The 461373-nt window shown below is 41.2% G+C and carries 467 protein-coding genes, 1 tRNA gene, 13 pseudogenes, 6 riboswitches and 1 other annotated feature (2 of these 488 only partly in view); of the genes and pseudogenes, 140 read left to right on the forward strand and 341 right to left on the reverse strand.

Features of this window, described 5'->3' with window-relative positions; genetic code table 11:
• The 5 genes from ABN702_RS11115 to ABN702_RS11135 form a co-directional block, all read right to left on the reverse strand.
• Nucleotides 1-153, reverse strand: the 5' portion of a protein-coding gene (locus ABN702_RS11115) for a YkuS family protein (RefSeq protein ID WP_204418565.1). Its footprint begins 93 nt before the window's first position; only the first 153 of its 246 coding nucleotides appear in the window; its start codon is at nt 151-153; its stop codon lies off the left edge, out of view.
• Nucleotides 154-222: 69 nt separating this feature from the next.
• The gene (locus ABN702_RS11120; RefSeq protein ID WP_417900705.1) at nt 223-1356 is read right to left on the reverse strand and encodes an N-acetyldiaminopimelate deacetylase; all 1134 of its coding nucleotides are present in this window, start codon (nt 1354-1356) and stop codon (nt 223-225) included.
• Nucleotides 1357-1466: 110 nt separating this feature from the next.
• A complete protein-coding gene (dapD, locus tag ABN702_RS11125) occupies nt 1467-2177 on the reverse strand; it encodes a 2,3,4,5-tetrahydropyridine-2,6-dicarboxylate N-acetyltransferase (protein WP_417900706.1) in 711 nt (236 codons plus the stop codon).
• A gap of 144 nt (nt 2178-2321) precedes the next feature.
• Nucleotides 2322-3152 carry a DUF368 domain-containing protein gene (locus ABN702_RS11130; RefSeq protein ID WP_417900707.1) on the reverse strand — a complete coding sequence of 277 codons (831 nt, stop codon included), beginning with the start codon at nt 3150-3152 and terminating at the stop codon, nt 2322-2324.
• Between the two features lie 84 nt (nt 3153-3236).
• Entirely contained in the window at nt 3237-4130 is an 894-nt protein-coding gene (locus ABN702_RS11135) for a LysR family transcriptional regulator (RefSeq protein ID WP_417900708.1), read from the reverse strand.
• A 127-nt stretch (nt 4131-4257) separates the two neighbouring features.
• Here ABN702_RS11135 and ABN702_RS11140 point away from each other — a divergent pair, with 127 nt between their 5' ends.
• Complete coding sequence (locus ABN702_RS11140; RefSeq protein WP_417900709.1) at nt 4258-4998, forward strand: sulfite exporter TauE/SafE family protein; 741 nt, start codon at nt 4258-4260, stop codon at nt 4996-4998.
• A 438-nt stretch (nt 4999-5436) separates the two neighbouring features.
• Here the strand turns inward: ABN702_RS11140 and ABN702_RS11145 are convergent.
• From ABN702_RS11145 to ABN702_RS11180, 8 genes are all read right to left on the reverse strand, one after another.
• A protein-coding gene (locus ABN702_RS11145) for an IS3 family transposase (RefSeq protein ID WP_417899332.1) occupies nt 5437-6791 on the reverse strand; the annotation gives its coding sequence in 2 pieces (ribosomal slippage) (nt 5437-6323 and nt 6323-6791; 1356 coding nt in all).
• A gap of 234 nt (nt 6792-7025) precedes the next feature.
• On the reverse strand, nt 7026-8534 hold the full coding sequence (locus ABN702_RS11150) for an MDR family MFS transporter (RefSeq protein ID WP_417900710.1): 1509 nt from the start codon (nt 8532-8534) through the stop codon (nt 7026-7028).
• Between the two features lie 136 nt (nt 8535-8670).
• Nucleotides 8671-9117: a cyclic-di-AMP-binding protein CbpB gene (cbpB, locus tag ABN702_RS11155; protein ID WP_417900711.1), complete on the reverse strand. Its 447-nt coding sequence runs from the start codon at nt 9115-9117 to the stop codon at nt 8671-8673.
• A 169-nt stretch (nt 9118-9286) separates the two neighbouring features.
• Complete coding sequence (gene abbA, locus ABN702_RS11160; RefSeq protein ID WP_417900712.1) at nt 9287-9457, reverse strand: antirepressor AbbA; 171 nt, start codon at nt 9455-9457, stop codon at nt 9287-9289.
• 28 nt (nt 9458-9485) lie between these two features.
• Entirely contained in the window at nt 9486-10004 is a 519-nt protein-coding gene (locus tag ABN702_RS11165; RefSeq protein ID WP_417900713.1) for a ribonuclease H-like YkuK family protein, read from the reverse strand.
• A 149-nt stretch (nt 10005-10153) separates the two neighbouring features.
• Nucleotides 10154-10297 (reverse strand): hypothetical protein, encoded by a 144-nt coding sequence (locus ABN702_RS11170; protein WP_417900714.1) that lies wholly within the window; start codon nt 10295-10297, stop codon nt 10154-10156.
• Between the two features lie 11 nt (nt 10298-10308).
• The gene (locus ABN702_RS11175) at nt 10309-10698 is read right to left on the reverse strand and encodes a YueI family protein (RefSeq protein ID WP_417900715.1); all 390 of its coding nucleotides are present in this window, start codon (nt 10696-10698) and stop codon (nt 10309-10311) included.
• A gap of 62 nt (nt 10699-10760) precedes the next feature.
• Complete coding sequence (locus ABN702_RS11180) at nt 10761-11000, reverse strand: YkuJ family protein (RefSeq protein ID WP_204418601.1); 240 nt, start codon at nt 10998-11000, stop codon at nt 10761-10763.
• Nucleotides 11001-11195: 195 nt separating this feature from the next.
• On the opposite strand from ABN702_RS11180, the gene ABN702_RS11185 reads away from it, so the two are divergent.
• Nucleotides 11196-11432 (forward strand): glutaredoxin domain-containing protein, encoded by a 237-nt coding sequence (locus tag ABN702_RS11185; RefSeq protein WP_417900716.1) that lies wholly within the window; start codon nt 11196-11198, stop codon nt 11430-11432.
• A gap of 242 nt (nt 11433-11674) precedes the next feature.
• Here the strand turns inward: ABN702_RS11185 and ABN702_RS11190 are convergent, their stop codons facing one another.
• From ABN702_RS11190 to fadH, 5 genes are all read right to left on the reverse strand, one after another.
• Nucleotides 11675-12427 carry a DUF3993 domain-containing protein gene (locus ABN702_RS11190; RefSeq protein ID WP_417900717.1) on the reverse strand — a complete coding sequence of 251 codons (753 nt, stop codon included), beginning with the start codon at nt 12425-12427 and terminating at the stop codon, nt 11675-11677.
• A 476-nt stretch (nt 12428-12903) separates the two neighbouring features.
• On the reverse strand, nt 12904-13140 hold the full coding sequence (locus tag ABN702_RS11195) for a hypothetical protein (protein WP_417900718.1): 237 nt from the start codon (nt 13138-13140) through the stop codon (nt 12904-12906).
• A 65-nt stretch (nt 13141-13205) separates the two neighbouring features.
• A complete protein-coding gene (locus tag ABN702_RS11200; RefSeq protein WP_417900719.1) occupies nt 13206-14423 on the reverse strand; it encodes an EAL-associated domain-containing protein in 1218 nt (405 codons plus the stop codon).
• A 116-nt stretch (nt 14424-14539) separates the two neighbouring features.
• Complete coding sequence (locus tag ABN702_RS11205) at nt 14540-15109, reverse strand: LysM peptidoglycan-binding domain-containing protein (protein ID WP_417900720.1); 570 nt, start codon at nt 15107-15109, stop codon at nt 14540-14542.
• Between the two features lie 88 nt (nt 15110-15197).
• The gene (fadH, locus tag ABN702_RS11210) at nt 15198-15968 is read right to left on the reverse strand and encodes a 2,4-dienoyl-CoA reductase (RefSeq protein WP_386636555.1); all 771 of its coding nucleotides are present in this window, start codon (nt 15966-15968) and stop codon (nt 15198-15200) included.
• A gap of 222 nt (nt 15969-16190) precedes the next feature.
• On the opposite strand from fadH, the gene ABN702_RS11215 reads away from it, so the two are divergent.
• A complete protein-coding gene (locus ABN702_RS11215) occupies nt 16191-17054 on the forward strand; it encodes a metallophosphoesterase (protein ID WP_417900721.1) in 864 nt (287 codons plus the stop codon).
• A 327-nt stretch (nt 17055-17381) separates the two neighbouring features.
• Here ABN702_RS11215 and ABN702_RS11220 read toward each other — a convergent pair whose 3' ends face one another.
• Both ABN702_RS11220 and ABN702_RS11225 read right to left on the reverse strand, forming a co-directional pair.
• Nucleotides 17382-19487 carry an RNA degradosome polyphosphate kinase gene (locus tag ABN702_RS11220; RefSeq protein ID WP_417900722.1) on the reverse strand — a complete coding sequence of 702 codons (2106 nt, stop codon included), beginning with the start codon at nt 19485-19487 and terminating at the stop codon, nt 17382-17384.
• A gap of 57 nt (nt 19488-19544) precedes the next feature.
• Entirely contained in the window at nt 19545-21059 is a 1515-nt protein-coding gene (locus tag ABN702_RS11225) for an exopolyphosphatase (RefSeq protein ID WP_417900723.1), read from the reverse strand.
• A 100-nt stretch (nt 21060-21159) separates the two neighbouring features.
• Between ABN702_RS11225 and ABN702_RS11230 the strand changes: the two genes are divergently transcribed.
• The 3 genes from ABN702_RS11230 (at nt 21160) to ABN702_RS11240 (ending at nt 23836) form a co-directional block, all read left to right on the forward strand.
• Nucleotides 21160-21657 carry a L,D-transpeptidase family protein gene (locus ABN702_RS11230; RefSeq protein WP_417900724.1) on the forward strand — a complete coding sequence of 166 codons (498 nt, stop codon included), beginning with the start codon at nt 21160-21162 and terminating at the stop codon, nt 21655-21657.
• A gap of 99 nt (nt 21658-21756) precedes the next feature.
• Nucleotides 21757-23280, forward strand: a complete 1524-nt coding sequence (locus tag ABN702_RS11235; protein ID WP_417900725.1) for an HD-GYP domain-containing protein — start codon at nt 21757-21759, stop codon at nt 23278-23280.
• Between the two features lie 76 nt (nt 23281-23356).
• The gene (locus tag ABN702_RS11240; RefSeq protein ID WP_417900726.1) at nt 23357-23836 is read left to right on the forward strand and encodes a YkyB family protein; all 480 of its coding nucleotides are present in this window, start codon (nt 23357-23359) and stop codon (nt 23834-23836) included.
• 38 nt (nt 23837-23874) lie between these two features.
• Here ABN702_RS11240 and ABN702_RS11245 read toward each other — a convergent pair whose 3' ends face one another.
• From ABN702_RS11245 to ABN702_RS11255, 3 genes are all read right to left on the reverse strand, one after another.
• Nucleotides 23875-24588 carry an alpha/beta fold hydrolase gene (locus tag ABN702_RS11245; RefSeq protein ID WP_417900727.1) on the reverse strand — a complete coding sequence of 238 codons (714 nt, stop codon included), beginning with the start codon at nt 24586-24588 and terminating at the stop codon, nt 23875-23877.
• A gap of 13 nt (nt 24589-24601) precedes the next feature.
• Complete coding sequence (locus ABN702_RS11250) at nt 24602-25504, reverse strand: chemotaxis protein (protein WP_417900728.1); 903 nt, start codon at nt 25502-25504, stop codon at nt 24602-24604.
• Between the two features lie 80 nt (nt 25505-25584).
• The gene (locus ABN702_RS11255; RefSeq protein WP_417900729.1) at nt 25585-26052 is read right to left on the reverse strand and encodes a hypothetical protein; all 468 of its coding nucleotides are present in this window, start codon (nt 26050-26052) and stop codon (nt 25585-25587) included.
• A 131-nt stretch (nt 26053-26183) separates the two neighbouring features.
• Between ABN702_RS11255 and ABN702_RS11260 the strand changes: the two genes are divergently transcribed.
• Nucleotides 26184-26840, forward strand: coding sequence for an HAD family hydrolase (locus tag ABN702_RS11260; protein WP_417900882.1), 657 nt, complete (start codon nt 26184-26186; stop codon nt 26838-26840).
• Nucleotides 26841-27425: 585 nt separating this feature from the next.
• On the opposite strand, the gene treR is transcribed toward ABN702_RS11260, so the two are convergent.
• The 13 genes and pseudogenes from treR to ABN702_RS11325 all read right to left on the reverse strand — a co-directional run bounded on the left by treR (nt 27426) and on the right by ABN702_RS11325 (nt 41863).
• Nucleotides 27426-28133: a trehalose operon repressor gene (gene treR, locus ABN702_RS11265; protein WP_417900730.1), complete on the reverse strand. Its 708-nt coding sequence runs from the start codon at nt 28131-28133 to the stop codon at nt 27426-27428.
• A gap of 27 nt (nt 28134-28160) precedes the next feature.
• Nucleotides 28161-29861 carry an alpha,alpha-phosphotrehalase gene (gene treC, locus ABN702_RS11270; protein WP_417900731.1) on the reverse strand — a complete coding sequence of 567 codons (1701 nt, stop codon included), beginning with the start codon at nt 29859-29861 and terminating at the stop codon, nt 28161-28163.
• A 53-nt stretch (nt 29862-29914) separates the two neighbouring features.
• Nucleotides 29915-31597 (reverse strand): glycoside hydrolase family 13 protein, encoded by a 1683-nt coding sequence (locus ABN702_RS11275; protein WP_417900732.1) that lies wholly within the window; start codon nt 31595-31597, stop codon nt 29915-29917.
• Between the two features lie 113 nt (nt 31598-31710).
• Nucleotides 31711-33129 (reverse strand): PTS system trehalose-specific EIIBC component, encoded by a 1419-nt coding sequence (treP, locus tag ABN702_RS11280; protein WP_417900733.1) that lies wholly within the window; start codon nt 33127-33129, stop codon nt 31711-31713.
• Nucleotides 33130-33155: 26 nt separating this feature from the next.
• A complete protein-coding gene (locus ABN702_RS11285) occupies nt 33156-33665 on the reverse strand; it encodes a PTS sugar transporter subunit IIA (protein WP_417900734.1) in 510 nt (169 codons plus the stop codon).
• A gap of 100 nt (nt 33666-33765) precedes the next feature.
• Nucleotides 33766-34299: a CBO0543 family protein gene (locus ABN702_RS11290; protein ID WP_417900735.1), complete on the reverse strand. Its 534-nt coding sequence runs from the start codon at nt 34297-34299 to the stop codon at nt 33766-33768.
• 160 nt (nt 34300-34459) lie between these two features.
• Entirely contained in the window at nt 34460-34939 is a 480-nt protein-coding gene (locus tag ABN702_RS11295; RefSeq protein ID WP_417900736.1) for a hypothetical protein, read from the reverse strand.
• 85 nt (nt 34940-35024) lie between these two features.
• Nucleotides 35025-36308 carry an MBL fold metallo-hydrolase gene (locus ABN702_RS11300; protein ID WP_417900737.1) on the reverse strand — a complete coding sequence of 428 codons (1284 nt, stop codon included), beginning with the start codon at nt 36306-36308 and terminating at the stop codon, nt 35025-35027.
• 117 nt (nt 36309-36425) lie between these two features.
• The gene (locus ABN702_RS11305) at nt 36426-38666 is read right to left on the reverse strand and encodes a chlorophyllase/cutinase-like alpha/beta fold protein (RefSeq protein WP_417900738.1); all 2241 of its coding nucleotides are present in this window, start codon (nt 38664-38666) and stop codon (nt 36426-36428) included.
• 34 nt (nt 38667-38700) lie between these two features.
• Nucleotides 38701-40163 (reverse strand): annotated as a pseudogene (panF, locus tag ABN702_RS11310) (sodium/pantothenate symporter).
• Nucleotides 40160-40513: a YhdT family protein gene (locus ABN702_RS11315; protein ID WP_417900739.1), complete on the reverse strand. Its 354-nt coding sequence runs from the start codon at nt 40511-40513 to the stop codon at nt 40160-40162. Before ABN702_RS11315 ends, panF begins: the two are co-directional and overlap by 4 nt.
• Nucleotides 40514-40666 carry a hypothetical protein gene (locus tag ABN702_RS11320; protein ID WP_417900740.1) on the reverse strand — a complete coding sequence of 51 codons (153 nt, stop codon included), beginning with the start codon at nt 40664-40666 and terminating at the stop codon, nt 40514-40516. It lies immediately after the preceding gene.
• A gap of 21 nt (nt 40667-40687) precedes the next feature.
• Nucleotides 40688-41863, reverse strand: coding sequence for an acyl-CoA dehydrogenase family protein (locus ABN702_RS11325; protein WP_417900741.1), 1176 nt, complete (start codon nt 41861-41863; stop codon nt 40688-40690).
• Nucleotides 41864-42118: 255 nt separating this feature from the next.
• Here ABN702_RS11325 and ABN702_RS11330 point away from each other — a divergent pair, with 255 nt between their 5' ends.
• The 5 genes from ABN702_RS11330 (at nt 42119) to ABN702_RS11350 (ending at nt 47737) form a co-directional block, all read left to right on the forward strand.
• Nucleotides 42119-43813: a peptide ABC transporter substrate-binding protein gene (locus tag ABN702_RS11330; RefSeq protein ID WP_417900742.1), complete on the forward strand. Its 1695-nt coding sequence runs from the start codon at nt 42119-42121 to the stop codon at nt 43811-43813.
• 78 nt (nt 43814-43891) lie between these two features.
• Nucleotides 43892-44824 (forward strand): ABC transporter permease, encoded by a 933-nt coding sequence (locus ABN702_RS11335; protein ID WP_417900743.1) that lies wholly within the window; start codon nt 43892-43894, stop codon nt 44822-44824.
• On the forward strand, nt 44824-45759 hold the full coding sequence (locus tag ABN702_RS11340) for an ABC transporter permease (protein ID WP_417900744.1): 936 nt from the start codon (nt 44824-44826) through the stop codon (nt 45757-45759). Before ABN702_RS11335 ends, ABN702_RS11340 begins: the two co-directional genes overlap by 1 nt.
• Before the next feature lie 14 nt (nt 45760-45773).
• Nucleotides 45774-46772 carry an ABC transporter ATP-binding protein gene (locus ABN702_RS11345; RefSeq protein ID WP_417900745.1) on the forward strand — a complete coding sequence of 333 codons (999 nt, stop codon included), beginning with the start codon at nt 45774-45776 and terminating at the stop codon, nt 46770-46772.
• A gap of 11 nt (nt 46773-46783) precedes the next feature.
• Nucleotides 46784-47737: an ABC transporter ATP-binding protein gene (locus ABN702_RS11350; RefSeq protein WP_417900746.1), complete on the forward strand. Its 954-nt coding sequence runs from the start codon at nt 46784-46786 to the stop codon at nt 47735-47737.
• Nucleotides 47738-48067: 330 nt separating this feature from the next.
• Here the strand turns inward: ABN702_RS11350 and ABN702_RS11355 are convergent, their stop codons facing one another.
• From ABN702_RS11355 to ABN702_RS11400, 10 genes are all read right to left on the reverse strand, one after another.
• The gene (locus ABN702_RS11355) at nt 48068-49525 is read right to left on the reverse strand and encodes an IS1182 family transposase (RefSeq protein ID WP_417897474.1); all 1458 of its coding nucleotides are present in this window, start codon (nt 49523-49525) and stop codon (nt 48068-48070) included.
• Nucleotides 49526-49831: 306 nt separating this feature from the next.
• A complete protein-coding gene (locus tag ABN702_RS11360) occupies nt 49832-50602 on the reverse strand; it encodes a hypothetical protein (RefSeq protein WP_417900747.1) in 771 nt (256 codons plus the stop codon).
• A gap of 24 nt (nt 50603-50626) precedes the next feature.
• On the reverse strand, nt 50627-51499 hold the full coding sequence (locus ABN702_RS11365; RefSeq protein ID WP_417900748.1) for a GNAT family N-acetyltransferase: 873 nt from the start codon (nt 51497-51499) through the stop codon (nt 50627-50629).
• 149 nt (nt 51500-51648) lie between these two features.
• Nucleotides 51649-52095, reverse strand: coding sequence for a pyridoxamine 5'-phosphate oxidase (locus ABN702_RS11370; protein WP_417900749.1), 447 nt, complete (start codon nt 52093-52095; stop codon nt 51649-51651).
• 170 nt (nt 52096-52265) lie between these two features.
• Complete coding sequence (locus tag ABN702_RS11375; RefSeq protein ID WP_417900750.1) at nt 52266-53504, reverse strand: D-alanyl-D-alanine carboxypeptidase family protein; 1239 nt, start codon at nt 53502-53504, stop codon at nt 52266-52268.
• Between the two features lie 196 nt (nt 53505-53700).
• Nucleotides 53701-54168: a GNAT family N-acetyltransferase gene (locus ABN702_RS11380; RefSeq protein WP_417900751.1), complete on the reverse strand. Its 468-nt coding sequence runs from the start codon at nt 54166-54168 to the stop codon at nt 53701-53703.
• A gap of 63 nt (nt 54169-54231) precedes the next feature.
• Nucleotides 54232-55824: a M2 family metallopeptidase gene (locus tag ABN702_RS11385; RefSeq protein WP_417900752.1), complete on the reverse strand. Its 1593-nt coding sequence runs from the start codon at nt 55822-55824 to the stop codon at nt 54232-54234.
• 15 nt (nt 55825-55839) lie between these two features.
• Nucleotides 55840-57087, reverse strand: coding sequence for a GNAT family N-acetyltransferase (locus ABN702_RS11390; protein ID WP_417900753.1), 1248 nt, complete (start codon nt 57085-57087; stop codon nt 55840-55842).
• 1 nt (nt 57088) lies between these two features.
• Nucleotides 57089-57979 (reverse strand): GNAT family N-acetyltransferase, encoded by an 891-nt coding sequence (locus ABN702_RS11395; RefSeq protein WP_417900754.1) that lies wholly within the window; start codon nt 57977-57979, stop codon nt 57089-57091.
• Nucleotides 57980-58272: 293 nt separating this feature from the next.
• Nucleotides 58273-58893 carry a TetR/AcrR family transcriptional regulator gene (locus tag ABN702_RS11400; RefSeq protein WP_417900755.1) on the reverse strand — a complete coding sequence of 207 codons (621 nt, stop codon included), beginning with the start codon at nt 58891-58893 and terminating at the stop codon, nt 58273-58275.
• Between the two features lie 173 nt (nt 58894-59066).
• On the opposite strand from ABN702_RS11400, the gene map reads away from it, so the two are divergent.
• Nucleotides 59067-59819, forward strand: a complete 753-nt coding sequence (gene map, locus ABN702_RS11405; protein WP_417900756.1) for a type I methionyl aminopeptidase — start codon at nt 59067-59069, stop codon at nt 59817-59819.
• 95 nt (nt 59820-59914) lie between these two features.
• On the opposite strand, the gene ABN702_RS11410 is transcribed toward map, so the two are convergent.
• The 4 genes from ABN702_RS11410 to nagE form a co-directional block, all read right to left on the reverse strand.
• On the reverse strand, nt 59915-60466 hold the full coding sequence (locus ABN702_RS11410; RefSeq protein ID WP_417900757.1) for a GNAT family N-acetyltransferase: 552 nt from the start codon (nt 60464-60466) through the stop codon (nt 59915-59917).
• Between the two features lie 10 nt (nt 60467-60476).
• Entirely contained in the window at nt 60477-60815 is a 339-nt protein-coding gene (locus ABN702_RS11415; RefSeq protein ID WP_417900758.1) for a hypothetical protein, read from the reverse strand.
• 17 nt (nt 60816-60832) lie between these two features.
• Nucleotides 60833-61342, reverse strand: a complete 510-nt coding sequence (locus ABN702_RS11420) for a GNAT family N-acetyltransferase (protein ID WP_417900759.1) — start codon at nt 61340-61342, stop codon at nt 60833-60835.
• Between the two features lie 103 nt (nt 61343-61445).
• Complete coding sequence (nagE, locus tag ABN702_RS11425) at nt 61446-62801, reverse strand: N-acetylglucosamine-specific PTS transporter subunit IIBC (protein WP_417900760.1); 1356 nt, start codon at nt 62799-62801, stop codon at nt 61446-61448.
• Nucleotides 62802-63002: 201 nt separating this feature from the next.
• Between nagE and nagA the strand changes: the two genes are divergently transcribed.
• From nagA to ABN702_RS11445, 4 genes are read left to right on the forward strand one after another with little or no spacing between them, the layout of a single operon-like run.
• Nucleotides 63003-64193: an N-acetylglucosamine-6-phosphate deacetylase gene (gene nagA, locus ABN702_RS11430; protein WP_417900761.1), complete on the forward strand. Its 1191-nt coding sequence runs from the start codon at nt 63003-63005 to the stop codon at nt 64191-64193.
• Nucleotides 64194-64199: 6 nt separating this feature from the next.
• Nucleotides 64200-64937 (forward strand): glucosamine-6-phosphate deaminase, encoded by a 738-nt coding sequence (gene nagB, locus ABN702_RS11435; RefSeq protein ID WP_417900762.1) that lies wholly within the window; start codon nt 64200-64202, stop codon nt 64935-64937.
• Nucleotides 64938-64956: 19 nt separating this feature from the next.
• Entirely contained in the window at nt 64957-65685 is a 729-nt protein-coding gene (locus ABN702_RS11440; RefSeq protein ID WP_417900763.1) for a GntR family transcriptional regulator, read from the forward strand.
• A 15-nt stretch (nt 65686-65700) separates the two neighbouring features.
• Nucleotides 65701-66435, forward strand: a complete 735-nt coding sequence (locus ABN702_RS11445) for a sugar isomerase domain-containing protein (protein ID WP_417900764.1) — start codon at nt 65701-65703, stop codon at nt 66433-66435.
• Nucleotides 66436-66517: 82 nt separating this feature from the next.
• On the opposite strand, the gene ABN702_RS11450 is transcribed toward ABN702_RS11445, so the two are convergent.
• From ABN702_RS11450 to ABN702_RS11490, 9 genes are all read right to left on the reverse strand, one after another.
• The gene (locus tag ABN702_RS11450; protein ID WP_417900765.1) at nt 66518-67519 is read right to left on the reverse strand and encodes a phosphotransferase enzyme family protein; all 1002 of its coding nucleotides are present in this window, start codon (nt 67517-67519) and stop codon (nt 66518-66520) included.
• A gap of 228 nt (nt 67520-67747) precedes the next feature.
• Nucleotides 67748-68368 carry a SafA/ExsA family spore coat assembly protein gene (safA, locus tag ABN702_RS11455; RefSeq protein WP_417900766.1) on the reverse strand — a complete coding sequence of 207 codons (621 nt, stop codon included), beginning with the start codon at nt 68366-68368 and terminating at the stop codon, nt 67748-67750.
• A 133-nt stretch (nt 68369-68501) separates the two neighbouring features.
• The gene (locus ABN702_RS11460) at nt 68502-69458 is read right to left on the reverse strand and encodes a nuclease-related domain-containing protein (protein ID WP_417900767.1); all 957 of its coding nucleotides are present in this window, start codon (nt 69456-69458) and stop codon (nt 68502-68504) included.
• Between the two features lie 311 nt (nt 69459-69769).
• Entirely contained in the window at nt 69770-70522 is a 753-nt protein-coding gene (locus ABN702_RS11465) for a threonine/serine exporter family protein (RefSeq protein ID WP_417900768.1), read from the reverse strand.
• Nucleotides 70519-70989, reverse strand: a complete 471-nt coding sequence (locus ABN702_RS11470; RefSeq protein WP_417900769.1) for a threonine/serine exporter family protein — start codon at nt 70987-70989, stop codon at nt 70519-70521. The genes ABN702_RS11465 and ABN702_RS11470 overlap by 4 nt, the downstream gene beginning before the upstream one ends.
• Nucleotides 70990-71123: 134 nt before the next feature.
• A complete protein-coding gene (locus ABN702_RS11475) occupies nt 71124-71699 on the reverse strand; it encodes a YdcF family protein (protein WP_417900770.1) in 576 nt (191 codons plus the stop codon).
• A gap of 69 nt (nt 71700-71768) precedes the next feature.
• Complete coding sequence (locus tag ABN702_RS11480; protein WP_417900771.1) at nt 71769-72416, reverse strand: SDR family oxidoreductase; 648 nt, start codon at nt 72414-72416, stop codon at nt 71769-71771.
• A gap of 194 nt (nt 72417-72610) precedes the next feature.
• Nucleotides 72611-73504 (reverse strand): ABC transporter permease, encoded by an 894-nt coding sequence (locus tag ABN702_RS11485; protein WP_417900772.1) that lies wholly within the window; start codon nt 73502-73504, stop codon nt 72611-72613.
• Nucleotides 73505-73512: 8 nt separating this feature from the next.
• The gene (locus ABN702_RS11490; protein ID WP_417900773.1) at nt 73513-74430 is read right to left on the reverse strand and encodes an ABC transporter permease subunit; all 918 of its coding nucleotides are present in this window, start codon (nt 74428-74430) and stop codon (nt 73513-73515) included.
• Nucleotides 74431-74639: 209 nt separating this feature from the next.
• Here ABN702_RS11490 and ABN702_RS11495 point away from each other — a divergent pair, with 209 nt between their 5' ends.
• Complete coding sequence (locus ABN702_RS11495) at nt 74640-75077, forward strand: cell wall hydrolase (protein WP_417900774.1); 438 nt, start codon at nt 74640-74642, stop codon at nt 75075-75077.
• 169 nt (nt 75078-75246) lie between these two features.
• On the forward strand, nt 75247-76389 hold the full coding sequence (locus ABN702_RS11500) for a glycosyltransferase (RefSeq protein ID WP_417900775.1): 1143 nt from the start codon (nt 75247-75249) through the stop codon (nt 76387-76389).
• 54 nt (nt 76390-76443) lie between these two features.
• Here ABN702_RS11500 and ABN702_RS11505 read toward each other — a convergent pair whose 3' ends face one another.
• The 3 genes from ABN702_RS11505 to ABN702_RS11515 form a co-directional block, all read right to left on the reverse strand.
• Complete coding sequence (locus ABN702_RS11505) at nt 76444-76842, reverse strand: hypothetical protein (protein ID WP_417900776.1); 399 nt, start codon at nt 76840-76842, stop codon at nt 76444-76446.
• 137 nt (nt 76843-76979) lie between these two features.
• Entirely contained in the window at nt 76980-77543 is a 564-nt protein-coding gene (locus tag ABN702_RS11510) for a maltose acetyltransferase domain-containing protein (protein WP_417900777.1), read from the reverse strand.
• A 59-nt stretch (nt 77544-77602) separates the two neighbouring features.
• Nucleotides 77603-78529, reverse strand: coding sequence for a phosphatidate cytidylyltransferase (locus ABN702_RS11515; protein WP_417900778.1), 927 nt, complete (start codon nt 78527-78529; stop codon nt 77603-77605).
• A gap of 115 nt (nt 78530-78644) precedes the next feature.
• Here ABN702_RS11515 and ABN702_RS11520 point away from each other — a divergent pair.
• A pseudogene (locus ABN702_RS11520) lies at nt 78645-79198 on the forward strand (hypothetical protein).
• A gap of 59 nt (nt 79199-79257) precedes the next feature.
• Here the strand turns inward: ABN702_RS11520 and ABN702_RS11525 are convergent.
• From ABN702_RS11525 to ilvA, 11 genes are all read right to left on the reverse strand, one after another.
• Complete coding sequence (locus ABN702_RS11525; RefSeq protein ID WP_417900779.1) at nt 79258-80202, reverse strand: DUF6612 family protein; 945 nt, start codon at nt 80200-80202, stop codon at nt 79258-79260.
• 231 nt (nt 80203-80433) lie between these two features.
• On the reverse strand, nt 80434-81033 hold the full coding sequence (gene leuD, locus ABN702_RS11530) for a 3-isopropylmalate dehydratase small subunit (RefSeq protein WP_417900780.1): 600 nt from the start codon (nt 81031-81033) through the stop codon (nt 80434-80436).
• Nucleotides 81033-82454, reverse strand: a complete 1422-nt coding sequence (gene leuC, locus ABN702_RS11535) for a 3-isopropylmalate dehydratase large subunit (protein ID WP_417900883.1) — start codon at nt 82452-82454, stop codon at nt 81033-81035. Before leuC ends, leuD begins: the two co-directional genes overlap by 1 nt.
• Nucleotides 82455-82495: 41 nt before the next feature.
• A complete protein-coding gene (gene leuB, locus ABN702_RS11540) occupies nt 82496-83587 on the reverse strand; it encodes a 3-isopropylmalate dehydrogenase (protein WP_417900781.1) in 1092 nt (363 codons plus the stop codon).
• A complete protein-coding gene (locus tag ABN702_RS11545; protein WP_417900782.1) occupies nt 83584-85134 on the reverse strand; it encodes a 2-isopropylmalate synthase in 1551 nt (516 codons plus the stop codon). The genes leuB and ABN702_RS11545 overlap by 4 nt, the downstream gene beginning before the upstream one ends.
• Nucleotides 85121-86146, reverse strand: coding sequence for a ketol-acid reductoisomerase (ilvC, locus tag ABN702_RS11550; protein ID WP_417897009.1), 1026 nt, complete (start codon nt 86144-86146; stop codon nt 85121-85123). Before ilvC ends, ABN702_RS11545 begins: the two co-directional genes overlap by 14 nt.
• Nucleotides 86147-86174: 28 nt before the next feature.
• Nucleotides 86175-86432: an acetolactate synthase small subunit gene (gene ilvN, locus ABN702_RS11555; RefSeq protein WP_204419415.1), complete on the reverse strand. Its 258-nt coding sequence runs from the start codon at nt 86430-86432 to the stop codon at nt 86175-86177.
• Entirely contained in the window at nt 86429-88144 is a 1716-nt protein-coding gene (gene ilvB / locus ABN702_RS11560; RefSeq protein ID WP_417897010.1) for a biosynthetic-type acetolactate synthase large subunit, read from the reverse strand. The genes ilvN and ilvB overlap by 4 nt, the downstream gene beginning before the upstream one ends.
• Before the next feature lie 21 nt (nt 88145-88165).
• A complete protein-coding gene (ilvD, locus tag ABN702_RS11565; RefSeq protein ID WP_417897011.1) occupies nt 88166-89833 on the reverse strand; it encodes a dihydroxy-acid dehydratase in 1668 nt (555 codons plus the stop codon).
• 125 nt (nt 89834-89958) lie between these two features.
• A complete protein-coding gene (ilvE, locus tag ABN702_RS11570; protein ID WP_417897012.1) occupies nt 89959-90903 on the reverse strand; it encodes a branched-chain-amino-acid transaminase in 945 nt (314 codons plus the stop codon).
• Between the two features lie 530 nt (nt 90904-91433).
• Complete coding sequence (ilvA, locus tag ABN702_RS11575; protein WP_417897013.1) at nt 91434-92693, reverse strand: threonine ammonia-lyase IlvA; 1260 nt, start codon at nt 92691-92693, stop codon at nt 91434-91436.
• A gap of 191 nt (nt 92694-92884) precedes the next feature.
• Between ilvA and ABN702_RS11580 the strand changes: the two genes are divergently transcribed.
• Together ABN702_RS11580 and ABN702_RS11585 are read left to right on the forward strand one after the other, a co-directional pair.
• A complete protein-coding gene (locus ABN702_RS11580) occupies nt 92885-93733 on the forward strand; it encodes a patatin-like phospholipase family protein (RefSeq protein WP_417897014.1) in 849 nt (282 codons plus the stop codon).
• A 16-nt stretch (nt 93734-93749) separates the two neighbouring features.
• Nucleotides 93750-95105, forward strand: coding sequence for an MFS transporter (locus ABN702_RS11585; protein WP_417897015.1), 1356 nt, complete (start codon nt 93750-93752; stop codon nt 95103-95105).
• 235 nt (nt 95106-95340) lie between these two features.
• Here ABN702_RS11585 and ABN702_RS11590 read toward each other — a convergent pair whose 3' ends face one another.
• From ABN702_RS11590 to ABN702_RS11620, 7 genes are all read right to left on the reverse strand, one after another.
• Nucleotides 95341-96282, reverse strand: a complete 942-nt coding sequence (locus tag ABN702_RS11590) for an NAD(P)H-binding protein (protein ID WP_417897016.1) — start codon at nt 96280-96282, stop codon at nt 95341-95343.
• Between the two features lie 52 nt (nt 96283-96334).
• Entirely contained in the window at nt 96335-96904 is a 570-nt protein-coding gene (locus tag ABN702_RS11595) for a TetR/AcrR family transcriptional regulator (RefSeq protein ID WP_417897017.1), read from the reverse strand.
• Nucleotides 96905-97023: 119 nt separating this feature from the next.
• A complete protein-coding gene (gene chbG, locus ABN702_RS11600) occupies nt 97024-97734 on the reverse strand; it encodes a chitin disaccharide deacetylase (protein ID WP_417897018.1) in 711 nt (236 codons plus the stop codon).
• Nucleotides 97735-97753: 19 nt separating this feature from the next.
• Nucleotides 97754-99097 carry a 6-phospho-beta-glucosidase gene (locus ABN702_RS11605; protein ID WP_417897019.1) on the reverse strand — a complete coding sequence of 448 codons (1344 nt, stop codon included), beginning with the start codon at nt 99095-99097 and terminating at the stop codon, nt 97754-97756.
• Nucleotides 99098-99102: 5 nt separating this feature from the next.
• Nucleotides 99103-99426 (reverse strand): PTS lactose/cellobiose transporter subunit IIA, encoded by a 324-nt coding sequence (locus ABN702_RS11610; protein ID WP_417897020.1) that lies wholly within the window; start codon nt 99424-99426, stop codon nt 99103-99105.
• Nucleotides 99419-100756, reverse strand: a complete 1338-nt coding sequence (locus ABN702_RS11615; RefSeq protein ID WP_417897021.1) for a PTS sugar transporter subunit IIC — start codon at nt 100754-100756, stop codon at nt 99419-99421. The genes ABN702_RS11610 and ABN702_RS11615 overlap by 8 nt, the downstream gene beginning before the upstream one ends.
• A gap of 4 nt (nt 100757-100760) precedes the next feature.
• Entirely contained in the window at nt 100761-101066 is a 306-nt protein-coding gene (locus tag ABN702_RS11620; RefSeq protein ID WP_417897022.1) for a PTS sugar transporter subunit IIB, read from the reverse strand.
• A 291-nt stretch (nt 101067-101357) separates the two neighbouring features.
• Here ABN702_RS11620 and ABN702_RS11625 point away from each other — a divergent pair, with 291 nt between their 5' ends.
• Complete coding sequence (locus ABN702_RS11625; protein ID WP_417897023.1) at nt 101358-102077, forward strand: GntR family transcriptional regulator; 720 nt, start codon at nt 101358-101360, stop codon at nt 102075-102077.
• 65 nt (nt 102078-102142) lie between these two features.
• Here the strand turns inward: ABN702_RS11625 and ABN702_RS11630 are convergent, their stop codons facing one another.
• The 10 genes and pseudogenes from ABN702_RS11630 to ABN702_RS11675 all read right to left on the reverse strand — a co-directional run bounded on the left by ABN702_RS11630 (nt 102143) and on the right by ABN702_RS11675 (nt 115399).
• On the reverse strand, nt 102143-102520 hold the full coding sequence (locus ABN702_RS11630) for a TraR/DksA family transcriptional regulator (protein WP_417897024.1): 378 nt from the start codon (nt 102518-102520) through the stop codon (nt 102143-102145).
• 133 nt (nt 102521-102653) lie between these two features.
• Entirely contained in the window at nt 102654-103544 is an 891-nt protein-coding gene (locus ABN702_RS11635; RefSeq protein ID WP_417897025.1) for a TIGR01777 family oxidoreductase, read from the reverse strand.
• Nucleotides 103545-104011: 467 nt separating this feature from the next.
• The gene (locus ABN702_RS11640) at nt 104012-105634 is read right to left on the reverse strand and encodes a long-chain fatty acid--CoA ligase (RefSeq protein WP_417897026.1); all 1623 of its coding nucleotides are present in this window, start codon (nt 105632-105634) and stop codon (nt 104012-104014) included.
• 58 nt (nt 105635-105692) lie between these two features.
• Nucleotides 105693-106795, reverse strand: a pseudogene (locus tag ABN702_RS11645) (CaiB/BaiF CoA transferase family protein).
• On the reverse strand, nt 106792-108366 hold the full coding sequence (locus tag ABN702_RS11650) for a fatty acid--CoA ligase (protein WP_417897027.1): 1575 nt from the start codon (nt 108364-108366) through the stop codon (nt 106792-106794). The pseudogene ABN702_RS11645 and the gene ABN702_RS11650 overlap by 4 nt, the downstream one beginning before the upstream one ends.
• A 24-nt stretch (nt 108367-108390) precedes the next feature.
• Nucleotides 108391-109542, reverse strand: coding sequence for a thiolase family protein (locus tag ABN702_RS11655; protein ID WP_417897028.1), 1152 nt, complete (start codon nt 109540-109542; stop codon nt 108391-108393).
• 19 nt (nt 109543-109561) lie between these two features.
• Entirely contained in the window at nt 109562-110707 is a 1146-nt protein-coding gene (locus ABN702_RS11660) for an acyl-CoA dehydrogenase family protein (protein WP_417900884.1), read from the reverse strand.
• A gap of 40 nt (nt 110708-110747) precedes the next feature.
• Nucleotides 110748-112271, reverse strand: a complete 1524-nt coding sequence (locus tag ABN702_RS11665) for a class I adenylate-forming enzyme family protein (RefSeq protein WP_417897029.1) — start codon at nt 112269-112271, stop codon at nt 110748-110750.
• A gap of 160 nt (nt 112272-112431) precedes the next feature.
• The gene (locus ABN702_RS11670; RefSeq protein WP_417897030.1) at nt 112432-114507 is read right to left on the reverse strand and encodes a sigma 54-interacting transcriptional regulator; all 2076 of its coding nucleotides are present in this window, start codon (nt 114505-114507) and stop codon (nt 112432-112434) included.
• A gap of 124 nt (nt 114508-114631) precedes the next feature.
• A complete protein-coding gene (locus tag ABN702_RS11675; protein ID WP_417897031.1) occupies nt 114632-115399 on the reverse strand; it encodes a 3-hydroxyacyl-CoA dehydrogenase in 768 nt (255 codons plus the stop codon).
• A 281-nt stretch (nt 115400-115680) separates the two neighbouring features.
• Here ABN702_RS11675 and ABN702_RS11680 point away from each other — a divergent pair, with 281 nt between their 5' ends.
• From ABN702_RS11680 to ABN702_RS11695, 4 genes are all read left to right on the forward strand, one after another.
• Nucleotides 115681-116643: a D-2-hydroxyacid dehydrogenase gene (locus tag ABN702_RS11680; protein ID WP_417897032.1), complete on the forward strand. Its 963-nt coding sequence runs from the start codon at nt 115681-115683 to the stop codon at nt 116641-116643.
• A 14-nt stretch (nt 116644-116657) separates the two neighbouring features.
• Nucleotides 116658-117485, forward strand: coding sequence for an STAS domain-containing protein (locus ABN702_RS11685; protein ID WP_417897033.1), 828 nt, complete (start codon nt 116658-116660; stop codon nt 117483-117485).
• 18 nt (nt 117486-117503) lie between these two features.
• Nucleotides 117504-117935: a DUF1801 domain-containing protein gene (locus tag ABN702_RS11690; protein WP_417897034.1), complete on the forward strand. Its 432-nt coding sequence runs from the start codon at nt 117504-117506 to the stop codon at nt 117933-117935.
• Nucleotides 117936-118133: 198 nt separating this feature from the next.
• Complete coding sequence (locus ABN702_RS11695) at nt 118134-118394, forward strand: hypothetical protein (RefSeq protein WP_417897035.1); 261 nt, start codon at nt 118134-118136, stop codon at nt 118392-118394.
• Between the two features lie 69 nt (nt 118395-118463).
• On the opposite strand, the gene ABN702_RS11700 is transcribed toward ABN702_RS11695, so the two are convergent.
• Genes ABN702_RS11700 through uxaC form a run of 5 tightly spaced genes read right to left on the reverse strand, consistent with a single transcriptional unit; the run spans nt 118464 to nt 123461 of the window.
• Nucleotides 118464-119474, reverse strand: a complete 1011-nt coding sequence (locus tag ABN702_RS11700; RefSeq protein WP_417897036.1) for a PfkB family carbohydrate kinase — start codon at nt 119472-119474, stop codon at nt 118464-118466.
• Nucleotides 119471-120118 carry a bifunctional 4-hydroxy-2-oxoglutarate aldolase/2-dehydro-3-deoxy-phosphogluconate aldolase gene (locus ABN702_RS11705; RefSeq protein WP_417897037.1) on the reverse strand — a complete coding sequence of 216 codons (648 nt, stop codon included), beginning with the start codon at nt 120116-120118 and terminating at the stop codon, nt 119471-119473. Before ABN702_RS11705 ends, ABN702_RS11700 begins: the two co-directional genes overlap by 4 nt.
• A 21-nt stretch (nt 120119-120139) precedes the next feature.
• On the reverse strand, nt 120140-120988 hold the full coding sequence (locus ABN702_RS11710; protein ID WP_417897038.1) for an SDR family oxidoreductase: 849 nt from the start codon (nt 120986-120988) through the stop codon (nt 120140-120142).
• Nucleotides 120985-122040 (reverse strand): mannonate dehydratase, encoded by a 1056-nt coding sequence (uxuA, locus tag ABN702_RS11715; protein ID WP_417897039.1) that lies wholly within the window; start codon nt 122038-122040, stop codon nt 120985-120987. The genes ABN702_RS11710 and uxuA overlap by 4 nt, the downstream gene beginning before the upstream one ends.
• Nucleotides 122037-123461 (reverse strand): glucuronate isomerase, encoded by a 1425-nt coding sequence (gene uxaC, locus ABN702_RS11720; RefSeq protein ID WP_417897040.1) that lies wholly within the window; start codon nt 123459-123461, stop codon nt 122037-122039. Before uxaC ends, uxuA begins: the two co-directional genes overlap by 4 nt.
• Before the next feature lie 129 nt (nt 123462-123590).
• On the opposite strand from uxaC, the gene ABN702_RS11725 reads away from it, so the two are divergent.
• Nucleotides 123591-124748, forward strand: coding sequence for an ROK family protein (locus ABN702_RS11725; RefSeq protein WP_417897041.1), 1158 nt, complete (start codon nt 123591-123593; stop codon nt 124746-124748).
• Nucleotides 124749-124918: 170 nt separating this feature from the next.
• On the opposite strand, the gene ABN702_RS11730 is transcribed toward ABN702_RS11725, so the two are convergent.
• The 5 genes from ABN702_RS11730 to ABN702_RS11750 form a co-directional block, all read right to left on the reverse strand.
• Nucleotides 124919-125422 (reverse strand): mismatch-specific DNA-glycosylase, encoded by a 504-nt coding sequence (locus tag ABN702_RS11730; RefSeq protein WP_417897042.1) that lies wholly within the window; start codon nt 125420-125422, stop codon nt 124919-124921.
• Between the two features lie 104 nt (nt 125423-125526).
• Entirely contained in the window at nt 125527-125853 is a 327-nt protein-coding gene (locus tag ABN702_RS11735) for a cyclic-phosphate processing receiver domain-containing protein (RefSeq protein WP_417897043.1), read from the reverse strand.
• A 155-nt stretch (nt 125854-126008) separates the two neighbouring features.
• Nucleotides 126009-126287: a hypothetical protein gene (locus tag ABN702_RS11740; protein WP_417897044.1), complete on the reverse strand. Its 279-nt coding sequence runs from the start codon at nt 126285-126287 to the stop codon at nt 126009-126011.
• A 296-nt stretch (nt 126288-126583) separates the two neighbouring features.
• Entirely contained in the window at nt 126584-127321 is a 738-nt protein-coding gene (locus tag ABN702_RS11745; RefSeq protein ID WP_417897045.1) for a TIGR02206 family membrane protein, read from the reverse strand.
• A gap of 66 nt (nt 127322-127387) precedes the next feature.
• Complete coding sequence (locus ABN702_RS11750) at nt 127388-127858, reverse strand: acyl-CoA thioesterase (protein WP_417897046.1); 471 nt, start codon at nt 127856-127858, stop codon at nt 127388-127390.
• Nucleotides 127859-127998: 140 nt separating this feature from the next.
• Nucleotides 127999-128176, reverse strand: a riboswitch (cobalamin riboswitch).
• A gap of 276 nt (nt 128177-128452) precedes the next feature.
• Between ABN702_RS11750 and ABN702_RS11755 the strand changes: the two genes are divergently transcribed.
• Entirely contained in the window at nt 128453-129241 is a 789-nt protein-coding gene (locus ABN702_RS11755) for an alpha/beta fold hydrolase (RefSeq protein ID WP_417897047.1), read from the forward strand.
• 98 nt (nt 129242-129339) lie between these two features.
• On the opposite strand, the gene rsgA is transcribed toward ABN702_RS11755, so the two are convergent.
• From rsgA to abc-f, 10 genes are all read right to left on the reverse strand, one after another.
• Nucleotides 129340-130401 carry a ribosome small subunit-dependent GTPase A gene (rsgA, locus tag ABN702_RS11760; RefSeq protein WP_417897048.1) on the reverse strand — a complete coding sequence of 354 codons (1062 nt, stop codon included), beginning with the start codon at nt 130399-130401 and terminating at the stop codon, nt 129340-129342.
• Nucleotides 130402-130718: 317 nt separating this feature from the next.
• Nucleotides 130719-131915 carry an MFS transporter gene (locus ABN702_RS11765; protein WP_417897049.1) on the reverse strand — a complete coding sequence of 399 codons (1197 nt, stop codon included), beginning with the start codon at nt 131913-131915 and terminating at the stop codon, nt 130719-130721.
• A gap of 362 nt (nt 131916-132277) precedes the next feature.
• Nucleotides 132278-132955 carry a LysM peptidoglycan-binding domain-containing protein gene (locus ABN702_RS11770; RefSeq protein WP_417897050.1) on the reverse strand — a complete coding sequence of 226 codons (678 nt, stop codon included), beginning with the start codon at nt 132953-132955 and terminating at the stop codon, nt 132278-132280.
• Nucleotides 132956-133107: 152 nt separating this feature from the next.
• Nucleotides 133108-133869 carry an aminoglycoside adenylyltransferase domain-containing protein gene (locus ABN702_RS11775; RefSeq protein WP_417897051.1) on the reverse strand — a complete coding sequence of 254 codons (762 nt, stop codon included), beginning with the start codon at nt 133867-133869 and terminating at the stop codon, nt 133108-133110.
• Nucleotides 133870-133937: 68 nt separating this feature from the next.
• Entirely contained in the window at nt 133938-134975 is a 1038-nt protein-coding gene (locus ABN702_RS11780; protein WP_417897052.1) for an NAD-dependent dehydratase, read from the reverse strand.
• A 114-nt stretch (nt 134976-135089) separates the two neighbouring features.
• The gene (locus tag ABN702_RS11785) at nt 135090-136154 is read right to left on the reverse strand and encodes an AbrB family transcriptional regulator (protein ID WP_417897053.1); all 1065 of its coding nucleotides are present in this window, start codon (nt 136152-136154) and stop codon (nt 135090-135092) included.
• 123 nt (nt 136155-136277) lie between these two features.
• The gene (locus ABN702_RS11790; RefSeq protein ID WP_417897054.1) at nt 136278-137081 is read right to left on the reverse strand and encodes an ABC transporter permease; all 804 of its coding nucleotides are present in this window, start codon (nt 137079-137081) and stop codon (nt 136278-136280) included.
• 6 nt (nt 137082-137087) lie between these two features.
• On the reverse strand, nt 137088-137879 hold the full coding sequence (locus ABN702_RS11795; RefSeq protein ID WP_417897055.1) for an ABC transporter permease: 792 nt from the start codon (nt 137877-137879) through the stop codon (nt 137088-137090).
• Nucleotides 137842-138867 carry an ABC transporter ATP-binding protein gene (locus ABN702_RS11800; protein ID WP_417897056.1) on the reverse strand — a complete coding sequence of 342 codons (1026 nt, stop codon included), beginning with the start codon at nt 138865-138867 and terminating at the stop codon, nt 137842-137844. Before ABN702_RS11800 ends, ABN702_RS11795 begins: the two co-directional genes overlap by 38 nt.
• Before the next feature lie 48 nt (nt 138868-138915).
• The gene (gene abc-f, locus ABN702_RS11805; protein WP_417897057.1) at nt 138916-140643 is read right to left on the reverse strand and encodes a ribosomal protection-like ABC-F family protein; all 1728 of its coding nucleotides are present in this window, start codon (nt 140641-140643) and stop codon (nt 138916-138918) included.
• Between the two features lie 499 nt (nt 140644-141142).
• Here abc-f and ABN702_RS11810 point away from each other — a divergent pair, with 499 nt between their 5' ends.
• On the forward strand, nt 141143-141406 hold the full coding sequence (locus ABN702_RS11810; protein WP_417897058.1) for a hypothetical protein: 264 nt from the start codon (nt 141143-141145) through the stop codon (nt 141404-141406).
• Nucleotides 141407-141551: 145 nt separating this feature from the next.
• Nucleotides 141552-142001 carry a VOC family protein gene (locus ABN702_RS11815; protein WP_417897059.1) on the forward strand — a complete coding sequence of 150 codons (450 nt, stop codon included), beginning with the start codon at nt 141552-141554 and terminating at the stop codon, nt 141999-142001.
• A gap of 35 nt (nt 142002-142036) precedes the next feature.
• Here the strand turns inward: ABN702_RS11815 and ABN702_RS11820 are convergent, their stop codons facing one another.
• On the reverse strand, nt 142037-143026 hold the full coding sequence (locus ABN702_RS11820; RefSeq protein WP_417897060.1) for an acyltransferase family protein: 990 nt from the start codon (nt 143024-143026) through the stop codon (nt 142037-142039).
• Between the two features lie 165 nt (nt 143027-143191).
• Entirely contained in the window at nt 143192-143461 is a 270-nt protein-coding gene (locus ABN702_RS11825; RefSeq protein WP_417897061.1) for an HPr family phosphocarrier protein, read from the reverse strand.
• Between the two features lie 203 nt (nt 143462-143664).
• Here ABN702_RS11825 and ABN702_RS11830 point away from each other — a divergent pair, with 203 nt between their 5' ends.
• Together ABN702_RS11830 and ABN702_RS11835 are read left to right on the forward strand one after the other, a co-directional pair.
• Complete coding sequence (locus ABN702_RS11830; RefSeq protein WP_386636324.1) at nt 143665-143910, forward strand: hypothetical protein; 246 nt, start codon at nt 143665-143667, stop codon at nt 143908-143910.
• A 13-nt stretch (nt 143911-143923) separates the two neighbouring features.
• A complete protein-coding gene (locus tag ABN702_RS11835) occupies nt 143924-144172 on the forward strand; it encodes a hypothetical protein (RefSeq protein ID WP_417897062.1) in 249 nt (82 codons plus the stop codon).
• On the opposite strand, the gene ABN702_RS11840 is transcribed toward ABN702_RS11835, so the two are convergent.
• The 6 genes from ABN702_RS11840 to ABN702_RS11865 all read right to left on the reverse strand — a co-directional run bounded on the left by ABN702_RS11840 (nt 144169) and on the right by ABN702_RS11865 (nt 147697).
• Nucleotides 144169-144477: a hypothetical protein gene (locus ABN702_RS11840; protein ID WP_417897063.1), complete on the reverse strand. Its 309-nt coding sequence runs from the start codon at nt 144475-144477 to the stop codon at nt 144169-144171. The genes ABN702_RS11835 and ABN702_RS11840 overlap by 4 nt on opposite strands.
• Nucleotides 144474-144929: a spore germination protein GerPC gene (gene gerPC / locus ABN702_RS11845; protein ID WP_417897064.1), complete on the reverse strand. Its 456-nt coding sequence runs from the start codon at nt 144927-144929 to the stop codon at nt 144474-144476. The genes ABN702_RS11840 and gerPC overlap by 4 nt, the downstream gene beginning before the upstream one ends.
• A 9-nt stretch (nt 144930-144938) precedes the next feature.
• Nucleotides 144939-145151: a hypothetical protein gene (locus ABN702_RS11850; RefSeq protein ID WP_417897065.1), complete on the reverse strand. Its 213-nt coding sequence runs from the start codon at nt 145149-145151 to the stop codon at nt 144939-144941.
• Nucleotides 145152-145168: 17 nt separating this feature from the next.
• A complete protein-coding gene (locus tag ABN702_RS11855) occupies nt 145169-145606 on the reverse strand; it encodes an Hsp20/alpha crystallin family protein (protein WP_417897066.1) in 438 nt (145 codons plus the stop codon).
• 214 nt (nt 145607-145820) lie between these two features.
• Complete coding sequence (locus tag ABN702_RS11860) at nt 145821-146267, reverse strand: redoxin domain-containing protein (RefSeq protein ID WP_417897067.1); 447 nt, start codon at nt 146265-146267, stop codon at nt 145821-145823.
• 179 nt (nt 146268-146446) lie between these two features.
• The gene (locus tag ABN702_RS11865; RefSeq protein ID WP_417900885.1) at nt 146447-147697 is read right to left on the reverse strand and encodes an MFS transporter; all 1251 of its coding nucleotides are present in this window, start codon (nt 147695-147697) and stop codon (nt 146447-146449) included.
• Nucleotides 147698-148506: 809 nt separating this feature from the next.
• On the opposite strand from ABN702_RS11865, the gene ABN702_RS11870 reads away from it, so the two are divergent.
• Entirely contained in the window at nt 148507-148926 is a 420-nt protein-coding gene (locus ABN702_RS11870; protein WP_417897068.1) for a hypothetical protein, read from the forward strand.
• Nucleotides 148927-149161: 235 nt separating this feature from the next.
• Here the strand turns inward: ABN702_RS11870 and ABN702_RS11875 are convergent, their stop codons facing one another.
• Entirely contained in the window at nt 149162-150427 is a 1266-nt protein-coding gene (locus tag ABN702_RS11875) for an ATP-binding protein (protein ID WP_417897069.1), read from the reverse strand.
• A 321-nt stretch (nt 150428-150748) separates the two neighbouring features.
• On the opposite strand from ABN702_RS11875, the gene ABN702_RS11880 reads away from it, so the two are divergent.
• Complete coding sequence (locus ABN702_RS11880) at nt 150749-151282, forward strand: PadR family transcriptional regulator (RefSeq protein ID WP_417900886.1); 534 nt, start codon at nt 150749-150751, stop codon at nt 151280-151282.
• A gap of 47 nt (nt 151283-151329) precedes the next feature.
• On the opposite strand, the pseudogene ABN702_RS11885 reads toward ABN702_RS11880, so the two are convergent.
• Nucleotides 151330-152627: pseudogene (locus ABN702_RS11885) on the reverse strand (NCS2 family permease).
• A gap of 390 nt (nt 152628-153017) precedes the next feature.
• On the opposite strand from ABN702_RS11885, the gene ABN702_RS11890 reads away from it, so the two are divergent.
• The gene (locus ABN702_RS11890) at nt 153018-153254 is read left to right on the forward strand and encodes an IDEAL domain-containing protein (protein ID WP_417897070.1); all 237 of its coding nucleotides are present in this window, start codon (nt 153018-153020) and stop codon (nt 153252-153254) included.
• A 42-nt stretch (nt 153255-153296) separates the two neighbouring features.
• On the opposite strand, the gene ABN702_RS11895 is transcribed toward ABN702_RS11890, so the two are convergent.
• Together ABN702_RS11895 and ABN702_RS11900 are read right to left on the reverse strand one after the other, a co-directional pair.
• Nucleotides 153297-153512, reverse strand: a complete 216-nt coding sequence (locus tag ABN702_RS11895; RefSeq protein WP_417897071.1) for a hypothetical protein — start codon at nt 153510-153512, stop codon at nt 153297-153299.
• Between the two features lie 288 nt (nt 153513-153800).
• Nucleotides 153801-154253 carry a DMT family transporter gene (locus ABN702_RS11900; protein WP_417897072.1) on the reverse strand — a complete coding sequence of 151 codons (453 nt, stop codon included), beginning with the start codon at nt 154251-154253 and terminating at the stop codon, nt 153801-153803.
• Nucleotides 154254-154403: 150 nt separating this feature from the next.
• On the opposite strand from ABN702_RS11900, the gene ABN702_RS11905 reads away from it, so the two are divergent.
• Entirely contained in the window at nt 154404-155561 is a 1158-nt protein-coding gene (locus tag ABN702_RS11905; protein WP_417900887.1) for an aminotransferase A, read from the forward strand.
• 93 nt (nt 155562-155654) lie between these two features.
• Here ABN702_RS11905 and ABN702_RS11910 read toward each other — a convergent pair whose 3' ends face one another.
• The 8 genes from ABN702_RS11910 to ABN702_RS11945 form a co-directional block, all read right to left on the reverse strand.
• Nucleotides 155655-156779, reverse strand: a complete 1125-nt coding sequence (locus ABN702_RS11910) for a S8 family peptidase (RefSeq protein WP_417897073.1) — start codon at nt 156777-156779, stop codon at nt 155655-155657.
• Nucleotides 156780-157047: 268 nt separating this feature from the next.
• Complete coding sequence (locus ABN702_RS11915; protein WP_417900888.1) at nt 157048-158145, reverse strand: S8 family peptidase; 1098 nt, start codon at nt 158143-158145, stop codon at nt 157048-157050.
• Nucleotides 158146-158550: 405 nt separating this feature from the next.
• Nucleotides 158551-161004 carry a S8 family peptidase gene (locus ABN702_RS11920; RefSeq protein ID WP_417897074.1) on the reverse strand — a complete coding sequence of 818 codons (2454 nt, stop codon included), beginning with the start codon at nt 161002-161004 and terminating at the stop codon, nt 158551-158553.
• Between the two features lie 42 nt (nt 161005-161046).
• A complete protein-coding gene (locus ABN702_RS11925) occupies nt 161047-162477 on the reverse strand; it encodes a S8 family serine peptidase (protein ID WP_417897075.1) in 1431 nt (476 codons plus the stop codon).
• A 369-nt stretch (nt 162478-162846) separates the two neighbouring features.
• Nucleotides 162847-164190: a sodium-dependent transporter gene (locus tag ABN702_RS11930; protein WP_417897076.1), complete on the reverse strand. Its 1344-nt coding sequence runs from the start codon at nt 164188-164190 to the stop codon at nt 162847-162849.
• An 83-nt stretch (nt 164191-164273) separates the two neighbouring features.
• Nucleotides 164274-164912 (reverse strand): response regulator, encoded by a 639-nt coding sequence (locus ABN702_RS11935; RefSeq protein WP_417897077.1) that lies wholly within the window; start codon nt 164910-164912, stop codon nt 164274-164276.
• Nucleotides 164905-166746 carry a GAF domain-containing sensor histidine kinase gene (locus tag ABN702_RS11940; protein WP_417897078.1) on the reverse strand — a complete coding sequence of 614 codons (1842 nt, stop codon included), beginning with the start codon at nt 166744-166746 and terminating at the stop codon, nt 164905-164907. Before ABN702_RS11940 ends, ABN702_RS11935 begins: the two co-directional genes overlap by 8 nt.
• Nucleotides 166747-166931: 185 nt before the next feature.
• Entirely contained in the window at nt 166932-168809 is a 1878-nt protein-coding gene (locus ABN702_RS11945; RefSeq protein WP_417897079.1) for a PAS domain S-box protein, read from the reverse strand.
• A 303-nt stretch (nt 168810-169112) separates the two neighbouring features.
• Here ABN702_RS11945 and ABN702_RS11950 point away from each other — a divergent pair, with 303 nt between their 5' ends.
• Nucleotides 169113-169988: an NAD(P)-dependent oxidoreductase gene (locus tag ABN702_RS11950; protein WP_417897080.1), complete on the forward strand. Its 876-nt coding sequence runs from the start codon at nt 169113-169115 to the stop codon at nt 169986-169988.
• 37 nt (nt 169989-170025) lie between these two features.
• Here ABN702_RS11950 and hutG read toward each other — a convergent pair whose 3' ends face one another.
• From hutG to ABN702_RS12020, 14 genes are all read right to left on the reverse strand, one after another.
• Nucleotides 170026-170967 carry a formimidoylglutamase gene (hutG, locus tag ABN702_RS11955; RefSeq protein WP_417900889.1) on the reverse strand — a complete coding sequence of 314 codons (942 nt, stop codon included), beginning with the start codon at nt 170965-170967 and terminating at the stop codon, nt 170026-170028.
• Between the two features lie 10 nt (nt 170968-170977).
• Nucleotides 170978-172237 carry an imidazolonepropionase gene (gene hutI / locus ABN702_RS11960; protein ID WP_417897081.1) on the reverse strand — a complete coding sequence of 420 codons (1260 nt, stop codon included), beginning with the start codon at nt 172235-172237 and terminating at the stop codon, nt 170978-170980.
• 3 nt (nt 172238-172240) lie between these two features.
• Complete coding sequence (gene hutU / locus ABN702_RS11965) at nt 172241-173905, reverse strand: urocanate hydratase (protein ID WP_417897082.1); 1665 nt, start codon at nt 173903-173905, stop codon at nt 172241-172243.
• 117 nt (nt 173906-174022) lie between these two features.
• On the reverse strand, nt 174023-175522 hold the full coding sequence (hutH, locus tag ABN702_RS11970; RefSeq protein WP_417897083.1) for a histidine ammonia-lyase: 1500 nt from the start codon (nt 175520-175522) through the stop codon (nt 174023-174025).
• A 120-nt stretch (nt 175523-175642) separates the two neighbouring features.
• A complete protein-coding gene (gene hutP / locus ABN702_RS11975) occupies nt 175643-176083 on the reverse strand; it encodes a hut operon transcriptional regulator HutP (protein WP_417897084.1) in 441 nt (146 codons plus the stop codon).
• An 81-nt stretch (nt 176084-176164) separates the two neighbouring features.
• Nucleotides 176165-176779 carry a hypothetical protein gene (locus tag ABN702_RS11980; protein WP_417897085.1) on the reverse strand — a complete coding sequence of 205 codons (615 nt, stop codon included), beginning with the start codon at nt 176777-176779 and terminating at the stop codon, nt 176165-176167.
• Between the two features lie 28 nt (nt 176780-176807).
• A complete protein-coding gene (locus ABN702_RS11985; RefSeq protein ID WP_417897086.1) occupies nt 176808-177593 on the reverse strand; it encodes an SDR family oxidoreductase in 786 nt (261 codons plus the stop codon).
• Nucleotides 177594-177757: 164 nt separating this feature from the next.
• A complete protein-coding gene (locus tag ABN702_RS11990; protein ID WP_417897087.1) occupies nt 177758-178060 on the reverse strand; it encodes an ArsR/SmtB family transcription factor in 303 nt (100 codons plus the stop codon).
• 70 nt (nt 178061-178130) lie between these two features.
• Nucleotides 178131-178910, reverse strand: a complete 780-nt coding sequence (locus tag ABN702_RS11995; RefSeq protein ID WP_417897088.1) for an SDR family NAD(P)-dependent oxidoreductase — start codon at nt 178908-178910, stop codon at nt 178131-178133.
• Nucleotides 178911-179073: 163 nt separating this feature from the next.
• Nucleotides 179074-181188, reverse strand: a complete 2115-nt coding sequence (locus ABN702_RS12000; protein WP_417897089.1) for a zf-HC2 domain-containing protein — start codon at nt 181186-181188, stop codon at nt 179074-179076.
• A 153-nt stretch (nt 181189-181341) separates the two neighbouring features.
• Nucleotides 181342-182838 carry a hypothetical protein gene (locus tag ABN702_RS12005; RefSeq protein ID WP_417897090.1) on the reverse strand — a complete coding sequence of 499 codons (1497 nt, stop codon included), beginning with the start codon at nt 182836-182838 and terminating at the stop codon, nt 181342-181344.
• The gene (locus tag ABN702_RS12010) at nt 182825-183385 is read right to left on the reverse strand and encodes an RNA polymerase sigma factor (protein ID WP_417897091.1); all 561 of its coding nucleotides are present in this window, start codon (nt 183383-183385) and stop codon (nt 182825-182827) included. The genes ABN702_RS12005 and ABN702_RS12010 overlap by 14 nt, the downstream gene beginning before the upstream one ends.
• A gap of 481 nt (nt 183386-183866) precedes the next feature.
• Entirely contained in the window at nt 183867-184862 is a 996-nt protein-coding gene (locus tag ABN702_RS12015) for a LysM peptidoglycan-binding domain-containing protein (protein ID WP_417897092.1), read from the reverse strand.
• Between the two features lie 152 nt (nt 184863-185014).
• Nucleotides 185015-185911, reverse strand: coding sequence for a manganese catalase family protein (locus ABN702_RS12020; protein WP_417897093.1), 897 nt, complete (start codon nt 185909-185911; stop codon nt 185015-185017).
• A 171-nt stretch (nt 185912-186082) separates the two neighbouring features.
• Between ABN702_RS12020 and ABN702_RS12025 the strand changes: the two genes are divergently transcribed.
• The 3 genes from ABN702_RS12025 (at nt 186083) to ABN702_RS12035 (ending at nt 187688) form a co-directional block, all read left to right on the forward strand.
• Nucleotides 186083-186190 (forward strand): YjcZ family sporulation protein, encoded by a 108-nt coding sequence (locus tag ABN702_RS12025; RefSeq protein WP_417897094.1) that lies wholly within the window; start codon nt 186083-186085, stop codon nt 186188-186190.
• Nucleotides 186191-186428: 238 nt separating this feature from the next.
• Complete coding sequence (locus ABN702_RS12030) at nt 186429-186887, forward strand: hypothetical protein (RefSeq protein ID WP_417897095.1); 459 nt, start codon at nt 186429-186431, stop codon at nt 186885-186887.
• 21 nt (nt 186888-186908) lie between these two features.
• The gene (locus ABN702_RS12035; RefSeq protein ID WP_417897096.1) at nt 186909-187688 is read left to right on the forward strand and encodes an alpha/beta fold hydrolase; all 780 of its coding nucleotides are present in this window, start codon (nt 186909-186911) and stop codon (nt 187686-187688) included.
• 44 nt (nt 187689-187732) lie between these two features.
• On the opposite strand, the gene ABN702_RS12040 is transcribed toward ABN702_RS12035, so the two are convergent.
• Nucleotides 187733-188050, reverse strand: a complete 318-nt coding sequence (locus tag ABN702_RS12040) for a hypothetical protein (RefSeq protein WP_417897097.1) — start codon at nt 188048-188050, stop codon at nt 187733-187735.
• Nucleotides 188051-188342: 292 nt separating this feature from the next.
• Between ABN702_RS12040 and ABN702_RS12045 the strand changes: the two genes are divergently transcribed.
• The 3 genes from ABN702_RS12045 (at nt 188343) to ABN702_RS12055 (ending at nt 191078) form a co-directional block, all read left to right on the forward strand.
• A complete protein-coding gene (locus ABN702_RS12045) occupies nt 188343-188537 on the forward strand; it encodes an aspartyl-phosphate phosphatase Spo0E family protein (protein WP_417897098.1) in 195 nt (64 codons plus the stop codon).
• 303 nt (nt 188538-188840) lie between these two features.
• Nucleotides 188841-190535 (forward strand): arginine--tRNA ligase, encoded by a 1695-nt coding sequence (gene argS / locus ABN702_RS12050; RefSeq protein ID WP_417897099.1) that lies wholly within the window; start codon nt 188841-188843, stop codon nt 190533-190535.
• An 87-nt stretch (nt 190536-190622) separates the two neighbouring features.
• Entirely contained in the window at nt 190623-191078 is a 456-nt protein-coding gene (locus tag ABN702_RS12055) for a DUF2269 family protein (protein WP_417897100.1), read from the forward strand.
• Nucleotides 191079-191149: 71 nt separating this feature from the next.
• Here ABN702_RS12055 and ABN702_RS12060 read toward each other — a convergent pair whose 3' ends face one another.
• The 9 genes from ABN702_RS12060 to ABN702_RS12100 all read right to left on the reverse strand — a co-directional run bounded on the left by ABN702_RS12060 (nt 191150) and on the right by ABN702_RS12100 (nt 198158).
• Entirely contained in the window at nt 191150-191389 is a 240-nt protein-coding gene (locus ABN702_RS12060) for a hypothetical protein (protein ID WP_417897101.1), read from the reverse strand.
• A gap of 109 nt (nt 191390-191498) precedes the next feature.
• Entirely contained in the window at nt 191499-192827 is a 1329-nt protein-coding gene (locus ABN702_RS12065) for an ABC transporter permease (protein WP_417897102.1), read from the reverse strand.
• A complete protein-coding gene (locus ABN702_RS12070) occupies nt 192811-193515 on the reverse strand; it encodes an ABC transporter ATP-binding protein (protein ID WP_417897103.1) in 705 nt (234 codons plus the stop codon). The genes ABN702_RS12065 and ABN702_RS12070 overlap by 17 nt, the downstream gene beginning before the upstream one ends.
• A gap of 138 nt (nt 193516-193653) precedes the next feature.
• On the reverse strand, nt 193654-194610 hold the full coding sequence (locus tag ABN702_RS12075) for an ABC transporter permease (RefSeq protein ID WP_417897104.1): 957 nt from the start codon (nt 194608-194610) through the stop codon (nt 193654-193656).
• 1 nt (nt 194611) lies between these two features.
• On the reverse strand, nt 194612-195526 hold the full coding sequence (locus ABN702_RS12080; RefSeq protein ID WP_417897105.1) for an ABC transporter ATP-binding protein: 915 nt from the start codon (nt 195524-195526) through the stop codon (nt 194612-194614).
• Nucleotides 195527-195543: 17 nt separating this feature from the next.
• Nucleotides 195544-196311, reverse strand: coding sequence for a hypothetical protein (locus ABN702_RS12085; RefSeq protein WP_417897106.1), 768 nt, complete (start codon nt 196309-196311; stop codon nt 195544-195546).
• Nucleotides 196308-197009: an ABC transporter ATP-binding protein gene (locus ABN702_RS12090; RefSeq protein ID WP_417897107.1), complete on the reverse strand. Its 702-nt coding sequence runs from the start codon at nt 197007-197009 to the stop codon at nt 196308-196310. The genes ABN702_RS12085 and ABN702_RS12090 overlap by 4 nt, the downstream gene beginning before the upstream one ends.
• A complete protein-coding gene (locus tag ABN702_RS12095; protein WP_417897108.1) occupies nt 197002-197382 on the reverse strand; it encodes a GntR family transcriptional regulator in 381 nt (126 codons plus the stop codon). The genes ABN702_RS12090 and ABN702_RS12095 overlap by 8 nt, the downstream gene beginning before the upstream one ends.
• Nucleotides 197379-198158 (reverse strand): hypothetical protein, encoded by a 780-nt coding sequence (locus ABN702_RS12100; RefSeq protein ID WP_417897109.1) that lies wholly within the window; start codon nt 198156-198158, stop codon nt 197379-197381. The genes ABN702_RS12095 and ABN702_RS12100 overlap by 4 nt, the downstream gene beginning before the upstream one ends.
• A gap of 298 nt (nt 198159-198456) precedes the next feature.
• Here ABN702_RS12100 and ABN702_RS12105 point away from each other — a divergent pair, with 298 nt between their 5' ends.
• A complete protein-coding gene (locus ABN702_RS12105; RefSeq protein WP_204418275.1) occupies nt 198457-198612 on the forward strand; it encodes a hypothetical protein in 156 nt (51 codons plus the stop codon).
• Nucleotides 198613-198673: 61 nt separating this feature from the next.
• Here the strand turns inward: ABN702_RS12105 and ABN702_RS12110 are convergent, their stop codons facing one another.
• From ABN702_RS12110 to ABN702_RS12150, 9 genes are all read right to left on the reverse strand, one after another.
• On the reverse strand, nt 198674-198832 hold the full coding sequence (locus tag ABN702_RS12110) for a hypothetical protein (RefSeq protein ID WP_417897110.1): 159 nt from the start codon (nt 198830-198832) through the stop codon (nt 198674-198676).
• Between the two features lie 11 nt (nt 198833-198843).
• Entirely contained in the window at nt 198844-199182 is a 339-nt protein-coding gene (locus tag ABN702_RS12115) for a TIGR04104 family putative zinc finger protein (RefSeq protein ID WP_417897111.1), read from the reverse strand.
• A gap of 4 nt (nt 199183-199186) precedes the next feature.
• On the reverse strand, nt 199187-199999 hold the full coding sequence (locus ABN702_RS12120; protein ID WP_417897112.1) for an aminoglycoside N(3)-acetyltransferase: 813 nt from the start codon (nt 199997-199999) through the stop codon (nt 199187-199189).
• Nucleotides 200000-200142: 143 nt separating this feature from the next.
• Nucleotides 200143-200523: a cytochrome-c oxidase gene (locus ABN702_RS12125; protein ID WP_417897113.1), complete on the reverse strand. Its 381-nt coding sequence runs from the start codon at nt 200521-200523 to the stop codon at nt 200143-200145.
• A 129-nt stretch (nt 200524-200652) separates the two neighbouring features.
• Nucleotides 200653-201615, reverse strand: a complete 963-nt coding sequence (locus tag ABN702_RS12130; protein ID WP_417897114.1) for a nucleoside hydrolase — start codon at nt 201613-201615, stop codon at nt 200653-200655.
• Nucleotides 201616-201677: 62 nt separating this feature from the next.
• Nucleotides 201678-202751, reverse strand: coding sequence for a Ger(x)C family spore germination protein (locus ABN702_RS12135; protein ID WP_417897115.1), 1074 nt, complete (start codon nt 202749-202751; stop codon nt 201678-201680).
• Nucleotides 202738-203832: a GerAB/ArcD/ProY family transporter gene (locus ABN702_RS12140; RefSeq protein ID WP_417900890.1), complete on the reverse strand. Its 1095-nt coding sequence runs from the start codon at nt 203830-203832 to the stop codon at nt 202738-202740. Before ABN702_RS12140 ends, ABN702_RS12135 begins: the two co-directional genes overlap by 14 nt.
• Nucleotides 203833-203862: 30 nt before the next feature.
• On the reverse strand, nt 203863-205320 hold the full coding sequence (locus tag ABN702_RS12145) for a spore germination protein (protein WP_417900891.1): 1458 nt from the start codon (nt 205318-205320) through the stop codon (nt 203863-203865).
• A gap of 228 nt (nt 205321-205548) precedes the next feature.
• Nucleotides 205549-205881, reverse strand: coding sequence for a hypothetical protein (locus ABN702_RS12150; RefSeq protein ID WP_417897116.1), 333 nt, complete (start codon nt 205879-205881; stop codon nt 205549-205551).
• Between the two features lie 206 nt (nt 205882-206087).
• On the opposite strand from ABN702_RS12150, the gene ABN702_RS12155 reads away from it, so the two are divergent.
• Nucleotides 206088-206561: a sigma-70 family RNA polymerase sigma factor gene (locus ABN702_RS12155; RefSeq protein ID WP_417897117.1), complete on the forward strand. Its 474-nt coding sequence runs from the start codon at nt 206088-206090 to the stop codon at nt 206559-206561.
• A 53-nt stretch (nt 206562-206614) separates the two neighbouring features.
• Here the strand turns inward: ABN702_RS12155 and ABN702_RS12160 are convergent, their stop codons facing one another.
• A complete protein-coding gene (locus ABN702_RS12160) occupies nt 206615-206809 on the reverse strand; it encodes a hypothetical protein (protein ID WP_417897118.1) in 195 nt (64 codons plus the stop codon).
• Nucleotides 206810-207159: 350 nt separating this feature from the next.
• Here ABN702_RS12160 and ABN702_RS12165 point away from each other — a divergent pair, with 350 nt between their 5' ends.
• Nucleotides 207160-207342, forward strand: a complete 183-nt coding sequence (locus ABN702_RS12165) for a YkvS family protein (RefSeq protein ID WP_417897119.1) — start codon at nt 207160-207162, stop codon at nt 207340-207342.
• Nucleotides 207343-207432: 90 nt separating this feature from the next.
• Here ABN702_RS12165 and ABN702_RS12170 read toward each other — a convergent pair whose 3' ends face one another.
• The 6 genes from ABN702_RS12170 to queC form a co-directional block, all read right to left on the reverse strand.
• Nucleotides 207433-207747 (reverse strand): AbrB/MazE/SpoVT family DNA-binding domain-containing protein, encoded by a 315-nt coding sequence (locus ABN702_RS12170; RefSeq protein WP_417897120.1) that lies wholly within the window; start codon nt 207745-207747, stop codon nt 207433-207435.
• Nucleotides 207748-207836: 89 nt separating this feature from the next.
• Entirely contained in the window at nt 207837-208505 is a 669-nt protein-coding gene (locus ABN702_RS12175; protein WP_417897121.1) for an oxidoreductase, read from the reverse strand.
• 351 nt (nt 208506-208856) lie between these two features.
• Complete coding sequence (queF, locus tag ABN702_RS12180) at nt 208857-209354, reverse strand: preQ(1) synthase (RefSeq protein ID WP_204418261.1); 498 nt, start codon at nt 209352-209354, stop codon at nt 208857-208859.
• An 18-nt stretch (nt 209355-209372) separates the two neighbouring features.
• Nucleotides 209373-210092 carry a 7-carboxy-7-deazaguanine synthase QueE gene (gene queE / locus ABN702_RS12185; protein ID WP_417897122.1) on the reverse strand — a complete coding sequence of 240 codons (720 nt, stop codon included), beginning with the start codon at nt 210090-210092 and terminating at the stop codon, nt 209373-209375.
• Nucleotides 210089-210535, reverse strand: coding sequence for a 6-carboxytetrahydropterin synthase QueD (gene queD / locus ABN702_RS12190; RefSeq protein WP_417897123.1), 447 nt, complete (start codon nt 210533-210535; stop codon nt 210089-210091). Before queD ends, queE begins: the two co-directional genes overlap by 4 nt.
• Entirely contained in the window at nt 210532-211203 is a 672-nt protein-coding gene (gene queC, locus ABN702_RS12195) for a 7-cyano-7-deazaguanine synthase QueC (protein WP_417897124.1), read from the reverse strand. The genes queD and queC overlap by 4 nt, the downstream gene beginning before the upstream one ends.
• 637 nt (nt 211204-211840) lie before the next feature.
• Nucleotides 211841-211886: riboswitch (PreQ1 riboswitch) on the reverse strand.
• A 104-nt stretch (nt 211887-211990) separates the two neighbouring features.
• Between queC and ABN702_RS12200 the strand changes: the two genes are divergently transcribed.
• Nucleotides 211991-213325 carry a DUF2254 domain-containing protein gene (locus ABN702_RS12200; protein ID WP_417897125.1) on the forward strand — a complete coding sequence of 445 codons (1335 nt, stop codon included), beginning with the start codon at nt 211991-211993 and terminating at the stop codon, nt 213323-213325.
• Between the two features lie 116 nt (nt 213326-213441).
• Here ABN702_RS12200 and ABN702_RS12205 read toward each other — a convergent pair whose 3' ends face one another.
• The 3 genes from ABN702_RS12205 to ABN702_RS12215 form a co-directional block, all read right to left on the reverse strand.
• Nucleotides 213442-213900, reverse strand: a complete 459-nt coding sequence (locus ABN702_RS12205) for a hypothetical protein (protein WP_417897126.1) — start codon at nt 213898-213900, stop codon at nt 213442-213444.
• A gap of 16 nt (nt 213901-213916) precedes the next feature.
• Nucleotides 213917-214681 (reverse strand): hypothetical protein, encoded by a 765-nt coding sequence (locus ABN702_RS12210; RefSeq protein ID WP_417897127.1) that lies wholly within the window; start codon nt 214679-214681, stop codon nt 213917-213919.
• Between the two features lie 173 nt (nt 214682-214854).
• A complete protein-coding gene (locus tag ABN702_RS12215; RefSeq protein ID WP_417897128.1) occupies nt 214855-214977 on the reverse strand; it encodes a DUF6254 family protein in 123 nt (40 codons plus the stop codon).
• A 411-nt stretch (nt 214978-215388) separates the two neighbouring features.
• Between ABN702_RS12215 and ABN702_RS12220 the strand changes: the two genes are divergently transcribed.
• Together ABN702_RS12220 and ABN702_RS12225 are read left to right on the forward strand one after the other, a co-directional pair.
• The gene (locus tag ABN702_RS12220) at nt 215389-215703 is read left to right on the forward strand and encodes a CPBP family intramembrane glutamic endopeptidase (protein ID WP_417897129.1); all 315 of its coding nucleotides are present in this window, start codon (nt 215389-215391) and stop codon (nt 215701-215703) included.
• Nucleotides 215704-215775: 72 nt separating this feature from the next.
• Nucleotides 215776-216177: a hypothetical protein gene (locus ABN702_RS12225; RefSeq protein WP_417897130.1), complete on the forward strand. Its 402-nt coding sequence runs from the start codon at nt 215776-215778 to the stop codon at nt 216175-216177.
• 62 nt (nt 216178-216239) lie between these two features.
• Here the strand turns inward: ABN702_RS12225 and ABN702_RS12230 are convergent, their stop codons facing one another.
• The 4 genes from ABN702_RS12230 to ABN702_RS12245 form a co-directional block, all read right to left on the reverse strand.
• Entirely contained in the window at nt 216240-217262 is a 1023-nt protein-coding gene (locus ABN702_RS12230) for a hypothetical protein (protein ID WP_417897131.1), read from the reverse strand.
• Between the two features lie 156 nt (nt 217263-217418).
• Nucleotides 217419-218624, reverse strand: a complete 1206-nt coding sequence (locus tag ABN702_RS12235) for a homoserine dehydrogenase (RefSeq protein WP_417897132.1) — start codon at nt 218622-218624, stop codon at nt 217419-217421.
• Nucleotides 218617-219717 (reverse strand): homoserine O-acetyltransferase MetX, encoded by a 1101-nt coding sequence (metX, locus tag ABN702_RS12240; RefSeq protein WP_417897133.1) that lies wholly within the window; start codon nt 219715-219717, stop codon nt 218617-218619. Before metX ends, ABN702_RS12235 begins: the two co-directional genes overlap by 8 nt.
• A gap of 21 nt (nt 219718-219738) precedes the next feature.
• The gene (locus ABN702_RS12245) at nt 219739-221058 is read right to left on the reverse strand and encodes an O-acetylhomoserine aminocarboxypropyltransferase/cysteine synthase family protein (protein ID WP_417897134.1); all 1320 of its coding nucleotides are present in this window, start codon (nt 221056-221058) and stop codon (nt 219739-219741) included.
• A 62-nt stretch (nt 221059-221120) separates the two neighbouring features.
• Nucleotides 221121-221240, reverse strand: a riboswitch (SAM riboswitch).
• Nucleotides 221241-221400: 160 nt separating this feature from the next.
• Nucleotides 221401-221505, reverse strand: a riboswitch (SAM riboswitch).
• A 214-nt stretch (nt 221506-221719) separates the two neighbouring features.
• On the opposite strand from ABN702_RS12245, the gene ABN702_RS12250 reads away from it, so the two are divergent.
• Nucleotides 221720-223843 carry an AAA family ATPase gene (locus tag ABN702_RS12250; protein ID WP_417897135.1) on the forward strand — a complete coding sequence of 708 codons (2124 nt, stop codon included), beginning with the start codon at nt 221720-221722 and terminating at the stop codon, nt 223841-223843.
• A 378-nt stretch (nt 223844-224221) separates the two neighbouring features.
• On the opposite strand, the gene ABN702_RS12255 is transcribed toward ABN702_RS12250, so the two are convergent.
• The 4 genes from ABN702_RS12255 to ABN702_RS12270 all read right to left on the reverse strand — a co-directional run bounded on the left by ABN702_RS12255 (nt 224222) and on the right by ABN702_RS12270 (nt 229260).
• Nucleotides 224222-225142, reverse strand: a complete 921-nt coding sequence (locus tag ABN702_RS12255) for a polysaccharide deacetylase family protein (RefSeq protein ID WP_417897136.1) — start codon at nt 225140-225142, stop codon at nt 224222-224224.
• Between the two features lie 104 nt (nt 225143-225246).
• Nucleotides 225247-226737, reverse strand: a complete 1491-nt coding sequence (locus ABN702_RS12260; RefSeq protein WP_417897137.1) for a UDP-N-acetylmuramoyl-L-alanyl-D-glutamate--2,6-diaminopimelate ligase — start codon at nt 226735-226737, stop codon at nt 225247-225249.
• A 253-nt stretch (nt 226738-226990) separates the two neighbouring features.
• Nucleotides 226991-228685 (reverse strand): M3 family oligoendopeptidase, encoded by a 1695-nt coding sequence (locus ABN702_RS12265; RefSeq protein ID WP_417900892.1) that lies wholly within the window; start codon nt 228683-228685, stop codon nt 226991-226993.
• A 122-nt stretch (nt 228686-228807) separates the two neighbouring features.
• On the reverse strand, nt 228808-229260 hold the full coding sequence (locus ABN702_RS12270; protein ID WP_417897138.1) for a MarR family winged helix-turn-helix transcriptional regulator: 453 nt from the start codon (nt 229258-229260) through the stop codon (nt 228808-228810).
• A 331-nt stretch (nt 229261-229591) separates the two neighbouring features.
• Here ABN702_RS12270 and ABN702_RS12275 point away from each other — a divergent pair, with 331 nt between their 5' ends.
• Nucleotides 229592-230323 carry a ZIP family metal transporter gene (locus tag ABN702_RS12275; RefSeq protein ID WP_417897139.1) on the forward strand — a complete coding sequence of 244 codons (732 nt, stop codon included), beginning with the start codon at nt 229592-229594 and terminating at the stop codon, nt 230321-230323.
• Here ABN702_RS12275 and ABN702_RS12280 read toward each other — a convergent pair.
• Nucleotides 230311-230526: a Spo0E family sporulation regulatory protein-aspartic acid phosphatase gene (locus ABN702_RS12280; protein WP_417897140.1), complete on the reverse strand. Its 216-nt coding sequence runs from the start codon at nt 230524-230526 to the stop codon at nt 230311-230313. The genes ABN702_RS12275 and ABN702_RS12280 overlap by 13 nt on opposite strands.
• Before the next feature lie 272 nt (nt 230527-230798).
• On the opposite strand from ABN702_RS12280, the gene ABN702_RS12285 reads away from it, so the two are divergent.
• The gene (locus tag ABN702_RS12285) at nt 230799-231578 is read left to right on the forward strand and encodes a divergent polysaccharide deacetylase family protein (RefSeq protein ID WP_417897141.1); all 780 of its coding nucleotides are present in this window, start codon (nt 230799-230801) and stop codon (nt 231576-231578) included.
• A 48-nt stretch (nt 231579-231626) separates the two neighbouring features.
• Here ABN702_RS12285 and cbpA read toward each other — a convergent pair whose 3' ends face one another.
• The 7 genes from cbpA to ABN702_RS12320 all read right to left on the reverse strand — a co-directional run bounded on the left by cbpA (nt 231627) and on the right by ABN702_RS12320 (nt 238871).
• A complete protein-coding gene (cbpA, locus tag ABN702_RS12290; protein WP_417897142.1) occupies nt 231627-232265 on the reverse strand; it encodes a cyclic di-AMP binding protein CbpA in 639 nt (212 codons plus the stop codon).
• Between the two features lie 124 nt (nt 232266-232389).
• Entirely contained in the window at nt 232390-233730 is a 1341-nt protein-coding gene (locus ABN702_RS12295) for a CoA-disulfide reductase (protein WP_417897143.1), read from the reverse strand.
• 577 nt (nt 233731-234307) lie between these two features.
• Nucleotides 234308-234847, reverse strand: coding sequence for a 1,2-dihydroxy-3-keto-5-methylthiopentene dioxygenase (locus ABN702_RS12300; protein ID WP_417897144.1), 540 nt, complete (start codon nt 234845-234847; stop codon nt 234308-234310).
• A 25-nt stretch (nt 234848-234872) separates the two neighbouring features.
• Complete coding sequence (locus tag ABN702_RS12305; protein ID WP_417897145.1) at nt 234873-235514, reverse strand: methylthioribulose 1-phosphate dehydratase; 642 nt, start codon at nt 235512-235514, stop codon at nt 234873-234875.
• Nucleotides 235511-236176, reverse strand: coding sequence for a 2-hydroxy-3-keto-5-methylthiopentenyl-1-phosphate phosphatase (locus ABN702_RS12310; protein WP_417897146.1), 666 nt, complete (start codon nt 236174-236176; stop codon nt 235511-235513). Before ABN702_RS12310 ends, ABN702_RS12305 begins: the two co-directional genes overlap by 4 nt.
• On the reverse strand, nt 236173-237417 hold the full coding sequence (gene mtnW / locus ABN702_RS12315; RefSeq protein ID WP_417897147.1) for a 2,3-diketo-5-methylthiopentyl-1-phosphate enolase: 1245 nt from the start codon (nt 237415-237417) through the stop codon (nt 236173-236175). Before mtnW ends, ABN702_RS12310 begins: the two co-directional genes overlap by 4 nt.
• 85 nt (nt 237418-237502) lie before the next feature.
• A riboswitch (SAM riboswitch) is annotated at nt 237503-237609 on the reverse strand.
• Between the two features lie 89 nt (nt 237610-237698).
• Nucleotides 237699-238871, reverse strand: a complete 1173-nt coding sequence (locus ABN702_RS12320; protein WP_417897148.1) for a pyridoxal phosphate-dependent aminotransferase — start codon at nt 238869-238871, stop codon at nt 237699-237701.
• Nucleotides 238872-238994: 123 nt separating this feature from the next.
• Here ABN702_RS12320 and ABN702_RS12325 point away from each other — a divergent pair, with 123 nt between their 5' ends.
• Entirely contained in the window at nt 238995-239777 is a 783-nt protein-coding gene (locus ABN702_RS12325) for a carbon-nitrogen family hydrolase (protein WP_417897149.1), read from the forward strand.
• A 114-nt stretch (nt 239778-239891) separates the two neighbouring features.
• Here the strand turns inward: ABN702_RS12325 and cspD are convergent, their stop codons facing one another.
• The gene (gene cspD, locus ABN702_RS12330) at nt 239892-240089 is read right to left on the reverse strand and encodes a cold-shock protein CspD (protein WP_010192350.1); all 198 of its coding nucleotides are present in this window, start codon (nt 240087-240089) and stop codon (nt 239892-239894) included.
• 336 nt (nt 240090-240425) lie between these two features.
• A riboswitch (SAM riboswitch) is annotated at nt 240426-240582 on the forward strand.
• Nucleotides 240583-240678: 96 nt separating this feature from the next.
• Here cspD and mtnK point away from each other — a divergent pair.
• The gene (mtnK, locus tag ABN702_RS12335; RefSeq protein WP_417897150.1) at nt 240679-241872 is read left to right on the forward strand and encodes an S-methyl-5-thioribose kinase; all 1194 of its coding nucleotides are present in this window, start codon (nt 240679-240681) and stop codon (nt 241870-241872) included.
• Nucleotides 241873-241878: 6 nt separating this feature from the next.
• Nucleotides 241879-242925, forward strand: coding sequence for an S-methyl-5-thioribose-1-phosphate isomerase (mtnA, locus tag ABN702_RS12340; RefSeq protein WP_417897151.1), 1047 nt, complete (start codon nt 241879-241881; stop codon nt 242923-242925).
• Nucleotides 242926-242965: 40 nt separating this feature from the next.
• Here mtnA and ABN702_RS12345 read toward each other — a convergent pair whose 3' ends face one another.
• From ABN702_RS12345 to ABN702_RS12355, 3 genes are all read right to left on the reverse strand, one after another.
• Nucleotides 242966-243544: a metalloregulator ArsR/SmtB family transcription factor gene (locus tag ABN702_RS12345; RefSeq protein ID WP_417900893.1), complete on the reverse strand. Its 579-nt coding sequence runs from the start codon at nt 243542-243544 to the stop codon at nt 242966-242968.
• Between the two features lie 300 nt (nt 243545-243844).
• Nucleotides 243845-244330, reverse strand: coding sequence for a methylated-DNA--[protein]-cysteine S-methyltransferase (locus tag ABN702_RS12350; protein WP_417897152.1), 486 nt, complete (start codon nt 244328-244330; stop codon nt 243845-243847).
• Nucleotides 244331-244355: 25 nt separating this feature from the next.
• Nucleotides 244356-246566, reverse strand: a complete 2211-nt coding sequence (locus tag ABN702_RS12355; protein ID WP_417897153.1) for a PAS domain S-box protein — start codon at nt 246564-246566, stop codon at nt 244356-244358.
• 297 nt (nt 246567-246863) lie between these two features.
• Between ABN702_RS12355 and ABN702_RS12360 the strand changes: the two genes are divergently transcribed.
• The gene (locus tag ABN702_RS12360) at nt 246864-248627 is read left to right on the forward strand and encodes a B12-binding domain-containing radical SAM protein (protein WP_417897154.1); all 1764 of its coding nucleotides are present in this window, start codon (nt 246864-246866) and stop codon (nt 248625-248627) included.
• A gap of 2 nt (nt 248628-248629) precedes the next feature.
• Here ABN702_RS12360 and ABN702_RS12365 read toward each other — a convergent pair whose 3' ends face one another.
• Genes ABN702_RS12365 through ABN702_RS12375 form a run of 3 tightly spaced genes read right to left on the reverse strand, consistent with a single transcriptional unit; the run spans nt 248630 to nt 249135 of the window.
• Nucleotides 248630-248803 carry a hypothetical protein gene (locus ABN702_RS12365; protein WP_417897155.1) on the reverse strand — a complete coding sequence of 58 codons (174 nt, stop codon included), beginning with the start codon at nt 248801-248803 and terminating at the stop codon, nt 248630-248632.
• Between the two features lie 12 nt (nt 248804-248815).
• On the reverse strand, nt 248816-248971 hold the full coding sequence (locus ABN702_RS12370; protein ID WP_386636108.1) for a hypothetical protein: 156 nt from the start codon (nt 248969-248971) through the stop codon (nt 248816-248818).
• Between the two features lie 5 nt (nt 248972-248976).
• Complete coding sequence (locus ABN702_RS12375) at nt 248977-249135, reverse strand: hypothetical protein (protein WP_417897156.1); 159 nt, start codon at nt 249133-249135, stop codon at nt 248977-248979.
• 83 nt (nt 249136-249218) lie between these two features.
• On the opposite strand from ABN702_RS12375, the gene ABN702_RS12380 reads away from it, so the two are divergent.
• A complete protein-coding gene (locus ABN702_RS12380; RefSeq protein ID WP_417897157.1) occupies nt 249219-249566 on the forward strand; it encodes a DUF3905 domain-containing protein in 348 nt (115 codons plus the stop codon).
• A gap of 58 nt (nt 249567-249624) precedes the next feature.
• Here ABN702_RS12380 and ABN702_RS12385 read toward each other — a convergent pair whose 3' ends face one another.
• On the reverse strand, nt 249625-250842 hold the full coding sequence (locus ABN702_RS12385; protein ID WP_417897158.1) for an MFS transporter: 1218 nt from the start codon (nt 250840-250842) through the stop codon (nt 249625-249627).
• Between the two features lie 161 nt (nt 250843-251003).
• Nucleotides 251004-252353, reverse strand: coding sequence for a TrkH family potassium uptake protein (locus tag ABN702_RS12390; RefSeq protein WP_417900894.1), 1350 nt, complete (start codon nt 252351-252353; stop codon nt 251004-251006).
• A 199-nt stretch (nt 252354-252552) separates the two neighbouring features.
• On the opposite strand from ABN702_RS12390, the gene ABN702_RS12395 reads away from it, so the two are divergent.
• Complete coding sequence (locus ABN702_RS12395) at nt 252553-252744, forward strand: alpha/beta-type small acid-soluble spore protein (protein ID WP_204419739.1); 192 nt, start codon at nt 252553-252555, stop codon at nt 252742-252744.
• Nucleotides 252745-252886: 142 nt separating this feature from the next.
• On the opposite strand, the gene ABN702_RS12400 is transcribed toward ABN702_RS12395, so the two are convergent.
• From ABN702_RS12400 to ABN702_RS12410, 3 genes are all read right to left on the reverse strand, one after another.
• Nucleotides 252887-253990 carry an anti-sigma factor domain-containing protein gene (locus ABN702_RS12400; protein WP_417897159.1) on the reverse strand — a complete coding sequence of 368 codons (1104 nt, stop codon included), beginning with the start codon at nt 253988-253990 and terminating at the stop codon, nt 252887-252889.
• A complete protein-coding gene (gene sigI, locus ABN702_RS12405) occupies nt 253959-254741 on the reverse strand; it encodes an RNA polymerase sigma factor SigI (RefSeq protein WP_417897160.1) in 783 nt (260 codons plus the stop codon). The genes ABN702_RS12400 and sigI overlap by 32 nt, the downstream gene beginning before the upstream one ends.
• Nucleotides 254742-255217: 476 nt before the next feature.
• Nucleotides 255218-256306 carry an SDR family oxidoreductase gene (locus ABN702_RS12410; RefSeq protein WP_417897161.1) on the reverse strand — a complete coding sequence of 363 codons (1089 nt, stop codon included), beginning with the start codon at nt 256304-256306 and terminating at the stop codon, nt 255218-255220.
• 601 nt (nt 256307-256907) lie between these two features.
• Between ABN702_RS12410 and ABN702_RS12415 the strand changes: the two genes are divergently transcribed.
• A complete protein-coding gene (locus ABN702_RS12415; protein WP_417897162.1) occupies nt 256908-257801 on the forward strand; it encodes a Ku protein in 894 nt (297 codons plus the stop codon).
• On the opposite strand, the gene ABN702_RS12420 is transcribed toward ABN702_RS12415, so the two are convergent.
• A complete protein-coding gene (locus ABN702_RS12420; RefSeq protein WP_417897163.1) occupies nt 257798-258337 on the reverse strand; it encodes a D-glycero-alpha-D-manno-heptose-1,7-bisphosphate 7-phosphatase in 540 nt (179 codons plus the stop codon). The genes ABN702_RS12415 and ABN702_RS12420 overlap by 4 nt on opposite strands.
• Nucleotides 258338-258416: 79 nt before the next feature.
• On the opposite strand from ABN702_RS12420, the gene ABN702_RS12425 reads away from it, so the two are divergent.
• Nucleotides 258417-260255: a DNA ligase D gene (locus tag ABN702_RS12425; RefSeq protein ID WP_417897164.1), complete on the forward strand. Its 1839-nt coding sequence runs from the start codon at nt 258417-258419 to the stop codon at nt 260253-260255.
• Nucleotides 260256-260344: 89 nt separating this feature from the next.
• The gene (locus tag ABN702_RS12430; RefSeq protein ID WP_417897165.1) at nt 260345-260620 is read left to right on the forward strand and encodes a hypothetical protein; all 276 of its coding nucleotides are present in this window, start codon (nt 260345-260347) and stop codon (nt 260618-260620) included.
• 146 nt (nt 260621-260766) lie between these two features.
• Here the strand turns inward: ABN702_RS12430 and ABN702_RS12435 are convergent, their stop codons facing one another.
• The 4 genes from ABN702_RS12435 to ABN702_RS12450 form a co-directional block, all read right to left on the reverse strand.
• Nucleotides 260767-261780, reverse strand: a complete 1014-nt coding sequence (locus ABN702_RS12435; protein ID WP_417897166.1) for a YeiH family protein — start codon at nt 261778-261780, stop codon at nt 260767-260769.
• An 86-nt stretch (nt 261781-261866) separates the two neighbouring features.
• Complete coding sequence (locus ABN702_RS12440) at nt 261867-262757, reverse strand: ABC transporter permease subunit (RefSeq protein WP_417897167.1); 891 nt, start codon at nt 262755-262757, stop codon at nt 261867-261869.
• An 11-nt stretch (nt 262758-262768) separates the two neighbouring features.
• The gene (locus tag ABN702_RS12445) at nt 262769-262927 is read right to left on the reverse strand and encodes a hypothetical protein (protein ID WP_417897168.1); all 159 of its coding nucleotides are present in this window, start codon (nt 262925-262927) and stop codon (nt 262769-262771) included.
• Nucleotides 262906-263685 (reverse strand): ABC transporter permease subunit, encoded by a 780-nt coding sequence (locus ABN702_RS12450; protein WP_417897169.1) that lies wholly within the window; start codon nt 263683-263685, stop codon nt 262906-262908. Before ABN702_RS12450 ends, ABN702_RS12445 begins: the two co-directional genes overlap by 22 nt.
• Nucleotides 263686-263910: 225 nt before the next feature.
• Here ABN702_RS12450 and ABN702_RS12455 point away from each other — a divergent pair, with 225 nt between their 5' ends.
• Entirely contained in the window at nt 263911-265035 is a 1125-nt protein-coding gene (locus ABN702_RS12455) for a mechanosensitive ion channel family protein (RefSeq protein ID WP_417897170.1), read from the forward strand.
• Between the two features lie 38 nt (nt 265036-265073).
• On the opposite strand, the gene ABN702_RS12460 is transcribed toward ABN702_RS12455, so the two are convergent.
• Together ABN702_RS12460 and ABN702_RS12465 are read right to left on the reverse strand one after the other, a co-directional pair.
• Nucleotides 265074-265262 carry a stress protein gene (locus tag ABN702_RS12460; RefSeq protein ID WP_417897171.1) on the reverse strand — a complete coding sequence of 63 codons (189 nt, stop codon included), beginning with the start codon at nt 265260-265262 and terminating at the stop codon, nt 265074-265076.
• A gap of 622 nt (nt 265263-265884) precedes the next feature.
• Nucleotides 265885-268185, reverse strand: coding sequence for an ATP-dependent DNA helicase (locus ABN702_RS12465; protein ID WP_417897172.1), 2301 nt, complete (start codon nt 268183-268185; stop codon nt 265885-265887).
• A gap of 131 nt (nt 268186-268316) precedes the next feature.
• Between ABN702_RS12465 and ABN702_RS12470 the strand changes: the two genes are divergently transcribed.
• From ABN702_RS12470 to ABN702_RS12480, 3 genes are read left to right on the forward strand one after another with little or no spacing between them, the layout of a single operon-like run.
• Nucleotides 268317-269762 (forward strand): spore germination protein, encoded by a 1446-nt coding sequence (locus ABN702_RS12470; RefSeq protein ID WP_417897173.1) that lies wholly within the window; start codon nt 268317-268319, stop codon nt 269760-269762.
• An 11-nt stretch (nt 269763-269773) separates the two neighbouring features.
• On the forward strand, nt 269774-270883 hold the full coding sequence (locus tag ABN702_RS12475) for a GerAB/ArcD/ProY family transporter (protein ID WP_417897174.1): 1110 nt from the start codon (nt 269774-269776) through the stop codon (nt 270881-270883).
• The gene (locus tag ABN702_RS12480) at nt 270867-272006 is read left to right on the forward strand and encodes a Ger(x)C family spore germination protein (protein ID WP_417897175.1); all 1140 of its coding nucleotides are present in this window, start codon (nt 270867-270869) and stop codon (nt 272004-272006) included. The genes ABN702_RS12475 and ABN702_RS12480 overlap by 17 nt, the downstream gene beginning before the upstream one ends.
• 57 nt (nt 272007-272063) lie before the next feature.
• On the opposite strand, the gene kynB is transcribed toward ABN702_RS12480, so the two are convergent.
• The 4 genes from kynB to ABN702_RS12500 form a co-directional block, all read right to left on the reverse strand.
• The gene (gene kynB / locus ABN702_RS12485) at nt 272064-272687 is read right to left on the reverse strand and encodes an arylformamidase (RefSeq protein WP_417897176.1); all 624 of its coding nucleotides are present in this window, start codon (nt 272685-272687) and stop codon (nt 272064-272066) included.
• Between the two features lie 10 nt (nt 272688-272697).
• Nucleotides 272698-273969: a kynureninase gene (kynU, locus tag ABN702_RS12490; RefSeq protein ID WP_417897177.1), complete on the reverse strand. Its 1272-nt coding sequence runs from the start codon at nt 273967-273969 to the stop codon at nt 272698-272700.
• A 118-nt stretch (nt 273970-274087) separates the two neighbouring features.
• A complete protein-coding gene (locus ABN702_RS12495) occupies nt 274088-274315 on the reverse strand; it encodes a hypothetical protein (RefSeq protein WP_386636065.1) in 228 nt (75 codons plus the stop codon).
• Nucleotides 274316-274444: 129 nt separating this feature from the next.
• Entirely contained in the window at nt 274445-275011 is a 567-nt protein-coding gene (locus ABN702_RS12500) for a hypothetical protein (RefSeq protein ID WP_417897178.1), read from the reverse strand.
• 95 nt (nt 275012-275106) lie between these two features.
• Here ABN702_RS12500 and ABN702_RS12505 point away from each other — a divergent pair, with 95 nt between their 5' ends.
• Nucleotides 275107-275733 (forward strand): hypothetical protein, encoded by a 627-nt coding sequence (locus ABN702_RS12505; protein WP_417897179.1) that lies wholly within the window; start codon nt 275107-275109, stop codon nt 275731-275733.
• Nucleotides 275734-275753: 20 nt separating this feature from the next.
• On the opposite strand, the gene ABN702_RS12510 is transcribed toward ABN702_RS12505, so the two are convergent.
• From ABN702_RS12510 to ABN702_RS12540, 7 genes are all read right to left on the reverse strand, one after another.
• Nucleotides 275754-276485: a phosphatase PAP2 family protein gene (locus ABN702_RS12510; protein WP_417897180.1), complete on the reverse strand. Its 732-nt coding sequence runs from the start codon at nt 276483-276485 to the stop codon at nt 275754-275756.
• Between the two features lie 93 nt (nt 276486-276578).
• A complete protein-coding gene (locus ABN702_RS12515) occupies nt 276579-277394 on the reverse strand; it encodes a GNAT family N-acetyltransferase (RefSeq protein ID WP_417897181.1) in 816 nt (271 codons plus the stop codon).
• Between the two features lie 249 nt (nt 277395-277643).
• On the reverse strand, nt 277644-278573 hold the full coding sequence (locus ABN702_RS12520) for a LysM peptidoglycan-binding domain-containing protein (RefSeq protein ID WP_417897182.1): 930 nt from the start codon (nt 278571-278573) through the stop codon (nt 277644-277646).
• Between the two features lie 236 nt (nt 278574-278809).
• Nucleotides 278810-279802, reverse strand: a complete 993-nt coding sequence (locus tag ABN702_RS12525; RefSeq protein WP_417897183.1) for a class I SAM-dependent methyltransferase — start codon at nt 279800-279802, stop codon at nt 278810-278812.
• Nucleotides 279799-281127, reverse strand: coding sequence for an FAD-dependent monooxygenase (locus tag ABN702_RS12530; RefSeq protein ID WP_417897184.1), 1329 nt, complete (start codon nt 281125-281127; stop codon nt 279799-279801). The genes ABN702_RS12525 and ABN702_RS12530 overlap by 4 nt, the downstream gene beginning before the upstream one ends.
• A 136-nt stretch (nt 281128-281263) precedes the next feature.
• Nucleotides 281264-281512 (reverse strand): DUF2164 domain-containing protein, encoded by a 249-nt coding sequence (locus tag ABN702_RS12535; RefSeq protein ID WP_417897185.1) that lies wholly within the window; start codon nt 281510-281512, stop codon nt 281264-281266.
• 26 nt (nt 281513-281538) lie between these two features.
• Nucleotides 281539-282366 carry a VanW family protein gene (locus tag ABN702_RS12540; protein WP_417897186.1) on the reverse strand — a complete coding sequence of 276 codons (828 nt, stop codon included), beginning with the start codon at nt 282364-282366 and terminating at the stop codon, nt 281539-281541.
• Nucleotides 282367-282539: 173 nt separating this feature from the next.
• Between ABN702_RS12540 and ABN702_RS12545 the strand changes: the two genes are divergently transcribed.
• Nucleotides 282540-282797 (forward strand): transcriptional regulator SplA domain-containing protein, encoded by a 258-nt coding sequence (locus ABN702_RS12545; RefSeq protein WP_417897187.1) that lies wholly within the window; start codon nt 282540-282542, stop codon nt 282795-282797.
• Nucleotides 282798-282808: 11 nt separating this feature from the next.
• The gene (gene splB, locus ABN702_RS12550) at nt 282809-283834 is read left to right on the forward strand and encodes a spore photoproduct lyase (protein WP_417897188.1); all 1026 of its coding nucleotides are present in this window, start codon (nt 282809-282811) and stop codon (nt 283832-283834) included.
• Between the two features lie 41 nt (nt 283835-283875).
• Here the strand turns inward: splB and ABN702_RS12555 are convergent, their stop codons facing one another.
• The gene (locus tag ABN702_RS12555) at nt 283876-284931 is read right to left on the reverse strand and encodes a M42 family metallopeptidase (RefSeq protein WP_417897189.1); all 1056 of its coding nucleotides are present in this window, start codon (nt 284929-284931) and stop codon (nt 283876-283878) included.
• A 192-nt stretch (nt 284932-285123) separates the two neighbouring features.
• On the opposite strand from ABN702_RS12555, the gene ABN702_RS12560 reads away from it, so the two are divergent.
• The gene (locus ABN702_RS12560) at nt 285124-285816 is read left to right on the forward strand and encodes a cobalamin B12-binding domain-containing protein (protein ID WP_417897190.1); all 693 of its coding nucleotides are present in this window, start codon (nt 285124-285126) and stop codon (nt 285814-285816) included.
• A complete protein-coding gene (locus ABN702_RS12565) occupies nt 285816-286352 on the forward strand; it encodes a hypothetical protein (protein ID WP_417897191.1) in 537 nt (178 codons plus the stop codon). The genes ABN702_RS12560 and ABN702_RS12565 overlap by 1 nt, the downstream gene beginning before the upstream one ends.
• Nucleotides 286353-286392: 40 nt before the next feature.
• On the opposite strand, the gene ABN702_RS12570 is transcribed toward ABN702_RS12565, so the two are convergent.
• On the reverse strand, nt 286393-287385 hold the full coding sequence (locus ABN702_RS12570; RefSeq protein ID WP_417897192.1) for a CheR family methyltransferase: 993 nt from the start codon (nt 287383-287385) through the stop codon (nt 286393-286395).
• A gap of 635 nt (nt 287386-288020) precedes the next feature.
• Here ABN702_RS12570 and ABN702_RS12575 point away from each other — a divergent pair.
• Nucleotides 288021-288557 (forward strand): hypothetical protein, encoded by a 537-nt coding sequence (locus tag ABN702_RS12575; protein WP_417897193.1) that lies wholly within the window; start codon nt 288021-288023, stop codon nt 288555-288557.
• A gap of 68 nt (nt 288558-288625) precedes the next feature.
• The gene (locus ABN702_RS12580) at nt 288626-288958 is read left to right on the forward strand and encodes a CHY zinc finger protein (RefSeq protein ID WP_417897194.1); all 333 of its coding nucleotides are present in this window, start codon (nt 288626-288628) and stop codon (nt 288956-288958) included.
• Between the two features lie 137 nt (nt 288959-289095).
• Here the strand turns inward: ABN702_RS12580 and ABN702_RS12585 are convergent, their stop codons facing one another.
• A complete protein-coding gene (locus ABN702_RS12585; RefSeq protein WP_417897195.1) occupies nt 289096-289557 on the reverse strand; it encodes a hypothetical protein in 462 nt (153 codons plus the stop codon).
• 329 nt (nt 289558-289886) lie between these two features.
• Here ABN702_RS12585 and ABN702_RS12590 point away from each other — a divergent pair, with 329 nt between their 5' ends.
• On the forward strand, nt 289887-290693 hold the full coding sequence (locus ABN702_RS12590) for a CsxC family protein (protein WP_417897196.1): 807 nt from the start codon (nt 289887-289889) through the stop codon (nt 290691-290693).
• Between the two features lie 411 nt (nt 290694-291104).
• Here the strand turns inward: ABN702_RS12590 and ABN702_RS12595 are convergent, their stop codons facing one another.
• Complete coding sequence (locus ABN702_RS12595; RefSeq protein ID WP_417897197.1) at nt 291105-291911, reverse strand: CsxC family protein; 807 nt, start codon at nt 291909-291911, stop codon at nt 291105-291107.
• Between the two features lie 328 nt (nt 291912-292239).
• Between ABN702_RS12595 and ABN702_RS12600 the strand changes: the two genes are divergently transcribed.
• Nucleotides 292240-293118, forward strand: a complete 879-nt coding sequence (locus ABN702_RS12600) for a glycosyltransferase (RefSeq protein ID WP_417897198.1) — start codon at nt 292240-292242, stop codon at nt 293116-293118.
• Between the two features lie 79 nt (nt 293119-293197).
• Entirely contained in the window at nt 293198-293866 is a 669-nt protein-coding gene (locus tag ABN702_RS12605) for an FkbM family methyltransferase (protein WP_417897199.1), read from the forward strand.
• A gap of 237 nt (nt 293867-294103) precedes the next feature.
• Here the strand turns inward: ABN702_RS12605 and ABN702_RS12610 are convergent, their stop codons facing one another.
• Together ABN702_RS12610 and ABN702_RS12615 are read right to left on the reverse strand one after the other, a co-directional pair.
• Nucleotides 294104-295048, reverse strand: coding sequence for a GDP-L-fucose synthase family protein (locus ABN702_RS12610; protein WP_417897200.1), 945 nt, complete (start codon nt 295046-295048; stop codon nt 294104-294106).
• Entirely contained in the window at nt 295048-295791 is a 744-nt protein-coding gene (locus tag ABN702_RS12615; RefSeq protein ID WP_417897201.1) for a sulfotransferase domain-containing protein, read from the reverse strand. The genes ABN702_RS12610 and ABN702_RS12615 overlap by 1 nt, the downstream gene beginning before the upstream one ends.
• Nucleotides 295792-296081: 290 nt before the next feature.
• Between ABN702_RS12615 and ABN702_RS12620 the strand changes: the two genes are divergently transcribed.
• Together ABN702_RS12620 and ABN702_RS12625 are read left to right on the forward strand one after the other, a co-directional pair.
• Complete coding sequence (locus tag ABN702_RS12620) at nt 296082-296858, forward strand: hypothetical protein (RefSeq protein WP_417897202.1); 777 nt, start codon at nt 296082-296084, stop codon at nt 296856-296858.
• A 186-nt stretch (nt 296859-297044) separates the two neighbouring features.
• Nucleotides 297045-297848 carry a WcbI family polysaccharide biosynthesis putative acetyltransferase gene (locus ABN702_RS12625; RefSeq protein ID WP_417897203.1) on the forward strand — a complete coding sequence of 268 codons (804 nt, stop codon included), beginning with the start codon at nt 297045-297047 and terminating at the stop codon, nt 297846-297848.
• Between the two features lie 164 nt (nt 297849-298012).
• Here ABN702_RS12625 and rfbG (ABN702_RS12630) read toward each other — a convergent pair whose 3' ends face one another.
• From rfbG (ABN702_RS12630) to gmd, 5 genes are all read right to left on the reverse strand, one after another.
• Nucleotides 298013-299101 (reverse strand): CDP-glucose 4,6-dehydratase, encoded by a 1089-nt coding sequence (gene rfbG / locus ABN702_RS12630; RefSeq protein ID WP_417897204.1) that lies wholly within the window; start codon nt 299099-299101, stop codon nt 298013-298015.
• 46 nt (nt 299102-299147) lie between these two features.
• Entirely contained in the window at nt 299148-300368 is a 1221-nt protein-coding gene (locus ABN702_RS12635) for a glycosyltransferase family 2 protein (protein ID WP_417897205.1), read from the reverse strand.
• Between the two features lie 32 nt (nt 300369-300400).
• Nucleotides 300401-301492 (reverse strand): CDP-glucose 4,6-dehydratase, encoded by a 1092-nt coding sequence (gene rfbG, locus ABN702_RS12640; protein ID WP_417897206.1) that lies wholly within the window; start codon nt 301490-301492, stop codon nt 300401-300403.
• Complete coding sequence (gene rfbF / locus ABN702_RS12645; protein ID WP_417897207.1) at nt 301477-302250, reverse strand: glucose-1-phosphate cytidylyltransferase; 774 nt, start codon at nt 302248-302250, stop codon at nt 301477-301479. Before rfbF ends, rfbG (ABN702_RS12640) begins: the two co-directional genes overlap by 16 nt.
• A gap of 151 nt (nt 302251-302401) precedes the next feature.
• Nucleotides 302402-303376 (reverse strand): GDP-mannose 4,6-dehydratase, encoded by a 975-nt coding sequence (gene gmd, locus ABN702_RS12650; RefSeq protein WP_417897208.1) that lies wholly within the window; start codon nt 303374-303376, stop codon nt 302402-302404.
• 179 nt (nt 303377-303555) lie between these two features.
• On the opposite strand from gmd, the gene ABN702_RS12655 reads away from it, so the two are divergent.
• Nucleotides 303556-304743 (forward strand): glycosyltransferase family 2 protein, encoded by a 1188-nt coding sequence (locus ABN702_RS12655; protein ID WP_417897209.1) that lies wholly within the window; start codon nt 303556-303558, stop codon nt 304741-304743.
• A gap of 71 nt (nt 304744-304814) precedes the next feature.
• On the opposite strand, the gene ABN702_RS12660 is transcribed toward ABN702_RS12655, so the two are convergent.
• Nucleotides 304815-305828: a mannose-1-phosphate guanylyltransferase gene (locus ABN702_RS12660; protein ID WP_417897210.1), complete on the reverse strand. Its 1014-nt coding sequence runs from the start codon at nt 305826-305828 to the stop codon at nt 304815-304817.
• Nucleotides 305829-306083: 255 nt separating this feature from the next.
• On the opposite strand from ABN702_RS12660, the gene ABN702_RS12665 reads away from it, so the two are divergent.
• The 4 genes from ABN702_RS12665 to sat are packed head-to-tail and all read left to right on the forward strand — an operon-like array spanning nt 306084 to nt 309661.
• Nucleotides 306084-306953 carry an SLC13 family permease gene (locus ABN702_RS12665; RefSeq protein ID WP_417897211.1) on the forward strand — a complete coding sequence of 290 codons (870 nt, stop codon included), beginning with the start codon at nt 306084-306086 and terminating at the stop codon, nt 306951-306953.
• Nucleotides 306954-306958: 5 nt separating this feature from the next.
• Nucleotides 306959-307849, forward strand: coding sequence for an SLC13 family permease (locus tag ABN702_RS12670; RefSeq protein WP_417897212.1), 891 nt, complete (start codon nt 306959-306961; stop codon nt 307847-307849).
• Nucleotides 307850-307878: 29 nt separating this feature from the next.
• Nucleotides 307879-308493: an adenylyl-sulfate kinase gene (gene cysC, locus ABN702_RS12675; RefSeq protein WP_417897213.1), complete on the forward strand. Its 615-nt coding sequence runs from the start codon at nt 307879-307881 to the stop codon at nt 308491-308493.
• Between the two features lie 19 nt (nt 308494-308512).
• Nucleotides 308513-309661, forward strand: a complete 1149-nt coding sequence (gene sat, locus ABN702_RS12680) for a sulfate adenylyltransferase (protein ID WP_417897214.1) — start codon at nt 308513-308515, stop codon at nt 309659-309661.
• 24 nt (nt 309662-309685) lie between these two features.
• Here sat and ABN702_RS12685 read toward each other — a convergent pair whose 3' ends face one another.
• From ABN702_RS12685 to ABN702_RS12700, 4 genes are all read right to left on the reverse strand, one after another.
• A complete protein-coding gene (locus tag ABN702_RS12685) occupies nt 309686-310483 on the reverse strand; it encodes a PHP domain-containing protein (RefSeq protein ID WP_417897215.1) in 798 nt (265 codons plus the stop codon).
• A 14-nt stretch (nt 310484-310497) separates the two neighbouring features.
• Nucleotides 310498-312240, reverse strand: coding sequence for a phospho-sugar mutase (locus tag ABN702_RS12690; protein WP_417897216.1), 1743 nt, complete (start codon nt 312238-312240; stop codon nt 310498-310500).
• Between the two features lie 177 nt (nt 312241-312417).
• Nucleotides 312418-313731: a hypothetical protein gene (locus ABN702_RS12695; protein ID WP_417897217.1), complete on the reverse strand. Its 1314-nt coding sequence runs from the start codon at nt 313729-313731 to the stop codon at nt 312418-312420.
• A 130-nt stretch (nt 313732-313861) separates the two neighbouring features.
• A complete protein-coding gene (locus ABN702_RS12700; protein WP_417897218.1) occupies nt 313862-314656 on the reverse strand; it encodes a CsxC family protein in 795 nt (264 codons plus the stop codon).
• Between the two features lie 223 nt (nt 314657-314879).
• On the opposite strand from ABN702_RS12700, the gene ABN702_RS12705 reads away from it, so the two are divergent.
• From ABN702_RS12705 to ABN702_RS12715, 3 genes are all read left to right on the forward strand, one after another.
• Nucleotides 314880-316067 (forward strand): hypothetical protein, encoded by a 1188-nt coding sequence (locus ABN702_RS12705; protein WP_417900895.1) that lies wholly within the window; start codon nt 314880-314882, stop codon nt 316065-316067.
• 5 nt (nt 316068-316072) lie between these two features.
• Complete coding sequence (locus ABN702_RS12710; protein WP_417897219.1) at nt 316073-316450, forward strand: hypothetical protein; 378 nt, start codon at nt 316073-316075, stop codon at nt 316448-316450.
• A gap of 812 nt (nt 316451-317262) precedes the next feature.
• Entirely contained in the window at nt 317263-318489 is a 1227-nt protein-coding gene (locus ABN702_RS12715; RefSeq protein ID WP_417897220.1) for an NAD(P)/FAD-dependent oxidoreductase, read from the forward strand.
• Nucleotides 318490-319107: 618 nt separating this feature from the next.
• On the opposite strand, the gene ABN702_RS12720 is transcribed toward ABN702_RS12715, so the two are convergent.
• Together ABN702_RS12720 and ABN702_RS12725 are read right to left on the reverse strand one after the other, a co-directional pair.
• Nucleotides 319108-319305 carry a helix-turn-helix domain-containing protein gene (locus tag ABN702_RS12720; RefSeq protein ID WP_417897221.1) on the reverse strand — a complete coding sequence of 66 codons (198 nt, stop codon included), beginning with the start codon at nt 319303-319305 and terminating at the stop codon, nt 319108-319110.
• Nucleotides 319280-319411, reverse strand: coding sequence for a hypothetical protein (locus tag ABN702_RS12725; protein WP_417897222.1), 132 nt, complete (start codon nt 319409-319411; stop codon nt 319280-319282). The genes ABN702_RS12720 and ABN702_RS12725 overlap by 26 nt, the downstream gene beginning before the upstream one ends.
• 556 nt (nt 319412-319967) lie before the next feature.
• Between ABN702_RS12725 and ABN702_RS12730 the strand changes: the two genes are divergently transcribed.
• On the forward strand, nt 319968-320129 hold the full coding sequence (locus ABN702_RS12730) for a hypothetical protein (protein ID WP_417897223.1): 162 nt from the start codon (nt 319968-319970) through the stop codon (nt 320127-320129).
• Nucleotides 320130-320313: 184 nt separating this feature from the next.
• Here the strand turns inward: ABN702_RS12730 and ABN702_RS12735 are convergent, their stop codons facing one another.
• The 6 genes and pseudogenes from ABN702_RS12735 to ABN702_RS12760 form a co-directional block, all read right to left on the reverse strand.
• The gene (locus tag ABN702_RS12735) at nt 320314-321231 is read right to left on the reverse strand and encodes an NADP-dependent oxidoreductase (RefSeq protein WP_417897224.1); all 918 of its coding nucleotides are present in this window, start codon (nt 321229-321231) and stop codon (nt 320314-320316) included.
• A gap of 355 nt (nt 321232-321586) precedes the next feature.
• Entirely contained in the window at nt 321587-322249 is a 663-nt protein-coding gene (locus ABN702_RS12740; RefSeq protein ID WP_417897225.1) for an NAD(P)H-dependent oxidoreductase, read from the reverse strand.
• Between the two features lie 224 nt (nt 322250-322473).
• Nucleotides 322474-322683, reverse strand: coding sequence for a hypothetical protein (locus ABN702_RS12745; protein WP_417897226.1), 210 nt, complete (start codon nt 322681-322683; stop codon nt 322474-322476).
• Between the two features lie 297 nt (nt 322684-322980).
• Nucleotides 322981-323631: a peroxiredoxin-like family protein gene (locus tag ABN702_RS12750; protein WP_417897227.1), complete on the reverse strand. Its 651-nt coding sequence runs from the start codon at nt 323629-323631 to the stop codon at nt 322981-322983.
• A gap of 488 nt (nt 323632-324119) precedes the next feature.
• Nucleotides 324120-324430: pseudogene (gene trxA, locus ABN702_RS12755) on the reverse strand (thioredoxin).
• A gap of 364 nt (nt 324431-324794) precedes the next feature.
• Nucleotides 324795-325478: a Crp/Fnr family transcriptional regulator gene (locus tag ABN702_RS12760; protein WP_417897228.1), complete on the reverse strand. Its 684-nt coding sequence runs from the start codon at nt 325476-325478 to the stop codon at nt 324795-324797.
• A 180-nt stretch (nt 325479-325658) separates the two neighbouring features.
• Here ABN702_RS12760 and ABN702_RS12765 point away from each other — a divergent pair.
• Nucleotides 325659-325820, forward strand: a pseudogene (locus tag ABN702_RS12765) (integrase core domain-containing protein); the annotation flags it as partial.
• Between the two features lie 467 nt (nt 325821-326287).
• Here the strand turns inward: ABN702_RS12765 and ABN702_RS12770 are convergent.
• A complete protein-coding gene (locus ABN702_RS12770; protein ID WP_417897229.1) occupies nt 326288-326545 on the reverse strand; it encodes an aminotransferase class I/II-fold pyridoxal phosphate-dependent enzyme in 258 nt (85 codons plus the stop codon).
• Between the two features lie 17 nt (nt 326546-326562).
• Nucleotides 326563-326808: a hypothetical protein gene (locus ABN702_RS12775; protein WP_417897230.1), complete on the reverse strand. Its 246-nt coding sequence runs from the start codon at nt 326806-326808 to the stop codon at nt 326563-326565.
• 386 nt (nt 326809-327194) lie between these two features.
• Here ABN702_RS12775 and ABN702_RS12780 point away from each other — a divergent pair, with 386 nt between their 5' ends.
• The 3 genes and pseudogenes from ABN702_RS12780 to ABN702_RS12790 form a co-directional block, all read left to right on the forward strand.
• Entirely contained in the window at nt 327195-328103 is a 909-nt protein-coding gene (locus tag ABN702_RS12780) for a LysR family transcriptional regulator (RefSeq protein ID WP_417897231.1), read from the forward strand.
• Between the two features lie 288 nt (nt 328104-328391).
• Nucleotides 328392-329316, forward strand: a pseudogene (gene ltrA / locus ABN702_RS12785) (group II intron reverse transcriptase/maturase); the annotation flags it as partial.
• A gap of 213 nt (nt 329317-329529) precedes the next feature.
• Nucleotides 329530-330642, forward strand: a pseudogene (locus ABN702_RS12790) (aconitase family protein); the annotation flags it as partial.
• Between the two features lie 102 nt (nt 330643-330744).
• Here the strand turns inward: ABN702_RS12790 and ABN702_RS12795 are convergent.
• The 5 genes and pseudogenes from ABN702_RS12795 to trxB all read right to left on the reverse strand — a co-directional run bounded on the left by ABN702_RS12795 (nt 330745) and on the right by trxB (nt 334013).
• On the reverse strand, nt 330745-331263 hold the full coding sequence (locus ABN702_RS12795; protein WP_417897232.1) for a YkgB family protein: 519 nt from the start codon (nt 331261-331263) through the stop codon (nt 330745-330747).
• A complete protein-coding gene (locus tag ABN702_RS12800; protein WP_417897233.1) occupies nt 331247-331537 on the reverse strand; it encodes a hypothetical protein in 291 nt (96 codons plus the stop codon). Before ABN702_RS12800 ends, ABN702_RS12795 begins: the two co-directional genes overlap by 17 nt.
• Nucleotides 331538-331915: 378 nt before the next feature.
• Entirely contained in the window at nt 331916-332230 is a 315-nt protein-coding gene (trxA, locus tag ABN702_RS12805) for a thioredoxin (protein ID WP_417897234.1), read from the reverse strand.
• 169 nt (nt 332231-332399) lie between these two features.
• Nucleotides 332400-332651 (reverse strand): annotated as a pseudogene (locus tag ABN702_RS12810) (peroxiredoxin family protein); the annotation flags it as partial.
• A gap of 408 nt (nt 332652-333059) precedes the next feature.
• Nucleotides 333060-334013: a thioredoxin-disulfide reductase gene (gene trxB, locus ABN702_RS12815; protein ID WP_417900896.1), complete on the reverse strand. Its 954-nt coding sequence runs from the start codon at nt 334011-334013 to the stop codon at nt 333060-333062.
• 427 nt (nt 334014-334440) lie between these two features.
• On the opposite strand from trxB, the gene ABN702_RS12820 reads away from it, so the two are divergent.
• Nucleotides 334441-334764 carry a thioredoxin family protein gene (locus ABN702_RS12820; RefSeq protein WP_417897235.1) on the forward strand — a complete coding sequence of 108 codons (324 nt, stop codon included), beginning with the start codon at nt 334441-334443 and terminating at the stop codon, nt 334762-334764.
• Between the two features lie 41 nt (nt 334765-334805).
• Here ABN702_RS12820 and ABN702_RS12825 read toward each other — a convergent pair whose 3' ends face one another.
• From ABN702_RS12825 to ABN702_RS12855, 7 genes and pseudogenes are all read right to left on the reverse strand, one after another.
• Nucleotides 334806-335015, reverse strand: coding sequence for a Spo0E family sporulation regulatory protein-aspartic acid phosphatase (locus ABN702_RS12825; RefSeq protein WP_417897236.1), 210 nt, complete (start codon nt 335013-335015; stop codon nt 334806-334808).
• A gap of 380 nt (nt 335016-335395) precedes the next feature.
• Nucleotides 335396-335560 (reverse strand): annotated as a pseudogene (locus ABN702_RS12830) (peptide-methionine (R)-S-oxide reductase); the annotation flags it as partial.
• 498 nt (nt 335561-336058) lie between these two features.
• On the reverse strand, nt 336059-336502 hold the full coding sequence (locus ABN702_RS12835) for a carboxymuconolactone decarboxylase family protein (protein ID WP_417897237.1): 444 nt from the start codon (nt 336500-336502) through the stop codon (nt 336059-336061).
• Nucleotides 336503-336734: 232 nt separating this feature from the next.
• Nucleotides 336735-337688, reverse strand: coding sequence for a peptide-methionine (S)-S-oxide reductase MsrA (msrA, locus tag ABN702_RS12840; RefSeq protein ID WP_417897238.1), 954 nt, complete (start codon nt 337686-337688; stop codon nt 336735-336737).
• A gap of 101 nt (nt 337689-337789) precedes the next feature.
• Nucleotides 337790-338230 carry an OsmC family protein gene (locus ABN702_RS12845; RefSeq protein ID WP_417897239.1) on the reverse strand — a complete coding sequence of 147 codons (441 nt, stop codon included), beginning with the start codon at nt 338228-338230 and terminating at the stop codon, nt 337790-337792.
• 1272 nt (nt 338231-339502) lie between these two features.
• Complete coding sequence (locus tag ABN702_RS12850) at nt 339503-340186, reverse strand: Crp/Fnr family transcriptional regulator (protein ID WP_417897240.1); 684 nt, start codon at nt 340184-340186, stop codon at nt 339503-339505.
• A gap of 2 nt (nt 340187-340188) precedes the next feature.
• On the reverse strand, nt 340189-340428 hold the full coding sequence (locus tag ABN702_RS12855; protein WP_417897241.1) for a glutaredoxin domain-containing protein: 240 nt from the start codon (nt 340426-340428) through the stop codon (nt 340189-340191).
• Between the two features lie 209 nt (nt 340429-340637).
• On the opposite strand from ABN702_RS12855, the gene ABN702_RS12860 reads away from it, so the two are divergent.
• On the forward strand, nt 340638-340868 hold the full coding sequence (locus ABN702_RS12860; protein WP_417897242.1) for a redoxin domain-containing protein: 231 nt from the start codon (nt 340638-340640) through the stop codon (nt 340866-340868).
• 299 nt (nt 340869-341167) lie between these two features.
• Here ABN702_RS12860 and ABN702_RS12865 read toward each other — a convergent pair whose 3' ends face one another.
• The 6 genes and pseudogenes from ABN702_RS12865 to ABN702_RS12890 all read right to left on the reverse strand — a co-directional run.
• On the reverse strand, nt 341168-341803 hold the full coding sequence (locus tag ABN702_RS12865) for a peptide-methionine (S)-S-oxide reductase (protein WP_417897243.1): 636 nt from the start codon (nt 341801-341803) through the stop codon (nt 341168-341170).
• A gap of 59 nt (nt 341804-341862) precedes the next feature.
• A complete protein-coding gene (locus ABN702_RS12870) occupies nt 341863-342186 on the reverse strand; it encodes an iron-sulfur cluster biosynthesis family protein (RefSeq protein ID WP_417897244.1) in 324 nt (107 codons plus the stop codon).
• 25 nt (nt 342187-342211) lie between these two features.
• Nucleotides 342212-342451: a DUF2553 family protein gene (locus ABN702_RS12875; protein ID WP_417897245.1), complete on the reverse strand. Its 240-nt coding sequence runs from the start codon at nt 342449-342451 to the stop codon at nt 342212-342214.
• Nucleotides 342452-342731: 280 nt separating this feature from the next.
• Nucleotides 342732-343514 (reverse strand): annotated as a pseudogene (locus tag ABN702_RS12880) (hypothetical protein); the annotation flags it as partial.
• A 92-nt stretch (nt 343515-343606) separates the two neighbouring features.
• Entirely contained in the window at nt 343607-343840 is a 234-nt protein-coding gene (locus tag ABN702_RS12885; protein WP_417897246.1) for a hypothetical protein, read from the reverse strand.
• Between the two features lie 248 nt (nt 343841-344088).
• Nucleotides 344089-345013, reverse strand: a pseudogene (locus ABN702_RS12890) (Tn3 family transposase); the annotation flags it as partial.
• A gap of 329 nt (nt 345014-345342) precedes the next feature.
• On the opposite strand from ABN702_RS12890, the gene ABN702_RS12895 reads away from it, so the two are divergent.
• The 3 genes from ABN702_RS12895 (at nt 345343) to ABN702_RS12905 (ending at nt 347836) form a co-directional block, all read left to right on the forward strand.
• Nucleotides 345343-346767, forward strand: coding sequence for a PLP-dependent aminotransferase family protein (locus ABN702_RS12895; protein ID WP_417897247.1), 1425 nt, complete (start codon nt 345343-345345; stop codon nt 346765-346767).
• Between the two features lie 116 nt (nt 346768-346883).
• Nucleotides 346884-347498, forward strand: coding sequence for a thioredoxin family protein (locus ABN702_RS12900; protein WP_417897248.1), 615 nt, complete (start codon nt 346884-346886; stop codon nt 347496-347498).
• 95 nt (nt 347499-347593) lie between these two features.
• Nucleotides 347594-347836: a nitroreductase family protein gene (locus ABN702_RS12905; protein WP_417897249.1), complete on the forward strand. Its 243-nt coding sequence runs from the start codon at nt 347594-347596 to the stop codon at nt 347834-347836.
• Between the two features lie 203 nt (nt 347837-348039).
• Here ABN702_RS12905 and ABN702_RS12910 read toward each other — a convergent pair whose 3' ends face one another.
• The gene (locus ABN702_RS12910; RefSeq protein ID WP_417897250.1) at nt 348040-348537 is read right to left on the reverse strand and encodes a hypothetical protein; all 498 of its coding nucleotides are present in this window, start codon (nt 348535-348537) and stop codon (nt 348040-348042) included.
• Nucleotides 348538-348884: 347 nt separating this feature from the next.
• On the opposite strand from ABN702_RS12910, the gene ABN702_RS12915 reads away from it, so the two are divergent.
• Nucleotides 348885-350048, forward strand: a complete 1164-nt coding sequence (locus tag ABN702_RS12915; RefSeq protein ID WP_417900897.1) for a CynX/NimT family MFS transporter — start codon at nt 348885-348887, stop codon at nt 350046-350048.
• Nucleotides 350049-350645: 597 nt separating this feature from the next.
• Nucleotides 350646-350882 (forward strand): annotated as a pseudogene (locus ABN702_RS12920) (tyrosine-type recombinase/integrase); the annotation flags it as partial.
• Nucleotides 350883-350985: 103 nt separating this feature from the next.
• Here ABN702_RS12920 and ABN702_RS12925 read toward each other — a convergent pair.
• Both ABN702_RS12925 and ABN702_RS12930 read right to left on the reverse strand, forming a co-directional pair.
• A tRNA-Val gene (locus tag ABN702_RS12925) sits at nt 350986-351057 on the reverse strand.
• Nucleotides 351058-351171: 114 nt separating this feature from the next.
• Nucleotides 351172-351486 carry a hypothetical protein gene (locus ABN702_RS12930; protein WP_417897251.1) on the reverse strand — a complete coding sequence of 105 codons (315 nt, stop codon included), beginning with the start codon at nt 351484-351486 and terminating at the stop codon, nt 351172-351174.
• A 151-nt stretch (nt 351487-351637) separates the two neighbouring features.
• Here ABN702_RS12930 and ABN702_RS12935 point away from each other — a divergent pair, with 151 nt between their 5' ends.
• On the forward strand, nt 351638-351862 hold the full coding sequence (locus ABN702_RS12935; RefSeq protein ID WP_417897252.1) for a hypothetical protein: 225 nt from the start codon (nt 351638-351640) through the stop codon (nt 351860-351862).
• Nucleotides 351863-351956: 94 nt separating this feature from the next.
• A complete protein-coding gene (locus tag ABN702_RS12940; protein ID WP_417897253.1) occupies nt 351957-352508 on the forward strand; it encodes an HD domain-containing protein in 552 nt (183 codons plus the stop codon).
• A gap of 59 nt (nt 352509-352567) precedes the next feature.
• On the opposite strand, the gene ABN702_RS12945 is transcribed toward ABN702_RS12940, so the two are convergent.
• From ABN702_RS12945 to ABN702_RS12970, 6 genes are all read right to left on the reverse strand, one after another.
• Complete coding sequence (locus ABN702_RS12945) at nt 352568-353467, reverse strand: GNAT family N-acetyltransferase (RefSeq protein ID WP_417897254.1); 900 nt, start codon at nt 353465-353467, stop codon at nt 352568-352570.
• 95 nt (nt 353468-353562) lie between these two features.
• A complete protein-coding gene (locus ABN702_RS12950; RefSeq protein WP_417897255.1) occupies nt 353563-354153 on the reverse strand; it encodes an SCO family protein in 591 nt (196 codons plus the stop codon).
• A 68-nt stretch (nt 354154-354221) separates the two neighbouring features.
• Nucleotides 354222-355220 carry an aliphatic sulfonate ABC transporter substrate-binding protein gene (locus tag ABN702_RS12955; RefSeq protein ID WP_417897256.1) on the reverse strand — a complete coding sequence of 333 codons (999 nt, stop codon included), beginning with the start codon at nt 355218-355220 and terminating at the stop codon, nt 354222-354224.
• Between the two features lie 26 nt (nt 355221-355246).
• A complete protein-coding gene (locus tag ABN702_RS12960; protein ID WP_417897257.1) occupies nt 355247-356002 on the reverse strand; it encodes an ABC transporter permease in 756 nt (251 codons plus the stop codon).
• Nucleotides 355999-356772 carry an ABC transporter ATP-binding protein gene (locus ABN702_RS12965; protein WP_417897258.1) on the reverse strand — a complete coding sequence of 258 codons (774 nt, stop codon included), beginning with the start codon at nt 356770-356772 and terminating at the stop codon, nt 355999-356001. The genes ABN702_RS12960 and ABN702_RS12965 overlap by 4 nt, the downstream gene beginning before the upstream one ends.
• 128 nt (nt 356773-356900) lie before the next feature.
• Complete coding sequence (locus tag ABN702_RS12970; protein WP_417897259.1) at nt 356901-357176, reverse strand: hypothetical protein; 276 nt, start codon at nt 357174-357176, stop codon at nt 356901-356903.
• A gap of 94 nt (nt 357177-357270) precedes the next feature.
• Between ABN702_RS12970 and ABN702_RS12975 the strand changes: the two genes are divergently transcribed.
• The 4 genes from ABN702_RS12975 to ABN702_RS12990 all read left to right on the forward strand — a co-directional run bounded on the left by ABN702_RS12975 (nt 357271) and on the right by ABN702_RS12990 (nt 359861).
• Entirely contained in the window at nt 357271-357996 is a 726-nt protein-coding gene (locus ABN702_RS12975) for an alpha/beta hydrolase (protein WP_417897260.1), read from the forward strand.
• Nucleotides 357997-358100: 104 nt separating this feature from the next.
• Nucleotides 358101-358622 (forward strand): YjcG family protein, encoded by a 522-nt coding sequence (locus tag ABN702_RS12980; RefSeq protein WP_417897261.1) that lies wholly within the window; start codon nt 358101-358103, stop codon nt 358620-358622.
• A gap of 3 nt (nt 358623-358625) precedes the next feature.
• A complete protein-coding gene (locus ABN702_RS12985; RefSeq protein WP_417897262.1) occupies nt 358626-359051 on the forward strand; it encodes a GNAT family N-acetyltransferase in 426 nt (141 codons plus the stop codon).
• A 108-nt stretch (nt 359052-359159) separates the two neighbouring features.
• Nucleotides 359160-359861 (forward strand): DUF421 domain-containing protein, encoded by a 702-nt coding sequence (locus ABN702_RS12990; RefSeq protein WP_417897263.1) that lies wholly within the window; start codon nt 359160-359162, stop codon nt 359859-359861.
• On the opposite strand, the gene ABN702_RS12995 is transcribed toward ABN702_RS12990, so the two are convergent.
• Nucleotides 359831-360739 carry an MBL fold metallo-hydrolase gene (locus ABN702_RS12995; RefSeq protein ID WP_417897264.1) on the reverse strand — a complete coding sequence of 303 codons (909 nt, stop codon included), beginning with the start codon at nt 360737-360739 and terminating at the stop codon, nt 359831-359833. The two genes, ABN702_RS12990 and ABN702_RS12995, sit on opposite strands and share 31 nt — an antisense overlap.
• Nucleotides 360740-360957: 218 nt before the next feature.
• The gene (locus ABN702_RS13000; RefSeq protein WP_417897265.1) at nt 360958-361224 is read right to left on the reverse strand and encodes a hypothetical protein; all 267 of its coding nucleotides are present in this window, start codon (nt 361222-361224) and stop codon (nt 360958-360960) included.
• A 123-nt stretch (nt 361225-361347) separates the two neighbouring features.
• Here ABN702_RS13000 and ABN702_RS13005 point away from each other — a divergent pair, with 123 nt between their 5' ends.
• The 3 genes from ABN702_RS13005 to ABN702_RS13015 all read left to right on the forward strand — a co-directional run bounded on the left by ABN702_RS13005 (nt 361348) and on the right by ABN702_RS13015 (nt 364512).
• Nucleotides 361348-363648, forward strand: coding sequence for a UvrD-helicase domain-containing protein (locus ABN702_RS13005; RefSeq protein ID WP_417897266.1), 2301 nt, complete (start codon nt 361348-361350; stop codon nt 363646-363648).
• Between the two features lie 94 nt (nt 363649-363742).
• Nucleotides 363743-363979 carry a sporulation histidine kinase inhibitor Sda gene (sda, locus tag ABN702_RS13010; RefSeq protein ID WP_417897267.1) on the forward strand — a complete coding sequence of 79 codons (237 nt, stop codon included), beginning with the start codon at nt 363743-363745 and terminating at the stop codon, nt 363977-363979.
• A 68-nt stretch (nt 363980-364047) separates the two neighbouring features.
• A complete protein-coding gene (locus tag ABN702_RS13015) occupies nt 364048-364512 on the forward strand; it encodes a hypothetical protein (RefSeq protein ID WP_417897268.1) in 465 nt (154 codons plus the stop codon).
• A 44-nt stretch (nt 364513-364556) separates the two neighbouring features.
• Here the strand turns inward: ABN702_RS13015 and ABN702_RS13020 are convergent, their stop codons facing one another.
• From ABN702_RS13020 to ABN702_RS13075, 12 genes are all read right to left on the reverse strand, one after another.
• Nucleotides 364557-364817 (reverse strand): stage VI sporulation protein F, encoded by a 261-nt coding sequence (locus ABN702_RS13020; RefSeq protein ID WP_417897269.1) that lies wholly within the window; start codon nt 364815-364817, stop codon nt 364557-364559.
• Nucleotides 364818-364952: 135 nt separating this feature from the next.
• Nucleotides 364953-365105, reverse strand: a complete 153-nt coding sequence (locus ABN702_RS13025) for a YjcZ family sporulation protein (protein ID WP_417897270.1) — start codon at nt 365103-365105, stop codon at nt 364953-364955.
• A 205-nt stretch (nt 365106-365310) separates the two neighbouring features.
• The gene (locus ABN702_RS13030; RefSeq protein WP_417897271.1) at nt 365311-365505 is read right to left on the reverse strand and encodes a hypothetical protein; all 195 of its coding nucleotides are present in this window, start codon (nt 365503-365505) and stop codon (nt 365311-365313) included.
• 79 nt (nt 365506-365584) lie between these two features.
• Nucleotides 365585-366445, reverse strand: a complete 861-nt coding sequence (locus ABN702_RS13035; RefSeq protein WP_417900898.1) for a DUF421 domain-containing protein — start codon at nt 366443-366445, stop codon at nt 365585-365587.
• A 34-nt stretch (nt 366446-366479) separates the two neighbouring features.
• On the reverse strand, nt 366480-366662 hold the full coding sequence (locus ABN702_RS13040) for a DUF1657 domain-containing protein (RefSeq protein ID WP_417897272.1): 183 nt from the start codon (nt 366660-366662) through the stop codon (nt 366480-366482).
• 7 nt (nt 366663-366669) lie between these two features.
• Entirely contained in the window at nt 366670-367026 is a 357-nt protein-coding gene (spoVAE, locus tag ABN702_RS13045) for a stage V sporulation protein AE (protein ID WP_386641795.1), read from the reverse strand.
• A 1-nt stretch (nt 367027) separates the two neighbouring features.
• Nucleotides 367028-368038, reverse strand: coding sequence for a stage V sporulation protein AD (gene spoVAD / locus ABN702_RS13050; protein ID WP_417897273.1), 1011 nt, complete (start codon nt 368036-368038; stop codon nt 367028-367030).
• The gene (gene spoVAC / locus ABN702_RS13055) at nt 368038-368514 is read right to left on the reverse strand and encodes a stage V sporulation protein AC (RefSeq protein ID WP_386641789.1); all 477 of its coding nucleotides are present in this window, start codon (nt 368512-368514) and stop codon (nt 368038-368040) included. The genes spoVAD and spoVAC overlap by 1 nt, the downstream gene beginning before the upstream one ends.
• A 16-nt stretch (nt 368515-368530) precedes the next feature.
• Nucleotides 368531-368983 carry a YhcN/YlaJ family sporulation lipoprotein gene (locus ABN702_RS13060; protein WP_417897274.1) on the reverse strand — a complete coding sequence of 151 codons (453 nt, stop codon included), beginning with the start codon at nt 368981-368983 and terminating at the stop codon, nt 368531-368533.
• Between the two features lie 399 nt (nt 368984-369382).
• Complete coding sequence (locus ABN702_RS13065) at nt 369383-369535, reverse strand: hypothetical protein (protein WP_417897275.1); 153 nt, start codon at nt 369533-369535, stop codon at nt 369383-369385.
• 442 nt (nt 369536-369977) lie between these two features.
• Nucleotides 369978-370415: a CotO family spore coat protein gene (locus ABN702_RS13070; protein ID WP_417897276.1), complete on the reverse strand. Its 438-nt coding sequence runs from the start codon at nt 370413-370415 to the stop codon at nt 369978-369980.
• A 99-nt stretch (nt 370416-370514) separates the two neighbouring features.
• Nucleotides 370515-371333, reverse strand: coding sequence for a UTP--glucose-1-phosphate uridylyltransferase (locus tag ABN702_RS13075; RefSeq protein WP_417897277.1), 819 nt, complete (start codon nt 371331-371333; stop codon nt 370515-370517).
• A 196-nt stretch (nt 371334-371529) separates the two neighbouring features.
• Between ABN702_RS13075 and ABN702_RS13080 the strand changes: the two genes are divergently transcribed.
• The 3 genes from ABN702_RS13080 to ABN702_RS13090 are packed head-to-tail and all read left to right on the forward strand — an operon-like array spanning nt 371530 to nt 374929.
• On the forward strand, nt 371530-372819 hold the full coding sequence (locus tag ABN702_RS13080) for a UDP-glucose dehydrogenase family protein (protein ID WP_417897278.1): 1290 nt from the start codon (nt 371530-371532) through the stop codon (nt 372817-372819).
• The gene (locus ABN702_RS13085; protein WP_417897279.1) at nt 372816-373772 is read left to right on the forward strand and encodes an NAD-dependent epimerase/dehydratase family protein; all 957 of its coding nucleotides are present in this window, start codon (nt 372816-372818) and stop codon (nt 373770-373772) included. The genes ABN702_RS13080 and ABN702_RS13085 overlap by 4 nt, the downstream gene beginning before the upstream one ends.
• The gene (locus tag ABN702_RS13090) at nt 373730-374929 is read left to right on the forward strand and encodes a glycosyltransferase family 4 protein (RefSeq protein WP_417897280.1); all 1200 of its coding nucleotides are present in this window, start codon (nt 373730-373732) and stop codon (nt 374927-374929) included. Before ABN702_RS13085 ends, ABN702_RS13090 begins: the two co-directional genes overlap by 43 nt.
• Before the next feature lie 59 nt (nt 374930-374988).
• Here the strand turns inward: ABN702_RS13090 and ABN702_RS13095 are convergent, their stop codons facing one another.
• From ABN702_RS13095 to ABN702_RS13110, 4 genes are all read right to left on the reverse strand, one after another.
• Nucleotides 374989-375306, reverse strand: a complete 318-nt coding sequence (locus tag ABN702_RS13095; protein ID WP_417897281.1) for a hypothetical protein — start codon at nt 375304-375306, stop codon at nt 374989-374991.
• 88 nt (nt 375307-375394) lie between these two features.
• Complete coding sequence (locus ABN702_RS13100) at nt 375395-375838, reverse strand: hypothetical protein (protein ID WP_417897282.1); 444 nt, start codon at nt 375836-375838, stop codon at nt 375395-375397.
• Nucleotides 375839-376900 (reverse strand): CotS family spore coat protein, encoded by a 1062-nt coding sequence (locus ABN702_RS13105; protein WP_417900899.1) that lies wholly within the window; start codon nt 376898-376900, stop codon nt 375839-375841.
• Between the two features lie 55 nt (nt 376901-376955).
• Nucleotides 376956-378095, reverse strand: coding sequence for a glycosyltransferase family 4 protein (locus ABN702_RS13110; RefSeq protein ID WP_417897283.1), 1140 nt, complete (start codon nt 378093-378095; stop codon nt 376956-376958).
• A 239-nt stretch (nt 378096-378334) separates the two neighbouring features.
• Here ABN702_RS13110 and ABN702_RS13115 point away from each other — a divergent pair, with 239 nt between their 5' ends.
• On the forward strand, nt 378335-379414 hold the full coding sequence (locus ABN702_RS13115; RefSeq protein ID WP_417897284.1) for a CotS family spore coat protein: 1080 nt from the start codon (nt 378335-378337) through the stop codon (nt 379412-379414).
• Between the two features lie 347 nt (nt 379415-379761).
• Here ABN702_RS13115 and fabI read toward each other — a convergent pair whose 3' ends face one another.
• Together fabI and ABN702_RS13125 are read right to left on the reverse strand one after the other, a co-directional pair.
• Nucleotides 379762-380532, reverse strand: coding sequence for an enoyl-ACP reductase FabI (gene fabI, locus ABN702_RS13120; RefSeq protein ID WP_417897285.1), 771 nt, complete (start codon nt 380530-380532; stop codon nt 379762-379764).
• A 114-nt stretch (nt 380533-380646) separates the two neighbouring features.
• A complete protein-coding gene (locus tag ABN702_RS13125) occupies nt 380647-382710 on the reverse strand; it encodes a cation:proton antiporter (protein ID WP_417897286.1) in 2064 nt (687 codons plus the stop codon).
• A 389-nt stretch (nt 382711-383099) separates the two neighbouring features.
• Here ABN702_RS13125 and prpE point away from each other — a divergent pair, with 389 nt between their 5' ends.
• On the forward strand, nt 383100-383840 hold the full coding sequence (gene prpE, locus ABN702_RS13130) for a bis(5'-nucleosyl)-tetraphosphatase PrpE (RefSeq protein ID WP_417897287.1): 741 nt from the start codon (nt 383100-383102) through the stop codon (nt 383838-383840).
• A gap of 25 nt (nt 383841-383865) precedes the next feature.
• Here the strand turns inward: prpE and ABN702_RS13135 are convergent, their stop codons facing one another.
• Genes ABN702_RS13135 through ABN702_RS13150 form a run of 4 tightly spaced genes read right to left on the reverse strand, consistent with a single transcriptional unit; the run spans nt 383866 to nt 386647 of the window.
• On the reverse strand, nt 383866-384759 hold the full coding sequence (locus tag ABN702_RS13135) for an RluA family pseudouridine synthase (protein WP_417900900.1): 894 nt from the start codon (nt 384757-384759) through the stop codon (nt 383866-383868).
• Nucleotides 384760-384781: 22 nt separating this feature from the next.
• A complete protein-coding gene (locus ABN702_RS13140) occupies nt 384782-385579 on the reverse strand; it encodes an NAD kinase (RefSeq protein ID WP_204419192.1) in 798 nt (265 codons plus the stop codon).
• Between the two features lie 48 nt (nt 385580-385627).
• Entirely contained in the window at nt 385628-386263 is a 636-nt protein-coding gene (locus ABN702_RS13145; protein ID WP_417897288.1) for a GTP pyrophosphokinase, read from the reverse strand.
• 15 nt (nt 386264-386278) lie between these two features.
• Nucleotides 386279-386647 (reverse strand): hypothetical protein, encoded by a 369-nt coding sequence (locus ABN702_RS13150; RefSeq protein ID WP_417897289.1) that lies wholly within the window; start codon nt 386645-386647, stop codon nt 386279-386281.
• Nucleotides 386648-387393: 746 nt separating this feature from the next.
• Between ABN702_RS13150 and ABN702_RS13155 the strand changes: the two genes are divergently transcribed.
• From ABN702_RS13155 to ABN702_RS13170, 4 genes are all read left to right on the forward strand, one after another.
• The gene (locus tag ABN702_RS13155; RefSeq protein ID WP_417897290.1) at nt 387394-387990 is read left to right on the forward strand and encodes a CYTH domain-containing protein; all 597 of its coding nucleotides are present in this window, start codon (nt 387394-387396) and stop codon (nt 387988-387990) included.
• A gap of 10 nt (nt 387991-388000) precedes the next feature.
• Nucleotides 388001-388642, forward strand: a complete 642-nt coding sequence (locus ABN702_RS13160; protein ID WP_417897291.1) for a lytic transglycosylase domain-containing protein — start codon at nt 388001-388003, stop codon at nt 388640-388642.
• A gap of 178 nt (nt 388643-388820) precedes the next feature.
• Nucleotides 388821-389234, forward strand: a complete 414-nt coding sequence (locus ABN702_RS13165) for a globin (protein WP_417897292.1) — start codon at nt 388821-388823, stop codon at nt 389232-389234.
• The gene (locus ABN702_RS13170; protein WP_417897293.1) at nt 389224-390093 is read left to right on the forward strand and encodes a ClpXP adapter SpxH family protein; all 870 of its coding nucleotides are present in this window, start codon (nt 389224-389226) and stop codon (nt 390091-390093) included. The genes ABN702_RS13165 and ABN702_RS13170 overlap by 11 nt, the downstream gene beginning before the upstream one ends.
• A gap of 516 nt (nt 390094-390609) precedes the next feature.
• Here ABN702_RS13170 and pepF read toward each other — a convergent pair.
• The 4 genes from pepF to mecA all read right to left on the reverse strand — a co-directional run bounded on the left by pepF (nt 390610) and on the right by mecA (nt 396411).
• Nucleotides 390610-392424: an oligoendopeptidase F gene (pepF, locus tag ABN702_RS13175; protein ID WP_417897294.1), complete on the reverse strand. Its 1815-nt coding sequence runs from the start codon at nt 392422-392424 to the stop codon at nt 390610-390612.
• A gap of 99 nt (nt 392425-392523) precedes the next feature.
• Nucleotides 392524-393690 (reverse strand): competence protein CoiA, encoded by a 1167-nt coding sequence (locus tag ABN702_RS13180; protein ID WP_417897295.1) that lies wholly within the window; start codon nt 393688-393690, stop codon nt 392524-392526.
• A gap of 449 nt (nt 393691-394139) precedes the next feature.
• Nucleotides 394140-395648, reverse strand: coding sequence for a cardiolipin synthase (gene cls, locus ABN702_RS13185; protein WP_417897296.1), 1509 nt, complete (start codon nt 395646-395648; stop codon nt 394140-394142).
• Nucleotides 395649-395721: 73 nt separating this feature from the next.
• Nucleotides 395722-396411, reverse strand: a complete 690-nt coding sequence (gene mecA / locus ABN702_RS13190; protein WP_417897297.1) for an adaptor protein MecA — start codon at nt 396409-396411, stop codon at nt 395722-395724.
• A gap of 412 nt (nt 396412-396823) precedes the next feature.
• Between mecA and ABN702_RS13195 the strand changes: the two genes are divergently transcribed.
• Nucleotides 396824-397483 (forward strand): TerC family protein, encoded by a 660-nt coding sequence (locus tag ABN702_RS13195; RefSeq protein WP_417897298.1) that lies wholly within the window; start codon nt 396824-396826, stop codon nt 397481-397483.
• Nucleotides 397484-397530: 47 nt separating this feature from the next.
• Here the strand turns inward: ABN702_RS13195 and spxA are convergent, their stop codons facing one another.
• Nucleotides 397531-397929, reverse strand: a complete 399-nt coding sequence (gene spxA, locus ABN702_RS13200; RefSeq protein WP_078381419.1) for a transcriptional regulator SpxA — start codon at nt 397927-397929, stop codon at nt 397531-397533.
• A 416-nt stretch (nt 397930-398345) separates the two neighbouring features.
• Between spxA and ABN702_RS13205 the strand changes: the two genes are divergently transcribed.
• From ABN702_RS13205 to ABN702_RS13215, 3 genes are read left to right on the forward strand one after another with little or no spacing between them, the layout of a single operon-like run.
• Nucleotides 398346-399563 (forward strand): efflux RND transporter periplasmic adaptor subunit, encoded by a 1218-nt coding sequence (locus ABN702_RS13205; RefSeq protein WP_417897299.1) that lies wholly within the window; start codon nt 398346-398348, stop codon nt 399561-399563.
• Between the two features lie 9 nt (nt 399564-399572).
• Entirely contained in the window at nt 399573-402641 is a 3069-nt protein-coding gene (locus tag ABN702_RS13210; protein ID WP_417897300.1) for an efflux RND transporter permease subunit, read from the forward strand.
• 30 nt (nt 402642-402671) lie between these two features.
• The gene (locus ABN702_RS13215; RefSeq protein ID WP_417897301.1) at nt 402672-403394 is read left to right on the forward strand and encodes a GDSL-type esterase/lipase family protein; all 723 of its coding nucleotides are present in this window, start codon (nt 402672-402674) and stop codon (nt 403392-403394) included.
• Nucleotides 403395-403440: 46 nt separating this feature from the next.
• Here the strand turns inward: ABN702_RS13215 and ABN702_RS13220 are convergent, their stop codons facing one another.
• Entirely contained in the window at nt 403441-404019 is a 579-nt protein-coding gene (locus tag ABN702_RS13220; protein WP_417897302.1) for a GNAT family N-acetyltransferase, read from the reverse strand.
• A 378-nt stretch (nt 404020-404397) separates the two neighbouring features.
• On the opposite strand from ABN702_RS13220, the gene ABN702_RS13225 reads away from it, so the two are divergent.
• A complete protein-coding gene (locus tag ABN702_RS13225; RefSeq protein ID WP_417897303.1) occupies nt 404398-404586 on the forward strand; it encodes a hypothetical protein in 189 nt (62 codons plus the stop codon).
• A 246-nt stretch (nt 404587-404832) separates the two neighbouring features.
• Here the strand turns inward: ABN702_RS13225 and ABN702_RS13230 are convergent, their stop codons facing one another.
• The 6 genes from ABN702_RS13230 to ABN702_RS13255 all read right to left on the reverse strand — a co-directional run bounded on the left by ABN702_RS13230 (nt 404833) and on the right by ABN702_RS13255 (nt 412102).
• Complete coding sequence (locus ABN702_RS13230) at nt 404833-406041, reverse strand: putative glycoside hydrolase (protein ID WP_417897304.1); 1209 nt, start codon at nt 406039-406041, stop codon at nt 404833-404835.
• Nucleotides 406042-406276: 235 nt separating this feature from the next.
• Entirely contained in the window at nt 406277-407224 is a 948-nt protein-coding gene (locus tag ABN702_RS13235; RefSeq protein WP_417897305.1) for an ABC transporter ATP-binding protein, read from the reverse strand.
• Between the two features lie 2 nt (nt 407225-407226).
• Complete coding sequence (locus ABN702_RS13240) at nt 407227-408294, reverse strand: ABC transporter ATP-binding protein (protein WP_417897306.1); 1068 nt, start codon at nt 408292-408294, stop codon at nt 407227-407229.
• 22 nt (nt 408295-408316) lie between these two features.
• Nucleotides 408317-409324, reverse strand: coding sequence for an oligopeptide ABC transporter permease (gene opp3C / locus ABN702_RS13245; protein WP_417897307.1), 1008 nt, complete (start codon nt 409322-409324; stop codon nt 408317-408319).
• On the reverse strand, nt 409324-410253 hold the full coding sequence (gene opp3b, locus ABN702_RS13250) for an oligopeptide ABC transporter permease (protein ID WP_417897308.1): 930 nt from the start codon (nt 410251-410253) through the stop codon (nt 409324-409326). Before opp3b ends, opp3C begins: the two co-directional genes overlap by 1 nt.
• Nucleotides 410254-410407: 154 nt before the next feature.
• Nucleotides 410408-412102 carry a peptide ABC transporter substrate-binding protein gene (locus tag ABN702_RS13255; RefSeq protein ID WP_417897309.1) on the reverse strand — a complete coding sequence of 565 codons (1695 nt, stop codon included), beginning with the start codon at nt 412100-412102 and terminating at the stop codon, nt 410408-410410.
• 330 nt (nt 412103-412432) lie between these two features.
• On the opposite strand from ABN702_RS13255, the gene ABN702_RS13260 reads away from it, so the two are divergent.
• Complete coding sequence (locus tag ABN702_RS13260) at nt 412433-412810, forward strand: DUF3899 domain-containing protein (RefSeq protein ID WP_417897310.1); 378 nt, start codon at nt 412433-412435, stop codon at nt 412808-412810.
• Nucleotides 412811-412851: 41 nt separating this feature from the next.
• Nucleotides 412852-413069, forward strand: a binding site (T-box leader).
• 61 nt (nt 413070-413130) lie between these two features.
• Entirely contained in the window at nt 413131-414123 is a 993-nt protein-coding gene (gene trpS / locus ABN702_RS13265) for a tryptophan--tRNA ligase (protein ID WP_417897311.1), read from the forward strand.
• 62 nt (nt 414124-414185) lie between these two features.
• Here trpS and ABN702_RS13270 read toward each other — a convergent pair whose 3' ends face one another.
• The 10 genes from ABN702_RS13270 to ABN702_RS13315 all read right to left on the reverse strand — a co-directional run bounded on the left by ABN702_RS13270 (nt 414186) and on the right by ABN702_RS13315 (nt 424861).
• Nucleotides 414186-414935 carry a YjbA family protein gene (locus ABN702_RS13270; protein ID WP_417897312.1) on the reverse strand — a complete coding sequence of 250 codons (750 nt, stop codon included), beginning with the start codon at nt 414933-414935 and terminating at the stop codon, nt 414186-414188.
• A gap of 95 nt (nt 414936-415030) precedes the next feature.
• Nucleotides 415031-415222 carry a hypothetical protein gene (locus tag ABN702_RS13275; RefSeq protein ID WP_417897313.1) on the reverse strand — a complete coding sequence of 64 codons (192 nt, stop codon included), beginning with the start codon at nt 415220-415222 and terminating at the stop codon, nt 415031-415033.
• Nucleotides 415223-415436: 214 nt separating this feature from the next.
• Nucleotides 415437-416351 carry an oligopeptide ABC transporter permease gene (gene opp4C / locus ABN702_RS13280; protein ID WP_417897314.1) on the reverse strand — a complete coding sequence of 305 codons (915 nt, stop codon included), beginning with the start codon at nt 416349-416351 and terminating at the stop codon, nt 415437-415439.
• A 14-nt stretch (nt 416352-416365) separates the two neighbouring features.
• Nucleotides 416366-417316: an ABC transporter permease gene (locus ABN702_RS13285; RefSeq protein WP_417897315.1), complete on the reverse strand. Its 951-nt coding sequence runs from the start codon at nt 417314-417316 to the stop codon at nt 416366-416368.
• Nucleotides 417317-417473: 157 nt separating this feature from the next.
• Nucleotides 417474-419156, reverse strand: coding sequence for a peptide-binding protein (locus ABN702_RS13290; protein WP_417897316.1), 1683 nt, complete (start codon nt 419154-419156; stop codon nt 417474-417476).
• Nucleotides 419157-419267: 111 nt separating this feature from the next.
• A complete protein-coding gene (locus ABN702_RS13295; protein WP_417897317.1) occupies nt 419268-420293 on the reverse strand; it encodes an ABC transporter ATP-binding protein in 1026 nt (341 codons plus the stop codon).
• A gap of 2 nt (nt 420294-420295) precedes the next feature.
• Entirely contained in the window at nt 420296-421273 is a 978-nt protein-coding gene (locus ABN702_RS13300) for an ABC transporter ATP-binding protein (RefSeq protein ID WP_417897318.1), read from the reverse strand.
• A 439-nt stretch (nt 421274-421712) separates the two neighbouring features.
• Entirely contained in the window at nt 421713-422495 is a 783-nt protein-coding gene (locus ABN702_RS13305; RefSeq protein ID WP_417897319.1) for a DUF2268 domain-containing protein, read from the reverse strand.
• A 151-nt stretch (nt 422496-422646) separates the two neighbouring features.
• Nucleotides 422647-423888 (reverse strand): beta-ketoacyl-ACP synthase II, encoded by a 1242-nt coding sequence (gene fabF, locus ABN702_RS13310; RefSeq protein ID WP_417897320.1) that lies wholly within the window; start codon nt 423886-423888, stop codon nt 422647-422649.
• Nucleotides 423889-423928: 40 nt separating this feature from the next.
• Nucleotides 423929-424861: a beta-ketoacyl-ACP synthase III gene (locus ABN702_RS13315; protein ID WP_417897321.1), complete on the reverse strand. Its 933-nt coding sequence runs from the start codon at nt 424859-424861 to the stop codon at nt 423929-423931.
• Between the two features lie 258 nt (nt 424862-425119).
• On the opposite strand from ABN702_RS13315, the gene ABN702_RS13320 reads away from it, so the two are divergent.
• The gene (locus ABN702_RS13320) at nt 425120-425368 is read left to right on the forward strand and encodes a hypothetical protein (protein WP_417897322.1); all 249 of its coding nucleotides are present in this window, start codon (nt 425120-425122) and stop codon (nt 425366-425368) included.
• A gap of 41 nt (nt 425369-425409) precedes the next feature.
• On the opposite strand, the gene ABN702_RS13325 is transcribed toward ABN702_RS13320, so the two are convergent.
• The 5 genes from ABN702_RS13325 to ABN702_RS13345 form a co-directional block, all read right to left on the reverse strand.
• Entirely contained in the window at nt 425410-425598 is a 189-nt protein-coding gene (locus ABN702_RS13325) for a ComZ family protein (RefSeq protein ID WP_417897323.1), read from the reverse strand.
• Complete coding sequence (locus ABN702_RS13330; protein WP_417897324.1) at nt 425599-426567, reverse strand: BMP family ABC transporter substrate-binding protein; 969 nt, start codon at nt 426565-426567, stop codon at nt 425599-425601.
• A gap of 126 nt (nt 426568-426693) precedes the next feature.
• Nucleotides 426694-427482 (reverse strand): hypothetical protein, encoded by a 789-nt coding sequence (locus ABN702_RS13335; RefSeq protein ID WP_417897325.1) that lies wholly within the window; start codon nt 427480-427482, stop codon nt 426694-426696.
• Between the two features lie 89 nt (nt 427483-427571).
• Nucleotides 427572-428309, reverse strand: a complete 738-nt coding sequence (locus tag ABN702_RS13340) for an alpha/beta fold hydrolase (protein ID WP_417897326.1) — start codon at nt 428307-428309, stop codon at nt 427572-427574.
• A gap of 323 nt (nt 428310-428632) precedes the next feature.
• Nucleotides 428633-428758: a hypothetical protein gene (locus tag ABN702_RS13345; RefSeq protein ID WP_386641598.1), complete on the reverse strand. Its 126-nt coding sequence runs from the start codon at nt 428756-428758 to the stop codon at nt 428633-428635.
• A 171-nt stretch (nt 428759-428929) separates the two neighbouring features.
• Between ABN702_RS13345 and ABN702_RS13350 the strand changes: the two genes are divergently transcribed.
• The gene (locus tag ABN702_RS13350) at nt 428930-429112 is read left to right on the forward strand and encodes a YjzD family protein (RefSeq protein ID WP_204416588.1); all 183 of its coding nucleotides are present in this window, start codon (nt 428930-428932) and stop codon (nt 429110-429112) included.
• A gap of 513 nt (nt 429113-429625) precedes the next feature.
• On the opposite strand, the gene clpB is transcribed toward ABN702_RS13350, so the two are convergent.
• The 5 genes from clpB to ABN702_RS13375 form a co-directional block, all read right to left on the reverse strand.
• Nucleotides 429626-432211, reverse strand: coding sequence for an ATP-dependent chaperone ClpB (gene clpB / locus ABN702_RS13355; RefSeq protein WP_417897327.1), 2586 nt, complete (start codon nt 432209-432211; stop codon nt 429626-429628).
• 96 nt (nt 432212-432307) lie between these two features.
• The gene (locus ABN702_RS13360) at nt 432308-432487 is read right to left on the reverse strand and encodes a YjzC family protein (RefSeq protein ID WP_386641589.1); all 180 of its coding nucleotides are present in this window, start codon (nt 432485-432487) and stop codon (nt 432308-432310) included.
• Between the two features lie 136 nt (nt 432488-432623).
• Complete coding sequence (locus tag ABN702_RS13365) at nt 432624-432962, reverse strand: DsrE family protein (protein WP_417897328.1); 339 nt, start codon at nt 432960-432962, stop codon at nt 432624-432626.
• Between the two features lie 33 nt (nt 432963-432995).
• A complete protein-coding gene (locus ABN702_RS13370; RefSeq protein WP_417900901.1) occupies nt 432996-433307 on the reverse strand; it encodes a metal-sulfur cluster assembly factor in 312 nt (103 codons plus the stop codon).
• A gap of 16 nt (nt 433308-433323) precedes the next feature.
• Complete coding sequence (locus tag ABN702_RS13375; RefSeq protein WP_417897329.1) at nt 433324-434124, reverse strand: prolyl oligopeptidase family serine peptidase; 801 nt, start codon at nt 434122-434124, stop codon at nt 433324-433326.
• 132 nt (nt 434125-434256) lie between these two features.
• Here ABN702_RS13375 and ABN702_RS13380 point away from each other — a divergent pair, with 132 nt between their 5' ends.
• From ABN702_RS13380 to ABN702_RS13390, 3 genes are all read left to right on the forward strand, one after another.
• Nucleotides 434257-435063, forward strand: a complete 807-nt coding sequence (locus tag ABN702_RS13380; protein WP_417897330.1) for a Cof-type HAD-IIB family hydrolase — start codon at nt 434257-434259, stop codon at nt 435061-435063.
• 93 nt (nt 435064-435156) lie between these two features.
• Nucleotides 435157-435309 (forward strand): hypothetical protein, encoded by a 153-nt coding sequence (locus ABN702_RS13385; RefSeq protein WP_386641577.1) that lies wholly within the window; start codon nt 435157-435159, stop codon nt 435307-435309.
• 3 nt (nt 435310-435312) lie between these two features.
• Nucleotides 435313-435510 carry a DUF3813 domain-containing protein gene (locus ABN702_RS13390; protein WP_417897331.1) on the forward strand — a complete coding sequence of 66 codons (198 nt, stop codon included), beginning with the start codon at nt 435313-435315 and terminating at the stop codon, nt 435508-435510.
• A 43-nt stretch (nt 435511-435553) separates the two neighbouring features.
• Here the strand turns inward: ABN702_RS13390 and ABN702_RS13395 are convergent, their stop codons facing one another.
• The gene (locus ABN702_RS13395; protein WP_386641571.1) at nt 435554-436399 is read right to left on the reverse strand and encodes a YitT family protein; all 846 of its coding nucleotides are present in this window, start codon (nt 436397-436399) and stop codon (nt 435554-435556) included.
• Nucleotides 436400-436596: 197 nt separating this feature from the next.
• Between ABN702_RS13395 and ABN702_RS13400 the strand changes: the two genes are divergently transcribed.
• Nucleotides 436597-437460, forward strand: coding sequence for a DegV family protein (locus ABN702_RS13400; protein WP_417897332.1), 864 nt, complete (start codon nt 436597-436599; stop codon nt 437458-437460).
• Between the two features lie 72 nt (nt 437461-437532).
• Nucleotides 437533-437664, forward strand: coding sequence for a DUF3941 domain-containing protein (locus ABN702_RS13405; protein WP_386641564.1), 132 nt, complete (start codon nt 437533-437535; stop codon nt 437662-437664).
• A 329-nt stretch (nt 437665-437993) separates the two neighbouring features.
• Here the strand turns inward: ABN702_RS13405 and ABN702_RS13410 are convergent, their stop codons facing one another.
• Nucleotides 437994-438860 (reverse strand): S1 RNA-binding domain-containing protein, encoded by an 867-nt coding sequence (locus ABN702_RS13410; protein WP_417897333.1) that lies wholly within the window; start codon nt 438858-438860, stop codon nt 437994-437996.
• Between the two features lie 159 nt (nt 438861-439019).
• Here ABN702_RS13410 and ABN702_RS13415 point away from each other — a divergent pair, with 159 nt between their 5' ends.
• Nucleotides 439020-439511 (forward strand): YajQ family cyclic di-GMP-binding protein, encoded by a 492-nt coding sequence (locus tag ABN702_RS13415; protein ID WP_417897334.1) that lies wholly within the window; start codon nt 439020-439022, stop codon nt 439509-439511.
• Between the two features lie 44 nt (nt 439512-439555).
• Here the strand turns inward: ABN702_RS13415 and ABN702_RS13420 are convergent, their stop codons facing one another.
• Together ABN702_RS13420 and ABN702_RS13425 are read right to left on the reverse strand one after the other, a co-directional pair.
• Nucleotides 439556-440110: a GDSL-type esterase/lipase family protein gene (locus ABN702_RS13420; protein WP_417897335.1), complete on the reverse strand. Its 555-nt coding sequence runs from the start codon at nt 440108-440110 to the stop codon at nt 439556-439558.
• Nucleotides 440107-440634 (reverse strand): GNAT family N-acetyltransferase, encoded by a 528-nt coding sequence (locus ABN702_RS13425; RefSeq protein ID WP_417897336.1) that lies wholly within the window; start codon nt 440632-440634, stop codon nt 440107-440109. Before ABN702_RS13425 ends, ABN702_RS13420 begins: the two co-directional genes overlap by 4 nt.
• Before the next feature lie 96 nt (nt 440635-440730).
• On the opposite strand from ABN702_RS13425, the gene ABN702_RS13430 reads away from it, so the two are divergent.
• Entirely contained in the window at nt 440731-441594 is an 864-nt protein-coding gene (locus ABN702_RS13430; RefSeq protein WP_417897337.1) for an SDR family oxidoreductase, read from the forward strand.
• A gap of 305 nt (nt 441595-441899) precedes the next feature.
• On the opposite strand, the gene ABN702_RS13435 is transcribed toward ABN702_RS13430, so the two are convergent.
• The 5 genes from ABN702_RS13435 to ABN702_RS13455 all read right to left on the reverse strand — a co-directional run bounded on the left by ABN702_RS13435 (nt 441900) and on the right by ABN702_RS13455 (nt 448179).
• On the reverse strand, nt 441900-442919 hold the full coding sequence (locus tag ABN702_RS13435) for a LacI family DNA-binding transcriptional regulator (RefSeq protein WP_417897338.1): 1020 nt from the start codon (nt 442917-442919) through the stop codon (nt 441900-441902).
• Nucleotides 442920-443020: 101 nt separating this feature from the next.
• Complete coding sequence (locus tag ABN702_RS13440) at nt 443021-444568, reverse strand: alpha-amylase family glycosyl hydrolase (RefSeq protein ID WP_417900902.1); 1548 nt, start codon at nt 444566-444568, stop codon at nt 443021-443023.
• A 98-nt stretch (nt 444569-444666) separates the two neighbouring features.
• Nucleotides 444667-445509, reverse strand: coding sequence for a sugar ABC transporter permease (locus ABN702_RS13445; RefSeq protein WP_417897339.1), 843 nt, complete (start codon nt 445507-445509; stop codon nt 444667-444669).
• Nucleotides 445509-446801, reverse strand: coding sequence for an ABC transporter permease subunit (locus tag ABN702_RS13450; protein ID WP_417897340.1), 1293 nt, complete (start codon nt 446799-446801; stop codon nt 445509-445511). Before ABN702_RS13450 ends, ABN702_RS13445 begins: the two co-directional genes overlap by 1 nt.
• A gap of 82 nt (nt 446802-446883) precedes the next feature.
• Nucleotides 446884-448179: a sugar ABC transporter substrate-binding protein gene (locus tag ABN702_RS13455; RefSeq protein ID WP_417897341.1), complete on the reverse strand. Its 1296-nt coding sequence runs from the start codon at nt 448177-448179 to the stop codon at nt 446884-446886.
• Nucleotides 448180-448618: 439 nt separating this feature from the next.
• Here ABN702_RS13455 and ABN702_RS13460 point away from each other — a divergent pair, with 439 nt between their 5' ends.
• Nucleotides 448619-450379 carry an alpha-glycosidase gene (locus tag ABN702_RS13460; RefSeq protein ID WP_417900903.1) on the forward strand — a complete coding sequence of 587 codons (1761 nt, stop codon included), beginning with the start codon at nt 448619-448621 and terminating at the stop codon, nt 450377-450379.
• 76 nt (nt 450380-450455) lie between these two features.
• Here ABN702_RS13460 and ABN702_RS13465 read toward each other — a convergent pair whose 3' ends face one another.
• Nucleotides 450456-451328 carry an AraC family transcriptional regulator gene (locus ABN702_RS13465; RefSeq protein WP_417897342.1) on the reverse strand — a complete coding sequence of 291 codons (873 nt, stop codon included), beginning with the start codon at nt 451326-451328 and terminating at the stop codon, nt 450456-450458.
• A gap of 118 nt (nt 451329-451446) precedes the next feature.
• On the opposite strand from ABN702_RS13465, the gene ABN702_RS13470 reads away from it, so the two are divergent.
• The 7 genes from ABN702_RS13470 to ABN702_RS13500 all read left to right on the forward strand — a co-directional run bounded on the left by ABN702_RS13470 (nt 451447) and on the right by ABN702_RS13500 (nt 458909).
• Nucleotides 451447-452808, forward strand: coding sequence for an MATE family efflux transporter (locus ABN702_RS13470; protein ID WP_417897343.1), 1362 nt, complete (start codon nt 451447-451449; stop codon nt 452806-452808).
• A gap of 209 nt (nt 452809-453017) precedes the next feature.
• On the forward strand, nt 453018-453359 hold the full coding sequence (locus tag ABN702_RS13475) for a P-II family nitrogen regulator (RefSeq protein ID WP_386641534.1): 342 nt from the start codon (nt 453018-453020) through the stop codon (nt 453357-453359).
• Between the two features lie 24 nt (nt 453360-453383).
• On the forward strand, nt 453384-454757 hold the full coding sequence (locus ABN702_RS13480; RefSeq protein ID WP_417897344.1) for an ammonium transporter: 1374 nt from the start codon (nt 453384-453386) through the stop codon (nt 454755-454757).
• A gap of 131 nt (nt 454758-454888) precedes the next feature.
• On the forward strand, nt 454889-455677 hold the full coding sequence (locus ABN702_RS13485) for a carotenoid biosynthesis protein (RefSeq protein WP_417897345.1): 789 nt from the start codon (nt 454889-454891) through the stop codon (nt 455675-455677).
• Nucleotides 455646-456311 carry a lysophospholipid acyltransferase family protein gene (locus ABN702_RS13490; protein WP_417897346.1) on the forward strand — a complete coding sequence of 222 codons (666 nt, stop codon included), beginning with the start codon at nt 455646-455648 and terminating at the stop codon, nt 456309-456311. Before ABN702_RS13485 ends, ABN702_RS13490 begins: the two co-directional genes overlap by 32 nt.
• On the forward strand, nt 456289-457434 hold the full coding sequence (locus ABN702_RS13495) for a glycosyltransferase (RefSeq protein WP_417897347.1): 1146 nt from the start codon (nt 456289-456291) through the stop codon (nt 457432-457434). Before ABN702_RS13490 ends, ABN702_RS13495 begins: the two co-directional genes overlap by 23 nt.
• Nucleotides 457431-458909: a phytoene desaturase family protein gene (locus ABN702_RS13500; protein WP_417897348.1), complete on the forward strand. Its 1479-nt coding sequence runs from the start codon at nt 457431-457433 to the stop codon at nt 458907-458909. The genes ABN702_RS13495 and ABN702_RS13500 overlap by 4 nt, the downstream gene beginning before the upstream one ends.
• 45 nt (nt 458910-458954) lie before the next feature.
• Here ABN702_RS13500 and ABN702_RS13505 read toward each other — a convergent pair whose 3' ends face one another.
• From ABN702_RS13505 to ABN702_RS13515, 3 genes are all read right to left on the reverse strand, one after another.
• On the reverse strand, nt 458955-459206 hold the full coding sequence (locus tag ABN702_RS13505; protein WP_386641517.1) for a hypothetical protein: 252 nt from the start codon (nt 459204-459206) through the stop codon (nt 458955-458957).
• Nucleotides 459207-459812: 606 nt separating this feature from the next.
• Nucleotides 459813-460646: a phytoene/squalene synthase family protein gene (locus ABN702_RS13510; protein WP_417897349.1), complete on the reverse strand. Its 834-nt coding sequence runs from the start codon at nt 460644-460646 to the stop codon at nt 459813-459815.
• On the reverse strand, nt 460612-461373 hold the 3' portion of the coding sequence (locus ABN702_RS13515) for a phytoene desaturase family protein (RefSeq protein ID WP_417897350.1). The gene runs 738 nt beyond the window's last position; only the last 762 of its 1500 coding nucleotides appear in the window; its start codon lies beyond the right edge, outside the window; the stop codon is at nt 460612-460614. The genes ABN702_RS13510 and ABN702_RS13515 overlap by 35 nt, the downstream gene beginning before the upstream one ends.

The raw sequence follows: 461373 nt of genomic DNA on the forward strand, positions 1-461373 counted from the left end.
CATTCCCATGACATTATTGTCGATTCCGGTTACGACACAGCAGTCGCAGCCTTTTGCATCGTCCTCATTGTTTAGCTGAACCACGTCATATCCTTTTTGCTGCAACGCTTCTTGAACAGCCGTTAGAGACTGCTCCACACCTACTTTTGGCATAATTGGTCCACCTCCTCCTACTTAATTTGTCTTTTTCCATAAAAATTATTCGAAGGAGGTCTTATAACTTTATTCGTTCCCTTTTTTAGTGAGGTAGGAAATGAGCATGCTGATACCAACGCCTATTGCTTCTTCCTTGGGATCTAATTTGGAATGATGCAGCCCGTATGGAGATTCAACTCCCAACCAGAACATAAAACCAGGTATGTTCTGAATCATATAGCCGTAATCCTCTCCCGTCATTGCATGCCTGCATTCCACTACACGGACATTTGTTTCCTTTTCGACAAATGCCATGAACTCTTCTGTAAGCTCCGCATCATTATCCACCTGGTGATACATACATCCATAGTCAATCGATGTTTCACAGCTGTACCCGATCTCCACACCCTGGACAAGCGCATGGATTCGCTCTTTCACCTTTGTCATGCTTTCCACCGACAATGTGCGGATTGTCCCCTCAAGTCTTGCACGCTCTGCAATGATGTTTTGAACGGTGCCCCCCGTAATTTTTCCGATGGTGATGACTGCACTATCCAAAGGATCTACATTCCGGGAAATGATCGTCTGCAGTTGGGTTACCAGTGAACAAGCTGCCACTACCATATCGTTTGTTTGATGAGGATAGGCTGCATGACCACCCTTTCCTATCAAGTCGATAAACAGCTCGGATGTATTGGCAAATAGAAGGCCAGGCTTCGTTGCGATGGTACCTACCGGATACTCCGGTGCAATATGAAGCGCAACTATCATATCCGGTTTCCACTCGTGAAAAATATCGGATTGAATCATCAGTTGCGCTCCACCAGGTCCCTCTTCGGCTGGCTGGAACATGAATAACAAGTGATCACTAGAAGGGTGCTGGGAAAAGTGCGTCAACACCCCAAGTGCGATACTCATATGAAAGTCATGGCCGCAAGCATGCATCATCCCTTCATGCTCGGAGTGGAATGGCAGATCCGTTTCCTCTGTTATCGGCAGTCCGTCTATATCGGTTCGATATCCGATTGTTTTGGAAGGATTTGTTCCTTTGATTCGCACAAAGATGCCGGTTTCCCATACCTTGATTTCCATGTTTTCCTGAGGAAGACCCTTTAGATACTGAAGAAGATAGCCTTGGGTTCTTTTTTCCTGGAATCCCTTTTCAGGTATTTGATGAAGGTCCCGGCGGATTTGGATAAAAGGATTTGAAGCATTTGTCACGTTATTCGCCTCTTTCTCATAGGTTGCAAATTACATGGATCCTATATTTTGAAAAAGAAGGCGCAGATCGTTTGCATCCACGCCTTCCCTGTCAGGAAATTATTTGGAGCTTACAGCTGACGAAGCTCTTGTTTAATTTCTGTTTTGGATTTGGTCTTTTCATCGATATCCTTGATTTTTCTTGCAGGTGTTCCAGCAACCACTGTGTACGGAGCTACATCATCGATTACAATAGCTCCTGCTGCAACTACAGCACCTTTGCCAACTGTCACACCCTCAAGCACCACTGCATTGGCACCGATTACCACATCATCTTCCACGATAACCGGCTTCGCGGATGGAGGCTCGATTACACCGGCAAGCACTGTTCCAGCACCGATATGACAGTTCTTCCCTACTGTCGCACGGCCACCAAGTACAACGTTCATATCAATCATCGTACCTTCGCCGATAACTGCTCCAATGTTAATGGAAGCTCCCATCATAATGACCGCATTGTCTCCAATTTCCACTTGGTCACGGATTATTGCTCCAGGTTCGATACGCGCTTTAATACCTTTTAGGTCAAGTAGTGGAATCGCGGAATTGCGGCGGTCGTTTTCCACCACATAGTCTTCGATCTTTGCTTCGTTTGCTTTCAATGCCGCTTCAAGTTCCGCCCACTCGCCGAACACGACACCACTGTTGCCATTTATAAAGGATTTGGAAGAAGGTCCAAAATCGATACCTTTCAAATCACCTTTTACATATACCTTTACAGGTGTTGATTTTGTACTATTTTGGATAAAAGAGATAATTTCATTTGCATCCATCATTTTCATTATGTATTCCTCCTAAAAGCATGTGTTGTCTTTATCCCTTTACTCTATCAAACAAAAAATAGAGTGACAAGTGAAAAAATTTCTAATGCAAAAAAAACTGACAGAGAGCATTCAGAAGGAGGCTTTCTGTCAGTTAAGTTCCAATCAGTTTGCTTTTTGAACCATTTTGTTATTCATTTTCCCAATAAATTGAACAATGATAATACCCATTATAAAAGTAATGACACTGGCTACATTCAAAAATACGCTTGATGATATTCCAGGAAACACCACCATAGTGGATCCCAATACCAGGCCGATTATAACAGCAAAAGTCAGTCTAGGATAAGCATTCATCAGGAATTTTATCACTTTGCTACTGACGATGAACCCTACACCTCCACCTGCCACAAGGGTAAGGATGATCGGTATGTTCATTGTATGCAATGCATTGAGGGCAGTGTAATAGACGCCCATAATAAGAAGCATCAAAGAACCGCTAACTCCCGGCAACAACATCGTCATGCTGGCAATCCATCCTGCAAAGAATAGACCGATCGCTGAAGTCACCGTCAGCGTTTCAATAGGTGCCATGGATGACTCTTTTAAGAATGCCATGGAGGCAACCAGAATAAACGCAATGGCTAGAGCAAAGTAGTCCCTTTTAGTAAAAGATTTTTTCAAATCGGATTCTTTGACAAGCATGGGAAGAATTCCTATGATGAGGCCTAAAAATAAAAACTGGGTCGGCTGATAATAATTGTCGATAAAATAAGTAATCACCTTGCTGAACAATAATATGGAGGTGCCAACTCCTAACACTAATGGCAGCAGAAAGCGCAGATGGTGCAGCCAATCCTTGCTGAAGAATCCGCTGATTGCATCTATCAATCGATCATAGATTCCTAAAATGAATGCAATTGTTCCTCCGCTTACGCCAGGGACGACATCACTGACTCCCATAATCATACCTCGAAAAATGTTTTTCCATTCCATCCTTATCGTTCCACCTTAAAAATTCAAGTCTTTGTTTTACAAGTCTATATCATACTATTATTAAGTTTAAGAATCCATTAAAAACTAAATGAAGCTTTGATTATCTTTTCCATGTACCTCCTCTTCCAGCACCTCCAGGAAAGCTTCCACCTGCTTCAGCCTGAAGGAGGATTCATATCCAATCAGCCATGTATCCCTGTGCAAAGTGGAATTCTCATTTCTGGCCAGTGGTATCTTATTGATCTGTTCGTAGGTCTCCTGCAACGTAACGGATGGAAGGATTGCATACCCGATTCCATTTAATGCCATCTGCTTGCATGTTTCAATCTGATCCACAACAATCGTTCGTTTCGGAGGGGTCTGAAACTGTTTATGCCACCAGACCTGGATTTCCTGATAATAAGTCGAATCGCTCTTGAATTGAATAAAAGGGCGTTCTGTATGCGGAAGCTCCTCCAGACTTTCAATTTCTGTATCGACAACGTACAGATCGTCACTCAAGAGATGCTGCTTGATCCCTTTCCATTCAGGATTTCCCCTTATTATTCCGATATGCACCTCGTCCTCATAAAGGCTTTTCACAATATCACTGCTCCACCCTGTGACTAATGACACTCTGGCATTGGGATATTTTTGAATATATTTCTTCAATATTTTTGGAAGCCAATATTGTCCAATAATTGTGGCCACTGCTATCTTTAAGGTTCCATAGACTTCCTTATCCAGAGAAGAGATTTCCTCCCTCACCTTTGCATCCTTTGCGAGGACCTCATCCGCAAACTCCACAATCTTTTCACCTGCCGGCGTGATCAGCAGCCCTTTTTGCGTTCGTATGAAGATTTTTGTATTCCATTGCTTTTCAATGCTTTGAAGACGCTGAGATAAAGCTGGCTGCGAAACGAATAGTCTCTCAGCAGCCTTTCTCATATTTTTTTCTTTAGCCAATACGGATAGTATGTAAAATTCCGATGAATTCATAGAACCACCTTCGATCTCTCGATATAAGTTTTTCTTATAGTATATCTTAATTTTTTTGATATTTCATTATGACTATATTATTCATACAATGTAATAGAAAAGATATTGCCAAAAGGCGGAGATGGTTATGGAAACTTCTTATTACTTATTGATTTTTATCGGATTTATCGCCACCTTTATCGGAACTTTGGGTGGTGGGGGAGGACTTATCAGCCTGCCTGCAATGCTTGTACTGGGAGTACCTATTCATGCTGCCATTGCGGCGAATAAGTTTTCTAACACATTCAGTTCTACAGGTAGCTTTTATACCATTTGGAAGAGGAAGGAAGTAAACCTTAAATTAGGATTGAAGATCGTTCCTTTCACCCTATTGGGCGGATTATCGGGGGCTTTACTTGCATCCTATCTAACGGAGGGAATCCTGTTAAAGATTGCACTTGTCCTTTTGATATTTGCAACTATCCTAAATATGATGAAATCCCGTAGACCGAAAGTGGCTTCGGAGCAGCCTGACCCGAAGCTATTCTTTCCCACCTATATTTTTATCGGGGCATTTGATGGTCTCTTTGGTCCAGGGCAGGCGACACTTCTTATGCACTCGTTTCTTAACGCAGGTTACTCTTTTATCACCAGCATAGGTCTCGCCAGGCTTCAGACGCTTTCCAGCTGCTTTATTTCTTTCATCGTTTATTTTTCGATGGGACTGTTTGATTGGAGGGTGGGAGTTCTACTTGGGATCGGCTCGTTTATAGGGGCTCAAACTGCTGTCAGGCTCGCACCTAAACTTTCCACATTTCCATGGAAAAATATCCTGTCTGCTTTCTCTATATTCTTAATAGGATATCTACTTTTAAAAATCTATTTTTAATAGGCTCTTTTCGTAAAGATTGTTGCTTTAAGAATAGGGCTGGGCTAAAGATAAGATTTCAACATTAAACACCCTGTTGGTCTCCGTTCCAGGCGCTCGCTTTCCGCGGGCGGCCTCGGGAGCCTCCTCGGCGCTTTTGCGCCTGCGGGGTCTCCCTTGACACGCTGCTCCCGCAGGAGTCTCACGCCTTGCACTCCAACCAACAGGGGCGACTCATAATAGAAAAATGCCTTACTAAAGGTACAAAAATTGCGTTTTATCTCAATTTTTCATTTCAACAGCGAATTTATTTTGTTATAAGGATCTTTCTTATAGCAAATAATGTTTAACCCGTGAGTTGGTTGTAGCGGAGGACACTTGACTCCTGCGGGAGAGAAGAGGGCATGGGAGACCCCACAGGCGAAGTGTACTGACCCCTTAAAACTGGACACTTGTTTTCTAAGCTGCTTGCTCAAAACTAGCTCGATAAGCTACTGGACTTTTACGTTTTAATCTTGATTTAATTCTCAGGTGGTTGTAGTAATGGATGTACTCTTCGAGCTCCTCCTTAAAATGGTCGATGCTATCAAATTCTTGTAAGTACAATAATTCGGATTTCATGATTCCGAAGAAGTTCTCCATTACTGCGTTGTCATAACAGTTTCCTTTTCTAGACATACTCTGAGTAATGTTATTTTCCTTTAAAGTCCTTTGGTATTTAGGCATTCTGTAATGCCAACCCTGGTCAGAATGAAGTAAGAGATCATCACCTTCACTTATGCGTTCTAAGCCTTGGGTTAACATCGTTTCTACTAGATCAAACGTCGGTCTCGATTGAAGTGTATACGTAATAATTTCGCCGTTAAACAAGTCCAGTATTGGGGAAAGATATAATTTTTGCCCGAACAACTTAAACTCTGTGACGTCGGTAACCCATTTTTGATTCGGTCTATCGGCCTTAAAATTGCGGTTTAAGATATTTGGCGCAGCTTTTCCCACTTCGCCTGTATAGGACTTATACTTCTTTATCCGAACGATGCATTGAAGTCCTAGGTCTCTCATAATACGATACACTTTCTTTTTATTAATTTTGTGGCCTTTTTCCTGTAGAACATCTGTGATACGACGATATCCAAAACGGCCTTTATGTTTACGGTAAATGAATTGAATCCGTCTTTTCCACTTGCGATCAGGGTCGGCTTGTTCCCATGTTTGAACAAGGAAGTAGTAGGTACTTCTAGACATCTTAGCTACCTTCACCAATTGATTAACAGGAAATGCATGCCTTAGTTCATATATTACTTTCGCTTTGATTTCTTTGGTGACTTTTCTTCCTGAACTAAGGCTCTCAGCTTTTTTAGATACGCATTCTCCATACGAAGGTATTCTAATTCTTTTTTCAACTCGTCCACAGATGGATTGGTAGCTTTTTCTTCATTAGTTTTATTGTTTTTGGAAGTCATAGTAGATGGCCTCTTTTCTTTTGGATTAAAGGCGGCATCTCCACATGTCTCCCATTTAATTTTCCACCTACGAACCATACAAGGGTCTGGGATATGGAAAATCGCCGATGCCTCTCGAACGGAATAATTCGATTCCTTTATAAATTGAATTACCCTCAGTTTAAAGGCTGGAGAATATTTTGTATAGGGAAAGGAGAATGCTTGGTCACCATGATGTTTGAACAACATCACCCAGTAACGGAGAACGGAGTGATCTACTCCAACCTCCTTAGCCAACTCTCGATAACTTACTAAATTATTCATATAACGTTGTACGGCTTGATGTTTTACTTCTCGGGTAAATTTACTCAACTGAAGTACACCTCCTATTGTTAGATGTATGTCCAACAAAAGGGGTGCACTTCTAAGCCGAGGAGGCTCCCATCCGTCCCCGCGGAAAGCAAGTGTCCGGAGCGGAAATCAACGGGTTACATTTAATGTGTACATTTTATCTAACTAGCAACAATAAATGCGAAAACAACCTTTTAATATTACAGAAATAAATGGCTCCCGAACGTCCATTCCGGACATCGGAGGCATTTTATTCTATTCTTTTTTAGGCAGTAGAAGGATAAGCAGAAAACTGATAACTGCAAACGCCGCTACCACTATATATACAGTCTGAAATGCCGAAGTCAGTCCATCCTGCAAGAGCGTCCTCATCGATTCCGACAGCTGATTTCTTTGCTCCTCATTTAATAAAAGCGTAGTGGAATCAAGAGAAAACTCACCGCTCATCCCGTTCTCCTTCAAATGTCCCTGTATCCGGGAGTTTAGAATCCCTCCGAGCAGAGCCGCTCCAATGGTACTCCCCAGTGTTCTCATAAACATATTCGAAGCGGTTGCAACGCCACGCTTCTGCCACGGAACATTGCTTTGGATAGATACGATAAAGGAAGTAGTTGAAAAACCCATTCCCACCCCTATCATAAAGGAGCCGAATGCCGCCCATAATGGACCATCGTCCGGACTTAGGGTCATAAAAATGATGCTTCCTAGAATCAGGGCCACTCCTCCAATGATCGAGGTTGTCCTAAACCCGATTTTCAAGAGTACCCTCCCTGCAATCATCGCTGCGATCGGCCAGCCGATTGACATTGTCGTCAAGGTAAATCCCGCAACGATGGGAGGCCTCTCCATGACGCCTTGAACAAATGCAGGCAGGAAACTCGATATCCCAATCAGCATCACCCCTGTTGTAAGGGATGTAGAATTCGCAATTAAAATGGAACGTTCCTTCCAGATATCAAACGGCATCATCGGATCGACTGCACGGTTTTCTTGGATGATGAAAAGAACAAAGGTGATGACAAAAATGGAGATTAAAAATAAGATGGGTGCGGAAGTCCATTCATAGCGAACGCCCCCTTCCACCAAGACATACATCAAACTCGAAACCGAAACGAAAAGTAGGCCTGCACCTGCATAATCAATGGAATGTTTTTTCTTCTCTATACCTTCATGCAAGTAGAGCAAAAGGCCAATGATTGCAAGGATTCCAAGAGGTACATTCACCCAGAATACAAAGCGCCAGCTTACGTATTGCACCAACAATCCCCCGATAGCCGGTCCTAAAATGGCTGAAATACCCCATACACTCGATAAGTATCCCTGTATCTTTGCCCGTTCCTCTTTTGTATACATATCTCCTACTATTGTAGAGGCTATCGGCATGACTGCACCTGCCCCGAACCCCTGGATAAATCGGAACAAGATCAGCATTTCGATGGATCCTGCCATGCCGCATAGAATGGAGCCAATCAGAAATACGACAATTCCAAAAATCAAAATCGGTTTTCTTCCAAAGAGATCTGAAAGCTTCCCGTAGATCAACACCGTAACGGCATTCATCAGCAAATAGGATGAAAATACCCAACTATACAATGAAAAACCGCCTAAGTCAGCTGCAATGGCCGGCATCGCTGTAGAAACGATTGTAGCCTCCACAGCTGCCATGAACATGGCCAGCATGATTGCCGCCAGCACAAATGGGCGCTTCGTCTTTTTTTCTCGGGCCAACCCGATCGCTTCTCTTTCCCTTTCCGCAGTTACCATACACTACCCTACTCTCTAACTAAATGAAATTTGTTTTTTCTTCGAAACTATTTCGTGCCTCTATGTAAATTGTAGCGTTCATTCTTTATTATGCAACCATTTACACACAATTAAAAAAAGACCCTTTCAGGTCTTTTCAGCTTTTGTTTTGCTTTTGAATTTGAGTATTTAATCTTTCCAGTATACTTCTTCGTGTAAGAATCCCTTCAAACACGTGTTCATCGTTTTCAATGCAAACAAAGGGATGATCGACAAGAAGTTCCAAGCCATTCTCTACACTGTCGTTCACATTTAATCTTGGGATTATTTTATTCATCACATCTTCCACAACCATTTCTTCCAGCCTTTCGAATTCAATACGTTCCAAGCCGAGGATGGAATCCATAATTTGTGTTGTGCTGATTAGACCGTGTAATTGATATTTCGGATCCAGAACGGGTACAGCTGTATAGCCGGTTTTGGTTAGCACCAGCAATGCATGTTCCAAATTATTACGCACCTGCACATGTGCCACACGTTCTGCAGGAATTATCAATTCAGGTAATGTTGTTCCTAATAATTCACCTTTTTGGAGGCTGATCATGAATGTTCTTCCTCTCTATATTTACTCTCAAAAACAGTATATGACGATTTTCATAATTGACCATTATCATTGTAGCATAAATTTTAATGGGACTCGACTATTATATAACAAGAACCTCCTCTTTTCATTCGACAGAAAAAGCTGCCAATTCGGCAGCTTTTATTCATCCCTATGAAACTTTATCATAAATTTCAATCAACTTTTTATAGGTGGAGCTCACAAGCTTCTTTTCTCCCATCTCCATATCATTGATTACACTCGCGACAAGTTCTTTAGCAAAATTTGTTGAGATCAACAATTCTATCAGTAATTCCTTTTCCTCTTCGTTAAAATGAACCATCCATTCCTCATCCCCTATTCTCCGATGACTATTTCGTGTATCGATTAGCATAGCAAAATGCAGCATATGCGTCCGGTTTAATCTTTGCATCAAATCCCATCGCAACAATTCTTCCTGTCATTTCCTGAATGAAATCCTTTGTTGCTCCCCTTTTACCGATATCCAAATGAATTTCAAAACGGAAATCGGCACCTTGCTCCAAATGTGGGATGATCAGATCCTGGATTGCCGCTAATCGTTCATTAGAAAATAGCATCGCAACTTCCTGGCTTAGAGCAGTTTCAAGTGATATTTTCTCGTGCAAGCTTCGAATTGCCCTAGAAGCAATATAAGGCCTGACACATCCCCAGGCTCCTTTTCCCACCCGATGTAAATGAATAGCCGTCATAAATTTTGTTTCTGTTCGATGCACATGCGAATCTGTCCCAATGGACAATAAGTAGGAGGCTTTTACATCTTTCTGGATAAAAGAAAGTATCTGTATATAAGCTTGTTCAAAAGTAAGGTAGCCGTGGGTGATATTATAAAACTTACTGGGGTTATCCATTAAGCCACTTCCTTTTTTGTACTTTCCTACTTACATATATGATGAAAAGACAGAAAAAATTAATGTTTTTCACTCCATTGACAGTCTGAATACCAAGAGAACAGCTTTTAGAACAAAAAAAAACCAAGCTCCTTTAAATAGGGGCCTGGTCAACCTTTGCTTGTATGGATTTGGCGCTTCGTATAAGTGCAGTGAGGACATTTAAAGATTACATTTTGATTAGATTGTGCAGTCAATACCTTATCCAGCGCTTCTTCTTTGTTGCACTTTGGACAATGAACCAATGGCATCATTCGTACCACTCCTAACGTAAATGTTTCTTAAACTCTCCGTTTTCCACGAAAATCTCATCCTTGTCTATGGCATGGGGATTCGCCAGCACCAGACCGATATTAGTGGAGGAAGCCTTATCATCCACTATCGTAAATGGGATGTTATGCTGATTGGCCATTTTCGTATATTTGGTCATGTGCGCATAATTGATGTCGCCATCCAAATAAAGACGGGAACCAGGATATCTCTTCATCAGGTCACCAAGCGGCACATAGACTTTCGCTTGCATCACTTGCCCATTGGTAAGTGCCAGAATAACGCGTTCCCTTAACTGGGATAAGTACTCTCTTCTCTCACCCGGGTTTATTTCAGGAGTTCCTTTTAAACCATTGTCAATATAATCATCTATATTTTTACCCATGATACTCTCCCTTTTGTTTTGGCTAACCTAACAAAAAATACGCATCACGCGAGTTTGCGCCATTAATGGATCAGATCGAAAATTTCTATTGCGATCATATCGATATTATCGAATTGATACGTTTGTGGACTTTCACCTTTAATAAACACTTCAAGCTCATATGTATTCGTTTTATCAAAAAACTTTACGCTGCATACCTTTTCTCCATTTACTTCAAAGAAACGCTGAGCCGGCTCATTTCCAGCCTCGGAAGTTTCTTTTAAGTCATTCAATCTCTTTACAATCCCTACTAATAGTGACATGTCACAACTCTCCTTCTATTCCTTCTACCTATATCATTCACCTACATCGCCTTGAACATTCGTTTTTGCAAGTAAAATAAAGTAGAAATTTTTTTATATTCATGCTACATTTTTATTTCCCTCTTATTGTAGTCTAAAACTATCTTAAAGAGTGAAAAAAGATGTGAATTTTTTTCTAACGAGGAGTGTAAATAAATGAAAGTTACCGTGTATACACAGCCAGACTGCCCACCTTGCCAAGTGGTTAAGCAGTTTCTACAACATCATGGCATCCCTTTCGAACCTATCGACATTTCAGAAGACCCGCGTGCAAAGGAATACTTAGTCTATGACCTTCAGTCCTTTTCCACTCCAACTGTAACAGTGGATGAGCATGTTGTAAAAGGATTTGATTTACAAACCTTGCAGAAGCTCCTGCATATAAAAGAGTAACCAAACAAGCAAGAGAATACATCATACCATTAAAATCCTTAAGAATAAAAGCATTTTATTAAAATTATTTATGCCTCTAAATATTGTGTTCTCTTTGACTCCCTGTTGATTTCCGTTTCAGGCGGCAGCGATCGCAGGGCGGTGCTTGAGCCTCCTCGAGGAAAGCGCAGCCTAGTTCGGAAATCATCAGCGGTGTTTAAAAGTGCAAAAAAAAGAGCTGGATACTCAGCTCTTTTTAGGCTTTATCTTGTAACGAGCATTTTCGGTTCGGCATCTGGAAGGACATAATGGGAAGCAAACATTGGCAGGAAATGATAGAACGCAAACGTCGGGTTCTGTGTACCTGGCAAGAAAGCAAAGCTTGTAAATGGTCGGGTCAGTTGGTAGAACGAAAATGTTTTTTCCTTATCTTTCTGCTGATCATTCACCATATTTGTAGCCTCTTTATTCTTCTCGTCGTTCGTCGTACTTTCCATTGTTCTTGCATCACTATCCTCTTTTAGAAAACCGGGTTGTCCCTTTTCATAACCATAACTGACAACTTGAAGCCCCTGCTCATTCTTTTCCAATTCCACATATTCATAATGATCAGGATACAGGTTAGCCTCAGATTCATCGACATCAAAGAACTCGTAGGCAAACAGCGTTCCGGTATCTTCATCCTGTTTGATCTTGGTATTCCCATCATAAGTGAAGAATGGAATGTAAAAGTGCGGTACGTCTGTTCCATAAGTGATATACCCTTGCTCCTCTTTAAAAAGATGCGCATCCAAAAACTGTTCTTGATAATCACGTGAAAAATATGGATCCAATGCGTTCTGGATTTCTGTCATATCCCTATGCTTTTCTCCAAGTGAAAACTGTGCCTCTTGAGCTTCCTGTAAAAAAGAGAAAATTTCTTCTTTCTGAGTCGGAGCTTCCGCTGCCACATATGATACTCCAATTAGTAGTATGAAGATAACTGCAACTGATAATCTGATATATGCTTTGAGCAAATGATTCTCCTCCTATTGTTATGTCCTCTCATTCTACCAAGTTTATCCTATATAATGGGCGGTAACCGTTCGCAAAATTCCTTGTCTATTTGACAAAATATTCGATATACTAATTTTTTACCCTCCAAGCACACATACAAACAATTTCCCTTAAGAAATTATTCAAAAAATAAAAAAGAGGTCTTTTCTCCTAGTAACGTCATTGAAGGCCGCTGTTGATTTCCGCAATAGGCGCAGCGACCCAAGGGGCGTTCGTGGAGCCTCCTCGGCTTCACCTGTGGGGTCTCCACTTAACGCCGCTTCCTGCAGGACAAGGAAGGCTGCGGAAGCGATACATCGCACGAAGAAAATGCTCGCATTTTCGAGGAGTCTTCGCCTATTGCTCCAATCAACAGCTAGATTCTTAAAGATCAGCACTTGTCTGTAACAAACCTTGAAAATACAAAAAAACTGACCAAATATCTCGTCAGTTTTCTTTATGATGCCAGTGCCATATACGCAATAAAGATTAATGCTAATGAAAGTGCAATAATATAGGCCAAAAACACTGGGTTTCTCAGTACATAATGGTCCTGCACCTTCTCACTTATCGCAGAATCCATTTCAGAGGTCTGACTGGAATTAGAACGTCTGCCTACCCTATAAGCATATATACCTCCAATTCCAACTACTAAAATGCCCAGTATAAATAACATCAAATCAAAAGATCCCATTACTCTCACCTCTCGAGCTTTGTTACTCTTAAGGTTTACTTCCGGACTGTTTCTATACCTTCCTTTTATAAAAAGTCCTGATTTTCATATAGATATTCATATGCCAGATCTATATAGATGAACTGTCCGTTATTTATTGGATAGGAGAAGGTACGAACGGTCTCGCCTGTTTCAATATCGCTGTACACATCTGATAATAGTCCTTTCTTCTCTACCCTCATCTTCATTACATATTCCAAAAAATATGGACGCCAGCTCCAGTTTTTTTGTTTATATTCAGGTTGAAGCTCCCATTTGCCTTGTTTCTTTATAAGGTTGGAAGATAACTGAAAACCATTTTCATCACAGACGTACATTCTGAAACTAATTTCGGAAAAGTCTTTGGTAATCGCATGCAGCCAATCATCCAGCTCCTCGGTCTTTTTGTTCCTGCCCACTAACTGCTGAATTTTATTTTGGAGCATTTCGGTTAGTTGTTGGATGGCTTCAAGCTTTCTCTTTTCATAGCGGATAAAATGCTGGAATTTATCAATCAGGACTGTTTTAGCGTAATCTTCCTGGATAAACGCGGGACCTGGTTTATGTAAATAATATCCCTGGTAGTACCTACCGCCATGCCGCCAAGCATATTGAAGTTGATAGGAGGCTTCCATATTTTCATACAGCAGTGTTGCACCAATTTTCCGGGACAATACAGCAAGCGAAAAAAGCACATCCTGATGCGCACTTAACTCATGGCTTTGACGAAGTACTTTCAGGTCCACTTTTAAAATATTGGGGGATAGCCTTCCGATTCGATCAAGGTCAGAACCTGATTCCCCTATGTTTGAGACGGCAATTTGTATGCCAAAGGTTTTGTAATAGTTGACAAGATGCTGAAGATGCTCCACATCTCCATCATAGGTATGTTCATCAATTTCCAGGACAATATTTTCAAGATTCAACCCTTTTGGCACATAGGAAAGCAATAGTTCTAACAATGATTCCCCCTGATCCTCCAAAAGCACACTTGCATTCTGATTGATGAAAAGTAGAAAGGATTTTTTTCCGGAAGTATAATCAGTCAAGGCTTGATGGATGATTTTCTTTTCCACTTCCAGAAAGTATTCGTCCGGGACATTTTTATCATGGAAAAAAGGGCCTAGACTAAGAACATTCTTTTCATCAATTTGTATTCTTCCCAGCACCTCATATCCCACAACCTCCTGCTGGTCTGCACTGAATATGGCTTGATAATAGGGAATGACCCTTTCTATGTTTGTCATTATATCTAGTGGATCCATACCCTTCTCCCCTTTTGCCTTTATTTTCGAAAATTATATCATGTTTCAGTAAGAAAAAAACAAAAAAGCTGCAGGTTCTCAGCAGCTTTTCATATAGATCGTTAAATGAATGGATATTATTCGCCCCTCGGTATTTTCAATTCCATTCCAGGACACAAGCAATCTGTCTGCAGTTTATTCATCGAACGGATCGCCGATGAGGATGTATCAAAGCGCTCTGCAACTTTTTGAAGACTGTCAGATGCCACAACAGTATGCCTATAGACTGGGACTTTAAGTTCCATACCCACAAAGAGTGTATCACTGGATAGGTTGTTTTCCTTCCTCAACAGTGCCTCTTCCGTATGCAGAAGCTGACATATATCCTTCAACGTATCGTCCGGCATAACTTTGTAGAACCCATATTCCAAAGTTTCCGATTCTGGAACAGCATGGTTTTGTTTTTCCTTCACTACGGCAATCAAAAAGTTCTGGAATTTGACCCGGTAGCTATTCACTTTCGTTTGAGGAGGAAGGAATTGTTTGGAGTATTGTCTTGCTAGGACCAGCAGACTCCCCTTTTTTTCCGCTCCGCTTTTTTGCTCGGCAAATTCCACTGCAAATTCATAAAAAGCCTCGGACGGATTAATAAATAGAGTCAATTGCTTATTTTCCTCGTCCCATTCATGTTTATAAAACAAACTCACCAATATCCCTCCCGGATCCTTACTAATTACTCTTAGTATGTATCCAAATGGAAGAGATATGATTCATCGGCATACTATTACGGTCAAATTAAAATGGGAATGGTTGAAGCCATTGTCCTCCATCCATCGTGACACATTCCCCATTGATGTATGCCGCTTTATCTGAGCTTAGAAAATAAGCGAGTTCCGCAATTTCTTCCGGAGTTCCAAATCGTTTAAGTGGTACACTTTCAGCTACTTTCCTTGCTTCTTCCTCCGATTGCATCAACTTATCTGCTCCGCCTGTCCGTTCAATGGGACCAGGGGCTATGGCATTCACCCTTATGCCATATTTGGTACCCCATTCTACAGCCAATGTCCGCGTCAAGGACAGGACACCAGCCTTTGCAGCCGCAGAATGCACAACGCCCGCTCCAGCATTCCATGCATATGTGGCAACCATGTTAATCATGCTTCCTTGATGTTTTCTTTCCATCCAATACTTACCTACTGCAGAGCTGCAATAAAATGTACCATTCAATACAATATCAATGACCGACTTCCATCCATTAACGGACAGCTTTTCTGCAGGACAAATGAAATTGCCTGCTGCATTGTTTACAAGTACATCGATGCGTCCGAATGCCTCATCTGTCATTTTCACCATACGCTCCACATGCTCAGGTTCCCTAACGTCCATTTGAACAGTTATTACTCCACCAATTCCTTGAGCTTCAATTTCTTCCTTCGCAGAAGCCAGCCTGTCCAAATCTCTGCCTGTAATCGCTACATTGTACCCTTCTTTTGCAAATTTGATTGCCATATATTTTCCCATGCCACTTGATCCACCTGTAATGATTGCCACTTTTTTCTCTTCCATTTTTACTCCCCCTAATAGCTTTTTCTCTATTCTATCTTAATTATCAAAATACTCAAAATGTTTTATTGTTATTTTTCCATAAATAAACACATAAAAAATAGAATAATAGACCAAGGAACTGTGTGAAAGATGATGGTATAATGAAAACTAATGCGTCGCCGCCCAATCATGCAGGTGCACATTTAGAAATTCAAAACTCTTTAAGTTAGGTTGATTTTTCTTATGAATAAAATGACAAGAAGACTTTTTTTGAAGCGAATGCTCACCATACCTTTTATCGCGTTCATTTCGAGCGGAATCGGTTATTGGTATGCTAGATATATAGAACCAAAACAGATTAAATTAGAATCTCACATTATATCCCATAAAAAAATCCCAAAAGGCTTCTCTGGAATGAAAGTGGTACAGTTTTCCGATACACATGTAGGACATTATTTCGAAAAGAAAGACTTGGAGCGGGTAGTAAAAAAGATAAATGAAGAATTACCGGATGTGGTTCTTTTCACTGGTGATTTAATGGATGATCCATTAAATTTCCCCCAAGCTGATCACCTGATTTCTATTTTGCACAAAATCAAAGCACCACACGGCAAGTTTTCCATTTACGGAAATCATGATCATGGAGGTTATGGAACGGAAATCTATGAGGAAATAATGGTTGCTTCAGGCTTCACTGTATTAAAAAACGAAAATACCTCCATTGAATTAATTGATAATAGCCGCATCTACATTGCAGGTGTGGATGACCTGATGCTGGGGAGACCTGATTTCCGTTCGACCTTGCACGGCATTCCCGAAGACGCCTATTCTATTCTGCTTGCCCATGAACCGGATGCTGCAAAGGAGATTGCCGAAGAATTCCATGCTTCCTTGCAGTTATCGGGGCATTCCCATGGCGGTCAGGTCCAGCTTCCATTTATCGGGCCTTTGATTACGCCACCGCTTGGAACAAAATACTATGAGGGCTTTTACCAAATGAATGATCTGACACTTTATGTAAATCGTGGACTTGGGACAACGAGGCAGCCTTATCGTTTTCTTGCCCCTCCTGAAATTACCGTTTTCACCCTTGAAACGTCCGAATAATAAATGGGCATTGACATAGGAGTGATGACAAGCGCACAACCTCTTTATTTTCCATACAATATAACGACTAAATAAGGAGGCGTATGTCCATATGTATAGAAACTATCCTTACGGAAATAGACTAATAGGTGGGTTTGGGTTCCCGTTCTTTCCATTTTTGGGCGGACTGGCATTAGGTTCCCTGCTAACCCCGAGACCATATTACCCACCTTATCCCCCTTATCCCCCTTATCCCCCTTATCCTTACCCATGCTGCCGTTAGTGTGAAGGATATATGAAGCTCTAAAAAGCCGTCGCTATCTTGCGACGGCTTTTTTATTCTCCTACTTATTCTTCATCCTCTTTTACATGATAAGCAAAAGCAAAGAGAGTCAATTGGCAGTTAATTCGATGGTCATTATCGGTATTGACATAATGATAGACACCGTTTTCGTCCTGTTCCCGTGCTTTCACATTGTCTGAAAGTTCCAGTGCAAGCGCACTTTTAATCCGTTTTTTTAAGGGGCTCGCAAATACAGGGAAGAGTATCTCCACCCTTTTTTCCATATTTCGGGTCATCATATCAGCCGAAGACAAATAAATCTTTTCTTCCCCGTTATGATAAAAATAATATATTCTGCTATGTTCGAGGAATCTGCCAACGATGCTTCGAACACTGATATTTTCACTTACCTTTTTCAGACCGGGACGCAAACAGCATATCCCTCTGACAATGAGCTCAATCTTCACACCTGCTATTGATGCTTCATAAAGTTTCATGATCAGTGATTTATCTGTCAATGAATTCATTTTCGCAATGATTTTTCCATTTCCGCTTTGAATATGATATTGAATTTCCTGTTCTATCAACTGAATAAATGTTTCCCTTATATCCATTGGCGCAACGGATAAATGATGAAACTCCGGCTTTTCGGTATATCCGCTTAAATAGTTGAAAAAGTTGGTGGCGTCAATTCCAATTTTCTGGTTGGCTGTCAAAAGTCCGATATCGGTATAGATCTTTGCTGTGGCATCATTGTAGTTTCCTGTTCCTAAATGAACAAATCGTTCTATTCTATTATTTTTTCGTCGCACCACCAACGTGATCTTACTGTGAGTCTTCAGGTGTGTTATCCCGTAAATAACATGACAGCCTGCCTTCTCCAATTTTTTTGCCCACTGTACGTTATTCTCTTCATCAAACCTGGCTTTCAATTCCACCAGGACGGTGACTTGTTTTCCATTCTCCGCGGATCGTTTCAAGGCTTCTATTACAGGGGAGTCCCCGCTGACTCGATACAGAGTCTGCTTGATTGCAAGAACATCGGGATCAACGGCAGCATCCCTGACAAAGTCCAGGACGGGCTCAAAGGATTCGTAGGGATGATGCAGTAATACATCCTCTTCCAATAGCTTATCAAAAATATCTTCCTGAAATCCTAATTGTTTGGATGGCTGTGGAATGAGTGTCTCAAATGTCAAATGCTCCTTTATTTGTGATAGCTTCTTGTACAGGGAAAAAAGGTAGGTTGGATCCAGTGGACCATCCAGCTCATAAATATCCTTGCTATGAACCTCCAATTCTTTCATTAAATAATCTAAAATCGAAGGGTCCATCTGCCTGGAGCGAACCTCCAGCCGGACAGCAGCCCCCCATTTCCGTTTTTTCAGCTCTTTTTCAATTTCCTTCAATAGATCACGGGATCCTTCTTCATGAATTGTCATATCTGCATTTCTAGTAATCCTGAATTGTGTGACTGCGATAACATCAAAGCCTTTGAATAATTTGTGGATATATGAAGTGATGACATCTTCCAGCATGATAAAGCTGATCTTATTGCCGTTTTCGGGGAGTTGGATAAAACGCTCCAGTACAGAAGGAACCTGTACAATAGCCCGTTTTATCTTGTGTTCTTCCTGTTCTTCGTCATCCTCCAAAGTTATTGCTAAATTGATAGATTTATTGAGAAGCATGGGAAAAGGTCGGTACGCATCTACTGCAAGAGGAGTAAGTACTGGGAAGATCTGTTCATCGAAATAGTCTTCCAGATACTTTTTTTGAAGAGGATTTAAGCTTTCCATATGACAAAAATGCACATTTTCTTTGGCCAATTCATCGTTTAATTGCAGCAGGGTTCGATATAGCAATTGAACAAGCAGGTGGGCTTCCTGCGAGATCCTGCTAAGTTGCTCTTTCGGGGTCAGGCCAGCTTTATTTTCCGGCTTATTGTAGCCTGCCTTCACTTGGTCCTTTATACCTGCCACCCTGACCATAAAGAATTCATCAAGATTAGAACTGAATATACCTAGGAATTTAAACCTTTCCAATAATGGGTTGGTCAAGTCCAAAGCCTCTTCAAGCACGCGTTTATTGAAAGCGAGCCAACTAAGCTCCCTATTGTTGTAATAAAGAGGATTATTCAATTCTATTTTTTGTATTTCCGTTGAGTCCATATGGGAACACCCTTTGTCGTTTTTTCTTTCTTCAACGTGACAAGAATTAACATGTTCCTAGTAAAATCTCAGATGTATTGGATACTTAATAAGCTTCTCCAAATGTTTCTTTTGCCTTTCCGCCTGGTATTCTTCCGCATCTGCGGGCCTGCTGCTTTGGATATGGAATAAAAGCCCCTTCTCTTCAAGTGTCACTTCCACCTTTTCCACCACATTTCGTTTGGTGGCGTTCAAGCTATAGCAAAACTTCAGCATGGCCCCATATAATCGAAGTGCCCTCAATTCATCCTCAGTGAACCAATTTCTGAACGGATTGGCATACTGCTTGAAGACAGTCTTATTTTTGAAGGAAGCCATCAGCGCTAACTTGAGACGCTCCTTATGCATAAGGCCATCTATCGTACGGTTTGCCAGCAAATAGAACGTATGCTGACTGCTTGATTCCGCATCAATGTATTCACCCAAGTGAAAAACGTTGGCAGCTCTTTTCAGCTCCTTTCGTTCATGCACGTTCACAGATAACACTTTCAATCTATTTAATTCATCAACGATGCAAATCAAAATTCCTGTTACATGTTTCACATTCTCCATATTCATCTCGAAGTCTTTGGCCAATTCATCAATACTGTCTGTCAGAACATTGGTACCTTTGGTTGCAGGGTTTTTCATGCCCTCAAAAAAAATACCTTCCCTCAGCCCCTTACGGCTAAGAACAAATGAACTCGCTTTCGTGATGGATACCAGTTCATCAAACACCATCAAGGCCGGAAGCATCAACTCAGCCCTGTCCTTGGATAGCCCCTCCAGCTTTTGCAGTTTATCAAAAGAAAGAGAGTTGATATACAAACCTAACAGTTGGATGTCTTCGGGCGGCATTTCATATAAATGAAGGCCAGCCAACGGGTAATTTTTCATAGCCTGATCTATTTGAACCATATTTCTAGCGCTTCCACCGATACCTATAATTGGAAGCTTTTTTTCTCGAAGCCATGGCAGTAATTGGAACTGGGAATTGATGAAAAGCTTCATTTCTTCCTTTTCATTTTGGGAAGGCAATTCACTATTAACAAATTGCTTTTTTAAGGAGAGCGCACCAAATGGGAAGCTATGGTATTCGACAAGTTCTTTGTCTTTGAAATAGGTGATTTCCGTACTTCCTCCTCCAATATCGATAGTAATTCCTTCTGTAAAAGGGGTAGTATTCACTACTGCCAAATAGCCGTAATATGCCTCTTCATATTCTGATAATATCCTCATGGAATAACCTGTTTCTTTTTGTACCAATTCCTGTATCACTTCTCTGTTGGCAGCTTGCCTGATGGTTGCCGTAGCAACACATTTCACTTCCGTCAACCGATGAAAATCGGTAATAGCACGAAAACTTGATAAGGTTGTTATTAATTTATGCACGCCATTTTCTGTTAAATACTCGTCATGATTTAAAAAGTTTCTCAGCCTTGCAACAGACTTAACATTTTCAATCTCTTTAAGACGTCCGCTTTTATCCCTTTTATAAATAACAAGACGCATTGTATTTGATCCAATATCAATAATTCCGTATTTATCTTTCATCGGACAACATCCTTTTTTAATGTGGCTGTAATATGTAGGAATAGTTAGAAATATTATACCTTTGACAGGAGCTTTTCAACCTTATCTGGAGGTGATCTAAATGGCGATTCATATTGTAAGGCCAGGAGAAATCTTAACTTCCATAGCCATGGATTACCGCAGGACAGTACCACAGCTTTTGGCGGTGAACACAATTGCCAATCCCAATATAATATTAGTAGGTCAACAGATTGTAATTCCAGGGTTGCCTCCTAAAGAAAGTATTCCATTTTCAATCGAAGTCTCTGTGTCCAGTCGCACTTTGACACTCAAGGAAAACGGAACTGTAAGAAAGATCTACCCGATTGCTGTTGGCAGGATGCTGTTTCATACACCTGTCGGGGATTTTGTAATTGTGAACAGACAACCGAATCCGGGAGGACCATATGGCACCATGTGGCTCACGTTGTCCAAAAGAAGCTATGGTATACATGGTACGAACGACCCGAGCTCCATCGGAAAAGCCGTTTCCAAAGGGTGCATCCGTATGCAGAACACCGCAGTCAATGAATTAGCATCCATTGTTCCAAACGGAACGGCAGTTTTTATTCGTCCATAAGCATCCTCTTCCCACCATTATCGTCCAAATGCACTAGCCGCGTTTCCAATTTTTGATTATAATGGTAATAGAAAAAGTACTCTCAAAGGAAGCGATGGTTTGTATCAGAACATTTACTACAATTTTGTCCGTCAACTTCTACTAAACTATCTTATCGGGTCCTCGATAGCAGTATTAGGCGTAGGCGGCATTTTAATTTTTTCGACATTGGATCTGTCATTTCTTGAGACCCATGTCATGTTCTTCATATTATTTATTTCAGCCCTAGTAATGGGGATATGCGAATACGTTGTTTTTAAGAGGCATGTAAAGGTTATCAGAAATATCCTCTGTACAACAGGACCCACCTATATGGACTGTCAACACGCTTTTATACATACACACCGATTTCCAATGCTTACTGTAAAGCGGATTCTGGGACCTCATTTTCTTGGCCTCTCCATCCCAGCCATAAGCCTGGTACTACTGAGCATCCATCTCGAATGGCTTGAGATGCCGCCGAATTACGTACTATATGCTACAATCGGGGCGTTATTGATAGCTGGAATGCATGCTTTCATTGAGTACTTCCTGACAACCCGTGCCATTCAGCCGGTGCTTGCATCCCTTCAGGAATTTTCAAAGAATGTACATAGACAAACATTATCCCTTGAAGGGGATGTTCTAGTATCCATTCGAACAAAGTTTTTGTTGAGTGCTCTATTTATCGGAATTTTCCCTGTATTACTGTTCAGTCTAGCGACACAGGTCCGATTGGATGAGTTGCACTTAGAGGCCTATTTCCCGGATTTTTGGAATTGGGCAATAATCATTTTACTTGTGGCAGCCGCCTTTTCCTCATTCGGGGCATTTCTGCTTTTCCGAGATATCATTCAGCCAATCAATACTTTATTAAAAGGTATGAAGGATGTGAAGGAAAATCAACTTGTACCTGCAAAAGAGCTATATGGGGATGAGTTTTCGAATGTGATCGGTGGCTTCAACTCCATGGTACAAGGATTAAGGGAACGTAATGAAACGAATCGACTTCTATTGGAAAGCTTCTACCAGACGCTTTCTACAGCTCTTGATGCAAGGGATCCATACACAGCCGGTCATTCCTTGCGTGTGAGTGAATTTTCGGTTCTGATCGGTAGGAGGGCCAACCTCCCATTAGAGCAGCTCGAGCAACTCAAAAACACTGCTCTTCTCCACGATATCGGGAAAATCGGAGTCAGGGACGATGTATTATTGAAGGATGGAAAACTTACAGACGAAGAATTTGAGCAGATAAAGCTCCACCCAGTTCTCGGAGCGAATATTCTGGAGCAGGTTCTTCCAAAAGAAGCGATGGCAAAATTGATTCCAGGTGTACGAAGCCATCATGAAAGATTCGATGGCTATGGCTATCCGGATCGGCTATCAGGAACAGAAATCCCCCTCTTTGGAAGAATTATCGCAGTAGCTGACGCTTTTGATGCCATGACATCCGATAGACCTTATCGGAAAGGTATGTCCACTTCAAGAGCCTTATCCATTCTACAATCAGGCAAAGGCACTCAATGGGATCCTCGGTTTGTTGATTGTTTTCTGGCAATTATGAAGGAAAGAGAGGAAAAAGCCCCTATTGCTTCCAGTATTTAAGACAATATGGGCCTTCCCTTCCCTTTTTTAACAAAGATAAGTATAATGGAGAGAAAAGAAAGGAGTTTATTATCGAATGCCCAATCAACGCTATACAAATCAAAGAAATACAGAAGCCCCACTGCAATCTTCTATCGAAAACCTCTCTCGTGCCATTTTTACGGTGAATCGCCATGCGAAAACTGCACCAGATCCAAAATTTCTTTACTCTTTAAAGCGCCAAGCACTTGAAAAGCTTCTTGCAGAAGGCAAGGCTACCAAAAAGGGGCTGCACTTTTCCAAAAATCCGAAAAACAGCCGCCAGCAGTCGGATGTGCTAGTGTCAGCCGGGGATTATTTCTTTCATCTTCCACCAACGAAGGAGGACTTCTCGGAACTGCCTCATCTTGGTGAACTGAATGACCATTATCGAAATCCGAAAGCGAATATGTCCTTATCGGTAGCCAAAAACTTGCTTCAGCAATACGCGAACTACTACCCAACAGAAGATAAAAAACAACCGGGCAAGAAAACCTATCAAAAGCCGGTATTCAAACGCCTAGGAGAAAGCTACTAAAAAAACGCCAACCAATCCCGAATGATTGGTTGGCGTTTTTATTGTTGCTGTTGTAGGAAAAGATATAAAGTTTCTGAATACAATTGCGGCTGATCCCGATGGACAAGATGGCCGGCAAACGGGATTACGGATATTTGTATGGCTTCATTTCTTTTTCTGTAACTACTTGCAGCTTTGAATTCCAAAGAGGACTCGCCGCCTACCAAGCACATGGCAGGGATTTTAAGGTCTTCTACAGCTCCAGTTTCTTCAAACGGGTAGAAGTTCTCTTGATGCCAGGAAGCAAGCATCGCTCTCCAATCATTTTCATCATGCATTTGATTCATATACTCTATCACTTCTTCCCTTTTAAAAAGGACTTCATGATGTGCCGCCTCCTGCTGGGTCAATTCTTCCCAGTTCTCCGGTTTTTCAGGGAAAATCCCGGAAAACGTGATTGTTTTCACTTTATGAGGATATTTTTTGGCAAAGAGTAGTGCCGCAATCCCACCAAGTGATACTCCAGCCAAATGACAGGATTCAATATCAAGGTGTTTCAAAGTATCCATGATATCTTCTGTACAATATCCAAAATAATCATCAATTGGACCAACCGATTTACCATGTCCCCTTAAATCAGGCCGTATAACTTGGAAGCCTTTTGCCGCAAAGAAGTCCCTCTGTTCTTCATACTCCGAAGAACCTGACATCCCTCCCGAATGTATAAGCATTAATGGATGCCCCTCACCTGTAATTTCTGTATGCAGAATCATCAAATATCCTCCTTTAATTCAAAAATAACCACTCATCCATCAAATGGATCAATTTGCTCAATTGAGGTTTGCTTAATTGTGCATTTGCCCCTACTTGTTCTCCTTTATGATAAAGATGATCTGTGATCAATGAAGAGAAAATGATGACAGGAATAGTGGAGAGTGAGGAGTCGTCCTTCAGTTTTTTTGTTAAATGATGACCGTCCATCAATGGCATTTCGATATCCGTAATCAAAAGATCCACCTTCTGCTCACCATGCCTGACCTTCTCATCAAAAAATGTCCAGGCATCTTTTCCATTTTCAAAAAAGATCAAATGCTCAAAACCTGCTGCAAGCATGGTTTCCTGTAACAATTTACGGAGCATCGGGGAATCCTCAGACAATACGATTACCTTTTCACTTCTTGCCGGATTAATGTCTTTTGATATCCCTTGCACGCCGTCATCAACATTTGGATAAATATCAAACAAAATCTTCTCCACATCCACGAGCAGAATCATTTTTTCCTGCCTTTTGATGACACCTGTAACATGATCTTCAAAGCCTTGATTAAGTGAGGCCGGCTTCTCCATTTGAGACCATGACAGACGGTGAATTTGCGTTACATGATCTACCCGCAGGATCACCTTCATGCCGTTGAACTCCGCAACGATGAATTTATCCTCCTGATAGGAACTCTCCGCCTCGATGGATAACGCCTTTCTCAAAGAGATAACAGGTAAAACTTCCCCCCTCAATTCGATGATTCCTTCCACATTGGGATGCGAATGGGGGATTTTGGTGATGCTTACCGGATTTATGATTTCCCTTACTTTCAATACATTGATCCCAAAGCTAGTATCAGCCATCAAAAACTCCAGGAATTCCACCTCATTGGTACCGGAATCCAATAAAATGCCAGATCTATTTTCCATATCGTGTTCGTCCTTCCGCAAGTAAATGACTTCCCTACCTTCATTATCGGAAATAATATGGAATAGTTAAGATGTACCTATTAATCTCTATTCCTCTCTTCCATTCCCTCATTAGCTTTCTGTATATATTCTTCATATTCTCCTTCAAGGTACATCCATAAAAACCAACCTGCCAGGAGCCCGGTGATGATGATGGATACAACATGTCTTATTATAAAATCATTGAAAGACAGGTAGCGAAGAGTATCTGTCGTTAATGCTGCATTTATCAAGGTCACAGGCAATGAAAAATATAGATAACCAAATTTCAATACAAACAAAAGCATACCTTTTTGCCTAGTTTTTGCGAAACTCTTCATTTTCTCTTCCTTTGTCCATATTTTCACTTTTTTGAAGAAAAGTAGAATTGCACACCCAAACATAATTATTGAAATGAAATAATGGGGTATAGAAACAAGCAATCCATACTCTGTTATCCTACCCCAGTAAAAAACAACCCCAGAACACAGCAGTAAAACAAATATCACTAAGAATTTTAATAGATTCATAAAATGCATCCTTTTATGTAAATTAATGTCTAAAGGTTATTATTCTATACCTTTGTGAGAATACCTACTTTGTGAAAAATTAATATATTCCCGAAATGAGTTATAATTGAGAAAAGGGGGCAACCACATTGATAAAAGCAGTGATTTTTGATTTCGATGGACTGATCATCGATACTGAAACCGTATGGTATGAAAGCTTCAGGGATATTATGAAGAAGGAGCATCAACACGAATTGTCCATCGAGGATTACAGTGCCTGCATCGGCACAAGCAGCAGGGTCCTGTATGAGTTCCTTCAACAAGCTGTACCTGAAATAGAAGAGGAAAGAATGAAAGAATTGACAAATGCATACTATTTGGAGAAAGCCTCCCGTCCTGAGCTTCGTCCTGGCGTACTTGCTTACTTGAAGTCCGCACAGAAGAATGGATTAAAAATCGGACTCGCTTCAAGCTCAGGTCGCGATTGGGTGGTAGGTTATCTGGAGCAACTTGACATATTCAGCTATTTTGAAACGATCGTCACCAGGGAGGATGTTGAAAAGGTCAAACCAGATCCCGCTTTATACATAAATGCATTACAGAATCTAGGTGTAAATGGAGAGGAAGCGATTGCGTTCGAGGATTCCCTGCACGGCTCCAATGCTGCAATGGCTGCCGGCATTCATTGTATCGTTGTTCCAAATCCCGTCACGTCCCATATGGATTTCAAAGACTACCATTTGCGTTTGTCTTCAATGGAGGAAAAAGAACTTGAAGCAATATTGAAAGATTTTGAGTTGGATAATTAATAAATACTCATGCATTGTATTAAGATTAATGTATACATCAAATGTAACCCGTTGCCTTCCGCTTCGGACACAAGATTCCCCGGGACGGATGGGAGCCTCCTCGGCTTCGCCTGTGGGTTCTCCAATGCCCTCTAATTTCCCGCAGGAGTCAAGTGTCCTCCGCTACAATCAACTCAAGTTTTAAAATTATTCGCCCCACTAAAATGAAAATATGAGACAAAGGCAATTTTTCAAACTTTAGAAAGGCAAATTTTATACTACTATTCACCCCTGTTGGTTGGAGTGCAAGGTGTGAGACTCCTTGAAAATGCCAGCATTTTCTGCGTGCGATGTATCGCTGCCGCAGCCTTCCTTGTCCTGCGGGAGCAGCGTGTCAAGGGAGACCCCACAGGTGCGAAGCACCGAGGAGGCTCCCGAGGCCTTCCTGGATAAGCGAACACCTGGAACGGAGACCAACAGGGGGTAGAATGTGTACATCTTATCTTTAGCCCAGACCTATTCTTATAGCAACATTCTTTATGAAATGAGCCATAATTAACAAAAAACAAGCACCTCACTCTATTGCTAGAGAAGTGGTGCTTGTTTTTATTTCATCCTTCTTGCAAAGTCAACAAAGCGGAATTTATCCAGTCTGTGACGTGATTCTGTAAACTGAAAAGGACTGGCGTCATCAAGATGAACAAGGCTCTTCACCACTACAACATGCGATAAGCCATTGAGGTCCAGCAACTCCCGGTCAAGTGGGTTCGCTTCCTCCACTGTCACTTCCTTATCAGCAAAGCTGATTGAAAGCCCCAGCCCATTCTCCAGGTGTTCATAGATGGATTGCTCAGCTATCTCTTCTGTTAATAGAGGCACATGTCTTGTTTGGAAGTAGTCAGTGTCCAAAATGATACGCTCACCATCCACTTGACGCGAACGTACCACTTTCCAAAGTTCGTCCGCTCCCAAGCTTTCTCTCAATTCATCTGACGGTTTTACCACTTTAAGCTCATGAACCTTTGTTACCCAAGGTTTCCCCATCTTTCTTGCCAGCTCCTTAAAGCTGACAAGTCCTGAAATCGGAAAATCAAATCTTGCACGATCAAGCACGATCGATCCCTTGCCGCGGACCTTTTGAATATAACCATTCTGTGCAAGGAGGTTCAATGCTTTTCGGATGGTTTCCCTTGATGTATGGTACTGGACCATCAATTCATGTTCTGATGGGAGCTTTTCTCCTACCCTTATTTCTTTCTCTTCCAATTTTTTTGCAAGCTCCTGATAGATCGCTTGAAATTTATTGTTTTTCATGATTAACCACCTATCACCATTTTATCATTACTTTTTTAGGTGATAAATAATGGATTCATAGGGACGAAGAGTAATTTGCCCAAACGCTTCACAGGAATCCTCATAGTTGCTCAGCAGGATTTCAGCTTTATATCCATCGACGTCCACATCCTCAGGCAATGTAAAGACCGTTTCTTTTGCATAATAGTTGCTCACAACAAGAAGCTTCTCATCCTTGCCATTGCGGATGTATGCAAAGATGTCAGGATGCTTTTCCAAAATCAGCTGAAAATCGCCATATGTCAAAATGTCGTATTCCTTGCGAAGCCTAATCAGTTTTTTATAGTGATAAAAGATGGAATCCTTGTCACTTAGCGCTTTTTCTGCATTGATATCCGAGTAGTTCTCCGCTACGCCAATCCAGGGAGTGCCTGTGGTGAACCCTGCGTGCTTCTCGTCATTCCATTGAACAGGGGTGCGGGAATTATCACGGGATTTATGCCTTAATATTTCCAGGATCTCTTCTTCTGACATTCCTGCCTCCTTTTTCAAATGAAAAGTATTCAACGATTCAACATCACGGTAATCCGAAATTTTCACATACCCAGGGTTGGTCATCCCAAACTCTTCGCCCTGATAAATATAAGGAGTTCCCTGCATCATATGCATACTGCTAGCAAGCATTTTAGCTGATTCTTCTCGGAACTCCTTGTCATTCCCATATCTCGATACAATACGTGGCTGATCATGGTTGCACCAGAACAGGGCATTCCATCCCCCTCCAGCGTTCATTTCTATTTGCCAAGTGGATAATATTTCTTTCAGTTCCTGAAAATCAAAATCCGCGACAGACCATTTCTCCCCGCCTGGATAATCAACTTTCAAATGATGGAAATTAAATGTCATGCTCAATTCGTTACGATCCGGACGTGTGTACTTGATGCAATGGTCGATCGAGGTGGAGGACATTTCCCCTACAGTCATGCTATCGTACTTGGAAAAGACTTTTTCATACATTTCATTCATATATTCGTGAACTCTTGGACCGTCTGTGTAGAATTTACGGCCATCTCCCGGAGGCACGGAGCCATCATCATCGGGGAAACGTTGGTCTTTTGATATAAGATTGATCACATCAAGCCGGAAGCCGTCCACTCCCTTTTCAAACCAGAAGGTCATCATGTCATATACCTGTTTTCGCACCTCTTCGTTCTCCCAATTCAAATCGGCTTGCGTAATATCGAAAAGATGCAAATACCATTGTCCTGTCTTTTCATCGAATGCCCAAGCGTTGCCGCCGAATTTTGATTCCCAGTTTGTCGGTTCACATCCATCTTCCTTGCTGTCCTTCCAAATGTAGAAGTCTCGATAAGGATTATCTTCTTTTGCATCCTTGGATTTTTTAAACCATTCATGCTCTGTTGAAGTGTGGTTGACAACTATATCCATGATCACTTTTATCCCTCTATCATGGGCTTCGTTTAGGAGTTGGTCAAAGTCCTCCATCGTTCCATACTCTTCATGGATGGAAAAATAGTCACTGATATCATACCCGTTATCCTTTTGCGGCGATTTGTAGATCGGAGTCAGCCAGATGACGTCCACCCCGAGCTCCTTCAAGTAGTTTAGTTTCTGTATAATCCCCTGGATATCCCCTACACCATTTCCTGTTGTATCATTGAAGCTTTTTGGATAGATTTGATACACCACCGAACGTTTCCACCATGGTTCCTTCGCAATCTTGCTCATTTCAACACCTCATTTTATTTGTACTTTCTTATACAGTTTCTATCCTCACTTGATCAGTTCAACAAATACACTCTCGCCTCAAATGGCTGCAAGGTGAATCTTGAAATGTCGCTCTGTTCTTCGGTTTCATAATTGCTTGCCAAAAGCTGTTTAGTCATGAAGTGAATGTCTCTTGGCAACTCGAATACCGGATTGTTTTCATAGAAATTACAGATGACCAAAAGTTTTTTATCCTGAAATGTTCTTACATAAGCATAGATTTCAGGATGATCTTCCAAAATCAATTGATAATTTCCATATATGATTATTTCGTTCTGCTTTCTTAAATGGATGAGTTTCTGATAGTAATAGAAAATCGAGTCCGGATTACTCAGCTCATTTTCAGCATTTATCTTTTGATAGTTTGGGTTCACATTTATCCACGGCGTTCCCTTAGTAAACCCTGCATTTTTTTCGGCACTCCATTGCATAGGTGTTCTTGCGTTATCCCTGCTTTTCGCATGGATGCTCTTCATGATCATCTCTTCATCCCAGCCTTGGCTTTTCAGCTCTTCATATGCTTGCAAGGACTCAATGTCACGATAATCTTCTATGGCTTCAAAAGCCACATTGGTCATGCCTAACTCTTCTCCCTGGTACACATACGGAGTACCTTTCATCATGTGCAGGAGTGTGGCAAGCATTTTGGCAGACTGTATCCGGTATTTCCCATCATCAGCATAGCGGGATAGGGCACGCGGCTGGTCATGATTATTAAAATAAAGACTGTTCCAACCCTTTTCACCTAACGCTTCCTGCCAACGGGATAAGCTCTTTTTTAAATCTTGCAGCACCAACGGCTTCAAATCCCATTTCCCGTTCGGACCATTATCCAGACCTACATGTTCAAATTGGAACACCATATTCAATTCATTCCGTTCCTCAGCCGTGTAATCAATGGCCTGTTCAGGTGTAACACCAGGCATTTCCCCTACTGTCATGACATCGTAGTGAGAGAGTACATTTCGATGCATTTCCTGCAGATACTCATGGATATAAGGACCTGTTCGGTAATACTTACTTCCTGAAGCATAAGACTTTCCAGGTTTCACTTCTCCATCAGGTAGTCCATCCACTTTGGAAATGAAATTGATGACATCCATCCGAAATCCATCAATTCCTTTATCAAGCCACCATTTCATCATCGTATAAATCTCTTCACGCAGCTTCTTGTTCTCCCAGTTGAGATCTGGTTGTTTTTTGGAGAAAAGATGCAGATAATAGTCACCAGTCTCCTCATTGAACTCCCATGCAGATCCGCCGAAATTAGACGCCCAGTTATTCGGCTCGGAGCCGTCATCTTTTGGGTCCCGCCAAATATAATAGTCACGATACTGGTTATCTTTTGATGACTTAGCCTCGATGAACCATTCATGCTCGTCTGATGTATGGTTCACCACAAGATCCATAATCAGCCTCATTTCACGTCTATGTACCTCCATAAGCAGCTCTTCCCAGTCCTTCATGGTACCAAACTCTTTCATAATGGACATATAGTTGCTTATATCATAGCCATTGTCATCATTAGGGGATTCATATACTGGAGAAAGCCATATGGTATCGATTCCAAGCTCCTTTAAGTAATCAAGTTTGGATATGATCCCTTGGATATCACCTATTCCATCCGCGTTAGAATCCATAAAGCTTCTAGGGTAGATTTGATAAACAACGCTTTCTTTCCACCAAGCCTTTTGCATCTCTCATCTCTCCTTCACGAAAAGTATATTACATGCTTCGCTTCAAATTTGTAAAGGATTGTAAGTTGGGGTCTGGCCCCTTTTTACAATCCTTTACAATGTAACATTCAATTTTATTGTGCTTCTTGTCTCATTTTAAATTTGGCAATTAAAAATGTAAGTCCAAATGGCACAATGAGCACGATAGCCATTCCTACAAAGAATATCGGCCAGAATTCATTCAGGATGGAGAAGAATGCCGGAATCCCTCCAACTCCGATGGATGGTGCCATTACACCTGCAATCGTAATGGTCACACCTGCAATGGCAGATCCGATCATTGCAGCGAAGAATGGATAACGGTAACGAAGGTTTACCCCGAACATCGCAGGTTCCGTAATACCGAGCCATGCGGATATGGAGGAAGTCAACGCCAATCCTTTCAATTTTTCATCCTTGGTAGCAAGCATCATGGCGAAAGCTGCAGACCCTTGTGCAATATTCGAGAGGGCAACCATCGGCCATAGGAACGTACCTCCGATTGCAGATATCAGCTGTAGATCCACAGCCAGGAACGTATGATGCATTCCTGTGATAACAAGTGGTGCATACAATCCGCCATAGATCAGACCACCGATGGCAGGAACCGCATCAAAGATGGATACAAACCCATCCGTCAGGAAGTTTCCGATTGCAAATGTGATAGGTCCGATTGCTACAAATGTAATGAATCCCGTCAGTAATAATGTAATTGGTGGAACGACCAATAAATGAAAACCGTCACTCACACGTTTTGTCAGGAATTGTTCTACCTTGGCTAATACAAAAGCTGCCACCAGAACTGGCAATACCTGTCCTTGATAACCAACCTTTTCGATTTCAAGTCCAAGGAAATTCCAGGTGTCCACGTCCCCCTCTTTCTGTGCCTCTGCATAGCCCCATGCATTCAAAAGGTCCGGGTGCACCAGCATCAACCCAAGAACTATCCCTAATAGTTCACTGCCGCCAAATCTTTTGGCAGCAGACCACCCTATAAGACCAGGCAAGAAAACAAATGCGGTATTTGCAATCAGGTTGATAATGCCTGCAATATCTGCCCATTGCGGGTGTTTATCGATAATGGAAGCATCATTGTAAAATATCCCCGCTCCAGTAAGCAGGTTGTTGATCCCCATTAAGAGGCCTGCTGTTACGATTGCAGGTAAGATTGGAATAAATATATCCGCCAGTGTTTTTACTGCACGCTGGATCGGGTTCAAATTCTGCTCAGCAGCCTTTTTCACTTCATCCTTAGAAGATTCACCTACACCTGTAATTACTACAAACTCTTTATAGACTTTATTGACGGTGCCTTGTCCAATAACAATCTGAAATTGTCCGTTTGTGGAAAAGGAGCCTTTTACACTCTCTATTTGTTCAAGCGCTTCCTGGTCGACCTTACTTTCATCATTCAATGCCAAACGGAGACGTGTCACACAATGTGTTGCTGCACTGATGTTTTCTTTTCCCCCGATGGCATGGACAATCTCTTCTGCCTGCTTTCTAATGTCCATATTCGTATCCTCCCGTTTTCTCTGCGTTAGCTCTTCACTTTTAGATGGAATAACTCAGTTTGTCCTTTAACAGCATTATCTGTACGCTTTTTGTCAAGGCTTTCCACCACTTCGCCGTTCGTGATTACGACAGGTGTAATGGTGCTTGCCGCTTTTTCATTTATCAGATTTAGATCAAAGCTGATGAGTCTATCCCCAGCTTTTACTTTATCCCCTTCTCTGACATGACCTTCAAAGCCCTCTCCATTCATGGAAACAGTTTCAAGACCTACATGTATAAGTATTTCAGCTCCCGTTACAGAACGAATTCCGATTGCATGTTTTGTATGGAAGAATTGTACGATTTCCCCATCAACCGGAGAGACTACTTCACCTTCACTCGGGATGATTGCTAGTCCGTCCCCCATCATTTTTTGTGAAAATGTAGGGTCCGGAACTTCTGTCAGTTCCGTCACTTTTCCACTTAATGGCGCAAACACAACTTCCTCCGTCGGTTTTGCTTCTGTATCCTTCATACCGAAAAGTTTCTTAAACATATAATTCCCTCCAGGTTTAGAGTCTGAGATAAACGCTTACATTTAAAAGATAAACTTGTATATACATCTTTAGATTTACAGTCTAACTTGTATATACATGTTAGTCAACCAAAAACTTTTGCTGTGCCTTTTTTAAAAGGGTAATAACTAATCTTGTTACGAGTGCAAGAAAAATAAAAGAGAACCATGACTTAATGTGAGTCCATGTAATAAGGTTAAGCATATTTATTTTCAGAAAAAGGGGTTCGAATATATAAGAAAGCAAGGTAGATACAATCACGCTGCCTAAAAGGAAGGTTCTCCACCTTTCTCCATACTGATAGAGAAGCATATACAGCACGGGAATGACTGAAACATCTGCGGGAAGCAGGCAGGATACCTTGTAATATAATTTGAAAGGATACTCCCACATGCCATTTGATGTCCCAAGTAGATCCAGCCAGGTAGCCATCGCCGCCCATAATAGCCCATATGCGAGAATTTCGAATAGGCGCTTTTTGGCGACAAGCTTCCACCAAACAATCCAAGGCCAAAAAATAGAAAGGAATAACAGCCACCATCTCGGGTCAGCAATATTATTAAGTAATATCCAATAATAAAAGTCGATAAAGTAGAGTGGCTTCACTATGTACATTCCCTCTCTTTCCTGCCCTAAACGCCATTAGTTTCGTTTTTTTGTCGAAACTTGTCACAACTCATGTTATTTTTTCCTTAAATGTCCTTTTTTACTCTAAGAGGAGGTTACTTACTTTCCACCATAACAACAAAAAAGACGCTAACTGAATAGCGTCCGTTCAAAGTTTAACTTTCGTATGGAAAGGGAGAAAGGAAAATACTTTAAATGAAATCGATACTTCTTTGGCAGTATCCATCCTCCATTTCTTATCTTTTTCTCTCATATAGATTGTATAGTTTTTCTCTTTTTTATTGCTTGCACCGGGAATGTCCACTTCCTTCAATTCCTCGAACACATCCGTTTTCCGGGAAATCACCGCTTGGTCAACAGTTGCATCCGAACTGCCGTAAGAGCCATTTAAAATGATACTATAAGCGGTTACAGGCATCTCCTTCTCTTCCTTATCCACCACTTTTGAATGATAGATGGTAATGGGAACAATGAAAGGGTTCTGAATGTTTACCGCCACTGCATTATTTGTTTTATCGAGTACAGCCGAGGAAACAATTTTATCCTTTGAGATGTGTATGTACACAATAAATAAAAGGGAAATTATCGCAAAAGGCAGTAATATACGATATGGCTTGCGTAGTTTCATTCTTGTATCGCTCCCAACATTAACACTTGATGCTCTTTACCTTCCCTTTTACATATCACCTTACACCGCAATTTAAACATCATTTCTAGTTTTCAGTTTCATCGAAGTTTTCTATCTCATCAACAAGCTCTCCTTTTTCATTAAAGAGTTGTGCTTTATCCCCTTTGTTGTTCCACAAATGGTCGCTTAGCCAATGGATATATTTTTTGAAATGCTTTTTTTGAGCTCCTGAAGTAATATACATCATTTCACCTGGGGCTAGCTTATAATTTTTCGGAAAATCAAATGTTTGGTATCCTTTCTGGCTGATAAGCTTCCAATCCGTCAGGTCGATTGTTTCTGTCCCTTGGTTCTGCAAGGTCACTGTTTCTTCTTTTACGTCCAGGTCTGTAATTGTTATAGTATTTGTCTTGGTCCTTTCCTTGCTGTTTGCATACAGCCATGGTCGATCATTGACAAACAACAGAGTTCCATCCGTCGAGAACACGATATCCCCTGCTTCTGCCGTATTATAGATATCTGCACCGCTTTCAATCAGCCTGTTCAGAACAGGCTGGTGTGGATGACCAAAATCATTGTTCCTTCCAGCGGAAATGACTGCGATTTTTGGTTTTACATCCTTCAGGAATGCAGCTGTAGAGGAACTGTTGGATCCATGATGGGCAACCTTCAGTATGGTGGATTCCAGGTTGTATTTTCTGCTCAGCCTCTTCTCTTCCATCTCCTCTGTGTCTCCCATAAAGAGGAACTTTATTTCCCCGTAGGCAACCTGGAGAACGATGGAAGCATCATTTGTTTCCTTTTTACCAACACCGCTATTAAGCACCTTCACTTTTAGATCCGGATCAAATTCAAGCTTCATTTTTTCCTTGGCATATTGCACAGGAACAATATTATTCCAGACGTACTGCTTGTACTGGATGAAGGACAATGTGGAGTGCGCTTTACCACTATCAAGAATCTTCTTTACAGGTATTTCCTCAAATAGCGCCGGAATTCCACCAATATGGTCAAAATCAGGGTGAGTGATGACCAGCAAGTCAATTGCGGTAATGGAAAGCTTTTTTAGGTAGCCTATTAATTTGGGTGCCGATTCCCTCGGACCGGTGTCTATCAGCACCTGGGAGCCATTTGGTGTTTGAAGAAGGATGGCGTCTCCTTGCCCTATATCAATGTAGTGCACCTTTAATGATGGAATCGTTTTTTCGGTTCCGGTTGAAGTTTCGTCAATTTTGTTTTTATAAACGGGAGAATAAAGATGGGGTTGTATTTGAATGTTGGCAGATAGGCCTGCACCAAATACAAGTATGGGTGTGTTGGTATGGATGATTGCAAATGCAATGATAAAAGCGCAGATAATCTTTTTCATGAAAACTTCTCCCCCCTCGAACATTTCACTCGTAATGTTACTATGAGGGAGAAGCTGCTATATTATTCGTTCTTCTTAAAGCTTTCGGTCAATATTTACCTATCAATTAACCGATAATTATTCTGATGTCCTAATTCGCTCTTTCAAACCGATGTTGTCGAGGTAAATCAGCCCACTTCCAGTTTGATTGAATTCAAATATGATTTCATTAATATCCTGATAGTTGATGTCTGCCATGTTTTCCTGCAAGAACGCTAATGGCACCTCGTATGTCTGCAGCATATGCTCGTAATTATTCCCGAATCTTTTATTCCACCAGTCGAATTTGTATAGCTTAGTGGAGTAGGTAGGTTCGATTTCCACTGTTGTTCCAATGCGGGTATCCAACTTAATGGTACCTTTTGGTTTTACCATGACAGTGATGGGGATGCTCTTCTCTTTAAACCCTTCCGGAACACGTATTCCATAGAAGTCATATCGGCTGGGGTGCAGCTGTACAGCATCGAAACTCAGAACTGTCTGTGGACCGAGGGTTTTTGAGACTTCATCCGGAAGTTTTACTGTGTATCTACCACTAGTCCCTCGCCAACCCAATTTTACCGCTTCATTTCCCTGGGGCTCATTATTCCTTAAAGTCAGATTAACCTCTTTCCAGACTTGGAGGTTATAGCCATGGAGCTCTCCCGCTTCCTTCGTCATGGTAGTTACATCCACATCCTCTTCGTAGGTTGCAAGAGGTGTGAAAGAGTTATCCTCATATTTCAACCTTACAGGATCGATAGGAATCCACGAAGAGGCGGTCTCCTTGCTGGAAAAGATTTGACGGTATTCCTCTCTACCTTTTAATGTTGCATCGAGAAAGGCTGCTACGTAAAGCTTGGTCATTTCTCGCTGAAGATCGGGTTCCATAATTTCTTTTCGATTCATGAACCACCAATACGGGGAAGGCTGGTCCACCTCCCAATCGGAATTGAATTGGCCATGATTCGCTCCATAAATATAAATGCTGCTTTTGAAACCATCAAAATCATCCGAGAAACTGACCCTCTCATATTGCCTTATACCGTAATAATTGGTATGATCAGTATCGTTTGCCCCTTGAATAGTCAAATAGTTGATATCTTTCAATTCAACTGGCTGGTCACCAAGCTTGAATCTTCCGTCCCCTGGGGAAAGTCCGATTAATGCCTTGATGGAAAAATCGAAATTCAAAGTTACCTTCGCATTATTTGGCAATCGGTCCAGATCATTCATCAGCGCAGCCAGACTGACAGCCTCCCCACCACGGGAATGACCGATTAACCCGATATTTTCCATATCCACTTTTCCGTATAGGGGGTGCTGTTTATCGTTATTCCACTTCCCCCACTGATCCAAATGCTTTAGGAACATCCATGCCCTTCCTGCATTATCCCAGCCAATATGTCCCGACTTTCCGGAGTTAAGGAAATTTTGGTCTATGGAAACGGCAATATACCCCTTACTCGCCAGAAGTTCGCCAAGATACGCATATCCCCCATCTGAGAAATCCGCCATATTATGATTCCCATGAACCATGAGTACTAATGGATAGGGGCCATCAGACGATTCATCAGGCATCCATACCCTCCCATTTAAAGGAGCTTTGTTTAGATCAAAGCCCCAGAACCACTCACGGTACCATTTGTTGAAGCCTTTTGGATGAACGATAAATGAAGACATATTTACTGTGTTCGTCTGATATGTAACATTTCGGTATTCTTCTCTTTTCTGATCCTCTCCACTGCCATATGTAAAACTATTTATGGTGTTCTCACCGGTTGCAGCAGGATTGGCAAAAGAAGGATTCATCGCTTTGCCTGCTACTTCCAGGCTCCATGCCCCCTCTTTCCCTTCTGAAAAGATGGAAAAAAGAAACAGAGCATGCAGTAATACAGTTACACACCCTAAAGCGGCAAAAGTTAACCCTCTTCGTTTTCTTGCGCTTCTTACCAGTTTAATAGAAAGTCCTGTCCATGCACCCAATATCAGTAGTAAATAGCCCATCATCGTAAAAAACGGTCCCAAGTATGCCCCAAGCGTAATAATCCCTGCAACAGCCCCCAAAATGCATGCGACAAGTAAGTTGGGTAATTTCGCCAATGCCTTTAATGCAATCCAACTAATAAATGTTCCTATTAAGATGCTCAGGAATGCAGTAAATAAAGTAAACGAAAAATCAAACCATTTTCCAGCTCCGGTATAGAAGAAAAAGCCCATGATAAAAACCAACACCAGAATATAAACAAATAATCCACGAATACTTGCTTTCCAATTGCGCTCGATAAAACCAACCACCGTTTTTCCAACTAATAAAAGTGCCCTTTTTATTGCGTTCATTTATAGTCCCCTAAATTAAATTGTTTGAGTTCCTTTATAGCATATACTTTTCTATTATCCTTTTTTGCATTTCTCTATTTTTTGATTTTCCTAAAACACTTAAAGTGATATAGGCAAGAAGAGAAAATACGACTGGAAGCACGACACTGTGCATCCCAAACACTCCATCCATAAATGTTACAATCACTATGTAGGAGAGTACTCCTACGAGGATGGAGCCCAGAGCTCCATAAGCATTTCCTTTTTTCCAATACAATCCAAGTACAACTGGCCAAATGAATGCAGCCTCAAGTCCACCAAAAGCAAACAAATTTAAAGTAATGAGGAAATCAGGTGGGTTGATTGCCATAAAGAATACAAGAATACCGACTATTCCTGTTACTCCCAAGCTCATTTGACGGATCTTCTTTTCCGGAGCATCAGGACTCACATAGTTCAAGTAGATGTCTTTCACAATGGATGAGCTGACTATCAAAAGAAGGGAGTCTACTGTAGACATGATGGCAGCCATAGGAGCAGCCAATACGATACCAGCCAGCCAGGGAGGAAGTACCTCCATTGCCAGCAGGGGCATCACAGTGTCCGGTGTCGTAAGTCCTGGGAGCACCGCTCTTCCAAAAACACCTGTCAAATGCATCCCTAGCATAATGAATCCGACCACAATAGTGCCGATAATCAAAGCTGTATGCATGGCCTTTGAATTCTTGTAGGACATAGCCCTTACTGCCACTTGGGGCAATCCCACTACCCCCACTCCCACCAAAATCCAAAAGGAGGAAACATAAAGTGGAGTGAGCCTGCCGTCCGCCCCAAAAGGAGTAATCAGGTTCGGATTTTCGGCAGAGAGTTCTCCCATTATGGTAGAGACTCCCCCTCCAGCGACGATTGTCCCGGCTAAAATGATCACCGTCCCTATCACCATCACCACACCTTGTATCCCATCTGTTATCGCTACCGCACGGAAACCTCCGATAATGACGTAGACTAGGACTGAGACCGCAAAAATGAACAGCGCAGTTGTATAAGAAAGGCCTGTAATCGATTCAATGAGGATAGCACCACCTATCCATTGTGCCGTCATGGCGGAAAATAGAAAAATGATGATATTTGCAGCAGACAGAATGACCACCCACTTGTTCTGATAACGTTCCTTCAGGAAATCTATCAGGGTGATTGCCTTCATTTTACGTGACATGATGGCAAATTTCTTCCCAAGAATAGTCAGGACAAAATACCCTGTCACCACTTGGATCATCGCAAGCATGACCCAGCCCAGTCCCGTATGATAGGCAATCCCCGTCCACCTATAAAGCTTGAGGCGCTTCCATATGTTGCGACCATTGTCATGGCCAAAAGCAGTCCACCGAGCTCCCTCCCTCCAAGAAAATAGTCCTGCACGAAGGAGTTGGAACGGGAGAGACTTCTAGATGCCGCGATTCCTATAAGAAAAATAAGTATTAAAAAAGCGATAAGCGGAAGAATCACACCTATTTTCATCGTTCGTCTCCTCTCTCCGATTCCAGAGGAAGATCTTGAAAGAAATTTTTCACAACAACTATCACAATGGCAACTATTACAATAAAGCCGAGAATACAACTATAAAAAAACCAGTCCGGAAAACCCAGGATATAAGAATAGGATTCCACCGGTCTTGATCCGAATCCATAGCCGAAGCCATACCACCAAATAAAATGAAATACAGCCAACAAGACGCCTATCCAAGCCTCTTTATGCGCAATGGGATAACGCCAGTCCTTTTTAATCTTTCTACCTCCATTATCGTCCAAAAGAAATCCTCCTTTTACTCTTCTTTCTATTAAGATAGACGATGCTCCGATTCTTTCCATTTACTGTACTCCAAACTCAAGCCAATCATAGGTTACAGGTGCTTCCTGATGTAAAAAATAGAAAACAATTGCCGCCACTATTAAAAATAGCCAGCGCAAGAGAAAAAAGCTAATTTCTAAATGATGATCCGTTTTTCTGATAGTATGGTTCACTTTTCCCACGCCTCACTAGTATCATTTGCTTTTTTTTGTACCAAACGCCCTTTTAGCCATCATTTCCACAGTCAGGTCGTCTGCAGGAGGATTATGCAAGCCTGCTCGGACGTCCCGATAGTGCCTTTGAAGAGGGTGATTCGAATGCAGGCTTTGGGCACCAACCACCCTCATTGCTTCATCCACTACAGATAATGCAGTGTTGGTGGCGATATATTTTGCAGCTGCAAGATCTTCCACTAGTTCATTCCGAGTGTCCGGTGATTCGTCCCACTTCTTGGCTACACTATATAAAAAATGCCTCGCAGCAGTTAACTCTATATCCATTATGCCGATCCGCTCCCGCACTTTCGGGACATGGCTAATCGGATGCGGAAGACTGTTTGGCTGATAGGCTTCCGCAAACTGGACAGCTTCGTTTCGGGCTGCTATTGCAATCCCCAGATAGCAGGCAGGTATATGCAGCAACCAGCCTTGTGGTTTTGGCTCCCTTGTGCCTTTCTTAATATAAAGAAGGCCCTCTGAATCCACTTTAACATTTTCCAAGATCAAATCATCGCTTCTTGTGGCACGCATACTCACAGAGTTCCAAGTTTCGCAAATCGAGAGACCATTCATCTCACGGGATAAAAGGAACTCCCCTACTTCACCGGTATCTTCAATAGTGGCAGAGACAATGAAATAATCAAGGATTGGTGCCATGGAAGTGAATGTTTTTCTTCCATTAAGAACCCATTCACCTTCATCCGTTTTTTTCGCACTCGTTTCGGGAAGTCCCCCTCTTGCCGGGCTCCCTGTACCAGACTCTGAATGGGCCGAGTTGATGATTTTATTATCTCGAGCTATGTAATTGCATATTTTTTTAAAAGTACCCTCCGGCCAAGGTAGGTATGTTGATACATTCATCAAGACGCCTAAGTGCCAGCCCAAGCAAAGAGCTGTCGGACCATCGCCTTGTGCAATCGTCTCCTGAAGGAGAATAAAGTCGTACAGTCCAAAACCTTTGCCGCCATAATGTTCAGGTATGGTTGTATCCAGAAGGCCAGCTTTCTTTATCTCATCAAAATTTTCAAAAGGAAACATCGCTTGCCTATCATAGTTTGCAGCACGAGTTGCAAAAGAGGCAGAAAGATTCTTGGCAACTTCAAGAAGCTCCTTCTGTGACTCATTCGTTTCAAAAGTTGGAAGGTAATTCATGCTTTATTCCCCTTTCCAGTATTTCTATTATTTTATCACAAAGACAATAAAAGCCTTTCATAATTTAGCATTGTCACTATTCACCCTACCATTGGTAAAACAGATTTTTGCAGAAAAGGAACGAATAATGTCAAAAAATTTAAAATATAGAGAATTATTTTTCGATTACTATGTTTTTTTTCTATCTGCAGTAGTACAATAAAAAATGAAATCTTCATAGATTTCTAATTTTGTTAAATACAAGGGGGTTATTTTGTGAAGAGCAAGTTTTATCTTTTTTCCGCTTTACTGTTAGTTGTTGCACTTTTATTGTCTGCATGTAGCTTTAGCGAAAGCACGAGTAACAATAAAAATAACAACAACGAAACAGAGAGTCCGACTGATTCAGAAAACGAGGGTACCACTGATGAAGAGTCCTCATCTCCAAAGGTACTTCGACTTAATAATGGATCAGAGCCCGGATCCCTTCATCCAGCATTGGCACAAGGAACGCACGATTCTTGGATTCTCGAGCATACTTTTGAGGGATTGACCAAGAAGAATGCAGAAGGCGATATTCAACCCGGTATGGCATCTGAATGGAATACCGAGGACGGCGTAACCTGGACGTTCACATTGAAGGATGATGTATATTGGTCCAACGGTGACCCTGTTACTGCAGAGGATTTCGAGTACGCTTGGAAGCATGTATTGAATCCTGCTACTGCAGCCCAGTATTCCTATCAGCTCTACTACTTAAAAGGCGCAGAAGCCTACAACTCTGCTGAAGAAGGTGCCGATCTTGCGGCGTTAGAAGCTGAAGTAGGGGTAAAAGCTGTAGACAGCAAGACTCTGGAGGTAACGCTTGCGCAGCCGACACCGTACTTCTTGGATCTAACTTCTTTCTATACTTACTATCCAGTAAACAAAAAAGTTCAGGAAGCAAATAAAGATTGGGCTTTGGAAGCAGAAACGCATGTTTCAAACGGTCCATTCTACTTAGCTGACTGGAAGCATAAAGAAAGCATCGCAATCAAGAAGAATGATAAATATTATGAAAAAGACATGATCAAGCTTGATGAAGTTCAATTTGTCATTATTGATGATGAGAACACAGCTTGGCAAATGTACCAGGCCGATGAACTGGATCTAGTATATCCGTTGCCACAGGATGTTCAGGGTCAATTAATGGCGAGCGATGACGCTGAATTCCATATCGGACCTGACCTGGCAGTTTATTACTTCAATATCAATAATACAGAGAAGCCGTTCAACAACGCTAAAATAAGAAAAGCACTTTCCCTGGCTATCGATCGTCAGACAATTGTAGAACATGTTGCACAAGGCGGCCAGACACCTGCATACTCCATCGTACCTCCTGGAATTCCTGATGTGAACGGTGACTATCAGGAAAATACAGGTAAATTATTCGAGGAAAATGTAGAGGAAGCGAAGAAGCTTCTTGCTGAAGGCCTTGAAGAAGAAGGTCTGGATGAGCTTCCTTCCTTTGTATATTTGTATAACACATCAGAAGGACATAAAGCCATTGCTGAGGCAGTACAAGAAATGTGGCGTAAAAACCTTGGTGTGGAAACTACGCTTGAAAATGTTGAATTCCAAGTCAAATTGGACAGTGAACAAGCCGGTGACTATACTGTTTCCCGTGCAGGCTGGGTAGGAGATTATGTAGATCCGATGACATTCCTGGATCTTTGGGTAAGTGATGGACCATACAATGATGCCCGTTTCAAAAACAGCGAGTATGACGAGCTTATCTCAAAAGCAAAATCTACTCTTGATCAAGCGGAACGCATGGAAGCAATGCACGCGGCAGAAAAGATCCTTATGGATGAAATGCCAATCATCCCAATCTATTTCTACACAAAACCGTATGTACTAAAGCCATCCGTAACAGGCATTTATGACCCAATCAACAGCTATCCACAGTTCAAGTATGCTGACATAAAGTAATGATGAGTGGAAGAGAGAGGGCCTTTTCGGGTCCCTCCCTTCTTTTTTTAAAATGCTAGTTATCGGGGGTCATGATTCATGCTGAAATATACGTTTAAGCGACTTGGATGGGCAGTATTGACTTTATGGGCCATCATTACACTTACCTTCATCCTGATGCACAGTGTCCCTGGAGACCCATTTGCAAGAGAAGGAACCATGCCTGAATCCGTTCGTGAAAATCTCAACCGCTTTTATAATCTGGACAAACCTTTAATTGTACAATACGGACTTTACCTGAAGAGTGTCGCCATTGATTGGGATTTTGGTCCATCCTTGAAATCTTCTACACTATCGGTCAATGATTATATAAGTAAAGGCTTTCCCGTATCTTTTCATTTAGGTATACAATCTCTATTCATCGCCATTTCTTTCGGTCTGATATTAGGCATTATCGCCTCCCTCAATCGAAACAGGTGGCCGGATTATATTGCCATGATTCTTGCCATTATTGGCGTATCGGTTCCAAGTTTTATTCTTGCCACCATCCTCATCAACTATTTTGCAGTTGAGTGGAGACTTCTCCCTGTTGCAACATGGAAATCCTGGGCTCATACCATTCTTCCTTCCATATCTCTTGCGATGTTGCCGATGGCCTATATAGCAAGATTGATGCGTTCGAGCATGCTCGAAGTGATGGGGCAGGATTATATACTGACAGCTACTGCAAAAGGATTATCCAAAAGTACCATTGTCATAAAGCACGCTATTAGAAATGCGATTCTGCCAGTTGTCACAGTAATTGGTATCATTGCGGCCAACCTCGTAACAGGAAGCTTCATCGTGGAAAGTATTTTCGGTATTCCTGGTATGGGTGACATGTTTGTTAATGGTATCTTTAATCGTGATTATCCTGTCATTCTCGGATCCACCATCTTCTACAGTGCCATTTTGATTTTCCTCATATTTATAGTGGATGTTGCTTATACCTGGATTGACCCACGAATTAAGGTGACAGGAGGCAATGGGTGATGGGAGAAAAACAATATTCGAAAGATTTTGAGGCTATGTTTGAAAGGGTCGAGCATTCCTCCTCCGAGCAGGAAAAAATAGCCGGCCCAAGTATATCCTATTGGAAGGATGCCTGGATCCGATTAAAAGACAATAAATTGGCTATGGTCGGATTCATCCTGATTATCTCGATGATTGTAATGGCAATAATCGGTCCTTATTTGAGTGGCTATTCCTACTTTGAACAGGATTTCACAAAAAAGAATCTCCGCCCTAACAGTGAGCATTGGTTTGGCACCGATTCTTCAGGACGTGATCTATTTACAAGAGCGTGGTACGGAGCACGCTATTCCCTGCTTATCGGATTGATGGCTGCCCTTATCGACTTTGTATTTGGGGTATTATACGGTGGGATATCCGCCTTGAAGGGTGGCAGGATGGACAACATCATGATGAGGGTGGCTGAAGTCCTTTATGCGATTCCCTTTTTATTGATGGCGATTCTTATGATGGTCGTTTTGGACCGGGGCCTTCTATCCATCATCATCGCCTTAACTATTACTGGTTGGATACCAATGGCCCGGCTGGTAAGGGGGCAGATGCTGCAACTGAAGGAATATGAATTCGTCCAAGCTGCAAACGCCATGGGAGCAACAACTGGATGGAAATTGCGAAAGCATATGATACCTAACACTTTGGGACCTATTTTGGTCAACATGACATTAACTGTTCCAACTGCCATTTTTGCTGAAGCTACACTCAGCTTTCTTGGTTTAGGTATTCCAGCACCAAAAGCAAGCTGGGGTACAATGGCAAGTGATGCACTGGGAAGCATTCTGATAGGCAATTTTTATCAGCTTCTTGTCCCTGCCATCCTCATATCCTTAACCATGTTTGCTTTTAATGTATTCGGAGATGGTCTACGGGACGCGCTAGATCCTCGCTTACGAAAATAAAGGAGGAATCTTTTTTGGCAAACCTATTAGAGGTGGAAAATTTACACGTATCCTTTCACACATACGCTGGAGAGGTTCAAGCCGTAAGAGGCGTTTCCTTTACGATAAAGGAAGGGGAAGCAGTAGCGATTGTAGGGGAATCGGGCTGTGGGAAAAGCGTGACAGCCAAAGCGATTATGCGGCTGCTCCCCCCTGCAATTACGGAAATAAAAGATGGGAACATCACTTTTGATTCCTCTGATCTTCTGGCACTATCAGAGAAAAAAATGCAGTTTTTTAGAGGAAAAGAAATGAGCATGATCTTTCAGGACCCTATGACTTCCCTGAATCCAACCATGCGAATTGGAGATCAGATAGCAGAAGGCCTTATCAAGCATAATAAGGCTTCCTCAAAAAAGGCGGATGATCAGGCAGTCGAACTGTTAAGGATGGTAGGTATCCCTGAGCCGGAGAGACGGCTCAAGCAGTATCCCCATGAATTTTCAGGAGGAATGAGGCAGCGTGCCATGATTGCAATAGCCCTAGCCTGCCAACCGAAGCTTTTACTTGCCGATGAACCGACCACTGCTTTGGATGTTACGATTCAAGCTCAAATACTGGAGCTATTGAAGGAACTGCAGCAGAAACTGGGTACCTCCCTTGTTCTGATTACTCATGACCTTGGAGTTGTTGCAGAAACATGTGAACGAGTTGTTGTCATGTATGCAGGACAAGTGGTGGAAACAGGGAAAGTGAAGGATATTTTCAACAATCCCCTTCACCCTTATACCCAAGGCCTCTTGAAAACGATACCAAGGATCGATCGGGACAGAAAGCAAACCTTGGAGCCGATACCCGGGACTCCTCCAGACCTTTTGGATCCCCCAAAAGGTTGTGCATTCTTCGCCCGTTGTCCTTACGCAATGAAAATATGTCAATCAGAGACACCGGAACTTTTGGAAATAGAAAACAAACAACTGGCCAGATGCTGGTTACACCACCCTATTGCCAAACGTATGTACCAGGAAAGCTAGGAGGTCGGAGAATGGCAGGAAGTAGTGCTTTAGTAGAGATTAAGAATTTACAAAAACATTTTTCTATCAGTGGCGGAACCGTCAAGGCGGTGGATGGGGTAGATCTCACCATCCATCAGGGGGAAACAGTGGGTCTTGTAGGGGAAAGCGGTTGTGGGAAGTCGACCATCGGGAAAACAGCGATCCGCTTACTTGAAGCTACTGCAGGGGAAGTTCTTTTTGACGGAAAGAATATCTTCTCTTTATCACCGAGGGAAATGAAGGCGTTACGTAAAGAAGTACAAATCATATTCCAGGATCCTTACGCTTCCCTCAATCCAAGGATGACAATTGAAGCGATAATTGGTGAACCCCTTGATATCCATCAAACATTGAAAGGCAAGGCAAGAAAAGATCGGATCAAAGAATTACTGAGACTTGTAGGATTGAACGAGGATCACATGCAAAGGTTTCCACATGAGTTTTCCGGAGGACAAAGACAGCGTATCGGAATAGCAAGAGCACTTGCCCTTCAACCAAAATTCATTGTCTGTGACGAGCCGATTTCCGCGCTTGATGTATCTATCCAGGCTCAGGTCGTTAATCTTCTAAAAGAATTACAGGACCGATTTAATTTAACCTATTTATTCATAGCACATGACCTATCCATGGTGCGCTACATATCAGACCGAATACTTGTGATGTATCTTGGTCAGATGGTTGAGCTTGCAGATAGCGATGAGCTTTGCAAAGAACCATTGCATCCCTATACACAAGCTTTGTTGTCCGCAGTACCGACTCCTGCACCCAATGGGAGACGGGAGAGGATCGTACTGACTGGAGATGTCCCAAGTCCGATGAATCCCCCTTCCGGCTGTGTGTTCCATACAAGATGTCCGCAAGCCATGGAAACATGCAGAGTAGAGAAGCCGAAATGGCAGGAGGTCAAGCCGGCACATTTTGTAGCTTGCCACTTGTATGAATAGTGTTTTATTACCCTATTATTAAAATGCAAAAGAGCCTTTCGATAAGGCTCTTTCAGACGGTAGACAACATCGAGGTAATTCGAGGTTGTCTACCGTTTTTTGTGTGCCTGTATAATAAAGCCCGTTGATTTCCGTTCCAGGCACTGCGCTTTCCGCGGGCGGTCCGGGAGCCTCCTCGACGCATACGCGTCTGCGGGGTCTCCCTTGTCCCTTCCTCGAAGCCACTGAAAAACGAGTTTATTATTTGAATTTTATTTAAAAAACTAAACAAAAAGAGCTTAATTGGCAATTGCCACCCAATTAAGCTCACATTTCACCCTATCTTACTATTTATTTTTCATCGATTAGCTTAACTATTCGTTTTAAATTTACTGCGAATATCGTAGTGGCACCTTGAATTTGCATCCCAAATAGACCTGCGGCTTTTGATTTTTCATACCCATGTCTATTCTTTAACTCACTATTCTTTGCTTCAACTTTATATCTTGAGCGGGCAAGTTCTTTGAATTCATCTGTCTGTTGAAACGCTTCTTGTACTAAGTGTTCATTTGATTTTATAGGGATGGAGTAGGTCTTCGACTTAGCTCCTTCTTTATAGCACCCTCGACGAATCGGGCAAGCTTTACAAACCTCAACGTTCCAGAAATATTTTAGTTGATCGTTACGGTTTGTTCCCCTTTTCTTTATCAGTCCACTCGTTTTCGATAAGTGCCCAGCAGGACAAGTAAATCGGTTTGCGTCTTTATTAAATACAAAACCATCTTCTTTTTCCCGGGTGCCGTTTGTGATGACCGGATGCAGCTTCGCTACAAGTTTTATGTTTTTTTTATGAGTATAAATCAAATTATCTTTACCGGAGTAAGCGGTATCTCCACCTACTGCATCTACTTTCATCCCTGCCTGGTTAGTTTTCTCCACTAGTTCTTTTAGGTATTTACCATCGGCTTTTTCTCCTGATGTGATTACGGCAGCAGTGATAATTCTTTCGTCAGAAATAGCTAGGTGGGTTTTATATCCAAGAAAAGAGTGGTCTTCCGATTTATGTCCAACCCGTGCGTCGGAATCTGTAGAGAAATGAGTTTGGTGATTACAATCTTCAAATGCCTCTTTTAAATGGTTTAGCTTTTCATTGACTGCAGGGATCTGTGAATATTGTGGATTATTTTCTAAGACATCTACTAAATTTTCCGTGTAGTCTAATTCTGCTTGTAAATCTTTACTTACTGGTTTTTCAGGGAATATTTTTTTTGCTTTTTCATCAATTTGGTAGACAGCTTTGCGCAATAGTTTTGATTTTTCCTGAAGATATTGCTTAGCTGTTTTAGATCTATAACGAGAATTTGTATGTGTAGAATCGATAAAGATTATGTTTTGTTTAATAAGATTATGTTCGATTGCGATATCTACAGTTTTTCCAATTAACATATCTAGAATTTCCATATCCTTAAGACGAAGTCTTCGGAATTTGGTGAGTGAGCTAGGGTTGATTACGGATTCTTCTGGAGCCATATCTAAAAAGAATTTAAATGACATATCATATTTTGAGCGCTCCACCACGTCTACATCTGATAGGTCGAAAATTACCTTTAACAATAAGTATTTAAACATTCTGATTGGTGGTATGGCATTACGTCCGTTATCGAGGGAATACTTATTTTTCAGTTCTTCGTGTATGAAGGAAAAGTCCACAATTCCGTTGATTCTTCTTAGTAGGTTATCTTTCGGTACTACTAAGTCATAAATCTTGGCATAGGGACTCAAAGCGAATTCTTCTTGGTTCGTTAACATAAGCACACCACCTAAAGTTAGTACTTTTATTATAAAATAAAATAACTAGACAAGCCTTAAAAAATTTAGGTTTGTCTAGCTATAGGAGCACTTTTTCAGTGGCTTCCCCTTCCTCCCGCAGGAGTCTCCGTGCCTTCCACTCCAATCAACTGAGTTCTCTAAATTCATTATAGAATGATAACCACGTGTATATTAAGATAGTAATAGATTATACATGAGATGATAATGATGCTTACTAAAGAGAGATCCCTTTTCAGTTTGTAGACAAAAGGTGTTAGGAATGGTCACTTTTGTAATAGGTATAGGCTATTCTTTTTCTATGTACTCAAACTTGGAAAGTGCTTCTTTCACAAAATCTAGATCCATACCCATATTCAAGGCTATCCGCTCCGCCCAATCCTCTTTTGAAGAGAGCGCTTGCTCGATCTTCAGTCCGGAAAGACTGCTTTCAAAGCTTTTCCAGTTATAAAACTCCCAATGGGTGACTTCTTGCGACCCTTTTCTTCTAACCCTCTTTTCACATAAGGCTTTCCAGATCCTAGCTTGGGATAATTCACCTGCCCTTTGTAAATCTTCAATGGTATATGGAGTTAAAGGAAATGTCTGTTTGGAAATTTTACCATTATTTCTAATATATGATATGGTGAATCCCCCTGATTCCGCTTCCACTTTTACGTGAGCACCAGGAAAAAAACCCTCTAATATCTCTCCGCTAAAGCTATCATGGTTTTTCTCAACAAGGATGGGTTGTATCCATTGGTCCCCCAGATCACAATAGTACTTTTCTCCATTTTCACCTAATGCCATAACGGCTACATGTGCCTTCTCATCAAAAAAATCATGACCAATTGGATAGGCCTCAATGCCAGCCTCCTTCAATTCAGCAAGGAGCCAGATTGCCAAATCAAAGCAGTTGCCACCAGCTCCAAATCTTTCGAAATGTTCCTTCATTTCCATGACAGACCGCTGCTTCTTGTCCCTCTTATCATAAAAATAAGCTTTTGTGATAGTATCCATTCCAACACTATCAAACTTTCTCCAAACCTTCAGGATGTTCTTTGGCGCTTCCACATTCATTCTTCCCCTCAGAAATATTTTGCACTATCCATTGTTTCTATGTGATTCATAGATTGGAATTAACACTGCATTACACTCTTTTTCGTAAAACTCTATAGGCCCTGCACCCTCTATCACTACATATCGATAGTTCTTTTTCTTCAGATCAGACAAGCAATGGTGCAGCAATTGTGCTCCAAGCCCCTTGTTTCTCTCTCCTGAGACAACTCCCATTGGTCCAAAGGTGCCTTTTTTATTTTCAAAGGACTCATAGCATGCAAACCCTACAATTCTATCTTTCACTACAGCTAGAAAGATGGATATTTCATCTTTTTGAAAGCCGTTTCGAATGGACACTATCCAACCTGAACCAAACTGCTTCTCCACTAAATCCAATAAAGCTTCAAGATCTGCCCTCTTTGCTCTTCTGATGAAGGTAGATGCCCCCATACTATCCTGCACTTGGTAGTAATCCATTGCTACCAGTAAATCCCGAGATGAGCAGACTGTTTTTTCCACAAAGGCTCTATCCTTTTCGGTAAGAAGCGAGTGGATAATGGGATCCAATTTAAGAAGAGCCTGCATAAGATGTCCTTCATTCAAGCGGATCTGGTTGTATCTATGCATCCTGCCTGCCGCAAATTTGAATACACTCTCTACTTCAGGAGAGACAGGCACTGTACAAAGCGGTAGATTTATAGGAGATGAGTGAAAATGTTGAAGACTTCTAGAAAAATCATGCAAAAAGTTATACCCATATCCTTTAACTAAATAGGAGGATAGTTCTTCACATACTCCGCTACTCTCTTCACACATTGCGAGAAATAAATGAAATGGAGTAAGAACTTGATGGTCCTCCACTTTATCCGTCGCCAATTCCAGAATTCGATTTACTCGGTCGGTGAAAACGATGTCCATTCAGGCTAACACTCCTCTACACTGTCTTCATATAGTCAAGTTTTACTATGCTTTATTTTATCATTAATGAGGGAATTTTTAGAAGCTTTTGTGAAATTTTGGGCACACAAAAAATGGGACGGCCCAATTTAGGTACGTCCCTTCTGCAACTAGTTCTTCAACATTTCATATACTTCTTCATCTAATTTCTTAGCTAGCTCTGCATCATATGTTTTTACATATTCCGGTTCCTGCGTGATTTGTCCACCATAGAAGATGACATCTTCCACAGACTCAACATCCACAGTGACAATGCGATATTTCATTGTTTTATCAATTACATCTGAAACCGTCCCTTTTCCGCTAACGGAATAGCAGCTGCCGGCTCCAACTACTCCCAATAAAAGATCCGGATTATCATCAATATTAAATGCGCTTTCGGCTTTATGTCCCAATGCAAATTTAATGGTCTTCCCATCCTGATGGGCAACCAGCCAAGAAACGATACTCAGGTTCGGTTTCTTCGTTTTCTTATCCGTCGTGATCAACGATACAATTTTTTCACCCTGAAGTAAGTCGATAAGTTCCTGTTTAAGCGTTGCTTCTACTCTTGCCATTTTGAAAACCTCCTCTAAATTACATATTCATATTATATACATGGAATGGATACTAATCCAAATATTACTTTCATTACCCAATTATTGAAATCTAAAACGTGGATGTTCTCTCATATATTCAACAAGGAAAAAGGGCAGGAAAATATAACTTTTCCTGCCCCCTTTGGGATTTAATGATAATATTTACTTCTTCTTGCATAGCTCACGGAATCGGAAAATCTTCCCTGATTCTTTTTTCTTCTGCGGCGCTTTTGATTCCAGCCAAGTAGCCATATAAAGATAAAAAGGATGACTAAAAAAATGCCCAAAGAAAAGAAGCTGCTTTTTTGGTTTTCAGGCTGGGAGGAAGCTGCAGGGTTGTCCTTTTTTTCTGTGGACGCCAATGGACTTATTTCATTCTTCACTTGCTCCACAATTACATCTTCTTTAATATTCTCCCGGCCACCTGTTTTCACAACAAGCTGGTCTGCAGCATTTACAGCAAAGCTGATTTCTTCATCCTCCTGTTTGGAAACATGTATATCCTTTGTCAGCATAAATTCTCTCCCAGCAGAATCACTGATCATCTTACCTTTTGGAACTTTGACCGTTTTAAAATTAAGAAATCCATAGTCCAGGAGATTCATCGTGTCCTTATAGGAATAGTATTTGGAAGCCGCTTTTAATGTAACCACAAGCAGTTCCTTTCCATTACGCTCAGCGGTTGTGACAAGTGTGTGGCCTGATTCCGGCACATATCCATTTTTAACTCCTGTAGTACCTTCATAATCCCATAACAGTCGATGATGATTGTAGAGGGTAGTTTCCCAGCCCTCGCCAATCCACTCCATCTCTTTCGTCCCTACAATTTCACGGAATGTCTCGTTTTCCATGGCATATTGGGCAATTTTCCCCATATCCTCTGCTGTCGTGACATGTTCAGGATCAAAAAGTCCATGAGGATTTTTGAAGGCAGTATTTTCAGTACCTATTTCTTTTTCCACAAACTCTGTCATTCGTTTGGCAAACTCTTTTTCACTGCCATTCAAATGCTCTGCTATGGCTGTTCCTGCATCATTCCCGGAATTGATCAATAGACCTTGTACGAGTTTAAGAAGTGTAACCTTTTCGCCCTCCAAGAGATAAACTCTCGAGCCATCCTGATTACGTGCATTCTCACTGACCGTTACAATATCCTCCAGATTCCCCTCTTCAATGGCAATAATAGCGGTAACAATCTTGGTGATGCTTGCCGGATACATGGTTCTATCACTGTCTTTCTCATAGAGAATATCCCCAGTTTCCGTGTCTATCAGTATGGCCGATTCACTAAATAGTTCTATAGTCTGATTCGCATTTGTTTGTTGAATAGGAAACCCAAGCACTAGCACAGCGGCTATTAGCGCTAAATTTATACATCTTTTTATCATGAAGGAGACATACCTTTCTATAAGAAGTCTAGTATTCTTCTTTAATATTATTTGTCAAAAAAACTCGAAAAAACTCCATATTGAATAGTGTAACGTAAAACACGACTATTTTCATAGTAATATTCAAATTTGTAAAAAATGTAATGTAAAATTAATAGGGACCATAAAAAAGGAATCAAAGTAAATGGGAAACCCATTACTTTAATTCCTTTTCCATTACCAATAATGGCTTTTCTTTGTATAAGACTTCTTTAATTTTTCTGAACCCTAGTCTCTGCCAAAAACGTAAGCCCCTGGTATTGTCTTTATAGCATCCTAACCTGACTGCTGGAACTCCACGGTTCGTCATCAATTTTTCGTAAAGCAGATATGCTTTCTTTGCCAAACCTTGCCCTTCAAAAGACTTGTGAACAAGCAATAGTCCAAGCCACGGGAACTCGTCTTTTGGATTGTACATGGTAAAATCAATGATCCCGATATGTTTTCCTTTCCACTTTAACAAGTATCTTTCTTTTTCTACCTCACCTTCTTCATGTTCGGTCAAAATGTCCTTCATATCCAGCGAGGGTTTACCATCTGATAATAAATTATAGTCCGGCTGTGAATTCATGATTTCCATTTCTTCATTGATAAATGATTTTCCGCTTACCATCAGCTCTAACATGGATATTCCTCCAAAAAAAGAAGAAAACCGTTAATGCATCGGGTTTTCTTCTCTATTATTAACTTATCGTTTTACAGGTGTTTTTTCACAATATGCCTTCACAAAAAATGCCGGATTCAATGGTTCCCCTGTTACCATTTCTATTTTCTTGTTCCAATGATGGGAACTGCCAGGCGCAAGGAATTCATCACGGATATCTGCTCCTACTTGCGGAGTGAAGAACTCATCCGAAATATTGGTTAATATATATTGATGAAGCTGAGCAGAAGTAATCTCACCAAGCAAGTAATTCTGATAGTAGACCGGTGCCAATGTAAAGTGAATCTTTGCTGCCCAATCAGGGTTACTGCGATTCTCTGGAGGATTAACAAGCTGAATCTTTTCCACCGTTTCCCACCATAATGCATTTAAATCCTGATCCGGATTTTCATAAAGCGCTCTCTCAAAGAATACGAAAGTGATGATCCACCTTGCAGAAATGAGCATTTTTAATTGTTCATGCTTTTCTAGACTTGGCGCTAATTTATTCAAAGTCGCATCATCCAGCTTCAGAAACTTCGATAGCCATTCGCGGTTCTCCGTCATCTTACCAAAGAGCATTGCAATAGCTTCGGTTGTCAGAATGTGTGCAGGACTTCGAAGTAATGCAGGCAAATCACGATTGGTATATTTGTTGTAGGCGGCATGCCCAAATTCATGAAGCATCGTTCCCATCCAATATGTATTATCCACATTATTGCATAATACCCGGATGTCCCCTTCACGGTCCATATCCATGCAGAACGCAGTTGGATTTTTCCCATCCCGAGGATTCAAGTCTGAGGACGCATATAACCCCTCAATCGGCATATCCATCGAATCGAATGTTTCAGCTGTAAGTGTCTCCAAATTTTTACCTTTGAAGAAAGGATCAAGGTTTACATCCTTGTTGGCAGGAGCTTCCTGGAAGAATGGATCGGAATAATGCCATGGACGCAGTTCCGATACTTCCACCTGGAATTTCTCTGCAAGGGAGGCATCCAGTTCGATTTTTAGTGCACGGAAGGTTTCATCTGACTGCTCCACAAGATCGGTGAAAATGGTGAATATCTCTTCCAAATCCAGCTCCTGATTTGCGAAGGCCATCTTATAATAGTTTTCATACCCGAGGCTTCGAGCTGCTTCATTTCGCTTTTTAACAAGCTCGAGCAGTTTGGACGATACTTCCGCCCCAACCTCCTTGCTGGCTTTCCATGCTTTCTCTCGTTCTTCATTATTTGTGCTATTTACCAGAATATCACGGATGTCATTTGCTGAAAGCTTTTTCCCATCCACCTCTGGCATATACGTATTAAATAGATAGTTCAGCTCTGATGACATGGAAGCAAGTTCTTCTATCGTCTCCTTGGACATTTGATTCTCTTTCATTTCCGTTTCCAATAGCTCCAATTGGCGCTTCTGCTCTGCACTGAGGTCTTCTTTGGAAAGTAATTCCTTCACTTTTTCAAAACGTTCACTATCTGAGTAGTAAAGGCTGAATTCACTTGATGCTTTTCCTGCTTCCTCTGCCCACTTTTTCTCCCCGGTAGTCTGTGCCATCCAGCCTGCATAGGATGATTTTTTCAATAGAATCTGAAATTGTTCATTCTGTTCTTTTAAGAATTGCTCTACTGTCATAAAATTTCCTCCCTTTTAAAAGCCTGTCATACATATTGGTTTTGGTAATGCTGAAAAAATCAGGTGTAAATCTTTGAGATATTTGTCATCAGAAAGCTGTACCAATCCAAATTGAAATAAACTCGTGAAACTAATTGAACCTATGATTAAAGAGGAAAATTCACCGATGGATAGTTTAACAGTAACATCCGGTTCAATATCTTCCATTACAACCGCATACCCATCGTGGAAATTGACCGATACTTCATGAGTAAGATTTGCAAAGGTATCCGTCACACACCATTTAACATTCAAGTTTGCCGAACCAAATGAATTTGCAGTAGTCTGCTCAAATAATGCACGAACATCCAATACCTTATACATCAGCCCCACACCAGCTGCATTGCTTTCGTGATAAACATGTGGCATCAGATTATCCGAGCCGTTTCTTGGGTCATTCAGCAGGAAATGAAAAGCCTCCTGCTGAGTATTCCAGATAATCTGGTGAATCTGATCCTGCTGCGAATGTAAAAACGTGCAAAGCTCCAATAATGCTTCCTGTGTCTCCCAGACAAATTCTTTCATTAGGATATGATTGGAGATGAAATTTCCAGACTTACTATTTTCAAAAGAGAATACACAATACCCCTTGCATTCGTCTTCTTCCCATACGCCAAAAATCTTAATCTTGGGATCCTGAAATAACCTCTTCATATCTTCCTCGGACCGCACAATCATGCCATGGTTTTTTAATGAAAACCGAGAATAGCATTTGTGAAGTTCCCCAACTTTGTCTTCCGAGAGTTTCTTCATGTTCTGTTTTGATGGACCTTTAGGCAATTCTTTCGGTGCGAAACGGTATTGATTCATCTTGCTCCCATAGCCGTAGCCCATCCTCCTGTAGAAATCCGGGCGGAAAGGATATAAAGCAGCAATGGCTGTTCCTTTATCACGATAGTACTGTTCAAAAAAAGTGATCAGTTCCTTGGCGATTTTTTCTTTCTTGTGAAGTAGATCGACACAGACAAATCCAACTCCACCCAGTTCGATTTGATGTGAGTGAAAGTTCATCGTAAAGTCATGTAAAAGCATGCCACCCACCAGCGTGGTTTCCGAATATGCCCCAAAAAGATTTTTCCCATCAGATTCGGTCTGCTTTTCCAGCCGTTCGACCAGTTTCTGTTTATCTTCCGTGGTATTCACTCCCATACCAGGATAGGCATTCCTGGCAACCTCTACAAAGGAAGGAATATCAACCCTTGATAATGACCGGATGCTTCCCACGCTAGACTCCTCCTTGAACACCTTCTTTTATTCCTTTTTTCATCCAGACTTGGCCTATCCTTTTTGTAAATCCCTTATCAAGCAGGAATTGATAAACCCTTTTATTGGAGATGGCGAAGAATGCCACGGTACAAACATAGTTGACGGAGGATGGTGGAAACAAATATGAAAATAAGGAATCGATCAAGTATTCCGGATTCCCTTTATCCTCCTTTACATAACAATGTGTGACAGTGACGGCTTTCAGAGTTCCGTCTCCGTCATACTCTCTTTTGAAAAGCCCGTATGCAACTGTTTCCCCTTCGTTATTCACCAGTTGTAGTGCCTGCCCCTCCCTCATGGAAAACCACTGGCTTTGCCATGGAGTGTCATGTTTATAAATAGGTAGATACTGAGCATCATTTGCAGACGTGAAAACAGCCTGGTAGTCCAGTGCTCCATAAAATTCAGGAACATCCTCAGTCCGTAAGTGCACCACTTCGTCCACAATTTTGTATCCCTTTTTTTCATACAAGCTGATGGCCTTTGTGTTTTCTATTATTGCTTCGAGTGTGCTTACTTCCACATTTGCTTCCTCATATATTTCCAGAGCCTTATCTATTAATAATTTCCCTACACCTTTTCTTCGGTAATCGCTTGCTACTCCTGTTCCACCGTTCCAGGCCACTCTTTTCCCTTCGATTGTTTTGACTCCACTCAATAGAATCCCGATCGGCTTTTGTTGGTCAAATGCCACAATGGATAATGAGGCTGATAGGTTTTCAAGTCCCAGTCTAGTTGTAAAACGATCCACATCCATTGTCGCATCAAAAAAATATCCTTCAAAGCCGGTGTTCCATGCAGCGACGGCTTCTTCCAATTTACACTCACTCAATTTTTTGATGGTAAACAATGCTTTTCCCCCTTTTGTCAGTCAAGCGCAATCTTCTATTATATTTCTTCATACGCCTGCTTTGTTCGTTACTCAATAATGATTAGATAACCTTTTATACGGATAATCCACATGGGCAATCCCCGCCTTGTCAGATTCTTTTTTATCTTTAATTAAAACTGACCAGACAGTCTATTTTGAGAGTAAAAAAAGGCATCAGTAAACCGACCACTCAGTTTATTTCCATTTAAGCACGAATTTTCAAAAAGTTCAATCTAATATTTTCGACAAATTCCTTTCTCTTTATCCAACTATTATAAGGATGTAACCATGGAGTTGATGACACTTTCCAACTGGTTGACCAGCCTCTCATAGAGCTCATCATTTTCCATCACACATTGATAGAAACAGATTCCATCGAAGGAACTCCAAAACACATTACCAATAAAATCTACGTCAATCTTTTCTGGGAATTCTCCTTTATCAACACCGAATTGAATAATATCCGTTAAGATCTTTTTGTAGACCATCTGGTATCGATTGTACATGAAATCCTTTGTTAACTCATTCCGAACCGAGCTTAACCAAAATTCGATATGGACCCTGCTTGTATTTTCCCAGTTAGGATTCACTTTTACCTGTGAGCGGAACACTTCAAAAAAATGGTCGAGTCTTTCCTTTGCAGTCGGCAGTTTTTCAAGCTTCCCCCTGAGCACCTCGAAGCTTTGGTTGGAATTTACATTCATTAATTCAATATAAATTTCGTCTTTACTTTTGAAATAATTGTAAATGGCTCCTTTACTCATGCCGGAGTGTTTCACAATATCATCAATGGTTGCGACCTGGAACCCTTTCTCTGCAAAACATGCCAAAGCACTTTCGAGAATCATTTTTCTCTTCTTTTCCTTATACTCTTCGGAAACTGCAGGTGGCATTTCCATTCCCCCTTTTATATAAACGACTAGTCGGTTTATTATTCCAATGATACAACATCTTCTTAAAAATGACAGTAAATTCTAAAGAAAAAGAAAACTTTTTTCTTTTCCAATCCATACGAACCTCTTGAATAAGTGATATCTATAATGAAAGAAGGAGAGGAGGAAACCGGATGATAACCTTTAAAAGTGAACGTGAAATCACAAGGATGCACGAAGCGGGCAAACTGCTGGCCGCGTGCCACAAGCTGCTGAGACAGAAAATAAAACCTGGGGTCACTACCCTTGAGATAGATCGGTTTGTGGATGAGTTTCTTATCGCACATGGGGCAAAATCAGAGCAAAAAGGATACAGAGGTTATCCTTATGCAACCTGCGCTTCCATCAATGATGAAATCTGTCACGGATTCCCTCGCGCGGAGTCTTTAAAGGATGGGGATATCGTAACCATCGATTGCGTGGTCAATTTGAATGGTGCGTTGGCAGACTCTGCGTGGTCCTATCCCGTAGGAAAAATAAGTACAGAAGCTAGGAAATTACTGAATGTTACAAAGAAAGCTCTCTATATTGGCATTGCTCAAGCGATTGCTGGCAACAGGACTGGTGATATCGGGCATACCATTCAGGAGTATGTGGAAGGCAGGAACTATTCAGTTGTTCGGGACTTCACCGGACATGGTATTGGAAGGAACATACATGAGGAGCCACAAATCTTTCATTATGGGACAAAAGGCAGAGGAATTCAGCTTAAAGAGGGAATGGTAATTACGATTGAACCTATGGTGAACATTGGAACATGGTTTTCCTTGCTTGACGATAACGGCTGGACAGCTAGAACCGTCGATGGCATGCTCTCTGCACAATATGAACATACCATCGCCATCACGAAGGATGGGCCATTGATTTTGACTTCTCAGGATGACTGATAGCCTTCAGACCTATTCTAGCGGCCAATTTTTTATTAGCCGCTAGCTTTTGTATTTCCGCCGAAATAAATATAAAAAAAACAGTAATCCTCGGATTACTGTTCCTTATTTCCCAGCACTTCCTTTTTTAAAATGGAGAATACATTTGCATCATGAAAGCATCCACCTTGAAACAGGTAGCTGCGAAGCATTCCTTCATGGGTGAAACCCACCTTTTCCAATACCTTTCTGGAACCTGCGTTTTCCGGATATACATTGGCACCGATTCGCTGAAATTTCATGGAGTCGAACCCATAATGCACAAGTGCACGGATTGCCTCGGTCGCATATCCCTTCCCCCAGTGATCCACCTCTATTTCATAGCCGATCTCTGCCCGGAGGTGCTTTTCGGAAATGGCATGGAATCCACAAGTACCTATTAGTTTATTAGTGCTTTTCTCCACAATGCCCCATCGAAATAGCATATTATAATCATCCAGGAAGTCTTTGATAAACTTATCCGCTTCCAACCTGGATTGGAATGGTTCCATCCCATAGTATTTTGTCATTTCCGGATTTGAAAAATAGCTGTATATGGTATCAGCATCCTTTAAAGATAAGCTGCGCAACTGCAAGCGCTCTGTCCTGAGCATTGGTACTGGTTTCAACAAATCTCCCCTACCCTTCTGTCATCTCCGCTACAATATATTGGTTTGTCCACATCTTCAGCATCAGAACGAGGCTCTCATCCCCTCTGGTAAAAACGAAAGTGGAGCCCAGTTGATCTGTCAGAAGCCAGCCATCTGTTTCAATGAGGGAAAGGACCTCCTGAAAACCCGCCCCTTCTTCCATCCTGGCCATTACTGTCACAGTTTCGTTTTCAGTGGAGATGGTCACAACTTCCTTTCCCAAAAGTGCAAGCTTGACAGCACCTCGAACATTTTCATTAAAAGAGAGAAGCACACCTGTCACCAATAATACACCCGCAACGATCAATAATGGCCATTTAAATTTCATTCACATCACCTTTACACCTATATTTTTCTACCCAAGATCACCAAATCCCTTTTTACCCCTTCGAGTTCTGCCACATTGGGTAAATAGCCCCATTTCTCAAAACCGAATTTTTGGAACAGACCGATACTTGGCAGGTTGTGAGAAAAAATGAAGCCGAGCAGATTTTCAATCCCAAGTCCAGGGCATGCCTCCAATGCGTATTTCAGCAGATATGCGCCGAGACCTTTACCTCTTGTGTTTTCATGCAGATAGATGCTGACCTCAGCTGTCGCCTGATAGGCAGGCCTCCCATAAAAGGATTGGAAACTCAGCCATGCACATATTTCATTCTTCTCCTTGTCCACAACCACCCATAATGGTCTGTTCAGCTCATTATGGTCGTGGAACCAGGCAAGCTTGTCCTCCACTGCAACTGCATTTGTGTCGGCTGTAACCATTTTGCTTTCAATGGTCGAGTTGTAAATGGCAATAATGGCAGGAAGGTCTTTTTCCTCTGCATTTCTGATTTCTAATTGTAGGTTTTCCATGATGATTCACCTTTCTAGTATTCTATGCTTTCTACTTTTATTTAGTATATAATTTCATTTCAAATCTGAATAGAAAAAAAAAACCAGCCATACTAGGCTGGTCTTATTCTTTCATTTTATCCCCTACAAATTGGACATCTGTTCCAACAATTATTTGCAGATTTGTTTGATTTACTTTTATTACCCCTTTGGCCCCATGTTGTTTTAATGAATTTTCTTGTACTTTATTCATATCCTTGATCGTTAATCTGAGTCTTGTTGTACAATAATCAACAGCAGCAATATTTTCCTTACCGCCTATATCATCAATAAAATTACGAGCCATTACTGAATATTTATCTTCACCTGTTCCTTTTTCTTCTATTATATCTTCTTCATCTTCTCGACCTGGTGTTTTTAAATTAAAGGTTTTAATCAGAAAAAAGAATACAAAGAAATAGACCGCACCATAAGCTAAACCGATGATTAATAGTAACAACGGCTGTTGTGCTATCCCCCAATTCAGGAAAAAGTCGATGGCACCGGCAGAGAATCCAAAACCATGCTTAATATCCAATAAGTAAACAATGACCATGGAACTTGCTGTTAATAATGCATGTATGACGTATAAAAACGGAGCCAGGAACATGAAAGTAAACTCAATCGGCTCTGTAATCCCAGTTAAAAATGATGTAATGGCGATACCAATCAGCATTCCTGATACAGCTTTACGGCGATGTTTTTTTGCTGTTGCAACCATCGCTAGCGCTGCTGCAGGCAAACCGAACATCATGACAGGAAAGAAACCGGCCATAAATATACCAGCTGTCGGGTCACCAGCAAAGAATCGATTTAAATCCCCAGTAGCACCATTATATTCTCCAAATACAAACCATACTAAACTATTGAGTACATGGTGCAAACCTATTGGAATGAGAAGACGGTTCAAGAATCCGAAGATACCAACTCCTACTGCTCCTGCATCTATTATCCACTGACCGATGTTGTTAATAAATTCTTGGATTGGAGCCCAAATGACTCCAAATATTCCCGCTAAGATTACCATCACAGTAGCGGTAATAATAGGAACAAAACGTCTTCCTGCGAAAAACCCAAGCCAATCAGGCATTTTAATATCATGAAACCTGTTATAAAGCACTCCTGCTACAACCCCTGATATTATCCCGCCTAGTATGGCCATATCAATCTCTTCATTGATTGCTTGGGTACCACTTACTAATACTAGGTAACCTATTGCAGCAGCCAAGGCCGCAGATCCATTATTGTCTTTGGCGAAACCAATTGCTATCCCAATCGCAAATATAAGCGCAAGATTAGCAAATACTGCGTTCCCTGCGTTTGCAATAAACTCAATATCCAATAAGTCCTCTTGTCCAATTCTTAATAATATTGCTGCAGCGGGAAGCACAGCAATCGGCAACATTAGTGACTTTCCGATTTTTTGTAAAAACCCAATCATTTTTATCAATTCTCCTTAATCATTTGTAAGTGCTTGCAACGAAGTAATACTAGCACATCTTACAAATAGTTGTCTATACCAATATTTCTGGAAAACACTTAAATTATCTAATATTAAACAACCAATAGAGCAAAAGTGGTATATACAACTATACATAATTCTGTTAGAATTAACATATAATAATCGTGAAAGGAGACTTACATGAGTACTTTCTTAAATAGTTATTCCCTGCTTTCCGTCAATCTAATAAAAGAGAAAACTATTCAACAAACTGGATTTATTAAAGTTAAAGAAGGAAAAATTTTCGAAATCGGAGCTATGGATCACTATCAAAATACTGAAAATCTGCAGGAAATTCGATTTTCCTCCGATCTGTATGCTGCCCCAGGCTTCATAGACATCCATATACATGGGTTAAACGGAGCTGACACGATGGATGCTTCTGAAGAGTCATTGAAAACAATGGCAGCAACATTGCCCCAGGAAGGTACAACTAGCTATTTAGCTACAACCATTACGCAAGAGCGGTCTGATATTGAAGCAGCTTTACGCACAGTAAATAACTATTTAAAAATAGAGAAGAATGAATCAATAGGCAGTGAATTACTTGGAATACATTTGGAGGGGCCATTTATATCCCCAAAGCGCGCAGGTGCACAGCCATTAGAACATATTGTGAATCCAGATATCCAACTATTTGAAAGCTGGCAGGTTGAGTCCGGAAACCAAATTAAAGTGGTTACCATGGCACCCGAGCAGCCAAACGGAATAGAATTTGTCCATCATTTATCGAAAAATAAGGTCATCACTTCCATCGGACACTCTGATGCTGTTTATCATGAAATGGTCGACGCTATGGAAGCCGGTGCAGAGCACGTTACACATTTTTACAACGGGATGCGCGGCAGCCACCATCGTGAGCCGGGTGTTGTAGGTGCCGGACTTGCCCATGATGACCTGTTGGTCGAAATGATAGCTGACGGTATTCACGTTCACCCTGCTGTCGTAAAAGCAACCTATCTTGCCAAGGGAGCAGATAGAATTATTTTAGTAACAGATTCCATGAGAGCAAAGTGGCTGGAAGATGGAGAATATGAATTGGGTGGCCAAAAAGTCTCAGTGGCAAACAATACTGCAATCCTTGAAAATGGCACACTTGCAGGAAGTGTTCTAAAAATGAATGAAGCAATAAGAAATATGAAAAAATTCACAGGCTGTTCACTAGTAGAAGCCGTCAGAATGGCTTCTACCACCCCTGCAAAAAGACTCAATGTTTGGGAAAGAAAAGGAAGTATCGAAGTTGGTAAAGATGCTGATATTGTAATCATGAATCAAAATTGCGAAGTCAAGATGACCTTTTGTAAGGGTCAATTAGTTTATAAAGGAGAGTAGTCCCTAATGGATATTATCACCGCTAATACCTATGACGACCTAAGTCAAGTAGCTGCTGAAATTTTAATAAAAAAAGTTAAACAGAATCCTAACCTTGTAATAGGAATGGCAACAGGAAGCACACCAACAAAACTCTACGAATATTTGATAAAAGACTATAAGGAAAACCGTACCTCCTATCAAGGTATTACTACTTTTAATCTGGATGAATATGTCGGTTTAGATAAAAATGATTCGAACAGTTATTTCGAATATATGAATAGAAACTTATTCAAACATATCAACATATGTATAGAAAATACTCATATTCCGAACGGAAAAGCAGAAGATCTCGAAGAAGAATGCAGAAACTATGAACAGAAACTCCATGACAAAGGACCTATTGATATCCAAATTTTGGGATTAGGCGAAAATGGACATATTGGTTTTAATGAACCTGGTACCCGTTTTGACAGCAGAACGCATGTTGTAAAACTTACAGAATCGACTAGAAAAGCGAATGCACGTTTTTTTAAAACGATGGAAGATGTTCCCTCTCACGCTATCACAATGGGTATAGATTCCATTATGAATGCGAAAGAAATACTACTTTTAGTTTCTGGAAAAAACAAAGCCAAAGCTTATGAACAACTGATGAATGGCAGCTTTTCAGACACCTTTCCTGCATCTATCCTAAAAAAGCATCCTTGTGTTAGAATTATTACAGACAATACGGTTCTTCAAAACTCCAGTATTATTGCTTGAAAGGAGATAAACAGAGTAAATGATTGATAAAAGTTCCCCCATACCATTTTATTACCAGCTAGAATCTTTCATTAAGGATCAAATTAACTCAGGAAATCTTGTTCCTGGAGATACTATACCCTCAGAGAGAGAATATGCCGAAGCTTACGGAATAAGCAGGATGACCGTCAGGCAAGCCATTAATGCACTGGTAACCGAGGGGCTTCTGTATCGTAAAAAAGGTAGCGGCACTTTTGTAGCAAATAAAAAAATCGAACAGCCACTTCAAGGCTTGACCTCCTTTACAGAGGATATGAAAAAACGAGGGATGAACCCGACAAGTGAATTGATTCATTTTGAAATAGTGCCAGCCTCCATTAATATAGCTGATGAACTTCATATCAAGGAACATGCACCTGTATATGAGATAAAAAGGATACGTTTGGCTGATGGTGAACCGATGGCACTTGAGACAAATTACCTCTCTGCCAATTTAGTAAAAGGCCTAACGGAAGAAGTAGTAAACACTTCCATTTATGCTTATATCGAAGAGAAGCTAAACCTTGAAATTGCCCATGCAGATCAGATGATTGAATCCATACAAGCTTCCAGTGAAGATGCCAGACTTTTAAAAATCAATAAAGATCATCCAATGTTATACATTAAGCGAAATACTTTTCTACAAGATGGGACTCCTCTAGAACTAGTAAAATCCCACTATAGGGGGGACCGATATAAATTCTACATCAAAATGAAGAGATTCGAATAGTAAGGGAGAGGTATCATGGATACGAGTTATTTATCAGCTGTTCAACAGCTCCTGACTAAAGTGGAGCAAAAAAACAGTATGGAGATAGAGCAGGCATCCTCTCTCCTTGCTGACTGCTTTGGAAATGAAGGTATTATGCATGTTTTTGGTTGCGGCCACTCCCACATGATCGCCGAAGAAGTATTTTATAGGGCAGGTGGACTTGTCCCAATCAGACCTTTATTTGTGGAAGATCTCATGCTGCATAAGGGCGCTCTACGTTCCTCTGATTTAGAGAAAGATCCCTTGTTCGCAAAAACTTTTCTCCCCTCCCAACCATTCCAACCAAATGATGTTTTATTGGTTGTCTCCACATCTGGAAGAAATCCTGTTCCGATAGATGTTGCACAGTATGGGAAAAAGATGGGACTGAAGGTCATGACAATATCATCTCATGCCTACCACTCCCTTTCTTCTCGTCATTCTACCGGTTTACATTTAGCGGCTACAGCTGATATTACACTTGATAACCTTATCCCTGTAGGAGATGCCTTGATAACATTACATAATATTAATTCAACCAATAGTATAGGGCCAGGGTCCACTATCATAAATGCAGCCATCCTGAATCAAATAATTGTTAAATCCGTTGAACTTCTTATTAAAAGAGGAATGGAGATTCCTATATTTAAAAGCGGGAATGTTGACGGTACTGAGGAGCACAATAACGAATTGATAAATAAGTATGGAAAGAGAATTGAATTCTTTTAAAAGTACTGCCACTTCGAGTGCAATAGGAAAAGAGCCGGGCTGTCATAATCCGGCTCTTTTCCATTTAATAGTTCAGAAAAACTTATCCTATATCATCAAGCGTTCTAAAAATTTGCCGGTAGTAGGATAACTTCATAACAAATTTCTCCCGAAGGTTTCTCAGCCATTCAGGATGCTTTTCTGATTCAAGAATATCGATTGAACGAAGGATTCTCGTATACGAATACAGTTGATGCATTCTTAGAAACCCATCGATTTGTTGAAGGTAATTTTCATCCAGATTGGTTACCGTCCTATACCCTCTTATGAAGTTTTTCACTTGTGGTTTCTTGATATCTTCCTTATTCGCAAGAACATCTCGTAACGCAAAAACAATATCTCCCACATACCAATACCCTGCACTTTCGTCAAAGTCAAAGGCCCCAATCAAATCCTCATTCCAGCGCAGATTGTCCACTTCAAAATCAAAATGGATGATACCGAAATTCTCAGGAGTTTTCCGTAAAGAACCGGTCCATTCTTTTATTCTGAACATTTCTTCCCTTGCAGGTAGATCATCAATTGGAAGATGTGAGTCGATCCATTGCAGATGATCGGCATAAGTGGGTCTTTCGGATATATACCCCTCGGGAATCACCTTGAATTTTTCATGGAGCATCCCAAGTGACCTTCCCCATAAAAAAAATTGCTCCTTTATTAATTCCGCTGTTTCCATCTGTTTCCCGGGAATTCCTTCAAAAACCATTGCCGAAAACTCCCCGACTTCCGTATCAACCACTTCAATATATTGACGGTTCTTAGATAATAATGGTTGAGCGACCTTTACAGGACTATCTTTAAGGTAGAGGAGAATATTCAGTTCTGTTTGAAGTTGGCTGAGTGATTTCTCAGTTGTTTCATTAAAACGTAAGTAATGTGCTTTTCCATCTTTTCGAAAAATAAAAACAAAATTTGCACTGGCACGAAAGTAGTACAGTTCGTCAGCATCATATTCCCAATTACACATTATCTGCTCAGCTAAAGGACTGCGCCAATCCTCCCCTACAGTATCCAAAACCTTTTTCATCGTGCTCAATTTCATCATTAAAAACAGCCCCTTTTTTGTTATATGCGGGGACTTGCACTTGCTTCTAACTTATAATTAACAGTTGGTGGGACAAGGCATGACCCTGCATTTTGAAACAACTTGCCATCCTGTCATCACCCCTTCCAAATAAGATAATCCTATTTTATAGTATATTTTGGAAGAATCATAGAATTTTTTCCAAAACAGAAAAGCAGCGAAGCTCCATTCGCTTCGCTGCCTGACCAATTATTTTGAGATAAACATCTGTGTCCAGTAATGACCGTATGAGCCGCCTTTCGCATAACCTACACCAATTTCAGTGTATTGGCTCGAAAGGATATTTTTTCTATGTCCTTCACTGTTCATCCAAGCATTCATGACCTCTTGTGGTGTTTTTTGCCCAGCAGCAATGTTTTCTCCTGCTGCTCGGTAAGAAATACCAAAGTTCTTCATCATTGTAAACGGAGATCCGTATGTTGGAGATGTGTGGCTGAAATAATTCTTGTCTATCATATCTTGAGACTTGTATCTTGCTACTCTAGATAACTCCCAGTTCAACTTCAATGGCTGAAGTCCATACTTGCTGCGCTCCTGGTTCACCAGTGCTGCAACCTGCTCTTCTGCTGATTTCACCTCTCCTAATTCTGGAATGTTAAGCTTCTGACCAGGGTAGATCAAATTCGGATTTTTGACTGCCGGATTGGCTTGAATCACTTCCGAAACTCCCACCTGATATTTCACAGCAATCTTCCACATCGTATCACCGGATTGGACCGTATGAGTAGTTGCGGCAAGTGCTGCAGTATTTCCACCTAAGACTATAGCGACAATCGACAATGTTATGAGGACTTTCTGTAAAGTTTTCATACTATTACATTAATATGAAACACGTAAAAGATAAAGAAGAAATTATTGTAAAATAGTAATAACGCTTGTGAAATGTGCGTTTTATTTGTCATGGAAAGTTTTGGAGTGGGTGAAGGAGTCGGTGCGGTAGTATTTAGTTCAAGAAGTATACTCTTCCTTTTTTTGTGCCTGTGTGGCGGAGGTTCATGGATTGAAGAATTTGAAAAGTAACAGAACTTGAGGAAAGGTGTAAAAATTCTTTTGCCTGCTTATTTGTAATGGACTTACCACACAATAGTGCGTAATCTTCCAGTGCTTCTATATGTGCATTTTTGGACTTACATCCACATTTCAGACAAATCCATTTTGCACTTTTTCTTAACATGGGTGAGAGTGAGCATTCAGCGCAGATGACTCCTGTAATTATTTCATTATGAGTGAGCTTAAAAAAGTCCAGAAATGCGAACTGGTCAGGCGTGTGTTTTTGGTTGAGGATTCTTGTAGCTTTTCGCAGTTCCTTTTCAGTTAAAATAGGGTTTGGTAAATTTTCATGAATGGCTTTTATGCGAATTGGGAGGTTTGTTAAAAAGGTGACTTTCTTCATGGTCGAAGGAGAGACATTTTTGAGGATTGCATTTTTGTTAGTTAAAACCACTTGTCCAATAATCGGGACGACCTTGCCCAAATACTTTTCCATCCAGCTTCGCATCTGATCTTTATGTCGTTCAACCTGTGAAATGGGATCTCCCATGGACTCGTGTCCATCTGCTACTTTTCTTATTAGCTGATTGGATTTTTCATCGAATTCCAATTCGCCGGATATGTATTTCGACTCCAGTATCAGGCCATGTGATAGTGAAAACAAATAGCTATCCATCTGAAAATATCTGTTTTTTGGATCTTCGAGGCGCAATCCATGAAAGATAAAATATTTATCATCAGGTATAAAGGTTAAATAGTAATCTAATGCACACTCACCTTTATAGCCAGCCGTCTGCCTGCCCAGCTCCCTTTCTATTTGGGCATACACAGGGTGATTTTTATCCACTCGCCTTCCGCCAGCCTCCATTGTTAAGAGTCTGATCGATTTTTCTCTCACTTTTTTTATCATTTGCTCACACCTTTCTGTTTCTATTGGTTTATTTCTCGAAAATGGGTAAAAAGTCCTTTTTATTTTTATAAAAAGATTGTTTTTTATAGCGTAAATTCGGGATATCAACGAAAATATTAATATATCAATGATTCTGTAAGCGATATCAATGAAAATAAATTTTTATCAACGAGAATTTTCAGATATCAACGAAATCAACCAAGATATCGATAAAACGCACAATTCGACAAATCATGCCTACCGCCGTCTATTTGTCCCTGCTCAAACCATTTAAAAAAAGGAAGCACCCTCGCTCCCCTCCTTGCAACCACTCACAAAAACACCACCGCCACACCTGCACCAATTGCAAACGCGGTAAGAAACGCTTCCGCTCCTTTTGACAGGCCTGATACGAAGTGACCGGCCATCAAGTCACGGACGGCGTTGGTTATCAAAAGTCCCGGTACAAGTGGCATGACGGAAGCAATGATTATCTTGTCGAGTTCCTGCCCTAACCCGATTCCGACCAGCTGGAAAGCGAGTAGGCCGATAATCAATGCTGAAATGAACTCAGCAAAGAATTTTACTTTTGTGTAATGTTGAATGGCCAACAAGCCCGAGTATCCGATTCCACCTACAATCATAGCTGGAAAAAAGTCTATCCAGACACCTTTGAACATAATGAGAAACGATCCGCTTAACAGTGCAGCAGCTGCAATTTGCAGCCAATTCGAAAAAAACAGCTGTGCTGATTCCAGCTCTTTTAACAACACTAAAGCTTCATCCACATCCAGGCTTCCACCTGCTATCCTCCTCGAAATACCATTTACCCTGGCCACTTTTTCCAAATCAGTGGTCCGATTACTGATTCTCACCAGTTGAGTCGGGCTTACCCCCTGTAAGGAAACTATTATTCCAGTAGGGGTGACAAAACTGTGTGCTTCCGTGATGCCATACGCTGCAGCTATGCGTGTCATCGTATCCTCCACCCTGTATGTCTCCGCTCCGCTCTCCATCATGATTCGGCCAGCAAGAAGGCAAACCTTCAGTACCTGTTCTTCATCGTATCCTACCAAATTTTTCATTTTCCCACCTCATTACCAGTGACCCCATTTGGTTTTCTGAACGCCTTCATTACAATTTGCACAATAACCTCTGCAAATACCAGCCCCATGGCTATCGCACCTGATATCATAAATGCTTTGGCAGCGAGAGGAATCGCGGCAAGGTAGTCATTTTCCGCCACCTGTCTCATCGCATTATAAGCCAATCCTCCTGGAACAAGCGGGATGATGCCTGCCACGCTGAAAATGATCATGGGCATCCGGAATCTTTTCGCCATGATATGGCCTATCAATGCAACGGCAAAAGCCCCTACAAAAGAAGAGATAACAGGATCTACTCCGGAATCAGCTAAAAGTATGTATGAAATCCACCCGACCATTCCTACAAACCCGCAATGGATCAAGGAATTCCTGGGTGCATTAAAGATTACTCCGAACCCGGTCGAAGCAATAAAACTGAAAATGATCTGCGAAAGAAGATACTCCATTGCTTCACCTCAACTTATTTGATTAAGACTATTATAAAGCAAATCAGGCAAAGACCCAAAAATACATCAGGCTGTCATTTCCTGATGTCTCTTACCTTGACTATTATTTTGGAAAGGATACCAACTGCACCCTACTACCGATCCACCAACCAAGTCTTCGCAACTGCAAAATACTCCCGTGTCCAAAGCTTAAAAATCGCTATTTTCGGGGTTTTCCCAGGAAGTGTATGTACCTCATGGAAACCAAGGCGCTCGGCTATTATGGATGCCCGGAATAGATGGAAGTCATTGCTTACGATAGCAACTGATGACCCTTCCTCTATAAACTGTTTAGAAAAACTAAGGTTTTCATAGGTGGTCGTGGAAAGCCCCTCTTTGATGATCCTCTCCCGACTCACACCATTTTTCAGAAGAAATCGCTCCATTGCTTCGGCCTCTGTGATATCTTCTCCCGGTCCCTGTCCGCCGGAAACGATGACCTTCGTGTCGGGATTTTCTTCGAGGTATTTCAGAGCGGCTTCCACTCTATAACGTAATGCCAATGTCATCTGTTCCCCTCTCACCCTTGCACCAAGTACAATCAAATAATCAAGGTCGCTTGGAGGTTGTTCTTTTGCAGCCTGATAGATGAAGATGTGAACAATTAATATATACACGGCTAAAAAAATACCGAATGGTAATAGCCTCTTTATCCATTTTTTCTTTTTCATGCATAAAAACCCCTATTCATCCGTCTTTTACTATAACGAATGAATAGGGGCTTTAGTTTCAAAAAATTACTAATTAATTTCTTTTATCGCCTTTTCAATGGCAACTTCACCTGAGATGACATCGAAAGCTTTACGATAGCTATTTGGAGCCGATATGACCTCCAATAAGGTTTTTGCAACATCTTCACGGGGAATGGAGCCTCTTTCAAGGTTCAATCCCAGTTGTATGCTCCCGGTACCAGAGTCATTCAAAAGCCCTCCAGGACGGACGATTGTATAATCCAGACTGCTTGCTTCCAGCATTTTATCAGCATAATGCTTTGCGACATAATAAGGTCTTAATTCTTCGTTCCAGTTTTCCCTATTGTGAGCCTGCAGGGCACTTACGAGAATGAACCGGTTAACATGTGCATTTTCTGCCGCCTCCATCACCTTGACTGCACCGTCAAGGTCTATGAGCAAGGTTTTGTCCAGCCCAGTACTGCCACCAGATCCTGCGGTGAAAATGATGGCATCATTCCCTTTCACTGCATATTCAAGGTCCTTTACCTGCCCTTCCAAATCGGCAAGTACTGTATCAATGCCTTCACTCTGGAATTTCTCCGACTGCTCCTCTTTTCTAACCATGGCAACAGGCGTATATCTATCATCCTCCAGAAGCATTCCAACGAGTTTGGAACCTATCTGTCCATTTGCACCAACTACTAGTACTCTCATCCCTATCACACTCCTTGCAAGGTTTATCAGCCATTATTTCAGACAAGCTTTCCAGATGCAAAAGAACTGCTTATGATAAATTACACGCGGTTCCTATCCTTCTCTAATACTTACCCTGTAGCAAGGAAATCATTCATTAATGTGAGAGTTTACGAAGGGAGTGCCCTTTGAACTAAAGTGAGATGCAACATTCATTATGCTCCTAATCGATGAAAGTATTTTCTAAGTCCTTCACCAAGGATATTGAAAGTAAACACAACAAACATGATAGCTACGGCGGCGTTTATGGGAATCCAAATGGCTGTGTAGATGTCCTTTCTCGCTTCTCCCAATATGGTTGGCCAATTGAAGCTTGTATTCCTTATTTCTCCTGATCCATATCCAAGTTGTACAAATTCCTGGGTCACAAATATCGAGAAAATCCCAAGCTGGCCAATAATCAAGGCGACTCTTCCAATATCAAAGCAGAAGTTGACGACAAGTGTCGGTAGCAGATTGGGAAGGTAATAGTTTTTCGCCAAACCAATTGGGGTGAGCCCAACTACGATGCCCGCCTCCACATATGGAGTCCCTTTTATCTGCAGGAGATGATCCCTGATCAGCACTCCTACCCTACCAACCTCCACCAAAGCGATACTGATGATCACTACCCAGAATCTAGTTTCTAAAAATATCAAAAAGGGAAGATTGAGAAACAGGATCGTGAAAAAAATGACCGGCAGGCTTGAAAATGTCTGGTCCCAGATATTAAGAAGATTAGAGAGGAACTTCCCTCTGAAAGAAGCGATCGTTCCTAGTATGATTCCAAAGGTGTATCGGATAAAAGCGATGCAGAAGATGACAACCAACGTGTCCTTTGCCCCCATAACAAGCACGCTGATAAGATTTCTGCCTTCACGGTCCGAACCGGTTGGAAAGTCTGCAGATGGTGGGAATGGTGCAGTCTCTATCACACCACGCTCCGGGAAAAGCACCCTCGAGCCTTCAATACCTTCTTTGACATAAGGAATAAAAGGTCCGGCCAATGCCATTAGAAGTAAAATAAATAATAAAAATGTACCTATAGACAAATATTTATTATGTAGCATCGTACCCCTCACCCCTTTTTAACCAGTTTTGCTAATAATGCCAATTTCAGAATATGTACAGCTAGCACAGTGATCATAAAACAGAATGCCAGCCCCAAGACAAGCTCTGCTTCTATAGGAGCTGTATATCCGGAAATCTGTCTGCCTCCCATGGCTACGAATAGGCGGTTGGCCGCTCCTTCAAAACCTGTGAGGTACTCCACCATCAAAAGATTGGAGATGATGACAATCATGATAGTAGGTAGGTTGCCCACCATATCTATTGAACTATTTCTAAGTATATGTTTATAGATGACCTGTTTGGCTTTGTATCCTTTCGAAAATGCGGTCCTAATGTAATCTTGTCCATCCTGGTTGAGCAGGGATACACAGGTCAGCCTTGCCACAAACATGGTCGGATAGATAGAAACAAGAATGGCGGGTGCCAGAAAGCTGTACCAGTTGCTGTTGCTGAAAATTCTTTCATGAGGAAGAAAATAAAAGGATATACAAAAGAAGACGAACACAACAAAGAAATCAGGAATGGATTGGAACGCCCATGTTGTGCCATTTCCCAGAAGATTTTTTTTCGTATTCATGTTCCGGTAATCGAATATCCCTTTCCATACTCCAAAACCTATGCTTAATAGAAAGGAAATTCCTATTATCAGCAGACTTTTAGGATAATAGCGTGCAATTTCCTCTTCCACACTAACCGTTTGAAACATCGTCCCACCCAAGCTTCTCTCCTTCCAAATATGTTGAAAATATCGAACGATGTCTGCCTTATACTGGTTGATGTCCAATCTATATCCAAAGTCCAATGTCCCAGCAGGTCCATATACCATTACTTCCTGTGTTCTGGGAAAGAACACCATCAAAATTAAAAACACAGTGGCAATGAGGACGGCTGCCAATAGTCTCAAGGCTTCTTTTTTCAATTCCATAATTACCCTCCATTAGAAATATCCATCCATTTTTATGAATATTGTACTATACATTAAAAGTTAATTGTCAAAAAATTCTTAACTGCATGCAGTTCTTTTTAAAGGCTTTCGTTTTTAACCGGTTCCGTTTGGATGCATATATTGTAAAAACACTTAAATAATGACATCAATTTAGGCTTTTTTCATACAATATGGGTGGGGTGAGATAAATGGCAAGAGTAAAATATACCGATTCAGACGTGGCCTTAATGGCAAGGATGATGCGTGCCGAAGCAGAAGGCGAAGGAAAGCAAGGAATGCTGTATGTTGGAAATGTAATTGTTAATCGTGCAGTAGCGGATTGTTTAGACTTTAAAACTATAAGAACCATTCCACAAGTCATTTTTCATGTACAAGGTGGGAATTATTCTTTTGAAGCTGTTCAAAAGGGTAATGTATTTTATAACAGAGCGAGAGGGGTTGAAAAAAGATTAGCAAAACAGAATTTGAATTCTTGGAGACAGCACCCAGCGAAATATGCACTTTGGTATTTTAATCCCTATGCACCATGTCCTCCAACATGGTATGATCAACCTTTTACTGGTCAATTTAAACAACATTGTTTTTATGAACCAAAACCTGGAACATGTGCCAGCGTTTATTCCTGAGTTTATATTCTTAATTTTGAATATATTTTTAGCGATACAAAAAGGGGAACATCCTGTTTAAAGCAGGTGTTCCCTTTTTTATAGAAAATGAATGAAGTATCGGGACCCTGATATTTTGTTCCTCGCCTTCCTCATTTGCTATGATAAGTAAACAAGGGGGCGTGAATGGATGATCTACTTAGCGGCTTTCACCTGCATATTCTGGTTCGTTGTATGGATTGATGCAACCATTGGCATGAAAAAAATAACCAAGCTGGAACAGATTCCAATAAACAAAAAAACTATTAAACATAATCCTCTGCTCTCCATCATTGTTGCTGCAAGAAATGAGCAGGAACACATCAAGGGCAGTCTTCAGTCCCAATTCTCACAGTCATACCCCCACATTGAATGGATTGTCGTCAATGACCGATCAACAGATCAGACAGGAGTCATACTGGATCAGATAGCAGAAATGGAACCAAGAATGAACGTGATCCACCTTTCCGCTCTTCCATCAGGGTGGCTTGGAAAGAATCATGCCCTTCAGCAGGGATTTTTAGCAAGCAAAGGGGAGCTCATCCTTTTTACCGATGCGGATATCTATTATGAAAAGGACACGATTGCCAAGGCGCTCTCATATCTGTATCAAGAAAAGCTTGATCATTTGACATTGGCTCCAAATCTTAAAGGGAAAGGCTACTGGACAAACGCTTTTGTCTCTTTTTTCCTTTTCGGTTTTTCCTATTTTAAGAGGCCATGGAAATCCAATGACCCTAAAAGTAATACGGCTATCGGAATTGGCGCTTTCAATCTCCTTACACGGGAAGCCTATCTTCATGCAGGTACACATGAACAGTTGAAAATGCGCCCGGATGATGACCTTATACTCGGACAAAAGGTAAAGCGGTCAGGTAAAAAACAGCATCTTGCGTTAGGGCAGAAGAACCTTTCCGTGGAATGGTACCCTTCTTTGATGGCCGCATTGATTGGACTTGAGAAGAATACATTTGCTGGTCTTTTCTATAGCTACCTGATGGTCCTTGTTGCCGTTACAGGACTTTTTGCTTCACAGATCTGGCCGTATCTTGCATTGGTCATGACAAATGGGTCTACAAGAGTTTTATATGCAATTAGCATCCTGTTGTTGTTTCTGTCCTATAACCAGACTGCTGATAAAATGACTGAAGGCGCCAACAAGTATTTTATCGCCCTGCCAATCACTGCAGTCCTTTTCATTTACAGTATTATCAGAGCCACCATTCTGACAGCCATACGCGGTGGCATCGTGTGGAGGGGTACCTTCTATTCACTGAAAGAATTGAAAAAGTAGCGGCTAAAAAAAGAAACCCATTAGCCACCACACAGGCATAATGGATTTCTTTTTTCAGTCAAAATGCCGAACAAGTAGAATCAGCTTCAAAAGCGGGTACACCACAATCGCCATGGAAAGCTGTACATACAGAACCATTTCCACCGATATCTTTTCCATGATCAAAAGAAGCACAGAAAAAACCACGCTTGTGGCCATTAGTATGTAGGCGACATGTCCACTTTTTTGGTTGATTTCGGCACGCTTTCTTTTCGTAGGACGGTAGTGGCGTCTCATAACGGCCCTAATGATTTCTGACAGCCCAAGGAGAATAAACACGACTGGTATGTATTTTAGCTTTCCGGAGTTATGTGCTTCCACAAGCAGAAAAACGCCGAAAAGCATGATTAGAATGGGTAAACCGAAGGCAATGACCGGCTGATCAAATAATGAATGCTCCTCTTTTTCCAACAACTCGTCCCTCCCGCTCCAAATCTCCTAGTATGTATGTTTCGATAAAAAGGAGTGAAAATCCTTTTGCTAATAATGGCATAAAAAAGAAGAATCGTTACATTATATGCAGCGATTCCCCTGATTCATGATACATTCTATTATTTTACTTCAATCTCTTTAATGATTCTTGCAGGATTTCCTCCAACAATCACATTTGGTGGAACGTCCTTTGTCACCACTGCGCCAGAGGCTACCACCACATTATCCCCTATTGTTACTCCGGGGTTGATGACAGATGAGCCTCCAAGCCAGACATTGTTTCCAATCTTGACGGGCTTCCCGTATTCAGGTCCCTTGCTTCTTTCTACCGGGTCGATCGGATGTGTAGCTGTATAGATATGGACACCTGGTGCCAGCATGCAATTGTCACCGAACTCGACTTTGCAAACATCCAAAATGCAACAGTCAAAGTTGGCAAAGAAGTTCTCCCCAACATGGATGTTGTAGCCGTAATCACAACGGAAATTCGGCTCTAGAAATACATGTTCGCCTGTGGAGCCGAAAAGCTCCTTCAATAGCTGGACCCTTTTGTCTGTTTCAGTTTCGGTTGTTCCATTTATTAATCTTACTAGTCTTCTGGCTTCTATTCTTTCGGCCTGAAGCTGCTCGTCCCATGGCTCATATAATTCCCCTGCAAGCATTTTTTCTTTTTCACTAAACATTACTGTTTCACCTCTCAATCTTTCTAAAATTGATGCATCTATCATACCATGATTGATGCCTACATAAAGTCAAAATAATAGCGGATCACATGGAAGAAGATCGGTGCCGAATATGCCAGACTGTCCACGCGTGTCAAATAGCTTTTCTTAATCACAGCGGATTTTTCGTTCTCTCCGATCAGAAGGTCCCGTTTTAACACAGAAACCGCTAAGCTTCCTCCAAAGCAGGCAACACTGATAATCAAACCGGATAAAATCCCGAAAAGCTCATCCAAAGGTGTCAGGTAGGCATACAGGTTATAGGAGGCACCTGTCGTCACAAATGTGGAAATGATAAATCCTTCCCAGGTAATATTCGGGTTGGAGGAAGGTACGACCTTCCTTTTTCCAATAAAGACGGATACGAGGAACTGGACTACGTCATGAAGTTGTGTAAGGACAACCAAAAAGAGTACAAGGTTGGCACCGTATTCCGGTGATGCCGTCTGATAGAACGCTAGATGACTCAATCCGAACACCATCAGCATCAATCCCCATTGCGTGGAGCTCACCGAACGAAGAAAACCGACTGTCCCTTTCCCTAGGATTCGAGGCAAGGGCAAGAAGAGAAAGACATACACCGGGATAAACACAATAAACATGCCATACCAGCCTATATAGATCCAATAAAATTGGAGAGGTATCGAAAGATATGCCCATAGGAACAGCTGCCGATCCACCTTCCGGGTTTTTAATATGGAAAAATACTCTTTTAATGAAAAGAAACATAAAAACATAAGTGCGAATAATGAAACCATAGGATGAAAGAGTGTGGCAAAACTGAAGACCACTAGCATCCCCCACCAGGTTTTGGACCGGACAGATAGATCCGATAAATCCTTAGATGGATTTTTCTTTTTAACAAACAATAAAGCAAGGCTGAAAACAATAAGCCCTAAAGCAATGACCAGTAAAGTAATGACCGCTTCTATTTCGAACATGAACATGTTTTTCCCCCTATCTCTTCTTTATTATGAAATTAATGGTTAATTTTGGTCAAGGGAAATTGTATAATAAGAGGGAGAATTCTTTCTATTATTCTATAAGTCTGGGGTTTGATTAATGATGAATCAAGCATGCGTCTATATTTTACTGACAGATACCGGTACACTATTTACCCGTTCCATAAAAAAATACACAAAGGCACCCTACAACCACGTATCGTTGTCTTTTGATTCAGCTTTGATGGAGCTATACAGTTTTGGTCGCAAGAAACCGAGTAACCCGCTGAATGGCGGATTTGTCAAAGAGGATGTCGAGTTTGGCACCTACCGTAATTATCCCGCACCACATGTGTCATCTATAAACTGCCTGTTACGGAAAGGGAAGTTGAGAAGATGAGACGTATCATCGGGGTCTTTCAGAAGAAGGAGAAGAAATGGTTCTATAACCTTTTAGGTGTACTTGGCGTTTCCATCAATGAACCGGTTGAAATCGACTCCACTTATTTCTGTTCGCAATTTGTCTCCGATGTCCTGCACAGATCCGGAATCAAGCTCTGGGAAAAGCTCCCTTCCCTTGTCACACCGGATGATTTCCGCAAAAGCGACCGTTTGGAATGGATGTATGAAGGTAAACTGTATGATTATGAGCCAGTTAAATTACGCGTAAAATGATTGTTCCATTAAAAAGGACGAAAAGCCATTTCCTGCTTTTCGTCCTTTTTACATTCCCCTTACACACCACCATCTTGATTGGTGTTTTCCATCTGCTGCATATCTTCAAGGGAAATTTCTTCAGCAGTATCCAAAACCTCCTGTGGAATCGTGATATCGCCCACCTCATCAAAGTTTGAAAGGGTTGAATTCATGTTCTGGATGCTTGTTACTTTTTCCCCTTCGATATCCATTTCCATATCCATCATCATGACAATTTTCGTTTGGTAGAAGGTTTTCTTGTCAATATGAAGTTCATAGTCCAGCTGATTGATAGACATCATGGACATCATCTCTTCCATCATGCCACCCATCTCCTCGCCCATCATACTGCCGAACATGGAAATCATTTCATTGTATTGCTCACCGGAACCAGAGAAGTTAAGTATGTATACATCCCCCTCTTCCGTCAGCTTCATTTCATCGGAATACCCTTTCAGCATCTCAAGCTGCTGGGCAGGATTGGTCTGCATGTCAGATAAGGAATTCAATTCTGAAGCAAACTCATCAGGCATTTTAAACCATTGCCCTGCCATCTGGTCAAAGATGAAAAAACCTTCTGCAGTAAAGTAAGATTCCGTCTCCATTCCCTCCATCATGCTTTCTGCATCTTCCATGGAGTTTACTTGATACATCGCAACAGGATCAAGTGTCATGTCCGTCTTGGTGGAGGTGACCATATTGATTGGCTCTTCCCCTTCCATCGTGATTTCCTGCTCGGAAGTCATCTCCATGCTATAGCTGTTAAGTGCTGCCATTGCTTCCATTGATTTTTGAAGAACCTCATCAGCCATCATGGATTGGTTCTCCTTATTATCCTGCTCTTCTGCCTCTGTTACACTGTTGGCTTCCTTATTGTTTGATGACGCATTATTCTGTTCACCATTTCCGGTCGTTGAATTTCCACAAGCAGCCAAAATCATTACCGCCAGAATACCCACCAACCACATCTTCAACACTCTCACTTGATCCTCTCCTGTTCACATTTCTTTTTTTATCCACCCTACTGCTTACCCTTTAAAAGGGTAAATATAACATTTTTTCAATATACCGCTATTAGCCCCAACAATTTATATACGCCTTTCATAATTAAAAGTTTCATATATTATTTTTTTTGACAGAAAAAATGACCCTGTTTTGATATCAGGGTCATTTTCACAATGCAAATTTTTAGTAGAGAACGTTCAGTCTCTGATTTACACTAATCTATTTGATAGTCTCTTATTTTCATAGGTTAAAATTTCATTTTGATACATCTCCGTCAACCCGATATCATCAAGTCCTTTTAACAGCATCTTTTTTCGATATGGGTCGGTTTCAAAGGAATAGATATCACCTTCACTCGTAGAAAGCTCTTGAAGTTCCAGGTCTACTGTGACTTTCAGATTGCCTGATTCGGCATTTTGAAATAGCTCCTCCACCTCCTCTTCTGTTAAACAAATAGGCAATATCCCATTTTTAAAGCAGTTATTATAGAAGATATCTGCAAATGAGGACGAAATCACCACTTTAATTCCATAATCCAAGAGTGCCCAGGGAGCATGCTCTCTAGAGGAGCCGCAGCCAAAATTGCTGCGCGCCAATAGGATGGATGCACCGTCGTATTCTGCTCTATTCATCACAAATTTCTCGTTTGGCTGTCCTTGGTCGTCAAATCTCCAATCGTAGAATAGAAACTGGCCAAATCCAGTTCGTTCAATTCTTTTTAGAAATTGCTTAGGAATGATCTGATCTGTGTCCACATTGGCTTTATCCAAGGGGATGACTTTTCCGGTATGAGTAACAAGTGGTTCCATTACAAAACCCCCTCCTTTTCAACCCTCAGTTCGTTTACATGAACAAAATGTCCTTTTACAGCGGCAGCTGCTGCCATTGCAGGACTGACGAGATGCGTGCGGGCACCTCTTCCTTGTCTACCTTCAAAGTTCCGGTTGGAGGTGGAGGCACAGCGCTTTCCAGCTGGAACGACGTCAGGATTCATGCTAAGGCACATGCTGCATCCCGCTTCTCTCCATTCAAAACCGGCTTCCAAAAATACTTCATGTAAGCCCTCTGATTCTGCTTGCTGCTTTACACTTTTAGATCCTGGGACCACTAAAGCTGTCACACCAGGAGAAACTGTTCTCCCATTAACAACCTCTGCTGCCTCTCGCAGATCTTCTATTCGGGAGTTGGTACAGGAACCGATGAAGACATAGTCGATGATAATATCTGTAATCTTCATTCCTGGCTGCAATCCCATATATTCGATGGCTTGTGCAACAGACTTTTTTTCTGTTTCACTTTGGATATCTGTAGGGTCTGGCACCAAACCACTGATTGATGTCCCCATCGAAGGGTTGGTTCCCCAGGTGACTTGAGGTTCGAGATTGGTGATATCAAATTCTATCACTTTATCATATACTGCACCTACATCCGATTTTAACGCGTACCACTCCACCTCGGCACGATCTCGTTCTTCCCCTACAGGTGCATATTTTCTTCCTTTCAGATAGGAGTAGGTGGTTTCATCCGGGGCAACAAGACCCGCCCGAGCACCAGCCTCAATCGCCATATTGCAAATGGTCATCCTTTCCTCCATGGACATGTCTTCGATGACTTTCCCTGTAAACTCCAGGACGTATCCTGTACCGAAAGCCGTCCCGTATTTTGCGATTACTGCTAGGATGATATCTTTGGCTGATACCCCAAGTGGCCTTAGCCCTTTGAATTCTACCTTCAATGTTTTCGGTTTGGATTGCCACAGGCATTGAGTTGCAAGGACATGCTCCACTTCGCTTGTGCCGATTCCAAATGCCAAAGCACCAAATGCCCCGTGTGTAGAGGTATGGCTATCTCCGCACACAATCGTCTTCCCTGGAAGGGTCAGACCCAATTCGGGGCCTATTACATGGACAATCCCTTGATCGGCACTATTCAAATCTGCCAAACGGATACCGAATTCCTTGCAGTTTTTTTCCAAGGTACTCATCTGTTTCGCAGCAATCTCATCTGTGACATGAAAAGGATTTATCGTTGGCACGTTATGGTCCATGGTGGCAAATGTGAGTTCTGGCTGTCTGACCTTTCTGCCGTTCAATCTTAATCCTTCAAAAGCCTGGGGAGATGTGACCTCATGTACCAGATGCAAATCAATGTATAATAAATTGGGTTTATTGTCTTCTTTCACGACTGTATGCTGATCCCAAATCTTTTCGAATAATGTTCTCGGCTGCATGTCACTCACCTTCCGCATTATAATATCCATTACTTTTTCTATCAGCTCTTGATAGGTGCCTTCAGGTAGCCTCTTACCACTTCTCCCATTTGTGTGGTACACAGCACTCTCTCCCATTCACTACCAATATCATGCGTACGATATCCATGTTCAAGGGCTTGTTCCACAGCTTTCTCGATTGCATCTGCTTCATCTATTAATCCCAGTGAATGCCTCAAAAGCAACGCTACCGATAAAATGGTGGCAAGTGGATTGGCAATATCCTTTCCTGCAATATCAGGTGCTGAACCATGAATAGGTTCATAGAGACCTGGACCTTCCACTCCCAAGCTTGCTGACGGCAGCATACCTAGTGAGCCTGTCAGCATCGATGCTTCGTCACTCAATATATCCCCAAACATGTTTTCCGTCACAATGACATCAAATTGCCTAGGATTACGGATCAGCTGCATCGCTGCATTGTCGACAAGCATATGACTTAATTCCACTTCCGGATAATCTGAAGCAACCCGGTTCGCCACCTCTCGCCAGAGTCTGCTGCTTTCCAATACATTCGCTTTATCCACAGACGTCAGCTTTCTTTTTCGGCCTTGTGCCAGTTCAAAGCCTTTCCGGATAATGCGTTCCATTTCCTGTTCCGTGTAATAGAGTGTATCTACCACTTCCACTCCCTTTTTTCCTACTCTTCGTTCCCTGGGAGATCCGAAGTAGATGCCTCCTGTAAGTTCACGGACTATTAATATATCAGTGTCCAGAACTACCTCTCTTTTTAGCGGGGAACTATGAATCAAGGATGAAAACAGCGTAACAGGCCGCAGGTTGGCATATAGTTGTAAAGCTTTTCGAATGCCGAGCAATCCGGTCTCAGGCTTTCGTTCAGGGGCTTCGTTGTCCCATTTCGGTCCACCAACCGCCCCCAAGAGAACGGCATCACTCTTTTTACAAATTTCCACCGTTTCTTCGGGAAGAGGAGTTCCCGCTTCATCCACGGCAACTCCTCCAATTTTTCCATACGTAAATTCAAATTGATGATTATATTGTGTTCCGATCTCTTCAAGTAGAAGGACTGCTTCCTTTACTACCTCAGGACCGATTCCGTCACCAGGTAACACGGCAATTTTAAAGCTGCTCAACTGACCTCCACTCCTTTGGATGAATATCTTGCAAACTTTTCTTTGATGGAAAGCCTGTTTACTGCATCCAAATATGCTTTTGCGGATGCTTCCAACACATCATGTTCAATTCCTCTTCCGCTGCTCACTTCTCCCTCACACTTAATTTTCACGTATACTTCAGCGAGTGCATCGCTGCCATAGGTTGTAGATTGAATTCGGTAATCCAATAGGGAAATATCTTTTTTAAGGATTCTGGATATTGTGTTATAGACCGATTCGACACTCCCTTTTCCTGTAGCCGACTCTTGCAGAACAGCCCCATCATCTGTCTGGATGGCAATGGTCGTAGTGGGAATAATATTAGATCCATAGGAGATTTGCAGGGTTTCCATTCGATAATGTGGAAAAAATCCCTTTACCGAAGAGTCCATCATAAGGGCAAAGATGTCGTCTTCTGTCACTTCTTTCTTTTTGACCGTCAAATCCTTGAACGCCTTGAACAGCTTCTTGCCTTCTTCTTCATTTAAAAAGAGGCCAAGTTCCTCGCATCTTTGCTTGAAGGCATGGCTTCCGGAGTGTTTCCCTAGGACCATCTTGTTGGAGTTGAGACCGACCATTTCCGGATTGATCACTTCATAGGTGCTTTTATTTTTCAGGACGCCATCTTGGTGTATCCCGGATTCATGTGCAAAAGCATTTGCTCCAACTACCGCTTTATTTTGAGGAACAATCATTCCTGTCAACTTGCTGACGAGATTACTTGTTCTGACTGTTTGGGTCAGATCAATATTCGTTTCCACCCTGTAGACATCTTTTCTGATTTGCAGTGCCACGATGATTTCCTCTAAGGAGGCGTTGCCTGCCCGTTCTCCGATTCCGTTAATGGTGCCCTCGATCTGATCGACACCACTTTGAATGGCTGATAATGAGTTGGAGACTGCCATCCCTAAATCGTCATGGCAATGGGCCGAAAGTTTAACTTTATGAATGTTGGGGACATGATCTTTAATATATGTGAATAACTGAGCATATTCTGCTGGTGTTGTATATCCAACTGTGTCAGGGAGGTTGATGACAGTTGCTCCGGCATCAATGACCTTTTCAATGATATGTGCCAGAAATGGCCAATCACTTCTTGTTGCATCCTCTGCCGACCATTGCACATGTGTAAAAAAGCGGCAAGCGTATTCTACAGCCTCTACAGCCGCTTCCACCACTTCCTTCGGCTTCTTTTTCAGCTTATATTCCATATGGATGGGTGAGGTGGCCAAGAAAACATGGATTCCGGGTTTTGCTGCATCTTTTACTGCTTCATAGACTGCATCAATATCCGATTTCACTGCTCTTGCAAGTCCCACTACTGTAGCATTCTTGATCGTTCTGGCTATCTGCTGCACCGCCTGGAAATCTCCATAGGAGGAAGCAGGAAAACCTGCCTCCATCACATCCACACCATACCTTTCCAATTGAAGTGCAATCTCGAGCTTTTCGTGGGGGTGAAGATTGACTCCGGCTGACTGTTCCCCATCTCTTAATGTGGTATCAAATATGTCAACCTTTCGCACTGCCAACCACTCCCTTCTTCTTCGATTGGATGAATGGCATTTTAGCGCGGAGCTCCCTTCCTACCACTTCGAGCGGGTGTTGTTTTTCCTGTTCATTGATTGCATGGAACATCGGTCGATTCACTTGGTTCTCGAGCACCCATCCTTTTGCGAACTGACCTGATTGGATTTCCGATAGGATTTTTCTCATTTCTTCTTTGGTTCCATCATTTACTACACGTGGACCTGCTGTAAAGTCGCCCCATTGTGCAGTGTCTGAGATGCTATATCTCATGCCTTCTAAACCGGACTCATATAATAGGTCGACAATCAGCTTCAGCTCATGCAAGCACTCAAAGTACGCGACTTCCGGCTGATAACCCGCTTCCACGAGTGTCTCGAAACCAGCTTTCACAAGCGAAGTCGTCCCTCCGCACAGAACAGCCTGCTCCCCGAATAGATCTGTTTCCGTTTCTTCTTTAAACGATGTTTCCATCACCGCGGCTCTTCCCGCTCCAACCGCTTTGCTGTAGGCCAAAGCAACTTCTTTCGCTTCCCCTGAGGCATCCTGGTGGACTGCAAAGAGAGCTGGAACTCCTCCGCCTTCTTCAAACACGCGTCTGACAAGATGACCTGGTCCCTTAGGTGCCACTAAGAATACATCTACATCTTTCGGTGGAACAACCTGATGGAAATGGACATTGAATCCATGTGCAAAAGCCAACGCTTTGCCAGCAGTCAAATGTGGCTCGATTTCCTGTTTGAACACTTCCGGCTGCCTTTCATCCGGGAGCAGGACCATGACAACATCCGCCTTTGCCACTGCCTCAGCTACAGAAGATACCTGGAATCCGTCCTCCTGGGCCTTTTGCCACGATCCTCCGGGTCGAACCCCTACTACCACTTCCACTCCACTGTCCCTTAAGTTTTGTGCATGTGCATGACCTTGCGAACCATACCCTACCACTGCAACCGTTTTCCCATTTAATGACGCTTGTGAAATATCATCGTTATAATACATTTTTGCTGCCATTTTTCTTCCTCCTTTTTGTAAAATTCAGTTAATTGGAAAGAGCAATCTGTTCAGAAATGTCTGTAATTTGAATAACATCAATCTGCTTATCCAACTGGAGCTTTATTCTTTCTACTTCCTGTTCCTCCACCACATTAACGACAATGGTCATAAGGGAGATGGACGATTCATTGACCGGTGCGACGGCCAGGCTTTCAATATTCAGTCCTTTTCTTAAAAAAAGGTTGGTCAACCTGTTCAATACACCCAACTGATTGTTCACAAGGAGCGAGAGTGTCCGCTTCATGGCTTCACACCTTCCATTTGTTGAATTCCTTTTCCAGGGGCGATCATCGGATAGACGTTCTCAGTCGGTGTCACCCGGCAGTCCAAGAGATAAGGTTCGTCCGTTGCAAGTGCTAGGGCAAAAGCAGTTCGAAACTCCTCTTCATTCTGAACGATGGCCGCCTTGATTCCAAAAGCATCCGAAAGCTTCACATAATCCGGCTGATTGGGCAATAGGGATTCCGAATATCTTTCCTGATAGAACAGCTGCTGCCATTGGCGTACCATTCCCATGGACTGATTATTGACGAGCACCACTTTTACAGGAAGCTTATATTCTTTTAGAACTGCAAGCTCCTGAAGTGTCATCTGGAACCCGGCATCCCCAAGGACAGCTATTACTGCTGCATCTTTGTCGGCCACCTGCGCACCGATAGCTGCCGGTAAGCCAAATCCCATTGTCCCCAAGCCACCCGATGTTACCCATCTATCAGGCTGCCTGAAACCATGGAACTGTGCTGCCCACATTTGATGCTGGCCGACATCTGTTGTGATAATGGCTTCCCCTTTGGAGAGCTCATGAACAAGTTCCAATAATCGCTGTGGTTTGAATGTTTTGCCATCTTCTACATACCATAATGGAAATTCTTCCTTTGATTGAAGCAAGCGTTCCAGCCATTCCCCTTTATCTCCTGTTTCCAGTACTTCATTCAATAGGAGTTGAAGAGAATTTGAGGCATCGCCGACTACCGGGTAGTCTGTCGGTACATTTTTTCCGATTTCTGATGGATCGATATCAAAATGGACAACTTTTGCAAATTTTGCAAACTCCTGCAGGTTACCTGTCAGCCTATCATCAAATCTTGCCCCAATATTGATGATCAGATCTGCTTCATATAAAGCCATATTGGCCGTATATGTTCCATGCATCCCTGCCATTCCCAGAAACAAAGGGTGGTCATACGGGAAACTTCCCAAACCCAGTAAGGTGTTTGCTACAGGAATGGTCGTTTTTGCAACGAACTCTTTTAGTAGATTGCTTGCTTTACTGTGGAGAACTCCTGCACCTGCAAGAATAACCGGCTTGTCGGCTTTTTTGATTGCCTGCGCGACCTTTTTGATTGCTTCGGGATCTGGTTCTTTCTGTAATTTATATCCCGGTAGATGTACCCCTTTGGAATAATCGTAGATTCCTGAGGTAGCTGTAATATCTTTTGGAATGTCGATCAGCACTGGTCCAGGTCTTCCTGTTGAAGCAATATGGAAAGCTTCCTTAAATATCCTTGGCAATTCCTTTACATCCTGGACCTGGAAATTATGTTTGGTGATTGGCATGGAAATTCCAAGAATCGGTGCTTCCTGGAAAGCATCTGAACCAAGTACCTGTGAATTGACCTGACCGGTAATGACTACAAGCGGCAGCGAATCTATCATGGCATCCGCCAGACCTGTCACGATATTCGTGGCGCCGGGACCAGAGGTGGCAATCACGACTCCGGGCTTGCCTGTAATGCGCGCATATCCTTCTGCCGCATGTATCGCTCCCTGCTCATGTCTTGTTAAAAGATGAGGAATGCCTCCATCATATAGTGCATCGTAAATGTTCAGGACTGCACCGCCAGGATAACCGAATATCACCTCTACCTTCTCTTCCTTCAAGGCCTCCACTATCATGCGAGATCCTGTCAGTATTTTGTGCGCCACCTTCGTGCCACTAGTTTCTGCTGTACTCATTTGTTCTCCACCTCCTTATTTTTATACTTTCAATACTCCGCCTGTATTTGCAGAAGTGACGAGGGCCGCATATCTTGCCAAGTATCCGCTTTTGACTTTCGGCTCGGGAGGCTGCCAATTGGTTTTACGGGCTTCCAATTCTTCCTTTTCCACAAGCAGATAAATGGTGCGTTTCTCTAAATCTATCTGAATGGTGTCCCCATTTTCCACAAATGCAATAGGGCCTCCTTCTGCTGCTTCAGGTGATATATGACCAATGGAAATTCCCCTTGTAGCTCCTGAGAACCTGCCGTCCGTAATCAACGCTACCTTCGTCGATAAACCTCTCCCGGCAATGGATGAGGTCGGTGCCAGCATTTCCGGCATTCCCGGTCCACCTTTTGGACCCTCATAACGGATGACTACCACATGACCTTCCCTGACCTGGCCACTATCAATTCCTTTTTGTGCCTCTTCCTGAGATTCATAGATGATCGCTTCTCCGGTAAAGGACTTGATGGATGGATCAACCGCTCCAACCTTGATAACGCCTCCATTTGGTGCCAGATTCCCAAAAAGGATGCTGAGGCCGCCAACCGGACTGTATGGATTGTCTTTTCTTCTGATCACCCTGTCATTGACTATCTGGGCATGGTCGACTACTTCCTGGATGCTCTGGCCGGAAATCGTCAAGCGATCTGGGTGGATTGCGCCTTCGATTTGGCAAAGCTCCTTGATGATGGCACTGACTCCTCCTGCTTCATGAACGTCTTCCATGCTATAGTCCGAAGCGGGGCTTACTTTGCAAAGGTATGGCACTCGCTCTGCGATTTTATTGATATCTTCAAGTTTGTATTCAATCCCTGCTTCATGGGCTATGGCGAGTGTATGTAGTACGGTATTCGTGGAGCCGCCCATCGCCATATCCAATGCAAAAGCGTCATCAATTGCTTCTTTTGTAATAATGTCGCGTGGCCTCACATCTTCTTCAATTTGCCTCATGAGATGCTTGGCGGCGTCCCTGATCAACTGGTGGCGTCCTTCTGAAGTAGCAACCATGGTACCGTTACCAGGCAGGGCCACTCCCAGCATTTCCATCAATGTATTCATCGAATTTGCCGTAAACATCCCGGAACAGGAACCACATGTTGGACAGGCGCTCGATTCGATTTCAAGAAGCTCTTCACGGCTCATTTTACCGGAAAGCACACTTCCTACCCCTTCAAAGACAGATACAAGGGACAATGGCGCACCATCCTTTGTCCGGCCAGCCTCCATCGGGCCTCCTGATACGAAAACTGCCGGTACATTCGTTCTCGCTGCCGCCATCAACATTCCAGGTGTGATTTTGTCGCAATTCGGGATGTAGAATACCCCATCAAACCAGTGAGCATTTATGACTGTTTCAGCAGAGTCGGCAATCAATTCCCTGCTGGGCAGAGAGTAGCGCATCCCTATATGCCCCATCGCGATCCCGTCATCCACTCCGATGGTATTGAATTCAAAGGGTACACCTCCCGCGTCCCGAATCGCTTCCTTCACCACTTCCGCAAATTTATTTAGATGCATATGTCCCGGGATAATATCCACATAGGAATTGCAAACGCCGATGAACGGCTTATCCATATCTTCATCCTTCACTCCCGCCGCCCGCAGCAAGCTGCGATGGGGAGCCCGGTCGATTCCTCGTTTGATTGTGTTGCTTCTCATTTTAGCCGGTTCACTCCTTTGTGATGCTTTTTTGGGGGCCTGACCCTCAATGCTTTAAAGCGGTGGGGGTCAGGCACCTTTTTAGTGATTTAAAGAACAAAAGATTCAAAGCGAATCATTCATCCTCAATGATTCAGTGCTTCACCAAGCAAGACGCCGCCGCTGATTTCCCATCCAACTTGGTTTTTTTCCGGATATACTTTCAGTCCATCTTCCACTACAAGTTTCCGGAAATGATTTAGTAGATTGTGTGTTTCTTTTCCCGGCTTTCCGTCCGCAATCATCCGTGCGTCCAGGCTCACTACCGGAATGACCTCCGCTGCAGTACCTGTCAGGAATACTTCATCTGCCACATATACGTCATGTCTTGTGAACGGCTCCTCGCGAACATCATATCCAAGATCCTTTGCCAGGTCGATGATGGCGTTTCGGGTGATTCCCTCCAGCGCTCCTACATAGCTTGGTGGGGTCAAGAGCTTTTTCCCTTTCAGGATAAAGATGTTCTGTCCGGATCCTTCTGCCACATAGCCTTCCGTATTTAATGTCAGAGCCTCATTCGCTCCTGCCATGTTGGCTTCGGCTTTTACCATGATGTTATTTAAATAATTGAGCGATTTTACTTTCGGACTTAGGATATCGGGTCGGTTCCTTCTAGTAGGAACCGTCACCATGCTAATACCAACGTCGTACAGTTCTTTTGGGAATAATGCCAGCTGCTCGGCAATGACAATCAGATTTGGGGTTTTGCATTTTGTGGGATCTAAACCGAGATCGCCGACTCCTCTGGAAACCACCAATCGGATATAAGCTGACTCATACAGCTTGTTTTTCCTCAGGGTCTCGACGATAATGTCCTCAAGTTCAGACATGGTATAGGGGATGTTTAAAAGAATGGATCTTGCTGAATCATAAAGTCTTTCAAGATGCTCACGAAGGCGGAAAACATTTCCGTCGTACATTCGGATACCTTCAAAGATGCCATCTCCGTAAAGGAACCCGTGATCATATACAGATACAACTGCCTTCTCTTTTTCTACTAATTGGCCATTCATATAGATGTATCTACACATAGCTAATCTCCTCTTTCTCTGTTTTATTATTTGAATATTCTGATAAATAAATGTTAAAAAGTTGCCCCTTAGACAGGTTGAATACACGTTGTGCGTCAATCAGAACCTATCCGTAGAGGCTTTTTTCCTCACGGTGTACATCATCGCCAGGGATGATGCTGGTATCGCTTGGACCAGTCATGCTACAGGAAACTCAAGGTGTAAATACGAAATATCATTTCATTACTTCACCGCTTTATTTTCCTGAAAACATCGGAACCCTAGATACCCTCCTGATAAGGGAATTGTTATTTCCTTACTCAATGTTTGTTTGAGTTGTTGTTATTTTAATACCGTCCATACAGGAGGTCAACACCCAAATTCAGATAATTCTAATTTTACAGACTATTTTAAAGCGCTTTCATTTTTGTCCCATCAACAAAGAAAACGTTTACAAAAACCTTGTAAAAAAAATTTACATACCCTCTTTTTCTTACGTATAAACAGAAAAAAGGACGAAAATTCTCGTCCTTTTCTTTACCTTGTTTATATTATATTAATAAATTAAACAGCTGCTTATCCTTATTGATTTCCAAATAGGCAAAGCCTTTCTTATTCATCCGATCAATCAGGGAAAAATAATCCTCTTGAACCCTGAGCTCCACTCCTACCAGAACAGGACCTTTGTCCCTATTGTTCTTTTTTGTATATTCAAAACGGGTAATATCATCTGTTTCGCCAAGGACATCTTCCATGAATTCACGGAGCGCTCCGGCTCTTTGGGGGAATTTGACGATAAAATAGTGCTTTAATCCCTCATAGATCAGTGAGCGTTCCTTCATTTCCTGCATCCGATCCAAGTCATTATTGCCTCCACTCACTACGCAGACAACCGTTTTCCCTTTGATTTCCTCCTTATAGAAATCGAGTGCGGCTATCGAAAGGGCTCCTGCCGGTTCTGCAATGATTGCATTTTCATTGTAAAGGTTAAGGATGGTGGTGCACACCTTCCCTTCCGGAACAAGGATGATATCATCTACTAAATCTTTTGCCATTTCAAAAGACAGCTGCCCTACCTGTTTTACTGCAGCACCGTCTACAAAGCTGTCAATTTCCTCTAAGGTAACCACTTCATTCATGGAGATGGATTGTTTCATTCCAGGCGCACCCATCGGCTCTACCCCGATGATTTTTGTATGGGGGGCTACACTTTTGAGGTAAGAACCCACTCCAGATACGAGACCACCACCCCCGATACCCATAAACACAAAGGAACATTCCTCGTCAAGCTGTTCCATCACTTCCAGACCAACTGTTCCCTGTCCGGTGATGGTGAGAGGATCATCAAATGGATGCACGAATTTCATGCCTTCCTGTTCACAGATCTCCCAGGCTTTTTGATAGGAGTCATCATAGGTGTCCCCTGTCAGGACAACTTCTGTAAAATCACCGCCAAAAAATTCAACCCGGGAAACCTTTTGCCGCGGTGTGGTTGTCGGCATATAGATCTTCCCTTTGATGCCAAGCTCTTTGCAGGCATAGGCCACTCCTTGGGCATGATTTCCCGCACTCGCACATACGACCCCTCTTTTCCTTTGTTCATCAGTTAGGCTTTGAACCAGATAATAGGCTCCCCTTATTTTAAACGAACGAACTACCTGAAGATCCTCTCTTTTCAAATAGACCTTGCACTGATATCGCTCCGATAAAATGGGATCCAACTGCAAAGGAGTCCGTGTCACAACATCCTTCAACACCTCCCTGGCATGTTCGATGTCTTCTACCCGTACCCCGTTATGTATCACTTTCATTACTCACCCGCTCCTTTCAAGCTGTTCGGAAAGAATATTGTGAATTATTGTACAACAGCTTGATAGCCGATGTCACTACCCGATTTTTTAGAATCCACAGTTTGGTACGGCAAAAAACCCGAGCATCCACTCTGACAAGTCGGAACAAGTTTTGGTACAATAACACTTATTAAAAAAAGAGGGGCTATCTTATGCTGAATAGTGGACTTGTATTGGAAGGCGGCGGTATGAGAGGTGTATATACTGCAGGAATTCTGGAATACTTCATGGAAAAGGATCTTTATTTTCCTTATGTGATAGGCGTTTCCGCCGGCGCTTGCATGGCAGCCTCCTACCTGTCGAGGCAAAAAGGCAGAAACAGACAGGTGAATATCGAATACGTGAAGGACCCGCGTTACCTTTCCTATCGCAATTATTGGAAGAAGAAACAGCTATTTGATATGGATTTCGTTTTTGATGAAATTCCTAACAGGCTTGTGCCGTATGATTATGAGACATTCCTGAAAAGAACCGAGCAATTTGTCGTGGTGACAACAGATTGTATGACGGGTGAACCCATTTATTATCATATGGATGAGCACGGGGAAAGCATGCTTCAATTGATTCGGGCTTCCAGTTCCCTCCCATTTGTCGCACCGGTTGTTTCCTATCAGGATCGATTTTTATTGGATGGCGGAATCATCGATCCGATCCCTATTAAAAAAGCACAGCAGGACGGGTTCCAAAAAAATGTTGTCATATTGACGAAGCCTGTTGGATATAAGAAGAAAGCAAGCCGCTTTTCTTCTCTCTTCAAATACAAGCAATATCCTATCATTTCTGAAAAGCTGCAGACTCGTTATCAACAGTATAATGATACACTCAACTATATTGAAAAAGAGAAAGAGAAAGGGACCACCTTCCTATTCCAACCAAGCAAGCCGCTTCCGGTCAGTCGGATTGAAAAGAACCAGCAGAGGCTTATAGATTTATATGAACTAGGTTGGCAGGATGCAAAAAATAACTATGAGAAGCTTCTTGCTTTTTTAGAAAAACAATAGAAACTTGGTGATCGTTATGGGGCTGGATTCGGCCAACAGACAGGCAGTTGAGCAGCCTGTACTTCAAGAAACTAAAGTGATTCTCTTCTGGAGCATTACCGTTTGGCTGGTGGTCATGAATACGACGATGTTCAACGTTGCGCTCCCCAGTGTTCTGAGGGAGCTGTCACTTTCCTCTTCAACCGCTTCCTGGATTGTGTCAGGCTATTCGATTGTCTTTGCTATCGCAACATTGACATACAGCCGTTTATCCGACTTTCTTCCTATTCGCCGGCTGTTGACCATCGGTTTAAGCTTATTGGCCATTTCCTCCATTATTGGATTTTTATCAAAAGATTTTTATATGCTATTAGGGGCCAGACTCCTTCAGGCTGCCGGAGCTGGAGCGGTACCTGGTCTGGCGATGGTGCTTGCAGGAAGATACATACCGATCTCCCGCAGAGGTAAAGCGATGGCTTTCATCTCATCTGCAGCAAGCCTGGGCTTTGGACTTGGTCCTGTTATCGGAGGCATGATCACCCAGTATCTAGGGTGGCATTACCTTTTCATGGTTACAGGCTTTGTCTTGCTTTTGCTCCCTATTTTTAGGCGTCTACTGCCTTATGAAGAGGTGCAGAAAGGGAAATTTGATATTATAGGCAGCATATTGATCGGACTTGGTGTGACAGGGCTTCTCCTTTATCTATCGAGCTTTTCAATTCCAGTTTTACTTGTGAGCCTAGTTATTCTTGGCTGGCTCTGGTGGCATATCCATCGGATTCCAATGCCTTTCATCCAACCTGCATTATTAAAAGACAGACAATTTACAAAGCTTCTTTTTATAGGATTTGGTGCATTTGTCACCCATTTTTCTTCACTTTTCCTGATGCCGATCATGCTTTCTGTGATTTTTGAAAAGGAGCCGGCCACCATCGGATTGTTGATATTTCCTGGTGCCATTCTATCCGCGATTGCTGCTCAATTCATAGGCAGATTGATCGATCGTTTCGGAAATATACCCTTAATATTATTTGGAGAAAGCTTTCTTATCGTAGCAACTTTGTCCTTTGCATTTTTCGGGGTACTCTCGCCCTACGCCATTTTATTTACTTATATGTTCATGAGTACAGGATTTTCAGCATTAACCTCGAGCATTTCCAATGAAATCTCCAGGATTCTCGACAAAAAGCAACTTGGAGCAGGAATGGGAATTGCCCAGCTTGTCCAGTTTTTTGGAGGAGCTTTTGGAGTGGCATTAACCGGTCTTCTTCTTGTATGGCAATCCGGGATATCTGTGGAGACTGCCTACCGTAACATCTTTATCGGACTGACTTTACTATTATCCTTGACCCTTGCTGTTTTTCTGCATTATAGGAAAAACAAAGGTCTTTGATGCATAAGACAATTTACGTGAAATGCCAATAGCTTGCTGCTATTGGCATTTTCATTGGGATTAATGTTCAAAAAAGCCATTAGCACGCTGCTATTGGCCTTTTCATTTGGGTTTATATTCAAAAAAGCCATTAGCACGCTGCTATCGGCCTTTTCATGGGGTTAATCGTTAATAAAAGCCATTAGGCATGCAATAGGACTAGAATTCCATTCTCAGCCTCTTCATTTTCCACAGGTCATCTCTGCCCACTTTTCATGTATTGGATGGTCTCCTTCAGCCCATCTTCGTATGAAGTCCGGGGGAGGGGTCCTATTTTGTTCTCATATTTCGATCCAGAAAGGATTGTTTCCTCATTTGCAATGTACTGCATCTCCAATCCCTCTCTCATGTCCTTACCGGCAAACAGGCTGAAAAAAGCAAACATCGGTTTTGAAATGGAGTAGAGGGACTTTTTCTCTCCCAGTTCATTTTTTATCAATAGTTCCAGTTCATTACCTGTAATGGTCCTGTTTGCAGGAATGTTCCAGCTCTGTCCGTAAGCATTCGGGTGGAGCGCCAAAGTAACCATTGCTTTGGCTCCATCAGTGGTGAGGAGGAATTCTCTTGCAATAGTTTTCGGACCTACATATCCCGCTTTATTTTTCGATACAATTTGGTCCAGCGTATAATGCATGTAGGTATTGGTTGCATTAGGACCATAGAAATCTGGAAAGTGTGCAATGAAAGCAGGTACCTCTGAATTGAAAATCAGTTGTTCCATTTCTAAACGGATTTTACCTTTTTTCGTATGAGGTCTTTTCTTTGTTCCCTCTGTTAATAATTTTGCATTGCTTTTTCCATAAGCATAGATGTTATCGACAACCGCAAGCTTTGCTCCAGTCATTTCGGCAGCTTTTAGAATATTCTTTACGATTGGAAGTAACTTTTCTTTCCATTGTGAGTAAGGGATATTCAGTGCATGAAAGATGACGTCACAACCTTGGGCAGCATCTATTAATTGTTGGGTATTCCCAGCATCCCCTGCCTGAATCGTCACTAATTCTTCTTCTCCAAATAATTCCCCCAGTTTTCCCCCACCTCTTGCAAAAGCTACAGCCTCTATACCTCGACTGACTAATTCCTTAACGATTGCATACCCCATTCCACCTGATGCACCAATTACTAACGCTTTTTTCATAATCAAATCCCTCCCCTTTAATTAACCACCGGTCAAATAATGACAAAAATTATTACCCCAAGGATTTCAGGATAAAATCTACATGCCCTTTTGCTAACAGCTCCACATCCTGGAAGCTTTCCTCACATCTGCAATAATGACTGACAAAGCCATGTAAGGATAGAAAAACGGACCAAGTTTTTTGAATGGATATCCTATGATTACTCAATGTGACAAGCGAATATGCAAATTTCTCATAGGATTTATTCGGACCAGTATTGATATAGTTGCGAACATCCTCGTCCCCCACCATAAACATCATTTCATAATGACTTTTGTTCTCAAGACCGAATTGAATGAACTTCAACAGTACTTCACGAATTTTCTCTTCGTTTGTCAGATCAGTTGCTAAAACTTTATCAAGCCACTGATCCAACCATTTAAAATCATTTTCGATCATTGCATAAAACAGTTCCGCTTTATTCTTAAAATGATAGTATAGGGCTCCATGGCTATAACCGAGTGACGTAGCTATCTGCCTCATAGAGACATGCTGGTAGCCCTTGCTTGTGAAAAGTTCCCGTGCAGCTATCATGATTTTCTCCTGGGTAAGCTCTTGTGCGACAGATTTTCTTGGTGACATAAAAGCCCCTCCATTTAATTGACCACTGTTTAATTAAAATGTAGAGGATATAGAAAATAATGTCAAGATATTTTTCGCATGATAAAGAGGGCTTAGTAATGACCAGCCCTCCCTACTTCTTATCCAAGCTCGATTGCCTCTGACAGTTTTGTCTGAATCAAAATTTCCAATTCCTTCAATCGGTGAAGATTATAGGAGGATTCCTTCATCAGGTATGAATCCACATAAGCTGGATGACACATTACCTCCACTGTAGTATCTGGTCCCACTTTTTTTGGCAACTTCTTAAAATAATCCTCTCTGACTCCATCTCCGTAAAAATCCAGCAAACAACTGTCGGTAAAGGCAGGCACACCTCTTAATTGTTCATGTCCATTAGCTCGGACAGGCAGCCCATAAGTGATGGATAGCCGTTGGACAACCGGCAAAAGGTCTTCCCATGTATGGATGTGATGATGGCTGTCCATATGAGTGGGCTTTAGACCTGTCTGAAGGAACTTTTCAATCTGTGCTGTCCATTCCTTTTCCACTTCTTCCAAATCAAGAAGATCCTTGTTTTGCATAGCATGGGGTAACGGATGGAAAGCTCCTTCCTTCCCTACCAGTGATGGAACGTTACCGGATAGTGGTTTACCGCAAGTCAAGACCAGATGAATGCCTACCTTCAGGGAAGGGGTCTGTTTTGCCAGGGCTATGGCATGCTCTGTTCCCGGGGTGTTCATCATCATTGTAGTGGAGTTTACAATTCCGTATAGGTGAGAGTCCATTATTCCGTAGTTAACCCCGCGACACAATCCAAAATCATCAGCATTGACTATTAGGCGTATCAAATCCTCCCCCCTTCTCCTTTTAACTTGAAAGGATGATATTTTCCCTGTTAAAGAAATTCGGCAGATAAACTTTATGTGCTTCCAGCATTTCATCCAAAATCTTTTTGGCAATTTTGTCCGACCCTACTAGAGGATTAATTGTTAATGCCAAGAGCGCAGTTTCATAGTTTCCGGTGATGGCTGCCTCAATTGTAATCCTTTCAAACGATTTAATTGATTGTATCAGCCCTTGGACTGGTACCGGCAGCTCCCCTACAGCAATAGGCTTTGGGCCATCCTTTGTGATGATGCAGCTGATTTCCACTGCTGAGTTGTGAGGAATCCCTTTTATTGCCCCATCGTTCTTTATGTTAACCGGCTGAATATCCTTTTTATCAGTGTAGATGGAATGGATCAGCCTGCATGCAGCATCGCTGTAATACGCTCCTCCTCGTTGCTCAAGCTGCAGTGGCTTTTCGGTAAGCGTTGGATTTTTATAGAGTTCAAACAGGGCATCCTCCAGCTTTTTCACAACTTCCGCTCTGGTACCGTCTTCTTTGGATGCTTGAATCTCTTTCTCTACCATTTCTCTGGTTTTATAATAGTATGCATGATAAGGACATGGAAAGAGATTGAGTGCTTTAAGAAATTCCGGCTCCCATCCCATTGCATGGATATTCTTCATTGTCACCGATTTGTCCGGATTCGAAAGCAGCTTGATTAACTTTTCCTTCACACTTATTCCATCTACAAATACATCCAGTCCATATACCAAATGATTTAGCCCAGCAAAATCAATTCTAACCCTGGAGTGCTCCACATCAAGAAGCTTTGCAGCCCCCATTTCCATCCCGATCGGCACATTGCACAAACCCACCACTCTCTTGATGTTTGTGTTCCGGATTACCGCTTCCGTAATCATTCCTGCTGGATTGGTAAAATTGATGAGCCAAGCATCCGGGCAGAGCTCCTCCATTTCCTTGCAGATTTCGAGAATTACAGGAATGGTGCGCAAGGCTTTAAAAAAACCCCCAGGACCATTTGTTTCCTGACCCAAAACCCCGTACTTCAACGGAATTCGCTCATCCTTTGCTCTGGCCTCCAATAAGCCTACCCGGAATTGGGTGGTCACAAAGTCTGCGTCTTTAAGTGCCATTCTGCGATCTAATGTCAAATGGATATCAATTGGCACCCCAGCCTTTTGAACCATCCGTTTCGCCAGGTTTCCGACAATATCCAGCTTCTCTTTTCCCTCTTCGATGTCCACCAGCCAGATTTCCTTTACCGGCAATTCCTCAAAGCGTTTGATAAACCCTTCTATCAGTTCCGGAGTATAGCTGGAACCCCCGCCTATTGTAACGATTTTCAATCCCTTACTTTTCATTGCAACTATCCTCTCTCATGAAGCTTATCGTATAGATCAATAAACTCCCTTACTAAATCCTTCACCGTCAAAGCGTTCATCAAATGGTCCTGTGCATGGACAAGCAGGATGGGAACATCATAATGGTCCCCACCTGCCTCCGCTTGAATCAGTTCCGTTTGATAGCGATGCGCTTGCAGAAACTCTTTATCCGCATCTTCCAAAAGACTCCTGGAACGGTCGACGTTCCCCTTTTTCGCTTCCTGGAGGGCTTCCATCGCCATACTTCTGGCATTACCGCTGTAAAGTATCAATTGGAAGGATATATCGTATAGTTTTTCTTTATGCATCAATATGACTCCCTACATTAACATCAATTTTATTTTGCAGCTTTTTCTCATCTATTCTAGCGTTGATATACACAAAAGGCAGGTATATGGCAATGGATATCGCCAGGTTGACAAGGGCCAGAACCGCTCCCGAAATATGACCACCAGTTGCCAAATAGCCACCAATACCGGCAGGAGTCACCCACGGGATGCTTGCAGTAACAACCGGGTAGACCCATCCGATTTTTATTGCCGTATATGCAACAATTGTCATGATTACTGGAGCTGTAATGAACGGAATCAACCATAGCGGATTCAATACAATCGGCAATCCGAAAAGTAAAGGTTCATTGATTTGAAATACCCCAGGTGGTGTCCCCAAGGCTAGCAGCTGCTTATGCCTTTTTCTCGCTGCCAAAAACATGGCAATGATCAGTCCCAAGGTTGCTCCCGATCCACCGAGGTAGACAAACGCATCAAGGAACGGGCCTGCGAGGATGGCGTACTTATCTAAATCCGTCACTCCCATTGCATACAAGTCCGTATTCTTTGTTCCAAGTGACGTGAAAAGTGGTGTAGTGATGCCTCCCAGGATATTCGGACCGTGGAGACCTACTGCCCAGAATACATGTACCAGAAGAACAATCAGTATTGCAAAGAAGAGGGAATCGGCAGCACTAGTCAATGGAGCTACCAAAACAGTATTAAGCCAGTCGTTTAATGGCTTACCATCCGAAAGCATCCTGAATAGTAATCCGAATATTCCGAAACTTAAAATCGTAAGCATCCCTGGTATTAGTTTGGCAAATGCCCCTGCAACTGCTGGTGGAACCCCTTCCGGCAAACGGATGATAAAGGCTTTTACTCTCGTTAATCGAATGAAAACCTCTGTAGCCGCCAATGCGACAATAATACCAGTAAAAAGGGCAGTTGAATTGAAATATCCCCATCCAATAAATCCCCAAGCTCCTTCTGTTTCAGGTACGTTTGCCACTTGCGGAATCAGGAGGAAAAAGCAAGCAGCTGAGATGAGCATTGCTTCAAATCCATCATCTCCATAAGATTTTGCAAGCTTATGAGATATGCCAAATACCGCAAAAATCGTCATAAATGCAAAGGTTCCCCACCAAATGTCACCACCCAAAGTCGTCCATGTTGGACCGAAAATGCTCTCCATCATTTTTCCATACGGTTTGATAATGGATCCCAGATTATTCAATAGAACGGCAAAGGAACCGATCATGGTAATGGCGATCATACCTATCAAAGCGTCCCTGACGGCCAATAGGTGACGATTGTTACCGAACTTCACAGCTGTTGGCATAATATATTTTTCAAGAAAATCTTTCACAGCCCTATTCCCCCTTTGCTAATGCAATTGCACGGTTCAGAACTTCTTCTCCATTGCACAATCCGTAGTGCATGGGATTAATCGCTTCTACAGGAATCCTTCCATTTACCTCATTCTTCAATTGGTTTACCAGATATCGAACCTGGGGTCCCAACAGTAGAACATCCGCTTGATTGAGATGATTCTTTACTTCTGTGCTTCCCACAGCCCAAATCTTGCATTCTATCCCTTTGGAGATTGCGCTTTTTTCCATTTTGCTGACTAATAGACTCGTAGACATGCCAGCAGAACAACATAATAGAATATTCATAGATTCTCCCCCATCCAAGTAAGCGGTTACAAATTGTTTTTTATGAATCTTTCTTTTAAAATATCATGCTCTACCCACTTATGCGATACAATTTTAATCTCTATGGCATTTCCCCCTCTTCTCCCATATTATCTTGCATTTACAGAGGTCTCTTAGTTGTTGTACTATAATTGTAATAATAATTATATGCTAAATCAATACAAATATTATTTGTTATAACAAATAATTTTTTAAAATATTTGACAATTTACATGTTTTGTCATTAATCTATCTTTAGGAGGTTGTATGGTCATGTCAAAAGACGAGAATGCTTTACATATTAAAGTTAAAGAGATGATACTGAAGCTTATCCAATCCGGTGAATATATGCCAGACACCAAATTGCCTACTGAAGCGGAATTTTGTGAAAAATTCGGGGTCAGCCGGACAACGGTTAGGACGTCCCTTCAGCAACTGGCTTTGGAAGGCTATGTATATAAGCAACAAGGGAGCGGAACATTTGTTGCTGGAAAAAAAGTCAAACAGAAGCTTACTTCAACAGTGGAGAACTTCTCTGAACAAGTAGCGATGCAGGGAAAAAACCCCTCGATAAAAGTTGTATGCCTGGATGTAATTCAAGCAGATTCTTTCCTCGGGGAAATCTTTGAACTTGAAAAAGGAGATCCAGTTAACAAATTAGTCAGGATCAGGGAAGTAAATGAGGAGCCTCTGCAATACGAAGTTGCATATCTTCCTTGGAGAAAGACACCAGGACTTAACATGAAGGCTTGTGAAAATTCCTTATACAGTCTTTTGCAGAAAGAATATGATGCTCATATTAAGAAAACAGTGGAGTACTTGGAGATCGTGGCTGCATCCAAGGAAATGCACGAGATGCTAAATATCCCAGTTGGATCTCCCTGCTTTTCGCTGGAAACGTATGCCTATCTAGAAGATGATAGTGTCATAGAATATTCGAAGACAATTTTTCGTGGAGATATGGCCAATTTTGTCATTGAAAGGAATTATTAATTACACTTCCAGAAAATAGAAAAACCACCCTTATACTTTTATTAAGGGTGGTTTTTCATTGGAAATCAATATCCTTTATCGAACTTCTCCTGCGCTTCTGCAGTCCTTTTTGCATACGGCAATGCTTCCAAACGTTCATAAGGAATCTCTTCTCCTGTATCAACGCAAACACCATAAGAACCTTCTTCGATCCGATCTAAGGCATCATCAATTTCTCCAAGAACCTTTTCATCAATCTGTTCAAAGGTTTGTTCCTGTTCCCGGTCGACACGCTCGGCATTTCCTTCTGCAAGATGATTGCCGATACCGGTTGTGATATCACCGGTCGATTCCCTCATGGACTCGTCCAGCAAGCTATTATCCTGTTTTTCCTCTATACTCTTTTTCATTGTGATCAGCTTCTGCTTCATTGTACTAATTTCATTTTTTGATAATGTCATCATAATCTGCTCCCTTCTGTCTATAGGGAACATTCCCCTTTAACCATAAATTAAAACGAATCAGGGTCTATGATGGAAGTTGTTCCGTTTATACTGCTCTATCATATCTTCCACAAAGAGGGATAACCACTCGATATTAGCTTTTGATAATTTCCTCCAATGCTTCATTGATCTTTTCATACTGGAAGGTATAGCCCGCCTGCTCCAGCCTCTTTGGTATCACCCATCTGCTCTTTAAGATCAATTCGGTTTCAGTCCTTATGACAACTGCCCCTATTTCAAGCAGCCATTCCGGGGAAGGCAGACCGATTCTCCGATTCATTTTTTGCCGTAGCGAAGCCATGAACTCCCGGTTTGAAATGGGATTTGGAGCTGCGCAGTTAAATACTCCGCTAAGATCTTTTCGCTTTTGGAGGAAAAGGATAATTTGATGGACATCCTCGATATGTATCCAGCTGAACATCTGGCTTCCGTGCCCTTGTACTCCGCCCAACCCGAATTTTACCAGGTTCTTGAACGGTATCATAACACCGCCATCTTTCCCCAGCACGATGGCAATCCTTAGCGCTATTTTTCTGGTTTTTGGAAGCTGAAACTGGAATAGGCTCTCTTCCCAGGCCTTCGCTACATCCACCGAGAAACCTGTTCCGATATCCCCGCTTTCCTCCGTCATCGGCCTATCCTCTGCATGTCTATAAATCGTTGCCGTGCTGGAATTGATCCATAATTCAGGGGGCTGTATAGCTTCAAGTATGGCTTTTCCAAGTATTTCAGTCGTTTTCGTTCTTGAATCCATGATCACCTTTTTATTATGATCATTGTAGCGGCAATCAACGGACTTTCCAGCAAGATTAATCAGCATCTCCGCTCCCTCTAAGGCATCTATAATTCCTTTTTTGTCATTCCAGGATATATGCTGTGGCTGTCTGGAGATAATCTTCACTTCATAGCCTTTTTGCAGAAATTCATTCTCCAGATATTTCCCAATAAAGCCTGTTCCCCCAGCTAGTACAACTCTTTTATTCATATAGGTACTGTCCTTTCCAAGACATTTTTTTTGATTCACTTATGTACATATTCACTTAGGTATAATTTGATAGTTTGCATCTATCATATTATCACTTTACAAGATACAATTGTTGGAATTCCCGGTATTTATAGGGGTATTTCATCTCATTTTTGAGGTACATCAAGAAAATGGTCATATTCTCTTTAAAATCCATCCTGAAAAACCTTGGGAGAATCCTGATATCCACGAAAATTTTGATATATCAATGAATTCGACCACGATATCAACGAAAATATAAATATATCAATGGAAAATTCCATATATCCACAAAAATGGATCAGATATCGATAAAACGCAAAAATCGACAATTCCCGAGGCCCCTACACCCGTAAACCAGTGCACTCGTAAACCCTACCCTTTCATCCCCCTGTGACCAACAAAAAAGCGAGCCTCCCAAAATCGGAAGCCCGCTACAAGTAAAAACCCTATTCCACCGCTCCGCTCATTTCCTTTGTCACCACATCCCGAAGCGCCCGCTTCAGGAATTTCCCTACAGAGGTTTTCGGAATCTCCTCCATAAAGATCACTTCATCCGGAAGCCACCATTTGGCGAACTGTGGTGCGATGAAGTCCAGGATTTCCTGCTTCTCCACTTTGCCTTTATACGCTTCCTTCAGAACCACACATGCGACTGGCCTTTCCTGCCATTCATCATGGGGAACCGCCACAACGCTTGCTTCAAAGACAGCATCGTGTGCCATTATTGCATTCTCAAGATCCACGGAAGAGATCCATTCTCCCCCACTTTTTATCAGATCCTTGGTACGATCGACTATTTTCACGACGCCTTCCGGATCAATGGTGACGACATCACCGGTATGGAGCCATCCATCCCTGAAGGCATCCTTGGATCTTTCATCCTTGTAATACTCGTCTGCAATCCATGGTCCCCGCAGACAAAGCTCACCCATTTCCTGTCCATCCCATTTCACTTCCCCGTCCGGCCCGATTACCTTCATGTCCAATCCCGGAACAAGTAACCCCTGCATGGATCGGATATCAAGCATCTTTTCTTCATCAAGATCGGTCTGATGGCTCTTCAGACGGGAGACCGTCGCCAGAGGGGTCGTCTCCGTCATTCCATATGCATGAAGGAACGGGATGCCATATTTTGTTTCAAAGGCCTTGATCATTCCTCTTGGAGCGGCTGACCCGCCACATAGAATGGCTCGAAGACTTGAGGTATCGTATGTCCCTTTTTCCAATTCATTTAAAAGGCCCAGCCAGATGGTCGGCACCCCTGCAGTGAGCGTGATATTCTCCTGCTCAATAAGTTCCGCAAGCAGCTGTGGTGTAAACTGTGGACCAGGCAGAACCTGCGTCGTCCCGAACCAGGTGGCTGCAAATGGTAGGCCCCATGCGTTCGCGTGGAACATTGGCACCACCGGCATGCATGTATCATATTCAGATAGACCCGCAGTGTCAGCCAGTCCAAGTGCAAAGCTATGGAGTACAAGGGATCGATGGGAATAGACGACACCTTTTGGATTTCCGGTCGTTGCTGAGGTATAGCACATACCGGCAGGATCATTCTCATCGATATCTTTTACAAAGGAATAGTTCGGGTCGCCTTCCTCCAATAGATCCTCATAGGAAAACACAGGATGCAGGCTTGTTTCCGGGAGCTCTTCTTTATCTGTCATAATGATGAACGCTTTTACCGTGTCAAGTTGGTCCTTGACCCGTTCCACCAGCGGCAGGAGGTCTTCATCCACAAGGAGTACCACATCCTCGGCATGGTTCACAATATAGGAGATATGCTCCGGTGCCAAACGAATATTTATTGTATGCAGCACAGCACCCATACCCGGTATCCCGAAATAGGTTTCAAGGTGACGATGATGGTTCCATGCAAACGTCCCGACTCTATCGCCTCTGTGCACACCTAATTTCTCAAGTGCACTCGAGAGTCTTCTTGTCCGCTCCCCTATCTTCCTGTAGGAAAAGCGCTCGATACCTGAGAGAGTGCGGGAAACCACCTCTTTATTCGGAAAAAACTTTTCTGCTCTTTCTAGTAGCGAACTGACAGTCATAGGTACATTCATCATTTTGCATTACCCCTTCCTCATTCACTTTTTATAGATTGCAGTTTTACTGAACCGGTTTTCATTGCCGAACCTCTGAATCAAGCAGACTATTATGCTCTCCGAGACTTGGCGGCTTGCCTTTATCCTTTACGGAACCATCATGCATACTCACTTCGAGATGCCCTTCTTCATTTCTGTACACGATTCCCTTTTCCTGAAAATAAGGGAAGGCTTCCAGTTCCCCAACTTCCAAAACTGGCGCTATACAACAATCAACCTGTCTACCAAACTCAATCCACTCCTGAAAGGTTTTGCTCTGGAACAGTTTTTTCAGAGCCAAAAAAACAGGATTGCTATCTCTTTGGACCGAGAATTGAGCTGTTTTCCACTCCTGCCTGTCGACAGCATCACAAAAGTTGACCCAGAACTTCGGCTCCAACGCACCGAGTGTGATAAATCTTCCATCCTTCGTTTCATAGATTCCATAGCATAAGATTTCCCCATTAAGTTGAGTTATGCCTCTTGACTCCCCTATCGCCTCATGGATAGCCAAATGATTTCCCATCAGGGATGCCATCACATCTGTAATGGAGATGCAATGGTAGCTGCCATTGCCGGTCCTTATCTTTGATAGAAGTGCAGCAAGAATTCGTTCGCATGCAGCAAAACTGCCAAAATAGTCGGCTATGGTAATGGAGGGATGAATGGGTTTACCGGATTCATCCTTCAACTGGGCCAATACCCCGCTCAAAGCCAAATAGTTCAGGTCATGGCTGCCTAGACGACTCCATTCGCCACCAGCTCCATACCCAGTAATGGAACAATAAACGATATTCTTGTTTCTCTTTTTGATAGATTCATAGTCGAGCCCTAATTTTTTCATCACACCAGGCCGATAGCTCTCCATCACAACGTCAGAACTATCAATCAATCCCATTATTGAATCCAGGGATACTTCCTTTTTAAGATCTATCGAAATGCTCTTTTTCCCCGGTTGTTTGCCAGGTAGACAATGCCCGTCCCTTCCCTTTTCAATCCGGTGTGACGGGCCGGATCACCCTGCACGGACTCGATCTTGATGATTTCCGCTCCGAGCTCCGACAATCGCTGAGATGCAAAAGGTCCTGGAAGGTAGTTGGTAAAATCAACAACTCTGATTCCTTCAAGCAACCCCTCTATCATGTAGAAGTTTTTTCTCCCGTGAAGACTTCCTCCATCTGTTTTCTCAGAACAAACTTTTGGATTTTTCCGCTTGCATTTCGGGGAAGCGCATCGACAAACATATATTTTCTGGGACGCTTATATCGGGCGAGCCTGGAGCTGCTCTGACACCATTGATCCAATTCCTCTTCAGTCAGTGTAGGATCTTTCTTCACCACAAACGCCGTGACGGTTTCACCCCACCTGTCATCAGGCAGACCGACCACCGCAATGTCGAGAATTCCCTTATGTTCATATAGGACATCCTCTACCTCACGGGGATAGATATTCTCCCCGCCGCTGATGATCATGTCATCCACGCGGTCTTTCACCCATAGATAACCTTCCTTATCGAGATAACCGATATCCCCAGAGTGATACCACCCTTTATACATGGCGTTTTGTGTTGCTTCCTCCCTGTTGAAGTAGCCCTTCATCATACAAGGTCCTTTGACAATGATCTCCCCTGCCTCCCCTGCCTGTACCACATCATCAGGGTCTGATGGACCATTTTCATTCGGTCTTACTATACGGATTTCATGGTTCAAGCACGCCTGACCTGCTGAACCTGCCTTTGTCAGCTGATCCTTTTCTGATAAAAAGGTGATGGCAGGGCCCATTTCCGTCATTCCGTAAGCTTGTACAAGTGAAATGCCCAATTGCTCGTGGCAGGCGCGTACAAGTGCAGGCGCCATCGGTGCTGCCCCGTATAACCCAAGCTTCAGGCTCTTCAAGTTATAGTCATTCAGGTTTTCCTGTAGGAGCATGTTCCACATGGTCGGCGCAGCGAAGAACTTCGTCACATTTTCCTCCTGGATCAGCTGCAGCACTTTTTTGGGTTCAAAATGATGAAGGATGACATTGCTTGCCCCTACTTGTATTCTTGGTATCACCGCACAATGCAGCTCGGCACAATGAAACATCGGTGCTGTCACGAGACCAACATCAAAAGATTCTAGTCTGGTTGCCGAAATCACAATCAAGCTCTGCTCCGCCATTTCACGATGAAGGTGGATGACACCCTTTGGTCTCCCTGTCGTACCGCTTGTGTACATGATGGCATAGATGTCATTTTCCTGGACATCTGATTCCACCACTCGATCTGGAGCTGCAGCTACCTTTTCCTGATAGCTTGCGGCATAGCTTGCCGGTTCCCCGTCAATTTTCCAGAAGCTGATCTCTCCAAAGCGATTGGTAATCTGGGAAACTACATGCTCAAGCGCCTGCTCCATCACCACGATTTTCGGATGTGCATCCTCTAGAATGTAAGCAACCTCTTCCGCTCCAAGCCGAAAATTGATCGGGTTGAAGACAGCGTCGATTTTTGCACAAGCGAGCATGGTTGAAGCCAGTTCTTCCGTGTTAAAAAGAAAAGTGGATACCCTATCCCCTTTTTTCACACCTGCCTGTAAAAACGCATTGGCCAGTTTGTTCACTTCATATTCCCATTCTTTATAGGTTAGACGGACATTCTTCCTTACATCGTATAACGCTTCTTTATCCGGAAACTTTTGTACGGCAAGATCAAAGATTTTTGCTATGGTAATAGACATCTTTCTCCTCCTGAACCTTGTAGTTTACGTTAACCGTTCAATGATCGTCGCGTTCGCCATCCCATGACCTTCACACATCGTTTGCAGCCCATATCTACCGCCTGTCCGCTCAAGTTCATGCATCATGCTGACCATGATTCTGGCCCCGCTTGCTCCAAGAGGGTGACCTAGGGCAATCGCACCTCCATTCGGATTCAGCTTAGCGGGATCTGCCCCTGTTTCCTTCAGCCATGCCATTGGTACAGGAGCAAATGCCTCATTCACTTCAAAAATGTCGATATCTTCAAGCGAGAGCCCGGACTTCTCCAGAACCTTTTCTGTGGCAGGAATTGGCCCTGTCAGCATCAATGTCGGGTCCGAACCGACCACTACTCTCGTATGGACTTTGAATCGCGGCTTCAGACCAAGCCCCAATGCCTTTTCTTTTGTCATGAGGAGAAGTGCTGCTGCACCGTCACTGATTTGACTTGCATTCCCGGCATGGATCACACCATCCTCTTTGAAGACTGTTTTTAGCCCACCAAGTGCTTCGACTGAAGTTTCAGCCCTCGGACCGGAATCCTCCTTCATTAGAGTGGTCGTCCCATCAGGCAGAGTCACCTCCAAAGGCATGATTTCTTTATCAAAATAGCCCTTCCTTTGCGCTTTTAACGCCTTCTGATGACTCTCAAAGGAAAACCTGTCCAACTCTTCCCTAGTAAATCCGTAGTTTTCGGCAATTCGTTCTGCTGACAATCCCTGGTTGATCATTTCATAGCGTTCAGTCAGCTTGTCACTGAATGGTGCCTTCTGATAGTTGGATCCCATCGGCACACGTGACATATTTTCCACGCCGCCCGCGATCACAATATCCATGTCCCCTGCCAAAATCGCCTGGGCAGCAAAATGGACAGCCTGCTGGCTGGATCCGCATTGTCGGTCAAGGGTGGTGCCAGGCACCTCAATCGGAAAACCGGCAATAAGGGAAGCGACCCTTGCTATATCCCCAGCCTGTTCCCCGGATTGCGTCACACAGCCCAGAATGACATCCTCGACCATTCCGGCATCTATACCTGCTCTGTTAACCAGTTCCTTCAAAACTTCACCGGCTAAATCGTCCGGTCTCATATCCTTTAATAGTCCGTTTCTTCTTCCTACCGGGGAGCGTACCCCTTCGACAATGACCACTTCTCTCATGTTGTATAACTTCCCTTCTTTATAGTCCAAGATTTTTTGCAATGATTGTTTTCATAATGTCATTCGTGCCGGCATAGATGCTCGCTACAGGAATATCACGGTATCTTCTTGCAATCTTGTATTCTTCCATATAGCCATACCCTCCATGAAGCTGCATGCATTGTGTGGCAATATTGCGGGCGATTTCCGTCAGCTTCCATTTTGCCATGGAGACTTTTGTCACGACATTTTCCCCAAGCATATGCTCCCCGATTAATCTATCCAGAAATACCCTGCCCATTTCGACGTCAGTCGCCATTTCCGCAATCTTGAATTGGGTGTTCTGGAACTGGCTGACAGGCTTCCCGAATGCCTCCCTGCTTTTGACATAATCAATCGTGGTCTGCAGCATCTCCTCAGAGGCAATCTGGGCACCAATCGCAACAAGAAGACGCTCCTGTTGCAGCTTTTCCATCAAATATAGAAAACCTTTTCCTTCTTCACCCAAGAGATTCTCTTTTGGGACCTTGCAATCTTCGAAATATAATTCTGCAGTATCCTGGCAATGCAACCCGACTTTATCCAGCTTCCTTCCCCTGCTGAAGCCGGGATGTCCCCTCTCGATAACAAGCAGACTGACACCTTTATGCTTTGGCCGGATCTCTGTATCCGTTTTGCATGCAACGATTACGAGGTCAGCATGGATACCGTTCGTGATAAAGGTCTTTGCTCCGTTTACGACATAATGATCGCCTTCGAGCCTTGCTGTCGTCTTGATGTTCGCCAGATCTGATCCCGTTCCCGGCTCGGTCATGGCGATTGCAGTAATGGTTTTACCTGTTACGCAAGAGGGCAGCCAGCGCTTCTTTTGCTCATCCGTTCCGAAAGAAGTAAGATACGGAACAACAATGTCGTTATGAAGCGCAATTCCGATCAAGCCTGTACCGACTCGTTCCAGCTCTTCGTCAATCACAACTGAATAGCCCCAGTCCGTTTCACTGCCTCCATACTTCTCTTCGATATCGGGGCATAGATACCCCTGTTCACCCATCTTCTCCCAAAAAGACCTGGGAATGATTCTGTTTTCTTCCCATTCGTCATAGTAGGGATGCGCTTCTTTTTCCAGAAACTTTCTTAAAGACTTGCGAAATGAATGATGCTCCTCCGTCAAGTATGGATGCTTCATCTTTTCCTCTTTTGTTGAAAGCGATTTCATTTTACCACCTCTAAGCCTTCACTTTATTTAGTTGCTGACGAAGCTGATATTTCAGTATTTTCCCAGATGCATTTCGGGGAAGTGCCTCTTCGATAAAAATCCTTCTCGGTACCTTGTAGCCTGCGAGCTTCTGGCGGCAGAACTGCTTCAGTTCCTCTTCATTTACCACCTGGTCCTTATGAGTGACGACTACAGCACATACCGCTTCCCCCCATACTTCATCAGGTAATCCGATAATTGCTGCCTCCAAAACCTGAGGGTGCTCATATAGAACCTCTTCCACTTCAATGGAATAAACATTTTCGCCGCCAGAGATGATCATATCTTTTTTGCGGTCCACCAAGGTGATATTACCTTCTTCGTCAACCGTGGCCAAATCTCCTGTATAAAGCCAGCCATCTTTTAGCGTTGCTTTCGTTTCTTCTGGCTTTCTATAATACTCTTTCATGATGGATTCACCCCGAAGGACAAATTCACCGACCGCACCTGGCGCAATTTCTCTCCCGGATTCATCAACCACCCTCGCTTCTGTCAGGAAAGAAGGCTTGCCGTTTTTCCCGAGGTGGTTTTTATGGCCATTTGGATCCAGCAATATTCCATTTGGTCCCGCTTCTGTCAGGCCGCAGAGATTGTAGAATTGATCATTCTTAAAGAGGTTCATGCTCTTTTTTACGAGTTCCGGTGCCATTGGTGCAGCACCATATCCACAACGTTTAATGGATGACAAATCATACTCACCCGCATTTGGAACCTGCAGGAGGAAGTTGAACATGGCAGGGACTCCAAAAAAATGGGTTATCCTATGCTCCTGTATCGCTTGAAGCGTATGGACCGGATGGAAATCCCTGTGAATATAATGGGTCGCTCCCAGGACCACTCCGGATACTAGAAAAAGATTCAGTTGAGCAGAATGGAAAAGCGGTGCAATATGTAGAAAACGCTCTTGTTGATTGATTCCCATACTGATCATCATCGATAAGCCTACATTGAATATTCGGCGATGGTCGAATAATGCGCCTTTAGGACGGCCTGTCGTTCCTGATGTATAGAGAATTTCCAGATCATCTGTTTCCATGACTTCGATTTCCGGATCCTGTTCATTTTCAGAGAGGATTTCATGGTAGGAGCGGTGCACAGGAATTTTTGGTGTTCCCACGACCACCACCTTTTGGACAGAGGAACCTTCCATCGCCTTTTGGATAACCTCTTCAAATTCACAGTCACAAATAACCGTTTTCGCTTCAGACTGTTCCAGGATATAACTTAATTCCGAAGAGGTTAAGCGAAAATTCATGGGTACGATTACTGCTCCTATTTTTGCTCCTGCAAAATAAGAGAAAACAAAGTGATCGGAATTCTTCATCATGAAAGCAATTTTGTCACCTTTGGTCAGTCCGGTATCAAGTAATCCATTTGCGAGCCTGTTTACTTCCCTATTAAACTGATTGTACGTATAGGACCTGTCCTCACAGCTTATTGCAAGTTTTTCAGGTACCTTTCTGGCATTTTGCGATAAATACATTCCAATGTTCATCTTTCATCCTCCTTTAATGGGTGTTAATAATCACCATGCAATAATTGTGCCAATATTCAAAACACTGGTGAATAAGCCTTAATTAATTATAATTAAAAGAAGTGTCCGCAAAATGGACACTTCTTTCATGATTCTAAAGATTATCGGACTGCTCGTTCCTTCATCTTACCAATTGATACTTCTTTATTTTCTCATATAGCCCAGATCTGCTTATCCCCAATATACGAGCAGCCTTCGCTTTGTTTCCGTTTGTCTTTTCGAGCGCATTTTCGATGGCATTCCTTTCTGCGCTTTCAGCCATTTTCACTTCCGGCCAATAGGAGGCTACGTGTTTCTCACGCCGCTTTACCACCATATATTCCGGAAGATCCTCAAGTTGGATTTTGCCATGCTCCGCAAATGTCATCGCCCTTTCCATGACATTACGAAGTTCACGGACATTACCAGGCCAATGATAGGTTTCAAGGACAGCTCTTGCATGAGTATCCATCCCTGTAATGGACGTATTTAAAGCGGCATTCAGTTCTGTCATCATTTTCCCGATTAACAGATGAATATCGCCTACTCTATCCCGGAGCGGTGGAATATGAAAAGAAATCACATTTAAACGGTAGTATAGATCCTCACGAAATGTTCCCTCTTTCACCATCTCTTCCAGGTTCCTATTGGTGGCGGCAATAATCCGGACGTCCACTTGAATCCGCTTGGTCCCTCCAACCCGGTAAAATTCCCTTTCCTGTAGTACACGAAGAAGTTTTGCCTGAAGATTCAAAGACATGTCCCCTATTTCGTCCAGGAAAAGTGTACCTCCATTGGCAAGATCGAATTTCCCTATTTTCCCCTTATTCCTCGCACCAGTAAATGCCCCGTCCTCATAGCCAAAAAACTCCGATTCCAACAGATCCTCCGGTATTGCTGCGCAGTTCACCACTACAAACTTCCCTTCTTTACGGGCTGAGCTGTTATGGACTGCATGTGCGAACAATTCTTTTCCTGTTCCGCTTTCCCCGCGGATCAGAACGGTAGACCTGCCTTTTGCAGCTTTTGTCGCACTTTTCTTCAGCTTTTCCATATAGGCGTCCTTGCTTAGAATATGGTCCCAAGTAAATCTGGCAGATTCCGCCTTCTGGTATTCGGAATGATAATAGTTGGCTTTGTTTTCCGCTTTTTGTAGCTTTTTGAAAAGCTCACTTACTTCATTCAACTGCCGGTACATGATTTTCCCGATTGCACCGACCACCTTGCCATCCTGGAGAATCGGGATGCGATGAACAATGTATTTTATTCCGTTAATCTCTTTGAAATCGCTGACTTCCGCTGCTTCGCTTTCATAGACTTTTGAGAGTTGAAATTGCGGGAATACCTTATCAGCCTTTTTAAACAGGATATCTTTCTGCTCTATTTGAAATAGCTCCAATAATGATGGACTTACCATTTGGATGTACTGTTTTTCATCCGTCATCATGATTCCGTCGTACGCATGATTAATGGCTGTCTGAAGGGAGAGCTTCAAGCTTTTTACTGATTCAAGTTCCGTAGCAATGTTTTCAATCTCAGACAAATCCTGAAAAAGGAAAATATGTCCTATTTTGTTTCGGACATTCTCATAGGTTGTGATGGTAAGTACCGCTTTCAATCTTTCCACTTTTATTGGATGAAAAGGAGCCCCACTCTCCAAGGCTTGTCCTGCTGCGGGAAAAACAGATAATAGACCAGTAGATTGCAGCTCTGATGCTTTTCTCCCGGTCATCATGCAAGCACGTTCGTTTACATAGATGATCTGTTTATTCTCATCTGTCATCACTACCCCGATTGTTGAATTAGTCAGTACCGTATCAAGCTGATCTTTTAATGTACTTGTCGCTTTCAAGAGGCTCAATACCATATCAGTTTTTGTAAAAAGTCCGACTACCCTCTCTGCGTCATCGACGACCACCCCAGTACCAACTGCGCTCGTCCGGACGATACTTTCCACTTCGGAATAGGAGGTAGTGATGGAAAGTGTCGATACGTTTTCCTTTATGTAGTTCCTTATAGGTGTTTCCAAGTCCAGTTGTTCCATAATCATTCTATATAAGCTCGATCTGGTGAAAACACCTACAAGCCTATGATCCTTATTGGTGACAGGCAATAGACTCCACTTGTTCTCTCTCATTATTGCCAGTGCTTGTCTCAAGGAGGTGTCTGCCGTTATTCTATACCGGACCGGTGTTATCATATCTTTTAATGGAATCATCACAATAATCCCCTTTGCCATCGGATACTTCCATTGTAAAGGAAATCAGCGCGAATTGTTAGAAAATTGAATCAAAAAAGAGCGGGAATCCAGTAAAGCAGATTCCCACCCCTCATTGCGGCAATTATTTTGGCTGCATACGGATGGCACCATCGAGACGGATCGTATCCCCATTCAGCATCGGATTTTCCATGATGCTTTGAACGAGCTGGGCATATTCCTGTGGATATCCAAGCCGAGGCGGGAACGGCACCATTTTCCCCAATGAGTCCCTCGCTTCTGCCGGCAGAGAATCAAACATCGGTGTATGGAACAGTCCAGGTGCTATCGTCATCACCCTGATACCGAAAGCGGCAAGCTCTCTTGCAATCGGTAGAGTCATCCCAACAATGCCACCCTTAGAAGCAGAATAGGCAGCCTGTCCGATTTGTCCATCAAAAGCTGCAACGGAAGCTGTATTGATGATTACTCCCCGTTCTCCCTCAGCATTCGGTTCATTCAGCACCATTCTTTCCGCTGCAAGCCGGATGACATTGAAGGAGCCGATCAGGTTGATGGAGATCACTTTTGAAAAATGATCAAGAGGATGTGTTCCCTTCCGGCTGAGAACCTTTTGTGCAACTCCAATACCTGCGCAATTTACGACTGCATTTATTGAACCAAGCTTTTCGATTCCTTGCTCTAGTGCTGCTCTGACATCCTTTTCACTCGTCACGTCCGTTTTGACGTAGAGGACCGAATTACCAAGCTCGTCCACAAGCATTCTGCCACGCTCTTCCGAAAGATCCAAAATAAGTGCCTTTCCGCCTTTGGCTACTATATTTCTTACTGTCGCTTCTCCAAGACCTGATGCGCCACCTGTTACAAGTGCACAAATATTTTCAACCTTCATTTCATAACCTCCTATTAAATTGCTTACTGGTTTTAATGCAATAAGTATGCCAATATAGAACGGGCAATTTTATGAGGTATGTGTCCAATAAATGGACAGTCTATCCGAAATCTGCATTTTTTTACTACATCTCTTTTCCCAGCTTCCACACTTGGTGAAAATTATCCTACTACCAATGTTTCTACTATTCATGAAATATCCCTAAAAAGAGTCTTATTATTTCTAACTTTTACACTATTTTGGTAAGATATAGTTAATACTAGTAATGGAGGACATTCATCATGAAAAAGCGAATCATGGTTATAACGCAGGATATCGGCGATGAATATACACAAAAAATCAAAGCAACGGCTCCTGATTGGGAACTGATTGTAGGTAAGAAAAAGGATGTCTGGGCACCCTATGCCAATAAGGCGGAAGTTATAGCGGGTTGGAAGAAGGATCTTGAGGAGCTGTCCCTTCGAGAGAGCTCTGAGCTCCGTTGGGTACAAGCCTGGAGTGCCGGGGTGAACACGATGCCTCTTGAAAAGCTTGCTTCTAAAGAAATAGCACTGACAAGCGCGAATGGTGTACATGCATATCCCATCTCGGAAACCATTATTGGTCTGATGCTTGGACTTACTAGAAAAATACATACGTATGTAAAAAATCAACAGGAAAAGAATTGGCACCATGCCCATATGAACCTCGAGATGCACGGGAAGACAATAGGAATCATAGGCGTCGGGGAAATCGGGAAAGAAACAGCAAAGATTGCCAAGGCGTTTGGAATGAGAGTACTCGGCGTAAGGAATTCCGGTAAAGAGGCAGAAAACGTGGATAGCATGTTTACTCCTGAAGAACTTCACCATGTACTCCCCGAGTGCGATTATGTAGTAATCACGCTACCATTGACCCCGCTTACCAACCAAATTTTTGGAGAAAAGGAATTTAGGTTAATGAAGAATTCCTCCTTCATCATCAATATCGGCAGAGGCGAAATCGTAAAGGAAGATGAGCTTGTGGAAGCATTGCAGACTGGAGAAATAGCCGGAGCAGGACTGGATGTATTTATGAAAGAACCGCTTGAAGAAACTAGTCCTTTGTGGGAAATGGAAAATGTCATCATCACACCTCATACTTCAGGTTCAACGGAGCACTATACAAAAAGGGTCATAGAAGATATCTTCCTGCCTAATCTCGTGCACTATTTAGAAGGGAAACTGCCCCCTATCAATTTGGTTGATTATTCTAAAGGCTACTAAGAGGAGATGTACGTATGCATAGAAATGAAGAATTGCACTCATTTTTGTTAAACAAAGCGAAAGTCCTTACAGAGCAGTGGTATGAAAGTTTGGATAAACAGAATTCAACAGGTGTATATGCGTCCACAAATCCGGAAGTCATTCAAACATTAAAAAGGCAAAACTATGATTTCCACTTGCACCTTTGCAAAATATTCGTTGAAGAGGAAACAAAGTTCTTCCATGATTTCCAGAATTGGATTTTATCCATCGCACAGGACGAGCAGCACCTGAATACCCCTATCCACTTTATAATAAGAGAGTTCTTCACAGTTAGGGAACAGTATATTCAATTTATACATGAGTTCGTCACGACGCATGAATTATACAAAAATAATGAAATTACATGGAACAATATGATTATTAAAGCCTTCGACAAAGTGGTCCTGAGGTTTGTGGAAGAGCATCAGAAAGTCTCGGAACAGAAACTCAAAGCACAGCAGGAGATGATCCAGGAACTGAGCTCCCCTGTCATTGCCTTGGACAATAATCGAGCGTTGCTTCCTTTAGTGGGAGATATCGATACAGGCAGAGCAAAATTTATGCTGGAGCATACCCTGGAGCAATGTTCGAAGCTCGGAATCAACCATCTTTTCATTGATCTATCAGGAGTAGTGATTATTGATACCATGGTGGCAGATCAGATTTTCCAGTTGATCAAAGCCCTGACCCTCATAGGTGTAAAATGTTCTCTTTCGGGGATTCGCCCGGAAATTGCGCAAACGACTGTCAATCTTGGACTTTCCTTTAATAATGTTTCCATTAAACCAACCCTTGCCGGCGCACTGGCTTTTAATCGGTAAATAAAAAGGAGTTCTTTTATGTACGAGTTAAAAACGAAGGAAAATGATAGAAGTGTTGTAGAATTCATTGAAAATGTGGAAAGCCCAACGAAGCGGGAGGATGCCTATAAGCTGTTGGATATCTTTACTGAAACAACAGGCTATCAAGCAAAAATGTGGGGCCCGAGCATCATCGGCTTTGGATCCTATCACTATAAATATCCAACCGGACATGAAGGGGATGCACCGCTTGTGGGTTTCTCGCCACGTAAAGCAAAAATCAGCCTCTATTTTGCCACAGGTGACACAAAACGTGAAGAGCTGCTAGAGAATTTCGGCAAGCATACCACCGGCAAAGCATGTGTGTACATCAACAAACTGGCTGACGTGGATGTGGCAGTTTTAAAAAGGCTGATAGAACAATCTGTACGTTTTCTACAGGATACGTATCCAAATAACAATACTAACTAAAAGAAGCAAATGCTTGGGAGGAGCTCCCATTCATTTGCTTTTTTCTTTTTCTTCCAATACCTGAAGTAGTAATTATAGAACTTGTAGTTTAAAGACTTGTAAAAAAGTGAATTTAAACTATATGTACTTGGTTAGTTAGCTTTTTAGAAGTATTTGCAAAAGAACAGGTTGCATAGGACAACCAAAGGGAGCGAAAAAATGGATAAAGTATTAAACGAGATACTTTCAGAACTTAAAGAATTAAAAGCGATCCAACTACAAATACAGAAAGATCAAGTTTCCATGAAAAATGACACTACCTTACTGAATAGTGCCATTACCCATTTAAAAGATGGACAACAGGATAAAAATTCATTGATCAAGCATACCCTGACTCTTCAGATAGAAAATATGCTAGAAATAAAACAGGCATTAAGGAGCTTGCAGGAAAAAAATGATGTCACGAAACATTTAAGGTAATCGAAAACCCTCTCTTAAGATAATGAGAGGGTTTTTAAATTCTATTGAAATGAATTAGCAAACAATCCCCTACCTTACAATCCCACTTACCCCTTTATCGGACAAAAAGGCTCTTACTTCCCTTTCTGTTGCCAGGTTTGCATCACCTGAAATGGTGTGTTTCAACACGGAAGCACCCAAGGCAAAGTTCAAACTGTCCTCATCGCTCCAACCTGAAAGATGCCCGTGGAGATAACCTGCCGCAAACGCATCTCCTCCTCCGACCCGATCAAGTATGTCAAAGGTCTGCGAATCTGTGGTAAGAATGCCTTCGCCCCATGAATAGAGGTAACCCGTAAGAGAATGCTTCGTTACGGAGTGTGTCTCCCTAAACGTGCAAATCACCTTTTTCACTCCATAAAAGGTGCAGATCTGCTGAAAAAGATCCTCATAAAGCTTTTCTCTATTCCCGTCTGAAATTGAACTCTTTAACCCTAGTATATTTACTGCATCCAAATAGCCTCCAAAACAGATATCCACATAGGGGAGAATGGATTTTATTGCTTCCCGAGCCTCGTCCAACCCCCACAGCTTACTTCGATAGTTTATATCAAAGCTTGTCTTGATGCCCTTGTTTTTCGCCGCTTTGATAGCAGTCAATGCAATTTCTCTTGCAACGTCACTGATTCCAAGCGTAATCCCGGATGTATGAAAAAGATCTGCTCCTTCAAAAATCGCTTCCCAATCAAAATCTTCCTGGCTTGCTTTGGCAATGGAAGAATTTTTCCGATCATAGATGACTTGAGAAGGCCTGAATGACATACCCTGCTCCAAAAAATAAAGCCCTAATCTTTCTCCTCCCCTGGCAATGAAGTCAGTATGGACTCCTTGCTGTTTCAGATGCCTGAGGGCACTTGTCCCCAAATCATTTTCAGGCAGCTTCGTCACAAACTGAACCTTATGTCCAAACAATGCCAGAGAGGCGGCTACATTAGCCTCTCCACCTCCGAAAACCGCCTGAAACTCGGTAGCCTGCACAATCCGGCTGTAATTCGGAGGGGTAAGACGCATCATTAGTTCACCGAAAGTCACCACTTTCACAGTCTTACACCCACCGTTCTGCTCTCATGGACCTTCTCGACAAATTGCTTTGCCAATTCAGTTACCCCTTGGTAGTTTCCTTGTTTTGCAGGAGCAGTCAGCTCTCCCCCTACTCCCACTGCGATTGCCCCAGCCTTGAACCAATCACCGACATTGTCCAGAGTTACTCCCCCAGTAGGCATAAAGGAAGCATGAGGAATTGGTCCCTTAAAGGCTTTTATCGCCTCTGGTGAAAACAGATTACCCGGGAAAAATTTGATGATATCCACACCATATTCCAATGCTTCCACCACTTCCTTTACAGTCATGCACCCAGGAAGATAGGGAACTTGATATCTATTGCAGAGTTTTGCCGTTTCCACGTTGAAGCAGGGACTGACAATATAATCCGCCCCGGCCAAAATGGCAATCCGGGCTGTTTCCGTATCCAGGACAGTACCTGCTCCGACAAGCAGGCTCCTGTTATCCTTAAGTGAAGCAATCACTTTATCCGCACCAGGAACGGTAAATGTCACTTCAATTGCCGTCACCCCTCCATCTGCACATGCTTCTGCCAGCTTTTTTCCCCCTTCCGGACTTTCCGCTCGGATAATGGCCACAATCCCTTGTTCGACAAGCCGTTGTAACACCTGATACCGCTTCATTCCTTCCATCCCCCTTTTCAATTACACTCCTGAGTATGCGGAAAAACCGCCGTCAACCGGCACGACCACACCATTCACAAAGCCGGAAGCGCGATCATCCACTAGCCAGAGCAGCGTGCCGATCAATTCCTGACTTTCCCCGAAACGGGCCATTGGGGTTTGCGCTATTATTTTCTCAGCGCGCTCCGTGAGCAAACCATCCTTATCCAATAAAAGCGATCTGTTCTGATCTGTCAGGAAAAATCCCGGTGCAATGGCGTTCACTCTCACCCCTGCTTTTGACATATGTACAGCAAGCCATTGCGTGAAATTGCTGACCGCGGCCTTCGCTCCACTGTATGCAGGAATTTTTGTCAGAGGAGAGAATGCATTCATCGATGAAATGTTGATGATCGTTCCGTTTTTTTTCTCTACCATATCCTTCCCGAATACTTGTGATGGAAGAAGGGTCCCAAGGAAATTCAATTGGAAAACATAATTGATTCCTTCTTCATCCAGATCAAAGAATGTCCGGACATCTTTTTGCAGGTCTCCCTGATTAAAAAATTCAAGGTCTGTAGTACCCTTGGGGTGATTGCCCCCTGCACCGTTGATCAATATATCGCAGGTGCCGAATTCCAGATGGATTTTCTCTTTGGCATTCTCCAATTCCGCCTTATCCAATACATTGGCAGCCAATCCGATGGCTGTACCACCATTTCCGTTGATAACAGCTGCAAGCTGTTGCACTTTTTGTTCCGTTCTTCCGATGATGGCAACCTTTGCACCGCAATCGGCAAAAGCTTCACAAAACGCCGAGCCAAGCACCCCGCTTCCGCCGGTCACCACGATCACTTTCCCTTCTAAATTCACCTTGAATGGAAGATTCATGTTGATTGCTCCACTCCTTTCACTTTGTTGAGTGCTTCCCAGATTCCATTAAGATACACGGCACCAAGCGCCCTATCATAAAGTCCATAACCCGGGCGCCCTGTCTCTCCCCAAATCATTCTGCCATGATCCGGACGGAGTGGCCCTGTAAAACCTATATCCTGATATGCCTTCAATACCTCCACCATATCGACAGAACCGTCTGATGATAGATGGGAGGTTTCTTCAAAGGACTTTAGTTTAGTCCGTTTTACATTCCGGCAGTGGGCAAAATGAATTCTCGAACCAAATGTGCGAATCATCGCGGGAAGATCATTATCTGCCCTTGCCCCAAATGACCCCGTGCAGAAGGTAATACCATTGAATGGGCTTTGCTGTATATCTATCAATCTCTGTAAGCTTTCTGCATCTGTGATGATTCTCGGCAAACCGAAGATAGACCATGGTGGATCATCGGGATGTATGGCCATTTTAATCGATACCTCTTCTGCAACCGGGATGATCTCATTTAAAAAATGGGCAAGGTTCTCCCAAAGCCTTTCTTCGGTAACAGCTTGATAGGACTCCAGAAGTCCCTTCAGTTCTCCATCTTTATAAGAAGCGTCCCAGCCCGGCAAAGCCAAACCTCCAGATGAAGGATTCATTTTTTCTATTGTGTCCTCCTCGTAGATCAAAGTGGTGGATCCATCCTCCAACAGGTGGTAAAGATCCGATCGGGTCCAATCAAAGACCGGCATGAAATTATAGCAGACTACTTCCACACCTGCGCTCGCAAGATTCCTTAATGTCTCCTTGTAGTTGGAAATATACTTATCCCTTGAAGGGAGACCCAATTTTATATCCTCATGAACGGGAACGCTCTCAATTACTGCAAGAGACAAGCCTTTCTTTTCAATCACATTCTTTAAATCAACTATTTTCTCCTTTGGCCATACTTCACCGACAGGTATATCATAGATTGCCGAGACAATTCCTTTCATTCCGGGAATTTGGCGAATATACTCAAGCGTAATACTGTCTTCCTCTCCATACCAACGAAAAGCCAGCTTCATTTTCTCACCTCCGAAATGGTAGCACGATCAAAATAATTCTTTGCATTCTCATATGATATATTTTTCACCATCGAACCAAGCAATCTCTCATCATGTGGTGCCTCGCCTTTTTCAACCCAACTTCCAAGCAGATTGCAAAGGATGCGACGGAAGTATTCGTGCCTTGTGTAAGATAAAAAGCTGCGCGAATCTGTCAGCATTCCTATGAATCTGCTTAGCAGGCCGATATTGGCCAAATCGGTCATCTGCCGCTCCATTCCATCCTTCTGATCGTTGTACCACCATCCGGAACCAAACTGAACCTTTCCTGGTACTCCTTCTTCATGGTAGCTCCCGGCCAAGGAAGCAAATATGAAATTGTCTTTTGGATTTAAATTATAGAGAATGGTCTTTGGCAATTGATTTGTTTGATCAAGTGAATCCAGAAACTTGGCCAGGGGTTGAGCCACAGTGTAATCTTCTATCGTATCGAACCCGGCATCCGCCCCTACCATCCTGAACATCCTTTGGTTGTTGTTTCTCATCGCACCTATATGCAGCTGCATTGTCCATCCCTTTTCCGCGTAAACCTGACCCAAAAATATAAGGATAAATGTCTTGTATTTCCTTTCTTCCTCCATGGACACTTTGGTATTGCTCAATGCCTTTTGGAATATAGCCTCCACTTCGCTTTTAGTTGCAGTTTCAAAAACCATTTCGCTGATTCCATGATCGGAGAGGCGAGCTCCTTTTTCATGAAAATAGTCCACTCTCTCCAATAATGCATCAAGCAGATCGTCCAATCTGTCAATCTCTTTATCTGTAACACTGGAAAGCTTTTGAATCCAAGGGAGGAAAGTTTCCTTCGTTATTTCTATTCCCTTATCAGGACGGAATGTAGGCAACACTTTCGTTTTCCATGTTTTATCCTCTGCTAACCGTTCATGGAAATCGAGAGTATCTGTCGGATCATCCGTCGTACCGATCATTTCCACTTTTGATCCTTTAATAAGCTCCCTTGTCCGTAAGGAATCTCCTTCAAGCATTGCATTCGTGCTATTCCAAACTCTTTCCGCAGTGTCCGCGTTTAGCAATTCATAAAAGTCAAAATACCTTGCCAGCTCCATATGGGTCCAATGGAACAATGGATTCCCCAATGTATGTGGAACAGTATTTGCCCATTCGAGAAACTTTTCCTTATCAGATGCCGTTCCTGTTATGTATTTCTCTGAAACACCGTTTAAGCGCATGGCACGCCATTTATAATGGTCGCCAGAGAGCCATATTTCTGCAATGGAACCGTATTGCTTATTCTCCCATATCTCTTTTGGATCCAGATGGCAATGATAATCATATATAGGCAGATTCTTAGCGTAATCATGGTAAAGGATCTTTGCCATTTTACTTGTCAGCAAAAAGTCTTCATGAATAAATTCCTTCATTATTTTGCACCCTTCCACTTAGTTTGTTTACTAAACAAACTATATTTTATATAATCATACACATCCCCTATTTTCTTATCAAGAGTTAATTTACACACTATTCAATTTTTTCGTTATGGAGGAATTCCTTTGAATACTGGTGATGCGTCATTTATTCGTCAATTAAACCGAAAAATCATATTAGAAAAAATAATGCAGCATAAAAGCATTTCCCGTGCAGAGATTGCCAAGTTAACAGGTCTGAACAAAGCGACCGTTTCTTCCCAGATTGCTGATTTGCTCGATGAAGGCCTTTTAGTGGAAACACATGCAGCGTTCTCATCCGGCGGAAGAAAACCGATTTTCCTATCCATGAACGAATCTGCAGCATATGCGGTTGGAATTGATATTGATGTAACGTGCATCAGCATCGCTGCCACAGACCTCAAAGGGAATATAGTTGCAAAAGAAATTCACCCAATTGAAGATCAAAGCTTTCCTGCCGTGGAAGAAAAATTGAGAACGATCATTTGGGAATTGAACAAGACTTTGCCGACCTCAAGGTATGGAATTATCGGCATAGGGGTTGGAGTACACGGTATCGTGGATAATTATGAGAACATCGTTTATACCCCACAGCATCAATGGAGGAATGTTGATTTAAAAGGTGCCCTTGAATCGTCTCTTCAAGCTCCTGTTTTTATAGCCAATAACTCTAATCTTTGTGCAGTTGCAGAACAAGTATTTTCTAACGAAAGTACCGACCTTGTTTGCATTACAACCTATTCCGGAATCGGGATGGGCATCATCATTCAAAGGAAGCTATTCCAAGGATTTGAAGGCTATTCAGGTGAAGTGGGCCACATGATAATTGAACCTGAAGGGCGTACTTGCACATGCGGAAATAAGGGATGCTGGGAGCAATATGCCTCCGAAAAAGTTCTGCTAAAAGCAATACGGGATAGACTCGGTAGGTCGAACTGCTCTGTTGAGGAAGTACATCAATTTATGGAAAGCAGAATAGAGGAATTAGAGGAAGTTATTAAGGACTATACAAATCATCTGGCTATCGGAGTGAACAATATCATAAATATCCTCAATCCCGAGACAGTCATTATCAATTCTGATTTCTTTTCATATCATCCGTCAATGCTGGATATAATCAAAAAGAATTTGACCTCCTCCATGAACCATCGCAAGGAGTTAAAATTATCATCACTTGGAAAAAATGCCTGCATGCTTGGTGCGAGTGCAACGGTGATCAAAGAGTTTTTGAAGATGGATCATATTGATCTATCACAGAAATAGAGGGATCGAGGAGAATGATGGGTTTTTTCTTAACTACAACCTCGCAAATAGCTCATCATGACCATTATGATGAGCTTTTTTCTACCTACAACCTTGCAAAAAGCTCGTCATGAACCTTATGATGGGCTTTTTCCTATCTATATCCTCGCAAAAAACTCGTCATGACCACACTATTTCCTTAATGAATTCAGTTCCTTGTAGATTGCTACTATCTCCTCCAGCTTCATCCTTACCAGTCCGCTTGAAGATGGTGCGACAAACTCAATCGTACCTGGAACTACCGGTCTTTCCTGGACTCCCCAATCAATTTGCCTATGCCCACTATACTCTTGATAGACTCCTTTTCCGACAAAGCAGACTATTCTGGGCTTGTTAATTTCAATTTTTCTTTTCAGCTCTTCACGTCCTGCTCTGTATTCTTCCCTCGTAATATCTGCTGCACCGACAGTCGGCCTGGAAACGATATTGGTGAGACCAAAATTCAGGTCTAGAAGTTTGAAATCTTCTGTTGGGGCATATTTTCTTGGAGTTATACCCGACTGATGTAATATAGTCCAAAAGCGGTTATTCGGGTTCGCATAGTGATGGCCGGTTTCCCCTGAGCGTATGCTTGGATTGAAACCAACAAATAAAATATCAAGATCTTTTTTAATATGATCGTAGATAAAATCCAACTCACATCCCTCATTTCATTTCTCTTTTCACCAATTTTAACAAAAATAAAAAACCAAACGAAGTAGGAACGGTTACTTTCGTCTGATTTTTGCATTGTTATCTTTTAAAATAAAGGTAGTGGCCTTAAAATCACTTTTATCGACTGTGGCATTTTCAATTCTTCCTGTGCTTGTTTAAAGTATTTGTACATTGCTTTACTGCCAACCGAGTTTGCAGAATGAATCGTAATTCTTTCTGCATAAAGTTCATTCTCCACCATAATTTGAACGAGCATAAGACCATTCCGATGTCTATTGAGTAAGTCATGATCCAACGATAGATGCTCGATCGCATTATTCTCTAACAAGGTGAGGCATTCGTCAATGTCTTCAGCAAGGATATACCCTTCTGGACATGTGCGACTATCATCTAGAAAGACATTTATTTTCAAGATGATCCCTCCAACTATTTCGACTTACGTATAGTGTAACATACTTTGATTACTAATTTTTTCCTATAAAGATTGAAGAGAAAGCCAAAAGCCTTTATCATCAAGGTTTCACGGCATTTCTCAGGAATAATGTACCAATTTAATCTGGAGAAACACTACGTCTTTTTATAATCCGGAAAATCAAAAATCCATTTCATCCAAAATGATTGAAGTCGTGCTTGTAGACGCACATAGGTATTATATTCCTTGAGGTAGGCCTGTTTAAAGGAATAGGAAACTTCACCTTGTTTTTCTTTTTCCAATAATTCCTGTTCCAGCACTTCAAGCTTTTCGATTTTTATTTGAATGGAATTATACGTCAATGCAGCCAATCCGCCATAAAGAATGGAAGCTATCAATAATAAGGAAAGTATATATTTTAGTGGGGTACCCACACATGTCCCCCCTTTCCGTCTTTTCTACATACTATGACGAATTGCGGGAATGTGACAGGACTGTTACAAAATGTTTGAGGTTCGAACAGGGACTAGCAGCCTTCCATTGAAAATTGGGGGAATTAAAGATATATTATAAGTAAAATGTACCGGAGGAAATGGGATGGCTGTCTTAATAGATGTACTTGTTGTAATAGTGTTTGCTGTGATCTTTTTCGGCGTATATAAGTATGTAAAAAATGCGTTAAAGAAATATTAATATGGAGGCCCTTTCACCCAAGTTGAAAGGGCCTTTTTTATGTTTTTTCGAAATCGATAGTTTGTGAAGCTTTCTTTTTCAGAATCAGCAGTGGTGCGTAAAGAATGAGAAACATGAGGATAACCACCAATTCCAGCGAAAGGATGTACCATGGATATGGTCCTAGCAAATCGATGATACTGGCATTTGAAGGTTTCCTGGCCAGAAACATATAGTTCCCGCCAGTTTGCCTATTAATAAAGAATACCAGTATGGCTATAAGCTGCAGCGCCCCAAACGCTTTCCACATGGATTTAAATGTAATGGCTTTCTTTTCCACCCATAACATATAAAAAACCGACAAGATGATGGCAATATGTGCCGCAAAGAAATGCAGAAAACGAAAGTGTGGAAAATCATAAAAGAGCTCTGGCGTAAGCAATGCCTGTAACGCACCACCAAGTCCCAGGAAATATACCACTTCAAATGTCCAGGTTTGCCTGGTTATCAGCATCCACATGCACAGATACAAGCTGATGGAGCATAGCTGAAAAGGGAGGGTGTAGCTTATATCCCACATATCGGTTGTAATATACCAATAGTTCAGCCATGCCTCTGATAAAAGAAGGCATCCCAAAATTGCCCACCTTCCATACACATTTGTGTATTTACTATTTCGTAGAAAGTACAAAAGTAAAATGAGCGACAATGCGATCACCAGCGCAAATATATGGGACGATGACAAGAGTATCGTCCCTTCCATTAGAGCATTCGGGTCGGTATAAGAATCCAACACTTCTCATCACCGCCTTTCGTATTCATTTCTTTCTCCATACTTCTACTACACCATGGTAAATTCCTGCTATCTTTTTTCCAAGCGTTTCTTTTTGCGCTCTGAAGCACTGTTGAAAAGCATTTTTTCTGCATCTGTCTCGGGAATCACACCTGGAACCGGAGTCGGCTTTCCATCTTTTCCTTTTGCCACCATTGTCAAAAATGATGTGGTGGTTGTCGTTTTCTCACCTGTTTCATAATTTTCGTTTTCCACTTTCACAAAAATTTCCATGGATGTTCTTCCCGTGGAGGCCACTATCGCCTCAAGAGTCAGAATATCCCCGACCTTCGCAGGGGAAAGAAAAGTCACTTGGTCGATGCTAGCAGTAACAACAACATTCCTGGAATGCTTCATTGCAGTAATAGCTGCAATCTCATCTATGTACGATAGAATCACTCCTCCAAAAATGGTACCCATATGATTCGTATCAGGCGGCAGAACCAACCTCGTCTGAATGGTCCTTGATTGATTGGAAGAAACGGAATTGTTGGTATTCATATGCTTAATATCCTCCTTATTAGTAAAAATAAAAAAACTCACCCTGCATAAGGATGAGTGAAAGACGGATGCAAGAAAGAAGCCTTGATAAAAAAGCCTTCCTTACGCACCCTCGTTCTATCTCTCACCTCCCGAAGAAGATAGTACTTCATCAATCAGACAGGTCTCCTGACTTAGCTTCTCCCTACTCTAGCCCTTCCCATACTCAAAAGTAATAGTGGGTTCTCTATTTCGTCAGCTTTACAGTTGCGGGTACAGTTCTGGACTTTCACCAGATTCCCTATTAAGTGCGTGCACATCTAATTAATTGGATGATTAAATTGATATTGCCCCTATATTCTACCATTAAACAAGATCTTCTAGTAATGATTATTCATACAGATTTTCTACGCATAATTTCAAGGTAAGTGCCCAAAATTTCATGACTTGAATAGTAAGATACCCCACAGATGGTTCCATTGTCACAAAATAGTAAAAAAAGAAGGTTGAGTAAAGGCTGTATTAGTGTGTATACTTATACTTGCAAGTTTTTCTACCCCCATTAACCGGGTATGGATTCATGAATATAAATATGCAACATAAGTGAGGAAACCTATGTTCTATAAAACTCTCATTCACCCATCTTCAAAAGAATGGATTGTGCTCTTTCATGGCTTTGGAGGAAACTCTTCCATATTCTACAAGCAATTGAAACCTTTCCGTTCTGAATATAATGTACTATTACTAGATTTACCAGGACATGGAAAAACTCCATATCCAAAAGGTGTGGATCTATTTGAGTACTCTTGTGATAAAACCCTTGAAATACTGAAAGCCTTAAAAATAAAATCCGCTCATTTTGTTGGCATTTCCCTTGGCACCATTATTATGCAGGAAATTGCACTGCGTTCCCCATCTTCAATCAAGTCGATGATTCTAGGAGGCGCCACTCCGAAGTTGAAAAAATGGGGCGAGTTTCTTTGCCGACTTTCCGTCTTTTATCCTTTGAGAAAAATTCTTCCACATATGGTTCCTTATAGAATATTTGCGAGAGTTCTATTACCGAAGCGCAATCATTCCGATTCCCGTAAAGCTTTCATCAAGGAAGCTTATAAACTTTCTAAAGAAGCTTATCTGGGATGGGTCTTATACGGCCTGAACGGTTACACCACCTACGATAGATTGGCAGAGACGAAAAATAAAATCCCTAAGCTTTATATATCGGGCTCTGAAGACCATATGTTCCTCGAAAGCACAAAGAAATATGCTGCAAACGAAGAGAACTCTACAATGGAAATCATTGAAAATTGCGGGCATGTTTGCAATATTGAAGAAAGTGAACGATTCAATGATCTTGCTGTTTCTTTTATGAAGAGTGCGAGCAAGGTGCAGATAATTGCGTAAAAGATTGAAGCTGAATTTTATGTTCAGCTTCTTTTTTGTGGGGAATTGAGCGAACCTGAAAATACAAAAACACAAGGAGCCCCTTGTGTTTTTGCATGCTATTTCTTCCTACTTTTCGCACTTGTCGAGATTTTCTTCCATTTATCCTTTTCTGCCAATTGTGCCCGTTTATTCGTTTTTCGTTCCAGATAAGCAAGTTCCCTTTGCAGCTTTACATAGCTTTGATACCTTGCTTCCTCCAATGTCCCTTCATCAATTGCCTCCCGGACCGCGCAGCTTGGCTCGTTCTCATGTTTGCAATCTCTGAAGTAGCATTGTTCAGCAAGTTCCTCCACATCCTGAAAGCTCTGACCGACTGTAGACCCATCAGCCTCCCATAGCTGCAACTCCCTCATCCCTGGCGTATCAAGCACTAGCCCGCCTGTCGGCAAAAGATACAGTTCCCGATAGGTGGTTGTGTGCCTTCCCTTATCATCGTCCCCTCTCACCTCTTGAATGACCTGCTTTTCTTCTCCTAACAGGTAGTTCGTCAAGGTCGATTTTCCTGCACCGGAAGATCCAAGAAGTGCTACAGTTTTTCCTGTAGTAAAATAAGGGGCCAACTCTTCAAGTCCCGTTTCATCTTTCACACTGACTGCGAATACCGGAACACCCAATGCGACAGCTTCAACATCCTTTATTCTTGCTGCCACATCCTCACACAAGTCAGTCTTGGTGAGGACGATTACAGGGGTTGCGCCACTCTCCCATGCCATGATCAAGTAACGTTCCAATCTTCTTGCATTAAAATCATAGTTCAGTGATTGTACCAAAAAGACGGTATCCACGTTTGCCGCAACAATTTGTTCTTCCGTCGTAAGTCCTGCAGCTTTTCTGGAAAACTTGCTGAAGCGAGGAAGTAGCGCCTGGATTGTAGCCTTTCTCTCACTCGGCCTTTCACTTAGGACAACCCAATCGCCTACTGCAGGGTAGTCCTCGCGGCTTTCCGCCTCAAATCGATATTTTCCGGACACCTCTGCCAAATACTCACCGTTCTCCGTTTCGACACGATATATTCTTTTATGTTCAAGCATGACTCTTCCAACCGTGAAGCCCTGCTCTTCGTAAAGTGTAAATTCATTATTCAAATAGTCGTTCCAACCTAGTTCATTACGTTTCAATGTTTATTCCTCCAATGGAAAGTAGATTAATTTTGGGTAAAACAAAAAGACCGCTCTCACGGTCTTTTCATAAAAATTTATAAACCATGGCGCTGATGACACAGCCCATGGGAATCTACAGTCTTATCCATCTCGGAATAAAATTTTATCGATTTCCTTGCAAGGGCTGTGCTGTTTTATTTAATTGGTTAACGTTCATGACAATTAATCGTTCCATAAAACATCCCTCGCTTTCAGAAAATTAATATTACAAAGATTATTGTAGACCATCTGCATCAAAAAGTAAATAGGAAAAAGTGGAGAATTTTTCCGTAAGTTTACTTTGCTTCTATGCTCACTAGCTTTTTTCGCTCCCGGTTCTGCCAGGACATGGATAATGTTATGGTAAAGCTTAAGATCACAAGTCCAAGAATGAACGGATATGAAATGTTCACATCATACAGGATCCCGGCCAATGTCGGCCCAAGAACATTCCCAATGCTCATATAGGCATTGTTCATCCCCATTGCAAATCCCTGTTCATTTCCTGCAAGCTTGGAGATCAATGTATTGATGACAGGTCTCAGAATGGAAGTAGCCAAAAAGATGATTAAAGTGATGATGAAGAAAAATGTGTAACTCGAAGCAAATAGCGAGAATAAGAATCCTGCAGCTGCTACAGTAATGAAAATATTCAATACTTTCCCTTCACCTAGAACCCGTACAATTCGATCGACGATAAACAACTGTACAATTACACTGACAATTCCAGTAGCAGTGATCATGAGTGCAATTTCCTGCGGAGTTGCCCCATACTGGTTGTCTATGAATAATCCAAGGACAGATTCATATGCCATTAATCCAAAGCTCATCACAAGTGTGATGACTAGCGGAATAAAATATGGTTTTTTGACTGATTGAGCCAGTTTTTTCACCATTGGGTCTGAATCGGTGGCTATCACTTGATTCATTTCTTTTTCTTTACTTTCTTTTAGTACCAAAATAGAAAAGACTGTCGCTAGGAGAGAAATCAAGGCCGATACCAATAGAGGCATTTTCAGGCCGAAATCCGCCAGAAATCCACCTATTCCCGGCCCAATGACAATACCTAGGGACATTGCGGCTGAAATATAACTGTTTCCTTTTGCGCGCTGCTCCATCGTGGTAATGTCTGCGACATAAGCAAACAGTGCCGGAATCAGCAGTGCAGCACCGACTCCTCCTATCACACGTGATAGATACAGCATCCAAACCGAATCAAAGCCATAAAACACAAACATCGATAGTGTCAGTCCCGCAAGCCCAAGAATGATCATAATCCTTCGGCCATACTGATCGGCCCACTTGCCTGCAACAGGTGACATCACAAGTTGTGCACCAGCAAATATTGCGATCATCAACCCTGCCGCCATTCCACCCTCGCCGATCGATTCCAGATAAGCTGGAAGGATCGGGATGATGATGCCGAAGCTACCAACGGCGATAAACATATTGACCATTAAAACTAACATCTTCTTACGCTGCTCAGGTGCCAAAGTAACTCCCTCTTTCTATATATTTTCCCTTTATTTCGTGTGTCGTAGCAATAATCACCTTTAGTATCTTATGACTTTTCTTTATCAGTGTCAATGAAAAGAACTGCTGATATCTGCAGGGAAAGGAATTCTTTGGGCGACGCATCTAGGTTTAGGTAAAGTTGAGAATCTTGTCGAAATATGCGTTTTATCGATAACTGCCTCGATTTTGTGGATAAATATAATTTCTCGTTGATATATCATTTTTTTCGTTGATATCAGGACGCAATCCATCGATATATCATAATATTCGTGGATATATGAATCCCATAATAATATACAAGCTGCCTAGGAGCAGCGTCAGGCTCCACCAAACCCATTTCTTAATTCAGCTTAAGCTTTTTACCGGCAATAATGGTATTGGAAGTCAGACCATTTAGTTCTTTCAGTTCTTTTACTGTCATCTTGTATTTCTTAGAAATGGAATATAAAGTGTCACCTTTCTTGATCGTAATGCTATAGCTTCCCGGTGCAGGTGTCACAAATAGTTTGTCGCCGATTTTGATAGTAGATGATGTTAATCCATTCCATTTCTTAAGGTCTGAAACGGATGAATCGTATTTTTTTGCCAAGGCATACAGTGTATCGCCTTTTTTCACTTTGACGATTACAGGTGCTTTCACAAGCAATTTCTGACCGGTGTAAATCCTGTTGGATGAGAGATTATTCCATTCCTTCAACAAGGTTACGGTGGTGTCATGCTCTTTTGAAAGGGAGTATAGCGTATCGCCTTTTTTGACTGTCACTATGGAAGCCTCCTGAATGATAAGTTTTTCACCTGCGATGATTTTCGAAGTAGTAAGATCATTCATATCTTTCAGTTCTTCAATGGAAACGCCGTGTTTTTTCGACAGGCTATATAGCGTATCGCCTTTTTTAATGACTATCTCTTCCTTGGAATAGGAGGCAGCTGCTGCCTTTTCGTGGGAGGAAAATCCGACTGCACCAGATAAACCAAGTGACAATGCTAACGCCAAAGCTATTTTTTGATGTTTTTTCATGTTGCAACACTCCAGTTTGTCAATTATTTTTGCTTCATTTACTTTGACGCAACTGAAGGATTTTTGTCGCTTGTTCCTTGAAAACGGATGAGCCCGTTTTTAATTGATGAATTAAATTTCGCAATTTCCATAAAAAAGCACAGCCATCAGGTTTAACGGCTGTGCTGCACTGTTTTTAATCTGTGGATTTCCTCAAGCATCTGATCGGCAAATTTAAAGAGTTCATTATTAATGAATTTAGGTTCGTCCGTTTCTCCTACATAACTTGCCAGGCACTCAGAAATAAGTTTATTGTAGGAAGAATGTTCTACTCCCCATTCACCAGCTTCTTTTTTAGAAGAGACGACACCTTCCTTAAGGAAGTAAAGCACCCTGCATAAGTTTAATACGTAATACACCGGGTTTTCTACAATTCCTGTTCTGGCATCCTCCACATCCTTTACGATGGAATCAACATAATAGCTGGTTCCGATCGGATGAAAGGCCTTTTTAACATCCAACCCATATAAGGTTTCCCCTCTATTATAGGTAACTACTATATGAGCTGCGAGATCCGGGTCCAAGAACCCGTCACCACCACAGATAAATTGACCATCAACCAAATAGCGGGGATGGAAGAAATGCAGTTCAAATGGTGTCGGATAGATGAAGTCCTTTAGGTATTTTTCCTGGATAATGCTCATTTCCAATGGATTTTTGTGTTCCTGGGTAATGAAGAGGAGGCGGCTGATCATTCTTCTTTTTATCACATCTTCTATACCGTCATTTACCACTACCAAAAGATCGACATCGCTTCTATTAGGATTGAAGCATCTCATTGCAATGGAACCGTGGATATAAATTCCGATTAAATTGTCTTCCAGTTCATCAATAAAAACTTGTCCAATTTTCTGTAAATAGATTTTTAATTCCATAGGATTAAACCTCCATCATGTAAAATGTGAAAAGAAGCCAGACAATGGCTTCTTTTCCAACGATGAATTTATGAAAACTGGCTGCTCTTCCAAGCCTCCAGCACTTCTTTTTCCTTTTCGCGATGAATACCTGCCTTTCTTTCTTCGTCGCTTCTGGTCTCTTCCCAATCAAGGATGTCCTTGATTGTATCCTCAACAGGTCGGACAGTCAGACGGTGCTGAATGGCTTTATCGATACTTATTGTACTGGCACCGCGCCATGGCTGGCCACCTTCTGTCAAAGGATGTTCTTCTGGAATCCATAATGGCATTTCAGTCCATGGTGCGACTTTGTTTTCCAGTAAAAAGCTTTCATCCGCCCATACGAGCTCCGCATCTGAGTTTGCTACCTTTTTGCAGGTTTGTAAGAATTCCTCCATAGTCATCGGAGTTGTTGGCCCGGTGACGTTAAACACACCAGAAACCCGCTCGTCAGCCATTTTCAATATCCAGAGTGCCATATCCCTGGCATCGATCATTTGCACATTGCGCCCTTTTCTTCCTGGTGCCAGGACCTCACCGCCCTCGGCAATCCTTTTTACCCAATACGAGAATCTATCTGAATAATCAAGTGGCCCTACAAGCAGGCCTGAACGAACATGAAGCATTTTTCCGGGCATATTCTTTTCTGCAGCAGCTTCACTCATTGCTTTCAAGGCTCCGTAATGCATATTGATTTCTTCGGTTGTACCATATCCGATTTTATCGGCTTCCGCATCTGACAATGACAGGATAGGATAGTCCTCATCCAAGCCATGTGGGATCCAGTCCTTGTATACGGAAATGCTGGAAATGAATGTGTAATGGTCCACCTTGTCCGCCAATACTTTAGTGGCTTCCGATAATTGAAGTGGAGTGAAGCCGCACGTATCAATCGCAACATCCCATTTACCAGCTTCGAGCAGTGCCAAATCCTTATTGCGGTCTCCGATGATCGTTTCTACCTGAGGGAATAGATCTTGATGATTGCCGCGATTGAATAGTGTTATTTCATGACCTTGCTTTAACGCTTCTTCGACTATGAATCTACCTAAAAATCGAGTGCCGCCAATCACTAAAATTTTCATATGTATGCCTCCAGGAATATTTGATAGTTACTAATTCTATGTATATTGGAGTTTATCCTTTAAATGACATGTAAATTAAATAGCCCACACTATAGTATGGGCGACGATCAGTTTCTAAGCTGCTCTATCGGCTTCTAGATTTCTGCCAAAATACCATTTCAACACAGGTGGCACCACGCTGATGATAAACAAGAGACGGACCAGTTGAAGGGCGCTGACGACTGCAGGGTCTCCTCCGACAGTGGACGCCGTCAATACCATTTCAATCAGCCCACCAGGAGCCACACTTAAAATGGCAGTCGGCAGGTTTAAAGAAGTGAAAGCTGCCAGGCCTGCACCTAATCCGAATGACACAAGAATGAGGGTTACCGTCAAGCCAAAGTAAACAAAACAGTATTTTCCTCCGAGCTTCAGATCGGCAAAAGCAATTCCTTTTCCCATCCCGATGCCTACCGTGATTTGCGCAATAATGAGAAACAACGGTGGAAGGGTAGCCATTTCAACAAAAAGTATATTCATCATTGCTGTCAGAGCCATCGGGGCGATGACAATGCCTGCAGGGATCCTATTCCTGAAAAGAATTCCACCTATCACAGGCAGTACAAACCACAGATAATCCCAGCCGCCAAACGCATAGGTTGCACCAGGGAGGACAGTATCCAATCCAGTCCTTGTATTTGCAAAGATCTGGACCACCACAAATGGCACAAAAAAGAGGACGGTAAGCAACCGGACAGTTTGGAAAATCACGACAAGGGAAGAACGTGCATTCAAAGATTCACTGGCAATGACCATTTCAGATAGGCCTCCTGGGATGGAACCGAAAACACTGGTTATCCTATCAACCGGTATCCAGCGTGTTACAAGAACGCTATTCAGGATGCTGATTCCCACTAGAATAATAGTGGAGACAACATAAGGCAACACGTACGGGCCGACTGTACTCAAAGTCTCTGCTGTAAAATAGAGGCCAAAGAACATCCCCAATATCAGAAATCCGCTTTGTTTGAGCGGATCAGGACAATATATCTTCCGCTTGCTGATGCCTTGGTAAATCATGACGAAGGTCAAAGCTCCCAGCACCCAGGGTAAAGGGAGACCACCCAAGAAAAATAAATATCCTCCAAAAGCTCCAATCATATATGTTTCAGCTAAATGGATGTAAGGAATATTTCGCATACCTAAACACTCCTTTAATTCGATAAAGTAATTGTAACATAACTGGAAAGTGAAGAGAGGAGTTTTTTCGGTATACGAAGAAAACCGGACGATCCCATGGCATCGTCCGGTTTATCTTGCTCATCAACTTCCTGTACTCGTGAATGCTCGAATACCCCTGTTCCAAAACCAATATGCGATCATAAAGGAAACCACAGCGATAATCGGAGTTAATACCGCCAACCACATATGTGCGCTTCCCTCGAAAAAATAAGTGGCTGGATAATATGCTGTAAATCCGTAAGGTACCACCCAAGTGATAATCAGTGTAATGGCACGAGGATAGATCGTTAAAGGATATCTGGCAAATTCACTTAATTGGAATACCGAAACGACAATGGGAAGGCTGTCGACCATCCAAAAAGAGAAAGTGATGAAAAACAGGTTGATTGCTACAAAAATAATTCCGCTCGAAAGGATAAAAACAAGCAGCATAAGAATCGTGCCGATCGACCATTGAATATCAAGTTGTGCACTTGCAATGGAAAGTACAATCCCCCCGATGATCAGTTGCCCGAAGCCATCCTGCTGAACGCGCTCCGCTACGACTTGAAACAATGGATTCACGGGCCGTAGAAGAAGTCGGTCGAAATTCCCTGTTTGTACATATTGCCATCCAAGCGTCCAAAGATTATCAAAGAAAATATGGTGAATTGAACGCCCTAAAAAAGCGATCGCATAAATGAAAAGAATTTCATAAAATGTCCAGCCTTTGAGCACATCGATGTGGTCAAAAACGATCTTCAGAAAGAACAAGGCGGTGAACTGTTGCACCATCACCGAAAATAGACCGATGAAAAAATCTGTTTTATATTCCATCATCACCTTCAGATGATTGGCAAAGTATCTACTATATAAAAAGCTATATCTTTTTGTTATTTTCCACATATCCCTTTATCCCCCAAACACCGTTACTTTTTTCACTGCCTGTGACCACACAATCCTTACAAGGAAAAATAGGACAACAAGCCAGAATAGTTGAGCGGCAAAGGCCATTATTGCCTCGGTCCCAAATGGTATCTGACCTGTATAAATGGCGACAGGCACAAAGATCATGGACTCAAATGGCAGGAAGCTTGATACCTGCTGAAACCAATCAGGAAAAAGTGTCAAAGGGATAAGGGCGCCGGAAAAGAACTTGATGACAGCTTCCCTTAATACCCGTAACCCCCATACATTCACCGTCCAAAATGCCAGTACCCCGATGATCAAATCAAGCTGAGTACCAATCAGGACCCCTATCATCATACTTGGGATGAATAACAGGAAGCTTTGCCAGGATAAAGGCGTTTGGATTCCGATAAACACCATAGCGACTATGAACATAGGGATCGTTGTACGGACAAAACTATTAGCTTTAGATCCAAAATCCATAAAAATCAGCTTTGTCAAATAGTCATAAGGCTTTAGTAATTCCAGCGCAATATCCCCATTCTTTATATTGCGTGTTAGCTGGTCCCCAGCCCCGGAAACATAACTTTCAAGCATCATGGCTATGACCACATAGGTAATCATGCTATCAAATGTAATGGAGGAAATTTCTGTTCGATTTTGATAAACGGCCAACCAGAAGAAATACATGATTGCCAATCGCAGCAATGTGGAGACCACATCTGCCCAGTACCAGGCTATATAAGCGGTTTCGATTTTAATTTGAGACTTTAACAGTTCCCAATACTTGCGCATGATCCAACCCCCGCTCATATATTTCTTGGACAACCTTGTCGATTCCCGGTTCCGTTACGGTGAAGTCATTGATGACATGATGCTTCATCACCTCTGCAATGATCTGGCTGCCATTGATATCCTGATTGTTAAAGTGAAGAAGAAGTTGGGAATCCGACAATTCTTTGAGCACATAACCCTGCAGGGCTACTGGTATGACAAAGTCTTCCGTGGATTCTTCGAGCTCCAGTTTTACGGTACGGTTATATTTCGTCGTCTTCTTCAATTCTATCAAACTGCCATCATAGATGATGGTACCCTTATCAATGATGATGATGCGGTTGCAGAGCTCTTCTATATCCTGCATATCATGAGTGGTCAAAATGATGGTCGTTTCATGTTCCCGGTTCATCTGTTTGATGAACTCACGGATCTTTATTTTTACGGATGCATCCAATCCGATGGTCGGTTCATCCAGATAAACCACGGATGGGTTGTGCAGGAAAGCTGCTGCAAGCTCACATCGCATCTTCTGACCCAATGACAATTGGCGCACCGGGATTGATAACAACGGCTCGAGATCCAGGACTTCCTTGAATTTTTCGATATTCTTTTGATAGGCTTCTTCTGGTATTTCATAGATGTGCTTTAACAGTTGTAATGATTCCTGTACAGGGATATCCCAGAACAATTGGGTTCTTTGTCCAAACACTGCACCGATACTTTTCGCATTTTTTGTCCTGTTTTTATATGGCGTGATACCGCCAACGACTACTTCACCGGCATCGGGAGTCAGTATTCCACTGATCATTTTTATGGTGGTGGATTTTCCTGCCCCATTTGAGCCGATATACCCTACAATTTCACCTTTAGGGATATGGAAGCTGATATTATCAACTGCCGTCTTTTTGATATATTTTCTTTTGAATAATGCGCGGATTGCACCTCTGAGTCCAGGCTCCCGTTCAAACAATCTGTAATATTTGCTTATGTTTTTCACTTCTATCATTCTTGTACTTCCCCCTTGATTACTGCTGTACTAAGTCTTTTGGAAATATCATATTTCTTTTTTTCTCTTCATCAGTTCCAAAAGCTTTTCATCCATCTCTGCATACGCCTCAGTTCCTGGTACAACCATACTTATTTTCCCTAAGAGTTCAGTTATCTTCGTATCCAGGATAGCCTTTATTTCCTGTTTTTCTTTTTTATCCGGCTCTATCTTCTCTTTTTGCTTTTTATCATAATCCTTTAAACCCATTTCCACCCTTTTAATCTGCTGATCTTCAATCAGAAGCAGCTTATCGCATAGCTTTTCTATAAAGTACCTGTCATGCGAAACAGCAATCAAAGTTCCCTGGTAACTCTCCAAGGTTTCTTCTAGCCTTTCCCTGCTTGGAAGGTCCAGGTGGTTGGTCGGTTCGTCGAGAATCAGTACATCATAATCCTGCATGATCATTTTTACCAGTTTGACTCGTGTCCGTTCCCCCAGACTGAGGGTGGAAATCGGCTTTAAAAGCTTCTCCTCTTTCATTCCCATATTGGCAAAAATGGTTCTTGCCTTTGTAACCCTCTCCCAGCCGCTAAAGGAAAGATATTCCATCGCCGTTTTCTCAGAAGGCATATCACTGACATCCTGACTCAAATACGCTATTTTCAGAGTGTCGCTCTTCCATAGAGATCCATTTGAAATGGGTTCACTTCCCATCATCATGTTGATGAAAGTCGTTTTTCCTGCACCATTTGATCCAAGCAGCCCCACCTTCTCTCCATGCTTTACATAAAAATGACTTTGCTTGAACAGCACACGATCACCAAACTCTTTTGTTAGTCCTTTGGCTTCGAGGATCCTTTTACCACGCTTTCCACTTGCTTCAAAGTCGAATAGTACCTGGGGTTCCTCTTTTGGCTTTTCAACTTTATTTTTGGAAAGCTCCAGCTCAAGCCTCTTTGTTTTTGATTTAATCTGATTGTCTTTCTTCTTGGCCTTGACTCTTTCGTATTCTTTTAACCCCATCTGTCTATTTTCAGAGTCACCCCTATTTTTCCCCGCATCCCGATGGGCTTTTTCAGACCATTGCTTAAGCGTTGAAATCTGCTCTTCCACCATTCGGATTTTCCGTTGCTGTTTATCGTAATCTCTCACCTGTTGTTCATAAAGGCGTTGCTTTTCGTTCCGGTATTCCGTATAGTTCCCCTCATACTCCTTCAACTGGCTATCCTCTATTTCGTACACTTTCGTGACGCTTCTATCCAAGAAATATCTGTCATGGGAAATGATTACTGCAGCACCATGGAAATTGTTCAACTCATCCACCAGCCAATTCACTCCCTTCAAGTCCAGATGGTTGGTAGGTTCATCAAGGAAGATAAGCGAAGGATTTTTTGCCCAGATTGCTGCAAGTGCAAGTTTAAGCCTTTCTCCTCCACTTAAATGGCGATAACGTTCTTTCTCCCAATTCTGTAGCTTTTCCAACCCCAATCTGCTTGTTGCCTTCAAAAGAAGTTCTTCATTGCCTTCTAGCATAAGACCATCAAGTACACCTTCATAATCTGTGGATTGAGGAAGATATCCTATATTCAATTCCATGGGAAGCCTTTTGACACTTCCTTCATCCGGCATAATCAGTCCCATCAGAATTCGCATCAGTGTCGTTTTCCCTGTTCCATTCCAGCCAACAAGCCCTATTCTTTCGCCATTTCTTATGTCCAACGTAATTTCCTTCAAAATATTTCTTTCTCCAAAGTTTTTGTTGATATTTTTAGCTTGTAGAATAATGTTTCTCATACACAGCACCTCATTTTGGTTTTATAAATTTTTTCCGTAATTAAAATGAGTAGCTTTATCAATCATCACAAAAAACCTCCCTAGGAATCCTAGAGAGGTTAATGATAAGTCCTGTGCATGAAAACATGCCATCTTAAAAAAGCCTTTTACATAATGAAACATCGTAAAATGACACTATGCCAAACAGCTAGTGGTTTTTTTCAAACGATTCTTATGGAAGGCAAAAATGGGCAGACTAATCCAATTCTCTAGGTTCCTCATTCTATTCATCATCATGAGTTCTCTCCTAAAAATTAGATTAATTCCACATCGCACTTTGTACCTTCCTTTTTACGTATTCTTATCCTTATTAGTATATTTTCCCTTTCGCGGACTGTCAATATAATTTTGAGAATTTCAACTTTGTTTTTTTCTGAATATTCATCCATCCTCATGGTATAATAATGGGAAAGACAGTGTTTTCATAAACCACTAATCTTAACGGAGGTCATGCCGTAAAATGTATAGTTTGTACACACTTTTGTCCATCACGCTGCTCGGTGGAATAGTGTATCTCTGCAGCAGTTTAATGACCATGGTGAACAGAAAGATACAATTCCTTGCCGTTATCATACCTATGGTTTCCATTAGCATCCTTTATAGTGTAATGGCTCAGTTAACTAATCTTTTGCCTATTCTCATTACCATGACCACCTTGCTCTCCCTCCTTGGCATTTGGACGGTCAATAGAAGGATGGCGTTTGAGAAAATAACAGATATATGACCAACTGACTGTGAATCTCATCTAGATTCTCAGTTTTTTTATTCTCCTGCTAAAGATGTAGGAGAAGATACTACTAAACTTTGATTTCCTGCACCCTTATTTGGAATAAACTTATAGTATCAAAATGACAAAGGGGAATCCGGGAATGAAGAACTCGAAACTTTTTGAAACGCATATCAAAACAATAAACTTGGAGGAATCAATCAGTTTTTACGAGAAGCTAGGATTGAAGCTTGCCACTATCATTCATGAAAGAAGGGTCGCATTCTTCTGGCTTGGTGATCCTGAAAAGAAGGAACAGATGCTTGGAATATGGGAGGTATCCAAAGAGGAATTCATACCAGCACATTTCGCATTTTATGTGGAATATGATCAATTGCTTGCAGTCCCTGCATTTCTACTAGAAAGGAACATATCTTTGAGGGAGAGTTTCGGACTTGATACCAGTGATGCAGTAGTCCATGCATGGATGCCATCTGCGAGCTATTATTTCACAGATCCTGATGGTAATTCACTGGAGTATATTACAAATCTTGAAGGAGAACCAGATGCTCATATGGGGACACTTCATTTAAAGGATTGGCTAAAACGATAAAAAAAGAACCTCCATCACCATGGAGGTTCCTCTTTCTATCCGTTCTTCAAGGACAATCCTTCCTTCATATATCCAAATGGCGTCTGTATTGCTTTGACCACATACTTATTACCTGTTACAAAAGTTACCATGATACTAAGCAGGATGAGCAGTACATAGCCAGGTCCCGAGTTTATGGCCTCACTGAAACTTGTTTCGAAAAACCACTTGATGATAAAACCGTGAAGGATATATACATAAAATGATCTTCTGCCTATTCCTGTAAAGAAATACTTCTCCTTAGGAACAAGGGCAAAAAATGCGATTGTAACCAGGAAACTTCCTGCATAGATGCCAATGCGCCCCATCATATCCATGACAGAAGAGAAAGTATATGTCCCATAAAGGATACTTGCTCCATCGATCCCACCTAAAACGATGTAGATGGCAACGAATAGAAGGACCAGGAAACCAGCGGCATAAGGACGATAAGCCCCATTTTTCACTTGTTCAAATAGATCGGTTTGCGTCAGATAATAACCGATCAGGAAGAATGGAAAGAAGTAAAATGTTCGATCCAGGCTCAGGAAACGCTCGGATATTTCGAAAAATCCAATCCCCACTCCCAGGGCAAGCGCCAATGGTACACTGTATCTTGCTTTCAGCTTGGCAAATAGCGGCAACATAAGTTTCCAGGCTATCATACTTAACAGGAACCACATGGCCCATCTTGGTGTAAAGTATTGCAGGGAATATTCCGTTGATGCATATAGCTGGCTATAGAACAAAGTATAGATTGTCTGCAAAATAAGATACGGAACTAGTAATCTTGTCACTATTTTTGTATAGTAACCTTTTTTATGAAAGTTTGTACTAAAGTGTCCGGCCAATAAAATGAATGCCGGCATATGAAAGATAAAAATAAAGTGATAGATGGACACAAGCCATTCATCATTTGATCGATAAGGTGATATGATATGCCCAAATACGACTAAAAAGATTAGGATAAACTTCGCATTGTCAAAGAAGGAATCGCGAGTTTTCATGATGTTCTCCTCCGTTTCTGTTCTATACGAAGATATTTACCCAGATTTATTGAAGTAATAAACCTAGCAACATATATATTCGGAAAGTATAGAGGAAACCTGTCCGTCTTTTCAATGTTATTTTCTGTAAAAAAATACACGCAGCTGCGTTCACTGCGTGTCGGATTATTCAACATCTATTTCATTTTTTAGAAATGATGTCAAAATTGACACCGCTTCTTTTTCATCCAAACCTTCCGCCTTCACCGTTACGACATTTCCGGTGGCTATCCCCAAGGAAAGAAGGCCAAGAAGGCTTTTTCCATCCACCATTTTGTTATGCCGCACCACTTTTATATCAGATTGAAACGCAAGTGCTTTTCGGACAAAAGATTGGGCTGTTTTCGAGTGAAGCCCATTCGTAAGTGTAACGATAATCTGCTTTGTTACCATCATGATTTCCCCCAACTATTTCATAAAATTTATATATGGTATGACAGGGTAAATAAAATCATGAGTAACTTTTGTAAAATAGTACTTTTGCCTAAATCCACTTAAGATCTTCAACAAATTAGACCAATTATTTATCTGAAGAATTAATAACTATCTCCAAATTATTTCATACACTAAATACAATCAAGTATGAAGGAGGAAAAACATTGCCAGTATCCATTATCTTCAACCAAATAAATGTGAACTCCATCAGTAAGAGTTCGGCAGTTTCCACAGGTCAAAATAATCAACCGGACTGGTCTACCCAGGGAAAAATCAATATGGGGAATGGAATTGAAATCGGAGTGGTAGGCATTAACGGAGTATTCAATGTAGTCATTGATACGGATGGAGTTGATACGACCATTACGAATCCAGAACTTAACAACCCTCAGCCGAGTGCCCAATTCTAGGATGGAGGTCACTATGCGAAATACAAAAAAACAACAGTTGCATGTCCATTTTCTTCTAGATCGAATTGAAATAAACTCCATCATGAATAGCTCCGGAGTTTTCACCGGGCACAACGTCCAGTCAAATTGGAGTACCAGTCAAAAAGCAAATATGGGTTTTGGGCTGGTAGTAGGGGCAGACAATCATACTTCATCAAATATGAACATTGTATATGACCCGGATATGGTTGATATGCCCGTTCAGGTTAAATCCAGCAACTAATCTTCATCATTTTCATCATCACAGTGCGTGCCCTGCTTTTCCTTTATGGCATCCTGGAGCCAAAGAGGAAGTTCCTGATTTTCCAGCTGGTGAAGCATATCGATAAAGGACGAGTCGTTTACCAGACTTTTGTTTTCATGGATATCATTTTCATCGCCGCTGATATTACCAATCCCCTGATTATGTTTTTTATTGCTTTGAAACTGTGCAGGGTAATTGTTCCCCATGTTTATGCAGGAGGCACTCTCAACCACCCCTATACGGATACTGCCTATGAAAAAATTGGGGGAATATGGAGAACTCATTGATTTTCCTCCTTTTTCTTAAAGGTGACCGAGTAGCCTTTGGTTTGCGGAGTTACAATAAGATCCTTCCGGGGCTTTTCACTCTGCTTTGAGTGAGATTTGACCAAATTTTGCTTTTCTTTTGAATTAGTATCATTAACACCCTTCCCTTTCACTGGGATGGGAGTGTTCTTTTGTTTTGGCATATCAGGTTGGGATGGGTGAGGCTTTCCCTGTACTCCTCCATCAAAATTATTGCCTATATTCAAGGTCCCGCTTAAGTTTTCGATACTGATTGAATCCAAGTGATAGTGGAGCTGTTCAAATGCGGCCTCTTTTATTTCCAGATGCTGAATATGGTAATGAATGGTGCGCTCCTTTTTCATTTTTTCCATCTGACTAATAAGGCTAAACAGTTTTTGTTCAAGTTCTCTGACTTTGTCATCCACACTATATTTTTCATTCATCATCATCACAACCAACTAAATTTGATTTTGTTCATTCGACTCAGTACCATTTTGATTCCTGACCATGCTCGTATTATTATCCATCCGGTTCTTTTCCCCGACTATGGTGCCCACCCCTTCATTTTCCTGCTTCTGAGCTATTACATTAAAAATTGTATTATCGCCTTTGTTAAGTGAAGAGGAATTCATCAGGATGTCAACTTTGAATGAATGAAATTCAAATTTCATCTTTTCAGCTCCCTCTTTTAATCTTGAAAGTCAATATCAACCTGAATGTCCTGATTTGACTTTTGAAAGGTCAACAAAAGTACTCCTTGCATATATTGGGCTGTCAATTTCTGTGGAATAAATGAAAAGGGGATCGAAACCGAACGTTTGAAAGTGCCGAAAAATCTCTCACTTTGAAGAAGGTTCTCTTTTGGGACCTGATAAGGGTTGGGGATGGTTCCTTTTATAATGAGCTGATTATTTTGCACGGATAGCTCCACATCCTTAGAGGATTTTAGTCCTGGTAGCTCCAATACCATATATCCTTGTGTAGGTGTTTCATATATATCTATTAATGGAACCCTTTTGGGAATGACAGGCAATACATCCTTCCAAAACTTCTCCCCGAGGACATCATCTATCTTCTCGTTCATGTTTTCCCATGGGTTATTACCCTGCTTGCTATTCTTCTTCATCTCCTTCCTCCCCTGTACCTTCAAACATACCGTCTGCATGTTTCATATATAGTATCTCTTTATGTATATGTGGCTTGAAGGGCTAATTATTACGGACTTGATTGAAACGAGCTTTAAATGCAGTAAAATAATCCCCATAAATAAAAAAGCAGCCAGGCAGGGAATTCACAAGCCTGGCTGCTTATATTATAGAAGGGGTCTGGCCCCTTACTCTTTACTTCACTTCTACGCCAAGAACCCTGTTGATACGTTTTTTCAGCATGTTCATGCCGCTTCCTCCTGCCTGGAAGTGACGCAGGTTTCCTTCTGCATCAAAAACGTAGTAGGCTGGCACATATTTATTTTCAAAGGCATCTGTCAATTTGTGTTCACTATCTACAAAGATCGGCTGGGTAATATCATGTCCCAAAGCCATAGAGCGAATCACACCTTGATCAAGGTCATCCTCTGATCTCGGCATGTGTACTGCCACAACGTTCAACTCGTCATCATATTCATCACGAAGATCATTGATTTCCGGCATGGCCTCTTTACATAAATAACAGCTCACAGACCAAAAATGAATAAGCGTTGGTTTTCCGATCAGGTCCTCTTTTGTCACTTCTTCATTGATCCATTCTGTTGCACCTAACAATTCTGGCATTTGTTCTCTAAGTTTCATGTTTACTCTCCCTTTCATCTATATCAACTACTTATTTATAATAATTATTATATAATATATTTTATATTATATTTACTAACTGCTTTTCTGTCAATACAGATTGTACTAATTATAAAAAGATAATTAAAATAATAAGCTAACACACAAATTAAAAAGAAGCTGGTTTCAGCTTCTTTTTTCTATGCTTCTTTTTTGTATGGCACCTTCAATGTCACCACAAGTCCTATGAACGCAAGTATTATCAATGAACCAAGTGCTGTTCTGCTGGCGATATTTCCATAGCTCGCCATTAGAAGAGTGATGGTTCCATAAATTAATGGGCCGACAATGGAGGACACTTTGCCTGAGAAAGCAAACAGACCGAAGAACTGCCCTCTTTTTCCTTCAGGAGTCAATTCAATGATGAACGTTCTGGATGTGACCCAGGTGGCACCCAATGCTACTCCAAACAAGCTTCCAGCAGTCCATAACATCCATGGAACTATGGCAAACACTGCGAATAACAACGCAACAATCAGCAGGGCTGCCACAGATACAACAGCATATTTCGACCCGATCCTCTTTGAAATGTATCCGTAAATGAAAGAGCCGATAATACTCGAAACAGTGGAAACCAAATACAGCAGGATGAATTCAGAAGCAGTAAACCCTCCAATAGACCGGGCATAAATTGCCATCATGGCAATTGCTGTTGCAATGGCATCGTTGATGAAGAAGTAAGCGATCATAAACAGGAAAACTGGCCGGTATATGCGCATTTCCTTGAAGGTCTGCAGGATTTCCTGATAGCCGCTGATAAATGACTTCTTTTCTTTAACTTGTAACTGTTTATCTTTGTAGATGAAAAATAATGGCAAGGAAAACAATAAAAATAATAGGCCAGTAGGGATAAATGCACGGTGGAAACCACTGTCTCCCACATAAAGGTAGACGGTTAAACCTAACAGTGTTCCCAAGTAGCCCACTGCAATCCCGAAGCCTGATATCAGCGGCATCTCTTTTTTCGAACCGAGATCCGGCATCATTGTATCGTAGAAAATCAGGGAGGAATGGAAAAAGAATTTGGCAACCACAAACAAGAGCAATACTGCACTAAAGGTAATAGGCAATCCGAAAAGTAATTGACTGCTTTCAAATGAAGCAAACACTCCCATAAAAATGGTGCAGAATACTGCCATCAGTGTAAACGGAATGATATATGACTTTCTTTTTCCTGTCCGATCAATCAGTACACCAAACAATGGAGAAAAGAGAACGAGAAAGAAACTGGCCGTAGCGTTTGCATAGGATAAAAAGGTGCTGGCGATCTGGTCCATCCTTTCATTGGTTCCAATGACCTCCTGCAGATAGAAAGGAAAGAAAATTGTAATGATATTTGACGAAAAAATGGTGTTTGCAAAGTCATAAAGGGCCCAGGATAGTATGGGCAATGATAAATAGAGCTGCCACGGGGACCTTGGTTTTTTTTCCTTTAATAATTGACTTTCGACTTTATTCTCTAAGTTTGCCACATTCTTTCCCCCAATAATTATTGATAAATAAAGTATTCTCTAATGAATCCTCGCACTCCTTCTTCTTTACTCAGATTTAACGTGAAGTTTATGTTCAGGGGAAATCCCTAGTAAGTGTTTCTTATTAAAAGGCTCTTTTCGTAAAGGTTGTTATCTTAAGTATAGGGCTGGGCAAAAGATAAGGTGTCAACATTAAACTCCCTGTTGGTCTCCGCTCCAGGCGTTCGCTTTCCGCGGGCGGCCTCGGGAGCCTCCTCGGCGCTTTGCGCCTGTGGGGTCTCCCTTGACACGCTGCTCCCGCAGGAGTCTCACACCTTGCACTCCAACCAACAGGGGTGAATAAAAAAATAATATTCGCCCTCCTAAAGTTTGGAAAATTTGAATTCGTCTCATTTTTTTATTTCAGTAGAGCAAATAATGTTAAAAAACTGAGTTGATTGTAGCGAAGGACACTTGACTCCTGCGGGAGAGTAGAGGGCATGGGAGACCCCACAGGCGAAGCCGAGGAGGCTCCCATCCGTCCCCGGGGAATCTTGTGTCCGGAGCGGAAATCAACGGCTACATTTGATGCTTACATTTTATCTATATAGCAACAATGAATGCGAAAACAACCTATTATTATGATATGACCATTTCTACGCATTCAATACTCAGTAAAAAAATGAATAGGAGCCTTTTCTATAAATCATACTAATAGCAAATACATTTGATTGGAGCAGAATGAAATAATGAGAATGCTATTCTTCCTTTTTACAGTGCTAGTAATGGCGAGTGGGTGTGGTATACAAGATGGAAACAATGAAGCCGGAGGAAACTCCCCTACTCTGACCGAGACACAACATACAGGTGAAGTTCCATCTGATGAAGAAATGCTGATAGGGGCAAGAAATCAGTTTCCGTCTACAGCAGAGAATATGAATTCCGAGAAAACCTTTTATTCTAAAGAAGACGCTAAGCTACTTGTAAAGAAGCATCTTCAATTGAATAACAATGAGAATATGTCAGTCACTTTTGAAGGTTTTAAGGATGACCATTATCTTTTTCATGTATACGACCTGGTTCATTTCAATAACCAGCCGGAAAAAATGACCCGAGGATGGTATAAGGTAGACCCGGAGTCCGGGAAAGTTACCTTGGAGAAAAAATAATTCAGCAAAGCTCTTTTCATAAAGTTTGTTGCTTTGCCAGTAAAAAATCGGTTTTTGGATTTTTTACAGTATTCCCCTTCATATTATTCAATGTGATAAAGAATTTACTACACGGAAAAGAGCACGAGGACTATTACTATAACGTGATTACTTTGAGTACGTCAATAGCAACAATTTATGCGAAAATAGCCTTCAGCAAAAAGGCAGACCAAGACCATTGTCTCAGTCTGCCTTTTTAATTTCGATACTGGCTGGCAGTAGGCAAAATCACAGTAACCTTCGTACCATGTTTCACCTTGCTGTCATAAAGTATTTTGCCTTTCATTTCATGAACTAGCCTGTTTGTTATCATACTGCCTAATCCGGTGCCTTTTGACTTGGTCGTATAATATGGAAGACCTATTTTTTCCAGCTGATCTTCTGACATCCCGATGCCGTTATCAATAAACGTAATAATCACAGACCCTTTTGTATCACCAGTCTTTTTCTCTATTTTAACAAAGCCACCCATTTCCTCATCTATGGATTCTATCCCATTCTTAATAATATTCATGATGGCCTGTTTTAGATGTTGCTCATCCGTATAGATGAAATGCGTTCCATCCAATTCAAGCTCCAAGGATACATTTCTATATGAACCAAATGGCCTCAACAATTCCACAGAATCGGATAGGACCAAATTCAAGTCAACGAATTTTAAAGAAAAAGATGTCGGCTTTGCCACAGTAAGATAGTTGGTAATAATTTTATTTGTACGGTCCAGCTCGTCCAGGATTAAAGGGGCAAACTGTTGCAGTCTCTCATCCTTGGTATCCGTATTCAAATACTGGATAAACCCACGAACAGTTGTAATAGGGTTGCGAATTTCATGCGCAAATGCAGCTGCCATTTGCCCAATGGTAGATAATTTTTCGAGGTACAATGTTTCATCGAATTGCTGGTTTGCCAAAATTAAATGCTCCACTACATAAATTAATGAAAGAAATGTAGCGGCAAAAGCAAGAAAGTATATCAGATAAAAACTCATATCCAGAAAAGAGACAGTATTATAAAGGATAAAAATATAACCGGAGTAATAAAAAATGAGAATAAATAGACCGTACAATCCTTTATTTGAACTTTTTAAGAAAACCGTGCGAAAGGTGACAGCAACTATAAAAGCCAAGATGGAAACGGCAATTCCTACATAGAGGAATTCTCCTCCGATGAAAAATCGAACGATAGAAACGATGGCAGCACTTAATATTCCGGGATAAGCACCTCCGTATAATGTGACTAGCAAAATAGGAATCATTCTGAGATCAAAATGTGTATCCTCCAACGTTTCAATAGGATAAAGCATACATAACAGGGCAGCAAATGCACTGAAGAGCGCAAATATCGTTTGCTGCTTGAAATTCAACGGCTTACGTTTACTAAAAGGGAAAAACATATTCAAATTGAATAATAACGAAAAGATGATGGTCATATTGACGATTAAGGGTTTAATCAGATAGATCATTAAATGGGGTTCCTCCATTACCGTAACTCAATTTCCTTAAAGCAGAAAATCAATGGTGTCATGCCGTTACTTTCTATATTGTACCTATTACCAGAAAGCATACCTTCCCTATTATAGGTTCTACATTCAAAAACTGTCTAGTGGAACTACCGACAAAATTACAAAAGTGCAAAATCCAATATAAATAATCGGTTTTTGCATTGTCCCCTTAAGAATCAAGGATAATTTTTTTTAGGAATTGAGTACCTCTTTCCTATATAATAGAAGAAGACAAATCTATTGATAAAGAAGTTTCAATAAGAAGGTGCATGAAAATTGGCAATGAAGCTCGTAATACTTGGACTCTTGATGGAAGGGGATAAACATCCCTATGAAATGCAGCAGGTGATGCAGGAGAGGCATATGGAGCATTATATCAAATTGGCAAAAGGCTCTTTATACTATGCAGTTGAAAGGCTCCTTAAACTGGAACACATTGCTGTCCGAGAAGTCGTAAAGGATCAGACAAGACCTGATAAAACCATTTACTATATTACCGAAAAAGGAAAAAAAGCTTTTCAGGAGCTGTTAAAAAAACAGTTTCAAGCTGAAACGAATTATTATCATCCCATGTATACCGCACTCGCTTTTATTCACCTTTGGGATTCTGACATGATTACCAAGATATTGAAGGAACGGATTGAACACACAAAGTTTCAATTGGAAATGCTTGAAAGAGTCTATCAACTATACGGTATAGGTGCTCCCCATGGATCTGTTTCCATTATGGAAAACGCACATGAATTATGTAAAGTGGAGCTTACTTGGCTGGAGAAATTACACCAGGATGCACAGGATGGATTGTTCAGAAAGTAAAATAAAAACGAGCATTGGCGTTGTAGCCAGTGCTCGTTTTTTCGATATCAATGCATCGGGAAGAAAATCATTTGGACAAGGAAAATCACCGCAAAAATGTAAATGAGGGGGTGTACTTCCTTCCACTTTCCGGAGACAGCCTTCATAATTGGATACAAAATAAAGCCGACTGCAATTCCCGTAGCAATGCTTGAAGTAAGGGGCATAATGAGAATAATGGCAAATGCAGGGAATGCCTCATCAAACTGATTCCACATTATTTTTGCAAGTCCTTCCATCATGAAACAACCAACAATAATCAATATTGGCGCTGTAATGGCTGGTAGCATGGAGATTGCCGATATAAATGGAGAAAAGATCATCGACACTAAAAATAACCCTGCGACTACCACTGCAGTCAGCCCGGTTCTCCCCCTGCTGCAACCCCTGACGATGATTCAATGTAAGCACAAGATGGGCTAGTACCAAATGCTGCTCCGATTGTGGTAGCAAACGAATCAGATAAGGTAGCCTGCTTGGTACGCGGCAGCTTTCCGTTTTTCATAAAGCCACCTTGCTCAGATACACCAACAAGCGTCCCGGTAGAATCAAAGATTGTCACTAAAACAAATGCAAAAACAACTGTATATAAACTGTTGGAAAACACTCCGCTTACAGCTTCTCCCAAATTGATGAAGGTTGGCAGAGGCGGAACAGAATAATACCCATCGAATTTCAATAGGTTCATAAAGTACCCCGCAACCGCTGTCGCAATCATCCCGAAAAACAAGGCACCTGTCACTCTTTTGGCCATGAGTATCAACGTTAAAATCAATCCCCCGATGGCTAGGGCTGTTGCAGGCTCCGTTAAATCACCAAGTGTAATCACCGTTGCTTCATTCGGTTGTACAATACCGGCCATTTTCAGCCCGAGAAATGCAATGAACAGTCCAATACCAGCCGTTATTCCATATTTTAATGGCGCTGGGATAGCTTCGATCAGTGCTTTTCTTAGATTCGTTAAACTTAAAAGAATAATAATAAGTCCAGCCAGAAATACAGTTCCAAGAACAGCTTGATAGGTTAGACCCTGGCTTGCGACTACTGTTGTGAAATATGCATTCAACCCCATTCCAGGTGCGACTGCAACAGGATATTTTGCAAATAGTCCCATTGTTAATGTTCCAACAACTGCTGCAATGATGGTAGCCATGAAAACTTGATCAAAAGGAATACCTGCTGCTGATAGAATCGCCGGATTCACAATCACGATATATACCATTGTAAGGAAGGTAGTGACACCCGCCAACACTTCCGTCTTTATGTTTGTTCCAGATTCTTTTAGTCCAAATAATTTCTCAATCACTACTTAATCCCCCAAAAACGAATGTATTAATCAAACCTTTATAATATTATTCGTTTTTATATCAAAAAACAAGTGTTTAGTAAAAAAACGATTAACTCATAGTTGCTTTTTGGCGAATTTTAAGAGTTGAATTGATTTATGTTGTTTTCTTTCAAAGAGTTCTGGGTATATAAAAATTAACCAATTAAACTAATATCAATTGTCAACCGGCACTGATTTACAGAGTTTCCGCTATTTTTTCTGATATATCTAAATTTTCTAAAAATACTTCTTCACAAATCCAGTAAAATATCAGATAATAGGACAAAGGAGCTGGTGGATTTCTTCTACCTTTCCTTTCATGATTAACCCGTTACACTATACCAAAATTGCGCACAGGGGGTAAAAATTATGAATAAACATTTTGCTTTTCAACCAGAACAATCTGTCTCGAATATCCAAAATCTAGATATGACGAAAGAGGAGAAAATGGCACAACTCATTGTAGACTCCTCTGTATTTCAATATCATAAAAAGAGGCTGATGAAGGAAATTGATCAGGCGCTAAGTATTAGAAATCAGGAAAAATTCAAACGTCTATCCACTCAATATAATGAACTGCTAAATCAGTATTCCCACATTAATTAATAAAGAAGCGGATAGGATCCGCTTCTTTATTATTGCATTTTATTAGGACGACTCATCTGTATTATTCTTTTCTCTCTCTTTTCTGCAGCAGGAACAGCCATTGCCATTGCTATTCTGCCCTGTTTTCTCTTGCTTGAACAGATAAGCCAGTACACCAATAAGCAAGAATGAAAAGACCCCGGATGACTCACCTTGAAAGAACAAATCTTCCGCGTACACTTCAAACAACCTTAACCAAATCTCAAACAAAATATCCATTACTCTTTCCCCTTTCAGACGGAATCCAACAGACACCAAATCCCAGTAATACTAAGATGAAAGGAGTAACATTACGTAAGGCAATGGAGAAGGTAAATATTTTGACTTATGTGAATATTCTGTGTTCAATACTATCATACCGTACATGTTATTTTTTTCCTATCCTACTTGTTTCATATTTTTATAGGACTTCCCTCGTAAACATGTATACACTTTAGGTGGTTTTCAACCAATCTGGGCACCTTGATTCCCCACTTCATACCTATTAATCAACATTTGGAATCCCGATTATTTCACTACTACTGTACCCCGATAAATAAAAACAAGGGCAATCAGCATCAGTACAACACCAAAAAGTCTTTGATTATTCAAGGCGATTTTTGCTGAACCGAATAATCCAAAATGGTCGATTACCATACTTACAATCATCTGTCCTATGATTAACGAAATAATAGTTAAAGCCACACCTATTTTCGGTACAGCAATGATGACAAATGTGACGAAGCTTGCTCCAAGGAACCCTCCAACCAGCTGCCATTTTGGAACACTCGTCAACTGCAACAGATTCCCTTTACCAAAGAAGGTTGTTAATAACAAAAGAAATAAGGTCCCTATGAAAAACGAAACAAACGAGGCTTCCAAACTCCCGATCCTTTTCCCGAGCTGACTGTTAACAGGAGCTTGGATACCTCCAAGTATCCCACCTAAAAACGCAATGAGGACAAACCATATTTTAATCAATTCAACTACTCCTTCCGTTCCTGACAACTGTTTATACTAATACTACATTTATCTGAATATTCCTTTGGACAGGAGAAAAAAACTCGCTTATACTATGTAGAAAGTGATATCAGCCCTATATGGAATAGAGATAGACAAAGGAGTTTAATGATGGAGCATTTAATCAACAAGAACGTTCGAAACATTGAAATATCAGGAATCCGCAAGTTTTTCAATTTGGTTGCACAATACGAAGATGTGCTTTCTCTTACCATTGGGCAGCCTGACTTTCCCACTCCCATGCATGTAAAAGAAGCTGCAATCCAAGCTATAGAGGCAAATCAAACAAGTTATACCCATAATGCAGGAATACTGGAATTGAGAAAAGCTGCCTGCTCATTTGTAGCCGAAAAGTACGGACAATCGTATAACCCAGAAGCTGAGGTAATAGTGACTGTCGGTGCCAGTCAAGGAATTGACATTGCATTGCGAACCATCCTTGAACCAGGCACTGAAGTCATATTACCTGGACCAGTATATCCCGGTTATGAGCCGATCATCAAACTTTGTGGTGCCACACCTGTCCATGTCGACACTACCATTACCGAATTTAAATTGACAGCTGAGCTGCTTCAACAGCATATGTCAGAAAAGACCCGATGCATCATTCTTCCTTATCCTTCGAACCCCACAGGTGTCACGCTCCCAAAGGAGGAATTGGTGAAAATCGCTGCTCTCTTAGAGAATAAAGACATCTTTGTTTTATCTGATGAAATTTACAGTGAATTAGTATTTGATCATGAACATATTTCAATCTCCACCATTCAAGGTATGAGAGATAAAACCATTGTCATCAACGGCGTTTCGAAATCCCACTCCATGACCGGCTGGCGTATCGGATTGGTCTTCGGACCGGAATACTTAATGCAGCAGATGCTGAAGGTACATCAGTATAATGTATCCTGCACCTCCTCCATTTCCCAATCTGCAGCACTCGAAGCGTTAACGAACGGCATGGATGATGCATTGGAAATGAAAGAACAGTATCAGGAGAGAATGGAATATGTATATAAAAGATTGCTTTCCATGGGATTGGATGTTGTAAAACCGTCCGGTGCCTTCTATTTATTTCCTTCCATAGAAAAATTCAATATGTCCTCCTTTGAATTTGCATTGAAAATGGTTGAGGAGGCAGGAGTTGCAGTTGTACCTGGAAGTGCTTTTTCAAGTCTTGGAGAAGGATATGTCCGCTTGTCCTATGCATATACAATAGAAACATTGGAACAAGCGATGGACAGGATGGAGAAGTTTTTATTGGAGTTGACATAACAACCGGGGTCTGGCCCCGGTTGTTATGTCAACATTGAAAAAGAACAGGTGGTTTCCTACCTGTTCTTTTTCATTACATTATAAGTCAACTTCTTATCTCAATGCTTCCTCCACATTTATGACACCATGCCCATAATTAAAGGCAGAACCTAGATTAGTAGCTGTATCACGAAGTTTTTGCCTGACTTCCACATTTGTCATGTTAGGATATTTCGCTAAAATCAGAGCAGCCGCTCCAGCCACATGAGGTGAAGCCATGGAGGTTCCATTCAAAGAACCATATTGGTTGCCTGGCATCGTGCTGTTAATATCAACACCCGGAGCCATCACTTCAAGCTGACTGCCTACACTCGAGAACGAAGCACGGTTATTATTTGAATCGACTGCTCCTACAGCAATGACGGAATCGTATCTTGCCGGATATCCGATGGTATTGATCAGTCCAAAGAACGAACCACTATTACCTGCTGCAGCTACAACAACAATCCCTCTATTATAGGCGTTATCACTTGCCTGCTTTAATGTGGAGGATCCTGTACTGCCACCTAAACTCATATTAATGACATCCATATCATTGTCAATTGCCCATTCAATTCCCTGGGCAATCCCACTTAAAGTCCCACTTCCCTCTCCGCTAAGCACCTTAACTGCGTATAAATCCACATCATATGACACACCTACTACCCCAGCGTTATTGTTTAAAGCAGCAATGGTACCTGCCACATGAGTTCCATGACCATTTCCATCTGTTAATGCATCAGGCTCATCTGCCACAAAGCTCGCTCCACCTGCAACATTCAGATCTTCATGATTTGCATCGATACCAGTGTCGAGTACTGCGACCTTAACCCCTGACCCTGTCACCGATTGGGAATGTGCAACATCCGCTTTAATATGAGGAATTCCATATGGGACCGTTTGAGCATCAATTTTATACTCGATATCCTCTTCAACATATTCAACCAGTGGATTTTTCTCCAATGCTACGACTGCCGCCTCAGGCAGTGTGACCTGCAGGACATTCATATGTTTGAATTGATGATTGACCGATCCACCCAAAGAGGAAACTATTTTGTTTGTCTGTTTGGAGACAGGATTCTTCAACCCAATCAAATAATCTTTGAATAACGGCTTTCCTTTTGCACTTGCCTCCCCTGGTGAAAATGAAAACGAGAGGACCAAAGCTATTGCCAATAATACGGATAAAAACTTTTTCATATGTAGATCATTCCTTTCGATAAAAATCTAAATAATCAAATTATTTAGTTACTTTTGATGTTAGCATAGCTTTTAAGGGATTGTTATTGGGAAAGTAGGTAAGCATTTGGGGCTTTAAAATGGAGATATCATTGTCGATTTCCCAATGGTTTATCATGGTATTTTCCTGTGACTTTATAATTAGATTTACATCTTTCCTATCATGAAACCAAAAAAACACCCGACAAATTGTCAGGTGTTCTATTATAATAGGGGGAATTTAATCAAGTTATTGCAATGCATTCTCCACGTTGATGACTCCGTTTCCATAATAGAAAGCATCACCTAAAGGAGTTGTTGTATTTTTTAAGCGGTCACGAATTTGAGATGCTGATAGACTAGGATATTTAGCTTTGATCAGTGCTGCTGCTCCTGCGACATGAGGAGAAGCCATTGATGTTCCATTGAAGGAAGAATAGCTGTTTCCTGGAGTTGTACTAAGAATGCTTACACCAGGAGCCATCACTTCTAATTCAGAACCTACGCTAGAGAAAGAAGCTCTATTGTTATTTGAATCAACAGCCCCTACTGCAATTACAGAGCTATATTTAGCTGGGTAGCCGATTGTGTTTCTTTTTCCTTTGGAACCAGAATTTCCAGCAGCCGCTACGACAACAATTCCGCTTGCATATGCATTGTCACAAGCTTGTTGTAAGGCTGTAGAACCTGAACTTCCACCTAGACTCATATTGATTACATCCATATCATTTGCAATTGCCCATTCAATCCCTTGAGCAATTCCACTTAAAGTACCGCTCCCTGAAGCACTCAATACTTTTACTGCGTAAAGATCTGCATTATATGCTACACCCAATACTCCTGCAGTATTATTTAATGCCGCTACCGTGCCGGCAACGTGAGTGCCATGACCGTTTCCGTCCGTTAATCCACTAGGCTCGCCGGATACAAAGCTTACCCCTCCTTGTACATTCAGATCAGGATGGCTTGCATCAATCCCAGTATCCAATACCGCTACTTTTACTCCGGAACCGGTCACATTTGCAGCATGTGCTTTATGTGCATTAATATGCGTAACGCCCCATGGAGTGGATTGAGCTGTTGCATATACTGCTGCATCCTCTTCCACAAATGCGATGTTTGGATTGTTTTTCAATGCCAGTGCTGCTTTTTCAGGAAGAGTTACAAGCTGAACATCCATATAATTATACACATGTTCCACTTCCCCGCCTGCAGCGGTAATCATATTTTTAGCTGAAAAAGCTTTTGCGTTAGTTTTAAATCCTACTAGGTATTGCTTCTTTTCATTTACACTAGGGCCTTGCGCATTAGCTTGTGCGGGCCCGAAGGCAATAGAAAATGCTAACATCGCTACAATGAATACTGAAAATCCTTTAATCCAATTTTTCAATCATTCCACTCCCTTAAATTTGTTTTGATAATTCTTAATATTAAGAACTATTAACGCTAGTCTACCACCTGTCATCCTAATTTCATATTGGGAAAGTCAAGCCTTCAACATAGATTTAATTACTGTTTTTTGTCCTAAGTTGCCCAATGAGAAATTATGTAAAGTTTTGCATCGTTTCCCTTTCCTCCCTCCCCCACTTTTTCTTGCACAACCTATCTTATTTTCGGCTGAAGAACTTTTTGCTTGGGAAAGCAGGAGAGTTTCAGACATTTTATTGAAGGAAATGCTTTCGTACTTTCCCAACTCAAATTAAAAAGAAGAAGGAATGTTTCCGTTCCTTCTTCCATAATCACTGTCTATTTTTCAGTTGAAGTACACATGATAATATCTTGTAAATGCCACAGCAAAATCTCCTCTTGTTACCACTTCTTCTGGCGCAAAGGTTGCTTCCACTTTTGGCTTCAGATCATATTTTCCTTGCGTCACAGAAAAGTTTGCGTTTAGAATATTCAAGTCTAATGCCACTTGTACGTACCCTTTTAAGGCGTCGGGGATGTTTGTTTGATCTTTCAGCACAATGCGCTCATCTTTATAGGTGACCTTCACGTCTCCCGAATGATCCAGTGCTTCTTTTTCCAGGCCTAAGCTCTGTACTAATGTATAGGCAAGTTCGGCTTTTGTGACACTGCCTTTTGGAGAGAACTTTCCTGGTGATGCCGGTTGCATCACTCCCTTTAGCTGTTGTGATTGATCTCGAAACGCCGCACCTTTGGCAACCACTGCTTCAGCAAAAGGAAGATCGTCTTTTGACATATCAGCAAAAGATGCTTGGGAAGGCAGACTTTGACGAATCTCCGCTCCCATCAGGAGAGATTTGGCCATATCCAATCTTGTGAGTTTGGAGTCCGGTTTGAATGTACCATCTTTGTATCCATCAAAAAGTCTCTCTTTCACACCTTGTTGGATGGCCGCTTCTGCGGGATGCCCCGCAATATCACTCAGACCGGTAAATCCATTGATTTTTGTAAAAGCAAAGGAACCTTTTACTGTTTCAGGAAGCGATATCCCTATAGGGTTCAGCTCGTTCCCTCTTAATCCTCGAATCTCCGCTTTCCATGTACCTGACATCGGATTATCAACCAGCACCACCCGGTCAGTATAAAGAGGGAAAAGTAAACTTACCCCCGAGCTGTACTCTGTTCCATCTGGTGCAACCAAGACGAGATTGATAGGGTTACCGGTTTCCTCCAAAAGACCCTTTCCATCAACTCTTGCCAATAAGCTGGTCAAACCTTCATCTACAGTAAATTCACGTGCACCATCTGTCAACAATGAACTCTCCATCTCAAATTCTTCTCTTGATGTGGATGTCTCCACATTTGAATGATAGGTTTGGTTCATAGTTAGAGTAGATCCATAATTTTTATTTTCAAACGATGCATCGACTGCTGCATAAGCATTCACATATCCTGCACCAACTTCCCAAGTTTCATAGCCTGGCATATTTGTCGCAGTCGATTGCAGTATTTTTTTCACCTCATCAGGTGATAATGACTGGTTTGCCTCTAGCATCAACGCAACTATTCCCGCTACATGTGGTGTTGCCATGGAGGTTCCACTCATTGTTGTGTAATAAGGCAGATGCGCCGGTTCAATCAATTCTGCGTCCTTTTCTGCAGCCAGTGCCGTAAGGGGGGATACGACTTTCGTGGATATGATATCCACACCAGGTGCAGTAACAGTTGGCCGATCTTCCCACGTCCATTCTTTTCCATCCATTGTAAAACTTCCCCCTACCCCTTTTGTTCCACGGGAGGAGAAGTCAGCTAGCGTTCCATCCTTCACTCCTGCTGCTACAGAAATTACCCATGGTGCTTTTGCGTAAGGGTTGTGTGTATTTTCGGATGGCCCTTCGTTGCCCGCTGCAAATAGAACGACTATGCCACGGTCAAAAGCTTTTTTACTAGCGATATTGATGGGATGGTTCGGATTGAATTCACCACTGGACCCCCATGAATTTGTAATAACTCGAATGTCATATTCCTGTTGATGGGTGATGGCGTAATCAAATCCTCCGATTCCATCCAGTACAAACAATGCTCCACCAGAACCATATCCTATTAAACTTGCACCAGGTGCAGCCCCTTCATACTTTCCTCCAGACAATGCACCCGTTCCACCCACAGTTCCTGCCACATGTGTTCCGTGTCCGGAGTTAGTATCGGTATTTGGGACATTTTCTGTATAGGAGATTGGCAGTATTCCTGTAATACTTTGGAGGTTAGTTGACCCAAGGACGTTCTGCACCAAGTTGCGTCCTAGCTCATGGTCTTTGTGCGTTCCATCTACTCCACTATCATTTACCACTACCCCAACACCTTTACCTGAGACAGGCAATCCGCCATTCTTTTCACGGAAGGAATCGTCGGTACGCAGCTTATTAACCCCTGTTACGTCTGTGGACTCTGCATTGTAATATGACAGTTCTTCATTCAGGTATATGGAAAGGACTTCCGGAGAAGCCTCCAATTCTTCTATTTGCCTTTTAGTCGCTACTATCCCTACTATTGGCAAGGAATTCATTGTAACAGCTGAAGTGATGCCAACTTCCTCAAGCAGCCCTAACTGTTCTGAGCTTGCCTTTTCTTCTCCTTTGAAAGTAACAATCACTTGTGCGGTACTGGTAGCATCACTTAAAACCGACCATACCTTTTCATTTACTACAGATCCTGTGGATGACGTGGGCTGAGCACCAACAGTGGTAAACATGGAAAAGATCAGAAACATGGCACATGCAGCAGCAAACATTTTTTTCATTTGGTAACCTCTTTTCATTTATTTTTTTAATTTCCTGTGAAATTAATAGGTTCGAGCTAGTTTTACTGCTTCATAAGCGTTGACATATCCATGGCCAACTTCCCATTTTTCATAGCCTTCCATATTGGTAGCACTGGTTTGTAAGATATCTTTTATTTCAAATGTATCGAGTGTTGGGTTTACCTCCATCAGCAGTGCGATGATTCCCGCAACATGTGGAGCCGCCATGGAGGTTCCACTGAAGGTGGTGTAATACGGCAGGTGAGCCGGGTCAATGTATTCCACGTCCTTCTGTGCGCTTAATGCAGATAATGGAGAAAGCACTCTTGCCGAGATAATGTCCACACCAGGAGCCGTGATGGTTGGGCTGTCCTCCCACATGTAGGTGGTGCCATCCACCTCTACACTTCCCCCTCTGTCTTTCACTCCTCGTGAAGAAAAGTCTGCAAGTTCTCCATCCTTGGTACCAGCCGCCACCGTTATGACCCATGGTGCTTTTTTATAGTTACCGGAGATGGTCGCCTCTCCAGGACCGGAATTACCCGCTGAAAATACAGTTATTATTCCTCTGTCATATAGTTTTTTAGTTGCAATATTTATCGGATCAAACGGGTCAAAATCTGTTCCAGCATCACTTGTTGCGCCCCAGGAATTGGTTATGATTCGTATGTTGTATTCCTGTTGATGGGTCAAGGCATAATCAAAGCCCCCGATTGTATCAAGCATGGCAACCACTGCTCCCGAGCCGTATCCAATCAATTTGGCACCAGGGGCAACACCTTCATATTTCCCACCGGACATAGCTCCTGTTCCACCTACAGTTCCTGCCACATGTGTGCCGTGACCAGAGTCGGAATCGGTATTCGGTACATTTTCCACATATGTGATAGGAAGAATACCCGTCAATGCATTCAGGTTGGAGCTGGCAAACACGTTCTGCACGAGGTTACGACCAAGCTTGATATCATGATGCGTCCCATCCACTCCACTGTCGTTCACCACCACTCCGATATCCTTTCCACTTATCGGCAAACCTCCATTCTGGGTGCGGAGCTCTTCGTCCGTTCTAACCTTATCTACTCCCGTATAGGAAGTTGAGCCCTCATTTTCATACTGAAGACTTTTGTTTAAATAAATGGAAACGACACTTTCCTCATCAAGCAGCTTTTCCACTTGCTGTTTCGTAGCAAGTAAACCTGCAACCGGCAAGCTTTGAAATGTGATCCCCTTTTTTATTCCAAGCCTTTTTAAAAGATCTACGTGTTCTTGCTGGATACCGCCATCATGATCAAATGTGATGATAACCTCAACCGGACCCGTTGTTGTTTGTAGAACCTCTTCTAATGTCACATCCAATAATGCGGAATTATTAGCATTTGCCTCGGCACTTTCAGGACCTTCCACCCAGCTAACTGTGAAAAACATTCCAAGTATTAGTACCCCCATTAATAAATAAGTCACACTTTTTTTCATTCCGTTTCCCCTTTCGCAACTTTTAGAATAGTAAGACAATTACCTGTATTTTCTCATACCCACTAAAGCACAACTATTAGTCATCAGTTATAAAAGACAGAGTATCCGTACTATCTTATTTAGTACCTTGGTAGTAGAAAAACACAAAAAAACACCGAAGCATGCGCTTCGGTGTTCGCTTTTTATATGGCTGTGTTAAACACCGCTATTGATTTCCGCACTAGGCACAGCGACCCAAGGGACAAAGGAAGGCTGCGACAGCAATACATCGCACGAAGAAAATGCTCGCATTTTCGAGGAGTCTTCGCCTATTGCTCCAAACAACAGCTAGATTCTTAGAAAATCAACACTACTCAATAACAGAGCCTTTTATATTAATCCGAGTGATTGAATAAAGACGAGAAGTATTCCAACAGGGACTACATAACGTATAAGATAGTACCAGATGATAAATACCGATTTTTTTACGGTTGACCCCTGAAAGAATTCGTCCTTTAAAATATCCTTGGGAATACGATAGCCGACAAATATTGAAATCAGCAATGCCCCAACAGGCAAGGCAATGTTTGTGACAAGATAATCGGCTGCATCAAAGATGATCAACCCGTCAATCGTAATATCTGATAGGACCCCAAAGGATAATGCAGATGGTATACCCATGATGAAAATGATGATTCCAGTAATCCAGGCTACCTTTCTTCTTTTCTCCTGGTTATCCTTCACAATAACAGCAACAATGATTTCCAATATGGAAAATGCAGATGTCAGTGTTGCGAAAAGCAAAAGAATCATAAACATCGCAAGGAAAATTACTCCAAATGGAAGCTGATCAAACACTGCAGGAAGAATAACAAAAACTAACCCAGGACCCTCATCCGGTTGCATTCCAAGCGCGAATACTGCTGGAAAAATGACCAAACCTGATAATAAAGAGATAATAATATTTAATCCGACCACAGACCCTGCTGATTTGACAAGGTTTTCGCCTTTTGTCAGGTAGGAGCTGTATGTAACCATGATGGAAATACCAACACTTAAGGAAAAAAGGGCTTGTCCCAATGCCATCAGGAATGTATTGGGTGTGATGAGTGACAAGTTTGGCTGAAGGAAGAATCGGACTCCCTCCCACGCGCCTTCCAATGTCAAGGAGCGGACAAGAAGAACAAGAAAGATGATAAATAATAATGGCATTAAGATTTTGCTTGCTTTCTCTATCCCGCTTTGTACACCTGCCTGTACCACGTAGATGGTAATGAGAATAAAGATGAACTGTGCAATTAGCGCTAAATAAGGGCTTGCTATGGCCTGCTCAAATAGCCCACTATATTCATCCAATGTGAAATTGGATAACCCTCCAATAAAGCTTTTCCCAAGATAGGTGACAATCCAACCGCCAACTACACTGTAGAAGGAAAGAAGAATAAAAGAGGCTACAACACCCAAAACCCCGATAAGGTGCCATTTTGACCCTTTGGCAAGCATTTTATAGGAGGAAATCGCATCCTTTTGAGTGGACCTTCCGATAATAAATTCTGCCAGTAGCATAGGAGCACCAATGAGAAGAGTGAATAGTATAAAAATTAAAAAGAAAATTCCTCCACCATTGGTTCCGGCCATATATGGGAATTTCCAGATGGCACCGAGACCTATGGCAGAACCTGCTGCCGCTAAAATAAAGCCGATTTTTGATGTCCATTGCTCATGCTGTTTCATTATGAAAAACTCCTATTTCAAGATTAGTCTATTATAATACTATCGATTCTTGTATTTGTATAGGGAATATTCTGTCATAATTCCTACGGAAGCGGTACCAATTTGTGCTGCACGGCATAGATGACTACTTGCGATCTACTTTTCACATCCAGTTTTTTGAAAATTTTACTCACATGGATTTTCACCGTTTTATCACTAATATAAAGACGCCCTGCAATCTCTTTATTGGAAAGTCCCTCTACAAGACAAACGAGAACCTCCTTCTCCCTTTCTGTCAGGGCAGTATCCTCTTTGACATGAGTCTCCTGCTGATGATAGCTGATGAGCTTTTTGGTCATAGCGGGATGGATGATGGATTCTCCCCGATGAACTGTACGGATGGCATCAATCACCTGTTCGGAAGGGGAATCTTTTAATAGATATCCATCCGCCCCCTCTTTTAATGCGGACATGAAATATTCATCATGCTTATACATTGTAAGGATTAGCACTTTTACAGAAGGATATTCTTTTTTCACAAATTTAGTTAGTTCTATTCCGTTTTGCTCAGGCATGTTAATATCCATCACGATGACGTCCGGACTTTTACGCTTCAATAAGTCTTCCATTCCTGCTCCTCCAGTGGCCTCCCCCACCACTTCCATGTCGCTTTCCAAAGATATAATGGTTTTTAGACCATCCCTTAATATGGCATGGTCATCCACAAGTATGACATTAATCATTCTCAATCTCTCCTTCTAACCCCAATTTGGGAACTGTTAGTGTAATTTCCGTTCCCTCGTTCGGTTTGCTATCAATTTGAAGTGCGGCGCCTATTTTCTCTGCCGCTTCATTCATTTGCAGTATGCCGTAGTGAGGCTGATTCATCGCTTTGATCATGGCATGATATAAGGAGAACCCTTGACCATTATCCTTCATTTTCAATACAATATGATCTGACTGGTAGCTGATCAGGATATGTAAATGGGTGGCATTCGCATGCTTCAGGCAGTTTTGGATGCTTTCCTGGAACACGCTGAACATGATTTTTTCGGTCATCGGACTAATGGACCCCCGATTTCCACGGACCTGAAGCTGAATATCCACAGAGAAGGATGGATCCTTTTTCAGCTCCGCTAGCTTTTTTTCCACTGCCAAATGAAATCCCAGCTGCTCGGTTGGGTAGGGACGAAGTGCATAGATGGAGTCCCTCACATCCTTAAGGCTTTCCCTCAGCTTTTTGATGCTGTCAGCAATAAGGAGCTTGGCGTCTGAAGGTTGTGTTTCCAGTTTTTTATAGGAGGTATCCAGCTTCATAACAGCACCTGCTAGGGTTTGGGCAATCCCGTCGTGAATGTCATGTGCAATTCTGTTCCGCTCTTCGAGAATGATTCTTCGCTCCTGCTCACTAACTAGCTGTCTTGTTTTCAAAAATACTGCCAGCTGGTTGGCAATCGTCGCAATGGAACGGGTATCCTCGATTGTAAAGCTCTTGGTGCGCCCTTTCGTCACGACAAAACAGCCGATTGATTGGTCTTCAAATAATAAAGGTGCATATACAACAGATCGTGATGAGGCTCTCAAAAAAGGTGCTAAAGGTCCTTTTCCTGCTTTCTTATGATCATAAACCTGCATATGTGATATATTCTCCAATTCAAAGTGAATATCATCAAGAGGCCTAGGTGTTAGAATATTCCCATCGATGATTGTGTGGTCCCAGAAATCTTTTTCATTTTTCATAAAAAGGAGGCAATCTTCAAAGGGCATCAATTCTTGCAGCAGGTTTTTTATCAGTTTTTCCCACCCTCTGGAAGGAATGGACCTGTTCAATTCAGTTGAGAAATGGAATAAAGCCCGTATCCGGTTTTTCTCTGTTTTCAGACGGGCTATGATGGAACTTAGCAAAGAAAGTCCAACAAGCGGAGAAAAGAAGAAAAAGAATGAGAAGATGTCTACTTCTCCGCGATTTTGGCTGCCAAGTATATGTATGAGGCAGCCATATATATAGGATACGACAAAACTGATGAGTTCCCCTTGTGTTTTCCCCCACCATACTTTTATTGTATAGGGTTCCGGCCTTAGCCATAGAACAATATCTACAATCGCATTATTCAACACATAAAAGAGAGTGATCATTAATGAAAAGCCAAGCAATCCATCCATTATTGGATTAAGACTGACTGTCAGAAAGCTTTCCAGTATAATTTGATGGAAAATATGTGCCAAATAAAAGCTGATTACCAGCTGGGACGGATTGAACAGCATAATACGGAGGGGTCTCCGGTGACTGAGGTTGATTGCCAGAACGATAGATGCATAAGTGATTATTACCAGATCCAATCCAAACACCACATAGATCATATAGATGATGGGAAATGTAAGGGTAGTGTGCCCTTTTGGCACAGGCATTGGGTAATACTCACAAATCCCTAGAAAAACAATCAATAAAACCAGTGTGAATGATACTTCAACCGGGGATAGGGATAGCACTTGAAAGAGCACCAGACCCCATCCAATTAAAGTTACAAACCCCATATAAAGTTGTGAAATGTGTAGTCCCTTCCATTTCTTGTTCATATTATTTCCTGCCGTTTCAATAGTTTATGTGATAAGTATCAATATAAAGAGGAACTCCAGCTGGCACAATGAATTCTCACTTCCCAACTGGAGTTCCTCGTACCGCATTGGCACATATCTATCGTAATGAAAAAGGAGTCAAAAGACTATTAGTAAAAGGGAATATATTAGTTAGTACAAAAGTATTAGTCTTCAAACTTTTGGAAACGAACTTCAAAGGTGGTCCCTTGGTCCACTTCGCTTTTGACACTGACAGTGCCATGATGGTTCTTGATAATATTGAAGGTGATCATCAGCCCGAGTCCTGTTCCGGTGGTTTTGGTGGTAAAGAACGGCTCCCCTAAACGGGAAATCACCTCATCCGCGATGCCCTTGCCTTCGTCTCTGATGCGGATGATTACTTCTTCCGCATCATCCTCTGTTTCAATGAAGATGTTTCCACCTTCTGGCATTGCTTCTATTCCATTTTTAATGAGATTGATGAACACCTGTTTCACTTGATTGTCATCACATTGTATATACGGGTCCTTGGCATCAAGCTTCATTTCAAACCAGACATTATTCATGATAGCCTGTGTCTCGAGTAGGGTCGTGACATCCTTAAGCAACGTATCCAAGGAAACTTGTTGAATACGGACCTTATGAGGCTTAGCAAGTAACAGAAGTTCGCTAAGAATCAATTCAATTCTGCTCAATTCCGACTCAATGATATGAAAATACTCCTTCTTTTGGTCCATTTCCCGCTCAAGGAGTTTAAAGAACCCTTTTATAGCGGTCAGTGGATTTCGTATTTCATGCGCTATCCCAGCAGCAAGTTGGCCGGCAACAGACAGCTTTTCCGATTGAAGCATCACTGCCTCTGCCTGCTTTTTCTCGGTAATATCACGAATGATGACCTGCATCGCATTTTTCCCAAGATACGTAGTAGGAATCCCTACCACTTCTGTGTAGAGCTTATGCCCCTTCATAGTAGTCCATTCCTGTTCAAAGGCAGGCAGTTTTTTCCCGTTGGTATGAGCATGTATCGTCTTCCATATGTGTTGAAAGTCGTTTTTATCAATATTTTGATAGACACTTTGTCCGATCAGTTCCCCATAGTTGTCCACTTCGAGCATCTTCACTCCGGACTCGTTGATGAATGTCCATTTCTCTTCACAAATGACCCCTATCGTATCAATGGAGTTTTGCACAAGCATCCGAAAACGTTCTCTACTATTCTGCAATATCTTGTGGAAGTTTTTCCGATGCGAAATGTCCATCAGCATCACAAAGGAAGCTGGCTGCCCCTTGTACATCGTCTGATTCGAAATTATTTCCACTTCTATCATTCTTCCGTCCAAGCGATACCACCTTTGTTCCATGAGTCCTACACGAAAGCCTTGCTGTACCGATCTGATCCGCTGCTTTACAATATCATGGAAAGTCTCTTCAATGTAGTCATAGACTGAAGTATCGATCAACTGGCTTTTTTGGCAGGCACCAAGCATTCTTGTTCCTGTTTCATTGACATATTTGATGACCCCATCGACCGTTAAAAAAAGCCCATTTGGTAGATGCTCAATCAAGTCAAAAGCGGAGTAGCCTTCTTCTTTCTCTTTTAATTCTTTTTTTTCATTTACCTTCTTGCTATTTTCCTGACCATTACCCTCGGTCTTCAATATAAAGTTAGACTGTTTTGGGGATTCACTACCTATATCCATTGTTTGAGACAGTTTCAGTACAATTTCTTTTTCAAATTCCTGTGCGGGATCTTGTATTTCTGAAAGTAGGGCTTCCATCCAAACAAATCCTGAATGTTTCCTTTTCATTCGAAAAAAACATTGTGCTTGGTGGGAAGGTTGGTAAATCAAACTCTCTATTAAATAAAGGTCCTCTGTATGTATCCAGTCTTCCAACTTTGTGTCTATAAGTTCATGCTTGTGAAAACCAAGTAATGAGGCACATGAGGAAGAGGCGTACTGTATGTTGCCTGTCGGAGATATGATGATGATGAGATGAATTTTTGAAATGGATTCTACTTGTTGGTTATTTCCTTTTTTCAACAAAGAGTTAGGCTTTTCCAACGTTTTTCCTCCCTTCTAATTCTATCAATCTATTTGTCATTTCTTGAATGATGTGTATTATTTCCAACATTCCCTATTATACTACAAAATTCTTTATTTTTCTAAATATTATAACAAATTAAACATAAACACACATTATAACTCTCTCACCAACTCCCAAAAGCGTATTTCTATTATTTAATTGCTAAATTCCACAAGATTTAAACTATAGCAATATAGCCCTAAAGCACACATTTGGTATAATAATAAAAACATTGATAACAAAAATTAAATAGGGGGCCAGACCCCGGGAGGAATTTGAACATGAATGTAGAAGCGAAGAAGGTCGCGTTTATTGGTACTGGTGTGATGGGGCGCAGCATGGCAGGCCATTTGATTAGTAGAGGCTATGATGTGGTTGTGTATACTCGTTCAAGAGAGAAGGCGGAGGCTCTTTTGGCACAGGGGGCCAGTTGGGCAGGCAGTCCTGGTGAGGCTGTGGGGGAAGCAGACTATATTATTACGATGGTCGGATACCCCAAGGATGTGGAGGAAGTGTATTTTGGCCTAGAAGGGATCCTTGCAAATGCTAAAAGTGGAGCATTTGTCATCGATATGACCACTTCCACCCCGACCCTTGCCAAGCAGATTTTTCTAGAAGCAAAGGAGCGTCAACTCCATAGCTTGGACGCCCCGGTTTCCGGTGGGGATATAGGCGCTAGGGAAGCAAGACTGACGATTATGGTTGGTGGAGACAAATCTTCCTTTGAAGCATGCCTTCCGGTCTTTGAGGCAATGGGATCAAACATCATCCATCAGGGTGGTGCCGGAGCCGGGCAGCACACAAAAATGTGCAATCAAATAGCCATCGCTACAAACATGATCGGAGTTTGTGAGGCGCTTGCCTACGCAGAAGCGGCAGGTTTGAATCCTGAAGATGTGCTGAAGAGCATTTCAAGCGGGGCGGCAGGGAGCTGGTCACTAAGCAATCTGGCTCCTAGAATCATTGCCGATAATTATGAACCGGGGTTTTTCGTGAAGCACTTCATCAAAGATATGGAGATCGCACTGGATGAAGCGGAGCGGATGGGATTAAATGTACCGGGATTGGCACTGGCAAAGGAAATGTATGTGAAATTATCGCAAAACGGCGAAGAAAACAGCGGTACTCAAGCTTTGTACAAATTGTGGAAGAAGTAAATATGAAAAGCTTTGGCCAACAACGGCCAAAGCTTTTTTACATAGATGCACGCCCACGCATAAACTCAAGAAGACAAAACACAGCCACTCGAGTCGTCATATCCCTAAAATCTATGGTTGGATCAATTTCCACCATATCAAGGCCACACACCTTCTCCCGCGTCCCTAATAGATGGATGGCCTCAAGAATCTGATCACTTGTCATCCCACCCGGTCCTATCGCTGGGCAGCCCGGTGCAAATGCCTGATCGAGTACATCTATATCGACGGAGACATAAATATGATCCACCTTATCCTCCAAGTATTGTATGGCAGACGTCATAACTTGAGCGATTCCTTGTTTTTTCACATCAGCCATCGAGAAAATTGTCACGCCCTGATCACGTGCATACTGGTGGTAATATGCACTGTTGGAATAATTTCTAATCCCGATCTGGACTAGATTCTCCCCTTTCAGCAAGTCCGCTTCCAGCAATCTTCGGAAAGGGGTACCATTTGTCGGTCCCCCGTCCTCTGTATTGCGGAGATCATGATGTGCATCAAATAGGATGACACCCACCGTCCCTTTTTTTCCTGAGAGACCTTTGAGTGTGGAATAGGTGATAGAGTGATCTCCTCCAATAAAAATCGGAAGGCAGGATGGATTCGCATCCATCAAGGAGGATACCGTCTCTTCTATCCTGCGGTAGGATTCCTCCACATTTGTAGCATGCATGACGATATCTCCCATATCAGACAGCTTTGGCGATGAAAGTAGCTCAGTCTCATCTTCTACAGCATAAGTGGAGTAGGACTGCAACAACCTTCGAAACACGCCAGGCGTGAAACTTGCACCTGAATGGCTGATGGAAGGCTTGGAAAGAGGCACTCCAATCAGTGCGAGTCCCTCCACCGCCTCCTTCCCGTCCCACGACTGCAGAAGCTCCGCTGCCTTCGGAAAATGCCGGTCCATAAATGCTGGTCCACCTGCTTTTTGCATGTAAGGGAGACTATTCAAGATAGGCACCTCCCTTTGCTACCTCCAGGCCATTTTGGAAAACGGTATGCACATGATTCACCCCATAATGATAAGGGACGTATTGATAGTTCAAAGCATTCCATACCACCACATCCGCTTTTCGACCGACTTTAAGTCTGCCGGACACATCGTCCTTATGAATGGCTTTGGCTGCATTGACCGTTACAGCGTTCCAGATCTCTTCGCATGTCATCTTCAGCTTTAGCATGGCAAGGTTCATGATGAATTGGATGTTTTCCGTTGGAGAGCTCCCAGGATTAAAGTCTGTCGCGAGCGCAACCGATCCCCCACCATTAATGATTTCACGCGCTTTCGCATAGGAATCTTTATTCAGATAAAAGGTAGTTCCAGGTAAGAGAACAGCTACTGTATCTGAGGTGCCGAACAATTCCACCGCTTGCTCCGACGCTGCGATAAGATGATCAGCGGAGGCTGCTCCGAGTTCAATGGCCAGCTCCGTTCCGCCTAGTGAGACTATTTCATCCGCATGAATTTTCACTGAAAAGCCCGCCTCTTTCGCTAGTTCGAGGAATCTTTTTGATTGCTCGATCGTAAAGACGCCTTCCTCGCAAAAGATATCCACAAACTCGGCAAGTTTTTTTTCTTTTATTTCCTGAAAAAGCTCTGACATTTCGAGAAGGAATTCGTCCGGGTTATCCTTGTACTCCTTAGGTATCGCATGTGCACCCAAAAATGTGGAGGCGATCTCCATACTTGTGTTTTCTTTCAGCTTTTTTACGACCTCCAGCTGTTTCAATTCAGCATGCTTCTCCAAACCATAGCCGCTTTTTGCTTCTACTGTGGTGATGCCATAACTAATTAATCTTTTAAGATGGAATGTCGCTTTATCATATAAATCTTCAAAGCTAGCATTTCGTGTAGCCTCTACGGTGGAGTGGATTCCCCCACCCTGCTTAAGGATTTCCAAGTATGGCACGCCCTGCTGCTTTAAGGCAATTTCATGCTCCCTTGATCCACCGAAAACGAGATGGGTGTGTGGATCAACCAGTCCAGGTGTAACGAGCATCCCCTGACAGTCTATCACTTTTGAGCTTTCTAGACCTTCTGCTTCCGAAGAAGTGCCGAGAAATGCTATGATGCCGTCCTTCCACCCGATTGCCCCATCCTGGATGTGTGGCAAATTACTCATCTGTTCCCCTTTGGCATGCGGGGAGTCATGATCCATTGTCAGAAGTTGGCCGCAATTGATTAATAGAGTGTCAAGCTGCATTTTTTATTCACTCTCCTTCAACAATGGTATGTGAACACCTTTTTCTTTCGCCACTTTTTTGGCAAGCTCATATCCAGCGTCAGCATGACGGACTACACCCATCCCCGGATCGGAGGTTAATACTCGATCAAGTCTTCTTGCCGCCGCTTCCGTTCCATCGGCGACTATTACCATTCCTGCGTGGAGGGAGTATCCCATTCCGACCCCTCCGCCATGATGGACTGATACCCAGCTCGCACCATTCACTCCATTGATTAGAGCGTTTAAAATCGGCCAGTCCGCCACTGCATCACTGCCATCGAGCATTGCTTCCGTTTCCCGGTTTGGCGACGCCACAGAGCCGCAGTCAAGATGATCACGTCCAATGACAATCGGTGCGGACAGTTCCCCACTTGCTACCATCTCGTTGATGATTTTGCCGAAACGGGCACGTTCACCATATCCTAGCCAACAGATACGTGAAGGAAGCCCTTGGAAAGCCACCTTTTCCCGCGCCATTTTAATCCAGTTGCATAGGTGCTCATTATCTGCAAACTCCCTTAAAATGACTTCATCCGTTTTAAAGATGTCCTCTGGGTCACCGGATAACGCCACCCAACGGAATGGGCCTTTCCCTTCACAAAATTGAGGACGTATAAAGGCTGGCACGAATCCAGGGAAGTTAAAGGCGTCCTTCACTCCCTCGTCAAACGCGACCTGGCGGATATTATTCCCGTAATCAAAGGTGATTGCCCCTTTTTCCTGGAGCTCAAGCATCGACTTTACATGAATGGCCATGCTTTCCTTCGCAAGCTTCACCAGCTTCTCAGACTCGGAGTTTCTTAGAGAGCCCGCCTCTGTCAAAGTCACCCCAACAGGAATATAACCATTTAGCGGATCATGGGCAGATGTCTGGTCTGTTAATAGATCAGGTGTGAATCCCTTGGACACAAGCTGCGGCAGGATTTCTGCCGCATTCCCTAAAAGACCTATTGATAATGGCTTGCCTGCAGCCTTATACTCTTCAGCTTTTTTGATAGCCTCATCCAGGTTTGTCATTTTCACATCGCAATATCGCGTTTCAATTCTTCGGTCGATGCGGTGTTCATCCACCTCAATCGCAATACAGACTCCGCCATTCATGGTGACTGCCAGTGGCTGAGCCCCACCCATTCCACCAAGTCCGGCAGTAACAGTGATGGTGCCTTTTAGCGTATTGTTGAAATGTTGTTTTGCCGCTTCCGCAAAGGTTTCATAGGTACCCTGTAGAATCCCCTGTGTCCCGATATAGATCCAGCTTCCGGCTGTCATTTGTCCATACATCATAAGGCCCTTCTTATCCAGCTCATGGAAGTGCTCCCAATTGGCCCATTTTGGAACCAGGTTCGAATTGGCCAAAAGTACACGCGGAGCATCTTCATGACTGCGAAATACAGCAACAGGCTTACCTGATTGGATAAGGAGCGTTTCATCATTCTTCAATTCCTTCAGAGAAGCGACTATCGCATCAAAACTTTCCCAATTTCGTGCTGCTTTCCCTATCCCTCCGTACACCACAAGCTCACTCGGAATCTCTGCAACCTCAGGATCCAAATTGTTCATCAGCATCCGCAGCGCAGCCTCCTGCACCCAACCCTTTGTATTCAACTCATTGCCACGAGGTGCTCTAATCACATTTACTTTTTCCATCCTTCCTCATCCTCCCATTTATTAGATTGTATTTTGTTTAAATTTCATCTTAAAAGGCTTTGAGATTTACAGTATTAAAAATTATTTCGTGATGGGGGCCAGACCCCTGCAGGAATTTCACGTTCCACACAGTACGCTCCCCCGATATTGCATCCATTCGGTGAGGGCTTCGATGTCTTTGGAGAAGATGCGGTCTTCGATGATGCTTGGGACGATGCCTCTTCCTTCATGGTGCCATTTTTGCATGAGTGGGGCAGCAAGGTGAACTCCTCGGTATTCTACAGCTTGCATGGCGCACATCCATTCGATGGCCAGGACTCTCCTGACATTAGCTATGATCTGATGGGCGTGTCTTGCTCCTATGGTACCCATGCTTACATGGTCTTCCTGGTTAGCCGATGAGGGAATGGAATCAACGCTTGCTGGATGTGCCAGTGTCTTGTTCTCTGACACCAGAGATGCTGCACAATATTGCATGATCATTGCTCCCGATTGAAGTCCCGGCTTGGCACTAAGAAATGGCGGCAAGTCGTTCAATTGGGGATTTACCAATCGTTCTATCCGACGCTCTGATATATTGGCAAGCTCCGCCATACCTAATTTCAGGAAGTCCATTGCAAAAGCGATCGGCTGTCCGTGGAAGTTTCCACCTGAGATTACTTTTTCACCGTCACCGAAAATCAGCGGATTATCTGTCGCTGCATTCATTTCAATCTCAAGCTTTTCCTTCACATAGCCGAGTACCTGCCATGATGCACCATGCACCTGTGGGATGCACCTTAGTGAATACGCATCCTGTACGCGCTTCTGTCCCTGCCTTGTTACGAGCTTGCTCCCATGTAAAAGGGTTCTGATCCTTGCAGCCACTTCCACCTGTTCCGGATAACCTCTTACAAGATGCACATCTTCGTCCAATGCATCGACAATCCCTTCCAAACCTTCGAATGTCAGCGCAGCAATCGATTCCGCCTGAAATGCAAGTTTCTCAGCCTCCAGATATGCCACCACCCCGACAGCCGTCATTGCCTGGGTTCCATTAATGAGTGCCAGACCCTCTTTTGCCTTCAATTCAAGGGGCACGATTCCTTTTTTAGCCAATACAACACTCGTATGAACCTTTTCTCCCTGATAAAACACTTCTCCTTCTCCGAGCAGTGTCAGTGCAAGATGGGATAGGGGAGCCAGATCTCCGCTTGCCCCGAGTGAGCCTTGCTGAGGGACGACCGGATGGATCCCCTCATTTACATACTCCATCAGGCGCTCAATGATTACAGGCCTTACACCCGAAAAGCCCTTTAATAAAGCATTTGCCCTGAGTACAAGCATCGCTCTTCCAATCACTTCAGAGAAAGCTTCACCAACCCCGCATGCATGGGAATGTATCAGATGCTTCTGCAATATTTCGGTCTCTTCCACCGGAATCAGCACATCACTGAATTTCCCGAATCCAGTAGTGATGCCGTAGACCACTTCCCCGTCCAACACTATATTTTCCACCGCTGCACGGCTTCCAACTACTCGCTGCATTGCATCCTTACATGAAGTTACTTCTTCCTTATCAAACAAAATCGCCTTCATTTTCTCTAAAGTCAACGATTGCCCATTTAATATAATCACATGAATCATCCCTCTCTAATCTTCAATAAATACACAAAAGAGGGCCGCACTTTAACAAACGTTAAACGTCCATTAAAGTACAGCCCCCTATAAATCAGCAACTATGGGCATAGTTTCTATTTAAATGTGATTGATGCCAAGTCCAATTGTCTCATGCTCCGACCCTCGCACTGGAGCACCAATTGTCCCATAAAGCGCAACTGCAATCCAGTCGCCCTCTTCCAACTCTTCATACGGGTTTCCCCTTACCACAGCAAACCTAAGACCTACTGTACGCATCACCGAACCAAGCTGAACCTGACCTCGTGTTACGCCGCTCAAGGCATCCATGATCGCATGGTAGAGAGCATGTGTTTCCCGATAGCCATCGGATTTGATGATTCCTTCCCTTTTGGCTGCGGTTTCAATAGCAGCAACCACCTTTTGGGAATCCATCGAGCCAACTTTCCCTACACAGGTACCCCAATGCTCCGGAAGAGTAAAAATAAATTCATCTTTTTCCGTACTCATCGAGAGCAGCACGGCAATCTTTCCAATTCTGCGTTCTAGAGCTAAGACCATATGCATTTTCCTCAATACTGAAAATTTTCTAACAACTATCAACTAGTTTAAGTGTAAAGTTGAATAAGCTTTCCTGTCAAGTTATAGATTTTCATATTCTTTATGGATCATAAAATATTGCAGCCCTTTTGTCGATGCTAGAGCCTGTTCCTTGTTTTCCTTTGCCAAAGAAAAATTTTTCTTATTCTTGGCTCTCTCTGTTTCAATCACATGCCTCATCCAGTCCTTTTTGAGCCTTCCTTTTAACTCTTCCACCTTTGCTTCATCTTTTTCCATAGCGGCAATGGCGGCAAGGACATAGTTCTTCATATCCGGCTGGTCGATTAATTCAACTTCCTCTTTAGCCCTTACGATATTTCCGACACGCAAATAATACTGAGCCCGGAATATTGCAGTCTTTTTACCCTTCCACTTCTTTTCAAGGTCTTCCAGCTGCTTTTTCGCTTCAGGCAGATTTCCGTTCGCGAGCTCCAAAATGAAGCCGTAGTATGGCTCATCCCTTTTCTTTTGCAGGTACTTTTCCATTCGTTCCACATCTTTTGAAAGAAACATGAAACGGATGTCCTGAAAAGATAAAGCAAAAAATGCAACAACAAGAAGTGCGACAAAAATCCAGAAATTAAAGGCAATATTCATGAAGCCAAGAACAATTCCAATCGCAAAACCGATGACTATAAGCAGTAATAAATGTTTCATCTATTCCTATTTTCCCTTCTCTTCACCGTTATATCGATTTGACCATCCCGCCATCCACAAGGAAGGAGCTTCCGGTCATATAGCTGTTGGCATCAGATACAAGGAAGGTAACGACCTTTGCGAACTCTTCCGGCTCCCCGTATCGACCAAGAGGAATTGTATTTTTCATTTTCTCTTCCATTTCACTTTTTGTGATCCCTTGCTTTTCCGCGTTGACTTCATCCAGGAACGCAACTCGGTCCGTAGCTATTCTGCCTGGTGCCACCGTGTTAATGAGGATACGGTCCTTCGCCAGCTCACTAGCCAACGTTTTCGTCATTCCGACAATCCCTGTCCGGAAAGTATTGGATAAAAGCAAACCTGGAATCGGCTCTTTGATAGACGATGACGCTATATTGATAATCTTCCCGCCATTTTTCTTCAGATGTGGCAGTGCCTCACGAATCATTCTCACATAGCTTAATAGGTTCAATTCAAAAGATTGCTGCCACTGCTCGTCTGTTATCTGCTCAAACGTACCGGCAGGAGGACCACCAGCGTTATTTATTAAGATGTCCAATTGCCCAAAAGAATCTATCGTATGCTGCACTGCTTGTTTGATCTGATCAGGCTGTGTAATATCTGTCTGAATATACCTCACCTGACCACCCTGAAGATTTTCGAGTTCAGTTTGAACTTCATTCAGTTTTTCTTCATTCCTGCTTGCCAGTACAACATTTACCCCTTCAGTTACAAAAGCCGTGGCAATCGCTTTGCCCAATCCTTGGCTCGATGCCAGTACAAGTGCCGTTTTCCCTTTAAGATTCAATTCCATAGGTGCACGTCCTTTCAGAAGTATGTATTTACTTTTATTATAGCGCTTACTTTATTCTGTGTAACGTATTTGATTCTCCAATATGGAAGTAATATCAATTGTGGTGATATATGAAAAATAAAAGAACCGCAATCAAAAATCGCGGTTCTTTCCAAATAGACAAACTATAAACATTCTTCTTCCACAAGCTCGATCAAGTTTCTGAGCATATTGACCGAGGTATCGAGGGTCAGGGAATAAATTCGCTGTGTCCCTTTCTGTTCTATGGAAACCAGCTTATTGTCTCTAAGTATTTTCAAATGGTGGGAGATAGCCGGCCTTGATAACCGGGAACTCTCCGCAATTTCATTCACGGTAAGCGATTCCTGTTCAGCAAGCAGAAGGATGATATCCTGTCTCGCTTCATCGGCAAGCACCTGAAATAAAGGGATACAATCCCGGAAAGTTTGAATAGCACGCTGATTCATAGTCCAACACCTTCATCCTGCATCTTTGCCTATAGTATACCAAGAAATTGGCAGCTTCGGACAGTATCTTCTATTTTTTTGCCTGCACGCTTCGAACAATATTGGTTACTGCTTTTCTTGGAAGGAAGCGGATCAGTCTGGTAAGGAATTTGTTCTGCAATCCTGGCACTATAATCACTTTCCCCTTTTTGAACTCCTGATATGCAACTTGTGCAACACTTGCCGCTGATGACAAGGAACCGTCGAACAGCTTGGATTTCCCTAAATCTGCCCTGTCTCCAAAACCTGTTTCAGTAGGTCCTGGACATAATGCAGACACTGTAACATTTGTTCCCTTCACTTCATTTGCCAATGCTTCTGAAAAGGAGAGAACAAATGCTTTCGTCGCATAATATACGGCCATAAACGGTCCGGGCATAAATGCAGCAACAGATGCCACATTCAGAATGCCACCACGGTCCCTCTCAAGCATCCCGGGTAAAAAAAGTTTGGAGAGAAGGGTAAGGCTTCGAACATTCAAGTCGATCATTCCGAGTTCGTCCTTTACATCCGTCTCCACGAAATCACCGTATAATCCATATCCTGCATTGTTTACAAGTACATCTACCTTTACATTTTCGTCCTTCATCTCTTGTGCCAATTGATGGATGGCATCCTCATTGGATATGTCCTTAGCTTTCACTTTCACCCCGACCGCATATTTCTCCCTAAGCTCTGCTGCCAGCATTTCCAATTTATCCACACTTCTCGCTACTAAAATCAAGGAGTACTTATCTCTTGCAAAATGGTACGCAAGCTCTTTTCCTATGCCATTTGAAGCACCTGTAATTAATACTGTTTGTGTATTCATCTATTTATCTTCCCTTCCGTTCGTTAATTTAAATGTTTAAACACTTAAACATAATATACATAACTTTGTTCAACCTGTAAACTGTGAAGTGTTTCCTTATTTTTTAAACCCTCACAACGTGGACCAACCGGTTAAAAAGATAACCGATTGGTTCAGCTTTTTTCTAATCTTCTTCAAACAACGGGATTCTTAATTCACCTTCATCAAAATTATAGATATTAAAGGCACCTTCTGCCTTTAGAGTGACTTTTTCCATCTCGTTCTGGATGCCTCTAGGGAATATCTCCGCATTAAGCAGCTCAAATTCTCCTTCTTTGTCTGCAGGTATATGATTACCCATATAATGCAACTCCAGATACTCCCCGTTTTCTCCGACTACATTCCAATTGAATTGCTTTTCACTTTTCCCCTTATTTTTAACTGCATTTATTAGGATTTGATAGCTTTTGTCATCATCCCCATTCTCTTTATGCCTTACAGTCAAATCCTTCAGAGTCAAACCTTCCAGTTCAATATTGAGCGGTTTGTCTTCAGCTTCCTCCAAAGGGAGGGAAAGTGAGACAAATGAAGGCTCGTTGTAATGAATATTCCTGACATCGGCGAAGTAAGGGCCATTCGCCGATGCTTTTCCGAGATTTTCATATTTTTCATAGTCATAATGATAAAGGGAGTAGTCCTGAGTGATCAATTCACCAGGTGTCCATTCCATCATTTGAGAGTGATAGTAGAGTGGAACCATATATTGGCCTTCCTGATTTAGCAATTGAATGTCCGCGTAGGCGTTTTGATAGCGTTCCAGAACAGGATCACCATCTCTTGTTTCCTTCAAAAGATTTTCCAACCGCTTCTTTTCCTCTTCCTTCAATCTTACATGGTACGTCAACCGGCTTCCATGTTTTCCATAGATCATCGTGAGGAACTCAACCTCTATCTTTCCATCAATCTCCTTCACCTCATTCAATTCCACAACCTTGAGGTTATCCTCCACTTTATCATACCTGATCGGCACTTCCACTTCCCAGTTTCCTGTAATACCCTGCATTCTTCTGAAGTTGAATTTAAGAGTAAATTTATCCGGAAGCTTCTCTTCTTCTACTGCCCTGATGACAAATGAATGGCGCTCTGCTTCTTCTTTTTCATTCATTTCACTCCCCTGCGGTGTATAGAACATACTGCCTAACGGCTGAGACACTTCAATCGGATATTTCTTTCCTTTTTCATCGATAAGCTCCACTGCATTGGGCTCGTATATATCAAAATCCATAAAATTAGGAATGATTTGATCTTTCCTTTTGGCCTCATAATAGACCACCATATGTAATGGATCGATATCCACACTTTTCACTTCAAAAGACACATCCTTATCCGTTGCCTTGTATGTGCCTTCCGTCCAGACATTTAAGATGGTGCCATACTCTATGTAAGTAGCCACTTTATTCGCCAAAGGCTTCAGGTTAGGTACCACGACAGCCCCTATCATGAAAACTGCAGCCATGATGCCTATAACCCCCAGCTGGTATTTCCAGGTGCGGTGCTTTGGTACTTTTTTCACATAAGGAGTAAGTTTGTTCAGTACTCTCCTATTGAAATCCTCTTCCAATTTAGGTGAATGGATGACATCCTCCAAGCCTCTTTTCTCCGCCTTCAAGCTTGTCAGGATTTCTCTGCAGGAAGGGCAAAATTCCAGATGATCCTCGACTTTTTCTTTTTCCGCTTCCTTAATATCTTCATCAAAATATTGAATAAGCTGATAGACGGAAAGGCATTCTTTACTGCCTTTCTCCGTATCTAGTTCTATCAATCTATCTCTTACATGATTCAAGGATTGCTGATATCTCCCTTTAATGTCATCTACCTGTTCATCCAGGAACAGGGCAAGCTTTTCAGGGGTTTCTGCAAGAGCATGATGTAGAAGAAATTCAAAACGCTTTTTGTTCTCGAGCGTTGTAATGGCTTCTTCTATTTCAAGAAAACGAGGATTGTAAAATTGGATATAATCCTCAGGGGCAGTTATTCCGAAAGAAGCTACTTCCGTTTTGATGTATGTAAGGGTCTGGCGATAAAGCCAATCGGAAAAGAACTCCTTCTCTTCATACAAGGCAAGCCTTTCATAGGCAATGATAAAACTTTTTTCCACCAATCTTTCCGCTTTGTCCTCTGAACCTGCCATCCGGAGAGTTACGGCATACAGTCTGTTTTTATATCGTTCAATGATAGAATCATATGCATCCTTATTGCCATCTAAAATACTTTTAACCTTCACTGTTTCCTCGATCATGCCAATTTCCACCCTTTTACATAGTTCTCGGTGACTTGTATTTATCTCTCTACCTATTATACCATTCTCTTCCTTATTTTCACTGAATTATGCGAACATTTACAAAAAGGCAGAAGCAAACCTGAATTCCATGGTTTACTTCTGCCTTTTTCATTAATCCAAAGGAACTTTCATCGGTTCAGGAAGTAACACGGTTTTATCAATGGAAAGAAAATCAATGGTCACTGTTTGGACACTGTCCGTAGCACCTGTCATTTCAAATTCCAGTTCAAATCCTCCTTCATCATTTATAGAGGTAAAGTTTGTGTCAGTATCCTGTCCAGGTCGCTTCCAGCCGAGTGTCGTTACATGTTCGATGCCACTTTTTCCAGTTACCTTCACTTTCAGCACCCCGTTGATCAATTTTGCCGTATAGCCGGTAAGGATCCATTCATCAGTCGCCATATCGTCCAATATGTGCGTTCCCTGTTCAATATCCAGGTTAAATTGCGCAACCATTGGTTCCTTCACTGAAAATCCGTTCAGCTCAAAAATATGTTTTTCTCCTTTTTTATTATTTTCAGCTGGCCTTTCCCCTCTTTCCGTTAATCTGAATTCCGTTTCCATCAGAAAATGATTGCCGTTGGTGGATGAGACGCTGGCACCACTGTAAGTCAATTCCCTCCCCGCTTCAGTTTTTACATTGTAAATAGGCTCAAGCCAGACGTGGAGTTCTTCACGCCCCTTCATGTGACTCTGAACCCTGGCCATTTCCTCATCGGAAAATGTTGACTCGAACGTCAGTATTTTTGCATTTGGTGCATTTATCCATTCAAGCAGTTGCAATTTATATAGACCTTCTATTCCAAGCGTATCATCTAACTTCAGCATAGTGGTTTCTTTTTTGGATTCTGTCATATCTATAGGTATCGAAAAAGACCAATCTCCCTTTTCATCCATTATTTCATTGATTTCAATGTCAACTGCTAAATGATTGGGAGTTTCATCTTGAGGATACAAAATTATCGATCCATTCCAAGTATCTGGTTTCGTAAAATCCAGGTTTTTAAAAGGGACTTCTTCACCATTCACAGTTTTAAGGAAAATGGAAGGAAACTCATAGTCCTTGGACATCAGAACATTATTCATTTCATTATCCAGCAGATTATCTCTGAATCTTTCCCGCATCTCCTCTGTAGGCTCTATTTCATAAAAAATTTCTATTTTGACAGGGCTTGCGCTGACTTCTGTGATATTGAATGTTACACCATTGTGCTCCACACTGTACAAAGCATTTACTTCCTCCTGCTTCACCGGTTCAGCGACTGTAGACCCTTCCCCAAATAAATTTTCAAGCTCGGGATACATCGAAGCTCCCAACCCAAATGCCAATACAATACTGCAGGCTGTCAGAAACTGATATTTCCATGAATGTTTTTTCTTTTGACTTGGATATGGAGTTAGATCTTTAAGTACGTGTTGATCAAAATCATGCGGTAGTCTCGGTGCATGGATGGCCTCAATCAGAAATGCTTCTTCCTTTTTCAAAGCCTCCAGCACTTCACGGCACATCGGGCAGAACTCCACATGTTTTTCCACCATTTTGGATTCTGTCTCTTCCAGGATGCCATCAAAGTATGCTGTAAGTGTTTCAAAATTAAAGCATTTCATGAAAATACCCCCCTTTCTGCTGCATAAGTTCTTTTCTCATCTTTTTCTTTGCTCTGTGAATTTTATTCCTTACTGTACTGATGGGCTGCCCTACAAGTTCACTGATTTCCTCGTAGCTCAGATCTCTCGTATATTTCAATAGAAGAATCATTCTGTCTTCCTGTGGTAAAAGCTCCAACAGCTTTTCCAAATGTTCATATTTTTCCTTTTGCAAATACTTGCTCTCAGGTGTATTTGCAAAGTTTGATTGATCAGATTCCTCCTGCAGCTCCACTAGCTGAAACCTCTTCTTCCGGAACTGGTCCATGCAATGATTAATGGACAAACGGTACAGCCAGCTTGCAAAGCTTCCTGTGCTTTCATACTTTTCAAGCTGTGAATAGGCCTTGATCAAACATTCCTGTACCAGGTCTTTTGCATCCTCCGGGTTTTTGACCATTCTTAAAATGACTGCATAAAGCTTGTTGCTGTAACGGGTGATAAGAAAGGAATAGGCCTGCTTATCCCCTCGTAGCACTTCTTTTATATAATAGGAATCGTCCTGCATCCTCTAACCTCACTTCACATCTGACTTTCATTATGTATAACGGGATGAGCTTTAAAAAAATCTCATTATTTCATTAAAATTTCTATTACCATTATACAAAAAGAAGCCGCAGAACCTGCGACTTCTTTTTTTCCTCCTCAATATTTGTTAAGGTAAAAAAATTTAGCGAAAATTTCTCTTCTTTTCTCATCTATTGAAGCATGCTTGCTTGGATAGCTCGGATTCTTTTTACTACCGAAAATGAGTGACAGCATTGTTTTCATCCTCCATCATCCCTTTAATTTGTTATAACCAAATTATAGAATGAACTGGATTTGATAAATACGTACTGCAGAATGGTTTACACTCGTTCTTTCATCTATTATTTTTTCCCACTTAGTAAGGATGGCATCTACGTCTTGTGACGGAGGAAAAATACCCATGCAAAAAGGAGATGGTTTTCATTTATCTCCTTCTTGCGTAAGCGTAAGTTATCTCTAAATTAGAAAACCCTTATTGCCTTCACCGCTCGTGGCTTCCAATAAGTATTCATGGTTGCATAGGCAACTCCGGTTGAAGTGGCAGAATGCAGAATGGTGGTAGCGTCCACAACGATGGAAACGTGATTGATTGTGCCATTTCCGTCTGTGTCAAAGAAAATCAAGTCCCCTTTTCGCACTTGGGATAGCGGAACTTCTTTCCCGACATTCGCTTGCTGAGCAGATGTTCTTGGCAGGTTGATCCCATTTTCCTGGAATACCCTTAAAGTGAAAGAGGAGCAATCAAATGCATCTATTCTTGTTGTTGATGCACCATAAAGGTAGCCGGCACCTAAATATTTCTTCCCGCTTTCAATGATGGCGTTTGCTTTTGTCTGCCAATCAGTATCGCCGCTTACAGGTACAGCTTGTCCTGCACCCGGAATAGTAATGACTTGTCCTACATAAATCCGGTTTGCATCCTTGATGGATGGGTTGGCATTCAATAATGCCACTAGGGTGATTTGGTGACGTTGTGCCACTAATGATAATGAATCACCACTTTTAATGGTATATGTACTTGATTCCTGAACAGGTGCTGGTTGGCTTGGTGTACTGCTTGCAGGTGCAGAACCGTTTGGCACCGTTATTTTTTGGCCAACATAGATGCGATTAACATCTTTGATAGCAGGATTTAAACTCAGCAGTTTGCTTAATGTTGTTTGGTGGTTTTTAGCAATGGCAGTCAAGGAATCCCCTGATTTAATTGTATAGGTTCCATTGGAAGATGTACTGCTCGGTGCTTGGACGTTTTCTGCAGTTACTTTCAGGGATTGCCCAGGATAAATGACATCTGTGGAAAGACTGTTCCAAGTTTTCAGCTCGTTTATGGAAACCTCATTGTTGTTTGCTATTTTCCAAAGTGAATCTCCAGATTTCACAATATAGTCAGATGCAAAAGCTTGTCCGGAAAACATGAATGTCGTTACAAGGGCTCCTGCCATGATTTTCTTTTTCATGATGTACAATTCTCCTCTATTCTCACAATTTGTTAATCAATACAAAATTATCTTAGCACGAATTTTCCAACAAATAACGCTAATTTATTTTCCTTAAATCCCATTATATGTATATAAAATAACCCCTGGGATCTTACCCAGGAGTTACAAACTCATATTCCAGCTGAACGCTGCAGTCTTTTTGCAATTTCCATAAAATCTTCCGGTGATATTCCAGGCGCAAACTCCTCCGGAAGATCTTCCAGATCGGGGATTGGACCTCCTTCGGGGGTACCTTGAATTACTTCAAGCTTACCACCGTCTTCCGGATGTCTGCCTTTCCAAATGAGCGCGACATCTTTATAATCATTTTCGCTAAAAGTGTAAAGCTTTCGATGGATTCCTTCTGCTTCAAATTTCCTTGTTGTTTCGAATGCCCTGTTCTCCAAAGAAGGAATGGGAACCATTTTCGTTATGTCCACACCTGTTGCAATTTCCAGGGCTTTTGCGTAGGCAACGACATGAACCCCTCCTCTTACAAGGAGATACCCGATCATCTCTCTTGCTACGGGATTATCTGTCATCTCATACACCCTCATCTTATGGGTTCTTGCCCCACACTCCAAAAAGAAATTATGCAGCAAGTCTAAAACGAGATTACCGCTGTTAAATACATTATCCCCTGTCCATGCTCGCCCCATCGAATCAGCCGGCATTCCTGTTTGTGCATTAACGATATAGTGGTGGGTATTCCGAAGGTCTTTTGTATTCCGCAAAGGGGCGGCATTTGGGTTCGCAGGATACGTTACACCCTTCAGCATCAGATTTATTGTATTTGTCACAAGTTCCACATGTCCGAATTCCTCGGCAGTAATGCTTGCCACCAGATCGTAAAAGGGTTTCAGCTTTTTCTTGTTACGAAAATTAAAAGATTGGAACATGTAGTTATTCAAGGTGGACATCTCCCCGAATTTCCCGCCAAGCAGTTCCTGTACCGCTGCCGCTCCATTCGGATCTGGACTTTTGGGCATCGGCAATTCGATCTGCAGCTTATTTATTCTTTTAATCATGGCATTCCCTCCCTTGCACTAGCAAAGATATCGCTATTTACTTTTATGTTTTGAGGGTTCTGTCCTATTACAATCACCGAAAAGAGTTCCAATATCTAGGGCATATGCCCATACATCATGGGTGTTTGTAACATAAAGTATCGTATCTTAGCTTGAAAGGAGATACGTTTAATGAGTAAAGCAGATGGCGGAAGATGCGATCATCATGGATCTGGTTTCACATTATTCATCATATTGTTCATTCTTCTAGTGATTATAGGTGCAGCCTACCTTTGTTAATAACGGGTGATGTATGAAACGTAGAGATTTTCTCTGCGTTTTTTATTTTAAAATCATAAATAAACATAATTTACGCAACTATAGGCTAGCATAAGTGTAGATTAAGTGTTGGTTGGAGGAATATTAGCAATGATTACATCCCTGCCTAATACCCAAAATAGAATAGCAATTTCACATCCGCAGGAGTTTAATTGTTCTGAGGCACGGTTCTGGAATTACAATAAAATGAGTTTGTACGATGAATAAGTCTTTGGAAAGGTTGTTATGGAGCATTGCCTTACCAGGATTCGGTCAATTATTGAACAAGCGGTATGTCAAGGGCATTACATTCATTATTTTAGAGGTACTCATAAATGTACAAGCCAACTTCAACTCCATAATCATGTATAGTTTCAATGGTGAAATCAAGCGGGCTTTTGAAGATGCAAACTATTTGTGGTTGATGTTCTATCCTTGCTTGTACTTTTTTGCGATGTGGGATGCATATAAGGATGCCGGTGGTGGAAGTGCGCCTTTTTCCTACCTGCCATTTGTAAGCTGTGCCTACTTTGTCACTGTAGGCCTTATGCTTTCAGCGAAGATTAAAGTGTACGGAATAATTCTTGGACCTGTATGGCTCCCAATGGTTTTTGTCATACCTGGAATTATATTTGGACTACTCGTAAGAGAGATACTCTTGCATTATTACACTGAATAATCTCAGAAGGAGTGAGCATTTTTGCCATATGCTACTACAAGGGATAATGTCGATATCTACTACCGTCTTATAGGAAGTGGGCCCCTCACGCTTGTCTTTATTCACCCTCCAGGAATGGGGCATATTACATTCACTCACCAATTCCCATTGGCGAAGAGATATCGGTTATTGCTCCTGGATCTGCGAGGAAACGGTAAAAGCGGCAGCAACCAAAAGAAAATACAATTCCCATTACTCGCTCAAGACATTTACGATATTTGCCAGCAGTTGGAACTGAATAGATTGATATTGATAGGCTATTCAAATGGGGCATCCATTGCCATGGAATTTGCAATCACTTACCCAAGTCTTGCAAAGGGGCTCATACTAGTCGGGGCTTTCCCTAAAGTTAATTCCTCCCTATTATTTGGAGAGTTTCTTCTTGGCATTCTTGCGGCAAAGCTTCATGCTGTACCGCTTTTAGCAAAAGTTATCGGAAATGCCCACGCCTACACAAAGGAATTCGGAATGGAACTGGAAACTTACATAAATAAAACAAATGCCCATATTCTTTATCAGATGTATCAAGAGGGAATGAGGTATGATTGCACAAAAAGAATCGCTGATATCAAAGCACCGATTCTGCTTGTGTATGGACAAAGGGATTACTATGTCCACCACTATCAGAATGAATTCAAAGCTCTCCACCCCGAGACGCAAGTTATTTATATCGGAAAAGCCAAACACCAGGTTCCCACAAAATTCCCGGACGAATTCAATGCCGTTGTACACTCTTACATCCGAAGGATTACTATTCCCTAATAAAATCAAAAGACCACATGCAGTTAGCATATGGTCCATGTTACTTATTTTGTAGGAATACTTATTTTTTGTACTTCTAGTGTCTTTCCTAAGTGAATCTTACTTTGAACGCAACTGGATGCATATGGGAATAAGCCATTATGCGCTATTCTCATCCTCGTTAAAGTGGTCTGAAGCGTCGCTAGGGCATCTTTCTCACGGACCAATTGAATATTGGTCATATCCACCATGGCGCGAAGGACATTTTCAAGTGCTTTCCTGAGCTGGTCCTGCTGCAGCACTACCTCGTCTTTTACCAATAGCCTAACCATTTCATTGGCGTACACATTCATTTTTTCCAAACTCTCCACTTTCGTTTTCATCGCACAATCCCCCTTGGCTCATTGTATTTGCAACAAAAACTTACTATACCATTATTTTTTTCCTAGCCTTATAAATCATTTTTCGCCGATACCTCCCCCAATCCCTGCCTATCGACAAAAGAAGTGATGAACCTATCTTTTTCGAGTGTACGTCCCTTATTTAAAGATGTACAATATATGCTTCTTTTCGTTTTACGAAGTTTTTTACGATAATACCTCCTTTTTACACATAACCTATTTTCTTACAGTTAATTTTCCTTTATAATTGGATATATCGTTAGAGGGAGTGAACATGATGAAACTTATTCAACTTGCAGTAGAAAAAAAGCGCAACCAGATGATGCAAACTGCTAAAAAAACAGGTTTAACCTCTAATGAAACGATAAAATTAAGTCAAGAACTGGATGAAATGATGAACATCTTCGTTCCTCCAACGATTGATTTTTCAACTAATCAGCTCACAAGGAAAAATAATCTCAAGCGATAATATCTATTGAAACTTTAATAAAAATCTTTATAATTAATAAAAATTCATCTAAAAGCCATTAATGAAAAAGAGAGTAGCTTATCGGCGGGACAATAGCGAGTTAGGGACGGTGGGAGCCTAATGCGATGCGATAAGGGAAGCGCACTTTGGAAATGGATCGGTTTATCCCCTATAGCGGATAAAAGCGGCTTTTTCATTATGGGAAAAGCAATAAGAGTGGTACCGCGGGATTACAATGCTCGTCTCTTCATTAATTTGAAGTGACGGGCTTTTTTATATTTTAAAAAAGGAGTGCTAGTTATTATGAACATCAAACAGATTATCGCTGAATCAATTCAGCATGCATTTCCGGAACTGACGATTGATCAGATTGCCAGTAGAATCGAGAAGCCAAAGTACGCGCAGCACGGAGATTTTGCCTTCCCGGTATTCGACCTTGCCAAAATAAAAAAACAGGCACCACCTGCCATTGCATCCTCCCTTTCATCCATGATTCATCATCCATGGGTGATGAAAACAGAAGCAGTTGGCCCCTATGTCAATTTCTTTTTGCATAAAGAGAAGGTTCAGAAGGAAATCGTCTCAACCATTATTAATTCGGGAAAAGATTTTGGAAATCTTCAAATTGGTAAAGGAGAAAACGTAGTACTCGACCTTTCCTCTCCCAATATCGCCAAGCCATTTTCCATGGGACACCTGCGATCCACGGTTATCGGCAATTCATTAGCAAACATTCTGGAGAAATGTGGCTATCAAACGGTCCGCATCAACTACTTGGGAGACTGGGGTACTCAGTTTGGAAAGCTTATTGCCGCCTATTTAAAATGGGGGTCAGCGGAAGCCGTCCGGGAAAACCCAATACCTGAACTATTAAAGTTGTATGTGAAGTTCCATCAGGAAGCCGAAACCGATCCGTCATTGGATGACGAAGGACGGCTATGGTTCAAAAGATTGGAGGACGGAAATGAGGAAGCTCTGGCCCTGTGGAATTGGTTTCGCGAGGACTCTCTCCATGAATTCCAGCGAATCTATGATCTGCTCGGCATCGAATTTGATTCCTTTAACGGGGAAGCATTTTATAACGATAAAATGGAGACTATCATCAATCGTTTAAAAGAGTTGAAACTATTAACCCTATCCGACGGTGCCGAGGTGGTCGAACTGGATGAAAGCCTGGCCCTGCCCCCTTGCTTGATCAGAAAATCGGACGGCGCAACACTTTACGCAACCCGGGATTTGGCTGCCGCTTTTTATCGGAAAAAGAAGTATAACTTTGCAAAAGCTCTTTATGTCGTCGGCCAAGAACAGACTGTCCACTTCCAACAAGTAAAATCTGTTGTTCAAAAGATGGGAGAAAGCTGGGCCGAGGATATGCACCATATCCCATTTGGCCTTTTATTGAAGGATGGCAAGAAAATGTCCACCCGGAAAGGAAAAGTAATACTACTGGAAAAAGTGATTCAAGAGGCTATTGAACTTGCAGAAAGCAATATCGCAGCCAAGAATCCTCATCTATCGAACAAGCAGGAGATTGCAAGACTTGTAGGAGTCGGCGCCATCATCTTTCACGATCTGAAAAACTATCGCTTGAACTCCATTGAATTTTCATTGGCAGATATGCTCAAATTCGAAGGGGAAACCGGCCCTTATGTTCAATATACCCATGCCCGGGCATGCTCCATTTTAAGAAAAGCTTCCTGGTCTGCTCAAGGGATTGCTCCATCCCAAGGACTTAATGATGACTATTCCTGGAATCTTTCAAAGAGACTATATGAGTTTCCAGTGACATTGGAGAAAGCTTATGGGGGGTTCGACCCTTCCATTATTGCAAAGTATATTGTGGATGTTTGTCAAAACTTCAACAGTTGGTACGGCCATGAGAAATTCTTGACAGAGGATGAGGAAAAAGAGAGCAGACTTTCGTTAGTGTATGCTACGACACTTGTCATCCAGGAATGCTTACATTTATTAGGAATGGTTGCTCCTCAAGAAATGTAATGACATTCTTTGTAAATATTGCTTCCCAGCACATGAAACCGCCCATTCTCTCATATATTGTAGTAATAATCTATTGGGGGGATGCCTATGAAATGGTTGGTATGGTTTCATGTCTTGGTTGCAATAATTGGAATTGGCCCCACATTTTTCGGAAATATTCTATTGCGAAAACATCAAACCATCACTGACCTGCGACATAACATACTTCTGCAGCACAAACTGGATTATTTCCCAAAAATCGGTGGAACAATCGCTGTCATCACAGGTATCCTGCTCGTGATATTCGGGGACTATGGTTCCATTCTCCAGTTCTGGCTTTTTGCACCCCTTCTGCTTTACCTTGCCATTCAGGTTCTTGTTATCGGCTTTATTTCACCAAGACTGTATGAACTGCAACAGTGGCTGCTTCATCCGGATAATCGCGCCTCCACCCAATTGCCTCTTAAATATGTGTTAAGCTTGAATGCCCTCAGTAATCTCTATATGTTCGTTTCATTCCTGGGCTTCTTGATTTTCCTGCTGATGGTAGTCAAACCGACATGAAAAATAGGTCAGTTCCTTACCCCCTCTTTGGAAGACAAAAGAGTCTAAGGCATTGACCTATTTTTTGTAACTCATTCTGACCATGCTTTGCGGTTTTTATAGTTAGATTCCGTCCCAAAATAACTGTTCAAGAGCAGCTCCATTTTTTTCAGATCGGCACGTGTCACGACCTCATCCCTCTCATCCCAGTAGACTGTGGAAACAAAATAATATTTTTTCACTCGGGAGAAAAGCACATTCGAATGGGGGAACTTATCAAAGAAACCAATTATTCTCCCTTTTTTCATATAGGAAACGTTCAACAGTTCCATCTTTATCACCTGCTTTATTAGGTGTTGTACAAGGTAAATCCTGTTCTTCCTCTATACCACCTTCAGGCCATAAAAAAACTGCCTATACAATGAAAGGCAGTAGCTTGTGTTAAATATCTCTACGTAAAGCTTTTAATACATCTATTCTTGTAGCCTTCGCCGCAGGTTTCAGGCCTGATAGAATGGCAACGATCAAACTGATTCCTACACAGATTGCAGTCAGCGACCATGGTATATACGAGAGCATAACCTCTGTTCCCATCTCTTCGTTGAACACCATCTTAATGACATGTGGCAATGCAAGATTAACGCCATAACTGATCAAGTAGGAGGCAGCGGTCCCAATCAGTGCTCCGATGATTCCAATATAGGCGCTTTCCATCAGGAACAGACTCTTGATCATTTTCGGGCTTCCCCCAATCGCTTTCATGATTCCGATATCCTGCGTCCGTTCTGTAACTGCCATGCTCATCGTATTAAAAATTCCGATAGAAGCGATGATGACGGCAATGGTACCCACAAACAATAGGCCAACTTTCAAAACCGCAAACAATAGATTGATTTCCTTCAGCTGCTCAATTGGAGAGTACGCATAATACCCATCCGCTCTCGCATTATCCAGTATCCCTTGTACATGTTCCATGTCAGTTGCATATACACCAAGATAAGAATAGGAGGATTCCTGACTTTTCAAGTTCTCAATCGCCTCTTCAGGCATGGATGGATCTAACAAAGCGCCATATGCAGTTCCTGTAAAATCTTCAATTTCCTTCATTTTCTCTTCTGTTATATTGACAAAATTCTGGTAGCTGTTTTTATTGACAGGCTCTGCAGCAACCCCGACAATCGTAAGCTTGAATTCCTTCGTCTCTTTTTTCTCATCGAAAAACTGCGGAATAGACAAAGTTATCTCTTTTCCAATCATATCATCCTGGTATTCCTGATACTGACCGTCCACCTCCTTGCCAAACGTCTCTTTTAGATGATACCCGACCACCACCTCATTCGGAGATTCAGGCATGCGTCCTTCTGACAAGGAAAATCCAGCTTTTTTCTCTGATGGATAATGTACTACCCTTGTTTCGGCATGACTTGCAAAGTCCTCCAACGTATAAAAGGATTCCCAGTTATCTAGTTGTTTCCGGCGAACAACAGTTTGAACATTTTCCATTTCTTCAAAGTATTCAATATCGCTTTGGGAAAGTCTTGCGCTTGTCTCAGGATTATCTCCGTTACTTTTTCCGCTTACCTCGACCTCGGTTACCACACCGTTTTGGGTGACATCCTTAATGATCGTTTCCTGCAAGCCAAACCCGACAGAAGCCAGCACCATTAAAAAGGCACATCCCATCGCAGTTGCGAGAATCGTCATGAATACACGGCTTCGATTCTTTTTCATATTTTCCCTTACAAATTGAAATTTATCTTTGAACTTCATAGATTTCTCCTCTTTCCATCACACTGCCCTCTGTCAGCTCTATCGTACGGTGCGCAACACTTGCAACATCTTTGTCATGCGTAATAATGACAAAAGTGATGCCTTCCTTTGTATTTAACTCTTGAATGAAATGCAGAAATTCAAGCTCTGTTTCACTGTCCAAGCTTCCGGTAGGCTCATCCGCAAAAATGATACCTGGCCTTGTAATCAACGCTCTGGCAATACCTACTCTCTGCTGCTGACCGCCTGACAGTTCACTAGGATAGTATTCCTCGAATCCCTTCAATCCGACCCGGTCTAATACCTCTAACACACGAGTTCTTCTCTCGTTATTCGAGATTCCCTTTATTTTCAGTGGCAATTCCACATTGCTAAACGCACTCATACTGGGAATCAGCTGAAAGCTCTGAAAAATGAAACCGATATTCTTCAGCCGGAAATCGGACCATTCCGCTTCCGTCAGCTTCGTCACATCCGTTCCTGCAATTTCAATCGTTCCGGACGTCGGCTTCATAAACCCGCTCATCAGGTTCAGCAGCGTCGACTTGCCTGAACCGCTTTTTCCCACAATGGAAACAATCTCTCCCTCATAGATGGACAAATCCACATTTTTCAGGACTGATACTCGTGTCTCTTTATTTTTCTTCCCCACAATAAAATCATGGGAAAGCCTGCTCACTTTTATCATCGCTATCATTCACCTATTCTTTTGTTTTTTGTATCGATACATAGGTATAAACGAAATAGGAGGTAGAAAGGTTGTGGGCTCGCGCACAAAAAAAACCACCTCTCCCCAAAACGAAGAAAGGTGGTTTTCCATATAACCCTATGCTGCAATATCCCTCTTCACAAATGTAAAGAAACTGATCACATGCAGCAATACAAAATACAGAAGGTACATCACTACCGAAAACCAGAATGTGGTTCCCGCAACGATTGGCATGCCGTCGATTAAAGCGTTGAAGTTGGTGTTGGCGAATGGCGAATACTTCGCCCACTCGAATTTCATTCCGACCAATTGGGTGATCTGTGCACCTGTAAATAGCAGGAAGAGCGAGATACCAATTGCCAGTGAGTTGTTACGGAATACACTGGAGATCATGAAGGCGATTGTGGCAAACATTATAACTCCAAGTGAACTTAAGAGTAGCTTAACCAATATATAGACCAACGGATGAAGCTCGAACACATCCCCGCTCACATATAGTAGCTCCGGCGCGCTTTTCATTCCGAATGCGATGGCTCCGGCGATAAAGGATGTTCCAAAGAAAATGAGGAAAAAGATGACCATAAATACCAGAACTGACAGGTATTTTGCTATTAGGATTCTGCTTCTTTTAATAGGGCGGATCATGAGGAGCTTGATGGTGCCCCAGGTAAATTCACTGGCGATGGTGCCGCCTGCAATAATGACCACGAATAGTGTGATGATGCTTGTTAATCCTAGATTGTCGTTAATGTATGTCCACACGGAATTTTCATTTGTAGGCTCCAAATCATTCTGAATGCGGTACTCATTTATTGCATATTGGCGCTCCAAGTATCCGTGGTCACGGTCGGACTCGCTTTCCATCGTCATTTTAAAATTCTCGTTATCCTGTTGAAGCTGTTCCTTCCAGCCAAGCTGTCGTCCTTGGCCTTGATTTGGATCATCCATCATGGAACCCATCATGATTGTGAATACTACCCCGATAACGGATAGACCGATTAGAATGATGCTCATAACATAAAAACTTGGACGGCGGAACCATTTTATCAGTTCATTTTTTACCAGATTTATCATACTAAGCACCTCGCTTCTGTGACGTTTTTTCCAGGAACTTGTCTTCGAGGGTTTTTGTCACTTCTTTTACTTCAAAAATTGCAATCTTGTTCTCAACCATACTTGCAACTATTTCCGGCACTTTTTCTTTTTCAAGGACCACCTGTAGGGTGCCTTCCACCTCTGTTACTGCCAAACCGGCTGATTCTAGGATTCCCTGGGCCGCATCCATCTGTGCAACTTTAAATTGATAGGAAGAAACCCCATCCTGGATAAAGTCACGGACGCTTTGGATATCCAGCAGTTCTCCCTGCTGGATGATGCCGATCCGGTCACACATCAATTCCATTTCCGACAACAGATGGCTTGAAACCACAATGGCCATTTGCTCCTCACGTGCGAGTTTTCGCAGGTAATCACGTATTTCCCTGATTCCAGCAGGATCCAGGCCATTTGTCGGTTCATCCAAAATCAACACCTTGGGCTTATTCAGCAAGGCCTGTGCAATCCCTAAGCGCTGCCTCATACCGAGTGAATAAGTTTTCACCTTTTCTTTAATCCGATCCGTCAAACCCACCAGTTCAATCACTTCCGCTAAGCGCGCTTCGGTTATTCCAGGTACCATGCGTGCATACTGCATCAGGTTCTGATAGCCCGTCAAAAATTTGTACATTTCAGGGTTTTCGACGATTGCACCTACATGGCTGACCGCTTTCTCATAATCGGTTTTTATGCTGGCACCTTCTATGAAAATATCACCTGAAGTTATGCTCATCAGTCCCACCATCATACGAATGGTAGTGGTTTTACCTGCTCCGTTTGGTCCTAGGAAGCCGAACACTTCCCCTTTGTACACTTCAAAGGAAACATCCTTGATAATCTTTTTCCCCTTAATTTCTTTGCTGACATTTGTAAGCTTTACTGCTATTTCGTTCATCACTTTTCCTCCTAGCATTACATTTCCATTTTCTTTTCCATCCATGAGGCTGTTAAGAAAAACAATACTGCGCAAATCATGGCATAAAAGCCTATAAGCCCAAGTGATACCTCTCCCATTGTCATTCCAAAAGTAATTGTTTCATTTTCAAATTGCGATCCAAAAGTCGGCATTGGTAATACTCCGATTTCAGAAATGTGTGTATATAGCTTCGTTTCGTCTGACCACTGATGTACATGGAAAAGCGGAAAAATGGATAAACCAATAAGAATCTGACTTAATTTTCCCAGGCCACTTTTTGTCCTGACACTGACCAGCATCACCCAGATAAACAACCCCCAAAAACCAAGGTAGACGCTCACAAGCGTAATTCCTCCAAATAGAAAGGCCAACTCCCACCATTGTTCACCATCCATCCATACAGGGGTCTCCATTAAAGTATTAGATAGGGAGACTAGAATAAACGTAAAGGATAGCGATAAAAATAAAGATAACAAGGATACAAGGGATTTACTCGTTAGTAAAGCAAATGCAGGACTTGGATTATGAAGCCATTGCATGCTTTTTGTCTCTTGATGGATAAGGATGGGTAACCCTACACCGATATACAATAAGTGAGTTAACAGTAGGAACATTCCGATCCCGGTTGCTATTGTGGGTTCATTATAATAGAGTGCAAGACCGATGCCAAAAGTCCAAGCCACAAATATCGCCGCAACATTTTGCAGGAAGGATTTCTTAGCAAGCTTCCAATCCTTCCGTAACAATCCCTTCATTCGCATCATCCCAGTTTCTCCTCAAACGAACGGATCATCCATTCCTTTACAGACAGTCCTTCCACTTCCCTAATCTGTTCTACGTTTTCCTTGGCCAAAAAGTTTCCATTTTTCATTAAAATAACTTCATCAAGCAGCGGTTCGATCTCATCGATTTCATGTGTAGCAATGATGATTGTCTGTTTTCCGAAATCCACATAAGTCAGAAGCCCTTTTACAATCGAGTCCCTTACCATCGGATCGAGGCCTGAAAAAGGCTCATCCAGTAAAATATATTCCGCTTCCCGTGCAAGTGCCAGAACAAGCTTTAATCTTCCCCTGTTACCTTTGGAGAGTTGTTTGATTTTCTTTCCCGGTTCCAATTTCATGAATAGCAGCAGCTCTTTTGCTTTATCCATCCGGAAGTCTTCAAACTGGGAAGCATAATACCAGATCATGTCATCTACAGTAAACGGTTCATAATAGAAATCGAGTTCTGTCAGATAGGCAACGGTCTTTGCTACTCTTCGTGTGGCTACTTCACCATTGACGGTTACCTCCCCATTATTCGGTTTCACGAGTCCTGCCATCAACTTCAGGCTTGTTGATTTTCCACTGCCATTTGGTCCGAGGAGACCGATTATTTTTCCCTGTTCCAAAACAAGGTTTCCGTCCTTCACCGCATAATCCTTGCCGAACCTTTTTGTGACTTTATCAAATCTAATCATGCTTCCCTTCCCCCTTGGATAAGAATTCTTCCACACTGTTGATGATTTCCGTTTCCACAACACCTATTTCTCTCATACTTTTGACAAAGTTCTCTACAACACTCGCCTGCATCGATTTCTTCAATTGCACCACCATCCCCAGATTCTCTGTCACAAACGTTCCCTGTCCCCTTTTTGTTTCCACGACCTCTATCCTCTCCAATTCACTATAGGTTCGTTGAATCGTATTTGGATTGACCCCAGATTGAATCGCCATTTCCCGGACAGATGGTAATTTATCTCCAGGCTTAATGTCCCCACGGACGATTTCCCTGCTTATCCGGTCGATGATCTGCAGATAAATCGGTTTATCCGCATCATATTTATTACTCATTTCACTTCCACCACCTTCTCCAAGAGCCAAGCAGAAATTGAATACCAAATCGAAATTCTGAAGAAATACAGAATTAGATAGCCAACTGTCAGAGGATTACTGTCAGGATTAATGGTTCCTCCCCCATCCGCCACTTCAAAATAAAGACCAACAATATGATCAAATGGCAGCGGCCATAGACCTGAAATAAAATTTACAAATGAAGTGTCTCCGAGGTAAGCAAGAAGGGAATGTAAGAGAAAAGCAAATGAAATAGTAATAAACACTTTATACTTGCCAAGAACCGGGTGTGTACCTGTTGCGTGATAGAAAGCCCAGTAAAAAAGCAGATAAAGGCCCAATTCGACCCCGATTGCTGTTATCCCAAATCCCCCGGAGATAAATAAAGAGAGGTAGTTGAAATCTTCTAGCCTCGGAAAGGCTTCAAATAGTATAATAATTGCCAGGATAAAGATACAGAAGCTGGCAAGATGCAAGTACAATCCAGTTACTACTTTGCTTAACAGGATTTTAAAGGCTGATTGAGGCGAGTGCAGCCACAGCTGGGTTTTCCCCTCCATGATCAATCCGCTGATCAAAAAGACAGCGATATAAAAAATATGCCCTCCAAGTATCATTGTAGTCACCACAAGCCCGATTCCAGGTTGCTCGTGATAGATGGAAAAGCCAAGTGATATCAGCCACGCACTTAGCAGTCCCAGTGTAGTAAGCAGAAAAGTCTGCCTGGAAATCAACCATTCCTTCCTTAACAACCCCCTGAATGCAGCATTCATCATAATCCCTCCCAAAAATACTAGTGTACTAATGTAATCATACACCGTGTTCTAGTTAGATAGTACACTAAGTCAAACTCGACCGTCAATAGGTTTTCTCCTTAATTTTTTTCGACATGATCCCTAAACATAAAAATTATTATGCCGATAAAACAATTACGTCTGCTCTAGTCATCAGGCGCTGACAAGGATGTACATAAATTTAGTTTTTTTTACAAATTTCTCTATAATCGCTTATCATTTATTAGAATATTTTGTATAATAAAATTACTAATTTCTTCATGTGTTTAGGAGTGAAGTGATGGATACAAGAGGAAGAAGAATTGTTCGCAACAAATCTAGAAGTCAGTTTCATTATTTAGTACTAGCAAAGGAATTTATCAGTTCATTCGTTCTTCATGCACTTTCACTAGCTATTGTTGCAACATTTTTAATTTGGGTATTAAATCAGGTATAAAAACCAAAAAACGAGAGGGTCCCCACTTGGAGGTCCTCTCGTTTTCGTTTATATTGTCCCACTACTTCTTTTTTTGCAGCGGAACAACTTTTCTAGTTTCCCATTTCGTTTCCAAATCAACCATCCTGTCTTCTAGCTTTCTAATAGTTCGATTTAACCGATAGAACATTGGGATGTAAAGGATAATGACAGCTACTACAGCATAAAAGATAGATTCCATTCTTTTCCCCCTTATACTTCGTTTCTGCTTCTCTTTTTAGTTGGCTGGACCTTGCTTTTATAATAGCTTATTCTGGTACCGGCATAAAAAACACTGCCACTCGCAAGAAGTAATACCAATAAAACCTGAACCAACCTTGATTCGATGCTAAAAATTGCAGTTATGATATAGACCAGAATGACCGGGATCATGACTGTATACAAGGAAAATAAAAATCGATATCGCTCGTCCACTTCATGGACCGTTCCACATGCTTTGCAGGTTATGGGACGATAACCAAAGAAAATCGATGTCAGTTTTGTCGAATATCTTACGTTTTCCTTACAGGTTAAACATTGTTGAAATGACATGCTTCTACTCCTTAGAGGTTGATAAATTTAAAAAATATTCATATGTATAATCCACTAGCTCCTTCTGGTCCATCAACCGTGAAAAAGCTTTTCCTATATAACCTTGTTTGACCTCGAATTTCAATTCGAACTTTTTGCCAATTTCATTGAATACTTCGTCCTGATAGGCTATTGTGTGATATTCCTTCCAGACTTTTGCCCCATCTTCCATGATGGCACTCCCCGCTTTTATAAGCGTCTTTTCAGGTTGCCGGTGTTCCGCAAGATGCATGGAGGTATTGTTTTCATAGTCCACTCCAAGTAAAAGGACACTCCCTTTCAAGTCATAGATTCTCGCCAATGGGGAATGCTCCCCTAAGCCTTCGTCAAGTCCATGACCATCAGTTACAAAATGTTTATGCTGTCCCCACGCAGCAAAAGAAAGCGTCGGATGATTGCTGCGAACAACATTTGGAAAACTGCGGAACGACTCCGGTACTACACCCATTTTATAGGTAGGAGTTATGTCCGGGTCAAAAGCTGGTGTCTCCACTTTTATCGTCTCCCACCATTCAGAGGGCACTGGAGGATGTTGCCACTCGCTGGGATCACTATTATCTCCGGTGTGCGTCGGCATCACCAGAGTCCCCTTATCGGTCAGCACTTCCTGCAATGCCTGAATGACTGCTACCTGTGCCCCGCATACCCAGCCGATTTTGCTCAGGGAAGAATGGACAAGCAAGGTTTGTCCCTCTTTTATTCCAAGTTTCCTTAAATCATCTATCAGGGAGGATTTCGTGACCAATGTCGAGCTTATCTCCTCTTCATGCTGTGTCATGCTATCACTTCCTTTTCCAAGAGCATCTATACTTATCATATCAAATCTATGAATAAAGAAATATATAATTATCTGAAAATAGGAATAAAAAGGAGGATGTGCAGCAGGCATCGCTCATTGCTGTTCACCCTCCCTCTTTTTTCCTATTGCTCTTCTACAGGCTGTTTAAGATTCTTCAGTATATTAATTACAAATAATAGCACACCTAGAGTAGTTAAATTGGCCCCGATGATCGTTGCGATCAAGTAGGAGTCATTACCGTGAACTGCAAATGCCAAACCGATCATCATTAAAGGCAAGCCGATGTTATGCAGCCAAAAGTGGCTGAGTGCAAGCTTTGTTTTTCCGACTGAAGGGAATAAATGATAAATGATACCCGCAAGCGTCAAGGAGCTCCAGCCCAGGAGATTGATGTGAACATGTACAGGTGTAAGACTGTAATCGTGTGCCGTTGACATATAATACCCGATTCCAACACCAATCAAAAAATATACCGCTGAAATCTTTATTAATCTGATTCCCATTCCCCGTCCCCCATTCCTGTTTACGCTAGTAATCTACACCTATTTATACGTATAATAGCAATACCTTAGAACCATAAAATTTCCATATATTGAATAAATGGTAACCTCTTCAAAATATCTAATAAACTATTATTCTGAGTTTGGCAGTTTATTGGTCATCACTTGAATGAAATCTTCAATAAAAGGCTGTGTGTCAACTTCCATGGCGATTGCGACCTTGTTCTCCCCGGGTTTAATATCAGGCTTTGGTCTGAAGTCGGCAATGCTTACCCCTCGCAGGTCATTCTCTCCTGTCCCGATAAAAATTTTCCGCTCCACATATTTAAAGGCCTCTGGAGTGGAAATGGCAAATAAGGTAAGGACATCATGTAGAGGACTTCCTTCAATACCTGGGACAAGTTTCTGATATGCTTCGAAATAATAATCGAAAATGGATTTCATCAGAGGCTGGTATGGATTATTTTCGGTTGCCACAATATTATTGATGATTTCCGGTGTAATGATTGCATCATTTGTCACGTTCAGAGGATAGACTACCCCATTCTTCACTTTGCTCGTTACAATAGCCGAAGCAAGCTGGTCACCATAAAAGTTTGCCTCTGCCCCTGCTGTTACATTTCCCGGCACGAGAAAAGCCCCTCCCATCAAATAATATCCCTTGACGGAATTCATAATTTCATCCCCGGCCAGATTAAATGCCAGGGCGAGCGATGTACTTCTCCCTACATCGACAATGAGCAGTTCCTTTCCATACTCTTCAATTATTTTAAATATCGTATCAAAGTTAAGCAGTTCCCCTTTAATGGTGGCTGGTGGACGGATTGGACCAAGCCCTTCCTCCCCGTGAATTTCCGGATAAAATGGTGTAAACTCCCCAGACAACGGCCCCTTTGCTCCACCGATTAGAACCACATTATTTCTGTTTGCCAATTCCAATAAATAAGCGACGTTCTGAGAGGCCTGTTCTTGATTGACATTGCCATAGCTGGTCACTATTCCGACCAGTTCAATCTTCTCACTTAATATTCCATAGATGATTGCCAATGAATCATCGATGCCCGGATCACAGAATAACAAGACTTTTTGCGGCATTTCCCTCTCTCCCTCGGTTGAGTGGCTTTCTCTATTATATTCTGCTGAACCTTGATTTTTCCTTATTCCGTAATACCAGTTCCGATTATTCTCACTTCGGACGTTATTTTAATTTTTACATTTGGATACTGCTCTTCCCATTTTTTGAAATCAAAACCTCTTTTTCGTGATTTGGCTTCATAACCAAAGCCGACAGGATCGACATTTTCCTTTTGAAAGGAAGCGATCAATTCGGTTGATTTCTTTTCTAAATCCTCTTCGAAAGCTTTCTGGAACTCTTCAATCTTTTTAGGGTCCACCTTTCCACCCGAATACTCTCTGACAACCCCATCCATTTTAAGGTGAACATGAAATTGGGGTTCACCATTTTTCCATTTCACCTTAACCTTTCTTTTTGTTTTGATACTTCTTAAAGCAACGTATTCCTCTTTGTTGGGCAGTTTAATTGAAAGTACTCCATCTGTATATTCATCCACAAGGAATTTAAAATAGAAGAGCTGTTTATTTGGGACGATAGTTGTGAGCTTTCCCCCTTTAATCACGACCGCTCCGACAATCATAACTTTTCCATCGACCAATTTAATATAAGGAAGATTCGGATCCTTCCCTTTTTGATAATAGTCGGACAGAAAAACATGTAAATTTGTGGTTGGGACATCACGGCGTTCTATATTATGTTTGATGAGGTTGGCTAAATAACTCCCTGTTCCCTCTGTTCCATAATTCCCTTCTAATATTTCCTTAACCTGACCATCCACAATTGACAGATATAGACCGGTTCCTATACTAGCATCCCTTTGTAGTGCATCGACTAGTTTTAAGATTCCTTTTTCAGCTAAGTCCTTGTTAAAAAGCACTACCTCCAAACTACCGTTTACAATGGGTGCTGAGGATTTTTTCTGTAGCTCACTTAATAGATTTCTATTCAAATTTGCTACAGCAGAAAATGTTTCATTTGATATCGATTTGTCCGCCTGATATATCGGAATGAGGAAAGTCCCCATTACATCATCACCTGAAACAAGATCAAACCCCTCCACAGTCTCAATATTGACATCATCTACAATTTCCTTTTCCAAGCAGCCTGTAAGGAGAAGCATGCAGAATGTGAAAATACTACATTTACGCAGAAGCATTTGCTTTCCTCTCCTTTCTCCAACTTGCAAAAGATACTATGGCAAAAAGGACGGGGATATAGATATACCCCATGTAGAATCCGATCTGCCCCAAATAGTTATTTAAATCATTGATGAGTTTCCTATCTTCAAACAATTGCATCACACAAAAAACTAATATTGTGATGATGATGAGGGTGATTCTGTGCTTGGTATGGAAGACTCGTTTAGCCAGACGACTGGAGCACCAAAGAAAAATACAGACGTTGGGAAGTATGATCAGACACCAGTTGGCAATACCTATATACTCCATTCGCTCAACAAATGGCAGCTCAATGATTTTCCAGATGGAAAGTGTAGCCCATATATTTTTCTCCAGTTTGCCTTCACTAAAATAGGCAAAAGTCACTACAGTAAGGAAAAGGTAAAGGATTGATGTCGCAAAAACCCCGAGATGTGCCCATTTTTTTGATTTTTCAGGATTGCTTATAAACGGATAGAAAATGAGCAGGGTTTCAAACCCCAGCATACTTAAGGTCATATCCTTTCCGGAAATCAGAATGTCTTTTATTGAGTGATCGAATACCGGCAGCAGATTCCTGAAATTGGCATATTCCAATGGAAGAATAAGCGTTAATACCAGATAGGAGGGAAGGACAACTCCCAGGAAGGCGATTCCGGTAATCACCCTGAAACCTCCGGAAATAATGTAATAGACGAGCATAAGGAAGAACAAGGAAAAAATCCATGTATGCAAATCCTGAAACAGCCAAACCTGAATCACTTCAATATAGGTTCTCAATACAGTTACTGTTGTGAAAATAAAGTAAACCACAAAAAATATATTGAAAAGGTTACCAATCCATTTCCCAAAAGCCAATCGGTGGGCACTTGCTAAATCCCCGTTACTCTTTTCACAAATTTTATAGATGAAATAGATGATGAAGTTCGTGTATAACCCAAATATTATTATCCCTATCCAGGCATCATATCCGGCAGTCATTGCAATGATCCGCTGGAAGCCTAGTGCCCCCACCCCAAACATAGTGCTATGAATCAGAAAAAACACTAAAAAAGGTGAAACCTGAAACTTCTTTGGCACCTGTTGCAATGTAATGCCTCCCTTCATTGGCTATTCGCCATCAATATCCTTTGGTTTCCGTTTCTTTTTCATTGCCATTCTCTCTTTTTTCTGCGTTCTTAATTGATTAGGCCGTTTCGTTTGAAATGAAAAAGGAAAACGCAATAAAGCATCTTTCATATCTTGGACTCGCGGCGGATAGATCGGCTCCAAGTATGGCTTGTTCAAAGAAGTTAACCTCAATAAGTGGGTAGCCAGTATGCAAAAACAAAAGACTATCCCGAGCAATCCCCATAGCTCGGCAAACAATAAGAATGGGAATCTCAATAGACGAATGGTATTACCCATTTTGTAGACAGGAGTTGTAAAGGAGGCCAGTGCAGCCAGAGCTACGATAATAAGTAGTACATTACTCGTAAGGCCAGCTTCCACCGAGGCGGTTCCAATTACGATCCCGCCCACGATACCGATTGTTTGACCTACTTTTGTCGGTAATCGGGCTCCAGCCTCCCTTAATAATTCAATTGTCAATTCCAAAAAAATCGCCTCCAGTATCGGGGGCAATGGTACCTCTCTCCTGGATGCAATCAACGTACTGAGCAGATCTTTTGGAATAAGCTCATAATGATAGGTGAGTACGGCAACATAGACCGGAGTCACCAAAATGGAAAAGGCAACCCCGAAAAGTCGTATCAACCGGAAGAAGGAAGAAAGCCAATAGCTTAAATAGTAATCCTCAAAGGATGAGAAGAACTCCACTAGTGTTGTTGGCCCGATCAGTCCGTGTGGGGACCCGTCCACCATGATTACGACTTTCCCTTCAACTAATGCGGAAGTAACACGGTCAGGCCTTTCCGTATCCAAAAGCAACGGAAATATTGTATTTGCATTATCAGAGATTAGCTGAGTAATATAGGAACTATCATTAATATGGTCGTACTGGACTTCTGATAGGCGTTCTTTGACGGTCGCTACATTATCTGTATTTGTGATGCCATCGATGTAGAGAATGGCTATTTTCGTTCTTGATATTGATCCTAATTGCTGCTGTTCCACCGTCAGCATCGGAGTTTTCAGTCTTCTTCGAATCAGGTTCAAATTAGAGTCGATATTTTCTACGAATGACTCTTTCGGGCCGATTACACTGAATTCCACTTCAGGTAAGGAAACCGCACGTGTTTGAACAAACTCTGATCTCACAAGTAATCCTATCTGGTCATGTTCATGAATTTGCAGGAACATAAACCCGGATAGCATCTTTTCCCTAATTTCGTTTGCATCCTTTGAAATGGATACCACTTCAATTGGAAGTAGATCCTTCAGATCCTCCAGACTATTCCAGGGTTTTGTTGTTATAACATGAAGAATATCCCGATGCAAGAAATCAGTATCTATAAGAGTGAAATAGTAGTTCACCCAAACTTTTTTTCTTCCATCCTCCGTATTACATGTGAAACGGAGGAAATCAACTGACTTGTGCATCTGAGCGATCAGCTCATTTACTGTCATATTCTCTACAAGTCCTGAATCGGATTTAGATTTAGTTTTTTTTGTTTTAAAAAGCTTCTGAAAAATATTCTTCAATCTAAACCCTCCTCTGACCATTCTTGTATATGTTATTTTTCCTAGAAAACGCCTTAATATACAAGAAAATCCATAGCTCTTTGTTCCAGATTTGCGTGATTACCATAAAAAAAATGTAGAGCCCTCTAAAGGGACTCTACATTTTTACAACTATTATCTTTGTGGTCTTCTGATAATCTCCACCACATCAAATAATCGAATATGGTACGTGTTTTTATCTATATCTTTAATCGTCAGCCTGTTCGCTTTATAACGAAATGATTGGATCCGCCCTGTAATCTGTATAACATCACCTTCAAACCATATGGACATCTTTATCGTCTCTTTTGCCATATAAATATGACGCAGGAGCTTTTTTATGTACTGGATATCGGGGACATTTTCCGGAAACAACAGAAACCCCTGTACAGTCTTCTCCTGATCATTCTTCCATAAGTACATCGTTTGGTTGGTTAGCTTATTTTCATTTTCCTTTTTATTCTCCATGGCCATTACCCCTTTTTCTATTAAATTCTTTGTATTTCGATGCAGGTAACCTCCATTTTCCAAATAACACCATTGAAAACTTAATAAACTACCTATTTGACTAAGCATATACCATATATTCTGAGATGTGCAGGATTAATAAAAACAACTTACATTGTAAGTACCGCGGAATAATGAAGAGCCGGCTTTTCAAAAGGACCACAAACATGAAGGAACCCTTTGAAGAGGTGCTAAAGCAATACACTCCCATGATTCATCATATTATTCATTCGTTGCACATTTACAAAAATCAAGATTATTATCTGCAGGAGGGTATGATTGCACTCTGGGAAGCTACCGTTACTTTTGAAGCGGAAAAAGGTGCATTTACTTCTTATGCATATTCCACCATTCGGGGAAAATTGCTTAATTATCTAAAAAAAGAAATCAAGTTTGCAGCCACAGAAGAGCCTTCTGACGATATTAAATTGGATGCATTCCCCTACCATGAATCCACCATTAGGGAAGACATGGAAGCCTACACTCAGAATCTTACAGAAAATCAAAGGAAATGGCTAGTAGAATATATCATAAATAATAAGAAAATAGAGGAAATTGCCTTTGAGACAGGGGCGACAGCAAGTGCAGTGAAATCCTGGAGAAGAGGAGCCTTAAGAAAATTAAAAAATGTGGTGCTATAGTAAAGGGATAACAGTGGTTTTTAGAACCCACTGTTATCCCTTTAAAATAAGTTTCAGCTTCTCGCCTCTTGCATGTATTGGTAAATCACTTCGCCATTATGTTTTGCTATTCCCCGAAAATGCTTAAAGTCTTCTCTTGAGACAAGCACTTTTCGGAATTCCATGAACTCCTCTTTTGTCACCAGATATTGATGAAGTTCCCCATTTTTCAATTTATCCAGAATTTCTGCAGCCAACTCTTCATTCATGACTTTTCCTCACCTTCGTCTTTCATCTGTCCAAATTATTATTATAATATCGTATTATTTCAGAAAAGACTTCATTTGAAAAGAAAAAACCCCTTCTTTTTGGGAGAAGGGATTCAATGGGGGATAAGGAATAAAATGATTAGAGTTAATTTGCTCTTCACAAATTACTACTCTCTCCATGATATGCCCATTAAATAAAGTTGTTACTGTTAAATTAAAAGAAAATTTCGAAAAAACTACCTTCAAACTATTTACGTTTTTACAAAAATAATGCAAAATGTATATAATAACTTTTTTATATACTTTCATTAGTTTTCCAACATATACAAAACTTTATAAGGAGAGAGAAGATGAAAAAGGCAGAAGTGGGGAATATTATTGAATTTAAAGAAGGCTTGCAAGGGGTAGTAGAAAAAGTGAATGAAAACTCAGTTATAGTCGATCTGACTTACATGAATAACTATCGTGATTTGGAGCTTGAACAAAGAACAGTTGTCAATCACAAAAACTATAAAGTTATAGGACAATACTGACACCATTCAAAAGGCTCTGGATTTCCATTGCCAGAGAAGGAAAAGGAAGTTGTTAAATGCAATCTTCCTTTTTTCTTTGTGTTTTTTCAATCATCCCAATTCTTCCTCTAAAATATCTAATACAACCGCACTTTTTTCCTTATCAAGTTGTACAGTAAAATGCGTTTCTTCACTTATCTTCAGGTTTCTTCTAATTTCTACGGGTATATTCACTTTTCCATTATTCGAAACGACGGACTCGTTGAAAACATGTTGTTCTTCAATCGGCTTCATCACTAGGCCCAGCGGTTTTTCCATAATCATTAATACATCGCCATCAGAAATTTCCAGCTGTTCCCTTATTGTTTTGGGAATGGTTAAATGGCCAGATTTTCGAATTCTCCGCAATTCCTTATAATGGCACATGGTATACACTCCTATTTTTTTAAATGTATTCCCTTATATTTCAAATAGAAAACGAAAAATGGAGATGTTAAAGGAAAAACTAACAATAGTCATAGGCTCCCTATCTTTTGTATTAGATCGGACTCTACAAGGTGTACTCCTTTTTTACTATTTTTCATAAAAGCAACCATTGCTTTTGCCACTATTTTGCCATCAACGGGCCTGTACTTTTTAAGTTTCCCTACCAATATAGGCTGTACTGCCTTTCCAAGCCATTCTCCCACTTTTTCACCTTGTCGAAATTCCTTTCTATCTCCCAAGAGCAAAGAAGGACGGAAGAAATAGATGGAGGCGATTCCAATACCGCTTACCGCCTCTTCCATCTGACCTTTAATTTTATTATAAAAAAACCGGGATTCAGAGTCTGCGCCAATTGCAGAAACTACAGCAATCCGTTGTACACCCTGAGCCTTTGCCAGCTTTGCTGCTTCCACGACATAATCATGGTCAACCTTTATAAAACTTTCCTTCGATCCTGCCTTCTTTCGAGTGGTGCCTAAGCAGATGAATACTTCATCAACCTGAAACGCTTCGGTATTTTCGGAAAGTCTTGAGAAGTTTGTAACTACTTCCTTCAGCTTAGGGTGTTTTAGGCTGGTTGGCCTTCTCACTAATGTAAACACGTTTTCGTATTCTGAATTATCTAAAATTTCGTTCGTCAACTGACTCCCAACCAATCCGGTAGAGCCAAGGATCAAAGCATTCTTTGTACTATTCATAAAGTTTCTCCTTTTCCTACTTCTATTCTCTTTATAACAAATCCTTTAATTTTCTACAACTAATGAGCTTTGTCAGCCAATCTGTTCCGGTACGCAGTGAAAGGAGCCCTTCTCTTTTTAGAAAAAGGCTGTTTTCGCATAAATTGTTGCTTTTGACGTACTCAAAGTAAACACGTTATATTACTGGTCCTCGTGCTCTTTTCAGTGAAGTAGATATTTTATCACTTTGAATAATATGGAGAGAAATGCTGTAAAAAATCCAAGTGCCGATTTTTTACGGGCGTAAAGCAACAAACTTTAAGAAAAGAGCCTAGAAAAAAAAGGTACAACATGATGTTGTACCCTCGGGTATTAACGGTTATCAATCTTTTCCGGATATAGGTCATGGTTCATCAATCTGTATTGCGCCATTTCCTCATATTTTGTACCCGGTTTTCCATAGTTTGTGTACGGATCGATGCTGATGCCGCCACGCGGGGTGAATTTGCCCCATACTTCGATATAGCGAGGGTCCATCAATTCAATCAAGTCATTCATGATGATATTCATGCAATCCTCATGGAAATCGCCGTGGTTGCGGAAGCTGAAAAGATAAAGCTTCAGTGATTTGCTTTCCACCATCAGCTCTCCCGGAATATAGCTGATATAGATGGTTGCAAAATCGGGTTGATTTGTTTTCGGACATAGGCTAGTGAACTCAGGGCAATTGAATTTGACAAAATAGTCCCTGTTCGGATGCTTGTTTTCAAATGTCTCCAGGACATCCGGAGAGTAGTTGAATAGATAGCTTGTTCCTTGGTTTCCTAAAAGCGTGACACCTTCAAGTTCATGATCTTTTCTTCCTGACATGTTAAACACTCCTCTGATCTATACTCCGCGCTTGTTTCCCCAGACAAGGGTATGCAGCTGCGGCAGCACTCTTACATTATTCAGTTCCTCGTCTTGCATCACTTCTTCAATCAGCCATTCGTACTGAGCTAAAAGCTTTTGAATCAATTTATCATTATCTTCTGTGGAGATGTCTTCGTTCCCCACCTGTACAAAAAAGGATAGCTGTGGATATCTGTTATGGACTTTCTTAGCATAAGCCAGATCGTCTTTATTAAACACTACGACCTTCAAAGATGTCTGTTCTACTTTTATTCGTGAGATGATAGCATCGAGCACATTAAAATCAGTTTCCATCAAGGAGCTTGGCGGTTTTGGGGAAATGGTCAGATCATCAATATCAAAGAGCCAGTCCTGCCATCTGCTGCCTTGTGTCTCAAGTGCGACCTGAATATTGTTCTGATGTAAGAGCTGTACAAGCTCTCCCATGTTTTTTAACAGAGCCGGATTGCCTCCGGATATGGTAACATGGTTGAATTTCTTGCCACCAATCCTTACCAAGCGCTCCCAAATCTCTTCAGGAGTCAGCAGAAGGATATCAGCCTTTGCACTGCCATCCCATGTAAATGCTGAATCACACCAGGAACATTGATAATCACAGCCTGCTGTTCGTACAAACATGGTTTTTCTTCCGATGACCATCCCTTCCCCTTGCACGGTAGGCCCAAAAATCTCTAATACTGGTAGTTTGGTACTCATTTATCCTTCTTCCCTTTCTTCTTCGGGCGATAGACCACATAGCTGGTAGGCGTTTCACGTACAAATACCTGCAGACATGTCGGTTTATTGGGAAGTGCTGACAGATGGTTCTCGATCGTTTCCCACATGGTTCTCGCCACTACCTCCGTTGTCGGAAAGTAATCAGGGTTGTCAGAGCGAAAAACATCCACATGGTCATTTAAAATGGTATGGTCAAACTTATCATGCAAAAGTACCTTCAGATCTTTGAAATTCACCAAAAATCCAGCTTCATCAAGATCATCCCCACCAACAGTTACATTGACAAAGTAAGTATGCCCATGGACCTGCTTGCACTTCCCAGCCGAGTCAGAGGGGATATAGTGCGCCGCTGCAATATGCATATCCTTATTCAGTTCATATTGGAAATCATGAAAAACCTGTGGATACATCTGTTGCATCATGAGGACACAACCCCTTTATCCTTTATTGCCAGATACTCATCAAGTCCACGCTTTCGAAGCTTACATGCCGGGCACTCCCCGCATCCATCGGAAATGACGCCATTATAGCATGTCAAGGTTTTGGTTCTTACAAAATCCAGGGCACCTAGTTCATCTGCCAGTTGCCAGGTTTCCGCTTTGTTCAGCCACATCAAAGGGGTATCAATGACAAATGGGTAATCCATGGAAAGATTCAGTGTGACATTCAAGGATTTGATGAATATATCCCTGCAGTCGGGGTAGCCGCTGAAATCCGTTTCACATACTCCGGTAACAATATGCTTTGCACCCATCTGCTTGGCTGCAACTGCTGCAAAGGATAGGAATAACAGGTTCCTGCCATCCACAAAAGTGCTAGGCAGCTCCCCCTCCTTTTCCTCAATCTCAATATCAGATCGAGTTAGAGCATTTGGCGTCAACTGGCTTAATAGTGACATATCCAGTACACGATGATTCACTCCCAGCTCTTTTGCTATTGTTTTGGCACATTCTATCTCCAATTCATGACGCTGACCGTAATGAAAGGTTACAGCTTCCACTTCCGCAAATTCACGCATTGCCCATAATAAGCAAGTCGTGCTATCCTGGCCGCCGCTGAATACTACCATCGCCTTCTCTTGTTTTTTCATGGTAAAAATCTCTCCTTACATACGAACTAATTCTATTTGACTGTTTTCAATTTCCAAATAAGATGAAAACAATTAATTTTGCCCGTTGATTTCCGCTCCAGAAACTTGCTTTCCGCGGGGAGGGTGGGAGCCTCCTCGGCGTCGCCTGTGGGGTCTCCCACTTCCCTCTATTCTCCTGCAGGAGTCAAGAATATCGGCTACAATCAACTCACGGGGTTAAAATGATTTTCTAAAAACAAAAGCCTTTCAAATATGGCGCTAATGTAAATGAGAAAATTTAATAACCTAATTTTTCTTGGCTTTAGTAATACTCAATCTTGACTTAAGTTCACCCCTGTTGATTGTAGTGCAAGGTGTGAGACTCCTGCGGGAGCAGCGTGTCAAGGGAGACCCCGCAGGCGCTTTAGCGCCGAGGAGGCTCCCGAGGCCGCCCGCGGAAAGCGAACACCTGGAACGGAAATCAACAGGGAGATTAATGTGTACACCTTATTTTTAGGAAATCAATTTGTTAAAAGCAACAAAAATTTATTAAAGAGCCATATATTCAAAACAGAAAAAACGCTACCTGAATATGGAGGCTAGCGTATAACATCGGAACAAATAAAAAAAACTATATCCTAAGGAATATAGTTATGTTCAGTCCTTAGTTTTTTATAGAGGGTATTTGCTAGAACCTCTCCTACTGCAACCAGTTGCGTAGACTTTATTCAATTTAACTTTGTTACTATAACATATTTTATCGTAACAATCTACTATCTTTTACTATGAAGGAAAGAAGGGAATGTAAATGGCAAAATCAGCTGCACTTTTAAGGATAAAAAGCAGCTTTTTGTATCTACCAGCGTTCTATGGGATACTATCTGCCTGCTTGGCATTTATCACGTTATTTGTTGATCATCTACTACTCGTATCAGGAGGAAGGAGTACTTGGATTCCCTTTATTCTTTTATCGGATATTTCTCTTTCGCAAACGATACTCAGTTCAATCGCTTCATCTTTATTGACGATGACTACCATCACTTTTTCCACGATTCTTGTTGTGCTGACCACTTATCTGTCGCAGTTTTCACCCAGGGCTCTGCAAAATTTCATTACAGACCATGCCACTCAAAGAGTGTTAGGTATCTTTACCGGTGGTTTTATCTATTGTATTCTTTTACTGCTTTTACTAAAAGAGACCGAGGAAAACCAGCTATTCCTTGTCCCTGCATTCGCCGTTGGCATTGCCATTCTCTGCTTGATTGTCTTCGTGTTCTTTATCCATCATGTGACAACATGGATTCAAGTGAGTAATCTGCTGCACAATATAACTGTGAAAACCATTGATAGTATGGAAGACCGTTTCCTGAGTAAAGAAAATGCACAGATTGATTCTCCATGGGATGATTGGGAAAGCCAAGAAATTGCAACAAAAAAACCGATTATATATATGAGCGATAAAGCAGGATACATTCAATATATTGATATTCCCTCATTGGTAGAGACTTCTTGCAAATACGAATGCATTGTAAAGGTAGAACGTAAGCAAGGGGACTATGTAAACGAAGATACTCCCTTGTTGGCCATTTATAAAAATGAAAAGGATATTTCTAAAGAATTATTCATGTCCCATATCTCTGTATCCCTTGCACGTGCACCCTTGGAGGATGTTGAGTTTGGCATACGAAAGGTTACAGAAATTGGTGTAAGAGCGCTCTCAGCAAGCATAAATGATCCGATTACTGCCATACATTGTATCGAGCAATTGAGCACCATACTTTCTAGGCTGAGTTCCATGCCTGAAGCCGCGCCATACTTTAATGATAAAAATAGAAATTTGAGAGTGATGGTTCGTAATCCTGATTTTTTTGAATATCTGAATATCTCATTTTCCTCCCTCATACGCTACGGGAAGTCGGATTTTGATGTAGTCATTTCTTTATTTCATGCACTTACCATTATATCGAACCATTCTGAGGGACCCAGAAAAGAGGCGATATGGAAGTTTACCCAGCACGCACTCGAAGCGATGAAAAGTGAAAATTACCTTGAAATAGAGAAACTTCGACTTAATCAGAGCTTGAAAGAATTATTGTTTTCTCTGGGCAAGTCAAAAGAGTTTACCCATATAATGTTTCAATAATTCTAATCTCCTTCCTTTCCTTCTGTCCTTCAGCAATTTGACAAAAAAAGGTGGGATGGAGGTTTATTCCAACAAAAAAAGGCACCTATTACAGGAACCTGGTTTTAATAGCCTTTTTACCTTTCCAATACACCTATTCCTAGAACAAGGTTATTCCAGAGGACTTTTTCTATCTTTTCCTGTTTCTCCTTTTCACAACGTATCAACAGAATCAAATCTGCATCCGATCCACGTTTCCTCATATTCTTCTCACTTTTCTTCGTAGTATAGTAGTCGACCAGAAACCCTAATACCACTCCAAAGACCAATCCAATAAGGCCCCATAGAATTGGTCCCAAATATAAAACATATCCGTAAATAACACCCAGCAGCATAAAGATGATTCCAAATATTGCGGATAAATCCATCAAACTCCGTCCATCTGAACGGTGCATGGAATCAATCAGTTTGGATTGGTATTTGACCTTATCCAAAGGAATGACAAGCAACTGATCCTTTGATAGACCCAGCTCTTCCAATTCACGTAATGTAAGTTCCATTTCCATGTTATATTTAAAGGTCGCGAAAATGTACATTACATTCATCTCTTTTCTATAATGGCATTTTAAAATCGAGATCTTGAAATTTTTCCTTCAACTCCCTGCTCATATACCGGTCTAGGAGCTTATTGATCTCAACGGCGCTTACATAGGAATCATATGCTGCAAAACAATAGATGGATGGGAGAAATAGAAGCCATTGAGGGATAAGCGCTTGACTGGCATGACTGAAATCTCCCATTAATGTAAAGTGGATGGCAGTGTAGACATTCGCCTGGTACGTGATAATCATCCACCACGTTAAGATAAATATAACCGAAAGAATTCTTGTAACGTATAAATTCCCTAGTCCTGGTGTCAACAGCGACCAGAATAAAGCAAGGGTAGGGCTCTTTTTGTCCATAAGATTAATTTCAAGAGAACTTGAATTTTTGATGATAATCGGAAAATTATCCCGATAAGCCATAGTATAATGCTTATTCATTTCAATGGTTAAACGATAGCTGTCCCAAATCGAAAAGACGTACATGCTTATGTATAGAATGATCCAGCGTTGATCTAAAACCCCCACTGCGTCTTCAAACCTTCCTATCATGGAAAGATAGATTGCTTCGTTCAGATGGGCAGCGTTGTTTATCAAGACTTCCCAGGAAATTAAGATGAATGCGGTCAAATACTTATTTAGCATAAAATGTCCAAAGCCCGGGAAAGAAGCAGCCCACCAAGCCACAACAAAAGGTTTGCGGTAATGAAGTATGCTCGTTGTAAACGGACTGATTATCGCAGCATATCTCTTTTTCTTGTAGCTTTCGCCCATTCTGCCTACCCCATTCACCTGTTATTTCTTCCCATAGTATGCGGTAGACACCCGCCAACTATGCAACTGTTGATGAAAACGGGACATAAGTATTATTTTTGGGATATCTTTAAAGGTTGATTAAATAAATGGCACTTCCCGTTTGGGGTGCCATTTATTTTGAGAGAATTTATTTAATTGCTCTTCTTTCCCGCTTCATCCGCTAATTGTTCGAAGCTCTTGACTTTTCCGTGCTCATTTTGTGATTGCTTTCGTACTTTTCTTTGTCGTTCCTGCTGACTTTTTGATTGTGTCATCCTTATCTACTCCTTTCGCAAGCTTGTTCTTATGATTTGTTTATGGAAAAACAATTATTCGACAGACATGTTCTTCTGCTACAATAGTTGCAACAACAAAAAAGGAATGTTGATTATGAATTCAATTAAATCAATCCTGCCCTTGTGGATATTGGCCAATATTCTGATTGGTATCAGCTTTATTTTTAGCGGTTTTTTTTGGCTTTTATTCCCGCTAGCATTAACGCTTCTAGTTTTATAAGCCTGAAATTCACACGCCAACGTGATATTTCACTGATACCATCCATTAAGTCTGTACTCATCGGTTTCGTTTCAGGCAGTTTGCTTTATCTTGTTTTTTTCTTGACCTATTATGTTATCAAGCTCTTTGATCTTCCTTTCCTTTCACAAGTTAAAGGATTATATACGATTGTGGGTCCATCAGAGATATGGCACTATCTGCTATTGGTACTCATTATTGTACCTGGTGAGGAGATTTTTTGGAGAGCGTATATACAGGATGCAATTTCAGAATGGAAAAACGGACCTGCAGGTGTCATGATTGCTGCCTGTCTTTATGCATTTGCACATCTTTGGTCCGGAAACCTTATGCTTGTGGCTGCTGCATTTACAGCAGGTATCGCCTGGGGGGCATTATTCGAATGGAAACGCTCTTTGGTGCTGATCATTATTTCCCATTTGGTGTTTGATATCTGGTTGCTTGTCCTTATGCCATTGAATTTTTAAGTTTTGATTTACCCTCATCCCGTCAATAAGGTAAAATGATTTCTGGGATAAATGAAAGAAGGAGGAATAAGTATGGATGCCATTTATCTATTTGTCATAGCAGCTGTAGTTGCATGCTTTGGAATAGCTTTACTGCTCAGGTCAAGTATGGAACAGCTGGCAATGCACCCGGAGAACATCTCTCACATACAAACAAGGCTATTTATGTTTGTAGCATTTATTGAAGCTCTTCCGATAGTTTTAATTGTTTTCGGATTTATGACATTAGCTGATTCTGATGCAGACCTGATTATCCCATTAGTGATAGTCGTCGTTAGTGTTGTGATAAATGCCATTTTTAATCTTCTAAAACGAAATGAACTCGTAGCGAACTACCCGGAAGTCAAAAGTACGATTAATTCCCTTTTCCTTGTAGGAAATGCTTTAACGGCAGCTATTCCTGTTGTTGCCATAGTAGCGATGTTTGTAAGATGACAACAGGAGATAATCCAAAAATGAAAGCAGGCAGGAAACCACGAAAGGTTTTCCTGCCTGACTCATTTCCTCACAATCAAAAGTATCAGAAATGCGATGCTTATATAGCCGAATAGTGGGTAGAGGTGTTCAATTAAACTTCCGTAGCCGATTTGGCTTATCGTATATATGATGGAAACCAAAACGATCGTTACGATGTAGCGAGGAATATTCCACATGCTTTCCAACTGACGCTGCAAACCGAAAATATCGCTGACAACAGAAGTGAAAATCTCCCCATAAATGACAAACACATACATACCGAAAAAGGAAATCATACCAAGCTTTACAACCTCTGCCATAGGAATTTCAAACGTCTGGAAATTCGGCAGTGATGCGATGGATATATGACAGGTTATCAAGATGAAGCAAAGAACAAGGCCACCTATAAAACCGCCATGCTTAATGACCCATTCGTCATCGACTTCTGTTGCAAGAGGTACAAGAACAGGCTGAGCCATTGCCAAGTTGAAAGCGACATAGGTAATAGGGGAAATCCAACCCTTCCATGACGGCTGTTGCGAAGCCAGGGTCAGGAAATCCAGGCCGTGCTCCATTAAGGCATTTCCTGCGATGAAAAAACTGAATCCGATCATGACAGGCACTACCACAATGTTGACACCAACCAAGCCTTTGACACCAACTAATACAACGCACACAGCCAATCCCACTGTCAGCAATAACCCAAGCTGATAATGCCATCCCAGTTGTTCTTCAAATACAGCTCCTGCCCCGGACAGCATCACAGCTCCAACACAGGTCAAAATGATGAGCATGAAGAGGTTGACCACTGTACCTGCAGACACCCCAAACAGATATTCATTAAACTCTTTATAGGAAGTCGCTTTTATCCTTTTGGAAACCAGCATCATTTTCGTACCAAGCCAAATGAATAAAAACCCACTGATTAAAATGGAGAAGAATCCTATCCATCCATATTGGGTGAAAAATTGGACAATCTCTTTACCGGTTGCAAAACCTGCCCCCACTATTGTCCCAACATAAACTGCACCTATTTGAAAGGCACCAAGCCAACTTCTACTCAACCGCGCCCCCACCTCTAAACTATTTTTTTGCGACCTCTCCACATTGAAAATGAAAAAACTGCTTGTCACATTATATGAGACAGGCAGTCAGGAAAGAAGCGCTTTTTTGATAAGGGCTTTATTAACATTCCGCTAGAAAATGTTCTCTAGTAACTATTAAACTTGGAGGGGCAATTTCTTCCTTTCATACCTTCCTTTTAACGGGAATATGTTTGTACTCGAACTGTGTGACAACCCCGAAGGTATAACCTCACCTTCAATAATCCAGGTTGTATCATCCAGCTTTTCGATGACCGAAATTTCTTGACCGGATTTTTCTATTTCAGGGTATTCACAAAAGATTACCCATTGCAATAAAGTATCCTGGTCAGTAACAGAATTTTTTGCCGCAGGAGAGGCTTTAGGTTTATTTTCCAACTGAATGATGTCTTCTAGGACTGCACTCGCTGTAGGAAACATGCCAGCCCCTGGACCCTGCAGCTGCAAAGTACCCAACAGATCGGTTGTAATAGAAACACTGTTTTGAACCCCTTCGACTTGATAGAAAGGATGGGAATCTGTTACAAGAACAGGTTCCACCTTACATTGGATCTCATCATTTGACTTGGAGAGAGCGACCACATGTTTGAACCTCAAACCCGCTTCTTCTGCAACCTTCATATGCTGAGGCTGAATATGTGTTATTCCCTTTCTTTTGACGCTATCGATACAAGGCAGTTCTCCATAAATCAGCTGACTCATTACCATGCCTTTATAAAGGGCATCATATCCTTCAATATCATTGGTAGGATCGGATTCTGCATAGCCATTTTCTTTTGCAAGCTGGAGCGTCTCAGCAAAAGTGCTGCCCAACTTCCTCATATTCGTTAAAATGAAGTTGGAGGTTCCGTTAAGAATGGCCTCGATTTTTTGAAAATGATTAACCTGAAGAAGCTGTCGAATCGTTTGGATGATAGGGATTCCTCCCGCTACGGTCGCCTCATAGCCTAGGCCAACTCCTTTTTCCAGGGCCAAGGTCTGCAGCTCGGTTCCATGAAATGCAAACATTTCTTTATTCGCCGTAACAATATGACAACCCTTATCGATTGCTTTTTTCAGATAAGTAAATCCTGGTTCCCTGCCAACAATGGCATCAATGACAATATGAAGATCTGAAAGTGACAGAATATCCTCAAAGTTCGCTGTAAGTAGGACCTGATCATCCGGCGCCACATGTTTTTCTAAATTTCGAACAAGAATGGCAACAACTTTAACCTCTTTTCCCAATAGCCTCTGTAAACGGTTTTGATGGGATTCAATCGTACTGTATACCCCCTTTCCAACCGTTCCATATCCCAACAGCGCCACATTTATTTTAGACATGAGTCACTTCCCTTCTCTCTTTTTCCTCAAGCAATCTCTTCACTTCCATCCCCCATTTGTCAAACTCAACCAAAAAGCCATCATGTCCGAACTCTGTTTCAACCTCAACAAAACTTGCAGATATTCCATGGGCTTTCAGTGCCTCCACTGCTTCTCTTATCATACTAGTGGGATATAGCAGGTCTTTTGAAAAACCTATCATACACACTTTACTTTTTATTTGGCTCAGTGCTTGCCTCCAGCCGTTCCGTTCCCAGCCGATATCATACTGATCCATTGCCTCCAACAGACAAAGATAGCTGTTGGCATCAAAACGTCGTGTGAATTTCTCACCCTGGTATTTCATATAAGAATCCACCTGATATTCAACAGTAGAGTCATCTTTTGTTCGTTTCTGTTCCCGGTTAAAACGATGATTGAATAAACTGGCAGAGCGATAAGTTACCAGACCAACCATTCTGGCTATTTCAAGACCTTTCAACATTTCATTTTCCTGATAATCTCCATTATTCCAAAGCGGGTCTGTCATAATGGCTCTTCTTCCAATACAGTTAAAAGCTAGAGCATAATCAGTAAAATAAGGGGTTACAGCCATAGGAATAAGAATATCTGCATAATCCGGATATAATATTCCCCATTCGAGCACCTGCATTCCCCCAAGTGAGCCTCCAATAACCGCTTTCGCTTCGGAGTACCCAAGCTCCCTCAATGCCAAATATTGAGCATGCACCATATCTCTGATTGTGACGGACGGAAACTTGCTTCCATATTTTTCACCAGTTATTGGATTCAGGGAGGTTGGACCTGTGGAGCCATTACACCCTCCTAGAACATTCATTGTTATTACTTGATAGTCATTTGTATCAATATAGGATTCGGGACCAATAAAGGAATGCCACCAGCCTTTTTCTTCCTCGGATCCTCTTGCAAATTGGTTTCCTGTCAAGGCATGACAGACTATAATAAGTTCCCTATTCTTATTTCCAACCCTTTCATAGGCAATTTCCACCTTCTCCAATACTTCTCCACTTTCAAGCACCAGTCGCTCGATCCGGACACTACCGGCAGTTGTTTTGCAATCACACTCTGTCACTGTCCTTCCACCCTTTTCATATCAGATGCTTTCCACTTTTAAGATGGATTTTCCTGTTGCTGTGAAAAGTGCCTGGTCCAGATCCTTTTTCAGATCTTCGATTGATTCAATTCCTACAGATAGGCGAATCAGATCTTCTGTTACGCCTGACTTTTTCAGATCTTCCCCTGTAAGCTGCTGATGCGTGGTGGATGCTGGATGAATGATCAAGGATTTTGCGTCTCCTACATTGGCTACATGTGACCATAGCTTGATTGAATCAATAGCTTTTCTTCCAGCTTCTCTTCCTCCTTTAATTCCAAAATTGAGAATGGAACCATATCCGTTTCTCAAATACTTTTGAGCGGATGCATGCGCCGGATGTCCTTGAAGACTAGGGTGGGATACCCACTCAACAGCAGGATGATCTTGTAGGAATCTTGCAAGCTCTGTTGCATTTTCGTTATGCTTTTCCACCCTTAGGTGAAGCGTCTCCAATCCTTGTAGAAGCAGAAATGCATTTTGAGGACTTAAGCATGCGCCAAAATCACGCAAAAGCTGGACACGCAGTTTAACTGCATAAGCAAGGTTTCCGAAGGCTTCTGCATAGCGAATGCCATTATAGCTTTCATCCGGTTCAGTAAAGTCTTGGAATTTAGGATTATCCCAGTTGAATGTACCGCCATCCACCACAATTCCTCCGATTGTCGTTCCATGGCCGCCAATCCATTTAGTTGCGGAATGTACCACAATATCCGCTCCCCACTTGATCGGGTTGCAAAGATATGGGGATGCAAAAGTATTATCAATAATGAGTGGTATGTCATGATCTTGTGCAACTTTGGCGACACCTTCAACATCTAAGACATGTAAGCTCGGATTTCCAATGATTTCGCCGAAAATCGCTTTGGTTTTTGGGGTTATTGCCTTTCTGAAGTTCTCTGGATCCGTTCCATCCACAAAGTTCACTTTTATCCCATATTTCGGCAATGTGACAGCAAAAAGATTATAGGTACCTCCATACAGATTGCCTGCTGCCACAATTTCATCACCGGAGTGGGCAATGTTTAATATGGCAAATGCAATTGCAGCCATGCCGGAGCTGGTTGCCACTGCCGCCACTCCGCCTTCTAACAGCGAAATTCTCTTTTCCAGCACGTCGACTGTCGGGTTTCCAATTCTCGTATAGATGTTGCCGAATTCATTCAGGGCAAATAAATTTTGGGCATGCTCTGTATCATTGAACACATACGATGTTGTCTGATAGATGGGGACGGCTCTGGAACCGGTAGTCGGATCAGGAGTTTGCCCTCCGTGTAGCAATAGCGTTTCTAATTGATAAGCGTCATTTGTATTTGTCATGTTTTTACCTCCGTTTTTATATAAAAATAAAAAACCCCTTCATAAGAAGAGGTTTTTTCCTCCTCTTATCTGTCAGGCATAGTCCGCCTGCAGGAATTAGCACCTTTTCAGAAAAAGAATAACTTTTCCTGATGGTTGCCGGACTTCATAGGGCCTGATCCCTCGGTCACTCTCGATAAGAGATATTCAGTTTTTTTTGTTCATTGCGTTAATTCATTGATTGGATGATTGATTTACTATCTACCATATTGAGTAATTCCGGATAATATTACTTTTACTTTTCCCCCTTTTGTACAGATAAAAAGCCTCTTCGATAAGAAGAGGCTTTCATTCAAGGTCCTCTTCTTATCTCTCAGAAAAAAAATCTGCAGAAATTAGCACCTTTTCAACATCATTGAAGGTTGCCGGGCTTCACAGGGTCTGTCCCTCCACCACTCTTAATAAGAAGTTTGCTATATGATTTTTATAAGATTGATACTTTTTGCAATTATAACAACAGTCTCAAGATGAAGTCAACAAACTTTTCTAAATATATAGAATATATTTTTTCTATGATTTACCAACAGGCAAAATACTTGAAAGTCAAAAAAGGTCAAAGTATACTATGGCTAAACCTAAATGGTCAAAGAAAGTCAAACAATTCTCAAGGAGGAAGCAAAGAATGATTTGTCAAAAATGCGAACAGAATCAAGCAACTATTCATGTTAAGTTCCAATTAAATTCAGAACAAAAGCAACTTGTCCTATGCTCTTCCTGCTTTGAAGAAGAAAGAGCAAAATTACAGACACCGTCTGGATTCTTTCAAGGATTTTCCGGACACTCTCCTTTTTGGGAGCAGGATCATCGACCTACTAATGAGTCAAATTTCAAAGATGCTAAAGAGTCCAAACAGGGTCGTGGAATTCTGGACAAATTAGCCAAAAATGTAACAAATCTTGCTAAAGCAGGATTGATTGACCCTGTTGTGGGAAGAGAAAAAGAAATCAAGAAAGTAATTGAAATTCTAAATAGACGAAACAAGAGCAACCCTGTACTAATCGGTGAACCTGGAGTAGGTAAAACAGCCATCGCGGAAGGACTTGCTCTTAATATTACTACCGGAGATGTCCCTGCCAAGCTTCAGAATAAAGAAATCTATCTGTTGGATGTTGCCTCACTTGTTGCCAATACTGGTATTAGAGGTCAATTCGAAGAACGGCTGAAGCAGATCATCCAGGAACTGCAGGAAAGAAAAAACGTCATCCTATTTGTGGATGAATTGCACTTAATTGTGGGAGCTGGTTCTGCGGAAGGGTCCATGGATGCAGGTAACATGTTGAAACCGGCATTGGCCAGAGGCGAGCTGCAGCTCATCGGGGCTACTACCTTGAAGGAATATCGGCAAATAGAAAAGGATGCAGCATTGGAACGACGCTTTCAACCTGTTATGGTAAAAGAGCCAACTCCTGAAAAGGCTGTTGAGATCATTAAAGGTATCCAATCCAAATACGAGGATTTCCATCAGGTTTCCTATACAGAAGAAGCGATAAATGCCTGCGTCAGCCTGTCACACCGCTATATTCAGGATCGTTTCCTACCCGATAAAGCCATTGATTTGCTTGATGAAGCAGGATCTAAGAAGAATTTAACCTTGGATGTAATGGACTTGGAGGGAATTAACTACCGACTTGCACAGATTGAAAAGGAAAAACAAAAAGCTTTGGATGAAGAGAAATACGAATACGCTGCAAAGCTGAGAGATGAAGAAGCAAAGCTTGAAAAGAGTAGAAATAGCTCCACTGCGAAAAAAATTGAAGTTACACTGAATGACATCTATGCAATCATAGAAGAAAAAACTGGCATTCCAGTTGGAAAACTTCAACAGGAAGAACAAGTAAAGCTTCGTGATCTCGAGGCAAATTTAAATAAAAAAGTGATTGGACAAAAAGATGCAGTCCAAAAGATTGCAAAAGCAATTCGCAGAAGTCGTGCAGGTCTTAAAAGAAAAGAACGACCTATTGGTTCCTTCCTTTTTGTCGGACCTACTGGGGTTGGTAAAACAGAGCTTACCAAATCACTTGCCGAAGAGCTTTTTGGTTCAAAGGATGCATTTATCCGTTTTGACATGAGTGAATACATGGAAAAGCACTCAGTATCAAAACTAATTGGATCTCCACCAGGGTATATCGGGCATGAGGAAGCTGGACAGTTGACAGAAAAGGTCCGCCGCAACCCTTACAGTATTGTACTGCTTGATGAAATGGAAAAAGCCCATCCAGATGTGCTCCAACTGTTTCTTCAGGTAATGGAGGATGGCAGGCTGACGGACAGCCAAGGAAGAACTGTCAGCTTCAAAGATACTGTGATTATCATGACAAGTAACGCAGGCGTAACAGACAAGAGAATTACAGTAGGTTTTGAGAAGCACGAAAATACAGAGCAAGGTTCTATTCTGGAATCCTTGTCGTCCTATTTCAAACCGGAATTCCTTAACAGATTTGATAATATCATTGAATTTGCAAAACTTGAAAAAGAGCATATGCGTCAGATTGTCGATATTCTGATTAATGATTTGTCAGGTATGCTGATGGAAGAGCATCAGTGTAAACTTTATTTATCGGAAGATGCAAAAGAGTGGTTGGCTGATAAAGGCTACCATCCTCAGTTTGGGGCTAGACCATTACGCCGACTTATTCAGGAACATGTAGAAGATGCCATCGCTGATGTTTTACTGGAGCTTGATTTCATCCCTACTTCTCTTCAAGTGGAGGTTGAACAGGAAGAATTGAAAGTAAATGTTAACTAATATGCGGTTTGAGGCTTGTTGGTCACCACTTTTCTAATTGGTGACCAACAAGCCTTTTTTATTAATAATTAAATAGACGAAATCCCCGGCTTTTATATTCAGGCACACGATTATGCCTTCTCTGTTTCTTTTTATTTTCACTCGTTAATCCAAATCGATTTCCTTCTTCCGAATTCTTTACCGGATCACATAAACCAGTCATCGGCATTTTTTCTTGAGCTTGATCTATTTTGATTATTGATTGGCACGCAGAAAAGTTTAAAAACAGCATTGCCGAAAATAACAGATGACAAAAACAGGCCACGATATCAACCTCCCATTGTTATCGTGACCTGCATCAAATTTTTTATGTAGATGTAACGAAACTGTAATAGTACATTACTCCAGTTCATAATCCTGTAAGTGAACAAAGCTGAATCCCTGTTCCAATAAATTCAGAACCGCTTTCTTTACTCCTTCAGCTGTCCCGCTTTCGGGGTGATTCATGTGAAGGATCACGATCGATCCGGAGGTTGCCTTAAGCATGGAATCTTCAACTTGATCGGCGGTAAAAGTCGCTCCTGCATCACCTAGAATATCAAAGTTCACTACTTCCAAACCAAGGTCCTGGGCTATTTTAACCGATACATCATCGTAAAAAGCAGTTCCCGAGCGAAAATGTTTTGGAAGCTTTCCTGTATACTCCAATATAATTTTCTGATTCCCGATAATTTCCGCTACGATTTCCTCTTTTGAAGCTGTACTTTCTATGCCCCAGGCAGAACGTAGGATAGTGGATAAAGGCCGGTGTTCTGTACCATGATTTTCTATCGTAAATAAAGAATTGTTTGCAAGCTCCATAAAAATAGCGGGCTGCGTCTCTATCCATCTGGCATTCACAAAAAGATTAGCCTTTATGTGATGCTGATTCAGGAATCCGATCAGTTCATCATCATATCCGCTGCCATTTTCTCCTCCGCATGCATCCAATGTTAATGCTATGACTTTTTCATCGGTTTTCATCCTCGTTTTTACACCTGTAACAAATTCATGGAATTCATTGGACTCACCATAATCACTATTGTTCAAAACATGGTTTTCCCTTTTTGTCAGTTCCTCCAAGGCCTCCTGCCTTTGCAGTTCTGCCTCCGTTAGTTCAGGCAATTCCTCCACTTTTGGTTCTTCTCTTTGAACAGGTTTCTCCTCTTTTACTTTTTCATCCTCTCTTACAGGTTCTTTTGTTGTGGTCACTTCTACACCACTACAGGCCACCAACAATAAGATACAGATGAAGAAAACTCCCCCAATGATTCCCCTCATTTCAACATCCCTTTTCAACAATATACTTTCAAAATATAAAAAAACTGACTGAAGCATTTTTCATGGAAAACCCATGCACTTCAGTCAGTTGATATGTGTAGAATCTATGTTGTCGGAATACTTTCTGTAAGTGGATAAGTTCTAATTGCTCTTAATGCTACTTCCCCATCGTTAAAAGGAACAGACTCGGTACCAATCAATTGGTAATTTTCATGGCCTTTACCTGCTATTAATACTACGTCGTCCTCTTTAGCAAGTTCGATGGCCCTGAAAATCGCCTCTTCACGATCACCGATACATTCAAACCTGTCATCCACTGCCCCGGCGGCCATTCCATTAATAATTTCCTCGTAAGGCTCATCCAAAGGATTATCGGTGGTGAAGATGACGTAATCTGATTTCTCCGTTGCGATCTTACCCATCTTCGGACGCTTATCTTTATCTCGATTACCGCCTGTCCCAATAATGGATATGACATTCCCTTTGGAGAACATCTTGATACTGTCGAGCACCTTCCCGATTGCATCTTCCGTATGGGCATAATCAATAATGACGGTTCGTTGATCACCTGTTTGCAACGTTTCCATCCGGCCACTAGGTGGTGTTACCTCACTTAGATGTTTAAGAATTTTCTCAAAAGGCATTCCCTTATCCCAAAGTACACAGATAACGGAGAGAATGTTATAAACGTTGAATTCACCTACAAACGGAACTTCCAGTCTGTATTCTCCAAAATCCGTATGTAAAGTGAAGGCTGTTTTATTTTCGAAAAACTCCAGATCACTCGCTCTGAAATCCGCATCATTTTTGATCCCGTATGAAATGATTCTGGCACTTGTCATACTGATATAATCATTTGAAGCTTCATCATCCATATTTAGAATTGCAGCCTTGTCTTTACGGAGATCCTGTCCGAGCTGCGAAAAGAGCAGCCCTTTGGCGTTTTTATAATTTTCCATGGTACCATGGAAATCCAAATGGTCCTGTGTTAGATTGGTAAACACTCCATTCTGGAACTCCACCCCGGCCAAACGTCCAAGCAGAAGCCCATGGGAGGATACTTCCATTACAACATCCGTCACACCTGCATCCACCATGTCCTTCAACATTCTTTGCATGGTCAGTACATCACTTGTTGTGTTCTTGCTTTCGAACTTTTCCCCATCTATATCGATTTCAATCGTACCACTAAGGCCAGTTTTATAGCCTTCATTTCTCATCACTTTATTGATGACGCTTGTCACTGTCGTTTTCCCATTCGTTCCTGTAACTCCGACAATTCTAAGCTTGGTGGAAGGGTAGTCAAAAAATGCATTCGCAAGCTGTCCCAGTGCTCTTTCCGTATCTCTCACCTTCACGTAGCAGACATCTTCATGCAGCATTTCCGGCAGATCCTCGACCACGATAACTTTCGCACCCAAATCAATTGCAGAAGATATATATCGGTGGCCGTCGACCGTATATCCTTTTATACAGACAAAAACGGAATCCACTGTTACCTGCCTGGAATCGGAAAAAATATTAGAAATGGAAATCGGGAATTCCCCATAGATTTTTTGTGTTTGCACTTTTGAAAACAAAGAATTTGTATTCATAGGGTCACTTCCTTTTCTGATACTAAATATTATTTCTAAACGAAGTCAATGCGTTTTTTTTATAGTATCTTCAATTAATTGAATATGTATTTAACCGAATATTGACAAACAAAAAATAAAATCAATATCAAAGCCATTTATACACTATATATCTACCATTCTACAAAAGTAAAGGAAAAAGGGAAAGTAGAATCTTGTCGGAAATGCCTTGATTTCGTTGGAAAAAGCTGCCGATGTATCGACAGCTTTCATATTATAAGACTTTATCATCTACCTTGTTCAGATAGTTTTCAATTTCCCCCACCACTGATTCCACACAGCCATCCTCGAATGGAGAACGAAGTTGTGCAAACTTCACCAGTTCCGTGAAGGATTTGCTTCCTCCCAATTTACACAGTTCCAAATAGGATTTCCATGCTTCCGCCGGTTTCTCTTGTGAAAGCTTCCAATACTGTAATGCACAGATTTGAGCCAATGTATAATCAATATAATAGAAAGGCGTACGATAAATATGGCCTTGTCGTTGCCAGAAACCGCCCGATTCCAAATAATCATTCCCATCATAATCTCTGTTAGGAAGATATTTCTCCTCAATTTCACGCCAAGCTTTATTTCTCTCTGCAGGAGTTACTTCAGGATTTTCATATACAAAATGCTGGAATTCATCCACAGCAACACCATAAGGAAGGAATGAAATAGCACTGCTTAAATGTGAGAATTTATATTTTTCCGTATCTTCCTTGAAGAAAAGCTCCATCCATGGCCATGTAAAGAACTCCATACTCATCGAATGGATCTCACAGGCTTCATAGGTTGGCCAATTATATTCAGGTACATCGAAATCCCGGCTCATGTATACTTGAAAAGCGTGTCCCGCTTCATGTGTCAGTACATCGATATCGCCGCTTGTACCATTGAAATTCGAGAAGATATAAGGTGTTTTGTAGGTTGGGATATAGGTACAATACCCTCCTGCTTCCTTCCCTTTTTTCGCCACTAGGTCCATCAGGTTCTTGTCGATCATGAATTGGAAGAACTCTTTTGTTTCCTTTGAAAGCTCCTCGTACATCTTGCTTCCATTCTCAATGATCCATTCAGGAGTCCCTTTCGGTGTAGCATTTCCGGTTTTGAATTTAAAGCCCTCATCGTAATACTTCAAATCCTGGACACCAATGCGCGCTTGTTGTCTTTCTTTCAGTTTTTCAGTTAATGGAACAATATATTCCTTCACCTGTTCACGGAATTTGGCTACCATATCTGCATCATAGTCCGTACGTGTCATTCTTGCATAACCAAGCTCAACAAAGTTCTTGTAACCAAGTTTTTGGGCAATCTTGGTACGGAGTTTGACCAAAGAATCAAAAATATTATCAAATTCCTCTTTATTCTCATTAAAGAAGCCGAATTTCGCTTCACTTGCCTTTTTACGCACTTCTCTATCCGTGGACTCCGTAAAAGGGTCCAACTGCGCCAACGTCAGCTCTTCCCCATTGAATGGGATCTTTGCTGATGCTATCAGCTTGGAGTACTTTGTCGTTAGCTTATTCTCCTGCTGAAGGTCTTCTATGATGGAATCATCAAATGTTTTCAATTCACAATCAGCCAATGAGAAAAGCTGAGTCCCCCATTTTTTCTCCAGCTCATTCCGAAATGGAGATTTTACAAGTGCTTTATAATATTTTGTATCCAATGCTTTTGTCAACGGCTCTATTTCGTCCAGAAAATCTTGTTCTTCCTTGTAGAATTCATCTGTCGTATCAATAGAATGGCGAATGTACACAAGATTAAAATCCGTGCTTAACTCATTTCTGATTTCATTGATTTCCTTGATGGCTTCCTCCTGCTCCTGAGCGGAATTCGCCCCCTCGAACCTTACCAACGCAGCATGATACCTGCCCTCGACCTCATCCATATTTGGCCGTGTATATGCAAACTCTTCAAATTTCATCATAAACGTCCCCTTTGCAAACAATATTCACCCTTTAATATTCTACATAAATCGGCATACTCCTGCCGGGGTCTGGCCCTTTATTTAGCGGCCCTTTATTAAAACAAAAAAACTGACTCTCGTCAGTTTTTTTCTGTATGCGCAGCAAAGTGCCCGAGTTTTTTTATTAGGTCGATTGCCTGCTCTTTTTCTTCTGTTTGGAGTCCGGCAAGCAGGTTGTGTATTTGTTGTTCATGCTGTGGGAAGATGTTTTGGAGTAGATCTTTTCCGGCGTCCGTAATTTGCGCATAGGTCACTCGGCGATCTTTTGCACATGCTTTACGGGCAAGCAAGCCTTTGCCTTCTAGTTTATCCACTACATAAGTGATACTTCCGCTTGCCAACAGGATTTTCCCACCTATTTGCTGCAACGGCTGATCGCCCTTATGATAGAGAAGCTCCAGCACTGCAAATTCAGTTGGATTCAGGTCAAAGCGTTGAATGGACTGATTGGCTTTATCCGTAATAGCTCGGTATGCTCTGGAAAGTACTATGAATAGTTTTAAAGAGACATCTAAATCGTTTCTATTTGTCATGATCTTCATTCCTTTTTCAAATATCTTGAATTAAAACCAATGTTATAGTAAACATCTTCATCCGTCAATCCAAGTTGAAAAATATGTAATCCACTCTATCTTGGTCAATTCGACAAAGTTATGTAGAAGTATGCTAAAATATGGAACAAGGGGAATGAACATTCTCCTTGTAGAATTCTCTTTCATTTACTCGATATTTGAATTTTAATATAATCAAAATTAAATTAACCCAAAAAAACGGCTAAGTGCAGTTTTATGCAGCCGTTTCTGAACAACCAAATTAAATAAAATTTACGTACTGGCATAGAAAAGCCTTGAAAGGAAAATAGTGATGAATGAAGCATTAACCGGTAGCATCCTTTCTGCCATGTCTACAGGTATAGGTGCATTACCTATTCTCTTTCTTAAAAACTCCATTTCACACAGATGGAAGGATATACTATTAGCGTTCACTGCCGGCATCATGATGGCAGCCGCCACCTTAAGCCTTATACCTGAGGCACTGAACTACGGGGGGATTCTTCCCTTATCGATCGGACTATTATTGGGTGTCTTTACCTTAACCTTACTGGAAAAATCCATTCCACATATTGACCTCGAACATAATAGAAAAGGTATCGAGTTTGACCAAAAAGCCATGCTTATCGTTGCTGCCATCACACTTCACAATATACCGGAGGGGTTGTCTGTTGGGGTTAGTTATGCGTCGGATGCAAATGATACGGGAAATTTGATAGCTTTTGCAATTGGTTTGCAAAATGCTCCTGAGGGATTTCTTGTTGCGCTTTTCCTGATGAACCAAAAAATCAATCGAGTTAAAGCATTCATTGTAGCTACATTGACCGGAGCAGTGGAAATTCCGATGGCCATAGTAGGCTTTTACCTTACTTCCATTGTCTCTACTTTGGTACCTTATGGTCTTGCTTTTGCCGCAGGTGCGATGCTTTATATCATCTATAAAGAACTCATTCCTGAGAGCCATGGCGATGGATATGAAACCACTTCCACCTACTCTTTCATCTTTGGGCTTTTATTCATGATCTGGCTGATTCAAATCTTCTGACCATTCTTTTTTGGAATGGTTTTTAATATGGACTTCTTTTGGTAGATCATTTTTTGATACTCGTAAATTAGCTTGTCTAAATCCTGGCTGCATTTAATTGTCTGATCACTGATATAACCCGTTTTATTGGCCAAAACAATCATGGAGTCCCTTTTCTCCTTTATCAGAATCAATAGGTTCTCCACATACCCTTCATACGACAATGTAATTCGCTCCTTTTATCTCTCTGCTCTCCTTTTCGAATTATTACAAAAATTTCTATTATTGTAAATAGAATCGCAATATTAGACAATCTTTTCACAAATTTTTTTCACCCTACCGCATGAATACACAGATTTTGTACAAAATGTTAGTAATGAAGCTCATTTACTAGCAAGGAAATAATAGAAAAACAAGAATTTTGTCGAATGGAACCTCACCCAACCCCTAAAACATTTATAAACCATATACAGCATCTTAGAAATGAGTGGTAAAGTTGAAAAATCTCATCGCTATTTCATCCATATTATCAGTATTTTTAGTTAGCATCGTCGTTCATGCAGAGGAGCACGATCAGCATGGCAATAGAGTAGCCATTGTAATTGATGATTTCGGAAATGACATGAAAGGTACCGAAGAAATTCTTCATCTGCCAGTCAAGTTGACCATTGCTGTGATGCCGTTTCTTTCTACAACAAAAGAGGATGCGGAGCTTGCACATGAATTGGGTCACGAGGTCATTTTACACCTTCCAATGGAACCTGTTAAAGGGAAAAGGAGCTGGCTTGGTCCCGGGGCCATCACAACGGACCTCTCCAATAAAGAAATTGCAAAACGAGTAAATGCCGCTATTGATGCCGTTCCATACGCCGTTGGAATCAATAACCACATGGGATCAAAAGCCACTGCTGATGAGCGTGTGATGCGGATTATCCTTGGTATCTGCAAAGAAAGGCACCTCTACTATCTGGACAGTAAAACCTCAAGAAAAAGTGTCGTCCCAAAAATTGCCACAGAACTTTCTGTGCCCTATTTGGAAAATGAATTGTTTTTTGATGAGGTTTACACAACCAACCATATCGTAAAGCAGACGAACCAGCTGATCAGAAAAACCGAAGTGGATGATAGTATTATTGCCATCGGTCATGTGGGCATTGCAGGAGAAAAGACAGCCAGTGTTCTGAAACAATATATTCCTGCACTCAAGAAAAAAGCGGAGCCTGTCACTTTATCGACTATCCTCATAGAAAAAGAGTTGATTACCACACCACAATAAAAAACGAGCATCTTTTCCCTATGGGAAGATGCTCGTTTTACGGTTGTATTATTTCATTACATCAATCTGATCGACATGTGTCACCCGGAACTCTTTCTCTTCCAGCTTTTTCACAATCTTATTCAGTTTATCCTCAGGCAGCTCGGCAGGCAGGTTCACGATGATCCGTCTTAAATATTTCTCCCCGTTATCCAGTGTAAGCATGCCGTCAATGTTGATGTCCTTCAGCATGGAAACCAGATCCTTGATTGCCCCTTTATGTTCAATTGTGGCAATGGTCAAGGTGTAGCCTCCCGTTTTCATTCCAAATGAATCAGCAAGTACATCCATGACGTTTGCATGAGTCAGAATCCCGAGAAATTCATTTTCCTCGTTCAGGACTGCAATGAATGGCAGTCGCTTGATTGTGAAAAACGCTTGGAAAAATGAGTCCTCCTCAAAAATGAATGCATCTTTATTTTGGATAAGGGACTCCACAGAATCGTTTTCCGATCCTTTCCCCTCGTATAGGTAATCCAGTAAATGCACTTTATAGACAAGCCCTACAAAGCTTCTCCCATTATCCTCCAGGATGGGAATGCAACGGTAACCTGTCTCTTTGATTTTCTCATACGCGTCCTTCACCGTATAGTTCGGCTCACAATACTGTACATCTTGCTTAGGCACAAAATTATAACGTACTTTCATTCCCTCACTCCTCCAAAACACTTCTATTTATGTAGATAAAACTACCTTTTACATTAGCATATTCGCCTACAAAGGTAAAGAAAATTCATAATATTAACACTTTTAAACCTTATTAATTTTTCTCTTATTTTGCTGCATTTGCTGCAACCTGAACCGCATCCCAAACTGTTGCATATGGTGGTGCGTAACTTAAGTCCAGCATACCAATCTGTTCTGTCGTCAATCCACATGTAATGGCTGTGGCATAGATATCTATCCGCTTTGCTGCACTTTCATCCTGACCAAGTATTTGTGCGCCAAGCAGTTTCTTTGACTCTTTTTCATAGACAAGCTTGATGTGAAAAGGCTTCGCATCAGGATAATAGGAAGCATGGCTGTTCGTTTCAATTTTTACTGTTTTGAAATTTACATTCTCCTGTTTAGCGGATTTTTCGGTCAATCCAGTCATCGCAGCTGTCCAATCCATTATTTTCACTACGTTCGTGCCAAGTATTCCCTGAAAGGAATTCGAGATTCCAGCCATGTTATCCGCTGCGACTCTTCCATGTTTATTGGCCGTAGTTCCTAAAGCAATATTAACAGGCTTTTGCAAAAGAAGATGGTTGCTTGTCGCACAGTCCCCTGCAGCATAGATGGCAGGAATGCTGGTTTGCTGCTGTTTATCGACAATTATGGCACCATTATCTAGCATATTCAGTCCAATACCTTTGACAAACTCCGTGTTAGGTTTATTGCCGATGTTCACGATAACTGCATCCACATCATACTTCCCTTTATCTGTGCTTACGCTGGTAACCTTCCCTTCCACAACGTGAAGCTCCTTGACTTCTTCGCCAGTCAGGATTTTCACTCTGTCTTTTAGGGAATCCTCCAAGATTTCAGCCATATCCTGATCATAGTTAGGAAGAATATGTGGCTGCAATTCGATGACCATTACTTCCTTTTGTAATTCCATCATCGTTTCAACCAGTTCCATCCCTATATATCCTCCACCGATTATCGCAACCCTCTTCACATTTTGCCTTTCCTGAAAGTATTTTCTCATGACCATTCCATCGTTAAGGGTTTTTAACGTGAAGACATTCCCTGCATCCTTTGGTATGAAAGGAGGAACAATTGGTTTTGAACCGGTAGCTATCAGTAGTTTATCATAGTTCACTTCCATCGTTTCGCCGGATTGGAGATTTTGGACAAGCACTACGCTTCGCTCTGGCACCACTTTTTTGACTTCATGCTGAATATGTACCTGGATATTCCGTTTCTCGAAATCCTCCACAGTCCTCGCCAAAAGGTCTTCGTGCGACTCTGTCACTCCAGATATGTAGTAGGGTAAACCGCAGGCACCATATGAAATATGTTCATCCTTTTCAAAAACGGTTATTTTTACATCTTCCTTTAGTCTTCTAAGCTTGGAAGCCGCACTCATGCCACCCGCTATTCCACCAATTATCACTATATGCTCCATCAAATAACCTCCTATTTGCAACAGTTCACCACTTCCCATTATATTCCCTCTTTATGGGGTGATTACTCATAAAAATCACTATTTATATTGATTACTACGTTGAATTTTGTCCGTGGATTTCCGCTGCAGTCGCTTGCTTTCCGCGGGGAGGTATGGGAGCCTCCTCGGCTTTGCCTGTGGGGTCTCCCATTACCTCTATCTCCCGCAGGAGTCAAGCGCCTTCCGCTACAATCCCCTCACGGTTTTATCTTAATTTGCTTTAGTAGCAATAACCTCTTAGAAATAAACCACAAGCTGAGGTGTTATGAATGATTTCCAGGTTCTCCCCTGTTGATTGTAGTGCAAGGCATGAGACTCCTGCGGGAGCAGCGTGTCAAGGGAGACCCCGCAGGCGCAATAGCGCCGAGGAGGCTCCCGAGGCCGCCCGCGGAAAGCGAATGCCTGGAACGGAAATCAACAGGGCGTTTATTGTGGATACTTAATTTCAGTGTAGACTTGTAAATACAATATTCTTTTCAAAAAGGCTAAAAAAAAGACATTTGAGTGAAAATCATTTCACTCAAATGCCTCTGTCCACTTAGTTATTTATCTGTTCTGTCTGGCTCTCATAAATCGGAACCCAACCCTCAGTCGTAACGAAAATCCGTATGGCTACGACCTTTCTGTCCTCCATGAGGGTAAAATAATGACGGACATTTGGCGGTACGCTTATCAGGTCTCCAGGCTCAAGTTCCACGTCGAAAAAGTTGCCATCTTTGCCTTGAATGACAAAGATCCCATGCCCGCTCACAATATAGCGGACCTCATCATCAGTGTGATGGTGCTCCTTATTGAAATTCTGCAAAAGCTGTTCCAAGTTAGGAGTGGTATCGGATAAGGAGATGACATCCTGTGCTCTGTATCCGCGTCGTGCCGAAATGTCCGCAATTTCACTCTGATAGACAGCTAGGATTTCCTCTTTATTTTCGTCTGTCAGTGCAAAATTCTCCTGAAGATGTACAGGAAGCTTGGAAGTATCCCATTTTTCATAAATAACTTCATTTTCAGTCAAAAAGGATTCCACTTCTTCTTTTACTTTGATTCTTTCGTTTGTTTGATGAATTCTGATTTCAGCCATTCTTTTTCCTCCTCAAGGTTTATTTTTATTGGACCTGCAAGCTTCCTCTAATACTGTTTTTCACGCTTAAAAGCTTTAAGTGATAGGAAAACAGGAATTCCCATGCTTCCAGGTGTTTTTTCGCTTCAAATGCAGTTTTTCCCCAGACTGTAATTCCGTGATTTTGGATCAGCACAGCACCACTGTCTTCATGGATATGCTTTGAAAACTCCCTCGCAAGTTTTGGAATATCAGCATGATTTTTAATAATTGGAATGCTGACAGAGGCACCTTCTTCCCAAATCCCCAAGGCTTTTATAATTTCCTGGCCTGTAAAGACTATCTCCTTCTGCTCGGCATATAATTCCGAAATGACATTATTGTCGACCGTATGGACATGAAGGGAGCAACCGGCATTTGACTTGCCGTACACTTCCACATGAAGCAGTGTTTCCGCGGAAGGCAACAGAATGGTCTCTTCCACCGCTTCCCCTGCATAGTTTACTAGCAGAAAATCTTCCGGTGTTCTTTTCCGCTTATCCTTTCCGCTTGCTGAAACAAAAAAAGTCAAAGGGTCATCTGTTACTTTGATGGAAAGATTTCCACTTGTTCCAAAAAACCAATCACGGCCAGCCAGCTCCTCCTTCACATCTGCAAGCTCATTCCACCTAGTGATTTGACTACTCATGATGGCACCTCCTGCTTATTCAGTATCTTTATCACATCGAAGAAGTCTTCAAATGCTTCATAGTTAATGGATTGCTCATCGCATTTTTCAATCAAAAAATCCCTGGCTATTACCTGATCCGCCATTTTCGCCGCCTGCAGGTCTGTAATGGAATCACCAATCACTATTTTATAAGTGTCCTTGTCTGCAAGTTTACGAATAACAGATGGTTTGCAGCACCCGCATTCGTTTTGGCATTCCTCATCACAAGAATGCGGCCAGTGAATCCTGATGCTCTCTTCTGAAAAGTCAGACTCATTGCAGTAGATTTGGCCCCGGGGCACAATTCCACGCAACAAGGGCTCTACAAAAAAGTCTATTCCTCCAGACACAATATAAAGTGGAATCTGCTGGTTCCTCGCGTATTCGACAAATTCATGAAATCCTTTTCTGATCGCGGCATGCTCTAAAATGTACGTGCTGATTTCTTCCACTTGGTTTGAGGGAAGCAGGGAAAACATTTTCCCTACTCCTTCTCGAATGGATATCTCCTGCGAAAGTACTTTATCCTTTAAATCATTCCACTCTGGTGGGGCATATTTCTTCATAATGGCAATGATGTTGTCACTGTCTGTCACCGTTCCATCAAAATCACAAAATATCATAGGCTGACCTGAACTCATTTTGCCACCTCCAAACTGCCCCATTGTTCAATTGCGAGTTTTAGTTCCGGGTTCGTTTCAGCCTGTTCGCTCAAGTTTTTTCCAACCAGCACTCCATCAACCGCCTGTCTGAAAGCCGCACCACCGCCAATGGCGCCCAATGCATGTCCATGAATCCCACCACCTGCATTGATTACAGAATCCTTACCGAAATCATGGTAGAGCTGCGGTACAAGACCTGGATGAATTCCAGCTGATGGAACAGGCAGGGCAGCTTTCATTCCTTCTTCTACTTTTGTTAAGCTCTCTCTAATTCCAAGTGCTTCCTTCTTTGGCAATGCAACACTGCCATAGGGGGAAGGAAACAGGGAAAAATCGGCTCCGGCGTACCGGACAAGTTTTCCAAGAAGAAGTTCGTTGGAAATCCCATAAAACTCTGATGGAGTACTTGCTCCACTTACTGCAGGGTGTGCCATGATCGGTATCTGAATGTTTTCATCCTCAGCAAGCCCTTGCATTACATCCAACCCATATGCAAAGACATTAAATAATAGAATGTCAGCTCCAAGCTCGACAGCCCGCTTCGCTTTTTCCTTCAAGTCAGACGTTCGGCCGGTGAGATTTACAGCATAGAAGGCGCGATGCCCTGTATCCTCGTATACTTCCTCCAAAACTTTTTTGCCGACTGCAATTCTCTTTTCAAATGGAGTAAGTGGATTCTCGAAAAGGATTTCATCATCCTTAATAAAATCGACTCCCCCAAGTGCCTGTTCCCGAAGCTGATTTCCAAGGAATGTGAGGTCCCTGCCAATTACACCTTTAAAAATGCTCATGACATATGGACGATCGGTGACACCTGTCAGTTCCCTGATCCCCTCCACACCGAATTTTGGTCCAGGGAATAGGCTTTTCAGTTCACTAGAAAACTCCAAATCTAACAGTTTGATTTCACCATCCAAGGAGAGCTTCCCGAACACGGTCGTTAAAATGGCAGGTAGATCATTGCTGAAGTTTAAGCTTGGGTAACCAATTTGGATGATCCCTCTTGTAATGGCGGTTCCAAAATAACTGTTCACCCTCACGCATGGTTCAAGTTCCTGGACATGCACCACCCTGCCCTTATGTTTTTTCAGCTGTTCCTGTTCCAATAGCGGCAAATCGGTCCAAGAACCAACGGTCAAACCAAGGGCAATACCCTCCGCTTTTTTTTCCAAGTTCCCTTTTCTGTCATGTACCAGGTATGCGGCTATAATTTCACTCATATCTATCATCCTTTCAAAAACACTTGAAATGGTATGTAAACGTAAAAAACCTCTTCGACAAGAAGAGGTTAGGAATCCTAACATCCTCTTATCTCCCAGCATAAAAGCTGCAAGATTTAGCACCGTGCTTATGTACATAAGTCGGTTGCCGGGTATCATCGGGCTAGTCCCTCCACCTGCTCTTGATAAGAAAACGCAATATATATAATATTTTTAAGTTTAAAATAAAGGAAATCTAACAGGAATTATGACATCCTTCCGTGCAGATGTCAATAAAGTTTTCAGAAAATATTCAGTTTTTGAATCCTTTGCACTGCTTCTTTCAGACGTTCTGTACTTGTCAGGAGCCCTACACGCACATATCCTTCACCATAGGAACCGAATCCAATACCTGGTGCTACGACCACATGAGCTTCACCTAGCAGTTTATCGGCAAATTCAGTGGATGTGAAACCTTTTGGAACCTTTAACCAAGCAAAGAAAGAACCTTGTGGCGCAGCTACTTCCCATCCTATTTCCCGCAGCCCTGTAATGAGGACATCCCTTCTTTCAGCATAAAGATCCACCAGCTCTTCCACACATTTCTGCGATTCCAGCAGTGCAGTTGTAGCAGCTTCCTGTACCGCCCCAAAGATGCTTACATACATATGATCCTGCAGTAAGTTGATCGCCTCGATGACAGTTGGGTTGCCGACAGCAAATCCAACACGCCACCCTGCCATGTTATAGGTCTTGGATAGGGTATAAATCTCAATTCCCACTTCTTTCGCTCCCGGAGTCTGCAGAAAGCTTAACGGCCTTTTCCCTTCAAATCCGATGGCTCCATATGCGAAATCATGTACAACACAAATATCATGCTTATCCGCCAGGTCTACCGTCTCCTCGAAAAATTTTGATGTGGCAACTGCACCAGTGGGATTATTGGGATAGTTCAAAAACATCAGCTTCGCTTTATCCAAAACACTTTCATCTATGTCTTCATAATTTGGTAAAAAATGATATACTTCTTCTAACGGCATATATTCCATTTTTGCTTTTGCAAGGGCAACCCCTGACCAGTAATCAGGATAACCGGGATCTGGTACAAGCACAGTATCACCCTCATTCAATAAGCATTGCGGAATTTCAACAAGACCTGCTTTGCCGCCAAATAGTACCGCCACTTCCGTTTTCGGGTCGAGCGTTACGTTATATTCTCTTTTATAAAATTCAGCTATCGCCTCTTTAAAAAAGTCGTTGCCCCTGAATGGTGAATATTTATGATGAATGGGATTATCTACAGCTTTTTGCAAGGAACGTACAACATGTTCCGGTGTAGGCTGATCCGGGTTACCTTGTCCAAGATTGATGACATCATGCCCCTCGGCCACCACCCTTCCCACCTTTTGCACCAGGGAGGCAAAAAATTGAGTCGGCAGCTGATCTAATAGTTCAGATTTTTGGAAATGTTTCATTTGCTCACCTACTTAAAAAATTCTTGAAATCCTAGTCACAAATCATATAATGTTAAAAACGACTTGTAAAGAAATTTTTCAAAAAATAAAAAATAATTTGTTCTCAAAAAGGGGGTCCACCACATGAAATGGAAGATTGCATGCATTCAGTTTGATATCGCCTTCGGAAATCCCGAAGCCAATATAGAGAAAGTGTGTGAGCTAGTAAAAGAAGCAGGAAAAGATAACCCGGACATTATCGTCCTACCTGAGCTCTGGTCTACAGGCTATGATCTTGGTAGACTCGATAAAATTGCAGACTCGGGAGGATTTGTAACGACCAAATTCCTGAAATCACTCGCAAAGGAACAGAATGCCCATATTGTCGGGGGGTCAATTGCTAAAAAGACCAACCGTGGAATCTACAATACGATGCTTACAGTTAATAAAGACGGGGAGGTTGCAGGGGAATACAGCAAATTGCATCTGTTTCGTCTAATGGATGAACACCATTTCCTGCAGCCAGGAAAAACAGATGGAATGTTTAAGCTTGATGGGGAAGACTGCGCAGGCTTCATCTGTTACGATATCAGGTTTCCCGAGTGGATTCGCGCACATACCACGAAAAATGCCAAAGCCATTTTCGTTGTGGCGGAGTGGCCATTAGCAAGAGTCGCGCATTGGAGGACTTTATTGATTGCAAGAGCAATTGAAAACCAATGCTATGTAATTGCCTGCAACCGATCCGGCTCCGACCCTAAGAACGAGTTCGCCGGACATTCCATGATTATCGATCCATGGGGAGAGATCCTTGCTGAAGCAGGCGAAGGAGCAGATACCATTTCAGCCACAATCGATCTGGCCAAGGTCGATGAGGTAAGAAAGCAAATTCCTATCTTTGAGGATAGAAGACCGCAATACTATTAAAATATTGATTCACGGCTCCACCTTTTTTGTTGAGGGTGGAGTTTTTTTCTACCTGTAAAAACCCAAAACAAAAAGGACCCCAACAAATTGGGATCCTTTTCTATTTGGCTAGCATTATTTTGTAACGTTAGCAGCTTGAGGTCCACGAGCACCTTCAACGATTTCGAAAGAAACTTCTTGACCTTCTTCTAAAGTTTTGAAGCCTTCGCCTTGGATAGCGGAGAAGTGTACGAATACATCGTCTTGACCTTCAACTTCGATAAAACCGAAACCTTTTTCTGCATTGAACCATTTTACTTTACCTTGTAACATGTTTGTTCCTCCTTGTGGTTTACCCACGTAAATAATATTACTATTCTTGCTCTACATTCCACTTCAAGACGAAAACTTGTTTCTGACTTTGCATCATGACGAACAAAAATAATAGTTTAATAATAACAGGTGAGAAATTATTTTTCAAGGTTTTATCCATACTATTCTAGTTGTTAGACCTCTGCTTTCTTAACTGTTTTGCACGCCCCCCACAAAAGGGAATCAAAAGCTTTATCAAAAAAAGTTATTGACAATCCTCTTTTGTGCTTGGTATTATTTTCAACAAGTGATAATTTTCCAACAATTCAATACATTCGTGAGATATATTTTCACGATCTCTTATCAAGAGCAGGTGGAGGGATTTGGCCCGATGAAACCCAGCAACCGACTGTAATACTGTCGCGAGACGGGGCGTTAACTATTAACGCCGGAACCTTGTGTTCCATAAGGCACGGTGCTAATTCCAGCAGAAATCATTTCTGGCAGATAAGAGGGGAGAAGAACAAATCTTCAAGCCTCTTTCTTATGGAAAGGGGCTTTTATTTTTCATTGCCCCTCCTTTGACACTTTTAAAAATGGAGGAATAAACATGACAATTGCACTAAAAGAAGGCTATCAGCCGTTAACGGAAGCTACAGCCATTCAATTAATAAAGGAATTGGGATACTTCCATGCCCACGATCAACTTCGATGCAGGGAAATCGGAGACGGAAATCTAAACCTCGTTTTTCACATCCAGAATGAGAACGATAAAGCACTCATCATCAAACAGGCTCTGCCGTATGCCAAGGTTGTGGGAGAAAGCTGGCCTTTGACCTTGCATCGTGCAACCATCGAGGGGAACTATCTTAAAAACGCAATTCCATTGGTTCCAGAGCTTGTTCCGCAACTTCACCATACTGATGAAGTCAAAGCGTTAACCATCATGGAGGATCTTTCCCATTTGGACATTGTGAGAACCGGTTTCATAGCCGGGAAATCTTACCCGAACCTATCACGCCATATCGGTGAATACTTGGCAAAAACATTATTTTTCACTTCCGATTTCGGTTGTAATCAACAAGTCAAAAAAGGATTGCAGCAAGCTTTCAGCAATCCTGAGCTCTGCAAAATAACTGAGGATCTTGTTTTCAGCGACCCTTTCCATGAGAGCGACACCAATGATTTTGAACCTGAACTTAAAGGAACGGTTGAAAGACTATGGCAGGATGATTCACTGAAACTCGAAGTTGCTAAGCTGAAGTATAAGTTCTTGACGCATGGAGAAGCCCTGCTTCATGGGGATCTACATACAGGCAGTATTTTTGCCAATGAAACAGACACCAAAGTGATTGATCCCGAGTTCGCCTTCTTCGGACCAATCGGATTTGATATCGGTCAATTTTTTGCAAATCTTTTATTCCAGGCCATTACCCGTACTGAAGAAAATAGGGACATCATCCTATCCCATCTTCATCAGGTTTGGAAAACTTTCGAGGAGACCTTTACCACACTTTGGCACACCTCAAGCGTAGAAACTTTCACCAGAACAAAAGGGTATCTCGAGTATGTTCTCAAGGAATATTTCAAAGATTCCATAGGCTTTGCCGGATGTGAACTGATCCGACGCACAATCGGTTTGGCACATGTAGCGGACTTGGATGGAATCGAGGATTCATCAAGAAGATTGGCTAGTAAAAAGATTGCTATCGAACTCGGGCGTCAACTTATATTGCAGCAATCAAACATTACTAGCACAAAAGATATGGAGCGTTTATTTGAGAAAGTAAAAAGAGGAGAATGAAACAACATGACTACCCTGACAAACATACCACTTTCTGTAGAATGGAAAGATACCCACATCCGATTACTCGATCAGCAAAAATTGCCGCATGAAACTGTTTTTCTAGAACTATGCACCCTACAGGATGTATTTGATGCTATTCTTACATTAAAAGTTCGGGGAGCCCCTGCCATTGGCATTACGGCAGCCTACGGACTTGCCCTATCCGCTCAAGGATACGAGTCTTCAAGTATCACTGATTTTCAGGTTAGGCTAAAAAGGGACAGTGATTACCTGGCTAGTTCGAGACCAACTGCAGTCAATCTGTTCTGGGCTTTGGAGCGCCTGCTATCCGCTTTTGCAACTGCTTCTTCTGTGAATGAAGCAAAAACGATTCTTATCCATGAAGCTATCAATATCCAAATGGAAGATGAAGCAACATGCAGGGAAATCGGAGAGCATGCGCTAAGCCTATTCGATAAAGGTGATAAAGTACTGACGATATGTAACGCAGGATCCATTGCAACCGCAAGATATGGAACAGCCCTTTCCCCTTTCTATCTGGCAAAAGAAAGGAACTTTCCGTTAAGTGTCTATGCATGCGAAACACGTCCGGTTCTGCAAGGTGCGAGGCTTACGGCATGGGAGCTTCAACAGGCAGGTGTGGATGTCACACTTATTACGGATAATATGGCTGCACACACCATCCAATCAAAGGGGATCAACGCGATTATAGTTGGTGCTGACAGAATTACTGCAAACGGTGATACCGCTAATAAAATTGGGACATTCGGACTTGCAATATTGGCAAATGCATTGAACATTCCTTTTTATGTTGCAGCCCCACTATCCACTTTTGACCTGTCGAAAGAAACGGGAAGAGAAATCATCATTGAAGAGAGAGGTTCAGAAGAAGTGACTTATATTGGAGGGCAGTTGGTGGCTCCTAAGGGGATTTCCGTCTTCAACCCCGCATTTGATGTCACTCCAAATGAATATATTACTGCCATCATTACCGAAAAAGGCATCATAAAAGGAGATTATCGTTCAAAAATAAAAGAGTTGTTCATCTGAAATATAAAGGACATAGCGCAAATTTTATGCGCCATGTCCTTTACTTTGCCCACATCTCTTTCGGATTCAATTCATAGATTCCATTTTCCCGATACATATAATGGTTGATGATGAATTCCCTTCTGATTGTTGCGTAATCTTCATGGAATTGCTTGATGTGTTCGTTTATCTCTTTTTCCGTATATTTTTTTCCTATTTCCAGATCCTTGATGATATGCTCGAAAATGATCAACTTCTTCTTTCTCTGTGCCGGAATCGTCTTCAGCAAACCGCTCGGCAATAAGAAATTTTGTAGTATTTGAGTCTTTTCTTTATCCTTCTCCATGTTCTCCACCTCACTTCTCCCCCTGTTCAGTACATGAAACAGCCCTTCCGAATGCTGTTTCAAGGATTTTTCATTCAGAAAATAAAAAATGGTATTCTTTTCTCTTCGTTCATAAACGGCACTTACTTCCTTCAGTTTTGCAATGTGATGGGAAATGGTCGGTGCTTTGACTCCCAACCTTTCTGCCAGCACTTGTCCGCTTAACGGCTGCTCGGCAGCCAGCAATACCAGAAGTTTAATCCTTGTCTGATCTCCCATCGCCTTATGAAAACTGACCAACTTATTTAACTGCAGAGGAAACACCCTTTCAGTTTGATATGCATCTAATTAGATGATAATCAAATTGAGTGCGTTTTTCAACCTTTTTTTGTCATATTCTTTAGTATTAATTCTTTTTCCTGTTCACTGATTATTTGAAGTTTAGATAATACATTTGTATAAAAGGCTATTTTGTTTGTTTTACCCATCTTTCTTCCACTTCCTTTTTTTTGCACTGACGCAACTTTTTTAGTGTTAGTAAATTATATGATTTTTTCGCAAAATTGATACAGGTTATATAAAAGATTGTACAAAAAAATACGATAGGGGTTTCCCCTATCGTACACCCTCTAACTTTAATAGCTGTTCTTTCATTCCTATTTTATCACCGGCATAGCCGACTAGCGCCTGATTCTTCCCTATCACCCGATGGCATGGAATGATGATTGGCAAAGAATTTCTCCTGTTTGCCTGCCCAACTGCTCTTACAGCCAATGGGCGATTGATTTCTACTGCAATTTCCTGATAGCTTTTTACTGTTCCATATGGTATATCACACAGAGCATTCCATACTTCCATCTGAAATGGTGTACCATGCATATTCATCGGAATGCTGAATTCCATTCTCTCTCCATTAAAGTACTCGGTTAATTGCTCTTCCACCATTGCACACATAGCATAATCTGAATCTTCATCTATTGTCACAGAATGATATTTATCAAATAGCTCCTTTTCGTCAAACAGGATGGAAACTAGACTTTTATCATCACAAACTATGAATAATGGGCCAATCGGGGAATTCATCTTTTTAAAGGTATACATGAAAATCTCCATTTCCTATTATTGCCTAGCTTTTAAAGGTTTGGGTGATTGGCAGTTTGATATGGAAGGTTGTACCCTTCCCCAATTCACTTTCCACCTCTATTGTACCATTATGCTCTTCCACAATTTTATAGCTTACCATAAGACCCAGGCCTGTTCCCCTGTCTTTTGTCGTGTAGAAAGGTTCCCCAAGCTTCTTTAATTTGTCCCCTGGAATGCCCAACCCCTCATCTTTGATGGAGATCAAGAGGTGCCTGCTTTCCAATTGCTGAAGGTTTACAGTAACCGTCCCACCCTTTGGCATTACCTCTATGGCATTTTTTAGAATATTGATAAAAACCTGCTTTAATTGATTTGGTTCACAATAGACGTCCGGTAACTCTTCTTCATTGAAGCTTGCGAACTGGACATTTTCCAGAGCCGCCTGTGCACTTAATAGATCCAGCGTATCTTGCATAATTTTGACCACGCTCTTTTGCTGATACGAAATGGCTTGCGGTTTGGCAAGAACCAGAAATTCCGTAATGATCGACTCAATCCGTTTTAGTTCTGATGTAATGACATCAAAGTACATGGCATACTGACCGTCTTCCATACTATTTTGCAGTAGCTGGATAAATCCTTTTAATGCTGTCATGGGGTTCCTTATTTCATGTGCGATCCCAGCCGCAAGCTCCCCCACCACAGTCAGTGTATCTGACTTGCGGAGTTGGTCTTCCATTTCACGTTTCTCCGTAATATTCCGGAAAATGGTCATATGAAGACCTTCCACTACATTCTTTTTTGCCGAGAACTCAAAAATACGCGGGCCCTTACCATAATCATGGCATAGTTCTCCACTCAACTCTTCATTTTCTTCACATTGAACCCATAGTTGCTTCATTTCATCTATCCGTTCCATTGGAATATACTGTTTCAGGCATTGTGCCATCAGTTCTTCCCGTGAAAGTTCAAAGATTTTACTGGCATTTGGATTTGCATCAATGATTGTGCAAGAATCATCCCAAAGGATAATACCATCCATTGCGTTATTAAAAATTTTACGGAATTTCTGTTCACTTTCGCGCAGATCCTTTTCCATCTTTCTTCGCTCACTTACATTTCTGAAAATGATCATATTATATCCATCAATGATCCCTTTATTAGCAGTAAATTCCAAGAGCTTCTTTTGTCCATTCGGCATATGGAACTCAAGCTCCTCCCGAATCTCGCCTTTTTTATTGAACTCTTTGATGATGGTAGGTACTTTACTTGTCCCCTTTTGGACAAACTCCTGCAGCTTTGATTTCTCCAGTTCATCCAATGGCAGTTCGAACGCTCTGCTTGCAGCAGGGTTCGCGCGCATAATATTTCCGAAATTGTCCACCAGTACAATGGCATCCAATGCGTGCTGGAACATTTCGCGGAATCTTTCCTCGCTTTTTTGAAGCTGCAGCTCCATATTTCTCTTTTCGGTCACGTCGCGCATAATAGCCAAATAATAGTCATCATAGATGTTTGCGGTGATGGTGACCTCGAATCTCTTCCTTTCCCCATTATGTAGCAGTACAGGAAGTTCACCTCTCACTCGTCCATATTTGTCCAGTAAGAGCCAGATTTTCTCCACTTTATATCTCGCATCATTCTCAACAAAATCATCCAGCTTTGCCTGTAGCAAATCCAGTTTTGACATGGCAAAATTTGAACAGAAAGCCGGGTTTACATCAATGAAGAACCCTTCTTTATCAAAAACGACAATACCATCAACAGCCCTATTGAAAACATCATGATACATCTGCTTGCTTTTGTTCGTTTCATTTTCCAGATACTTTTTGGAGGTGACATCCCGGATGATGCAGATATCCAGTCCACTTTCATCAGGGTTTCGCACGGCCGAATACTCGACAAACTTAACTTTTCCATCATCCAATCGCAGGATCAGCTCATTTTCAGCTTCCCCCAATTTATCCAATTGGGCTTCCTGGTAATTCACTTCCTCTTTTGACATCAGATCAAGGAATTCATAGAGATTCCGTTGAAGCAATTTTTCTTTGGAAAGCTCAAATAGCTCACAGGCTTTATTGTTAACTTGAAAAAATTCAAGGTTTCTATTAAACAAAATGATTCCATCATTGGCGTGTTCAAAAGTAAGCTGTAAAAACATATTCTGCTTCTCCATGGTATGGAGTTTTTGCTGCAACTCTTCCACTTTTGCTTCCAACTTTTTGGTTTCTTCCTTCACCATGTGTTGGATCATCACTCTTCCCCATAAAAAAAGTTATTTTTATATCCCTTTAACAACTTCTACGCCCAACCTGAAATTCCTTTTCTACGACACATAAAGCAATAAAAAAGTCATTTCAGAAATACTGTTGTAATATTACGAGTTTTTTTGTAGATAATGGTAGGTAGTAAATGGCAGGGGAGGGGATTATTACTCTGATTCCGAAAATGAGGAATTCGTTACCCTGTAGTCCTTATTATGATAAGATATATTAGTTATAGTTAATTTTGTAAAACTAGATTATTTTACTAGGAGTTTGATGGACTTAAAATGAAAATAATTGCGACAACTCTCAATGCCAAATACATTCATACGAATCTTGCCATTCGCTATTTGAAAGCATATGCAGAACCTGAATATACAGTGGATCTTGTTGAGTATACGATAAAGGATCCAGTCATGAACATCGTTTCCGATCTCATTCAGAAAAAGCCAGATGTTATCGGCTTCAGCTGCTATATCTGGAATATCGAAGAGACCATAAAAGTCATGAGTATGTTAAAGAAGGTAAATCCGGAGCTAATTATTGTCCTTGGCGGACCTGAGGTGACCTATGATGTTTCCTACTGGCTGGACCGGCTGAGCGATGCTGATTTTATTGTCATCGGCGAAGGGGAAATTACGTTCAAGCAACTATTGGAGCAATTAAATGGGGACAAAAACTTCTCTTCCATCAGTGGTCTTGCATATCGCAAGGACGAGGAAAAGAACATTTCTCCACAGCGCAACAAGGTCGACTTGAAGGAGCTTCCTTCTCCATACCGTTTCAAGGAAGATTTATCCCAGCTTGGAAAACGCGTTACCTATTTTGAAACAAGCCGAGGCTGTCCTTTCAGCTGCCAATTTTGCTTATCCTCCATTGAAGTGGGAGTTCGCTACTTTGACCGTGAGAAAGTAAAAGATGATATTAGATTTTTGATGGATAATGGGGCAAAAACAATTAAATTTGTCGATCGCACCTTCAATATCAGCCGAAGCTATGCAATGGAGATGTTCCGCTTTTTAATCGATGAACATAAGCCAGGAACGGTATTCCAATTTGAAATCACTGCAGATATCATGCGTCCGGAAGTAATTCAATTTTTAAATGAAGAAGCTCCTGCCGGATTGTTCCGCTTTGAAATTGGCGTGCAGTCCACAAACGATGCGACCAATGAGCTCGTTATGCGTAAACAGAATTTCGCTAAGCTTTCAAGAACGGTCACGATGGTCAAGGAAGGCGGCAAAATCGACCAGCACCTTGACTTAATTGCAGGCCTGCCTGAAGAGAATTACGATTCCTTCAAGAATACGTTCAACGATGTATTTGCGCTTCGACCTGAGGAGCTTCAGCTTGGCTTTTTGAAGATGCTTCGTGGAACAGGACTCCGAATTCGTGCCCATGAGCATGACTATATCTACATGGACCATGCTCCATATGAAATCTTGGGCAATAACATATTGAGCTTTGATGATATCATTCGTATCAAGCAGGTAGAGGATGTATTGGAGAAGTTCTGGAATGACCATAGAATGGATACGACTGTGGAGCATTTGGTGACAAATGTCTTCCCGACGCCTTTCGACTTTTTCCAGGAATTCGGCTCTTTTTGGGATATGCAGGGATGGGCGAGAATCGGTCACCAGCTCGAGGATCTATACAAACGCCTTTATGCCTTTCTGGAGGAATCTGACCGGAATTCTCTTGACGTTGTAGAAGGTCTGATGAAGTACGACTATCTTCTTCATCAGAAATTCAAACCACGTAAGCCTTGGTGGCAGGACAAGCTGACAAAGCAGGGTCGATCTTCACTTTATCAAAACGTCTTGCAGTCACCAGAAATTTTAGGGGAAAAATTCACGGCACTGAAGCTTAACGAAAAAGAATTGTATAAGCACACTATGCTTGAATCTGTTTCCTTCGATCTTTCTCACTATTTGCAGACGGGTGAAATCAAACAAGCGGAAAGCTATCTGCTCGTGTATTTCAATCAGTCCACGAATCAAACAGAAGTGTTTCCCATTCCGAATTCAACAGTAAAAAATGCTAGCTGATGCTAGCATTTTTTGTTTTTGCTTTTATTTTTAGACTCGATAGCACCTTCAAACGCTTTCGCGGCATTCGGATCTCCAAACTCAGGACCGAATTCCTCTTTTAATCTGTTTTCAGGAATGGCATGATCCTTTTTATGTGCCTGCTTCTGCTTTTTCTTTTTTGCACCTTTGTCCATTATTTATCCTCCTTACCTGCCTTGTCTTCCTTTTTTCGAGTTGCGATTTGCACCACGGATCATATCCTCTGTCTGATACTCTGCTGCAAACTCAGTATCAGGCAGACTTTCCTTCGGAGTCTTGTTATTATTTTTTGCTGCATCATGTGCCACTTTCCGTTTTGCCATCCTCTTCACCCCCTTGAATTATGTTTATCATGCCCGTTTGCGTTTTTTTCATAAGCGATTAGAACAATCTCTTCCCCTAGCTCTTCCCTCATCTGGTTTTCGAGTTTTGTAATGGCCCCAAGCTTCTCTTGTGGAATGTTTGCATATCCATATTCCTTGTTCATCTAGCCCATCTCCTTTTCATTTCTTACATACTTATTTATTTTATAGAAATGCTAAAACTATACCCCCACGGAGGTGAAAAATAATGACGAAAAAAAATAAAGACCTCGAAAACCCTTTTATGGAGGAGACGATGCCCCATCAAATTAATTCCCCCTCATTTAAAGGGTCAGGCATTAAAATGCAGCCACCATTTGTGAATGAGCATGGTGTTGTAATAGGGGATAGCTTGTATAATTCCGAAGAATCTCCCTTGAACAACTGGACCGATGAGGTGGACCCATCTGTCATGGCAGGAGACCAATGGGTGCATCCGACTAATGATATTGGATGGAACTCTAGTGAAAATCGTGAACTTGTAGAAAAGTCAAAGAAGCCTCAAGGAGTCCCTTTCACACATCCCGATAAAGACGTGAGTTACGGAAGAGACTGAAAGCAAAATGGAAAAAGCAGCCAGAGCATGTACCATGGCTGCTTTTTCCTTTTATTGTTTAACAATCATCCGGTGGAGTTTCTTCACCCTTGGGCGGATCAATCCCTTTAAAAGAAATAAGTAGAGCAGCGGCACAAGTCCCAGCCAATACGTAGAACATCATATTGTCTGACTTTTTAATCAATAGTGCCACCATTGGCGGTCCTAATGCCACTCCAATAAATCGCATGGAGCTATAGATGGAAGTAATTGTCCCTCTTTCCTCTTTCTCTATTCCTTCGGTAATAAGCGCATCAAGACTTGGCAGCGCCACCCCGATCCCGATCCCACCTATAAGAAAAAGACCCATGGTGACCCATACATTGGAAAAGAAGCTGTTAGCAAAAACCGCACCGCCTAAGACAGCAATACTGATGACAATCAGCCATTTCATCAATACTTTATTTTTGTCGATTTTTTTTCCTGTGACAAAGGAGGCAATACAAAGGGATGCCAATGGAACTGCCAAGAAAAGTCCTTTTTTGATTCCATCGATCTGATGCTTTTTCTCCAATAAATCTGATAAATAAAATAAAACCCCGAATAGAACAAACATTAATATACAACCGATAAAGAATATGGCTAATAACCATTTGCAATCCTTTTTAAAGATTGCTTTCACAGCTTGAAGAAATTCTTTAAATGGCAACGGCTCTTCTTTTTTCTTTGGCGATTTCACCAGAAAAATCATTAATAGAATAGAAACGAGACAAAAGACCGGAATAGAAAAAAAAGGAAGAAACCAGAAAAAACCGGCAAGTACCGCACCCAATATAGGACTTAACACTTTGCCAAGTGTATTGGAGGTTTCAATAATCCCTAAATTTTTGCTTACTTCAGAGTCACTTTTAAACATATCACCGACAAGAGGCATGACGATTGGTGCCGCCCCAGCAGCTCCCACCCCCTGCAAAGTCCGTCCTACAAGTATCATCCAATATGGGTCATTCATTTTCCAGCCCGCCCAGCCTGAAATGACACCCCCAATTGCCGTTATGATCAGACTTGGAATAATGACAGCTTTTCGTCCCAGACGATCTGACAAATATCCTGCAATAGGAATTAAAATAATCGCAACAATAGAATACACTGTAATAATCATACTTACTTGAAAAGAAGTTATCTTAAGCTTCTTCTCTATAGTAGGCAAAACAGGAATTAACATCGAATTACCAAGAGTCATGACCAATGGTATCGATGCCAGCGAAGCAATTGCCCATTTTTTCTCATGTTCCATCTCGCGTACCTACCTTAAATTATTTCATCCCTCTTAATATGAAACCAAATGACAAAAAATATTACGATTATGGGGCCAGACCCCGGCAGGAATTTCCTCCACAACGTCGAAAGGCCAGTCACTCCGATTTTTGAGAGAGTGACTGGCCTTTTACGTATAGGCTATCCTATGATGACCCGTTCAACTGGATAATGGTATTTTGGCGGTTTTTGCCTGCTTTCGAGTATGAATAGGAATGTGAGTAAGCCTACTCTTCCGATAAACATCAGGCACATGATCACGCATTTTCCGATCGTGGTTAGATCTGCGGTAATGCCCATGGAGAGGCCGGTAGTTCCGAACGCAGAACACACCTCAAATAAGATTTGTATCAGGCTGAAGGGTTCGGTAATGCTTAATATGATTACCGCGGAGGAGCAAATGAATATTGCAAGCAATAATACTACGAGCGATTTGATCAAATCCTCCTCATGGATTTCCCTGCGGAATAATTTAATGGACTTGTTGCCTCGTGCAAAGTGGAATAAAAACAGGATATTCAAAGCAAAGGTAGTCGTTCTTATTCCGCCACCGACTGAACTTGGTGAGGCACCTATAAACATCAGTCCACTCATAATCAGCAAGGTTGGGACTGTAAATTCACTCACATCCATGGTTGCGAGTCCCCCGCTCCTTGTTGTAACAGATTGAAACAGCGCATAAAAAAAGGACTCATGCCAGGACATTCCTTTAAAAAAGTGGTTAAATTCCATTAGAAGAATGACAACTGTTCCAAAGGTGATCAAACAAGCAAACGTAATAGTAGTAATTTTGGTGAAAAGGGAAAACCTGAATCGTCCCCCTTTATTTCCGATAAATTCTTTGACTTCCACCAGAACGGGAAAACCGATGGCTCCAGTAATGATAAGAATCATGGTGATGAATTGAACAAAGTAATCATTTGCAAAAGGTACCAACGATTCCCCTGTTATATCAAATCCTCCATTTGTCGTGGCACTGACAGATGCAAAGAAACCATGCAAATAGGCTTCCTGCCATGTTGAATAAAAAGATAAAAAATATGTTCCCAATATCAAGGCTCCGATAATCTCAATGGTAAGAATGAGAATAAGGATGTGCTTTATCATCTTCACTATTCCAGATAAATTTGATTGATTTTGGTCAATCATCATCAATCTTCTTTCTTTCAGGCCGATTTTTCTTCCCAGGATGAGCCAGATAAACGTACCAACTGCCATTACTCCTACTCCACCAAACTGCAGAACAAAAGCTAAAATAATAATACCTGGTACGGTGAAGGTATCCACTATACTTACAGTTGTAAGACCTGTTACACTGACAGCGCTGACTGCAGTGAACAATGCATTAATAAATGTCCAATCAGCCCCCTCCTGTCTGGCAATCGGTAAGCTCAGTAAGGAGACGGCGACCACTACCGCAACTAAATAGAAAGTGAAGATCAACTGTGCAGGTGAAAAATGATGTATTTTGTTACTGAATGCATTTTTAATTTTTATCATTGGAACCCTTTCAATGTGAAACTGATTTCTGATTTCTTATTCTATGTACGACTCTCTTATGAAAAAGTTTCATAATCCTCATTATATTACATGTTTTGTCTGATATATACTAGTATCGATCGTTTCTTTTGCCTCATACTAACTATACAACTTAACTACAAAAGTTGTATATAAAAAAGGAGTGATTACCATGGCTAGAAGCAGCAACAAGTTATTGGTTCCTGGAATAGAACAGGCTTTAGATCAAATCAAATACGAAATCGCTCAAGAGTTTGGCGTAACACTTGGTTCAGATACAGTATCCCGTTCCAACGGATCTGTTGGCGGAGAAATTACCAAACGCCTAGTAGCTCAAGCACAATCTCAACTTAAAGGAAAATAATTAAATAAATTGGCGAGTCCCAGGGCTTTCTGCTCTGGGATTTATTTTGTTGCAGAATCAGAATAAATAAGAAGAAGACTCCCGATTTCAGGAGCCTTTCTGAAAATATTATTAGTTGGATAATAGCATTAGCCAAAATTAATTAGTGTCTGTCTTTGTCTCGGTTATGATGGTCATTATTGTTTTGCCAACGCTCATTTTTTCTATCTTCCTTACGTTGGTTCTGCTCTTCTTTTCTTTCCTCACGGCTTTGTTCCCGTTCTTGTTTTCGTTCTTGTTTTCGTTCTTCTCTTTGATTCCGTTTTTCCCCTTTTTCATGCTCGCGATACTCTTTTTTCTCTCCTTTAAACTTGTCACGATTTTCTTTTCTTTGTTCCTTTGTTTCATCATGGAGCTGTTTTCTTTCTTGTTTTCCTTCTGTATCTTTCCAATTTTTGTTCGGCACTGCATCAGGAAGCTCCGGCTTTTCCGGCTCAGTTTTAACCCCTAGTTGCTCAACATTTGTGACTTTGCTTGGCACAACCTGAATTTCTTCATTCGATTCAGTTGCTTTTGACGTATCTTCAGAATCGACCAATTCCGTTTTACGTTCGTTTTGTACATATGTACCAGGAGAAACCCCTTGCTTAATTGCTTCATCACGTTTTTCAATAGTTGTCTCAATCGTAGTTACACTGACATTTTCCACCTTGAGATTTTTAGAGAATGATGTTAGTTCATTTTGCATTTTCTTTTTCCACACCAGATTTTCGCTGTCTTCGAGAACAGATGCGATGACGATCTCCCCACCGGCCTTGAGATAACCTTCTTGGCGTATCAACTCCATGATGTCAGAAGAAACTTTACTAAGATCTTCATTTTTCCAATCACCCAAGCGTGGTAGTAGCAATTTTGCTTCATCGTTAAATGCATCAATGGAAACGACCTGCATATTTTTATTCAATCCCAATTCCAGGCTTGGATTCACATCCAATGAAACGTAAGCATAAACTTGATTGTTTACATATTTCGGATAGAAGGACATAAACAAAACAGCTGCAGTAAGCATCGTGACAATAGCCCACTTCATCTTGAAAAAAGAGGTCAGTTTCCTCTTCTCCGCTGCGTCCCTATGCAAAGGAAAAAAAATGATTTCCTCTCCGATATCCACTTGCCCCTTTTGTTTTCTGGACTTCAAAAACTCTCCATCCGGGGTGAGCATTGTGACATAGTCGTCATGAACTTCGAGCACAATCCCTTTTTTCAATCGTAACCGCCCCTTTTAAATAATCTTTCAAATATATATAATCCCCCGATAATATAATGGACACCGCGATAATGTATTTCCGGTTACGTTCTATTGTTTTTCTGCTCACATCAACCAAACCTTCAAGGTGTTTCATCGGCAGCATCTTCTTCTCAAAAAGATGCTTCTTCAACTCCTGGTTTTGAACCAATGTATGCGCAACCTCTATAGCATTCTGGCGGGCATCCGCGTGCTTAGGTGAACATTCCAGCAGGTCTGAAAAAGAAAGACCAAATTCTTTAAGGACAGCCTGGTAGTAAAGAATTTCTTCTTTACGCTGCTCCTGATCGATTTGCTTCTGGAATTCTTCGACTGATAACGTTGCTTCAATCTTATTTGATGCATAATCATCCTGGTCGACATCCTGCTCTGACATCGTGACCGTTATGTTTTTGCTTTCTTTTCTTATATAGTCGATCACTCTGCGTTTAATAATCAATTCTGCGAAGGATAAAAGGGAACTTCCCTTGTCCTTTGAGTATTTTTCAATTGCTTCATTAAAAGCAATCAGTCCTATGCTGAATTCATCATCTGTCTCATTTATATATCTTTTACAGACAGAGGATACAGCCTTAGCGATAAATGGTTTATATTTATTAATTAATTGGTTTTGTAATTGTAGATTGCCAGCTTGAATTTCTAGCACTTCATCCTCGAGGGACTTGGTGCGTCGCTTGCCGATTTTAAAAAGTAGGCTCAGCACTGGCCTCACCTCTCTCCCTGCTTAAAGAATCATGATATTTGCATCTATGAGTCCGTATATTAAGCAAATTTTAAGAAGGAGGCTTTTTCATTATCTCGAAAAAGACACCTTTCTATATATAAAGGTGACGTTTTCTCTAGAAAATGTCAATGTAAAAACCTGTTAAGACACTTTTTGTGCAACAAAAATGCACAAACCCTTTTTACTGTTTCGTTTCCTTTTCTTATGTAATGACCCTAAATCCGAATAAAATAATCCAATTTCAACCATGAAAGTTGCTGTTTCTGCTTAATTCCTCCTTTTACATTTTATGAAAGCTGATTCACTCTCACCAAATGTTACGTGAATGTTTCAATTTTTGCGGGGAGAAACAAAAAATAATTTTATAATACTTCGAATTACCCAACCCTACCGTGTCAATATGTTTACTAAATTACAAAAAATAAGAAGCCAACCCGGACATTAAGGCTAACTTCCTTCCTAATTTAGCTAATCTGAACATGTTTCATCCGGTTACTTTTGTGCTGATTATAATACTTCACCATATTATCTGCCGTTTCTTTAAAGGACGGACAGTGAATATTTGCTTCCGTTAATATTCCTCTCGCTTCCGAACAATCGAAGCTTCCCTTCCAAGTAAAATAGTCTAATGCCTGTCGTTCGACCTTCAACCACTTTCTTGCTGTAGGCACAAGCAGAAATGATTTCGCAAGTATGAGAGGAATTGATCCTTTGGGAGCTTTGTGAAGCAGAATTTCAGTAACAATACAGTAAGCCTCCCTAATGGAGATAGGCGACGGATTCGTTAAGTGGAGGGTTTTCCCTTCAGCCCTTTCCGAAAAAGCAAGATGACAGGTCCCCTTTACAATATAATCGATTGGTACCACATTAAACTCTGCTTCACCTCGCCCAAGGTGTGGAATGAACGGCAGGAATTTCAAGGTGTCAAGAAAATTCAGCATAAAATAGGGTCCATCAAACTTTATTGTCTCCCCTGTCTCGCTGTGGCCCTTAACGATACCTGGACGGATGATAGTGGTAGGAATCACCTGTTTCTCCACCTCAACCAGCATTTCGGCAAGGTATTTTGTATGCTCATAATGATTTTTAAAACCAGCTGAATGCTCCAGCTCCTGTTCATAGATGATTCCTTCCCTTAGGCCAGCGATATATGCTGTACTGAAATATATAAACCTCTTCAGGTTGGGTAATATTTTAAGCCATTCAAGAATCTGCTTTGTCCCATTAACATTTACATGATAGGCAATTTCCTTTTTCACAGCCAAATCATAGACCGCTGCTAAATGGAATACATAATTCACCTCTTGTCTTAAAATCGTGAAATCCTTGTCACTTATCATCAAATTTGGCTGAGTAATATCTCCTTCAATGAGTGTGATGCTTGTATCAGGATATTGAAGCTGCAAGTTTTGTATAATGGGAATTGCCTGGTTTTTCATTGTAGGAAGCACCAGCAAAAAAAACTTTTTCAGCTGCTGATCTTTACTCAGTATTTCCTTCACCAGCTCCTGACAGATAAAACCTGGAAACCCCGTAAAAAAATAACCGCACATAATTTCCCCCCTTCCAAAATTTTAAATACTCTTCTCTTTTTTTCAGGATAAACTAACAGGAAGCACAAAGAAAGTGCTTTTATCTAAATTTTCAAATAATAATCAGTGAATGAGTGTTAGACTGTTTGACTCCCTGTTGATTTCCGTTCCAGGCGTTCGCTTTCCGCGGGGCGGTGCTTGAGCCTTCTCGGCCTTGCCTGCGGGGTCTCAAGTCTACCACTATCTCCCGCAGGACAAGGAAGGCTGCGGCAGCGATACATCGCACGAAGAAAATGCTTGCATTTTCGAGGAGTCTCACACCTTGCACTCCAATCAACAGGGGCGACAAGTGATGCATAACGTCTGCACTTTATTTTCATTTCCCAAGGTGTAACTTTTACAAAAGGGTCTTTGTTAGTGTTTAGTGTAGGTTTTTTTAAGAATCTAGCTGCTGATTGGAGCAATAGGCGAAGACTCCTGCGGGAGATGGTGTTCAGTGGAGACCCCACAGGCGAAGCCGAGGAGGCTCACGCTAGCCCCGCGGAAAGCGTAGCCTAGTGCGGAAATCAACAGCGGTGTTCAAGAGTCAAAAAAAATACATGCGAAAAGTAAGGTGAGAACCATGCATACAATGTGGAAGGGCTCCATTAGCTTTGGTCTTGTCAATATCCCCATAAAAATGTATTCTGCAACCGAGGACAAGGATATCAAGCTTCGCACTCTACATAAAGAGTGCAATACCCCAATCAAGTATGAAAAGGTCTGTCCCAATTGCGATAAAGAGGTGGATACTTCCGACCTTGTTAAAGGATATGAATATGTAAAAGGGAAATATGTCATTTTGGATGATGAAGAACTGAAACAATTGAAAGAACAACATGAAGATAAAAGCGTGAAAATCATCGATTTTGTGAAACTTGAGGACATTGATCCCATCTATTTCAACCGATCCTACTTTCTCGGACCTGGTGAAAATGGAAGCAAAGCTTACTCACTCCTCCGCGAGGCGCTGGAAAGTTCCAAAAAAATCGGGGTGGCGGAAATCACGATCCGCTCCAAGAAGCAGCTTGCGATTGTCCGGGTTTACCAAAACTGCCTGGTCATGGAAACCGTCCATTATCCGGACGAAGTGAGAGAAGTTGGCGAAGTACCAAGCGTGCCGGAAAAAGCGGATGTGAACGAACAGGAATTGAAGACGGCCATCATGTTGATCGACCAGCTTACCACCGAATTCGATCCAGAAAAATACCATGACGACTATCGGGAAGCTGTACTCGCCCTAATAGAAGAAAAAGTGAACAACCAGGAAGGTACTGCAACACCAAAGGATGCGGGAGGCAAAACCAATGTCGTTGATCTTATGAGTGCCCTTCAGGCGAGTATAGAGCGTACAAAGGATCAGGAATTGAAACCTGACAAAAAGAAAACGGAAGCAAAGAAATCTGCCGAGCCAAAAAGCGAGAAAGAAAAAGCGAAACCTAAAAAACGTACAACACGCAAGAAAGCGACCAGCTAAACTAGCTGGTCCCTTTGCTTATGGTTAACAAGCCATTGCGCAGCCTCCAACAAGGAAGCGAAACGGTAATCACCTACCCCGAATTCTTCCCCGATGAATACGGTTCTTGTTCCTGCCGCTTTTCCTGCCTCTATATCGACCGCCCTGTCCCCTATCATATAAGACCGTGGCAAATCGATTTTATGACCTTCCGCAAGATCAACAATCATCTTCGGCCCAGGCTTTCTGCACAAACACCCTTCATGCGGCTTATGGATGCAAGCAGCCACTTCCTCAATCCTTCCCCCGGCAGCGCTGATCTCTTTAACCATGTGAAGATGAATATCCTCGAGCATTTGACTTTTCATATATCCGAGACCCACTCCTCCCTGGTTGGTAACGACAAACAGCTTGAATTCCGCTTCAGTCAGTAACCGTATCCCTTCCAAAGCTCCAGGCAGAAAGTGAAAATCATCAGGGTTATTTACAAATTTGACCCGTTTCGTCAGTACTTCATTGATAACGCCATCTCGATCAAGAAACACACCTTGGTACAAAACATCACCTTCTTGACATAGTTTTAATTTTCTAAAGCAAAATAGAAGTAAAGATAATCAAGATGAAAGGATTTCTACAATGTTTAAACCAATGCTTTTGAGTTTACACCGCGATCCTCCAATCGGTGAAGACTGGGTGTATGAAGTCAAATACGACGGATTTCGGTGTCTCGCCGTCCTTGAAAAGGATAGTATCTTGCTACAAAGCAGAAATGGAAAGTCGTTGAACAATCAATTTCCTGAAGTGGTGAACTTCCTGGGAAACCTACTGGAAAATAAGGTTATTCAGCAGGCGCTTCCATTAATTTTAGACGGAGAATTAGCCATTCTCACCTCTTCTGAGAAAGCCGATTTTTCTTCCATTCAAAAGCGGGGCAGAACCAAAAAAACAGAAAAAGTTGAAGCACTCGCCCAATCCAACCCTTCAACATATCTGGTCTTCGATTTGCTTCATTTTAAGAATGAATCACTTTTTGATACCCCTTTATTCAAAAGAAAGGAAAAACTGAAGAATCTCTTTTCCACCTTACAACTGCCATTATCTCCAACTGCTGACAGCTCCTCTCCTATACAATATGTCCCTTACCATAAAGAAGCAGACACTCTTTGGGAGAAAATAAAGCTGGAGGATGGAGAAGGCATGATTGCTAAGAAGGTTAACAGTTTTTACCGACCAGGCAAACGAACCAATGACTGGATCAAAATAAAAAACTATAAGATCATTAGCTGCTTCATCACTTCCTATCAAAAGGAAAATGGTTTTTTTCATGTTGGACTTTATAAACATTCCGACATCGTCCCTATCGGTCTATTTTCACATGGGATGAGTACAGATGAACGCCAGGCGCTATTATCGGTAATCAAAGAGAATAGCTATAAAGAGGATAGTCAATTCATCCATGTGGAGCCTGGAATTTGTTTAGATCTTTTATATCTGGAGCTGTACCAAGGTCAACTACGGCACCCGGAATTCCACCGCTTCAGATTTGATATACAAGTGAAGGATTGCAGAATTGATAACCTGCAGAAAGCGGACCTAAACCTTCCTGAATCGGTTACTGTCACCCACCCGGAGAAACCTCTTTGGAAGGATGAATCTGTTACAAAATTAGATTATCTTCAATATCTAAAGGCGGTTTCACCATACATTCTCCCTTTTCTGAAAAATCGGCTACTGACCACAATCCGGTTTCCACATGGAATGTTCGGTGAGAGCTTTTACCAAAAGAACTGTCCGGATTATGCCCCTCCATTTGTAGAAACAGCTCTGGAGGAAGGCATCCAATATATTGTATGCAACAATCTCGAAACCCTTCTATGGCTTGGAAATCAGCTGGCTCTGGAATTCCACATCCCTTTTCAGAAAGTAGGAGACAGTTCTCCTTGTGAAATTGTATTTGATTTAGACCCTCCGTCCGCGGATTATTTCTCTGGAGCTGTTAAAGGCGCACTTATGATGCAAAAGGTATTTGAGCAACTGGACCTTCATGCCTTTGTAAAAACTTCAGGCAGAAAGGGGCTGCAAGTTTATCTCCCTCTTCCAGAAAAGACGTTCACTTTTGAAGACACAAGAATTTTCACGGAATTTATCGCACAGTATCTTGTAAGCACAGAGCCTGACATATTTACGATTGAGCGATTAAAAAAGAGGCGGGGAAACAAAGTCTATGTAGATTACATCCAACATGGAGAAGGAAAAACCATCATTTCCCCTTACTCTTTAAGAGGAAATACTAAGCCAACAGTGGCCACACCCCTGTTTTGGACGGAAGTGAATACTAAACTCAGACCGGAGTTTTTCACTGTCTTTAGTGTAATGGAACGTTTGAAAGAAAAAGGAGACCCTTTCAAAGGCTACCTAACAATACAAGCTCAGCAACCCTTCGAACAGGTTCTCTCCTTTTTGAAAAAAGTATAGGATGTCAGAGGTTTGGAAAAAATGGCCATTAAAACAATGAAGTTCTTTTCAGTCTGTGAATCGGCTTCTAATTGGGAAAGGTGATCAATTTGCAGGCCTTTGCGATTGTCCATCCTATCATAGAAATGGACCAGACCTTAATATTGGAGTTTGTGGATGAAACAGAACCGGTCGACAGTCGTCGCTACCGGCTCTTTCTCCAAAAAACTACGTTGCAGGAAATTAAGCTGATTGTCTATCGGCCTAATCTGGATAACTGGCAGGACATCACTTCCATGCTATCCCCATTTTATCTGGCATCCCTACGCAACGTACTATTACAGCAGATCGATATGCTGTCTGAAAGAGAGGATATCATCTCATAAAATCAAGCTGACCTTCAATATGGTGAGCTTGGTTTTTGTGTACACTAGGATTTCAGTATGTAGAGCGGTGATGAATGAAGGCGAGGCGTGTCGGAACACCTCCAAATGATTTTCAAATTAAAAAAACACCCTGATATCCCAGGGTGCTAATCAATCATATATAAAACATAGATTAAGCTTAATGTCGCTACAAACACTGAGGCGATAAACCCGGCAATAAACGGCTTCAAGCCCAATGCACGAAATTTCCGCCACTCCACCTGAAGACCGACGCCAGCCATGACCATGATGATCAGAAACTTGGCAACCGATCCAAGCCAAGCGCTCACTCCTTGTGAAACAACACCGACAGAAAAAAAAGTGCTCATGACAAGGAACCCGATGATAAATAGGGGAAACGCACCTTTAATGCTGGCACTTTTATCACTCTTATTAACAATGATAAAAGAAATGGCTAGCACCAAGGGAAGAATGAACAGAGTCCGTACAAGCTTCACCGTTGTAGCAACTTCCCCGACGTCCTCCCCTACGAGATAACCGACAGCAACAACCGATGAGGTATCATGGATGGAGGTACCAATCCAGATTCCAAACTGCAGGACAGTAAGATCGAGCCACTGACCTATCCAAGGATAGAGCAAAGTAGCCAATATATTAAAGAAGAAAATCGTGGAGATTGCATAGGCTGTGACTGTTTCCTTTGACTGGACGACCCCTTTCACAACAGAAATCGCCGTTGCTCCACAAATGCTTGTACCTACACCAATCAGTAAGCTTAGCATTTTATCGATTTTCAGAAACTTTCCTGCCAATATTGTCACTAGAATACCGCCGGACACTACCAGCAAAATAATAAATATGGACTGTGAGCCAATATCCAATATGCTACCTATGCTTAACGTCGCACCTAACAGTACAATCGCGACTTTCAACAATTTTTTTACAACAAATTGGATTCCAGGCAGAAACCTCTCATTCAGCTTCAAGCTGTTTCGCAGTACAATCCCAAGCAGTAACGCAAAAATGACCCCACCTATGGCCGGAAAAAGATTTCCAAAAGCTTTTCCTGCAATAGCAATCAGGAAGGCGTAAATGGTTCCAGGCAACCATGCCGGCAATTTATGAATCAACTTTTGCAGATTATCTTGATAGGTTCCCATCGTTATTTCTCCTAACGAACTATTTTCCAAACACCTTTATTATTTTAAAGAACAAAAGAAAAACTGTCGAGAATTTTCGACAGTCATTAGGCTTCTAAACGATGGAAATGTTTTCTCAGACCCTCACCAAAAATATTGAATGTCAGTACAGCAAATGCTAGTGCCAAGGCCGGGAAGAACGGAATCCAGAACGAGCGGATGACATCGCCTCTAGCTTCACCCAGAAGAGTGGCCCAGTTGAAACTCGTATTCATAATTTCCCCGGATCCGTAGGAAAGCTGAACAAATTCCTGTGTAATGAAAATACTGAAGATCCCCAGTTGTCCGATCAATAACGCAATTCTCCCTAAATCCAGAAAGAACTGAACGGTCAGTTCAGGTAATGCATTCGGTATATAGTATTTCGTAAACAATGTAAATGAAGAAACCCCTACTGTTATACCTGCTTCCACATATGGGGTGCGCTTGATTCGATAAAACTGGTTTTGCAGAACCGTGCCGACACGTCCAACTTCAATGCAAGCAAGAATGATAATAGCCCAGATAAAGCGATTATCGTTGAACACAAAAATTGGAAGATTCAACAGGATGATTGCAGAAAAGATAACGGGAAGTGCAGAGAAAATCTGGTGCCACCCTTGCAGGATCCAGATTGCTGGACCTTTTTTGTTAATCGACAATAATGCTAGCAGCATGGCAATGCTGTACCTCAGTAAAGCAACTCCCAGAATCAGCAGCAGCGTATCCTTTCCACCTACAACAATAACACTCAGTAAATCCCGGCCCTCTCTATCTGTGCCAAAAATATGTTTTTCCGAGGGTTCAAATGGCGCCGTTTCAATACCATCCTTCGTAAAGACGACCCGTTTGCTTTCCAGTACCGTATCAATGAAGGGTAAGAATGGCCCAACCAACGTTACCAATACCAAAAAGAGTAAAAAGGAACTACCCACAATTAACGTCCAATTTCGTTTCATCTATCTATCACCTACTTCGGTTCTACAAGCTTCAGCACGAAAAGGCTGATAAGCTGCGTAATAAATACAATCATCATAAAGCTTAATCCGAACCCGATGATCAGACCGGACTCATTGATAAACCTCATACTCCCTGAAAGTGCCTTGCTTACATCAAATGCCTGAAACATCCGATAGGCTGCACCCCGTAGTCCAATAAATACTCCACGATCAATAGGTTTGACAGGAGATAAAGCATCATTGCAGGAAGGTTGGAGAATATAGGATATAGACTGTTGCGTAGCATATGCTTCCACAGCACCTTTTTACCGGTCAGTCCCTTTGACCTTGCCACTTGAATATAAGGCTTACCTTTTTCATTGCTTAAGGCAGCGGAAGTGATCCTCGCCACATACATCATCGGATATAAGGATACCAGAAAGGCGGGCAGCAAAAAGCTGTACCAATGGTCATGTCCGAAGATCCTTATCGATGGGAGGTAAAAGATAATCAGCCATTGCAGACAGATTAATAAAAAGAAATCAGGAATCGACTGAACAATCCAGGTCAGCCCTTTACCAAATATATTCCAGCCTCCCCATCGATCATAAAAATCATAGATTCCCTTCAGCACTCCGAAAATCATCGTAATCATAAAGGCGGTGATGATAACCTTAAGGCTTCTTGCCATATGTAAACCAATTTCCTCTTCTGCCTGGTTATTATATCTAGTAAAACCCAGCGTCCCCCTATCTAACACATCATCCAAAAACAAGGATATATTATGCCTATAGGCCTCCCAAGAAAATTCGTAGCGATACTCGAGCGTCATTGCACTTCCGGATACCCCAATATCAGGAGACCTAGGGAATAGGACTGCCAATATCAGAAGTATTGCAACAAAAAGAAAAAATAGAAACGATTTCATGATATTCCATGTTATCTGCATAATAGCCCCCACTTTACGAAAACCGAAATAAATATAGTAAAATACTACCACTAAATTATTTTGAATTCTACAAAAATATTCATTTTTCAAAATAATAGATAGTTTTTATCAATTGAAATACGAACCCGAAAGTAGTATTATAATGCTTTATAATAGATTGATAGACAAGATGAAATTCGCAGCTATGCCACTTCGAACATATTGATCTATGGGAGGTCTGAACCTTTGAGCAAATTTATAAATAGCTTTACCGAAACATTTACTTATGAATTCTGGACAGATATGGATTTCTGGCTGGATCTGGGTATTGCACTTCTGATCCTGTGCCTCTTTCTCTTATGGAGGAAGCTGTTCACCAAATATTTTTTCAAAATGATCCTGTCGCTATCCCAAAAGACACCTACCGATCTATTTAGTTACATCGTCATAGCCTTTAATAAACCGGTGCGTACCTTCTTTGTGATATTAGGTCTGTTCTTCGCTTTGAAGGCGGCTCCATTTGAACTGATGGAGGCATCAACATTATCTCGGCTGATGCGCTCTTCTATCATTTTCTTGATTGCATGGGGATTGTTCAATTTCATCCCTTCTTCATCCGTCCTTTTTTCTAAGCTTTCTACTAAATTGGACTTTGAAGTGGATAAGATTGTGATGCCTTTTTTCACCAAGGTATTACGCTTCATTTTAATTGCATTGACATTGAGCATTGTTCTTGAAGAGTGGGATTATAATGTAGGCGGTTTTGTTGCCGGACTTGGTCTTGGAGGGTTAGCGTTTGCACTTGCCGCTCAGGAATCCATCAAAAACCTCTTAGGCGGATTCATCATCGTGACTGAAAAGCCTTTTACTATGGGTGACTGGATTAAAACACCTAGTGTGGAGGGGGTTGTCGAGGATATCTCTTTCCGAAGCACGAGAATCCGCACCTTTGCCCAAGCAGTGGTTACTGTTCCAAATGCCACGCTTTCGAATGAGCCCATCACCAACTGGTCGAAAATGGGCAAGCGTCAAATCACTTTCGAACTTGGACTCCAATATGATACTTCCAGGGAAAAACTTGAAACAGTAACACGCCGAATCGAGCAGCTGCTCCGCAACCATTCGGAAGTACATCAGGAAACCATTCTCGTCCGTTTTGATAATTTTGGGGCAAGCAGCATGAATGTATTCATCTACTTCTTTACTAGTACTGTCATGTGGGCAGAATTCCTGAGGGTCAAAGAAGATGTTAATTTCAAGATCATGGAAATTCTGGAGGAGGAAGAAGTGGTCATCGCCTTCCCTACCCGGACTCTTCATATCGGGAAAGATGCACAGCAGGAACTGAAAAAAGAGTATAGTGTAAATTAATCAAAAGAACCTAGTTCTCCTCGGGAGACTAGGTTCTTTTAATTTTCTTTCCGTTTTGCGTTCCATTTCCTGCTAGGCACATCATAATAAAAATAGTTATATTCATCCTTTAATTCGGTTGTCGTCATGCCATCCAATATAAGCGAGTCATATACTCCAATCAGAAGGAGCTTATTGATATAATATTCCCTTTGCTGTTCCAATGCCTTTTTTAAATTTCCCTTCATGGGACATCACCCTCAACAATTGTTTAACCATATCATAGCCAAGAAATATTGATTTCACATAAAGGGAATGTAAATTTTTTTTAAAAGATTGTTTTCGCATTCATTGTTGCTTTAGATGAAATATATACATCAAATGTAGTCCGTTGATTTCCGCTCCGGACACTTGCTTTCCGCGGGGATGGATGGGAGCCTCCTCGGCTTCGCCTGTGGGGTCTCCCATGCCCTCTATTCTCCCGCAGGAGTCAAGTGTCCTCCGCTACAATCAACTCACGGGTTAAACATTATTTGCTATTAGAAAGAGCCTTAAAATAAATTAAATTCCCTTTTGAAAATGAAAAATTAAGATAAAATGCAAGTCTTCTATCTTTAGTAAGGCAATTTTCTACTATGAGTCACCCCTGTTGGTTGGAGTGCAAGGCGTGAGACTCCTGCGGGAGCAGCGTGTCAAGGGAGACCCCGCAGGCGCAAAAGCGCCGAGGAGGCTCCCGAGGCCGCCCGCGGAAAGCGAACGCCTGGAACGGAAACCAACAGGGTGTTTAATGTTTACATCTTATCTTTAGCCCAGCCCTATTCTTAAAGCAACAACCCATACAAAAAGAATTTTTTTAAAAAAATTGTTCTGTTAAACTCTCAGGTCTTTGAAGTTCTGCCATTCAGGGGGAAGCAGACTTCGATATTTGGAGGTGTAGTAGCGGTCATCGATAAGCAAGATAAAGCCAGAATCCTTTTCGGTTCGGATTAATCTACCGCCTGCCTGCTGCACCTTATTCATACCGGGATAAACATAGGCAAAATCAAAACCGTCGTAGCCGTGCTCCTGGAAATGTTCTTTCATGACATTTCTCTCCAAGGTGATTTTGGGTAGACCGACCCCTATTATGGCAACTCCGTTCAGTCGGTCTCCAACTAGATCGATACCCTCTGCAAATATCCCACCGAGAACTGCAAAACCGAGCAGCGTATCCGTGCGTGAATGGAAATTAGTCAAAAAGACTTCCCTGTCCGTTTCTGTCATTGCAGGCTGTTGGATAATCGTCCTCACATGGTCAGGCAAATCGTTTTTCATATAAGCATCATATACCTGCATTAAATACTCATAAGAAGGAAAGAACACCAAAAAGTTCCCTTCCTTTGAATGAAAGGTTGAAATGATCGATCTGACAATCGGCTCGATGGATTTGTCCCGATCACGGTATTTCGTGGAAACTGCATGACCATACACCTCAAGCTGCTCCCTTTTGAAGGGGGATTCAATGGAAATATGATAGTCCTCTTTTTCCCCGCCTAGCACTGTCTGATAATAGCCGAGCGGCTGCATCGTAGCAGAGAAAAACACAGTGGCAAAAACCTTCTTCGTTAAAGACCTAATCACGGTAGAAGGATCGAGACATGCGAGCTTCACATGTACTTCACTTTTATGAATGGTGACTATCGTCTTAAAGTTCACATTGTATTCTTTGGCTACTCTGATAAAGGCCTGACCATCATAGAAGCAAGTCAGTACTTCTTCAAATCCAGCACCTGAAGGATGAGTCTTGAGCCACCTTTCACATTCTTCCACCAGTGCCGCCACAAGCTCGACAATGTGGTGCGGTTTCTCTGATAAAACAAACAAATCTTTGTCAAGCAGCTCTTTTTTCCACTCCAATAGACCTTCATTTACCGCTTTAAGACTTCTATAAAGCTCTTTGTCTATATTTTTCATGATTCTGCCTGTTTGCAGGAACATCGATTTGGAAATAGACGCAGAGTACATCTCCCTGGCGCGGTCTGCAAGATTATGTGCTTCATCAATCAGGACGATGGTGTCCCTATGGAACTCACTCCATCTTTGCATCCTTACTTTTGGATCAAAGAAGTAATTATAGTCACAGATAACGGCATCTGCATACATCGCAATGTCGAGGGAAAATTCAAAAGGACAAAGTTTATGCTTGTGGGCATATGCCTCGATTACCTGTCGGTTCATGATCAGCTCATTGGCCAGAATGTCTTTCAGGCCATCTTTAAGTCTGTCATAATAGCCATCGGCAAAAGGACAGAACTCCTTTTGACAGCGAACCTCTTCCTGAAAGCAGATCTTTTCCTTTGCAGTTATGGTGACTACCTTCAGGTGCAAACCGTTCTCAATTAAAAGTTGAAAAGCTCCTTCCGCCACCTGCCTTGTAACCGTTTTGGCGGTAAGATAAATCATTTTCTCGCACTCTTTTTCTCCGATGGCAAGCAAGGTGGGATAGATGGTTGAGATTGTCTTCCCTATCCCGGTGGCAGCTTGTGCGAAAAGTCGCTTCTTTTCCTTAATAGTTTTAAATACCGCTTTGGCTAAATCCTTTTGCCCCACACGGTAGCTTGGAAACGGGAAAGACAGCTGTTTCAAGCTCTCATTTCTTTGTTGTTCAGAGTCAAATATGGTCCCCATAAAGTTCATATATTCCAATACAATGCCTTCCACATAGTCCTCCAGTTCATCCAAGGAATAGGTCTTTTTGAAAAGCCTCTCCTCCTGGCTGTCCCGTTTGGCAAAGAGGAGATGCACAGAAATATTTTCAAGCTCCTGCTGTTTGCCATAAATATAAGCGTACATCTTAACCTGGGCCCAGTATGTCGGAAAATCTTCTTCTGTCAAATTGGACAGCTCTCTTGAAGTTGTCTTAATTTCTTCGATAATTGTTTCTTTTTCATTACGATATATTCCATCGCATCTACCTTCAATCTGAAGAAGAAGAGATTGATATTTATAGTCGATAGACAGATGCACTTCTTTTTCATAATCTTCTCCACGGCTGTCCTGAAGCCTCTGATGGGTTTTTGTCCCTTCTTGCATGATATTTGTTCCAACAAAGCGAGAGTCTATGCTGCCGCCCATCTCTACAAACTCCACAAGCTTTCTGACAGATACCTTTAGGGAAACATTCTTATCCATTCCATAACCCCTACCGTTCACATAATAGGTCAAGTATAACAAAAGAATATTGGAAGTAATGCATAAATATTTCATGTACTCAGGAAAATATAGTAATTGGGTAGTTTAGTAAAATTGGAGGTGTAATTTTCATGACACAACAGGAAGCGACTGGGGTGCTTTCCACAAATCTTGATGAGAATATCATGATTCTACGGGAAGCGTTTGTCCATTCAGAAGACTTCGTCGTGGATTATACCCCCTATCAGGATAAGGATGCGTTTCTTATTTACATAGAAAGTATTACAGAAAGGAAAATAATTGAGCAAGAGATAGTAAAACCCATTCATGTCAGCGAAGCGGACAATATTAAGAAATTGCTTCCTCAGGCATTTATCAAAGAAACAAGCAGCATTAAGGAAATCTCGAAATTCCTCTTGGAAGGGAATTCCATCCTGTTACAAAGGAATAACTCTCTTGCGATGATCTTTCAGTCACAGCTGCTGACTGAAAGAAACATCACTGAACCCGGAAGCGAGACCATTATTCGCGGCGCACATGAAGGCTTTGTCGAAACATTAAGTACCAATATCTATCTGATACGAAAAAGGCTTCAAAACCCAAAATTAAAAATCAAATATTTTTCAATCGGCAACGACTCCCATACAAAAGTGGCAATGATTTATCTAGATCATTTAGCAAACGGGAAAACCGTCGGCAACCTGGAAAAGAGTCTATCCGACATTGATACAGACTTCATTCTTGCACCAGGGCATATTGAGGAAAATATCAGCGATAATGTATCGATATTTCCCACGCTGTTAAGTACAGAGAGACCTGACAGAACAGTAGCAAATCTCATGGATGGCAGGATTGCTATTATTGCAGATAATAGCCCGAGCGCTTTGATAGCACCTGTTACATTTTTCTCTTTCTTCCAGTCGCCGGATGATTATAATAGCAGATGGTATTTCGGCTCTTTTATCAGGTTTTTAAGAATTATCGGTTTCCTGATAACAATTGCACTTCCCGCAACCTATATAGCGATTGTTTCCTACCATTATGAAGTGCTGCCAACGGAGATTGTGGTTTCCATTAAATCTTCCCTGGAATATGTACCGTATCCTCCACTCGTAGAAGCGCTGGCAATGCAAATAACGTTGGAAATCTTGCGTGAAGCATCAATCAGGCTTCCAAACCCCATTGCTCAGACTATCGGAGTGGTTGGAGGGCTTGTAATCGGAACAGCCGTTGTAGAAGCAAATCTGGTATCCAATACGATGATTATTGTTGTAGCAATCACTGCCATTTCTTCATTCGTTGTTCCAATCTCTGAAATGGGTTCTTCCATCCGATTGCTTGGATTTCCATTCATGATTTTGGCGTCACTATTCGGTTTTATTGGAATGAGTATCTTTTTCATGTTTTTACTTATCCATTTGTGCAAATTGGAATCATTCGGGACACCATTTTTCGCACCATTTTCCACATTAAGATTTTCGGAAATGAGGGATACCATTATCAGGACCCCACTGCCACTATTCAAATCCCGACCAAGTGACACACAACCAAAAATGAAGAAAAAGACGAGATACTGAGGAGATTTTTTATGCTAAAGGCAAGTGAGAAATCAATTAGCCAAGGTCAGCTTTACTTTATTATCATTCAGTCGCAAATGGGTGTCGGAATTCTATCCCTCCCATTTGCTGTCCATAGTACAGCAAAAGGGGACGGCTGGATTTCTACGATACTTGCAGGCATTGTCTTACAGATATGGTTGCTTATTTTTCTCACTATATCTAGATGGTTTCCTGAGAAAAACATTTATCAAATCATGAAGCATCTGTTTGGAAGGTTCATTGGCTCGATTCTGATTTTTGCCTATATCCTTTACTTTACTGCTGTAGCAGCACTTGTTGCAGTCCTGCAAACAGGTCTCATCAATAAATGGATTCTCACTTTGACCCCATTCTGGATTATTTATATATTGATTATCATTGTAGCGGTATACCTGGCTACAGATAACATATTAACGATTGCCAGATTTTTCAGTTTGTCCACTGGTGTTATTCTATTTTTCATCCTATTAGTATCAACCGTATATCGCGATGCAAATTTATCATATATACTGCCGGTCGGGGATGGTGGTATTAAAAACATCTTCATAGCAGTAAAAGATGTACTTATCGCCTTGGCTGGGTTTGAAATTATCCTGATGGTTTATCCACTCTTAAAGGAAAAAAAGAAAACATTCAAAACACTTACTTTAGCGAACGTCACTACCATATCCATCTACACCTTTCTCGTTTTCACAAGCTTGATTATTTTTAGCCCGGTGGAAATGACATTAGTGCCTGAGCCGGTGCTCTATATGCTAAAGGCCATATCATTTGAGATTATTGAAAGGCTTGACTTGATTTTTTTATCCATATGGGTCATACCGATGACAAATTCGTTTATCATCTATTTGTACCAAGCCAGCAAAGGACTGAAGGAGCTGTTTCACGCTGAGTCGCATTCCACTTTTGTACCAATTATTGTTGTTCCTATTTTTATCTCTGGGTTCTTTTTGCAGGATAAATTCGTTATTCAAAAGATAGACTCGTTATTCCAATACATCATCTATTCATTTGTCTTTTTCTTCCCAATAGTCTTCTTGATTTTTGGATTTTTCAAGAAAAAAACCGGAAAGGAGAAAAAACATGTCAGGTCTACGTAAGCTTTCCGTCACCACTACCATGATTTTCTGTCTTCTGCTTCTTACTTCCTGCTGGGACCAGCGTTTACTAAAAGATTTAAAGCTTGTGTTTACGGTTGGACTTGATAAAGGGGAAAACGACGAAATACTTTCCTCGATTGCAATAAGGGAAACAAAGAAAGTCAGCATCGGCGGTGAACCTGGAGAGGCGACAGTTGCTATTGTAAAGGCCTCAGGCATTACACTGAGGGATACGCGGTTGGAACTGGATAGGAAAATACCTGGTGAGTTCTCTCCCAGCAAGATGAGGGTATATCTAATCGGGGAAGATCTGGCAAGAGAGGATCTATACTCCATTCTTGATATTCTATACCGAGATCCAAGAGCACCACTTGGAGCAAAACTTGCCATCACAAAAGGTGATGCTTTCAATGTTATCGATATGGGGACCATTAAAGAAACATTGCTGACCGAAGCTGTAACCGACCTTTTGGAAAATGGCGAAGAAAATACCATTATCGCAAATGAAACTGTCCAATCGATTTGTCCCATAATGTTTGACCCTGCATCAGATTTTATTTTACCTGTTATCGAGAGAATAGAACCGCATGATATACAGGTTAGCGGAGTCGGACTAATCAGCGGTAAAGTCTTTACCGGGGATATTCTGCCCCCTACTGATGCGACAATATTACTGTTGATGGCAGGTTATAAAGGGAAAAAAACTCAAATGGTCCTTAAGGTACATGAGGATGAAAAGATTGTAAGAAACCAGTACATGACTTTAAATATTAATAAGTCTAAACCCACTATAAAAATCGAGGCAGAATCTCCTGATTCCATAAAGATTGTGGTGCATTTAAAGTTAAGCACCTCGATTGCTGAATACCCCAAAAACGGTCCTCTAGACAAACAAAAGGTGGACAAGCTGGCGGATAAAGCTGCTGCAATAATCGAAGAGAAATCCAAACCCATCATCGCAACGATCCAGGAAGCCAATAGTGATGTTCTAAAAATCGGAGAAGAGCTTCGAGTCCACCACCATTCGACCTGGGAGAAGTTAAAATGGAGGGAGACCTATCCAACTATTGAAATCATTCCTAAGGTAAGTGTAAAAATAAATGGGACAGGAATAATCAATTAATTCCGACCATAAAAAATGACCTCGGACACTTTTCTTTTCCGAGGTCATCTAATGTAACTATCTGCTAACAAGCACCGCTCTTACAGGACTGCCATCTGCACTGGCTATTTTTAAAGGCAGTGCAATCAACTCGTACTCGCCTTCCTTTACGTTCCTTAGATCAATTCCCTCCAAAATGGCGATGTTCGCTTCATGAAGAAGATGATGTATGGCAAGCTCTTTACTATCCAGCTGATCTACGCTCGGGAGATCTACTCCAATTAATGGAACAGACAGTTCTTTTAACACAGCTACTGCTTCAGGATTCAAAGAGGGAATACTCCCAGGAAAGGCTGATTCATCCTCCCATGAATCAGTTTTAAATAGAACACGTTTCTTCTCATGTCCTTTTAACAATTCTTTCAGCTTCCCATGGTCTAGCCCCTTTAGCTTGGACACTTTCAATACAATTGCCGGACCCATAAATACAGACAGTTCAAGCTGGTTGAGCTTTGCTCCATTCTCATCAAAATGATAAGGTGCATCCACATGAGTAGCCGTATGAACACTCATTTCAATGCTCCCCACATTAACCGATCCCGTCTCCTCTTTTGTCCAGTTCAAGGAATAGGAGAATGGTGTATCCCCAGGCCATGTTGGTGTTTTGGAATGAAGCGTCCGTGAAATATCGTATATGATCATCTTGATCCTCCTAGGCTACTACTTCTCTTTCATTTGAGTATTTTTCGTAATGCTTCTCCTGCATAATACCTTTTAGAATGGCGACCATCTGATAAATTTCTTCATATGTTGTATATAGTGCAACAGGTGCCAACCGGATAATGGAGGGTTTTCTGAAATCAGGGACCACTCCATGCTCCTTCAAAGATTTGCATATCCTTGCAGCTTCCGGATGTTCCAGACTGACATGTCCTCCACGATAGCGGTCATCTGTTGGATTTGCAATGATAAAATTGTATTCCGACAACTCTTGTTCAATAAGGTTCATCAGGATTCTTGTTTGATGCAGCGATTTTTTTCGGATTTTCTCCATTCCGACCTCATCAAACATTCTAAGTGAACCCAGTAGGGGTGCCATACTGAAAATATGCGGGGTACCAATCTGATAAGTCCCACTCGCCTCTGCAGGAGTAAAATGATGCTCCATGTCAAATTGCTTTTCTTTCTTGGAACCAAACCATCCTGTTAGACCAGGTGTCCTGCCAAAGTGCCTTTCATGAACAAAGAGCGCTCCCACTCCTCCGGGACCTGAATTCAAATATTTATAATTGCACCAGTAGGCAAAATCGACATTCCACTCATGAAACTGGTGAGGAATCGCACCAACTGAATGACAGCCATCCCACCCCACTAATATTCCTTGTTTATGTGCTTCGTGTGTAATTTTTTGAATATCCAATAATTGGCCGCTACGGTACAGGACTGTCGGCAAAATGAGTAAGGCAACCTCTTTGTTCAATGAGGCTAAAATATCCTGCTCATCTAAAAGCCTCCCATCCCTGCTTTCCACTTGGACGAGATGTTCTGCTGGGTCGCACCCTTTCAATTTCAACATACTTTGGATGGCATAGATATCAGAAGGGAAATTCAATACGTCAGCAACAATTTTTGTTCTAAGCCCCTTTGGTTCATAAAATGTGGCAAGAAGCTGATGCAAATTACCTGTCGTGGATCCCGTTACGATGACTTCTTCCTTTTTTGCTCCAACCAGTGGCGCACTCAATTCTCCCAAGTTCTCAGCAAAATAGAACCAAGGATTATCCCCTTTCATCCATCCGTCGATACCCAGATCCCTCCATGAATCAAGCATGTCCAGCAATGCATGTTCCGCCCTTCTAGACAATAATCCAAGTGAATTGCCATCAAGATAAATGCTATTTTCATTTATGTAAAATTCTTTGCGATATCCCTTTAATTCATCCTCGCTATCCCACTTCTTCAATTCCTCAATAGTTATGCTCATATTCAAATACCCCTTCCCTTCATTCTCATTATCTCATTTTTCTGTGAATGCAAACAAGCATTAGTCCTACAAAATCTGTAGAAAAAGCCATAAAAAAGACCCTCCATAGAAGGGTCACTTAAATCACATTTTGTGTAAGTTCAAAGAAAAGGGCATGCATTTTCTTTTCCGCCAAGTCGTTTACTCTGTTTCTTGTCTGCAAGGAAGGATTGCCATTGATTCGAAAGCTATAGTCAAGAATTTCTGGATGATGTTCTGAATACATAAACTCAATTTTCACTTTATGACCATCGGATTCCATAATAAGGGTACATACCTTATTCCCCATAAATTCTGTGATTTTCACTATGATTCCTCCTTCTCTCCTTTCAACACATTACTATTTCTACAAAGAAGGACAAAAACCTTTATATTTTATCTAATTTTTCAAACTTTTCAAACTAAAAAAAGGAAGACGTTAAACTTGCCGCCTTCCTCAGAAATTATTTTTTAAATGGTTATTTGCTTTTCTTATATCGCGGTTATTTCCAAATGCATGTGTGACACCCCAAATAGTTGTATCACCCTCTTCTTCCGTCACTTCATTTAATGTCACATCTAGGTCATGAAAAATTCGGTGGAGGTAACGAAGGGCCGTTCTGTCACCCTCCCTTTCAACTAGCAAAATAAATCCATGGGCATTTTCCATATCATTGAGTATCTTGGATGGGGCAAATCCTTCTGTTTTCATCCAATTTACAGCAGCTTTAAGTTCCTTCCACTCGTCAGAGGTAATCAGATTACGGATGTTCGTCGTTTCTACGCCTCCCCATCCTGTAATATCATTAAGATAGCTATGCTGGACGCTTAATGTCTCTAACGTGGTTACCTCGCGATCAGGCTGGTAGTCAACACTTTTCTCATATTCCTTATGCTCGATTTCCTGTACAGAAGCTAATGTGGTAGAGGAAAAAAGCGATCCTTCATCGATAAAATCGAAAAAATGATATCCCACTAGGCCTAATATTAAAATAAATAATAGATTCAACATATATTTTAACAAGGAAATCACTCCCTTTCATTCTTAATTAATAGGTTTCTTTTTGCTCATCTTCCTGTTTCTTGGTAGGATAAAAGAAAAACAACAGGTGAGCGTACATGAAAAAACAATCAACTATCTTTATTATCGTCATTTTTCTACTATTATTAATAGGATGTCAGGAACAAAATGAACCTACTACCGATGCCCCGCTAGATAATTTTTTTGCTAATACTGAACTCAACTACGGGGAATATGTATTTATTTTTGAAGATGTGGTGGCGCGTGCCCTAGCTATGGATCTAGAGGATAAAACTTTGGAAAAATGGGTGATAAGAGCTTTAGGTGATGAGAAACTATCCAATAAAAGGGATTTTACACCAGATGAGGCTTTGAAGATAGCCAAGGAAAATCAGGCAGAAAACCAAGCCTGGATAACTGTGGCAGAAGAGAAATACGATATGAGGGTATCTGAAGAAGAACTGGATCAGTGGATAACAGCAGGGCCGGACCAAAGTGAAATACCTCAGCAAAAAGCATTTGCAGATGCATTGAAGCTTTCTTTAACGGAATTGAATCATGAATTCGATCGCGAGCTATATAAACAAACCCTTACATGGGAAAAATTGATACCGGTTCTGGAGAAGAAATATGAAACCAATGACCAAGAGGTTTTGCTGGACAAGTACATGGAGCAAGTAGAACAAGAGAAGAAAATCCAAATGAAAAAGACGACAGGGGTATGATGACATGCCTGTCGTCTTTTTCAATTTCTATGAGAAATCAAGTTGCCTATAAAAGCTCGCTTTCCTTTTATCTTAGAAACTTCCAAGGAAAAAAGACAAAATAACAGCCATATCGTTCCAACGGCAAACCCTCCCAGAATATCACTCGGGTAATGGACATCCAAATAGACTCTGCTAAATCCCACAAAGATTATAAGAAACAGCAATCCAATAATAGCAGCGACTCTACCGATAATAAGTTTTCTTTCCCTAGCTATCAAATATATCATGAAGCCATAAAGGATGATACTCCCTGTAGCATGGCCGCTTGGGAAACTGAATCCATTCCCATCATAGGCCGGATTTAAGGAGGGACGAGGACGTTGAAACACATGTTTCAACAGAAGGACGAGAAGTCCTCCACCACCATTTGCAATGATGAAAAACAGGACACCCCATCTATCCTTCCTATAAAACCAGAGGAATACTGCGGTAATAGCAGTAACAGAAGCAATCCACCATACCGAGCCAGCTTCTGTAATGATTTTCATTTTCGAAAATACCAAATCATATTCATGTGATCGAAGGAAGGTCATGATCGCGTGATCGAACGCAAACTTTTCCTCCTCCAGGACCTCTTCTGCCAGTTCAAGAAATAAGCCCCCGGCTGACACACTGACTATCATACCAAGCAAAACAAGAAAAATGGCAACCCATTTTTCTCTTAAATAACCACTATTCAGCCATTTCATCATAACATTCGTTTTCTTCAAGACACTTCATCCTATCACAACAATTTTTTCATAGTATTTCTTATATTCCACTATGAGAAATTGATAAACTTCCTTCAAAACGAATGAATAGTTTCAGCCCTTCATTTTATTATATGAATACATCATCCATAAGCCGATATCCTGAAAACCGATTCGCTTATAAATGGCTCCCGCTGCTGGATTATCATAAAACAGGCACAATTCTTTCCTCTCCTGGAGTAATTGATGACAAAGCTTTACCATGCATTGCGTGGCATACCCCTTTTTCTTATAGTCAAGCAGGGTCGCAACACCGACAACCATTGCTGATAAGGAATTTTCGGCTGTAGTGGAAGCAGTAGAAACCATTCTTCCATCTTCTTTTATAAAGTAAGATCGAGATAACCCTTTCTCAATCCCCCTGCGCTTTCGTTCGACCGTAATGATGGAGTCGCTGAATTCCGGAACGCCATTCAGCAGCTCCACCAGTTCCTCCGCATCCTCAGGGACAGCAAGGTACACATCTGTCGTTGGCACATTTTCCGTTGTGGAAGAATTCAGTTTGGTGCATTTCGCATAATAGGTCTCTCTTTTGCGCTTAAGTCGGCCATTTAAGAATGGCTCCAATCTTTCCGTGATGTCTTTAAGGCCAGACATCATGGTGAAATCCGGGTCCTGAAGCATAATTTGAGCAAAACCCTCCGCATCAAAATTTATCTGCGGCTTTGCGTAAGGGATAAAATTTTCCTGGTATTTTAGCAGGACCGCATGCAGTTCTCCGTTCTCGTCGAAGTCCCCCCATAGCTTTTGAAAATCCTGTTCATAGCCATACGCTTCGATATCACCTAAAATGAATAAATTCTCTGCAGCTTGTTCCTTCACTAGGTCGTAGCAGATTTCATGATCTGCTTCCGTTAGTTGTCGAATCATTTCTCTTCCTCCTATACAAGGTTAGAAAATTCCAACCTAAAAGAATATTCTCATATTTTACTTGAGAGTTGTAATTCTTGGAAGAGTTTTTTTTGAAGGAAGTTTGCATGATGGACCTTTCGAGCCTCCTTCATTATGAAAAGGTCCTTCATCCACTTCTTGATGGACTTTTCAAGCACCCTTCCATACAATTTTGTCCTTCATTCAACACAAAAAGGCCACCCAATGCGGGCAGCCTCTGAAAATCTATTATTTATATACTTTTACTTGTACTTCTTGGACACCATAGTTGATAGCATCTTGCTTGTCCGGAATGAAGATATCAATCTTGTTGCCTTTGATTGCTCCACCAGTATCTCCAGCAATCGCTTCTCCATAGCCTTCAACCCATACTTTTGAACCTAAAGGAATGACATTTGGATCAACGGAGATAACCTTCATGTCTGGATTTTCAAGTAAGTTGATACCTGTTGCAGTAATCCCTGAGCAACCTTCACAGGATGCGGTATAAGCAGTAGCGGTTACTGTAAGCTCCTTGACAACTTCCTTGTCAGCAGCTTCATCTTCTTCTGCTGGCTCTTCAGCTGGTGCTTCTTCTGCCGGTGCCTCTTCTACTGGCTCCTCAACAGGTGCTTCCTCTGCTGGTGCCTCTGTTACTGGCTCTTCGGCTGGCGCTTCCTCTGCTGGTGCCTCTGTTACTGGCTCTTCGGCTGGTGCCTCTTCTGCTGGCTCCTCAACAGGTGCTTCCTCTGCTGGTGCCTCTGTTACTGGCTCTTCAGCTGGCACTTCCGTTTGTTCAGGATTCGGATTTCCTTTTGTATAGATAATTAATTCATCATCTGCATAGATTAAATCAGGATTTTCAATGGAGTTCCATTGAGCTAGCTGCTGATAAGAGATTCCATCATAGTTTTGGGAAATCGCCCAAAGTGTGTCACCTTTTACAATTTTGTAGCGTTCGGATAAAGCCACTTTTAAACCTTGTTCCGGATGAATCAGATCACCGGATAGATTGTTCCAGTCTTTTAATTCTTGAACTGTTATGTTATTTGACTTTGCGATATCCCAAAGAGTATCACCTTTTTTTACTGTTACTTCTGCAGCAGAGGCATTTGAACCTAGACCGAACGTACCTGCAAGGGCCGCTGCTGTTACCAATGAAAACATGGTTTTCTTCATACGAAATACCTCCTATGTATTCTGACTCAATGCTTACAATCATATCATGATATTGCTAGATTAAAAGAACAGTGGAATAACAGTTTCATTACATGAGTAACGGGTATATTAAGGGATTGTTACAAAGTTTCCTTATATTAGAATATTAAGGAATACTCTTCTATCATAGGGTTTTCCAACCAAAAAAAAAATGGTCTGCGGAGAGTTTTTCATTCTCCGCAGAACCTATCAATCTACTATTTAGTTTTAGTGAGAGTAATCTGATACCAGCCACCTTCTTTGATGACAGGCTTCATTTTTTCCACTTTTAGACCCGCTTGTCGAGCCAGTTCTTCCAAATCATCCTCTGATGGAAGGGGATAGAGATTATCAAACGCAGTAAAGAAGCTGTTAAATACACTTGAGAACTGTCCCCCATGCTTGGAGTTATGGATCGGCGTCACGATGGAAAGAGTTCCTTTGCGGTTCAACCACTCATCGATATTTTTAAATAGAGTGGTTCTATCTTTTGGGGAGATATAATGGAGAATATTATTCAACATGACAAAATCAACTTTCGACTCTGGGCTCCATTCCTGCACATCATTACAGAGTATCTCTATTTGTTCCTGCTCCATGCAATTTCTTTTTGCTTCCTTTGCAACATCCTCGTTCAACTCTATTCCAAGCATCTCCGCCTTTGGGAATTTTTTCGACAGCTTCAGCAGGTATCCACCGCTTCCACAACCCACATCCACTACACGCTTTGGGTTTGCTTTCTTCATAACCTTCATTACTCTAGGTACAGCCAACTGTTCTAATAAAGAAGAGGTTTGTGCTACCACCATTCCATGCTTATCCTGGTTAAAACTCTCTTTTTGATCCTCCTGCATCATTTTCGGGTACTTAATAAGGGTTGGAATATGAAGCTCCATCATTTCCTTCAGTAGTACGCCTGTCGATCTTGGGTTATTCTTGCTCGAAGGTACCATGAAGCGCTTTACCGTCTGATATCTCTGTTTGGAGCGCTGCTTCAAGTAGCCGATCACTCCACCTACTTCCACCCATCTGACAAGGAGATCCTCCTTCAGGGAGAATTCCTGTGCAACTTCAGTTATTGTTTTTGGCTTTTTAAAGGCTTCGTACAAGTCCAGCTCATAGCCTACATATGCATGCCAACTATATAAAAAAGGCAGATTTCTCTTCATATATCCTCTTGCTTTAAATAGGCGAACATATTCACTTATCATCCCTTGACTTCCTCCTCCATGTCCCTCCAAGGATAATCATCCTTTTTTGTAAATAGATGACGCTTATCCAAGTGAAAATCCATCTCTTCTTTTCTTTTTGGGGCCACTCCCGACTGAATGGCCCTATCGATGATGGTTTCCTTCCAAATACCCAATCCGGAAATGTTCAGCATATGCTTAATATGAAGCACAGGGTCATTTGTAAGCTGGTCCATCACTTTCTTTCTCCACGATACCAACGAGCGCAAAGGCCGGGAGTAGGCAAGCGCAGATAAATGACTCAGTTTTAGAATATGATGAACACGCGGCATTCTTACTTCTTCGTATAATGATAAAAGTTCGCTTGAATGGCGGTTATGTTCATACATCCAACAGAAAAGCTCTCCGATCACATCCCCATCCTGGATAGCAAGGTTCATTCCTTCACCAGCCATGGGATGGACACTGTGAGCAGCATCTCCCAATAAAACGATATTATCTTTTACATAGCTGGAAACATGATAGTGAACAGGAATCATCAGTTGTATCTGTTTCCATGATTCTATTCTTTGCACATACCCATCCAATGATGGACACAGTTCTAAGTATTTTTCATAAAAAGATTCCAAACCTTCCTCTATCATTGTTTTATAGGAACCCTTTGGAATCAGATAAACAGACCTCACCATGTTGTTTGGAAGCGGAAAGAGTCCTAGGAAAGTCCGGTCGGTTGAGATTATTTTTCCTTCCGTAAGGCTTTTGGGTCTTGGAAAGGTTACAGTCAAAAAATGATGATCATATTTCTTTTCTTTCCGGCGCAGCCTCATGTAATCTCGCACCTTCGACTTTCTTCCTTCGGCACTCACATAGTAATCAGCTTCAATAAAAACCTCTTCCTTGGCGAGCTTAACTTTTGCCAGACCATTTTCAAATCCCATAAACCTCCCCGGCTGAATATACTTGAAAGATGGATGTTTCTCCGCTTCCTCGAGCAGTATGGTTTTTAATGTTTCATGAGGAATCATAAGAGCATGTTGGTATGGTTTTGGCAGAATGTTATAGCTCATTGATTGAAATGGCAATTCTTCCATGTTAACATCTACCGTTTTTTTTCTTTCGACCAGATCTATTTTGTTAATGATATGCCCCGCATCCAATACAGGTGGTAAAAGGCCGATACTGTCAAAGATTTGCAAAGTCTTTGGTTGGACGAGCTCTCCTTTATATAGGTGGGGGCTTCCCTTCATCTGCTCCACCAGAGTTACTCCTATGCCGCACCTTGCAAGCTTGAGAGCGACCGTTAAACCTCCTACCCCTCCTCCAATCACCAATACATTCGTCTTCATATTCGTCACCACCTATAGTTTTATTTCCACTTTTGTTCAGATGTGAAACTTTTGAACTCTCTGCGGAAAGGCTTAATTATTCATAGCACATTCAAAAAAGCCCTCCACTATTGTCAGTGAAGGGCTTTTAACCTTATTACCTTTTCGATCTCGTTGAACGTTTCAAACTTTCAAGGTCCTCTTCCACAGCTGACCATCTTTGCTCGACCATCAGCTTGGCATCAGCCACACCTTGATTATAATAGTAGATCCCTATCTCTTTCACAAAAAAATCAACGAGCATTTCCGCTCCGAGCTCGCCAATAGTTTCATCCCGCTCCAATTCGAAATAGGTCTGGATACTGCTGATCATTTGGTCTTTTGCTTCTTTCGGCAATTTAATCATTTACTTATTCACACCTTGCAGTAGATTTAACCGCTGTTTTCGGATGCTTCAAGCAACGGTTCATACATCATGATAGCATGATTTTCCGTTACATACTGATCATCCACCTCCATCCCCTGCAAGTTTGATACTTTTCGATGAATGATGTTATGGCGAAGATAGCCTCCCCAATATGCAGGAGTTATTCGATGATCTTTTTCATACACCTTATAGCTGACAAGTGGTGGATTGGCCATCCTCCATTCTCCGACCAATTGGTCCCCCTTGACCATGACAAGAAGTTGAAAAGGCTGATTGGTATCATTTCGAATCTGCAGATCCAAGTAATTGTAGGAGCAGGTTGCCCCACTTCCAAAAGGCTGTGTTCGTCTTGAGTCGGGAAACACATCAAAACTGTGACGATAGCGTTCGGTCACTGTTAAAGGAGTATGTAATGTCATCCAGTATATCAAATTGGAAAGTTGGCACAGTCCACCACCTACACCGGGTTTGAACTTTCCGTAAAATAACACCATTCCATCCACATACCCTTTCTCTTTGGTTGGCTTTCCGATAAGCTTCCAATAGGAAAAGGTTTCTCCAGGCTTCAGTACAATACCGCTTAATTTTTGTACAGCAATGCGCAGATTGATCACTTTATTGTGCTGATACCACATATCCACATTCTTTAACTTTCTTAAGGTGGGAGTGGAATGTTTAAAAGATAGGTATGGCAGCAATTCATCTGTCTGATAATCAGCGTACCTGATAGAATCCGTTTTCCACTCCACCCATCGTTTTGCTATGTAGAATTGAGTTCCTAGCCAAATTCTGAGTGCAGACCTAGGCTTAGGTCTTAAATCCACGTTATTCAATAACATTACCCCCAAAATATCCCTTTTAAATAATAGACGATTGTAATCTATAAAAGTTTCGAGAATTTATAATTTTAAATTAATAGCCCTTTGACATTATTTCTCAAGAATAATTGGTGGCGCTCAAAAAAGAATAAACAATAGTAGAGAATTTATTCGAGAAGGTGAAGACCATGGAAATACCTCAACCGTCCAATTCTGCTGATGTAACGGTCGGCGACTCAGTTTATCTTTTCTATCGAAACCCACATACCCAAAATGTAGCAACCTTGCAGGAAGCGCAAGTGGTTCCTGATCCGCACGATTCAAGTCAATTAGCTTTATTTTTATATGATACCTATTATCCGCTTTCAGATGAGTTTGTCTTTTTCAAGTCTTTGGCTGATGCAGAAGCTATGTATAATGACTATTTTGGGCCTACATATGATTAGGAGGTGTTTTTTTGAAACCATTTGTTCCTCAACTGGTCTATATTGAACCTAAAGCATTGGAATACGAGCTTGGAAGAGAATTAAAGCAGAAATTTGAAGCGATGGGGCTGGAAATCAGGGAGACTACTTCCCATAACCAGATACGGAACTTGCCGGGGGATAATGATTTTCAAAAGTATCGTATTGCTAAATCTACGCTCGTTGTCGGAGTAAGAAAGACCTTGAAGTTTGATTCTTCCAAACCATCTGCTGAATATGCCATCCCTTTTGCAACAGGCTGTATGGGCCATTGCCATTATTGCTATTTGCAAACAACTATGGGCAGCAAGCCATATATTCGTACCTATGTAAATCTGGATGAAATATTTGATGCTGCAGATAATTACATGAAGGAACGGGCACCCGAAATAACAAGATTTGAAGCATCATGTACATCGGATATCGTAGGAATTGACCATCTCACCCATTCGTTAAAAAGGGCTATTGAATATTTCGGAAGATCGGAGCATGGGCAACTTCGTTTTGTTACCAAATTCCACCATGTCGACCACCTGCTTGATGCTGACCATCAGGGGAAAACGAGATTTCGGTTTAGTGTCAACGCCGACTATGTAATCAAGAATTTTGAACCAGGGACTTCTTCTCTCGATTTAAGAATCGAAGCCGCCGCAAAAGTGGCTGGCGCCGATTATCCACTTGGCTTCATCGTTGCCCCCATCTACTTGCATGAAGGCTGGCAGGACGGCTATAAAACCTTGTTCCAAAAGTTATATGATAAGCTGCCGGCTCACGCTACTGAGGATTTAACCTTTGAACTGATCCAGCACCGTTTCACCAAGCCCGCGAAACGCGTAATCCAACAGAATTATCCTATGACCAAATTGGAACTGGATGAAGCAAAACGGCAATATAAATGGGGACGTTACGGAATTGGCAAATATGTCTATACCAAGGATGAGGCTACAGAAATCAAGGATACCTTATCCCAATACATTCATTCCTATTTCCCACAAGCCCGAATTGAGTATTTTACTTAGGAACAACAAAGAACAGCCTACTCGGCTGCTCTTTGTTTGAGTCAATATTTCACCATCTCAGACAATAGATAATGATAAATCAACTTCTGTGTGTTGAGAACGGAGCTTTCGTGTGTCCGCTCGAAAGCATGGGACGATTCGATTCCAGGCCCAATCAGTCCATGAATAATATCATGTCCGGAACGGATCGCAGCAGATGCATCCGACCCATAAAATGGATAGATATCAACTTTATATCCTATTTCATTTTTTTGTGCGAGCTCCACCAAATGTTTACGCAAGCCATAGTGATACGGCCCACTGGAATCTTTCACACAGATTGAAACTGTGTATTCATCGGAGGATTGACCATCTCCCAATGCCCCCATATCCACGGCAAGATACTCGACCGTTTCAGGAGTGATATTGGAATTCCCTCCATAACCGATTTCTTCATTATTGGAAATAAGGAAATGCGTTGTGTATGGCAAAGTTATTTTCTCGGTTTGAATATGTCTGATCATATTAAGCAAGATGGCTACACTTGCTTTATCATCTAAATGTCTGGATTTTATGTATCCGCTTTCCGTCATTTGTACACGAGGATCAAATGAGACAAAATCTCCGACTTCTATTCCTAGCGCTTTCACCTGTTCTCGTGTGGATACTTTTTCATCAATCCGCACTTCGATGTTTTCATCATTCCTGGCTGCCTCCCCAGCATTTTTATAGACATGAACAGATGTCTGATGCATGAGAATGGTGCCTGTATAAACCTTGCCTCCTGATGTTTCAATCTCACAGTATTCCCCTTCTACGGAATTCCAGCGAAAGCCCCCGATCATGGTAAGTTTTAACCTTCCATTTGATTTGATTTCCTTGACCATCGCACCTAATGTGTCCACATGGGCCGTCAGCATCCGATGCTCCCTCTCGTTTGTACCTTTGATGGTGGCAAGAAGGCCGCCTTTTCGATTTCTTCTTGTTTCCACTCCATATTCTTGCAGAAAATTTTCCACAAAGTTGATTACCTTGCCGGTATTACCGGAAGGACTTGGAATGGAAACAAGCTCTTTGATTAATGTGAAGGTTTCCTGTACACTTGGTTGATAGTTCAAATGAGCACTCCCTTTGCTATTCTTATAATAGTACTAGCATAAAATATTTTTCGCACCCTGTATATATCATTTGAAGGAAATAATCAGACTTTTTAGGAATTAGCAACGTGCCACTAAAACTTGACGTCTATCGATTTCCCTAAAATATAGTATACTGTAAGTAACTACTAGACATCCATAAGGGGGATTAGTATGCATGAAATTGCAAAAAAGCTGTCTGCCCACTTTCTTGAAAAGAATGTTATTCAAGGATGGGCTAGTATAAAAGACACAATCGAACAGGGCTACAATAGCCCATATATATATGATTTTCTATTCCGGGATGCCATGTACCACATTGGCGAGCTTTGGGAGAAAAATGAAATTACGGTTGCCGACGAGCACCTCGCTACCGGTGTAAGCGATCTTCTTTTATCTAAATATCATCTCGAAAAAAAGGAAATGACCCTATCAGGTACGGACCCTGTTTCCAAAACTCCTTCCAATAGGGCCATGTTTTTCTGTGTGGAAGGAGAAGAGCATTACTTGGGCCTTAAAATGGCTTCTTCCTTATTTGAGGAATTCGGTTGGGATGTATATGATCTTGGTTCCAATCTCCCTTTGGACTATGCCGAGTATAGTCTGAAGAAGTGGCAGCCCGAAATCATCTGTATTTCCATTACCATCAGGCACCTGTTGCCGAAACTAAAAGATACAATCGAGAGACTGGCAGCCATTCATCCACAAGCAACCATTATTGTAGGAAGTCGTCTTCATCAAGAAGCCGCTTTCCTCTCTTGCTGTACGGAAAATACAATCATTGCTAAAGATGCTGCCTTTCTGTATGAGTGGTTGAATAATCACAAGAGTGAAGCTTCCTTCGTCCAAAAAGGAGTGTTACTATAATGTATCGTATACCGGTACCCTACTTTAAATTAAGAAGCGACTTTTCCATCCTGGATGTTTCAAAAGAGGTAACCCACCTCTTTTATCCTGTTACATCGTTTCTCCATATAGTGGATTCAGAAAGTAGAAACAAGTTAAAGCGACTCCTTAATGTTCCTTCACCCGGGAAGATGGAGATAAATCTGAATACAATAGAGTCGCCCACCACCTTGTTTACTATCCATTATAATTATCAACCAAAAGAAGATATCATCCATCTTGTCTGTTTAAATGAATCAGCTTCCTACAATCACATTCAATTCGAATTCCAACAGATCAAAGAAAAGATTCAAAGAGGTGCATGGGAAAAAGTCATTCCGACGCCAGTGGAAGAAAATACTCACAATATAAACCTGCAGCAGGCTTCAAGGAAAATCTCCACCATATATGATCTGCTCAATATCATACAACACGATCTTCAATCTGCCGGAAAAGAGGAGTACGCGGAATTGATCCGCTCCGAACTGGCAGACATCAAAGAGTTCATTTCGAAATAAAAATAACCGGCCAATAGCTGTTGCTACTGCCGGTTATTTTTTATTTCCCTTGATTAATATAAAACAATTTTAGTGCTTTACTGAGCTTGCCCATTTCAAACTGCAATGCCTGGGCATACTCTTTTTTAAATGGCAAATCTTCTTTTTGAAGAAGATCTAGCAGCCCTGTAATAAATAGAGTAGGTTCTGCCAAATCATCACGGAGGGTCTCCATTTTTTTTAAGTGCAACCGTTTCATTTCCTCTAGTTTCTCATTCGCCTTTATTAATTCGGATTCTTTCAGACTTAATTGCATCTGAAGAGATTGTTGCGTCATTAAAAGCGTGTTTAGCTGCTGCATCTCATCCCATGATGTAAGCATGTCATTACCGGGTTCATTTGCTGGGTGCAAGTCCACTTGTAGCTTCCGGTAGATTTTCCACTTATTATTTACAGCCGAGAAGTATTTTTTTGATTCCCCTACAGTTTCACTTTTTCCAAGAAACAAGAAACCATTGTTATTTAATGACTCATGGAACTTGGAAATTATTTTCTGCTGTTGTTGGGGCATGAAGTAGTTAATCACATTTCTGCAACTGATAAAATCAAGCTTTTGGAAGGTTGGATCTTTCGCGATGTTGTGCGGTGCAAAAATGATTCTTTTACGTATATCCTGATTAACGACATAAAACTCATCTTTTTTATCAAAGTACTTTTTTTGTATGTCCGGTAAAACATTGTCAAATGCATGTTTAGGGTAAATGCCTGCACTCGCAATGCGAATGGAGTCCTTATCTAAATCAGTTGCATATATCTTAAATTCCATATTGGACTGTGCTTCAAGATATTCATTCAACAGAATGGCAAGGGAATAAACTTCCTGTCCCGTAGAACACCCAGCTACCCACAATCTTATTTCATCCCGTTCATTTTCCTGCTTTTCTTTCACGATTCTGCTGAACACATTTTCTTGGATGTATGTTGCCAACTCATTGTTAGGTAAAAATTCTTCTGCACTAACCGTTATATTACCCTCGAAATTTTGTACGACCATATCTGCTCTCCCTTTAAAAAAGTTCACCAAGATTCTCTATCTTTTAATATCATATCAAAAAGCTTTTTTCGGTTGTGAATTTTTTTCCTACAAAAATCGAGTTATATCCTCCTCCATTTGACTTATTGTTCAATTGGTGTATAATAAGAGATTGGGCACTGGTCCAAAAAAGTTAGTAACTTGATATTGAAAGGAAGGACGTTATGACATTCTTTAGATTTACAAACATATCACAAGGATGCACTGGCGTTCCATATAGTTTTTTAAGCAAAGCTTAATCGTACTGGCACGGCCTAGGAGCCGTAAGGACGTATGAGAGGTAGGGCTTACGTTGTTTAAGTAAGAAAAGCTACCATGGAATTTTAACCGCGGCAAACGAATTAAAACACTTTTATGTCAATTATAATGCTTGTGATGAAGCAAGTTACTAATAGCGCAAAAACATCATTTCTTATTGCGCTCCCATTACGAAAAATAAAAGCGGGTCGATCCTTGAGACGACCCGTTTTTATTATGTCTTTGCACATTTACATTTGATAATTTTCTAATACACCTGTATAATTTAATGCTGATTGTCAAAAACCGTCGAAAAATTTTAACGGAATAAAGTATTTTCTGGAAATAAGGGGAATTGGATGTCTTTTACAAGCTTATTTTTAGCCGAAGAAGAGACAGTAAATACTTCAAAAAATAAAGAAGAGATAAAAAAGGAATTGGATGAGCTTGAACATCAGATGTTTCGCATGAAAGAAAACATGAAAGAGATCGCAAAAAAGTGGCAAGTTATCGGAATTGATCAGACAAAAGATGATACTTGGGTAGTGGTTTACACCAACTATGACAATCACTCATGCAAGATTATGCTAAATGATTGCGACTCCGCATACCGTGGACAATGGGACTATTCTATCCAGGCAACCTATAAGGATGAAGATACCATCTTTATTGGTGATATCAAAGGCCCTGAAAACAAGGGGTTTGGGACAATCTGTATGAACTACCTAAAAGAGGTGGCAACAGAACGAAATATCAGGTATATTACAGGAGATATCGCCGAGAGGGATTGGGATCATGTAGACCGCCTTGTACATTTCTACAAAAAACATGATTTCCATATAGAGATCGATAAGGAAGCGAAGTCCGGAGAAATTGTTTGGCAGCCGTATAATTAGCTGGAATTTTATATTGCTTTATGTTTTGATGTAAGTAAACGTTAAAGGCAGGAGCGAAAAAAGCGTATATGAATAAAGGTCAGAATATCCAGGTTCTTGGAAAGACGGTGGATAAGGAAACAAGGTGTGTTCATTACCACTCTTCAAAAGACATTATTGCGATCAAATTCTACTGCTGTCAAACATATTTCCCATGTTATCAATGCCATGATGAGCATTCTGATCATCATGCACAGGTCTGGCCAAAAAAGAGTTTTGGTGAAAAAGCGATACTTTGTGGAGTCTGCCAGAATGAACTATCCATTCATGAATATATAGATAGTAATTCCACATGTCCCATTTGCAGGTCTCCCTTTAATCCGGGCTGCCAATTGCATTATCATTTATATTTTGAAAAATAGAGAGACCGGCTTCCGGTCTTTTTTATTTTTTTCTTCTATTTAATTGCGGCTTTTCAACTTTCCAATTAACCGCCACAAATCCCCAGAAAAAAACACCTTCATCCTGAGAATGAAGGTGTTTTTGATTCCCCAAAACCCTACTTATGAAAGGGGATATAAAATTGCTTAGTCAACTTACCATGGATACTTTCTCTTTTTATCGCATTCATCGCATTTCTTACGTTTTTTAGGTTTATGATGCTTTTTTTCTTTTTCTTTTTCATGGCATCTGCATTTTTTATGATCTTTATGATCATCGTCATATTCTTCATAATCTTCTTGGTCTTCCCATTCATCATACCCTTCCCATTCTTCCTGACATTTACAAGGTCGAGGTTTTTGGGGGGTTTCCATTTTTCTTCACAACCATGATGTTTCTTTTTTTCACAACAAGAGCATTTGCATTTATTACACTTGTGGTGTGATTTACATTCTTCATGGCAATCTGTTTTACTTTTCTTTTTGACACTTGTACACTTCTTAAAGATAGAGACTTTCTCCACTACTTCTACACAATGGCCCTTTTTTGTTTTCGTTAATGAACGATGCTTTTTTTCCATGCAATCCTCCTTCCAGTCACTGCTTTTGCTTGAACAATGATGTTTCTTTGAACAGTGGCAGCTGTGTTTTTTGCAAGTGTCGCCGTCATACCCTATACTCAAAAAAATTCCTCCTTAATAATTAAGATATAATATAATATTTCAAGAATTTTTTTTTGTATAGATAGATGTAAGGGGAAAAGAAGATAAATAAAAAAAAGTGGAACTCTTCAGTTTTTAATAAATTCCCCTCATTAAATCTACTAAAATTCCACGTTTGCACTACTGCACTTACCCATGGGTGTGCATAACATAAACTGTACCCAAAATTAAAGGAGGAAGTTAACATAATGAATAAAGATAAAAATTGTGTTGAAGTAGATGTTTCTGCTTCCATTGGCCAGTGTGATAGTGTAGCGATCGAACCTCAGACAACACCTGGTGATATGAATAATGAAGTAGTAATGAAGGTTCCTGTCACAATCGCGGAAAGAAGAGTAGATACGAGCCTTGTGGCTAACATTAAGTTTCCGCATCCTGTCCTTGAGATCAAAGATATCAAAAAAACTATTCAAATAGTTCAATGCCGACTTCTATTGCCGGGAATTTCTCCAGCAGCTGCAGCCGCAGATGGATTTTTCCAAAACATGGATTTGAAATTATTCCTGAAAGGATTTGTCCGCAAGAACATAACGTATGCATCACCTTGCCCGCATTCCAAAGGGGATTCCTGCATTTCATCCGAGATCAAGTCATTGACAGCTAAAATTGCATTTGAATGTGTTACAACTATTCCTGCAAATGAATTCATTTCTCCACCACAACTACCATTATTCAACGGCCGAAACGAATTCGATTTCTTTAGAGCACAGGATTTAGGTCCAGGTTTCCCTGAAAAGGAAAAATTCCTGTCGAGTGACCTCTCCCAATTCCATCAGGTCAGCAGCCAGTTCTACAACGAAATTCCGTACTGCGAATTGCTTGCAAGCAATATCATTGAATGGGATGAAGCGATTGACCGTACACCACTGTCGGGGAATGCTCCATTCCAAGAAGGAACATTCCATGAAGTAGTTGAAAAGATGTTCTTGACCTTTGATATCAAAGTACTTCAAAATCAACAGGTGCGCGTGGCAGTCATTCCACCACCACAATAATATTAATATGGATTCCTACTCTGACTTTGGCGAGCTGGATAGGATCCTTGGAGGCAATATCATGGACCGGGGTCGGTTTGTGATATTGCTTTTTTATTCCATTCAATATTATTAATATTCACTTTTGTTATAGTTGACAATACTAAATTGCATTTTTTATCTGTTAATAAACCTAGAAGCTTTTATTAATAATGTGTTGAAGTTTCTTTTGTTTGTGAATCTAGCTCATAAACTACAACACTCCCAATATCTTCTATTCCTTCAAATTGCAAACACTATACTACCCTGGATATGTTCAAGATATACAAATGAAGGACGCTGACTGAGTCAGCGTCCCTTGCCACTTGACGTTGCATAAAAGGATGCCTGTTCATTGTGGCAGCCTGGGCATACTCAAACATTTCAGATAAATTAACGACCAGTAATGTTTCTGAATCTATCATAAATAGTAGCACTTGCACCTAGTACACCACTAGTATTCGGTGGCACTGTTGGTGCAATTGTAGGACCTACGAAATCTTGTTGTTTCTGGAACAGTTTTATACCAAGCAAGACTTCCATTTTCTCAGTAACATGATTAAATCTTCCCCAGTTATCAAAGTTTTCCAAGAAATCCAAATCATTCACGAACGCGAAAAGCAGTTTGCAACCGATAGGCTCATTAAATACTTCAAATGTAGCTGAACCAAACGTGCAGCGATTTGCCCCCATTCCGTCCTTAGCCAGTTCTCTCACTTCGTCAATTGAGCCTTTTTGACTAAATCTACCAAATGGGAAGAAAATTGGATTCTCGAGCGTTACATCTTGGAAGCAGCTAAACTCCACATCTACACCGTAATCTTTCACTACACCAGTACAATCCTCGACATATTGAATATTCTTATGAACAATACCTCTGACGTACAGTTTTACTACTGTAGATGGGTTTAACACAGAAGGAATAGCTTTGCATTGAGTTAGAGAGACATTTTTGCGAATGTGCTTGATTTCTCTTGCAAATGTAGGAAGCTTAATTTGCGATTCAACGTTCGTCTGCAGTGTAATATCAGTTAATACAATCGTTCTCTCTTCATCTGCAATAACCGGAAATGGTTCTACATTACAACCACCCTGATGGATGGTATCTGCCACATCACAAGGCGGGGCAGGTGGACAAAAATCGTGGTTTGAGCGGGAACCTGAACCAGAACCGCAACCACAGCCTGTATTTCTCTTCATTCTTTTCACTCCTATTTATTTTTTGTTGAGAACAAACAAATCTAAATACTATTGCATTCTGTATTTGAAATGATCTGTTATTTTCAACCTATTATTTTATATGTAAGATTGAATGATATGGTATGGACTAGTGTCTTAAGATATTAAAAAAAATATAATTATAGGCTATTTCAAGAGATTTTACACATTTTGATTGGCAGTGAAGAATAAGGAATCGTCGTTATTTTTAGTTGCTTCAGTCATAAAGAAAAGTCCACACAAAGGTAAAAAGATTAACATATTATAATAGAAGTAATCAAGAAGAAATCCTTACAATGGAGGCAAATAAATGAAAACAAAACCCTTTATTTCTATTATATTTCCAGTGAAAAATGAGGGTGATAACGTCAAGATGACATTAGATTCTTTATTTTCTTTTCCATCAAAATACCAATACGAAGTAATTATTGTTAATGACAACTCAACCGACGGATGCTGCAGTTTTTTAAGCTACTATGATAAAAAAGAAAAAATAAAGTTGATTGAAACAACAGGTATTGGATCTGCTAATGCAAGAAACGTTGGAGCTAAAGATGCACAGGGAGAATATCTGATTTTTTGTGATGCCCATCTGACATTTGAAAAAGAATGGATCGATAAACTAATTGAACCATTAATCACCAATAAATCTGATGTTGTTACACCAGGAATAGCAGATATGGAAAATCCAGAGTCAATAGGCTATGGACAGACATTATCTCCTAATATGGAAATAATTTGGCACACAAAGCAAAATTCAATATTTGAGACAGCTGTGATCCCAGGAGGTTGCTTCGTAATTTCAAAGGTCGTGTTTGAGGATGTAGGAGGATTTGAAACTGGATTTAAAACATGGGGACACGAAGATGTAGAACTATCTATAAAACTATGGCTTTTCGGCTACAGATGCCACGTACAGACGGAAGTAACAATTTATCATTTATTCAGGAGAATACATCCATATAAAGTGAAGCCGGATGATGTTTACTACAACTTATTAAGGCTTGCCTTTTCACATTTTAACGAAGTACGAATAGAAAAGTGCAAAAGGATCATTACGCAAAGAAAAGCAAAGATTATTGTGCCCTTAGTACTCCAGGATGGGGTATTAAAACAACGTGAGTTATATATTAAGAAAAGGAAATTCAGTGATGATTGGTACTTCAGGAAATTTGGAATAGAATTTTAATAAGACTTAAAACCAGTTTGGTTATCACAATGGGGCCCTGAAGAAAAATTGCATAAGATTATTTTGTGGGGGTTATAAGATGGAGTATTATAGCCAGATAGGTCAAGATAAATTTGTTAATGAAAACATTTTTAATGGGATGGAAAACGGATTCTTTGTGGATATAGGTGCACATGATGGAATTAGTTTTAGCAATAGTTATTTTTTTGAAAAGCATAAAAACTGGAGCGGTATATGTGTTGAACCATTAACAGATGTCTTTAACTTACTAAAAAAAAACAGAGCATGCATTTGTATAGAGGGAGCAATTTATATCGAAAATTCGTATGCAGATTTTAGACAATTATCCGGACCATTAGAGATGCTTAGCGGGTTAGTTACTGAGTATGACAAGAGACATATTAAAAGAATTAACCGTCAGAGTGAAAATACGGGTAGTGAATCAAAAATCATTAAAGTTAAAACATTTACATTACAGTCTATTTTAGATAAATTCAATGTAACACACATAGATTTATTAAGTATTGACACTGAAGGCGCTGAACTAGCTACACTAAAGTCGATAGATTTTACTAAAGTGAGAGTCGAATGTATTGCAGTAGAGAATAATTATCAAGATAAAATAGTAGAAGAATTTCTAAATAATCTAGGTTTCAGTATAATAAAAAAATTAGAATTTGAAGATATTTATCTTCATAATGAAAGTAAGTTTTTGTTTGAAGAAAAGAATTCACAATATAAAAATTGAAATCAATACTACAAATACAAACATAAAACTATACTTTCTATGAGCATTTGTATTTTGCAATAAAAGATGCCATACCCCTAAGCCTGCTTTCCATAGTTTATCTTTCCTTCCTAATATTCTCTTACAATCTTTCAAGCTTAAATTTAACCATAAAAATACACCCCAAATGTTAGTATTCACTTTAACTTTTGGGGTGTATTTCAATTTCTCCATTTCATTTCTACTTTTAACAGTAGTTTAATAATCTTTCGTTGATTGAAGGTACCATTCAATTGTTTTCTTAAGTCCTAAATCTAAATCTGTGTTAGATTCAAAGCCTAAGTACATCTTTGCCAACTCCACATCCAATCTTCTACGAGGCTGACCATCAGGTTTGCTTTCATCCCAAACAATTTCACCATCATAACTTGTGAATTTTTTAATTTTTTCTGCTAAATCCCTAATCAAAATCTCCTTACCGGTTCCGATATTGATAGGATCAGAGGAATTATATTTTTTCACAGCAAGAATTATTGCTTCAGCAGCATCCTCGACAAAAATAAACTCCCTGGTAACTTTTCCAGTTCCCCAGAGTGTAACATTTGGATACCCATGCATTTTTGCTTCTACACATTTCCTTATTATAGCCGGAATAACGTGGGAGGTTTCAAGGTCAAAATTATCATGTGGTCCGTATAGATTAACAGGCAATAAAAAGATAGAGTTAAAGCCATATTGTTCACGATAAGCTTGCGATTGAACTAGCATCATTTTTTTCGCTAAACCATAAGGGGCATTTGTTTCTTCTGGAAACCCGTTCCATAAATCTTGTTCTTTAAAAGGAACGTCTGTATTTTTGGGGTATGAACAAATGGTCCCAATAGCAACAAGTTTTTCAACTTGAAATAATCGTGCTTGTTCCATTAATTGTACTCCCATAATGAGATTGTCATAAAAATATTTTCCTGGATTTTTTTGATTTGCTCCAATTCCACCTACAGAGGCAGCCAAGTGAATAATAATATCAGGTTTATACGTATGGAGCATTTTTATAATGTCATGTTCCAATCTTAAATCAAAATCCTTACTCCTAGGAATATATAGATTTTTGCATCCTTGATTTTTTAATAGTCTTACAACATGTTTACCTAAAAAGCCAGCTCCACCAGTGATCACAATATTTTTTGCAGTTATATCGGTCATTACCATTTACCATCTTTTTCGTATCCAGTTAACACTAATATGTCATTATAATGTTCTTTAAATATTTCCTTTATTTCTTCAGTGAAATAATTTCTCCAATCTCCTTTAATTCCTTTTCTATTATGTGAGTTTATATCCTCAATACCAGGTTTTCTTCCAGTTTGTTTGGAAAATCTTTGAGATTTAATTACATCATAAAGATCTTTTTTGGCAATTGGCAGCTTACATTCATTTATGAGAATTTTTTCAAGTATTAATATATCATTTTTCAAAAGATCTTCGTAAAGTATGATAGGTTCTCCACTCTCTACCCAAGATTTCTGGATTTCTGTATTAGGATAAAGCCAATTATGTTTAATCATATAGATTAATCCCTCATCAACACTCATTGAATTCAATGTAGCTCTAGATTTTTTCATTTCTTCATTTAACATATCGTGACTATACTTCAAACTAAAATATAATGAAATAAGCGTGTCTCTTAGATCCCTAATGACAATAAATTTTCGACAATTGTCTGGTAGTTGAACACTTTCAAATTGTTGTTTCGTAACATAGAGAGGAGAGTAGAACCTTCCTTTTATTACTGGTTGATTTAAAAAATGACTAGCACCAATTTGTCGTTGTACAACTTTACCTGGAAAAGCATTTCTTAAAATATTTAATATCCAAGTAGATCCAGCCTTGTAATGCGTTATGTGTATAAGGGTTGGAAATACAGAATCTTCTCTTTCATTTCCCATTACATAACTCCTTCCTTATAAATCAATTAGATAATACATTAGCTTTACATTTTAGAACTAATACCATATTTTATGCATCATTAATTTATTTGTTCGTTATAATCATCTACTATTGAACCTATATAATGATAAAACTAACAATTTGGGTAGAATTAACTTCATATTTTTTTGGGGAAATAGATTTCTATATGTATTATTATTTCCACTTTTGCCTTATAACAAAGTCTAGCATTATAGAATACTATATATAGGAGTGTTTAACAGCAAAAATTAACAAAGGAGTAATTGAAATGACAAATTTAACAAAACATCATTCTCAAAACAGCCATACACCAAAAAAAATTGATATTTTTTATAAAACATACCCTGAGGATGAAGAATGGCTAGATTATTCCATAAAATCTGTATACAAATATTCCAGTAACTTTCGTCAAATCGTAATAGTTTCAAATCGCGGTCATAACTATAGACCACCAGCAGGGAATATACCTGTAAAATATATTGAAATTGATTTGCCACCTGATAATCCTGGGTACCCACACGGAGTAGGGTATTGGTGGCAAATGGCTACAAAGTTAACATGGCATCTGTATACTGATGCCGATGCCATTGTAAGCGTGGATTCTGACCAAATTTTCTTTGATTATTTCTCACCTGCCTCATGGCATAAAGACGATAAAATCATTTGGTTAAGAAGGCCATGGTCTGAATCCGGGAGAGGGATAATATGGAAACAAGGTGCCGACTATCTACTTGGAAAACCTACTCAATACGACTATATGGTGTCTTCTGGTTTTTATATATCAAGATCGGCTATTAAATTATTTAACCAGTATTTATTAGATAAGTTTTCTCAAACTCCTACACAATACTACATGGATTTAAAACACCCTCGAACATCTGAATATGTACCAATTGGTGCATTTATAGATATGATAAATCATAAAGATTACAAATTTTATAACTATAAAGAACTGAATGGAAAACCTTGGCCATTAAAACAATTTCGGAGCTGGGACAAAATTTCCAAGGAGACTAGAGAAAAGCTCGAAGAAATCATTAAATGACTAGATAGTATGGATTCATGAAAATTTTTTACCTAAGCAATAGAGAACTAGTAGTTATTCAATATAATTAGAAAATTCCTTTCTAATAACATTAATTTAGTCAGTACACTATTATAAATCGAAAATTAATAATCTATTTTTTCATTTTTAAAAACCTCATATATAATAATTTAAAGTTGGTGAGCTATGAAAAATTGCATTGTTTTTGGTAACTGCCATGTCTGGCTTATCCGAAAATATTTATCATCTTCAAAAACTTTCAATAAAAGATACAGAATTATTGAAATTCCCCCAGTACACGAATTGAACATGGAAAAAGGAATAAATGAAGACCTTTTAAAAAATTGTGACCTATTTATCTATCAAAGGGTAAAAGAATCTTTTGGGAATTTACTTACCACGAACTATATTCTGAGCAGATTACCTGAAGATTGTATTCGTATTAGTATTGCAAATCCCTATTTTATACCGTATTTCCCTCAATTCACAAAGAGTAGTGACCAATTTCCATATTCAGATAAAAATGTTATATCATTGATTGAGCAAGGTTTTAGCAAAGAAAAGATAATTTCCGAATTATCAGACGAAAATTTTTATTCATCCAATGAGATAACAAAAATCTTAAATGATTCTATGACTGATCTCAGAAAACGGGAATCTGATTTAGATATTCGAATGGTTGATTTTCTTCAACAGCATTTTAGAAACACTCACTTATTCTGTACAATTAATCACCCAAAGCATCCCATCATTCGTTATATGACAATGAATATATTAGATAAACTTGGAATACCTCGAACTGAAATTTCTTCCATTGTTCACGAAAGGTTCACCGACCATATCCACCCAATATATCCAAGTGTCATTAAACATTTAAACCTCCGTTTCACTCACGGGAGAGAACGTTGTTACACCTTAGGCAAAAAACCTTTAACCTTCAGTGAGTATTTGGATAGATATATTGTCCATTTACTTACCCAAAAAAGGTGAAGTCGGATAATATTGAGGACTTTTCAAAATAAAATATCCCTCAAATAAGTAACAAAAGATAAGGTATAGTTTCAAATTGGTGATATAGTTTTGGTAAGCATATAAGCCTGTGAAGAATGGTATTTTCTCCACAGGCTATAAATCTGATTTCCTATTTACTTCTATTATACTGTCTCACAGTATCTATCCAGTTGGGTTAAGCATAGGGATCGCAAATCGAGGTTTCCTTGATGTGCCCGAGTAAATTCCACAATGCTATCAAGCGATTGATTGATACTCCAATTAGGGTTCCAGCAAAGCTCATTCTTAGCCCTTGAAGAATCGCCTCTTACATAATTCCCACCGTCACTTTGGACAATTTTTTCTGTTATATATGAAGCACCATCTCCCCATCTTTCACAGAGTTGTTGAACTATCCACTCTACTGATTTAGCATTTTGTTCATTTGGGCAGAAATTCCAGCTGCATGAATACCTTCTTCCATTTTCGACTAATTTTTGTGCAAGTAACAGGTATCCCTCCAGTGGCTCAAGAACGAATTGCCATGGACGGGTTGCTAAAGGGTTTTTGATTTTGACTGTAGTTCCAGTAGAAATTGCTCGAACAACATCAGGAATTAATCGGTCCTTTCCAAAATCTCCTCCCCCAATGATATTCCCCGGTCTAGCGGATGCAATACCTACTCCATGAGAATCATATTCTTCTGGATTAAAAAAAGAATTTCTGTAACTCATAGTCACAAATTCCGAGCATGCCTTACTATTCGAATATGGATCTAGTCCTCCGAGTGCATCTTCTTCACGATACCCCCATACCCAATCCTTATCTTCATAGCATCTATCGGTTGTAACATTTATCAGTGCCTTAACAGGTATGTTTCTATGAACAGCTATTCGAACAGCTTCAAGTAAATTTACAGTCCCCATCATATTGATCTCATAAGTTTTTACAGGTTCATCGTACGACAACCCGACAAAAGGTTGAGCCGCCATGTGAATAATTACTTCTGGTTTAGCAATTATGAGAGCTTCCAAAAGGCTATCTTTCGAACTTACATCTCCTTTTAGTAAGTTAACATCTGAATGCAGCTTACACATATTAAATAAGTTGGCTTTTGTAGATATGTCACGTGAAAGCCCGTACACGTTTGCACCTAAGGAATTCAGCCAAAGACACAACCATGATCCTTTAAATCCGGTTGCTCCTGTTATAAACACTGATTTGTTTTTCCAAAATTTCTTGTCAATACTCATAATTACCCTCTTCCTACACAATTATTTTCTATATTTTGAGAGATTACTAATGAAATCTTGGTTTTGGGAACCTATTATTATTCAGCCACTCCTTAATAACTTTAGGACCCAGACCTAATAATGAGTAAAACTCATATTCCTCATTCGTTAAAGGTAAAATATGATTTATCAAATAACTGTTATTATTTGTATTAGGATTAATTAGATAATTTAGCGGATGTATTACTAGCTTTAGATCTATTTCGGTTAATTCTCCTAAATTAGATAGGTTCAATTCGATTGAAGTATCATCATTATTGGTTTTCATATGGAAACGGCCATTTAAATAAACATATGACACTGGTATAATTTTGGGTGATTGAATAATTAGGGCACGAAAAGGAGATCTTTTGTTTAGTCCAATTTTGAATTGAAATGATGAAGGAGCCGAAGCATTTTGAAGCTGATTTTTTGAAATAATCCCGTGGTTAGAGCCAAAAATAGAATGTTGTTTTAATTTGATTAATAGCCAGTCTCTACCTTTTCCATAATTATTGACTGCGAAAGCCCAAACCCAATGATTTGATACTGTACCAAAATTTTTGTTGCTTACTTTGAATATTTCCAAAAATCCTATGTCATTCATATCTTTTACCGTTTTAGCAGAGTCGTGTAATCTTGAGTTTGCCAGAAAGTCATCTATATATCCAATAGGATATTTTTTTGCAATTCTCATCCATAAATCATAGTCCATGCAAAAATATAAATCTTCATCTACCCCCCCCACATCCATAAAAATTTTTTTTCTAAAAAAAGCTGCAGGCTGGCATATTATACACGCTTGAAATAACCTATCTAAACTATATGGCTCAACTGGATAAAGTCTAATAGGCTTATTTTGATCGTCTGTAAAGTTCGCCTTACCGTAACATAAAGCCTGACTCTGCTGTTCGTTTAAATGGTTCACAGCTTTTCGAATTGCTCCTGGTAGGTATGTGTCATCTGAATTTAACCATCCAATGATCTCACCATTAGCTTTTCGTACCCCTTTATTAACCGCATGAGATTGACCACGGTCTTTCTCAGATACAAAATGAAAATTGGAGTATTGTTTTCTATATTTCTTGAGTATTTCTAACGTTCCGTCTGTAGAACCTCCATCAATTACAATATGTTCAATGTTAGGATAATCCTGACTCAAAACGCTATCAATTGTTTCAGCTATGAATTTTGCTTGATTATAAGATGGGGTTACAACACTTACCAGTGGATATTCATTTAGTGCCATTTTTTCACATCCCTATTAATAGTTTTAAAAGATTATTTGGATATATATTCATTAATTTGTTCTAAACAAATAGCATTCAGATCCTTACCTTCTCTGTATGCTAATGTCCACTCTATTATTCTTGTAATAGCCTCATCTATATTCCATCTTGGACGCCATCCTAACCCTTGAATTGCTTTTGAGGAATCAAGTCTTAGAATTTTTGTTTCATGAGAATAACTCCCCTGCTCTATTTCATAGGATGCATGCCGATCCCATTTTGCTATTAGATTTTTCACTACCCATTCAACGGATTTTGAATTCTCTTCGCAAGGACCAAAGTTCCATGCGTCTCCATAAATCTGGCCGTTTAAATATAATTTTTCACCTAAAATCATATATCCGTTTAATGGTTCTAACACATGTTGCCATGGTCTCACAGCCAATGGGTTTCGAACTTTTACTTCTTCCCCTTTTAACAATGCTTTGATACAGTCTGGTACTAATCTATCTTTAGCCCAGTCTCCTCCACCAATCACATTTCCTGCTCGGGCTGTAGCAATGCCAACGCCATGGGTACTAAATGTTTTAGAATTAAAAAAAGAATTCCGGTAAGAACTGGTGACCAACTCTGAGCAAGCTTTACTATTAGAGTATGGATCAAACCCTCCCAGTTGATCAGTTTCCCGATACCCCCAATACCACTCTTGATTAAGATAGCACTTATCCGATGTGACATTAATAATCGCCCTTTTTTTACTTCCATTCCTCGCTAAAATTTTTATAGAATCTAATAGATAAATAGTGCCCATAACATTTATTTCATAAGTACTTACTGGTTCCTGATATGATTGCTGAACAATTGGTTGAGCTGCTAAGTGGAAAACTATATCTGGATCAGCTTTTTTTATTGCTTTCTGCAGTTTCCCCTGATCCCTTATATCACCAAAAATAGAATCTATTGAATGGCTTAGACCACATAAATCATATAAACTCGGATTTGTTGGGGGAGCTAGGGCATAACCTGTTACATGTGCTCCTAACGAATGGAGCCAAAGGGATAGCCAAGAGCCTTTAAATCCTGTATGTCCAGTGACAAACACTTTTTTACCTTCCCAAAATTTTTCATTTACCACTTTTTCCATGGCGCACTCCCCGTTTTCCATAGTGATTCTAAATAATTTTTGTCCTTTAAAGTATCCATGGGATACCAAAACCCTGAATGTTTAAACGCCATCAACTGGCCATCTTTTGCTAGTTTCTCCAAGGGTGACTTTTCCAGTACCGTTTCATCGCCATCAATGTAATTGAAAACACCTGGATTCATGATAAAGAAACCAGCATTAATCCAGCCACCGTCTCCTAAGGGTTTTTCTTGAAATCCGGTTATACAGTTGTTTTCTCCCATTTCCAAAGAACCAAAACGCCCATCAGGTTGTGTGGCCATGACTGTAGCTATCTTGCCATGTGATTGATGGAATTCTACAGCCTTTTGAATATTTATATCAGAGACTCCATCCCCGTAAGTTAACATAAAGCTTTCATTTCCTACATATTTTTGTATTCTTTTAATCCTTCCACCAGTTTGGGTATCAAGACCAGTATCAACAAGTGTCACTTTCCATGGCTCAGCCCTATGTTGATGTATAATTTCTTGGTTTGAATTTTTGAAATCATATGTTACATCAGATTGAGATAGATAGTAATTTGAAAAGTATTCTTTTATAATATGTCCTTTATAACCTAGACAAATGATAAAATCATTGTATCCATAATTTGAGTAAATTTTCATTATATGCCATATTATAGGTTGATCCCCAATACTCACCAGAGGTTTTGGCTTTAAATGTGTCTCTTCACTGATTCTGGTTCCGAAACCTCCCGCTAGTATTACTACTTTCATAAAAAAACCTTCCTCCTATAAATTTATTATTCTTTCAGTACCAGAAAAACAATCAAAGTACTTGTTTAACAGTTTGAAAATTATTATGATAAGAAATCAAACTTTTCACTCGATTCTCTTTACTAGTAGAGGTAAGGAAAATTCCCTTCTTTTATTTAATGTATTTTTTTGCTTTTATCTTTTCCAAGTCACTTTCAACCATCATCTTAATTAACTCGTCAAAAGAAACTTCTGGTTTCCACCCAAGTTTTTCTTCAGCTTTTTTGGGATTTCCCAACAAGAGGTCGACCTCTGCAGGTCGCATAAGTTTCGGATCTTGAACAACATATTTAGTCCAATCCAATCCAACATGGCTAAAAGCTACTTCCACCAATTCTTTAACAGAACGGGTTTCCCCTGTGGCTATAACAAAATCATCAGGTTTGTTTTGTTGTAGCATCAACCACATAGCTTTAACATAATCACCTGCATAGCCCCAATCTCGCTTGGCATCCAGATTGCCTAAAAATAGTTCTTTTTGAAGTCCCAATTTTATTTTTGCAACTGCATCAGTTACTTTCCTTGTAACAAAATCATATCCCCTTCTTGGTGACTCGTGGTTAAATAAAATCCCCGAGCAAGCAAACAGTCCATAGCTTTCTCTATAATTTACTGTTATCCAATGTCCATATACTTTTGATACAGCGTATGGACTTCTTGGATAAAATGGTGTCGTTTCTATTTGTGGGATTTCCAGTACTTTTCCGAACATCTCACTACTTGATGCCTGATAAAAACGAATATTGGGGTTTGTTATTCTAATAGCCTCCAACATATTCGTTACGCCTAATGCTGAGGCATGACCAGTATATGCAGATTGAGACCATGAATCTGTTACAAAAGATTGCGCTGCTAAATTGTAAATCTCATCTGGTTGTGAGATTCTTATTGCTTCAATCAAGGAAGCTAAATCTAGTAAGTCACCTGATATAAGTTCGATATTATCAAGCAGGTGGCTGATATTTTCGAAACTAGGAGTAGCTGTTCTTCTTTTTAGTCCAAAGACTTTGTACCCCTTACTTAACAATAACTCCGCTAGATAAGATCCATCTTGACCAGTTATGCCAGTAATCAATGCTTTTTTCACTCTATCAACTCCTGTTATTTCATTAGAAACAGCATATGTTATTGTATTCCTCCATCTTTAAAGTGACAGGATGATTGACCTAGCTTTAATTTGTATTTTTCATTAATTTCACTTTTTCCTCAAAAAATCATATATATAAACAGTATTAAAATGGGAGTATTTTTTAGGAGGGGGAAAAAATGTCACTTAATCACAAGCCTTTAGTTTCCATCATTACTCCATCATTCAATCAAGGGAAATTTATTAAAGAAACAATTGAGAGTGTATTGACACAGGATTATTCCAATTTGGAGCATATTGTAGTCGATGGCGGTTCAACTGACGAAACTCTACAATTATTAAGGGATTATCGTACGCGTGACCCAAGGTTTAGATTTATATCTGAACCTGACAACGGGCAATCTCATGCAATAAATAAAGGGCTTAACATGGCTAGAGGGGAAATAATCGGATGGCTTAATTCAGATGATACCTATTTACCGGGAGCTGTAACAAATGCGCTAAACACCTTTAATTTGAACTCAAACTTATCGATGGTATACGGAAATGCTTATATAACAGATGAAAAGAATCAGAATATATCACAATTTGTAGCCAGAAGAGTTAGATTGACCGATTTATTCAAAACCTGCCCAATTTGCCAACCAGCAGTATTTTTGAAAAAAAAGACCTTAGTTGAACTTAATGGTATAGACGAAAGCTTAGATTTTTGTATGGACTATGATTTATGGATCAGAATTGCTAAAGCGGGTTACGAAATGGGGGTTGTTAAAGCTTTTCTTGCTAATTCGAGGTACTATCCCGAGAGCAAAAGTGGATCAAAATTTTGCGATGTCGGTTTTCCGGAAATTATTAAAACAAGCAAGAAACATTTTGGATTTGTTTCTCATAACTGGTTTATTCTATTCTTAAAACATTATCGAGATAAAGGGGCATTATGGTTCTTACAATTATTTAGGTCGTCCTCAATTTTTAAAGATTCTCCCATCATTCTCGATAAGGCTATAAAACACACCGATTATCGCAATGTTAAAATACAAGCTCAGCCAAATAATCCTGTACATGGAATTATAGTAGAAGGGAATCAGGATAATTATGAAAGTGTTAATTGCAGCTTTTATCTGGACAATGTTCAAATCTTACAGACTAGAATCACCAAAGGACCGTTCAGTCTTACAATTCCTATAATATCCCCAAAAAACACAAATGAATTCACATATATATGTAATGAAGGAAAGGCAGAGCCACACATAAAAGTATTAAAACTATTCGCCCTTTCAAAAGAGGAATTTGAATTTTATAAGGTGTTTGATAAAGGGGATATGGAAGTTAAACGTTGGGTAAAGCTTAATATTAAATATGAATAATCAAAAGTGCAGGGCTAGGAGCCATCCCATAAATAGCTTAACAGCTTAGCTCTGCACAATTAATATTTTTTTTATGAAAAGCCATTAATCACGTCTTTTATACTTTTTTCGCAGTCTTTGTTACAAATAAGCAATCCTTCATCAGTTGATACAATAATTAAGTCTTCCACACCAATGACAACCGTTTTTTGTACTTCTGATATTACTACACAATTTTTTGATGAGTGCAAATGGATGTCACCCTGGATAAGATTACCTTCACCACCACTAGTGTTGAGTCTTGTCCAGGCGCTCCAGTTGCCAACATCATCCCATTCCAAGCTGATTGGTATTGTAAAGATATTTTCAGCTTTTTCTAAAATTGCATAGTCGACGGAAATCTTCGGTAGCAAAGAATATCTATCTTTCAGATTGTCGTTTCCTTGCAGACCACTCCATATTTCAGGTTGATATTTCTTCAAATAATAAGATATAGTGGAAGGCTTCCAAATAAAAATACCGCTATTCCAAAAAATATTTTCCTCTTGATATAGTTCTTTTGCAACCTCATATTTCGGCTTTTCAATAAATCTCTTGACTTTTAAGACATCTTCAATCTTATTCTTCTTATCAGATTCTACTTGAATATAACCATATTCCGTTTCAGGGCGCGTAGGTTTTATGCCTAACGTTACTATATTTAATTCCTCTTGTGCTATCTTTTCTGCCAACTTAAAAACCTCTGGTAATAAACTATCATCAGGAATGTAATGATCAGCAGGTACAGCAGCAAAAGCTTCATTGTCCTCTCCACTTAAAAAGTGTTGCGCCGTCATTGCGATACAAGGCCCCGTATCTCTAAGATAAGGTTCAATCAATATCTGATTTTCATCTATTGTAGGAATCTGTTCCTTTACTAAGGAAACATACTGTTCTGTTGTGATAATAAATATTTTTTCTGGGGAAAGCCAATTTAAAAATCTTTTATAGGTTTGCTGCAGCATCGTTTCTTCTGACATTAACGATAAAAATTGTTTTGGTCTTTCTTTAACACTCCATGGCCAAAACCTTGTCCCTTGTCCTCCTGCCATAATAACAACTTTCATTTTCCACCACCTCGATATTACTCAAAAATTGAAACGACATACAACTATACTATGTGAATCAACTTAATAGCGAATGGAGAGATGACTATATTACAGAAATTGTGTTTTAGTCTAGTATTCTTCCTTTCCAAGTGAGTTGTACAGATGTGTGAAAGGAAAAATTATAAAATAAAAGGCTAATACATATACAGGCAAACAAAATTTACATACTAATAGTATGACAACTACATTATTGTCTGTTTGGAGAGATTGACCTTGAGCCTTGATATAATAATTCTTTGTATCACTTTATCCTGTATGTTTATTGCTTTATTTAAAGAGTGGCTATTGCCCGAGTTTATTATTTTTCTAGCATTATCTTCATTAATTCTAACCGGTATTTTATCACCGGATGAAGCATTAAAAGGTTTTTCAAACCCTGCTGTTCATACTGTTGCTTTGCTTTTTATCTTTGGAGCAGCTATTTCAAAAAGCGGGATTTTGGATGATTTAGTACATTCTGTTCTAAAATCTAAAAAAAATTTCGGTTTCTTACTTGTAAGAATGATGTTACCAGTAAGTACAATATCTGCTTTTATGAACAACACTCCGTTAGTTGCAATGCTTATTCCTTCTATACAAAAATGGTCATTGTTGAATAATATAAAACCTTCTAAGCTACTTATACCTTTATCTTATGCAGCTATTTTGGGTGGAACAATTACTTTAATAGGAACGTCAACTAATTTAATCATTCAAGGTCTATTAATAGAGAAGGAATTGAGCGGTTTCCGCTTTTTTGAATTTGCTTATTTTGGCATACCTTTGACAATTGCCGGAATTCTTTATTTTGCAACTGTGGGCCATATTCTACTGCCAAATAGAACTCCCAATATGTTAAATGATCCCAATGAACGCTCAAAATATATCTTTTGCTATTTGGTGGAAAAAAACTCACCTTTAATAGGAAAGACCATTGTCGAAGCAATGCTTCGGAATTTAAATCAATTATTTCTTATTCAAATTTATCGAGGAGGGAAATCCATAAGCCCTGCTCCAAACGATGAAGTAATTCAAAGTGAAGATATTCTTATTTTTTCAGGTAATCCAAAAGGTGCTCTTCCCTTGGTCAATACCTTGGATTAAAGCAGATGGATGAGACATTACCATTTAAAGTGGAAGATTACACCACATTTTATGAAGTCTGCATTTCGAGGAATTCTACCTTGTTAAACAAGAAGATTAAAGAAAGCAACTTCCGTTCTAAGTATAATGCCGCCATTATTTCTGTAAAGAGAAAGGAGCAGCAAATTACTTCTGGTATTGGAAACATAATCCTAAAGCCTGGTGATACCCTATTATTAGTGGCAAAAAGGGATTTTATCAAGTCATGGTCCGATTCAGATGATTTCTATTTCGTATCCCCTGTTGATCAAGATAAAAAGCAGACTCCTTATATAAAGAAAATAGTAACGATTCTACTATTTGGTATTATCATTAGTTCAGCATTTCAAATAATCCCTATTTTTAACGTGGTTTTAATTGCGACGGCTGTCATCATTTTAACTAAGATACTAACAGTTACCGAAGCTTTAAAAGCGATAAACTGGAATATCCTCATCTTGATGGGTTCTGCCTTTGGGGTTGGAACTGCAGTAGAATCCACTGGATTAGCACAGATCCTGTCTAGTAAAATTATAGATTTACAAAATAGCATTGGAATAGTTGGAATATTAATTTTATTCTTTGTAATCACAATGATTATGACGGAAATATTAAACAATCTGGCGACAGCAGCATTAATGTTTCCAATAGGCTATTCTATTTCCATTCAACTCGTCTTAGATCCTATGATGTTTGCGATGATTACTGCAATTGCTTCTAACTGCAGCTTTTTATCTCCCATAGGCTATCAAACAAACTTACTTGTATATGGACCAGGTGGTTACAGATTCAAGGATTACTTAAAGGTTGGATTCCCATTAAGTTTACTATGTATGAGTGTTACGATACTTGTTGCTTATTTCAAATGGTTGTATTGACAGGTTATAAAAGAGAGGAGATTAAAGGTTTGGATAATAATAAATCAAAGAATATTACTTGGCACCAATCTGGAATTAACAAATTTGATAGACAAAAGCAGCTTGGTCATAAAAGTGTGATGATTTGGTTTACAGGGCTTTCAGGATCTGGAAAATCAACAGTCGCAAATGCTCTTCAGCAAGAACTATATAAAAGGGGAATCAGTGTGTATTTATTAGATGGGGATAATTTACGTCATGGCTTAAACAATAACCTATCCTTTAGTGCAGAAGACCGTAAAGAAAGTGTTAGAAGAACAGCTGAAGTAGGGAAGCTTCTCGTAGATGCCGGAGTAGTGACGCTTGCTGCACTAATTTCCCCTTTTGAAGAAGATCGTAGAATTGCGAGAACTCTATATGAGGTTAATGAATTTGTAGAGGTGTATGTGAAGTGCACGCTACAAGAATGTGAGAAACGGGATCCTAAAGGGCTTTATGCTAAAGCCAGAAAAGGTGAAATCAGACAGTTCACAGGAATTGATCAACCTTATGAAGTACCAAAAAATCCAGAAATAATAATTGATACTGATACATTAGCAGTTGATGAGTCAGTTGAGATTATTATTAATTTCCTTTTCAATAAACTGAGATTAATGGACATTTAATGATGAAGGAGAGATTATTTTGACAATAAGTTTACCTCACGGAGGACATTTAGTTAACAAAATCGACTTAACTTGCAATACCTCCCAGTTGATGACTGAAATTGAAATAGATGCAACAGCCCTTTCGGATTTAGAATTAATTGCAAACGGTGCATATAGTCCCTTAACTGGATTTCTTGGGAAAGAAGACTATGAATCTGTAATAAATGATATGAGATTAACCAGTGGTGATATATGGAGTATACCGATCACTCTGCCTGTTTCAGAAGAAGTAGCAATGACATTAAAAATAGGAGAAAAAATCATATTAAAACATAGAACAGCAAGCTACGGTGTATTAGAGCTCAAGGAAATATATTTTCCCAATAAATTAGATGAAGCAAAAAAAGTCTATCAAACAATCGATCCCAATCATCCCGGAGTCAAAAAGCTCTTGGAACGACCTGATGTATATTTGGGTGGCCCCATCACTTTAACAAAAATTCCCGATAAAATCCCATCCTTTCTTTCTTATTATAAAACCCCTTTAGAGACGAGAGACCTATTTTATAAAAATAACTGGAAGTCAGTAGTAGGTTTTCAAACCAGAAATCCAGTACATCGTGCACATGAGTATATTCAAAAGTCAGCTCTTGAGACAGTTGATGGTTTATTTTTAAACCCTTTAGTTGGAGAAACAAAGTCTGATGATATCCCTGCATCCATTAGAATGGCCAGCTATGAAGTGCTTTTGAAAAATTATTACCCTGAAAATAGAGTGTGTTTGGCTGTTTTTCCTGCAACCATGAGATATGCAGGGCCCAAAGAGGCTATATTCCATGCACTTGTCCGAAAGAACTATGGATGCACACATTTTATCGTTGGTAGGGATCATGCAGGTGTAGGAAGTTATTATGGAACCTATGACGCTCAAGAGATTTTCTCTAGATTTACACCTGAAGAGTTAGGAATAAATATCCTTTGCTTTGAACATAGCTTTTACTGTACTAAATGCGCTAATATGGCATCCAGCAAAACATGTCCTCATCCTGAAGAAGATCACTTACACCTTTCTGGAACCAAGGTAAGAGAAATGTTACGGAATGGGATTACCCCTCCACCTCAATTCAGTCGTCCTGAAGTAGTGTATACTCTGATTAATGGAATGAAGTATTATAATAATCAATGAAAAAGAGCTGATTTTCAGCTCTTTTTATTCGAAATCAATCCCAAACTGTCCTAGAGAGTGATTTTCATCATGAAAATCCGAACCTCCTGTAACAATTTTTCCATATTTCCTCGCTATATATTTATATCTAATAACATCTTCCTGATTATGGGAACGATGCCATACTTCTAAACCGTCGAATGGAAGCTTCATAAGATCCTCTACAATTTGATCATTTTGAATGAGCAAAGGGTGGGCCATAACTGCAATTCCCCTTGAATTGTGAATTAACTTTATTCCTTCATATGGTGATAAGATCATTTTATCTACTGAACATACTTTTCCATCCCCAAGGTAAAGATCAAATACCTCTTGGCTGTTTCTTAAATAACCTTTCTCCACTATGGCCTTGGCTATATGTGGACGGGCTAACACTCCACCCTGACTATACCTTTTGACATCTTCTATCGATATAGGCATTCCAATCTCACAAAATTTATTGATAATTAACTGGGTGCGATCCTCCCTGTGCTCCTTCATCTTTTTTAATACTTTCGTTAACTCTTCAGTTTCTTGAATATAATAACCAAGAATATCAATGGTGATCCCTTCATGCTTCGTACTCAATTCAATACCTGGTATAACCGTTACTCCCATTTCCTTCCCTGTTTGCAAAGCCTCTTTTAATCCAGCTGTTGTATCATGGTCAGTTATAGCAATGGTGGATATTCCTTTCTGAGCCGCCAAAAATACAACTTCACTGGGTGAAAGGGTACCGTCTGAAGCAGTGGTATGAACATGGAGATCAAAGGAACCACTTTCTATAATTTTGCCAATATCCATAAATATCTCCACCTTTATTCACTTAAAATATTGTTTACAAATTCCATCACGCCATCCTCGAGCTTTCTTAACATTTCTTCACCATCTTCATTGGATGAGCCTTTTACTGAAAAATACAATTTTGCTTTCGGTTCAGTTCCCGATGGACGGACCGAAAACCACGAACCATCCACCAAATGAAACTTCAGAACATTTGATGTCGGAAGGGAGATAGTGGATATCTTTCCTGTTAACAGGTGTTGACGTTTACTAGTTTGATAATCCTCCAAAACTGCAGTTTTTATACCACCTATGTGTAAAGGAGGATTTACCCTGAAAGCTCCTAAAATGTTTGAGATCTGCTCTGCTCCCTTTTTTCCCTTCAATGTAAGGGATTTTAATGATTCTTTATAATAACCATATTTTTCATGTATCTCCTGCATCCCTTCATAAAGAGACTTCCCCTGTTCCATATAGTAAGCTGCAACTTCTGCTGTAAAAACAACTGCCTGAATCGCATCTTTATCTCTAACAAAATCACCAATTAAATAACCGTAGCTCTCCTCATAACCGAATTGGAATGTAAATTCTTTTGTCTTGTCAAATTCTTTAATTTGCTCCCCGATGAATTTAAAGCCGGTTAGCGTATCAATGGTTTTTATACCGTAATCATTCGCAATAACCCGTCCAAGTTCAGAAGTGACAATCGTTTTGACTACTGCGCCATTGGAGGGAAGTGTCCCATTTTCTTTTTTTTCCTTTAGTAAATAATGAAGCATTAAAGCTCCCATTTGGTTACCGCTTAGTATTTCATACTTTCCATCCTCATTTTTCACAGCGACACCTAAACGGTCAGCATCAGGGTCTGTTGCCATCAATATGTCAGCATCTATCTTTTTCCCATATTCAATAGACAATTGAAAGGCAGCATGCTCTTCGGGGTTGGGTGACAAAACAGTAGAAAATTTCGGATCTGGCTCCTCTTGTTCTTTCACTACTGTAATATTATCAAAACCAAATGCTTGTAATCCTGCGAGAACGGGACGGAGTGCTGTACCATGCAGGGGGGTAAATACTATTTTTAATTTTTTTCCAGTTCTTTGTACTAATTTTCGGTTTAGTTGAATGGTTTTTAATCTCTCCAGGTATAATTCATCAATCTCCTCGGTAAGGTAAGTTAACAATTCTCTTTGCAATAATTCTTTTTCTTCCATTGTTTCTATTAATAACTCATTCTCAATAGCTTCCACACATTGTGTAATTCTATCAGCTATAAAAGGTGTAATTTGACCTCCATCTTCTCCATAAACTTTAAAACCACTATATTCAGCAGGATTATGACTTGCAGTAATTACAACACCCGAAAAAGCATTCAATTGACGTACAGCGAATGATAGTTCAGGTGTTGACCGTATGTCTTTAAAGAGACTGACTCTTATTGCTTGTTTCCCAATAGTTTTTGCCACCTCTAACGCAAATTCTGCAGACTTATAACGAGAATCATAAGCTATGACAACTCCCCTCTTTATCGCATCTTCTCCTTGTTCAACAATATAGTCTGCCAGCCCCTTTGCTGCTTTTCGAATGGTATATATATTTATGCGATTCGTTCCCGGCCCTATCTCGCCTCTAATACCACCGGTTCCAAATTCCAAATTTTTATAAAAGCTATCTTCTAAAATCTTTTCATTCTTCTCTAATTCTATTAATAATTCCTTTACTTCTTGATCTAAATGATCAAATGAAAACCAAGCCTGGACCTTCTTTTTCCAAGACATCAATTTATCCCCCTTCACTAACAATAGAATGAAACAAAACTATTCTATATTATATGCTTATCAAATTTAACGGTACTTTTAAGAGGCTAATTTTAATAATTTGATTAAGATGTCTTATGCTTATCTCGGATTTGGAACAAACAAAAACGCCACACCTATGTGACGTTCATATATATTCTATTCCAGAGAAATTTTCACATATTGCTCTTGAAGTAGATTCAGTGAAAATCTTCCCATTCCTTTGATGGCGATTTTGCTTTTGTTAACTTGCTGATCCAATTCCTCATGCCATACAAAATTTACTTCGCTTAGGTCAAAGTGAATTGGATTAGCATATTCCGCACAGTGCTCATAATGCAAAGATGGCTCTTCGCAGTCTGATATTCTGAACATGTATTCTTTCTTCTCGGATTTCGAAATTTCAGGCTTCATCAGCCAATCGATCTCCACCGTCTGGCACCACGGTACTTGAACCCTTACAGAATGTAATGTTTGTTTTTCACATGTATAATCTAATTTAAGTAGAAGCATACCTTTAATAAATGCGATGTTGGACGGAAGCGGAACACGCGCTTCAATAGAATGCACGGACCATTCACTTTTAATAATAGTTGATATGGATGCGGGCAATTGATATGAGTCGAAAATTTCATATTCCAAAACTGTTTTTGAAAGAATGACTGGAAGCCTGACTAGTGAATATTCGATAATTTTCGCCGGTTCCATGGATTCTTTGGGCTCTTTACCACCCTGTTTTCTGACTTCACTTTCATCCAGTTCTTCACAATATGCTACTTCCAACTCCTGGTCAAGGAGAAATTCCTCAATCCATAATTGGTAGTCCCTTAACTTTCTCACTTGTTTGCTAATTTCTCTTTGAGGCTCAGAAGAACTGTATTCCCCTGCATTTTCTAGAAAATCATTCTCCTCTTCCGATAAAGGATCCTCCTCAGGCTGCTTTTCCGACTCCACATGTTCAAGTTGAATCTCTGTACCCAGCTCAATTTCATCTAATTCCTCCAGTTGAACTTTTTCCCTATCGCTGGTGGACATTTCTGAAACGAGATGAGAAACTTCCTCTTTTTCATCTTCTAATACCTGTTCTTCAGATATTACTTTCTGATCTTTCATCATACCGTTATCAAATTTAGGCTCATCAGGAGATACAGTATCTTCAACTAGAAAATATGGCGGAATTTCTCCCTCAAAAAACAATCCCCTTTCTACAATAATTGGTGTTTTTTTAGAGCTTGGTTTTTTCTTTATTTGCTTACCAACTGTTATTGGAGGGGGAAGAATTAATGGACCTGGAGCAGCTTTTTTTGAAGAATTTCTCTTCGAACCAGAACTATTATTTTTTCTGGATTCTTCAGCTTTTGAATCCATTTTGGTTTGCTCCTCTCGAACTCCATTCATGGCATTTATACTTAGAGAAGGGAATGGATGTTGGGGCTGAGAAGCGTCAACATTATTTTTCAAAATTCTATTCATAATTGATGAAAGTAACTGCTTCTAAAAGCAACCTTTCCTTCCCCTCCTTTAACATATCTTTAGTCCAGAATGATAGGAAGGAATTTACAAAGGGATGTGAATTCCTTCCGTAGATTTTCGTAGTAGTTACTTATTCGCAATCACAATCACATGTCCAATCGCAATCATCATAGCATTCATCATTAGTTGCAGAAGTTACACGAATCTGCTGGTTTTGAAGTACCTTCACTGTAATATCTAGAACCATTTTTTCTTCAATTCTGGTAAAGTAACCTTCCTCTACTGGTGAGGCACTTGGAAGTGGAACTCTGTCAACTGCTTCATCCCATTCAATAATCTTACTTGAAATTAATTCACAGAAAGGTAGTTCATTGTAATGCTGGTTGCTTTCCTGGTGAAACTGGGAAAGATCACTCGATTGGTATTCATCCTTTTCAGGGTATCCCTGGGACAATGGTTTTGAAACAAAGAAATCAAATTCCTGACGAGTGTTTATTTCAGGCATGACAGGTTTTGTTAAGTATTTCTTAATTTCTGTAACACATTCAAACGGGATATCTGTTGTATAGGAATGCAAGTCAGATGCAATCGAAGCTGAAGTGCTTTGCTCAATTTCCTTGCAAGGGCTGGCATATTGAATGTTTTTACGGACGAATCCTTTGATAAACAACTTGTTAGTTGGCAGCAACAGTCTGCATTGAGTCAATTTGACCCTCTTTTTGATGTCCTTGATTTCAAGGACTGGTTCAGGAAAATCAATGAAGGCATCCATGTTTATTTGAAGAGTGAGTTCGGCAAGAACCACTGGAACCTTTGTGATGATTTTTCCAATGTTAACTTTAGGGTGACATTCTTTGCTTTCATAATGGTGTTGTGAAGATTTGCAATGCGGTAGGACTTTATTATGTTTATATGAATCTGACAATTCATACTCCTCCTTAGATTCAAGATAATTCATCCTATGCCGGGCGAATGACCATGACTGGGCAAGAGCCCAGATTCCTCAAATTAATTTGGACTCATGTCCCTTGTAGGGTTCCTGAATTTCAGTTACTTCCTATAGAATGATTGAAATGCCCAATAATTTTTTTCTGTACTTGCACCTTACAATCACCACAGAGCATAGTATTCAGAAGGAGGAGGATATGATGAATAGACATAATTTTCTTGCCGTTGACTTAGGAAACAGCTGGTATAAGGTTATGGCATCTGAAAACGAAGAAATAACAGAGTACCAAATGCCGAATGCCATCGCTGAGTTTGATGAAGGTTTTTATGAGAAGCATTATGATGAAGAGGATGTTCCGCTTGAAGAAAACCTTATAGTAGAGGTGAAAAGCCAGGCGATTTCCAACAAAAGAGATACCTTTTATATTGGGAAATCGGCCACAAGACAAAAAAATGTCAGCTTAACATCGTATAATAATCAAAAGGCGGAGGAAGATCGTACTTTTATTTTACTTTTCGGATTTGCAGCATATCATGCAATCTTATGTAATCCGGAAGAAACAGAAATTCATTACACGATCGACCAGCTGGCTGTCTCTTTGCCGACAACGCAATATAAAGAAATGAAAGAGTTGATGAAACAAAGGCTTTTAGGTACACATACAATTATTTTCCACAAAGTTCCTGAACTTCAAGAACCAAAAGAAATATTGGTTAAGATAGAAGTAATGGATGTTATTGTTGGCTCTGAGGGTGCATGTGCGTATTTGGGATTGACAAGAGATGTGGAGACCCTTTCTATAAAAGATGAATCCCTCGTGAAAGAATCTCAAAAAGGGATATTGATTGGTGACCTTGGAGGCGATTCCGTAGACTTTGTCGGAATAAAAAATAATAAACCTGTTGCATCAGTTGAAGGAGAACCGTTTGGAATAAACCAGTTTCTTGATAACATTATAAGGAAAATAAGTAAGCATGAACTCTACAAATTTGATTCACGTTCAGAACTGGAGGAAAAGTTGCTGGCAGGAGTTTCCGAATGGTACGTTGAACCTTTTGCTGGTGTCCAGAAGGATATCAGTAAATATGTTACACCCCAACTGAAGGCGATGGCCATCAAATATTTGGAGCTTTTTGATCAAGTTCGAAGCAGCTCGAATGAAGTAAAAGGTTCTGTAAAATATATCGCTGTAGGTGGGGCGGCAAAGCTTGCGCAGCGCCAAATTCAGGAGGCTGCAATCAGTTGGAAACAGAAAGGCCGCCCAATTGAATTAATGTTCCCAGAGAATTTGGAGAAGCTGAATGTGCAAGGATTATTGGTTCTTGCAAAGATGAACCACTTGAAAAAATCCCACAATAAGGCAAGTAAAGTTTCGATTAGAGGGTGAGTGTTGTGACAAAAACATACACCGACTATGTCAACAGAATAGCACTATCTGTTCCCGATCAATTCATTGACGTCAAAACCGGTAATTTATTGGAAGTATCAAACAAAATCCATGAGCAGCTGGACTATCATGCAAGTAACAGTACACTAGCTGACTTACTTCTTTCTGCACTTTACGAGTATCTTAACCCCAGATCCATGGCCCTGAAAAAAGGGGCAAACCAAGAGATACTTCAAGAGCTTTCAGCAATAAAAAAGATGATAGAATCCGGTTATACTCCTCCACCAATAAAATCATTTCCAATCAAAAATCGAAGGTCCTTAAACAATGGAACGATCGATATAAAAGAAGTAGATGATATTCTGGATGCTTTTGGAGGTTAGATTTATAGGAAGCGCTAAAAACCCCTCATCCATTAAGATGAGGGATTTTTATGATGATAATTTACTTAACAAGTATCAAGCCATAGTTTGTTTTATTCGTTTTTTACATGGACAGTTAGTAAGAGTATAACCTAATACTTTTACCCCTTTATTCTTAAGGAAACGGATACTAATATTCTTCTCCAAAGAGTCGGAAGCTACTACAATAATGTTAGAGTTGGACAACTCGTGATAATTCCTTTTTAAATATGCTACTGGTATGTTGAAAGAATTTTTCACAGGATCTTTATAGGACTGGTTATAGTCTCTGACATCCAGAATTTTTACATCGTTATACTGAAACATGCTTGCTATACACGGTACTCCGTAAACAGGAACATATCTTATATAAATGAAAAAAGCTATAATACTAATAATAACCATCAAGAACCATATCATTAATTTCCCCCCCCATAAAAAGGTACTTCATTTACTTTATTAGTTGACTATATACCCCATTGGGTATATAGTCAACTATTTTAATTCCTCGGTTCTTTTCTTTTTTTACAGTACCTTAACAAACACACTAGATCCCATGGACGAAAATAATGAAGGATTTTAACGAGGATATCCCTTTAATCATATAACGAAAAAAAGACGTTTGCCACGTCTTTTATTGACCAAGCTGATTTTCAACTCACTGCAAGCAAGTAGGAACGGTTATTGATGTCCCATTATACTTTACCCATCTGGACAATTAATAAAATCTCTTGTATGCCCTTCCTTGAGTAGGAAATATTAACAGTATGCAAACATTCAGTGGGAGGAGTAACATGAACTTACAATCGGGTACGTATTATTGGCCAACCACCTTGCCGGATGCCCCATCCTATCCTTCACTTGAGGAGGATATTATCTGCGATATCCTTATTATTGGCGGAGGAGGTTCTGCTGCACAATGCGCTTTTTATCTTGCTGACAAGGACTTGGAAGTTGCTGTCATAGAAAAAGGCAGAATCGCTTCAGGTAGTACAAGTGCAAACACATCACTCATTCAATATTCCGGAGAGAAGATGTTCACCGAACTCATTAATATCTTTGGAGCGGAATATATTGCAAGGCATCTACAATTATTGAAAGAGGCGATAAATGACATTGAAGCGGCTTCCAAGACAGTCGATATGAATACTGAATTTACTAGAAGAGATACACTCTACCTGGCAAGTTGTAAAGAGGATATACCACGACTGGAAAAGGAATATGAATTGCTTAAACAGCATGGATTTGAGTTGGATTTACTGACCCAAAAGGAAATTGAGATGAAGTACCCCTTCAGCAGGGAGGCGGCGATTTATTCCTTTGGAGATGGTGAGCTCAACCCTTTCAAATTTACTCATGCCCTTTTTGATTTTGCAGCAAAAAGAAAAGTACGTATATTTGAAAACACAGAAATGAATGGTCATCATTATAATAAGCAGGAAAAGCGCATGGTAATCACTACAAAGACCGGATATACCATTAAAGCCGCCAAAGTTATATTTGCAACCGGGTACGAGGGAACAGAGCAAAAAAAAGAAAAGAAAGTTTCCTTTGTCAGCACATATACTATCACCACTAATAAAGTGAGTGATTTCTCCTCTTGGTACAATAGGACACTTATTTGGGAGACCGCCCGGCCATATCTTTACATGCGTACGACAGCCGACAACCGGATCATCATTGGGGGCCTCGATGAAAACACTACCTCTGCTGAAGAAAGGGATAGTATGCTGATGCACAAAAAAGAAAAACTTGCAGAAGAGCTCAAAAACATGTTCCCTGATTTAGATGTTAAACCCGAGTATTATTTAGCGGGATTCTATGGTGGTACAAAGGATGGCCTTCCTATCATAGGAAGATATGATGAATATCCTGAATGTTATTTTCTTTTTGGCTTCGGGGACAACGGTACGGTTTACAGCCAACTTCTTGCAAAAATAATTGCCACAGATATCCTTGAAGGCGATAGCCCCAATATGGCTTTATATTTACAGGACCGACCACTTTTAAGAGGAAAATAATCGCAGAAAAAGGCCAGGATTCCATCAAATGGAATCCTGGCCTTTTGTTTTGATGATCTGAGAGGGATTCGAACCCCCGACCCCTACCCTGTCAAAATCAAGTGTAAAATAAATTGAGGTGAAATCAGTAAAATTGAGTCATATAAGTATGGAAAAATCATTGTTTTTGGTATGTAATTGTAAATAGAGCAAATAAAAACAATAAAGAAAATTAAGTCTGTGCAATTTCTGTGCAATAGAACTATCATCTTTTATTAAGTGAAGTCTATACTGAATAACTGAAATCTTTCCTCTATATTTGTTAATTATCTAGTGCCTATTTTCTCTTCTAACAGTTTTTTTGTAAATAGGGTCTCCTCGTACACCTTGAGGATTTGACACCACCGCCTCCTCTCAGACTTGAGTCGTTAACCCCTCGCAAGCATCTATCATTGATCTATATTAAATTTTTATAGAATTAATCATCCAGTGAGTGATAATCCTTCAAAATATTTTCAAATTCTTTTTTGGTCACAAGTAACCCCCCCTAAATGAAAATTCATTTTAACAAAACAACCTCAACTTATCCTATACGGAGGATTATTTGAGGTTGCTTATAGTAAAGCAAATTTACTATTCTTATTCTGATATCCATTTAAAGAATTCATCTCTCAATACTCGTTTACATCTGCCAATTTTGATGACAGGAAAGTAAGAATGGTTCATTAATTCATAAGCGGTGGGTTTTGAAATTTGCAATATTTCACTTATTTCTTTAGCCGATAATACAATTGGGTAATCATCTATACTTTTATTTTTCATTATTATTTTCTTCATTTAACTTTTGTGTTTCCCGTTCTAATATCTCTATCCATTGTTCGAGAAGCTTAACGGCATTTTTTCTTTTATATTTTAACTTGTCTGTTTCTTTTATGTTTCTCATAATAAAATCCTCCTCAATATGTTGATATTGAAGAGGTTGGCCTATGATATCTAATTTTTAACTTAAATCCCCAAATTGGGATATCTCCTTTTTAGAAGGATACAATAAAATACCTTGATAGTTCTTAATAAGTTCATCTTTAAATTCTTTTGCATCCCGATCTTGTTTTAATAAATAGCTCCCAATAAGTATTATTTTTCTTGTATCCCTAAGTAACGCTGTTGATAGAACGATAAATGAACATTCAGGTTTAATACTTCTTCTAACTTATTAATTGACTCGTAATCTATAAATTGTAATCGATTAAGGTACTATAATAGAAAATACTCACTTCTTGTTTACCAAGTAAAATCGTTGTTGTCTTAAAGTCACACGATTGTCCGAATAATATTAATAATTGTTCGACGTTTTTAAATTCTGTATTCATTGCGAATAAATCCTTCCAGGCTAAAGTCTCCAAATGTTCTTTATGGTACCATGTTATTTTTGTTAAAAACTCTTTTTTATACATAAGTGGAATCACAAAAAAATTTTGACTGACCAAGGACGGCGAGCATTGATCTGTACATCGTTCAATCGGGCCATTAGATGGGTACTGGCGGCAGCTACTGGAAGTATAGCAACTTATCAAGAATCCGTATCCCGTTGGCTAACACCATTTGGAGGCTCGATATTCAATGAACAAGCTGTGGTATTTATCGCAAATCAGCATTTTTGAGGAAATGTCGCGAGAAGAGATAAGAGAGATCGAGTTGATATGCAAAGACCACCAGATTTCCGGTGGTCTTTGCTTTTACTTTAAGGACATATGTCGTAAATTGCCATTTAGTTCCCATGTCCGAAGCAGGAAATGACGGGGCCTCGCGGCTGACGATGAACCACGAGGCCCAGTCCCTGAGCCCTTACGGACGAACGCGGATGATCGTCTTTCCCTTGATCCGCTCGGTTGGGTTGAAGGCGGCGACAGCATCGTCGAGGGCCGCCACGTTGCCGATGTTCGTCCGCAGCCTACCATCCCGGACCCGCTGTACGATCTCACCCAGTTGCGCGCGATCGGCCTCTACGACGAAATCAACCGCCAAGCCCTCGGTCGGCTGTGCCTCGGGCGGACCGGCGATGGTCACCAGCATTCCGCCGGCGCGAACCAGACCCGCGGACCTATTCCCGATGTCGCCACCGATCACGTCGAAAACCAGATCGACGCCACTGACATCTTCCAGCGAGTCGTTGTCAAGGTCGACGAACTCCTGCGCGCCGAAGTCGAGCGCCGTCTGACGGTCGGCAGCACGTCCGGTGCCGATGACGTAGGCTCCCGCCTCGCGGGCGAGCTGCGTCACCATCGAGCCGACTCCACCGGCCGAGCCGTGCACAAGGACGCTCTGCCCCGCCTGGAAGCGACCGTGCACGAACAGTCCCTGCCACGCGGTCAGACCCGAGATCGGTAGGCTCGCTCCCACCGTGAAGTCGATATCGCCCGGCAGCGGCGCGAGGTTACGTGCCTCAAAGGCCACGTACTCCGCGAGGGTTCCGTCGCGCGTCCAGTCCGCGATCCCGAACACCCGTTGTCCTACCGACAGCCCCCTCGTGCCATAGCCGAGGGCGCTGACCACTCCGGCCACCTCGTGGCCGGGGATTGATGGTGTGCGGTCGCGGCCGAGGCGATCGGTCCAGGTTCCGAGCCACGTCAGCTCGCCTGGGGTGAATCCCGACGCATGAACCTGAACGACGACATCGTTCCCCGCCGCCTTCGGTTTCGGCCGCTCCGCCAGCGTCATCCCGGCCGTTCCCGCGGCCTCATCTGTCACCACAATCGCTTTCATATAAACACCTCCCTGTATAGTCTTCTCCTGCACAGCACGTCGGTCCGGAAGCTATTAGCGCCGCCAAAGCTCGGCGTCTTACCATGACAGATGAACTGGCGTAGAGGCGCGGCTACAGCGCCCGTTATTCCTTTGTTGATCACGATTTGAAATGTTACCATCGCACTCACCTCTCCCTTGATTAATTGCTATAAATGAGGAAATCGGATACAAAAAATGGTCCCCCCCCTTAAATTAGTTTGTACTGCTCACAAACGACATGAAAGGGGACGCCGCTTCGACCACATTCATAAGCAGCCCGAAATCGGTCTTGTCGGACTTGCTTGCGAAGCAAACACATGCCGCCATATTATATTTATTTGACCCACTTCACAACATCATCAAACGGTCTGCGTATTTTCGGTCTCGGCTCTTTTTTGCGATAACCGAAGGCAATCATGACCGAGATGGTAAAGTGTCCGTCCTCCAGCAGCCCTTCTTCGTCCAACAGCTGGTTCATTTTCTCAATGTGAAAGCCTTCGATCGGACATGAGTCAATGCCGATTTGCGCCGCAGCCGTCATCATGTTCGCAAGCGGTATGTACGTCTGCTTGACGGCCCAATCGGTAAGAAAGCGTTCATGATCCAGGAGCTTGAAATCATGTCTCTGGAACTCTTCAATCAATTCAAGCCGCCTTGTCAGGTGTTCCTTCGGAATGTCTTTGATTTGCTGCTCCTTCAGGTAGGCGGAGTCATATCTCGTATCCAGCGGGGTCCGGGCCAGAATAATGACGAAATGACTGGCCTCCGGCAGTTTGCTGGCCGCTCCATAAGAAGAGTTTTTTATTTTGTTCCGAAGCTGTTCGTTTTGAACAACAACAAATCTCCACGGCTCAGTGCTAAACGAGCTCGGCGAGAGCCGGCCCGTTTCCAAAATAAATTCAAAATCGTCGTCGGAGATGGTTTTACTATGATCGAATTCTTTGGTTGCATGGCGAAAATGATAAGCTTTCAAAATCTCTTCCTTGGTCATTGTCATGATATATTCTCCTTCTTAACTAACATTTAATACAGATGCATAGCTGCCCCATGTACAACAGCCGCCTGCATCTGCCTCATTAATCCGCCTCAGCCGCTCGCTCCGCCCACGCATTGACCTCTTCCTCTTCAAGTCGTTTTGTTGAATAAAATTGCAAGATGGCTTGATCCAATTGTTCGACTATTTCATAAAATCCCGCAGCTTCTTCATACCAGCCTTTAGATTTAAGTCGTACGCGCGGCGAACCGGCAATCGTTGAACAGCATTTTTGTAACAATTTCGATCGGCGTCCTGACGCCGTAACCTGCATCAAATGAAGCAAAATCGCTCGCTGTTCCGGAAATGACAACCGTGAATCGGAACTTCACAGCACCCAGCCAATGACGAAGCAATTTTCCGGCGTTTATGGTCTGAGGTTGAGAATTCTTTTCCATACCTCTATCCCCTCTGCATCAACAAAATGCTCGCTTGGAGACGCCGGACGTCTGCGGCCTTTGTAGGCTATGTAAACGCACGAACAGGGAATACAGTCATACTCATGCGCCCGCTCTGATTGTCGCTGAACCCACCCATATAAGCTTCTCCCAGATCACCAGCATATATTTATATGTCAGGTCTTATCGTACTGCAAGATAATTATACATGTGATATCCAATATAAAGCCTCGCTTCTTCAGACTTGTTCTTACCATAATCGCTTGTTCTGCCCACAAATGTATGATAAAAAAATCGTTACAGCTTTTTTAGCTCTCGCAAAATTTCCTCCGGGCTTTGACGCTGCATGAAATTCGGATTGACATAAGAGCAGCGAATAATGGCGCTCTCATCAATCATGAAAGTAGCCGGAACCGGCAAAACCCATTTCGAGTTGTTGTTGTACTCCGCAAGATCAAGTCCGATACCTTCCATGACTTCCTTTACTCCCTGCGGAACATCGAAGAGAAGATTGTACTTGGCCGTTACCAAGCCCTTCGAATCGCTAAGGACTTGAAATTCCAATCCTTCCTTTTCCTGAAGGGATAACGAATGATCCGGCTTTTGAGGGCTAATCGCTATTAGCTGAGCACCTATCGCCTGGATTTCCGGCAATTTCTGCTGGTAAGACTTTAATTGCATATTGCAAAAAGGACACCATCCGCCGCGATAGAAGACCAGCACAACCGGCCCTTTCGCGAGCTCTTCAAATAAAATTACATCCCGGCCTAGTGCGTCTGTTAATTTAAAGTCCACCGCCTTTTCGCCCGGTTGCTTCCCGGAAGCGATCCCCGTTTTCTGAAGTTCCTCAATCATTTGTCCGATCTTGATCTGCGCTTCAATCGGTGAATTGGCCTTAAACTGATGTGTGGCCACTTCAAGCTGTTCGGTTAAATTTTGGTTGCTCATCGTTCTGAAACCTCCAATATCGAGTGATAGCTTGATTATAATTCTAAAAAAAACGGATTTCTGTAATGTAGCTAACAGTTATCCATTTTATTTTGAAATTGTGTAAAACGGCAGAACAATGTAATGTAGATGACAGATGCCCATTCGGTTGGCATGTTAATACTAAACCGCCAAGTACCATTGAGTTATCAGACAATTTTATTTTGTCTTGGATGGCAGGAGAAAATTCGATCAATTAATAAAATAAGAATACAAATGTGAAAGGAGAATGTGGATGAAGATACTCGTTTTAGGAGGAACAGCGTTTTTCGAAATCCAATAATACTTAATCTTATATGAAGCTAGTGTTCCTCAAGATCGAGGTTTGCCGCTTACTTTCTATATATTCCGCGCCATTTGGATTCTCTCGCTTTACGTTAACTGATAATTCTGTCTTCGAAGTTCGCGACTTTCACTATTGAGACTCACCCAAAATTAGCTCACACAAGTTAAATTAGAAGAAGCCCATTCGTCTCATTTTTATTAGAGTTGCTGGTTAAGAGTTCAACCAAATTTCCTTTTGGTTGAAAGCCAATAATTTTATCCACAATTTCGCCATCTTTAAAGACGACCAAAGGTGGGAGACTCATGACATTAAATTGGCCAGTTACTTGTTGATTTTCATCTGTTTTTATTTCACAATCTTAATCATATCGCCCATCTCTGAGTAGATTTCTTCAAGGACTGGAGTAATCATCTTACATGGACCACATCATGGTGCCCAAAAGTCCGCAAGTACAACTCCCTCAGAAAACGAAATTTTGGTCTAATGTTCAAATGGGTTAAGATACTTTATTTATATCATCGCTTTATCCTCCCTAAAGTATTGTAAACATTACCCAATCTGCCTGATTATTTGTTTATGTTGTAAAAATTGATCAGCCTTTTAACTAAGGCTTCAATCTTGGTGAGCAAAAAGAAAATGAATGTGATCAGAACTATTTACTTCTTTCAGCAGTCGATCTATAAGACCGAAGCTGAAAGGTTGTTATTTGGTGCCTTGCCTTCCATGTAGATTTTGGGTCTGCTATATTACAATTACAATAAAATCTGACATGAAAAGAAGACGCAGAGGCTAACCTCAGCGTCTTTCTTTATGAACATGATATGAAAGAAAATATCGATTACCCCTCCTCCACCTCATATAGTTCCGTAGCCAGAACTGTATTAATTTTTAATGGCTTTCTTGTAATGACTTGTTCCTTTTCTAATTCTCCTAAAAATAAACTAACGGTTTCTCTTGATGACCCGATCATACTTGCGATATCATACTGGGTGATTTTGACCCCAACTGTTTGCCACTCCCCACTTCTTACACCAAAACGGTTACTCAACTGTATGAAAAGTAAAAGAATTCGATATTTGACATCTTTATAAGCAATACTTTCTGTTATTTGATACATCTCTTTTAGCTTCGAAGTCAAGATGGTTATTAACTTTAACGAAATATCAGGATTTTGGCGAAGAAACTTTTCAAAACGCTCCCTTGTTAGCGTACAAACAAATGAATCAACCATCGTTTCTGCATAAATATCAGAATCTGTTAAGGAAAAACTAGAGGTTTCTCCAAAGACATTTCCTTCACTTAAAAGATCAACCGTGAATTCCTTTCCTGATGAAGATACCTTAAATAAACGAACCTGTCCTTTTTTCAAGAAAAATAACGCCCTTATTTGTTGAGTCGGACTTAAGATAATTGTACCTTTTTTAATAGGAGCGGTTTGCGTCACTTCGTCTATTTTCTTTAATTCTTCTTCTGGTAGCTCATCTAGTAATTTAATTTGTGAAAGTAGCCTGAGTTTATCCATGTCTACACTCCTTTGTTATCCCGTTTCATAATTATTTCATAATCAAGCCACTCATTATTTTCCTCTAAAACTGGTTGCCCATTAGCCCAGTACTTGCTAGATTCTGGTTTAGTAGGTTACACGAATTTCTTGACAGACTCTGGATGGCCGAGGCAGAGCCTTGGATAAATCTTCACATAGCGTCTATGGCGCTCATTAAAATATGAGGAAGTCTATCTCTACGACTACCAAACCCCAATAGAAGCTAGGCAAGGGATAGCCCGATATTTCCAAATGTATAATTTTGAACGCCCTCATCAATCGCTGAAGTACAAAACGCCGGCTGCCGTTTTCAACATTTGAAATTTCCGCCCTCCTCGGGGGCATACCCCTTAAAGGATTAAAATAAATGCACTTATAAAAACTAAAAACCGTGTTTTGACGACGGGGTCCACCGTATGGTGTACAATTGATTAAGGATATGTACAGATTCTTTTATGGTTCTTCAAGCTGATATTAGATATTTATTGTGCGTATACCTTACAAAAATTTTTTCTAGTAGTATTAATAAAATTCTTTATTCTTTTACTTGCTTCCTCAATCTGATCTATAGACTGTGTCATAGCAATTCGTACAAATTCGTGTTTTTTTCGTTTTCATTAAAAAAAATACTTCAAAGTAAAATTTTAATTTTTTCCTGTTGATATGGCTCCTTACAAAACTTTTCGCTATTGCCTTTGATATTAATCTAGAAATAAAAACCAACTAAAGGGATATCTATATAAATAGTGTCTTTTAATGTAGTATGAAATTTCTTTACTTTTTCAAAATTAATCTCTTAATTGATTAGTATAGTTACTATCTTTTAATATTATTGATATCATTGATTGCTGTATGGTGGGAACAATTGATCCAGTTAAATTCCGATAGATATTATACTTTTCAATTATATTTTCATCACCACAAATAAACCCACATCTCGCTCCTGGAATGCAACAAAACTTAGATAACGAATGTACTGATAATAAATTTGAATAATCCTTGAAATTCAAAATTTCAGCAACCTCTAATATCCCAAAAGTTTCCATAAAGACGATTGAGGTTATTATACTTTTTTCATCCAGAATTCTATGTCATTCAATACATCATCAGATCCTTTTAAATTAGGATATTTGTTCATATTATCGAATCTTTTATTAAAAGTACTCTTAAATTCTTCTGGTAAGGACTCAGACACCTGTCCTATAGATAAATCAATCTCTTCCTTTGAACTTTTGCAAATCCCATAAAATTCCTTTAAGTTTGATAATGGATACTTAGATAAATTTTCGGTCTTATTTCTAATATACATTCATAAGTTCATTCCTCTCGTGTTTTTTCAAGGTACCATCTTTATAAAAATCTTAAATGTTTGATGCTACTTTTCAAATTACAAAAAACTATGCAACCACAAAATATCAATCTACTCCATTGCTCATCGATTACTTGACATGATTTAACATATAGCGATAGACCTGCTCCATTTCTGCCTCCTTCTTTGCGATGTTTTTTATTGATTTTTGACTATTTCAAATTATATGACCATGATTTTGATAAGTAAAATCAATAATTTTTATCATTTTTCCAAAAAAAATTTTATCAATAATTCTATTGACAGATTATATAGAATTGACTATCTTTTCGAGAAGGCTTAAAATCTTAATAGACAATTTTCTCATTTAGAATCGAGGTGCCTTCTTGGAAGAAAAAGATTTTAATATTCTTCGGTACATTGCCGAGGAGATGCATTTGACGAAAGCAGCAGAGCGGCTCTATATGACGCAGCCCGCTCTCACTTATCGGATACAACAGCTGGAAAAAGAGCTAGGTACACAGATTTTGATCAAAAATGGAAAACGTATTAAATTTACAGCGCAGGGAGAGTATCTCGTTTCCTTTGCAAATAAAATGCTTGCGGAATACCGGATAGCGAAAGACTCGCTCGCCAACATGTCTTCGGATGTGCAAGGAACCCTGCGAATTGGAGCAGCTAGTATCTTTGCTAAGTATTTTCTTCCCTCCCTGATGAAAAGTTTTGTCACCCAGTATCCAAAGGTCATTTACAACGTATACACAGGTCCCTCTCCGAAAATCATAGAGCTTTTGGAAACGGAAAGTGTAGATATTGCCTTCATTCGAGGTGAATACAAATGGCCCAAGCTAAAATTTCCAATTATGGAAGAGAATTTGTGCCTGATTTCCAAGCACGAGATCGACCTCGAGGAATTACCCAATCAACAAAGAATCGAGTACAGCTATAAAATCAACCTGCCCACCCTTGGAAAATACAGACCCCAGACATCTATCAAAGACCATTTTCGCGGCTGGTGGGAGGAAAGATACATTGTGCCGCCGCTAACGACTGTAATCGTAGACAGCTATGACATCTGTAAGGAAATGGTGATCAATGATCTTGGCTACGCTTTTATTCCCGAGCCATTAATCAGCCAGGATGATGACCTGCACAAGGTCAATCTATTTCGCAAAAATGGAGAAATCATCAAACGAACCACATGGCTTCAGTACAATGAAGCCTCCGAGCATCTGAACATCGTCAAAAAGTTCGTATCCTTTGTTCGCTCCCAAAGCTTTCACTCAACCCCATAAACACTCTCGATCAGAGAAGTGCTTTTTTACTTTAGTGAAAGCACTTTTCAAGTAAAATAGTGACTTATAAATTGAAAAAAATTTTTCGTTTACTCGAGAAAGTAAGGGAAGGACTGAACAATTAAAGAAGAACGAGAACTATGCGTACAATTCTTGTGCTGAAGCAGATAATCTCTTAGGAGACTTACTTGAAGGAGGAAGTGGTGAATCCCACGGGGGACTTCAAGAGGGTGGAGCAAGAATAACACAAATAGACCTCTCGTTCGCGTGGAAAGGAAATATCTAATAATGTTAATGGATAGGATACTGTCACGGGAAAACTTAATAGAAGCACTCAAACGTGTGGAAAGAAACAAAGGAAGCCACGGAAATGTCCGTAAAATCCCTACGAAGACACATTGTTGATAACTGGAAATCTCTTTGTCAATCACTAAGGAATGGTACCTATAAACCAAGTCCAGTACGTCGAGTTGAAATCCGAAAACGAACGGTGGAGTTCGGGTTACTAGGAATACCTACCGTGACAGACCGATTCATTCAACAAGCAATCGCTCAAGCACTAACTCCAATCTTTGACCCTGCTTTCTCCGAGCATAGCTATGGCTTCCGACCGAATAGAAGAGGGCATGATGCCGTTCGGAAAGCAAAAGGGTTTATGAAAGAAGGAATTAGATGGGTGGTTGATATAGACCTTGAGAAATTCTTTGACAAAGTAAATCATGACAAGCTAATGGGAATACTTGCTTCTAAAATTAAAGACCGGACGGTCCTTAAGCTAATTAGAAGGTATCTTCAAGCTGGGATTATGATTAACGGTGTTGTCCATGAAATAGAAAAAGGGACTCCTCAAGGTGGTTTGCTGAGTCCACTTCTCTCTAACATCCTATTGGATAAACTCGATAAAGAGCTAGAATTCAGAGGTCACAACTTCGTCCGTTATGCGGATGATTGTAACATATATGTTCAGTCAAAGAAGGCAGGAGAAAGAGTCATGAACTCCATCACTGACTTCATCGAAAAGTAGCTGAAACTAAAAGTGAATCGAGAGAAATCAGCAGTAGACCGTCCTTGGAGACGTAAGTTTCTTGGCTTTAGCTTTACTATTCATAAAGAACCTAAGGTAAGGATAGCAAATGAGAGTATCAAACGACTCAAAGCTAAAATAAGAGTCCTTACATCTCGTTCTAAGCCAATCCCGATGGAAGGCGAAATCCATGGATGTTCTATCACGAGGAGTCTTTGGAGAAAAACGTCGTCAAGGCCTTCATTCAGTTTATTGAGGGAATCGATTTCGAGAGTTCCGAAGAAAAGGACTAGTCATGAAAAATTCTTATGCCTGTTCATTCGGTTTTCTTATTTTTCATGTTTTCTTCCTCATGCTATACTTCAGGTGCATCACTACATATCTGATGACAGGTAAACAAGTATGAAAACGGTGGAACAGGCTATATGGGCATTACCAACAGCCTTTCCTGTCCACGGCAAAGAATTTAGATACTATCCAATCCAGGTATTGGAGGAAGCAGGAGTCGGCAATACCTCTTCCCTTCCCTACTGTATGAAAATCCTTTTGAAGGCAGCTGTACGTGAGTTTGACTGAGTGACCGTCACTGTAGAACATATTCGCAAACTTGCCAATAGTACAATGGAGCGAGATCCAAACGAAGAGGTGCCTTTCAAGCCGACCCGTGTACTGCTGCATGACACAACCGGGCTGCCTGCATTAGTAGACCTCGCAGCCATGGGTGAAACCATGCAAGCTTCGGTAGCAACCTATCCCGCTTAAATCCGCTAATCCCCGTTGATCTCGTCGATGATCATTCCGTTATGGTAGATCATTTTGGCACTTCCGATGCATTGTCCTTGAATCAAAGGAATGAATTCGAACGGAATTCCGAGCGATTCCGCTTCTTTCGCTGGGGACAGAATGCCTTTCAAAATATACGAATTATTCCTATCTCCACCGGGATTATGCACCAGATCAATATGGAGTACCTCTCGGCGGTAGTCGCTTCCAAAGAGGAAGATGGTTCTACTGTTCTATACCCCGATTCTCTTGTCGGCACGGATTCTCATACCACGATGATCAGCGGTCTTGGCGTCGTCGGCTGGGGTGTTGGGGGGGTTGAAGCAGAAGCAGCTATACTTGGACAGCCCCTTTACTTCGTCCCTCCGGAAGTGTTAGGTTTTTGACTTACGGGTTCTTTACCGGAAGGGGCGACTGCCACGGATCTCGCCTTAACAGTCACTCATCTTCTCCCGAAAAAAGGCGTCGTGGGTAAATTTGTCGAGTTTATCGAGCCCGGAGTCAGCACCCTGAGTCTTGCCGATTGAGCAACTATCGCGAATATGGCACCGGAATATGGTGCGGACATGGGTTATTTTCCAGTCGATCAAGAGACCTTGAGCTACTAAGCCTACTACAAAAGCACAGGGTATGTTAGTATCGGAAAACAGTGAGGATCCTGTGTATTCAGAATTAATCGAACTTGACCTGTCCACGGTAGTTCCTTGTTTGGCAGGTCCAAAGCAACCACGCTTTTGTTAGCCCCCTCTTTCTTTTTCTAAATTGAGTAAAAACATGCAGATTTTTAATAAATCGGTACAACTCATAGACATTCGGAACCATCGAATGATCTGATTATTTTCCCACATCCGGATAGCGACTCTCCCGGGTTTCATGAAACGTTCCACGGCTAGCCGCCTTCAGTGACTCGCCCAAGGCAAACACAGAAGCGCCCAGCAAGACGAGATCCTTCAACAGAAACTGACCTGGCGCCGAAGAAAGGGCGGGGAAACCGAGGCTCGGCTCAAAGACACCCGGCGTGGAGACCATGAAACTCAGTGTCGTCAGAAATAGAATGCAGGAAAGAAACGCTCCAACAGCTGACAGCTTTGCAGACACAAATCGGCTGAGAATGAGTAGGCCGACTAATAATTCTAATATGCCCAATAAAGAAGAAAACGTACGAATTGAAAAATAGTTGTAAAGCCATCCAAGTACTGGGCTGTTACTTACAAGGGCGGCAATCTCCTTCGCTTCGTAGGCCGTGAATTTCATCGCGCCAATCCAAATATAAACAATGGCTAGTGCAATAAATAAACCCTTTGTTCCGAAAATCTCAATTTTTTTACCGAAAGCTTCAAATAACTTGAACATGAACGTTTCCTCCTCCGCCATTAGCGACAGTAAGTTTGTTATTTACCGAAAGGCTAAAAAAATGTTCCTCCATTTTCCCCTCGGACCCATGCATTTTTATCATACCCGCGTTTTTCCCAATAACCTGTCCATTACATTCCAATGTGTCGCATTTTTCATTTAAATTATAAACCACCACTTCACAATTATCGCAAGCTAAAGCCTTCACTTGCTCGACAGCACCTTCACAAACACTACAACCTGCTGTAAATACTTCGATTAATCTTTTTGCCACTTTAATTCACTCATTTTGATAATTTTTTTAAAATCGGACACTGACTTTTTGGAACTCCAGAACCAGGTCATTTTTCAATCAAACCTTCTAACAAGTATTTCATTTCGTTTAAATCAGGAATCTTTTTTTCAATTTCCTCAATTTTTCCTGATGCAAATTGAGCATTTCTTCTGAATGAAATTCTTTATCCCCGTTTGATGCAGCTAGTAGATCTTTAATTTCTTCCAAAGTAACCCTAGATCCTGAGCTCGTTTAATAAACTCAATGTCTTGAATTACTTTATGGGGATACATTCTGTATCCAGCATCACTTGCGGGTGGTGTCAGCAACTCTGGTACTACCCCGCAACGATTGTTACTTCTCAATGCTTTTTTAGGCTTAGATATGCTTATTTAATGCTTCCTCAAGTGCTTCCTTAGGCTTAAAACCAACCAAAGTATCTACAACCTTCCCATCTTTCATGACTAGTAGAGTCGGAATACTCATGATACCAAATATGTTGGCTGTTTCTTGGTTTTGATCGACATCAACCTTTACAATCTTAACTTGGTAACCCATGTCTTGATCAAGGTCTTCAAGAACGGGTGCAATCATTTTACAAGGTCCACACCAAGTGGCGAAAAAGTCAGCTAACACTATTCCATTGTTGGTTTCTGCCGTAAATGTTTGATCGGTCACGTTTAATACCGCCATCTCTTATCCATCTCCTTAAAATCTGTAATAGTCTTTTCCATTATTTTAACCTACTAAGAACTTTTTTGTTGGCTCAAGGCGTGATGTGTAGTCTGGGTTTACGAAGGCAAATTGAATGATACCTTCTTTGACAATCACATAGATTGCTGGAACCGGTAGCATAGCATCGTTATAGCGAATAAGGATCTAGTCCAAGAGCCCTTTTTAACGTCTCAGCCAAGTAATCAGGCACTTCATATGATACCTTGTAAGCAGAAGAAACATGGCTATTTCGATCACTCAATACAATGAATGATAGATTATGCTTTTCTCGTGAGCTTAAAGAATTATCTGGTGATTCTGGGCTTACTACAATTAATTGAGCACCAAGCCCTTTTATCTCATCCATATGCTTTTTATAGGCTTGAAGCTCCAAATTACAAAATGGAAACCATCCACCACGCTAAAAAGTTAAAATAACAGGTCCTTTTTCCAATTCCTATGAGAAGGTTATTGTTTTTCTGTTGCATCCTTTAAAGTGAAATTGGGAGCCTTTGTCCCTATTGCTAGTCCACTCACTTATCCCTTGTTTATTAGGTCTGTTACTGATTTTCGTATATTGTATAGTACCTCTTGAGGTGCTTGTTGTTTAAATTGCTCTCCAATAGCCTGTAACTGATCATCTAGTGTAGTTGTCCATTCATTAGTATTCTCCTCCATCTCGTAAAACATGTTTAATGGTATATTTGTTCTTACACTTACGAGTATAGTTTTTTTCTGTATTTAAAAATGTTAGATGGCTAACATTTAGTCAATATATTTAAGAATTATTGGCTGTTCGTTTTCTCATCTAGCTTTTTAATTTTTCCAAGACCTCTTCTACATAATGCTGGGCACTTTGTGCGGCAATGCTACCATCACCAGTTGCGGTTACAATTTGACGTAATGTTTTTTCACGAACATCCCCTGAAGCAAAGATACCTTCCACCTTTGTTTCCATTCGATCATTTGTCTCAATGTAGCCCATTGAATTCGTAATTCCAAGTTTCCTAAATGGTGCTGTTAGTGGAACCATTCCGACATAGATAAATACACCGTCTATAGTAAACTCTTTTTCAGCGCCATTTTCCGTCGATACAAGCGTCACTGACCCTACTTTTCCATTTTGCTCATTAATGGTTTTAACGGTTGTATTAAACATAACCTCAATTTTTTCATTATCAAACGCACGTTGCTGTAGAATTTTCTGCGCTCTGAATTCATCACGTCGATGAACAATTGTCACCTTATTTGCGAAGCGAGTTAAGTATACACCCTCTTCAACAGCAGAGTCTCCTCCCCCTACTACCACAAGGTCCTTGCCTTTAAAAAAGGCTCCATCACAGACTGCACAATAAGATACACCACGTCCACCTAGCTCTTTTTCACCAGGTGCACCCAGCTTTTTATACTCAGCACCGGTTGCAATGATCACGGCGCGAGCTTTATATTCCTTTGAAGTGGTTTTGACCGTTTTATATTCCACACCATCTTCAATGTCTTTAATATCTCCATATGCATATTCAGCACCAAACTTCTTTGCATGCTCAAACATCTTGTTAGAAAGATCAGGACCTAGAATATGATCAAATCCAGGATAGTTTTCAACCTCTTCTGTATTGACCATTTGTCCACCAGGCACTCCTCTTTCAATCATTAAAGTTGAAAGGTTGGCACGAGATGTATAAACCGCAGCTGTCATACCACCTGGGCCAGCTCCAATAATAATCACATCATAGATATTTTCACTCATCATCTTATCCATCTCCTTTTTCATTTAAGCAACTTTGAAAGTCTAATATGAATTGTCTATTGTCTTACTTTAGGAAGTATAAACTAACTAAAAACATAAAAATGTTAGATGGCTCACATTAAAGATGGTTTATTTTATAAAAAAAACGATGTTAAAACTATTGCTTGTAAACATATCTAGTTATTTCTTAACATCATACAAGTAGGGTACGAAGGTTTATTTTGTACATATAAATGAAACCATTCTTCAGAATATAAGAAATGCAGAAGGCGAGAATGAGAAGCTTGCGAAGGGTATTCAGCAATTGAAAGAAATAGGAGAAACTTCCTAATAAAAGAGAATATTTCGATGTGTAAGCCAAATTACAGAATACATAGTGGTTATCTCGTATCATGTTGTTGTGTAAGATAACTGAACACTTATGGAAAGGAAGATAAATATGAAGAAAAGAATAAAAAAACAACCGGATTTCAATCAAATTATCGACTCAAAGGAGCCAGTTGTCATCAAGTTTGACACGAACTGTTGTCCAGACTGCAAACGTATGGATGCTTTTATGGGAGAGGTATTAGAAGAGTTCCATCCGTTTACTCTTTATGAAATGGATCGAGACGAATTTCAAGATATTTCCACAACGTATGAAGTGATGGGAATTCCAAGCCTACTTGTATTTAAAGAAGCCGAGAAAATAGGCCACTTGCATAGTGCAAATGCCAAAACACCTGAAAGTGTAACTGAATTTTTAACAACTTATTTTAAATAAAAGCAAGGGACCGAGCTTGTGCTCGATCCCTTTTCTTAACTTCATGAATCATCATTTTCATTTTGAAGACTCCTCATGTACTTCAAATATTGATTGATTAATTGTTCAAGCTCTTGACTTAATTGTATGATAGTAGGTTTTTGAAGTTCCTTATCAACGTTGAATAATTTTGTCAATTCTTCCCGTTTTACCTCAATCATATACCTCAAAAAGTAAATAGGTGCTATCGAATCACAGTACTTCGTCTCCATATCCGTTCTCCTCACTGTTTTACCATTCTTACACCGAATAAGCGTATTTTATCTCATAATGTTCACATTATGATTGATTTAACTCTAGCTGATATCGGTAATGAATAATGTTAGCTTTCTTACATTTATGAGGTTAACCGTTACATTTATTTAGAAGATAATTCTGCTTTCGTAATTTTTCTTCCACCTGATTTTTCCGAATGGTAGAGAAGCTTGTCTGCCCCTTCTAGTAGCTCGTCCATTTTCATTTGATGAGAATGAACTAGTCCAATTGATAGGCCTAAGTCTGGTAATATTTCTGCAGTCATCTTTTCAAAATCGCTTAGGAGGTTGTTCGCACATTGTTCATGGGACGTATCTAGTTTTTCAAGTACCTCTTAATGCTTGATTGGCTTCGTGAAGCTCGGCCACCCACAGCCAGAATCAAATTTATCAAGAGAGCTAAATAATGGTTTGCCAGAGACAATCTCGACATAAATCCCTTCATCTTTATAATCCCAGAATTCATTTTGAAAGGGTGGTTCCTTTCCGTTTTCTTGTGTTAGTGTATCTTACTGGAGTAGCTACAAGGCGTTACCCTATCTTTTCGTTCTCTAAACGAAAAAGTTGTTCTCTTTGTAACTTTTATATGAGTTACTCAGAGCCGCTCTCTCCCCCCATATAGTTTTTAGTCTTACTTTTGAGAACAACGTCTCGTACCCTTCGGAAGTTCGTTAGTTCCTATATAATGAAACTATTCTCATTATATCTAGTTTTTCAGGTGCGCAACATATCCGTTTGCATACCTTGTATTAAAGAATGGCTTCAGCCCTCGTAACCTGTCAGTTATGACCCATGCATGAGTATTGACTAAATGGTTTCGGGAAACATGGTTCCGTCATTCCCACCCTCTGTTGTAAAGTTATGATTAATGTTCGATAATCCCCTATATTTCATGTAGAAAAACATTTTTAACAGAACTTGTCGTTTGGACCTGATTTCTGAAGATAAAAATAATATTAAATGTATCCGAAACAAAACTATAAGAGGATCGCTGAGAGTTATTATTTTTCAATTGCTGTTTGCCCCATTGCAATAGCAATTCTATTCCAAGTGTTAATTTGATTAATTATTAGAACAAGGTCAACATACTGTTTTTCGTCATAGTGGTTACGAACTCGTTGATAAAGCTGATCTGGCACACGTTTTGTCGGGATTAAAGTTACGTGCTCTGTCAACTCTATAGCTACTTTTTCTGCTTCTGTGTAAAATTCACACTCTTCCCAAGCACTAATACAATATATTCTTTCTTCCGTTTCACCCATTTTCAGGGCATCAGTTGTGTGCATATACATACAAAGTGGACAGCCGTTAATTTGAGAAGCACGAAGTCTAATAAGTTCACGAAGTTTACGTTCTATACCTGTAGTTGCCGTATACTTATCTAATTTCCCAATGATGTCAAGTGCGTCTGGTGCTACATTGTAATAATCAATTCTTTGTGTCAATTTTATTTCCTCCTAATAAAAGTTTATTCAATCCCATTCACTTCTTTGAACCAAATTCGATAACGGTCTGCTATTGTTCCTTAATATGTCCAAATGTTTGTTTATCACCCCCATTCTTTCTCTCTTTACCACAAGTTTATATAAAAAAAAGAATGGATTCTGTTATCTAGCTTACATTTATCCTTAAATATAAAAAAACGTCCTAGAGAAGTATCCAGGAACGTTTTCATAACTATTTAAATAAACGAAGATATTCCCCATAGCCTTCTTCTTTTAGCTTGTCTATTGGGATAAATTTAAGTGCAGCAGAGTTAATGCAATATCGAAGTCCACCTTTATCACGTGGTCCATCATCAAATACGTGTCCTAAATGAGAATCTGCCGAGGTGCTTCTGACTTCAATACGTCTCATCCCATGGGACGTATCTAGTTTTTCGAGGACTTCTTGATGCTTAATAGGCTTTGTGAAGCTCGGCCATCCACATCCAGAGTCAAATTTGTCAAATGAACTAAATAATGGTTCACCAGAAACAATATCTACATAAATTCCTTCTTCCTTATGATCCCAAAATTCATTATGGAAGGGTGTTTCCGTACCGTTCTCTTGGGTCACATGGTGCTGAATAGGAGTAAGCTTCTTTATGTTTTCTGCATGGTGTTTCTTCCAATTTTCTCGGATAAATCCCGCTCGTCCAGATCCTTCTTTGTAAATATTATAATGAAAGGAATTCTTTTTATAATAGCCCTGATGGTATTCTTCTGCTGGATAAAACACAGATGCCTCTTTGATTTCTGTCACGATTGGCTTTGAAAACCTTTTGCTATCCTCTAATGTCTGTTTTGATTCTTTGGCTAGTCGCTTTTGTTCCTCAGTATGATAAAAGATTGCCGTTTTATAGGACTCTCCTCGATCACCAAACTGACCATTTGCATCGGTTGGGTCAATTTGTTGCCAAAATAGTTCTAACAGCTTTTCATACGGAAAAACAATCGGATCATACGTAATTTGAACTGCCTCATGATGACCCGTTATATTTGAGCATACTTCATCATAGGTTGGGTTCTCTATATGCCCACCTGTATAGCCTGAAACTACTTTAATAATGCCTGGTAATTCATCAAATGGCTGAACCATACACCAAAAACATCCACCAGCAAATGTAGCTAATTCATAATTTGTTGACATAAACATACCTCCTACTAGTACTAGTTTGCCCAAACCCTATCTATTCCATCAATTTAGAAAGAACCTCTCAGTTCATAGGGGTTCTTTTTTAATTATTTAGATTATTTCTTTCTCCAAGTTGATTGAATCTTTATGAAGTTTGTATCTTTTAATATGTTAAACACTGGACATCTTGAGTCTGTCTTTTCTTTTAGCTCTTGAATTCTTTCATCAGATTCGTCAGTGTCAACCACTGCTTTAATGGTAATCGTTTCGAAGTATTGCTTAACAGAAGCATCTCCCATTAATCCTCTTGGATCTAAAGCACCTTCAATTTTGAAGTCGATTCCGTCTAAATTAAACTTCATTTCCTTTGCCACCATGTTGGCAATGGCGTTTTCACAGCCTGCAAGAGAGCCTAATAGTGTATTTAATGGATTTGCACCCTTATCATTTCCACCTAAGTTTTTTGGCTCGTCTACAAAAAATGTATGAGCTCTTGCCTTCACTTCAGTTGTTACCTTTTGAGATGTAGATTCGATATTGAAATTCACTAATGCCATGATTAGTTCCTCCTCTAAAATGTTTTTTTAATTACACTTAGGAGTATACTTGGAATCCTCTTAAAAAAATGTTAGGTGCCTTACATATTTAACGAATAATAAAATGAAGCAAAGTAAAGTTGAATTTCTCTGCAATTAGTAGCATAGTCTCGTTAATTTGGGAGAATACCTTCATATAATTGTGAAAAAGTTTTGGGATTTCTAGTTAATTTTATTCATCCAGGGTTATTTGATTTTTTTGCATACGGCTATGACAAAGTGTGTTATGTTTACTAATTTTCTCATTAATGACTTTGACATCTTGTTCTGTTTTACACGAATGTACTAATTGAGAGATTTCTTTTTGTAATTTTATTTTCTGATAATCATGCAGCTCTTCTATTAATGAACTGGCTAAGGTGGCGTCCTATTCGTTTATGGTAAAGCGAAATCGAGCCATCAAATGAAGCGCCATATGATCTAAGTAAGTTTTCGTGAGACCTGGCATCTCGAATAGGAAACAGGGAGAGTGTTTTTTGTTTGGTTTGCTTATTCAAACCTTATCATCATATTCTAGTGAATGAAGCACCTTACTTAGAGGATAAAATCATGGTTGTGTTTTCTGAGCTGAACGCTGAAGAATTATTTGACGATAGATTCAAAGAAGCCTCCGATCCGCGGCAATGTAGATAAGGTAGCCGAGGGCTCCATGAAGATTTAACTTGTGCCACCCTTTCTCAAGGGAAACTCTAACATCTAAATAGGGCATAAGTGCAATTCTGGAACGTTCCTCTTGGAAATTTAGGTTTTTTTGATTCTGGATATTTATATGGTCGTTTTGCTTGATCACCTTCGTATTTTGCCATAGAGTTAATCCATCAGCGGCTATATTTAAGAAGAAATAATTATGGTGGTTTCCAAACGATAATTTTAATCTAATGTTCAAATGGATTAAGATACTTTATTAATATCATCGCTTTATCCTCCCTAAAGCATTGTAAACATTACCCAATTCGCCTGATTATTTGTTTATGTTGTAAAAATTGATCAGCCTACTAACGAAGGCTTCTATCTTGGTGAGCTAAAAGAAAATGAAGGCGATCAGAACTATTTACTTCTTTCAGCTGTCGATCTATAAGACGGAAGCTGAAAGGTTGTTATTTGGTGCCGTGCCTTCCATGTAGATTTTGGGTCTGCTATATTACAATTACAATAAAATCTGACATGAAAAGAAGACGCAGAGGCTAACCTCAGCGTCTTTCTTTATGAACATGATATGAAAGTAGATATCGATTACCCCTCCTCCACCTCATATAGTTCCTTAGCCAGAACTGTATTAATTTTTAATGGCTTTCTTGTAATGACTTGTTCCTTTTCTAATTCTCCTAAAAATAAACTAACGGTTTCTCTTGATGACCCGATCATACTTGCGATATCATGCTGGGTGATTTTGACCCCAACTGTTTGCCATTCCCCACTTCGTACACCAAAACGGTTACTCAACTGCATGAAAAGTAAAAGAATTCGATATTTGACATCTTTATAAGCAATACTTTCTGTTATTTGATACATCTCTTTTAGCTTCGAAGTCAAGATGGTTATAAGCTTTAACGAAATATCAGGATTTTGGCGAAGAAGCTCTTCAAATCTCTCCTTTGTTAGCGTACAAACAAATGAATCAACCATCGTTTCTGCATAAATATCAGACTCTGTTAAGGAAAAATTAGAGGTTTCTCCAAAGACATTACCTTCACTTAAAAGATCAACTGTGAATTCCTTTCCTGATGAAGATACCTTAAACAAACGAACCTGTCCTTTTTTCAAGAAAAATAACGACCTCATTTGTTGAGTCGGACTTAAGATAATTGTACCTTTTTTAATAGGAGCGGTTTGCGTCACTTCGTCTACTTTCTTTAATTCTTCTTCCGGTAGCTCATCTAGTAAATTAATTTGTGAAAGAAGCCTGAGTTTATCCATGTCTACACTCCTTTGTTATACCGTTTCATAATCATTTCATAATCAAGCCACTCATTATTTTCCTCTAAAACTGGTAGCCCATTATCCAAGGTTAAGGTTCGGTCTGCATTCATCGTATCAAAAATATTGATTACTTTCACATCTATCTCCAGCTTGGTAAATAGCTTGATGACTTCTTGACATTTACAACAGCTTGGTAATATATATATAACCATTTCCCCCTCACTCTTCCTCTTCTTCATTAGTTTTTTTATCCTCTAAAGTTGCTGCAAACAATTTGTCTATATGGTCAACATTATTTTACACATTTATTTTAAATGTAAATGTAAATGTAAGATACCTTACATTACCCATTTGAGGCTTTGCAGGCTTTTGAACGTTCCATAAGAGAAACACAAGAATCAGGTTTAGTCACAGGTACAAGAGAAGGTGAGCAAGCAAGGATATCACTTTGAAAAACCATGTAGGCGGGTACATTAATCTTTATGAAGAGTTAGAAAAGGGGCCGGTTGTGTTAACCCTTTATCGTGGCTCATGGTGCCCTTTTTGTAACCGTCAATTAAAAGCATACCAAGAAATCTTATCGGATATACATGAACTTGGCGCACAACTAATAGCGATTAGTCCCCAAACACCGGATAATACATTATCCATTCAAGAAAAAAACGAATTAGAATTATAGGTATTGAGTGATCCTAGACGAGTCGTTTCAGCTAAGTATAATGTCCTTTTTGATGTACCTGATTATTTAAAAGGTGCCTATGAAAAAATTGGATTAGATCTAGAATCCTTTAATAGGAAAGCAAATTGGATATTACCAGTGTCTGCTACGTTTATGATTGATGAATTAGGTGAAATTCGCTTTAAGTACGTCAATACTAACTTCATGTCTCGTTTGGAGCCTAATGACATTTTAAGTTTTTTAAGAAACCTATAAGTTTTAGCAGCCCTATTAACAGGGCTGCTTTCCATTTTTTTCTATTAATCTAACCCACACATATCCTCTGACTGCTGTTTCGAATTCTCCCTCACTTCTCGGATAACCGACCAAAGGGAATCGTAGGCTGAATCCGGAAACTCTTGCATCAGTTCTTCTAGAGAACCACAACCCTTTGAAAGACCATTAAGCCTAGCAGCTAAGGTTGATTCAACTAGTGACTCCTTTTCCACATGTAGCTCCTGCCACTTCTCATAGACCGGTTTCCACCTCTGAAGGTAATACTTTTGATGACGAAGGTCTGCTTCGTAAAATGAATGTAGGGGCTCTACAAAGGTATAGCTGTTCCCATGGATATGCTTAATCTCTTCTAGTTTTTGAAGCATTTCACTCTTCTGCTCTTCGTTTTCAAACAACAATAAAGATCGATACTTCATGGAACGAGGTGCTCTCGTTGTATTATGTTGCTTAAAAAATTGATTTATGATTTGCTCTAAGCTTAAAAGCTCTGGGTTAAACTGGACTTGTAAAACCTCCGTGTAGTCAAACGTGTTTTTCGAGGTCGGTTGACCTTCTTTTCCACCTGCGTACCCGACTCTCGTTCTAAGAATCCCTGAATGGTACCCAAAACGCGCCTCAGGTCCCCAAAAGCAACCCATTCCAAATGTTACGGTATCCAATCTCATCACCTCAAAAAATACAAATGAGGGCAAATCGATTACAAGATGCCTGATTTGTATCATCCTTCATTTTTATATTCTAGCTTCATATACGCCGTATAAATTTGACTGTTGCTTTTTAGAATAAACGTGGATGTATTTGGATTATAGTCCACTTTTAGATCTTCATCAAATAAATGGTCTGACTTATGTCCCAGCAGGACTGGTTTATAGTTGGTTGAAAGGAATTGTTCGTTTATTTCTGCACTCAGTTCCTTCATCCCAACAAACGTTACCCAATCTGCTCCAATGGAGCATCCACCCAGGCTAGGATTTAACTGATACGCCTGTGCGGGCTCCTGACTAAGTCTTTCCATTGCTCTTTCTGTAAATAGAACATTCATAATGTTGTCCTCCTTTCTTCCAAATTTAGCACCAGCCAAGGTCACAGCCCTCCACATAGGCTTTAGGATGATCATCTTGTAAATGCTCTATCATTCTAAATATCTTTCCGTCTTCTTCTGTAAAGCCTTGAATCAGTTCTAACTTACCCTGTTTTTCTGGAGTAATAGAAACCCATCCAATCAGTTCTTCTTTCATGTATAATTCTATCTTTCCTTCTTTTAAAACTGTTCTAATTTGCTCCGTCACGTTAATCTGATTCTTCATTTTATTTCCTCCCACTCTTTTATTTTACTTATTAGTCCTTACAGGTAAGAGTATAGTGGAAAATTTAAAAGAAAAATGTCAGTTGCATTACAGATTAGCTATAACATTGCTTAAACTTCATACACATTATATGAAAAGTGACCTCCCGAAACGGGGTGGTACCAGCGTCGCTGATACCATCCGTAAAGTAGATGGAATTAAACGGTATTGATAAGGGGACATGTATATTGATCTAATTCTGTAATTGCATTTCCTTTCTGTTTCGCTTCATTTCACCTTTTTATACAAAGAAAAATACAGATGCAACCAGGGCACCTATAGGAAGCCTTGCTACAATCTCAGCAGGGGAATACAAATGGAAGTAACGGGAAAGCGCAAACGGCTGGCATACGGATGCCAACAATACGCAGCAAAATCAATCATTAAAATCGTCGCCAGTAGCGTGATTAAGATCCAAGAATCAATGGTCAATGGTCAATGGTAAAGTACAAAAGCGTTCCCACGGTTGCCAATATAGTTAGAACCATTCCTTGCTTAAATGCCATTTTTCCATTGTACATGGGTTTTTGAAGCACTTCATAAACGACAACCAGGATAGGAGGAATTACGGCGAGTTTTAGATAGCCAGCGACCCAGACTAAGCCGATCCATATGATATTCAGGTTGAGGAACACCATCATATACTTGGACTGAATTTGAATTTTCTTCTCCAATCCCGTATTTAATCTAAATACGAGAACTCCAAGCATTAATAGGATGGTGAAAATTAAAATTGTTATGATAAAAGACCATTCGGGTGCATTCATCACCAATGGAAGCAAGCCTGTTGCAATTGAAGGTGCCAGATTCGATTGAATGATACGCAAAATAAGCATCATAAACCCCTTAGGAAGTTGATTGACCACAAAACCAATCACAGCTGTGATAGATGGAGCAAGAAAAATCTTCGACGGCTGCCTGATCCATCCAGCTTCTCGATATACCCACATGCAATTGCCATTGCTGCCATTTCAGACAAAATCACTTCACGGTCTTTTAACATCACCGAAACCGTCACCATCGCTTTCTTTTTTTGAAACAACTATATTCAAGGACAACTCTCCTTTCTTTAAATAAGAAAACAAGGGTGAAGTCTTCACCCTTGCGAATTCATTATTAACACAGACCTAATCCAGCAGCTTTTAACACATCAATATTGATGCCATTCGTGCTCACTAATTTCCTATTGATTGCAACTGCTGGAACGAATTTAACTCCATAGGCTTTCGCTTTTGCTAGCCCCCTCTTCCTTATTCTAAATTGGGTAAAAAACATGCAGATCTTTAATGCGACATTTGGGTTTCTGTCTAATACTTGTCTTTGATGTTCATTGAAAATAATCTTACTCACAATAACTTCTCCCGCTCTAATATATAGATTTTAGTATAACGGGGTTTTAAGCTAAGAAAAAATGAAAAAACCCGAATAGGTCAACTTTTTTTAAAGTTCCCACTATTCGGGGTTCAGTTCATGACTAATATGTGCACTTCTTTTATTTTTAAGGATTTTTACAATTTAGATCTTGATAACATACGCTAAGCAAATTTCGACATGAAGAAAGCCGAGTTTTCCTACACTAAGGAACCATCGGACTTAATTTAATAATTAAGAGGTCTGAGTGAATCTAAGCTTGCTACTTCTTTCATATTAAAGGTGTTTTCGCCAAGAAAATTAATATGTCCCATCCTAGAGGGGAAATATGCTTTAGTAAGTCTTCTCGTAAATTTCCTTTTTCTTTAAGCAATTTTGTGGCTTCAGTAAGATAAACGGTGTTCCATATGCTAATGGCGTTAATTATAATGTTTAAAGCACTGGCTCGTTGAAGCTGATCTTGCAATCCTCTTTCTCGAAATTCGCCTCATTTCCCCAAAAAACAGGGCTCTCGCAAGGCCGTTCATGGCTTTACCCTTATTTAATCCTCTCTGAATACGACGACGTAAGGCTTCATTAGATATGTAATCCAAAATAAAATTGGTCTTTTCTATTCTTCCCATTTCATGTAAAGTAGTAGCTAGTTTATTTTGTCTTGCATAGGATCCTAATTTACACATGATAAGCGAACCGCACACATTTTCTTCTATAATAGAATGGGCTAAACGGAGTACGTCGTCAAAATTTTCTTGAATAATCTTTATGTTGATTCTTCCACGGAGTAAATTTTCTAGACTAGGGAATTCACTCGGCTATTGAACCGTATATAATTTGGCATCAGCTAAATCATGAAGCCATGGTGCAAAACGTAATTCTAGTAAGTGGCTTAATCCAAAGACCAAGTCAGTATAGCCAGCCGTATCTGTGTAATGCTCCTCAATATTTAATTCAGTTTCATGATGAAGCAACCCATCGATGACATGTACAGCATCTCTTGCCATTGGTATTAATAACTTTCGTATAAAAAGAGGAGAATTGATCACTAGTAAACCGATAAATCGTTGCTCCTTTCCCAGTACCCTAATGCGGTTTGGATTCAGAATGTAGCGTTGAGACACCCACTTGCACGCGCATTCCGTCCGATGATGAGGTCAGATGGCAAATGCCGCACAATACCGTTTATATGATGATGCTATAAATCGAGTACAGGTAACTTTTGTAAATTTTAAACATAAGCTTGCGTTATCCTCTTATTTGGGAGATGGCAGTATGTAAGGGCCTAAAAGAGAACAAGAGGATGAAGTATTATGAAAATTATGAGTGGAAACAATAATTTTAATAAGTGCTTAATAATCTATATTTAGGTAAGTTATATAAATCAGTTAGTATTTAGTTAATATATCAAAAACATTTATATAATAAATTAAACGCTTAGAAATTGAAATAGTTTTAAAAAAATTATTATCTGCGAGTGATATTAGATGCTTGAATTTTTAATAAAAGATGAACAAAATACACCCATTTATCTTACCCTCTATCGGCACATTCGTGATGCCATTCGAAATGGAGAAATAACTAATGGTATGCGTCTGCCTTCTATAAGATCATTACAAATGCAACTGAATATCAGTAAAACACCGATTGAAACAGCGTTTCAAATGTTAATCGCTGAAGGATACGTAATTAGCAAGCCACGATCGGGTTTTTACGCAATAAATCCACAAGCTGTTTTGCCTACCAAACAATATGAACTCTATGCTGATCAAGAAATTAAAGACATTAACTGTCCACATATTGAATCTAAACCGACAATTGATTTTGATCCTTCTGCTGTTGACCCACATTGTTTCCCTATTCGAACCTGGAATAAGATGTTGAAAGAAGCTCTTGAAAATTTCTCAATGGATATTGGAAAATATGGTGATCTTCAGGGAGAATTTAAACTTCGCGCAGCACTAGCAGATTACTTAATTAATGCGAGAGGCGTTCACTGCACTCCTGAACAAATCATAATTGGCAGTGGAATAGCAGATAGTATCCGTATAATTTGCCATCTGTTTAACGATAATTCCCGAATAGCATTTGAAGAACCAGGATATAACTTGGTACGTCAACAATTTATAATGAATGGTTTTGAAGTATTACCTATCCAAGTAGGGGAAAAAGGGATTTCAGTTAATGATATAGAAGGTAGGTCCGCAAAACTAGCTTATATCACTCCTTCACACCAGTTTCCCACAGGATGTATTATGCCTTTTTCCGAAAGGGAACATTTTTTAAAGTGGGCAATTAATGAAGATGCATTTATTATCGAAGACGATTATGACGGAGAATTTAGGTATATTGGAAAGCCTATCCCTTCTCTACAAAGTTTAGATGGATATGACAGAGTGATATATATTGGCACTTTCTCCAAGGTATTTACACCAGCGTTACGAATGAATTACATGGTATTGCCACAAAAGTTATTGAAAAAATTGAAGGAAAGTAATTATGAATTCACATCCGCCCCTTCTCGAATCACCCAATGGGCAATGATTTCTTTTATAGAACAAGGACATTGGTATCGGCATATCCGCAGAGTACGTAAATTATATCGTAAAAAGCATCATAAATTAATTGAGCTTATTCAGAATAATTTTCATAACCATATAAAAATTACTGGTCAAAATGCCGGCCTTCATATACAAATCACGGTTAACACGAATCAATCCACAGAGACCCTGATAAAATCAGCTGCTGAAGAGGGAATAATTGTCTATGACTTTAAAAACATGTGGATGACCATAAGGACTGATCCTTTCCCAAGATTGTATTTAGGGTTCGCTGGCGTGAGTGAGAAAGACATGGAAAAAGGAATAGAGTTATTAAAGAAGGCTTGGTTACCCTATCTTCTTAATCAGTAACCCTCATGCAAATCTGACTTTTTAAATAGAACTAAACTGACCATTTATAAATGGTCAGTTTAGTTCTATTATTGTGAAGTGATAAATGATAGTTTTTTGAAAGGATGAAGATAAAGATGAACGAAACATTAAATTTAAAACATAAATTTGGGCATGGAATAACTCCTCAACAGTTTATGGACAGTATGGAAATTCGAGTAATGGAGCAAAGCAAAATCTTAAATACGAAGGACCAATTTTTGTACAACTATGAAAATTTCTCATGGGAAAATAATACGGATAACTTGTTTTTTAATTCTTTTCGTAATCCTCAAGATCTTTATTGCTTAATTCTTTGTACCGATTGGTGCCCAGACGTTATTTGGAATGTCCCGATTCTTTTCCGGGTTATGGAACAATGCAACATTCCTACAGAAGTATTATTAATGGAAGAACACTTGGAAACTATGGATCATTTTTTGACTGATGGAGTACGTAACCAACCGATTGCTGTCATCCTTGATAAAAATGGTAATGTATTGGGTAGGTGGGGAGCTCGTCCTTCCTATATTCAAGCTGTCATGGATCGATTTAAAAGTTCCAATCCTGACAAGGAAGCTCCTGATTACAAAGAGAAAATAGGAAAAGTATATGGAGAAATAGGTGAGTTGTACAATTTGGGAACTCACTATCAGAAAGTTCTACTACAGGAATTAACTGTACTTTTTTCCTCTATAAAAGACTTTGGTTAAAGTGTTACGATTGTTAAGGAAAGAAGGACATTACGTACGACCTAAGTGTACTAAGTCCCAATCTAATGGAACATATCGAACGATGGAGAAGAATTATGAATATTGTTAAGTCGTTCGTAGATATAGAGCAATCTAACCAAATGATTCCTTATAATTCATATACTGCAACGAAAATTATCGAGCATCTGCGACTTGCAACCAAAGAATTCGATCCTAGCAAAACCATCTCCGACGACGATTTTGAATTTATTTTGGAAACGGGCCGGCTCTCGCCCAGCTCGTTTAGCACTGAGCCGTGGAGATTTGTTGTTGTTCAAAACGAACAGCTTCGGAACTAAATAAAAAACTCTTCTTATGGAGCGGCCAGCAAACTGCCGGAGGACAGTCATTTCGTCATTATTCTGGCCCGGACCCCTCTGGATACGAGATATGACTCCGCCTACCTGAAGGAGCAGCAGTTCAAAGACGTTCCGAAGGAACACCTGACAAGGCGGCTTGAATTGATTGAAGAGTTCCAGAGACATGATTTCAAGATCCTGGATCATGAACGCTTTCTTACCGATTGGGCCGTTATCGCAAAAATGAAATAAAATAATATCACATAGCTATGGCTTGAGTCGCTCCGGCGGTTATTATCACCTGTGAAGGCAGACACCGAATCCCCTTGGTATGCAGCAAAAGCCGACAAATATTCGTGCGAAGTGCCAATGGCCTGCAGGATCATCGTCATAGCCAAATTCTCCTGAATGAGTATTTGCGCGGCAATGGGGGTTTCTTTCCATCTCTTGAAAGGGATTTGCTCTAAAACCGGAAAACTTGGGCGAAAATCAATGCCATGGAAGTGAGCCGGGGGTTCCGCAATAGTCGCTTCACCGGTAGAATCGATTTCTTGGAGCTGTGAAGGGAATTGTCCTTTACTTCCGCGCAATTCAACGACATAGCGGACAGAGCCTTGACGGCCCTCCAAGTACCCTTCGGCGATTAGCTGTTCAAACACGTCCACGATGAGTGCCCGCGATACTCCGAATTCGTTTGCCAAATCCCGCTCGATGGGAGCTTAACACCGGCTGCATAGACACCTTGAAATATCTGTTCGCGCAGTATGGAATAGATTTGTTTGGTTTTAGCAGACAACGTGCGTCGGGGCATAAAGCAAGCCTCCTAAGTCGTATGCTGATCAAATAAAAGTGGTTCTGTGGAATCCAATTTTACATGCTAACATGGATATTGCCAATACAAAGTTTCAGAAAGAAGATGACACCGATGAACCTTCGAACCTTGTTTATTCGGAACTGTGAACGGAATGTTCGAAACAGTGAAGCAAACTCACAGCATGAGAGAATACCGTCTAAGGCGGCCGACTGGCTTCCGATCGCCGCCCTCTTTATGGCATCTCTGAATCTGAGGCCTACGATTAGTTCAATCGCGCCCATACTAGAGGTCATTCGAAGAGATCTGGGCATGAATGCATTTGCAGCCAGTTTATTAACCTCTATCCCGGTTCTTTGCATGGGCTTTCTTTCGCCGCTATCCATTCGACTCGGCAAACATATTGGCTTTGAACGGGGGATTGCCTGTTCACTGGTTATAATAACGGGAGGCACGCTTTTGCGTATGGTCGCGCATTCCGTTCCAATGCTGCTTCTTACCGCCGTTTTGACAGGTGTTGGCGTAGCTGTGATGGGGCCACTATTATCCGGATATATCAAAAAGCACTTTTTCCGCAACATTCCAATGATGATCGCCTTATACTCTATGGCCTTGTCGCTGGGGGCCGCTCTGGGCGCCAGCTTGTCCGGTCCTATTCAAATGAAATTACACTCATGGCAAACGGCGCTTGCTTTTTGGGCGCTGCTCGCGGTCGCGGCTGTTCCGGTGTGGTATGCAGTAGTTAAACATCAAGTCTATTCTCCAATCGTGAAGGCTGCTGAACCGTTCCAAACGTCGGCGTTGCCGTGGGGCAATAAAAAGGCATGGCTGTTAACCTTCCATTTTGGACTTATGGCTTTGGTTTTTTATTCCTTGATGGGATGGTTGCCGCTTATGATGGAAAGTGCGGGGTTCTCACGCTTTTACGCGGGAATGCTACTGACGATGTTTGCCTTGATCCAAATACCGAGCGGGCTGGTGGTTCAGATGCTGCTGAAACGCTTCCCTTCCCGCTTGGTCTGGCTTCTTTCAGCCTCATTTCTGCAGCTAATCGGGCTGATCTTAATTTTTTTCGCTACACTTCCTTGGTTGGCGGCTCTTTTATGCGGGTTTGGCTGCGGGATGCTATTTACTCTAGGGACCTTGCTACCGATAGACGAAGCGGCAAATCCCCATGAGGCGGCATCCTGGGCAGCTATGACACAATCTGTCGGATATTTGATCGGGGCGATCGGACCGGTCTTTGTTGGTTGGGTTAATGATACTACACATAAATTTGGCTTTGCGATATCGGGATTGATTCTTATCACGCTGATATTGGCGATGGTTCAATGGCTGATAGTTCCGCGAAAAGCAAAATCGGCAGTTGAAACCGCAGCGAGAATCATGAATCGCATTTGATAATGAAAAGTTGGGAGTTGTGCATATGAAAATTTTGTAGCAGGTTCTACTGGGGTAATCGGCCAATTGCCGCTTCCCAAATTGGTGCAAGCAGGCCACGAAGTTATTGGGATGTCTCATATTTCGCTGCTTTCAACCCGACCGAGCGGATCAAGGGAAAGACGATCATCCGCGTTCGTCCGTAAGGACTCAGGGTTAGTGACCGGGCCTCGTGGATCATCGTTAGCCTCGAGACCCGGTCATTTCCGGCTTCGGACATGGGAACTAAATGGTAATTTACGACATATGTCCACCAAACTTTACTCCATTGCTAATTGCGGCTTTTACCCCTTCTTTTTGCCGAGTCCTTATTCTATTTCGCTCATCTTTTGCCATATAACTTAATAATTATGGATTCTTACTCACCCAAAGCTAACCCTACATTTAGTAGTAAATACATTTCTGTATAATGCCAGTCTAGACCCGTACATTCAGAAGTTCGTCAGCAATATACTTACTTATTATATTTCATTGCATTCTCACCATATTTGTTCAACCCAAGCATCATGATTTACACCACCCCATCGGGTAGGCTTTCGTCAGCCGGACTTATTTCGACAGTTTCATGCGCTTATTAAGGAAGCAAAATTACCTAAAATCACTTTTCATGATCTACGTCACCTCCATGCAACAACATTAATGGCTCTAGGTGAAAACCCAAGGATTGTAGCAGATAGACTAGGTCACAGCCGAGTACAGGTTACATTAGATTACTATTCACATGTTAGTTCTGAACTGCAAAAACTTACAGCTCAAAAATTTGAAGAAGACTTTTTTAATATAAATGTGCAGTAAATGTGCAATTCAAGAATATCAGTGAACAAATCCATATCTAGTGAATCGTGCAAAAAAAGCTGCAAGCCCTTGATTATCAATGGCTTGCAGCTTTTTTATCGGATGATCTGAGAGGGATTCGAACCCCCGACCCCTACCCTGTCAAGGTAGTATTCTCCCGCTGAACTATCAGATCGCAATATATAAGATGTAAGATTAATTATAGATAGGACATGTTTCTTTGTAAAGGATTTTTTATTTATTCTTGAAAAATTAATAACCGCTCTTCAATTGAGAGCGGCTTCTACCATTAAATATGATTCGCTTCTTTTTCTCTCTTCCCTGCCCCGTAAGCATCCACCATCAACAGGATTGCAGTCACCGTATGCAGCGCCCACCCCAGAATCGGGACCCAGCCCAAACACGAAGTGATAATACCCCATATACTTCCGTGCTTTTTTTCGCCTTCCTGACTACTGAAAACAAGCGTCACGATATGTAGAACAAGAAGTATGCCAAGGGGTGCATACAAAAAGGAGACGACGGTTAAACCCCCGATGACCGGAATGGCAAGAAAGGCTTCCAGACCCCCCGTCACCCATTTTAAGATAGTAGATATTTTCATATCTTCCTCTCCTTCTGCAAAATTAAAAATAAATTCCTTTTATTAGTATATGCTCGACCACCAATAATAAAACAGAACATAAGTTCGTTTTTCACCTTGCATACAAAACATACGTTCGCATATAATAGTTATTGAGAGGAGGTCGGGTTGAATGCACAGATTACTATCACTTTATTCACAACGCCAGATGCCGATCGAAATGATTTACCTTGCAAAAGACGGCCAGATTACACAACGTGAAATCTCTGTGTTGCAAGTTAATGGAAGTACTGTCGTCGCTTTTTGCCACTTGCGTAAAATGAAGCGAACATTTCTTATGGAAAACATTCTATCCTTTGTTCCCGTAAAGAACAAAAGAAGCTATATCTCACTATAATTTCCACTTTTGTCCTATTGTTTTAGTTTTGTCCAATGTGGTATTCTATATAGTAATATATTTTTTACTAACACAAACTAGGGGAGGAGATATAATGAGAGAAGTTACCTTAACAGATCTTTTTTTACACCCGATTACACAGAAATTCCTGCAACGTTCCGGGGTGGCGCATGCACTCGAGGTTGCCAACCATGCTTTTCATCTAGCATTCAAATACAATGTCAGTGTCGACCTGGCCACTAAGGCGGCTCTATTACATGATATAGGACATTACGAATGGTACCGTCAAGGGAAATGGGACTATGACCTATATCGTGAAAATGATATTCATGCCATAAAAGGAGCTGAGCGTGCTCACAAGCTGTTAATCCGGTTAGGGGAGAACCCGCAAAACGCAAAACAGATATCCGTTGCCATCCTGCTTCATACCGATTCTTATCTTCCGGAATCCGATATTAAACGCAGCCCTCTTCAAAAGGTTGTCAAGCTTGCAGACGAGATGGATGAAGAACAAGGCGGAAATCACCACTACAAAGAAATTGATAAGATTACTGCACTAAAAAAAATCCAAAACCTTGATCAATTGGTTGATCAATACCTTCCAAAGCAGCAACTTCATCTGAACACCCAGGAAAAAACAATGTAAAAATCCCATAGTAAGAGGTAGCCATTGCTGCCACCTCTTCAGCTCCAAAATGAAATCCCTTACTCTTTTACTTTATGCATAAAATAGTCATATCCGCTCCTAATCAGAAATCCAACACCTTCATACAGCTTTAATGCATTGCTGTTTTTTACATCTACATCTAACCTAATCTTTTTACCGGGATAATTGTCCTCTATCAATTTGATTGCTTTTTTAAGGATTTCCCTACCGATCCCTTTACCGCGTTTTGACGGAGTGACAGTAAAAGCACTAATATACATCGAGCTTTCTTCATTAGAAATGGTCAACGTTGCAATATCTTTACCCTCATATTTGATGATATAAAGTTCAAACCCCTCCTGTGTTCGGTTTCTTTCCAATAATGGAGTAACACTGTCGTTGGCATGTTCAAAATGAAATCCGTCACACAACAGGTTGCCAATGATCTCAACATCCTTTTCCTCGGCCAAAAGGAATTCTATTTTCTGTTGCAGAATTGAATTTTCATCTTCACTCTCCGTTTCCTTGCAGTATTCCATCGTATACTCAGAAAAGCTATATGTTGCTTCTATTTTGTTCATCAAGCTTTTTCCTTCAGCCGAAATCCCCGGACAGACATAAAGAATCTCATCCGCATCCCGCTTTTTGCAAATTTCCATGGCAATAGTCAACATCTCTGAAAATCTTCCAGCTTTTCGATGGTCTGGATGAATCATCCCTGCGATCTCCACCTTCGTTTTGACTACAAAGGAATAGACTCCTAAAAAACCTACTAACTTTGAACCTTCCTCATCATAGCTCAACAATAGATCCAAATGACTTCCTTCCGCTTTTTGCAGCATCGATAGATTAATGCTTGCACTTACTATAAAGCCATCATGTTTCTCGCATTCTTTCATAAGCTGGACTAGATCCTGATATTCCTTTTGCGTTAAGAAGTTTTTTTGTATAATGTTCATTTGTCTATGCTCCAATTTTTATTTTTTCCTTATAAATAAAAAACACCCATATTCACTATGAGTGTTCGACAAGATCCATATTTATTCCTTCCATACTATTCTCTTACTTTTTTAAGATCCTCCATGATTTCCTCAAACGGTACATCCATTCCACTGTATTGTTCCCGTACATAACCTTCTTTGTCTACAAGAAAGATTCCCGTACTATGCATATACTGGTCTGAGGACTCATCCTTGGCTGCTGGGACCATAAAGGAGACATTTGCAAACCTTTCGATATCCTCCTGCGAGTATCCTGTAACAAAGTCCCAACTGCTGTAATCCGCTTCCACCTGATTTCCATATGCCTTTAACGCTGCTGGAGTATCTACATCCGGATCGATACTAAAGGAAACGATGGAGATATCAAGTCCTTCCTCTTCCATTTGGCGCTGTACTCTCGCCATATTCGCTGTCATTGGAGGGCATACCGTATCACAGTTTGTGAAGATGAAGTTGGCCAGCCAATATTCCCCTTTTTTATCAGAAGTCGCAAATGCCTCTTCGTCCTGGTTTTTTCCTGTAAGCTCACTTACTTCAAGCTTCATGGAAAACTCTTCATCCAAATTTATTTCCTTATCCGCACTGCATGCACCAAGCAATAGAATGGATAACATAATAACACATATTGCAAAAAAATGTTTCATAGTAAGACCCCCTAGTTAACTAAAGAAAAAGTGTCGAGACTATTATAGCCCGACACCCCGCTTCTGTGCTAGTTAATGAATTGTGTATCGATCAGATCTTTGAAATCTGGTTTTTCTTTAAGAAATTTCAAATCAAAGGAAGAGTTTGCAAACTCATGGATTACTTCCGCATCCACTTCGTTTGTAAAACGGATTCTTTCCCAAGCTGAGTCGACAACTTCTTTGGAAAGCTCCTGATTGGTGGATTCTTTGATCGATTTAATTGCAATTTCCTTCGATTCTTCCGGATTTTCTGTGATAAAACCAATCGATTCCTGATGAGCTGCCACCAGCTTCTCCACCAGTTCCTTCTTTTCATCAATCAGTTTGCCAGTCGTTACAAAAATCGTATTAGGAAGAGTGGTTCCAAAGGATATTTCATTACTGTCAACGAGAATCTTTGCCCCATACTCAATTGATAGGACTGAAGCCCAAGGTTCCGGTACTGCTGCAGCATCCACCTTCTTCGATTCGAACATGCCCGCATATTGTGCAGGGTTACCGGTTACATGCTTCAATGTACCACCGATACGTGCAGATGAAAGTCCAAAGTCTTTCAGGAATGTTTCCATTTGCACATCATGTGTACAACCTATTCCCGGTGTAATGAACGTTGCTCCATCAAGCTCTTCAACGGAAGTAATGCCGCTTTCTTTGCTGGCAATAATGACTGTACCTCCAGAAGATGCTCCAGCAACAATCTTCACATCCGCTCCACTTGTAAAGTTATTCATGACCGGTGCCGGACCAACGAGGCCGCCATCGATATCGCCGGTTTTCAAAGCTGTCATAAATGCTCCACCATCAGGGAATGTTTTATATTCCACAGTATATTCTTCACCCAAAGCTTTTTCATATAGGGCTTTTTCTCTTGCAACCATTGCCGGAACATGATCGATGTTAGGAAAATATCCGATTACCACTTTTTCCTTTCCATCTCCGGAACCACTGCTAGCTGAACCACAACCGCTTAGAACCCCCATCACCAGCAAAAATAGTGCACTGACTGCAAACCAACTTCTTTTCATCTTTTTTCCTCCCTGTATACTCTTTTTTATGAATCCAAGCCCCAGCGGCGAATGACATTTTTCTCGAAACGCTGGAAGATGACTAAATCAACAACCGAACCGATGACACAAATAATGATGATGACTCCAAACACAAGGCTCATCTGTCCGAAGTCTGCTGCATATTTCAACGTGTAGCCAAGCCCTGGCCCCATACTAAGAAGCTCTGCAGCCATCAATGCTCTCCAAGCGAATGCCCAGGCGAGTCGTGCTCCAGTCACCGCATATGGGACTGACGCGGGCAGGATGATTTTCCAGAACATTTCAATGCCTGATGCTCCCATTGTGGAAGCGGCTTTTATATATAGTGGCGGGACACTTTTTATTCCCATTCTCATATTAATCGTCATCACCAAAGTACCACCCAGTGTGACAATAAAAATGATGGCTGTTTCATTAAAACCGAACCAGATGATGGCAAGTGGCAGCCATACAATGCTTGGTACACTTTGCAGTGCTAGCACGAGCGTCCCGAGCGTTTCATCCGCCGTTTTGGATTTCGCAAGCCAAATGCCCAGCAGTGTTCCAATAACCAAGGCGATTGCAAGGCCTACAGTCAATCGTTTAAAGCTTGCCAATAAGTCATAGATCAATGTTTTATCGGCAAATCCAGATATTAGTGCATCTGCAACATCGGTCGGCTTTGGCATGAGATCCGGTGACCAGCCGATCATTCTCACTACAAGTTCCCAGACAATAAATAGGGTCGCAAAAAATATGAGGCGCTTAACTCCTGGTTTCATTGCTTTAACTCCTCTTTCACGACTTTATCTATCTCTTTTTCAAGCATTCTGCTGATTACAAGCTCCAGTTCGGCAACCTCTTCGCTGATTCTGATTCTCGGACGTGGCATACCTACTTTTATATCTGCTATAATCGTTCCAGGTCTTGTTCCCATGACAAGGATTCTGTCAGAAAGCTTGATGGATTCATGTATGCTGTGAGTCACAAATAGAACCGTCTTTTTGGTTTGAAGCCAGATGTTTTCCAACTCCTGCTGTAATCGCAATCTTGTTTGTTCATCCAGGGCGCCAAAAGGTTCATCCATCAGTAATACGGCGGGGTCCATGGCGAGGGCACGTGCAATGGATACTCTTTGCTGCATTCCGCCGGAAAGTTCGTGAGGGTACTGTGTGAGGTTGCTTCCAAGCTGGACCATTTTCAAATAATGATTGGCTCGCTGCAATCGTTCTTCTTTATTCTTCAAGTCTCTGATGGCAAAAAGTACATTTTCCTCGACCGTCATCCACGGGAACAGGGCTGCTTGTTGGAACACCATACCTCTATCCTTACCAGGCTTTGTAATTACCGAGTTATGTAATCGGATTTCACCGCTGGTCGGCTTCAGCAAACCAGCAACCATGGAAAGCAAGGTGGATTTACCACAGCCTGATGGCCCTAATATGGAGACAAATTCCCCCTCTTCTATATCCACATTAATGGAGGAAAGGACGGTATTTTGCACATTGTTCTGTACATATTGCTTCGTTATATCGGAAACTTGTAAAAACATAAGTATCACCTGCTTCTGTTTAATCCTTATAAGTTTAATCGGAATAATAGGAATAAGAACTATTATATAACGTATGAATTTTTCGTCAATATATTGACAGCAAAAAATCAAATTATTTTTATCTTTTTTCAAGTAGGCTGTGAAAATATTGTGTAGACGTTATGTGTCACCTGCCCACCCTGTTGATTGGAGTGCAAGGTGTGTGACTCCTCGAAAATGCAAGCATTTTCTTCGTGCGATGTATCGCTGCCGCAGCCTTCCTTGTCCTGCGGGAGATACCGCAGGCAAAGCCGAGGAGGCTCAAGCACCGCCCTGCGATCGCTGCCACCTGGAACGGAAATCAACAGGTATTCAAACAGAACACACACTTTTATTTTTTCAGGTTTGCACTTATGTAAAGTCATGTGCGCAAGATTCCTACTTTTTAACGAAGATATGATATGATTATGACTAAAGCGCTTACCAGAGTGGAATAAGACATCATAGGAGGCTATTTTGATGAAAAATGAATCAGGAAAAATCGAAGAACTGAAACTATACAGCAATGAACTGCAAGAAGAAATGACCTTAATGGTTTACACACCTGCGAACTATTCGCCGCTCTATAAATACAATGTCCTTATCGCCCAGGACGGAAAAGACTACTTCACATTGGGCAGAATAGGAACGATTGCTGATCAGCTTTTAGAAAATAAAGAAATTCAAAACACCATTATCATAGGGATACCATATAGGAGTGTGAAGGATCGAAGAGATAAGTATCATCCGGAGGGCAGCAAGCAGAGCGCGTATATCCGTTTCCTTGCCCACGAACTGACACCGTTTATCGATCGCGAATATCCGACTTATCAAATGGGGATGGGACGAGCGTTAATCGGAGATTCTTTAGGTGCTACTGTTTCACTCATGACTGCTCTTTCCTATCCACATACATTTGGTAAAGTCATCATGCAGTCACCCTATGTAGATGAAGCAGTACTGAACAAGGTCGAGGATTTCCATCAGACTTCCGTACTGACCTTGTATCATGTAGTTGGAACAAAAGAAACGGAAGTGCCTACCACCGATGGCAAGAAGAAAGATTTTATCACCCCAAACCGTACGCTTCATGAACGAATGAAGGAAAAGAACTTCACCGTATTCTATGAGGAGTTCGAAGGGACGCATACCTGGACTTATTGGCAGCCAGATCTGAGACAAGCATTGCCAAAAATGCTTTCATAACTATCAGAATTCTTTTCTATCTATTTACGTAAGATTACGATAAAATAAGGAAAAGAAATATTCATTTTTCTAATAAACGAATACATAAGTAGGAGGGATATTGGATGAAATATGGAATCGCTATTTTTCCAACAAAAAAACTACAGGACTTTGCAAATTCTTATCGTAAACGCTATGATGCGCATTATGCGTTAATTCCGCCACATGTCACATTGAAAACTGCGTTTGAAATTGATGAAAACGACATGAAAACTGTCACTGATGAGCTTTCTTCCATTGCAAAAGAAACCGCTCCAATCCCTTTGAACATTTACAAGGTTAGCTCCTTTGCTCCGGTTAATAATGTCATCTATCTAAAAGTGAATCCGAATGAAGAGTTGATTTCCCTTCATGAAAAGCTGCACAATGGGACCGGGTATTTCAATGATAACCGCGAATTTTCCTATGTACCGCATATTACAATCGGACAAAAATTATCGGATGATGAACATTCTGATGTTCTTGGCGCTTTGAAAATGACAGACATTGAGCATGAAGAAATCGTGGATCGCTTCCATTTGCTATACCAGCTTGAGGATGGCATGTGGACAGTGTATGAGACATTTCGTTTTGGAAAGGACTGCTAAACCTTGCACGTACAATTAGTCGAAAATGAACAACAGCTCGAGGATGCTTATTCCGTTCGAAAAATCGTTTTTGTAGAAGAGCAATTAGTACCACTGGAAGAAGAAATTGATGATTTTGAAGCCGACGCTGCCCATTTTGTCCTTTATGATGAAGATCAGGCAGTTGGAGCCGGACGCTTTCGTATAATCGAAGGCATCGGTAAGGTGGAAAGAATTTGCGTACTTCCTTCCCACCGCACCGACAGAGGTTCCGGTCGACAAATCATGAAATTCATTGAAAAATTTGCCCATTCCAAAGGAGTCACTTCCCTGAAATTAAATGCTCAGACTCATGCAGAAGGCTTTTACTCCAAGCTCGGCTATCAAACGGTTTCTGATATTTTTCTTGATGCAGGAATACCTCATGTCACCATGAAGAAAAAAATCTAAATATCAAAAGGCGAATACCCATCAAATCGGGTGTTCGCCTTTTTTCATAATTCTCTCTAACTTGTGTACACTACTAGGAGGAAAACAAGTGAAGGATGACGGCATTTTATGATGGATTATGGACGAATTATCGTTGAGTTATTTGTAGGATTTGTCGCTCTCTTTGCCCTGACCCAGCTTCTTGGTAAAACGCAGATTACACAAATTACCCCATTTGACTTTATTTCTGCGCTTGTCCTGGGAGAACTGGTTGGGAATGGTTTATACGACAATGAAATTGGGGTAGGGAAAATTCTCTTCACTTTATCTCTCTGGGGAGTTCTGATCTATCTATTGGAGATGATTACGCAAAAGTGGGGGAAAACAAGGGCATGGCTGGAAGGACGCCCTTCCATTGTCATCCATAAAGGCCGGATAAATAAAAAAGAACTGAAAAAAGCGAAACTTGATATTGATCAGCTTCGCCATCTTCTCCGTTCCAAAGGGGCATTCTCACTAAGGGAAGTGGAATATGCAATTCTGGAAACCGACGGTACAGTCAGCGTTCTTAAAAAGTTTGGATATGAAACCCCTATTAACAGGGATTTAAATGTGCCAGCCAAAGAAATCACACTTTCCATCCCACTCATTACGGACGGTCGCATTTTATCGGAGAACTTGAAAGAAATTAATCTTACAGAGCAATGGCTATTATCAGAAATCAAGAAGATGGGATACCATACTCCACAAGAGTTGATTTTTGCTGAATGGGAAAGAGGGATGCCTCTTTATGTCATCCCTTACCTGGAGACTAACTCGACCACCAACTGATTATTTTTCACTGCAAAATCAACCTTTTGTTCACTGATTAGTTTTGTAAGGTATGCAGACACCGCTGTTCGAAAAAGCATGTAGGAAGGTGCATTTTTAATGACTACCGCTTTATTGCTGCAGCAGACTGCCACAAGGTTTTCCAGAGTGATTCCGCCTTTGATTGCTCTCACATTTTCTTCTACTAATTGTCCGATTTCCTTATGTACGCTGATATTTTTTTCGACCGTTTTTACATAGTCCTCTTCATAGCTTCCGTGTCCGGGTATCGCTCCCTTGCACGGAAGGCTTTTTATTTTCTCCAGACTCTCCAAAGTACGTGATGCATCCACGATATAAGGAATCCCGTGTTTGTCCAATGATTCTTTCCCAAAGTATCCGTCTGCCGCAAAAAGGATATCTTCGGCTATAACTCCAAACTGATTATAGCTGTGACCTGGCAAAGCAATGGTTTGAAGGCTGACCTCTCCCACTTTCAGGTTCTCCTCTTCCATTAAAATGGTATCCACTCTGACAGGCTTCCCTTCCAGGAATTTGTTTCTCCAATGAGGCAATGGATAAACTCCATGAAATAAATATAGCGGCTCGAGTATCGGGTTCTCTAAAATAGCCGATTCCAGATTGGGGGCATATGTGTGTATCGCCTGTTTTTCTTGAAGATAGGCGGCCCCTCCGTAATGATCCGCGTGAGCATGTGTAATGAATAGATGTGTTAGAGGCAACTCTTGCTCTCCAAGGTGCCTCAACACCTTTTTCATCGCCTGTTCGTCAAGCCCGGCATCCACCAGCATACCCTCTTGAGAGGAAACTTTGATATATCCAATATTCACTGCACCTTGGAAATAACCAACTGAACCTGTTATCCATTGAAAATCCAAATCAAGCACTTCCTTTAAGGCTCTTTTCGTAAAGTTTGTTGCTTATGGCCGTAAAAAATCGGCTTTTGGATTTTTTACCGAGATAAACTACGCATTGTGTAAAAAGCAAATAATCTATTACACCTGAAAAGAGCACGATGATAGGTAAAATTACGTGTTTATTTTGCATCCGTCAAAAGCAACAATTTCTGCGAAAACTGCCCTTAAAAAATATCCTACTATATAGATTCGTTTACATACCTTCCTTTTCCTGTTAATTCCGCCAATAAGTGATCAGAAATATGTGAAGCAGCTTTTTCGTCCTTTTTTCCTTTGTATAAGTTGGTTCTGATGTTTTTCTGGATGTCCTCCCATGAGTACTGGGAATCAACACGATAGAATGCAGGTCTTATTACTGGATCCAATTTGATCTGTTCCTTTGTTGTATTTAAGCGATTCGCATATTGCGTATATGCATCCATTTGAACAGGTAAAACATAGCCCATGATCCATCACTCCTTTCTTCATTTTTCCCTTTTTTAGAATTTAACAAACTATTATTGTCTCATGTCTTATTGATATATTATGTGTTACTATGAGAAGGATTGACTGTTAAAGGAGTTTTACAAATGAAGTCTGCCATTTGGAACAAACGATCCATACATTTAGATAAAATGACGAGAGAACGCTATCAGGAAATATATGAAGCAGGTGTTAAAGGCGAGCTCCAATGTACGGTTTGTGGAGAAAGCGTTAAACTCTATCTCGGTCTTCACAAAGAACCTCATTTCCACCATATACATACATCCATTGTCCATGAAATGCCAATAGAAGAACTGGAGACAGTACCGCCCACCAATACCCGAGAAGAAGTCTATGTGGAGCGTAATGGATTCCGTTTACCGATGTCCAGATCAATAGCGACCGACTCAGGCATAGATACTGTCAAACAAGTAAAATGGAAAAATCCTAAGCTACTTTCCAAGCTACCTATCTTTATTAAAGAAAATTCGACTCCCCTTTCTACTTTAGGTGGGTTTTTCCACCAAATTGAGAAGAAAAATATTTTCCTTGATTCTGCACAACAGGAAGCGGCTTCCTCCATTGATGGACCGCTTCTTGTTCTTGCAGGGGCAGGTAGCGGTAAAACTCGCGTCCTTACAACCCGAGTGGCCTATATGGTGCATGAAAAAGGGATAGATCCCCGCTCCATTATGCTGATTACATTTACAGCAAAAGCCGCGAACGAAATGAAAGAAAGATTGCAGATGTATGAAGATCAGCATGCAAGGGTTTTTTCCAGCCTTGTTGCAGGTACCTTTCATAGTATCTTCTATAAAATGCTGGCCCATCATCACCCCGCTCGCTGGAATGGGGATAACCTCATCAAGTGGGACTGGCAAAAGGAACAGTTTCTGAAATCAGCGGGGAGGAAAATCGGACTCGATGAAAAGGATTTTCCCTTTGATCAGGCTATTCAGCAGATTGGATTTTGGAAAAACAATATGCTGACACCGAAAATGATTACACCAAGCAATAAGGTTGAAGAACAAATAGCTAGCTTGTACAACGATTATGAGGATTGGAAAAAAGAGAAGCAGTTGTTTGACTTTGATGATATGCTTATCGGCTGCTATGAGCTATTATTGGAGAATCCGGCACTTTTGACCAGATATCAGGAACGCTTCCGCTATTTTTTGATTGATGAATTCCAGGACATCAACAAAGTACAATATGAAACCATCAAGCTTCTCGCCCCTGAAGGAAACATCTGTGCAGTTGGGGATGATGATCAAAGCATTTATGCTTTTAGAGGTAGTAATCCAGACTTCATCCTGAATTATCACCTTGATTTCCCGAACACCAAAGTGGTCACTCTATCTCAAAATTACCGCTCCGCCCACAGCATCGTTTCAGCGGCCAACCTGGTTATCCAAAAGAATAAAAGCCGCAAGCAAAAAAGAATGGTTGCTCAATATGACAATCAGACCTGGCCTGTGCTGTTCTTTCCTTATGATGAAGAAGAAGAAGCAACCTTGATTGTACAGGATATGAAGGAGCAAATCGAAAAGGGAAAACAGCCACGTGATTTTGCGGTATTGTATCGAACACATAGTGCAGCGAGAGCGATTTTCGAGCGCCTTTCCCAGTCAGGCCTTCCATTTACATTGGATCAGGATTATGAAAGCTTCTATAAGCGGCGAATTGTCAAAGCTATCCTCGGTTTTCTCCGTCTAAGCCGGGATCCGAACGATGTACATGCATTTTCTGATATACTGCCTTCCCTATTCTTAAGGCAATCAAGCCTTCAGGATGCAAAAGCATTAAGCATTCTTGAGGATTGCAGTCTGGTAAAAACAATGAGTAAATTATCTAATCTCCAGCCATTTCAACTAAAGAAAATCAAAAGGATCGTACCACTGTTTTCCACTTTGAAAACGGTGACTCCTCTTGTGGCACTTGAAATGATTGAAAAGGACATGGGCTTTGATGACTATATCAAGAAACGTGGGAACGAAGGCAATGCCCTAGAGAAAGGCTCGGATGATATTCGTGATCTAAAGGTTGTGGCAAAGAAATTCAATTCCATTTCCGCTTTCCTGGAGCATGCCGATGATATGATCGCCAAAACGGATGAGATGAAAAAGCTGAGTAAAAAGTACGGCAATGCTATTCATCTTTCGACCATCCATCGTTCAAAAGGTTTGGAGTATAATCATGTATATATTCTAAGTGCAGTAGACGGGAGCCTCCCACATGATTTTTCCTTGGAGGCATTTCGCAATGGAGAACACCTGGCGCTTGAAGAAGAGCGCAGATTGCTTTATGTTGCAATGACTCGTGCACAGGATGCATTGTATCTTTCCATTCCTGAAAACAGAAGAGGAAAGAAAGCTTATATGTCACGATTCATTAAAGATATTCTATAAATCACCGAGCAATCCCTTTCACTGGGATTGCTTTTTTATTTTCTATTTGTGCTTTATAACGTTTATAACATCCCATTTGGGGTATGTACCACGTATGAGCAAAGTGGAACTGAAAATTCAGACCATTTTCGAGGTAAGAAAGGGGAATGATCTATCGATGCAATCCATCAAATCCAATTGTGTCATTACGGAACTGACAAATGAATCATTATTATTTGCATATGAAAATGCAAGAAAGAAAAATCTAGATTTACACTTCATTCAGCTTTTGGAGGAAGAGATTGCAAAAAGACAGAGCATTAATTTACATTCGAAAAAAATACCAAATTAATATAACGCCACGACCCGATACATGGTACTATTTAAATATACAGACTATTTAAAAAGAAGAGGGATATTATGACACAAACAATTCAAGACGTTGAACAGTGGACACAATTCCATCGTAAAACTGCCGTAACCCTTTTCAATCAAGTATGGGACTTGATGGAGAAAGAAGCTCGTACGGAAGAGGAAGATTTTTTAATGGTACATAAAGCGCATGCATCCCGCTATCATTGGAATGAAATTGGGGAACCTGTACATTTTTCTCGCGGAGAATGGCAGATTTCAAGGGTATATGCCGTTTTGAAACGCCCAGAGCCTTCCCTGTATCATGCAAAACGCAATTTGGCCATTTGCCTGGAGCATAAGATACAGGACTTTGATCTCGCATTTGCTTATGAAGCAATGGCGCGTGCCTATAGTGTAGGCGGCGAGCAGGAACTGAAGGAAGACTATTTGCGCCTGGCGCATGAAGCAGCTGCACATATCGTAAAAGATGGAGACAGGAATTTGGTATTGAGCGATTTGGAAACGGTCTAGCTATAAAAAATCTGGCACTCGTGGAGAGCCAGATTTTTTATTTGCTATTTTTTCTTTTCATTTAACATTTTTGAAATGGTTCCCATGTCCACAGGCTTATTTCCATTAATCAATGTATTAACAATTTTATCTTCGAGTTCCTTAGGTACCTTTTTATTGGCAAGACTGGCTACACGGCTGACAAGATTACGTACTGTCTGCTCATCCTTAAAATTTGCATTTTGCATCGAATTTGCGAGTTCAAATACATCCTTCATATTTACACCGGTTTTCTTCTCTATGCCTTTGAATAAATTGTTTTCCACTATACATCCTCCTCTCGGATATACCTCATTGTATGTGTAAAAGAATGGGTTTGTTACTTCGATACAGTTTCAATTTAGGGCCATCCATGAAAAAAAGCACGGATATCCGCGCTTTTTTTCATTCTTTTCTATTTATCAATAGAATTTAGAAGCACCAACGATAATTAAAAGAATGAATAGAACGACAATCAAAACGAATGTACCGCCAGCATAGCCGCCACAGCCGTAGCCATAACCAGGATATCCTGCTCCACCCACACCATAAGGATAGCCACAATAGTAACCCATAATCTCGCACCTCCTTAATGAAGATTCCCTATTAATATATGTATTTATGATAATTCGGTATGGGCTATTTTACAGAGAATCTTCAGAATAATTTGGATCGCAAAACAGTAGTTCATGGGAGACGAAAAACACCATTTAGAAATGGCCAAATAAAAAGAAGTGAAAATAACCAAAATTTAACACTTTGTGTTACTTCCACTGCTTTTTAATCCAGGTCGTTTATTTTACTGCTTGTACCTTCCATCCAGTTCTCCAGGTTTCCAATATAACGGTTTAGCCGGGATTCAAACCATCGTGCCTGCTGAATGAACTCTTCTGCATCAGCAATACCGGCTTCACTTGATTTTTGTGTATCTTTTATATTTTCTAACACTTTCCACCGTTCAAACATAAATTTCAAATGCTCTTCTCCAAAATCAAAGTCACCCAATTGACTCACCTCAAGAATAATATATGTATCCATGGCGGCTATTGTGTGGTTATGATTTTAATGATTCAGCCAAGTTCGTTTGGATATCTTTCAAGCTCTCAGCAATATTTGTATAAACAGCTTTTCTCTCAGGTGATGAAGTTATTTGTTCCAGGTATTGAAAGTCAGTAATGCCCTTTTCCAAGGTTAACAGAACCAGCTTTTTTTCTTTCATTTTGTGGGGTTTCATTTTGTCGTCATATAAATCGAACGATACGTTTCCCTGCGAGTTCACTTGCGCAAGGAATATGGACTCAACGATGACTCCCTGCTTTTCCAATTGAGCTTTTAACCAGCCTCGATTCAACCCAAGCTTGGCGAGTGGTTCATCCAAGATGATGCCATCCATTATCACTGTTTGTGGTTCTTTCACTTGTGGCACGTTAGAAAATAAATCACCATACGTCACTGGCTGGCATTCCTTTTTCAACAGGACACTGAAATCTCCGTTTGACTCAAGCGTTGCAAATTCAATATTATCAATGTTAAAAACATCTTTTTTCCTCAGTTGCTCCATAAACTCGTCAATGGAGTATTTTTCTTTCCTTAAATTGCGCTCCAGGATTTTCCCGTTTTCCACGAATACTGTGGCATGACCGTCAATTAAATCGCGAAACCCTTTATACCTTAAAGATATTTGCGAAATGACCAGCGGAAAAAGTGACCAGATCAATATACTGGTTATCCCGTTTGTGACGTCCAATTCCGAATCCATCGACAAGGTGCCAGCTATGTCCCCTACTGTTATTCCTACAATATATTCAAAAAAGGAAAGCTTCGAAAGTTGCTTTTTTCCAAGTAGCTTGGTGATGATAAAAAGCCCAATTATGATGGAAAACGAGCGTACAGCTATCTCTGTCCATTCCGGCATCATATCTCAGCTCCTTTATAATCACTTGAAATTTTTAGACTTCCCCGTTTTTCATTGCCTTATCGATATGATGAATGATATCATCAATCTTCATCATGGATTCATGATAATTCTGCTGTGCCAGTTCGTCCTCTGATTCCATTGCGTATACATGCAGACTGCTCCTGATCATTCTTAAGGACGCCAGATTATAGGCAAGGATTAGATTTTCACTCATAGCCCTTTCATCCTTTCGGCTTGAATAGAAGTGCACCAATGAATCCAAAGACGATTGCAGCAGAGATACCGGAACTTGTCACTTCGAACATACCTGTGAGAACGCCAACCAACCCGTGCTTGGAAGCTTCTTCTAATGCGCCATGTACCAATGAATTCCCAAAGCTAGTAATCGGGACAGTCGCTCCTGCACCTGCAAATGCGATCAAAGGTTCATAAAGACCCAGTCCGTCAAGAATTGCTCCTGCTACAACCAATGCACTCAAGGTATGGCCTGGTGTAAGCTTGAATACATCAAACATGACTTGACCAATGACGCAAATGAGGCCACCGACAACAAACGCCCAAAAAAACGATAGCAGCATGCTAATTTCCTCCCATCTCTATTGATACAGCGTGCGCAATACAAGGAATGGATTCCTTTTGCTGAAAGGACAGAGGAGATAAAAGTGCCCCTGTTGCGACCATCAGAAGTCGCTTTATATTTCCTTTCTTCATTTCATTTAACAGGTGCCCATAAAAAACAGTGGCCGAGCAGCCTGCCCCACTTCCTCCAGCTAGCACCGGCTGATCTTTTTTATAAATCAACAACCCTGCATCCTGATATTGCTGTTCAGTAATCGAGAATCCACCCTCACGCAAGAGATCAATCGATACCTGTCTTCCGATTTCTCCAAGGTCCCCAGTTACGATCAAATCATAGTAGGAGGGATCTCTTCCAAGGTCCTTAAAATGGGCTTTTAATGTATCAACTGCTGCCGGAGCCATGGCGCCACCCATATTGAACGGGTCCGTTAAACCCATATTTATCACTTTACCGATTGTTGCAGCTGTCACATGCGGTCCTACCCCTACATTCCCAATCAGCCCAACTCCTGCTCCGGTTACCGTCCATTGTGCTGTCGGAGGTTTCTGTCCGCCATATTCCGTCGGGTAGCGGAACTGCTTTTCTACAGCCGTATTATGGCTGGACGCCCCTGTCAGGCAGTACTGCGCTCCTCCATAGTTCACAAGAAAGCTTGCCAGCGCCAGACCTTCCATCGATGTTGAACACGCACCGAATACACCTATGTAAGGAATACCCAAAGCTTCAGCTGCAAAGTTCGTCGGAGTCATCTGATTGATCAGGTCACCAGCAAGCATGAATTGCACATTCTCCAACTCCATATTGGCTTTTTGCACCGCCTTGTTGCATGCTTCCTCCAGCAGAACCTTATGCGCCTTTTCATAGCTATCCTCTTCCAGCCAAAGATCCTTGTGTAATAGATCAAAATCATCGGCAAGTAGACCATTCGCTTCAAAAGGACCACCGACTGCCGCTCCTGAGAGAATAACCGGCTTATTTGCAAATGTCCAAGATTGTTTTCCTTTTAGCATCAGAAACCTCCTATCTGCATGATGACCGTTTTAATTAGTGCAACAACAAATGCGGAAAACACACCGAACAGAATCACAGATCCGGCTAGCTTAAACATATTGGAACCTACTCCTAGAACAAATCCCTCTGTGCGGTGTTCAATACAAGCAGAGATTACAGCATTACCAAACCCTGTGACAGGAACAGCACTGCCAGCCCCGCCAAATTGGGCAATTCGATCATAGACACCAAATCCTGTCAACAGCATAGAGAGGAAAATCATCGTAGCAACCGTCGGATTCCCCGCTGTAACTTCTGTAAAATTCAAGAAATGGATATAACAAAGCTGAATGGCCTGTCCTACTATACAAAAGATTCCTCCAACCAAAAAGGCGATGAGACAATTCTTCCAGACCGGTCTTTTTAGTTCCCTTTGCTGTTCAAATTGCTGGTATTCTTTCTGCTCGGGTGTTGGCTGACTATTTTTTTTACTCAAATGGGATCCACCCTTTCTAAGCCTTCTCTTTTCGAAGATCATCAATTTTTTTGATTCGCTTATTAATTTCTTTCTCGGTTAGTTTTTTTTCCTTGATGTCCTTACGCAATCGTTCTATTTCCAAACGTATCTTCAGATCATGGGAAACGATCACATTCTCATCCGGAAACTCTTTTTCCAAAGCCTTTTTCACTTTGGCTTCTATTTTTTCCGTGAAGAATTTTTGAAATTGGGTGACATGAAAGGCAACAAGAAGCTCATCCTCTGAATCAAATGCAACTGCACCCTTTACTTCTTTGAAACCAATTGCAATCTCTTCAGCCATTTTTTCCTTATCGGATTTCTCTTTTTTCTTTGTGGAGGTCTGTGTGACAGTATCCTCCACCCTTTCTTCAAAATCTCCTCCACCACAAGCACTGAGTATTTGAAGTAATAAAATTAGTACAAAAAATGCTTTCCAAAATTTCATCTTTTCACCTTCCTATAATATACTCTATCCTTTAATATTCTTATCCTGATGAAAATTATGTAATAAAACAAAAGCAGCCTTCATATAAGGCAGCTTTTGGTCATGTGATTATTCGATTTACGCTCCTTTCAATGATTCCTGCCATTCCAGCAGCAACCGAAATAACGAGCACCAGCCTCCCTGAAAATGGAAAAAATAAAAATCTCCCTTGCCTAGCAATAACAAAAATAACACGAAGATTAAGATAGAAAAACTACTAATATACAAGAAAAAAGGCGCTTGTACTAAAAGATTCGCCCTTTCCATACACACTTCAGAGAATACATTATTATAGGAAGAAAATTCCTAAATCAAAATTTGAGGGAGGCAATAAATATGAGTTCATCCTATAAGAAAAAGTCATGTTGCAATAAGAAGGATCATTGTAGGGATGACCACAAGAAGGATCATTGTTGGGATGACCACAAGAAGGATCCTTGTAGGGATGACCACAAGAAGAATCATGATCAGGATTGTTTTTGTGATAAATTCATCACAAAGTTCATCGGTCAAGAAGTAAAGATTTATACAAAAGATGGCAAATATGTTAGTGGTCTACTTTCTTGGTTTGATAAAGAATCAGGCATAGTCATTCTCGTTCCAAAACTTAGACAGTGTCATGATTTAGCTGTAGATTATATCTGCTGCAAACATATCGTTAGGATTAGACGCGAAGCATGCTAGTATCAAAATAAACCCTTAGTAAACTAAAATTTACTAGGGTTTTTTTCTGAATTTTAATGGAAAATCCTTCTTTATTGTTGGCTGTTTTCGCATAAATTGTTGCTTTTGACGTACTCAAAGTAAACATGTTATATTACTGGTCCTCGTGCTCTTTTCAGTGTAGTAGATTTTTTATCACTTTGAATAATATGGAGAGAAATGCTGTAAAAAATCCAAGTGCCGATTTTTTACGGGCGTAAAGCAACAAACTTTAAGAAAAGAGCCTTATTGTTTATATACCGATCACGTGAATTTCCTTGATTTCCTGTAGCGTCAGAAAGATTGATTCAGGGATATTAGGTGTATTTACTGCCAAAATTTCGTTATGATAGCCTACCACTTTCCCTATATATTCCTGCTCGGTTGTGATGATTTTGCACATTTTCTTTTGTGAATCCATAGGTGGCACTATCAAATAATGGATCTTTTCCTCGAGCGATAAGTTATGAAACGGTTTTTTCAGTTTTTTTTTCTCTTCCCCTACTTTTTTCCCGCTTTTTATGGAGGACATAGCCTTTCCTTCTTCTAACCCCCGTTCTGCGTTCTCTGCTTTCCTTTTCTTCACCTCTATCAGCAAGGAACTCTGCATCGCAACTTCCACATTCGAATTGGTTGTGGTATGAATATAAAGTAATGGCTCATGCTTTATTTTATCTGTCTGTTTCTTCACTATTGGCACCTCCAAATTCTCCACTCATCTTTTATATGTATGCATGAAGCCTGTCTCTTTTTCCGGGAAAACAAAGGCCAGGCACAAACCTGGCAGCAATTAGTCAGACCTTTTTTCCAGCTGATGAATCCGATTGATCAACGCAACATATTCTTCGGTCCTTCCGATATCATATCGCTGACTTCTAACAACCTTTCCATAGCAGTCTTCCACCGCTATTAGCTCCTTGATGGCATCTGTCAGCTGAATCTCTTCTCCTTCCTTTGGTATGGCTTTTTCAAGCATGGTAAAGATCGCGGGAGTAAACACATATCTCCCTATAACGGCATGCTTGGACGGTGCTTTGCTTTTCGGCTTCTCAACGATGCCATCTAAATGGTATAGACCCGGCTTTATTTGCGCTCCACTGATGACACCATAATTCTTCAAGAGAGACTCTTCCACCTCTTTCACGCCTACCACGGATTTTTTTGTCTCATTATAAGAATCGATGAGTTGCTTTAAAGCGGGCTCTTGCTCTGAAACCATAATATCGTCCGGAAGCAATACTGAAAAAGGTTCATTTCCTATAAATGTTCTGCCTAACCTTATCGCATCCCCCAACCCCTTCGCGTAAGGCTGCCGAACATAATGGATGGGTACGGATGGGATGGGAATCAGATCTATGAGATGCTGTTTTTTTTCTCTCTCCAGAAAGGCTTCTAGCTCTAAGGAATGGTCAAAATAATCTACAATCAAATTTTTCTTTCTCGATACAATCATCAAAATCTCTTCTATACCTGATTCGATCGCTTCTTCAACAACATAATGGATCGCAGGTTTAACACCGATTGGAAACATTTCTTTGGGCAGAACTTTTGTGATGGGTAAGCTGCGAGTACCATACCCTGCCGCTGGAATTATCGCTTTTTTTACCAAAATTAACCCCTCAATCCTGTGTTTTTTTTATCCTATTCAATTGAATAGTTCAAGAAACTTGTCTTCCCCACTTTTCGTTCCCATTCTTCCTCTATTCTTACATTTGGGCTGGGTTTTCGTCACAAGTCAACATTGTCCAATAATAAGATATTAAGGATTATTCACAGTGATAGTTGTGATGAGGGGAGTGTCATTCTTGGAAATTTGCATTATCGGAGCAGGTTATGTAGGTCTTACCACCACTGCGGTTTTAGCAGAGTTCGGTCATACCGTTTATTGTATAGATGTTAACAAAAAAAAAATAAATGACCTAAAGCAGGGGATAGTCCCCATTTATGAACCGCAGCTTGAAGAGCTCCTTCAAAAGAATAAAAGGAAAATCTCATTCACCACCGATATAGCTGGATCAATAAATACTTGCACCGTAATATTTGTTACAGTGGGAACCCCAAGCAGAGAGGATGGCAGTACAGATCTGACCTATATGTACTCGGCATTTGACCAATTTGCCCCAGCATTAACAAAGTATAAAACCATCATCATTAAAAGCACCGTTCCTCCTGGCACAAATAAAAGAATGCACGAATACCTCACTGAAAAAGGAATCTCAGCATCATTATTTAATATAGTTTCAAATCCTGAATTCCTGAGGGAGGGATCTGCCATCCATGATATGTTCTATCCTGACAGAACAGTCATTGGATTGGGGGATGGTGATAAGATTTCGGCAACAATCGCAAAAGAAATCTATCAGCAACTTGATGCTCCCCTTCTAATAACAAACTGGAATGGAGCTGAAATGATTAAATATGCATCCAACGCGTTTCTTGCAACGAAGATTTCCTTCATCAATGAAATAGCACGTGTGTGTGATGCTTATGATGCAGATGTTATGGAAGTTGCAAGAGGCATGGGGGCTGACCCTCGAATTGGTGCATTATTCCTGCAGGCGGGGATCGGGTATGGGGGATCCTGCTTTCCGAAGGATCTTCATTCACTTAACTTTTCAGCTTCCGCCAAGTCAGTGTCCACCCCCATACTTGAAGCGGTGCAATTGATTAACAATACACAAATAGATTCCTATATCAATAAGCTTCAAGAGCATCTATCTCTATTAAAAGATAAAAAGATAACCGTCCTGGGTGTTGCCTTTAAGCCACATACAGATGATATCAGGCATTCACCCGCCATCGAGTTGAGTACCCGACTTCACATGCTTGGTGCGGATGTTCATGTGTTTGACCCTAAAGCACATCTTCCAAATGATAAACGCCATATAGCTACCCAGCATAAAACATTGAAATCCTCCTATTTGGACTCGGAAGCCATTGTTATCGCAACTGAATGGCCGGAAATACGCCAATTGGACTGGAAGCATGTCAAAGCGTCACTAAAGGGAAATCTTATTCTGGACTGCAGAAACTGTGTCGAAAAAAATGAAGTCGAACAGAACGGACTTGTCTATAAAGGAGTTGGTCGAAGATGAATATTCTTGTAACTGGTGCTGCAGGCTTTGTTGGTTCACATCTTTGTGAAAGGCTGTTGAAGGAACCTTCTTTTCATGTTATCGGGGTCGATGCATTCACTGGGCCAACTCCACCTTCATATAAAAGGAATAATATACAAAGCCTGTTGGATCATCCACGATTCTCCTTTATCCAAGAAAATTTATTGGATGCGGACCTCAAACACCTTCTTGAAGGAGTGGATGCCATCTATCATCTCTCTGCCATTCCAGGTGTCCGGTCCAGCTGGGGTGATGAGTTTCCACCATATATGTACAATAATATCCTTGCCACTCAAAAGCTTTTGGAATCGGTGAAAGACTTTCATATCAAACGGTTTATATACATCTCCACGTCCTCCGTTTATGGAGAAAAAGTGGGAAAAGTGTCCGAAGATGCTGATCTCAATCCCCTTTCCCCTTATGGAATCACCAAACTTACAGGGGAACAATTGTGCAGAGTGTACGAAAACAGTTATGGACTTCCACTTGTAGTGCTGCGTTATTTTACTGTCTATGGACCAAGACAGCGACCTGATATGGCTTTTCATCGCTTCATGAGGCAGATCTATACCAACCAGCCGATTACCGTATACGGGGACGGATTACAGACACGGGACTTCACGTATATCGATGATTGTATAACCGCTACTAAAACCGCGCTGACAGCTGATGGAGTGATCGGGGAGACCATCAATATAGGTGGAAAAGAACGCTCTTCCATTCTGGATATCATCTCTATCCTAGAAAAAGTTACCGGAAAGAAGGCATTGCTTTCGTTTTATGGAAGATTGAAAGGAGAGCCGAAGCATACATGGGCAGATATTTCAAAAGCAGAGAGACTACTCGAATATTCTCCTGCTATACCCTTAAAAGGAGGGCTAGAAAAAGAATGGCATTATATTCAGGAGATTTACAAAACGAATCCGACATAAAACTTGCCATCATCTGTACAGAAAAGCTTCCCTCTCCAGCTATTAAAGGTGGCGCCATCCAGATGATGATCGACGGCGTCACCCCATTTTTAAAGGAAAAATACAAACTTACGATATTTTCTGTAGCAGACGAGGAACTTGCAGATCGGGAAATTGTGGATGGGGTTCATTACATTCGTTTTCCAAGAAACGAGTACCGGCACCATGTTGCCAATGAACTTACCCTTCATCATTTTGACCTTATCCATGTCTGTAACCGTCCAAAAAACGTACTTCTTTACCACCAATCCTCTCCTCAAAGTAAATTTGTACTAAGCCTTCATAATGAAATGTTTGCAGCCCATAAACTTTCCGATGAAGAGGGAGCGGAAGTAGTGGAAACGTTAAGCGCTGTCACTACGGTGAGCAATTTCATAAAAAAGACGGTGGTAGAGCGGTTTCCAGAAGCAGAAAAGAAAATCAGCGTTGTTTATTCAGGAGTCGACCTGGAATCTTTCCCCTTACGTCAAACCATGGTAGGGCAGCAAATTCGAAACAATTTCCGTAAACGATATAATTTGGAAGATAAAAAAGTCATCCTCTTTGTCGGTCGATTAAGTAAAACAAAAGGTCCACATATTCTGATAAAGTCAATGGAACAACTGTTAAAAGTACACAAGGACCTTGTTTTGCTCGTGGTAGGCGGCAAGTGGTTCAGTGATAATAGAATGAATAAATATGTATATTCTCTCTACAAACAGGCTCTGCCCTTTAAAGAAAAAATAATCTTCACCAAATACATTCCATCGGACTTCATAAATGAAGCATTTCTTGGCGGAGATGTATTTGTTTGCAGCTCCCAATGGAATGAACCACTTGCGAGGGTCCACTATGAAGCGATGGCTGCAGGTATACCTGTTATCACCACTAATAGAGGCGGCAATTCGGAGGTAATCCTTCATCGATACAATGGTTTGATCATCAACGACTATAACAATCCAACTGCTTTCTCAAAAGCCATCCACTACTGCCTGACTGAACCTGAGCTGACAAGCAGGATGTGCCATAATGGCCGTAGATTCATTGAGATCAATTTCACCTACAGGCATGTATATGAAAGACTGATAAGAGTCTACGACCAAGTAATTTCTTCCGTGTCGCCTCCAATCGAAACTTGACGAAACAACTGAAAGTGCCAGGATCTCTAAAAAGAGACCCTGGCACTTTCTCTATTGCTTCATTCCTCTTCCTCTTCATCGTAGTCTTCTTCATCATCTTCGTCATCTTCGTCATCTTCGTCATCTTTGTCATCGTCGTCTTCGTCGTCTTCTTCGTCTTCTTCTGCTTCTAATAATTCATCGTCAGCATCCTCTTCTTCAAAGTCCACTTCGGAGCCATCATTGTACTCAACAGCGATCTTCACTTCAGAAACATCACCGTTCTTTAAAGCTTTTAGTACTGCTTTTAAAGCTTCTTCAGAATTCAAATCGGGATTCAAGTTAAAGCCGTTTTCGAAATCCAGCTTCAGCTTTGCTTTACGGACATCATTGGTCATCCTTATCACTCCTAGTTTATCTATATACTTCTTATACATAAATAACATATGCTAGAGTGTCCGATTTTGATGAGTAACTTTTGCTGAATTATTTCCTAGTTTTTTTGTCTTTAGACAATAACGGAGAGACCCAAGGCATTTTCAAGGACGTTTCTTTAATGATAATGGTGACTTTCTTTTTAGGAGGCTCTGGAACTTCCATCATTTCTTCTGGAACTTCCTCTTCAACTTCTTCCTCTTGAACTATATCTTCAATTTCAATCTCCTCTATGAATATTTCTGGCACTTCTTCAGTAGCGGGCAATGATTTTGCGGTATGCTTTGCTTTTAATTCTCCACTCAATGAAAGTTCCACCAATTGAATTCCTTTTAAAGAATCCAGCTGTGAATTGACTGTGGACTCATTGAGAACAAGTTGATCTGGATTTTCCAACAGCTGTTCATACTCAGCCATATTCCAACCCATTGGGCCGGGAGGAGAGAAAGTGAATTTTTCCAGCTCCAATTTTGGTATTTTCGGACTTTCTGACATTTAATTTCCCTCCCCTTGACCAGATATGATGTCTCCGTAAATGGAAGGATACCTCTTCAGGAAATCACCCTTGGACTGTTCAAGCGCGATGATGTTTTGCAGGGCCCAAATATACTTTTCATCCGACCACGATCTTTTTTGCGCCAGAAAGTACTTATGGCCGATTGCACAAAACAGATGCGGGAATAAGAGATCCATATTGAGTACTTTATAATAGTTCTCCGATAAAGGATTTGTTTTATGATATGCCTGAAGAAGGTCAAACACGAGATGATCATCCCACACCGAAAATTTTTTCATCATCTTATTTAATATGATTCGAAGATCTCTTGTTGGCAGGTCAAACGTAATGGAGTGCAGCTCCTTCATAAATGGTGCACCATCTACTTCAGTGAATCTAGCCAAGGTAAAATCCTGCTGGCAGAACCCTTTAATACTGCTTACTTCTTTTGATACTTCTAGATAGACCGGCTCATCCAGTGCCGTTAATGCATCTTTTGCACGCTGAATCATTTCATCCACATGCTCCAGGAAAAGCAGTGAGAAAGCATCGGTCGGATACGACTCAGCAATTGTTTTATTCCCTTCCAGTTCCTGAAGCTTCCAGCGAAACAGTTTATGCCACTTTCCCAATCTCCCACGTGTTTTGCTATCTTCAGCTGGTAGATACCCTTTGGATGCTTGATAGAAATTCCCTGCAAATTCCATGGCCTTCAGCATCTGCTCTTTGTTGTAGTATATGACTTCACTACCTTCCACTTTGTCATAGAGCACATACCCCAATGAACCCGCACCGATACAGATTCCCCCACTTTTTGTTTCATGGATTGGCGTGATAGCTAATCCATTATTATGCAAATGCTGATGAGCGCCTGCGATAAACAGCATTCTCTCAGGCTTCATGCTTGCCTGTTTCAAAATTTTCTTGCCTTCCGTGGTATCCACTTCCCACGTCGTTCTTCCACTCCTGCTCGAAAGCAACCTCACATCATTTATCTCAAAAGGATAAAATTCCAGCACCTGTTGCAAGTGATGCTGTTCCACCTCTTGATGCTCTTCTATCCTTTGATGTTGTTCCACCTCTTGATGCTCTTCCACAAGACATCACCTTTCTTTCTTATTTTTTTGCTGCTTCTTCGTACACGGCCAACAAGTTATTCTCTACATTTTTCCAAGAAAATTCCCTTTCGACCTTGCTTCGGCCATATTTGCCCATACTTTCGCGGGTGTTTGCATTGTGGAGTAAAGAATTAATGACTTTTGCATAGCTTTCCGGGTTTTCAAAGTCGGATATGACATGACCATTACGCCCTTCATCTATAACTTCTGGATTTCCTCCCCTTTTACTTGTCACAATAGGCAGCCCTGCTGCCATTGCTTCATAGTGAACACGTGCAAGTGGTTCCTGCCATTGGGAGGAACAAACAAAAACATCCGACATGGCAAATAGCTTTGGAATATCCACCGGTTTAACAAATTTGATAAAAGTTACGTATTCAGGATACATCGCCCCGAGTGTATATAGATGCTTTACATAGTTATTGATATTGTCATCCCCGAACCACTTTGATCCGATGAAGACCATCATGACATTAGGATGCTCACTAATAATAGAAGGCAGAGCCTGCAAAAGAACATGCGGTCCCTTTACCTTACTTAATCTTCCAACAAACAGAATCACCTTTTTATTCGTCAGGCCAAGCTCATTCCGAACCTGGCTTCTTGCCTGTTTCCCATTTGCTGTCCACAATGGCTGAAACGTATCAAGATCCACTCCCGAATAAACGGTCCTGACTTTGGATTTTGCAAATGGAAATCGGTCTGTGATGGTTCTTCCAATAAAATCACTCACCGTAACAACCTTTGAAACAAGGTTCAAGCATTCTTTTCCTTCGGCATCACCCAATTTTTCAAAGGTGAACATCTCATTATGGACACTTAAAACAATCTTTGTTTGTGGTGCTGCGTCTTTAACCTGCTTCACCCATGTTGGCCTATTACATAAATGGATTACGTCATAGTTCTCCTGACTGATATGTGAAAGAATGGAAGGAAGGTACTTCTTTTCGTCGAAACGGATATAGCGGACATGCCCTCTTCTTTCTTGCTGCTCCAACTCTTCATGCTCTATCGAAATAATGGTGACATCATGCTTTGCACTAATGATTTTTGCAACAGAATCAATATAGATCTGTATCGCACCGCCGCGAATAGCCGGCACTGGAAGCTTTTCTGTTGCAATATACGCAATTTTCATATGTTACCTCCATTCACCTAAAAACGGTAGTTTATAAGTATCGTATGGATGAGCCGCCAAATTTGAAGCTTTTCCCTCTTCGCTTTTCGAAAAAGGGCGTATTCACTGCAATAATTTCCTCTTGTTCTTTAACACTTTCTCTTTAAAAACCATACCTTAAAGAAAATGCATTTCCCTATGGGGATGCGGAAACAATCTTAGTTGTCTGCAGCAAGCTAAAAGCTGCAGCTTAATAGAGGATGGTGGATCGTTTGTCAGAAGAAAACAAGCAAATTCTGAATGAAGCTGCTGAAGAGGAATATGTGTTATCACCAGAAGAAATACAACGACTGATTTCCCTGGCGGAAACAATACTGAAGAACTGGGAGGTCACCGTTAATGATATCGAGGTGGTACAAGGTGGGCAAATGGCGCTTGTATGGAAAATACATACGAGCGAAGGACCGATTTGTCTGAAAAGAATTCATCGCCCGGAAAAGAAGGCGTTATTTTCCATCAATGCACAAAACTATCTGGCTTTGAAGGGAACACGAGTACCTGGCATCATTCCAAATAAACACGGTGTGCTCTATACCAAGCATGGTCCCTTCCTTTTCGTTGTCTATGAATGGATCGAAGGGCGTCCATTTGAATTGACCGTCCAGGAAGACCTTGAATTTATCATGAAAGGATTGGCGGAATTTCATACTGCCTCCATTGGCTATCGGCCACCGGATGGCATTCCCATTTTCACTAAGCTTGGGCGCTGGCCGAACCATTATATCAAGCGCTGCCAGCAGATGGAAACCTGGAAACTCGTGGCACAAACGATGCCAGAGGATCCATTCTCCCAGCTTTATTTGGCAGAGATAGATCCATTTATCCAAGAAGGAAGAAGCACACTAGCACGCCTGCTTCAATCCGAATATCCTGCATGGGTATCCCAACTGAAAGGTTCCCCGACTCTCTGTCATCAGGACTATGGAACAGGAAATTCCCTGCTTGGCGACGACGGACAGATTTGGGTTATTGATCTGGATACGGTTTCCTTTGACCTGCCGATTCGCGACCTTCGTAAAATGATTATTCCTCTGCTTGACACGACCGGAGTCTGGAACGAGGAACAGTTCCATGTCATGATCAATGCCTATGAATCTGTCTCGCCATTAACCGAAAAGCAGAAGGAAATCATGTTTATCGACATGCTCTTTCCATATGAACTGTATGATGTAATCCGCGAACGCTATGTCCGTAAAACTCCCCTATTGGAATCGGAACTGGCAGAGGCTTTTGAGTATGAAAGAATCAAATCCGGCGCATTGAATCAGTTGATAAAATAAGTAAATCCGAGCTCTCCTTTATTAGAAGAGCTCGGATTTTCTCTAAGAAACGGGGCATTGGATTCACCTTTTGGTCAAATGCGCATCAAAGTCTTCCCCTCTTAGGACAGACTCTCACATAATTCGGAGGCATCTTCACGTAGCTCGGCTTTATTCTCACGCAACTTCGCTTTATTCTCACTCAACTCATCATGAGAGCACAACTCTTTTTCGTAGCGTGTTCGTCATTTAACTCGTATTTATTGATCTAGGCTCCCAACATAAAAAGCTTCCTCTTCGTAAGCAAAGTTCCCACCAATAAAAAAACACCGAAGACCCGTAAGTCCTCGGTGGTGCTATAGTTCATATTACAGAATGTGGTATCCGGAATCCACGTGCAGGTTCTCTCCTGTAATGCCGCGTGCAAGGTCGCTGAAGAGGAATAATGCAGCATCTCCTACTTCTTCTTGTGTGGTTACACGTCGAAGTGGAGCTTTTTCTTCGATCTCTTTTAAAATGGAGTTGAAATCACTTACACCTTTAGCGGATAGAGTACGGATCGGTCCAGCGGAAATCGAGTTTACGCGGATGCCAACCTTTCCTAAATCATTCGCCAAGTATTTTACACTTGCATCAAGGCTTGCTTTTGCTACACCCATTACATTGTAGTTGGCTACAACTTTTTCTCCACCTAAATAAGTTAAGGTTACTATACTGCCGCCTTCAGTCATCAGGTCTTTTGCTTCCTTCGCTACAGCAGTCAAAGAGTAGGAACTGATGTTGTGTGCCAGCAAAAAGCCGTCTCTTGTAGTATTCATGTAATCGCCTTGCAGTTCTTCCTTATTGGCAAAAGCGATGCAATGCGCAATCCCATGAATGCTTCCAACTTCTTCTTTGATCTGTTGGAAACAAGTATGAATTTCCTCGTCCTTCGTTATGTCACATGGAAGTACCAAGGAATCGTTTCTATCAAGGGATTCGGCCAGGTCACGAACACTTTTCTCTAAACGTTCACCTGCATAAGTAAATACCAGTCTTGCTCCTGCATCATGCAAGGAACGGGCAATTCCCCATGCAATACTTCTTTTATTCGCTACTCCCATTACTACATATGTACGACCATTTAAGGATAAAGTCATCTTTATATCCTCCTATTTATATTAGTTATTAGTACCTAGTCATAATTATAGCATAATCCTGTCGAAATGCGAACTTTTCTTTTTTTACAATGAAAACTCAAAAAAATAATTTCATTAATCATAATCCCGCTCGAGGAGCACTTCCTTCGGCAATTCTGTTCCACGCGTACCACGGAGATCTTCTTTGGCTTCGGTCGGATAGTAGATGATGAAGCTTTCGGGATTAATTTTTGCGAGCTTGCCCGGTATCTTCTCGAGTTGGGGATGCCATGCTGTCGTACCTCTCCTGGCACTGATGACCACTACAAGGTCATCTTCCATCAGCCGTGGTAAATGGTCCTCATACAAGGATGTCCATCCTTCCACCCACTCCACTTCTGTAGGAGGATTCGGTTTGATTTCCCTCATATGTGCTTTATACGTATCTGGGAACCCCTTGATGGCATAACAATGGATGGTCGCCCCAAGATTACTGGCAATCTGTTTGATGGTTGCAAGTGCATCCCAATAGCCCGGCTTGTGATCAATTCCATTCGGCAGAACAAGGATGATACGCTTTGTTGTGTTTAGTGGGTGACCAAGCTTGGAGATGAGTACCGATACATTGGATTGATCCAACACCTGGTCGATGACTCCACCGAATATTTTCTGAGGGGCCCTTCTCTCCCCGTTCCATCCGGCAACAATCGTGGTAATTCTTTCTTCCGCAATCGCCCGGTTGATTCCGATGGCTATATTTCGGTCTACCCTTGTAGTGACACGGATCGGGACATCTGCTCCACTTGAATACGAAACAGCCTGACCGAGCATTTTTTCCGCTTTTGCAACATCGCCCTCAGAAGCCCAAATATCCCTCTGGACAACGCTTAGCGCATAAAGCGGGTGCTCTTTTGATAGGGACTGCCGTATGACAAATGCAAGATCAAGAAGTGATTCCATCGTATTGGGATTGGCAATAGGAATCAGAATCCGTTCCGGCGCATCCCCTTTTTTGATTGGACGTTGGTCCTCGATCAAAGCAAGTTTCCGGCCATATTTTTCAACGAGGTAAGGACCTATGATACATGTAATCAAAATCATGATAATGACACCATTAACTGTAGCCTGATCGAGCAGACCAACATTAAAGCCCACCAAAGTTGCTGCAAGTGTAGCTGCCGCCTGGGGAGTCGTCAATCCAAAGATGACAAGGCGCTCATCCTGTGAATATCGATAAAACTTGCTCGTAATGAATGATGCAATATATTTGCTGAACAATAACCCAAACACAATCGCCAAAGTCAAAATCCAGGCTTTAGGATTGCCAACCAAGACACTTAGGTCCATGAGCATACCGACCGACAGCAGGAAAAACGGAATGAATATTGCATTCGCAGTAAATCGTATCCGATTCATTAATGGCCCCTGCTCAAAGATGAAGCGGTTCAATGCCAACCCTACCATAAATGCTCCGATGATAGGCTGCAAACCTGCAATAAGTGCAAGTGATCCTGCAGTGAAAAGCAGTACCATGACATAAATGAATTCAATCGGTCCTTCCGTTGAAACGTTGCGGAAAAACCAACGTGAAATGAAGGGTGTACCCAGGAAAATAATAGCAACAAACACGATGAGGGAAATGGCCAACTTGACTCCAAAGTAAATATCAAGCTGCCCTGCTGCTGCACCTGTGATAACAGCCAATACCAACAGCGCAAACATATCTGTCAGGATACTCCCACCAACGGCTGTCGTAATAGCTTTGCTTTTTCCAATTCCCAAGCGGCTTGCGATAGGATACCCCAACAATGTGTGAGAGCCAAGAATGGAACCGATCAGTAGCGAGGCTGCAAGATTGTACCCTAGCAATAAACTGATACCTGTTCCTACCGCTTGAGGAATCCAAAACGACAGCATCCCAAAGACAATGCTACGGTTACGGTATTTTTTAAACCCGTCCAAGTCCATTTCCAGTCCGGCTATAAACATGATAAATAATAGTCCTACTGTTCCTAAAAGCTCAATTGTGTCACTTCTCTCCAGCAATGCAAGCCCATTTGGCCCGATAATAACTCCAGCTAAAATTGGTCCAATCAAACCGGGAATCCGTAATAATTTCATGAAATAGGGAAATATGAAAAATGTGATCATGGCTATTGTAAATATGAGAACAGGCTCTTTGATTGGCAGTTCAAACATTCCTATCATCTCCAATCATAATGTCTATGTAATAAGCTCTTTTCTTAGAGTTTGTTGCTTTTGTCCGAAAAAAAAGGCTTTTGGATTTTTTACAGTTATTGAACAAGAAATTCAATTAAGAAAAAAAGCTAGCTAACCGGAAAAGAGCACGAAAGTAATGTATGTTGCGTGTGTATGTTGCATACGTCATAAGAAACACTGTATGCGAAAACAGCAATATTATAAGCAGAAATTATACCATGCTTTACCAATAGAGAGTATAAATTAACGTCAAAATTAACAGAAAGATAAAGGATGTCATAATCTTAATAACGAATATGTTGCTTTATATTTAGTATTCTCTAGGTTTATTAATTCACTCATATTTAAACTGAAAGGTGTGATTGTTCATGAAAGTAGATATCATCGGGGATATTCATGGCTGCTATGACGAATTCAAAAAGTTATTAGGAAATATGGGTTACGAAAAACGGGACAACCTTTTTATACATCCTGAAGGTAGAAAGCTTGCTTTTGTGGGTGACCTTACGGACAGGGGCCCGGCTTCTTTGAAAGTGGTGAACAAAGTCTGTGACCTTGTGACGAACGAACTAGCCTACTATGTTCCGGGGAACCATTGCAATAAGCTATATCGCTTCTTTCTGGGAAATAAAGTTCAGCACACACATGGACTTGAAACAACGGTTGCGGAATATGAATTGCTTTCCAAAAAAGATCAAGAGAAAATAAAAAAACGGTTTATTGCTCTATATGAAAATGCTCCGCTCTATCATGTGTTGGATGATAATAAGCTGATCATTGCACATGCAGGAATCAAAAAGGAGTTCATCGGCCAAAGCAGCAATAGGGTGAAATCATTTGTCCTTTACGGTGATATCACAGGTGAGTTTCATGAAAATGGCATGCCGGTCAGGAGAGATTGGGCAGTCCATTATGATGGGGATGCATGGATTGTTTACGGACATACTCCGGTCCGTGAAGTTAGAGTGGTGAATAGGACGGCTAATATTGATACAGGAGTCGTATTTGGAGGGAAGCTGTCCTCATTAAGATACCCGGAAATGACAGTCGAATCGGTCCCATCCAGTATGCCGTTTGTGAAGGAAAAATTCCGGGAATTATGGGACTAGGAAGACAAAAGAAGAAAGCCATCATCTAGCTTTCTTCTATTTCTACGAGGCTTAACATGTCCTCGGGCAGCCTTGAATGGAAGGTTAGTTGTATTTCTCTAACTGGATGGTAAAAGGATAGTTCACAGCTGTGAAGCGCCTGTCTGGCAATATGTGTTTTTTCTCCGCCATAAAGGGTATCGCCAGCCAAAGGATGACCCAAATGCGCCATATGCACTCTGATCTGATGTGTCCTTCCCGTCTCCAATTTCAACGATACATGAGAATAATCTCGATTACCGCCAAGCACTTCATAGTTCGTAATCGCCCTTTGACCGTCCGATCTCACTTCCCGTTCGATGATACTTGTATCCTTTCGGCCGATAGGGGCTTCTATTCGTCCATTTCCGATTTCCATCAACCCGTGGGCAATCGCTTCATATCTTCTTTTGATGGCATATTTCTTTTGTTGAAGAGAAAAAAGATGATGGGAATGCCGGTGTTTCGCAATCAGCATCAACCCCGTCGTATCGCGGTCAAGCCTTGTCACAATATGTATGGTTGCCCCGTAGCCGCAAGATTGATAGTAATGCATCAGCGCATTGGCCACTGTGCCCTTTCTATGCTCCCTTGACGGAATGGAAGCCATATTGGCAGGTTTATCGATCACCAATAAATAATCGTCTTCATAGACAATATTAAGTGGGATGTCTTCCGGTAGCATATCTTCGCTTGGAATTTCCCTCGGGAACTGTACCATTATCTCGTCTCCCGCTTTTAAGGGATAACGGACAGTCACTCTCTCATTATTTGCAAACAAGCCCCCACCGAAAAATTTAATCTCAGTGAGAGCCGTTTTGCTAATCTGTCTTTCTTTTAGAAATTCACGCAGAAGCTTACCGGAATCCGCTTCGTCAACTAGATATTTTAACGTAAACACGTTCACTTTATGCTCCTCTTTCTTACTTATCCGTAATAAATGAATCGCTGACCCTTTTCCAGAACGGAAATGGACGGAAGCGCGCAAATCTGATTTTCTCTTTGGCCACTCTGCACTGTATGGACTTTACATCCTTATGAAGAAGTGTTAAATGGTCAATCGTTATCTGATAATCCACATCATTCACCGGCTTCAACAGGCAAGTATGGTGGTCCGGCAAGACAAGCGGGGAGCCGATCGTCCGGAAAACCCTATTATTGATGGAAGCCATTTCAGCCAATTGGATCGCCGGCAAAGAAGGATGAAGGATTGCTCCGCCAAGCGCCTTATTGTATGCTGTACTGCCTGACGGAGTGGAAATGCATAGCCCATCTCCCCTAAACGTCTCGAAAAGCTGTCCTTTGATTTCCACATCCATGACGAGCGTTCCTTCCACACTTTTCACTGTACACTCATTCAATGCAAGATATCTCGCTTCCCGTCCACCATCGATATAGCGGATGATTACTTCAAGCAACGGATACTCCACGATTTGATAAGGTGTTTTGGCAATGGCGATGACAAGCTTTTCAATCTCTTCTGGTACCCAATCTGCATAGAATCCCAAGTGTCCGGTATGCACCCCGATAAATGCTGTTTTATCAAGCCTGCTGCGGTATCGGTGAAAGGCGTATAATAATGTTCCATCTCCACCTACCGACACGACGATGTCAGGCTGATCCTCATCATAAATCAATTCAAAATCCTGCAAGTACGTCCGCATTTTATGCATGAGCGTATTTGACACGGAATCACCTTTGGAGGTAATTGCAAACTTCATACTCCCACCCCTGAAATAAGATATTGTTCAAGAAGTCCTGGCAAAAACTTAATCTGTATCTTTGTTTTCTTTCTTCCTGGAGAATATGGCCTGTGCTTCCTGAATCTCTCCACGGATCTGCGACATCTCCGCATCAAGCAGATAGGCCGCTTCGGCCGCACGTACCAGACGCTCTTGGATATCCTCTGGAAATTGTCCACTATACTTATAATTCAAGGAGTGCTCGATGGTTGCCCAAAAATTCATGGCAAGCGTACGAATCTGGATCTCCACAAGTATTTTCTTTTCACCGTCAATAGTCTGTACCGGATACCTGATCACGACATGATAGGAACGGTAACCGCTGCTTTTTTTCGTGGAAATATAATCTCTTTCCTCCACAATCTCAAAGTCATTTCGGATCCGCAGCAATTCCACAACCCTGTAGATGTCATCCACAAACTGGCACATCATCCGGACTCCAGCTATATCCTGCATTTCCTCTTCCAGCTTCTCAAGTGAAAAGCCTTTTCTTGTCGCCTTGTCCAGGATACTTGCCATCGGTTTAACTCTACCTGTGACAAACTCGATCGGAGAATGCTCCGACTGCATGGTAAATTGACTGCGCATCCCTTTCAATTTCACTTTCATTTCATCAATTGCCTGTTTATAAGGTGCTAAAAACAAATCCCAATGCTGTATCATAATTGGCCAAACCCCTTAGAAAATATCGTTTACTCGCTTCTCCATCTCTTCCCCGTAATTGGCGTTATCTTTTATGTTCTCTATCAAATATCCCAGTTCTTCTTCTATGTTTGTTAAAAGCAGGGCCACTTTATCAACAACAAGAACAATCGCCTTCTTTTCTTCCATCGCTTTTTTCAAATCTTGCCAATATGTATCCTTCACGCTTACATAGATGAATTCCGAAGGCGTTTCCAATATATAAATAAAGGATAAATTATCAGAGTCCACCAGCATTTTGTTGCTCGCTGCCACTTGCTCCATTGAAAACGAAACAGGATCCGCTTGAAGTAAAAGTTGCTCTTCATTCCATGATGTGTGTGTGATTTCTATTCTCTTTTGCATAATAATCTCCTTCCAACCTAAATCCTACATTTATTTTATCATAATTCCCAGTTATCATCTAAATGGAAACGCTACTTTTTATTTTTTGGCTGTTTTAGCATTCAATGTTGCTATTAGTGAAATTTATACATCAAATGTAGCCCGTTGATTTCCGCTGCGGACACAAGATTCCCCGGGACGGATGGGAGCCTCCTCGGCTTCGCCTGTGGGGTCTCCCATGCCCTCTACTTTCCCGCAGGAGTCAAGTGTCCTCCGCTACAATCAACTCACGAGTTAAACATTATTTGCTAAAAGGAAGAGCCTTAAAATCAATCAAATCCTCTACTGAAATTAAAATTGAGACAAGATCCATTTTTTCTTTTAGTAAGGCAAATTTTTCACTTTGGGACACCCCTGCTGGTTGGAGTGCAAGGAGTGAGACTCCTTGAAAATGCAAGCATTTTCTGCGTGCGATGTATCGCTGCCGGAGCCTTCCGTGTCCTGCGGGAGCAGCGTGTCAAGGGAGACCCCGCAGGCGCAAAGCGCCGAGGAGGCTCCCGAGGCCGCCCGCGATCGCTGCCGCCTGGAATGGAGACCAACAGGGAGTTTAAAGTTGACATCTTATCTTTAGCCCAACCTATTTTTAAAGTAACAATCTTTAAGAAAAGATCTTGATTTTTTCATTCTTACAAGAATAACAGTTTATCGTTGCTATCTAAATAAAAGCAAGTGATAATGGAAGTATACCAATAGTGAGAGGTAATTATATGAGCCATCAAGAAATTGAAATAGAATTTAAGAACATTCTTACCTTTGAGGAATTTACGACACTTTGTTCTAGCTTTCAGGTACATCCGGAAGACTTCTTCTCTCAGGAAAACCATTATTTTGATACGGATAAATTTGAATTGAAGGAATGCGGCTGTGCACTTCGCATCCGCAAAAAGGGGGATACTTACACCCTTACTCTTAAACAACCTGCGAATGAAGGATTACTCGAAACCCACCAAGCCATCACGGAAGATGAAAAGGCTGAAATGTTTGATGCAGGCCAAGGACTAATCCAAGGAGTCATCGCTGATATTTTGAAGGATGAGCTTGGTATTGATTCATTAAACATTCGTTACTTCGGTTCCTTGAAAACAAATCGTGTGGAGATTCCTTACAAAAATGGCCTTCTTGTATTGGATGAAAGCCACTACCTTCAGACCAGCGATTTCGAAATGGAATATGAAGTCATCAACTACCAAGAAGGACAACAGGCTTTTCACGAGTTGCTAAGAGAACATCAAATTCCAATCCGCGAAACGAAAAATAAAATTGCCCGCTTTTATGATGTAAAAGTGTGCAGACTAAATGAATAGGTGATTAGCAATGAATATTGATCAAGTTCGTTCCATGATCCAACTACAAGCCCTGCAGAATCTGCAGAGCAATAAGTCATCCCATTCCCAGACTGCAAGCTATCAATCATTTGCCAGTCTGTTTGAAGGATTATTGCAGCAACCGAATAGCGGGGCAAAGCATGCTGGACGATTTACATCTTCTCATCCATTGAACATGGCCCATCTCTCCAGCCTTTCGACCTACCTACCGGAAACTGTCCTATCGCATACAGGGGGAAGCAATGGCTCCAGTGTGGCCGTACGATCTGATTACGAGGACCTTATCGAGGAGGCTTCGGTCAAGTATGGAGTTGACCCCTCTTTAATTAAATCAATCATTCAACATGAATCCAATTTCAATCCCTCTGCAAAAAGTCATGCCGGTGCTCTCGGATTGATGCAGCTGATGCCGCAGACCGCAAAAGGACTTGGTGTCCATGATGCAACCGACCCCAGACAAAATATTATGGGCGGTACCAAGTATATCCGACAAATGCTTGACCGATATGACGGTAATGTATCCCTTGCACTTGCAGCGTACAATGCAGGACCAGGAAATGTGGACAAGTATAATGGGATCCCCCTTTTAAAGAAACAATCAATTATGTTCGCAAGGTTACGGGCAGTTTGATGAGTTGAATTTATCAAAATCTTATTAGAGCAGGCGCTTTTAGGCGCTTGCTTTTTTTTGACTTTCCTTCCCCCACCTATTATTTGTAAGATTGGAATCGAAATATTTGAGATATAATAAGCACATTGCTAAAATATACATACAATCACACATTGAACTGAATAAGGAGTTAAAAAAAATGAATAACATACAATCACCCTTTGAACTTATCGGCGGAGAGCAGGTTATTCATGAACTTGTAGATGCATTCTACTCACGTGTCAGTAGCCATCCTGATTTAGCTCCCATATTTCCTGATGATTTGACGGAAACAGCAAGAAAACAAAAGCAATTTCTTACTCAGTACCTTGGAGGTCCCTCCCTTTACACAAGTGAGCACGGACATCCGATGCTGCGTGCACGCCATTTGCCTTTTGAAATAACCCCAACACGTGCAAATGCTTGGCTGGCCTGTATGGAAGAAGCAATGGATGAAATTGGACTTGAGGGTTCATATCGAAAAGAATTTTTTCAGCGTTTAGTTTTAACGGCTCATCATATGGTTAATACTCCAGACAAACCTGAAGAAAAGGAAGATTCATGTGACCTGTAACGATAAACAGCTTTTCTATTTAAATAATATCCGACATACGACAAACAAGCCGATTGAAGTGTATTTTTTCATTGATCCCCTTTGCCCTGAATGCTGGGCATTGGAGCCGATACTAAAAAAATTGCAGATGCAGTACGGCCAGTACTTTACAATCAAGCACGTACTAAGCGGCCGGTTGACTTCTCTTAATTTGACAAAAAAGCATTACGCCGCATCGCTGGCCCAGGTTTGGGAGAGGACGGCTAGTCGCTCAGGGATGTCCTGTGACGGTTCACTTTGGCTAGAAAACCCTATCGCAACTCCTCATGCCGCATCCATGGCAATCAAAGCGGCGGAATTGCAAGGAAAAAAAGCTGGCACAAAGTTTTTGCGCAAGCTACAGGAAGTACTGTTTCTCGAAAAGCAGAATATTTCAGATCTTGCTGTACTCATTGATTGTGCAGAATCGGTTGGATTGGATAAAGAGGAATTTATCGGTGATATGAACGGGGAAAGCGCCGCCAAGGCCCTGCAGTGCGATTTGAAGATTACAAATGAGATGGAAGTAAATGAAATTCCAACGCTTGTTTTTTTCAATGAAAATATTGAAGAGGAAGGAATCAAGGTATCCGGCTATCATTCATACGATGTGTATGTCCATATATTACAGGACATGCTCGGTGAATATCCCTTCCCTACAATGTTGCCTCCTTTAGAGGACTTTCTGCAGCAGTTCCAATTTGTTGCCACAAAAGAGATATCGGTCGTCTATAACCTGCCGATTGTGGAAGTGGAACGGGAGCTGAAAAAACTTCAGCTGGCACAGAAAGTCGAACAGGTACCTGTAAAATACGGTGCGTTTTGGAGATATTTAGCTTAATAATTATAGTGATATAAAGAAAAGCCTTGGTCTGGGACCAAGGCTTTCTTCTTGTCATATAGACAACAAAGGGGATGGGAGAAATTTTTCACGGTCAAACAAAGGGGTATATGTTTGTTTGTGAATCGTTTCACGATATTAATATATCAAATTTCGTCGACTTTTGACAAGTGCTTTCCCTTTTATTTCACAACATTGTCACAAACAGCAGTAAATTCATTTTTTAGGAAAAGATTGAGGACTTGTCACATACATATAACTAAGAGTGGACAAAACGCCGGGAAGGTGAGTAAAGTCATGAATAAACTGCCCTTTATACTTGCGATTCTGTTTATTGCATTCTGCTTTTACATCAACATATTAGGACTTTTGGAAATATACCCTCTTTATTTTACCTCGCCCCTATTGTTTTTTTCTGTGTTTCTGTTTATGGGCATGCTCAATAATAAGGATCGTTTCCGAGGGTTTAGAAAGTGAAAGACTCCCCATTCAAATAGATGGGGAGTCTTTTGCATATTATGACAGAAGCTCTTCCATTTCCTTCAGCTTCTCTTCAAACACTTTGCATGCTTCTTCGATCGGGGTGGATTGTGTCATATCCACTCCTGCTTTTTTCAATACCTCGATTGGATAGTCCGAGCTTCCCGCTTTCAGGAATTCAAGGTAGCGGTCAACTGCAGGCTGGCCCTCTTCAAGGATCTGTTTGCTTAGAGCAGTGGCTGCACTATAGCCTGTAGCATATTGATAAACATAATAGTTGTAATAGAAGTGAGGAATTCTTGCCCACTCCAAACCAATTTCCTCATCAATATGGATACTGTCACCAAAATATTTCTTATTCAGCTCATAGTAGGTTTCTGTCAACAGGTCGGATGTAAGAGCCTCACCACTCTGAGCAAGCTCATGGATTTTGTGCTCAAATTCTGCAAACATCGTTTGGCGGAATACAGTGCCACGGAAACCTTCCAAGAAGTGGTTTAGTAAATAAAGACGCTTCTTATCATCATCGATGGTTTTCAATAGATAATCATTCAATAATGCCTCATTACAAGTGGACGCCACTTCCGCGACAAAGATGGAATAGTTTCCGTACGGATAAGGCTGAGTCTTTCTTGTATAGTAGCTGTGTACGGAATGTCCGAACTCATGTGCAAGCGTGAACAGGTTATTGACATTGTCCTGCCAGTTCATAAGGATATACGGGTTGGTACCATAAGTTCCGGAAGAATATGCACCGGAGCGCTTCCCTTTGTTCTCCTGTACATCCACCCACCTGTTATCAAAGCCTTCTTTCAAGATTTCGGAATACTCTTCTCCAAGCGGAGTCAGCCCTTTCAGGATATAATCCTTCGCTTCATCATACGTAACAGCCATTTTTACATCCTTGATCAGTGGAGTGTATAGGTCATACATATGAAGCTCTTCCACACCAAGCACCTTTTTGCGTAACTCCACATATCGGTGAAGCAAGTGAAGGTTCTTGTTGACCGTATTGACCAGATTGTCATACACCGTTTCAGGGATATTGTTATTGCTCAGCGCGGATTGACGCGCAGAATCGTAATTGCGGACCTTCGCCTGGAAATTGTCTTTTTTGACCGTACCACCTAAAGTACTCGCAAATGTATTCTTGTATTTCCCATAAGTTTCGTAGACCGCTTTGAAAGCATTTTTTCTCACTTCCTGGTTCTCGCACTCGAGGAAACGTATATAACGGCCGTGTGTAATCTCCACTTCTTCCCCATTCTCATCTTTTACGGACGGGAATGTCAGATCTGCATTGTTAAGCATGCCGAAAGTATTGGATGAGGCGGATAACACCTCGGAAGCTTCCGCAAGCAATGCCTCTTCCTTTGCAGATAATACATGTGGACGTTGACGGTTAATTTCGTCGAGGGAGTGCTTATAAAGGGAAAGCCCTTCATGCTCCTGAAGGAACTTTGCTATTTCCTCTTCCTTCATCGTCAAAATTTCCGGTACAACGAATGATAACGCGCTTGCCACCTGTGTATAAAGGTTCGTTGCACGGTCATTCAATCCTTGGTAAAAGCTGTTCGTAGTATCCTGGTCGTAGCGCATATGAGCATATGTATACAGCTTGCCTAGACGGCTGGAGATGGAATCCTGATACTGAAGTGCTTCGTACAGGTTTTCTGCAGACTTTGAAAGTGTTCCTTCAAAGTCCTGTATTTTGCCGATCATCCCTTTTACTTCCTGAAATTCCTTTTCCCAAGCTTCATCACTCGAAAAAATATCTTCCAATCTCCATGTATCTTCTGCAGAGATGTCTTTACGTTCTTGTAATTTCTTAACGGCTGTTTGTTCTGCCATGAATTGGTACCCCCTTGAAAAAAATTAAAAATATGCATCTTTTACCTATTCGACGCAAGCTTATTATTCCCTCTTTTCTTTTCATTAATTGTAGCCTCTTCACAATTTCAAGACAATCCTGTCCAAAATGTCCTTATCGTGTGCTGTTGCCTCTTCCATCGTATTGTATCTTTTTTCACTTACTGCCTTCCTGAAGACCAGGTCGCTCTCTTTTTTTAGAATGCCAACCGCACAAAGTTGCTCTAGGTATTCCATAATAGCATTTGTATAATGTCCAAATTTCACTAATGGTAGCTGCTTGACTTTTACATGGGCATGTTGGATGCGTTGATTAAAACGGTTCATCAGGGATGGAATGTGAATGATGGAATGGATGGGGGTATGATAGATGGAGTCAAAATACAGCCAGGCCTGCCACTGGAGGATCGGGGTCTGAAACCAATAGGAGCATGAAACCGGTATCCCAATAACTGCAGGACATAACGACAGGGGGATCTGCATTTTCGTATAGCAATAATTACGTAGCTTCTGGTTTGGCGGGTATAGACAGAAATCGTATCTCCATCTCCTTTTCGAATGTAGCCATTTTGTTTTCCAATAGCTTGGCAGGCTTTTTCTGTTATCTGGGGGATGCAACTGCCACTCCTTGCTTGTTTTTGAGAATACATAGGAATCCAAGCTGTTAAAACCGAAAAGTGGATGAAGGTAATGAAAGACCGAATATTGTGGACAAAAGCTTAAAATGTAGGGCGTATCGCCTTTTTTATGATTTTGTAAAAAAGACCATTGAAACACTGATAGTTTCATATTGGATTGGATGTTTCCGAGCTTTTCTTTGCCGATTAGCCAGATGGGAATGATGGATTCTGATTCATATAATGTGGATCTTCGTTCGATGATGGAAGGGTGGATCGGAGAGCATTGAAATTCAAATGCAAAGTCCTGCCTGGCTTTCAAAAATACATCCGCTCGCTGGCTGGTCTCCGGGATATAATATTCCAATTCGGGGGAGCCACTTATTTTCAACGATTGATAGAGCTTTGCTTTTCCCTCTAAATGATAGAAGGTTTCCGCTTCACTCGAAGCACGGCATTCTGTATCAAGATGAGCAAAATGCATTCTACGGATATTCCCGCTTTTCAGTTTCACTTCCGAACCGCACGCCGGGCAGTTATACTTGTACTTCCTTATTTTCTCCTGTGACAACGTGTCTTTGTAGTCATGCAATGTGATAAGGGTACCATCTTCTCTTTTTGCTATAAACATTGCCTCACTCCTTTTACTTGTTTCCTCTCCCTAATATTCTGCATCGCTCGACAATATCCTTTCGCATTTTGAAAATAGTATTTTGGATTAAAACTGCTAGTAAAATTGATTTTTGGTGATTTTATGTGGCGATGTGCTGGGAGGGGTTTTAATAAGTTTATGATGGACTTTTCACTGGGGTTTCAGGTGGATAAAGTTCTTCATCGGGGGAATGATGGACTTTTTACAAGCTGATCAGTGGGAAAAGGGCCTTCATCCGGCTCATGATGGACATTTTTGCATGCGGATCTTGGTAAAAAGGGCCTTCATTAAGTTCATGATGAGCTTTTCACTACCTTTCCCAACTCAAAAGCCCGTCATTCAAAAACACAATGAACTTTTCCACCCGTCCCCCACAACAAAAAAACTGCCAAAAAGTGAAATGAAGTCACTTTCAGGCAGCACCAATATTATAGAAGTGGGGAAGCGAGTCTTGCCAAGGATTCCACAACTTTCTGGTAAAATGGACGTTTGGCAAACACACCTTTTACGATTGGATTGCTCTCGAGAAGGTCCTTTTCAAAATCCTCCACCAAAGATAGTACACTTTCCGTATTATATAGGAATGCATTCACTTCAAAGTTTAGATGAAAGCTTCTCATATCCATATTTGCCGTTCCTATCGAGGCGATTTCATCGTCCACTATCACGACTTTGCTATGAAGGAAGCCTTTTTCATATTCATAGATTTGCACCCCTGCTTCCATCATCTCTGGAAAATAGGAGTGGGAGGCATAATAGACGATTCGTTTATCAGGCCGTTTCGGAACCAGAAGTCTGACGTCCAAGCCGCTTAAAGCAGCAACTTTGAGGGCCGTGAAAATATCATCATCCGGAACAAAATAAGGAGAGGCAATCCAGATTGATTTCTGAGCCGAGGTAATCATGGAAAAGTACAGGCTTTTTATTACTTCCCATTCCTGATCCGGACCGCCAGCTATCATCTGTACCCCGCCATGCTTTCTCTCGGTTAAGGTTGGAGTCAGGTAACTCGGGGTCAGCAGTGACTGGTCGGTAGCATAGTACCAGTCCTGCAGAAAAATCAATTGTAGCGTACGGACTGCCTCCCCTTTTACGAACAGATGGGTATCCCGCCAATAGCCGAAGTATTCATCCCTTCCCAGGTATTCATCACCGATGTTAAGACCACCGACAAAGCCGACTTCCCCATCAACCACAATTATTTTACGATGGTTTCTGAAATTAACTTTATTGTTGAAAACTGGAAATGCAACCGGCGAAAAAGAAACGATTTCCACACCAGCTTCACGTAACTCTTTCAAATACGCTTTGCCAAGACCAAGACTGCCCACAGCATCAAAAAGGAAACGCACATATACGCCTGATTTCGCTTTTTCCATCAATAATTGTTTGATTTGATTGCCAATTTCATCATTTTTCACTATGTAATATTCCAAGTGAATATGGTGCTTCGCCTTATTGATCTCTTCCAGTATTTTAGAGAAGGTCCGGTCGCCATCTGTCAGCACTTCGGTATCCGTTCGAAAGGAAATAGGACTTCTTCCGATGTTTTGTGAGAGCCGGAATATGCTTCTTTTACTCTCTCCTAATGAGGCGATGTCTTCCTTGGTATAGATTCGTTCCCCTTCAATTTCCCTTATCGCTTCCTTATCAAATAAAGCCTTCCTTTGAAACAGTCTCCGCTTTCTTACATTGCGTCCGAACAGGAGATAAAAGAAAAATCCCAATACTGGAAAACTGCCTAGGACAACCAGCCATGTCAGGGTTCTAGTAGGATGCCGGTTCTCCAATGAAATTAAAAATCCAATAAAGACGACGCTAATCGTAAAGAGTATAGATATCGAACCTAGTAGCCACCCTTCCCATATTCCCTGGGTGGCAAATAGTACAGCTCCTACTGCCAATACAAAAACAGAAACCCTAACCGTATTCTTCAACAAACTTCATCTCCCTAAGTACATCTATCTGTCTGGAAAAAAAACCGATTTCAACAAAGTGAAATCGGTCTTTTTATTTAAGTGGAAAATGCATGGTCATTTCTTTCATTGCAGTATCTTTTACAACTTCGGAACCATACTCCTGGAGACGATGAATGCTCATTGCCGACTCATCCCCAAACTCAAGAAGAACACTAAGCACATTATCTATATCCTCATCCGTGTAATGCTCACTGGAAAAATCAACATATAAATAATAGCTGCCTTCGAAGAAGTAGAGGCTGTTATTTAAATTCTCCAAGTGCTGTAGACGATGACTGACAGAAATAATATATTCGAGATCCTTGAAACGGATCATGAATTGCAAGAGATCTGTTTCTTCTTCGAGCTTATCTTCTTTATTATCCACTTTAGGGTTGGAATTGAAATGCTGATCAATCAAAGCTTCAATTCGCTCATCCACAGGGATATCGATTTTTTTGTCATCGGAAACAGGAACTTCAAAATTTTTCCCATCCTTGGAAAGCTGAGCTCTTGTCACAACTACCTCCAAGCCTTTATCAAGAGCCTGTACCTGGATCCACAATGGCCCTTCCACCATAAAATCTTCTTCATCGTGGGCTTCATCCATCATTTCCCAGAATAGCTCTTCGCTTCTTTCACGATTGTACCAGATTTCTTCGCGGTCAAAGCCTCTTTCCTCTATATCACCATATGAAATATAAAATTTTACCGTATGATCATTAATCCGTTCGATTTCCATCCAACAACACTCCCTTCTGATTAGGTAAATGATCAGCGCTCATCATTACACGAACCTCATAACCCTTGTAAAAGCATGAGATAAGCTATCCTCTATACTGTCCGCTTCTCATTTTCCTCCGTCTTTCCTTGGAAGGGACCCTCCTCGAAACTTTTTAGCCTTTGTTACAATTTATCCATTTCACACAGCCCGTAAACCTATATCCTATGCAAAGATGGAATACCTTGTACTCTTATTTTATGATAAAAAAAGGAAGAATGGAAATAAAAAAGCTCATTTTTTTAAAAATCGTTCATCTGCCTACTTTACGCTTCCCAAGCCCACAAACCGCCTGAATCGAGTCCAAAATTAAGTCATAAATCCAGACAAGCCTCACTATATTTATTAGGAATGGACAAGAAGGGGCGATAGTGTGGATTTGGACCTAATAACTTCTATATTGATTATCATAGGCATAGACATTGTGCTTGGAGGAGACAACGCAATCATCATTGCATTGGCTTGCAGGAATCTTCCAGAGCAATACAGGAATAAGGCTATAGTCACTGGAACTTTTTTAGCCATCATTTTTCGGATACTTATCACCATTGGGGCAGTATACTTGCTTGCCATCCCTTTTTTACAATTTGTAGGCGGTGTCCTTTTGGTCTACATTGCCATTAATCTCCTGAAAAAACAAGACGAATCGAAGATGATCAAGGGTAGTACTTCTGTTGGCGTTGCAATCAGGACCATCGTAATGGCGGATATCATAATGGGAATTGATAATGTAATGGCCGTTGCCGGGGCCGCCCACGGTCAATTTCTGCTCGTGGTCATCGGTTTGATTGTATCCGTCCCGATAATTATATGGGGGAGTAAAATTATATTAAAGGTAATGGATAAATATCCTATAATTATCTATTTGGGGGCAAGCATTCTTAGTTTTACCGCAGGAAAAATGATGATACATGAACCGGTAATCCAGGCATTGATACACCAGGAAAGTTGGAGAATTGCCTTTCCTATTATATTGACAATAAGCGTGCTGGCTGTCGCAGTCATTCAGAAGAAAACAGGTGAAAATAGTTAAAAAAGCTTCTACATTTGAATCATGTAGAAGCTTTTTTTATTGGTCTATTATCCGTTTACCAAGCGTTGAGCTTCCCGCAGCTGGAACGTTCTTACCTTTCTTGGTAAGAAGCGACGAATTTCATCTTCGTTGTACCCTACTTGCAATCTTTTTTCATCAATGATAATCGGTCGTCTTAAAAGACCAGGATGTTCCTTTATAACAGAATATAATTCTTGAAGAGGCATTGCCTCCACATTGATATTCAGCTTTTGAAAGATTTTTGATCTTGTTGAAATGATTTCATCTGTTCCATCCTCGGTCATGCGAAGGATTTCTTTAATCTCATCAATGGATAAAGACTCAGAGAAAATATTTCTTTCTGTATATGGAATGTTATGCTCTTCTAACCAATTTTTCGCTTTGCGGCAAGACGTACAACTTGGAGATGTATATAAGGTTACCATGAACTTTCCCTCTCCTTTTATTCTTAATTTATTCGAAAAAGAACATGCTGTAGGATTCTAATTGTGAATCACTCTCAATTTGAAATTACTATAAAAAAGGAATTTCTATTAAGTATTATACACGATTTAGGTGTAAAAAGGTACAGTATATTAAAAGTTAGACAAGTTGTCACAACATGTTCGCTTTTTCGTAGAGTTTCTTTTATTACCTACTTGTACAACTTTTCTCCTTATATATGACGTATAAGAATGACGAAAAGTTTCATTTAAATGAAATTAATTCTAATCATTTTCACCTGTTCACATTTTGTTAACAAATGTGCTCTTTCATATGCCCTTGGATAGTTATGAATTGTAAGGGTTTCTAATACATGTTAGTTTTATATTTAGACATGATAAGTATGAGGTGAAAGAAATTGAAAAAAACATGGTTGTTTCCTGCAATTTTTTTGCTAGTATTTTCGACAGCCTGCAGCCAAAAAGAGATTACGAGTCAAAACACGGAATCTAACAAAGTACCTGTTTCGGTCGCAGAAGTCATTGAACAAAACATTAGCAATACCATTGAATTAGTTGGAATGGCAGTACCTGAGACCCAAGTACCGCTCCTCACTACCTCCCCCCTAACCGTTGAAAAGGTTCATGTAAAAATTGGTGATATAGTCAAAAAGGGCGATTTAATTGTTTCATTGGATCCTACAGCTGCCAATGAGCAGGTATTGCTGTCCCAAAACGCTGTGTCGGAATTGGAAAATGCCCTCTCTAAAATGAAAGAAATGCAACAGGCTGCTGAAAGTCAAGCCTCTTTAACTGATATACCCAAGTTGCAGGGGGAATTAAACCAATCTTTAGAAAAATCTCAAGCACTATTAGATGGAGTTGAAACAGGCGCTGTCACTTCCCTTGATCTACTTCAAAGTACAATGGAAGTAATGTTAAAGCAAGCCCAGCTCTCGACCGCAGCGAGCCAGGCGCAGCAAATCCCCTCCTTTAATACTGTAGAGATTGAAGCACAGTTAAATCAGGCACGCCAAGGTCTGAAACAGGCGGAACAGCTTGCTGAAGCTGCCAGCATCACAAGTCCGATAGACGGTATCGTTTCGGAGCTAAATGTTGTGGAAGATGGAATTGCCGCTCCCAACGTACCGATCGGAACCATCATCAGACAGGACAATATTTCAGCGACTTTTCAAGTAAACAGCTATCAGGTTTCAAAATTACAGGCTGGACAGACAGCCACCATTGCTTTTGAAGGACTTTCGGAATCCTATGAATCAGCGATAGAAACAGTTTCTCCGACCGTCAATCAGCAGACTAATATGTTTTCGGTGATCATTCCTGTAAGCAACACGGAACAGTACATTAAAGGCGGAATGCGTGCTACCGCATATGTGGCGGTTGATAATCTCGATGCACAGATTGTCGTCCCGAATGATGCGATCCTATATGAAGAAGCAACCCCCTATGTTTATTTGATAGAAGACGGAAAAGCAATGCGCCGTGATGTTATTACAGGTTTTCGGGATGGAGAAATGATTCAGATTGTCGAAGGCTTGACAAAAGGTCAGAAAGTCGCCGTTAACGGAAAAGAACGGTTAAAAGACGGCACAGATATTTCAGAACAAAGTGAGTGAGCAACCTTTATGAAAATTGCAAAGCTATCCGTACTACGACCAATTGCGATGAGCATGGTGATTGTGCTTATGCTCATACTCGGCGCTGTCAGTATGCGGAGCATGACTGTCGATTTATTCCCTGAATTAACCTTCCCGATAGTGGCCGTCACGACTACTTATGAAGGAGCTGGACCTGAGGAAATCGAAAATTTGATTTCCTCTCCTATTGAAAATGCAATGGGCACTTTGCCGAATGTAGAATCTGTGACATCGATATCAAGAACTGGCGGCTCACTGGTACTGGTTGCTTTCACATGGGGAACCAATATGGATTTCGCATCGCTTGATATGCGGGAGAGGATCGACTCCGTAAGGGACTTTTTGCCTCCAGGTGCTAAAACGCCGCGAGTTCTGAGATTTAATCCAAGTGACCTCCCCATTGTACAACTTGCTATTACAGACCCTTCAGGTGAAATGGTAAAAGCGAAGATGCTTGCAGAAGAGGAAATCGAACCTGAACTGAATAGCGTAGATGGAATCGCCTCCATATCAGTCGAGGGCGGTGCAGAAAGTGAAGTTCGTGTCACCTTGGACCCGAATACACTTTCGTCCTTTGGAATCTCCATTGATCAGTTGCAGCAAATCATCGCATCGGAAAACTTGAACCTTCCTGGTGGTGCTTTAACCGATCAGAACCAGGATCTGCCTATCCGGATTACGGGGGAATATGGATCGATCACCGATATTCAGACTCTCCCCATCCCAACCTCCAAGGGAATCATCCAGCTCGATCAGCTTGGTGAAGTAAAGGAAACACTTCAGCCTACCACTCAATTAAGCTATCTGAATGGTGAGCCTGCTGTAGGGATGTCCATCCTGAAGCAGTCGGGAAGCAATACCGTTACAGTAGCCAATGATATCAATAAAAAATTGGAAGAAATCAAGGAAACGCTTCCTGAAGGTGTTGAAATCAAGCCAATTTTTGATCAAAGCCAGTTTATCGAACAGTCCATTCGTGCTGTAGCGTCCAACATGATTCTCGGAAGCCTGCTTGCAGCTCTGGTTCTTTACTTTTTCTTAAGAAATTTGAGAAGTACGCTAATTATTCTGTTTTCCATCCCCCTTTCCATAGTGACCACGTTCATCTTTATGTACTTCAGCGGTCAGACGCTTAACCTATTGACGCTTGGCGGGTTGGCATTGGGAATCGGAATGATGGTGGATAACGCCATTGTCATTCTGGAGAATATATATCGATTAAGGCAAAAAGGGTATTCGCTGAAAGATGCGGCAATCGAGGGGACAAGTGAGGTCGGACCTGCCATCATTGCATCCACACTTACTACCGTCATTGTATTTTTGCCGATCGTTTTTGTCGACGGGTTGGCTGCACAGCTATTCAAACCATTGGCACTAGTTGTATCGTTTTCGCTTTTAGCATCATTGTTCACAGCTTTGATTATAGTACCTTTGTTCTCATCTCTATTATTGAAAGTGAATAAGAAGAGCTCGCGATTCGAAGAAAGATTCAGCTCGTTTTCTTTATGGTATAGAAAAATACTACATAGGGCGCTGCTGCATCCGAAGAAAACGATATCGCTAGTATTATTGCTCCTTGTGGCTTCCCTTTTTGGTACACCGTTTATTGGGAAGGAGTTTTTACCTCAGCAGGACCAAAGCTTTATTTCCATGACAGCGCGGTTGCCGGAAGGAAGCTCGCTTGATGCTACCTACGGTGTGATGGAGGATATCGATCAGAAACTGAAAGAGATAGAAGAGATAGACCTTTCCTTTGTTACAGTCGGAGGAACTGATAACTTCTCTGTTTCAGCCGGTACACAATCGAACAGGGCTAATTACAGTATTTTGCTTGTACCTTTGAGTGAAAGGAACAGGGCTGATACAGAGGTCGGAGATGAAATCAGAGAGCTGCTGCAGGACATTCCCGGCGTGGAGATTTCCATATCTTCCGGTGACTCCGGTTTCTCGCAAAACCCTGTATCCCTTAGCATTACAGGACCTGATCTTGATACATTAAAAGGTATGGCGGATCAGACCATTGATCTTTTATCCGATATTGAAGGTATCAGAGAGCCGAGTTCCAATTACACAGAGGGCAATCCGGAAATAGTCGTAGACATTGACCGGGTAAAGGCCAGTCAGTTCGGCGTTGGAAGTGCCCAGATCGCCTCGGCCGTATCCAGTGCAACAAGAGGCGTTGTGGCATCCAGAATGGCTCGTGAAGGAGAAGAGCTGGATATCAGGCTGACAATCGATGACACGTACACAAGCTCCATTCAAGACCTGGAAACCTTGCTCATCAGTACACCAACAGGGGAAAACATTCCGCTACAAGCTGTTGCATCTGTAAGCCGGGGACAAGGTCCGAGTCAGATAAACCGAACCGATCGCCTGCGTGAAATAACAGTTAATGCTGATATTGTGAACCGTGATCTGGGCAGTGTGGTGGATGATATTGAGAAGACCCTAAAGGAAAATGTCTATATTCCCACCAAACAATACAAAATTACCATCGGCGGACAGGATGAACAGATGAATGACGCTTTCTTCAAATTGGGAGGGGCCCTTGCGCTTGCAGTTGTACTGGTTTATATGGTAATGGCTGCCCAGTTTGAATCTTACTATTATCCTTTTATCATCATGTTTTCAGTTCCGCTTACCATTATCGGAATTATCGTAGGACTGTTAGTTACTTTCCAGCCGCTTGGGGTTGGGTCACTGGTTGGGATGCTCATTCTTACCGGTATAGTGGTGAACAACGCGATTGTTTTCGTAGATTACGTCAACTTATTGAAGAAAGACGGGAAGTCCACTGTGGAAGCAATTTTAATAGCCGGACCAACAAGAATCCGTCCCATCTTGATGACTACCCTTACCACGATATTAGGGTTGATCCCTCTTACTTTGGGGATTGGGGAAGGGATGGAAATTCAGCAGCCGATGGCAATTGTCATCGTATTCGGCCTAAGCTTTGCCACTTTAATTACACTGGTTCTTATTCCAGTATTGTACTATCTTTTGGATCGATTTAAAGAAAAAAGACAAGCGAAGAAATTAGAAAAAGCGGAGATATAAACTTCTGTTTGTAGAGAGGATGAAATAACGATGGGCAGAAAACTTATGTTGGCTGCATTTCTTATATTCGGCAGTTTCTTCATGTACCCTCCTGCAACAGCTGAGTCTCCTAAACAGTTGACTTATATTGCACTAGGAGATTCATTGACTGCCGGACTCGGCTCATCAGAGGAGAACTACTTGCGCATCCATGGATTTGTGCCCCAATTTACAAAGTATCTGAGAAAAGACAATACTGTCAAAGTGGAAAACTACGGTATCCCAGGAATAACTTCGACTGGACTTTTGGCACTGCTCACTGGGGATGAAGGGCTGAGGAACAGACTAAAAACCGCAGATATTATTTCCATCTCCATAGGGGGGAACAACTTTCTTCAGACTGTCCGTTCCCAGCCTGACCCGGTGGAGGGGCAGTTAGATCTTAATATGCAGATATTAGAAACATCCTTAAAGGAAACCTATGAAATGATAAGGGAAATCAACCCGACAGCCACCATCCTGTTGATTGGACTATATAATCCGTATCCACCTGGTCATTCCCTCCATCAGCTTGGTAAAGAATATGCACCTAAATTCAATGCAGCTGTAAAAAAACTGGCTTCACAATCCACTCTATTCATAGACCCTTATCAAAAATTCATCAACAAAGAAGTGGAACTCACCCATATAGAAGAGGATGATATCCACCCCAATGACCAAGGGTATCTGGAAATAGTAGCGCTCATGAAAAAAGCATATGAAGAGATGCAATAAAAAGTGCTTCCGTGATGGAAGCACTTTTTTTCATATGTACGTATGATTAAAGTTTGGAAAGGATATTATTATCATCATTATCCTCTTCGTCAAAGCTCAACACCTTATCGACAGTTTCATAGGACTCTCCGTACAGCTCCTTGTCCTTGTAGGTATGAACCTGTTCATACATCTGTTTCATCCCCTCAAAGATTGCCGCTTCGTCCTGGTTGTTCGGTGACCAGTACAGTATCTCCATCTGATTCACTTCATTTGTTGCCAATGATCTTCTGCTGTACCCGATGGAGGATGCATGATCAAAGCCTTCCCTCTTGTAAAACTTCAGCCTCTTTTCCGTATCCGTATCTTCATAGTCCACCGGCTCCACTTCCAGGATGATCGGCTTCCCTTTCTGTTTCAGCTTTTCTAGAAGTTTGTGGCCAAGTCCCTGTCCTCTTGACGCCTTTGATACAAACAGATAGTCGATAAAAATAAACTGGTCAAATTCGGCATACATCAAAACATGATGCTCGCCTTCATCCTTATGGTACATATGCCCTTTTTCTTTTAATAATAGATCCATATGCTCTTTTGATTTCATCTCTTCTACCGGAAAATATTGATTTAATTTTTCATACCAATTCATCTCTTTAACTGATCCCCTTCCATCTTTTTCTTTGGCTGTTTTCGCCTTCATTGTTGTTAATTAGATAAAGTGTAAGCATTAAATGCAGCCCGTTGATTTCCGCTCCGTTCACAAGATTCCTCGGGGACGGATGGGAGCCTTAGGATAAGCGAACGCCTGGAACGGAGACCAACAGGGAGTTTAATGTTGACATCTTATCTTTAGCCCAACCCTATACTAAAAACAACAATCTTTACGAAAAGAGCCTTTTCTTTCTCCTATTTAAGCATAACATACATAAACATACCTCAACGTTAATATACCCTCTTTCTTTTATGATAGTCATAATTTACAATAGAAGCAGGATGTATTTATACATAAGGCAAAGGGGATGTCAGTGTGATAGAATACTTTATTGATTTTGGACTTGTAGCTACGCTGATTATAGCAATTACGGCCGTAATGGGTGTCCTGGCCAACGGTATCGGTGAAAAATTGTTCGGTCGCAACAAAAAAGGCTCGGAAAGCTTCGATAAATCCGCTAGCATGCAAGCAGGCTGGAAAAGCGTCGGCGGCGGAAAAAAGTGAATAGATAAGAAAAAGCTGCACTCTTTATAATGAGAGGCAGCTTTTTGTTTGACATATCACACCGCTGTTGATTTCCGCGCAAGTCAGCAGCGACACGCGGGCGGGTAGGGAGCCTCCTCGGCTTCGCCTGCGGGGTCTCCCTGACTCCGCTTCTCCCGCAGGAGTCTACGACTTGCGCTCCAATCAACAGCTGGAGACGGCCTATAATCAACCGTACTCTTTAACAAAGTCTTATGATTGTATCGATTATTCCCCAAGCGGTTTAAAGTTTACACCCTCAGTATATGTGTTGCCGGCATTCCATAAAAGGAACTCTTCAATTCCATTTTCATTCAATGCGCGAATTTGATCTTCCACCTGCTGCTTGCCATAAGGAATATAATTTCCTGCTCCAAGCCATGAGGCGGTGAAGTCCTGGATCCATGGCCTTGATATCGGGCGTTCCTCTAGCTCATCCAGCTTGGCATTTTCAAATTTTGCATATTCTGCAATAATTTTATATGGCTCCGTATCAGGTTTGGCCACTCCAAAATAGGAGGTCCAATGACTTGGATAGATCATGGACGATATGACATCAACATGTTCAGAGATGCGGCTGAAGTTCTGTCCGATCCCAGGTGCTTCAGGCAGAGTTGCGGTATAGCCGAATATGTCCACAGAAACCTGAACATTGTATGGTTCAAGCTTTTCTCGTGCGTATTCCACAAAATTCGTTACCGCTTCCACGCGCTTTTGAACATTATCAAGGTCAAGATCTTTATAATCACCGTATCCATATTTAAGGGTTGTATCCCTGTTTTCGAACCCTTCCGGATAGCGTACATAATCGAACTGGATTTCCTGGAAGCCCATTTTTGCAGCTTCGATTGCTATATTGACATTATACTCCCAAACCTCTTTCATAAATGGATTAACGAAGGATTCCCCTCTTCCATTCTTCCAAACCTGACCATTTTCCACAAAAGATAAATCCGGACGCTTTTCTGCCAGAACAGAATCCTTGAAAACTACGATTCTACCGATTGGATAAATCTGCTTTTCTTCCAGCTTTTTCATCATTTCCTGCGTATCCCCAATATAAGGCTGCGCAATATCCATATATGGCGATCCCTCTTCCGGTATGTACGTCAGATATCCATGATCGTCCTTGATGTCAATAACCATCGAGTTAAGATCAGTAGAGTCTAGCAGATTGATCAGACGTTCAAACCGTTCACCTCCAGCAGAGTGCGCTGTTACATAAATTCCTCGCACCGCATCAGGATACGCAAACTCATAGCCTGAATCAAATGCGAATCTCGCCATGGAAACCGGCAATTCTTTTTTCTGTACTTCTACCTTTTTTGTCATGTGCTTCTCAACCTGAAGACTTTCCTCTTCAGCCTGCACTGGAGAGAAACACATCATACTTAGTGCCACTGCAGCAGCTAAGCCACCGAACCATTTTTTCATCATTCTCCCCCATTTTCATCTCATTTCCTGTTAGTTCTATTATAAAGGAAAATCGTCTTCTTTTTGGCTTTTTCACCAAATTTCTTCAAAATAATCCAAGAGTACCAGTATATTGATACAGACTAGTGTAACTTTTAGTTCTGTATATTTTATTAGGGATGCCAAACTTTTATTAATTGATTATCCACGAAAAAAAAATAACCGATCCTTTATATGGACCGGTTACTTTTTTAAAGATTTATTGAACAACAGCGTTTTCTGCCTGATACTTCTTGAGTTCTGCCTCAGAACATAATACGAAATGTCCTGGCTTCACTTCACGAAGCTCAAGTTCCTCGTTTTCACCATATTCATGTTCTTTAGGGTCGTATGCAAAACGCTTACGAGTGCGCTCGGAATCAGGATCCGGTTGAGGGATAGCCGATAATAGAGACTTGGTGTAAGGGTGGATCGGGTTGTTATATAGCTCATTGCTATCAGCAAGCTCGACGATTTTCCCAAAATACATTACACCGATTCTGTCACTGATGTATTTTACCATCGACAAGTCATGAGCGATGAAAAGGTATGTTAATCCTTTTTCCTTTTGCAGCTTTTTCATCAGGTTGACAACTTGTGCCTGGATGGAAACGTCCAGTGCTGAAATAGGTTCATCCGCAATGATGAACTCAGGCTCTACAGCCAATGCTCTGGCAATTCCGATTCGTTGACGCTGTCCACCACTGAATTCATGAGGATAACGACCAGCGTGATCTTTGTTTAGTCCTACTGTTTCAAGTAGATCGTAAACCTTTTGCATGCGTTCCTTTTTGTTTTTAGCAAGTCCATGAATGTCGATGCCTTCTGCGATAACATCAGCAATCGTCATTCTTGGATTCAATGATGCATAAGGATCTTGGAAGATCATCTGCATTTTACGGTTGAACTTCAACAGTTCTTTTTTGGATTTTTTGCCGTGGACATTTTCGCCCTCAAACAATACTTCACCATCTGTAGCATCATAAAGGCGGATGATCGTGCGGCCCGTTGTAGATTTACCACAACCTGATTCCCCAACAAGACCTAGTGTTTCACCACGGTAGATATCAAAATTCAATCCATCCACAGCACGAACCATATTAGGCTTTCCTTCATTGAAATACTGCTTCAAGTTACGGATTTCCAATAATTTTTCACTAGTGGCCATTGTTATTCACCGTCCTTTATCATAACAGGCTTATCGAAATTGTTAGGCATGTGACGTCTGCGCTTTTGAACAGCCAGCGGCGGTTCAACCTTTGGCGCGTCTTCATGCAATAACCATGTTTTTGCAAAGTGAGTTTTTGAAATCTGGAACATCGGTGGCTCCATTTCCAAATCAATCTGCATGGCAAATTCGTTACGTGCTGCAAATGCATCACCAACTGGAGGGTCTGTCAGATCTGGCGGAGTTCCTGGAATCGCATAAAGCTCAGCTTCATCTCCTAGCTCCAGATCAGGCATGGAGCTCAATAAGCCCCAAGTATACGGATGTTGTGGGTTGTAGAATATTTCATCCACTGTCCCCATTTCAATTATCTGTCCACCATACATAACGGCAACACGATCCGCTACGTTAGCTACAACACCTAAATCATGTGTAATAAAGATGATGGAGGTTTCAATCTTTTGCTGAAGATCCTTCATCAAGTCAAGAATCTGCGCTTGTATCGTTACGTCAAGTGCAGTTGTCGGTTCATCAGCAATCAATACTTTCGGATTGCAAGCCAGGGAGATTGCAATAACAACCCTCTGTCTCATCCCACCGGAGAATTGGTGCGGATATTGCTTAAAGCGTTCTTCCGCCATAGGAATACCTACTAAACGCAATAGGTCTATCGCTTTTTCTTTTGCTGCACTTTTACTTAATTTCTGATGTTTGATAATGCCCTCCATGATCTGTTTTCCAACAGTCATCGTCGGGTTAAGTGAAGTCATCGGATCTTGGAAGATCATCGAGATATCTTTACCGCGGATTCCTTGCATCGCTTTCTCGGAAAGCTTTGAAAGGTCTTTTCCGTCAAACAGAATCTCTCCATTTTTGATATGGGAGTTGTTTTTTGGCAATAGTCGCATTATGGTTTTTGTTGTAACCGATTTTCCGGAACCGGACTCTCCAACAATCGCTAGCGTCTCCCCTTTTTTCAAATCAAAGTTAACGCCACGAATTGCTTTGACTTCTCCACCGAATGTATCAAATGAAACGTGTAAGTTTTTTACTTCGAGTATTTTTTCCATGTTCATTTCACCTGCCTTTAAACTAGTCCTTCATTTTAGGGTCTAATGCATCACGCATACCGTCTGCAACAAGGTTGAATGCGATCATCAGCAAACTGATGATAATTGCAGGGTAGATCATGATGTGTGGGAAAATCTGTAACGATTTATATCCATCTTCTATCAACGTACCAAGGGAAGCCATTGGAGGCTGCAGCCCCAAACCGATGAAGCTAAGGAATGCTTCAAAGAAAATCGCACTTGGGATTGTGAACATTGTGTTTATGATAATTACCCCTACTACGTTAGGTAGTAAGTGCTTTGTAATAATCTTCCTATCAGATGAACCGAGTGTCCTCGATGCCAAAACAAACTCCTGGCCTTTTAGCTTTAATACTTGTCCCCGGACTACCCGAGCCATTCCGACCCAACCGGTTATGGTGAGGGCGATGATGATGGCCAACATACCACGTTCCATGACAAGTATCATCAGTATTACGATTACAAGGTTAGGAATACCAATCAATACTTCAATAATACGCTGCATGACATTATCGACGCGGCCGCCATAGTAAGCGGAAATACCACCATATGCAACCCCGATTACCATGTCAATTAATGCTGCCAATAAAGCGATAAAGACGGAAACCCTGGTACCTTCCCAAATCCTGGTCCATAAATCGCGACCTAAACCATCTGTTCCGAACCAGAAATAATCCGTGATACCACGTTGTTCATAAATGTCTACACCATTTCTGGTACCATCCATGATCCCAAGGTTTTCAATTCCAGGCATCTTAGCCGGTAAATTGGCTCTCATAAGGTCCTGATCATTGAATCCATGGCTATTCATAAATGGTCCAAAGATCGCTAGGAAAGTGATTAAGAAAAGAATGAAAACACCAACAATTGCGGCTTTATTTTTCTTTAATCTCAACCAACCAGTTTGCCAATAGGTTAAACTTGCTTTTGAGATTTTCTCACCTTTGTTTGGATCTTGCTTTGCTGGTTCAAATAGCTCTTTAGGAAGTTTTTCATAATTGTTATTCACTATTTTTTACCTCCTGCCAAACGGATACGCGGATCGATGACTCCGTAAAGGATATCAACAATCAATACAATCAAAATGAATAGTGCAGCAAAGAAAAGAGTTGTACCCATGATTACCGGGTAATCGTTAGTAGTAATGGAACGTACGAACTGTTCCCCTAATCCTGGTACTGCAAATATTTTTTCGATTACAAGCGTACCTGTCATTAAACTTACCGCAAGTGGCCCAAGTACGGTAACCACTGGGATGAGTGCATTTCTCAAAGCATGTTTGAATGCGATATCAAAAGAAGATGCACCTTTTGCTCTTGCAAGCGTTATATAGTCCGATCCCAAGACCTCAATCATTTCTGTACGCATGAAGCGTGCAGCTATAGCAATCGGGAACATGGAGAGTGCAATTGTAGGAAGTACGGTATATTCCCAACCATTCCAAAACGCCACCGGGAACCATCCTAATTTTACTGCAATATAATATTGCAATAATCCTGCAAAAACGAAAGAAGGAATAGATTTACCTAATACCGCCAAAACTGTAGAACCGTAATCCACCCATGTGTTTTGCCTTAGCGCTGCAATCACACCAAGAAAGATACCAATGATGGTTCCAACAAGCATTGCCTGGAAACCTAATTGTGCAGAAGGTCCGATACGCTGCAAGATCAGGTCGGTAACACTTCTGTTGTCATATTGAAAGGAAATACCAAGATCCCCTTGTGCTAGACTTAGAATGTATTTTGCATATTGCACTGGGACAGGATCATCAAGACCGTATTTGGCATAAAGAATCGCCTTTTGGGCCTCTGACATTTTCTCCTGCATGGTAAACGGAGTACCTGGCATTAGTTTCATCAAGAAGAATGTAAATGAAGCGATTAAAAATAAGGTGATGATCATATAGAGAATACGCTGCAATAAATACTTAGTCATTTTTGCACCTCCTAAAAAAGTGTGAATAGTCAAACTATCTATAATCTTCCCTATAATTCGACAATTTGTTTACAGGGAAAAAGAGAGTATATATTTCAATATACTCTCTTTTTCTGAAGTTTGGAAGAAATAATTTTATACTGATATATCTTTATTATTCTTTTCCGCTAATGTAAGCCCACTTGTAGCTGAAGTCTGGACCAAAGTTATGTTTGTATACGTTTTGCACGTATGGCTGCCATAATCTTGTAGTACCACGTTGGTAGATCGGTGCAATCGCTGCATCTTCTTCAAGAAGGATGCGCTCAGCTTCTTGCATAGCTTCGAAGCGTTTTACAGGATCGTTCGCATAAGTTGTCATTACATCATTTAAAAGCTTGTCATACTCAGGGTTTGAGTAACCCATTTTGTTGTTTCCACCATCAGTGATCCAAAGGTTTGCGAAAGAAATTGCATCTAGGTAGTCAGGACCCCAACCAGCTAATTGCATGTCATAATCCATCGCTGAATCTAGATCTAGACGTTGTGCAAATGGTACTTCTTTCAATTCGATAGTTAGACCAGGAAGGTTCGTTTCGAATTGGTTTTGAAGATATTGTTGCATGTTTTTAGCTGTTTCAGTGTCTCCACCAAGAATTTCAATTGTAAGTGCATCAGTTCCTAACTCTTCAAGACCTTTTTCCCAGAATTCTTTTGCCTTTTCAGCATCGAATTTGTTGAAGTCGCCGAATTTTTCACGGAAGTCTTCACCAGTTTCAGGATGTTGAACGAATTCTACAGGTACAGAGAAGTTAGCAGGTACAGAACCGTTATTCAATACAACTTTTGCAAGGTCTTCTTTGTTGAAAGCCATAGCTAGTGCTTTACGGATGTTCACGTTAGCTAAAGCTTCATTTTTAGTTTGGTTCATTTTAAACCAGAAGATTGTCGGCTCCAAATATTGGATCAAGTTTGGATCTTCTTTGTAAAGGTCAACAAACTCAGAAGTTAAACCAGGTGAGATATCAATTTGTTTAGCAGTATAAAGGTTAACCCCAGTGGATACTTCTTTAACTACTTTTACATTGATTTCATCTAATTTTACAGTGTCTTTATCCCAATATTTATCGTTCTTCGTCATTGTCCAGCCTACTTCATGCTCCCATTTGGATAAAACGAATGGTCCGTTGTAAACTAGGTTTTCTGCTTCTAGAGCGTAGTTTTCACCTTGCTCCTCAACAAAACCTTGGTGTTGCGGGAAGAAAGTCGGGAATGTCATTAAAGATTCGAAATAAGCAACAGGTTGCTCTAATGTTACCTCAAGTGTGTAATCATCAAGTGCTTTAACGCCTAGCTCTTCTAAAGGAAGTTCCCCGGCAGATACTTTTTCAGCGTTCTTGATTTTACCATTCATCATATATGGTCCATACTCGGATCCTACTGTAGGATCTACAGCACGCTGCCAACCGTATACGAAATCTTTAGCAGTTACAGGGTCACCATTGGACCATACTGCATCTTCACGTAGTGTAAAAGTATAAACAAGTCCATCTTCGCTAGCTTTATGTTCTTTTGCGATACCTTCAACTACTTCATCATTTTCGCTAAGTCTGTAAAGACCTTCAAAAACGTTGTTCATTACGTTGAAAGCTACTGCATCTGTTCCTTTAACAGTATCCATTGTAGGAATTTCAGCAGAGTCTAAAACATTAAGTACTTGTGGTCCAGTTGCTTCACCTTCACCAGCAGGTGGTTGTCCTTCACCTTTTCCATTATTGTTCTGTGCATTGTTTCCGCCGCCACAAGCAGCTAAAAATACACTAAGAACAAGTGAAAGCGCTAAAAGAAGTAAAAATTTTGACTTTTTCATTTACTTGACCCCCCATAAGAAATGTGTCGAATTTTGTTAGTAATTCGAGGTAACGATTTTTATTATACAAGTTTTCTAAACATTGTGCATTCATTATTTTAACAACAATTTTACAAAATACTGATTTTTCAACTATTATCATTACAAAAATAGTTCTTTAGACCTACAAGAAATGCGTTCATTTCATGAGTTTTATTGCAATTTCTTTACAATCTTTTCATTAATTTTACAATGTATTCTTATAGGTTATTCCTTTTATAGTCTCTTTATATTTGTCATATTCTATTCATTTCTTTACAATACAATTTAGCAACTTATTTAGGAGGAATTATGAATAAGACAATAAAATCCGCTGGCATATACTTTTTGGTTCTTTTGTCATTAACCTTATGTACCGGATATTTCTATTACGGTACTTTCTCTTTACTTGTATTTATTAATACATCCTTCTTCTTTTCCGGAATCACCTTATTTTTTTCATTGCTCATTCTAGTCACTCAAAAAGGTTTTTTTGATGGGATCTCTTATGGATTCAGAAAAATCTTTGCTACTAAACAGGCCGATAAACAATTGGAAGAAGATCTGGCATCTGAGATGAGAAATCCTTCCGAATTACTTGACCCTATTAACATTTTCCCGATGGCTATCGGTGCTTCTGCGCTTTTTGCTTGTATGCTTTTAAGCTTATTTGTCTATTATAATAGTTGATATTTACCAATAATTAAGCTATAATAAAGTACAATTTATTACAAAATGCAATGAAAAAGAGTAGTACTGATCAGGTTAGTTTTTAGAGAGTTTGTGGGTGGTGGGAACAAACAACTAACGTTCAGGAATGGACTTTCGAGCATCTAGCTGAAAAGAAATGAGTAGGCGAAGACGTTACCTTACGTTACAGGGTCAAGTGATTTCTGCAATTTCTTGCATGAAATAATAAGGGTGGTACCACGGTCCATTCGTCCCTTTTTTTGGGATGAATGGGCCTTTTTGTATGGATTTTTAACTATTTTTAAATTGGAGGAGTCAATATGAAGACAATATTTTCCGGCATTCAGCCGAGTGGCAATGTCACATTAGGAAATTACATCGGGGCAATGAAGCAATTTATTGAATTGCAGGATGAATATAACAGTTATTTCTGCATTGTGGATCAGCATGCGATCACTGTTCATCAAGATCCCACTGAACTTAGAAAAAGCATTCGAAAACTCGCTGCCCTGTATGTTGCGATTGGACTTGATCCAGAGAAGGCTACATTATTCATCCAATCGGAAGTCCCTGCACATGCACAACTGGGCTGGATGATGCAATGTGTTGCATACATCGGTGAGCTGGAGCGCATGACTCAATTCAAGGATAAATCCGCTGGTAAAGAGGCCGTAACTGCGGGTCTACTAACGTATCCGCCATTGATGGCAGCGGATATTCTACTCTATAACACGGACCTTGTGCCTGTAGGGGAAGATCAGAAGCAGCATCTTGAATTGACACGTGACCTGGCTGAAAGGTTCAATAAGAAGTACCGTGAGATTTTAACCATTCCGGAAGTGAAAATCCCAAAAGTTGGCGCTCGTATCATGTCTTTGACTGAGCCAACCAAGAAAATGAGCAAATCAGACCCTAACCAAAAATCATTCATTTCCTTGCTTGATACACCAAAACAAATGGAAAAGAAAATCAAGAGTGCAGTGACGGATTCTGAAGGAATAGTAAAATTTGATAAGGAAAACAAACCAGGTGTTTCCAACCTACTATCCATTTATTCTATCCTTGATAATAAATCTATCGAGGAACTGGAAACTTATTATGAAGGAAAGGGATATGGCGAGTTCAAGGGTGATCTTGCTGAAGTGGTAGTAAACGCATTGGAGCCAATTCAAACTAGATACTACGACTTAATTGAATCCGATAAATTGGATAACATCCTTGATGAAGGTGCTGAGAGAGCAAACCGTGTCGCCATGAAAACTTTAGCAAAAATAGAAAATGCAATGGGATTAGGTAGAAAGAAAAGAAGATAAAACAAAAAGAGTAGGAGGTGTTCATGCACCTTCTACTCTTTTCTTTATTCCCTCGGAAACAATTAATTCACTTTTGGGTGTTGCTCCAATTCCCACAGTTTTTCAAAGAATGGTTGTCCTTTTACTAAAGATTCACAGAACATCTGATGCTTCAAGGACCATCCATCCCTGGTCTCTTCAAATAATTGTGTCCATACTTCTTCAAATGTCATTCTTTGAATCTCCCTATAGTGCAATGGATTCCACTCTGTATACCAGTAGCGGACTTCAGCAACATTGCTCGTCGACCTTAACTGATCAAGCGCCATAAATAACAACTGTTTCAATTGTCTTTCCTTACGGGTCAATCCGTTCATGATCTCCGGTGATGGAGATAAAATGTGATAGTCCTTCTCCGTTTTTGTGCTAGGCGAGAAGGCAAACACTGAAAAATCATGGCTTTCCACCATGTCATATACTAATTGCTCCTGTCTAGGAATCAATCTGCTTTTTCTGATCGGAATGTTATATCCGATTGTGTCCACAGCTAATATTCCTTTCCCGTCTGTCACGACAAAACAATAATCTAATTGAATCCGCTCATGATTTTTCCTGATATAGCTTTTTTGAAAAATCTCTTCTAGTAAAGATGGAGGCAGCTCTTGGAGGTCGTTTTCAATGTAGTTGAATAGAACAGACTCTACTTTTAGTAATGGAACCTGATCTAATAGCTCCACACTATCGTCTTTTCTCCATTCGTGAAAATGGCAAACATTATATCCGTTTTCTTCTCCTTCAAACCAATTTACCCATACGTCATGAAGATACAACATATCATACCCCTCACTTCACATCTACTCTTTATTTATCAAACAGTATGGGCAGAGAGGTGCAAAATTATTCCATATAAGCCATATATTTTTCCATTTCAGTCTTTTTCTCTGAAAGTAGGCCTGTTCTTTTGCAACGCAAAGAGTGTCCAGGTTACTGTTCCTATTCCTACTGGAAGCAGATAGCATTCTGGACGTAAAAGGATAAATTGAAGAAACTCTACTATACTGCTGCCTGTGGCGAATAGATTCAAATAGGCCAGGATACTGATCCCTCCGGAAACTGCCATACCAAAACCACATAGGAAGAAAAAGCCTCTTATCATCATCCGTCACTCATTGAAAAATCGTCATATTTCATCATAAACGAACTCCTTGTCCATTCTTGTACTACTAGTTTATGTTCGGATGTAGGGTTGATGACACTTTCCAATTAAATCAGGCGGATCTTTTCGATTTATTGGCAAAAAAAAAGAAAAGTCAAGAGTTCATCTTGACTTTTCTTTAATCGTTAATTCTTGGATCCAGCGCATCACGAAGGCCGTCACCGATAAAGTTGAAGCTTAATACTGTCAGTAGGATCGCTAAACCTGGGAATAGCGGATACCACCAGTGCTTAAGCATGATTGTAAAGTTCTGTGCATCCTGAAGCATGTTCCCCCAACTTGGTGTTGGCGGCTGAATACCCAATCCTAAGTAACTCAAAGCAGACTCTGCAAGTATAACGCCACCAACGGCTAACGTAGCAGATACAATGATTGGACCAAGTGCATTCGGCAGGATATGTGCAAAGATGATTTTATAGCTTCTTGTTCCAATTGTTTTGGATGCAAGAACAAATTCTCGAGATCTTAATGATAGGAATTCCCCACGCACTAGACGAGCTGTACTAGTCCAGCCAGTTAAGGCAAAGATCATGATAAGTTTATCGATACCTGGATCAAAGATCGTTACAAGAGTGATCAGCAAGAATAGTGACGGAATGGAAAGAATGATATCTACCAGTCTCATTAGGATAGAATCAATCAACCCACCAAAATAACCTGCAACAGCACCAACGACAGTTCCAATAGTGATCGCACCTATAACGGATGCGAAACCTACCAATAAAGAGATTCTTGCCCCATAAAGCATTCTGGCAAATACGTCACGTCCAAAGCGGTCTGTACCAAGCCAATGCTCTCCACCAGGGGACTGTAGCTTATTCAGCAAGTTCTGCTGCTCATAAGGATGAGAAGTAAGCCATGGTGCAAATAAAGCACCAAACATGATGATACCTAAAATAACAGCTCCAATGACAGCCAATTTATTCTTCATAAACTTGCGGAACATGATTTTCGTCAATGTGTCCGGTTTAGCTTTTAAATTGGGGTCTAACGATAAGTTTGTATTGTTTTGAGGCGATGTTTGAGTTTGCATCGATGTTCCCCCTCCTAGTATTCGATTCTCGGGTCAAAGACTGCGTAGAGAATATCTGCAATCAGGTTGCCGATAACTACTAAGACCGCTGAAATTACTGTTAAGGCCATGATGACAGGATAATCACGTTGGAAGGCGGATTCGATAAATAACAAACCAATTCCAGGCCAATTGAATATTCTTTCTGTAATTGCTGCCCCACCAATAAAGGAAGGAAGCATAAGTCCAAAAATCGTAATAACAGGAATTAACCCGTTTCTTAATCCGTGCTTGTACACAACTTTTTGCTCTTTAAGACCTTTTGCACGTGCTGTACGCATGTAGTCCTGGCTTAATACCTCAATCATACTGGAACGAGTATAACGGGTTAGACCAGCCATATCCGCACTGGCAAGTACAAATGCCGGCATGATCAAGTGCTTGATACGGTCCATGATGCTGAAGTCGGCATTCAAAGTAGCAACGCCACCTGTTGGGAGCCATCCTAATTGAACGGCAAATACCATGATCAGGATCAAACCTACCCAGAAGTTTGGAGTAGCCAACCCGATGAAAGATGTGACAGTGACTCCATAGTCTGTTAATGAATATCGTTTTCTAGCGGAAATTACTCCAAATGGTACTGCGATAATCACTGCAAGAACAGTGGAAACAATCATCAGCAGCAATGTGTTAGGTAGACGGTTCATAATCATTTCACTTACAGGGACACCACGCTTGATCAAGGAAGTTCCAAAATCACCCTGGGCCATGTTTCCTACCCATTTAATATACTGTTCGTGTACTGGATCATTTAAGCCGTAACGCTCTTCAAATTTCTTCAAGTCCTCTTTACTTATATTTGGGTCCATCATCAGGGAAGATGGTCCGCCTGGCGCCATCTGGATAATGGCGAAGGATAATATGGTGATACCGATAAGCAAGGGAATAGCCATTAAAGAACGGCGGATAATGTATGAGATCATAGCTGATTCTCCTTTTCTGTCTTTACTTTAAGCGGAGTTAAACGTGTCAGGGATTATATAATTATCAGAGATCCATCTGGCATGCTCCGATATTACTGTCAAATTCATGAAAAGAGGAAAGGGATTGCTCCCTCCCCTCCAATACTACCTGTAACTATTAGTTAGCAGGCTTTAACCACCATTCATTGATCTTGTAGAAGTCAGACTTCGCGTGGAAAGTATAACCTTCTAAGTTAGCAGGCATTGCACGGTGTACGTTTGGATAGTACAAGAACGTGTATGGTTGCTCTTCAGCAATAATGTTGTTAACTTGAACGATATAGCCTTTACGCTCTTCTTGATCCATAGTGCTTAAGTTTTTGTCCATAAGCTCATCAGCTTCTTTATTAGAGTAACCGATGAAGTTTAATCCTTCTTCGATTTCTTTAGAGTGGAAGATACCAGATGGATCTGGATCAGTTCCTAAGCTCCATCCAAGGATGATAGCATCGAATTTCCATGCAGGAGGGTTAACATCCGCTAAGAATGCAGACCATTCCATGATGTTTGGTTTTACTTCGATTCCAACTTCTTTCAATTGTTGTTGAACAACAACCGCGATATCTTCACGAACTTTGTTACCTTGGTTCGTTTTTAATTCAAAAGAGAATTTTTGTCCATCTTTTTCAAGGATTCCGTCAGCACCTGGAGTCCATCCAGCAGCAGCTAACATTTCTTTTGCTTTTTCAGGATCGTACTCGAACTTTGGAGCTTCAGAATCATCATATGCCCAGCTTAGTGGAGACTCAGGGAAGTGAGCTACTTCTCCGTCACCGTTCATTACAGAAGAAACGATAGTCTCTCTGTCGATTGCGTGAGTGATTGCTTGACGTACTGCTTTGTCTTGGAATAATGGGTTACGTAGGTTGTAACCTAAGTAAGTGTAAGAAAGAGCAAGACCGGATTCGATCTTCAATTTCCCTTGACCTTCCCATTCTTTTGCTGTTTCTAGGTCAGTAGAAGGAACAGTTGTGAATTGAACATCACCAGTGCTTAATTGAGTTAACAATTGGTCACCGTCAGTTACGATTTTGTAAGTAAGTGTATCAAGGTAAGGGCGGCCTTCATGATAGTCATCGAAAGCTTCAACCTTTACATATTGTCCGTCAACCCACTCAACAAATTTGAATGGACCAGAACCGATAGGAGCTCTGTTGAACTCATGCTCACCCATTTCAGCAACAGGAACGTCACCAAGAATGTGCTGTGGTAGGATACCGTAGCTTAAAGTGATGTGGAAATCAGGAGCTACAGCGCTTAAAGTGAACTTAACTGTTAGATCGTCAACGATTTCAACAGATTGGATCTTTTCGAAAGAGCTTGCACGAGGACCATCATAGTCTTCACTTAAAGGAATTTCGAAAGTGAACTTAACGTCTTCAGCTGTTACAGCTTCGCCGTCATGGAATTTTAAACCTTCTTTTAATTTAACTGTGTGAACTAGACCATCTTCAGAAGGTTCCCAGCTCGCAGCCATAGATAATTCTGGTTCGAATTCAGTGTTACCGCCAACTAAAGAATCGTAAACGAAACCTTCGATAGCAGAAGATGCAGTATCTGCAGAGTAAAGAGTGTTGAATAGAGTAGGGTTACCAGTAGAACCGATTACAAGATCTCCACCTTGTACTGGCTCGTTGCTGTCAGCAGGTTCTTCTTCAGTTCCCCCGCCATTGTTTGTACCGTTGTTGTTTGCAGGTGCATTGTTATTGTTGTTGTTCGACGTAGTGTTGGAAGAACAAGCAGCTAAGAACAATGAAAGCACCAATGTTAAAGCGATAAGTAATAATGACTTTTGCTTCACGTTTAACTCCCCCTTGAAATTTTTAAATGTTCTGAAAATGAAAGGTAAAGAATATTAGCCTATCTAGATTATCTCCCCCTTTCAATGGGTATATATTTGATAACCTGTCACCTATTCGTATAGGTGACAAGCGACAAAATGATTTGGTTTTACTTCTTTGAATTCAGGAATGATCTGTTTGCAGGATTCCATTGCTGCCGGGCAGCGTGTATGGAAGACACAGCCTGTCGGCGGATTTGCCGGACTTGGAAGCTCACCCTTCAGCACGATGCGCTCTCGCTTCACCTGACCTTTGCGACGTGTGGAAGGTACAGCTGATAGCAAGGCTTGTGTATATGGATGCAACGGCTCGTTGTACAAGTCGTTTTTGCTTGCAAGCTCCATCATTTTCCCTAGATACATAACTCCGACTCTATCACTTATATGTCGAACGACACTCAAGTCATGAGAGATGAATATGTAGGATAATCCCATTTCCTTTTGTAGATCCTGCATAAGGTTGATGATCTGGGCTTGTATCGAAACATCCAATGCTGATACTGCTTCATCGGCAATAATCAATTCCGGATTCAATGCCAATGCTCTGGCAATCCCGATACGCTGACGTTGACCACCCGAGAATTCATGTGGATATCGGTTGATATAAGAAGGATCAAGTCCTACTTTTTCAAGCAATTCCTGCACTTTCTCTTCTCGCTCTTTTTTAGTGAAAAGATTATGCGTATTGTACGGCTCTTTTAAAATGGAACGTAGCGTTTTCCTTGGATTCAGCGTTGCGAATGGATCCTGGAAAACCATCTGGATATCACGTCTTACCGTCTTTCTTAGCTCGCTCTCACTCATTTTCGCAATGTCGCGGCCCTTGAAAATTATTTCCCCTTCAGTAGGTTCATATAGACGGATAAGTGTTCGTCCAGCAGTGGATTTACCACAGCCCGATTCCCCTACGATACCAAGCGTTTCGCCTTTTTTAATGAACAGGTTGATGTCATCCACCGCTTTTACGTACCCAACGTTTCGCTGCAGCAAGCCTGCTTTGATCGGAAAGTACTTCTTAAGGCCTCTTACTTCAAGAAGGTAGTCGGAAGAGCTGTCTGTCTGTAATGTATTGGTGTTTTGCGTATCTGTTGAAATCATGCTTACGCCTCCTTCCCTTCAAACAAGAAGCATCGTACTGAACGATTGCCTTCTTTCTTTTCAAGCGTCGGCACTTCATTGAAGCAACGGTCAAACGCTTGTGGGCAACGTGGTGCAAAACGGCAGCCTGGCGGCAGGTTCGTCGGTGGTGGTACATTCCCTTGAATGGACTCAAGTCTGGAAATATCTGCCTCGATGCTTGGAATTGAATTCATCAATCCTACTGTATATGGGTGCAAAGGTTCATCGAACAGGTCATCTACGGATGCTTCCTCCACTACCTGACCGCAATACATAACAACGACTCTATCAGCTATTTCTGACACAACCCCAAGGTCATGTGTAATTAATAGGATGCTAGTATCGAATTTATGGCTAAGATCTTTCATCAGGTCAAGGATCTGAGCCTGGATTGTAACATCCAAAGCTGTTGTAGGCTCGTCTGCAATGAGGAGCTTTGGATTACAGCTCATCGCCATTGCGACCATTACCCTTTGTCTCATCCCGCCGGAAAGTCGATGCGGATAGTCATTTATAATTTGCGCCGCTCTTGAGAATCCAACGAGCTCAAGCATTTCAATCGCTTTCTTCACAGCAGCTGTTTTAGACATTTTTTGATGAAGCATTAATACTTCTGTAATCTGTTCCCCGATGGTCAGTACGGGATTCAGGGAAGTCATCGGCTCCTGGAAAATCATTGAAATTTCATTTCCGCGCACCTTACAAAGCTGACTCTCAGTAAGCTTTGTTAGATCTTTTCCATCAAACAATATTTCTCCGCCTACTATCTTTCCTCCCGGGCTGGGTACCAGGCCCATAATAGATAGGGAAGTAATCGATTTACCTGATCCGGATTCACCAACCAGTGCGACAGTCTCTCCTTTCTTAATGGAGATATCTACACCGTCAACTGCTGGAATAGCTTGCTTTTTTCTAAAAAAGTGAGTCTGTAGGTTTCTCACTTCCAATAAAGCTGACATTTAGCCTTCACCATCCTTTTCTCTTTCGATGCATGGTCTGTTGATGCTACAGTAATCCACTTTGTAAATTCATTGTTAAAAATATTCGGTTAATTTTTAACGCAAATATTACAAAATTATTAAACTAACAATCTTTCGCCTGATTGATTGAAACTTTTTTGTAGGCTTTCCATGCTATTTATTACAGGATTGCTTCAATATAAGCTTGATATTATTCTGTAAAAACTAAATTATCGGAAAATAATTATCGTCTGTTTGTATATTATTACAGTTTCGTTACAGAATCAAGCTAATTTTGAAAATTAACTAAAAATTTTTTTAATTTGGACTTATAACAATCTTCTACAAAAACTGATTATATACAAAAAAATGCAAAAAAACTAGCTTTTTTTGCTAGTTTTTTAATATTTTTGCTATTTTTACACTATTCCTCAAAGAATTATATCTCTAATAGTTTTCGAACATCAGAAAGACTATTCTTCATCACGGCTGGATAGGTCCATTCCTTTTCCTCCAATAGGCGCTGAATCAAGTAATATCCCACGCAATATCCCACCATTTTGGGATAAAACCCTTTTCCATATAAAATTTTCATGTGCTCTCTTTCTTTTTTTATAAGATCTTTATTAGGCACTATATATCTCTCCAAGAATCTGTTCAGCTCTTTATCCGTGTAATACTTCGTCCAATTTGCTGTATATCTGTCTCCCAAACTGTATTTTACTGCACTCTCTGCTAAACCTTCTATTAATACCGACTCCACAAGGGTGTAATGGTCATCCTTCTTCCGATTGTTGGCCAATACGCAAATATGGTTATATTCATGTGTAAAAAGGGCCTTGAGTTCATTGTGTTCAATATCCTGGGGAAGAAACAGAAAAAGCTTATCCTTGAAAGCTACTCCTGATTTTCCTTTAAAGTCCCTTTTTATCTGGGGATTATGTTCATCAGACGGAAAAATGAAGATTGGTATGTCGGGACCATTCCACATTTTCTTCAATCGCTTCCATTCTTTGAATACTACGTTCCAGCAGTCAAGCTGAATCAGCTTCTCCACAGTTTCTTTTCCATTTTCAAGTGGTCTGTACATTCCATGCATGATCAGATATTCGTATAGTTCTCGTTCTGTAACATCCTCAAAGTATTTCAGAAGTTTTTTGGAAATGTTCAAGGGTTGATGGTAGTCTTCTTCCAGCCATCGATCCGTATGAATTATGCTCATTTTCTACAGCCCTTTTCTTCACTTTTTCCCATTGTATGTTGGAGAGGGGGAATTGGTGAGATGGGGAAGAACTATTCCAAACTCCCCTCATTTAACCAAAAAAAAGCACCAGCCCCCTGATTTCGGGTCTGGTGCTTCCAATATACATAGATTAGTTTTCGTACTTTTTGAATACTATCGTAGCGTTATGTCCGCCGAAGCCAAGTGAGTTGCTCATTGCTGCTTTGACCTCTTTTTTGCGCGCTTCGTTTGGAACATAGTCCAGGTCGCATTCAGGGTCTGGTGTTTCCATGTTGATGGTTGGAGGGATGATGGAGTTCTCGATCGCTTTGATTGTGAAGATCGCCTCCACTCCCCCTGCCGCTCCAAGCAGATGGCCAGTCATGGATTTAGTGGAGCTTATTGCAACGTTTTGCGCATGTTCTCCCATCACTTCCTTGATTGCCAATGTTTCGAATTTATCATTGTATTCGGTACTTGTACCATGGGCATTGATATAGTCGATTTCTTCAGGCTTAAGACCCGCATCGTTTATAGCCATTCTCATCGCACGGACGCCGCCTTCTCCGCCTGGAGCTGGTGCTGTAATGTGGTGAGCGTCACCAGTTGCCCCATATCCTACGATTTCTGCATAGATTCGGGCTCCACGTGCAAGGGCATGCTCGAGATCTTCAAGTACCAGGATACCCGCTCCCTCTCCCATTACAAAGCCGTCACGATTTAAATCAAATGGTCTGCTTGCTGTTTTCGGATCGGGATTTAAGGAAAGCGCCTTGGCGGAACTGAAGCCGGCAAAAGACATTTCCGTCAATGGAGCCTCTGTCCCTCCGGATATCATCACGTCTGCATCTCCACGCTGAATTACCTTAAATGCATCACCTATTGAATTCGTACCTGTCGCACAAGCGGTTACCGTACAGGAGTTTACACCCTTTGCCCCTAAGGCAATGGAGATCTGTCCAGTAGCCATGTCAGGAATCATCATAGGTACAAAGAAAGGACTGACACGGCGTGCGCCTTTTTCCAGAAATGTCTTATACTGAGTTTCAAATGTCTCCATTCCACCTATCCCGGAACCAACCCATACGCCGACTCTAGGTGCGATTTCTTCCGTGATCGTCAAGTTTGCATCCTTTACTGCCATGAGGGAAGCTGCAATGGCGTATTGTGTAAAACGGTCCATTTTGCGCGCTTCTTTTTTATCCATATAATCTTCAGGCTGGAAGTCATTGATTTCTGCAGCGACCTTCGCAGGGAATTTTTCACTGTCCACGCGTGTTAATGGTCCTACCCCTGATACACCCTTGATTGCATTTTCCCAAGCCTCATTAACATCTTTTCCTATTGGTGTCACCGCACCAAGACCTGTTACCACTACTCTTCTTTTTTGCATAAGAATATACTCCTTCCAACATCATGTCCAATTATGTTTATTATCTTCCCCATCTGATTGCGATTGCACCCCACGTCAATCCTCCACCAAATCCTACCATAACTATCAGGTCGTCGTCTTTTATTTTACCGTTTCCCAGCTCTTCCACAATGGAAATCGGGATGGATGCAGCAGAAGTGTTGCCATATTTATTAATCGTCATTGACATTTTTTCTTCCGGCAGCCCCAGCCGTTCCCTGGCCGCCTCCATGATCCGGATGTTTGCTTGGTGAGGAATGAGGAAATCGACATCCTCTCTCGTCAACCCAGCCTTCTCTAATACATTTACGGATGATTCCCCCATTTGTCGGACCGCAAATTTAAATACTTCACGGCCGTTCATGATAATTGTTTCATCCTGGTAAAGATGTTTCGCACCTGTTCCATCTGCGCCAAGTTCAAACGAGAGGATACCTCTACCTTCGGATACTGGCGAAATGACCGCGGCTCCGGCACCATCCCCGAAAAGCACTGCTGTGTTGCGATCTTCCCAGTCCACGATTTTGGATAGCTTTTCCACACCTACCACCAATACATTTTTATAGGTTCCAGCTTCCACAAATTGTTTGGCCGTAATGATGCCATACATGAAACCTGCACAAGCAGCGCTGATATCAAATGCGTTGGCTTTTTTGGCCCCAAGCCTCTCCTGGATCATACATGCAACAGAGGGGAAGGGATTATCCGGTGTCACTGTTGCCACGATAATCATTTCCACTTCTTCTGCAGTGATTCCTGCATCCTTCAACGCTTTTTCAGCGGCGTAAAAGGCCATATCGGAAGTATCCACTTCATCACTTGCTATTCTTCTTTCCTCTATTCCTGTTCTCGTCTTTATCCATTCGTCCGTTGTATCTACCATCTTTTCCAAATCAGCGTTTGTCAGTACCTTTTCAGGTACATATCTTCCGATTCCAACAATCCCTGCATTCATTGATATAACACCTAACTCTCTTTTAATATGGCTGAATATACTGTGATGGTGCAACACTCATGCGCCACCCTTAATCAGGCTGTTTTTATTATCAAATATTATGACTTGGTACTAATTTTAACTTATCTTTGGCTTCTTGACAATATATACTTGTCCCGTTTTCACTTCCCAACCTTGTAATAAGGCAAATGCCCAAGCCTTTTATTAGAGGATGCATACACTATTTTGACAACCCAGTAATATAATGAGGTGATTAAAATGAGTGAGGATCAGGCTAAAAGGGAAAAGGAGCATGTGGATGCAGACCCTTTTACAAGATTGATGTTCGGTCAGCCCAGGAAAAGTGAAAAGTTGGCAGAGCAACCCGAAGAAAGCAATCAGAAAAAGTTCGGAGAAGACTATTATGCGTTGATTGAGCAGGTTGACTCCATCATGGAATCGGTCAATAAATTAAAGCCGATGCTAAAAGAGTTTTCCCCTATCCTCGATTACTTTAAGAAGAAATAAAAAAAGGATGCCCTATTTTTTTCACATAGGGCCATCCTTTTTTATTCGATCTCTAAAGCATTCTCTTTTCCCAGCTCATAGGCATCGTCCATTACTTTAGTAAGCAGGGATATTAGCGGTTGGATGTGCTGGGGTTCAAGTGTCAGTCCTGTTTCATCCAGCATCTGTTTTGCTTCGGGTAAATATTTCATGGCGATTGCCATGTATTGCATCGTTCTATCCTGTTCCATTTATTCTTTCCCACTTTCTGTCTGATTAGGTAATAAGCCTGTTTCCTTATAATTCTTGATATGATCCAGTATGTCATCTTGATAATCCTCGCTGACAAGTGGACTGAAAGTGCCCAGGGAAATGACTCCATCCTCAAAGTCGAAATAGCTGTTGCCCGGCTCAAGCTCACCTGCCAGAAAACGCTTTGCCACCAATTCATATAAGGCGGGGACGTGCTGAACGGTACTTGTCAGTACAGTATTCTCCCCTAAATCCGATTGGTCGGATACAAATCCAATGGCAAAAAGCCCTCTATCCTTTAATGTGTTGATAACGGGAACATTGAACCCATCGCCGGCAGGATAGACAATGTCCACACCACTAGCCAGCATTTTTTCGAGCTTGGAATTGGCCAGTTCAGGATCATTCCAGTCCTGTGTATACTCTATGTAGACCGTTGCATCCGGATTTTCATAAAGGACACCTTCAAAAAAACCGTTTACTTCCGGCTGCCATTCAAAAGCTGCAATGATTCCTATATGATTGGATTTCGACATCTTTCCAGCAACCATACCACCAAAAAATCCCATTGCATTTGCTTTGAAATTCAGGCTTGTAACATTATCCCCGCTTACATCTGAATTAAAACAAACAAAGTGAATGTCTGGATATTCGTCACCTATTTCGCTGAACACTTTTGCATATTCACTTCCATGACCGAATATGAGATTGATTCCTTCATTTTCAAACTTTTTAACCGCTTTGATGATTTCCTCTTCCTTATGTATTCCTTCTTCATAAAAGACATCTACACCAAATTCCGACTGTATCCTTAAAAGGCCTTTATACCCTTTGGTTCCCCAAACTTGATCATCAATGGAGTCAGGTACGAGCAGTCCCACCTTCTGAAGCTTGGTTTCGGTATCAGGTTGTCCACATGCAGATAAAAAGAGAAAAACAAGAAGAATGAACCATATTGGCTTTTTCATGATGAAGCACCACCTTAGTTCCCGGAAAAAACTCCCATGTACTTGCTGATTTTTATTACTCTTATATTGTACCTCTCGGGATGCGAAAGGAAAAGTTAAAATTTCAGTTAATTGATACGCTTTCCATTAATGACTATCTATTTTCAACCTCTTGGCCGCGTGAATCCTCTGGATTGCCAATGCTTCCGTTACATTTAACGAAGCTTCCACATAGATCACCTCTGCCCCCTTTTCCCACTCATTATCTGGCTTTACTTCTGTATCCTTAAGGGAAATATCCAACTCATGAGCAAGAAGCTCCAAGGCTTTTTTGTCTTTATTAGCCAACCGTACAGTTCGGTTCTGAGTGTCATTTTCTTTTTCAGCAAGATTTATTAGCACTTCTGTAATATCATCAACAAAGAGAATATCCTGGTTTTCCATTTCCAGTTTGTCGCTTGAAGGCTTTCCTGTCAATTCATCCATTATCTTTCTCTGAATCGGTTCCTTATCAGGCTGCCACGGACCAAACAAAGCAGGATGGATCACCAATGTTGTTTGCATGCCCTCCAGATGCGTTTGCAGGAAGTTCCCTCTTTGAGCCATGTTTTGGGGAGCAACAATGAATACCTTTCGAGATAGATTGGACAAATAGGTAAACCTCTCTAGATATTCTTTTTCGAACAGTTCCCCAGCCTCTAGAAAAAAATAGGCAGCATCAAATTTTTCATCACCATTTAAGTTTCCCTTATCTACTTTGCCTTGAAACTGAAAGAAGGCATTCCGTCCAATTTCCATCAGTTTATCTTCCTCGAGGTCAAACTTCTTTTCGTGAAGTTCCACCCCGTACACTTCCACTTCTCTCCGTATCAGCTTCTGACATAGTGAGAAGCCGACAAAACTTGTTGCACCTGCGACTATTGCATTCTTCATCATGCTTCACTCCAACCAATAGTTTAATACTGTATCGTATGCATTTGGCCATAATAATAGTCCCTATCGATGGATAATCGGATAGGGACTTTCTATAAATGCTGTTCAAATTTTTTAAAAAATTGGCAGATGGAACCTCCATATGCATAACGCTTTTCCACTAGATGATAGGTTACTGTAATCGGAAACCCGCTCTTTTGTCTGAGTTCTTCGTATCTTTTACAATGAAGGTTTGGGTCATAGCTAATATTGGTGGTTGTTTGCCAAATTTTCACCGGCAGGGAAATTAACAATTGTTCTAATCCCGGAAAGTCAGTAAAGTTCTTGAGCTCATCCACAGATACATCGTATGCCATAGCCAGTTCCTTTTGCAGCTTTTTATAAAAGAACTTCCTATCTTTTTCCTGTTCCATCTGGGCGCTGAGATCAATGCAAGGATTGATAAGTGCGATCGATCGGATCTGCTCTTTCAACATTTCCGCCAATTGCAGCGCAGTGAGCGCTCCCATTCCTTCGGCCAGAATATGAATCTTATCATTCAGAATTTCCTGCTTCTGAATAATATGATATAGCTGCCTAGCAAGCAGGACGGATCTCGAACTCCCCCAGTGCATCCCATATAAGTTGGAGTAGAAAACGGTATATCCAGCCCTAACGATTTCATCTATAATACGTTTTCTTCCGATATGCTGGATCCATAGGCTGTTATGGTCATCAACGAAGTGATTGGTATCACCGATTATCAATACACCAAAGCCATTTGGTTTTTCCGGCACATGAACAGCATTCCATTGTCCGCCCATTTGAAAAAAGCGTTGATTTTCTTCCATTTTCCTCACCCAGCCTCCGGATTACAAACTTGTATAGAATATGCTATGTAAAAGAATCCTGCTCTGTTAAAGGCAAAAGGCTTAATTTTACTAAAAATAAAAAGGAAAGATTAGCTTGATCTTCCCTTTTGGCTCTTTTCGCATAAATTGTTGCTTTTGACGTATTCAAAGTTAACACGTTATTTTACTAGTCCTCGTGCTCTTTTCTGTGTAGTAGATTCTTTATCACTTTGAATAATATGTGGAGAAATGCTGTAAAAAATCCAAGTGCCGATTTTCTACGGGCATAAAGCAACAAACTTTAAGAAAAGAGCTTCCCTTTTTCATTCAGATCCATATTGAAGCTCTTGCTTAAGCCTATGCAAGGTTTCTATTCCTAGCTCAGTCAAATTGCTCTGTTCCTGGGATAGGAGCATCTCAAGTTCCTGCATCTTTTCTTCACTATTCATAAATATTCAACCCCTTTTTCTACAAGCTTAAACATTTTACATTTATTATATGCGCTGGTTGTGGTAAAATATCCGATGGATACACAAAAGCTGCGCACCTGGCTTCTAAGAGGTGTTGAACAAACATATTTAATGCTTTATCTATCAAAAGAGAATGGAGGGGAAGTCAAGATGCGAGTATTCTGGACTGTTTTCTGGTCACTTCTTCTGATAAACATGCTTTCATATGTTGTTGCAAACATGGTGGGTGATACATATAATTACATGTTAGCTTCAACTGTTGCTATCGTCTTTTCCGTAATTGTTATGCTAATTGGGGAAGCGCTGCCAAACGAGCCTGTTGAAAAACACTAATAATCACGTTAGAAAAGAACTTGGCCTTCTGGGACAAGTTCTTTTTCTGTTTTATTAGAAAAACACATTAAATGTAGCCGTTGATTTCCGCTTCGGCCACTTGCTTTCCGTCGGGGACGGATGGGAGCCTCCTCGGCTTTGCCTGTGGGGTCTCCCATGCCCTATACTCTCCCGCAGGAGTCAAGTGTCCTCCGCTACAATCAACTCAGTTGGAAAACATTATTTGCTATTGAAACGAAAAATAAAGATAAAACGCAATTTCTGTACATTTAGTAAGGCAAATTTATTACTATAAGTCACCCCTGTTGGTTGGAGTGCAAGGCGTGAGACTCCTGCGGGAGCAGCGTGTCAAGGGAGACCCCGCAGGCGCAAAGCGCCGAGGAGGCTCCCGAGGCCGCCTTAGGATAAGCGAATGCCTGGAACGGAGACCAACAGGGTGTTTAATGTTGACATCTTATCTTTAGCCCAGCCCTATTTTTATAGGAACAATCTTTACGAAGTGGCCTATCTATATTAATTATTTGCCGCGATTTCCAATTTTCCTGCTTGTAGGTCAATAATAATTTCTTGAAAATCCTGGATGGACCCTTTGATGATTTCTTTTGCTATCAGCGTTTCGATATGTTTCTGGATAAAACGCTTCAGGGGGCGTGCGCCGAAAACAGGATCAAAAGCACGGTCAGCGATATGCCGTTTTGCTTCTTCTGTAATCTTAAGTTGAAGGTGCTTGCTTTCGAGCCTTTTTTGCAATTCGTTGATCAGCTTTTCCACAATCAGCCCGATATCATTTTTGGATAGCGGTGAAAAGATGACTGTATCATCGATCCGGTTCAATAATTCCGGTCGGAAATGAGCTTTCAATTGCTGCATTACCCTTTCCTTCGTTTCTTCCGTAATCTCCCCCTCAAGAAGAAAATGCGATCCTATGTTGGAGGTCATAATGATGACAGTATTTTTAAAATCCACCGTTTTCCCTTGGGAGTCGGTTATTCTCCCGTCGTCCAAGAGCTGCAAAAGGATATTGAAAACATCTGGATGAGCCTTTTCAATTTCATCAAGCAATACCACGGAATACGGTTTTCTCCTCACTGCTTCAGTCAGCTGGCCGCCTTCGTCATAGCCGACATAACCGGGAGGTGCCCCGATAAGCCTGGAAACAGCATGCTTTTCCATATACTCGGACATGTCCATCCGGATGATATGGCTCTCATCGTCAAACAACGACTGTGCCAATGCTTTTGCCAATTCAGTTTTCCCAACACCTGTCGGACCTAGAAAAATAAAGGAACCGATGGGACGGTTCGGGTCTTTTATCCCTGCCCTTGCACGAAGGACAGCTTCTGAAACAAGCTGTACCGCTTCTTCCTGGCCAACTACCCGTTTATGAAGAATATCCTCGAGCTTCAATAGCTTTTCACGTTCTCCTTCAACAAGCTTCGTAACTGGGATGCCGGTCCATTTTGCCACTATCCCTGCTATTTCATCCTCTGTCACTTCTTCTCTAAGCAGGGAATGTGCCCCTTTTTCCGCCTTCGCCTGGCCTTCAAGCTGTATCAGTTCTTTTTCAAGAGCAGGAATCTTCCCGTGGCGGAGTTCTGCCGCTTTATTCAAATCATAGTTGCTTTCCGCAGCTTCCAGATCCCTTTTCGCCTTTTCCAGTTCTTCGCGTTTTTTCCTTATATGCCCAATGGCATCCTTCTCCTGTTGCCATTGCATTTTCATTCCGGATGACCTTTCCTTCAGATTCGCCAGCTCTTTTTGCAGAAGCTGCAGCCTATCCAAGCTCGCCTGATCCTTTTCTTTTTTGAGGGCCGCCTCTTCGATCTCAAGTTGCATCACTTTTCTTGTTACTTCATCAAGTTCAGATGGCATTGAGTCAATTTCAGTCCGGATCATGGCACATGCTTCATCAACAAGGTCAATGGCTTTATCCGGTAAAAACCGTTCGGAGATATAGCGGTCGGAAAGTACGGCAGCCGACACTATTGCCCGATCATGGATATTAACCCCGTGGTGGATTTCAAACCTCTCCTTAAGTCCTCGTAAAATTGATATAGTATCCTCAACAGTAGGCTCTTCCACAAGGACCTGTTGGAAACGGCGTTCCAATGCTGGATCCTTTTCAATGTATTGACGATGCTCATTCAATGTCGTGGCACCGATGCAATGCAACTCCCCACGAGCAAGCATCGGTTTAAGCATATTGCCTGCATCCATGGCACCTTCCGTTTTTCCGGCTCCGACAATGGTATGGAGTTCATCAATGAACAGGAGGATCTGACCGTCACTTTTCTTGATCTCCGAAAGCACCGCCTTCAATCTTTCCTCGAATTCCCCGCGGTATTTAGCTCCAGCGACCAAGGAACTCAAGTCGAGAGAGAAGATCGTCTTATCCTTCAATCCATCTGGAACATCCCTTCTGACAATTCGTTGAGCCAAGCCTTCCACTATGGCTGTTTTCCCAACTCCAGGCTCACCGATCAGTACAGGATTGTTTTTGGTTTTTCTGGACAGTATCCTGATGACCCTGCGAATTTCCTGATCGCGGCCGATGACCGGATCAACCTTTCCCGCTTTTACTTCCTCAATCAAATCTCTACCATATTTTTTTAATGCCTCATATGTATTTTCCGGTTCTTGTGATGTCACTTTTTGGCTCCCCCTTATCTCTAAAATAACTTTCTCCAGCTTTGCTACCGTAACTGAAAATTTTCTCGAGAGTTCCTGCCATTGCATATGTTGGTAAGTTGGATCGAATAGCCCCAATAGGACATGTTCGACTGACAGATACTCATCCTGCCATTTCCCTTTCCACTCTTCCGCTTTCTGAAATACTTTTTGCAGGCTTTTTCCTAAATACACGTCTGTAGTACCGCTTATTTCTGGTTTGCTCTTCAAAAGGTTTTTCATTTCGGTTATCAGCAAGGGTACATCTATGTTTAATTTTGAAAGAATTCTTTTTCCTAACCCATCTTCCTGTTGCAGCAATGCAAGTAACACATGCTCTGACTCCACCTGCTGGTGATTCATGCTTACCGCCAAATCTTTTGCCTGAATAATTGCTTCCTGCAGTTTGGTCGTCATGCTTTGAATGTCCACTAATCAACACCTACCCTCGGTTTGACCTTTTTTGACCTTTGTGCATTTATTATAATCCAAAAAACGCCACCTCTGCAAGAAAGGTGACGTTTTAACCTATGGTCTACGCTTTTTAGCCCACAGTCGGTTATGATTGGCAGTCTCCGGAAAAGTATCCCCCGCTTTAAGATTGATTTTCTGCGGGTTTTTCACCATACTTCCCGTTTCCCCTATTTCCAAGTATATTCCATTGTTCGGAGCTTTCTGTCCAGGTCTGAATTGATGATTTTGTCCCATTCCGATTCCCTCCTATAAAAAGAGCCATGTCTATTCACTTCAGGTAAATGGGGTTACATGAGATAACCTATCTCGTTTCTATTTTTCCCAAAGTCCAGATTTTCATGTCATCATTCCACTTAGAGGAGAAGGGATTTTAGGCAATGGTCAGGACTTCATATTCCGCTGCCAGTTCAATAAAGTGAGCCATTCCACTGATTTCCCCACTTATTAACTGCTCTTCCACCTTGTAGTGGTCCACACATGTTTTACATGCGTAGACAGGAACACCAGATTCATGGATCTCCTTCAGATGCACGGAAACAAGGGATTGCTCCGTAAGGGTAAACACTCCTGTATTCATCAGAAAAATGGCTTCAGGCTTTTCATCTCTTTGTTTAATAAGGGTGAAAAAAGTTTCGAGAACACCTTCCCCAAGGGCCTCGTCCCCTTTTCCCAATTGATTGGAACTGACTAGGATCACTTTGTTTTTCATGTTTGTTCCTCCCTCTCCAATTTTTTATGTAGATTAATCGGTCACATTCAAGGCGATTTTCGCAAGACGTGACATTCGCTCTTTTCCCCAAGGCGGATTAAAGGTGATGTTTACATCCACTTCATTGACGTCTTCCATTGGTGATAGCTTATTTTTTACTTGCTCCACAATTTCTCCTGCAAGGGGACATCCGATGGAGGTTAAGGTCATTGTGATCAATACATTTTGCTGTTCATCCATTTCTACATCATAGACAAGACCCAAATTGACGATGTCTACGCCAAGCTCAGGATCCTCCACTTCTTCCAGCGCTTCCATTATTTTATCTTTCAATTGTTCATTCATCAAAAAAGCTCCTCCACTATTTATTTTGCAATTGGCTTTCCATCTTACTTCCCATATGGAGAGAAAACCAATCCACTGCAGCAATAACACCTTTACGGGACACCTTATGATCTGCTTGTTCATCAATAATCAGGCTGATATTTTCCGGTTTATTCTTATAATAACCTCTTAAAGTTTTTACAAACCCGATTACAGGTTCAGCTGGTACTTCCTGATCCTGTGAGCCGTGCCAGCACAGGACCGGACGTTCATTCATTTTTCCAGGTTCAAGCGACAGATCATACGCTTCAAGTTTATCCACATAGTGCTTTATCTGCTCTTCATCAAACGGTAATGTAAAGCCCATTTCTATCACTTGATCAATTTTCCATTTGGCAAATTCCTGATAGCTTGGACATCCCATCAGGCTCACCGCAGCTTTAATCCATGGATATTTTTTCAATGCCCCAAAGGTAATGATCGCCCCCATCGAGGTACCTGCTACACCAATTTCATCTTCCATGGACAAACGCTCGTTTATCAAATGATTTTTCAGTATTTCCAGCTCATGGATGGACTGTATCACAACCTCCCAAAAGGATTGAGTCAATTCAAGAGACGATAGACCGCTATCCCGATCACCATGATGGATACAATCCGGCAAAATGACACGGAAGCCCTTTTCCGCCAACAGATAGGCATAGTGCAGATTGTTTTCTTTGGCACTTTTAAAGCCATGGAAAAAGATGACGGTCGGTTTTGGTTCATCTGCTGATAAAGCTTCACATATATGTAAAAATGAAACGGCTCCTGTTTTTCCTTTGGTTACATGTATCAATTTACTTTCCCCCCTAAGGATCCAACTTATCTTTTATCTAATAAGTGTAACATGTAGACAGTTAAAATTGAAAAAGGTTACACTTGGAATAGGAAAGTTTGAACAGGAAACTTTAAAAGGAGTTTGATCTCGTTGGAAAAACATTTAATAGCAGTCGATTTAGATGGAACATTATTAACCGACGATAAAAAAATATCAGCCCGGAATAAACTTGCCCTTCAAAAAGCGCGTGAACAGGGCCATGAAGTGGTCATCGCTACAGGTCGTCCCTATCGTGCAAGCTCCATGTACTATGAAGAATTGGGACTGACCACACCCATCGTCAACTTTAACGGTGCCTTTGTGCATTTTCCCGGAAACGATGATTGGGGTGTATATCATGAGCCTCTTGACCTTTCAACCGTAAGGGAAATCATTGAAGTCAGTGAAAAATATCAAATACATAATATCCTGGCGGAAGTGATCGATGATGTATATTTTCACTTTCATGATGAAAAACTGTTGGACATTTTCGGCTTTGGTGATCCTAAAATGGAAACCGGAGATCTGCGTCAGGTACTGAAAAAGGATCCCACATGTATTTTGATCCATGCAAGCGAAAGTGAAGTAGCAAAAATCAGGAAATACCTGACAGAGGTCCACGCAGAAGTGATTGACCACCGACGCTGGGCTGCACCGTGGCATGTCATTGAAATTGTACGAACCGGTATGAGTAAAGCGGTGGGACTGAAACGGATATCCGACTATTATAATATTCCCAAGAATAACATCATTGCTTTCGGAGATGAAGACAATGACTATGAAATGATTGAATTCGCCGGCATGGGGGTCGCAATGGGAAATGCGATTGACGGCCTTAAAGGGAAAGCAAAGGAAACTACCCTTTCCAACCAGGAGGACGGCATAGCCGTTTTTCTCGAAAAATACCTGAAGCTATAATCCTGCCAATTATTTGTCCAAATAAATTTGCCCGATTGTCTCACACTATATAGTGGACGCTTGTTGTCCTATATGAAAAGGGGGGCTTTCATAATGGGTAGAAGCAGCAAATCCAAACGTTTTGTACAACAAGGCAAGAACTCTGTGCAGCAGCATGATCAGCAAATCCCGTACCATCTGACAATGGAGCAAGCTGAGGAACGCAAAGCCCACAAGGCAGAACAGAACTCGCTTGGAGGGTTTTAGATTATGAGCAATCAGCTTTTTCAATCAGCACGTGAGGCAGTCATGAATGCGGAAAAAGCCCACATGCATTCTTCATTCGTACAAAATGAAATAGATGTTGCAAAGAATGCATTATCCTCCGCCTTTGCAAACACCACCGAGGCAGAACAACGCCAGCTTCGGGAACTGCAGGACCGTTTGCAATCATTAGAAGGTAAGTAAAAAACAGCGCAGCCCCTCTCGGAGGCTGCGCTGTTTTTTGTTCTCAGTCCTTGCGGAAAAATCCAAAGATACCCGCTGTCTGGACGATATTGGTGAAAGCATTGGGATCAGCATCCTTGATGATGCGTTCCAAGTCATACATTTCATACCGGGTAATGACAATCATCAGCATTTCCTTGTCTTCGCCAGTAAATGCACCCTTAGCAGGGACAGATGTAATTCCACGAACCATTTTTGCATGGATCGCATCCTTGACATCCTTGCCTTTTTTTGTGACAATCATGGCCGTCAATTTCTCATGGCGTGTATGAATCGCATCAATGACCCTTGTTGATGCATAAAGCGTCACAAGTGTATAGAGCGCTTTTTCCCAGCCGAACACAAGTCCCGCTGTGATAATGATCACGGCATTCAATGCGAAAAAATAGGTTCCAACAGGCTTGTCCTTCATTCGTGAAAGGATCATGGCGATAATATCCAAGCCTCCTGTAGAAGCCCCCCACTTCAGAGTTAACCCAACCCCGACTGCAGCAATGACTCCACCAAATACTGCATTGAGAAGAATATCATCATTCACCTTATAGATAGGGACAATCTCTAGAAACAGGGACATCAAGAATACACTTAAGAAACTATAAATGGTAAAAGAACGACCTACTTTTTTCCATGCTAATATTGTCACCGGGATATTTAATAGAAACAACGAAATACCTGTGGAAATGGTAAACGGAAAATAATCCTCGGATATCCGGAATATCAGCTGCGACACCCCTGTAAAACCACTTGCGTACACATCTGCGGGTATTAAGAAAAAATTCATTGCGATGGCATTCAAAAATGCCCCGATTAATACGATCAATACTTTTTTCACATGTTGCTGCATCATCATATGACTAAATAACCTCCTAACCAACCTACTGCCTTATTCTATGTATTTTTCCTCTTTTTACCCATTTCAAACGATTGCTGCGATTTCTTTTCTTGAAGAGTTTTCGTTTAATAGGTAAACTGAAAAAAAGGAGTAATCTTCCACGGCAGGGAACAAAAAGAATACATGGATGTAAGTATAATAAAGAAGGTGACATAATGACAATAAAAATCATTGCAGATAGTGCCAGCGACTTACCAAAAGACTTTTTTAACCAGGATCATGTAGAACTACTTCCTCTGAAAGTCTTATTCGGCGAAACGGAATATGAGGATATGGTAACGATCGACTCCTCTACTGTATATAACTCTATGCGGGAAGGACAGGTTATAAAAACCTCCCAGGCATCCCCTAACACGATGAAGGAACTTTTTATCCAAATTGCAGAAAAAGGTCAAACTGCCATCTATATCGCCTTTTCCTCTGAATTGTCAGGTACATATCAAACAGCTGTATTGATGCAGCAAGAGGTCATGGAGGAGCATCCGAACCTCGATCTCACCATCATTGATACAAAATGCGCTTCCCTCGGTTTGGGCCTTGTGGTGAAGCATGCATCCGAATTAGCCGCCAATGGTGCTTCCAAAGAGGACATCCTGGCTAATATTGTCTATGACATATCCCATATGGAACATGTATTCACAGTAGATAATCTCGATTATCTGGCTCGAGGCGGCCGTGTCAGCAAAGCGTCTGCATTTGTTGGCGGACTTTTGAATATCAAGCCTTTACTACATATGGAGGATGGAAAGCTGATCCCGCTTGAAAAAATCCGCGGCCGAAAAAAAGTGCTGCGTAGGATGCTTGAAGTCATGAAAGAGCGAAACGGATTCACCGCTGCCAATCAACGGGTGGGAATCAGCCACGGTGACGACGAAGTGACTGCCATTGCACTTCAAGAGATGATAAAGGAATCCTCTGAATGCAGTAATTTCACGATCACTACAATCGGATCAGCAGTCGGTGCCCACGCAGGACCGGGCACGATTGCGTTATTCTTCCTGAACGATGACAAAGCATAATTAACTGGCACATAGTAGCTTCTGCATTTGGATAACCTATTCCTATCCTTATTTTGAAAGGGGTACATCCTGATGCCACATACAAGCGACAATGATAAAAAAGCGAAAGACAATAACGCTAAACGCCACGAAAAGAACATGGAACGCGAAAAGAGCCGCAAGAACGGCGAACGTCAATATTCCAAGAAAACAGATCATCTATAATTGGAAAGCCCGGCTTTTGGGAGCCGGGCTTATTGATTTTTGTATCATTTAATGCCCCGTACAATAAAAAAGGGCAATTTCCGTGAATTAACTGACATTCTGAATTGGTGTGTTTATGATATCAACGGTTTTGAGTGGTATATCAATGAAAAAATTCATATATCCACGATTTCACATGTGATTTCAACGAAAATATTCATATATCCACGAAAAACACTCTGATATCGACGAATCTACATATATCGACACCAACCGACACCAAACAAATTCCGCCCCTACCCATACAAAAAAGCGCGGGTTCACCACCTCGCGCTTCATTACAGCAAAAACTATTCACCTTTTTCCTCTTCCTTCTTATAAGTCCAGCCTTCCTTCTGCGTGATCAGGCCTTCTTTAAGAAGTTTCCCCATAGCACGCTTGAATGCGGCCTTGCTGATCAGGAAACGTTCTTTGATATCCTCCGGTGCACTCTTATCGCTATATGGCATTGCTCCTCCGCGCATCTCCAGGTAATCCAAGATCGCTTTGGAATCATCATCCATGGCATCCTGTTTTCGTGGAAGCAAGGAGACATTGATGGTACCATCGTCCTTCACACCAATCACTCTACCTTCGACGATGCCACCCAATCTCGGCTCTTCCTTTCGTTCAGAGTGATGAATAAACCCGACATATCCCTCATTGGTAATCATATAGCTTCCGACCTTCAGCAGTCGATAGATCGTCCCTTGGACATTCTGATTTACAATGTCTGATGGAGCGTTGATGGAGCGTTCAAGCATGACATCCTGGGACGCAAGCTTACCAATCAATTTGCCCCTGCGATCTGTCTTCACGCGGCATAACAGCAGGTCTCCCACTTCTGGCCAAACATCTTCAAATACCGGCAAATCATCCTCTGGGATCAATGCATCCTTGGCAATTCCGATATTGATAAAAACGCCAAGCCCTTGCAGAACCTCCACCACTTCCATCCATTCATGGCCATTGAGACCTTTAGGGATGGTCATCGTTGCAGTAATGCGGCTTTTCTGATCTGAATAAAGAAAGACCTCAACAGTTTCATCCTGCTGCAGTTCCCTTGTCGCTTCATTCTTATGAAGCAGGATGGTCTCTTCCCCATCCGTAAGCATATATCCAAGTGGGGTTTCCCTATCCACTGTCAATTCCAAAACTGTACCTGTTTCCAAAGCCATTCCTACCATTCCTTTTCATCCGTTCTTATGTAAAGTGTACCCGACTTTCATTAAGTTGTCCAAACCGCTTCATTCTACTATAATTAAGAACAGAATGCGATGTTTTTTTATTCTATTGCCTTTTGGTAAAATTTTAAACATTAAATGGAGGGATTTCCCATGGCTAAAGAAAGCTCCTTTGATATTGTTTCAAAAGTAGATTTAGCAGAAGTAACAAATGCCATCAATATTGCCTTGAAAGAAATTCAAAACCGCTTTGATTTCAAAGGCTCTGTCAGTGACATCAAACTGGAGAAGGAGGAACTTGTCCTGCTTTCCGACAGTGAGTTCAAACTCGACCAGCTGAAGGATGTCCTGGTAAGCAAAATGATCAAACGCAATGTTCCGACGAAAAATATCCAATACGGTAAAATCGAGGATGCATCCAAAGGTGCTGTACGCCAGCGCGGAACATTGGTTCAAGGTATTGATAAAGAGTACACAAAGAAGATCAACACCATCATCAAGAATTCCGGCTTGAAAGTAAAAACCCAGATTCAGGACGACCAGGTGCGCGTAACGGGCAAGAACCGTGATGACCTGCAGCAGGTTATTGCCGCATTAAGAGCTGCAGACCTTGATATTGATCTGCAGTTTGTGAACTACCGCTAAAAAATACATAGTGCCAGGCCCATCACAGGGTACCTGGCACTTTTTTAGATACTTTTTAATTTTGTCAGAATTGCTTCCGATAGAAATTCATACCCTTTGTAATTGAAATGCAATCCGTCCTCCGTTAGGAAATCCTCATAGCCTGGATGCCCGCTCATCTTTTCAAAAAAGTTAAGATAGTGTGCTCCTGTATCAGCTGCAACCTTTTCAACCACACTTGCAAACCCTTGAAGCGTTTCATTTTTCCTTGCATCCTGTCTTGACTCTACAACAGGAGCTGCACTGATTAATAATGTTTTTTCGGGACCAATCGTCCTGGTAATCCTTCTCAGGTTTTCTTCGTACAACTCTATGTCTACGTTCCGGTGAATGGCAGAATCATTGGCTCCAAGTAATACTATGACTAGGTCCGGATGATGGTCCACAACATCCTCTTTGATTCGCAGTAGTGCATCGACAGTGGTATTCCCAGATATCCCACTGTTCACAACCTTCCAATCCGGAATTGCCTTTGCAATCCGAGGTGTCAACCTTTCTCGGCCTTCATCGTCGTAATCATTTGCCGTAATGCTATCACCAAAGCATACCAACCTTTTCATTCATTCCCACTCCCTTTTACAAATCGGCCCATGACATACTCATCTGCATATGTCCCATCATCAAACTTTGCATGCTTTTCTTTTCTGCCTTCCACCTTGAAACCGAGCTTTTCATATACATGTATTCCTCTATCATTGTGTGAGAAAACTTCCAGGGTGACCTTTTCAATGATCGGATCCAAGGCAGCCCAGTCGAGCAGCATCCTGATCATTCTGGTACCTAGCCCGTTATTGCAAAAAGCTTCCTGAATGCTGATTCCGAATTGGCAATTGTGCTGGACCCGTTTTCTCGATCCCCTTTGCGCACTCAGCATTCCGATTATCCGACCATTCTGTTCGGCAACAAGTACGAGATTGTTCTTAGCCCTCATATCTGCAAGCCAGCGGAGTTCCTCTTCGACTGTAATAGTGAATTCTTCAGGTGCGGTTAGAAGGTTCCTGCTTTCTGAATATGCTCTTCTGCTATGTTCAATCATTGATGGAGCATCATCCTTTGTTGGCTCACGAACTATTATCTCCCCCATCGTTCCCCCTCATTTCCTCTTGTAATCTTCTAGCTTTGTTAGGATAAATTATAAGCGTTTTCCCAATAATATGAAAGAATTATTGGAGGTGTCCACATGTCAAATCAAACAAAGAAAACCTTGCCTGCCCAGCATCAAAATCAGCAGCCGGGACTGGAGTCTGAAATGGTTCCAGCACCAAAATCCGAGGATTCTTCCTATAAGGGAAGTGGAAAGCTCAAAGGGAAAGTCGCCATCATTACCGGGGGTGACAGTGGAATCGGGCGTGCAGCAGCCATCCTTTTTGCAAAAGAAGGTGCCGATGTCGTGATAGCCTATTTAAGTGAAAATAATGATGCAAATGAAACGAAAAGGCAAGTGGAACAGGAAGGCCGGAAATGCCTTTTGATTTCAGGGGATATAGGACAGGAATCGTTTTGTAAGAGGGTCATCGATGAATGTATATCCAACTTCAATAAATTGGATATCCTTGTGAATAACGCAGCAGAACAGCATCCTCAGGAATCAATAGAGGATATCACTGCTGAACAGCTGGAAAAGACGTTCCGTACCAATATATTTTCTTTCTTCTATCTGACAAAAGCGGCAATGCCCTATCTGACAGGAGGAAGTTCCATTATCAATACCGCATCTGTAACCGCTTATGCGGGGAATGAAACCTTGCTTGATTATTCAGCGACCAAAGGTGCAATCGTTACCTTCACAAGATCCCTTGCGCTGCAGCTGGTAGGGAAAGGGATCCGGGTAAACGGTGTTGCGCCAGGTCCTATATGGACGCCATTGATTCCATCCACTTTTTCAGCCGACAAGGTGGCAAGCTTCGGCGCGAATACCCCGATGAAGCGACCTGGACAACCGGAAGAGGTGGCACCAAGCTACGTTTTTCTTGCGAGTGATGATTCTTCCTATATGACAGGACAGATTTTGCATGTGAATGGCGGAAAAATTGTGAATGGGTGAGAGGTCAGAGAAATAGAGGGCATGTTATGAAGAAAAAGCTTCTCTGTCATGCAGGAGAAGCTTTTTCTTAGCTGAATTTTCAGTTACTATGGGTCCTATTGAACTTTTTTTCGGTTTCTATCGAACTTTTTTTAATGTCTATTGAACTTTTTTCGCTCTCTATTGAACATTTTTTGAGATCTATCGAACTTTTTTGACTTTCTATCGAACATTACCCAAATTCTTACAACAAAAAACTACCAAACCATCCGCTCAAAAACAAAAAAGCCAGTCCGAAATTCAGACTAGCTTTTCACTATATTGCATTAGTATTCCTTGCACGTTTGGCGCTTTACCATACTATGAGGAATGATGATCCGTTTCGTCGGTTCAGTTGGATCCTTTACTTTTTGGATCAGAGTTTTCGCTGCCTGAAACCCAAGTTGAAAGATATTGATGTCCACAGAAGTCAAAGGTGGGCGTGCCACTTCAGCCAACAGGACATTGTTGAAGCTGACTATCGACATCTGTTCGGGCACATCGATTCCCATATCGTGTAGTGTATTCAGGATTCCCAATGCCATCAGATCATCGGCTACCACGAGGGCCGTTGGTGGCTCTTCCAAACTAAGCAGTTCGGATACCGCTTCCTGTCCACCCTCTTTTAGGAATTCCTCGTGGATAATGTATTCATCCTTGTAAGGAATGTCCGCTGTGCGCAACGCTTTTTCATACCCCAGAAGTCGGTCGATTGTCACCACAAGCTGGATGCTTCCTCCGACAAATGCCACACGCTTGTGCCCAAGGTCTATCAGATGCTCGGTCGCTTCTTTGGCTGCCCGGTAATTGTCATTGTCTACATGTGTAATCTCTTCAACTTGCTCAAAAGGCTTCCCAATCACGACAAACGGAAAACACTCTTTTTGCAAATACTTGATTATTTTATCCTCAACTGCTGAGTACAGCAGAATGATCCCGTCTACTCGGCGTCCCTGCACCATCTGCATCACACCGTCGAGAATTTCGTTTGCTGTTTCCCCGGTGGACATTTGAAGTGCATACTGCTTTTCGTGTGCGGCCGTACTTATTCCCCTTAGCACTTCCGGAAAAAAAGGATTTTGAAATGTTTTATCAGCTGAAGCCGGCATCACAAGACCAATAACCTGTGTGGTTTGGTTTGCCAGACTCCTAGCGATAAAGTTTGGATGATACCCAAGCTCTTCCATTGCTTCTCTCACGCGTTTTTTTGTTTTTTCACTTATGCGCGGACTGTTCGCGATCACGCGAGAAACTGTGGAAGGTGCAACATTGGCAATCTTTGCTACATCTTTTATCGTAACTGCCATGCACCTATCCCCTCCCTTTTGAAATGAAACTAAAAAATTGTAAACGGATACATTTATCAACATGGAACATCTTCAATAAATGAAAATGTATCCACAAAAAGTTATTCTTTCTTTTTTCTGCGTCGGACTACAGCAGCCACAATGAATGCGATAAAGCCACCGTATATAAGTGCCATTGCTCCAACGAATGGAACATTCATACCTGAATCCTCGCTTACCGTGTATATCTCCGCGGTTTCACGGTCCAGGCTGATCAAGTATTCGCCGTCGCTATTGCGGACCAGCTCATCACTCAGGGTGCCGCGAAGCTCAAGCTCTTCACCAATCATGTCCTGTTTAATTGGGGCAACTTGAGTGCCTGTTGTATTATTTAGTGCAATAATAGTCGTTTCTTTCTCATATTCACGCTTGAAAACGGCCATACCGCCTTCTTCATAGAGCATTTCAAAGCTTCCATGTGTCAATGTCGGCATGCTGCTTCTCAGTTCTGCAAGCTTGGTTACATAGTCCACAATCTCTTGCTCCGAACGGAAGTTCATATCACGGCGGTTATCCGGATCCGGTCCGCCATCCAGAGCAATTTCCGTACCATAATACACGATTGGAATACCAGGAGCTGTATAGAGATATGCGAGTGCCTGCTTTATTCTTGCAGGCGGATACTGTTTTTTCTTGATTGCTTCTCTTGTAAAGCGCTCCACATCATGATTATCGATGAATTTCCCCATGACATATGGATTGGAGTAGAAGTTCTGGTTATGTGCCCATACCGTATCCAATCTGCTCAGGGACTGATCAGGTGCTGAGAATACACGAGTTATTTCATTATAAGTAGGAAAATCCACGAATGAATCGATTCCCGTTTCCTCATATGAAGCCACATAACGTGGATCATCATTCCAGACTTCTCCTATTAAAAAGAAGTCTTCCTTAACGGATTTCATTTCCTGTGCGAATTCAGTCCAGAATTCCTTCGGGACATGTTTAACGGTATCCAGTCGATAGCCATCGATATTAGTTTCTTCAATCCACCATTTAGCCATATCCAGTAAATACTGACGAGTCTCGGGATTTTCCTGGTTCAAGTCAGGCAAGCCATAGATCCAGCCATTCTCTACCTCATCCTGGTCCTCCCAGTCTCTTACATCCTTCTTTGGATGAAACCAATCAGCTTTGTCGGGTTCCTTTAACCAGGCATGTTGATAGCCTGTATGGTTCACCACGATATCCACAATGATTTTAATGTCACGTTTGTGCGCTTCTTTTACAAGCTCTTTGAATTCTTCTATCGTTCCAAAATGCTCTTCGGTATCATAGAAGTCCTCTGTCCAGTAGCCGTGGTAGCCCTTATCCTCATTTTTCACAATGGGTGTCAGCCATAATGCGGTAAACCCCATGTCCTTGATATAATCAAGCTTTTCTATAATTCCACGAAAGTCCCCGCCATGATAGGCTTTCGGATCATCTCGGTCCACAGTGAAATCATTAGTAGTGTCTCCATTGTTAAAGCGGTCAATCATAATAAAATAGATCATCTCATCTTGCCATGCGTGTTCTTCTTTTTCAGCTTTTACAGGTTGAACTGGTTGTACGAACCATGCAGAAAAAAGAAGAAACGGAATGAGAATGAGCCCCATCACTCTTTTCATCAATTCCGCTTCCCTCCCTTAAATCGTTTTAGTAGTTTCGCTATATGTTCCTTCAATTAAAAGAACCTTTGCTTTCCATAAACGATTATATACTATTATTATCCTTTTGTACCACCGGCAGTTAATCCCGCAATCAGATAACGCTGCAGGAATAGGAACATCAACGCAATCGGGATTGCGATAAGTATGGAACCTGCTGCAAATCGGGTAAAGTTGTTGGCAAACTTATCGGCAATAAAGTTGAATAGCCCTAATGCAAGAGTAAACTTCTCTGGACTTCTTAAAATGATTCGTGGTAATAGGAAGTCCGTGAAAGGTGCCATAAAGTTAAACAATGCAACTACCGCCAAGATAGGTTTTGCAAGTGGCAGCATGATTCTGAAAAACACGCCAAAGTGACCTGCACCATCCATGCGTGCAGCTTCATCCAATTCTTTTGGAATTGTATCAAAGTAGCCTTTTACAAGCCATGCATTGAATGGTATCTGACCACCAATATAAACTAAGGTTAATCCAATCAAAGAATCATCCAATCCAATCAGATTTAAAAGGATATAGATTGCAACCATAGCCATTAATGCCGGGAACATTTGCAATAGCAAAAACGCATATAAACCATAAGTTCTTCCACGGAAACGGTAACGTGAAAATGCATAAGCTACAAAGGAAGTCACTAATACGGAAAAGAACGAATTAGCTACAGCTACCATAATACTGTTTTTATACCAAAGTAAATAATCACTTTGAGGAGAAGTAAAGAGCCATTTGTAATGAACTAATGACCAGTTTTCAGGTATCATTGATGCGGAATAAAGACTAGTACCCGGATTCAGTGATAACCCTATCGTCCATAATAACGGGTAGGCAATAATGATGAACATGAACCCAATAAATAGATAGATGAAAGATACTTCGAGTTTTGATTTGGTTTTAGCGTTCATTAGATATTACCCTCCTCTTTGAACGAACGAGTGCGTCGGAACTGGAAGATAGCGAATCCAGCAACTATCAAACCTAACAGAATGGATATTGCTGCGGCCATATTGTAGTTATTCGTCTCGAACGTTAATTTGTAAACCCAGGAGATAAGGATATCCGATCCGCCAGCATTTTGTCCACGTACCGCCGGCCCACCTTGGTTAAATAGATAGATGATATTAAAGTTATTGAAGTTTCCAGCATACTGCATGATAAGTAACGGAGCAGTCGCAAAAAGAATGTGTGGCATCGTAATGTAACGGAATTTCTGAAAGCGTGTTCCTCCATCTACATCTGCCGCTTCATACCAGTCTTTTGAAATACTTTGAAGGACTCCGGTAAATAGTGCAAAAACAAATGGGAAGCCAAGCCATGTCTGTATCATGATTATTGCAATTTTTGTATAGAATGGATCAGTCAACCACGGTAGAGCCATGCCGATTGTTCCCAAGATATCACGGTTGATTGCTCCAAAACGATCATTGAACATTGCCGCGAAGATCAGAATGGTAACAAATGCAGGTACTGCCCAAGGTAATATTAAAATTGTACGAATTAAGCGTTTATATTTAACACGGGGGTCGTTAACAAGCAACGCTAAGAAAAGACCTAAAGCAATTTGAGCTGTAGTTGCGACAACAGTCCATACAATCGTCCAGGAGAATACGCTAAGGAATGTGGATTTCCAAAGTGGAATCGATACCAGATTAGTGAAGTTCTGAAATCCTACCCAGCTCAATAAATTCCTAGGTGGAGAATTATATAAATTGTAGTCCGTAAAAGCCAGGGACACCATAAAAAATAATGGTAATACAACGATGAAAACAAGCATAATAAGTCCTGGTATTACCATGAAATAAGGGAATCCAGTGTCATAGAAGTTCTTCAAGCCTTCTCTGACGGATGGTTTTTCTTTTCCATTTTTGATATCGATTGCATTATTGCGAGCATCCATGACATTTAAATAGTATAATGCAGCCGCAAAAACAGTAAGGATAATCGAGATTAAACCTTGTATCAATAAAAAGATGGAGTGGTCAACTTTTGGAATTTCACCTAGTGTAAAAATTCCCCAGTATCCCCAGGAAAGAAAGTTCCAGAATGTAATTAAAAATGAAGCCTCGATGATAATGAATGCAATACCTTTCGCATATCTGCGGTTATACAGTTGACCTAACCCTGCAAACAAAATGGAAAGGATCATGGCTAAGGTCGGGTTATGTTTCCGCATTGTAGTTGTTGCTGTCTCAGGCATAGCAGATCCTCCTTCTTAAAGAATAATAGTGGATAGACAAGCTTCAAGCTTCATCTATCCACCAACTTCTAACTCTTAATTGTTACTGTGCTCCACTTGCAGCAATATTATCTTCAATTTGTTGTTTCGCTTCAGCTAGAACGTCTGCAACGTTGTCACCGTTTGCGATGAATTGAAGTGCAGAACCCATCGGCTCCCAAACTTGTTGCATTTGTGGAATGTTTGGCATTGGCTCACCGTATTGAGTTTGCTCAGCGAATGCACCGATTAACTCATCGTTAGCGATTTCATCACTGTCAAGAGCTTCTTGAAGGGCAGGCATTTCACCAGCAGCAGAGTAGTATTTCATTGCATTGTCGTAGTTAGTTACGAACTTCATCAAGTCGATGGCCCACTCTTGGTTTTCAGAGTAAGAGCTCAGCATCCAAGTCTTAACACCAACGAAAGATTTAGGAACATCGCCATTGTCAAGCTTAGGTAATGTTGCAGTACCTAATTTGTCCCCTAAAGCTTCTTTATAAGTTGGGATATTCCAAGGACCTGTGATGACAGAAGCAACTTTTCCATCCGTGAATAGACCATTCATGATGTCTCCATTGATTTCTTTCGGGATATAGCCATTAGAGAACCAAGATTGTACCAATTCTCCACCTTCAACTGCACCTTCGTTAGCAAGACCGATGTCTTTAGCATCGAAGCCAGAACCATCGTTCTTGAATACATATCCACCGTTACCAGCGAAGAAAGGATAGATGAAATAGAAGTTAGTAGCTTCCATTAAAAATCCGTATTTGTCTGCACCTTGATCAGTTTGATCAGCAGCAACTTTCATTAAACCTTCCATAGTAGCAACTTCTTCAGCAGATACTAGGTCTTTATTGTAGAATAATCCGTAAGTTTCGATAACATGAGGTACACCGTATACTTCTCCGTCAACAGTTACTGCGTCCATAGCTGCTTCGCTGTATTTCGCAGCATCTTCACCTAAGTCGATAGGATCAGCTAAACCTTGAAGAGCGATATCACCGATACGATCGTGTGGTTGGAAGAAAATATCTGGACCTTTTCCAGATGGAGCGTCAAGCGCTAATACTTCGATTTGGTCAAGCATGGAAATTCCAGTAGCTTCTACTTTAATTCCAGTTTCTTCCGTGTAAGCATCAAAAATTTCTTGTAGAGCAGCTTTTTGTTCTTCCTGATCATTTACCCAAACTGTAAGCTTTTCTGGTTTTTCTACACCTTCAGTTGTCGTGCCTTCACCATTGTTTGCAGCATTGCCGTTGCCTTCTCCAGCGTTTCTGTCACGCTGTGGACCACAAGCAGCAAGAACGCCTAGAGCAAGAACCGCAACCATTAACATTACTAGGAACTTCTTCATATTGACCCCTCCGTCATTTAAGTATGTCTTTTACTAGTTTGTACAAGCGGTTGCATTATTATGTAAGCGAAATCATATAGCGCTTACATTTTCGTGAAAACGATTGCACAACTTTCACTTTTTATTATACATGTAATCGCCCAATTGACAACCTGTTTTTTAAAAAAATTTGATATATTTATAGAGATGAACTTCTTCAAAACTATGTATCTATCGATAAACCATTGATACACATGGCTTCCTATCATTTTGATAATGAATCATCCAGAGGATTGTCCAACACATTTTCACCGCATCTCCAGTTCTGCTCTGCTTTTCATTGACAACGATTTCAATTTGACATAAGGTTATGTTGAATAAAATGGCAATGAAGCTATTTCAACCATTTTTTTCTCACATTAGATGCAAGCGATTGCATAAAGGAGAGGTTGAATACATGATGCTGAAAGAAGCGATCTACCATCGCCCTAAAAACAATTTTGCATACGCATACAACGACACCACTCTTCACATTCGTCTTCAGACAAAGAAGAATGATGTAGATTCGGTGGAATTGATCCATGGTGATCCATATGTATGGGAAAATTCCGAATGGATCTCGACGAAAACACCTATGACAAAATCAGGCTCAGATGATCTATATGACTATTGGCTAGCAGAAGTATCCCCTGAATTCAGAAGGCTCCGCTACGGTTTCTCCCTTACTTCAAAGGAAGAAAATCTGACACTTACAGAAAAAGGATTCTATGAAGAAGAACCGAAGGATTGCGGTCTATACTTCTGTTTTCCTTTCTTGAATAAAGCGGATGTGTTCCGTGCACCTTCATGGGCAAAGGATACTATCTGGTATCAAATTTTCCCTGAAAGGTTTGCAAACGGGAATGTGGATAATGATCCTGAGGGTGCTCTTCCTTGGGGAAGTACTGAACCTACTACAACCAACTTGTTTGGCGGGGATTTCGAAGGAGTTATCGAGCATATCGATCATCTTGTGGACCTCGGAATAACGGGAATCTATTTTACTCCTATCTTCAAAGCACGTTCCAACCATAAATACGATACGATCGATTATATGGAAATCGATCCTCAATTCGGAGATAAAGAGACATTCAAAAAACTGGTAGAAATCTGTCACGAACATGGCATCAAGGTAATGCTCGATGCGGTATTCAACCATAGCGGATACTACTGGGCCCCCTTCCAGGATGTATTGCAAAATGGAGAGTCTTCCAAGTATAAAGATTGGTTCCACATTTGGGACTTCCCGGTTCAAACGAAGCCAAAGCCGAACTATGACGCATTTGCCTTCGTATCGGATATGCCCAAATTAAATACGGAAAACCAGGAAGTGAAAGACTATTTACTTGAAGTGGGACGCTACTGGGTAAGAGAGTTCAACATCGACGGCTGGAGACTGGACGTAGCAAATGAAGTGGACCACCAGTTCTGGAGAGAATTCAGACAAGCAGTGAAAGCTGAAAAAGAAGATGTCTATATCTTAGGGGAAATCTGGCACGATTCCATGCCTTGGCTGCAAGGCGACCAGTTTGATGCAGTCATGAACTATCCTTTTACAACTGCAACATTGGATTATCTTGCAAAAAACAATACAAAAGCGGAGGATTTCGCTCATTCCATTACGAAAGTTCTCCACTCTTATCCTAAGAACGTAAATGAGGTAGCCTTCAATTTACTTGGAAGCCATGACACTCCACGAATCCTAACGATTTGTGACGATGACAAGAACAAGTTGAAGCTTTTATTCCTATTCCAGCTTTCCTTCATCGGTGCACCTTGCATTTACTATGGAGACGAAATCAGCATGACCGGCGAGCAAGATCCCGGTTGCCGCAAGTGTATGATCTGGGATAAAGAGGATCAGGACGAAGACATGTTTGCTTTCGTGAAAAAGCTTACCCACCTTAGAAAAGAGCGTGCGACATTCGGGAACCACGGGGACATACGATTTATCCAAGCGAGCAATGACACCAATCACGTGATGTACGAAAAAACATCAGATGACGAAACAATCTTGTTCATCGTTAATAACAGTGATCAGGAATTGGTTGTGACTCTGCCTGATGGGACTCAAGGAAAAGTGTTGCATGATATTTGGAACGATGAGGAGTTTGCTGCTGATGCAGAGATCCTGCAGGCAAAGCTTCCTGCATACGGTTTTCAGATTTTATCTTATAAATAAGTATTAGTGAAAAAAGCCTTATCTGCATGCATCGCTGCTTGCGGATGAGGCTTTTTTAATTTTACCCACGGTCAACCTATTTCCGATGAACCAGTCTCCTATATTCCATCGGCGTCGTCCCTTCCATCTTTTTAAACAGCTTGGAAAAGTAGGTGACATCCTCTATGCCTACTTCGCGAGAAATCGTGGATACTTTATATTCCGTTTCCACCAGCAGTCGTTTTGCCTGATGCAACCTGAAATGGGTCAAATATTGTACAGGGCTGATCCCTATCGTTTTTTGCATGCATCTTGTGATGTAATCCGGGTGAAAATTCAACTCTTCCTTCAACCATGTCATGCTTATAGGACTCTGATAGTTTTCCTGTATCAGCTTCATGGCCAGCTCACATACCTTTTCTGTCGCGCTGGGGATGGAAAACGCTTCTTTTTGAAGCTGTAAAATGAATTCCGAAAAATAGATCTGCTGCTTCAGATAGTCATCCGGTAGATGTGCATCCCCGTCACTGATACTCAGCATATTTTCAAGCTGCTGTTCCACAATCTCTCTTCTTTTCACCTCGGCATACTGCGGGATGTGAAACCGATAGTGGCCAGGTTCAATGAATGTCGGCTCCTTTTTATAGACATAGGACCAATCTAATTCCTTTGTGTCCACTACTTGATACTCATCATTCGGAATGACAAAGTGAAGCCAGAAATACGTGGTATCCTCATCACATCCTTTGTATCCGGTATGCCTTTTTCCCGGAACCAAAATTACATACTGGCCCTCTTTCACTTCAAATTTTTCTTCATCTTCCTGCATATAGAGTGTTCCTTTTGTTACATATAGCAGATCAAAGACGGTAAACACTCTGGAAAAGTGGCTCTTCCCCTTCTGGAAGGTGAATTCTCCCCCTCTGATAAAAGTCGGGAAAGGAGGAATCGAAAGCGCAATCATTGACATTCTTTACACCTCAAGTCGTAATACTCCAATAAGTATCGAAATCATCTCTTTCTATTATAATAAAATCCGGTTAAACTATAAATTGTTTTATGTCGGAATCATCAAAAGGAGTAACGTAATGAAAGAAATAAACACGAAAAAATTGACCCTTTTCGCCTTAACCTGGCCAATTTTCATAGAAGTATTATTGCATATGGTAATGGGAAATGCAGATATCCTGATGCTGAGCCAGTACTCTGATGACTCAGTAGCCGCCGTCGGAGTTGCGAATCAACTGCTTTTCATGCTTATTGTCATGTTCGGCTTTATTGCTACGGGTACATCCATTCTGGTCGCTCAGTACCTCGGGGCAAAAAATAGAACCCTAGCCTCTGAAGTGACCGTAGTATCCCTCGGGGCCAACCTTGTGTTCAGTATTGTCATAAGCCTGATCGTTTTTGGATTCAGTTCACAATTACTGTTGCTAATGAATCTTCCTCCGGAGCTCCTGGCAGAGGCTGATTCCTACCTGAAAATCGTTGGGGTATTCTCATTTGTCCAGGCACTTGTCATTACAATGGGAGCCACTATCAGAAGCTACGGATTTACCCGGGATGCCATGTATGTAACGATTGGAATGAACATCCTGAATGTCGTCGGTAATTACCTGTTCATTTTCGGGCCATTCGGAATTCCTGTACTCGGAGTGGAGGGAGTTGCCCTTTCGACCGTTGTGAGCCGCGCACTTGGGCTTATCGTCATTTCAGTCTTGCTATTTAAACGGATTGAAGAGCCACTTCCTTTCAAAAGAATTTTCCAACTACCGGTGGACCATTTGAAAAATCTTTTGAAAATCGGCATTCCTTCAGCGGGAGAGCATCTTTCCTATAATACCTCCCAGATCGTCATCACCTTTTTCATCGTGATGATCGGAACGGAAGCGTTAACCACCAAGGTATATGCACAAAGCTTGATGATGTTCATTTTCCTCTTCGGTGTTGCCATCGGTCAAGGTACGCAAATCATGATTGGCCACCAGATCGGCGCGGGCAATATAGAGGATGCCTATAATCGATGCATAAAAAGCTTGCGTTTGGCAATTTTGATAAGCATCCTTACCGCGGTACCGATTGCGATATTTTCTGATACCCTTTTAGGATTTTTCACTACGAATCCTGATATTATCACACTTGGAGGCACCTTGATTCTCCTTACGATCATATTGGAGCCCGGCCGCTCCTTTAATTTGGTGGTCATCAGCTCGCTGCGTGCTGCAGGGGATGTAAAGTTCCCTGTTTATGTTGGAATCCTATCCATGTGGGGTATAGCCGTAACAGTCTCCTATGTGCTTGGAATCCATTTCGGACTAGGGCTAGTTGGTGTTTGGATTGCCATGATCATGGATGAATGGCTCAGAGGCCTGATCATGCTTCGACGCTGGAGGTCAAAAGTCTGGGTAAATAAATCTTTTGTTGTATCAGAATCGAAAAATGCTTCTTAATAGAATACAAATAACAGATGCACTCCCTTATATAGGGGGGTGTTTTTTAATGTTTCCAAATGATTGTCAGGATTCCTTACACAGTTGTAAACGCTTTCGACTGAATTTTTCGAAAATTCGTATTGCAAAGTGAATGAATATGAAATATGATAATAAACATACCATATGATGTTAGGAAATATAACATTGGATATAAAGGAGAGATGATAATGAAAAAGGTGGAAGCAATCATTCGTCCAGAAACATTTCGCAGCCTTCGTGAACGCCTCGAGGAAGTAGGGATAAACGGCCTGACCGTTTCCGAGGTGGCAGGATGCGGTCAGCAAAAAGGACAGCAGGGTGTGTTCCGGGGCAATACGTTTGAAATTAAACTTCTCCCGAAAGTAAAAGTCGAAATGGTCGTAGAAGCGGAGTTTGTCGATGAAATCGTCCAGATCATCCAGGAAACATGCAGCACCAATTCTGTAGGAGACGGAAAAATATTTATCTACCATATCGAAGATGCTATTCGTATTCGTACTGGGGAAACTGGCAAACTTGCAATTATCTAACCATTACAGAAAGGGTTGATCTATATGAAAAAGAAAATCGGTTTATTGATGACAGGCGGCTTATTGCTTGGTTCTACGGCACATGCCCAAGCTCCGACAGTGGAAACATTGAGTATTTCCATGGATATGGTTTGGATCATGATTGGTGCATTGCTCGTATTCTTTATGCATGCAGGGTTTGCGATGGTGGAGTCAGGGTTTACACGTTCCAAGAACTCTCTTAATATCCTGATGAAAAACTTTCTTACCATTTCCATCGGTTCCATCCTCTATTTGGCTGTGGGATATGCCTTTATGTTCGGCTCATCTTCAGGAGGCTTCATAGGGACAGAAGGCTTCTTTCTTTCAGGACGTGAAGGGGACATCGGCTTCTTCGTCTTCCAGGCAATGTTTGCTGCCACATGCGCAACAATTATCTCCGGGGCAGTGGCAGAAAGAATGAAGCTTAGCAGTTATATTCTTATCACGGTTGTGATGACAGCTTTAATCTATCCAGTTGTAGGACATTGGGTATGGGGCGGAGGCTGGCTATCGGAAATGGGCTTCACTGACTTTGCGGGATCCACGGTCGTGCATCTGACTGGAGCGCTCGGTGCTGTTGTGGCGGTCCGATTCTTAGGCGCCAGACTTGGCAAATATTCAAACGGCAAAGTGAATGTCATTTCGGGCCATAATATCCCTTTAGGTGCACTGGGAGTTTTCATTCTTTGGTTCGGATGGTTCGGATTTAACGGTGGGAGCACGCTGGCTGCTGATCCCGAGCTTATCCCACATGTCATTACGACCACCCTATTATCGGCTTCTGCAGGTGTAATCGCCTCCGCTTTTTATTCTCAGTTGCGCTATAAGCGAGTGGATGCTTCCCTTACGCTGAACGGAGCATTGGCAGGTTTGGTAGGGATCACTGCAGGTACCGGTGATGTTTCACCGATTGGCGCCATCATAATCGGTATAATCGCAGGTGTGATTCTGGTTGAATCGGTTTCCTTCATTGACAGAGTGTTAAAACTGGATGATCCTGTAGGGGCCATTGCAGTTCATGGAGTGTGCGGCATTTGGGGTACACTTGCTGTTGGATTATTCTCCACTTCAACCGGACTTTTCTATGGCGGCGGTGCGAGTCAATTGGGAATTCAGGCAATAGGTATCTTGGCGGTAATAGCATGGACCGTAGCAACAGTAGCCGCTTTCCTTTTCCTTGTTACCCGCTTCGCCAGTATCCGCGTTACAAAGGAAGAAGAAATTTCAGGTCTTGATTTTGCTGAGCACGGTTCCTCCGCATACGAGCTCAGAGAATCGGTCTTCTCTGATAACAGCTCTGCACCGGAATTCGGAACGGGTCTTGTCCACCGGTTAAACAACCTGGGAAGCACCAAACAGAAAGCCAAGCAAGTTTAACATGAAAAAATTAAGTCAATCATCGTAATCGACAATGGCGATCCATTCCGTTTGGATCGCTTTTTTGATGTATACAAAACATATACAAACATTCAATCAAAGTGGTATAATTCCCCTAGAGGTGATAGTAAATGGTCAGTAAATGGGAGAGGAATGTCTTTCGTTTTTTTATTCTATGGTACATATGCGGAGTGATTCTGTTAACATTCGATCTTCTCCCTTCTTGGCTGGAGTGGGCGAATGTGGTATTTCTTGTGACAGCAGGCTCACTAGGTGCGATTTATTTTTTCAAAAACTATAAAATCTTCGGGCTGCTCTTCACTTTTATCGTCTTTTTTTCTTCCATTGCTGCAGAGCACATTGGCGTCAAGTATGGATTCCTGTTCGGAGACTATTATTACAACTCCTATTTTGGCCCGATGCTTTTTGATGTGCCAATCACAATCGGTTTTGCATGGGTGATGGTTATTGCTACATCACATGTAATTGCCCTTCGCATCCTCCCTGCTTCCCCTTTATGGTGGAAAGCTGTTGTGGCAGCCGTGGCAACAGTAGTGCTCGATTTGATCATCGACCCCGTCGCATTTATTGCAAAGGAATATTGGATCTGGAGTGGAGAAAGCTTTTACTATAACATCCCTATGTTCAATTTCTACAGCTGGTTTGGTTTGTCCCTACTTTTCCATCTGATGCTACTGCTTTTCACTTCCCATACTTCTTCAAAGGAGAATGCTTATTGGGAAAAGAATATGTATGTACTATACGGACTGATGGTGGGCATGTTTTGCATGATTGCATTATCCTCGCAATTATATCTGGCGTTCTTCGCTACAGTCATACCTGCCCTCCTCCTTTATGCCGGAACGAAAAAAAACAAGGAGTTCATTCATGATACCAGCAAAAAAAAGCAGAGCATTTGACTATTTATTTGATCAGTTCAATAGGCGTTTCTTAAAGTTTCATTTTCGGGGAATGTTTTTTTCCAAAGGAGCAGACGTACCCATTCCTTCCTCCCCATGCTTATTTGTCGTCAATCATAGTACATGGTGGGACGCGCTGGTAGTCTTCCACCTGAATCGCCACATCATCAAGCAGGAGAGCTATGTAATGATGCACGAAAAGGGAATCAAGGACTACCCTTTTTTCCGTAATATCGGGGCATTCTCCGTCAATCGGCAGAACCCTAAGGATATTGTGCTTTCGCTGCAGTACGCAAAAGAAAGATTACAAGAAAACAAGACGTTGTGGCTATTCCCCCAAGGAGACGAACGGCATCAGGAAATTCGGCCCTTGGGATTTCTGTCAGGTGCCCTTCATATTGTCAAAAACACTAGCATACCAATCGTACCTGTATGCCTCTACTATTCTTTCGGGAGAGAGCGAAAGCCCGACATTCATATCAGAGTATCCGGTGCGATAACGGCAACTGATCTGCCTGGGAATTCATCCAAAGAGAAGAATATTGCCCTGGAGGGGTTATTTACAAATCATCTGGATCAATTAAAACACGACGTGATCATGGAAAACACGGGTGATTTTGAGAATCTTTTATAGCCTGGAGGGGAAATACAATGGAGCAACTCGTCATATTCTTATCAGTTTTTCTTCTCCTTTCGTTAATAGGGATGATGGTAAACGGCCTCTTTTTCCCCGGTTCCAGAAACCTATCCCGGATTATACACCACTAGTGTCCATATTGGTTCCCATGAGAGACGAAGAGAGGAATGTCATCCCCCTGATTCAAAATCTGCAAAAGCTTACCTACGCTAAGGTTGAATGCATCCTTTTGGATGATCATTCCTCAGACTCCACTCTCACCCTGGCAAAAGCTCAGACGTTGAATGATAAACGTTTCCGCCTTATAGAAGGGGTACCATTAAAAAAGGGGTGGGCAGGTAAAGTGCATGCTTGCCATCAATTGTCTGAGAATGCATCCGGGGACTTTCTACTTTTCCTCGATGCAGATGCAAGACTGAACCCAGATACTATTGAGAACTTTCTACCTTTTTTCGAACAAGAAAAGGTAAAGCTCGTCACTGGCTTCCCACGTTTCCCCGTAACCTCGTGGTTAAGCAAATTGCTTGTTCCCATGCAGCATTTTGTCATTTGGCTTCATCTACCCTTGGCCCTAGCCAATTATTCCGGCTACAAACAGGCCACAGCAGCACATGGCGCTTTCATGTTTTTTGAGCGGAACGCCTATCTTGCTGTTGGAGGGCATCGCGCAGTATGGGACTCCATTGTCGAAGATGTCCATCTGGCAAGAGTGATGAAACAGCACGGTTTTGCAGTAAAACTGGTAAATCCAACTTCGTATGTGACATGCCATATGTATGAGACCAATGAAGAGGTGTGGTCAGGCTTTTTAAAGAATATCTATATCGGAATAGGAAGATCACCTTGGATTGTGGCTGGATTAACGATTTTTTATTCGATCTTTTATTTCTTACCCTTGCCATTGGCTTTACTTGCTCCATACTACGGATACTGGTATATCCTCCCATTATTACTTATATGGATTCAAAAGCTCTATGTAGATCTGCAAACAAAGCAAAAAGCCTTTCTTTGTCTGCTACTGCCTCTAAGCGCACTCGCTTTTATGGTCATCATGCATGCTTCCATGTGGAAAAGCTTGAAAAAAGAACATTACCTATGGAAAGGACGTGCATATAAATGAAGAAGGTTGTGGTAATCGGAGGAGGGCTTGGTGGACTATCCTCTGCCATTTCCCTTGCAGCGAAAGGTTTTGACGTAACACTCCTTGAAAAGAATCGTCATCTTGGCGGAAAGCTGATGCAGGTAAATCTCGGCGACGCGCATTTCGATTTTGGACCGAATACCATTACCATGCCGGAAGTGTTCCGCGAGGTCATCAGGCTTAGCGGGGAGAATCCCGATGAGTATCTGAATTTCATCAAACTGAACACCCACACCAGAAACATCTCTTCTGATGGAAAGGTTCTTGATTTCAGTTCTGATCAGGAAAAGATGAAGGATCAGTTAAGTAGGTTGGATCCGACAGGTGCGAAGAACTATGAATCCTTTATCAAAGAAATTACAAGACTCTACCAGCTTGGAAGTTCGCAATTTTTCCGTAAAAGCTTTACATCCAACACGGATTACCTGTCACCAGGCCTTGGCACCGCCTTTGCCAGGGTTCGTCCCCTGCAATCGCTGCACCATTTCTATCGCAGGTATTTTTCGGATCCATTTATTTTGCAGGCCCTTGACCGCTATGCCACTTATATAGGCTCATCCCCTTATATATCTCCTGCAACATTTGCCTTGATCGCTTATTTGGAGCTTGTGGAAGGGGTTTATTACACGAGGGGCGGGAACTGGAAAATTGCTGAAGCTTTTGAGAAAGTCGCAAAGATTTCAGGTGTGACGATTCGTACAGACTGCCGAGTGACAAGTATACAAGTCAAAAATGGCAAGGCGGTAGCAGTAGAAGTCGCAGATGGGGAAACCTTCCCATGCGACTTGGTTGTCATGAATGCCGATTTGCTTGCAGCATATCCTGCGCTTGTAGAGGAAAAGGACCGCCCACGTTTTTCAGACCGAAAAGCCGCCTCCTTTGAACCGTCCATTTCTGCATTTGTTGCCCTTGTCAGCCTGAACACACGAAATAAACAGCTGCTTCATCATACGGTCTATTTTTCCTCCGACTATGAAAGAGAGTTCAAGGAACTTTTTGTAGAAAGGAAATATCCTGAAAGTCCTACTATCTACATAAGCAATTCCTCTGTTACAGAGCCGGAAAAAGGTCCAAGCGGAGACAATCTCTTCATTTTGGCGAATGCCCCTGCAGTAAAGAAGGAAAGTGTAAGGGATGGTTTTTCGGAAAGATACAAGGAGCTAATTTATAAGACCTTGGAGAAGCAGGGTGTATCCATCAACGGCCAAATCTTGGAGGAAAAACTGATAACGCCAGAAGATATACAATCCCAATTTGGAGCCTATAAAGGGGCTTTGTATGGTGTCGCTTCCAACAGGAAAAAGGATGCTTTCTTCCGTCCAAGGAACAAAGCTCAAGATATCGGTAACCTCTACTTTGTAGGAGGCTCCACCCATCCAGGCGGCGGTTCGCCGATGGTTACATTATCCGGGATGAATGTGGCGGACGCGATTGTCAGAGAATGGAATGCATAGTAAAGGCTGCAGTCACTCCTTTTACAGGGCGCTGCAGCCTTTTTATCATATCAAGTAGACAATTGAAATCGAAGCACAGAAAAGAAAGAAGATGTAGGTGATCCCCGTACCCTTTCCAACAGCTCTTTCTTTCTTCTGTAAAATGACATCGATCAAGTAGAATAGGATAAAATGAATCACCAATAGCAATCCAAAGCTGACCAATAAGGACATTTCATCATAATACTTATCCACTAGATTCACTACTAATAAAGCTATGACAGAAGATGAAAGATACAAAAGTGTTTTGAGCTTCATTTTATCCACCCCACCTCAACCAGCCAATTTTCATCCATAATTATTTACCTAATCATACCATATTTTTCTATAAAATAGGTGTTATTTATCCTCATTTTATATAGCAGTAATGATGCATATAAAACAGTCTTCTTTAAACACCGCTGTTGATTTCCGCACTAGGCTGCGCTTTCCGCGGGGCGTTTGTTGAGCCTCCTCGGCTTCGCCTGTGGGGTCTCAACTAAACGCTTCCTCCCGCAGGAGTCTTCGCCTATTGCTCCAATCAACAGCTAGATACAGAAAATCAACACCATTTTTAACAAAGACCCTCATTTAAAAGATATACACCATGAGAAATGAAAATACGAAAATACAGTGGAGACGCTATGCATTACCTGCCGCCCCTGTTGATTGGAGTGCAGGGTGTGAGACTCCAATCAACAGGGGCGGTTGACTTGAGACCCTGCAGGCAAGGCCGAGGAGGCTCAAGCACCGCCCCGCGGAAAGCGAACACCTGGAACGGAAATCAGCAGGGAGTTAAACAGAATACATATTTGCTTTCAAGGTAGCCAAAAAAAAACGACCTTCCGCTCCAATTGTCAAGGAACGGCTGGGTCATTATTTGTTTTATATTTGTGATATGATTTGTTGCTTTTCATCGTTTGAAACATAATGCTTGGTCTTGAAAACTGAGTAGTGTTTCTTACGGATTGAGCCGAGGATTGCGCGATAAAGATAGGCAGCACCTTTTACTGGCGTACGGGAATGGGTCGGATATAGATCTATCGTACTTAATGCCTGTTCGTATAGGCGTTCCGCTTTTGCAGCGATATCCTCCCAGACGGAGATGAGGGCCTTGTTGACGACATGCTGCTGAAGTTCATGAATAGAATAGCCAGCCTCTTCCAATCTATTGATAGGAAGATAGATTCGATCACGCGTGAGATCCTCCCCTACATCTCTTAATATATTGGTAAGCTGCATCGCTTGACCAAGTGCAATGGCGTCAACTCTCAGCACTTCTTTATTTTTCGGAGCCAGTATCGGAAGCAGCATCAGTCCGACCGTACTTGCCACATGGTAAGAATAGGTCATTACCTCTTCTTCTGTATAGTAGAGCTTCTTATAAAGGTCCATTTCCTGGCCGGTTATCATATCGCGGAAGGCTTCGATATCCATTTCATAGTTGGTGAATACATCCTGAAGGGCCAGCCACATTGGATCTGATGTAGGCAGTTTCCCTTTCAGAAAATCATCAAAATATCCCTTGAATCTATGCAACTCTTCTTTAGGATTTTCTCCCTCATCCACTATATCATCCACTTGCCGGCAAAAGGCGTAGACAGCCCATACCGCTTTTTTCTTGTCAGCCGGCAGCAGCATAAATGCTTTGTAGAAAGTCTTCGAGTGCTCTTTTATGATATTTTCACAATGTTGATATGCTTTCACCAATTCGTTCATGAAGATTCACATCCTTCGTCGAAGAGTTATGGGCAAAATCAGCTATAATCTGATTGGCGGCAAGCCGGGCGCTCTGCATGACTATGGGAATGCCACCGCCCGGATGAACGGAAGCCCCAGTTGCATAAACGTTTTTCCATTGAGTTGGCTTGACTTGAGGGCGAAAGACCCCTGATTGAAACAATTCCGGTGCAATGCCGAAGCTTCCACCCTGATACAAGCCTTCCACTTCCGCATCATTCGGTGTCTGCACTTCCATCCATTCCATTTTTTCTCTAAGTTTCGGAAAGGCCTCCGCTTCCAGCCTATCCATCATCCTATTGATAAACTCCTTCTCGCTGCTCCAATCAATATGACTTCCTGAAGGAACCGGAACCAGGACATACAGGACACTTTTCCCAACGGGGGCCAAGCTTTCGTCAATGAGGCTCGGATTAAAGGTGTAGAAGGAGGGATCAGTTGGGACCGATTTTTCTTTGAACACTTCTTTCATATGACGCTCAAAGTCGTTACTCATAAAAAATTGATGAACATCCGTATCGTATCTGCCCTTTACACCAAAGTAGAACCGGATACAGCCTGAGGATGGTGTATATTTCCTCTGCTCTTTTGTTACTTCTTGTATGGATGGGAAGTCCCCATTCCATACCAATCCATCGATTTTAATCTTCCTGCCTCTTACGTTGATCGAAGCTACCATGCCTCCTACTTTTTCTATCTCTTCCAC

The sequence above is a fragment of the Bacillus haimaensis genome (assembly GCF_048270625.1).
Taxonomy (GTDB): domain Bacteria; phylum Bacillota; class Bacilli; order Bacillales; family Bacillaceae_I; genus Sutcliffiella_A; species Sutcliffiella_A haimaensis.

Bases quoted from the DNA above. Each gene is read 5' to 3' on its own strand.
- dapD (WP_417900706.1), bottom strand. From the start codon at position 2,177: ATGAAAATGATGGATGCAAATGAAATTATCTCTTTTATCCAAAATAGT.
- ABN702_RS11130 (WP_417900707.1), bottom strand. From the start codon at position 3,152: ATGGAATGGAAAAACATTTTTCGAGGTATGATTATGGGAGTCAGTGAT.
- ABN702_RS11135 (WP_417900708.1), bottom strand. From the start codon at position 4,130: ATGAATTCATCGGAATTTTACATACTATCCGTATTGGCTAAAGAAAAA.
- ABN702_RS11140 (WP_417900709.1), top strand. From the start codon at position 4,258: ATGGAAACTTCTTATTACTTATTGATTTTTATCGGATTTATCGCCACC.
- ABN702_RS11150 (WP_417900710.1), bottom strand. From the start codon at position 8,534: ATGGTAACTGCGGAAAGGGAAAGAGAAGCGATCGGGTTGGCCCGAGAA.
- cbpB (WP_417900711.1), bottom strand. From the start codon at position 9,117: ATGATCAGCCTCCAAAAAGGTGAATTATTAGGAACAACATTACCTGAA.
- abbA (WP_417900712.1), bottom strand. From the start codon at position 9,457: ATGGTTCATTTTAACGAAGAGGAAAAGGAATTACTGATAGAATTGTTG.
- ABN702_RS11165 (WP_417900713.1), bottom strand. From the start codon at position 10,004: ATGGATAACCCCAGTAAGTTTTATAATATCACCCACGGCTACCTTACT.
- ABN702_RS11170 (WP_417900714.1), bottom strand. From the start codon at position 10,297: ATGATGCCATTGGTTCATTGTCCAAAGTGCAACAAAGAAGAAGCGCTG.
- ABN702_RS11175 (WP_417900715.1), bottom strand. From the start codon at position 10,698: ATGGGTAAAAATATAGATGATTATATTGACAATGGTTTAAAAGGAACT.
- ABN702_RS11180 (WP_204418601.1), bottom strand. From the start codon at position 11,000: ATGTCACTATTAGTAGGGATTGTAAAGAGATTGAATGACTTAAAAGAA.
- ABN702_RS11185 (WP_417900716.1), top strand. From the start codon at position 11,196: ATGAAAGTTACCGTGTATACACAGCCAGACTGCCCACCTTGCCAAGTG.
- ABN702_RS11195 (WP_417900718.1), bottom strand. From the start codon at position 13,140: ATGGGATCTTTTGATTTGATGTTATTTATACTGGGCATTTTAGTAGTT.
- ABN702_RS11200 (WP_417900719.1), bottom strand. From the start codon at position 14,423: ATGGATCCACTAGATATAATGACAAACATAGAAAGGGTCATTCCCTAT.
- fadH (WP_386636555.1), bottom strand. From the start codon at position 15,968: ATGGAAGAGAAAAAAGTGGCAATCATTACAGGTGGATCAAGTGGCATG.
- ABN702_RS11215 (WP_417900721.1), top strand. From the start codon at position 16,191: ATGAATAAAATGACAAGAAGACTTTTTTTGAAGCGAATGCTCACCATA.
- ABN702_RS11220 (WP_417900722.1), bottom strand. From the start codon at position 19,487: ATGGACTCAACGGAAATACAAAAAATAGAATTGAATAATCCTCTTTAT.
- ABN702_RS11225 (WP_417900723.1), bottom strand. From the start codon at position 21,059: ATGAAAGATAAATACGGAATTATTGATATTGGATCAAATACAATGCGT.
- ABN702_RS11230 (WP_417900724.1), top strand. From the start codon at position 21,160: ATGGCGATTCATATTGTAAGGCCAGGAGAAATCTTAACTTCCATAGCC.
- ABN702_RS11240 (WP_417900726.1), top strand. From the start codon at position 23,357: ATGCCCAATCAACGCTATACAAATCAAAGAAATACAGAAGCCCCACTG.
- ABN702_RS11245 (WP_417900727.1), bottom strand. From the start codon at position 24,588: ATGATTCTGCATACAGAAATTACAGGTGAGGGGCATCCATTAATGCTT.
- ABN702_RS11250 (WP_417900728.1), bottom strand. From the start codon at position 25,504: ATGGAAAATAGATCTGGCATTTTATTGGATTCCGGTACCAATGAGGTG.
- ABN702_RS11255 (WP_417900729.1), bottom strand. From the start codon at position 26,052: ATGAATCTATTAAAATTCTTAGTGATATTTGTTTTACTGCTGTGTTCT.
- treR (WP_417900730.1), bottom strand. From the start codon at position 28,133: ATGAAAAACAATAAATTTCAAGCGATCTATCAGGAGCTTGCAAAAAAA.
- treC (WP_417900731.1), bottom strand. From the start codon at position 29,861: ATGAGCAAGATTGCGAAGGAACCATGGTGGAAACGTTCGGTGGTGTAT.
- ABN702_RS11275 (WP_417900732.1), bottom strand. From the start codon at position 31,597: ATGCAAAAGGCTTGGTGGAAAGAAAGCGTTGTTTATCAAATCTACCCT.
- treP (WP_417900733.1), bottom strand. From the start codon at position 33,129: ATGGACATTAGAAAGCAGGCAGAAGAGATTGTCCATGCCATCGGGGGA.
- ABN702_RS11285 (WP_417900734.1), bottom strand. From the start codon at position 33,665: ATGTTTAAGAAACTTTTCGGTATGAAGGATACAGAAGCAAAACCGACG.
- ABN702_RS11290 (WP_417900735.1), bottom strand. From the start codon at position 34,299: ATGTACATAGTGAAGCCACTCTACTTTATCGACTTTTATTATTGGATA.
- ABN702_RS11295 (WP_417900736.1), bottom strand. From the start codon at position 34,939: ATGAAACTACGCAAGCCATATCGTATATTACTGCCTTTTGCGATAATT.
- ABN702_RS11300 (WP_417900737.1), bottom strand. From the start codon at position 36,308: ATGAAAAAGATTATCTGCGCTTTTATCATTGCATTTGCAATCATCCAT.
- ABN702_RS11305 (WP_417900738.1), bottom strand. From the start codon at position 38,666: ATGAACGCAATAAAAAGGGCACTTTTATTAGTTGGAAAAACGGTGGTT.
- ABN702_RS11315 (WP_417900739.1), bottom strand. From the start codon at position 40,513: ATGGAAAGAATCGGAGCATCGTCTATCTTAATAGAAAGAAGAGTAAAA.
- ABN702_RS11325 (WP_417900741.1), bottom strand. From the start codon at position 41,863: ATGAATTACCTTCCAACTTTTGAAACGAATGAGTCACAGAAGGAGCTT.
- ABN702_RS11335 (WP_417900743.1), top strand. From the start codon at position 43,892: ATGCTGAAATATACGTTTAAGCGACTTGGATGGGCAGTATTGACTTTA.
- ABN702_RS11340 (WP_417900744.1), top strand. From the start codon at position 44,824: ATGGGAGAAAAACAATATTCGAAAGATTTTGAGGCTATGTTTGAAAGG.
- ABN702_RS11350 (WP_417900746.1), top strand. From the start codon at position 46,784: ATGGCAGGAAGTAGTGCTTTAGTAGAGATTAAGAATTTACAAAAACAT.
- ABN702_RS11355 (WP_417897474.1), bottom strand. From the start codon at position 49,525: ATGTTAACGAACCAAGAAGAATTCGCTTTGAGTCCCTATGCCAAGATT.
- ABN702_RS11360 (WP_417900747.1), bottom strand. From the start codon at position 50,602: ATGAATGTGGAAGCGCCAAAGAACATCCTGAAGGTTTGGAGAAAGTTT.
- ABN702_RS11365 (WP_417900748.1), bottom strand. From the start codon at position 51,499: ATGGACATCGTTTTCACCGACCGAGTAAATCGAATTCTGGAATTGGCG.
- ABN702_RS11370 (WP_417900749.1), bottom strand. From the start codon at position 52,095: ATGGCAAGAGTAGAAGCAACGCTTAAACAGGAACTTATCGACTTACTT.
- ABN702_RS11375 (WP_417900750.1), bottom strand. From the start codon at position 53,504: ATGATAAAAAGATGTATAAATTTAGCGCTAATAGCCGCTGTGCTAGTG.
- ABN702_RS11380 (WP_417900751.1), bottom strand. From the start codon at position 54,168: ATGTTAGAGCTGATGGTAAGCGGAAAATCATTTATCAATGAAGAAATG.
- ABN702_RS11385 (WP_417900752.1), bottom strand. From the start codon at position 55,824: ATGACAGTAGAGCAATTCTTAAAAGAACAGAATGAACAATTTCAGATT.
- ABN702_RS11400 (WP_417900755.1), bottom strand. From the start codon at position 58,893: ATGCCACCTGCAGTTTCCGAAGAGTATAAGGAAAAGAAGAGAAAAATG.
- map (WP_417900756.1), top strand. From the start codon at position 59,067: ATGATAACCTTTAAAAGTGAACGTGAAATCACAAGGATGCACGAAGCG.
- ABN702_RS11415 (WP_417900758.1), bottom strand. From the start codon at position 60,815: ATGAAATTTAAATGGCCATTATTGATCGTTGCGGGTGTATTATTGGTG.
- ABN702_RS11420 (WP_417900759.1), bottom strand. From the start codon at position 61,342: ATGGAAAACCTACAATTAGAAATCAGAAATGCAGAGGAAAAAGACCTT.
- nagE (WP_417900760.1), bottom strand. From the start codon at position 62,801: ATGATTGGGTTTTTACAAAAAATCGGAAAGTCACTAATGTTGCCGATT.
- nagA (WP_417900761.1), top strand. From the start codon at position 63,003: ATGAGTACTTTCTTAAATAGTTATTCCCTGCTTTCCGTCAATCTAATA.
- nagB (WP_417900762.1), top strand. From the start codon at position 64,200: ATGGATATTATCACCGCTAATACCTATGACGACCTAAGTCAAGTAGCT.
- ABN702_RS11440 (WP_417900763.1), top strand. From the start codon at position 64,957: ATGATTGATAAAAGTTCCCCCATACCATTTTATTACCAGCTAGAATCT.
- ABN702_RS11445 (WP_417900764.1), top strand. From the start codon at position 65,701: ATGGATACGAGTTATTTATCAGCTGTTCAACAGCTCCTGACTAAAGTG.
- ABN702_RS11450 (WP_417900765.1), bottom strand. From the start codon at position 67,519: ATGATGAAATTGAGCACGATGAAAAAGGTTTTGGATACTGTAGGGGAG.
- safA (WP_417900766.1), bottom strand. From the start codon at position 68,368: ATGAAAACTTTACAGAAAGTCCTCATAACATTGTCGATTGTCGCTATA.
- ABN702_RS11460 (WP_417900767.1), bottom strand. From the start codon at position 69,458: ATGATAAAAAAAGTGAGAGAAAAATCGATCAGACTCTTAACAATGGAG.
- ABN702_RS11465 (WP_417900768.1), bottom strand. From the start codon at position 70,522: ATGAAAAATTTGGTAGGATACGATGAAGAACAGGTACTGAAGGTTTGC.
- ABN702_RS11470 (WP_417900769.1), bottom strand. From the start codon at position 70,989: ATGGAGTATCTTCTTTCGCAGATCATTTTCAGTTTTATTGCTTCGACC.
- ABN702_RS11475 (WP_417900770.1), bottom strand. From the start codon at position 71,699: ATGAAAAAGAAAAAATGGATAAAGAGGCTATTACCATTCGGTATTTTT.
- ABN702_RS11480 (WP_417900771.1), bottom strand. From the start codon at position 72,416: ATGAGAGTACTAGTAGTTGGTGCAAATGGACAGATAGGTTCCAAACTC.
- ABN702_RS11485 (WP_417900772.1), bottom strand. From the start codon at position 73,504: ATGCTACATAATAAATATTTGTCTATAGGTACATTTTTATTATTTATT.
- ABN702_RS11490 (WP_417900773.1), bottom strand. From the start codon at position 74,430: ATGGAATTGAAAAAAGAAGCCTTGAGACTATTGGCAGCCGTCCTCATT.
- ABN702_RS11495 (WP_417900774.1), top strand. From the start codon at position 74,640: ATGGCAAGAGTAAAATATACCGATTCAGACGTGGCCTTAATGGCAAGG.
- ABN702_RS11500 (WP_417900775.1), top strand. From the start codon at position 75,247: ATGATCTACTTAGCGGCTTTCACCTGCATATTCTGGTTCGTTGTATGG.
- ABN702_RS11510 (WP_417900777.1), bottom strand. From the start codon at position 77,543: ATGTTTAGTGAAAAAGAAAAAATGCTTGCAGGGGAATTATATGAGCCA.
- ABN702_RS11515 (WP_417900778.1), bottom strand. From the start codon at position 78,529: ATGTTCATGTTCGAAATAGAAGCGGTCATTACTTTACTGGTCATTGCT.
- leuD (WP_417900780.1), bottom strand. From the start codon at position 81,033: ATGGAACCACTTGTTACTCATACCGGAAAAGTCATCCCCTTGGATAAA.
- leuC (WP_417900883.1), bottom strand. From the start codon at position 82,454: ATGCAGCCGAGAACATTATTCGAAAAGATTTGGGATCAGCATACAGTC.
- ilvC (WP_417897009.1), bottom strand. From the start codon at position 86,146: ATGGCAGCAAAAATGTATTATAACGATGATATTTCACAAGCGTCATTA.
- ilvN (WP_204419415.1), bottom strand. From the start codon at position 86,432: ATGAAGCGGACACTCTCGCTCCTTGTGAACAATCAGTTGGGTGTATTG.
- ilvB (WP_417897010.1), bottom strand. From the start codon at position 88,144: ATGAGTACAGCAGAAACTAGTGGCACGAAGGTGGCGCACAAAATACTG.
- ilvD (WP_417897011.1), bottom strand. From the start codon at position 89,833: ATGAGAAGCAACACAATCAAACGAGGAATCGACCGGGCTCCCCATCGC.
- ilvE (WP_417897012.1), bottom strand. From the start codon at position 90,903: ATGTGTAGATACATCTATATGAATGGCCAATTAGTAGAAAAAGAGAAG.
- ilvA (WP_417897013.1), bottom strand. From the start codon at position 92,693: ATGAAAGTGATACATAACGGGGTACGGGTAGAAGACATCGAACATGCC.
- ABN702_RS11580 (WP_417897014.1), top strand. From the start codon at position 92,885: ATGCTGAATAGTGGACTTGTATTGGAAGGCGGCGGTATGAGAGGTGTA.
- ABN702_RS11585 (WP_417897015.1), top strand. From the start codon at position 93,750: ATGGGGCTGGATTCGGCCAACAGACAGGCAGTTGAGCAGCCTGTACTT.
- ABN702_RS11590 (WP_417897016.1), bottom strand. From the start codon at position 96,282: ATGAAAAAAGCGTTAGTAATTGGTGCATCAGGTGGAATGGGGTATGCA.
- ABN702_RS11595 (WP_417897017.1), bottom strand. From the start codon at position 96,904: ATGTCACCAAGAAAATCTGTCGCACAAGAGCTTACCCAGGAGAAAATC.
- ABN702_RS11605 (WP_417897019.1), bottom strand. From the start codon at position 99,097: ATGAAAAGTAAGGGATTGAAAATCGTTACAATAGGCGGGGGTTCCAGC.
- ABN702_RS11610 (WP_417897020.1), bottom strand. From the start codon at position 99,426: ATGCATAAAGAAAAACTATACGATATATCCTTCCAATTGATACTTTAC.
- ABN702_RS11620 (WP_417897022.1), bottom strand. From the start codon at position 101,066: ATGAATATTCTATTATGTTGTTCTGCTGGCATGTCTACGAGTCTATTA.
- ABN702_RS11625 (WP_417897023.1), top strand. From the start codon at position 101,358: ATGTCAAAAGACGAGAATGCTTTACATATTAAAGTTAAAGAGATGATA.
- ABN702_RS11630 (WP_417897024.1), bottom strand. From the start codon at position 102,520: ATGATGACATTATCAAAAAATGAAATTAGTACAATGAAGCAGAAGCTG.
- ABN702_RS11635 (WP_417897025.1), bottom strand. From the start codon at position 103,544: ATGAATAAAAGAGTTGTACTAGCTGGGGGAACAGGCTTTATTGGGAAA.
- ABN702_RS11640 (WP_417897026.1), bottom strand. From the start codon at position 105,634: ATGATGAATGTACCTATGACTGTCAGTTCGCTACTAGAAAGAGCAGAA.
- ABN702_RS11650 (WP_417897027.1), bottom strand. From the start codon at position 108,366: ATGTCTATTACCATAGCAAAAATCTTTGATCTTGCCGTACAAAAGTTT.
- ABN702_RS11655 (WP_417897028.1), bottom strand. From the start codon at position 109,542: ATGAGAGAAGTGGTCATTGTCGAAGGGGTACGCTCCCCGGTAGGAAGA.
- ABN702_RS11660 (WP_417900884.1), bottom strand. From the start codon at position 110,707: ATGAAGCATCCATACTTGACGGAGGAGCATCATTCATTTCGCAAGTCT.
- ABN702_RS11665 (WP_417897029.1), bottom strand. From the start codon at position 112,271: ATGAACATTGGAATGTATTTATCGCAAAATGCCAGAAAGGTACCTGAA.
- ABN702_RS11670 (WP_417897030.1), bottom strand. From the start codon at position 114,507: ATGATTCCATTAAAAGATATGATAACACCGGTCCGGTATAGAATAACG.
- ABN702_RS11675 (WP_417897031.1), bottom strand. From the start codon at position 115,399: ATGAAGGTTGAAAATATTTGTGCACTTGTAACAGGTGGCGCATCAGGT.
- ABN702_RS11680 (WP_417897032.1), top strand. From the start codon at position 115,681: ATGAAAAAGCGAATCATGGTTATAACGCAGGATATCGGCGATGAATAT.
- ABN702_RS11685 (WP_417897033.1), top strand. From the start codon at position 116,658: ATGCATAGAAATGAAGAATTGCACTCATTTTTGTTAAACAAAGCGAAA.
- ABN702_RS11690 (WP_417897034.1), top strand. From the start codon at position 117,504: ATGTACGAGTTAAAAACGAAGGAAAATGATAGAAGTGTTGTAGAATTC.
- ABN702_RS11695 (WP_417897035.1), top strand. From the start codon at position 118,134: ATGGATAAAGTATTAAACGAGATACTTTCAGAACTTAAAGAATTAAAA.
- ABN702_RS11705 (WP_417897037.1), bottom strand. From the start codon at position 120,118: ATGAAGCGGTATCAGGTGTTACAACGGCTTGTCGAACAAGGGATTGTG.
- ABN702_RS11710 (WP_417897038.1), bottom strand. From the start codon at position 120,988: ATGAATCTTCCATTCAAGGTGAATTTAGAAGGGAAAGTGATCGTGGTG.
- uxuA (WP_417897039.1), bottom strand. From the start codon at position 122,040: ATGAAGCTGGCTTTTCGTTGGTATGGAGAGGAAGACAGTATTACGCTT.
- uxaC (WP_417897040.1), bottom strand. From the start codon at position 123,461: ATGAAGGAATTTATTCATGAAGACTTTTTGCTGACAAGTAAAATGGCA.
- ABN702_RS11750 (WP_417897046.1), bottom strand. From the start codon at position 127,858: ATGAATACCAACAATTCCGTTTCTTCCAATCAATCAAGGACCATTCAG.
- ABN702_RS11755 (WP_417897047.1), top strand. From the start codon at position 128,453: ATGTTCTATAAAACTCTCATTCACCCATCTTCAAAAGAATGGATTGTG.
- ABN702_RS11770 (WP_417897050.1), bottom strand. From the start codon at position 132,955: ATGAAAAAACATCAAAAAATAGCTTTGGCGTTAGCATTGTCACTTGGT.
- ABN702_RS11775 (WP_417897051.1), bottom strand. From the start codon at position 133,869: ATGGAATTAAAAATCTATTTACAGAAAATTGGACAAGTTTTTATTGAT.
- ABN702_RS11780 (WP_417897052.1), bottom strand. From the start codon at position 134,975: ATGAAAATTTTAGTGATTGGCGGCACTCGATTTTTAGGTAGATTCATA.
- ABN702_RS11785 (WP_417897053.1), bottom strand. From the start codon at position 136,154: ATGCGAAATATTCCTTACATCCATTTAGCTGAAACATATATGATTGGA.
- ABN702_RS11790 (WP_417897054.1), bottom strand. From the start codon at position 137,081: ATGTGGAAAATAACAAAAAGATATAGCTTTTTATATAGTAGATACTTT.
- ABN702_RS11795 (WP_417897055.1), bottom strand. From the start codon at position 137,879: ATGCGCAAGTATTGGGAACTGTTAAAGTCTCAAATTAAAATCGAAACC.
- ABN702_RS11800 (WP_417897056.1), bottom strand. From the start codon at position 138,867: ATGATAGAAGTGAAAAACATAAGCAAATATTACAGATTGTTTGAACGG.
- abc-f (WP_417897057.1), bottom strand. From the start codon at position 140,643: ATGAGAAACATTATTCTACAAGCTAAAAATATCAACAAAAACTTTGGA.
- ABN702_RS11810 (WP_417897058.1), top strand. From the start codon at position 141,143: ATGTATAGTTTGTACACACTTTTGTCCATCACGCTGCTCGGTGGAATA.
- ABN702_RS11815 (WP_417897059.1), top strand. From the start codon at position 141,552: ATGAAGAACTCGAAACTTTTTGAAACGCATATCAAAACAATAAACTTG.
- ABN702_RS11820 (WP_417897060.1), bottom strand. From the start codon at position 143,026: ATGAAAACTCGCGATTCCTTCTTTGACAATGCGAAGTTTATCCTAATC.
- ABN702_RS11825 (WP_417897061.1), bottom strand. From the start codon at position 143,461: ATGATGGTAACAAAGCAGATTATCGTTACACTTACGAATGGGCTTCAC.
- ABN702_RS11835 (WP_417897062.1), top strand. From the start codon at position 143,924: ATGCGAAATACAAAAAAACAACAGTTGCATGTCCATTTTCTTCTAGAT.
- ABN702_RS11840 (WP_417897063.1), bottom strand. From the start codon at position 144,477: ATGAGTTCTCCATATTCCCCCAATTTTTTCATAGGCAGTATCCGTATA.
- gerPC (WP_417897064.1), bottom strand. From the start codon at position 144,929: ATGATGATGAATGAAAAATATAGTGTGGATGACAAAGTCAGAGAACTT.
- ABN702_RS11850 (WP_417897065.1), bottom strand. From the start codon at position 145,151: ATGAAATTTGAATTTCATTCATTCAAAGTTGACATCCTGATGAATTCC.
- ABN702_RS11855 (WP_417897066.1), bottom strand. From the start codon at position 145,606: ATGAAGAAGAATAGCAAGCAGGGTAATAACCCATGGGAAAACATGAAC.
- ABN702_RS11860 (WP_417897067.1), bottom strand. From the start codon at position 146,267: ATGAAACTTAGAGAACAAATGCCAGAATTGTTAGGTGCAACAGAATGG.
- ABN702_RS11870 (WP_417897068.1), top strand. From the start codon at position 148,507: ATGAGAATGCTATTCTTCCTTTTTACAGTGCTAGTAATGGCGAGTGGG.
- ABN702_RS11875 (WP_417897069.1), bottom strand. From the start codon at position 150,427: ATGATCTATCTGATTAAACCCTTAATCGTCAATATGACCATCATCTTT.
- ABN702_RS11880 (WP_417900886.1), top strand. From the start codon at position 150,749: ATGAAGCTCGTAATACTTGGACTCTTGATGGAAGGGGATAAACATCCC.
- ABN702_RS11890 (WP_417897070.1), top strand. From the start codon at position 153,018: ATGAATAAACATTTTGCTTTTCAACCAGAACAATCTGTCTCGAATATC.
- ABN702_RS11895 (WP_417897071.1), bottom strand. From the start codon at position 153,512: ATGGATATTTTGTTTGAGATTTGGTTAAGGTTGTTTGAAGTGTACGCG.
- ABN702_RS11905 (WP_417900887.1), top strand. From the start codon at position 154,404: ATGGAGCATTTAATCAACAAGAACGTTCGAAACATTGAAATATCAGGA.
- ABN702_RS11910 (WP_417897073.1), bottom strand. From the start codon at position 156,779: ATGAAAAAGTTTTTATCCGTATTATTGGCAATAGCTTTGGTCCTCTCG.
- ABN702_RS11915 (WP_417900888.1), bottom strand. From the start codon at position 158,145: ATGTTAGCATTTTCTATTGCCTTCGGGCCCGCACAAGCTAATGCGCAA.
- ABN702_RS11920 (WP_417897074.1), bottom strand. From the start codon at position 161,004: ATGAAAAAAATGTTTGCTGCTGCATGTGCCATGTTTCTGATCTTTTCC.
- ABN702_RS11925 (WP_417897075.1), bottom strand. From the start codon at position 162,477: ATGAAAAAAAGTGTGACTTATTTATTAATGGGGGTACTAATACTTGGA.
- ABN702_RS11930 (WP_417897076.1), bottom strand. From the start codon at position 164,190: ATGAAACAGCATGAGCAATGGACATCAAAAATCGGCTTTATTTTAGCG.
- ABN702_RS11935 (WP_417897077.1), bottom strand. From the start codon at position 164,912: ATGATTAATGTCATACTTGTGGATGACCATGCCATATTAAGGGATGGT.
- ABN702_RS11940 (WP_417897078.1), bottom strand. From the start codon at position 166,746: ATGAACAAGAAATGGAAGGGACTACACATTTCACAACTTTATATGGGG.
- ABN702_RS11950 (WP_417897080.1), top strand. From the start codon at position 169,113: ATGAATGTAGAAGCGAAGAAGGTCGCGTTTATTGGTACTGGTGTGATG.
- hutG (WP_417900889.1), bottom strand. From the start codon at position 170,967: ATGCAAAAAGCAGGTGGACCAGCATTTATGGACCGGCATTTTCCGAAG.
- hutI (WP_417897081.1), bottom strand. From the start codon at position 172,237: ATGCAGCTTGACACTCTATTAATCAATTGCGGCCAACTTCTGACAATG.
- hutU (WP_417897082.1), bottom strand. From the start codon at position 173,905: ATGGAAAAAGTAAATGTGATTAGAGCACCTCGTGGCAATGAGTTGAAT.
- hutP (WP_417897084.1), bottom strand. From the start codon at position 176,083: ATGGTCTTAGCTCTAGAACGCAGAATTGGAAAGATTGCCGTGCTGCTC.
- ABN702_RS11980 (WP_417897085.1), bottom strand. From the start codon at position 176,779: ATGAAACATTTATTACTGCTTATAGTCATCGGTTTTGCGATTGGAATT.
- ABN702_RS11985 (WP_417897086.1), bottom strand. From the start codon at position 177,593: ATGGAATTGAATCTTAAAGGGAAAACGGCACTTGTACTGGCATCGAGC.
- ABN702_RS11990 (WP_417897087.1), bottom strand. From the start codon at position 178,060: ATGAATCAGCGTGCTATTCAAACTTTCCGGGATTGTATCCCTTTATTT.
- ABN702_RS11995 (WP_417897088.1), bottom strand. From the start codon at position 178,910: ATGAATACACAAACAGTATTAATTACAGGTGCTTCAAATGGCATAGGA.
- ABN702_RS12000 (WP_417897089.1), bottom strand. From the start codon at position 181,188: ATGATCGAGGAAACAGTGAAGGTTAAAAGTATTTTAGATGGCAATAAG.
- ABN702_RS12005 (WP_417897090.1), bottom strand. From the start codon at position 182,838: ATGAAATGCTTTAATTTTGAAACACTTACAGCATACTTTGATGGCATC.
- ABN702_RS12010 (WP_417897091.1), bottom strand. From the start codon at position 183,385: ATGCAGGACGATTCCTATTATATAAAAGAAGTGCTACGAGGGGATAAG.
- ABN702_RS12015 (WP_417897092.1), bottom strand. From the start codon at position 184,862: ATGAAAAAGAAAATCATGGCAGGAGCCCTTGTAACGACATTCATGTTT.
- ABN702_RS12020 (WP_417897093.1), bottom strand. From the start codon at position 185,911: ATGATTAAAAGAATAAATAAGCTGCAGATCGAATTGCCGATGCCCAAA.
- ABN702_RS12025 (WP_417897094.1), top strand. From the start codon at position 186,083: ATGAGTAAAGCAGATGGCGGAAGATGCGATCATCATGGATCTGGTTTC.
- ABN702_RS12030 (WP_417897095.1), top strand. From the start codon at position 186,429: ATGAATAAGTCTTTGGAAAGGTTGTTATGGAGCATTGCCTTACCAGGA.
- ABN702_RS12040 (WP_417897097.1), bottom strand. From the start codon at position 188,050: ATGAAAACGAAAGTGGAGAGTTTGGAAAAAATGAATGTGTACGCCAAT.
- ABN702_RS12045 (WP_417897098.1), top strand. From the start codon at position 188,343: ATGATGAAACTTATTCAACTTGCAGTAGAAAAAAAGCGCAACCAGATG.
- argS (WP_417897099.1), top strand. From the start codon at position 188,841: ATGAACATCAAACAGATTATCGCTGAATCAATTCAGCATGCATTTCCG.
- ABN702_RS12055 (WP_417897100.1), top strand. From the start codon at position 190,623: ATGAAATGGTTGGTATGGTTTCATGTCTTGGTTGCAATAATTGGAATT.
- ABN702_RS12060 (WP_417897101.1), bottom strand. From the start codon at position 191,389: ATGGAACTGTTGAACGTTTCCTATATGAAAAAAGGGAGAATAATTGGT.
- ABN702_RS12065 (WP_417897102.1), bottom strand. From the start codon at position 192,827: ATGAAGTTCAAAGATAAATTTCAATTTGTAAGGGAAAATATGAAAAAG.
- ABN702_RS12070 (WP_417897103.1), bottom strand. From the start codon at position 193,515: ATGATAAAAGTGAGCAGGCTTTCCCATGATTTTATTGTGGGGAAGAAA.
- ABN702_RS12075 (WP_417897104.1), bottom strand. From the start codon at position 194,610: ATGATAAATCTGGTAAAAAATGAACTGATAAAATGGTTCCGCCGTCCA.
- ABN702_RS12080 (WP_417897105.1), bottom strand. From the start codon at position 195,526: ATGAACGAAATAGCAGTAAAGCTTACAAATGTCAGCAAAGAAATTAAG.
- ABN702_RS12085 (WP_417897106.1), bottom strand. From the start codon at position 196,311: ATGATGCGAATGAAGGGATTGTTACGGAAGGATTGGAAGCTTGCTAAG.
- ABN702_RS12090 (WP_417897107.1), bottom strand. From the start codon at position 197,009: ATGATTAGATTTGATAAAGTCACAAAAAGGTTCGGCAAGGATTATGCG.
- ABN702_RS12095 (WP_417897108.1), bottom strand. From the start codon at position 197,382: ATGAGTAATAAATATGATGCGGATAAACCGATTTATCTGCAGATCATC.
- ABN702_RS12100 (WP_417897109.1), bottom strand. From the start codon at position 198,158: ATGATGAATGCTGCATTCAGGGGGTTGTTAAGGAAGGAATGGTTGATT.
- ABN702_RS12105 (WP_204418275.1), top strand. From the start codon at position 198,457: ATGGATACAAGAGGAAGAAGAATTGTTCGCAACAAATCTAGAAGTCAG.
- ABN702_RS12110 (WP_417897110.1), bottom strand. From the start codon at position 198,832: ATGGAATCTATCTTTTATGCTGTAGTAGCTGTCATTATCCTTTACATC.
- ABN702_RS12115 (WP_417897111.1), bottom strand. From the start codon at position 199,182: ATGTCATTTCAACAATGTTTAACCTGTAAGGAAAACGTAAGATATTCG.
- ABN702_RS12120 (WP_417897112.1), bottom strand. From the start codon at position 199,999: ATGACACAGCATGAAGAGGAGATAAGCTCGACATTGGTCACGAAATCC.
- ABN702_RS12125 (WP_417897113.1), bottom strand. From the start codon at position 200,523: ATGGGAATCAGATTAATAAAGATTTCAGCGGTATATTTTTTGATTGGT.
- ABN702_RS12130 (WP_417897114.1), bottom strand. From the start codon at position 201,615: ATGCCGCAAAAAGTCTTGTTATTCTGTGATCCGGGCATCGATGATTCA.
- ABN702_RS12135 (WP_417897115.1), bottom strand. From the start codon at position 202,751: ATGCTTCTGCGTAAATGTAGTATTTTCACATTCTGCATGCTTCTCCTT.
- ABN702_RS12145 (WP_417900891.1), bottom strand. From the start codon at position 205,320: ATGACAGTAAATGAGCTGATCGCTCAGATGCACAAGTCAGTTGATTTC.
- ABN702_RS12150 (WP_417897116.1), bottom strand. From the start codon at position 205,881: ATGGAGAATAAAAAGGAAAATGAAAATAAGCTAACCAACCAAACGATG.
- ABN702_RS12155 (WP_417897117.1), top strand. From the start codon at position 206,088: ATGAAGGAACCCTTTGAAGAGGTGCTAAAGCAATACACTCCCATGATT.
- ABN702_RS12160 (WP_417897118.1), bottom strand. From the start codon at position 206,809: ATGAATGAAGAGTTGGCTGCAGAAATTCTGGATAAATTGAAAAATGGG.
- ABN702_RS12165 (WP_417897119.1), top strand. From the start codon at position 207,160: ATGAAAAAGGCAGAAGTGGGGAATATTATTGAATTTAAAGAAGGCTTG.
- ABN702_RS12170 (WP_417897120.1), bottom strand. From the start codon at position 207,747: ATGTGCCATTATAAGGAATTGCGGAGAATTCGAAAATCTGGCCATTTA.
- ABN702_RS12175 (WP_417897121.1), bottom strand. From the start codon at position 208,505: ATGAATAGTACAAAGAATGCTTTGATCCTTGGCTCTACCGGATTGGTT.
- queF (WP_204418261.1), bottom strand. From the start codon at position 209,354: ATGTCAGGAAGAAAAGATCATGAACTTGAAGGTGTCACGCTTTTAGGA.
- queE (WP_417897122.1), bottom strand. From the start codon at position 210,092: ATGAGTACCAAACTACCAGTATTAGAGATTTTTGGGCCTACCGTGCAA.
- queD (WP_417897123.1), bottom strand. From the start codon at position 210,535: ATGATGCAACAGATGTATCCACAGGTTTTTCATGATTTCCAATATGAA.
- queC (WP_417897124.1), bottom strand. From the start codon at position 211,203: ATGAAAAAACAAGAGAAGGCGATGGTAGTATTCAGCGGCGGCCAGGAT.
- ABN702_RS12200 (WP_417897125.1), top strand. From the start codon at position 211,991: ATGGCAAAATCAGCTGCACTTTTAAGGATAAAAAGCAGCTTTTTGTAT.
- ABN702_RS12205 (WP_417897126.1), bottom strand. From the start codon at position 213,900: ATGTACATTTTCGCGACCTTTAAATATAACATGGAAATGGAACTTACA.
- ABN702_RS12210 (WP_417897127.1), bottom strand. From the start codon at position 214,681: ATGGGCGAAAGCTACAAGAAAAAGAGATATGCTGCGATAATCAGTCCG.
- ABN702_RS12215 (WP_417897128.1), bottom strand. From the start codon at position 214,977: ATGACACAATCAAAAAGTCAGCAGGAACGACAAAGAAAAGTACGAAAG.
- ABN702_RS12225 (WP_417897130.1), top strand. From the start codon at position 215,776: ATGGATGCCATTTATCTATTTGTCATAGCAGCTGTAGTTGCATGCTTT.
- ABN702_RS12235 (WP_417897132.1), bottom strand. From the start codon at position 218,624: ATGTCTAAAATAAATGTGGCGCTGTTGGGATATGGAACGGTTGGAAAG.
- ABN702_RS12245 (WP_417897134.1), bottom strand. From the start codon at position 221,058: ATGACAAATACAAATGACGCTTATCAATTAGAAACGCTATTGCTACAC.
- ABN702_RS12250 (WP_417897135.1), top strand. From the start codon at position 221,720: ATGATTTGTCAAAAATGCGAACAGAATCAAGCAACTATTCATGTTAAG.
- ABN702_RS12255 (WP_417897136.1), bottom strand. From the start codon at position 225,142: ATGAGGGGAATCATTGGGGGAGTTTTCTTCATCTGTATCTTATTGTTG.
- ABN702_RS12260 (WP_417897137.1), bottom strand. From the start codon at position 226,737: ATGAATACAAATTCTTTGTTTTCAAAAGTGCAAACACAAAAAATCTAT.
- ABN702_RS12265 (WP_417900892.1), bottom strand. From the start codon at position 228,685: ATGAAATTTGAAGAGTTTGCATATACACGGCCAAATATGGATGAGGTC.
- ABN702_RS12270 (WP_417897138.1), bottom strand. From the start codon at position 229,260: ATGACAAATAGAAACGATTTAGATGTCTCTTTAAAACTATTCATAGTA.
- ABN702_RS12275 (WP_417897139.1), top strand. From the start codon at position 229,592: ATGAATGAAGCATTAACCGGTAGCATCCTTTCTGCCATGTCTACAGGT.
- cbpA (WP_417897142.1), bottom strand. From the start codon at position 232,265: ATGAAAGTACGTTATAATTTTGTGCCTAAGCAAGATGTACAGTATTGT.
- ABN702_RS12295 (WP_417897143.1), bottom strand. From the start codon at position 233,730: ATGGAGCATATAGTGATAATTGGTGGAATAGCGGGTGGCATGAGTGCG.
- ABN702_RS12300 (WP_417897144.1), bottom strand. From the start codon at position 234,847: ATGGCTGAAATCAGAATTCATCAAACAAACGAAAGAATCAAAGTAAAA.
- ABN702_RS12305 (WP_417897145.1), bottom strand. From the start codon at position 235,514: ATGAGTAGTCAAATCACTAGGTGGAATGAGCTTGCAGATGTGAAGGAG.
- ABN702_RS12310 (WP_417897146.1), bottom strand. From the start codon at position 236,176: ATGAGTTCAGGTCAGCCTATGATATTTTGTGATTTTGATGGAACGGTG.
- mtnW (WP_417897147.1), bottom strand. From the start codon at position 237,417: ATGAGTGAAATTATAGCCGCATACCTGGTACATGACAGAAAAGGGAAC.
- ABN702_RS12320 (WP_417897148.1), bottom strand. From the start codon at position 238,871: ATGAAACATTTCCAAAAATCTGAACTATTAGATCAGCTGCCGACTCAA.
- ABN702_RS12325 (WP_417897149.1), top strand. From the start codon at position 238,995: ATGAAATGGAAGATTGCATGCATTCAGTTTGATATCGCCTTCGGAAAT.
- cspD (WP_010192350.1), bottom strand. From the start codon at position 240,089: ATGTTACAAGGTAAAGTAAAATGGTTCAATGCAGAAAAAGGTTTCGGT.
- mtnK (WP_417897150.1), top strand. From the start codon at position 240,679: ATGACAATTGCACTAAAAGAAGGCTATCAGCCGTTAACGGAAGCTACA.
- mtnA (WP_417897151.1), top strand. From the start codon at position 241,879: ATGACTACCCTGACAAACATACCACTTTCTGTAGAATGGAAAGATACC.
- ABN702_RS12350 (WP_417897152.1), bottom strand. From the start codon at position 244,330: ATGTATACCTTTAAAAAGATGAATTCCCCGATTGGCCCATTATTCATA.
- ABN702_RS12355 (WP_417897153.1), bottom strand. From the start codon at position 246,566: ATGATCCAACACATGGTGAAGGAAGAAACCAAAAAGTTGGAAGCAAAA.
- ABN702_RS12360 (WP_417897154.1), top strand. From the start codon at position 246,864: ATGAAAATAATTGCGACAACTCTCAATGCCAAATACATTCATACGAAT.
- ABN702_RS12365 (WP_417897155.1), bottom strand. From the start codon at position 248,803: ATGGACAAAGGTGCAAAAAAGAAAAAGCAGAAGCAGGCACATAAAAAG.
- ABN702_RS12370 (WP_386636108.1), bottom strand. From the start codon at position 248,971: ATGGCAAAACGGAAAGTGGCACATGATGCAGCAAAAAATAATAACAAG.
- ABN702_RS12375 (WP_417897156.1), bottom strand. From the start codon at position 249,135: ATGAACAAGGAATATGGATATGCAAACATTCCACAAGAGAAGCTTGGG.
- ABN702_RS12380 (WP_417897157.1), top strand. From the start codon at position 249,219: ATGACGAAAAAAAATAAAGACCTCGAAAACCCTTTTATGGAGGAGACG.
- ABN702_RS12385 (WP_417897158.1), bottom strand. From the start codon at position 250,842: ATGGAACATGAGAAAAAATGGGCAATTGCTTCGCTGGCATCGATACCA.
- ABN702_RS12395 (WP_204419739.1), top strand. From the start codon at position 252,553: ATGGCTAGAAGCAGCAACAAGTTATTGGTTCCTGGAATAGAACAGGCT.
- ABN702_RS12410 (WP_417897161.1), bottom strand. From the start codon at position 256,306: ATGTGCGGTTATTTTTTTACGGGGTTTCCAGGTTTTATCTGTCAGGAG.
- ABN702_RS12415 (WP_417897162.1), top strand. From the start codon at position 256,908: ATGCATACAATGTGGAAGGGCTCCATTAGCTTTGGTCTTGTCAATATC.
- ABN702_RS12425 (WP_417897164.1), top strand. From the start codon at position 258,417: ATGTTTAAACCAATGCTTTTGAGTTTACACCGCGATCCTCCAATCGGT.
- ABN702_RS12435 (WP_417897166.1), bottom strand. From the start codon at position 261,780: ATGGGAACCTATCAAGATAATCTGCAAAAGTTGATTCATAAATTGCCG.
- ABN702_RS12440 (WP_417897167.1), bottom strand. From the start codon at position 262,757: ATGAAACGAAATTGGACGTTAATTGTGGGTAGTTCCTTTTTACTCTTT.
- ABN702_RS12445 (WP_417897168.1), bottom strand. From the start codon at position 262,927: ATGTTTCAGGCATTTGATGTAAGCAAGGCACTTTCAGGGAGTATGAGG.
- ABN702_RS12450 (WP_417897169.1), bottom strand. From the start codon at position 263,685: ATGCAGATAACATGGAATATCATGAAATCGTTTCTATTTTTTCTTTTT.
- ABN702_RS12460 (WP_417897171.1), bottom strand. From the start codon at position 265,262: ATGAAGGGAAATTTAAAAAAGGCATTGGAACAGCAAAGGGAATATTAT.
- ABN702_RS12465 (WP_417897172.1), bottom strand. From the start codon at position 268,185: ATGGATAAGAATGTTTCCCTAAAGGTATCTGTCAGAAAGCTTGTGGAG.
- ABN702_RS12470 (WP_417897173.1), top strand. From the start codon at position 268,317: ATGACACAACAGGAAGCGACTGGGGTGCTTTCCACAAATCTTGATGAG.
- ABN702_RS12475 (WP_417897174.1), top strand. From the start codon at position 269,774: ATGCTAAAGGCAAGTGAGAAATCAATTAGCCAAGGTCAGCTTTACTTT.
- ABN702_RS12480 (WP_417897175.1), top strand. From the start codon at position 270,867: ATGTCAGGTCTACGTAAGCTTTCCGTCACCACTACCATGATTTTCTGT.
- kynB (WP_417897176.1), bottom strand. From the start codon at position 272,687: ATGATCATATACGATATTTCACGGACGCTTCATTCCAAAACACCAACA.
- kynU (WP_417897177.1), bottom strand. From the start codon at position 273,969: ATGAGCATAACTATTGAGGAATTGAAGAAGTGGGATAGCGAGGATGAA.
- ABN702_RS12505 (WP_417897179.1), top strand. From the start codon at position 275,107: ATGAAAAAACAATCAACTATCTTTATTATCGTCATTTTTCTACTATTA.
- ABN702_RS12515 (WP_417897181.1), bottom strand. From the start codon at position 277,394: ATGATTCGACAACTAACGGAAGCAGATCATGAAATCTGCTACGACCTA.
- ABN702_RS12520 (WP_417897182.1), bottom strand. From the start codon at position 278,573: ATGAAGAAAACCATGTTTTCATTGGTAACAGCAGCGGCCCTTGCAGGT.
- ABN702_RS12525 (WP_417897183.1), bottom strand. From the start codon at position 279,802: ATGATAAGTGAATATGTTCGCCTATTTAAAGCAAGAGGATATATGAAG.
- ABN702_RS12530 (WP_417897184.1), bottom strand. From the start codon at position 281,127: ATGAAGACGAATGTATTGGTGATTGGAGGAGGGGTAGGAGGTTTAACG.
- ABN702_RS12535 (WP_417897185.1), bottom strand. From the start codon at position 281,512: ATGATTAAATTGCCGAAAGAAGCAAAAGACCAAATGATCAGCAGTATC.
- ABN702_RS12545 (WP_417897187.1), top strand. From the start codon at position 282,540: ATGGAAATACCTCAACCGTCCAATTCTGCTGATGTAACGGTCGGCGAC.
- ABN702_RS12560 (WP_417897190.1), top strand. From the start codon at position 285,124: ATGCATGAAATTGCAAAAAAGCTGTCTGCCCACTTTCTTGAAAAGAAT.
- ABN702_RS12565 (WP_417897191.1), top strand. From the start codon at position 285,816: ATGTATCGTATACCGGTACCCTACTTTAAATTAAGAAGCGACTTTTCC.
- ABN702_RS12570 (WP_417897192.1), bottom strand. From the start codon at position 287,385: ATGGTCGTACAAAATTTCGAGGGTAATATAACGGTTAGTGCAGAAGAA.
- ABN702_RS12575 (WP_417897193.1), top strand. From the start codon at position 288,021: ATGTCTTTTACAAGCTTATTTTTAGCCGAAGAAGAGACAGTAAATACT.
- ABN702_RS12580 (WP_417897194.1), top strand. From the start codon at position 288,626: ATGAATAAAGGTCAGAATATCCAGGTTCTTGGAAAGACGGTGGATAAG.
- ABN702_RS12585 (WP_417897195.1), bottom strand. From the start codon at position 289,557: ATGGAAAAAAAGCATCGTTCATTAACGAAAACAAAAAAGGGCCATTGT.
- ABN702_RS12590 (WP_417897196.1), top strand. From the start codon at position 289,887: ATGAATAAAGATAAAAATTGTGTTGAAGTAGATGTTTCTGCTTCCATT.
- ABN702_RS12595 (WP_417897197.1), bottom strand. From the start codon at position 291,911: ATGAAGAGAAATACAGGCTGTGGTTGCGGTTCTGGTTCAGGTTCCCGC.
- ABN702_RS12600 (WP_417897198.1), top strand. From the start codon at position 292,240: ATGAAAACAAAACCCTTTATTTCTATTATATTTCCAGTGAAAAATGAG.
- ABN702_RS12605 (WP_417897199.1), top strand. From the start codon at position 293,198: ATGGAGTATTATAGCCAGATAGGTCAAGATAAATTTGTTAATGAAAAC.
- ABN702_RS12610 (WP_417897200.1), bottom strand. From the start codon at position 295,048: ATGACCGATATAACTGCAAAAAATATTGTGATCACTGGTGGAGCTGGC.
- ABN702_RS12615 (WP_417897201.1), bottom strand. From the start codon at position 295,791: ATGGGAAATGAAAGAGAAGATTCTGTATTTCCAACCCTTATACACATA.
- ABN702_RS12620 (WP_417897202.1), top strand. From the start codon at position 296,082: ATGACAAATTTAACAAAACATCATTCTCAAAACAGCCATACACCAAAA.
- ABN702_RS12625 (WP_417897203.1), top strand. From the start codon at position 297,045: ATGAAAAATTGCATTGTTTTTGGTAACTGCCATGTCTGGCTTATCCGA.
- rfbG (WP_417897204.1), bottom strand. From the start codon at position 299,101: ATGAGTATTGACAAGAAATTTTGGAAAAACAAATCAGTGTTTATAACA.
- ABN702_RS12635 (WP_417897205.1), bottom strand. From the start codon at position 300,368: ATGGCACTAAATGAATATCCACTGGTAAGTGTTGTAACCCCATCTTAT.
- rfbG (WP_417897206.1), bottom strand. From the start codon at position 301,492: ATGGAAAAAGTGGTAAATGAAAAATTTTGGGAAGGTAAAAAAGTGTTT.
- rfbF (WP_417897207.1), bottom strand. From the start codon at position 302,250: ATGAAAGTAGTAATACTAGCGGGAGGTTTCGGAACCAGAATCAGTGAA.
- ABN702_RS12655 (WP_417897209.1), top strand. From the start codon at position 303,556: ATGTCACTTAATCACAAGCCTTTAGTTTCCATCATTACTCCATCATTC.
- ABN702_RS12660 (WP_417897210.1), bottom strand. From the start codon at position 305,828: ATGAAAGTTGTTATTATGGCAGGAGGACAAGGGACAAGGTTTTGGCCA.
- ABN702_RS12670 (WP_417897212.1), top strand. From the start codon at position 306,959: ATGGATGAGACATTACCATTTAAAGTGGAAGATTACACCACATTTTAT.
- ABN702_RS12685 (WP_417897215.1), bottom strand. From the start codon at position 310,483: ATGGATATTGGCAAAATTATAGAAAGTGGTTCCTTTGATCTCCATGTT.
- ABN702_RS12690 (WP_417897216.1), bottom strand. From the start codon at position 312,240: ATGTCTTGGAAAAAGAAGGTCCAGGCTTGGTTTTCATTTGATCATTTA.
- ABN702_RS12695 (WP_417897217.1), bottom strand. From the start codon at position 313,731: ATGAATAGAATTTTGAAAAATAATGTTGACGCTTCTCAGCCCCAACAT.
- ABN702_RS12705 (WP_417900895.1), top strand. From the start codon at position 314,880: ATGAATAGACATAATTTTCTTGCCGTTGACTTAGGAAACAGCTGGTAT.
- ABN702_RS12715 (WP_417897220.1), top strand. From the start codon at position 317,263: ATGAACTTACAATCGGGTACGTATTATTGGCCAACCACCTTGCCGGAT.
- ABN702_RS12720 (WP_417897221.1), bottom strand. From the start codon at position 319,305: ATGAAGAAAATAATAATGAAAAATAAAAGTATAGATGATTACCCAATT.
- ABN702_RS12725 (WP_417897222.1), bottom strand. From the start codon at position 319,411: ATGAGAAACATAAAAGAAACAGACAAGTTAAAATATAAAAGAAAAAAT.
- ABN702_RS12735 (WP_417897224.1), bottom strand. From the start codon at position 321,231: ATGAAAGCGATTGTGGTGACAGATGAGGCCGCGGGAACGGCCGGGATG.
- ABN702_RS12740 (WP_417897225.1), bottom strand. From the start codon at position 322,249: ATGACAATGACCAAGGAAGAGATTTTGAAAGCTTATCATTTTCGCCAT.
- ABN702_RS12745 (WP_417897226.1), bottom strand. From the start codon at position 322,683: ATGGAAAAGAATTCTCAACCTCAGACCATAAACGCCGGAAAATTGCTT.
- ABN702_RS12750 (WP_417897227.1), bottom strand. From the start codon at position 323,631: ATGAGCAACCAAAATTTAACCGAACAGCTTGAAGTGGCCACACATCAG.
- ABN702_RS12760 (WP_417897228.1), bottom strand. From the start codon at position 325,478: ATGGATAAACTCAGGCTACTTTCACAAATTAAATTACTAGATGAGCTA.
- ABN702_RS12770 (WP_417897229.1), bottom strand. From the start codon at position 326,545: ATGGAAACTTTTGGGATATTAGAGGTTGCTGAAATTTTGAATTTCAAG.
- ABN702_RS12775 (WP_417897230.1), bottom strand. From the start codon at position 326,808: ATGTATATTAGAAATAAGACCGAAAATTTATCTAAGTATCCATTATCA.
- ABN702_RS12795 (WP_417897232.1), bottom strand. From the start codon at position 331,263: ATGTTCAAGTTATTTGAAGCTTTCGGTAAAAAAATTGAGATTTTCGGA.
- trxA (WP_417897234.1), bottom strand. From the start codon at position 332,230: ATGGCGGTATTAAACGTGACCGATCAAACATTTACGGCAGAAACCAAC.
- trxB (WP_417900896.1), bottom strand. From the start codon at position 334,013: ATGGATAAGATGATGAGTGAAAATATCTATGATGTGATTATTATTGGA.
- ABN702_RS12820 (WP_417897235.1), top strand. From the start codon at position 334,441: ATGAAGAAAAGAATAAAAAAACAACCGGATTTCAATCAAATTATCGAC.
- ABN702_RS12825 (WP_417897236.1), bottom strand. From the start codon at position 335,015: ATGGAGACGAAGTACTGTGATTCGATAGCACCTATTTACTTTTTGAGG.
- msrA (WP_417897238.1), bottom strand. From the start codon at position 337,688: ATGTCAACAAATTATGAATTAGCTACATTTGCTGGTGGATGTTTTTGG.
- ABN702_RS12845 (WP_417897239.1), bottom strand. From the start codon at position 338,230: ATGGCATTAGTGAATTTCAATATCGAATCTACATCTCAAAAGGTAACA.
- ABN702_RS12850 (WP_417897240.1), bottom strand. From the start codon at position 340,186: ATGGATAAACTCAGGCTTCTTTCACAAATTAATTTACTAGATGAGCTA.
- ABN702_RS12855 (WP_417897241.1), bottom strand. From the start codon at position 340,428: ATGAAGAAGAGGAAGAGTGAGGGGGAAATGGTTATATATATATTACCA.
- ABN702_RS12870 (WP_417897244.1), bottom strand. From the start codon at position 342,186: ATGAATGTTCTATTTACAGAAAGAGCAATGGAAAGACTTAGTCAGGAG.
- ABN702_RS12875 (WP_417897245.1), bottom strand. From the start codon at position 342,451: ATGAAGAATCAGATTAACGTGACGGAGCAAATTAGAACAGTTTTAAAA.
- ABN702_RS12895 (WP_417897247.1), top strand. From the start codon at position 345,343: ATGCTTGAATTTTTAATAAAAGATGAACAAAATACACCCATTTATCTT.
- ABN702_RS12900 (WP_417897248.1), top strand. From the start codon at position 346,884: ATGAACGAAACATTAAATTTAAAACATAAATTTGGGCATGGAATAACT.
- ABN702_RS12905 (WP_417897249.1), top strand. From the start codon at position 347,594: ATGAATATTGTTAAGTCGTTCGTAGATATAGAGCAATCTAACCAAATG.
- ABN702_RS12915 (WP_417900897.1), top strand. From the start codon at position 348,885: ATGGCATCTCTGAATCTGAGGCCTACGATTAGTTCAATCGCGCCCATA.
- ABN702_RS12930 (WP_417897251.1), bottom strand. From the start codon at position 351,486: ATGAAAATATCTACTATCTTAAAATGGGTGACGGGGGGTCTGGAAGCC.
- ABN702_RS12935 (WP_417897252.1), top strand. From the start codon at position 351,638: ATGCACAGATTACTATCACTTTATTCACAACGCCAGATGCCGATCGAA.
- ABN702_RS12940 (WP_417897253.1), top strand. From the start codon at position 351,957: ATGAGAGAAGTTACCTTAACAGATCTTTTTTTACACCCGATTACACAG.
- ABN702_RS12945 (WP_417897254.1), bottom strand. From the start codon at position 353,467: ATGAACATTATACAAAAAAACTTCTTAACGCAAAAGGAATATCAGGAT.
- ABN702_RS12950 (WP_417897255.1), bottom strand. From the start codon at position 354,153: ATGAAACATTTTTTTGCAATATGTGTTATTATGTTATCCATTCTATTG.
- ABN702_RS12955 (WP_417897256.1), bottom strand. From the start codon at position 355,220: ATGAAAAGAAGTTGGTTTGCAGTCAGTGCACTATTTTTGCTGGTGATG.
- ABN702_RS12960 (WP_417897257.1), bottom strand. From the start codon at position 356,002: ATGAAACCAGGAGTTAAGCGCCTCATATTTTTTGCGACCCTATTTATT.
- ABN702_RS12965 (WP_417897258.1), bottom strand. From the start codon at position 356,772: ATGTTTTTACAAGTTTCCGATATAACGAAGCAATATGTACAGAACAAT.
- ABN702_RS12970 (WP_417897259.1), bottom strand. From the start codon at position 357,176: ATGACTTTACATAAGTGCAAACCTGAAAAAATAAAAGTGTGTGTTCTG.
- ABN702_RS12975 (WP_417897260.1), top strand. From the start codon at position 357,271: ATGAAAAATGAATCAGGAAAAATCGAAGAACTGAAACTATACAGCAAT.
- ABN702_RS12980 (WP_417897261.1), top strand. From the start codon at position 358,101: ATGAAATATGGAATCGCTATTTTTCCAACAAAAAAACTACAGGACTTT.
- ABN702_RS12990 (WP_417897263.1), top strand. From the start codon at position 359,160: ATGATGGATTATGGACGAATTATCGTTGAGTTATTTGTAGGATTTGTC.
- ABN702_RS13000 (WP_417897265.1), bottom strand. From the start codon at position 361,224: ATGGGCTATGTTTTACCTGTTCAAATGGATGCATATACGCAATATGCG.
- ABN702_RS13005 (WP_417897266.1), top strand. From the start codon at position 361,348: ATGAAGTCTGCCATTTGGAACAAACGATCCATACATTTAGATAAAATG.
- sda (WP_417897267.1), top strand. From the start codon at position 363,743: ATGAGCAAAGTGGAACTGAAAATTCAGACCATTTTCGAGGTAAGAAAG.
- ABN702_RS13015 (WP_417897268.1), top strand. From the start codon at position 364,048: ATGACACAAACAATTCAAGACGTTGAACAGTGGACACAATTCCATCGT.
- ABN702_RS13025 (WP_417897270.1), bottom strand. From the start codon at position 365,105: ATGGGTTACTATTGTGGCTATCCTTATGGTGTGGGTGGAGCAGGATAT.
- ABN702_RS13035 (WP_417900898.1), bottom strand. From the start codon at position 366,445: ATGCCGGAATGGACAGAGATAGCTGTACGCTCGTTTTCCATCATAATT.
- ABN702_RS13040 (WP_417897272.1), bottom strand. From the start codon at position 366,662: ATGAGTGAAAATCTAATCCTTGCCTATAATCTGGCGTCCTTAAGAATG.
- spoVAE (WP_386641795.1), bottom strand. From the start codon at position 367,026: ATGCTGCTATCGTTTTTTTGGGCGTTTGTTGTCGGTGGCCTCATTTGC.
- spoVAD (WP_417897273.1), bottom strand. From the start codon at position 368,038: ATGCTAAAAGGAAAACAATCTTGGACATTTGCAAATAAGCCGGTTATT.
- ABN702_RS13060 (WP_417897274.1), bottom strand. From the start codon at position 368,983: ATGAAATTTTGGAAAGCATTTTTTGTACTAATTTTATTACTTCAAATA.
- ABN702_RS13085 (WP_417897279.1), top strand. From the start codon at position 372,816: ATGAATATTCTTGTAACTGGTGCTGCAGGCTTTGTTGGTTCACATCTT.
- ABN702_RS13090 (WP_417897280.1), top strand. From the start codon at position 373,730: ATGGCATTATATTCAGGAGATTTACAAAACGAATCCGACATAAAACTT.
- ABN702_RS13095 (WP_417897281.1), bottom strand. From the start codon at position 375,306: ATGACCAATGATGTCCGTAAAGCAAAGCTGAAGCTGGATTTCGAAAAC.
- ABN702_RS13100 (WP_417897282.1), bottom strand. From the start codon at position 375,838: ATGTCAGAAAGTCCGAAAATACCAAAATTGGAGCTGGAAAAATTCACT.
- ABN702_RS13110 (WP_417897283.1), bottom strand. From the start codon at position 378,095: ATGAAAATTGCGTATATTGCAACAGAAAAGCTTCCAGTGCCGGCTATT.
- ABN702_RS13115 (WP_417897284.1), top strand. From the start codon at position 378,335: ATGGTGGATCGTTTGTCAGAAGAAAACAAGCAAATTCTGAATGAAGCT.
- fabI (WP_417897285.1), bottom strand. From the start codon at position 380,532: ATGACTTTATCCTTAAATGGTCGTACATATGTAGTAATGGGAGTAGCG.
- ABN702_RS13125 (WP_417897286.1), bottom strand. From the start codon at position 382,710: ATGTTTGAACTGCCAATCAAAGAGCCTGTTCTCATATTTACAATAGCC.
- prpE (WP_417897287.1), top strand. From the start codon at position 383,100: ATGAAAGTAGATATCATCGGGGATATTCATGGCTGCTATGACGAATTC.
- ABN702_RS13140 (WP_204419192.1), bottom strand. From the start codon at position 385,579: ATGAAGTTTGCAATTACCTCCAAAGGTGATTCCGTGTCAAATACGCTC.
- ABN702_RS13145 (WP_417897288.1), bottom strand. From the start codon at position 386,263: ATGATACAGCATTGGGATTTGTTTTTAGCACCTTATAAACAGGCAATT.
- ABN702_RS13150 (WP_417897289.1), bottom strand. From the start codon at position 386,647: ATGCAAAAGAGAATAGAAATCACACACACATCATGGAATGAAGAGCAA.
- ABN702_RS13155 (WP_417897290.1), top strand. From the start codon at position 387,394: ATGAGCCATCAAGAAATTGAAATAGAATTTAAGAACATTCTTACCTTT.
- ABN702_RS13160 (WP_417897291.1), top strand. From the start codon at position 388,001: ATGAATATTGATCAAGTTCGTTCCATGATCCAACTACAAGCCCTGCAG.
- ABN702_RS13165 (WP_417897292.1), top strand. From the start codon at position 388,821: ATGAATAACATACAATCACCCTTTGAACTTATCGGCGGAGAGCAGGTT.
- pepF (WP_417897294.1), bottom strand. From the start codon at position 392,424: ATGGCAGAACAAACAGCCGTTAAGAAATTACAAGAACGTAAAGACATC.
- ABN702_RS13180 (WP_417897295.1), bottom strand. From the start codon at position 393,690: ATGTTTATAGCAAAAAGAGAAGATGGTACCCTTATCACATTGCATGAC.
- mecA (WP_417897297.1), bottom strand. From the start codon at position 396,411: ATGGAAATCGAACGGATTAATGATCATACGGTAAAATTTTATATTTCA.
- spxA (WP_078381419.1), bottom strand. From the start codon at position 397,929: ATGGTAACCTTATATACATCTCCAAGTTGTACGTCTTGCCGCAAAGCG.
- ABN702_RS13210 (WP_417897300.1), top strand. From the start codon at position 399,573: ATGAAAATTGCAAAGCTATCCGTACTACGACCAATTGCGATGAGCATG.
- ABN702_RS13215 (WP_417897301.1), top strand. From the start codon at position 402,672: ATGGGCAGAAAACTTATGTTGGCTGCATTTCTTATATTCGGCAGTTTC.
- ABN702_RS13220 (WP_417897302.1), bottom strand. From the start codon at position 404,019: ATGAATTGGTATGAAAAATTAAATCAATATTTTCCGGTAGAAGAGATG.
- ABN702_RS13230 (WP_417897304.1), bottom strand. From the start codon at position 406,041: ATGATGAAAAAATGGTTCGGTGGCTTAGCTGCTGCAGTGGCACTAAGT.
- ABN702_RS13235 (WP_417897305.1), bottom strand. From the start codon at position 407,224: ATGGCCACTAGTGAAAAATTATTGGAAATCCGTAACTTGAAGCAGTAT.
- ABN702_RS13240 (WP_417897306.1), bottom strand. From the start codon at position 408,294: ATGGAAAAAATACTCGAAGTAAAAAACTTACACGTTTCATTTGATACA.
- opp3b (WP_417897308.1), bottom strand. From the start codon at position 410,253: ATGACTAAGTATTTATTGCAGCGTATTCTCTATATGATCATCACCTTA.
- ABN702_RS13255 (WP_417897309.1), bottom strand. From the start codon at position 412,102: ATGAAAAAGTCAAAATTTTTACTTCTTTTAGCGCTTTCACTTGTTCTT.
- ABN702_RS13260 (WP_417897310.1), top strand. From the start codon at position 412,433: ATGAATAAGACAATAAAATCCGCTGGCATATACTTTTTGGTTCTTTTG.
- trpS (WP_417897311.1), top strand. From the start codon at position 413,131: ATGAAGACAATATTTTCCGGCATTCAGCCGAGTGGCAATGTCACATTA.
- ABN702_RS13270 (WP_417897312.1), bottom strand. From the start codon at position 414,935: ATGTTGTATCTTCATGACGTATGGGTAAATTGGTTTGAAGGAGAAGAA.
- ABN702_RS13275 (WP_417897313.1), bottom strand. From the start codon at position 415,222: ATGGCAGTTTCCGGAGGGATCAGTATCCTGGCCTATTTGAATCTATTC.
- opp4C (WP_417897314.1), bottom strand. From the start codon at position 416,351: ATGCAAACTCAAACATCGCCTCAAAACAATACAAACTTATCGTTAGAC.
- ABN702_RS13285 (WP_417897315.1), bottom strand. From the start codon at position 417,316: ATGATCTCATACATTATCCGCCGTTCTTTAATGGCTATTCCCTTGCTT.
- ABN702_RS13295 (WP_417897317.1), bottom strand. From the start codon at position 420,293: ATGATTTCAACAGATACGCAAAACACCAATACATTACAGACAGACAGC.
- ABN702_RS13300 (WP_417897318.1), bottom strand. From the start codon at position 421,273: ATGTCAGCTTTATTGGAAGTGAGAAACCTACAGACTCACTTTTTTAGA.
- ABN702_RS13305 (WP_417897319.1), bottom strand. From the start codon at position 422,495: ATGAGCATAATTCATACGGATCGATGGCTGGAAGAAGACTACCATCAA.
- fabF (WP_417897320.1), bottom strand. From the start codon at position 423,888: ATGCAAAAAAGAAGAGTAGTGGTAACAGGTCTTGGTGCGGTGACACCA.
- ABN702_RS13315 (WP_417897321.1), bottom strand. From the start codon at position 424,861: ATGAATGCAGGGATTGTTGGAATCGGAAGATATGTACCTGAAAAGGTA.
- ABN702_RS13320 (WP_417897322.1), top strand. From the start codon at position 425,120: ATGAGTGAGGATCAGGCTAAAAGGGAAAAGGAGCATGTGGATGCAGAC.
- ABN702_RS13325 (WP_417897323.1), bottom strand. From the start codon at position 425,598: ATGGAACAGGATAGAACGATGCAATACATGGCAATCGCCATGAAATAT.
- ABN702_RS13330 (WP_417897324.1), bottom strand. From the start codon at position 426,567: ATGAAAAAGCCAATATGGTTCATTCTTCTTGTTTTTCTCTTTTTATCT.
- ABN702_RS13335 (WP_417897325.1), bottom strand. From the start codon at position 427,482: ATGATGAAGAATGCAATAGTCGCAGGTGCAACAAGTTTTGTCGGCTTC.
- ABN702_RS13340 (WP_417897326.1), bottom strand. From the start codon at position 428,309: ATGGAAGAAAATCAACGCTTTTTTCAAATGGGCGGACAATGGAATGCT.
- ABN702_RS13345 (WP_386641598.1), bottom strand. From the start codon at position 428,758: ATGAATAGTGAAGAAAAGATGCAGGAACTTGAGATGCTCCTATCCCAG.
- ABN702_RS13350 (WP_204416588.1), top strand. From the start codon at position 428,930: ATGCGAGTATTCTGGACTGTTTTCTGGTCACTTCTTCTGATAAACATG.
- ABN702_RS13360 (WP_386641589.1), bottom strand. From the start codon at position 432,487: ATGGGACAAAATCATCAATTCAGACCTGGACAGAAAGCTCCGAACAAT.
- ABN702_RS13365 (WP_417897328.1), bottom strand. From the start codon at position 432,962: ATGAAAAACAAAGTGATCCTAGTCAGTTCCAATCAATTGGGAAAAGGG.
- ABN702_RS13370 (WP_417900901.1), bottom strand. From the start codon at position 433,307: ATGAATGAACAATTGAAAGATAAAATAATGGAAGCGCTGGAAGAAGTG.
- ABN702_RS13385 (WP_386641577.1), top strand. From the start codon at position 435,157: ATGGGTAGAAGCAGCAAATCCAAACGTTTTGTACAACAAGGCAAGAAC.
- ABN702_RS13390 (WP_417897331.1), top strand. From the start codon at position 435,313: ATGAGCAATCAGCTTTTTCAATCAGCACGTGAGGCAGTCATGAATGCG.
- ABN702_RS13395 (WP_386641571.1), bottom strand. From the start codon at position 436,399: ATGATGATGCAGCAACATGTGAAAAAAGTATTGATCGTATTAATCGGG.
- ABN702_RS13400 (WP_417897332.1), top strand. From the start codon at position 436,597: ATGACAATAAAAATCATTGCAGATAGTGCCAGCGACTTACCAAAAGAC.
- ABN702_RS13405 (WP_386641564.1), top strand. From the start codon at position 437,533: ATGCCACATACAAGCGACAATGATAAAAAAGCGAAAGACAATAACGCT.
- ABN702_RS13410 (WP_417897333.1), bottom strand. From the start codon at position 438,860: ATGGCTTTGGAAACAGGTACAGTTTTGGAATTGACAGTGGATAGGGAA.
- ABN702_RS13415 (WP_417897334.1), top strand. From the start codon at position 439,020: ATGGCTAAAGAAAGCTCCTTTGATATTGTTTCAAAAGTAGATTTAGCA.
- ABN702_RS13420 (WP_417897335.1), bottom strand. From the start codon at position 440,110: ATGAAAAGGTTGGTATGCTTTGGTGATAGCATTACGGCAAATGATTAC.
- ABN702_RS13425 (WP_417897336.1), bottom strand. From the start codon at position 440,634: ATGGGGGAGATAATAGTTCGTGAGCCAACAAAGGATGATGCTCCATCA.
- ABN702_RS13430 (WP_417897337.1), top strand. From the start codon at position 440,731: ATGTCAAATCAAACAAAGAAAACCTTGCCTGCCCAGCATCAAAATCAG.
- ABN702_RS13435 (WP_417897338.1), bottom strand. From the start codon at position 442,919: ATGGCAGTTACGATAAAAGATGTAGCAAAGATTGCCAATGTTGCACCT.
- ABN702_RS13440 (WP_417900902.1), bottom strand. From the start codon at position 444,568: ATGAAAAGAGTGATGGGGCTCATTCTCATTCCGTTTCTTCTTTTTTCT.
- ABN702_RS13445 (WP_417897339.1), bottom strand. From the start codon at position 445,509: ATGAACGCTAAAACCAAATCAAAACTCGAAGTATCTTTCATCTATCTA.
- ABN702_RS13450 (WP_417897340.1), bottom strand. From the start codon at position 446,801: ATGCCTGAGACAGCAACAACTACAATGCGGAAACATAACCCGACCTTA.
- ABN702_RS13455 (WP_417897341.1), bottom strand. From the start codon at position 448,179: ATGAAGAAGTTCCTAGTAATGTTAATGGTTGCGGTTCTTGCTCTAGGC.
- ABN702_RS13460 (WP_417900903.1), top strand. From the start codon at position 448,619: ATGCTGAAAGAAGCGATCTACCATCGCCCTAAAAACAATTTTGCATAC.
- ABN702_RS13465 (WP_417897342.1), bottom strand. From the start codon at position 451,328: ATGTCAATGATTGCGCTTTCGATTCCTCCTTTCCCGACTTTTATCAGA.
- ABN702_RS13470 (WP_417897343.1), top strand. From the start codon at position 451,447: ATGAAAGAAATAAACACGAAAAAATTGACCCTTTTCGCCTTAACCTGG.
- ABN702_RS13475 (WP_386641534.1), top strand. From the start codon at position 453,018: ATGAAAAAGGTGGAAGCAATCATTCGTCCAGAAACATTTCGCAGCCTT.
- ABN702_RS13480 (WP_417897344.1), top strand. From the start codon at position 453,384: ATGAAAAAGAAAATCGGTTTATTGATGACAGGCGGCTTATTGCTTGGT.
- ABN702_RS13485 (WP_417897345.1), top strand. From the start codon at position 454,889: ATGGTCAGTAAATGGGAGAGGAATGTCTTTCGTTTTTTTATTCTATGG.
- ABN702_RS13490 (WP_417897346.1), top strand. From the start codon at position 455,646: ATGATACCAGCAAAAAAAAGCAGAGCATTTGACTATTTATTTGATCAG.
- ABN702_RS13500 (WP_417897348.1), top strand. From the start codon at position 457,431: ATGAAGAAGGTTGTGGTAATCGGAGGAGGGCTTGGTGGACTATCCTCT.
- ABN702_RS13505 (WP_386641517.1), bottom strand. From the start codon at position 459,206: ATGAAGCTCAAAACACTTTTGTATCTTTCATCTTCTGTCATAGCTTTA.
- ABN702_RS13510 (WP_417897349.1), bottom strand. From the start codon at position 460,646: ATGAACGAATTGGTGAAAGCATATCAACATTGTGAAAATATCATAAAA.